We start from the raw sequence: 454,096 nt of genomic DNA, 5'->3' as shown, positions 1-454,096 counted from the left end.
GTTGCCGTTGCCGTGCGGCGCCAACCCGTTCGCTGATCTCGGCGGTAGCGGTTTCGCCGTGTCCTGGCTGCAGGCTGGTGCTTTCGCGGAGCACGCTGACGTGCAGGTCGATGCGATCGAGCAGCGGTCCGGACAGCTTGCCCCGGTAGCGCTGGACCTGTTCCGGGGTGCAGCGGCAGCGGCCGCTGGGATCGCCGAGGTAGCCACAGGGACAGGGATTCATCGCCGCCACCAGTTGGAAGCGCGCCGGGAAACGTACCCGGCCGTTGGCCCGGGCAATGACGATCTCGCCGCTTTCCAGCGGCTCGCGCAGGACCTCCAGGACCTTGCGCTCGAACTCCGGCAGTTCGTCGAGGAACAGCACGCCCTGGTGCGCCAGGGTGATCTCGCCCGGCTGCGGGCGGCTGCCGCCGCCGACCAGGGCCGGCGCGGAGGCGGAGTGGTGCGGCTGGCGGAACGGTCGCTGCGGCCAGTGCCTGAGGGGGACGTGGCTGGCCACCGAATGGATCGCTGCGACCTCCAGGGCCTCGTCCTCGTCGAGCGCCGGCAGCAGGCCGGGCAGGCGGCTGGCCAGGAGGGTCTTGCCGGTGCCCGGCGGGCCGCTGAGCAACAGGTTGTGCGCGCCGGCGGCGGCCACCAGCAGGGCGCGCTTGGCGGCGGCCTGGCCCTGGACCTCGGCCAGGTCTGGATAAGGGAAGGGCGCGCGGAGCAGGCCGCGGGCCTGGTAGGGCAGCAGCGGGGCCTGGCCGGAGAGGTGTCCGGCGATCTCCAGCAGGTGGTCCACGGCGAACACCGTCAGCCCGCTGGCCAGGCTGGCCTCTTCGGCATTTTCCTTCGGTACCACCAGAACGCGCCTTGCGTCGCGCGCCGCCAGCGCGGCCGGCAATACGCCTCGCACTGGCCGGATCGCCCCGGACAGGGCCAGTTCGCCAAGGCACTCCAGGCCGTCGAGGGCGGTGCCGGGCAACTGGCCGCTGGCGGCGAGGATGCCGAGTGCGATGGCCAGGTCGAAGCGACCGCCGTCCTTGGGCAGGTCGGCGGGGGCGAGGTTGAGGGTGATGCGCCGCGCGGGGAAGTCGAAACCGGCATTGAGCAGGGCGCTGCGCACGCGGTCCTTGCTCTCGCGCACCGCGGTTTCCGGCAGGCCGACCAGGGTCAGCGAAGGCAGGCCGTTGGCCAGGTGCGCCTCGACGCTGACGCAGGGGGCTTCGACGCCGACCTGGGCTCGGCTGTGGACAATCGCCAGGGACATGGATCGCTCCTTGATCTCACGCCGCTCGCAGGGGGAAGGATCAGTCGGCGGGCGGCGTCAGCTTGCTTTCGAGTTCCGCCACCTTGGCCTCCAGGGCTTCCAGCCGTGCGCGGGTGCGGGCGAGGACCAGCATCTGGCTGTCGAATTCCTCGCGGCTGACCAGGTCGAGCTTGCTGAAAGCGCTCTGCATCAGGGCGCGGAACTGCGACTCCAGCTCGGCCTTGGGCAACGGCGATTCGCCGGCGAACAGGCGGCTGGCTTGTTGGCTGAGGGCTTCGAAGACGGCTTTGGGCGGCAGCATGGCGAGGGTTCCGGTAACGAGTGGGCGGCAGTCTAGCACGATGTCGGCGGCGCTCGCGGGAGGGCCATTGCACACTTTTTGCGCAACTGTCGGAGCGCGTCTGCGCCTATTTGGTGCGCCGCCCGGAGGCCGGCGTTCCGCACTATCCCCGGGTTGGCGGCTAAGGGCTTGAAATCCGGCGGATTTGCCGGAGCTGGCAAGCTTTCTGCTTTGGCCGGGGTGAGGCGTGCACTGAAGCAGTACCGGTGCGGCAGATGAGGCGGTTGCGGGAGGCCGGCAGGTTGCGGCATCGAACGGCCGCAGCAGGGCCAGGTCGGGGCGGAGGGTCCCGATCATGCTTCCCAGAGGGACCGGCGCGTTACAAAGCCAGACACTGCGCTTAGACTGTCCTCGGGTTCGTTTTCCTGGGGCGAGTCCACCAAACACGGGAGAGAGTTTCATGAAGCTAGTCACTGCCATCATCAAGCCGTTCAAGTTGGACGACGTCCGCGAGTCGTTGTCCGAGATCGGTGTGCAGGGCATCACGGTGACCGAGGTCAAGGGTTTCGGCCGGCAAAAGGGCCATACCGAGCTGTATCGCGGCGCCGAGTACGTCGTCGACTTCCTGCCCAAGGTGAAGATCGACGTGGCGATCGCCGACGACCAGCTGGACCGCGTCATCGAGGCGATCACCAAGGCGGCCAATACCGGCAAGATCGGTGACGGCAAGATCTTCGTGGTGAACCTGGAACAGGCCATCCGCATCCGTACCGGCGAAACCGATACCGACGCGATCTAAGCCCAACCGAACCCCCAAAAGCCCCAGGAGAATACCAACATGACTCTGCGTAAGATCGCAGGGCTAGGAGCCCTATTGTCCCTCGCTTTGCCGGGCGTCGCCCTGGCCGCCGAGGAACCCGTCCTGAACAGCGGCGACACCGCCTGGATGCTGATCTCCACTGCGCTCGTCCTGCTCATGACCATCCCCGGCCTGGCGCTGTTCTACGGCGGCATGGTGCGAGCGAAGAACGTGCTGTCGATCATGATGCAGTGCTTCGCCATCACCGGCCTGATCACCATTCTCTGGGTGGTCTATGGCTACAGCCTGGCGTTCGATACCGCCGGGATGGAGAAGGGCGTCCTCAACTTCAATTCCTTCGTCGGCGGACTGGACAAGGCCTTCCTCAGCGGTCTCACCGCCGACGGCCTGACTTCCGCCACCGCGCTGTTCCCGGAAAGCGTGTTCATCACCTTCCAGATGACCTTCGCGATCATCACTCCGGCGCTGATCGTCGGCGCCTTCGCCGAGCGCATGAAGTTCTCGGCGATGCTGATCTTCATGGCGGTCTGGTTCACCGTGGTCTACGCGCCGATCGCGCACATGGTCTGGAGCGGTGACGGCGCCCTGATGTGGGACTGGGGCGTGCTGGACTTCGCCGGCGGCACCGTGGTGCACATCAACGCCGGTATCGCCGGTCTGGTCGCCTGCCTGGTGCTGGGCAAGCGCAAGGGCTACCCGACCACGCCGATGGCGCCGCACAACCTCGGCTACACCCTGGTCGGGGCGGCCATGCTGTGGATCGGCTGGTTCGGTTTCAACGCCGGTTCCGCCGCCGCCGCCAACGGCACCGCCGGGATGGCCATGCTGGTGACCCAGATCGCCACCGCCGCCGCGGCCCTGGCCTGGATGTTCGCCGAGTGGATCACCCACGGCAAGCCGAGCGCCCTGGGCATCGCGTCCGGCGTGGTCGCCGGTCTGGTGGCCATCACCCCGGCCGCCGGCACCGCCGGTCCGATGGGCGCGCTGGTGATCGGCCTGGCCTCCGGGGTGATCTGTTTCTTCGCCGCCACCAGTCTCAAGCGCGCGCTGAAATACGACGATTCCCTCGACGCCTTCGGCGTACATGCGGTCGGCGGTATCGTCGGCGCGCTGCTTACCGGGATCTTCGCGGCGCCGTCGCTGGGCGGCTTCGGCAGCGTGGAGGACATCGGCGCGCAGTTCTTCGTGCAGTTCAAGGGCGTGGCCTTCACCGTGGTCTACACCGCCGTGGTGACCTTCGTGATCCTCAAGGTGCTGGACCTGGTCATGGGCCTGCGGGTCACCGAGGAAGAGGAAGCGGTCGGCCTCGACCTGGCGCTGCACAACGAGCGCGGCTACAACCTGTAATACCTGCCGGCGCCCGGCTTTCCGCCGGGCGTCGGTTTGCCTCCCGCGCTCGCCTTCGCCGAACGCCATGCCCTTGTGCGTCGAAAGTCCTGGGCGCTTCCCGCGACTGCCACCACCTTTCCGCAACCGGTCTTTCAGTGACTGCCAGCGGACTGCGCCACCATCAGCTTTCACAGGTCTGCCTCTTACGCTCTTTGCTTTTTCAAATGCCGCGCTAGAATGCGCGGCGCGACGGATCGGAGCCGATTTGGAACAGCAGCATGTGGCAGCAGACCCTGATCACCTTGCGCCCGCGTCCGCGGGGCTTTCACCTCGTCACCGAGGAGATACTCGACGCCTTGCCGGAGCTTCGGCGGTGCCGGGTCGGCCTGCTGCACCTGCTTTTGCAACATACGTCGGCTTCACTGACCCTGAATGAAAATGCCGATCCTGCCGTACGCCGGGATTTCGAGCGTTTTTTCGAGCGGCTGGCGCCACGCGGCGAAGTCGGCTATGAACACAACGACGAAGGTCCGGACGACCTTCCGGCGCATTTCAAGGCCAGCCTGCTGGGCTGCCAACTGACCCTGCCGATACAGTCGGGAGGGTTGGCACTGGGCACCTGGCAGGGGATCTATCTCGGTGAACACCGGGACAGGGGCGGGGCACGGCGCGTGCTCGCCACCTGGCAGGGCGAGTCAGTATGAATTTTTTCCGGCGGCGCTCATCAAAACGCGCGGCTGGGCTATAACTAACCTGCTTTTGCAGCACCGAGAGGTTGACCATGAGCGAAGAAGAACTGGAACAGGACGAGCTGGACGGCGCTGACGAGGACGACGGCGAAGAGCTGGCCACGGCCGACGACGGCGAAGCGGACAGCGGCGACGGCGACGAGGCCCCCGCCCCCGGGAAGAAGGCGAAAGCCGCCGTGGTGGAAGAGGAGCTGCCCTCGGTCGAAGCCAAGCAGAAAGAGCGTGACGCCCTCGCCAAGGCGATGGAGGAGTTCCTTTCCCGCGGTGGAAAGGTGCAGGAGATCGAACCCAACGTGGTGGCCGATCCGCCGAAGAAGCCGGACAGCAAGTACGGCAGCCGCCCCATCTGATTTCGCGCCATCCCAAGGCCCGCCTCCCGCAAGGGATGGCGGGCCTTGTGCTATGGCGCCGGTCACTTTGACGGGCATCTCGCCCCGCCGCATCCCGGTTGGCGAGCCGATCTTTCGCCTGTTCAGGCACGGCTGGCGACGGGCCAAGGCCTTTTCCTTTCCGGTGGCAGCGCTACCGTTCCACATCGTCAACCGAAGCTGCTTGCCATCCAGGTGCTCCAAGCGGCGTCCGGGGTTGCCGGAGAGCGAGCTGTAGAGCTTGCTTAAGAATTTTCCTAGCGATTCTTAGGTGGATTCGCGGAGCCGTGTAGGTCCTGTCTTATGGCTCCTTTCCAGGTGTTCTGAAAAGATTAGCCACCCATCAAGTTCACTCCGGTTCCGGTGGATTTTCCCGGACATGCCGGACACATCGGTTGTCATCCCATGGAGTTCAAGACGTTCCGTCGAACCCTGCTGATCGCGGCAGTCCTGTTCGTTCCCGCCGGCACCAGCATGGCTGCCAATCTGTACGCTTTCGGCGGCCGCGATATCGCCGTCCCCTCGATCCTTCCCGAGGGAAACGTCACGTCGCGCTACACGTTCACTCCCATGCAACTGTGCGGCAAGCCCAGCTGCGATCTCATCGGCGTCGCTCTGTACAACAAGGGAAGTGTCTGGGACCCGGTCGATGGTCCGGACCTGAATACCAACGTGCCGGGCCTTTCGGTGCGCCTGCTGCTGGATGGCATACCGGCGAGCAGCCGTTTCAAGGGCACTTTCTCGCAAATCGCGGAGGTCCAGTTGTTCCGCAACTCGACGCCGCTCTCCGACGGCCAGTTCGCGAGCGGAGCGTTCAACTCGTACTTCCTCATTACCTACAAGGACGGGCTTATCGCGTCTGGCACCTCTTCCATCAGGTTGACCGGGAGCGTCACCACGATCAATGCGACCTGCCAGGTCGCCGACCAGACCGTGAAGCTGCAGTCGATCGCTGCCGCCCGGCTGAACGGCGTCGGCACCTACGCGGCCGTTACCCCGTTCAATCTGGTAGTGGCCGGCTGTCCTCGCGGGTACAACCGCGTCGGCTACAGCCTTCAAGCGGTGGGGGGCGCGGTGGCCGAAGGCTCGGGTGTATTGCCGCGCCTGGCGGGCAGCACCGCGACCGGCGTATCGATCCGGGTCACCGACGAGGCCGGCGTTCCGCTACGGATGGGACTCTCGTTGCCGGTGACCGCGTACGACAAGAACACCGGCGGGGCTTACTGGATCCCGATGAAAGCGTCCTATGTGCAGACCGCCGAGAAAATCACGCCCGGCTCGGTCCTGGCCGCGATGGTGATCCTGCTCGACTACCAGTGAGGCAGGGGAGGGCAAGAGCGCGCCTCACCCGAACGCCTCGAAAAACGCCAGGGCCCGCGGGTCGCTGGCATAGGCGATGTTGATACGCAGCCAGTCGCTCTCCTCGCCTTCCGGGCTGAAGCCGCTGCCCGGCGACAGCAGCACGTCCAGGCGTGTCGCCACGGCCTGCAATTCGGCGAACGGGTAGTCGCCGATACGGGCCCAGACGAACATCCCGCCGACCGGTTCGGCGAACACCTCCCAGCCGTTGTCCCCAAGCACCCGCAGGGTCGCCGCCATCTGCCGGGTCAGGCGCTGGCGCAGGCGTTGCACCAGCTTGCGGTAACTGCCGTTGGCGAGCATGGTCGAGACCACGCATTCGGCGAAGCGCTGGCTGCCGATGCTGGTGTACATCTTCACATCCGCCAGGCGCCGGATCAGCTCGGGGCCGGCGATCAGGTAGCCGACCCGTAGCGAGCAACTGAGGGTCTTCGAAAAGCTCGCCAGGTAGATCACCCGGCGCAGCGAATCGAGGGTTGCCAGGCGGGTGCTGGGGCCGTTCTGGAAGTCGGCGTAGATGTCATCCTCGACGATGTGGAAATCATGCTGCTCGGCCAGTTGCAGCACGCGGTGGGCCACTGAGGGGCTGAGGCTGGTGCCGGTGGGGTTGTGGTACATGCTGTTGGTGAAAAGGAACTTCGGCTTGTGCGCGCGGAGGATCGTCTCCAGCGCGGCGGTGTCCGGGCCGTGGCGGGTGCGCGGCACGCCGAGCATCTTCACCCCGTGGAACTTCAGCAGGTTGAACAGGTTGTAGTAGCCGGGGTTCTCCACCACCACCACGTCGCCCGGCTTGAGCAGCGTGCGTACCAACAGGTCGAGGGCATGGCTGGCGCCGGTGGTGGTGAGGATCTGCTCCGGGTCGACATGGATATCGATCAGCCGCAGGCGTTTCTGGATGTGCTGGCGCAGCGCCGGCAGGCCCAGCGGAGTGCTGTAGTCGAACAGCCCGGCGAGTTCGCTGCGGGCGACCTGGCGGATCGCGTAGCTGAGTTCCTCGACTTCCCGCCAACTGTCCGGAATCCAGCCGCAGCCGAGCTTGAGTTTCGTCGAGCTGCCGCTGAACTGGCCCCATGCGTTTTCCGCGCCTTCGTGCCATTCGCTGTCGAGGTCGGTAGTGGCGGCGGGCGCCTCGGCGACGAAGAACCCCGAGCCGTGCCGCGATTCCAGCATCCCCAGGGCGACCAGGCGGTCGTAGGCCTCGATCACGCTGGACTGGCTGAGCTGGTTTTCCCTGGCCAACTGGCGTATCGACGGAATCCGCGTGCCGGCGCGGACGCGATTGCCGCGGATCCAGCCGCTGACCCCTGCGACGATCTGCTGCACCAGCGGCTCGCTGGCATTGCGGTCGATCCGGAGGTGCATGTCTGACTCACTGTTCGGTTTTTTCAGGCGAACAGTTAAGCACAAATCCGAACAGCTGTTACTTGTTCCGTAGCGCCGCCGCGCCGGATAGTCGACGCCTCTTCTCGCGGGCTAGCCAATGCCCACCGCTCTGCCGCGGCAGGCCCTTGAACGGAGAAACGCATGAGCAATACCCGTCGCCACGCCGCATGCCTGGCCTTCGGCCTGTGCCTGATCACCTTGGCGGTGAACCTCCAGGCGCCGCTGTACACCGCCTACGCGGAGCTTTCCGGCTACGGCGCGGCAGCTACCGCCAGCGCTTTCTCCGGCTATGTGCTCGGCGTACTGCCGGTGCTGCTGGTACTCGGCGGGTTGTCCGATCGGATCGGGCGCAAGCCGCCGATCGTCGTCGCGCTGCTGCTGTCGATGGTGGCCACCCTGGTGATGGCGCTCTGGCCGCGCCTGGAGGCGCTCGGCGTGGCGCGCCTGTTGCTCGGCGTCGGCACGGCCCTGGCATCGGCCACCGGGACGGCCTACATGAGCGAACTGATCGCGGGCGGGGATTCCCGCACCTCGGCCAACTGGGTGACCGCCAGCACCTCGCTCGGCTTCGGCCTCGGCGCGGCACTGACCAGTCTGTTCCTGCTGTTCCGGGAGAGCCTGGTGCCCGGCAGCTTCTGGGTCCAGCTGGGACTGGCCTGCGTGGCCCTGGCGGCGGTGGCGGGCCTGCCGGACGAGGCGCCGCGCGGGCGCGATACGCCGATGCTGCGGCTGCCGTTCTTTCCCGCCGGCAGCCTGCCGTACGGTCTCTCGATCCTGCTGGCATGGGCCACTGTGGGTCTGGTCATCGCGGTCCTGCCTTCGCTGCTGGCGGCCCACGGGCTGGCGCGCTGGTCGGGCTTCTCGACCTTCACCGTGATCAGCTGCGGCCTGCTGTTCCAGCCGCTGGCGCGGCGGATGGCGCCGGCCTCGGCGACCTGCCTGGGGCTGGTGATCCTGCCGCCGAGCTATGCCCTGCTGGCCTGGGGCGCGATCCACGGCTCACTGGCTGCGGTGCTGTTCGGTGCGCTGGGCGCGAGCAGTTCCTGCTACGGCTTCACCTACCTGGGCGGGCTGTCGGCGGTGAATGTCCTGGCCGGTGCGGAAAAGCCGCGGGCCAGCGCGGGCTACTTCCTGTTGGCCTACCTCGGCTTCAGCCTGCCGGTGATCTTCACCGGGTTGATCGCGGATCGCTTCGGTGCGTCGACGGCGTTGCTGCTTTTCGGCGTGTCGCTGACGTTGGCTGCGGTTGCGGTGGCGTTTTCCATCTTGCGCGGGGTCGGGCGCTTCAAGGCCAGCGCTTCGCGTGCCTAGGGCGCTACCCGCGACCGGGGGCCCGGTCCGTCATTGCAGGCGGGCGAGCAGGGCCGGCAGCTCGGCGAGGCTGCGGATCTCCGCGCTCGGCTCTTCCTCCCCGGCCCAGGGCTTGCCGCTTGGGTTGAACCAGATGGCACGCATGCCGGCGCGGCGCGCTCCGGCGATGTCGTCGTTGGGGTGGTCGCCGATGTGTACCGCTGCCGAGGCCTCGACGCCGGCGCGCTTCAGGGCTTCGCGGAATGGCGTCGGGTCGGGCTTGCCGACGCCCAGTTCCTCGGCGCAGAGGGCGAACCGGAAGTAGTCGGCCAGGCCCAGGCGGCGCACGTCGGCGTTACCGTTGGTGAGCACGCCGAGGGTGAAGCGGTCGGCGAGGATCTCCAGGGTCGGGTGAACTTCGGGAAACAGGGTGACCCGGTGGCGCGCTTCGAGGAATACCTGGAAACCGGCCTCGGCCAGGCTTTCCGCCTCCGCCTGTGGATAACCGGCGTCGAGCAGGGCATGGAACAGGATGCGCCGGCGCAGCTCGCTGAGACGGTGGCGCAGCATCGGTTCGCGATCCAGCAGGCGGGTGCGGATCGCCCACAGGTGCTCGATGGGCACCGGACCCAGGCGCGCCGCGTTGCTCGCCAGCCATTCGCGGAGCAGGGCCTCGGCGTTGTTCATCACCGGGGCGACGTCCCACAGGGTGTCGTCGAGGTCGAAGGTGATCAGTCGCAGGCTGCTCATGGGTCGTTGCCTCCATCGGCGTTGCCCTTGCGCTTGGCGCGGGGATGGGCGCGGTCGTAGACCGAGGCCAGGTGCTGGAAGTCCAAGTGGGTATAGATCTGGGTCGTGGCGATGTCGGCGTGGCCGAGCAGTTCCTGCACGGCGCGCAGGTCGCCGGACGACTCCAGCAGATGGCTGGCGAAGGAGTGCCGCAGCATGTGCGGGTGCAGGTGCTGGCCCAGCTCGCGGACGCCGGCCTGGCGCACTCGCAGTTGGATCGCCCGTGGCGTCAGGCGCTTGCCGCCGCGGCCGATGAACACCGCTCCGTCTTCCGGAGCGGCCTGGGCGCGCAGCGGCAGCCAGGCTTCGAGCGCCTGGCGCGCGGCCTTGCCGACCGGCAGCTCGCGGACCTTGTTGCCCTTGCCGCGCACTCGCACCAGGCCTTCCTTGAGGTCCAGCCATTCGAGATCGAGGCCGACCAGTTCCGAGAGGCGCAGCCCGGAGGAATAGAACAGCTCCAGCAGGGCCTGGTCGCGGCGGGCGATGAAGTCATCCTCCACGGCACCGTCGAGCAATTGCAGGGCGCGGTCGGCGTCGAGGGTCCTGGGCAGCTTGCGCGGACTCTTCGGCGCGCTCAGGCCGTTGGCAGGGTCGTGCCGGCAGCGCCCTTCGCGTAGCAGGTACTGGTAGAGGCCGCGCGTCGCCGAGAGCAGCCGTGCCAGGCTGCGGCTGGACTGGCCCTGCTGGTGCAGGCGGGCGACGAAGGTGCGCAGGCTGCGGGTGTCGAGGGCGTTCCAGTCGGAGAGCCCGGCCTTTTCGGCGAGGGCGAGGATCTTCAGCAGGTCGCGGCGGTAGCCGTCGAGGGTGTGCGCGGAGACCTGGCGCTCGCTGCGCAGATGTTCGAGGAAGGCATCCAGGTCGGCGCGCATCTCGGACCGCCCGCCGCGCTCAGCGGACCGAGCGCAGCGGCGAGGAGAAGCGCGGCAGCACGCGGGCCAGGACCTCGGCGACGTAGCCGAGGAACAGGGTGCCGAGGGAACTCTTGTAATGCTGCGGATCGGGACTGCCGATGGCGAGCACGCCGTGCAGGCCCTGGAAACTCAGGGAGACCACCGCTGCGGAGCCGATCTCGTCGCGGTCGCTCTCGCCGAAGAGGAACGCCAGTTCGTGTGGACGCAGCACGCCGCAGACGGTCTTGCCGCCGGAGAGCAGGCCGCCGATGGCCTGGTGCGCCTCCGCGCTGCTCACCGAGCGGCCCACCGAGACGCTACTGTCGCTGAACAGGATCAGGCTCACGTAGGGCACCTGGAACTCGTGGCGCAGGCTGTCCTCGACGGTACTGACCACGTCTTCCAGGCTGGTGGCGTCGAGCAGGTCGAGGACCAGGCGGCGGGTCTTGTCGAACAGGCGGTCGTTCTCGCGGGCCACGTCCATCAGTTGCGAGAGCCGGTGGCGCATCTCGATGTTGCGCTCGCGCAGCAGGCGTACCTGGCGCTCTACCAGCGACACGGCGTCGCCGGGCTGGTGCGGGATGCGCAACTCGGGGATCAGCTCGTCATGCTCGACGAAGAACTCCGGGTGCTGGCTCAGATAGGCGGCCACCTGCTCGGCGTCCAGCGCTGCTGTCGGTTCCTGGCTTTTCTCGGTCATAAGCGTCTCGGTTCTCGCGGGCGACGGCCCTTACAGGCGGACCTGGCCTTCATACACGCGGACGGCAGGCCCGGTCATCATAACGGGCTGGCCGGGACCTGCCCACTCGATGTGCAGGCGGCCGCCGGGGAGGTCGATCTGCACCGGCGATTGCAGCCAGCCCTGGCGAATCCCGGCAACCGCCGCGGCGCAGGCGCCGGTGCCGCAGGCCTGGGTCTCGCCGACGCCGCGCTCCCAGACGCGCAGGCGCGCATGGTGCGGATCGAGCACCTGGAGGAAGCCGATGTTGGCCTTCTTCGGGAAGCGCGGATGGACTTCCAGTTGCGGACCGAGGCTGTGTACCGGTGCGCTGTCGACGTTCTCGACGCGCAGCACGCCATGGGGATTGCCCATGGATACCGCGGCCAGTTCGACGCGCTGGCCATTCACCTCTATCTCATAGGACAAGGCTTCGCGCTCGGCCTGGAACGGTATCTCGGCCGGGGCCAGGCGCGGCGGACCCATGTCCACCGTGACCTGGCCGTCCGGGCGGATATTCAGCTCGATGATGCCGCCCTTGGTTTCTACGCGGATGCTCTTCTTCACCGTCAGGCGCTTGTCCTGAACGAAGCGGGCGAAGCAGCGGGCGCCGTTGCCGCACTGCTCGACCTCGGAGCCGTCGGCGTTGAAAATCCGGTAGCGGAAGTCGACGTCGGGGCTGCTCGGGGCTTCGACGATCAGCAACTGGTCGAAGCCGACCCCGGTGTTGCGGTCGCCCCAGAGCTTGACGTGCTTGGGCTGCACATGGGCGTGCTGGCTGACCAGGTCGAGGACCATGAAGTCGTTGCCCAGGCCATGCATCTTGGTGAAGCGCAAAAGCATGGTCTGGGCCTCACTGCGGCAGCAGGCTTTCGCCGGCGTAGAGCTCTTGGACGGTCTCGCGGCGACGGACCTCGTGGGTCTGCTCGCCATCCACCAGCACCTCGGCGGCGCGACCGCGGGTGTTGTAGTTCGAGCTCATGACGAAGCCGTAGGCGCCGGCCGAGCGCACCGCCAGGAGGTCGCCTTCGGCGAGCGCCAGGTCGCGATCCTTGGCGAGGAAGTCGCCGGTCTCGCAGATCGGCCCGACCAGGTCGTAGCGGCGCGGCACGGCATCGCGCGGGCGTACCGCCTGCACGTCCATCCAGGCCTGGTAGAGAGCCGGGCGGATCAGGTCGTTCATCGCCGCGTCGACGATGGCGAAATCCTTGTGCTCGGTGTGCTTGAGGTACTCGACGCGGGTCAGCAGCACGCCGGCGTTAGCGACGATGGACCGGCCCGGCTCGAACACCAGGGTCAGGTCGCGGCCGCGCAGGCGCTCGCGGATGGCGCGGATGTAGTCGCCGGCCAGCGGCGGCTGTTCGTCGCGGTAGCGCACCCCGAGGCCACCACCGAGGTCCAGGTGGCGAATGCCGATGCCTTTGCCGGCCAGGCGGTCGACCAGCCCGAGCAGGCGCTCGAGGGCGTCGAGGAAGGGCTCCAGCTGGGTCAACTGCGAACCGATGTGGCAGTCGACGCCGATCACCTCCAGGTGATCAAGCTCGGCGGCGCGGGCGTAGACCGCCTCGGCCTCGTCGATGGCGATGCCGAACTTGTTCTCTTTCAGGCCGGTGGAGATATAGGGGTGGGTCTGGGCGTCCACGTCCGGGTTGACCCGCAGCGATACCGGCGCTTTCACGCCGAGTTCCGCAGCTACCCGTTGCAGGCGCTCCAGCTCTTCGCCGGACTCGACGTTGAAGCAGTGCACGCCGACTTCCAGGGCGCGGCGCATGTCGTCGCGGGTCTTGCCGACGCCGGAGAACACCACCTTGGCCGGATCGCCGCCGGCGGCCAGGACACGCTCCAGCTCACCGCGGGAAACGATGTCGAAACCGGCGCCGAGGCGCGCCAGCACATTCAGCACCCCGAGGTTGGAGTTGGCCTTGACCGCGAAGCAGACCAGATGCGGCATGCCGGCGAGGGCATCGGCATAGGCGCGGTACTGGGCCTCGATGTGTGCGCGGGAATAGACGTAGGTGGGCGTGCCGAAACGCTCGGCGATGCGGGAAAGCGCCACCCCTTCCGCGAACAGCTCACCGTCGCGGTAACTGAATGTGTCCATGGGCGCTCTCTCAGAAACCGTAGCGGTCTTTGCTGTGTTCTTTCTTGGCTTTTTCGTCGTCCGGCAGGTACAGCGGGCCTTTCTGGCCGCAGGCGGCGATGGAGCCGGCGAGGAGGGCGAGCGCGACGAAGGACAGGAACAGCCGCTTCATGACGGAATCCTTGTAGAAAACGTGAATTGTTCCGGAGTATACCGACCCCCCGGCACCTTGCCTATGCGAGCCGGATCAGGTGTGCCGGGGCTTGCAGAGGAATGGCCTGCGGCAGAGGGGATGCCGGCGTTTTCCGCGAGCGTCGCGGCAAAACAGCGCGGACTACGGCAATACCAGCGTAGAATTGTCGGAATAGGGCAAGACGAAGGTAGTCGTCCGCCTTTTTTCCCGTTAGCGAATGCCGAGGCAATGCATGAGTACGATGAATGAAGCGCGTTTCCACGACCTGGTCGATGCGCTCCAGCAGCAGGTGGAAGACGCCTTCGATGACAGCGACCTGGACCTCGACCTGGAGAACGCCGGCGGCGTGCTCACCGTACGCTTCGAGAACGGCTCGCAGCTGATCCTCAGCCGCCAGGCGCCGTTGCGCCAGCTGTGGGTGGCGGCGAAGTCGGGCGGCTTCCACTTCGATTACGACGAGGCCAGCGGCCTCTGGCGCCACGATGGCAGCCAGGAACCGCTGGGCGCGCTGCTCAACCGGGCGACCCTGGAGCAGGGGGGCGAGGATGTCGAGTTCCCCGGCCTCTGAGGCTTCGCCGCCGGCGGTGGCCTCGCCTTGCCGGCGCCTGTGCTGCCTCGACGATGCGGACGTTTGCGTCGGCTGCGGACGTTCCCTGGCGGAAATCCGCGAGTGGGGCAAGGCCGACGATTCCCGCCGCTTGCAGATCAGGTCACAGGCCGCTCGACGCCAGTCGCTGGCGGGCCGTCTCTCCTGATAGGGGGGATGTTGCTAATTCCTGCGACTGTGTTAGTGTCCGGGAAAACCCCGCCTTCGGGCGGGGTTTTTGCTTTTTTGCGATTCCTGCTTTTCATCGATCAACCGAACCGGACCAAGGAGCACGCCTGCGATCATGAGCACGCCGCCGATCACCATCACTCGTCTGGACCTGCAGCGCCTGGAGCGCCTGCTGGATGGCCTGGACGAATTCGGACCCGCCGCCGAGGCGCTGGAGGCCGAACTGTCGCGCGCCCAGGTGGTGGGGCATGACGAGATTCCGCCGGGCGTCGTGACCATGAACTCCACCGTGCGCTGCCGCGAGGAAAGCAGCGGCAAGGAGTACACCCTGACCCTGGTCTATCCCGAAGACGTCGCCGGCGAAGGCAAGGTCTCGATCCTCGCGCCGGTGGGCACCGCGCTGCTGGGCCTGACCATCGGCCAGACCATCGACTGGCCGGCGCCGAGCGGGAAGACGCTGAAGCTGACCCTGCTGGAAATCGAATACCAGCCGGAAGCCGCCGGCGACTACGCGCGCTGATCGGTTTTCGCCCGTCGCCATTCGGCGACGGGCTTCGCGACCCTCAGTCGCCCCCACCGCCCCCGCATCCTCCACCCCCGCAACCGCTGCCGCCGTCTCCGCCGCTATCGCCGCCGCAGCCGTGGCGCGAATCCTGTCCGTCCGAACCGAAGGTACTGCCGCTATCGCTGGCGCAGCCGCTGCTGCAACCGATATGGCTGGCGCAATACACCGCTGCGCCGCCGTCTTGCCGCTGCGCGCAGTTCAGGGCGTAGCGGAAGCCGTCGGCGATCGCCAGTTCCGTGTCGAGGGCGAACAGCAGCGGTAGGCGCGTGGGATTCAGTGGGTCGATGCCCTCGCGGCGGCAGGCCAGCTTCCAGGCGCGCTGGATGCCCTCCTGGGCCTGTCGGGGGCTGCGCATCGCCTGGGCCGGCGTATGGTGGAGGAAGCGCCCGAGTCCCTTGCGGCAGACGTGCTGGTAGAGCCGGGTATGCAGGATCAGTTCGTGCCAGGCGACATCCACCACCTGGGACGGCATCGCGACCATCCGCTTGCCGGCGGCGCGGCATAGCAGCAGGTATTCGCGTAGGCCGCCGAGCACCCGTTGGACCTGTTCCTCGCTGAGCTGCGGATAGCGCTCGCGGACCGCCTGGGCGACCCGCGGCGGCAGGCGGAATTGCTGGATGAAGCGGTAGCGCCGGCGATCCAGGCCGCGGCGGTAGAGATAGCCGCCCACGAATGCGGCGCCAGCGAGCAGGGTAATACCGAGGAGTGCCATCCGTACGTCCTTGTCGAGCCCCGCGCGGTGCGGCGCTGGGTCATTGTTCCAGCAGCGCCTGGTTCAGCGCCGTTTCCAGGACGCTTTTATAACGCAGATAGTGCAGCGTTTGCGGCTGTTCGTCGGCGAACAGCCGCGACAGGTCGAGGTCGGTCAGGTAGCAGGGGTAGGGTTCGCTTTCCGCGCGATGCGCCAGGATATGCCGGGCGACCGCCTTGAACAGGCCGGCGCCGTACTCCAGTTCGGAAAACTCCTGGTGGTCGCAGTACAGGGTGACCTGCACGCGCTTGCGTTCGCCGCGCTCGAGTAGCGCCTGTAGCTCGTACAGCGCGGGCCCGGCCAGGGCCTCCGGCGCCTCGCGAGGCTCGACATGCACTCTGCCGTCGTTGGAGAGCAACTCGTAGTAGCGGATATCCAGCGCGGCCGGCACCTGTTCCGCCAGCGACAGGGCGTTGCGCCGGTACAGCAGCGATTGCAGGAAGCGCTGCAGCGGTGCGAGCAGGCTGCGTTCGTCACGCAATGCCTGGCGCTGGCGCCAGAGGGCGTTGCGTTCGTCGAGCAGGCTGATCTCGGCGCTGTCGAAGTCGCGCCGGTAGAACACCTGGATGCAGTCCGGCCGCCCCATGGACAGGATCAGCCCGAGGTCCTCGCCCTCCAGGGCGTGACGATCCAGCTTCAGGGCGCTGTAGCCATCTCGCTCGCGGCCCAGGTGCTGGAGCAGGCTCGGCAGGTCGGGCAGGCTCTCGTGGCTGACCGCTTCCGGCGACATTTCCAGCAGGTGGTACTGCTGGCGGATCTGCAGCAGGTAGCGGCTTGGCTGGCCGCCAAGCAGTTGCCCGTAGGTCTCGCGGAACAGCTCTTCGACCCGCACGGCGATGGCGGCGGCCCGGTTGCGACAGAAGCAGCGCACCATCAGTTCAGGCGGCTGCGGCGGGCTTCCGGGCTTTTCGCGGACGGCGTCGAGGAACTCGGCAAGGCACTCGGGCAGCGCCTGGGGGCCTGCGTAATGGCGCACCGTCAGTTCGTTCCAGCTGTTGAGGCTGAGCTGGTCGAGGGTCAGCACCAGGTTGTCGCGCACCCCGGCATAACCAAGCACGTCGGTACGCCCGGTAGCCATGTGCAGGTTCATCTGGCTGTGGTGGCGCAGCGGGTCGACACCGACGTTGACCAGCAGCAGGACGCTCTTGAGCCGACGCGGTTGCAGCAGGTCGGCGTCGTCCACGGTCGCCAGGGGGACCGGCAGGAACTGCCGCAGGCTGCCCAGGAGATTGTCCAGTTCGGCATCGCTGAGGTCGCTCTGGCCGGGATGCAGGGACAGCCGGGTGGCGCTGTCGATGACGCCGTTGCGATGGCACCAGGCGAGCAGCTCGACCAGCCTGAGGCTGCGTTTCAGCGGCGCGTAGTCAGGCCACTGGTGAGCGCCCAGGGCACCGGGGAAGATCGCCCACTGCGCCTGCTCGCGGTCGTCGTCGGCGGGCAGCTGGACCAGGGTCAGGACGTCTTCGCCGAGATCCGGGGCGATCCCTGGGTTGATGTTCTCCACCTTGCCTGCCTTGCGCTCGAAGGCGGCATACAGGCGGCGGCCGAGCAGGCCCAGGTCGCGGCTGTCGATGCCGCTGTCAGCGCCTTGCTGGCGGGCGATCTGGAACAGCAGGCGGTAGCTGTAGGTCAGTTCGTTGACCACCGTGCGACGCTCTTCCATCACCTGGCGCATCTTCCACTGGCTGCGGCTGTCGAGCAGGGCCAAGCGGCGAGGCTCCCATTGCCATTCCGCGACGAGCCGCTCCATCGACAGGTGCTGCCAGCCCTTCTGCGCCTGGCGCTGGCGACCGCCGAGCTTGCGCCCGACCTTGAGGTACAGGCAGCGCCGCACGAGTTCCAGGCGTTCCGGCGCCTGCTGTTCCCGCAGGTAGCGTTCGAGATGGCGATAGACCAGGACGTAGGGGTCCAGTTCGTCGAGATCGAGCTGGCCGGCGAATACCTGCTCCTTGAAGCGCAGGGCGACGCAGCGGACCCGCGGGTGCTCGCTGGCGTAGGCTTCGGTGAGCAGCAGCTTGAGCAGCGACTTGTAGGGCGAATCGATGGCCTTGGACAACTGCCAGAGGCCGGCGCCGATGAACTCCCGGGCGGGGATGTGCGCCAGGTGGCCGAGGTCGAGCACCTCTTCGGCGCGGATGAAGCGTTTGCCGAGCAGGGTCCGGCAGTATTCGTCGTAGCGCCGTTCATGGGCCGGCGGCACCAGCCACCATAGAGGGGTGCGTCCGCCGAGCCAGATCGCGCTACGGTAGAACTCGTCGAGCAGCAGGAAGTGCTGGGTATTGCCGTCGCCGCCGGACTCTTTCCAGTCTTTGCGTTCGTCCTGGCCGAAACGGGCGACGTCGATCAGGAAACAGTGCACCTCGCTGCCCTGGCTGCGCGCCCAGTCCTCGATCAACGCGCACTTGCGGCGCAGCTCCTGGCGCGCGCCGGGCTCCAGTTCTGGGGCATGGCAGACCCAGAGGTCGAGATCGCTCTGTTCCTCCTGGGCCAGGCTCCCCAGGCTGCCCATCAGGAACAGGCCGTGGATTGGCTGCTGTGCGGGTTCTTGCCTGCGTGGCTTGTAGACAAACGAGCGGGCCAGGCGCTGGGCTTCGGCGAGTACTTCGTCGTCCGCCTCGAAACCGCTCAGGCCCGCTGGCGTGCTGGCCGACAGGTAGCCCGGCAGCAGCGGATGGTTGATGTGGAACAGCAGCGGTAGCAGGCGCAGGACCCGCTCCTGGCGGCTGGACAACGCCTGCCGGGCGCGTTGCAGGCGACCGGCATTGACCGCCAGGAAGCGTTGGCGCAACTGGCCGAGGACCTTGCGGTCGATGCCATCGTCGAGATCGAGGCTGAGTGCGGGGTGTCGGTTCATGGGCGTCCGGGCACAGGCAAGGCCAGGCGCCGTGCCTGGCTCCGGTCATGCCATTGTATCGCCCGGAAGCGCGGCGGCTTGAGCGCCGCACCGCGAACCGGGGCAACCGTCGCGGCCTGTCGGGAGCAGGTCGCGATGGCCGCTTCCGTCAACCCTTGAGGATGGTCAGCAGGCCCTGTGCCTGCTCCGCGGCGTCCAGCCCCAGACTGGTCAGGTAGCCGCCGTCGGGCTGGTCGATCAGCCCCTTGTCGTGCAGGCGTCGGGCGGCGGCGACGGCCTTGCCGTCGGCGGTGTGATGGACCTTAAGTCCTTCCTGGGTGTTGTTCAGGTTGAAGAGCGCCAGCAGTTCCAGTTCGTCGATCAGCTCGGGAGTGAAGGCCATGTCGGCTCCTTGCGGTGTTGAGCACCGGTGAGTGTAGTTGGACTAGGGCGTAGCGTCGGCGGCCTGGCTCCAGCCGTCGAGGATCTTCTGGTACTCGCCGCTGGCGAGGATGCGCTGCATGCCGAGGTCGAAGCGTTCGAGCAGATGCTCGGCCTGCGGGTGGCGGCGCGAGAACGACAGGTACAGCTCCGGGCGGTGGACCGTGGCCACCGGCTGGAACTGGCCTTCCAGTTCGGGATGTTCGCTGAACAACTGGCGAGCCGTATTGCGGTAGGCCAGGGCGTAGTCGACGCGGCCGCGCTGGAGCATGAGGAAACCGTAGTAGTCCTTGCGCACCGGGATGCGCACCAGGTCGTGGCGGCGATCGAAGCCGTCGCCGTATTCATAACCGAGGGTCACCGCGACTTTCCGTCCGCTCAGCGCCTGCTCCGCATTCACCGGCCGCGCTTCGTCGCGTCGCGCCCAGAGCTGGATCTCCGCGCGGAACAACGGATGCCGGGGCAGACGGTAGTCGGCGAGGATGTGCGGGTTCGGCGAGGTGTTGAAGCAGCCGGCGATCAAGCCTTTCAGGGCCAGCTTCATGCAGCGGGAGTAGGGGTAGGGATTGAGCTGGACCGGCGTGTCCGCAGCCCTGAAGGCGGCCCGCACGATGTCCGCGCTCATGCCCTGGATGCGGCCGTCCTTGTAGGCGGTATAGGGATACCAGTCGTCTTCGGCGCCGAGCACCAGGGGTTCTGTCGGGACGGCCGCTGCCGGGCCGGAAAGGGCCAGCAGCAGGCAGATGGGCAGGAAGTGGAACCAGGATCGCATCCGGTATCGCTCCGCGAAAGCAGGTGGCACGGAGAGTGGGCGCCACCTTTCTACCAGAGCGGCAGGCGTTTGGCGAAACAAAACCGCATGGATACGAGGGGCATTCGCCGGCACCAGTCGGCCCGGCTCCGCTCATTCGTCGTCCGGCAACGTCGGCAGGGCACGCAGCGCATGCTCGTAGCCGGCGCTGTCGAAAGCGCGGTCGGCGGCGAGCATGGCGTTGATCTCGTGGGCCAGCACGTAGGCCATCATGCCCAGCGCCTCGTCGCGCTCGTAGCCGACCAGGGTCAGCTTGTTGAACACGGCGCGCGCCGCCGGCGGATTCTCGCTTTCGATCTGGTTCTCGATGGCCTGGATCAGTTTTTCCTCGGCGAAGCCGTCTTCCTGGTTGTCGTCCTGTTCGCTCATCGGGCGTTCCTCGTTCTGGCGCAAAGTACCGCTTGTGCGGCGGCGGGAAGTTGTCCACCCTGCTTGGCCAACGGATGGCCGCGAAGGTAGCGATACCCGACATGATCACCTATTACATCCTTTCCGGCGACCGCCTGGAGCGACGCCAGCACGACGATGCCCAGCGGGGGTTGCCGCCGGGCACCCTGTGGGTCGACCTGCATCACCCGACCCCCGAAGAGGAGCGCCTGCTCGAATCCCACCTGCAGGTGAACATCCCGACCCGCGAGGAGATGGCCGAGATCGAGGATTCGTCGCGCTTCTACGAGGACGGCAACGTCCTCTACATGACCACTTCGGTGGTCGGCGGGATCACCGAGCACCGGCCGAGCACAGAGGAAGTGACCTTCGTCCTCAGCGAGAAATGGCTGATTACCGTGCGCTACGCCGACCTGCGTTCGTTCCGCGAGTTCGAGAACCGCTGCATCCGCCAGCTCGACGCCAACCGCAGCAGCACCCAGTTGTTCGCCCTGATGATGGACAGCCTGGTGGACCGCATCGCCGACGTGTTGGAGGCCGTACAGGGGCAACTGAGCAGCATGTCGCGGGAGATCTTCGCCGAGTCCACCGCCCAGACCCGCAAGCCGAAGACCGACCTGCAGCAGATCATCAAGCACCTCGGGCGCAGCAGCTCGCTGCTGTCCAAGCTCAACGACAGCCTGCTCAGCATCAATCGGATGAACAGCTATTTCCGCCAGGGTTGCAACGGCTGGCTTTCCGAGCCGGCCAAGGTGCTGGCGAAGACCGTGGAGCGCGATGTGCGCTCGCTGGACGAGTACCTGGCGAAGATGTCCACCGAGATCAACTTCCTCCTCGACGCGACCCTTGGCCTGATCAACATCGAGCAGAACAGCATCATCAAGGTGTTCTCCATCGCCGCCGTACTGTTCCTGCCGCCGACCCTGGTGGGCACCGTCTACGGCATGAACTTCAAGGACATGCCCGAGCTGGACTGGTCCATCGGCTATCCGATGGCGCTGGGGATGATGGTGGTATCGGCGATCCTTCCGTACCTCTGGTTCAAGTTCAAGAACTGGCTCTGAGGCACTCGGCAGGTGTGCAACTTTTTGCTGGATAACTTCGGGAAAAGCTGTGGATACCACGCTGGGGCCAAGGCCTGACGGGGTCTTCGATGAAGTGAGCAAGTTCTTGCATAGCACTGTGCAACAACTTGCTCACTTTTTCGGGGTAAACCCAGGGGAAAGCGTTCGTGCGGGCCGGGAGATTCTTCAAGAGTTTGATTTAAAAGGTAAATATTTTATTGGCACGAAGCTTGTTGGGTAGCTGCCGCACCAGGACATGTCGTCCCGGCTACCACTGACAAGGAATGCATCCATGGCAACCCCCGCCTATATGTCCATCACCGGCACCAAGCAGGGCCTGATCACCGCCGGCGCCTTCACCGAGGATTCGGTCGGCAACACCTACCAGGAAGGCCACGAGGACCAGGTGATGGTCCAGGGCTTCAACCACGAAGTGATCATCCCGCGCGACCCGCAGTCCGGCCAGCCGACCGGCCAGCGCGTGCACAAGCCGGTGGTCATCACCAAGGTCTTCGACAAGGCCTCGCCCCTGCTGCTGGCCGCCCTGACCTCCGGCGAGCGCCTGACCAAGGTGGAGATCCAGTGGTACCGCACCTCCGCCGCCGGCACCCAGGAGCACTACTACACCACCGTCCTGGAAGACGCGATCATCGTCGACATCAAGGACTACATGCACAACTGCCAGGACCCGGGCAACGCCCACTTCACCCACCTGGAAGACGTGCACTTCACCTACCGCAAGATCACCTGGACCCACGAAGTCTCCGGCACCTCCGGCTCCGACGACTGGCGCTCCCCGGTCGCCGGCTGAGCCGCGACCGCCGCACGCGGCCAGCCTCGCTGGCCGTCGTGCCCTCGATGACCCACAGCGCCGTGGCCAGGAAAGCCCGCGCCGGGTCGATGCCGCTTTGTTTGTTGTAGGCAGCTTCCGATCGAGCCTGCGCGCCCTTGTCTCGCCCGCGCCAGGCAGGACAATCGAATCGGTCGCCTGCGCCAGTGAGGGACAACGGATGTTCGCAGCAGCCAACCAGACCCATTTCAGCCTCGCCATCGACGGCCTCGCCCTCGACCTGCAGGTGCTCTCCTTCAGCGGCCGCGAAGCCATCAGCCAGCCGTTCGCCTTCGACCTGGAGCTGGTCGGCGAACGCCCCGTGCCGGACCTCGAAAGCCTGCTGCACAAACCCGCCTTCCTTACCCTCGGGCCCGCCGGCAACGGTATCCACGGCCTGGTGCGCAGCGCCGGACAGGGCGACTCGGGCAAGCGCCTGACCCGCTACCGCATCACCCTCGTCCCGCAACTGGCCTACCTCGCCCAGCGCACCAACCAGCGCATCTTCCAGCACCTCACGGTGCCGCAGATCGTCGGCCGGGTGCTGGAGGAACACGGCATCCTCGCCGACGCCTACCGCTTCCAGCTCGGCACCCGCTACCCCGAGCGCGAATACTGCGTGCAGTACGACGAGAGCGACCTGCAGTTCGTCCAGCGCCTGTGCTGCGAGGAGGGCATCCATTTTCATTTCCAGCACAGCGCCACGGCGCACCTGCTGGTATTCGGCGACGACCAGACGGTGTTCCCGCGGCTCGCGCCGGTGGCCTACCAGCAGGACTCCGGCCTGGTCGCCGACCGGCCGGCGGTCAAGCGCTTCGGCGTACGCCTGGAAACCCGCACTAGCCGCGTCACCCGCCGCGACTACGACTTCGAGAAACCGCGCCTGACGCTGGAAAGCGCCGCCCGCGGCGAAGCCCGGCCGGACCTCGAGGACTACGACTATCCCGGTCGCTTCGTCGACCGCGAGCGCGGAAAGCACCTGGCCAGGCGCGCCCTCGAACGGCAGCGCAGCGACTACCGCCTGGCCGAGGGCCGCAGCGACCAACCGTTGCTGCTCAGCGGCCACTTCCTGCCGCTGGCTGCCCATCCCCAGGCGGGCTGGAACGACCTCTGGCTGCTCACCGAGGTGATTCACGAGGGGCGGCAGCCTCAGGTGCTGGAGGAAAGCATCGTCTCCGATGCCTCGGCGAGCCCGGACGACTTCCGGCAGGGTTACCGCAACCGCTTCCAGGCCACGCCCTGGGAGGCGTTCTTCCGTCCCCCGCTGACACCGCCGAAGCCGCGCATCCTCGGCACGCAGAGCGCGGTGGTGACCGGTCCGAAGGGCGAGGAAATCCACTGCGACCGCTACGGTCGGGTGAAGGTGCAATTCCACTGGGATCGCGAGGGCCAGGCCGACGACAGCAGCAGTTGCTGGTTACGCGTTGCCTCCGGCTGGGCGGGAAGGAACTACGGCGCCATCGCCATCCCGCGGGTCGGCATGGAGGTGCTGGTGACCTTCCTCGAAGGCGACCCCGACCAGCCGCTGGTCACCGGCTGCCTGTTCCACAGGGAACATCCGGTGCCCTACGAACTGCCGGCGCACAAGACCCGCAGCGTCTTCAAGAGCCTCAGCAGCCCTGGCGGCGGTGGCTACAACGAGCTGCGCATCGAGGACCGCAAGGGCCAGGAGCAGATCTTCGTCCATGCCCAGCGCGACTGGGACGAAAACATCGAGCACGACCAGAAGATCCGCGTCGGTCACCAACGCCACGACACCGTGGAGGCGAACAGCTACAGCGAGTTCAAGGCCGAGGAACACCGCACCACCCACGCCGAGCGCAAGGTGGAGGTCCGCGCCAGCGACCACCTCACCGTAGCCAACGACCAGCACCTGAAGATCGCCAGCGGCCAGTTCGTCGAGGCCGGGCAGGAGATCCACCTGAGCAGCGGCCTGAAGGTGGTGCTGGAGGCCGGCGCCGAACTGACCCTCAAGGGCGGCGGCAGCTTCCTCAAGCTCGACGCCAGCGGCGTGACCCTCTCCGGGGCCAACGTCCGGGTCAACTCCGGCGGCAGCCCGGGCAGCGGCAGCGGCGCGGCGCCGCTGTTGCCGGGGCCGCCGCTCGACGCGGATGCGGCGACAGTGGGCCAGGTACTGGACAACCCGGCGCGTAGCCGTTCCGAGCGGAAGGGGCCGGAACAACTGGTCGTCGATGTCTGGGGAGACCCGGCGCAAGGAAGCCAGGTCGTACTGTTGCCACCGGAGAGCGAGGCATGAGCGGATTCCAGGACCAGAGTATCGACGAAGGCGTGCGCAAGCGCACCGCCTACCAGAACGATCGGCGTGCACGACTGGCATTGAACGTCGAGCGACAGGACGGCGGTATCCTGCAGATTCCGGTGGCCAGCGATATGCTCGGCCATGAGGAGCACGAGCGTATCCAGCAGAACACCTTCCTGGCCGTGATGCCGCTGGTCCGCCTGCCAACGCTGGGTAAGGCCGGTTATGGCGACCAGCTGCCCGCCGGCGCGCTACCGCGGGCGGGACGGATCTACCTGTTCCAGGACGGCAAGCTGTGGCGCGAACTGGAGTGTGATGGCAAGGGCAACCTGTTTGAAGTCGACCTCCTGCAGGGGCGCAGCCAGCGTGCGGACAAGCGTCCGGCCGTAGGCAAGACACAAGCGCTGATCCTGGTGCCGGTGCTGGTCAAGGGGCAGTTCGTGATCCCACGCTACACCATGGCCTATAGCGAAACTCCCTGGCCTTGGTCGTACATCGACTGGCTGGAGGAGGACCCGCAGCGGGTCAACCGGCGCTGCCAGCAGATGGCGTCCGCTTGGAACGCCTCGGTGGCCAACCAGCACTGGAAAGCCTCCATCCATCAACCCGCGCTGGTCATTGATCATCACGCCCAGGGTTTGCGACCTCGCGACTTCAACGTCGAGAGCGCGCTGGAAGACCCGGCGGAATTCACACCTGCGTTCGCCGCCTTTCGCGAAGAGTCGCTGGTGTGCCAGTTGCAGCGACGCCAGCAGGAATTGGCGCCCCTGCTGAAGCAGGCTCCGCCCTCTGCGCTACCTACTCTGGAAGCCGGAGAGGACGTACTGGAAACCCTCAAGCTGCGTGGCCATCCCAACCTCATCGGGCTGATGCTCGACGACTCGCTGTTCGCCTTGCGCCACGCTGCGGCGCAGGCGCGCCACTGCGCCGCCTACTTGCGCAGCCTCAATGCACTGCTGCCGCACCGTCCCAACGGACGCTATGCACAGGTGCTGAGCAACATGCTCGACGGCCCGCTCGCCAAGCTCAGGGGCGAGGTCGATCAGGCCGAACTGGACGAGGCGATCTTCGCCGAGGAGCGACAGTCTTGCCGAATCCACCTGACGCAGCAGGTCGAGCATCTGGTTGCCCTGCTGGAAGGCCCCTTGCACCCGGTGTTGCAGGACTGGACCCACCAGTGCGACGAAGCCCTGCTGGAGCCCTACAGCCTGATGAGCGAGGCACTGGCTGCGCTGAACCAGCTTCCCGACCGCTGCGACGCACTGTACAGCGGTACCGCCTACCGGGCGCTGGCGGCACATGTCGAGCGGGTGGTCAGCACGGTTCTGCAGGCAAGCCACCCGCTTGGCGCCATGCTCCTGGCCAAGGACGAAGGACAACTTCCCGAGCCGGTTCGGCGCCTGCAGGCGCTGCGTGATAGCCCGCGGACGCCGGACCCCGACGCAATGGGCCTCAGCACGCTGATGCTGGGAGCCAGTCTGCTGGGCGAGGTCGACCAGCCCAGCGCCGGCAAGAGCCTCGCCTACTTCCTCGGCGACCTGCTGGACGTGTTCGGCGCCAGCGTAGTCGAGCAACTCGGCCGGCTGTCCCAGGGTGCCACCCAGATCCAGCTCGACCGCTTGTTCGCACCGACCTTCAATACTCTGAGCGCCCTCTCGGTGAAGATGAAAGGTATCCGCCTGCTGCCCGACAGTCAGGTGCCGCTCGACATGGTTGTCGTCGGCGTGCGCGGAGCCGGCCTGCGCAACGGTCTGACCGAGGTCGAGCGCCAGGAGCTGAGGCGCAAGAGCTATCGGCGCGCCATCGTTCAGGACGGTGCCGGCAATCCCCTGGCCGGCACCAGTCCCCGCGACACCGGCATGAGTCGCGCCAACCTGCGCAACGTCATGGTGGTGGCGGTACCCAAGGATCACCCGGACCTGCTTGCCTACACGAAATTCCGTACGCAGTTAGGCACGTTGACCCAGGTGATGGAGAACACTCGCATCGTGCCGACGATGATGCTGGGGTTTGCGATTTATAACTTGAATGTGCAGGTGCAGGCATACAGTGGCTTTGTAGACAGTGGAGAAAAGCACAGAGGGACGATCGGGGCTGTCGGTGCAGTAATCGATTTAACAGCCGCTGGAGGAAGCCATGCAAAGCTGCTTTTCGGACCATCTACTGCAAAGTATCTAGAAACCCCACGTATATCGGTAGCCCAAATATCCCCTCGATGGGCCAGGAATCTAGAAGTTCAAACAGGCAGCCCTAAGTTAGGGTTGCTACGTGGGCTTGGTGGCGCAGCCACACTATTCGGTGCAGGCATCAGTGTATGGGATGGCTACCGAGCTTTGAGGCAGGGAGATAGCGATGCGGCTGCGGCCTACGGTGTGGCCGCAGTGGGTGGGGGCCTTTGGGGTGCCTACGTCCTAGGATGGATAGTAAACCCTTATGCTTTGCTGGCTGGTGCGGTTTTGGCGATCGGAGGCACTGTGGTCGCTAATCTACTGACTGACAGCGATGCGGAAACCATCGTCAAGAAAGGCCCCTTCGGCCGGCAATTCGCCGAGGCTGGCCTGCTCGATTCGCTGATGGGCCAGGACCAGCGCTTCGCCCATCTGAAAGACCCGCAAACGGCCTATCGCCAATTGCTGGGAGTCCTCGGCCATCCGCGGGTCTTTGTCCATCGCCTGGAAGACTGGCGCAAATTGGCGCCGGCGGCGCATCGATCTGTCTTGCAGGAAGCGGAACGGGGTCGCCAAGCGGTCAGCCGCACTGCGCTATCCTGCATCGACCCCAAGTTGCAGGCGCTGGAGGCAAACGATTGGGCCGTGGTGCTGAGTTCCCCGCTCCTGGCCATGTTCGAGAATGGCCAGAAGGCGTTCCGCCTGGTGGCCCAGGAGTTTCTCAGCAGCTTGCCGATCGATCCGGGCACCCTGTTCGGCGTCAAGCGCTACCATCGGGTCCCCGCGGGCCCCGCCAAGCTCGAAGCCTTGCCGTTGGATGCTGCCAGCGTGCTCTATGTGCTGCCGGCCAGCCTGCCGATTCCGCAGTTGTCTCCTCGGGCCCGCTATAGCATGCGCATGACCCAGGGTTTGAAGATCAGCGCACAGTTCGAACTCAATGCCGACCAGCCTGAGCAGCGGCTTGTCCTGCCTCAACCCAGCCCGAAGAGTTGGAGTGCATTCACATCCGCCAATCGGTACCTTCCCCCGGACGACTTGGGCCCCCATGCTGCGCCACCTTATTGGTTGATAGAGAACAGTGAGTTCAACGTATGACTGTACACATGGATGCCACGTACTCAGCCAGTGCTTATCGCAGTGAAGTCAACGACTCTTTACCGCCGCCAAGGTGGAAGGAGGAGTCTAACCGTAATGGTATTTTTGACACCCATCTTGCCTTTGGGAACTATGCCAATCTAGATCCGGAAATGGAGATTGTAGGGCAGCTTTCGATCGGGGCTGAGGATAAGTCAGAGGTTGGAGGTGCTGAGGCATATTGCAACTCTATGCGTTGGCAGTTCCAGAACTCTAGCAGAATTCCTTATATAATATTCACGCTTAGGATGCTGTGCTATTTTTTTGTATGGATTGCTTTGGGAATTGGCATAATGGGAGAAGCCACCGGAGAGTGGAGGAGGGACATACAGCAACTCTACACTTTGGTTTGCTCATTCTTTGTGGTGGCTGTTTCAGTAATATCCATGGTGGCCTTTCTTTCGAATAAAAAATATCTTCACGTTATTCAGATGTCGGGTTTTTTATTTTCAATCCCATTGGCTTTGTACCAGTATGGAACAATATTTGGAACCAATGGTTTGCAAATAGCAATTTGGATAGGCGTAGCTACTTATTTTATGGGTGCAGTCGGCTTCAGCGCCATCCTCTGGCTCTACAGCAAAGTCTTCAAGCAAGATGGCAGTGAATTCAATCGCCTGGACGGCATGCTCCGCTTCAAGCGTCGCTTCCGCCGCCTGTTCGTCGCTCCCTTCGACGAGTTCGATCCGGTGCTGCAATTGCTGCCCAGTGGCTACGGCAGCCACGACTATGCGCTCTGGTTGCATCACCGCTATACCGACAACAAGGTCTGTCTGGCCACCCGCGTCCACTCCCTCGGTCTCGACAAGGTCAATGCCCTGGCCTTCTGGGACTGCCTGCAACGCTACATGGACGTGACCCAGCCGTTGCCCGACCTGCCGGTCCTGGAGCCGAGCCGCCCCTTAGATCCGGTCACCGCCGAGCATGATCGGCATACCGGACGCGATCCCCATTACTGGCGCCAGCGCACCTACCAGGGCTGGCCAGCCAAGGAGCGCAAGGAGCTGGACCGACGCCTGCATGAGTATCCCTGGCAACAGCAGCCCTGCATCGTCAGGGCGCGCATCGATCCCGGGCTAAGCATCGAAGCCTATTACCGGCGCCAGGAAGCCAAGGGCATTTTTGCCACGCCCAGGGCCGATGATTTCAATGATGAGCACTGATGCTGAGTTATTCCGCCATTGCGACCGGTTAGCGAAGAAGGACTTTCACTAGAGTGGCTGTCGATCTACAAGGGCGTTCCTGTCCCGCCGTGCGATCAAGTCTCGGGTAGGACAGGGAGATCTGCCGGGCACTGGGCGCGACTTCAGCGCTGTGCCAGCAGTTTTCTGCCGCGGGCGACGGCGGCACGGACCTGGTTCGGCGCGGTGCCGCCGATATGGTCGCGGGCGTTGACCGAGCCTTCCAGGGTCAGCACGTCGAAGACGTCGGCGTCGATCTGCTCGCTGAAGCGGCGCAGTTCGTCGAGGCTCATCTCGGCGAGGTCCTTGCCGCTGTCTACGCCGTACTTCACTGCGTGGCCGACGATCTCGTGGCAGTCGCGGAACGGCAGGCCCTTGCGCACCAGGTAGTCCGCCAGGTCGGTGGCGGTGGAGAAACCGCGGCGTGCCGCCTCGCGCATGATCTCGCGCCGGGGCCGGATCGCCGGGACCATGTCGGCGAAGGCGCGCAGGCTATCGCGCAGGGTGTCGGCGGCGTCGAACAGCGGTTCCTTGTCTTCCTGGTTGTCCTTGTTGTAGGCCAGCGGCTGGCCCTTCATCAGGGTCAGCAAGCCGGTGAGGGCGCCGAACACCCGGCCGGACTTGCCGCGTACCAGCTCCGGCACGTCGGGGTTCTTCTTCTGCGGCATGATCGAGGAGCCGGTGCAGAAGCGGTCGGGCAGGTCGATGAACTGGAACTGCGCGCTGGTCCACAGCACCAGCTCTTCCGAGAAGCGCGACAGGTGCATCATCGCCAGGCTGGCGGCGGCGCAGAATTCGATGGCGAAGTCGCGGTCGGAGACGCCGTCCAGGGAGTTGCCGCCAACCGCGTCGAAGCCCAGCAACTGGCAGGTGATCTCGCGCTGGATCGGGTAGGTGGTGCCGGCCAGGGCCGCCGAGCCGAGCGGCATGCGGTTGACCCGCTTGCGGCAGTCGACCAGGCGCTCGTAGTCGCGGCCGAGCATCTCGAACCAGGCCAGCAGGTGGTGGCCGAAGGTCACCGGCTGGGCGGTCTGCAGGTGGGTGAAACCGGGCATGATGGTGTCGGCTTCCGCTTCGGCCAGGCCCAGCAGGCCCTCCTGCAGGCGGGTGATCTCGGCGAGGATGGTGTCGATCTCGTCGCGTAGCCAGAGGCGGATGTCGGTGGCCACCTGGTCGTTGCGCGAGCGGCCGGTGTGGAGCTTCTTGCCGGTGACGCCGATGCGGTCGGTCAGGCGCGCCTCGATGTTCATGTGCACGTCTTCCAGGTCGACGCGCCAGTCGAAGCTGCCGGCTTCGATTTCCGCCTGGATCTGTTGCAGGCCGTCGACGATCGCATCGCGCTCGGCGTCGCTCAGCACGCCGACCTTGGCCAGCATCGTGGCGTGGGCGATGGAACCCATGATGTCGTGGCGGTAGAGACGCTTGTCGAAGTCGACGGAGGCGGTGAAACGGGCGACGAAGGCGTCGACGGGCTCGCTGAAGCGGCCGCCCCAGGACTGGTTGGTCTTCTCTACGCTCATGGTATCTCTCGCTGCAACAAGAAACGGACAGGCCGCGCGGCCTGCGTGACGGGCAAAGTGCGACGATGATAGCAGGCCGGGAGGAAAAACCGGCGGCTCGTCGACGAAGCCGGAACGAGCGCTGTTTCGCGGTTTTTTGCGGCAGATGGCATTTCGGTGCTTTATTTCGCCCGTACGCCCGCGGCTGTCTTGCGGGCGCCACGGGCCTTGCGGAAACTCTGTCGATGCCTATCCGATTCAAGCCCGGCCGCTCGACCCGGCCGGCCGTCCAAGACGACTTCTTCATTCCCGAGCTCTGCGAAGCCGAAGCCCTGTTCACCCTGGTGCTGCTGGCGGAGCTGCTGGTGCTCGTGCTGGTGCTGGCGGAGCCGATGACGCCGAGCTTCAACTGGGTGCGCCTGGCCCTGGCGTCGCTGTTCGTGCAGTGGATCGTACTGCTCTCGGCGGCGCTGTTCTGCCGCCTGCGGCCATTGCTCGCACGCCTGCCGGTGGCGCTGGCGGGGAGTGCCTGCTGCCTGTTGGTGGTGGCCCTCACCCTGGGCTGCACGGCGGTCGCCGAGCACTATCAGCTGGGCGGAGAACTGACGCGTGCCGGCGAGGTCAATCTGTATCTGCGGCACGCGCTGATCGCGCTGATCATGTCCGCCCTGGTGCTGCGCTACTTTTACCTGCAGAGCCAGTGGCGCCGGCAGCAGCAGGCCGAGTTGCAGGCGCGCCTGGAATCGCTGCAGGCGCGGATTCGCCCGCACTTCCTGTTCAACAGCCTGAACAGCATCGCCAGCCTGATCGAACTGGACCCGCTGAAGGCCGAGCATGCGGTGCTGGACCTGTCCGACCTGTTCCGGGCCAGCCTGGCGAAGCCCGGCACTTTAGTTTCCTGGGAGGAGGAACTGGCGCTGGCAAGGCGCTATCTTTCCATTGAGCAGTATCGTCTTGGCGATCGCCTGCAACTGGACTGGCAGGTGCACGGGGTGCCGGCCAACCTGCCGATCCCCCAACTGACCTTGCAGCCGCTGCTGGAAAATGCGCTTATCTATGGCATCCAGCCGCGGGTCGAAGGCGGCCTGGTGCAGGTCGAGGCGGTTTATCGTGAAGGAGTGTTCCAGCTATGTGTGAGCAACCCCTACGACGAGGCGCTCGAGTCGCCCCCGTCGAAAGGCACGCGACAGGCGTTACACAATATCGATGCACGACTTGGGGCACTTTTCGGGCCTAAAGCGAGTCTCAGCGTCGAGCGCCGTGACGGACGGCACTACACCTGTCTACGCTATCCATGTGCGCGACTCATGCAGGAAGCCTGAGCTTATGAATGTCCTGATTGTCGATGACGAACCTCTGGCGCGAGAGCGCCTGGCCCGATTGGTAGGGCAACTGGACGGCTATCGCGTCCTCGAGCCCTCGGCCAGCAATGGCGAAGAAGCGCTGACGCTGATCGACAGCCTCAAGCCCGATATCGTCCTGCTGGATATCCGCATGCCCGGTCTGGACGGCCTCCAGGTCGCGGCCAGACTCTGCGAGCGGGAAGCGCCGCCGGCTGTGATCTTCTGCACGGCCCATGACGAATTCGCCCTGGAAGCCTTCCAGGTCAGCGCCGTGGGCTACCTGGTCAAGCCGGTGCGCAGCGAAGACCTGGCCGAGGCGTTGAAGAAAGCCTCGCGACCGAACCGCGTGCAACTGGCCGCGCTGACCAAGCCCCCGGCCTCCGGCGGCAGCGGTCCGCGCAGCCACATCAGTGCACGGACCCGCAAGGGGATCGAGCTGATCCCGCTGGAAGAGGTGATCTTCTTCATTGCCGACCACAAGTACGTGACCTTGCGCCATGCGCAGGGCGAGGTGCTGCTGGACGAGCCGTTGAAGGCGCTGGAAGACGAGTTCGGCGAGCGCTTCGTGCGCATCCACCGCAACGCGCTGGTCGCCCGCGAACGGATCGAACGCCTGCAGCGTACGCCGCTGGGGCATTTCCAGCTCTACCTGAAAGGCCTCGACGGCGATGCACTGACCGTCAGCCGGCGGCACGTGGCCGGGGTCAGGCGTCTGATGCATCAGCTCTGACGGCGGTCGGCGGTTCGCCAGCGACCCGGGTGCGGCTATCGGGCCCAGCGTCCGCGCACTCGGGTTCGAACTGTTATCATGGGCGCATCCCTGTGCACGGAATATCCCATGTCGTCCCGCGAAATCCGCATCGCCACTCGCCAGAGCGCCCTCGCCTTGTGGCAGGCCGAATACGTCAAGGCGCGCCTGGAGCAGGCTCATCCTGGCCTGACCGTCACCCTGCTGCCGATGACCAGTCGCGGCGACAAGCTGCTCGACGCACCGCTGGCGAAGATCGGCGGCAAGGGCCTGTTCGTCAAGGAACTGGAAACCGCCCTGCTCGAAGGCGCCGCCGACATCGCGGTGCATTCGATGAAGGACGTGCCGATGGACTTTCCCGAGGGGCTCGGCCTCTACACCATCTGCGAGCGCGAAGACCCGCGTGACGCTTTCGTCTCGAACACCTACGCCAGCCTCGAGCAACTGCCAGCCGGCAGCGTGGTCGGCACCTCCAGCCTGCGCCGCCAGGCGCAGCTGCTGGCGCGCCGGCCGGACCTGCAGATCCGTTTCCTGCGAGGCAACGTCAATACCCGCCTGGCCAAGCTGGATGCCGGCGAATACGACGCGATCATCCTCGCCGCCGCCGGCCTGATCCGCCTCGGCTTCGAGTCGCGCATCCGCTCCTCGATCAGTGTCGACGACAGCCTGCCCGCCGGCGGACAAGGCGCCGTCGGCATCGAATGCCGTACGGCCGACAGCGACCTGCATGCCTTGCTGGAACCCTTGCACCATACCGACACGGCTCTGCGGGTCACTGCCGAGCGCGCGCTGAACAAGCGGCTCAACGGCGGTTGCCAGGTGCCGATCGCCTGCTACGCCATCCGCGAGGGCGACCAACTGTGGCTGCGCGGCCTGGTCGGCCAGCCTGATGGCACCCAGTTGCTGCGCGCCGAGGGGCGGGCGCCACTGGCGGAAGCCGAGGCGCTGGGCGTGCGGGTGGCCGAGGACCTGCTGGAGCAGGGCGCCGAAGCGATTCTCGAAGCCGTCTACGGCGAGGCCGGACATCCGTGAGCGGCTGGCGGCTCCTGCTGACGCGCCCCGACGAGGAGTGCGCGGCCCTGGCCGCCAGCCTCGGCGAGGCGGGCGTCCATAGCAGCAGCCTGCCGCTGTTGGCGATCGATCCGCTGGAAGAAACCCCGGAGCAGCGTACGCTGATGCTCGACCTGGACCGCTACTGCGCGGTGGTGGTGGTCAGCAAGCCGGCGGCGCGCCTGGGGCTGGAGCGGCTCGACCGCTACTGGCCGCAGCCGCCGCAGCAGACCTGGTGCAGCGTCGGCGCGGCGACCGCGGCGATCCTCGAGGCCTACGGCCTCGACGTAACCTACCCTGAACAGGGCGACGACAGCGAAGCGTTGCTGGCGCTGCCGGCGTTCCAGGATTCCCTGCGCGTGCACGATCCGAAAGTGCTGATCATGCGCGGCGAAGGTGGCCGAGAATTCCTCGCCGAGCGCCTGCGCGGCCAAGGCGTGCAGGTGGACTACCTGCCACTCTACCGGCGCCGGGCTCCGGACTATCCGGCCGGAGAGCTGCTGGCAAGGGTGCGGGCGGAACGCCTGAACGGCCTGGTGGTCAGCAGTGGACAGGGTTTGCAAAATCTGTATCAGTTGGCGGCAGCCGATTGGCCCGAGATAGGCCGGTTGCCGCTGTTCGTACCCAGCCCGCGGGTCGCCGAGATGGCGCGCGAACTGGGTGCGCAACGGGTGATTGATTGCCGGGGCGCGAGCGCGCCGGCCTTGCTGGCGGCCCTGACGAGCGCCGCCTAGAACTTTCTTGACCAAAGGATGGACCTGTGAGCGAAGCAGTCACTCCCCAAGACGACGCAAGAACTTCCACTTCCACCCCTTCTCCCGTTGCACCCGATGCATCCAGGCGTTCCGGTACCGCCACCGGCCTGGCGTTGCTCGCCCTGCTGGTTGGCGTGGCGGGACTCGGCGCGGGTGGCTGGAGCTTCTGGCAGGTCCAGCAGTTGCAGGGCACCGAGCGTGACCAGCTGGCGCAGCTGGAAGATGCCCGTGGCAAGACCGAATCCCTGGCCCAGCGTAACCAGCAACTGGCTGCCCGCCTGGACGCTTTGCCTACCGCGGACGAACTGGAGGCCCGGCGACGCCTTGTGGTGGAGCTGCAGGGCGACCAGCAGCATCTCAGCGAGCAACTGAAGAAGGTCCTCGGCCAGAGCCGCCAGCAATGGCGACTGGCCGAGGCCGAACACCTGGTGCGCCTGGCCAGCCTGCGCCTGTCCGCCTTGCAGGACGTGGGTAGCGCCACCGAGCTGGTGCAGGGCGCCGATGACATCCTGCGCGCGCAGAACGATCCCGGCGCCTATGCCGCCCGCGCCAAGTTGGCGGCCAGCCTCGAGGCCCTGCGTGCGTTGCCGGAGCCGGACCGTACTGGGCTGTTCGTGCAACTGGCGGCGTTGCGCGAGCAGGTCAACCAGTTGCAACCGCTCACGCCGACCTTCAAGGAAGGCGAAAGCGGTGCCAGCAATGTCGCCTGGGGCGACGGCAACAGCACCTGGGAGCTGTGGTGGGAGAAGATCTCGCGCTACATCCGCATCGACTTCAATGCCGGCCAGGACATTCGTCCGCTGCTGGCCGGCGAGCAATTGGCGCAGGTGCGCCTGACCATCGGCCTGGCCCTGGAGCAAGCCCAGTGGGCGGCGCTGAATGGCAAGCAGCAAGTCTACGAGCAGGCGCTGAAGCAGGCCCAGGAAGTGCTGGACGGCTATTTCAACGTAGAGCTGGCCGACAGCCGCGCGTTGAAGTTGCGTATCGATGAGTTGGCGAAGCAGCCGGTCACCGTGCAGGTCCCTGACCTCGCACCGGCCCTGAGCGCCTTGCAGTCCTACGTGTCGCGCCGCGAGGCCGCCGGCAACCTGGTGCCTGAGGCGCAGGCGGCTCCGGCCACGGAGGGCCGTCCATGAGACGCATCTACCTCCTGGTTCTGGCGGTGGTGCTGGTCGCCACGCTGGTTGGGCTGGCGATCTCCGAGCAGGCCGGCTATGTGCTGATCGCCTACAAGAGCTTCCGTTACGAATCCAGCCTGTGGTCGTTCCTCGCCCTGCTGGCGGTGGTCTGGCTGCTGGTGGTGCTGGTGCGCCTGGTCCTGCGCCTGCTCGGCAGCTCGGGGCGGGTGGTCAACCCCTGGTCGCGCTACAACCGCCGGCGTCGCGTGCAGATGGCCGAGCACAGCGGCCTGCGCGATCTCGGCGAAGGCAACTGGCCGCAGGCGCTGCGTCATTTGCGGCGGGCTGCGGAGATGGGCGAGCGGCCGCTGATGCATTACCTCGGCGCGGCGCGGGCCGCCAACGAACTCGAGCGCTACGACGAGGCCGACGACCTGCTGAACCGGGCTCGCGAGCGCGAGCCGGATGCCCAATTGCTGGTCGGCCTGACCCGTGCGCAACTGCTGATCAATCGCGGCGACTACCCGCAGGCACGCAATACCCTCGAAGAGCTGCACGGGCTCCAGCCGCAGCACCGCACGGTATTGCGGCTGATGCAGCAGCTGTACGTCACCCAGCACGACTGGCAGGCCCTTTGCGTCCTGCTGCCGGAGCTGCGCAAGGAGCGTGTGCTGAAGGATTCCGAACTGCGCGACCTCGAACGCCGTGCCTGGGTGGCTTCCTTGCAGGAAGCCGGCGAGCGTGGACTGAACGAGGGCGAGACGGCGTTGCAGCCGCTGACCCAGCGCTGGCAGAACGTGCCTTCGGCGCTGCGTGCAGACCCGGCGATCGTCGCGGGCTATGCCGCCCAACTGCTTCGCCTGGGCGCCGAGGAAGAGGCTGAAGAAGTCCTCCGCCATGCGCTCAAGCAAGGCTTCGACGCGACCCTGGTGCAACTCTACGGGCAAGTGCGCGGGCGCGATCCGGGCAAGCAATTGCAGGCCGCGGAAGGTTGGCTCAAGGAACACCCGAACGATCCCGGCCTGCTGCTGACCCTGGGGCGCCTGTGCCTGATCAACAAGCTCTGGGGCAAGGCCCGGGAATACCTGGAGGCCAGCCTGAGCTTCCAGCGCAGTGCCGAGACCTGCGCCGAGCTGGGCCGCCTGCTGGCGCAGCTCGGCGAGGTCGAGCGCAGCAACCAGTTGTTCCAGGAGGGCCTGGTCCTGCTCGATCGGCGTACTCCGGGGCTGCCCGTGGTGGTGGCGGGCATTTGAGCATGGGGAACGCCACCCGGCGTTCCCCGTTCGGCTCCATCGGCAGGACTGTGGCGGCTTGTCGCGGGCGCCCGGCATGATTCGGGATGTCTTGCCGCAGAGCTGCCTTGCGGCTTGAAACGGCCGGAGGCTTTCCACTACCGTAGGCGGCCTTTCCCCTGTGTACCTGTGGATCCGCCATGCCCCTGGCCAGCCCCCGTCAGCTTTTCCTTCTCGCGTTCCTGGCCTGCGTCGCCATCATGGGCGGGGCGCTGTACCTGGAACATGTGGTTGGCCTGGAGGCCTGCCCGCTGTGCGTCGTGCAGCGGATCTTCTTCATCCTGATCGGCCTGACCTGCCTTGCTGGCGCGATCCAGGGGCCCGGCCTGCGTGGGCGGCGTATCTACTCCGTGCTGGTGTTCCTGCTCGCTCTCGGCGGCGGGGCCACGGCCGCCCGCCAGGTATGGTTGCAGACCGTTCCGCTGGACCAACTGCCGGCCTGCCTGCCCAGCCTCGACTACATGATGCAGGCGCTTCCCTTCCAGGAAGTGATCCGCCTGGTCCTGCATGGCACCGCGGATTGTGCCCAGGTGAGCTGGACGCTATTCACCCTGAGCATTCCGGAATGGAGCCTGCTGGCGTTCGTTGCCTATCTCGGCTTCTCCATCGTGCAGTTCCTCCGACGTGCCTGACGCGGGCTGTCCCGTGGTCTTTCGTCAGCTCTCGAGCGTCGGCCGTATCGATTTGGCGAAAACCAGAGCGGATGCGGGATACCGATCAAACATCCGTATGAATTTTTCTGTACGGGCGTCTTGATGGGGTCATCCGGGGGGCATAATCTGGCTTTCCGTAGCGCCGGAGTCCGCCCCTTGCACAGGCGTTCTCCCACAGAGCGCAGAGAGTGCGTCAGCAATGCGTCTCGGAGCGGACGATGATTCTCCGGGACGTCCGAAGAGGGAAGCGAGGACAACATGCTCGAAAGCTGCCGTAATGCCCAAGAGCGGTGGGGGGGCGTGCACCAACTGATCGATCGCTGGCTGCATGAGCGCCAGCAACTGGTGCAGGCCTTCGATGCCCTGAGCGGTATTCAGGCACCGGCGCCCAACGCCGAAGAACTCCAGCATTTTTGCCAATTGCTGCTGGACTACGTATCTGCCGGACACTTCGAGGTTTACGAGCAATTGACGGCGGAAGGCAAGGCCTTCGGCGATCAGCGCGGCCTGGAGCTGGCCAAGCAGATCTTCCCCCGGCTGGAAGCCATCACCGAATCCGCGCTGAACTTCAACGACCGCTGCGACAACGGCGATTGCCGTGAAGGAGCCTGCCTCATTGCGGAGCTGAAGGTCTTGCGGCAACAGTTGCACGAACGCTTCGAGCTGGAGGACTGCCTCATCGAAGTCCTGCACAACGCTCACAGCCAGAGCGGCGCAGAGGGTTCGGCAGTACCGGTCTGATTCACCGGCGAGTCGTTACGAAACGGCGCGTCTCCATGCGGGAGAGCGCCGTTTTTGCATTTCAGCGGAAGCCCAGCAGGTCGATCTCGAAGACCAGCGGAGCGTCGGGCGGGATCAGGTCGCCAGCGCCTTCGTGGCCATAGGCTTGCGCCGAAGGAATCACCACTCGCCAGCGCGCGCCGACAGGCATCGCTCGCAACGCTGTGCGCCATCCCTCTATCACACTGTCCAGGGCGAACCACTCGGCGCTTTCGCTCTGGTCGAACACTTGACCGTCGGCAAGCAGGCCGCGGTAACGGACGTGTACCTGGGTTGCCGCGCCGATGCCGTTACCTTGGCCACGACGTAATTCGCTGACGAGGACGCCGCCGGTCAATTCGCGGACGCCGAAGCGGGCTTTTTCGTTGGCCAGGAAGCGGGCCTCGGCGGGTGTGGTCCGCGGTGTTTCCGTCGTGGCGTTCTCGTGTTGCAGCAGAAGTTGTTCGATGCGTTCGGGGGGGATTTCAAGTGCCTCGCCGCGATAGGCCTGGCGCAGTCCGAGAAGTAGCTCGGATAGCTCTAGGCCGGGCATTTCCTGCTGTAGGCGCATGCCCAGGCGGGCGCCTACGGCATAGGCCAGTTCGTCCTTGGGAGGCGCGGCGAAAAGCGGCAGCGGCAGTAGAAAAAGACCGATGAAAAGGCGGCGCGGCATGCGGTTTCTCCAAACGAATCGGCGGGCAATCCTGGCGCACGTCGCTTGTAGCACATCGAACCCGTTGGCGAGAGGGGGTGTGCGGGTCTAGTATGGGCGCAACCACGTCCGCCTGGAGGCACGTCATGTCGGCCAACAAGAAGCCCGTCACCACCCCCTTGCACCTGTTGCAGCAACTTTCCCACAGCCTTGTCGAGCACCTGGAAGGTGCGTGCAAACAAGCGCTGGTCGATTCGGAAAAGCTCCTGGCCAAACTTGAAAAGCAACGTGGCAAAGCCCAGGAAAAACTGCACAAGGCTCGCACCAAGCTGCAGGATGCTGCCAAGGCCGGCAAGACCAAGGCACAGGCCAAGGCGCGCGAGACCATCAGCGACCTGGAAGAAGCGTTGGATACCCTGAAGGCCCGGCAGGCGGACACCCGTACCTACATCGTCGGCCTCAAGCGTGACGTACAGGAAAGCCTCAAGCTGGCGCAGGGTGTCGGCAAGGTGAAGGAAGCTGCTGGCAAGGCTTTGGAGAGCCGCAAGGCGAAACCCGCGACCAAACCTGCTGCGAAGGCGGCAGCCAAGCCTGCGGTGAAAACCGTAGCGGCGAAGCCTGCGGCCAAGCCGGCTGCGAAACCGGCGGCCAAGCCTGCGGCGAAAACCGCGGCAGCGAAGCCCGCAGCCAAGCCGACGGCGAAGCCTGCTGCGAAACCGGCGGCCAAGCCCGCGGCGAAAACCGCAGCCGCGAAGCCCGCAGTCAAGCCGGCGGCGAAGCCTGTGGCGAAACCGGCGGCCAAGCCTGCGGCGAAAACCGCAGCCGCGAAGCCCGCCGCCAAGCCGGCGGCGAAGCCTGTCGCGAAACCGACGGCCAAGCCCGCGGCGAAAACCGCAGCCGCGAAGCCCGCAGCCAAGCCAGCTGCGAAGCCTGCGGCGAAACCGGCGGCGAAACCGGCGGCCAAGCCTGTGGCGAAACCCGCGGCCGCGAAGCCTGCAGCCAAGCCGGCTGCGAAGCCTGCGGCGAAACCGGCGGCCAAGCCTGCGGCGAAACCCGTAGCCGCGAAACCTGCCGCAGCCAAGCCCGCCACCGCTCCTGCTGCGAAGCCTGCGGCGACTCCCAGCGCCCCGGCAGCCGCCTCCAGCGCTGCTTCGCCAACGCCTGCCGCGGGCAGTAACGGCGCCGCCCCGACCAGCGCCTCCTAAGGCGCTGTCTGCAAAGCCGCCGAGCCAAGCACCAGCAAAGCCCGGCGCTCTGCTTCCGTGCAGATGTCCCGGCTGCAGGCTTGCAGCCAGGCATCCGCACTGCGATTCGCTTCCTGGCCCTCCAGCCAGGCTGTGGCCAGGTCGGCCAGGCGTTGCAGGTGTTCCCGTTCCGCTCGTAGTTCCTGGGCCTTCATTTCCTCGCGGAGTTCGGCCAGGCAGGCGTCGTGGGTTGCCGCTTCGCGCCAGGCGCAACGCAATCTGCGCAGGGGTTCGATGACCGTTTCGCGCCAGGGACGCGCGGCGTTCTCCAGGATCTGGGCGCGTTCTTTCGAGCAGCTCACACCGCGCCTGCCAAGCCAGGCGGCGACCAGCAACAGGCAGACGTCCGCACCTTGCTCCTGAAGCGCGAGGCAAGCCGTTTCCACGCCCGGCCGGGCATAGACGTCCACCGCGAATTTCCAGACATTTCCAGTCATACAGCCTCACGCTCCGCAAGGGCGAAACTGATAAACTCCGCCGCCATGATCCGACTCCTCAATCTTACGCTACAGCGCGGGCCGCAGCGCCTCCTGGAAGCTGCTGAACTGACCCTGCACGCCGGCCAGAAAGCCGGTCTCATCGGGGCCAATGGCGCTGGCAAGTCCAGCTTGTTCGCGCTGTTGCGCGGCCAGCTCGGGCAGGATGCCGGCGACTGCCTGTTGCCCGCCGACTGGCGCATCGCGCACATGCGCCAGGAGGTCGATACCCTGGATCGCCTGGCGGTGGATTACGTGCTCGACGGCGACAGTCGCCTGCGCGAGATCCAGGCGGCGCTGGCCGTCGCCGAAGCGGCGCACGACGGTTCTGCCCTGGCGCGCCTGCATACCGAGCTGGACAACGCCGACGGTTATACCGCCGATGCACGGGCGCGCAAGCTGCTGGCCGGGCTCGGCTTCAGCAGCGAGCAGATGGAGCGCCGGGTCGGTGATTTCTCCGGTGGTTGGAGGATGCGCCTGAACCTGGCGCAGGCGCTGATGTGCCCGTCCGACCTGCTGTTGCTCGACGAACCGACCAACCACCTCGACCTGGACGCCATCCTCTGGCTGGAAGAGTGGCTCAAGGGTTATCCCGGCACTCTGGTGCTGATCTCCCACGACCGCGACTTCCTCGATGCGGTGGTGGACCACGTGGTGCATCTGGAAAGCCGCAAGCTGACCCTCTACCGCGGCGGCTATTCCGCTTTCGAGCGGACCCGCGCCGAGCGGCTGGCTCAGCAACAGCAGGCCTACGAGAAACAGCAGGCGCAGCGTGCGCACATGGAAAGCTTCATCGCCCGCTTCAAGGCCAAGGCCACCAAGGCGCGCCAGGCGCAGAGCCGGATCAAGGCGCTGGAGCGTCTAGAGGAACTGGCGCCGGCACATGTCGATTCGCCGTTCAATTTCAGTTTCCGCGAGTCGGACAAGATCTCCCGGCCGTTGCTGGATCTCGGCGAAGGCCGTCTCGGCTATGGCGACAAGGCGGTGCTGGAGAAGGTCAAGCTGCAACTAGTGCCCGGTGCGCGGATCGGCCTGCTCGGTCCCAACGGCGCCGGCAAGTCGACGCTGATCAAGACCCTGGCCGGGGACCTGCCCGAGCTGGGCGGCCGCCTGCTGCGCGGCGAGAACCTGGCCATCGGGTACTTCGCCCAGCACCAGCTCGATTCGCTGGATCCACAGGCCAGCCCGTTGCTACATCTGCAGCGTATCGCCCCCGGCGAGCGCGAACAGACCCTCAAGGACTTCCTCGGCGGCTTCGACTTCCGCGGCGTTCGGGTGGACGAGCCGGTATTGAACTTCTCCGGTGGCGAGAAAGCGCGCCTGGCCCTGGCGCTGATCGCCTGGCAGAAGCCCAACCTGCTGCTGCTCGACGAGCCGACCAACCACCTCGACCTGGAAATGCGCCTGGCCTTGACCATGGCTCTACAGGAGTTTTCCGGGGCGGTCCTGGTAGTTTCCCACGACCGGCACCTGCTCAAAAGCACCACCGATGAATTCCTCCTGGTCGCCGATGGGCGCGTGGTGCCGTTCGATGGCGATCTCGACGATTACGCCCGTTGGCTGGTCGACTATCGCGCGCGCAAGGCGCCGCAGGCCGAGACCGCGCCGGGTGCGCCGACCGAACGCACCGACAAGCGCGCCCAGCGCCAGGCAGCGGCCGCGCTGCGCCAGCAGCTGGCGCCGCACAAGCGCGAGGCCGACAAGCTGGAGCGCGAACTCGGCGGCCTGCACGAAAAGCTAGCCGCTATCGAGGCGCGGCTGGGCGACAGCGCCCTGTACGACGTATCGCGAAAGGACGAATTGCGCGAGTTGCTGTCCGAACAATCGAGCCTGAAGGTTCGCGAAGGCGAGCTGGAGGAACGTTGGCTGGAGGCCCTGGAAACCCTCGAAGCCCTGCAGAAAGAACTAGAGGCCAGTGAGTGATGGAAGACTTGCAGGTGTTGACGCAGACCTGGAGCGGGCCGCTGGTGGTGGCGCTGCAGATCCTGCTCATCCTGCTGGTCGCCTGGCTGCTACAGCGCCTGGTCCGACGCACGGTGACCCGTATCGGCGAGCGTTATCCGGTGCCGCCGGAGCTGCTCCTGCCGCTGCGTGGGGGCCTGCGCTGGCTGATCATGGTCAGCGCACTGATCATGGTGCTGGAGCGCCTGGGCGTGTCGGCCGAAGTGCTGTGGACCGCGCTGACCGGTTTCGCCGCGGTGGCGGCGGTAGCCTTCTTCGCCATCTGGAGCGTGCTCTCCAACCTGTTCTGTGCGTTGCTGATCTTCACCGTCGGGCCGTTCCGCATCGGCGACCGCGTGGAGCTGATCGATAGCGCCGACAAACCGGGCGTCACCGGACGCGTGGTTGCCATCAATCTCTTGTATACGACACTGGAAGAAACCCTCGAGGATGGCTCGCCGGGCCCGCTGCTGCAGGTTCCCAACAGCCTGTTCTTCCAGAAAGCCGTGCGTCGCTGGCGTGGGCCAGGTTTTTCAACTCCAACAAAAAACGGGACATAACCATCTATGGAATGGCTCGCCAGTCCTGAAATCTGGGTCGCGTTCCTGACCCTGACCGCCCTGGAAATCGTCCTCGGCATCGACAACATCATCTTCATCTCGATCCTGGTCGGGCGCCTGCCGCCGGCCCAGCAACCGAAGGCGCGCTTCTTCGGCCTGGCCCTGGCCATGGGCACGCGGATCCTGCTGTTGCTCTCGATCACCTGGGTCATGCGCCTGACCACCGACCTGTTCCACCTGTTCGGCCAGGGCATCTCCGGGCGTGACCTGATCCTCTTCTTCGGCGGCCTGTTCCTGCTGTTCAAGAGCACCATGGAGATCTACCACAGCCTGGAAGGCGCGGAAGAAGAGCAGAAGAGCGGCGGCAAGGTCCACGGCTTCATGGGCATCATCGTCCAGATCGCGATCATCGACATCATCTTCTCCCTGGACTCGGTGATCACCGCCGTCGGTCTGGTACAGAACGTGCCGGTGATGGTCGCGGCGATCGTCATCTCGGTCGGCGTGATGATGCTGGCGGCAGGCACCATCAGCGACTTCATCGAGAAACACCCCTCGCTGAAGATGCTCGCCCTGTCGTTCCTCATCGTGGTCGGCACCGTGCTGGTGGCCGAGTCCTTCGAAGTGCACGTGCCGAAAGGCTACGTCTACTTCGCCATGGCCTTCTCCCTGGCGGTGGAGGCGCTGAACATCCGCTTGCGCGGAGCCCTGGCGCGCAAGCGCGGCGAAGAGCCGGTGAAGCTGCGCAAGGGTTCGCCGGACTGAGAGCGTTCGGGGCCAGGGCGAATAGCCGCATCGCGGTGGTCTGCCCAACATGGCTGAGCGCGTATCCTCGGGAAAGCCCGGCATCTGCCGGGTTTTTTCTGTCCGCCAGGTTGCGCCCGCAAAGGTTGGGCGAGGCGCGTGGTCGGAAAACCTGTGCGGCTGCTCCGCCTTGGTGCACACTGGCTTTTTCGTTCCCGCCGCCAGCCGCGTTCGCTTTCCGAGGTGTGCAATGCTCGTCAGTACCTGGTTCGCCTTCTTCCTCGCCTGCTGGGCCATCAGCCTGTCGCCGGGCGCCGGAGCCATCGCCTCGATGTCCTGCGGGTTGCAGTACGGCTTTGCGCGAGGCTACTGGAACGCGCTGGGCCTGCAGATCGGCCTGGCCCTGCAGATCGCCATTGTCGCCGCCGGCGTCGGTGCGTTGCTGGCGACCTCGGCACTGGCTTTCAGCCTGATCAAGTGGTTCGGCGTGGCCTACCTGGTGTACCTGGCGGTGCGCCAGTGGCAGGCGCCGCCACAGGCCTTGAGCACCGATGGCGAACGGCCTCTGGGGCGACCGTTGACCCTGGTGCTGCGTGGTTTCCTGGTCAACGCCAGCAATCCCAAGGCGGTGATCTTCATGCTCGCGGTGCTGCCGCAGTTCATCGACCCGCACCAGTCGCTGCTGGCGCAATACCTGATCATGGGCGGCACCATGATCGTCGTCGACCTGATCGTCATGGCCGGCTACACCGGGCTGGCTGCGCGCGTGCTACGCGTACTGCGTTCGCCGCGCCAGCAGAAGCTGGTGAACCGTACCTTCGCCAGCCTGTTCGTCGGTGCCGCGGGGCTGCTGGCGACGGTACGCCGAGCGCCGCTCTGAGCCGCCCGACACGCTGATGGGCGTGATTGTTACAGAGTATTTCTTGCATGGGCGGGAAGGCGAAGGGACAATTTAATCTCTTCCATTCTCACTTCGTCTTCGCCATGCACCCTCCGAAAATCCTGCTGTGGCTGCTGCCGCTGGTCTGCGCGTTCAGCCTTGGAGCTCTTGCCGACACGGCCGTCGACCCCTCCCAAGCCTTGCATCTGTTGAGTTACCTGGCGGCCGACTATCCGCCGACCGTGGCTGACGGCAAGATCGTCGACCCCAGCGAATACCAGGAACAGGTGGAGTTCGTCGGCAACCTGCAGGCATTGGTCCTGACCCTGCCGATGCGCCCCGAGCGCGCCGAGCTGGAGAGGGGCGTCGCCAGCCTGCGCCAGGCCATCGAGCAGCGCTTGCCGGGAAGGGACGTGGCCCTCCAGGCGCGCAACCTCGAGGCACGGGTGGCGGATATCTACCAGGTGGTGCAGACCCCCGCGATCACCCCCGACCCGAGCCGCGCGGCGCCGATCTATGCCCAGCAGTGCGCGATCTGCCATGGCGATGCGGGCAAGGGCGACGGCCCCGCCGGCATCGGCCTGGAACCGCCGCCAGCGAACCTCACCGATCGCCAGCGCCTCGACCACCTGAGCCTCTACGACCTGCGTAACGTCATCGGCCTGGGCGTGGCCGGCACCGACATGCCGGCGTTCGCCGACCAGCTCGACGAACGCCAGCGCTGGGACCTGGCCAGCTATGTGGCCGGCCTGAGCGCCGGCAGTGCGCAGCCGGACAAGGCCCATGCCTACCCGCTGGCGACCCTGGCCACGCAGACTCCGGCCGAAGTCGCCGAGTACGACGGCGAGGCCGCTGCGGAGAGCTTCCGCGCCCTGCGTGCGCATCCGCCGCTGGAGCAGCGCGGTCCTGGGCAGTTGATCGACTATACCGCCGCCACCCTGGACAAGAGCTTCGCGGTCTATCGCGAAGGCGACCGCGACCAGGCCTACGACCTGTCGGTGGCGGCCTACCTGGAAGGCTTCGAGCTGGTGGAAAGCTCGCTGGACAACGTCGACGCCGATTTGCGCCGCTCCACCGAGAAACAGCTGATGGCCTACCGCCAGGCGTTGCGCGATGGCCTCCCGGAAGCCCAGGTGGCGCAACAGCTGGAGCTGGCCAAGGGCAAGCTGGCAGAGGCCGCCAAGCAGCTTGGCGGCGACTCGCTGAGTTTCTCCATCAGTTTCGTTTCCGCCTTGTTGATCCTGTTGCGCGAAGGGGTAGAGGCAATCCTGGTGCTTGCCGCCATCCTCGCCTTCCTGCGCAATACCGGGCAGGAAAGTGCCGTGCGTGGCGTGCACGTCGGCTGGGGGCTGGCCTTCGTCGCCGGCTTCGCCACCTGGGCGTTGGCCGCCTATGTGATCGATATCGGCGGTGCCCAGCGCGAGCTGATGGAGGGCTTCACCTCTCTGTTCGCCTGCGTGATGGTGCTCTGGCTCGGCGTCTGGATGCACGACCGCCGCCACGCGGCAGCCTGGCAGGACTACATCCGCAGCAGCCTGGTGGGCGGTGGCGGACGCTTCGGCTTCGCAGTGCTGGCGTTCTTCTCGGTCTACCGCGAGTTGTTCGAGGTCATCCTGTTCTACGAAACCCTCTGGTTGCAGGCCGGACCGGCCGGGCACAATGCCGTGATCGGCGGCGCGGCGACCGCCGTGGTCCTGCTGATCGGCCTGGCCTGGGTGATCCTGCGTGGTTCGGCGAAACTGCCGCTGGGGTTGTTCTTCAGCATCAACGCGGCGTTGCTCTGTGCGCTCTCGGTGGTGTTCGCCGGACATGGCGTCATCGCCTTGCAGGAAGCCGGGGTGATCGGCACCCGTCCGGTGCCGTTCTTCGACTTCGACTGGCTGGGGATCAAGGCCGACGCCTATTCGCTGTCGGCCCAGGCCATGGCGCTGGTGGCCATCGCGCTGCTCTACGGACGTAGCCGGATCGTCGAGCGCCGGCGTGCGGCGGCCAACGCGGCCGACTGAGCGGGTTCGCGCAACCACGACGGCCAGTGCGATACTGGCCGTCGTCATTTCTACGGAAGTCCGTTCATGCGTATCTGGATCGATGCCGACGCCTGCCCCAAGGCGGCCAAGGAACTGGTCTGCAAGTTCGCTCTCAAGCGCAAGCTGGAAGTCTGGATGGTCGCCGGCCAGCCGCAGGTCAAGCCGCCGTTCGCCTGCGTGCGTCTGGTGGTGGTGGAAAGCGGGATGGATGCGGCTGACGATTACCTGGTGGAGCAGGCCGAGCCGGGCGACCTGGCGATCTGCAGCGACGTACCGCTGGCCGATCGGCTGATCAAGAAACAGGTTGCCGCCCTCGATCCTCGCGGCCGCGAGTTCGACGCGCGGAACATGGGCGATAAGCTGGCCATGCGCAACCTGATGGCCGACCTGCGTGACCAGGGGCAGATGGGCGGCGGCCAGGCGCCCTACGGTGAGCGTGACCGCCAGGCGTTCGCCAACGCCCTGGACCGCTTGCTCACCCGCCTGCAGCGGGAAGCCGATCTACGCGCGAGTCAGCCGCACAGATAGGTGCCGGTACCGACGGCGACCAGCGTGCCGTCGTCGCTATGCAGTTCCGAGCGCACCACTGCGACCTTGTTGCCCGAGCGAAGCGGCACCGCATGGGCGGTGAACGTCCGGCCGCGTCCCGGGCGCAGGTAGTCGACGCGCAAGTCGATGGTGCCGAGCTTCGACAGCCGCGCCATGCGCTCGTGGCCTGGCAGTTCGCGATGCCGTTCGAGGGCGCCGATCAGGGCCATCGCACCGCCGGTGACGTCGAGCAGGCTGGAGATCACCCCGCCGTGGAGAATGCCCTGGACGAAGTTGCCGATCAGTTCGTCCTTCATCGGCAGGTCGAGGACTACCCGCTCGCGGCCGAGGCTCGCCACGCGGATGCCGAGCATGCGGTTGAAGGGGATGCGCTGGAAGAAATCCGCCACCAGTTGGTGGACGTCGTCAGGCAGGGCGGAGGAGGGCGTTTCGCTCATCGCGGCGTCTCGATTCGATGGTTTCGAGACGCACGCTGGCGTAGCGGCACGGATTTGAAAAGGGCGGCGGCGCGACCGCCCTCGTGCTTGGCCGATCAGGCCTTGTCCTGGTCCACCAGTTCGAGCACCCGGTCGACCAGCTTGTTGATCCCGGAAGCGGCTTCGGCTATCGACTGGGCGAGCATGTAGGCCGGGGTGGTCACCAGCTTGCGCGCGCTGTCTTCGACGATCTCGTCCACCGGCGCGTCGATGTGCTCGGCACCCATCTGCTTCAGCGCGTCGGCGGTGTCGGCGTCGTTGCCGATGGTGCATTGGACGCCGGCGCCGTAGATCTTCGCCGCCATCGCCGGAGCGATGCAGATCAGCCCGACTGGCTTGCCGGCTTCGGCGAAAGCCTTGGCCAGCGCCAGCACGTCCGGCTGCACCTGGCATTGCGCGCCGTTGATGGCAAAGTCGCTGAGGTTCTTCGCAGCGCCGAAGCCACCGGGCACGATCAGCGCGTCGTAGTCCTCGGCGCGGGCTTCGCGCAGGTCCTTGACTTCGCCGCGGGCGATACGCGCGGACTCGACCAGGACATTGCGGCTTTCCGGCATTTCCTCGCCGGTCAGGTGGTTGACCACATGGTGCTGGGCGATGTTCGGCGCGAAGCATTGTGCCTCGGCGCCACGCTGGCTGAGGCGGAGCAGGGTGATCACGCTTTCGTGGATTTCCGCGCCATCGTAGACGCCACAACCGGAGAGGATGACGGCAACTTTCTTGTGCATGAGGCTTACTCCTTGGGAACGCAGGATCCGGACCGGACGGGTCTGGCCGGGGTCGGTATCGCGCAAGCATAGCGAGCCGCCGGCCCCGGCGGCCAGCCGGAGCGGAGGGTACAAGGAGTTGGAGTGTACGAAGGGGCCGGCTGTTCAGTCGCGCCGGCGCGGGTTCACTCGGATTTGTCGGCGTTGCCGCCCGCGCCGTTGCCGCGCGGTGTCTTGAAACGCCGCCATAGCCAGAGCAGCAGGCCCAGCACGATCAGGCCGCCGAGGACCATGAGTTCGTATTTCTTGATGTTGCCGAGCATGCCTTCCAGTACGCTGCCGAAATAGTAGGCGGCGGAGCCCAGCGCGGCGGCCCAGACGATGGCGCCGATGCCGTTGAGAAGAAGATAGCGGGCCGGTGGATAGCCGGACAGGCCGATGGCCACCGGCATCACCGTACGCAGGCCGTAGACGAAGCGGAAACTCAGCACCCACAGGTCGGGATGGCGGCGCACATGGTCCAGCGCCTTGTCGCCGAGCTTCTGCCAGCGCGGCTTGCGCGCCAGCAACCGGCGTCCGTGGCGGCGTCCGAGGAAGTACCAGAGTTGGTCGCCGGCGTAGCTGCCGAGGAAGGCGGTGAGAATCACGGTATCCAGTTGCATGTAGCCGCGGAAGGCAAGGAACCCGGCCAGCACGAGAATGGTTTCGCCCTCGAAGAAAGTACCGAGAAAAAGGGCGAAATAGCCGAAGTCCTGCAGGAATTGTTGGAGCATCATCGGGGCAGCGAAGCGAAATGAACGCGCAGCCTAACTCGGTTGAGGGCGTGGGGAAAGCGCGATCGTCACGGCCCAGGTCATTGATTGTGCAATGAATGGCCTTTGCCGCTGGCTTTTTGCGATGATTGGCGGTGCGGCAGGATGCCGCGACCTTGAGTCACTGTCGTCGCTTGTTGCCAATCCGTCATAATCAGGGACTATAACTGCCACACTGTGCCCGTTATCTGGGCCCTGGAGTAAACCGTGAGCTTCACTCCCGCCAATCGCGCCTATCCCTACACCCGCCTGCGGCGCAATCGCCGCGATGACTTCTCCCGCCGCCTGGTCCGCGAGAATGTCCTCACCGTCGACGACCTGATCCTGCCGGTGTTCGTCCTCGATGGGGTCAACCAGCGTGAAAGCATTCCGTCGATGCCCGGCGTCGAGCGCCTGTCCATCGACCAGTTGCTGATCGAGGCGGAAGAGTGGGTGGCCCTGGGCATTCCGGCGCTGGCGCTGTTCCCGGTGACCCCGGTGGAGAAGAAGTCCCTGGACGCCGCCGAGGCATACAACCCGGAAGGCATCGCCCAGCGCGCCACCCGCGCCCTGCGCGAGCGCTTTCCGGAGCTGGGCATCATCACCGACGTGGCGCTCGACCCGTTCACCACCCATGGCCAGGACGGCATCCTGGATGACGATGGCTACGTCCTCAACGACGTCAGCATCGACGTGCTGGTACGGCAGGCGCTGTCCCACGCCGAGGCCGGCGCCCAGGTGGTAGCGCCCTCGGACATGATGGACGGTCGCATCGGTGCGATCCGCGAGGCCCTGGAGTCTGCCGGCCACACCAATGTGCGGATCATGGCCTACTCGGCCAAGTACGCCAGCGCCTACTACGGTCCGTTCCGCGATGCGGTCGGCTCGGCTTCGAACCTCGGCAAGGGCAACAAGGCCACCTACCAGATGGATCCGGCGAACAGCGACGAGGCACTTCACGAAGTGGCCGCCGACCTGGCCGAAGGCGCCGACATGGTGATGGTCAAGCCGGGCATGCCCTACCTCGACATCGTGCGTCGGGTGAAGGATGAATTCCGCGCCCCGACCTTTGTCTACCAGGTCAGCGGCGAGTATGCGATGCACATGGGCGCCATCCAGAACGGCTGGCTGGCCGAATCGGTGATCCTCGAGTCCCTTACCGCCTTCAAACGTGCCGGCGCCGATGGCATTCTGACCTACTTCGCCAAGCAGGCCGCAGAACAATTAAGACGGGGGCGTTGACCCCCTCGGGAAGATGAATGAATACGCAGCAAGGACTTGATGAGATCGAACGTATCGCCGCCGACGAAACCGTAGTGGCGAACGTGGAAAGCGAAGCAGAAGTGAAGATGGCCGAAACGATCCCGGTGGAAACGCCACCTGCGGTGGTTCCCAGCGTGGATGACAGCAGCCTGTACATTCATCGCGAGCTCTCCCAGTTGCAGTTCAACATCCGCGTGCTGGAGCAGGCGCTGGACGAGTCCTACCCGCTCCTGGAGCGGCTGAAGTTCCTCCTCATCTTCTCGAGCAACCTCGACGAGTTCTTCGAGATCCGCATCGCCGGCCTGAAGAAGCAGATCACCTTCGCCCGCGAGCAGGCCGGCGCCGACGGCCTGCTGCCGCACCAGGCACTGGCGCGGATCAGCGAGCTGGTCCACGAGCAGGTGTCGCGGCAGTACCGGATCCTCAACGAGACCCTGTTGCCGGAGCTGGCCAAGCACCAGATCCGCTTCATCCGCCGGCGTCACTGGACGCTGAAGATCAAGACCTGGGTGCGGCGCTTCTTCCGCGACGAGATCGCGCCGATCATCACCCCGATCGGCCTCGACCCGACCCACCCGTTCCCGCTGCTGGTGAACAAGAGCCTCAACTTCATCGTCGAGCTGGAGGGGATGGATGCCTTCGGCCGCGACTCCGGCCTGGCGATCATCCCGGCGCCGCGCCTGCTGCCACGGATCATCAGGCTGCCGGAAGACGTTGGCGGCGAGGGTGACAACTACGTGTTCCTGTCGTCGATGATCCACGCCCACGCCGACGACCTGTTCCCCGGCATGAAGGTGAAGGGCTGCTACCAGTTCCGCCTGACCCGCAACGCCGACCTGTCGGTGGACACCGAGGATGTCGAGGACCTGGCCCGCGCGCTGCGCGGCGAGCTGTTCTCGCGTCGCTACGGGGACGCGGTACGCCTGGAGGTGGTGGATACCTGCCCGCAGAACCTGACCAACTACCTGCTCAAGCAGTTCGGCCTGTCCGAAAGCGAGTTGTACAAGGTCAGCGGCCCGGTCAACCTGACCCGCCTGTTCAGCGTCACCGGCCTGGAAAGCCATCCGGAGCTGCAGTACCCGCCCTTCACCCCGGCGATCCCGCGTCTTTTGCAGAAGAAGGAAAACCTCTTCAACGTCCTCAGCAAGCTCGACGTGTTGCTGATGCACCCGTTCGAGTCCTTCACCCCGGTGATCGACCTGCTGCGCCAGGCCGCCAAGGATCCGAACGTGCTGGCGATCAAGCAGACCCTGTACCGCAGCGGTGCCAACTCTGAGATCGTCGACGCCCTGGTCGAGGCGGCACGCAACGGCAAGGAGGTCACCGCGGTGATCGAGCTGCGCGCCCGCTTCGACGAAGAGTCCAACCTGCAACTGGCCAGCCGCCTGCAACAGGCCGGCGCGGTGGTGATCTACGGCGTGGTCGGCTTCAAGACCCACGCCAAGATGATGCTGATCCTCCGTCGCGAGGACGGCGAACTGCGCCGCTACGCGCACCTGGGCACCGGCAACTACCATGCCGGCAACGCTCGCCTGTACACCGACTACAGCCTGCTGACCGCCGACGTGGCGCTCTGCGAGGACCTGCACAAGCTGTTCAACCAACTGATCGGGATGGGCAAGACGCTGCGCATGAAGAAGCTGTTGCATGCGCCGTTCACCCTGAAGAAGAACCTGCTGGAAATGATCAACCGCGAGGCGGCCCAGGCGGCGCTCGGCCAGCCTGCGCACATCATGGCCAAGGTCAACTCGCTGACCGATCCGAAGGTCATCCGCGCCCTGTACAAGGCCAGCCAGGCCGGGGTCAGGATCGACCTGGTGGTGCGTGGCATGTGCTGCCTGCGGCCGGGCATCCCGGGGGTCTCGCACAATATCCACGTGCGCTCGATCATCGGGCGCTTCCTCGAGCACAGCCGCATCTACTACTTCCTCAACGGCGGCGACGAGAAGCTCTATCTCTCCAGCGCCGACTGGATGGAGCGCAACCTCGACATGCGCGTCGAGACCTGCTTCCCGGTGGAAGGCAAGAAGCTGGTGCAGCGGGTCAAGAAGGAACTGGAAACGTACCTGACCGACAACACCCAGGCCTGGGTGTTGCAGGCCGACGGTAGCTACCAGCGGCTCAGTCCCACCGGTAACCAGAACCCCCGCAATACCCAGGCGACCCTGCTGGAGAAGCTGGCCGCGCCGGTGCTTACCGCACGTTGAGGCTGTAGCCGACCCGCTTGAGCCATTCGGCTTCCTGGGCGAAGTCGGCCTGGGTCAGCGGGTTGGCTTCCAGCCAGCCCTCGGGGAAGGTCACCGAAAGGCTCTTGGGCTCTGCCTTCAGACGCACCGAGGGCATTTCCTGGGTGCCGCGAATGTGGTGGAAGAGGATCGCGAAGCGCAGCACGATGCACAGGCGTACCAGCTTGTCGCCTTCCTCGGCGAACTCCGCCAGCTTGTCCGCCGGAATGTTGCGGCGGTGGCCGCGTACCAGTAGCGACAGCATCTGCTGGTCCTGGCGCGAGAAGCCAGCCAGGTCGGAGTGCTCGATCAGGTAGGCGCCGTGCTTGTGGTAGTGGTAATGGGCGATGTCCAGGCCGATCTCGTGGACCCGTGCGCCCCAGCTCAGCAGGTCGCGGTGCAGTTCGCCGTTCAGCTCCCAGGCGTCGCCGACTTCGGCAAGCACCTTGAGGGCCTTGGCCTCCACCCGCGAAGCCTGCTCCGGATCGACGTGGTAGCGCTGCATCAGCGAGCTGATGGTGCGTTCGCGCACGTCCTCGTGCTGGTGACGGCCGACCAGGTCGTAGAGAACGCCTTCGCGCAGGGCGCCCTCGGAGTGAACCATCTGTTCCAGTTCCAGCGCGTCGAAGATCGCTTCGAGAATGGCCAGTCCGGCCGGGAAGATGGTCCGGCGGTCCGGCTTGATCCCTTCCAGATCGAGCTTCTCCACGTCGCCGAGCTTGAGCACCTTGCGCTTCAGCCAGGCCAGTCCGTCCGGGCTGATCTCGCCGTTGCCGTGGCCGCCGGCCTTGATCGCCAGCGCCACTGCGCGGATGGTGCCGGAGGCGCCGACCGCCTGTTGCCAGCCGAGGCGCCGCAGGCTGTTCTCGATGCCCATCAGTTCCAGGCGTGCAGCCGTGTACGCCTGGGCGTAGCGGGCCGGGGTGATCTTGCCGTCGCGGAAGTAGCGTTGGGTGTAGCTGACGCAACCCATCTGCAGGCTTTCCCGCAGCTCGGACTCGAAACCCTGGCCGATGATGAACTCGGTGCTGCCGCCGCCGATGTCGCTTACCAGCCGGCGACCGCCACTGTCGGGCATGCTGTTGGCGACGCCGAGGTAGATCAGGCGGGCTTCCTCGCGGCCGGAGATGACTTCCACGGGATGGCCGAGAACCTCTTCCGCACGACGGATGAAATCGCTGCGGTTGCGCGCCTCGCGCAAGGCGTTGGTCGCGACCACGCGTACGGAACCCTGGGGCATGCCGCTGATGAACTGGGCGAAGCGGCGCAGGCAGTCGAGGCCGCGCTGGGTGGCCTCTTCGCTGAGATTGCGCTCCTCGTCGAGGCCGGCGGCCAGTTGGACCTTCTCGCCCAGCCGTTCGAGGATGCGGACTTCGCCGTGGATATTGGCCTTGGCCAGACAGAGGTGGAAACTGTTGGAGCCCAGGTCCAGGGCGGCAATCAGCGGGAATGCCTCGGCAGGTTTTTGCGGCATGCTTTGCAAGTCCATTGGAAAACTGCGCCATCCTGCCACGATAGGGCGAGGGTCGCCAATGCGGCAGCCGATCAATCGGGAATCAGCCGACCAACGATAGAGACTCTCAATCGGCTGCGCCTTCCGGCGAGGGTCAAGGCGGGATATGATGGTCGGCACTTTCGCGTTTCAATTCGCGTCCGACTACGGAGAGATTTCATGAGCGAACATATCGTCAACGTTACTGATGCCAGCTTCGAGCAGGACGTGCTGAAGGCCGACGGCCCTGTGCTGGTGGACTACTGGGCCGAGTGGTGCGGTCCGTGCAAGATGATCGCGCCGGTGCTGGACGAAGTCGCCAGGGACTATCAGGGCAAGCTGAAGGTCTGCAAGCTGAACATCGACGAGAACCAGGATACCCCGCCGAAATACGGCGTGCGTGGCATCCCTACCCTGATGCTGTTCAAGGACGGCAATGTCGAGGCGACCAAGGTCGGCGCACTGTCCAAGTCGCAGCTGGCGGCCTTCCTCGACGCCAATATCTGAGCCGGGCCCTGGCCTCGCTGGAAAGCCCCGCGATTCGCGGGGCTTTTTTTTGCGTTTCTATAGACGCCACCCGGCCACGGTGTTAAATTCGGGTTCGCGACGTTTTTTCCGTCGCCTTCTGCATGCCGTCCCGGACGCACTTCCTACTCGAACTTTCTAGCGCTCCTGTCGCCCCCTTGCGACACGGCTTTCCCAAGCTCGACGCTTTCTCCAATTCCTCTTTCTGCGTACCTATCTCTTTCCTATGAATCTGACCGAACTCAAGCAAAAGCCGATTGCCGAACTGCTGGAAATGTCCGATGCCATGGGCCTGGAAAACATGGCCCGTTCGCGCAAGCAGGACATCATCTTCGCCCTGCTGAAGAAGCACGCGAAAAGTGGTGAAGAGATCTCCGGCGATGGCGTGCTGGAGATTCTTCAGGACGGCTTCGGCTTCCTGCGCTCCGCCGACTCTTCCTACCTGGCCGGCCCCGACGACATCTATGTCTCGCCGAGCCAGATCCGGCGCTTCAACCTGCGCACGGGCGACACCATCATCGGCAAGATCCGGCCGCCGAAAGAGGGCGAGCGTTACTTCGCCCTGCTCAAGGTCGACTCGATCAACTTCGATCGTCCGGAGAATGCGAAGAACAAGATTCTCTTCGAGAACCTGACGCCGCTGTTCCCCAACGAGCGGATGAAGATGGAAGCCGGCAACGGCTCCACCGAAGACCTGACCGGCCGCGTCATCGATCTCTGCGCGCCGATCGGCAAGGGCCAGCGCGGCCTGATCGTGGCGCCGCCGAAGGCGGGCAAGACCATCATGCTGCAGAACATCGCCAGCAACATCACCCGCAACAACCCCGAATGCCACCTGATCGTCCTGCTGATCGACGAGCGCCCTGAGGAAGTGACCGAAATGCAGCGCACCGTGCGCGGCGAAGTGGTCGCCTCGACCTTTGACGAACCGCCGACCCGTCACGTACAGGTCGCCGAGATGGTGATCGAGAAGGCCAAGCGCCTGGTCGAGCACAAGAAGGACGTGGTCATCCTGCTCGACTCCATCACCCGTCTGGCGCGGGCCTACAACACCGTGATCCCCAGCTCCGGCAAGGTGCTCACCGGCGGTGTCGACGCCCATGCCCTGGAGAAGCCGAAGCGCTTCTTCGGCGCCGCGCGGAATATCGAAGAGGGCGGTTCTCTTACGATTCTCGCCACGGCGTTGGTGGAAACCGGCTCGAAGATGGACGAGGTGATCTACGAGGAATTCAAGGGTACCGGCAACATGGAACTCCCATTGGATCGCAAGATCGCCGAGAAGCGCGTGTTCCCGGCCATCAACATCAACCGTTCGGGTACCCGCCGCGAAGAGCTGCTGACCAGCGAGGACGAGCTCCAGCGCATGTGGATCCTGCGCAAGATCCTGCACCCGATGGACGAGATCTCCGCGATCGAGTTCCTCATCGACAAGCTCAAGCAGACCAAGACCAACGATGAGTTCTTCGATTCGATGAAACGAAAGTAGTCTTCGAGAGTACCAAACAAAGGCGCTCCGGTTGACCGGGGCGCCTTTTGCATATCTGGAGGGACGTGGATGTCGAGCCTGGCCTATCGAAGGGACATCGATGGTTTGCGAGCGTTGGCCATTCTGCCGGTGGTGTTCTACCACCTTGGCTTGGGGGGCATCACCGGCGGCTATGTGGGCGTCGATGTTTTCCTGGTCATTTCCGGCTACCTGATCACTTCGATCATCCGACGCGAGCAGCAGGCCGGACGTTTCAGCTTCGTCGACTTCTGGGCGCGCCGGGCACGCCGCATTCTCCCCGCGCTGTTCGTGATGATGGCGGCGAGCCTGGTGATCGGCTGGTTCCTCATGGCGCCGCGCGACTACGAAGAGTTAGGGCGTTCGGTTCGCTACCAGACGATGTTCGCCTCGAACATCCTGTTCTGGAAGCAGGATGGCTATTTCGACGCCGCGTCCGAATTCAAGCCGCTATTGCATACCTGGTCGTTGTCGGTGGAAGAGCAGTTCTACATTCTCTTCCCGCTACTGCTGGCCGCGATCTCCGGGCGCCTGCTGCGCTGGCGGCTCGCCATCCTCCTCGCGGTCCTGGCGCTATCGCTGGCGGCCAGCGTCTGGGCGGTGAGCCAGCGACCTGGCAGTGCATTCTTCCTCCTGCCGATGCGCGCCTGGGAACTCCTGGCGGGTGCCGCGCTGGCGTTGCTGCCGGGCGCTAGCCGCGGTCATTCGCAGTGGTCCCTGCAACTGGCGGCCACCCTCGGCATAGCGGCGATTCTCCTGCCGGTGTTCTTCTACGACAGCGACACTCCTTTCCCCGGCCTCGCGGCGCTGCCGGCGGTGCTTGGCACCGCCCTGCTGATCTGGGCCAACGGCGCAGGCGACACCTGGGCTCGCCGCCTGCTGGGCTGGCAACCGCTGGTCTGGTTCGGTCTGATCTCCTATTCGCTGTACCTCTGGCACTGGCCGCTGTACGTCTTCGTCCAGTACCACGCACTGGAAACCCTGGGCCTGCCGGCACGCCTGGGGTTGCTGGCGGCGAGCATCGGCCTGGCGGCACTGTCGCTGTACTACGTCGAGGCACCGTTCCGCGAGCGCAAGCTGTTCGCCGGGCGCCGGCAGATGCTTGGCGCGGCGCTGTGCAGCTTGCTGCTGCTGGGAGTCGTCGGCCAGTTGGTGCGGCATTACGACGGCGTGCCGTCGCGTCTTTCCGAGGAAGCCTTGCGTTATGCCAAGGCGTCCAAATGGCGCGATGGGCAGACCGACTGCATGTTCGACAAGAAGGCGCTCAGTCAGGAAAGCATCTGCCGCTTCCCGGCGGAACTGGCTGCCGAACGACCGCTGCTGGTCAGTTGGGGCGACAGCCATTCCGCGGCGTTGAGCCCGCTGCTGCGCGAACTGGCTACCAGTCGCCGACTGCCGATCTGGCAGGCTTCGCTGGCGGGCTGTCCGCCGTTGCTGGGGATGTTGGAAAAGGACACTTGCCTGCGTTTCAACCAGCAGATGCTCGAGTTCGTCGAACAGCAGCGGCCGGGCGGGGTGATCCTCGCCGGGCGCTGGGACATGTATATATACGGCGACTCGCAGGACGGTACCCGCAACATTCTCCGCGAGCCGGACGACACGCCGGACAGCTCGATCGCCGAGGCGCTGCTGCGGCAACGCCTGAGCGGGATGATCGAAAGGCTGAACGCGGCCGACGTACATGTCTGGCTGGTCAAGGACGTACCGCTGCTGCCATTCAAGGCACCGGCGCGGCTGGTGCGGCTGAGTCTGAGCGGGGAGGATGTCGGGCGCGCACGTTTTCCCTTCGCTGAGCACGCCGCGCGCGTCGCCTACGTGAATGCGCTGTTCGATGCGTTGGCCGAAGGCAACCCGCGGGTGAGCGTGCTCGACCCCTCCAGCGTGCTCTGCGATGGCCTGGATTGTTTCGCCGAACGTGATGGCTGGTCGCTGTACATGGATAACAACCACCTTTCGACCCAGGGGGCCCATGAACTCGGGCCTTTGTTCGAGCCGATGCTACAGAGCCTCGACGACTCGAGGATCGCCAGCCAGCAGTGACCGAATGCCGCGTTTGCCTGCTGCCGGATGGGCCGGGAGCAGGTAGGATGTGGGGTCTTGCAGTGAATGGTTAGGCCAATGACGTTCAAGGATCTCCGCGATTTCATCGCCCAGCTGGAGCAGCGCGGTGCGTTGAAGCGCATCCAGGTGCCGATTTCCCCCGTGCTCGAGATGACCGAGGTGTGCGACCGCACGTTGCGCGCCAAGGGCCCGGCATTGCTGTTCGAAAAGCCGACCGGCTTCGACATGCCGGTGCTCGGCAACCTGTTCGGTACGCCGGAGCGCGTGGCGCTGGGCATGGGCGCCGAGGACGTCGGCGCACTGCGCGAGATCGGCAAGCTGCTGGCGCAACTCAAGGAGCCCGAGCCGCCGAAGGGCCTCAAGGACGCCTGGGCCAAGCTGCCGATGTACAGGAAGGTCTTGTCCATGGCGCCGAAGGTGCTCAAGGACGCCCCCTGCCAGGAAGTGGTCGAGGAGGGCGAGGACGTCGACCTCGGCCGGCTGCCGGTCCAGACCTGCTGGCCGGGCGATGTCGGGCCGCTGATCACCTGGGGCCTGACCGTTACCCGCGGGCCGAACAAGGAACGGCAGAACCTGGGCATCTACCGCCAGCAGGTGATCGGCCGCAACAAGGTGATCATGCGCTGGCTCAGCCATCGCGGCGGCGCACTGGACTACCGCGAGTGGTGCCAGAAGCATCCGGGCCAGCCCTATCCGGTAGCCGTGGCGCTGGGCGCCGATCCGGCGACCATCCTCGGTGCGGTGACGCCGGTGCCGGACACCCTTTCCGAATACGCTTTCGCCGGCCTGTTGCGCGGGCATCGTACCGAGCTGGTCAAGTGTCGCGGGAGCGACTTGCAGGTGCCGGCCAGCGCCGAGATCGTCCTCGAAGGGGTGATCCACCCCGGCGAGATAGCCGACGAAGGTCCCTATGGCGATCACACCGGCTACTACAACGAGGTCGATCGCTTCCCGGTGTTCACCGTCGAGCGCGTCACCCGCCGGCAGAAACCGATCTACCACAGCACCTACACCGGGCGTCCGCCGGACGAGCCGGCGATCCTCGGGGTGGCGCTGAACGAAGTGTTCGTGCCGATCCTGCAGAAGCAGTTCCCGGAAATCGTCGATTTCTACCTGCCGCCGGAAGGTTGTTCCTACCGGATGGCGGTGGTGACCATGAAGAAGCAGTACCCAGGGCACGCCAAGCGCGTGATGCTCGGGGTCTGGTCGTTCCTGCGGCAGTTCATGTACACCAAGTTCGTCATCGTCACCGACGATGACATCGATGCGCGCGACTGGAACGATGTGATCTGGGCCATCACCACGCGGATGGACCCCAAGCGCGACACGGTGATGATCGACAACACGCCCATCGACTACCTCGACTTCGCCTCGCCGGTCTCCGGCCTCGGCTCGAAGATGGGGCTTGATGCCACCCACAAGTGGCCGGGCGAGACCAGCCGCGAATGGGGGCGCGCCATCGTCAAGGACGAAGCGGTGACACGGCGCATCGACGCGCTCTGGTCGAGCCTCGGGATCGACTGATGCGTATCGTCCTGCAACCGTCCGGCGCCTGCCTCGAGCTGCTGCCGGGGGAACGCATCCTCGATGGCGCCCGGCGGCTCGGCTACGACTGTCCGCAGAGCTGCCGCAACGGCAACTGCCATATCTGCGCGGCGCTGCTGGTGGAGGGGCGGGTACGCCAGAACGGCGAGGTACGCGATCATGGCGAACTCTTCACCTGCCTCGCCGAGCCGCTGGAAGACTGCGTGCTGCATTGGGACGGGGTGCTGGCGCCGGGTGAACTGCCTCTGCGCAAGCTGACCTGCCAGTTGAGCTTCTGCGAAGAGGTCGGCGGCGACGTCTACCGGGTCGGCCTGCGCGCGCCGGCCGGCAAGCCGCCACGCTATCATGCCGGGCAGTACCTGTTGCTGGAGCGTGACGGCGGCGACAGCGCGGCGTTTTCCCTGGCCTCCGCACCGCATGCGGGACGCGACCTTGAGTTGCACATCCTGGCCAAGGAAGACAGTGCCGTCGCGCTGATCGCGCAATTGCAGCGCGAGCGCCTGGCACGGATCCAGCTGCCGTTCGGCGACGCGCATCTGGCGGAACTGCCCGACGGTCCGCTGGTGCTGATCGCTGCGGGAACCGGCATGTCGCAGATGCACAGCCTGATCGAGCACTGCCGCGCCGCCGGCTTCGCCCATCCTGTACATCTCTACTGGGGCGTTCGGCGTCCGGAGGATTTCTACCGACTGCCGCACTGGACGGAGTGGGAAGGCCTGCCGAACCTGTTCCTGCACCGGGTGGTCAGCGACCTCTGTGGCTGGGAGGGGCGCTGCGGCTTGCTGCACGAGGCGGTGCGCGAGGATTTCGCCGACCTGTCGAGCCTGCATGTGTATGCCAGCGGCTCGCCGGCGATGGTCTACGCGACCCTGGATGCCCTGGTCGAAGCAGGGATGGACGCGCACCAGATGCGCGCCGACGTGTTCGCCTACGCGCCGCGGGACTGAACGCGGCTCCGGCCTGGCGCCGGAGCCGCCGCGTCATCAGCCGGCTTGCTGCGGCGCGGCCTGGACCGCGGGTTTGCGCAGGGTCAGGCAGAGGAACAGGATGGCCAGCAGGCAGGCGCCGATCAGCAGCTTGAAGCCACCGTCCCAGCCGAAGTGGTCCACCGTGTAGCCGACCAGGGCGTTGGCCGCCACCGAGCCGCCGAGGTAGCCGAACAGACCGGTGAAGCCGGCGGCGGTGCCGGCCGCTTTCTTCGGCGCCAGCTCCAGGGCCTGCAAGCCGATCAGCATCACCGGGCCGTAGATCAGGAAGCCGATCATGATCAGCGCAGCCATGTCGATCGCCGGGTTGCCGGCCGGGTTCAGCCAGTAGATCAGGGTGCCGACGGTCACCAGGATCATGAACACCACGCCGGTGGCGCCGCGATTGCCCTTGAACAGCTTGTCCGACAGCCAGCCGCAGAGCAGGGTGCCGGGAATCCCCGCCCATTCGTAGAAGAAGTACGCCCAGGACGACTTGTCGACGTTGAAGTGCTTGGCCTCCTTGAGGTAGGTCGGCGCCCAGTCGAGCACACCGTAGCGCAGCAGGTAGACGAACACGTTGGCCAGGGCGATGTACCAGAGCAGCTTGTTGCGCAGCACGTAGGTGACGAAGATCTCCTTGGTCGACAGCTCGCGCTCGTGGTGTTCGTCGTAGCCTTCGGGGTAGTCGTCCTTGTGCTTCTCGATCGGTGGCAGGCCGCAGGATTGCGGGGTGTCGCGCATGGCGAAATAGGCGAACACGGCTACGCCCACGGCGACGATGGCCGGCACGTAGAAGGCCGAGCGCCAGTCGCCGAACAGCGCCAGGCCGAGCAGGAACAGCGGGCCGATCAGGCCGCCGCCGACGTTGTGGGCGACGTTCCACACCGAGACCACGCTGCCGCGCTCCTTCTGCGACCACCAGTGGACCATGGTCCGTCCGCTCGGCGGCCAGCCCATGCCCTGGGCCCAGCCGTTGATGAAGAGCAGGACGAACATGATGGCGACGCTGGAGGTAGCCCAGTGCGCGAATCCGAAAATGAACATCACCGCCGCCGACACCAACAGGCCGAACGGCAGGAAGACCCGTGGGTTGGAACGATCCGAGACCAGGCCCATGATGAATTTCGACAGGCCGTAGGCGATGGCGATGGCCGACATCGCGACGCCCAGTTGACCGCGGCTGTAGCCGTCCTCGATAAGGTAGGGCATGGCCAGGGAGAAGTTCTTGCGCAGCAGGTAGTAACCCGCGTAGCCGATGAAGATACCGGCGAAGATCTGCCAGCGCAGGCGCCGGTAGGTGCTGTCCACCTCGGCATCGGGCAGTGGCGCCTGGTGTGGCGCGGGACGAAAGATTCCGAACATCGCGAGCTCCGCTTGTTGTTGTGTCGCGCCTTTTTACGCGGTTGCGAACACTACATTTTTCGTAAATGAAAAAATAGCGGAAATGTTACAGGTTGAGTGCATTGGTCGGAAATAAGAAAGCCCCGGTCGGAAACCGGGGCCTTCATAGGGGAAAAACATCTGACAGCGTGGGCCTCGGCCGGTGTATCGCTCCGGCCCGCCATGCCTTTCTCCGCACGGGCGGGAGGCAATACTCGCCGCCTTCGTGGCTCAGCGAACCTCCACCACCACCTTGCCGACCGCCCTGCGCTGGCCGAGGGCGTCGATAGCGTCGCCGGCCCGTTCCAGCGGGAAGCGCTGCGACACCAGCGGCTTCAGTTTGCCTTCGGCGTGCCAGGCGAACAGCTGGCGGAAGTTGTCAGCGTTGTCCTGCGGCTGGCGTTGGGCGAACGATCCCCAGAACACGCCGACCAGCGAGGCGCCCTTGAGCAGGGTCAGGTTGGCCGGCAGCGAAGGGATGCTGCCGCTGGCGAAGCCGACCACCAGCATCCGTCCGTTCCAGGCGATGCTGCGGAAGGCCTCCTCGAACAGTTCGCCGCCCACCGGATCGTAGATCACATCGACGCCCTGGCCGCCGGTCAAGGCCTTGAGCTGCTCGCGCAGGCTACCTTCGCTGTAGTTGATCAGTTCGTCGGCGCCGGCGGCCTTGGCCACGGCGAGCTTGTCGGGGGTACTGGCGGCAGCGATCACCCGCGCGCCCATGGCCTTGCCGATCTCCACGGCAGCCAGCCCGACCCCGCCGGAAGCGCCGAGCACCAGCAGGGTCTCGCCGGGTTGCAGATTGGCGCGCTGTTTCAGGGCGTGCATCGAGGTGCCGTAGGTCATGCCGAAGGCGGCGGCGCTGGCGAAGTCCATGCCTTCGGGAATCGGCATCACGTTATAGCCGGGCACCTTGACCTGCTCGGCGAAGCTGCCCCAGCCGGTCAGGGCCATGACCCGGTCGCCGGGCCTGACGTGGGCGACCTTTTCGCCGACCGCGGCGACCACCCCGGCCGCCTCGCCGCCCGGGGAGAAGGGGAAGGGCGGCTTGAACTGGTACTTGCCCTCGATGATCAGGGTGTCTGGGAAGTTGACCCCTGCGGCGTGCACATCGAGGAGGATTTCGTTCTTCGCCGGGCTCGGGCTGGCGATTTCTTCCAGGACCAGGCTGCTGGCCGGGCCGAAGGCTTTGCAGAGGACGGCTTTCATCGGGGACGCTCCAGTTTGCGGTCCGGCCAGTGTAGGAGGGAGACGCCGGGGGTCAATCAGCATCGCCGCAACTGATGGTTGTCCATAAACCCCGGGCTTGGGCCCGGCCGAGAGTCTGGCTATGCTTGCCGGCATTCGTCGAGGAGATGCGCCCGTGAGAACCCCCATTGCCCTGTCGCTGGCCCTGTGCCTGAGTCTGTTCCCGTCGTTCGCCTCGGCCCAGGAGGCCGCGCCGGAAGGCGAGGGCGCGAACAAGCCGGTCTACGTCGACCTGACCCCGGCGCTGGTCGGCAACTACGGCAGCGGGCCGCGCCTGCAGTACTACAAGGCCGACATCGCCCTGCAGGTGGCCGACAAGGACGCGGCGACCAAGGTCGAGCATCACGAGCCCTTGATCCGCAACCAGTTGATCATGCTGTTCGCCCAGCAGACCGACCAGAGCCTGGGTACGGTCGAGGCCAAGGAAAGCCTGCGCCAGGAGGCGCTGAAGCAGGTCCAGCAGACCCTCGAGCAGGAAGAGGGCAAGCCGCTGGTGACCGACCTGCTGTTCAACAACCTCATCGTCCAGCCCTGAGGTCAACTATCCGTTCTGTCCCGCGCTCCCGGATGCGAGGCACCGGCGATTCTGCTTTCCTGTGAGATTCGGTCGGGCGCGTCTGACGTGCATCAACACCCGCGCGCCGCCCTGGAGGGACAATCGAGCCAGTGAAGTCCGCGGCGGCCGCGCTTTCCAGCGTGAGCGCCATCGCCGCGGCCTGGCCGGACGTGCGAGGAGAAGGGATGAAACAGGAAAGCAAACGGTGGCTGAGCCGTGCCCTGGTCGTGGCGGCGCTGCTCGGCGTAGGCGTGCTGGTCTGGCAGGTATCGCGACCGACCGGCCTGGGCGAGGGATTCGCCAGCGGCAACGGACGCATCGAGGCCACCGAGGTGGACGTGGCGGCCAAGCTTCCCGGGCGGGTCGCCGAGATCAAGGTCGACGAGGGCGACTTCGTCAAGGCCGGCGAAATCGTCGCGCGGATGGATACCCAGGTGCTCGAGGCGCAGTTGGCCCAGGCCCAGGCCCAGGTGCGCCAGGCGGAGAACGCCAAGCTCACCGCGACCTCGCTGGTGGCCCAGCGCGAGAGCGAGAAGAGCACCGCCCAGGCCGTGGTGGCGCAGCGCCAGGCCGAACTGACAGCGGCGCAGAAGCGCTTCACCCGTACCGAGGCGCTGGTCAAGCGCAATGCCCTGCCGCAACAGCAACTCGACGACGATCGGGCGACCCTGCAGAGCGCCCAGGCGGCGTTGTCCGCGGCACGCTCGCAAGTGATTTCGGCGCAGGCGGCGATCGAGGCCGGGCGTTCCCAGGTAATCGAGGCGCAGTCGGCCATCGAGGCGGCCAAGGCCAGCGTCGCCCGGCTCCAGGCGGATATCGACGACAGCCTGCTCAAGGCGCCGCGCAACGGCCGCGTGCAGTACCGCGTGGCACAGCCGGGGGAAGTGCTGCCGGCCGGTGGCAAGCTGCTCAACATGGTCGACCTGGCCGACGTCTACATGACTTTCTTCCTGCCATCCATGCAGGCCGGCAGGGTCGGACTGGGCCAGGAAGTGCGCTTGGTGATCGACGCGGTGCCGGACTACGTGATCCCGGCCAAGGTTTCCTATGTCGCCAGCGTCGCCCAGTTCACCCCGAAAACGGTGGAAACCGCCAACGAGCGGGAGAAGCTGATGTTCCGGGTCAAGGCGCGGCTCGATCCGGCGCTGCTGGAAAAATACATCACCTACGTCAAGACCGGCGTGCCCGGAATGGCCTACCTGCGACTGGACCCTGAGGTCGAGTGGCCGGCCAACCTGCAGATCAAGGTTCCGCAATGACCGCTGGCGGGAGCGGCGTGGCGAGCCTCCGGGGCGTTTCGCTGCGCTACGGCGAGACGCGCGCGGTGGACGACGTCAGCCTGGAGATCCCGGCCAACCGCATGGTCGGCCTGATCGGTCCGGACGGGGTCGGCAAGTCCAGCCTGCTGGCGCTGCTGGCCGGCGCACGGAAGATGCAGGATGGCGAGATCCGCGTGCTCGATGGCGACATGCGCGACCGCCGCCACCGCCGGGCGGTCTGCCCGCGCATCGCCTACATGCCCCAGGGGCTGGGCAAGAACCTCTACCCGACGCTCTCGGTGTTCGAGAACGTCGACTTCTTCGGTCGGCTGTTCGGCCACGACAAGGCCGAGCGCGAGCGGCGCATCGCCGATCTGCTGCAAAGCACCGGATTGGCGCCGTTCGCCGAGCGTCCTGCGGGCAAGCTGTCCGGCGGCATGAAGCAGAAGCTCGGGCTGTGCTGCGCGCTGATCCACGATCCCGACCTGCTGATCCTCGACGAGCCGACCACCGGCGTCGACCCGCTGTCGCGCAACCAGTTCTGGGAGCTGATCGGCCGTATCCGCGCGGGCCGCGAAGGCATGAGCGTGCTGGTCGCCACCGCCTACATGGAGGAAGCCGAGCGCTTCGACTGGCTGGTGGCGATGGATGACGGAAAGGTCCTGGCCACCGGTACGCCGCAGGAGCTGCGCGAGCGTACCGGGACGCAGAGCCTCGAGTCGGCGTTCATCGCCCTGCTGCCGGAAAGCAAGCGCGCCGGCCACCATCGATTGGTGATCCCGCCGCGACCGCAGAGCGAAGGCGCGCCGCGGATCGCCATCGAGGCCGAGGGCCTGACCTGTCGTTTCGGCGACTTCGTCGCGGTCGATCACGTCAGCTTCCGTATCGAGCGTGGGGAAATCTTCGGCTTTCTCGGCTCCAACGGCTGCGGCAAGTCCACCACCATGAAGATGCTCACCGGCCTGCTGCCGGCCAGCGAAGGCACGTGCGCGCTGTTCGGCCAGCCGGTGGACGCCAGCGACATGGCGACCCGTCGCCGGGTCGGCTACATGTCCCAGGCCTTTTCCCTGTATGCCGAGCTGAGCGTGCGGCAGAACCTGGTGTTGCACGCCCGGCTGTTCCACCTGCCGGCGGATGGCATCCCGGCACGGGTCGGCGAAATGCTCCGGCGCTTCGACCTGGAGAAGGTGGCCGACGAGCTGCCCAACGACCTGCCGCTGGGCATCCGCCAGCGTCTGTCGCTGGCGGTGGCGGTGATCCACAAGCCGGAGATCCTGATCCTCGACGAGCCCACTTCGGGGGTCGACCCGGTGGCTCGCGACGGCTTCTGGGAACTGATGGTCGAGCTGTCGCGCCGCGACGGGGTGACCATCTTCATTTCCACCCACTTCATGAACGAGGCCCAGCGCTGCGATCGCATCTCGCTGATGCATGCCGGCAAGGTACTGGCCAGCGATACTCCCGATGAGCTGGTGCGCCAGCGTGGCCTGCCGACCCTGGAAGCGACCTTCATCGCGTACCTGGAAGAAGCCGCCGGTGCCGCCGCGCCAGCGCAACCGGCCGAGGCGCCGGCCGTCGCGGAGCAGCCCGGCGATGGCCAGGGGCGCCAGGCGCAACGCGAACGCTTCAGCCCCCTGCGGCTGTTCAGCTATGCGCGCCGCGAAGCCATGGAACTGCGCCGCGACCCGATCCGCCTGACCCTGGCCCTGCTCGGCACCGCGCTGCTGATGTTCATCATCGGCTACGGCATCAACATGGACGTCGAGGACCTCTCCTGGGCGGTCCTCGACCGTGACCAGACCACCACCAGCCAGGCCTACGCGCTGAATATCGCCGGCTCGCGCTATTTCGTCGAACATGCGCCGATCACCGACCCGGACGACCTCGACCGGCGCCTGCGCAGCGGCGAGCTGAGCCTGGCGGTGGAGATCCCGCCGAACTTCGGGCGCGATCTCAAGCGTGGCTCCGATCCGGCCATCGGCGTGTGGATCGACGGAGCGATGCCGACCCGTGCCAACACCGTGCTCGGCTACGTGCAGGGCCTGCACACCAGCTACCTGGCGGACCTCTCGCGGCAGGCGGGTGGGGCCGAGGCCAGCGCGGCGGCCAGCACCGAGGTGCGCTATCGCTACAACCCCGACGTGGAAAGCCTGAAGGCGATGGTGCCGGCGGTGATCCCGCTGCTGCTGATCATGATCCCGGCCATGCTCACCGCCCTCGGCGTGGTGCGCGAAAAGGAACTGGGTTCGATCACCAACCTCTATGTCACCCCGGTGACGCGCCTGGAGTTCCTGGTCGGCAAGCAGCTGCCCTACGTCGCCATGGGCATGATCAACTTCCTGCTGATGCTGGTCCTGGCCATCGTGGTATTTCGCGTGCCGCTCAAGGGCAGCTTCCTGGCGTTGACCATCGGCGCTTTCCTCTATGTGGTCACCAGCACTGGCCTCGGGCTGTTCCTCTCGACGTTCATGCGCAGCCAGATCGCCGCTGTATTCGGCGTGGCGATCGCCACCATGATCCCGGCGATCCAGTTCTCCGGGCTGATCCACCCGGTGTCCTCGCTGGAGGGTGCGGCGGCCTGGATCGGCAAGCTCTATCCGACCTCGCATTTCCTGGTGGTCAGCCGCGGCGCCTTTTCCAAATCGCTGGGCCTGTCCGATCTCTGGGCCTACTACCTGCCGCTTGCCGCTTCCATCGTGGTGCTGACCCTGCTCAGCGTGGCCTGCCTGAAGAAGCAGGAGGACTGAGCGATGCGCAGCCTGGCCAACATCTTCAACCTGGGCATCAAGGAGTTCCGCAGTCTCGGCCGCGACTACGCGATGCTGGCACTGATCGTCTGGGCCTTCACCCTGGGCGTCTACAGTTCCGCCACCGGTATTCCGGAAACCTTGCATCACGCGCCGATCGCGGTGGTCGACGAGGACCGCTCGCAGCTCTCGTCGCGTATCGTCAATGCCTTCCAGCCCCCATACTTCCGGCCGCCGGAAATGATCGGACATGCCGAGATGGATCGCGGCATGGACGTCGGCCTGTATACCTTCACCCTCGATATCCCGCCGGACTTCCAGCGCGACGTGCTCGCCGGGCGCAAGCCCTCGATCCAGGTCAACGTCGACGCGACCCAGACCGGGCAGGCCTTCTCTGGCGCGGGCTACATCCAGAACATCGTCGCCACCGAGGTGCGCGAATTCGTCAGCCGCTACCGCGCGGAGCCGAGCATGCCGGCGCAGATCGAGGTGCGCATGGAATTCAACCCGAACCTGACCCAGGCCTGGTTCGGTGGGGTGATGGAAGTGATCAACCAGATCACCATGCTGTCGATCATCCTCACCGGCGCCGCGCTGATCCGCGAGCGCGAGCACGGCACCGTCGAGCACCTGCTGGTGATGCCGCTGTCGGCCTTCGAGATCATGATGGCCAAGGTCTGGTCGATGGGGCTGGTGGTGCTGGTGGCGGCGGGGCTCTCGTTGCAGTGGGTGGTGCGTGGCTGGCTGGACGTGCCGATCAGCGGCTCGGTGGGACTGTTCCTGCTCGGCGCCGGATTGCATCTGTTCGCCACCACCTCCATGGGCATATTCCTCGGCACGGTGGCGCGTTCGATGCCGCAGCTCGGACTGTTGACCATCCTCGTGCTGCTGCCGCTGAACATTCTTTCGGGCGGCACCACGCCACGGGAAAGCATGCCGGAACTGGTGCAGAACATCATGCTGACGGCGCCGACCACGCATTTCGTCAGCCTGGCCCAGGCGATCCTGTTCCGCGGCGCCGGTTTCGACATCGTCTGGCCGCAGTTCGCCGGTATCGTGGTGATCGGTTCGGCGTTCTTCTTCGGCGCGCTCTGGCGTTTCCGCCGGACCATCTCGCAGATGGCCTGAGCGATGGCTTCAGCGTTTCGCCAGCGGCAGGATCGCCTGCCATTCCTCGGCGCTGACCGGCATTACCGAGAGGCGGCTGCCCTTCTGCACCAGGGCGAGGTTGGCCAGGGCGTCCTGGGCCTTCAGCCGGGCCAGTGGAACGACCTCGGCGAAGGCTTCGACGAAGCTGACGTCGCGGGCGCTCCAGGGGTTCTTCCCGGCGCTGGCCTTGGGGTCGTGGTAGGGGCTGGCGGGATCCAGGGCCGTGGGATCGGGGTAGGCTTCGCCTTCGATGCGGGCGATACCGGCGATGCCGGGCTGCGGGCAACTGGAGTGGTAGAAGAAGAACAGGTCGCCGGGGTTCATGCTGCGGATGAAGTTGCGCGCCTGATAGTTGCGCACGCCATCCCAGCGGGCGGTTCCGAGGCGTTGCAGGTCGCGGATCGAGAGTTCGTCCGGCTCGGATTTCATCAGCCAGTAGGCAGGCATGAACTTTGCTCCTCTTTCGTAGATATACGTAGGAAACGTCTGCGCGTGACCACCGGTCGCCGGTGTAATTGCGTATGACTTCAGCTTATCGGAAAATGCCGTTTTTCAGCGGGGCAGGGTGCTCAGGCGATAAGATAATCGCAAGGACCGGCCTCGAAAATTGCCTGGAAGGGGGAGGCAATCGATGAAGCGCAAGCCAGACTTGCTGTGGGTTTTGGTCATCATCTTCGGACTTGGGGTCGTCACCACCGGTTATACCCAGAGCCTCTGGGAACGACAGGCCAGCACGCCCGCCCAGGTGACGCAACAGCCGTAAGACTCGCCGGGTATCGCATGGAACGCGGTACCCAGGGTTCTCCCTCCTTCCTAGCGTTTCCCTGCCACGTACCAGCCCGCATCGGTCACCGTTCCCGCCAGGGGAATGTCCCAGCTGGCCAGCGCCAGTCGATCCACCTTCTGACATTCATGGGCCAGGCCGATCAACGTCGGTTTGTGACCATTTTTGCGCCTCGCCAGGTAGGCCAGGCTGCGGTCGTAGAAGCCGCCGCCCATGCCCAGGCGCCCGCCCTGTTCGTCGAACCCCACCAGCGGCAGCAGTACCAGGTCCAGCGCCCAGGCCTTGCGCTGGCGGCCGGCGTCGGCCAGCGGTTCGCTGATGCGGAAGCGGTTGCGGGTCCAGCGTTCGCCGCTGCCGACCCGCTGGAATACCATGCGCGTCCGCGGCCAGGGCGCCAGCACCGGCAGGTAGGTGGCCTTGCCGCGCTTCTGCGCCGCACGCAGCAGCGGACGCGGGTCGATCTCGCCGTCGTTGGGCAGGTACAGGGCGATATGGCGGGCACGGCGGAAAAGGGGATGCTGCGCCAGTTGTCGATAGAGGGCGCGGGCGGCGAGGCGTTGCTGCAGGGGGGAGAGCGCGCGGCGCGCCTGGCGGAGCTTGCGGCGCAGGGCCGGGCGGCTGAGGTCTTGCGATTCGATCATGTGGAAAGGTAGCTCCCCGGTCGTGCCGCTGTCGGGTTAGCCCTTGAACCCGAAAGTTCAAGGTGGCGGTTGCAGTAGACCTTAAGGCTTTCCGTCGTGCGGACATGCACACCGGTCCAACTGGCAACCTCCGTTGTTGCAGTTATCGGCTCAGGGACATCACCGACTGGCCAACACACCAGGGAGCGGAGGCCAGTATACCCGAATTGGCCGCGCCCGGGTCAGGCTTCGCCGGCATCGGCCGGATTCGCCAGGGCGCGGTCGACGCGATCGAGCAGTTCGCGCACGCGCTCGCGGGTCGAGCTGCTTTCCTGGTCCAGGCGCTCCTTGCGGTGCAGCAGGTCGTGGGTGATGTTGAGGGCGGCCATCACGGCAACCCGGTCGGCGCCGATGACTTTGCCGCTGGAGCGGATCTCGCGCATCTTGCCGTCCAGGTAACGGGCGGCGCTTTCCAGGTTGGCGCGCTCGTCGTCCGGGCAATTGATGCAGTATTCCTTGTCGAGAATCTGCACGGTGAGGGTATTCGACTGGCTCATGTGTCCTGCTCCAAGGCTTTCAGACGCAAAATCATCGCTTCGACCTTGTGTCTCGCCATTTCGTTCTTTTCGATCAGATGAGCGCGCTCTTCGCGCCAGGACTTTTCGTTCGCCCGCAGCAGCCGGTTCTCCGCCTTGAGCTGTTCCAGCTTCTGGAGCAGCTGGTCGAACTTGGCCGTCAACAATTGCAGATCGGCGTCTTCCATGGGCTCTCGCTTGGGAATTGGGGTGATTGGACAACTATATAGGATCGTCCCCGGTCGGGGCCAATGCCCCGGCCGGGCCGGCGCGCCGGCAACCGGTCGCATGGTCTTGCCGGGGCGGGCGGTGCTAGGATAACCACCTTCATTTCACGTGTAGCGCCCCAATGGCGCCCAGCCGTCAGGGTCCCGAGATGTCCACTCAGAATTCCGCCTACAGCGCCTTTTCCTCCCTTCTCGCCGAGGCGGCCATGCCGGTCTCGCCGGCCGAACTGCACGGCCATCTGCTGGGTCGGGTCTGCGCCGGCGCCGGCTTCGACGAGGCCGCCTGGCAACACGCTGCCGCCGAACTGCTCGGCGGCGCGCCGGGCGAACGACTCAAGGCCGCGTTGTCCGGCCTGCTCGGCATGGTCCGGCAGGACTTTTCCGCCGGCGAGGTCGCCGTCGTCATGCTCCTGCCCGACGACGAAACCCCGCTCGCCCAGCGCACCGAGGCGCTCGGCCAATGGTGCCAGGGTTTCCTCGCCGGTTTCGGCCTCACCGCCCGCGAAGGCAGCCTGACCGGCGAAGCCGAGGAAGTGCTGCAGGACATGGCCGCCATCGCCCAGGTCCAGGGCCAGCTGGAAGACAGCGAGGACGGCGAGACGGACTATATGGAAGTCATGGAATACCTGCGGGTCGCTCCGCTGCTGCTGTTCGCCGAGTGCGGCAAGCCGCTGGAGCCCGCTCCCAAGCCTTCACTGCACTGAGGTTTCTGCATGATCCGTATCCCCAAGTCGGAGTACGCCCGTCGGCGCAAGGCGCTGATGGCGCAGATGGAACCCAACAGCATCGCCATCCTGCCGGCGGCGCCGATGTACATCCGCAATCGCGACGTCGAGCATGTCTACCGCCAGGACAGCGACTTCCAGTACCTCACCGGCTTCCCAGAGCCGGAGGCGGTGATGGCGCTGATTCCCGGCCGTGCCCACGGCGAATACGTGCTTTTCTGCCGCGAGCGGGATCCGGAGCGTGAACTGTGGGACGGCCTGCGCGCCGGCCAGGACGGTGCGATCGGCCAGTACGGCGCCGACGACGCCTTTCCCATCGGCGATATCGATGACATCCTGCCCGGCCTGATCGAAGGCCGCGACCGGGTCTACTACGCCCTTGGCGCCAATCCCGACTTCGACCGCCGGCTGATGGACTGGATCAACGTGATCCGCTCCAAGGCCCGCCAGGGCGCGCAGCCGCCGAACGAGTTCGTTGCCCTCGACCACCTGCTGCACGACCAGCGGCTGTACAAGAGCGCCAACGAAGTGAAGGTCATGCGCTACGCCGCCGAGGTCTCCGCCCGGGCGCACATCCGGGCGATGGAGGTGTGCCGGCCGGGGCTGTTCGAGTACCACCTGGAAGCCGAACTGGAATACGAGTTCCGCAAGGGCGGGGCGAAGATGCCGGCCTACGGCTCGATCGTCGCCGCCGGACGCAACGCCTGCATCCTGCACTACCGCGAGAACGATGCGGCGATCAAGGACGGCGACCTGATCCTGATCGATGCCGGCTGCGAGATCGACTGCTACGCCAGCGACATCACCCGTACCTTCCCCGCCAATGGCCGCTTCAGTCCCGAGCAGAAGGCGATCTACGAACTGGTGCTGGAAGCCAACATGGCGGCGTTCGACTACATCGCCCCCGGTCGCCACTGGAACGAGGCCCATGAGGCCACCGTACGGGTCATCACCGCCGGGCTGGTGCGCCTGGGCCTGCTGGAGGGCGACGTCGACGAGCTGATCGCCCACGAGGCCTACAAGGCTTTCTACATGCACCGCGCCGGCCACTGGCTGGGGATGGACGTGCACGACGTCGGCGAGTACCGCGTCGGCGGCGAATGGCGGGTGCTCGAACCGGGCATGGCGATGACCGTCGAGCCGGGCATCTACATCGCCCCGGACAATACCACGGTGGCGAAGAAGTGGCGCGGTATCGGCGTACGCATCGAGGACGACGTGGTGGTCACCCGCAATGGCTGCGAAGTGCTGACCAACGGCGTGCCGAAGACCGTCGCCGAGATCGAGGCGCTGATGGCCGCGGCCAAGAGCGAGGCAGCCTGAGGTGACGATGAGCAAGGTCAACCTGGCGATCATCGGCGGGGGCCTGGTCGGCGCCTCGCTGGCGCTGGCCCTGCAGGCCGGCGCTCGGGAGCGCGGCTGGTCGATCGTGCTGATCGAACCCTTCGCCCCCGGCAACGCCTACCAGCCCAGCTACGACGCTCGCTCTTCGGCGCTGTCCTACGGCAGCCGGCAGATCTACGAGCGACTCGGCCTGTGGCCGGCGATCGCCGAGCGCGCCGAGCCGATCCTGCATATCCATGTTTCCGACCGCGGCCGCTTCGGCGCCACCCGCCTGACCGCCATCGAGGAAGGCGTGCCGGCGCTGGGCTACGTGGTGGAGAACGCCTGGCTCGGCCAGTGCCTGTGGAAGGCGCTCGACCCCGAGGTGGTGCGCTGGCACTGCCCGGCCGAAGTGAAGACCCTGGAAGCCCGGGAGGGCGGTTACCGGCTTACCCTCGACGACGAGACGCAACTCGATTGCGAGCTGGCGATCCTCGCCGATGGCGGTCGTTCCGGGCTGCGCGAACAACTTGGCATCGCCGTGGAGCAGACGCCGTACCGGCAGACTGCGCTGATCGCCAACGTATCGCCCTCCGAGGCGCACCTCGGGCAGGCCTTCGAGCGCTTCACCCCCAGCGGTCCGATGGCCCTCCTGCCGTTGCCGGATAACCGTTGCGCGCTGATCTGGACCCGCCCAGGCAAGGACGCCGAACGCCTGCGTGGCCTCGATGACGCGGCCTTCCTCGGCGAGCTGCAGGCTGCCTTCGGCTACCGCCTCGGCGCCTTCCGCCAGGTCGGCGCACGGCACTGCTACCCCTTGCACCTGGTCGAGGCCCGCGAGCAGGTGCGTCCGCACCTGGTGGTGCTGGGCAACGCTGCGCACAGTCTGCACCCCATCGCCGGCCAGGGCTTCAACCTGTCGTTGCGCGACACCCTGGCGCTGGTCGACGCCCTGCTCCACGACGACGCGCCGCTGGGCGAGTTCGCCGTGCTGCAGCGCTACCTCGATGGGCAGCGCCTGGACCAGCAGATGACCGTCGGCTTCTCCGACCGGGTGACCCGGCTGTTCTCCAACGACCGCGCGCTGCTCGGCGCCGGGCGCAACCTCGGCCTGCTCGGGCTCGACCTGCTGCCGCCGGCCAAGCGCTGGTTCGCCCGCCAGGCCATGGGCCTCGGCGCGCGGCCGCTGTAGCGCCATGCCGGTCTGGTCGAGGGCGCGCAAGGCCCGCCTGCTGCGCTTCGCCATGAATCTCTACCCGCCCTTCCTGGGGGCGGGCATCCGTGTGCGGCACATCGCTGGCGATTTCCGCGAGGTTCGGGTGCGCATGGGCCTGAACCGGCTCAATCGCAACTATGTAGGCACCCAGTTCGGCGGCAGCCTCTACGCGATGACCGACCCGTTCTTCATGCTGATGCTGATGGAGAACCTGGGCCGCGACTACGTGGTCTGGGACAAGGCGGCCAACATCGAGTTCGTCAGCCCGGGCAAGGGCCCGGTGCATGCGCATTTCAGCATCGACCAGAAGCTGCTCGACGAGGTCCGCGAGCGGACCGCCGGCGGCGAGAAGTACCTGCCCCGGCTGCACGCCGAAGTGCGCGACGACGCCGGCACCCTGGTGGCGCGGGTTCAGAAAACCCTGTACGTGCGGCTCAAGCCGCGCCTGCGGAACGCGGCCTGAAGAGGGCCCACGAGTGGAGAACGAGGATATGCACGCGGATCTGGTCATCGTCGGCGCCGGCATGGTCGGTAGCGCCCTGGCCCTGGCCCTGGAGGGCAGCGGCCTGGAGGTGCTGCTGGTGGACGGCGGCTCGCTCGACGTGGCGCCGTTCAAGCCGGAGGCGCCCTACGAGCCGCGGGTCAGCGCGCTGTCCGAAGCCAGCCGGCGGATTCTCCAGCGCCTGCATGCCTGGGACGGCATCGTCGCGCGCCGCGCCGAGCCCTATCGCGAGATGCAGGTGTGGGATGGCTCCGGCACCGGGCGGATCGGCTTCAGCGCCGCCAGCGTGCACGCCGAGGTACTCGGCCATATCGTCGAGAACCGGGTGGTGCAGGACGCCCTGCTGGAACGCCTGCACGATTCCACCACCGGCCTGCTGGCCAATGCGCGCCTGGAACAGATGCGCCACTCCGGCGACGACTGGCTGCTGACCCTGGCCGACGGTCGCCAGCTGCGTGCGCCGCTGGTGGTCGCCGCCGACGGCGCCAACTCGGCGGTACGCCGCCTGGCCGGCTGCGCCACCCGCGAATGGGATTACCTGCACCACGCCATCGTCACCAGCGTGCGCTGCGAGAACGCGCACCGCGCAACCGCCTGGCAGCGCTTCACCGACGACGGTCCGCTGGCCTTCCTGCCCCTGCCGGACCGCGGCGACGAGCACTGGTGCTCGATCGTCTGGTCGACCACCCCGGAACAGGCAGAACGCCTGATGGCGTTGGACGAGGATGGCTTCCGCGCCGCCCTCGGCGAAGCCTTCGAACAGCGCCTGGGCGCCATCCTGCATGCCGACCGGCGCCTGTGCATCCCGCTGCGCCAGCGGCACGCCAAGCGTTACGTCGAGCCGGGCCTGGCGCTGGTCGGCGACGCTGCGCACACCATCCACCCGCTGGCCGGACAGGGCGTGAACCTGGGCTTCCTCGATGCGGCGGTGCTGTCCGAGGTCCTGTTGCACGCCCTGGAGCGCGGCGAACGGCTTGCCGACGAACGCGTGCTGAGTCGCTTCGAGCGGCGGCGGATGCCGCACAACCTGGGCATGATGACGGCGATGGAAGGCTTCGAGCGCCTGTTCCAGGCCGACCGGTTGCCGCTGCGCTGGCTGCGCAACGCCGGCCTGCGCCTGGTCGACGGCCATCACGAGGCGAAGGCGCTGTTCGTCCGCCAGGCGCTTGGCCTCAGCGGCGACCTGCCGTCGCTGGCACGAGTCTGAGCGGGGCGGCCCCCCTGACGGGAGGGCCGCCAGTCCTCAGAACAGCGCCGCGCAGTCACGCATGACCTGCGCCTTGTTGCGCAGGTAGAGCCCGAACAGGTTGCGCGCGGCTTCTTCGTTCACCTCGATTTCCATCGCCTCGACGAAGGCGTTCACCGCCGCCGTGGCGTGGGCGAAGTGATTGCTCTCGGTGCCGCCGGTGTGCACCGTTACCCAGGCCACGGTGGCGCGGGCGCGTTCGGCGGGTACGCCCATGTCGCGGCTGAACCATTCCTTGTACAGCGGGTGGATGTACTCCACCTCGCCGTGGGTATAGACCTCGTGTACCAGCGTGGTCAGCAGTCCCTGCATCAGGTCGCGCTCGCGCAGGCGCTGGCGGTCGGTCCAGTCCTTGAACGCCTGCGCCGAAGGCAGGCAGTTCTCGCGCAGCAGCCAGCGGTCGTCGCCGCAAAGGGTGGTGGCCATGGTGTAGAAAAGATCGGCATGCACGGTGTTGCCGAGGGCGCCGAGGTCTTCGTCGGTGATCCGTTGCAGGCTGCCGCAGGCTCGATAGAGCTGGTCTGCCGCTGCCGAACCCTGTTCCGAACGGGCCAGCAGGGTCAGGCGATTGGCCAGTCCGGAAACGCTGGCCGCCGAGTTGTTGGTCTTCGACCAACTGGCGAAGAACTTGCGCAGCGGCTCGACCGCCTGGCGCCGGGCGGTGACCCGGGCGAAGGCGTCCTCGATGTCCAGCAACGACGCCGTCTCGTCCCAGAAGGCCCGGAACAGTGCGTGGCGCAGGGTTCCGGCGGGCATGTCGTTGAGGACCGGCTCGATGACGCCGAGCAGCTTGCTGTGGGGGGTGATGACATGGTTCATGGCTAACCTCCTGTCGGTTCTTGTTGTTCTTGCGATGGTTACGGTCTTCCTTGCGACGCGCGCAGGGCCGCGCGTTCGGCCTGTGGTGCGGACCAGCCGTAGCGGGTCAGAAGCAACGGCAGCAACTGGGCCAGGAGGATCAGGCCCAGGCAGCCCGGCCAGCCCCAGCGCTCCCAGAATGGCGCCGGCAGTACCGCGCCGAGGCTGCCGCCGGCGTAGTAGCAGGTCAGGTAGAGGCCGACGGCACCGGCCTTGTCGGTCCCGGCATTGCTGGCGGTGAAGGCGTTGACCGTGGACTGTGCGAGGAACACGCCGGTGGCGCTGAGGGCCAGGCCGACGAGAATCGTCGGCAGGCCCGGCGCCAGGGTCAGCAGCGAGCCGCACACGCCCAGCAGCGATGCGCCCAGCAGCAACTGGCGGTGCGGGCGGGTGCGGGCCAGGCGGCCGCTGGCGGGAATCACCAGCAGGGCGAGGAGGAACACCGCGTAGATCGAGCCGAGCTGAGCGGTGTCCAGGCTGTACGGCGGACGGCTGAGATGGATGCCGATATAGGTGAACATGGCGACCTGGGAAAAGAGGACACAGAACCCCACCGCGTAGGACGACAGCAGCGGAGCCCGGAACAGTTCACGGGATACTAAGGGGCGTTTCCCCGGTGCGGGCGCGTGCCTGCCAGAATTGGCAGGGAGCAGCGCACGGATGGCGACAGCGATGAGCAGGGTCAGCCCGGCGAGGATCCGGAAGGCGACGCGCCAATCCCACTCCTCGGTCAGCAGGCCGGTGAGGAAGCGTCCGGCGAAGCCGCCGAGGATGGTCCCGGCGACATAGAGGCTGGTCAGCTCGATGACCGCGCCGCCGCTCCAGCGCTCGCCGATGTAGGCCACGCTGCTGGCGAACAGCAGGGGAATCAGCATCCCTTCGGCGAAGCGCCAGAGCAGGAAGGCGGCGAAGCTGCCGGCATGGGCGGCCAGCAGCATGGGCACGCAGAGCAGGCTGGCGGCGAAGGCGATCACCCGGCTGCGCTCGCGGCCGCCGCTGAGTCGGCCGACGAAGGGCGCGGCGAGAGCCACCGCCAGGGTGGTGGCGGTGATGCTCCAGTTCGATTGATGGGCGCTGATGTGGAAGCTCGCCGCCAGTTCGTCGAAGATGCCCTGGGTGGTATAGAGATTGAGGAACGCAGCGCAACCGCAGAGAAACAGCGCGAGGCGGGGGAAACCCTGGGACGAATTCATGGAACGCTCTGCCTGGACGAGAAACCCCCTGTTATAGGGGCGCTCCCGACGGGCTGGCCAATACCGATTCAGGACCGATCGATACCGAGGAACCGCATGCTCGACCTACGCCGCCTGCGCTGCTTCGCAGCCGTTGCCGAAACCCTGCATTTCGGCCGCGCCGCCCAGCGCCTGCACATGGCGCAGCCGCCCTTGACCCGGCAGATATCCGCGCTGGAGGAAGAGCTGGGCTTTCGCCTGTTCGACCGCTCCAGCCGGGCGGTGACCCTCACCGCCGAGGGCAGCCTGTTCCTGCCTTACGCACGCGCCCTGCTGGACCAACTGGAGCGCACCGCCGGCTTCGCCCGCAAGCTGGCGCAGGGGCTGGCCGGCCACCTGACCCTCGGCTACGCCAGCTCCATCGCCCTGTCGGACCTGTTCACCGAGGCGATCCGACTGTTCCGCGAGCGCCATCCGGAGGTGCAACTGGAGCTGCTCGAAGGCGCTTCGGCGGCGCAATGGGCGCAGATCGCCGAAGGCGGCATCGATGTGGGGCTGGGGCGCCTGCCGCCGCCGGAAGGCCAGGTCGGCATCGAGGTGCTGGCCCTGGGCGGCGAGCCGCTGGTGGTGGCCGTGCCCAACGGCGATCCGCTGGCGCGGCAAGAGCGGATCGACCTGTACGATCTGCGTGATCGGCCGCTGATCCTGTTTCCACTGGACTACGGCTCCGGCCTCAACGAACTGATCGAGCGCCTCTACCGGAAGGCCGGGCTGGCGCTGACGAGGGGACCGGCCGGACGCCAGATCACCTCGATCATCGCCCTGGTCGCGGCCGGCCAGGGCGTTGCCCTGGTGCCGCGTTGCAGCACCGCGCTGGCCCGGGCCGGAGTCGTCTATCGCCCGCTGGCCGAGCCCGAGGCGCTGGCCGATTTCCTCGTCTTCACCCGCCGCCATGGCCGCAGCGCCGCGGTGGAGGCGTTCCTCGCCATCCTCGGTGGCCTGGACGCAGGCGAAACACCCCGACACATTTAGTCGCGCGGGTTCGCAAGCGAGATTTCTTATCATTCGTGCCTACGTTCCGCTGACGAGGCTGTTCTTCATGCAGGCAAGCAAAGCTCTACTCGCCGCCCTGGCCCTGGGCATCACCGGCCTGGCCCAGGCCGCCGACGAAGTGGTGGTGTATTCCTCGCGCATCGACGAGCTGATCAAGCCGGTGTTCGATGCCTACACCAGCAAGACCGGCGTGAAGGTCAAGTTCATCACCGACAAGGAAGCGCCGCTGATGGCGCGGATCAAGGCCGAAGGCGCTAACACCCCGGCCGACCTGCTGCTCACCGTGGACGCCGGCAACCTCTGGCAGGCCGAGCAGATGGGCCTGCTGCAACCGTTCAAGTCGGCCACCATCGAACGGAACATTCCCTCGCAGTATCGTTCCAGCACCGATAGCTGGACCGGACTGTCGCTGCGCGCGCGGACCATCGTCTACTCCACCGAGCGGGTCAAGCCGGAAGAGCTGAGCACCTACGAAGCCCTGGCCGACAAGCAATGGGAAGGCCGCCTGTGCCTGCGCACGGCGAAGAAGGTCTACAACCAGTCGCTGACCGGGACCCTGATCGAGACCCACGGGGCGCAGAAGACCGAGGAAATCCTCCAGGGCTGGGTGAACAACCTGGCCACCGACGTATTCGCCGACGACAACGCGGTGATCCAGGCGGTGGACGCCGGCCAGTGCGACGTCGGCATCGTCAATACCTACTACTACGGGCGCCTGCACAAGCAGAACCCGAACCTGCGGGTCAAGCTGTTCTGGCCGAACCAGGCCGACCGCGGCGTCCACGTCAACCTGTCGGGCATCGGCCTGACTCGCCACGCGCCGCATCCCGAGGCAGCCAAGGCGCTGGTGGAATGGATGACCGGGCCCGACGCCCAGGCGCTGTTCGCCGGGATCAACCAGGAATTCCCGGCCAACCCGCAGGTCGCGCCGTCAGCCGAAGTCGCCAGCTGGGGCAGCTTCAAGGCCGACAGCATCCCGGTGGAAGTTGCCGGCAAGCGCCAGGCCGAGTCGATTCGCCTGATGGACCGCGCCGGCTGGAACTGACCGCCGGTTATACTCGACGCCCCGGCTCGTCCGAGCGGGGCGTCGTTCGTTCCGCACCGAGGATTTCGTGGCCCATCCCGCTCCCCGCCGCTGGTACCCCATCACCTTCACCGTTGCCGCGCTGGTGCTGCTGCCGCTCAGCGTGCTGCTGCTGAGCTGGCTGGAGATCGACCGGGAAATCTGGAGCCACCTGTGGGATACCCAGTTGCCGCGCCTGCTCGGCAACACCCTGACCCTGGTGCTCGGCGTCGGCATCGGCGTGACTCTGCTCGGGGTCAGCCTGGCCTGGCTCACCAGCCTCTGCGAATTCCCCGGGCGGCGCTGGCTGGACTGGGCGCTGATGTTGCCGTTCGCGATCCCGGCCTACGTCCTGGCGTTCGTCTTCGTCGGCCTGCTGGATTTCGCCGGACCGGTGCAGAGCCTGCTGCGCGAGTGGTTCGGCAGCGGCCTGCGGTTGCCGCGCGTACGCTCCACCGGCGGGGTGATCCTGGTCCTGGTGCTGGTGTTCTATCCCTATGTCTACCTGCTCGCGCGCAGCGCCTTCATCGCCCAGGGCAAGGGCCTGATGGAAGCCGCGCGGGTTCTCGGCCTGTCGCCCTGGCAGGCGTTCCTGCGGGTCGCCCTGCCGATGGCGCGGCCGGCGATCGGCGCCGGCCTGGCGCTGGCGGTGATGGAAACCCTGGCCGACTTCGGCGCGGTATCGGTGTTCAACTTCGACACCTTCACCACCGCCATCTACAAGACCTGGTACGGCTTCTACAGCCTCTCCAGCGCCGCCCAGCTGGCCAGCCTATTGTTGCTCGGGGTATGCCTGGTGCTGCTCGGCGAGCGCCACACGCGAGGCCGAGCCAAGGCCGCCAGCGAGCGTCCGCGCGGCGCGCCGCTGTACCGCCTGCGCGGCGCCAGGGCGCTGGCGGCGAGCGCCTGGTGCGGGCTGGTGTTCCTCTGCGCCTTCGTGATTCCCGTGGCGCAACTGGTTGTCTGGTTCTGGCGCCAGGGCCGTTTCGACCTCGACGAGCGCTACTGGGACCTGATCGGCCATACCCTGACGCTGGGCGGCATCGCCGCGCTGGCGACGGTCGCCGTGGCCCTGCTGCTGGCCTTCGCCGTGCGCCTGGCGCCGACCCGCGCTATCCGCGGCGCGGTGGGCCTGGGCAACCTCGGTTATGCGCTGCCGGGCTCGGTCCTGGCGGTTTCGATCATGCTGGCCTTCAGCTGGCTGGACAATCACTGGGTGATCCCGCTTTCCAGCGCCCTCGGCGGCGCCGGCAAGCCGCTGCTGCTGGGCAGTCTGTTCGCCCTGCTGCTGGCCTACCTGATCCGTTTCATGGCGGTGGCCTACGGGCCGCTGGAAAGCGGGCTGGCGCGGATCCGCCCGTCGCTGCCGGAAGCTTCGCGCAGCCTCGGCGTGGGCGGCCCGCTGCTGTTCCTGCGGGTCTACCTGCCGCTGTTGCTGCCGGCCTCGCTGAGCGCCGCGCTGCTGGTCTTCGTCGACGTGCTCAAGGAGATGCCGGCGACCCTGCTGATGCGTCCCTTCGGTTGGGACACCCTGGCCGTACGGATCTTCGAGATGACCAGCGAGGGCGAATGGGCGCGCGCCTCGCTGCCGGCCCTGACCCTGGTGCTGGTCGGCCTGCTACCGGTGGTCGGGTTGATTCGTCGTTCTGCCCATCATTCAGATCGCTGAGCCCAGTATCCATGCAGGTCGTACGGTCTATGCACGGATCGCGGCACGCTTCCATGGTGTCCTGCTCCGGGGCTTGCGGCTACAATGCGCGCGATTTCGTGCCGGCGGTCCCTGCCGACGGCACCCGCTACGCCCGGAAGGAGAATACCCATGGGATTGCGCACCCCGCTTTACGAGCTGCACGTCGCGCTCGGCGCCAAGATGGTCGATTTCGGCGGTTGGGACATGCCGCTGCACTACGGTTCGCAGGTCGAGGAGCACCATCAGGTTCGGCGTGACTGCGGCGTCTTCGACGTGTCCCACATGACCGTGGTCGACGTCGCCGGCGAGCAGGCCACGGCCTATCTGCAGCATCTCCTGGCGAACGACGTGGCGCGTCTCGGCGAAACCGGCAAGGCGCTCTACAGCGCGATGCTCAACGAAGAGGGCGGGGTGGTCGACGACCTGATCGTCTACCTGACCGAGCACGGCTACCGGGTGGTGGTCAATGCTTCCACCCGCGACAAGGACATCGCCTGGATGCAGGCGCAGGCCGCCGGCTTCAAGGTCGACCTGCAGGAACGCGGCGACCTGGCGATGCTCGCCATCCAGGGCCCCAACGCCCGCGTGCACAGCTCCGAACTGGTGTCCCCGGCACGCGCCGCACTGATACGCGAACTCAAGCCGTTCCAGGGCCGTGCCGAGGGCGACTGGTTCATCGCCCGCACCGGCTACACCGGCGAGGACGGCCTGGAAATCATGCTGCCGGCCGCCGAGGCGCCGGGTTTCCTCAACGAGCTGGTTGGCGCCGGGATCTCCCCGGCGGGCCTGGGTGCGCGCGATACGCTGCGCCTGGAGGCCGGGCTCAATCTCTACGGCCAGGACATGGACGAAAGCGTTTCCCCGCTTGCCGCCAACATGGGCTGGACCGTAGCCTGGGAGCCGGTTGCGCGGGACTTCGTCGGCCGCCGCGCGCTGGAAGCGCAGAAGGCCGCCGGCGACCAGCCGAAGCTGGTCGGCCTGGTTCTGGAGGAGCGCGGCGTGCTGCGCGCCCACCAGGTGGTGCGGGTAGCTGGCATTGGTGAGGGGGAGATCACCAGCGGCAGCTTTTCGCCTACCCTGAACAAGTCCATCGCGCTGGCCCGCGTGCCGGCCGCCACCGGCGACCGCGCCGAGGTGGAAATCCGCGGCAAGTGGTACCCGGTACGGGTGGTCCAGCCCAGTTTCGTGCGTCACGGCAAGCCCCTGATCTAACCTGGCAATGGCGACCGCCGTCGCCCCCGACTTCGAGGAAAACAAGATGAGCAATATTCCCGCCGAACTGCGTTACGCCCAGAGCCACGAATGGGCTCGCCTGGAAGCCGACGGCAGCGTTACCGTGGGCATTTCCGACCATGCCCAGGAAGCCCTTGGCGATGTGGTCTTCATCGAGCTGCCGGAGCTGGGCAAGACCCTCGCCGCCGGGCAGGAAGCGGGCGTGGTCGAGTCGGTGAAGGCCGCCTCCGACATCTATTCGCCGATCGGCGGCGAAGTCATCGCCATCAACGAAGCCCTGGCCGACACCCCGGAAGACGTCAACAACGACCCGTACGCGTCCTGGTTCTTCAAGCTCAAGCCGAGCAATCCGGCCGAGCTGGACAAGCTGCTCGATGCCGCTGGCTACCAGGCCGCCGTCGACGCGGAAGGCTGAGCCGCCGCGTAGTCGCGACAAAACCCGCTATCCTTGGACAAGGCCTCGATCATTCGAGGCTTTGTTCTTTTTGCAGCGGCGAAATGCGTTTTCGCCGTCGTTGCTTTCTCATTCGATATCCGTTCGGCGACGATCGCTGGCAGGGCGATGCCGCCCCCAACGAGACCGAAGCCATGTCGCAGACGCCGTCCCTCGCCCAGCTCCAGCCCGCCGATGCCTTCCTGCGCCGCCACCTCGGCCCCGATCCGGCGGAACAGCAGGCCATGCTGGACTTCCTCGGAGTTTCCACTCGCGCCGAACTGATCGTGCAGACGGTGCCGCCGGCGATCCGCCTCAACCGGCCGCTGGAACTGCCCGCCGCGCTCGACGAACAGGCCGCCCTGGCGCGCCTGCGCGGCTATGCCGGGCTCAACCAGCGCTGGACCAGCCTGATCGGCATGGGCTACTACGGCACAGTGACGCCGCCGGTGATCCTCCGCAACGTGCTGGAGAATCCCGGCTGGTACACCGCCTATACGCCCTACCAGCCGGAAATCGCCCAGGGCCGCCTGGAAGCGCTGCTGAATTTCCAGCAACTGACCATCGACCTCACCGGACTCGACCTGGCCAGCGCCTCGCTGCTCGACGAAGCCACCGCCGCCGCCGAGGCCATGGCCCTGGCCAGGCGGGTGGCAAAGGCCAGGAGCAACCGGTTCTTCGTCGATGCGCATTGCCATCCGCAGACCGTTTCGGTGTTGCGTACCCGCGCCGAGGCGTTCGGTTTCGAGCTGGTCGTCGACGAGCCGGACAATCTTGCCGCCCACGCGGTGTTCGGCGCCTTGCTGCAATACCCGGACAGTCGCGGCGAGATCCGCGACCTGCGCCCGCTTATCGAGGCGTTGCACGGCCAACAGGCGCTGGCTTGCGTCGCCAGCGACCTGCTCGCCCTGTTGTTGCTGACCCCGCCGGGGGAACTCGGTGCCGACGTGGTGCTCGGCAGCGCCCAGCGCTTTGGCGTACCGATGGGCTACGGCGGGCCGCACGCGGCGTTCTTCGCCACCCGCGAAGGGTACAAGCGGGCAATGCCGGGGCGGATCATCGGCGTTTCCCGCGACGCCCGCGGCAACCCGGCGTTGCGCATGGCCCTGCAAACCCGCGAGCAGCACATCCGTCGGGAAAAGGCCAACTCGAACATCTGCACCGCCCAGGTGCTGCTGGCCAACATTGCTTCGCTGTATGCCGTCTACCATGGGCCGCAGGAGCTGAAACGCATCGCCCAACGCGTCCAGCGCCTGACCGCGCTGCTGGCGGTGGGCCTGGAAAGCAAGGGACTGCGGCGGCTCAACCGGCACTTCTTCGACACCCTGACCTACGAGGTCGGCGAGCGTCAGGCGGCGATCCTCGAACGGGCGCGGGCGGCACGGGTCAACCTGCGCGTGGTCGACGACCGGCGGCTGGCCCTGAGCCTCGACGAAACCTGTGACGCGGCGACCCTGGCGACCCTGTTCGAGATCTTCCTCGGCGCCGGCCACGGGCTGGATGTCGCGCACCTGGATGGCGGGGCGGTGGCCGACGGCATCCCGGCGGTCCTGCAACGCACTTCGGCCTACCTGCAGCATCCGGTGTTCAACGCCCACCACAGCGAGACCGAGATGCTTCGCTACCTGCGCCAGCTGGAAGGCAAGGACCTGGCGCTGAACCAGGCGATGATCCCGCTCGGCTCCTGCACCATGAAGCTCAACGCCAGCAGCGAAATGATCCCCATCACCTGGCCGGAATTCGCCGAACTGCATCCGTTCGTGCCGCGCGAGCAGGCCGAGGGCTATCGCCGCATGATCGACGAACTGGAAGCCTGGCTGCGGGCGATCACCGGCTTCGACGCCATCTGCATGCAGCCGAACTCGGGAGCACAGGGCGAATATGCCGGGTTGCTGGCGATCCGCCGCTACCACCAGAGCCGCGGCGATAGCCAGCGCGACATCTGCCTGATCCCCGCATCGGCGCATGGCACCAACCCGGCCTCGGCGATCATGGCCAGCATGCGGGTGGTGATCGTCGAGTGCGATCCCTGCGGCAACGTCGACCTCGACGACCTGCGCCTCAAGGCGGCCGAGGCGGGCGACCGGCTGTCCTGCCTGATGATCACCTATCCCTCGACCCACGGCGTCTACGAAGAGGGGATAGGCGAGATCTGCGAAGTGGTCCACCGCCACGGCGGCCAGGTCTACATGGACGGCGCCAACCTCAACGCCCAGGTCGGCCTGGCGCGACCGGCGGACATCGGCGCGGACGTCTCGCACATGAACCTGCACAAGACCTTCTGCATCCCCCATGGTGGTGGCGGGCCGGGCATGGGGCCGATCGGGGTCAAGCGGCACCTGGCGCCGTTCGTCGCCAACCATCCGGTGATCCGCGTCGAAGGGCCGAACCCGCTGAACGACGCGGTCAGCGCGGCGCCCTGGGGCAGCGCCAGCATCCTGCCGATCAGTTGGATGTACATCGCCATGATGGGCCCGCAGCTGGCCGACGCCAGCGAGGTGGCGATCCTCTCCGCCAACTACCTGGCGAACCGCCTGGACGGGGCGTTCCCGGTGCTCTACCGCGGGCGCAACGAGCGCGTCGCCCACGAATGCATCCTCGACCTGCGACCGCTCAAGGCGCAGACCGGGATAACCGAGGAAGACGTGGCCAAGCGCCTGATGGACTACGGCTTCCACGCCCCGACCATGTCCTTCCCGGTGCCGGGCACGCTGATGGTGGAGCCGACCGAGAGCGAGTCGAAGGCGGAGCTGGATCGTTTCGTCGAGGCGATGCTGAGCATCAGGGCCGAGATCGGCAAGGTGGAGAGCGGCGCCTGGCCGGCGGAGGACAACCCGCTGAAACGGGCGCCGCATACCCTGGCCGACGTCACCGGGATCTGGCAGAGACCCTACGAGATCGCCGAGGCAGTGACCCCGAGCGAACATGCGCGGGCGTTCAAGTACTGGCCGGCGGTTAACCGGGTGGACAACGTCTACGGCGACCGCAACCTGTTCTGCGCCTGCGTGCCGCTGGACGACTACCGCGAGTGACCTCGCCTCCGGGCGGAGGCGAGGTCGCCGTGGCCTACTGCTGGACGGCGGACTGCTCGCCGCCGGCGAGGATCGCGCTGGCCAGTTCCATGTCGCTGGCCTGCAGGTCCGGGTTGTCGTTGCGCAGCTTCTGCAGGGCGGCTTCCAGGTACGGCCCGCGGATCGCGCCGTCGCTGGCGATGTAGCTGCCGGCGTCGTCCTGCGCGGCGACGATCAGCTTGTGGTCGTGGCGGAAGGTCAGGTAGGTGGAGGCCGTGGTGGCACCCGAGGAAATGATGTTGCGCCAGAAGGTATCGGCCATGGCCGAGCCCAGCGGCAGGGCGGCGATGACCAGGGTGGCGGCGGCGAGTTTGACGGAACGCATGGGGGAACTCCTGATAGGGGGCTGCGTGTTACATCAGATCGCGTTTGCCGTCCCGGAGTTCCAGCGGGGATGACCGTCCGGTCGCTTTTTCCGCTGCCGTACAGCCCCCGCCGGCCGGGAGCTACAGCGATTCAGGGCGCGGCAGGCTCGACGTGCAGCAGGGCGCCGTCCTGGCCGGTGACCCGGACCAGGGCGCCGCGCGGCAGGTCGGGACCGCTGACCAGCCACGACGCGTCCTCGACGCGCAGCTCGCCGAGCCCGCCGACGATCGCCCGGTGCAAGGGAAAGGTGCGGCCGAACAGGTCGTCGCCGCGTCGCTGCAACCCTGGCGTTTCCTCGACGCTACCGGCCTTGCGGCGACGGCGTCGATGCAAGGCGGCGACCAGCCCGGAGAGCAGGACGAACAGCCCTACCTGCCAAGGCCAGGCCAGTCCCGGCAGGAGCGCGCCGAGCGCACCGACACAAGCGGCGGTGAGGCCGACCCGCAGCAGATAGCCGCCGGCACCGAAGATTTCCAGGAGCAGGAGGACGGTACCGAAGGCCAGCCAGTCCCAGAAGTCCAGGCGTAGCAGCAGGATTTCCATCGGCCGGCCCTCAGCGCCGGCTCGGCGGCCGGCCGAGCCACATCGAGCCAGGGACGCCGCTCGCGGCTCGCCGCAGGTGCGGTGCGCCGCGGCTGGGGAGCGTCGGCGCGGGGACGGCGGGGGGAACGCTCGTCATCGTCTACATCCTTGTCTGTGGGCCTGGCAGGCCCGTCCGGCGTTGTGCCGTGCAACCGTCGGAACTCCGCCGACGGGATGTGCCGCTACTTCTGTTCGCTCTGCGGGGTCACCCGCAGTACTTCCTCCAGCGTACTGATACCTGCGGCGACCTTCTGCGCGCCGGACAGGCGCAGGCTGCGGGTGCCTTCCTTGTACGCCTGGCGGCGTAGGGCGACCAGGTCGGTGTCGGCGGTGATCAGTTCTTTCAGGCTATCGCTGAGCAGCATGATTTCATAGACGCCGGCGCGCCCGCGATAGCCGGTGTCGCGGCACTCCAGGCAACCCACGGCCTGGTGCGCGCCGCTGGGCGGCGGGGCGCTCCAGGGGCGGGTCAGTTCGTGCCAGTCGCTGTCCGCCAGTTGCATCGGCGCCTTGCAGTGCGGGCAGAGCGTGCGCACCAGGCGTTGGGCCATGACCCCTAGCACCGTGGCGCGGATCAGGTAGTAGGGTACGCCCAGTTCGAGCAGGCGGGTGATCGCCGTGGGGGAGTCGTTGGTGTGCAGGGTGGAGAGCACCAGGTGCCCGGTGAGCGCCGCCTGGATCGCCATCTCGGCGGTCTCCAGGTCGCGGATCTCGCCGACCATGATGATGTCCGGGTCCTGCCGCAGCAGGGCGCGTACTCCGCTGGCGAAGGTCAGGTCGATGTTGTGCTGGACCTGCATCTGGTTGAACGAGGGCTCGATCATCTCGATCGGGTCCTCGATGGTGCAGACGTTCACCTCATCGGTGGCCAGTTGCTTGAGCGTGGTGTAGAGCGTGGTGGTCTTGCCCGAGCCGGTGGGGCCGGTGACCAGGATGATGCCGTTGGGCTGGCTGGTCATGCTCTGCCAGCGGCGCAGGTCGTCGGCGGAGAAGCCGAGCTGGTCGAAGCTCTTGAGCAGCACCTCGGGGTCGAAGATGCGCATCACCATCTTCTCGCCGAAGGCGGTGGGCAGGGTCGACAGGCGCAGCTCCACCTCGGCGCCGTCCGGGGTCTTGGTCTTGACCCGGCCGTCCTGCGGCTTGCGTTTCTCCGCCACGTTCATCCGTCCCAGCGACTTCAGGCGGCTGACCACCGCCATGGTCACCTGCGGCGGGAACTGGTAGACGTTGTGCAGCACGCCGTCGATACGGAAGCGCACGGTGCCCTGCTCGCGGCGCGGCTCGATGTGGATGTCGCTGGCGCGCTGCTGGAAGGCGTACTGGAACAGCCAGTCGACGATGGTGACGATGTGCGCGTCGTTGGCGTCCGGCTCCTGGTCGGCGGCGCCGAGGTTGAGCAACTGCTCGAAGTTGCCGACGCCGCTGATCTTCTGGTCCGGCGAGGTGGCGCCGCTGACCGAGCGGGCCAGGCGGAAGAACTCGACGGTGTAGCGCTGGATGTCCGCCGGGTTCGCCACCACCCGCTTGATCGGTCGCTTGAGCACATGCACCAGGTTGCTTTCCCAGCCCTGTACGAAGGGCTGGGCGCTGGCGATGGTGACTTCCTCCGGACTCAGCGCGACGGCGAGGATGCCATGGCGCTGGGCGAAGGCGTAGGACATCAGCGGAGTCACCGCGGCGACGTCGATCTTCAGCGGGTCGATGCGCAGGTAGGGCTGGCCGGCGTACTCGGCCAGCCACTGGGTGAGGGTCTCCAGGTCGAGCTTGCGTCCGGGGCGCTTGAGATCCTCGACCTGCTGCGCGGCGAGGAACTCCAGCGGATGCTGCTGGTTGCGCACCGCGCTGCGGCGGATCGCCAGGCACTGTTCGGCCTGCTCCTGCCCGACCCGGCCCTGGGCGACCAGCTCGCGGAGCAGGTCGCCGAGGTCCAGCAGGCGGTCCTGGGCGGCGGTGGCGAACACGGACATGCAGACTCCCTTCGGATGATGGCGGTAGCGGCGAAGCTTATTTCATCAGCGCCTTCCAGGGTTTGAGCGTCAGCACAGTATGGGCCTGCGTGGCGCGGGCAGCCAGGCGCTCGGCATCGACAGGTTGCCGCAGCAGCTCCAGCAACTTGGCCAGTTCGCCGTAGAGGCGGTCGGCTTCCGGCAGGTCGAGCACGCCGCGCGCCAGGCGCAACCAGGTAAGCATGCGCTGCAGGCGCGGCGCTTGGTCGGGGAGCAGCTCGGGATGCTGGTGGGCGCGCGCCAGCGGCGTGGCCTGGGCTTCTTCGGCAAGGCTGCGCAGCAGCCACTTGCCCAGCGCGGCAGAGCCCTGGCGGTTGCCGCGCTCGTTGCGCGACTCGGTCCAGGCCTTGGCCAGCAGCCAGCGCGAGGCATTCAGGGAGAACAGGCCCCAGCGGGTCTCGTCGAGTTCGCCGCGGAACAGTTGCGGCGCCTGCTGGCGTAGCGTCTCGTCGTCACGGCCGCGCTCGATGCGCGGCGCCCAGTCGGCGAGGAGAGCGTCCAGCGCTTCGCGCAGCTCGCGACTGCTGGCGCGTGGCACCGCCTGGCCGAGGCTGCCGAGCAGGGTGCGCAGGTCCTGCAGGTGTTGCAGCCAGTCCTCCAGCAGGCGCCAGTGGCCGTTGAAGCGATACTGTTCGGCCAGTCGCTGGCTGCTGCCGAGCAGGTACCAGGCGATGGCGGCGAAGGCACCGTCCAGCGGGGTTTCCGCCAGCAGTTTCTGGGCCGGGGGATCGACCTCGTAGCTGTTCGGGTCGAACAGGCGGTAGCCGCGCTCGGCCTTGCTGATGTCGCAGGGCATCAGCGGCAGGTCGGCGGCCAGTTCCGCGGCCAGCTCCAGCAGCGCGGCGGCATCGCCCTGGCGCAGTTCCAGCTCCAGTTCGCAGATTTCCTCCTGGTTGTCGCCGGCGACCACCTTGCCCAGGTCGAGCGCCGCCTCCACGACTACCCTGGCCTTGCCGCGGCCCCAGGCGATCTCGGCGCGCTGGCGGACGAAGTCGGTGCTGAAGATCGGCTTGAGCTGCTTCTTGTCGAGATCCTTGAGGGCCGCCGGCCAGCACTTGTCGTCGAGTTTCTTCAGGTCGAGCTTGTTCTTTTCCAGGTACCAGTCCCACTCGTTGCGTTCGGACAACCCGGCCACGCTCTGCCCGCGGCTTTTCAGCGTCTGGATGTACTGCTTGCCGTCGCGGCGCATGCGCAGCGCGACCTTGGCCCGGGCCAGCTCGCGGCCGGGGGTGTCGTAGTACTGGTTGTACAGTTCGCGGCGCTCCCAGCCCGATTTGTTGCGCTTCTTCAGCAACGGGTGCTCCTGCAAGGCTTCCAGGGTGGCGCGGCTGACGCGGAGTTTGATTTCGGTTTCTTTCTGCATGGGGCGATGTCCGGCTCGGGACGCCAGGCGTCCGCGGGTGAAGGTGTTCCAGATCAAAGGCGCGCGGGGTGGGTGGCCTATACTTTTCGGCATTTCCACCAGGGAGGCGTTCCATGCCGACCAATCCGTTCATCAGCCTGTTCGGCCGTTCGCCGATCGGGCCGATGCAGCAGCACATCGCCAAGGCCCACGAATGCGCGGCCGGCCTGTTGCCGTTCTTCCGCGCGGTGATCGCCGAGGACTGGGCGCAGGTCGAACAGGTTCAGCAGGACATGGTGCGACTGGAGCAGGAAGCCGATCGGCTGAAGAAGAACGTCCGGATGCACCTGCCCAAGAGCCTGTTCCTTCCGGTGCCGCGCTCCGATCTGTTGGAGCTGCTCAGTGTACAGGACAAAGTCGCCAATCGCGCCAAGGACATCGTCGGGCTGATGCTGGGCCGGCGCATGCGCATCCCGTTGCCGCTACAGGGCCAGATGCTCGCCTATGTGCAGCGCTCGGTGGACGCCAGCGCCCAGGCGTTGCGGGTGGTCAACGAACTCAACGAACTGCTCGAGACCGGCTTCGGCGGGCGCGAGACCAGCCTGGTGGAGAGCATGGTGGAGGAACTCGAGGCGATCGAGAACGATACCGACCGCATCCAGGTCGAGGTACGCCGCGAGCTGTTCCGTCTGGAAAGCGAGCTGCCGCCGGTGGACGTGATGTTCCTCTACCAGATCATCGAATGGATCGGCGATGTCGCCGACCGCGCCCAGCGGGTCGGCAACCGCCTGGAGCAATTGCTGGCGCGGTGAGCGCCAGTCTTCTTTCCGACCCTGCCTGCACACGGATACCGCCCATGTCCCTGATCGCCGACCACGGCTTCGCCTTCCTCGTACTCGCCTGCCTGTTCGGTTTCTTCATGGCCTGGGGCGTCGGCGCCAACGACGTCGCCAACGCCATGGGCACTTCGGTGGGCTCGCGCGCTCTGACCATCCGCCAGGCGATCCTGGTGGCCATGGTCTTCGAGTTCTGCGGTGCCTATTTCGCTGGTGGCGAAGTCACCGAAACGATCAGGAGCGGCATCGTCGACCCGCAGTACATGACCCCCGACCTGCTGGTCTTCGGCATGCTCTCGGCCTTGCTGGCCGCCGGGGTCTGGCTGTTGCTGGCGACGATCAAGGGCTGGCCGGTGTCGACCACCCACTCCATCGTCGGCGCGATCATCGGCTTCGCCTCGGTCGGTGTCTCGGTGCACGCGGTGCACTGGGGCGCGATCGGCCCGATCGTCGCCAGTTGGGTGGTGACGCCGGTGCTGTCCGGGCTGCTCGCCTTCGCCCTGTTCAGGAGCGTGCAGTGGCTGGTACTGCATGCCGAGGACCCGTTCCGCAGCGCGCGCCGCTACGTGCCGCTGTACATGTTCCTGGCGGGCTTCATGGTCGCGCTGATGACCGTCGGCAAGGGCCTGAAGCATGTCGGCCTGGAGCTTTCCGGCCTCCAGACGCTGGGTCTGGCGTTGCTCGCCGGCGGCCTGGTGATGGGCCTGGGTATCGTCCTGCTGTTGCGTATCCGACCCACTGGCGGAGCCGATCCGCGTGGCGGCTTCGCCAGCGTCGAGCGGGTCTTCGCGGTGCTGATGATCTTCACCGCCTGCTCCATGGCTTTCGCCCATGGTGCCAACGACGTGGCCAACGCCATCGGCCCGGTGGCGGCGGTCGTCGCGGTGGTCCAGGCCGGCGGCGACCTGGATCTGGTGAGCCGTTCGCCGGTGCCGTCCTGGGTACTGCTGCTGGGCGCGGTGGGCATCGTCATCGGCCTGGCTACCTATGGCTACCGGGTGATCGCCACCATCGGCCGGGAGATCACCGAGCTGACCCCCAGCCGCGGCTTCGCCGCCGAGCTGGCGACCGCCTCCACGGTGGTTGGCGCCTCGGCCATCGGCCTGCCGGTATCCACCACCCATACCCTGGTCGGCGCGGTGCTCGGCATCGGCATGGCGCGCGGCATCGGCGCGCTCAACCTGCGGGTGATCGGCTCGATCTTCCTGTCCTGGGTAGTGACCCTGCCGGCCGGCGCGGTGCTGGCGATCCTGTTCTTCCTGGTCCTGCGCGCGCTGTTCGGCGCCTGAGCGCGATCTTCGTCGGCTGGCGCAGGCGGAACCGGAACGGACGGTTTTATCCACTGCCGCGATAGGCCATGATGGGGCTCGATCCGTGTGGAGAGTCCCATGCCGTTGCCGTCTCTGAAAGACCAGTTCGGCGCGCTGATCGCCGCGTCTTCCGTCAGTTGCACCCAGCCCGAGCTGGACCAGACCAACCGCCCGGTGGTCGACCTGCTGGCCTCCTGGCTGGGCGATCTAGGCTTCCGCTGCGAGATCCGGGAAGTCTCGCCGGGCAAGTTCAACCTGCTGGCCAGCTACGGCAGCGGTCCCGGCGGGCTGGTGCTGGCCGGCCACACCGATACCGTGCCCTACGACGAAGCGCTGTGGAGCAGCGATCCGCTGCGCCTGGACGAGCGCGACGGCCGCTGGTACGGCCTCGGCAGTTGCGACATGAAGGGCTTCTTCCCGCTGGCCATCGAGGCCTTGCTGCCGCTGCTCGACCAGCCGTTCCGCCAGCCGCTGATGATCCTCGCCACCTGCGACGAGGAAAGCTCGATGGCCGGCGCCCGTGCCCTCGCCGAAAGCGGGCGGCCGCTGGGTCGCGCCACGGTGATCGGCGAGCCGACCAACCTGCGGCCGATCCGCCTGCACAAGGGGGTGATGATGGAGCGCATCGAGATTCTCGGGCAGAGCGGCCATTCGTCCGATCCGAACCTCGGGCGCAGCGCCCTGGAGGCGATGCACGCGACCATCGGCGAGCTGATGGCGCTGCGCGGGGAATGGCAGCAGGCCTGGAACAACCCGCAGTTCAGCGTGCCCCAGCCGACCCTGAACTTCGGTTGCATCCACGGCGGCGACAATCCCAACCGCATCTGCGGCCAGTGTTCGCTGGAATTCGACCTGCGCCCGCTACCCGGCATGCAGCCCGAGCAGTTGCGCGAGGCGATCCGCCAGCGCCTGCGGCCGCTGGCCGAACGGCACCAGGTGAGCATCGACTACCAGCCGCTGTTCCCTGCCGTGCCGCCGTTCGAACAGGCGCAGGACAGCGAACTGGTACGCGTCGCCGAACGCCTGACCGGGCATCGCGCCGAGGCCGTGGCGTTCGGTACCGAGGCGCCGTACTTCCAGCGCCTGGGCAGCGAGACCCTGGTCCTCGGTGCCGGCGACATCGCCTGTGCCCACCAGCCCGACGAGCACCTCGAACTGGCGCGTATCGAACCGATGGTCGGCGTGCTGCGCCGGCTGATCCAGCATTACTGCCTGACGCCCGCCGCCGACTGAAGCGCGGCGTGGCCGGCGACCAGCTCGAAGCCGCCGTTGATGACGAACTGCACGCCCATCGCCACCAGCAGGAAGCCGACCACTCGCGAGATGGCGTCGATCCCGGATTCGCCGAGGAACTTCATGATGCGCCCGGAGCTTTGCAGGGCGATCCAGAAGATCAGCGCGGTGAGCAGGGTGACGGTGATCGCCGCGAGGTGGATGAACAGCGGAATGCTTCCGTAGGTGGATTGCAGCGTCGACGCCGAGCTGACCACCAGGGCGATGGTCCCCGGCCCCGCGGTACCCGGCAGGGCCAGCGGAACGAAGGACAGGTCGCGGAAGTGCGGGGTGATCTTTTCCTCGTCCGACAGCAGGTCGTGCTGGACTTCGGTCTCGTCCGGCGTGGTGGCGGGGAACAGCATGGTGAAGCCGATATAGGCGACGATCAGCCCGCCGGCGATGCGCAGGCCGGGAATGGAGATGCCGAACACCTGCATCACCAGGCTGCCGCCGTAGAAGCTGACCAGCATGATCAGCGCCACGTAGAGGCTGGCCTTGAATATCTGCCGGTTGCGCTCCGCCGGCGGCAGGCTGCCGCCGAGGCCGAGCAGTAGCGAGACGCTGGTCAGCGGGTTGGCCACCGGAAGCACGGCGAGCAGTCCGATCAGGACGTGATGGAAGTATTCGCTCATGGATTTTCCTCGTTCGCGTGGTTGCGCGCCGGACGGCACGGCGAACGAGGCAGCCTAGCGAAAAAGCGCTGTGCGAGTTAACCGGGGTTTTCGGATAGTTTTTTTCAAAAATAGTGGTAAAACGGTTCGTTCCGGCCCCAGGCCCCGTACCATGGTCGAATCCCGCGGCCGGGGGGCCGCCGAGGGTTTAAACTCGCGCGTGATCCATCCGTCTCGTTAACCAGAAAGTGAGGAGAAGCCTGTCGATGTTGCTGCGACGACGATAACGGCGCCCTTCGGGCCGTCCCGGCCGCTCACGCTTTGCTCTCGCTCACGAAACGACAGGCTTTCCCCCACCATGCCCGACTACGTCAACTGGTTACGTCACGCTTCGCCCTATATCAACTCGCACCGGGACCGCACCTTCGTGGTCATGCTCCCCGGCGAAGGGGTGGAGCATCCCAATTTCGGCAATATCGTCCACGACCTGGTCCTTCTCCACAGCCTCGGCGCGCGCCTGGTGCTGGTGCACGGTTCGCGTCCGCAGATCGAGGCGCGCCTGGCCGCGCGCGGCCTGGCTCCGCGCTATCACCGCGACCTGCGAGTGACCGATGCACCGACCCTGGAGTGCGTCATCGACGCCGTGGGTAGCCTGCGCATCGCCATCGAGGCGCGGCTGTCGATGGACATGGCCGCCTCGCCGATGCAGGGCGCGCGCCTGCGGGTCGCTGGCGGCAACCTGGTCACCGCGCGGCCGATCGGCGTGGTCGAGGGTGTCGACTATCACCATACCGGCGAGGTCCGTCGCATCGACCGCAAGGGCATTGGCCGCCTTCTCGACGAGCGCAGCATCGTCCTGCTCTCGCCGCTGGGCTACTCGCCGACCGGGGAAATCTTCAACCTGGCCTGCGAAGACGTGGCCATGCGCGCCGCCATCGACCTGGAAGCGGAAAAGCTGATTCTCTACGGCGCCGAACAGGGCTTGCTGGACGCATCCGGCAAGCTGGTCCGCGAACTGCGCCCGCAGCAGGTGCCCGCGCACCTGCAACGGCTGGGCAACAGCTATCAGGCCGAGCTGCTGGACGCCGCGGCGCAGGCCTGCCGGGCCGGGGTCAAGCGCAGCCATATCGTCAGCTACACCGAGGACGGCGCGCTGCTCAGCGAGCTATTCACCCGCACCGGCAACGGCACCCTGGTCGCCCAGGAGCAGTTCGAGCAGTTGCGCGAGGCGGGCATCGAGGACGTTGGCGGGCTGATCGAGCTGATCCGCCCACTGGAAGAGCAGGGCATCCTGGTACGCCGTTCCCGCGAGGTGCTGGAACGCGAGATCGAACAGTTCAGCATCGTCGAGCGCGAAGGGCTGATCATCGCCTGCGCCGCGCTCTATCCGATCGCCGATTCCGAGGCGGGCGAGCTGGCCTGTCTGGCGGTCAACCCGGAGTACCGCCACGGCGGGCGTGGCGACGAACTGCTGGAGCGGATCGAAGAGCGCGCGCGCGGACTCGGCCTGAAGACCCTGTTCGTGCTCACCACGCGGACCGCGCACTGGTTCCGCGAGCGCGGCTTCCAGCCCAGCAGCGTCGAACGGCTACCGGCGGCGCGGGCCTCGCTGTACAACTTCCAGCGCAATTCGCAGGTATTCGAGAAGAGCCTGTGATCCGCCGGCGCGTCCCTGGGCGCAGGGGCGCGCCGGCTTGGCTCAGTTGCTGATCAGGCCGAGGATGCTCGCCTGGTAGGCGGCGACGAAGGTATCGAAGTCGCCATCCTGGTCGCGTTCCAGCTCCGTCTGTTCGGCCAGGGAGTCGCTGGCCATCTTCTCGAAGCGCGCCTGCTCTTCGGCGGCCAGCGGATGCTGGCGGAAATACTCCGCGTGTTCGCGGCTCTGGCGCAGGGAGAACGCTTCGAAGCTCTCGCCGCGCTCGTGCATGACCTTCAGCACCTGCGCCGAAGGCGTCAGTTCCGCATCGGCCACCTTCGCCCGCTGCGCTGCCAGCGCCGCCGCGTGGGCTTCGCCGCCGCGCGCGCGGTCGAGCAGCGCCGCGGTGTCGGCGATTCGTTCGAGCAGCTCGTTCGCCCAGACCTGCAATTCCACCGGCTGGCCGCGACGTTGCAATTGCAGGCCCGGCCGCCTGCCTTCCTTGACCACGGCGAGGAAGTTGTCGGTGGCGTCGCTGCACTCGCCGTTCAGCAGCGGGCTGTCGCTGAACGCGCAGAACAGCAGGAAGGCGTCGAGGAAGCGCGCCTCGTCCAGGTCGATGCCCAGCGGCAGGAACGGGTTGATGTCCAGGCAGCGCACTTCCACGTACTGCACGCCGCGAGCGGCCAGGGCCTGCACCGGACGCTCGCCGGTGTAGGTGACGCGCTTTGGCCGGATGCTCGAGTAGTACTCGTTCTCGATCTGCAGGATGTTGGTGTTCAGCTGCACCCATTCGCCATCCTGCTTGGTGCCGACCTTCTCGTAGGGCGGGTAGGGCGTGCTGACCGCCTGGCGCAGGCTGTCGATGTAGCTCTGCAGGTCGTTGTAGCAGGGCGTCAGGCCGGCCTGGGCGTTGTTCTGGTAGCCCAGGTCGCTCATCCGCAGGCTGGTGGCGTAGGGCAGGTAGAGCGTGTGTTCGTCGAGGCGCTCCAACTGGCTCGGGCGGCCACGCAGGAAGCCGGCGTCGAGGGCCGGCGAGGCGCCGAACAGGTACATCAGCAGCCAGCTGTAGCGGCGGAAATTGCGAATCAGGGCGATGTAGGCGGCGGACTGGTAGTCGCGTTCCGACAGCTCGCTGCCTTCGGCCTGGCGCAGCAGCGGCCAGAGCCTCTCCGGCAGGGAGAAGTTGTAGTGGATGCCGGCGATGCACTGCATGGTCTTGCCGTAGCGCAGCGCCAGGCCCTTGCGGTAGACGTACTTCAGGCGGCCGATCATCGAGCTGCCGTAGCGGGCGATCGGGATGCTCTCCTCGTCCGGCAGCTCGCAGGGCATCGATGGGCTCCACAGGTATTCGCCGTCCAGTTTCGAACTGGCGAAGCGGTGGATGCGCTCGAGATCGCCCAGAGTGTCGGCGACGTCGGTTTCCGTGGGCGTGATGAACTCCAGCAAGGCCTCGGAGTAGTCGGTAGTGATCTGCGGATGGGTCAGGGTCGAACCCAGGGCCCGGGGGTGGGGGGTGAGCGCCAGCTTGCCGTCGCTATCGACTCGCAGGCATTCGCGCTCGATGCCATGCAGGCACTCGGTCAGCAGGGGCAGGTTGGCTGCGGCGCCGAGCAGAGCCAGGCGGCGGGAGAGAAGATCGCTCAAGTCGGGATTCCTTGTGATCGCGTCCCAGATCGGTCGCCCCAATATGAGGGTGGACCGAGCGGTCTACAAGAGGGAGGACGTAAATGCGTTTTCGCTTCGTCCTGGGGCCGGTCGCCGCGACTTCGGCGGGAGCCGTCGAGGCGGGCGCCCGGCACGGATCGGGATCGCCGTTGCGCGCCATTCTGCCGCATGGCGGCCGCGCCGGTTTACAACTGGGCGAAGGTACCTTGTCCTTTCGCGACCAGTTTGTCGCCTTGCCGCACCTCGGCTTCCACAACCAGGCTGCGGCGCCCGGCATGGAGGACGCGGGCGACGCAGCGCACCTCGCCGTCGGCGACGGCGCGGATGTAGTTGATCTTGCATTCCAGGGTGACGCTCTGGCGGTCGAAACCATGGGAACTGGAGCAGGCCAGCCCCATGGTCACGTCCATCAGCGAGAACAGCGCGCCGCCGTGCATGACCCCGCCGCGGTTGCGCAGGTGCGCGGCCATCGGCAGGCGTACCTCGGCGACGCCGTCGCCGAGGCTGACCGGGTCCAGGCCGACCAGTTCGCTGTAGGCGCTGATCATCTGCTCGCGGGCGGGCATCTCGCTCATGGACGGCTCCGTCACTTCTTCTTCAGTTGCTTGGCGTTGGCGAACAGCGCGGCCATGGCGTTGTTCGCCGGCGGCGCGCTCTGTCCGCGCGGGGCGCCACGCTCCTGGCGCGGCTGGCCGCTGCCGGTGGGACGCCCGCCGCGCTGGCCTTCGACCTTCTCGCCGGGGGTGTCGCTCATGCGCATGGACAGGCCGACACGGTTGCGCGGGATGTCCACTTCCATGACCTTGACCTTGACGATGTCGCCGGCCTTGACCACTTCGTACGGATCCTTGACGAACTTCTCGGACAGCGCCGAGATGTGCACCAGGCCGTCCTGGTGGACGCCGATGTCGACGAACGCGCCGAAGTTGGTGACGTTGGTCACCACGCCCTCCAGGACCATGCCCGGCTTGAGGTCCTTGAGGCTCTCGACGCCTTCCTGGAATTCTGCGGTCTTGAACTCCGGACGCGGGTCGCGGCCGGGCTTGTCGAGTTCCTTGAGGATGTCGGTGACGGTCGGCAGGCCGAAGGTCTCGTCGGTGAACTTCTTCGGGTCGAGGCGCTTGAGGAACGCCGAGTCGCCGATCAGCGAGCGGATGTCGCGCTCGGTGTCGGCGGCGATGCGCTGCACCAGCGGATAGGTCTCCGGGTGCACCGCCGAGGCGTCCAGCGGGTTGTCGCCGTTCATCACGCGGAGGAAGCCGGCGGCTTGCTCGAAGGTCTTTTCGCCCAGGCGGCTGACTTTCTTCAGCTCGTCGCGGGTGCGGAACGCTCCGTTGGCGTCGCGGTGCGCGACGATGTTCTGCGCCAGCGTCGAGTTGAGGCCGGAGATGCGTGCCAGCAGGGCGGCGGAGGCGGTGTTGACGTCGACGCCGACGGCGTTCACGCAATCCTCGACCACCGCGTCCAGGCTACGCGCCAGCTTCAGCTGGGACACGTCGTGCTGGTACTGGCCGACGCCGATCGACTTGGGCTCGATCTTCACCAGCTCCGCCAGCGGGTCCTGCAGGCGACGGGCGATGGATACGGCGCCGCGCAGGGACACGTCCAGCTCGGGGAACTCCTTCGCCGCCAGTTCGGAGGCGGAATACACCGATGCGCCGGCTTCGCTGACCATGATCTTGGTCAGCTTCATGCCCGGATACTTCTTGATCAGTTCGCCGGCCAGCTTGTCGGTCTCGCGGCTGGCGGTGCCGTTGCCGATGGCGATCAGCTCGACCTGGTGCTTGGCGCACAGCGCGGCGAGCACGGCGAGGGTCTGGTCCCACTGGTTCTTCGGCGCATGTGGGTAGACGGTGGCGGTGTCCAGCAGCTTGCCGGTGGCGTCGACCACCGCGACCTTGACCCCGGTGCGCAGGCCCGGGTCGAGGCCGAGGGTGGCGCGCGGGCCGGCCGGGGCGGCCAGCAGCAGGTCGTGCAGGTTGCGCGCGAACACGCTGATCGCCTCGTCCTCGGCGCCGTCGCGGAGCTCGCCGAACAGGTCGGTTTCCAGGTGGGTATAGAGCTTGACCTTCCAGGTCCAGCGCACCACCTCGGCCAGCCACTTGTCGGCGGCGCGGCCCTGGTTGGACAGGCCGAAGCGCTCGGCGATCATGACCTCGCATGGGTGCAGGGTGCCCGGCGCTTCCTCGCCGACCTTCAGCGAGGCGCTGAGGATGCCTTCGTTGCGTCCGCGGAAGATCGCCAGGGCGCGGTGCGACGGGGCGCTTTTCAGCGGCTCATCGTGTTCGAAGTAGTCGCTGAACTTGGCGCCTTCCTGTTCCTTGCCGGGGACCACGCGGGCGGTCAGGGTCGCTTCGTTCTTCATGAACACGCGCAGCTTGTCGAGCAGCGTGGCGTCTTCGGCGAAGCGCTCCATGAGGATGTACTTGGCGCCTTCCAGCACCGCCTTGACGTCGGCGAAGCCTTTCTCGGCGTCGACGAAACGCGCGGCCTCGCTTTCCGGGACCAGGGTCGGGTCGTCGAACAGTGCGTCGGCCAGCGCGCCGAGGCCGGCTTCCAGGGCGATCTGGCCCTTGGTGCGGCGCTTCTGCTTATAAGGCAGGTAGAGGTCTTCGAGACGGGTCTTGGTGTCGGCGAGCTTGATGTCGCGGGCCAGTTCGGGGGTCAGCTTGCCCTGTTCCTCGATGCTGGCGAGGATCGCGCCGCGGCGTTCTTCCAGTTCGCGCAGGTAGCGCAGGCGCTCTTCCAGCATGCGCAACTGGGTATCGTCGAGGCTGCCGGTGACCTCTTTGCGGTAACGGGCGATGAAGGGAACGGTGGAGCCTTCGTCGAGCAGGGCGACGGCAGCGGCGACTTGCTGCGGTTGAACGCGGCCGGAGGGCAGTGCGGAGAGCTCTTCGGCGATACGGGTGTTGATGCTGTCCATTGATCCACCTGGTAAAACGAACGAAAACGGGCCGTGTAGACAACGCCCCGCCGCAAAAGCGCCGCATTATACCTGCCAAGTTTCGCCTTGGAGGGCGGCTGGTCGGGGAAAAATCTGCTAACAATGGACAGTCCGGCCCAGCCGCTACCTGGGCGATAATGCCCGCCTGACTCATTCTGGGAGTTTCTATGTCGAACCCTGCCGCCCTGGCCGAAGGTGAAAAGATCCTCGTCGTCGACGACGACGCCCGCCTGCGCCGCCTGCTCGAACGTTTCCTCGACGAGCAGGGCTACCGCGTCCGCGCGGTGGAGAACACCGAGCAGATGGATCGCCTTCTATCCCGCGAACTGTTCCAGCTGGTTGTGCTCGACCTGATGCTTCCCGGCGAGGACGGCCTCACTGCCTGCCGCCGCCTGCGCGAACAGAACAACCAGGTGCCGATCATCATGCTCACCGCCAAGGGCGACGAGGGCAGCCGCATCCAGGGCCTGGAACTGGGCGCCGACGACTACCTGGCCAAGCCGTTCAACCCGCGCGAACTGCTGGCGCGGATCAAGGCCGTGCTGCGCCGCCAGGCGCCGCTGGTGCCCGGCGCGCCTGCCGGTGCCGACGAGGTGGTGACCTTCGGCGACTACCAGCTGTTCCTCGCCACCCGCGAACTGAAGAAGGGCGACGAGGTACACATGCTGACCACCGGCGAGTTCGCCGTGCTCAAGGCCCTGGTGCAGCACGCCCGCGAACCGCTGACCCGGGACAAGCTGATGAACCTCGCCCGTGGCCGCGAGTGGGATGCCCTGGAGCGTTCCATCGACGTGCAGATCTCGCGCCTGCGCCGGCTGATCGAGCCGGATCCGTCCAAGCCGCGCTATATCCAGACGGTCTGGGGCGTCGGCTACGTGTTCGTGCCGGACGGCAACGCGCGCAAGGCCTGAGTCTCCGCGCGGCCGGTGCAGCGATGCACCGGCCGCGTCGTCTTACCCGCAACAGGCGTCGGCCCCGTCCGCCGGCGCGCAACCGGTCCGATCGATGAAAACGCCGCTCTGGTTCCCGCAAAGCTTCTTCGCCCGCACCCTCTGGCTGGTGCTGATCGTCGTGCTGTTCTCCAAGGCGCTGACCCTGGTCTACCTGCTGATGAACGAGGACGTGATCGTCGACCGCCAGTACAGCCACGGCGCGGCGCTGACCATCCGCGCGTTCTGGGCTGCCGACGAGGAGTCGCGCGCGGCCATCGCCAAGGCTTCCGGCCTGCGCTGGGTGCCGAGCAGCGCCGACCAGCCCGGCGAGCAGCACTGGCCGTACACGGAAATCTTCCAGCGGCAGATGCAGATGGAGCTGGGGCCGGACACCGAGACCCGCCTGCGTATCCACCAGCCGTCGCAGCTCTGGGTGCGCGCACCGAGCCTCGGCGAAGGCTGGCTGGCGGTGCCGTTGTATCCGCATCCCTTGCGTGGCCAACGGATCTGGAGCGTGCTCGGCTGGTTCCTCGGCATCGGCCTGCTCTCCACCGCCGCCGCCTGGATCTTCGTCCGCCAGCTCAGCCAGCCGCTCAAGCGCCTGGTGGTCGCCGCCCGCCAGTTCGGCCAGGGGCGCAGCGTGCGCCTGCCGCTGGGACCGGAGACGCCGAGTGAAATGGCCGAGGTGTATCGCGCCTTCAACCAGATGGCCGAGGACATCGAGCAGGGCGGGCGCGAACGCGAATTGATGTTGGCCGGTGTCTCCCACGACCTGCGCACCCCGCTGACGCGCCTGCGCCTGTCGCTGGAGTTGCTGCCGGAGAGCGAACGGGAGATGGTCGAGGACATGGTCCGCGACATCGAGGACATGGACGCGATCCTCGACCAGTTCCTCGCCTTCATCCGCGACGGCCGCGACGAGCCGGTGGAGGAGGGCGACCTGACCGACCTGGTGCGCGAGGTCGTGGCGCCGTTCAACCAGACTCGCGAGCAGGTGCGCATGGCCTTGCAACCGGTACCGGCGATGCCGTTGCGGCGTGTGTCGATGAAGCGTCTGCTGGGCAACCTGATCGACAATGCCCTGAACCACGGCGGCGGTTCGGTGGAGGTGGCCAGCTACGTGGCCGGCGAAAGCGCGGCGCCCTACGTGGTGCTGAGCGTGCTCGATCGCGGCCAGGGCATCGATCCCGCGGAAGTGGACAGCATCTTCAATCCCTTCATCCGTGGCGACAAGGCGCGTGGCGGCAAGGGCACCGGCCTCGGCCTGGCGATCGTCAAGCGCATCGCCGCCCAGCACGGCGGCAGCGTCGAACTGCGCAACCGCGATGGCGGCGGCCTGGAAGCGCGGGTCTGCCTGCCGCTGGGGTTGCTGCTGCCGCGCGGCGCGGCCTGATACCCGACGGGTTTGTGCCGTTCCAGCGGCACTTCCCGCCCCCTCTCGTGCTTACGGAGAAGGGCGCGCCCCGTCCCTACCAGCGCAACCGGTTTCCCTCGAGCACCGCGGTCTTCCCGTAAGGCCAGGCTCGGTTCTGCGCACCATGCCCGCTGGGCAGGTGGTGGTAGAGCGGCACCTCGATGGCGGCGGCGTATTCGCCGAAGATCCGCTCCAGGCTGTGGGCGACTTCCTTGCGCGGGCAATCGGTGAACGAGCCCAGGCAGATCGCGCCGAGCTGGCGCGCGTCGATGCTTTCGAGCAATTGCCAGAGGCTGCGCTCCAGGCGGTAGTAGGGTTCGCCGACGTCCTCCAGGACCAGGATCGACCCCGCCGGGGCGTGCAGGCCGCCGAGTGTGCCGGCCATGCAGGCCAGGGCGGTGAGGTTGCCGCCGATCAGCGCGCCTTCGACGCGTTGCTTGTGTCCGCCGAGGTGCTGCACCGGGAGTTCATGGTCGATTCCGGCCAGCAAGCGGCTGACCGAGGCCAGAGAGGCTAGCCGCTCCTGCTGCTCGCGGGGGGCGCTCAGCGGCGACAGACCGAGACCGGTGGCCACCGGGCCGTGGAACGCAGGCAGGCCGTGGCGGTGGAAAGCGCTGAGCAACACCGAGATGTCGGAGAAACCGATCAGTGGCCGCGGAGAGGCCGCCTGCAGGCGCCCCCAGTCCAGGCCCGGCAGCAACTGGCCGCAGCCGTAGCCGCCGCGCAGGCACCAGACCGCGGTGATGTCCGGCATGTCGAAGGCGTTGTGCAGGTCTTCCAGGCGCTGCTCGACCGTCCCGGCGAGGTAGCGGTAGCGGGCTTCGACGTGGCGGCCGAGATGGTAGTCCACGCCGTGCACTTCCAGTTGCCGCAGGGTCGCCTCCAGCACGTCGGTGGCGATGGCCGAGGCTGGCGCGATCAGCGCCACCCGGCCGTCGATGGGCTGCCAGGTCTGGTCGGAGGAAGGACGAGAGGTCATGCGGCGATTCCGTGAAGCGTCAGGAAAGGATTCGAGTGCCGGAAGAGCCCAGGGTTCGGCGGGGTTTCCGGCATCGGTTGCGGCGATGCTTCATTCAAGCGTGGCATGGACCTTCTGTCGAGGCCGGGATCGCCAGCGTAATGCGGTGCGTCCGATGGGCCGGTACAACGCATGCGTTGTCTGGTCCGGCTCACCCCTTTCCCTTCGTCCTGGCCAGGTGGGGGCCGCCGTTCTTTTCCAGGTACTGGATGATGATCCCGGCGATGTCCTTGCCGGTGGTGGATTCGATACCTTCCAGGCCCGGCGAGGAGTTCACCTCCATTACCAGCGGACCATGGTTGGAGCGCAGGATGTCCACCCCGGCGACGTTCAGGCCCATCACGCGGGCGGCGCGGATGGCGGTCATGCGTTCTTCCGGGGTGATCTTGATCAGGCTGGCGCTGCCGCCTCGGTGCAGGTTGGAGCGGAACTCGCCGGGCGCTGCCTGGCGCTTCATCGAGGCGATCACCTTGTCGCCGACCACGAAGCAGCGGATGTCGGCGCCGCCGGCTTCCTTTATGTACTCCTGGACCATGATGTTGTGCTTGAGCCCCATGAAAGCCTCGAGCACCGATTCGGCGGCCTTCTCGGTTTCGCAGAGGACCACGCCGATGCCCTGGGTGCCCTCCAGCAGCTTGATCACCAGCGGTGCGCCTCCGACCATCTCGATCAGGTCCGGGACGTCGTCCGGGGAATGAGCGAAGCCGGTCACCGGCAGGCCGATGCCCTTGCGCGACAGCAGTTGCAGCGAGCGCAGCTTGTCCCGCGAGCGAGCGATGGCGACCGACTCGTTGAGCGGGAACACGCCCATCATCTCGAACTGGCGCAATACCGCGCAGCCGTAGAAGGTCACCGAGGCGCCGATGCGCGGGATCACCGCGTCGAAGCCCTCCAGCGGTTGTCCCCGGTAGTGGATCTGCGGCTTGTGGCTGGCGATGTTCATGTAGGCGCGCAGCGTATCGATGACCACCATTTCATGGCCGCGCTCCCGCCCGGCCTCCACCAGGCGACGGGTCGAGTAGAGCCGGGGATTGCGCGACAGCACGGCGATTTTCATTCAGCACCTGTGGATGGGTTGGACCGGCTGGCGGGCAGCGGCGGCGAGGCTGTGGGTTGTCGTCGCGGCAGGCATCGGACCGGCCGTTTCGGGAATGGATGGAGGTTGGACAGGTGCTGCCGGCGAATGGCTCAAACCGGGCTCCCGTCGAGCAGGTCGATGCTCGTCGCCGCGGGCAGGGCGGCCGGCGACTCGGGACGATCCTGGACGTAGGCCAGGGCCGGGTTGACCACCAGTTGCCCGGCGATCAGCGCCTTGGAGCCGAGCAGCACGCGATAGCGCATGGACTTGCGGCAGGCCAGGGTGAACTCTACCGGCCACATGCGATCGCCCAGCGCCAGGGTGGTGCGGATCACGTAGCGGGTCTGGGCCTGGCCGTTGGAGCTGCGAATGCTCTTGCGCGCGACCATCGGCGCTTCGCAACGGTGCCGGCGCTGCACCAGCGTGCCGAGGTGGGCGGTGAAGCGCACCCACTTCTCGCCGTCGCGCTCGAAGGGAACGATGTCCGAGGCATGCAGGCTGGAGGTGCTGGCGCCGGTGTCGATCTTCGCGCGCAGCCCGACCATGCCCAGTTCGGGAAAGGCGATCCACTCGCGCAGACCGATGACGGAAAGCTGGTCGAATGTCTTCACGGGTAGGCATTCCAGGCGTTTTGCCGGCATTCTAGCAGGGCTATGGGCGGCCGCCAGACGGCTGCCCGAGGATGCCGAAGACGAACCTAGCGGCTGTCGATGACAGTCGCGAGACAGCGGCGGAACGAATACGGGAAATGCCAGTGAGCGAGAAAGACGACGACAAGGTGCGCCTGGACAAGTGGCTCTGGGCGGCGCGCTTCTTCAAGACCCGGGCGCTGGCCAAGGCCGCGATAGAGGGCGGCAAGGTGCATTGCCGGGGCGAGCGGTGCAAGCCGAGCAAGGAACCCAGGGTAGGGGAGGAGTTGACCATTCGTACGGGCTTCGACGAGCGAACCGTGACCATTCGCGCGCTTTCCGTAGTCCGGCGTGGCGCGCCGGAGGCCCAGGCTCTCTACGAGGAAACCGCGGACAGCGTGGCAAGCCGCGAGCGCGCGGCGGCCATGCGCAAGGCCGGGGCGCTGGGCGTACAGACAGAGGGGCGGCCGAGCAAGAAGCAGCGGCGGCAGATCCACCAGTTGCGCGGCGGCCAGGACTGAGAAGCGCCGGTCTCCCGCAGGGGAGACCGGGATGGCCTCAGGCCGAGTCGCGGACCACGCCGAGGCGGCCGATCAGCGGCAATTTCGCCAGCAGGCGGAACAGCGGTTCGGTCACCTGCACCAGCCAGCCGCTGGCCTTCGCCGCCAGCGGTGTGTAGCAGCCCCAGGCGAGGGCCAGCAGGGCCATCTGCAGGCCGCCGATGTAGTCGTCCTGGCCCCAGTGCGCGCCGGCTACCAGGCGCGGCATCATGAACAGCACGGCCAGGGTCCAGATCAGCAGGAACTGCCCGGCGCGGCGAGCGAACAGCGACATGAACAGCGCCCAGACCAGCAGCACCGAGGCGTGGTCGCCGGGGAAGCTGCGCTTGGAGCGGTCCTTGATTTCCCACACGCGTTCCCAGTCCGGGAAGTGGTCGCTGAGGTGGATGGCCTTGTCCATCAGCATGGACAGGCTGGCGTGCTGCCAGTGCAGGTGGTGGGCGATCTTCGCGTAGAGCACGCGGATCACCACCAGGATCAGCAGGGTCACGATGAAGCCGAAGGTCAGCCGCCGTACCTGGTTCGCCGGCAGCAGCCAGTCGCCGCGAATCAGCAGGCAGAGCAGGATCACCCCGACCACCGCGTCGAACGGTCGGGTACTGAGCAGGCCCCAGAGTTTCAGCCAGGTTTCGTTGAGGGCGAGGGAGCCGTTGAGCTTGTCGAAGAGCCAGAAGTCGAAGCCGTTCATCAGCTCGCGGGTGGGGCCCCAGAGCCACAGGATCAGCAGCAGGAGCGCCAGAAGATGACAGATGGCGAACTTGCGCCATTGCCAGGCCGCTTGGAACGGAGAGGCATTATCCATAAAATCGTTTCCCCCTATCGGCGCCGGGTCGGCGTACGACTGTCACGAAGCGCGCTTTTATAGGCCTTTGTCACTCACTTGTCATTCCCTCATTCGTAGCGTTGTGTCCCGCATGTCCCATTCAGATCAGAGCCAGCGTTTCCTTTTCGACGATACCGACGTGCGCGGCGAGATGGTCGATCTCGAGCGCAGCTACAGCGAAGTGCTGGCCAAACATCCCTATCCGGAACCGGTCGCGCAGCTGCTAGGGGAGATGCTCGCGGCGGCCTCGCTGCTCTGCGGCACGCTCAAGTTCGACGGCCTGCTGGTATTGCAGGCGCGCTCCAGCGGCGCGGTTCCGCTGTTGATGGTGGAGTGTTCCAGCGACCGCCAGGTGCGTGGCCTGGCCCGCTATTCGGCGGAGTCCATCGGCGCCGACGCCGGCATGCAGGAACTGATGCCCGAAGGCGTGCTGACCCTCACCGTGGACCCGGTCAGGGGCCAGCGCTACCAGGGGATCGTCGCCCTGGAGGGGGTGAACCTGGCGGAATGCCTGTCCAACTACTTCGCCAGCTCGGAACAGCTGCCGACCCGTTTCTGGCTCAACGCCAACGGCCGCCGTGCCCGCGGCCTGCTGCTGCAGCAGCTTCCCGCCGACCGCCTGAAGGACCCCGAGGCCCGCGAGGCCAGTTGGCAGCACCTGACCACCCTGGCCGACACGCTGACCGCCGAAGAGCTGCTGGCGCTGGACAACGAGACCGTCCTGCACCGCCTCTACCACGAGGAAACCGTGCGCCTGTTCGAGCCGCAACCGCTGGTCTTCCATTGCAGTTGCTCGCGGGAACGTTCGGCCAACGCCCTGGTCAGTCTCGGGCAGGCCGACTGCGAGCGGCTGCTCGAGGAGGAAGAAGGCTCGATCAGCATCGACTGCCAGTTCTGCAACCAGCGCTACCTGTTCGACGCCTCCGACGTCGCCCAGTTGTTCGCTGGCGCTGGCAGCCAGGGGCCTTCCGAGACCCGCCACTGACGATTTTTCATCCAGCGGGCTTTTCTGGCATAATCCCGCCACTTTTTTCCTGTAGTGAGTTTTTTGAAGCGCTACGAAGTTTGGAGGACTCGGCCTCTGGCCGACGGGGAACCACATGACGCAAGCCAACAACGCCGTGTACACCGATATCAGCGCCGCCCAACTGGTAGAAGAAGCCATTCGCCGCGGTGAGGGCGAACTGGCCGCCAACGGCTCGCTGGTCGTACGTACCGGCCATCGCACCGGCCGTTCGCCGGTCGACCGTTTCATCGTCGAAGAGCCGAGCACCAAGGACGCGATCGCCTGGGGCAACATCAACCGTCCGTTCCCGGCCGACAAGTTCGATGCGCTGTGGGCCCGCGTGGAAGCGTTCAACAACGCCCAGGACCATTTCGTTTCCCATGTTCATGTAGGTTCCGCCGAGGCTTACTACCTGCCGGTGAAGATGACCACCGCTACCGCCTGGCAGAATCTGTTCGGCCGTTGCCTGTTCATCGAGCCGGAGCAGTACAACCCGGCCGGCAAGGACGAGTGGCAGGTCCTCAATGTCGCCAACTTCGAATGCGTGCCCGAGCGCGACGGCACCAACTCCGACGGTTGCGTGATCCTCAATTTCGCCCAGAAGAAAGTGCTGATCGCAGGCATGCGCTATGCCGGCGAGATGAAGAAAGCCATGTTCTCCGTGCAGAACTTCCTGCTGCCCGAGCGCGACGTGCTGCCGATGCACTGCGCTGCCAACATCGGCGAAGCGGGCGATGTGACCCTGTTCTTCGGCCTGTCCGGCACCGGCAAGACCACCCTGTCCGCCGATGAAAGCCGTTACCTGATCGGTGACGACGAGCACGGCTGGGGCGAGGGCGTGGTGTTCAACGTCGAAGGCGGTTGCTATGCCAAGTGCATCGACCTGTCCGAGAAGAACGAGCCGGTCATCTGGAAAGCCATCAAGTTCGGCGCCGTGCTGGAGAACGTGGTTCTCGACGAAGAGCGCGTGCCCAACTACGCCGATGACAGCCTGACCCAGAACAGCCGCGCCGCCTACCCGCTGGAGCACGTCGAGAAGCGTTCGGAGAAGAACCTCGGCGGCGAGCCCAACGCGGTGATCTTCCTGACCTGCGACCTGACCGGCGTACTGCCGCCGGTATCGATCCTGAACAATGAGCAGGCGGCCTACCACTTCCTGTCCGGCTACACCGCGCTGGTCGGCTCCACCGAGATGGGTTCCGGCGGCGGTATCAAGTCGACCTTCTCCACCTGCTTCGGTGCTCCTTTCTTCCCGCGTCCGGCCGGCGTTTATGCCGAGCTGCTGATCAAGCGCATCAAGGCCTTCGGCTCCAAGGTCTACCTGGTCAACACTGGCTGGACCGGCGGTGGCTACGGCGTCGGCAAGCGCTTCAACATCCCGACCACCCGTGGCGTGATCGCGGCGATCCAGAGCGGCGCGCTGATCGGCGCGGAAACCGAGCACCTGGAGATCATCAACCTGGACGTGCCGAAGGCCGTTCCGGGCGTCGAGACCAATCTGCTCAACCCGCGCAACACCTGGGCTGACAAGGCTGCCTACGACGAGGCGGCGAAGGGCCTGGCCAAGCAGTTCATCGAAAACTTCAAGAAATTCGAGGTTTCCGATGCGATCAAGGCCGCCGGCCCGCAGCTGTAAGCCACGTTTCGGCACCATGAAAAAACCGCCTTCGGGCGGTTTTTTCATGGGCGAACGTCAGGGGTAGGTGACGGTGATCAGGTAGTTGCCGGAGCGGCGACCGCTTCCGGCCAGCTCATAGCGCGCCGAGAAATCCCGTTCACCGATGACCGTATCGCTGGGTTGCAAGTGGCGCACCTCGCCGGTCTTCATCGAACGGATGCTGACATCCGCGGTGCGCGCCTGCATGGGACAGCCACTGAGGTGGAAACTGCCCTTGCTTTCGTCTTGGCGGGGAGCGCTCATCGAGCATGGTGGCTCGACAATGGCGCCGGTGAAGCGGATGACGCCGCTGATGCTGCCGGGGGCGGCGAACAGGTTGCTGGAAGTTCCTACAAGAAGACCGAACAAAGCCAGTTGGCCCATCCTGTTCATGAGCTTACTCCTACGTGAGTTCATCCTTATTTTTCTGCGTTCGTGCGTCCCGGGAGGGGCCCTCTCCCAGGCGCTGGCATTGGAGTGGAATATAGGACAATTCCTTAGGAAAATTCCTTCCTAGGAATAGTCCTAGTCTTAATTCTGTAAGTAGCTGCTGTGGGGCTGCGTCGGATTTATTGAAGTCTGGTTTATCTTCTCGCCAATGCCCTAGAGTGGGCGCCCCTTTGTTCCCTCGCAGTGGATTTCCCCCATGCATATCGAAGACGCCGTTCGTAGTCGCCGTGCCATCAAGGGCTACGACTCATCCTTCAGCCTGACTCGCGAAGAGAAGGACCATCTCCTGGACCTGGCGCTGCATGCGCCTTCCGCCTTCAACCTGCAACACGTGCGGCTGGTCGAGGTCAGCGATCCGCAATTGCGCGTGCAGTTGCGTGAAGTGGCCTGGGACCAGGCGCAGGTCACCGACGCGGCGATGCTGGTGGTGGTGTGCGCCCAGCTCGACAGCTGGGAGCGCAACGCGCAGCGGGTCTGGGACGGTGCTCCCGAGGCGGTACAGGCGTTCATGGCAGGCGCCATCGACACCTACTACCGCGGCAAGCCCCAGGTACAGCGCGACGAAGCCATGCGCAGCTGCGGCCTGCTGGCGCAGACCCTGATGCTGGTCGCCCGCGGCCAGGGCCTGGATTCGTGTCCGATGGATGGTTTCGACTTCGATGCCGTGGCCCGGCTGATCAACCTGCCGGACAACCATGTGATCGGCCTGATGGTCGCGGTCGGGAAAAAGGCCGTTGAACCCTGGCCGCGCAGCGGCAAGCTGCCGCGGGAAGAACTGGTCATTCGCGACCGCTTCTGACTGCCCGGATTCCCCTAGTCCGGTCCGGCGGCCCCGACCTGGCGGATCTGTTCGACCAGCCATTGCAGGGCGATGTCGCGTTCGCGCTGGGCCAGAAACACCAGTTCCAGGTGGAACGGGCCGAGGTCGAACGGCAGGTCGAACGATTGCAGGGGCAGCAATCGTTCGAAGTAGTGCGCCAGTTGTCGCGGCAGGACGCCGACCAGGTCGCTGTACGCGGCGATGTGCGCTGCCTGCAGGTAGTTCGGCGTGGTGTAGGCCACTTGCCGCTTGAGCCCCTGGCTGCCCAGCCACTGGTCGACCATCCCCTTGGTCTGCCCGCCGTGCACCCACAGGTGCTGCAGCTCCAGGAAGGTGGCCAGGTCGGGAGCCTGCGCCAGCAGCGGGTGCTGACGCCGGGCGACCAGTTGCAGGGTCTCGCTGGCCCAATGGCGGCGCTGGAAGCGCGCCGGGACGTTTTCGAAGCGGCCTAGCACCAGGTCCAGTTCGCCTTTGTCCAGCGCCTCGGCCGGCAAGGTCGGGGTCAGGTGCTGGATGGCGATGGAGATTCCCGGCGCCCGCTCACTCAGGCGGCGCATCAGGGCGGGCATGCAGATCAGTTCGACGTAGTCGGTCACCGCTACGGTGAAGCGCTGCCGGCTGCGCCCCGGATCGAAGCCCTCGCCGTCGCCCAGGCTCTGTTCGATCTGCCGCAGCGCCGCGCGGATCGGCGCTTCCAGCGCCAGCGCCCGGGGCGTCGGCTGCATCGCACGACCGGCGCGGACCAGCAGCGGGTCGTCGAGCAGCTCGCGCAGGCGGTTCAGCGCATTGCTTACTGCCGGCTGGCTCAGCGCCAGGCGCTCCGCCGCGCGCGAGACGTTGCGTTCGCGCAGCAGCGCGTCAAGGACGCGTAGCAGGTTGAGGTCGAAGGTTTGGATATTCACTGCCTGAATTCCAGCTATCACAAGACTAAATTTCAAAAATAGTACGACCTTCCCCTAAGGTAGTGGTCGCTTTTTGTGCGGTCGGACTGCCCCAGGTTTCGTCCACCGTTCCTCCTGCGCTCGCTACAACGAGGACAAGACCATGAGCCAGAACTTTTCCTTCCGCCAGGCCGCGGTGATCGGCGCCGGCACCATGGGTCGCGGTATCGTCATGTGCCTGGCCAACGCCGGTCTCGACGTGCAGTGGCTGGACAGCAACCCGCAGATGCTCAACCAGGCGCTCGGCGCCGTGGCCGACACCTACGCGCACAACGTGCGCCAGGGGCGCATCGGCGAAGAGGAAGCGGCCGCGCGCCGCGCCCGCATCACGCCGGTCCAGCACCTCGCCGCGATGCGCGAGGCGGACCTGGTGATCGAGGCGGTCTACGAGAACCTGGAACTCAAGCAATCGATCTTCCGCGAGCTGGACGCGGCGCTGAAGCCCTCCGCGGTGCTGGCCAGCAATACCTCCTACCTGGACATCGACGCCATCGCCGCGGTCACCGCGCGTCCGCGTCAGGTGCTCGGCCTGCACTTCTTCAGCCCGGCGCACATCATGCGGCTGCTGGAGATCGTGCGCGGCGCGCAGACCGCGCCGGCGGTGCTGGAGGCGGCCCTGGCGCTGGGCGAGCGGATGGGCAAGGTCAGCGTGGTGGCCGGCAACTGCCACGGCTTCATCGGCAACCGCATGCTCGAACCCTACGCCACCGAGGCCCGCCTGATGCTGCTGGAAGGCGCCCTGCCGTACCAGGTGGACCGGGCTCTCCAGGCGTTCGGTTTCGCCATGGGGCCGTTCCGCATGTACGACGTGGTCGGTATCGACCTGGAGTGGCGCGCCCGCGAGTTGGCCGGGGTCGGCCAGGACCAGCCGGCCGTGCAGGTGGACAACCGCCTTTGCGAGATGGGCCGCTTCGGCCAGAAGAGCGGTGCCGGCTACTACCGCTACGCGCCGGGTAGCCGCCAGGCGGAGCACGATACCGAGGTGGATGCCCTGGTGCTCCGGGTTGCCGAAACGCTGGGCTACCCGCGGCGCGATTTCGCCGACGAGGAAATCCTCGAGCGTTGCCTGCTGGCGCTGGTCAACGAGGGCGCGAAGATCCTCGACGAGGGTATCGCCGCCCGTAGTGCCGACATCGACACTGTCTACCTGAACGGCTACGGCTTCCCCGCCGCGGAGGGCGGTCCCATGGCCTGGGCCGATCGCCTCGGCGCGGCCGAGCTGCTGCAACGCTTGCGTTTCCTCGAACAGCGCCACGGCGCACGCTGGAAGCCGGCGTCCCTGGTCGAGCGCCTGGCCGCCGAGGGCGGAGCCTTCGCCGACCTGCAGGAGGCGCGCTGAGATGGATTACCAGGCCCCCTTGCGCGACATGCGCTTCGTTCTCCATGAACTGTTCGATGTCGGCGCGCATTGCGAACTGCTGGGCAACGGCATCGATCGCGAACTGATCGACGGCGTGCTCGAGGAAGGCGCGCGCTACACCGGCCAGGTGGTGGCGCCGCTCAATCGCAACAGCGACGAGGAAGGCGCGAAGCTGAAGGACGGCGTGGTGTCCACCCCCACCGGCTTTCGCGAAGCCTACCGGCAGTACAGCGAGAACGGCTGGGCGAGCATGACCGGACCCACCGAGTACGGCGGCCAGGGCTTCCCGCAGATGGTCTCCGCGTGCTTCCACGAGATGCTGATGGCCGCCAGCCTGTCCTTCCGCGTCTATTCGGGGCTGACCGAGGGCGCCGTGCTGGCCCTGTACAAGCATGGCGACGAGGCGTTGCGGCGCGACTACCTGGGCAAGCTGGTGAGCGGCGAATGGGCCGGCACCATGTGCCTGACCGAACCCCAGGCCGGCACCGACCTCGCCCTCCTGCGCACCCGCGCCGAGGCGCAGGCCGACGGCAGCTACGCGATCAGCGGCAGCAAGATCTTCATCAGCGGTGGCGAGCAGGACCTCACCGAGAACATCGTCCACCTGGTGCTGGCGCGCCTGGCGGACGCGCCGGCCGGGGTGAAGGGCATCAGTCTGTTCCTGGTGCCGAAGTTCGTCGCCAATCCCGATGGCTCCCTGGGCGAGCGCAACAGCCTGGGGTGCGGCGCCATCGAGCACAAGATGGGGATCAAGGGCGCCTCCACCTGCGTGATGAACTTCGACGGCGCCAGGGGCTGGCTGCTGGGCCAGGCGAACCAGGGCCTGGCCTGCATGTTCACGATGATGAACGACGCGCGCTTCCAGGTCGGCCTGCAGGGCCTGGGTATCGCCGAACGGGCCTTCCAGGGCGCCCTCGGCTACGCCCGCGAACGCCTGCAGTCGCGCGCCCTGGTCGGCCCGCAGGCACCGGACAAGGTCGCCGACCCGATCATCGTGCACCCCGACGTGCGGCGCATGCTGCTGACCCAGAAGACCCTGGTCGAAGGCTGCCGCATGCTGGCGGCCTGCTGCGCACGCCAGCTCGACCTGGAACACGGCCATCCGGATGCCGACGGCCGGCGCGCGGCGACGCGCCGTGCAGCGCTGCTGATCCCCATCGTCAAGGCCTTCCTTACCGATGTCGGCCAGGAAGTCGCCAGCCTCGGCGTACAGGTCTATGGCGGTCACGGTTTCATCCGCGAATGGGGCATGGAGCAATTGATGCGCGACAGTCGCATCACCCAGATATACGAAGGCACCAATGGCATCCAGGCGCTCGATCTGGTCCGCCGCAAGCTGCTCGGCGACCAGGGCGGCGAACTGCTGGCGCTGCAAGGCGAACTGGCGGTGGCCAGCGAGGCGCTGCAAGGGCGTGCTGTGCTGGCGCCACTGGCTGAGCCGGTGCTGCAACGCCTGGAAGAGTGGCGGCAGCTCACCGGCCAGGTACTCGAGGCCTGCGCCCGCGATCCCCAGGAGATCGGCGCCACTTCGGTGGACTTCCTCCAGTACAGCGCCTACGTATTGCTCGCGGCCCTCTGGTTGCAAGCCGCGGCACGAGCCCAGGAAGCGCTGGACGGCGGCTCCGGCGAGGGCGATTTCTATCGGGCCAAGCTGCGCAGCGCCGATTTCTACCTGCGGCGTATCCTGCCGCGGGCGAGCATGCACCGCGAAGCCTTGCTCGGTGGCGCCGACTGCCTGATGGCCCTGCCCGAGGAGCATTTCTCGTTCTGACGGGCGTCTCGCCCAAGGAGACCGATATGCAAGCTTTCAGTTTCGCCACTACCGCGCAGATCCTCTGCGAGGCCGGCTCCGCCATCCGCCTGGCGGAACTCTGCCGCGAGCGAAGGGCGCGCCGCGTGTTGATCGTGACCGACCCGGGGATCACCCGGCTCGGCTTGCTGGATGCGATCCTGCCCGGCTTCCCGCGCCTGGGCCTGGCCGTCGAGGTGTACGACCAGGTGCTCGCCGATCCGCCCGAGTCGGTGGTCGAGGCCGCGCTCGGGCGGGCGCGGGGCATGGCTGCCGAGCTGGTGGTCGGTTTCGGCGGCGGCAGCTCCATGGACGTAGCCAAGCTGGTCGCGCTGCTCGCCCACCCAGAAGCAGGGCAGGGGCTCGGCGAGGTCTTCGGGGTCGGCAACGCACGCGGGCCGCGCCTGCCGCTGATCCAGGTGCCGACCACCGCCGGGACCGGCTCCGAGGTGACGCCGATCGCCATCGTCACCACCGGCGAGACCACCAAGATGGGCGTGGTCTCGCCCCACTTGCTGCCCGACCTGGCGCTGCTCGACGCCGACCTGACCCTCGGCTTGCCGCCGGCGGTCACCGCGGCGACCGGTATCGACGCGATGGTGCATGCGATCGAGAGCTATACCAGCAAACTGAAGAAGAACCCGCTGTCCGACCTGCTGGCGCGGGAGGCGTTGCGCCTGCTGGCGGCCAACCTGGAACGCGCGGTAGGCGACGGCGGCGACCGCGAGGCGCGCCAGGCCATGCTGCTGGGCGCCTGCCTGGCCGGGCAGGCCTTCGCCAATGCGCCGGTGGCGGCGGTGCATGCCCTGGCCTATCCGCTGGGAGGGCATTTCCACATTCCCCACGGCCTGAGCAATGCGCTGGTGCTACCGGAGGTGATCCGTTTCAACGCTCCCGCTGCCGCTGGACTCTATGCCGAGCTGGCGCCGCTGCTGCTGGGCGACCGCTTGCGTCCGGGCGATCGCGACGCGCTTACCGTGCAGCTGATTGACGAACTGGCCCAGCTCAGTCCGCGCAACGGCCTGCCGAGCCGCTTGCGCGACGCCGGGGTGGACGAGGCGATGCTGCCGCGCCTGGCCGCCGACGCGATGCTCCAGCAGCGTCTGCTGGTCAACAACCCGCGCGAGGTCGGCGAGGCGGATGCCCTGGCGATCTATCGCGCGGCATACTGAATCCCTTCTACGAGGACCGGGCATGGCGACCGCCCTGCGACCGCTGCGCGAGCAGTACCTTCATTTCCAGCCGATCACCACGCGCTGGCACGACAACGACATCTACGGACACGTGAACAACGTGACCTACTATGCGTTCTTCGACACGGCGGTGAATACCTACCTGATCGAGCGCGGCGGCCTGGATATCCAGGGCGGCGAAGTGATCGGCCTGGTGGTCAGTTCCAGCTGCGACTATTTCGCGCCGGTGGCCTTCCCCCAGCGGATCGAGATGGGCCTGCGGGTGGCGCGCCTGGGCAGCAGCTCGGTGCAGTACGAACTGGCCTTGTTCCTCGAAGGGCAGCGGGAGGCCTGCGCGGCCGGGCGTTTTGTGCATGTCTTCGTGGAGCGCCGAAGCAGCCGCCCGGTGGCCATTCCGCAGGAACTACGCGATGCGCTGGCCGCGCTTCAGAGCGCGGCCCAGTGACAGAGATCGCCCGCCGCCCGTGACAGGGCGATGGCGTGCAGCTCGTCCAGGCGATCGTCGCGTACCTGCCGTTGCAGCGCCTGGTTGAGCCTCGGCCGGCAGTCGTCGAGGCGCAGTTCGGCGAGCGCCGGGGCGTAGCCGCGCAGCAGCTCCAGGTTGAGCTGATTGAGGCGGCTGCGGATGCGCTCCAGGTCGACCGCCTGGCCAGCGTCCGGTAGCGGCCGGCTGAGCAGGCGGTACTGGACCAGCTTGTTCGCCTCGATCTGCGCGGCGAACAGCAGGCGCACCTGCTCGGCGCCGACCCCGTGGCTCCCGGCTTGTCCGGCGAGCATCTGCAACTGTTGTTCTTCCCGCGGGCTGTCCTGTACCGCCTTGCCCGACTGGGCCTTGCTCTGGGCTACCTGATCGGCTAGTTGCAAACGCTGGCTGCTCAGGCTCAACAGTTGCTGGAGAGCCGGTGACAGCGGCTGGGCCTGGAGCAACGGGCCTTGCAGGAGCAGGAGGGCAAGCAGGCCCCAACTGGCGAACGACGGGCGCATCTGGAAATCTCGGATGGAATTGATGTCCGGCACGCTAGCAAAGCGAGCCCGGTGCGACAATCCATGACATGGCGTGAGGCGAACAGGAAGCGCTGGATGGGACATTTCTGATTGAACGTTTGCAGTCTCGACGCTGGAGCAATGTTCTGTGACCATCCCTCCACACCATTTCATTCACCAAAGGGGCCGGTTTGCCCCTGCTATGACTGGCAAGGACGCGGAACATGGGTTTCCTGATACTCTCCCGCCGAGAAGGCGAAGGCATCACCCTGTCCCTCAAGGCCGACTACCCGGCGGAGGAACTGATTCGGCAATTGCGCGAAGGCGGCATCCGGATCCTGGTCACCGATATCATCGGCAACCAGGCCCGGGTCGGGATCGAGGCGCCGCGTGGCGTCCTGATCGTTCGCGACGAGTTGAAAACGGCACCGAAAGGCTGACGAACGGTAGAAAGTAAAAGCCCCGCGTTCGCGGGGCTTTTACACATCAGCTTCGGCAAGCATGCCGATCAACGATGCTTGTGCTTGCGGTGTTTCTTGCCGCGGTGACCGCTGTCGTTGTCCTTGCCCAGGTTGTTACCGACCGCGCCACCCGCTGCGCCGCCGAGGCCTGCACCTATGGTCGCGCCGGTGCTGCCGCCCAGCTTGTTGCCGATCACCGAACCGCCGGCCGCGCCTAGCCCGCCACCCAGGGCGGCTTCGGTCTTGCGCCCGTCCTTGGCGGTCATCGCGCCGCCGGCCGCGCCACCCAGGCCGGCGCCTATGGCGGCACCGGTGCTACCGCCGATGGCGCCGCCCACGACGTTGCCCAGGGCACCGCCTACGCCGCCGCCCACCGCGGTCTTGGTGGAGTCGCCGGCGAGCGCGGCTTGTGCGCTCAGCAGGCCGAACGCGATTACCAGGAGAGATTTACGCATCGTGCGTGCCTCATCGTTTCAATCGGGAGGGAAATACGGTCGTTCGCACAAAGGCCGGACCATCCGGCCCGGCCTTTGCGTCGTAGGGAGCGGCGGGTTCAGTCGTCGTAGTAGCGACGATGATGCTTGTGGCGCTTCCACTTCTTGTACTGGCCATAGTGATGGCCGTTGTCATGCCGGTAATAGCCATCGCGATAGCCGGCGCGGCGGTAGTAGCGACGGTCGCGGTAGTCGTCATCGTCGTCGTAGCGGCGGTTGCCGTCGCCATAATGGTTGCCCAGCGCGCCGCCGCCGGCGCCGCCGAGGGCCGCGCCGATCAGGCCACCGGTGCTGCCACCGATCTGCCGGCCGATGACGTTGCCGCCTGCGGCACCGAGGCCGCCGCCGATCGCCGCTTCGGTCTTGTTGCCGCGTCCGGCGCCGACTGCACCGCCCGCAGCGCCACCGATGCCACTACCGATCGCGGCGCCAGTGCTGCCGCCGACCGCATCGCCGACGACCGAACCCAACACCCCGCCCAAGGCGCCGCCGATGGCCGCGCGGGTGTCGTCGCCTGCGAAGGCGGTACTACCGACCAGACTCAGGGACAACAGGAGTATCGAGGAATACTTCATAGAGAGTTTCTCTCTGTGGGGATGACGGCTGCGATGCTGGGGTTGGCCCAAACCGCTGACAAGCGCCAGCCGACGATTGGTAGAGCAAATTCGAAATATTCCAAGTACTTGTTTTGTATGGGGAACTTTCTTAAGTAGAGGCGGTCGTAGACCGAATGTGAAGCGCGATTTCAGGGTCGAAATCGGTATTTTTGCTGGCGGGATGCTGGCCATTCTAACGCCGACGAGCGGCCTGCCTTCAAGGCCTTTCATCGACTTTTTCCTTAAGACGCCGCCTCCTGTTGCAGGAGGCGGCGTTTTTCGTGGGCTTCAGATAATGCGCCCGTCGCCCGTGGCCTTTTCCAGGCGTACCGCGATGAACTTCGAAGTCGGCGTATGGCTGCCGACGCCGACGCTCTCCAGCGGCACCAGGGGATTGGTTTCCGGGTAGTAGGCGGCTGCCTGGCCGGCCGGGATGTCGAAGGCGAGCAGGGTGAAGCGGCGTACCCGGCGTTCGATGCCATCGCTCCACAGCGAGACCAGGTCGACCTTGTCGCCCGGCTGGTAGCCCAGGCGGCGGATATCCGCCTCGTTGGCGAATACCACTTCGCGCTGGCCCTTCACTCCGCGATAGCGATCGTCCAGGCCGTAGATGGTGGTGTTGTACTGGTCATGGGAGCGCAGGGTCTGCAGGATCAGGTCGGGTTCGAGGCCGCTGTCGCGCACCTGTGCCGGCAACAGGTCGCGGGGCAGCGGGTTGGCGACGAAGTTGGCCTTGCCGCTGGCGGTGTTCCAGCGTCGTTCGCCGGCGGAGTTGCCGAGGTAGAAGCCACCGGGATGGCGGACGCGGCGGTTGAAGTCGGCGAAACCGGGGATGGTGTCGGCGATCAGCTCGCGGATGCGCTCGTAGTTGGCGATCAGCGCGTCCCAGTCCACCGGATGGTTGCCCAGGGTTGCCTTGGCGATGCCGGCGATGATCGCCGGCTCCGAACGCATCTGCTGCGAGAGCGGCTCCAGTTGCCCGTAGGATGCGTGGATCATGCTGAACGAGTCTTCCACCGTGACCGCCTGCGGGCCTTCGGCCTGGCGGTCGATGTCGGTGCGCCCCAGGCAGGGCAGGATCAGTGCGTCGCGGCCGGTGGTCAGGTGGCTGCGGTTGAGCTTGGTGCTGATGTGCACGGTCAGGTCGCATGACGCCAGGGCGGCGTGGGTGCGCGGACTGTCCGGGGTGGCCTGGGCGAAATTGCCGCCCAGGCCGATGAAGACCTTCGACTTGCCGGCGAGCATCGCGGCGATCGCCTCGACGGCGTTGTGCCCGTTGTGGCGTGGCACTTCGAAGCCGAAGCGCCGTTCCAGTGCGTCGAGCAGCGCCGCCGGCGGCCGCTCGTTGATGCCCATGGTGCGGTCACCCTGAACGTTGCTGTGGCCGCGGACCGGGCAGAGACCGGCGCCCGGGCGGCCCAGGTTGCCGCGCAGGAGTTGCAGGTTGACGATTTCCTGGATGATCGCCACCGAATGGTGGTGCTGGGTGATGCCCATCGCCCAGCAGACGATGACCCTGTTCGCCCGCCGGTACATCCGCGCAGCCTGCTCGATTTCCGCCAGGCTCAGCCCGGACTGGCGCTCCAGGTGTTCCCAGGGGGTGGCATCCAGTTCGGCCAGGTAGGCCTCGAGGCCGTCGGTGTGCTCGGCGATGAAGGCGTGGTCGAATACCGGCTCGCTACCCTCGGCCTGGGCTTCGCGCTCCCAGGCGAGGAGGAACTTGGCGATCCCGCGGATCGCCGCCATGTCGCCGCCCAGTGCCGGACGGAAGAACGCGGTGTTCAGCGGCGAGGACCCGTTGGTCAGCATTTCCAGCGCGTTCTGCGGATGCTGGAAGCGCTCCAGGCCGCGCTCCTTGAGAGGGTTGAAGCAGACCACCTGGGCACCGCGCTTCACTGCCTCGCGCAGCGGCTCGAGCATGCGCGGGTGGTTGGTGCCGGGGTTCTGCCCAAGGATGAAGATCGCGTCGGCGTGTTCGAAGTCGTCGAAGGTCACGCTGCCCTTGCCGACCCCGACGCTGCGGCCCAGTGCCACGCCGCTGGCTTCGTGGCACATGTTCGAGCAGTCGGGGAAGTTGTTTGTGCCGAACGCGCGGACGAACAACTGGTAGAGGTAGGCCGCCTCGTTGCTGGCCCGCCCGGAGGTATAGAACTCCGCCTGGTCGGGGCTATCCAGGCGTCGCAGGTGCTCGGCGACCAGGGCGAAGGCGGCGTCCCAGGTGATCGGCTGGTAGTGGTCGCTGAGCGGGTCGTAGCGCATCGGTCCGGTGAGGCGGCCCTGGTATTCCAGCCAGTAGTCGCTCTGTTCGCGCAGGGCGCTGACGCTGTAGCGGGCGAAGAACGCCGCGTCGACGCGGCGCTTGGTGGCTTCCCAGTTGACTGCCTTGGCACCGTTCTCGCAGAACTTCACCCGGCCGTCTTCCGGCGAGTCGCCCCAGGCGCAGCCGGGGCAGTCGAAACCGCCGTTCTGGTTGGTCTTGAGCAGGGCGCGGAGGTTCTTGAACGGCTGTTTGCTGTCCAGCCAGAAGTGCGCCACGCTGCGCAGCGCGCCCCAGCCGGCGGCGGCGCCGGCATAGGGCTTGTAGCGGGGGTGGAGAGGTTGCAGGCTCATGGCGGACTCACTCGGTTGCGGCCGGCGCCGGGCTGTAGACCCGCGGGGCGTTGTGATGGGGCTGGTGGATCAGGTTCAGTTGGTGGCGGCGCGCCCATTGCACGGTCAGGGCGGTGGGTGCGGAGAGGCTGACCAGGGTGCCGATCCCGGCACGTACGGCCTTGTGGATAAGCTCCAGGCTGCAGCGGCTGGTGACCACGGCGAAACCGCGCGCGGCGTCGAGGCCTTGGCGGTGCAGGGCGCCGATCAGCTTGTCGAGGGCGTTGTGGCGGCCGATGTCCTCGCGACACAGGCGCAGCTCGCCATGCCCGTCGAAATACAGCGCGGCATGCAGGGCGCCGCTATGGCGCGCCAGTCGCTGGGCCTGCTCGATACGCTGGCGCAGGGCGCCGAGATGGGCGGCGGGAGGCAGCGCCTGCGGCGACCGTTCCGGCAGTTGCGGCAGGGCCTGTTCCAGGGCTTCGACGCCGCACAGGCCGCAGCCGGAAGTGCCGGCCAGTTGCCGGCGTTGGCGCTTAAGGTTCCAGAACGCGCGGCTGCTGATTTCGACCTCGGCGTGGAGGGATTCGCCCTGGCCGCTGACGCGGATTTCATAGATGTCGTCGATGGACTCCACGAAGCCGCTGCTGAGGCTGAAACCGCGGACGAAATCCTCGATGTCCTCGGGCGAGGCCATCATCACCGCCTGGTTCAGTCCGTTGTAGCTGATCGCCACGGCACACTCGGCGGCAAGGGAGGCCTGGCCGACCTGCTGCGGCAGGTGCAGGTCGGCGTAGCGGTAATCGTCGGGAACGGCGGAAGGCGCCCAGGTATCCGCGGATACCGGGCATGCAGGCTGGCAAGGCATGGGCTGGGCCCTATCGTTCTAGGTGTGGCACCAGCCTAGGCCTGACGCGGGGCAGCGTCTAATCGGTTGTGCCGATGCGCTGATCGACGTGATCTATCAAGACTGCGGCGCCAACCAGTTCCGGGCTTCCTCGAAACAGGCTTCGGCCAGCGCCGAGCGCGGCTGTCCGCTGCGGATGATCAGACCGAGCGCTGCCAGGGTATGGGCGTCCTCGATGGGGATCAGGCGCAACTCGCCGTCGACTTCGCTGCCCAGCGGCATGATCGCGCAGCACAAGCCGCGCTGCACCGCCTGCAGCAGTTGCTGTACCGAGTCGGTTTCCAGGCGCGCGATGGGGCTCAACCCGCGGCTGCGGAAGTTGTGGTCGATGGATTGGCGGAAGTGCATGCCCGCCGAGAGCAGACCCAGCGGCAGGCCAGCCAGCGCTTCCCAGTTCAGCAGCGCGGCGTCGAGCGGGAAATGGCTGGGGTGATGGAGCAGGCCCATGCGGGTCTCCGCCAGTTCGATGCCCTCGAAATGGCTGCGGTCCAGACGGTCCAGATAAGAGACGCCGAGATCGAACTGGTTGCGCGCCAGGCCTTCGAGTACCTGTTCCGAACTCAGGGAATAGAGCTGGAAACGCAACTCCGGGTGGCGCCCGGCCATGTGCTGGACCAGGCGCATCGGGTCGAAGCTGGCCAGCGGCACCACGCCCAGGCGCAGGGTCCCGACCAGTTGCCCGCGGCAGGCGGCGGCTTCCGCGTACAGCCCTTCCTGGGCCGCCAGCAGGCTGCGTGCCCAGGCCAGTACGCGCTCGCCGGCCTCGGTGAAGCCTTCGAAGCGCTGGCTGCGTCGCACCAGTTCCAGGCCGAGTTCTTCCTCCAGGCTGCGCAGGCGCATGGACAGGGTCGGCTGGGTGACGTGGCAGCGCGCGGCGGCCTGGCCGAAGTGGCGGGTTTCGTCGAGGGCGCAGAGGAATTTCAGTTGCTTGATGTCCATCGGCGCTTCCGTGGCGGGGGTGTCGCCGAATCTTAACGCGAATGGGCGCAGTGTTATGGGGTGACGAAGGAGCCTGGGGATATTTCGCCGGTTTTTGCAGTCTAGACTTGGCTAGTCGCGGATCGGGATTGCGCCGGCCGCTTGCAACCGTAACCGTAAAGGGAGAACCAAAGATGGGTATTTTCGCGTTCGTGAAGGAAGCCGGTGAAAAGCTGTGGGATACGCTGACGGGGCATGAGGCACAGGCGGCCGAGTCGCTGAAGGAGCACGTCGCCAAGGTCGGCCTGGGCAACCCGAACATCCAGGTTTCGGTGGAAGGCGACAAGGTCATCGCCTCGGGCGAGGTGGCCAGCCAAGAGGAGAAAGAGAAGATCCTGCTGGCGCTGGGCAACGTCGCCGGCGTCTCCTCGGTGGAAGACAAGATCACCGTGGCCCAGGCCGCTCCGGAGGCGCGCTTCGTCACCGTGAAGAAAGGCGACACCCTGAGCGCCATCGCCAAGGCCGAATACGGCAATGCCAACGCCTACATGAAGATCTTCGAGGCCAACAAGCCGATGCTCAGCCATCCGGACAAGATCTACCCCGGCCAGGTCCTGCGCATTCCCGAGTGATCCCGGCGTTTCGCCAACCCCGCCCGCGTGGCGGGGTTTTCGTTTCCGCGGCTACGGCAGTCCTTCGAGCAGCCGCCGGTAGTCCTCCTGGGCGGCGAACTCCTCGGTGTCCCGGACCTGGCCACGGCTGTCCGGGTGGCGTACCGCCAACAGGTGGGCGACACCATAGGCGCGGGCGCTGCGCAGGATCGGCAGGCTGTCGTCGATGAACAGGCTGCGCTGCGGGTCGAAGCCGAAATCGGCTTGCAGGGCGCTCCAGAAGCGCGCGTCCTCCTTCGGGTAGCCGTAGTCGTGGGAGCTGATCAGTCGGTCGAAATAGGGCGCCAGTTCGATCCGTTCCAGCTTCAGCGACAGCGAGTCGCGGTGCGCGTTGGTGAGCAGCGCCACGCGCTTGCCGGCCCGGCGCAGGGCGGCGAGGAAGGTATCGGCGTGCGGACGCAGCGAGATCAGGTGCGCCACCTCGTGCTTGAGTTCGCGGATCGACAGGTCCAGTTCCCGGCTCCAGAAATCCAGGCAGTACCAGTTGAGCTGGCCGGCGTGTTCGCGGAACAGCGGCTCGAGCACGGCGTCGGCTTCGGTGCGACTGAGGCCATTGCGTTCGGCATAGCGCTGGGGCAGGTGTTCCAGCCAGAAGTGGTTGTCGAAGTGCAGGTCGAGCAGGGTGCCGTCCATGTCGAGCAGCACGGTGTCGATGGCGGACCAGGGCAGGGTGGGCATGGCGGCTCTTGTCGCGGTTCGTCGCGATCGATGCGGAAATCTGTCGCTTCCCATCAATCTCCGACAGGGATAATCGGAAAAGCCGGGGTATGATAACCCGCCGGCTTCGCCAAGGAGTTATCCACATGCGTCAGAAACCCACCGTACTCGCCAGCGAGATCGTCGCGAAGAGCCGACTGTTCGCTGTCGAGGAGTTGCAACTGCGCTTCAGCAATGGCGTCGAGCGCACCTACGAGCGTCTGGTCGGCAAGGGCCAGGGCTACGGTGCGGTGATGGTGGTGGCCATGCTCGATGCCGAGCACGCGGTGCTGGTGGAGGAATATTGCGCCGGGGTCGACGAATACCAGTTGTCGCTGCCCAAGGGCCTGGTCGAGCCGGGCGAGGACATCCTCGCGGCGGCCAACCGCGAGCTCAAGGAGGAAGCGGGCTACGGTGCCCGGCAACTGGAGCACATCACCGAACTGTCGCTGTCGCCGGGCTACATGAGCCAGCGCATCCAGGTGGTGCTGGCGCGCGACCTCTACGAGGAGCGCCTGCCGGGCGACGAGCCGGAGCCGATGGGCGTCGATCGCATCAGCCTGCGCGAACTGTCGAGCCTGGCCCAGCACGCCCAGTTCAGCGAAGGCCGCGCCCTGGCTGCGCTGTACCTGGTACGCGACCTGCTCACTCAGCGCGGCGAGTACCAGGCATGAGACCGGTGCCCTGGGGCGAATTGGTGGCGCTGGTGCGGCGCGCCGGCGAGGCGATCCTGCCGCACTGGCGCGCCGACGTGGCGGTGCGCTCGAAGGCCGACGAATCGCCGGTTACCGCCGCCGACCTTGCCGCGCACCATATATTGGAGGCGGGGTTGCGGGCGCTGGCGCCGGACATTCCGGTGCTTTCCGAAGAGGATTGCGAGATACCGCTGAGCGAGCGCGGCCACTGGCGGCGCTGGTGGCTGGTGGACCCGCTGGACGGCACCAAGGAGTTCATCTCCGGTAGCGAGGAGTTCACCGTCAACGTGGCCCTGGTCGAGGATGGCCGGGTGCTGTTCGGCCTGGTCGGCGTGCCGGTGAGCGGCCGCTGCTACTACGGTGGCGCCGGTCTCGGTGCCTGGCGCGAGGAGGCCGATGGCCGCGCGCAACCGATCAGTGTGCGCCTGGAGCCCGAGGAGGCCTTCACCGTGGTGGCCAGCAAGCGCCATGGCAGCCCGGCCCAGGAGCGCCTGCTGGATGGCTTGAGCGAGCGCTTCGGCGACCTGCGGCGAGCCAGCATCGGCAGTTCGCTGAAGTTCTGCCTGCTGGCCGAGGGCGCTGCCGACTGCTATCCGCGCCTGACGCCAACCTCGCAATGGGACACGGCCGCCGCCCAGGGTGTGCTGGAAGGCGCCGGCGGCGAGGTGCTCGACCTGCATGGTGCGCCATTCACCTACGAGCCGCGCGAGGATTACCTCAACGGCTCCTTCCTGGCCCTGCCGCGCGCTGCCGAGTGGCGCAGCGAGCTGATCCAACTGGCGCGCGCGCTGCACTGAAACGAAAAGGCCCGGTCTAGCCGGGCCTTTTCCGTTGTGGTGGCGCTCAGTCGAGCATGTCACTGAAACGCGCGTCCTTCTTGTATACCAGCGGCTGGCTGAAGCCGGGCACCGTCACCTGTTCGGCGCTGACCTCGATGGCGTGTTCGTCGATCAGGTCCTGGCCGAAGTTGTAGATGATCTCCAGGTCGCCCTGCAGCGCGCGCTGGTCGTAGGCGCGGGCGGCGGCGCGGGTCTGCTCGCGCTTCTCGACGTAGGCGGCGAAGGCCGCTTGGCCATGGCGCTTGCGCAGCATCTTCTCGGCGATTCGCGGCGACAGCACCACGCCGCTGGCGTTGTTGCCGCCGAAGCCCTTGGAGTTGATGAAGCACACCTCCAGCGGCTTGTCCTGGCGCATGTCGCGATTGGAGATGCTCAGGCGCTGCTGGTGGACGTCGTCGGCGACCTTGTCGATGGTCTTGATCCCAGGGAGGATGCCGTACTTGAAGGTGCCCAGGGCGGAAATCAGTTGATCGGCGCTGGCGGTGGCCAGGGAGTGGCCGACGTAGGCCTTCACCGCGGTGACCGGCCAGCCGTCGATGCCGAAGGCGCTGGCCACGCGGTCGAGGATTTCCGATTCGGTGACCCGGTTGGCCGGCGTGCTGGAGCCGTGGGCGTGGACGAAGCTGGCGTGGCGCACGGTGTCCAGGCCGACGATCTGCACCGCGCTGGCCACCGCCTTGGCTACCGTCAGGTAGTTGCCCGGGCCGGGGGCGGAGATGGACTTCTTGAAACCGTCGGCGTTGATGAACACGTCGGTTACCGCGCCGTGGATATCCGCGCCCAGACGCAGGGCCAGTTCGTCGTCCATCAGCACTACGTACTGGCTGGACTCGGCCAGGGTGAAGCCGCAGTTCTCGCCGAACGGCCGGCTGGCGCGGCGGAAGTCCACGTCGTCGCGGCCTTCTATCAGGCGCAGGCCTTCTTCGGTGGCCAGTGCGCCCATGGCGCTGTAGCCCTCGATGCACTCCGGCAGGATCGGCGCCTCGCTGTTGCCGACGATGACCACCCGGGCCTGGCCGCTGGTGATGACGTCGATACCCTTCTGCAGGTTGTAGAGGAAGGTGGCGCAGGCGCCTGTGATGCTGCCGGTCATGCCGACGCTGCCGAGCACGTAGGCATTGATGAAATCGGTGGGCATGCTGTTGAAGCCCAGCGGCAGTTGCTTGGCCGAGACCCGGTGGCCCTTCAGGCGGGATTGCATCAGGCCGCCGAAACCGTTGTCGTCGAGCTGGCTCATGATGCTGCCGGAGAATACCGCGATCTCGTCGGGCTGGACGTTGTCGACGATGGTCTTCCAGTCGATGCCGGTGGAGCGGATCGCGTCGGTCGCGGCGACCACCGACATCTGCAGGCCGCGCGGGTGGAAGCGCGAGTTGTACAGCTCGCCCGGTTCGAAACCGGTGGGCAACTGGCCGGCGGACTTCACCGTCAGCGCACGGTAGCTGTCCACCTTGAACTCGCAGCGCTCGTGGATGCTCACCAGCACCTCGCCGTCCTCCGCGGGAGCGATCGACCAGTTGGCCGGCAGCGGCTCGGGCAGTTGCTTGGGCGAGGCCTTGAAGGTCAGCGCCTGGCCTTCGGCAGGGGACAGCTCGAGGACCTTGTGCCAGTGGACTGCATCCGGGTCGAGGTACTGCGGTTCGATGCGTCGCACCAGGGTAGAGGCGAAGATGCGTTCGGCGTAGCGCCGCTCGATGTCCTCCGGGGACAGCGGCGTGCCGTCTTCGGCCAGGTAGCGGCCGCCTTCGGCCTTGACCAGTTTCATCATGACCGCCAGGCCGGCTAGGGTTTCCTGGCGCGCCTGCGGGTCCATCGATTCGATGACCATGCGGCGGAAGCCGTGGTGGAAGGAACTACGGCCTGCTGCGTTGTAGCCACCGAAACCAACAATGACCGGTAGTCGAGACATCACTCAGAAACTCCTTCGAATAGTCGTTCGCGTGCCGGGCTGCTGCCTGGTCCGGAGCGGGAAGCGCGTGGCGGCGATGGCGGCCTTTCCCGTCGGCGAGGCGAGCTTCACGGACCCGGGCACGAGCCAGTGGCCGTTGAAATGATCAGGGTGACTATGCTGACGTGAATCATGACTATCGAGTCACGTATTTTCCTACTGAATACCGCGTTGCGTGGGCTTTCCACAAGTGCTGGCGGTCTGCCGTGGGGGGATTGACGCCCATGGCCGGGCTGTTGGCAGAGGTGGGGCGTAGGCGAGTGTTGCGGGACTTGCTTGAAAGTCCGCGCGCAGAGGCGTGGCGCTATCCACCTTTCGCCCGATGCCGGCAGAGGAGAATGAAGAAGGGCCGCGAAGCGGCCCTGGGGGTGGTGTATCAGCGGTACTCGATGCCCGCCTTGCGCGTGCTGACCCGTGTTCCCGCCTTGCCCTCGGTGATTGCGACGATGTCCGCGAGCGAACCGATCACCGCGTCCTTGCCGGTGGCGCGGGCGAACTCGATGGCGGCCTGGACCTTCGGTCCCATGGAGCCGGCGGCGAAGCCGAGGCGCTCCAGTTCGTCCGGGTGGGCCTGGGCGATGGCCTTCTGGGTCGGCTTGCCCCAGTCGACGTAGGCCGCGTCGACGTCGGTGGCGATGATCAGGATGTCGGCCACCAACTCCTGGGCCAGCAGCGAGGAGCAGAGGTCCTTGTCGATCACCGCCTCGACGCCGCTGAGCTTCTTCCCGGCCTCGTCGTACATGGTCGGGATACCGCCGCCGCCAGCGCAGATGACGATGGTGCCTTTCTCCAGCAGCCACTTCACCGGGCGGATCTCGAAGATCCTCTTCGGCCGCGGGCTGGGCACCACGCGGCGGAACTTGTCGCCGTCCGGGGCGATGCTCCAGCCCTTCTCGGCGGCCAGGCGCTCGGCTTCTTCCCTGGAGTAGACCGGGCCGATCGGCTTGGTCGGGTTCTGGAACGCCGGATCCTTACCGTCCACCTCGACCTGGGTGAGGATGGTGGCGAACGGCACTTCGAACGGCAGCAGGTTGCCCATCTCCTGTTCGATCATGTAGCCGATCATGCCCTCGGTTTCCGCGCCGAGGACGTCCAGCGGGTAGGGCGAGACCTTGTCGTAGGCGGCACCCTGGAGGGCCAGCAGGCCGACCTGGGGACCGTTGCCGTGGGCGATCACCAGCTCGTTGCCGGGCGCCACCTTGGCGATCTGTTCGGCGGCGATCCGCACGTTTTCCCGCTGGTTGTCCGCGGTCATGGGTTCGCCACGGCGTAGCAGGGCATTACCGCCCAATGCGACGACGATACGCATATCGGTTACCTCCGGAAGGCGGCTGCGCCCGACCGCGTGGGCCGGGGCGCAGGAGCGCGGTCAGATGTCGGCGAGGGTCGAGACGAGGATCGCCTTGATGGTATGCATGCGGTTCTCGGCCTGCTCGAAGGCGATGTTGTAGGGCGACTCGAAGACGTCCTCGGTCACCTCGATGCCGTTGGCCAGGTTCGGATACTGCTCGGCGATCTGCTTGCCGACCTTGGTCTCGCTGTTGTGGAACGCCGGCAGGCAGTGCATGAACTTGGCCCGCGGGTTGCCGGTGGCCTTCATGATCTCCATGTTGACCTGGTAGGGCAGCAGTTCCTTGATCCGCTCGCCCCAGGCTTCCACCGGCTCGCCCATCGACACCCAGACGTCGGTGTGGACGAAGTCCACGCCTTTCACGGCTTCCTTCGGATCCTCGGTGAGGGTCAGCTTGGCGCCGCTTTCCTCGGCGAACTTCTTGCACTGGGCGACGAACTCATCGTGCGGCCAGAGCGCCTTCGGCGCGGCGATGCGTACGTCCATGCCGAGCTTGGCGCCGATCAGCAGCAGGGAGTTACCCATGTTGTTGCGCGCGTCGCCCAGGTAGGCGTAGCTGATGTCGTGCAGCGGCTTGTCGCTGTGCTCGCGCATGGTCAGCACGTCGGCGAGCATCTGGGTCGGGTGGTATTCGTCGGTCAGGCCGTTGAACACCGGAACGCCGGCGAACTTCGCGAGTTCCTCGACGATTTCCTGCTTGAAGCCGCGGTACTCGATGGCGTCGTACATCCGGCCGAGAACCCGCGCGGTGTCCTTCATGCTCTCCTTGTGGCCGATCTGCGAGGAGTTCGGGTCGATGTAGGTGACGTTGGCGCCCTGGTCGTAGGCGGCCACCTCGAAGGCGCAGCGGGTGCGAGTGGAGGTTTTCTCGAAGATCAGGGCAATGTTCTTGCGCTTCAGGTGCTGCTGCTCGGTGCCGGTGTACTTGGCGCGCTTGAGGTCGCGGGACAGGTCGAGCAGGTAACGCAGCTCGCGGGTGCTGTGGTGCATCAGGCTGAGCAGGTTACGGTTGTGCATGTTGAAAGCCATGATTGATCTCCTTGTGGGAAGTCGGTGGGCGGCGCCCCTCCTGGGGACGCCGCCGTTCAGCTCGAGAGCGGGTTGTCTGTCAGTAGTCGATCGGGTCGCGGATGATCGGGCAGGTCATGCAGTGGCCGCCGCCGCGACCGCGACCCAGTTCGCTGGCGCTGATGGTGATGACCTCGACGCCGGCCTTGCGCAGCAGGGTGTTGGTGTAGGTGTTGCGGTCATAGCCGACCACCACGCCCGGCTCCAGGCAGACCACGTTGTTACCGTCGTCCCATTGCTCGCGCTCGGCGGCGAAGCTGTTGCCGCCGGTCTCGACCACGCGCAGTTTCTTCAGGCCGAGGGATTCGGCGACCACTTCGAGGAAGGTTTTCTCCTCGCGGCGGATGTTCATGCCGTAGGGGCTGCTCGGATCGGGGCGCAGGCTGAAGGGCACGATTTCCTTGACCACTTCCGGGAAGACCGTGACCAGGTCGCGGTCGCAGAAGCTGAACACGGTGTCCAGGTGCATCGCGGCGCGGGACTTCGGCAGGCCGGCGACGATCACCCGCTCGGCGGCGCCCTTGGCGAACAGCGACTGGGCGACCTGACCGATGGCCTGGCGCGAGGAGCGCTCGCCCATGCCGATCAGGACCACGCCGTTGCCGATCGGCATCACGTCGCCGCCTTCCAGGGTCGAGGAGCCGTGGTCCTTGTCCGGGTCGCCGTACCAGATCTCGAATTCGGCGTTGGCGAACTCGGGATGGAACTTGTAGATGGCGGTGGTCAGCAGGGTTTCCTGTCGTCGCGCCGGCCAGTACATCGGGTTCAGGGTCACGCCGCCGTAGATCCAGCAAGTGGTGTCGCGGGTGAACTGGGTGTTCGGCAACGGCGGCAGCAGGAAGCTGGAATGGCCCAGGTACTCGCGGTACATCTTGAGGATGTCGGCGCCTTCGCTGGCGGGCAGGTCGTCAGCGGCGACGCCGCCGATCAGGTACTCGGCCAGCTTGCGCGGCTCCAGGCTCTCCAGCCAGGAGCGCAGCTCGCTGGTCAGGCCCAGGCCGACGCTGTCGGCGGTGATCTTGCGATCGAGGATCCACTTCAGCGCTTCCGGGTTCTGGATGGTCTCGGTCAGCAGATTGTGCATCTCGAGGACGTCGATGCCGCGCTCGCGCATCTTGGTGACGAAGTCGAAGTGGTCGCGCTTGGCCTGGTTCACCCAGATCACGTCGTCGAACAGCAACTCGTCGCAGTTGCTCGGGGTCAGGCGCTGGTGGGCGAGTCCGGGCGAGCAGACCATCACTTTGCGCAGTTTGCCGGCTTCGGAGTGGACGCCAAGTTTGGTTTTTTCCGTGCTCATTTCACGTCTCCAGTGGAGTAATCAGAGGGTGAGGAAACCGTCGTAGAGGCCGTAGGCAGCCACCAGGGCGCCAATGACGACTGCGGCGAAGATCAGTTTTTCGATTCCGGTGAAGATCGGCTGGCCGACCTCGTGCTTGGCCTTGGCGAAAAGGATCGCGCCGGGCGCATACAGCAGGGCGGACAGCAGCAGGTACTTCAGGCCCCCGGCGTAGAGCAGCCAGACCGCGTAGGCCACGGCGATGCCGGCGATGACCAGGTCCTTGCTGCGTTCGCGGGCATCGTTCTCGTAGGTCTCGCCCTTCAGGGTCAGCAGCAGGCCATAGGCGGCGGACCAGAAGTACGGGATCAGGATCATCGAGGTGGCCAGGAGCAGCATCTTGGTGTACGGGTCCATGCCGTCCGGGTCGCCCGAGGTGAAGAACACCACCACCAGGAACACCTGTACGCAGATGTTGGTCAGCCACAGGGCGTTGGCCGGCACCTGGTTGGCGTTCTCGCGGCGCAGGAACTCCGGCATGGTGTGGTCCTTGGCGGCGGCGAACATGATCTCGGCGCACAGCAGCACCCAGGAGAGCAGCGCGCCCAGCAGCGAGATCAGCAGGCCGACGCTGATCAGCACGGCGCCCCAGTGGCCGACCACATGCTCGAGTACCAGCGCCATCGACGGGTTCTGCAGCTTGGCCAGTTCCGGCTGGGTCATCACGCCCATGGACAGCACGTTGACCAGCACCAGCAGGAGCAGGACGGTGATGAAGCCGATCACGGTGGCCTTGCCGACGTCGGAACGTTTTTCCGCGCGGGAGGAGAAGATGCTCGCGCCCTCGATGCCGATGAACACCCAGACGGTGACCAGCATCATGTTGCGCACCTGGTTCATCACGCTGCCCAGGTCCGGGTTGCTCTTGCCCCAGATGTCGGCGGTGAAGATGTCCAGCTTGAAGGCGAACAGGCAGATCAGGATGAACAGGAACAGCGGCACGACCTTGGCCACGGTGGTGACGGTGTTGATGAACGCCGCCTCCTTGATCCCGCGCAGCACCAGGAAGTGCAGGGCCCAGAGCAGGACCGAGGCGCAGACGATCGCCGCGACGGTGTCGCCCTTGCCGAAGATCGGGAAGAAGTAGCCGAGGGTGCTGAACAACAGGACGAAGTAGCCGACGTTGCCCAGCCAGGCGCTGATCCAGTAGCCCCAGGCCGAGGAGAAACCCATGTAGTCGCCGAAGCCGGCCTTGGCGTAGGCGTACACGCCGCCGTCGAGTTCGGGCTTGCGGTTGGCGAGGGTCTGGAAGACGAAAGCGAGGGTGAGCATGCCGACGGCGGTGATCGCCCATCCGATCAGGACGGCGCCGACATCGGCGCTGGCTGCCATGTTTTGCGGGAGGGAGAAGATGCCCCCTCCGATCATCGAGCCGACAACCAGAGCCGTTAGCGCTCCTAGTCGGAGTTTTTGGCTGGATTCTTGGGACATTTTCGGAATCTCCCTATAGGAATTGAGAGTGAAGACATTAGGCGGCAGCGGCTATTGTTGAATGCTGATCCACGTCAATAGCTTCCTACTCAAAGTAATTAGATGACGCATTCCTGTAAGTCGCGAGTGCCAAAGATAGAAGAGGAATCTAAGACCTGCCCGGAATAGGGCGGTTTTTTCATGTGTTAGGGGAAGACTTGCCATCCGCTACGGGGAAAGCTTGAAATCGGGCTATAAGCCGCGGATAAAGCCGGATCGTTGATGCCGATCAATGAATTTCGCGAGACGGTATTCTGACTTTCAGGTGGGTGGTCGCCGGCTTGTTGACGGTCCGTCGAAAAACCGCCGCGACTTTCCAGGGAAGTGTTGCAGTATTTCGAGAGGAGTATTTTTTATTTATAAGTAAAAATAATTTTCCGCTCTTATCAAAGAACGAAAAAGCACAAGGAAAGAAATGAAGAAGCCCGGCGTTCGCCGGGCTCTTCATTTGGGCTTCAGGGTGTGAAGACCGCTGGGGGGACGGGATCGCCGCCCACCCGCCGCGCGTGCTGGCGCACGTCGGCACAGGGGAAGGGGCCGCCATCCGGTTCGTGGCCGAAGGGCGCGGTTCGCTGGGCGAACCGAAAGCCGGTGCCAGGGGCACTGCGAGCGATTGAGCAAGCGGCGTGCCAGCCATCGACAGGTGGCCCGGCCCGTCAACTGCGGGGCACGGGCCTGCGGCATGAGCGGATTTTTGCCGAAGGCCCGAGCGCAGGGCGGGGTTTTCCGCCGTCGTTACCGTTCCGTCAGCTCATCCCCAGCCAGTTCGGCAATGCCAGGGATACCGCCGGGATGTAGGTCACGATGATCAGGAACACCAGCAGGATCATCAGCCACGGCAGCGCTGCGCGGATGGTCGCGCCCAGCGGCATGCCGGTGACCGCCGAGGTGACGAACAGGTTGAGCCCGACCGGCGGCGTGATCAGGCCGATCTCCATGTTCACCACCATGATGATGCCGAGGTGGATCGGATCGATGCCCAGCTCCATGGCGATGGGGAAGAAGATCGGCGCCAGGATCAGGATGATCGCCGAAGGCTCCATGAAGTTGCCGGCGATCAGCAGCACGATGTTCACCACCAGCAGGAACATCCATGGCGAAAGTCCCAGTTCCGTGACCCAGCTGGCGATGCTCTGCGGTATCTGCTCGGTGGTCAGCACGTGGGCGAAGAGCATGGCGTTGGCGATGATGAACATCAGCATGATGGTCAGCTTGCCGGACTCCAGCAGCACCTTCGGGCATTCGCTCAGGCGCATGTCGCGGTAGACGAACAGTGCGACGAAGGCCGAGTACACCGCGGCGACGGCGGCGGCCTCGGTGGGGGTGAAGGCGCCGGAATAGATGCCGCCGAGGATGATCACCATCAGCAGCAGACCCCACAGCGCCTTGCGCGCGCTGGCCAGCCATTCGCGCAGACTGACCCTTGGCATGGCGGGCAGCTTCTTGACCCGGGCGACGATGTAGATCACCACCATCAGGATCAGTCCCAGCAGCAGCCCCGGAACCACGCCGGCGATGAACAGCTTGCCCACCGAGGTCTCGGTGGCGGCGGCGTAGACCACCATCACGATCGATGGCGGGATGAGGATGCCGAGGGTGCCGGCGTTGCAGACGATCCCAGCGCCGAACGCCTGTGGATAACCCGAGCGGACCATGCCGGCGATGGCGATCGAACCCACTGCCGCCACCGTTGCCGGAGACGAGCCGGATAGCGCGGCGAAGAGCATGCAGGCGAGCACCGCGGCGATCGCCAGGCCGCCACGGATGTGTCCGACGCAGGCGTTGGCGAAGTCGATCAGGCGCCGCGCCACGCCACCGGTGGTCATGAACGCGCCGGAGAGCAGGAAGAACGGGATCGCCAGCAGGGTGTAGTGCTCGGAGGTCTCGAACAGCTTGATCGCCAGCGAGCGTACCGAGTCCGGGCTGAACAGGAGGATCGTCAGTGCGCCGGAGAGACCCAGGGAGACGGCGATCGGCACGCCGATGAACATCAGCAGGAAGAGCAGCAGGAAGAGGAACAGAATGGTCATGCCTTGGGCTCCTCGTGCTCGGTCAGCTTCAGCGCGTCGGCAGCCTCGTCGGCCAGTCCCAGTCCGGTCTGGCGGTTGCGCAGGATGCGCACGAGGATCTCGGCGAAACGGATGAACACCAGGGCGAAGCCGACCGGCACGATCAGGCCGATGTGCCATTGGCGGATGCCGAAGTGGTCGAGGTCCTCGGCGCCGATGCCGGCGATGAACAGGGTCTTCACCCAGTCGTAGCTGGCCACGCAGAGCAGGCCGGCGTAGCCGAGGCAGGCCAGGCAGGCGATCACGCCGAGCACTCGCTGTACCGGTCGCGAGGCCAGCTTCACCAGCACGTCCACGCCGAGGTGCCCGGCGGTGCGTACGCCGTAGGCGATGCCGAGGAAGATCAGCCAGGCGAACAGGGCCTTGGTCAGGGCGTTGCTCCAGGTCATCTCCTGGGCCAGGGTGAGGACCCCATCGCCGATGGCGAGCAGCGTCTCGTTGCCGCCCTCCCAGAGATCGGCGAGATCGTAGAGCAGCGTATAGAGGTTATTGAGGACTACATAAACGAAGGTAACCAGCGTCATGGCGGCGAGGAGGAAGGCGATCAGGCCTTCCTCCAGGCGCGCCCAGACGCGCGCGAGCGCGTGCATGGGCTTTCCCTCTTCTTCTTATTGGGCCTGGTTGGCGGCTTCGGCGGCCTTGATCAGGTCGGCGCCGATCTCGCCTTCGAACTTCTTCCACACCGGCTGCATGGCCTTGCGCCATTCGGCCCGCTGTTCGGGAGTGAGTTCGATGATCTCGCTGGTCTTGGCCTCGACGATGCGCTGCTTGTCGCCCTGGTTGAGCGCCTCGGCCTGCTTGTTCACCTCCACGGTGACCTCGTCCATGGTCTTGGCCAGCACGCCGCGCACGTCTTCCGGCAGGCCGTTCCAGAACTTGGTGTTGGTGATCACCATGTAGTCCAGCACGCCGTGGTCGGACTCGGTGATGTACTTCTGCACTTCGTGCATCTTCTGCGAGTAGATGTTCGACCAGGGGTTCTCGGTACCGTTGACCACGCCGGTCTGCAGGCCCTGATAGACCTCGGCGAAGCTCATCTTGCGCGGGTTGGCGCGCACCGCCTTGAACTGTTCCTCGAGCACCTTGGAGGCCTGCACGCGGAACTTCAGGCCGCGGGCGTCCTTCGGCTCGCGCAGGGGCTTGTTGGCGGACAACTGCTTCATCCCGTTGTGCCAGTAGCCGAGGCCAGTGATGCCCTTGTCCTGCATCGAGGTCAGCAGCTCCTTGCCCTGCGGGCTCTGCTGGAAGCGGTCGACCGCCTGGATGTTGTCGAACAGGAACGGCAGGTCGAAGATCTGCAATTTCTTGGTGTACTGCTCGAACTTGGCCAGCGACGGCGCGATGATCTGCACGTCGCCCAGCAGCAGGGCTTCCATCTCCTTGCCGTCGCCGAACAGCGACGAGTTCGGGTAGACCTCCACCTTGACCTTGCCCGGCAGGCGTTCCTCCACCAGTTTCTTGAACAGCAGCGCGCCCTGGCCCTTGGGCGTGTGCTCGGCGACGACGTGGGAGAACTTGATGACGATCGGGTCGGCTGCCTGGACGATTCCGGCGACGGTCAGGGAAAGTGCGCAGACGAGCGCCTTCGCGGTGTGCTTGAGCATGAGACTTCCTCTTTGTTCTTGTCTGTCTTTTATGAAGAGGACGGGTGTCCTCTCGGCGTGGCCGAACAAGGGAAGTCTAGGCAGCGCAGCGGCAGATGCTGCGTGAATCGGAAAAGCGCCTGGTCTTCTGCTTGTTGGAACGCTCGGGAAGCCGTGAGCAAGCCCTGTGCCAGTCGGGCAAGGGTACGCAGGGGAGATGCTGCGGGCGCGGATGGCGAACGGTTGGCGGTAATCCGCCATTCATTCGCCATCATCTGGCGGATTTTCGCCAGGCGTGTTGAACGGCAGGCCGTGCTTGCGCAGCTTGTCGTGCAGGGTCTTGCGCGGGATACCGAGGGCCTCGGCGACGCTGCGCAGCGAATTGTGCGGGCGTTCCAGTTCGGCAGCGATCAGCGAGCGCTCGAAGGCCTCGACCTTGGCGCTGAGGTTGTGCGGCTCGTCGGCGGCGTCGGGCAGGACTCCGTCGTCCAGGCTCAGGCCGAGACCCAGGGCGAAGCGCTCGGCGGCGTTCTGCAATTCGCGCACGTTGCCCGGCCAGTCGTAGGCCAGCAGCCGCGCCGACTGGCCGGCGTCCAGTTCGCGTGGCGTCAGGCCATGACGCATGGCGCCGGCTTCGGCGAAATGGCGGAACAGCAGCGGGATGTCTTCGCCGCGCTCGCGCAGCGGTGGAATGCGCAGGCTGGCGACGTTGAGGCGGTAATAGAGGTCGGCGCGGAAGCGGCCCTGGTCGGCGGCCTGGCGCAGGTCTTCCTTGGTTGCCGCGATTATGCGGATATCCAGCGGGATCAACTGGTTGGAGCCGAGCCGCTCGACTACCCGTTCCTGCAGCAGGCGCAACAGCTTGACCTGCACGTCCAGGCTCATGCTCTCGATCTCGTCGAGGAACAGGGTGCCGCCATTGGCGTACTCGAACTTGCCGATGCGGCGCTTCTGCGCGCCGGTGAAGGCGCCGGCCTCGTGACCGAACAGTTCGCTTTCCACCACCGATTCGGCGAGGGCGCCGGCGTTGATCGCGACGAACGGTCCGTCGCGTCGGCTCGACAGGTCATGCAGGGCCCGCGCGACCACCTCCTTGCCGGCGCCGGTTTCGCCAAGGACCAGCACGTCGGCCTGGATCGCCGCCAGCGAGCCGACCTGCTCGCGCAGGCGCTGCATGCCGGCCGAGCGTCCGATCAGGCGCCCATGCAGCTCGTGGCGTTCGGCCAGGGCCAGGCGCAGGGTGCGGTTCTCCAGGACCAGCCGGCGCACCTCCAGGGCGCGGCGCACGCTGTCGAGCAGGGCGTCGCTGGGGAAGGGCTTTTCCAGGAAGTCATAGGCGCCGCCGCGCATGGCCTGGACCGCCAGCGGCACGTCGCCGTGGCCGGTGATCAGGATCACCGGCAGGTCGGCGTCCTGTTCGTGCAATTGGCGGAGCAGTTCCATGCCATCGATGCCGGGCATGCGGATGTCGCTGACCACCACCCCGGGCCAGTCCTTGCACTGCGCGGTATCCAGCTGGCGCGCGTCGTCCAGGGTCGCGACCTTGAGCCCGGCGAGGTCGAGCGTCTGGCGCAGGGCCTGGCGCAGGTGCGGATCGTCGTCGATCAGCAGGACCTGGGTCTGGGCATCGAATGGCGCGAAGGGACTCATGCGCGGGTTTCCTCCTGGGGCATGGCGGCGACGCCGGGAACTCCCGGCAGCAAGTGCAGGCGCACCACGGCGCCGCCTTCGAGATGGTTGCCCATTTCCAGGCGGCCGCCGAGGGCGCGCAATAGGTTATCGCAGATGGCCAGGCCGAGGCCGAGCCCTTTGGCGGTGGTCTTGGTGGTGAAGAAGGGTTCGTGGGCGTGGGCCAGGGCGTCCTCGGAAAACCCCGGGCCGTTGTCGCGCAGGGTCAGGATCACGCCGTGCTGGTCCTGGCTGGCGATCACCCATAGGCGCCGTGGCGGAGCTTTCTCGGCGAGCGCGTCGAGGGCATTGGTGAGCAGGTTGCCGAGGATCTGCCGCAAGCGGGTCTCGCCGGCCTGGACCCACAGCGGGGCGTCCGGCACGTCGCGCAGCAGTTCGACGTTCATCGCCCGCCGCCGGCTGGCCACCATCGACAGGGCGTCCTCGATCGCCGGCTGCAACTGCACGTTCTCCGGCGCCCGGCGCGCACCGCGGGCATAGGCCTTGAGGTGGGCGATGATCGAGGCCATGCGGGTGGTGAGGTCGCTGATCTGCTCGAGATTGCCGCGGGCGTCCTCGGTGCGCTGGTGGTCGAGCAGCACCCGGGCGTTGTCGGCGTAGCTGCGGATCGCCGCCAGCGGCTGGTTGAGTTCGTGGCTGATGCTCGCCGACATGGTGCCGAGGGCCGTGAGCTTGCCGGCCTGGACCACTTCGTCCTGGGCGCGCATCAGCTCGCGCTGGGCCTGCTCGCGTTCGTGGACTTCCTGCTGCAACTGCGCGTTGGCGTTCTCCAGCTCGCGGGTGCGTTCCAGTACGCGCTCTTCCAACTGGCGCTTGGCCTCGGCCTCGAGAGCGATGCGGTCCAGGTAGTGACGGCGGCTGAGGGTCAGCAGGGTAAGCAGCAGGAGCAGGGCGAGCAGGGTCGCGCCGCCGATCAGCAGGACGCTGCGCACCGGCCGTTCGATGAGGGTGCGGGGGGCGTAGATGCTCACCGTCCAGCCGGTTTCCGGTAGCGTCCGGCTCTGGCTGAGCCAGGCGCTCTGCTGCAGGCGCAGGGGCTTCGGGTCCTGCACCGGGTAGGGGATGTTGGCGTGGATCTCGTCGCGCTCCGCCGCGCTCAGCGGCCGACTGGCATGGAAGCGCCAATCCTCGCGGGAGGAGAGGATCACCACGCCGTAGTTGTCTATCACCAGCAGTTGCTCCGGGGAATTGCCCCAGAGCCGTTCGATGTGTTCGAGATCGACCTTCACCACCAGCACGCCGATGATCCGCGAGCCTTCCTTCACCGCGCTGGCGAAGTAGTAGCCGCGCTTGATCGAGGTGGTGCCCAGGCCGAAGAAGCGCGCCAGGCGGCCCTGCATGGCCTCGCGATAATAGGGGCGGAAGGCGAAGTTGCGGTGGACGAAACTGTCCGCCTGGGCCCAGTTGGAGGCGACCTGGGTGGTGCCGTCCGGTTGCAGCAGGTAGATCACGTCGGCGCCGGTGCGTCGGCGGATGTCGGCCAGCGCCTCGTTGGCGATCTTCTGCAGCAGCGGGTCGCCAGGTTGTTGCAGGGCCTGGCGCAGCACCGGCAGACCGCCGAGGATCTGCGGCAGTTCTTCGTAGCGGCGCAGCGTGCCGAGCAGGTTGGCGACGTAGAGGTCGAGCGTCTGGCGGTTCTGCTCGGCCAACTGCTCGCTGTAGTAGCGCTCGGCGAAATATTGCAGGGGCCAGAGCAAGGGCGCGAGAAGCAGGGCGAGGATGACCAGCGAGCGCCAGCGATGGAAATAGGCTTTCAAGACGAACGAACCTGCCGTGGCTGCGAGTATCCGGGGCATCCCGGACGGGATGCCCTAAATTATCACGCCTTGCGCCGAGTCCGGTCGCTCCCTGCCGTTCAGGGGAAGCAGTCGGCGTCGGCGAATGCCTTGCCCTGGCGGTCCTTCTCCGAAAGCAGGGGGGCATCCTGCAGCGGCCAGTCGATCTTCAGCTCGGGATCGTTCCAGACGATGCAGCGTTCGTGTTCCGGCGCCCAGAAGTCGGTGGTCTTGTAGAGGAACTCGGCGTATTCGCTGAGCACCACGAAGCCGTGCGCGAAGCCGGCCGGAATCCACATCTGGCGCTTGTTCTCCGCGCTCAGGCGTTCGCCTACCCACTGGCCGAAGGTCGGCGAGCCGCGACGCAGGTCGACGGCCACGTCGAATACCTCGCCGAGAGTGGCGCGCACCAGTTTTCCCTGGGCTTGCCGGATCTGGTAGTGCAGGCCGCGGAGGACGCCACGGGCGGAACGCGAATGGTTGTCCTGGACGAAGCTGACCGGATGACCGCAGGCTTCCTCGAAGGCGCGCTGGTTGTAGCTTTCGAAGAAGAATCCGCGATCGTCGCCGAACACCCGGGGTTCGAAGAGGATGACGTCGGGAATTGCCAGGCGGGTCGCTTTCATCAGTACACGGTCTCGGTCAGCAGGCGCTTGAGGTATTGGCCGTAGCCGTTCTTGGCCAGCGGCGCGGCGAGTTTTTCCAGTTGCGCGGCGTCGATCCACTTCTGCCGGTAGGCGATCTCTTCCGGGCAGGCCACCTTGAGACCCTGGCGGTTCTCCAGGGTGGCGATGAACTGGCCGGCCTCGAGCAGCGAATCGTGGGTGCCGGTATCCAGCCAGGCGTAGCCGCGGCCCATGATCTCCACGCTGAGCTGGCCGCGCTCCAGGTAGGCGCGGTTGACGTCGGTGATCTCCAGCTCGCCGCGCGGCGAAGGCTTCAGGTCCCTGGCGATGTCCACCACCTGCTGGTCGTAGAAATACAGGCCGGTGACCGCGTAGTTCGACTTCGGCTCCAGTGGCTTCTCTTCCAGGCTGATGGCCTTGCCGCCCTGGTCGAACTCGACCACGCCGTAGCGCTCCGGGTCCAGCACGTGGTAGGCGAAGACGCTGGCGCCGGTCTGGCGCTGCGAAGCGCTGCCGAGCAACTCGTGGAAGTCGTGGCCGTAATAGAGGTTGTCGCCCAGGACCAGCGCGCTGAGGTCGTTGCCGATGAACGACTCGCCGATCAGGAAGGCCTGGGCCAGGCCGTCCGGCGACGGTTGCACGGCATATTGCAGGTCCAGGCCCCAGTTCGAACCGTCGCCCAGCAACTGCTGGAAGCGTGGGGTGTCCTGTGGGGTCGAGATGATCAGTATCTCGCGGATGCCCGCCAGCATCAGGGTACTGAGCGGGTAGTAGATCATCGGCTTGTCGTACACCGGCAGCAACTGCTTGGAGATGGCCAGCGTTGCCGGGTGCAGGCGGGTGCCCGAGCCTCCGGCGAGGATGATGCCCTTGCGTTTCATAGTGGTCCCTGCTCGCTCAGTTCCTGGATCATGCGTCCGGCATGGTAGCGCCAGTCTGGCAGTACCAGGCCGAAGACCTGTTGCAGCTTGCGGTTGTCGAGGCGCGAATTGGCCGGACGCTTCGCCGGCACCGGGTAGTCCTCGGTGGCGATCGGCAGGACCCGCTGCGGCGTCGCCTGCAACTCCCAGCCCCGCTCCAGCGCCTGTTCGATGACGAAGCGCGCATAGAGGTGCCAGGACGTCTCGCCGCTGGCGACCAGGTGGTAGGTGCCGCTGGCCCGTGCTGCCAGCTCGACATCCCAGCGCAGGCGCTGCAGGGCCTGGGCGGTGACGTCGGCGATCAGCTCGGCGCTGGTGGGCGCGCCGAACTGGTCGGCCACGACCTTGAGTTCGTCGCGTTGCCCGGCCAGGCGCAGCATGGTCTTGGCGAAGTTTCCGCCGCGCGCGGCGTAGACCCAGCTGGTGCGGAAGATCAGGTGGCGGCAGCCGCTGGCGCGGATGGCCTGCTCGCCTTCCAGCTTGGTCTGCCCGTAGACGCTCAGCGGGCCGGTCGGCGCGTCCTCGGCGAAAGGCACGCTGCCCGCGCCGTCGAACACGTAGTCGGTGGAGTAATGCACCAGCCAGGCGCCGCAGGCCGCGGCCTCCTCGGCCAGTACCGCGACGGCGCGGGCATTGATCAGGCGGGCGTTGTCGGCATCGCTCTCGGCCTTGTCCACCGCGGTGTAGGCACCGGCGTTGACGATGAACTGCGGCCGCTCGGCGCGAACCAGTCGCGCCAGGCCTTCGGGGTCGGCGAGATCGGCGCGCCGACGGTCACAGACCAGCAGTTCGCCCAGCGGCGCCAGGGCGCGCTGCAGCTCCCAGCCGACCTGGCCGTTGGCGCCGAGGAGAAGGATCCGGTTCATGCGTACTGCTTACCCACCCACTCGCGGTAGGCACCGCTGGTTACGTTGGCCACCCAGTCCTGGTTGTCCAGGTACCAGCGCACGGTCTTGCGGATGCCGGTCTCGAAGGTTTCCGCCGGCTTCCAGCCCAGCTCGCGCTCCAGGCGCGTGGCATCGATGGCGTAGCGGCGATCATGGCCCGGACGATCCTTGACGAAGGTGATCTGCTCGCGATAGCTGCGGCCGTCGGCGCGCGGCTGCTCCTGGTCGAGGATGGCGCAGAGGGTCTCGACCACGTCGAGGTTGGCCTTTTCGTTCCAGCCGCCGACATTGTAGGTCTCGCCCAGTTGCCCGGCTTCGAGGACCCGGCGGATGGCGCTGCAATGGTCCTTGACGTAGAGCCAGTCGCGGATCTGCTGGCCGTCGCCGTAGATCGGCAGCGGCTTGCCGGCCAGGGCGTTGTGGATCACCAGTGGGATGAGCTTTTCCGGGAAGTGGTACGGGCCGTAGTTGTTCGAGCAGTTGGTGGTCAGCACCGGCAGCCCATAGGTGTGGTGATAGGCCCGCACTAGGTGGTCGGAGGCCGCCTTGGACGCCGAGTAGGGACTGTTCGGCTCGTAGCGGTTGTTCTCGGTGAAGGCCGGATCGCTCGGTGCCAGCGAGCCATAGACTTCGTCGGTGGAGACGTGGAGGAAGCGGAATGCCGCCTTCGCTTCCGGCTCCAGCGCGCCCCAGTAGGCGCGCACTTCTTCCAGCAGGCGGAAGGTGCCGACGATGTTGGTCTGGATGAAGTCCTCGGGGCCGTGGATCGAGCGGTCCACATGGGATTCCGCGGCGAAGTTGAGGATCGCCCGCGGCTGGTGCTCGGCGAGCAGGCGGGCTACCAGCTGGCTATCGCCGATATCGCCGGCGACGAAGGTGTGCCGGGCGTCGCCGTCGAGGCTGGCGAGGTTCTGCCGGTTGCCGGCGTAGGTGAGCTTGTCGAGGCTGACCACCGGCTCGTCATGCAGGGCCAGCCAGTCGAGCACGAAATTGGCGCCGATGAAGCCGGCGCTGCCGGTCACGAGAATCGTCATGAGTCATACCTTGTTCAAGCAGTGGTTGTCCGTAGGGCTGCTTCGACACGTCCCGCCAAGGTGTACCAATCGATCGTGAAGACGACGATTAGTACGGGAAAAATGGCGATCCTGCCAACCCCAGATCTGGTAGGTGCATCTGACCCGGCATTCTATTCGAAGTGCCATCACTGGGTAGAAAGGAAGCAGGATAAAACAAAAAGCCCCGCGCGAGGCGGGGCTTTTCGGGATTCATGGTGCCGGCACCAGGAGTCGAACCCGGGACCTACTGATTACAAGTCAGTTGCTCTACCAGCTGAGCTATACCGGCGAAGAGGGCGACATTATAGCCAGCCGCCGCCAGGAGTAAACCACTGATTTTCCTGCCCGAATGCCGTTCGTCCTCAGTGCCCGGAGGCGGCCGCGCCGGGCTTGGCGCCGAACGGCGGGCGGGCCAGCCAGATGATCACCAGCAGGGCGAGGAACAGCCAGCCGAGCATGGTGAAGTAGTCGATGGTGGACATCATGTAGGCCTGGCTCTGCACCATCCGGTCGAGCAGCGCCGCGTTCGCCTGGGTGTTGCCGCCGAGCTGGGCGAGGGTTTCGTGGGTGGCCGGGTCGTAGAGGCTGATGTTTTCGCTGAGGTAGGCGTGGTGTTGCGTGGCGCGGCGGTTCCAGATCCAGGTGGTCAGCGAGGCGGCGAAGCTGCCGCCGAGGGTGCGCAGGAAGGTGGCCAGGCCGGAGCCGTCGGCGATCTGGTCGGGGGGCAGGTCGGAGAGCAGGATGCTCAGGATCGGCATGAAGAAGAACGCCACGCCGAGCCCCATGATCAACTGCACGATGGCGATGTGCTGGTAGTCGACCTCGGTGGTGAAGTTGGCGCGCATGAAGCAGGTGATGGCCATCGCCAGGAACGACAGGCCGGCGAGCATGCGCAGGTCGAAATGGTTGGCGTAGCGGCCGACCAGCGGCGAGAGGAACACCGGGAGGATGCCGATTGGCGCGGCGGCCAGCCCGGCCCAGGTGGCGGTGTAGCCCATCTGGGTCTGTAGCCATTGCGGGAGCAGCAGGTTGATGCCGAAGAACGCGGCATAGCCCAGCACCAGCGCCAGGGTGCCGGCGGCGAAGTTGCGGTGGGCGAACAGGCGCAGGTTGACGATCGGATGGCGGTCGGTGAATTCCCAGATGATGAAGAAGGCCAGGGCGATCGCCGCGATCAGCGCGCCGCCGACGATGAAGTTCGACTCGAACCAGTCCAGGTCGTTGCCCTTGTCGAGGACGATCTGCAGGGCGCCGACGCCGATCACCAGGGCGATCAGGCCGACGTAGTCCATCGGCGCCTTCTTGATCACCACCGGGCGTGCCTTCAGTTGCTGGTAGACGACGAAAGCGGCGAACAGGCCGACCGGCACGTTGATGAAGAAAATCCACGGCCAGCTGTAGTCGTCGGTGATCCAGCCGCCGAGGATCGGCCCGGCGATCGGCGCCACCACCGTGACCATCGCCAGCAGGGCCAGGGCCATGCCGCGCTTCGCCGGTGGGTAGATGGAGATCAGCAGGGTCTGGGTGATCGGATACAGCGGCCCGGCGACGAAGCCCTGCAAGGCGCGGAAGCCGACCAGAGAAGGCATCGACTGGGCGATGCCGCAGAGGAACGAGGCGAGTACGAACAGCAGCGCGGCGGCGATGAACAGGCGCACCTCGCCGACCCGCCGGGCCAGCCAGCCGGTCAGCGGCAGGGCGATGGCGTTGCTCACGGCGAACGAGGTGATCACCCAGGTGCCCTGTTCCGAACTCACCCCGAGGTTACCGGAGATGGTCGGCAGGGCGACGTTGGCGATGGTGGTGTCGAGCACCTGCATGAAAGTCGCCAGGGACAGGCCGATGGTCGCCATCACCAGGCTGGGCGGGGAGAAGCTGCTGCTTTCGCTCATGCTGGCGGGCTCAACGCTGGGCGGTCTTGCCGTGGTCTTCGGCGAGGTTGGCTTCGATCAGGCGTTCGATCAGCTTGTCGGCCGAGGCCAGTTGCTGCTGGTAGACATCGGTGGAGAACAGCGCTTCGCGCGGTGGCTGCTGGGCCAGGGCCGGGCCGCTCTGGTCGTGCAGGTCGACCTTGACGTCCATCGACAGGCCGATGCGCAGCGGATGCTTCTGCAATTCTTGCGGATCGATATGGATGCGCACCGGCACCCGCTGGACGATCTTGATCCAGTTGCCGGTGGCGTTCTGCGCCGGCAGCAGGGAGAACGCGCTGCCGGTGCCCACGCCGAGGCTGTCGACGGTGCCGCTGTAGCGCACGTCGCTGCCGTAGAGGTCGGAGCGGATCTCCACCGGCTGGCCGATACGCATGTGCTTGAGCTGGGTTTCCTTGAAGTTGGCGTCGATCCAGATCTGGTCCAGCGGGACCACGGCCATCAGCGCATTGCCCGGTTGCACGCGCTGGCCGACCTGTACGCTGCGCTTGGCGACGTAGCCGGTGACCGGCGCGACGATGGTCGAGCGGGCGTCGTCCAGGTAGGCCTGGCGCAGTTGCGCGGCGGCGGCCTTGACGTCCGGATGGGAGGTGATCTGGGTGTCGTCGACCAGCGCGCGATTGGTGTTCAACTGCTGTTCCGAGCTGGTCAGCGAGGCTTTCGCGCTGTCCAGGGCGTCGCGGGCGTGGGCCAGTTCCTCCTGGGAAATGGCGCCGTCGTCGGCGAGGTTCTTGCGCCGCTTGTAGTCGGCCTCGGCCTTGGCCAGCGCGACCTTGCGGGTGGCGACCTCGGCGCGATAGCCGTCGACGTTGCTGAACAGCCCGCGCACCTGGCGCACGGTGTGGGCCAGGTTGGCCTCGGCGCGTTGGAGGGCGATGTCGGCGTCGCTGGGATCGAACCTGACCAGTTCCTGGCCCTTGCGCACCAGGTCGCCGTCGTCGGCGCCGATGCTGACCACGGTGCCGACGATCTGCGGGGTGATCTGTACCACGTTGCCGTTGATGTAGGCGTCGTCGGTGTCCTCGTGCCAGCGGCCGTAGAAGAACTCCCAGGCCACGCTGGCCAGGGTGGCGAGAACGATCACGGCGAGCAGGATCAGCAACCAGCGCTTGCGCTTCGGGTTGCCGGCGGGGGTTTCGCTGTTGGCGGTAGTCATGGTGGGTGCCTCGTTCATTCTGCCGGCGCTTTCGCGGTAGCGAGCGCAGCGGAGCGGGAATCGGGTTGGAAACCGCCGCCCAGGGCCTGGACCAGTTGGACGGAAAGATCGATCTGCTGGCTCTCCAGGCTGGCCAGCTGGCGTTCGGCGACCAGCAGTTGCTGTTGCACGCTGAGGGCGTCGAGGTAGCTGCCGACGCCTTCGCCGTAGCGACGCATGGCCAGGTCGAAGTTGGACCTGGCGATATCGCGGGCCTGGCGCTGGTCGATCACCTGCTGCTCCAGGGAGCGCAACTTGCCGAGGTTATCGCTGACCTCGCCGAGGGCCTGGACCAGCGTCTTGTTGTACTGGCCGACGGCCAGGTCGTAGTCGGCGTCGCGTTCGGCCAGGTTGGCGCGGCGGCGGCCACCGTCGAAGATCGGCAGGGAGATCGCCGGCGCCACCTGGAAGAAGCGGCTCGGCGCCTGCAACACGTCGCTGGTGTGCAGGGCGGCGAGGCCGGCCATCGCGCCGAGATTGAGGTTGGGATAGAACTCGGTCTTTGCCGAGTCGATGTTGCGGCGCGCCGCCTCGACCCGCCAGCGCGCGGCAACGATGTCGGCGCGGCGGCCGAGCAGTTCCGCCGGGAGCACCGAGGGCAGGCTCAGGCTGGCCGGGTTCAGCGGTTGCGGGCGCTGCAGTTCGAGACCGCGATCGGGCCCCTTGCCCAGCAGCACGGCGAGGGCGATGCGGGCGCTGGCGATGTCCTGCTCGGCGGCGCTGAGCTGCTGGCGGGCGGTGGCCAGCTGGGTCTGCGTCTGTTGCAGCTGGACCTTACTGTCGAGTCCGGCGCTCATGCGCTTCTGGCTCAGCTCGGTCATGCGCTGCGAGCGCTTCAGTTCTTCCTCGGCGAGATCGCGCACGGTAAAGGCGTGGGCGAGGTCGCTGTAGGCGCGGGCGATGCTCGCCGAGAGGCCGATGCGTGCGGCCTGGCTGTCGATCCGGGCGGCATTGGCCTGGCCGAGGGCGGCTTCCCAGGCGGCGCGCTCGCCGCCCCAGAGGTCGAAGTCGTAGTTGAAGCCGAGCGACAGGTACTTGATCGCCGAATAGCGGCCGCCGAGCGGTGCCGGGGCCACGCTGGTCGGCGCGCGGATGCCGGAGTAGCTGGCCTTGGCGTCCAGCGTCGGCTGGCGCGCGGCATCTTGCGCCTGGGCCGTTGCCGCCGCCTGGCGCGCACGCGCCTCGGCGATCTGCAGGTCGGGGGTGCCTTGCAGGGCTTCGCCGATCAGTTGGTCGAGCTGCCGGTCGCCGAGCCCGGTCCACCAGTCCTGGCGCGGCCAGGCCGCTGGCGAAAGGGCTACGCCGTCCAGGCTCCTGCCCGCCTGGAGGGCGCCTGCCGGTTGCAGTCGGGCGTTCGGTTCCAGGCCTTCGGAAGTGACGCAGCCGGCGGCCAGCACTATCGCCGAGGCCAGCGCCAATCGCTGCGGCCAGGGATGGAGAAGAGGGAACGGCATGGATCAGGACTCCTGCAGGCTGGCCCTAGGGCAGCCGGCGTGTAGCAGAACCTTGGTCAGCAGATGGGTCAGCGTCTGCAATTCTTCCGTGCTCAGGCAGGCGACCAGCTCGTTCATCGCCGCCGAGGCGATCAGCGGAAGCTGCTCCTGGACCTTCCGTCCCGCTTCGCTGAGATCCAGGCGCAGGCAACGGCGGTCTTCGGGACAGCGGCCGCGCAGCAGCAGCCCTTTTTTCTCCAGGCGCGTCAGCATGCGAGTCATCGAGCCGCTGTCCACCGACAGCTCGCGACACAGTTCGACCGGACTGTTGGCACGGTTGAGACCGACGAAGATCAGCACCTTGAACTGGGCGGCGGTTATGTCCAGCGCGGCGAGGTGCTTCTCGAGGATGCGGTCCTTGGTCGCGGCACTGACGCCGATGAGCTGGCCAATGGAGCCCTTGAAGGGAAAGTCGGAGGCGCTGTAGTGACCCATGGTGGAGGGGATCGCTGTCTAGGCAGGGAAAGTGTTTCAAAATAATACTGCCTAGGCAGCGATTAACAAGAGGTCAACCGTTGCAATAAAAGAACAATCCGTTCCTTCGAACGTCATACGATGCCGTTCTGCAACTATTGCCGGTGCTGAAGTCCACTTTCGGATTAACCGGAAAGCCAGGCTTATGCACAAGTGGGCAAGGGATAGGAAGGAAACGCTCTAAGAGTCGCTGCGGTTATTTCGGTTGTTAACAAGATATTGTTTTATATGGATTTTATTTTTTCTGTTCATTTTTTGAACAGCATTGGCCGCCCCTGGATACGGGCCCCTCTGCAGATGTTTCCCAGAACTTGTCACCAGACTTATCCACAGGTTGTGTGGGCAACCATCCGGAACACCCGTATCAGCTGCGCTCCGCAAGGATCAGCAGGTTTCGCGGAGACAGGGAGGTCGGACAGAACTCGCCCAGGCGGACGCTATAGCCCTGTTCGACCAGATACAGGCAGCGGTCCAGCAGCAGCCAGAGTTCCAGCGGGCGGCGGAACAGGGCGCGCACCAGTTCCAGGTTGCGAACCATCGCCAGGCGCTTCCAGCCGGCCGCTTCCAGCGCCTGCCAGTCGCGCGCGGCCGGTTCGGGAAGTCCCTTGAGGACGGCGAGTTCGCGACAGTAGTCGGCGTATGGACGTTCCAGCCAGGCCACCGGAAGGGAAGGCACGCTGAGGTACTGGTCGATTCCGCGTAGCTCGCGCTGCAGCAGGTCGAAACCCAGGCGCCGGGCCATCGACTGGTCGCGCTGGCGACGGACCCGTTGGCTGGCGGTGACTGTCTCGCTCAGGGGCAGGCGCAGGTCGTCAAGCGATAGCGCGAGCAGCGATCGGCCTGCCGCTTGCGAGAGCGGCTGGTAGAAAGGCCCCGGAATGCGGTTGTAGCAGCATGGCGCCACCGCCAGTTGGCGACAGCCGGCCTGGCTGGCCAGGCGCAGCAGGCGCAGGTGCAGTTCGCCGCAAGCGTGCAGGGCCACTGGCGTATGCCCGGGAAGCAGGCGCTCGGCGCAGTCCACGGCCAGCACATCCTGGCGGAGGTGGTGGGCGGAGAGCCCCAGGCGGTCGCTCAGGCGCTGTCCGTCGGCGACCAGCGCGGGATCGTGTTCGAGGCAGGTCAGCGGTTGCCCCGCATGGGCCAGCAGGCGGCCCAGATGGCCCTTGCCGGAGCACCAGTCGAGCCAGTGGACGACCGGCCTGGCGAACTGCAGGCGCCCGGCGAACAGGCCGATCTGCTGCCACTTGCGTCCCGGTACGTCGACATTGAAGCGGTTCGGTGCCTGCGGGCGTTCCGCCAATGGCAGTTCGCCGACCGCGCCCAGCGCTGCGGCCTGGGCGGCGAGCTGCGGATAAGGCGCGGGCGCGGCCAGGCGGGTGGGCTGGTTGTGCTCCGCGTCGGCCTGTTCGAGGCTGCGCCCGCGCAGCCAGGACGCCAGCTCGGTGTGTTCGGCTTCCCACGCCAGGGTCGGTTCGCTGAACGGGCGGGGTCGCCAGAGCCGCTGGTGTTCGAGGAGGAACGCGTCCAGCGCGAGGAAGCGCTGCGACAGGGCGTCGCCAGTGAGGAACGGGAAGGTTTCGGACACGATGCGAGCGGCAGCGGGAAAACGGGGCGGCGATTATAGCCGCCCCGCAGGCATCGGAAAGCGCCCGCTCAGCGGCCCTGGGTGGCGTCGACCCGCAACCAGCGTTCGATCAGGCGGAATATCCGCGTCAGCACGATGGTGATCACCAGGTACAGCGCGCCGGCCAGGCAGAAGAACAGCATCGATTCGTAGGTGCGGGCGATGATGGTCCGGGCCATGCCCATGATGTCGAACAGGGTCACGGTGTAGACCACCGCGCTGGCCTTGAGCATCAGGATCACTTCGTTGCTGTAGGCCGGCAGGCCGATGCGCACCGCGCGCGGCAGGATGATGTGCCAGAGCGCCTGGCGCCGCGACATGCCGAGGGCACGGGCGGCCTCCACCTCGCCGACCGGCACCGAGTGGATCGCGCCGCGGAGGATCTCGGCGATATAGGCGGCGGTGTGCAGGGTCATGGTCAGCAGCGCGCACCAGTACGGATCGCGCAGGTAGGGCCAGAAGGCGCTCTTGCGCACTTCCTCGAACTGCGCCAGGCCGTAGTAGACGATGAACAGTTGCAGCAGCAGCGGCGTGCCGCGGAAGAAGAAGATGTAGGCGTACGGCACCGCGCGCACGTACCAGTGCCGCGAGGCGCGGGCGATGCCCAGCGGCAGGGCCAGGGCGAGCCCGGCGACCACCGCGATCGCCAGCAGCTCCAGGGTCAGCGCCGCGCCCTGGAGCATCTTCGGCATCCACTTGAGGATCAGCTCCCACTCGCTCATAGCTCGTTCCTCACGAAACCACGGCCGGCGCGACGTTCGAGGAAGTGCAGGGCGACCATGATGACGACCGTGAGGCTCAGGTAGATGGCGGCCGCGGTCATGTAGAAGGTGAAGGGTTCCTTGGTCGCGTTGGAGGCGACCTGCGCCTTGCGCATGATCTCGTCGAGGGTGATCAGCGACACCAGCGCGGTGTCCTTCAGCAGGATCAGGTACAGGTTGCCGAGGCCGGGCAGGGCGACCCGCCAGATCTGCGGCAGGACGATGCGCCAGAATATCCGTCCGGGCGACAGGCCGAGCGCCTGGCCGGCCTCGCGATGGCCGCGCGGAATGGACAACAGCGCGCCGCGGAACACCTCGGTGGCGTAGGCGCCGAAGCACAGGCCGAGGGCCAGGGTGCCGGCGGCGAACGGCGAGAGCGCCAGGTCCGGCTTGCCGAAAAGGTCGCCGAGGGCGTTCAGGCCGCTCACCGTGCCGAAATAGATCATCAGTACCCAGAGCGTTTCCGGCACGCCACGGACGATGGTGGTGTAGGTGCCGCCGAGGAAACGCAGGGCCGCGTACTTCGAAGTCTTCGCGATGGCGCCGAGGAGGCCGAGCAACAGCCCCACGCAGACCGCCGCCAGCGACAGCTTGAGGGTCATCCAGGTACCGGCGAGCAGTTGCTCGCCGAACCCATGCAGGTCGAGAATCATGAGAAGTCAGGCCTGAAGGCGGCCACCGCCGGGACGCACCCGGTGGTGGCCTGGCTTGGCATCAATAGATGCTGAAGGGGAAGTACTTGTCGTTGATCTTCTTGTAGGTACCGTCGGCGACGATTTCCTTCAGCGCGGCGTTGAGCTTCTCGCGCAGCGGGTCGCCCTTGCGCACGGCGATACCGATCTTGTCGTTGTCGAACACCGGTTCGCCCTTGAACTCGAACTCCTTGCCGGCGTCGCTCTTCAGCCAGTCGTACTGCACGAACTTGTCGGCCAGCACGCCGTCCAGGCGCCCCGAGGAGAGGTCGAGGTAGGCGTTCTCCTGGGTGTCGTAGAGCTTGATGGTGACCACGTCGGCCATGTTGTCTTCCAGCCAGGTGCCGGCGATGGTGGCGCGCTGGGCGCCGATCACCTTGCCCTTCAGGGAGTCCTTGTCGGTCTTGAAGTCGACGCTCTTCGGCGCGACGAACTGCAGCTTGTTGGTGTAGTAGGGATCGGTGAAGTCGACTGCCTGCTTGCGCTCGTCGGTGATCGACATGGACGCGACGATGAAGTCGAACTTCTTGGCGTTCAACGCCGGGATGATGCCGTCCCAGTCGGAGGTCACCACCTCGCACTCGGTCTTCATCTTGGCGCACAGCGCCTTGCCGATGTCGAGGTCGAAGCCGACCGCCTGGCCGCTGGCATCGATGCCGTTGAAGGGCGGGTAGGCGCCTTCGGTGCCGATGCGCAGCTTGTCGGCGGCGCTGGCGTCGAGGGCGAAGGCCAGGGTTGCAGCGGCGGCCAGCAGGATCTTCTTATAGTTCTTCATGCGGTGTTGCTCCGTTAGCGGTGGCTGGACATGAACTGTTTGCAGCGCGCCGACTGGGGGTTTTCGAAAACCTGTTGCGGCGTTCCCTGCTCTTCTACCAGGCCCTGGTGGAGGAATACCACCTCGCTGGAAACCTGGCGGGCGAAGCTCATTTCGTGGGTGACCAGCAGCATGGTCCGGCCCTCTTCGGCGAGCGCACGGATCACGTTAAGCACTTCCTGTACCATTTCCGGGTCGAGCGCCGAGGTGGGCTCGTCGAACAGGATCACCTTGGGTTGCATGGCCAGGGTCCGGGCGATGGCCGCGCGTTGCTGCTGGCCGCCGGAAAGTTGCGCGGGATAGCTGTGGCGCTTGTCGGCGATGCCGACCTTGGCCAGCAGGCCCTCGGCGATCTCGATCGCTTCGGCCTTGCTCTTGCCCAGTACGCGACGTGGCGCCTCGATCACGTTGTCGAGGATGCTCATGTGCGGCCACAGGTTGAAATTCTGGAAGACGAAACCGAGTTCGCTGCGCAGCCGGTTGATCTGCTGGCTGTCGGCGGCGACCAGGTCGCCGTTCTTGCTCTTCTTCAGGCGCAGCTCTTCGCCGGAGACCAGGATCTGGCCCTGGTGCGGGTTCTCCAGCAGGTTGATGCAGCGCAGGAAGGTGGATTTGCCCGAGCCGGACGATCCGAGGATGGAGATCACGTCGCCGTCGCGGGCGGTGAGGGAGATGCCCTTGAGCACTTCGAGGTCGCCGTAGCGCTTGTGCAGGTTACGGATTTCCAGTGCGGGGGTGGCCTCGGCCATGGATTTTCCTCTTGTTATTCGGATTGGAAGGGCCTTCCTGGCGAAGGCAAGCTAGCACAGCGCTTCAACCGGAGCCAAGCAGGCGGCGTGCCTCTGGAGCGGGGTTGGCGGCATCTTGTCGCATCGCTGCAGTGCGCTGTCGCGTAGGAACAAAACTGTCGGCTTTCGAAGAAAACTCCTGGCGAACCCTGACCTGAAGCAGAGCCTGGAGGTCGGTGCGCGCCCCGTTCCCGGGCATGCGGGACCGCCTATGGAGCCGCCGGCGGCTGCTCCGCGCGCGGCTCCGCCAGCACCTTGGCGGCGGCCAGCGGCGGCGGTGGGGTGATGCCCATCGACACATAGATGCTGGTGAAGGTGTCCATGCCGATCTGTGCCGGTTTCACCCATTCCACCGGAACGTAGAGCAGGCCGCCGCCCACCGGGATCGGCGCGGTCGGCACCAGGATCGCGTAGTGCGCGCGGCCGTCCAGTTCCACCGCTTCGGGGTTGGGCATCAGCGCCAGCACGGCGGCGCCGTCGCCGCCGAAGAAACACCACACCGGACTCATCGCGGCGATGTCGGCGTCCTGCTTCTTGTCCAGCAGGCCGACGAAACGGTCGGCCAGGTTGTACAGGTTGCCGATCAGCGGGGTGCGCCGCAGGGTCAGGTCGAACAGGTTGGCCAGCGGCCGCTTCAGGCCTAGCTGTACGCCGAGGCCAAGCAGGTAGATGGCTACCAGCAATAGCGCGGTACCGAGCAGGTAGGCCAGTGGCGAATCGCCGGCGAGCGGCTGGCCGATGGCGGCGAAGCCGCGACCGATCAGGCTGGATGGACCGACGAAGCGGTTCAGCAAGCTGACCACCCAGGCCAGCAAGGCTAGGGTGAGTACCAGCGGCAGCATCACCAGCAGGCCGGCGAGCCAGGTGGTGAGCAGGGAGTTGAAGCTTTTCTTCAGCATCGATCGGGGGTCCGGACAAGGTCCGCCTAGTCTATCGGCACTGCCTGGCTCACGCTCGGCCGTTCGCCGGGATGGGCGAAAGATCCGCCGCGGCGATTCGTCATTCCTTGTAGGCTGTGCGAGTCGCGTTCATTCCAGCAGGCCTTCACGGAGGGCGTATGGCGGAGAGAAAGACCCTGTTGCTGACCGGGGCGAGCCGCGGTATCGGGCATGCCACGGTGAAGTACTTCAATGCCGCGGGTTGGCGGGTGTTCACCGCGTCGCGGCAGAGCTGGGCCAGCGAATGTCCCTGGGCGGACGGCGAGGAAAACCACATCCATCTGGACCTGGAGGACATTCCCGGCGTCGAGGCCAGCCTGGAACTGATCCGCGAGAAGCTTGGCGACGGCCGGCTCCACGCGCTGGTGGACAATGCCGGCATCTCGCCCAAGGGCGAAGGCGGCGAGCGCCTCGGTGTGCTGGAAACCGACTACGCCACCTGGCTGCGGGTGTTCAACGTCAACCTGTTCTCCACCGCGCTGCTGGCGCGCGGACTGTTCGCCGAGCTGAAGGCGGCGCAGGGAACGGTGATCAACGTGACCTCCATCGCCGGCTCGAAGGTGCATCCGTTCGCCGGGGTGGCCTACGCCACTTCCAAGGCGGCGTTGTCCGCGCTGACCCGCGAGATGGCCCACGACTTCGGCCCGCATGGGGTGCGGGTGAACGCCATCGCGCCGGGGGAGATCGACACCTCGATCCTGTCGCCGGGCACCGAGGAGATCGTCGAGCGCAGCATCCCGCTGCACCGCCTCGGCCGGCCGGAGGAGATCGCTTCGCTGATCTACTTCCTCTGCACCAGCGGCGCATCCTACGTGAATGGCGCGGAAATCCACGTCAACGGCGGGCAGCACGTCTAGGCGAACGGCGGAAAGCAAAAAGGCCCACCCGGAGGTGAGCCTTTTCGTAGTATTCATGGTGCCAGGGACGGAATCGAACTTTTCCATGCGGGCAGCGTACTGCAATGCTTTCGCTGTTAATTAGCTGCGATCTACTCACAAATCTACTCACATTTGTGCGAGTGACATCTTGCATGGGGGCAAGTCGGCAGGTTCGACCCCTCTCCGGGACCCAAGCTGTGGCAAACCTGACTGGTCCTGCAAAAGTTAACAAATTCAAACGAGTTCAAATCAATTCAGCAAATGGTTGAGCCCTAGTGCCACAAGGGTTCCAAGCGGCCTTCTCCTGGCGCTCTTCCTTCTTGCCCTTCTCTCCAGGCTTGGCAACGGTGAACTGCGCCCAGGCCTTGGCCGCATCCAGTCGAAGCTTCGGATCTGCGTTTAGATCATTTGTGACGTTCTTGAAGAACTGCACGGGATCCTCAACAGGAGCCGGGATATATGTATCCGGGTCGCCGAGGGGTTCCTGTGTATCTAAAGAACTCTGAGCGGCCGATGCTCTACCCATTGCCGCTAGGACATCAGGGTCTTTTTCCAACTGGTAGCCGCGTTGTTTCGCATATTTTTCTGAGCATCCGGCAGCTAGTGCGGCTTCCTTCTGCCCCATGCCTGCCAGGCGACCTTCTACATAGGCGCGCTTCTGCTTGGTCATGGGCATGGTATATGTCCGGTATATCAGTTTGGATTGGGAGATTTAATCTCTCCGTGAGTTCGGGCGCGGTTTCCGCCTAGAAGGGCGGTGGATTTTTCACCTCCCCCCCCTCTGGCGTCTCCTGATTTTTAGGAAAAACTCTTCCGATTAATGAAGAGAAATCGTCGGCTGCGGTTTCCAGGTACATACCTCAAGGCTTCTCTGCTAGCTCATCCGCTGCTGGCCATCCATCTATCCCAACCCGTAGCTTTGAGCGCCTTCCAAGGTCCGCATTGGTCTTCTTCGCGTGACACCCGTCTGGTCCTGAGCAAAGCACCTGACAGTTTTCCTCCGTATCCTCTCCTCCTATAAAGAGAGGCACCTTGTGATCAAGTTCAAAGCCTCTTGGAAAGTCACATAACTTTCCGCACATTGCGCAGCATGGGTTATATGACCACACTCTGAGCCTCCTATCCTGAAGCTTTCTGCCTGTGATGCGCCGATCAGAGATAGATGGTAGTGATGGGATGCGATTAAGCTGAAGCATTTGTATCCGCGGCTTTATAGTGGTTATTCGACCCATTCTGATTTTCTCATATGCGTACACCTTGCGGTTTTTCTCCTGACATCACCTGACCATGTAATTAAAGTAAGCACGCAGCATGTCACCGCTTGCCCACCCCATAGGAGTTCCTGCTCTTATTTGCTGAGATCCTATAGAGATAGTTATATAGTCAAGGCCAGCGCCAATGGATGCCCATCCCGTAAAGTCCGTGCCAGTGCTTGAGTCATAGATTCGCACTGGGAATTCTCTCTCGTCGAAAGAGAGATGTCCTGGGAATGGCAAAGAAAATCGCCATGCTGAAGCGCTATCTCCAAAATTTGTTGTTGATCCCGCTACGAATTCGATTTGGACATCGCAGCCACGCCCTGTTCGCATGAAGTTTCCTTTAAGTGTTCCATTGCCAATGGCGGGCGTGGCACTGGTCTGCGACCATGTTGGTGTGTAAGTTCGTCGTTGAACATGAACTGAATTGTACTGGCAGTTCGTTGGGTTCTCGATCAAACTTGGAACAGTGCACGATGAACCGATATTGATCCCCTGAGCACTCTCAAGTGCGACCGGTCCGGCAAACGCGACACCATCGAGGGTATGATCGAAGCCGCGCAGCGTAGTTGTTTCTCCGAGCGTCGCGCATCGCCCATTGGAGATATGGAACAGGGTTGACGTGGCGTCATAACGAAGGTCACGGATATAGAACCCCGTCATTGATCCTCCGTTTCCTGCGCCAGGGCCAAGTGCAAAATTAGCACCGCTGAGCCAAATCCCTCGGAAAAAACGTGGGTGCGGGCCGGTATCTCCTGCGATTGCTATGCCGGCGTATGTAGTTGTATCCGTGGGATAGCCTTCAAATGTACTAACATTCGCACCACCTCCGGCATTGTTGTCGAAGTACAATGGTTCGCCGCCCATGTTCACAGCGCGGCAGCGCTCAATTGTCTGGCTGAATCCTGCGGGGATGCGGAACCCCTTGCCGGAAAAGTTCGCCCCATTTCCTTCCAAATTTATATCTAGGATGGTTCCGAGCGATCCCACCAACACCATATCGATATTTGCGCCTTTTTTAATGGTGGTGCCTCTCTGACCTCCACGTCCTAGCCAACGTTGGCTTTGAAGCTGAACCAATGTATCCGTGATTAGGTAGGTTCCATTGGGAAACTCTACATCTGAACCGATACCAGCTGCGGCAATCGCCGCTTGGATAGCAGTTGTATCATCGGTTACTCCGTCACCTACCGCGCCATAATCAGTTACCACTATTTTCCTCAGGGCCTGCAAGCTTTTTAGGTTCTCTCCAACGGTCCCAGAACTGTACGTTTCGCCCGGATCAAACCCAACTATCCCGGCGCCGCCAGTGACCGCCAGCTCCTGCCTAAGCGCCTGATCAACTCTTGCAATCAAGAATGGCTCGTCCTCTCCCCACGTACCGCTAAGGACTATTGGGAAGCTTGCTGGAAGCTTGATGCTATATAGGTTCTCGCCACGTTCAATTAATTGAGTCGCGCGGTCTACTTGCAGCGGAGAACCGTCGATATATGTCAAGGGTGGAAGCTCAAAACCAGAGTTCGCAAGGAATCTAGAGACCCTCTCCTCGATACCAAACCAAGTTGGCCGATGTACGTCGAAGCGGTCAGTCCATTGCTCATTGGTTCGATCATTCATAGCCGTATCGTAGTTCTCGGCGTTATCGTACAGATCCCTTGGATCCTTCGAGCCAAGAGGGTTCCTGGTGTGATATGTGGTCATTTTTTGTCCTCCGGAAGATCACTGCTTGGCTTTGGGCCAAAGGTTCATGGCTTGGTCGAGTAGGGCGGCGCTTTCCTGTAGATCGTCAAAGGTACCTAGACTATCCAGATCCTGCTCTTCGAAGTACGCGTGGGCTGCCTGCTGGCAGAGACGCTGGAAAGTGCGGCCATCCAGCCAATCGGCATGAGTGCCGATGATCCGGCCGAGGCTGTCGAGGATTTCGTTTTCGTCTGCTGCCTTGGTCATTGTTTGGTCTCCAGATTTTTCGCAAGAAGTGCCATGAGGAAAGGTTCTGGTTTGCCGTTTTCCACAAGGATGAGCAGCCTGTCCGGCTCGTTTCTTAGCACGCGCACATCTCCCATTTCGTTCCGCAGTGCGGAGAGACGCTGAGCTAAAACGGGGTTCATTGGCTGCTGCGCGATTCGGTCCCAGTGGCTTTGAGGAAGAGATTTCACGAGTCCTATGAGGTCTAAAGGGGGAAGTTCCTCGGGCTTATGCTGGTCGTTGCTGCCGTCGGCTGTCTCTGCCTGGATGGCGGTTGAGGACGTTTCGAAAGCCTTTAGGAAGTCATCGAACGTGCCATAGTCGTCCAGTTCTTCATCTTCGTAGTTCGCCCGAGCGGCGATCATGGCGAGCTTCTGGAAAAGACGACCATCGAGCCAATCGGCGTTCTTGCCGATGATCTCGCCTATGGCATCGATGACTGCGTTGCACTGGTGATTGGTGCTCATCGGCTGGACTCCACATTGGCCAATAATTCGGTCAGGACCTTGATATCGCCCTCCAGACGCTCGATGCGCTCCAGGGCTTTGATCAGGTGGGCGGTGAGTATCCCGACACCGGCCACCCCATATGCTTCCTTCACGCCGCCTTTCGCGGCCTCGCGAGCGGCCTCGGTGATCCGCTTAATCAGCGCCTGCGCGCGGTCTGCGAATGCCAGTTTGGTGGGATCCTGGATGCGGTTTCCGATGGATTTGATTTCAGTGATCGTTGCGCTTGGGTTGGCCGGCACGCTGACCAGACTCAGCTCCATGAGCTCGAAGGAGGTGAACCGCTTCCCCCCCTGGGCGAGAGACTCACAGCCCCCCTCCAAGACCCTGAACCCAATAGATACCCCTCGCACGACCTTCGCCTTGACCGAATGCCAGGCTAGGTCGACAAGGTCCTTCAGCACGCCCGGCTCATCGACCTTGGGAATCCTCGCGGTAAACGGGATGCCGTCGACAGTCGGTTTGCCGAACTCGACCGTGCCAATGGCCTTGTCCGCCTCATGCATCCAAAGCAGCGGTACAGGGTTCTTGAACCGGGCGCCAGCGCTCACCACGATATCGCCGTGACGGTCGGTCTCTGGGGTGCTGGCGATGCCCTTGAACGTGCGCTCATCCTGCTGCAGGTCCTTGAGCGTGACCACGGCATAGGCTTTTTGCCGTTCGTTCATCACGCACCCCACGCCACGTCGGTTAGCAGGGCCACGCTACCCTCCCTCTGGACTTCCCAATTAGCAGACATCACCGACTTGTAGCAGACCAGGTTGTATTGCCACAGGCTGATAAGCTCCTGCTCAGACTCCGGGGTGTCGCTCATGGCGAGGGTGGCGTGTTCCGCGTTTTCGAAAGTCAGGCCGTCTGCACCATAGGCGATACCTGTCGGGTCGATCAGTGCGAGCTGCCCACCATTGGAGTCGCGCGGAGAGGCGCGCGAGATCAGCAGGGGGATGCCCAAAATTGATCCGCCACGGGCACCAACATCCGGAAACACCAGATCGCCTGATGCGTTGCGATGGAGTGCCATATTGGTTGCGGTGGTGGAGTCGGTGACGAAATAGGAGGCGCCCAAATCCCCGCCAAACATCTCTACCAGCGTGGCAATGTCGGCAGCAGCATCTGAGGTGGCAGCAGAAGAGGGGGCACCGTAAGTAAGGGATGCAGGACGTTCGTCAACTACACCAGCATTGTTAGGATCGAGCAGGGCAATGTCGGTGGTGTCTACTACTGCTCGCTCAAGATCTTTCTGCAAGCCTGCCTCAGCAATTGCACCGCCAGTTTGGACTGCTTCGTCGGTGACAACGATCACCGAGCATACCTTCAGTGGCGAGATCGAGGAGCCAACCAGAGCCGGCTTGCTCAGCGGCATTGGCTTCCCTTCTGCTACCCAATAGCCATGAGAGCCGGCAGTGATCTTCAGCATTTTGCGGTTGAAGGGGATGCGACGTAACCCAGCCAGGCGACCGAGCAGAGAACGCTCCATCACCAAGTTAAAGAACTCAACGGCGGCATAGTCACCGATGTCAGACTGCATGAAGGGGGCGATGGCCGCCTTTGCTACTTGTTCGCCTTGGTAGCTACCCCAGCGAGCAATTGCGCTTTCCTTGATTCCTTCGAAATCCGCATAGGGGGCGATGGCGCGAAGGATCAAAGATCGCACGTAGGTTTGCCCTTTCGGGGCGATGGATACTTGGGTCATTGTTATCTCCAGATAATTCGACTCTGGATATATGGTCCTCTCCCTGGACCATTTGAACGAGGTAGTTTCGGGATGGTTCGGGAACTAACGGGAAGTTATATACGCTGCGATTTCTCTAATTTCGTAATAGGGACGTCCATTGAGATATCTGGATGGCTGAAGGCCGTCCGATCCTTTCCAGTTGGCTAATGTCTTTTCCTTACGTCCCATATATACGGCCACGTCAGAGCGGCGGAGACAGTCGCCAAGTAAGATCGGCACTTGGTTGTCGTTACACCAGGCGCGAATTGCATCCGCCTGCCGCTCGACTGGATCCTCGGGCAGTGGTTGGCCACAGGTAGGGCAGTTGCAGATCATTGGCACCCCCGCGTATCCAAATCGCACCTGTGTGTCAGTTTGGTTCCAGTGTGCCGAAAACGGCTCACTGTGGTGATTTCCACACGCTGGATTACAACAGGCCACCTCTGAAGTTGGCTCATAGCTGGGTCGGACAAAAATCCGAGGTCGGCAATTTTGCGTCGTGGGGCCGCGCGCACTCTTGAGGGCATTTTTGAGCGGTAGGAGAGGTAGATCAGAAGATCTAAATCCCAGGCTGCGCCTGGTATATCTAAGAAGGAGTCCAGAAAATGGACTAAGTGAACTGCTTCCATGCGTCCACTTTCTGGACCGATGAGAGTGTTTTTCATGGCCTAGGCAACCTCCATGAGTCCATTTTTTGGACGCAGTGCGTCCATTTTCTGGACTGAGTGTTTTGTTCTTTCGAGACTGAATTTCCGGGGAGGTGTGGTGGTGGGCGAAACCTCGATCTTCCCTTCGCACGGATCGATAGGGCGCCAGGTAATGGCGTAAAGCGCACAACAGCCACCTGGCTTGATGAACTTGCCTTCTCGAGTACGAATGATCAGATCGTGGTCCTGAAGCTCATCCAGAGCCTTGGCGAGGGTGGTACGGCTGTTTACACCCCATTGCTTGGCTTGAGTGAATGAGGCGCTGAGGTCACCGTTGTTCATGCCTCGGTACTGCCGAAGCAATCCCAGCAGTACCTTCAGCGCGCCACCAGAAAGCGCCCGGAAGTCTTCGCTATCCATTACCGCGTGCGGCAAGGCAGCGAAGGTCCCGGACGGGTTACGCCCCTTTGACTTCCTCAGGTTTCGGCCCACGGTTAGTCCGCCTTCTGGGCTTCTACAGGCAAGCCGATTCCGTCGGCGATGATTCGCCGTTTTTTGGAGCGCATGATTTACTCCTTGCCGGGTTCGGCTTGCTCTGCCTGGAGACCTGCCCAGACGGCATCTACAGCAGCTTTCGCCTGGGTAATGATCATCTCAATGGCGTACACGCAGTTGGCCTCAAGCGGCATGCCCTCGGCCTTGCGAGTTAGGGAACGGGCGATGTCCAGCATGCAGGACACGTTTTCGATCACTTCTGGAATAGGCGCGCCGCTATTTACAGAGAACAGGGGCGTATCTTTAAGACCAGTCAACGCATCGAAGTCCGTTTTCTTAGTGGTTGCACGCTTCATTGGGCACCCCCATTCCGCTCTTCTTCCACGGCGGAGCACAGGTCATAACTAGCTCCCGAGATGTAGGCAGACAAGGCCGCTACAGCGTTAAGCAGGCCGCTTACTTCGCGATCATGAAGATGGTGCTCGCAGCCATCGGCGCCCAGCAGGTTTGCGATTGTCTCCAGTGCAATGCTAGCGGTACTCAGGTTATTTCCGACCTTATCGGCAACAAAAGTGAGATTACGCATGGCTCGCCTCCTGCGTTTCCAGTGCGCGAGCCTGCTTCATGGCTGCGTTGTAACGGCGTAGGCGAACGGCGAGAGATGAATTGCTATGGAGGGCGGCAATTGCGCAGGCGCGATGGAAGCGTGCGCGAGCTTTAGACGGATTGAGGGTGAGGATGCGACGCTTGGTCATGGAAAGATCTCCAATGCTGGATGACTTTCCGCTCGTCTGACGCCAATCAGGGAGAGCGGAGCCGTGCGGCGTTGGCGTACCGGGCATTGGAACCGGCGCATCCGAAGATGCCACCACACGGCCCCACCCATAGAGGTGCTGCCATGCTGCGGACACAAAAAAACCGCTCTGAGGCGGTGTGTCCGCCAATGCTACCGGGACGCCAATCCCGTCTGCCGAATTTGCGGCAGCGAGAAGACTATAGAGCCAGGTCGGAGGGATCGCAAGAGTCATGCTGCAACCCTCCGATTGAGGGTCATTATCGAGAGGGCCCGCTGGGCCCGCTTCCGCTGCGACTCGGGGATGCTGTAGCGGTTCACGTCGCAGCCTTTGCCCCAGCGGGTCGGAACACGCTCGGGGACGATATCGAAATCGACCCCCCAGTTGTGTTTCAAGGCGCTGATGGTGGAGTTCAGACAGTGATCGCCCAGTCGCTCGGCTTCGAAGCGGTTTAGAGAACCGCCAGCGACCAGGTAAGCGAGGATCCTGCTGGTCTTGGTGGGAGCATTGGCGACTGTGATAGTATTACGTTCAGAACGTTGTGGGCTGGCCTGTTGGTCGGCCTTTTTTTTGTTCATTAGGCGGCCACCCCGCGAGCTTCGGCAATGCGCGAACCCACCCAGGCATGAACCTCGTCTTCGGCCCATACGACGGTCATCGGACCGAGATTGATTTGAGCAGGGAAGGTTCCAGCTGCGATCCGGCGATACAGGTCGGACTTGCTGAGCGAGGTGATGGAGAGGACCTCTTTGATGCGGATGAAGCGCTGAGTATGCACTGGGGTGTTCATACAGCCTCCCCATCGCGTTGGGCGATCTTGTGATTTAGCCAAGTTTCGACTTCTGCGAGCACGTAATATGCGGCAGCTTGGCGAGTGTCACTAAACTTAATCGGTTTGGGGAAAGTGGGGTCTTTCTTCCTCAGCTTGGCAAGTCCGGAATGAGTTTTGCCAAGTTTCTTGCACAGTTCGGGCTGTGGGATAAGAGATTGCCCTTGAGTGGACTGGGTTGGGTTCATTTGGGTGTGCCCTCATGGTGAGTTCACAGCCCATTATCCAAATTAAGGTATTGGAAGCATTATCTATTTTTTTCTATTCCAAAAATCTAAAGTATTTTTAATAGAGCCTCGGCAATTTCTCGATGCTCCCGAATCATGTCTCTGAATCTACGGTCGCCAATTCCAAGTTTTTCGCAAAATGGTACTCTGGCTGCGATCTCTGCTTTCTTGCGGCTTACTCCCTGATTGATGTGTTTCTCTACTTCTACCAGATATTGAGCAACCAGGGTCGCATTTCTGAATTTTGTTCCTTCAGCTGTTCGTTCCTGTCCCTGTTTCTTTTTTGTTCCTAGTCGTTCGGCCACTTCATCCATGATTTCGCTATTTGTTTTCCCGCGCATCTCTATAATTGCCCGCAAGGCATGGGCGACCGCCTTCAAGTCCTCGTCGCTTGGCTTGCCTGTCTTTTTAACATCATTGCAAAACCTGTATGCAAGAGCGTATCCGATCGTTGTATCTGTAAATGAACCTGTGCGGTGTAGTAAATCAAGGCTGAATACTGGGATATCCTTTTTCATGCTCGTTTTATGCTCACAACGTTGCCGCCAGCGTACAGGGCATCTACCGAGTCGGCCCAGGATTGCATCATTGCACGGCGCTGCTCCAAGTAGCTGGCGTGGTTGTAGGTGTCGCGAATCTCGTTGTCGTCACCATGGGCGAGCTGTCTCTCGATCCAGTCTCGGTTATAGCCTCGGCTGTTCAACTCGGTACTGAGCAGGTGGCGGAAGCCGTGTCCAGTCTGTCGACCTTCGTATCCCATGATGCGAAGGGCCTTGTTGACAGTGTTCTCGGACATGGGGCGCCCAGGGTTTGCCTTGCCAGCGAAAGCGAGGCCATAGCGTCCGGTGATTTCTTGTAGGTTACGGAGCAGTTCCACGGCCTGGGTTGGCAGGGGGACGATGTGCGGGCGCCTGGCCTTCATTCTGGCTGCTGGGATGGTCCAGGTAGCGGCATCAAGATCGAACTCAGACCAGGGAGCCTGACGTAGTTCCCCGGGGCGTACACCGGTCAGCAGTAAAAGGCGAATGGCAATCTTGGTGGTCTGGTCGCACCTGGCTCCAGCCAACTTTTCCAGCAATTCGGGAATTTCACTCAGTGGGATATGGGGATGATGCTTCGCTCGTGGCGCGTGCGCGGCTACCACGTCTAAGTCTGTGGCCGGGTTGGTGACGGCCACCCCCTTGGCCAGGCCAAAGCGGAATATCTGGTTGAGCCACTGCCGGATCTTGCCGGCGGCATTCAGGGTTCCGCGTGCTTCTACGGTGCGTACCAGATCTACCAGATCTGGACGGGTGATCTCCGTTACGGAGCGCTTGCCAATGCCTGGAATGATGTCGTTGTCCAGATAGAGGCGAGCTTTGTAGGCCGTCGCCTCTGCCCAGCGTGGCGCGCTGTAGGCATACCACTCGTTAGCCAGTTTCTCGAAGGTATACGCCTCGGCCTCTCTGGCGCGCTTCTCAGCTTGTTTGTGTTGAGAAGGGTCTATCCCAGCGGCAACCTGTGATCGTGCAACGTCGCGCAGTTCTCGCGCTTTTGCGAGGGTGACGGTGGGGTAGGCCCCGAGGCTGATCATTTTGGGCTTGCCAGCAAAACGATAGCGGAAGCGCCAGAGCTTGCTGCTGGTGGGGGTGATTTCGAGGCTCAGGCCCAAGGTGTCTGAGAGGCGGTAGAGCTTCTCCCTGGGCTTGGCGGTGCGGGCGGCGGAGTCTGTGAGAGGCACGGTTTTCCCCGTAAGCCACGCCAGGCGCCGGGCTGGTGCCGGGTGTGAGTAGAAATTCATGACCGAACTGGTCTACTCACGAATCTACTCACAAAACTTTGGGCTTACAAGGGATCGTCTGGAACCGCTAGAAACAAAAAAACCGGCTCAAAGGCCGGTTCTCTTGGGGTTCCGAGACTGCTTGGTATCTCTCGGGACCTATATATGGTGCCCAGGGACGGAATCGAACCGCCGACACGGGGATTTTCAATCCCCTGCTCTACCAACTGAGCTACCTGGGCAACGGGGCGCAATTAAACGGGTTTAGCGCGGCAGTGTCAACACCGGCGAAGAAATTTTTTTTGTTTTTTAACGCCTTACGATCCCCTCGCGGTTTCCGCCGGACTGCCGTGCCTCAGTTCCAGGCCTGGCGTTCCTCGTCGCGCAGCTCCACCGGCAGGCTCCGGCCTTCCTCGGCGGAGCGTCGTGCCAACTCCAGCAGGGCCATCAGCGCGCAGGCCTGTTGCGCCGACACCGGGTTGCGCGACTGACCGCGGATGGCGGCGGCCAGCGCCTGGTAGTAGCGGCTCTGGTCGCCAGCCGGGGTGACCAGCGACTGGCGCAGGCCCTGGCCGTCGATATGCTGCAACAGGTCGGGATCGCGGCCCCAGCCGGCGGAACCGGGGTGCAGTCCCTGGAGCAGTTGCGCTTCCTGGATGTCGGCGCCGGCCTTTAGCAGGCTGCCGTGGTCGCCGTGCACATTGAAGCGTGGCGCCGGATTGGCAGCGAGCATGCTGGCGCGCAGCGCCACCTGGCAGTGCGGATAGTCGAGCAGGACCTCGAACCAGTCGTCGGTCAGCGCGCCCTCGCGCAGCCGGCGCAGGTGTCCGTGCATACGCTGCGGTATGCCGAACAGGCACAGTGCCTGGTCGAGCAGGTGCGGGCCGAGGTCGAACCACAGCCCGGAGCCGGGTAGGTCGTGTTCGCGCCAGCGGTCGCGGACCTGCGGACGGAAGCGCTCGATGGCCGACTCGAAGTAGCGCACCGGGCCGATGCTGCCGGCCTGCAGGGCGGCCTCCACGGCGAGGAAGTCGCTGTCGAAGCGCCGGTTCTGGAACACCGAGAGGACCTGGCCAGGCCGTTCGCGGGCGAGGTCGGCGAGGCGCCGGGCTTCGGCCAGGGTGACGGTGAACGGCTTGTCCACCACCACGTGCTTGCCGGCGCGCAAGGCCCGTTCGGCGAGGCTGGCGTGGGTGGCATTGGGCGAGGCGATGACCACCAGGTCGATGTCGGCGGCCTCGATGGCCTCATCCGGATCGGCGCTGACCCGGGCTTCGGGCAGGTCGGCGTGCACCCGCCCAGGGTCGCGGGAGACCACGTGCTCCAGGCACAACGCCGGTACCGCGCGGATCAGCGGGGCGTGGAAGGTCTTGCCGGCGAAGCCGTAGCCGATCAGCGCGGTGCGGATCGGAGGCAGGCCAGAGAGGGATGGGGTCATGGCGGCCTCCGTCGGGCGGGGTGGGGGTCAGGCGGATGGCGGCACGTAGCCGTCGGCCTTGGCGTAGTCCTCGCCGGAGAGGAACTTGTCCATCTCCTGCTGGAGGAACTTGCGGTCCTCGGCGTTCATCATGTTCAGGCGACGCTCGTTGATCAGCATGGTCTGGTGCTTCTGCCACTCGTCCCAGGCCTTGCGCGACACGTTGTTGTAGATGTCCTCGCCCTTCGCGCCAGGATACGGCGGGCGGTCGAGGCCGGGCAGCTCTTCGTGGTACTTGCGGCACATCACGGTGCGGCTCATGGTCGTTCTCCTGCAGTTGCCGCCGGGCCCGCGGGCCCGGCATTCACGCGGCCGTGCCGCGTCCGAGTTCCTGTTCTGCGCGCTTGAGCAGCTTCTTCACCGGAGCGGCGAGGCCCAGGCGCGGCGGGGTGGCGAGGTTATACCAGAGCCAGTCGCCCTCGGCCACGGCGCGCGGAGCGCCTTCCACCGCCACCAGCCAGGGCTCGATGGCGAGCTGGAAATGACTGAAGGTATGGGTCAGGCCGCTCAGTTCGCGGCGCTCGCCGAGGGCCAGGGAATGGCGCGCGGCGAGCGGTTCGAGGCCGTCGAGGTCGTCCAGTTCGGGGAGGCTCCAGAGCCCGCCCCAGAGTCCGCTGGAAGGCCGCCGGTAGAGCAGTATGGCGCCGTCGCGGTTGGCCAGGATCGGCATCAGCGTGCGCTTCTGCGGCAACGCCTTGCGCGGCTTGGGCTGCGGATAATCGGCTTCGCGGCCGAGCAGGTGCGCGCGGCAGCCCGAGACCAGCGGGCAAAGCAGGCAACTGGGCTTGCTGCGCGTGCAGAGGGTGGCGCCGAGGTCCATCATCGCCTGGGTGTAGTGGTTGACCCGTGCGTGCGGGGTGAAGCGTTCGGCGGCTTCCCACAGCGCCCTGGCCACCTTCGGTTCGCCAGGATAGCCGTCCTGCGCCAGGTAGCGCGCCAGTACGCGCTTGACGTTGCCGTCGAGGATCGGTGCGCGCAGGCCCATCGACAGGCTGGCGATGGCTCCAGCGGTGGAGCGGCCGATGCCGGGCAGTTCGGCGAGTTGCTCGACGTCGCGGGGGAACTCCCCTGCATGCCGCTCGACCACGATCTGCGCGGTCTTGTGCAGGTTGCGCGCACGGCTGTAGTAGCCGAGCCCGGTCCACAGGTGCAGGACTTCGTCCTCGGCCGCCGCGGCCAGTGCCTCGACGTCGGGCAACGCTGCCATGAAACGGTCGAAGTAACCGAGCACGGTGCTGACCTGGGTCTGCTGCAGCATGATTTCCGAGACCCACACCCGGTAGGGGGTGATGCCCTGCTGCCAGGGCAGATCCTTGCGACCGTGACGGTCGTACCAGTCGAGGACCGCGCCGTTGAAGCCTTCAGGTGTCATTTGCGGTTGAACAGCCCTTTGAGTGCGTCTTTCAGCTCCGGACTGACCTTGTCGCCGAGCTTCTCTTCGAGTTTTTCGTTGAGGCGATTGCCGGCCAGTTTCGCGGCGACCTTGCCCATGCCTTCCTTGTCCAGGCGGCAGGCCTTGGCGCCGAGTTCCAGCGGGCCGCGGCAGAGCAGCGGCCATTCGATGCCGGCGTAGCGCTGGTTGACCTGGCAGGCCGGGTCCGGCATGTCGCTCTTGTCGCCCTGGATCTCCACGCCGATGCGATAGTCCATGCCCAGCACGCGCAGGTCGATATCGCCGTGGCCGCTGACCGCCAGGCCGGGAATGGCCACTTTCAGGTCAGGGTTGCTGGCCACGCCGTTGGTGAAGTTCAGGCTGCCCTTGAGCTCGCGGAAAGGCGTGTCCTTGCCGCCGTGAGTACCGGCAAGGGCCTTGCGGTTGAGGGTAGCGATGCCCTGGCAGAGCTGTTGCTCCAGGTTGGCGTCGGGCAGCACGCCGTTGATCAGGCTGAAGCGTGCGTTGCCGTTGAGATGGTCGATCCAGGATTTCTCGCTGTTGCCGCTGGTGCGGATGTCGGCATCGAGATCGAGCAGCCCCTTCACCGGCGGTTTCTTGCCCTGGGCTTCGAGCAGGCGCTCCACCGGCACGTTGGCGATGTGCTTGGTGGCGGTCAGCACGGCGCTGTCCTGGCGTACATCGAGGTTGGCCTTGGCGTTGAAGCGGCCGTTGTACAGCCCGCCGCGCATGTCGTCGAGGCTGATCACGCCGCCCTGGCCGCGCAGCTTCAGGCTGGCGTCGTCGATCGGCAGCTTCTCGACGGTCAGCCGGCCGAAGTTCAGCGCCACGTCCAGGTCGAGCTTGCGCAGGGTCGCGATGGGCAGCAGCGGCGCGTCGCTCCAGGCCTGCCTGGTCGGTTTTTCCGGTAGCGGCGTGTTGCCCTGGGCGGCACTGGCCACGGTGGCGTCGACTTCCGCCTTGCGCGTGGCGCTGGCGGCATCCTGGGCTTGCTTGGCCTTGGCCGGCAGGTAGCGGTCGAGGTCGAGCTTGTCGCCCTTGAGCTGGGCGCGCAGCGATTGCCTGGCGAAATCGGCGATGCCGAAGCGGCCGCTGAAGGCAGTGTCGTCCAGACCCAGCTTGAGGTCTTCGAGATTCAGGCTGTTGCGGCTGCCGGCCAGGCGGGTGTTCAGCTCGAACTTGCCGAGGGTGTTGGCATCGGCCATGGCCGGCAGGGTCACACCGATGCCGGCGAGGAACTCGCGCAGGTTCATCGGCGCGATCGACAGGCCGCCGCTGAACTTGGTGTCCTTGTCCAGCTCGCGGGCCTTCAGTTCGCCGAGGGCGCGCAACTGGTTGACGCTCAGCTTCAGGCCGTTCCACTCGGCGATCTGCGCCGACTGGTCGAGCAGCAACTGGCCCTGGGCGGAGAAGGTGGCGGTCTTGCCTTGCAGCGGCTCGCCCGAGGCTTCGCCGGAGAGCCTGGCGTCTTCCAGTTGGTAGCGCCTGAGCGCGGTGTCGAAGCGCAGGTTGCCGGTCAGCTCGGTCTTGACCCGTACCACCGGCTGGTTGGTGCCGAGGTAGGCGTTGAGCTTCAGCGGAATGCTGCTGCCTTCGCGAATGGCGCCGGTGCTCAGCTCGATGCCCTCGACGTTGTACTGCTTGCCGCTGGCTTCGTCGGTGTAGGTGACGCGGGCGTTGTTGACATTGAGGCTGTCGATGTCGAGCTTGATCGGGGTGCGCGGGCTGTCGTTCTGCGGCGCCTGCTCCGGTGCCTGCGCCTGGGCGCCCTTGCCGTCCGCTGCCGGCGGGGTGGCGGAAGGAGCGGCCGGGGCCTGGGGCTGGGCCGGCTTGCCGATGTTTTCCCAGTTGCCCTTGCCCTGCTTGTCGCGGACCAGGTCCAGGCTCAGGCCTTCGACGCGGATCGCGCTCATCTGTACGTCCTTGCGCAGCAGCGGCAGGACCCGCACCGACAGGCCGAGCATCTGCAGGTCGGCGAACGGCTTGGTCGGCGTGGCGGCGCTGGCGATGCTGGTGTCGTGCAGTTCCAGGCCCAGCCAGGGGAACAGGCTCCAGCCGATGTCGCCCTTCAGGTCCAGCTCCAGGTTGGCCTTGTCGCGGGCGATCTGGCGGATTTCGTCCTTGTAGTCATTGGGATCGAACAGGTGGGTCAGGGCGAAGCCCAGGGCCACGACGAGCAGTAAGAGTCCCAGGAAGAACAGCCCCAGGACCTTGCCGAATGCTTTCATGGACGAATCCTTTGTGCTGGCAGCGGTGAATGTGCGGGCGAGTATAACAACGCCGTTTTGCCAGGCCGACCCTGCGCGCGGCGAAACCTCGTCTCAGAGTGCGCGGGCGACCCGTTCGGCGAGCGCCAGGCTGGCGGTGAGGCCGGGCGACTCGATGCCGAACAGGTTGACCAGGCCGGGCAGGCCGTGTTCGGCAGGGGTTTGGATGATGAAGTCGGCGGCGGGTTCCCCCGGCCCGCCGAGCTTGGGCCGGATGCCGGCGTAGCCGGCGGCCAGGCGCCGAGGATCGATGCCGGGGAAGTAGCGCGAGATGGCCTGGGCGAAGGCGGGGCGGAGGGATTCGTCGACGCGGTAGTCGAGGTTGTCCACGTAATTCACGTCGGGACCGAAGCGCAACTGGCCGCCGAGGTCGAGGGTGGCGTGGATGCCGAGCCCGGCGGTGCGCGCCTCGGGCATCGGGTAGACCAGGTGGCGGAACGGCGAGCGGCCGCTGTAGGAGAAATAGCGCCCCTGGCACAGGTGCAGCGCCGGCACCTGGCGCGGATCGAGGCCTTCGGTGCGTTGCGCCAGCGCCTGGGCGAACAGGCCGCCGGCATTGACCACCCAGCCCGCGCGCAACCGGAACGCTTCGCCGACGCTCTGTCCTTCGGCGCGCCAGCCGCCGGCGTGGCGCTCCAGGCGGTCGACCCGGGTGTCCAGCGCCAGTTGTGCGCCGTGGCGTTCGGCGACGGCCTGCAGCGATTGCAGGTAGGCGTGGCTGTCGATGATTCCCGTGCTCGGCGAGAGCAGGGCGGCGACCCCGCGGACCTGGGGCTCCAGCGCGCGCAGCGTGGTGCCGTCCAGCGGCATCAGGTCGTCGACCCCGCAGGCGCGTGCGTTGGCCGCCAGGGCCTGGAGCCTCTCGCGCTCGTTTTCCTCCACCGCCACCAGCAGCTTGCCGATGCGCCGGTGGCCGACGCCGTGGCGGGCGCACCAGGCGTACAGGCGTTCGCGGCCTTCCAGGCAGAGATCGGCCTTGAGCGAGCCGGGCGGGTAGTAGAGGCCGGCGTGGATCACTTCGGAATTGCGACTGGAGGTGTGGCTACCGACCAGCCGTTCGCGCTCCGCCACCAGTACGCCGTGGCCGGCTTCGGCCAGGCGCGCGGCGCAGGCCAGGCCGAGGGCGCCGGCGCCGACTACCAGTACGTCGACGTCGTTCATGCGTCGCTGGCTGCGCGCTGCAGCACGGCGACGATCGCTGCCCGCGCCTGCGGGCTGTTCTTCCAGCAACTGGAGCCGGTCAGGGCCGCGCCCTGGGCGAGGATACTCGCGGCGTCGCAGTCGCGCAGCCGGACGAAGCTGTCAAGGCCCATCTGCTCCAGGCGTTGCAGCACGGTCGGGCCGACCCCCTTGAGGGCAAGCAGGGCGGCGCGTTCGGCGGAGGAAAAGGACATGGCGAAGCTCCGTGGCGGGGACCGCCACCGAGCATATCAGAGGCTGTCCAGCGGCAGCCCGTGGCGTGCCGCGAGGGCACGGGCCTCCAGGTGCCCGTCCGGGGCGACCAGGCGCAGCGGCTTGCCGGCTTCGGCAGCCAGGCGCCGGGCCTCGTCGAGGAGGCGTCGGCCGACCCCGCGGCCGCGGGTGATGCCGCGCACGCAAAGGTGCGACAGCTGCCAGGCGTCGTCGCCGCGCCGCAGCAGGGCGGCACCCAGCAGGCGGTCGTTGAAGCGCCCGGCGATCAGCTCGTCGGCGGCCAGCCCGGCCGCGACCAGCGCCGCGCCGTCGGCATGCGGGGCGAACAGCCAGTCCGGCGCGTCGGCGTAGATCTTCGCCAGGTCCAGGCGATCCTGGGCGCTGGGTTGGGCGAGGGTTTCGACGATCACGGGCATGCGGCTCTCCGCGGCGGGATGAAAGGAGCGCAGTGTAAGGCCTGGCCCGCCGCCCGTGGGGCGATTCGCGCCGACGGTCGCGGCTGGCAGCGCCAGCCCGGGCCTGCCTATAATGCTGGCCCTCTTATAATTACGTGCAGTGTTAGCTGTGGAGCTGGTGATGGCCGAACGCAAGGCATCCGTCGCGCGCGACACCCTGGAGACCCAGATCAAGGTCTCCATCGACCTGGATGGGACCGGCAAGGCCCGGTTCGATACCGGGGTTCCCTTCCTTGACCACATGATGGACCAGATCGCCCGCCACGGCCTGATCGACCTGGACATCGAGTGCAAGGGCGACCTGCATATCGACGATCACCACACCGTCGAGGACATCGGCATCACCCTCGGCCAGGCCTTCGCCAAGGCCATCGGCGACAAGAAGGGCATCCGCCGCTACGGCCACGCCTACGTGCCCCTCGACGAGGCGCTGTCGCGGGTGGTCATCGACTTCTCCGGGCGGCCCGGCCTGCAGATGCACGTTCCCTTTACCCGTGCCAGCGTCGGCGGCTTCGACGTCGACCTGTTCATGGAATTCTTCCAGGGCTTCGTCAACCACGCCCAGGTGACCCTGCACATCGACAACCTGCGCGGGCACAACACCCACCACCAGATCGAGACCGTGTTCAAGGCCTTCGGCCGCGCGCTGCGCATGGCCATCGAGCTGGACGAGCGGATGGCCGGGCAGATGCCGTCGACCAAAGGGTGCCTGTGATGCAGACGGTAGCCGTGATCGACTACGGCATGGGCAACCTGCACTCGGTGGCCAAGGCCCTTGAGCACGTCGGTGCCGGCCGGGTGCTGGTTAGCAGCGACGCGGCGGTGATCCGCGAGGCCGACCGGGTGGTGTTCCCCGGGGTTGGCGCGATCCGCGACTGCATGGCCGAGATCCGCCGCCTGGGCTTCGACGCCCTGGTCCGCGAGGTCAGCCAGGACCGCCCGTTCCTCGGCATCTGCGTCGGCATGCAGGCATTGCTGGAGCGCAGCGAGGAGAACGACGGGGTCGATTGCATCGGTCTGTTCCCCGGCCAGGTGCGCTTCTTCGGCAAGGACCTGCACGAAGCCGGCGAGCACCTGAAGGTGCCGCACATGGGCTGGAACCAGGTGAGCCAGGCGGTGGAGCACCCGTTGTGGCACGAGATTCCCGACCAGGCGCGCTTCTACTTCGTGCACAGCTATTACATCGAGGCCGGTAACCCGCGCCAGGTGGTGGGGCACGGGCACTACGGCGTCGATTTCGCCGCCGCGCTGGCCGAAGGCTCGCGTTTCGCCGTGCAGTTCCACCCGGAAAAGAGCCATACCCACGGCCTGCAACTGCTGCAGAACTTCGTGGCCTGGGACGGGCGCTGGTAGGCCATGGCCAGGGCGAAGAGCAAGACGCCGATCCTCCAGCTGGACGCCGCGCAGACCCAGGACGCGGTACTGGCGATCAAGCGCTTCATGGAGGACCGCTTCGAACTGGAGCTGGGTTCCTTCGAAGCCGAGGAACTGCTCGATTTCTTCGCCCGCGAGTTCGCCCCGTACTTCTACAACAAGGCCATCCTCGACGTGCAGTCGTACCTGAAGGAACGGTTCGAAAGCATCGAGAGCGATGTCTGGGCGCTGGAAAAGAGTTGAGTTTCCGCGCGCCTGTCCACCGAATACAGACTTGAACAGGGTTCACCGATGCTGATCATTCCCGCGATCGACTTGAAAGACGGCGCCTGCGTGCGTCTGCGCCAGGGCCTGATGGAAGACGCCACGGTCTTCTCCGACGATCCGGTGGCGATGGCCGCCAAATGGGTCGATGGCGGTTGCCGCCGCCTGCACCTGGTGGACCTGAACGGCGCTTTCGAAGGCAAGCCGGTCAACGGCGAGGTGGTCACCGCCATCGCCCGTCGCTACCCGGACCTGCCGATCCAGATCGGCGGCGGCATCCGCTCGCTGGAAACCATCGAGCATTACGTTCGCGCCGGCGTCAGCTACGTCATCATCGGCACCAAGGCGGTCAAGCAGCCTGAGTTCGTCGGCGAGGCCTGCCGCGCCTTCCCGGGCAAGGTCATCGTCGGCCTGGATGCCAAGGACGGTTTCGTCGCCACCGACGGCTGGGCCGAGGTCAGCGAAGTCCAGGTGATCGACCTGGCTCGTCGCTTCGAGGCCGACGGGGTGTCCGCCATCGTCTACACGGATATTTCCAAGGACGGCATGATGCAGGGCTGCAACGTCGAGGCTACCGCCGCGCTGGCCAATGCCACGCGGATCCCGGTGATCGCCTCCGGCGGCATCCACAATCTCGGCGACATCCAGAAGCTGCTGGACGCCCGCACCCCGGGGATCATCGGCGCCATCACCGGCCGGGCGATCTACGAAGGCACCCTGGACGTGGCCGAAGCCCAGGCGCTGTGCGACAACTTCAAGGCCTGAGGCGAACCGCATGGCACTGGCAAAACGCATCATCCCCTGCCTCGACGTGGACAACGGCCGAGTGGTCAAGGGCGTCAAGTTCGAGAACATCCGCGACGCCGGCGACCCGGTCGAGATCGCTCGCCGCTACGACGAGCAGGGTGCCGACGAGATCACCTTCCTCGATATCACCGCCAGCGTCGACGGGCGCGACACCACCCTGCATACCGTCGAGCGCATGGCTAGCCAGGTGTTCATTCCGCTGACCGTGGGCGGCGGCGTACGCAGCGTGCAGGACATCCGCAACCTGTTGAATGCCGGCGCGGACAAGGTCTCGATCAACACCGCCGCGGTGTTCAACCCCGAGTTCGTCGGTGAGGCCGCCGACCGCTTCGGCTCGCAGTGCATCGTGGTCGCCATCGACGCGAAGAAGGTTTCCGCCCCGGGCGAGGCGCCGCGCTGGGAAATCTTCACCCATGGCGGGCGCAAGCCCACCGGGCTGGATGCCGTGCTCTGGGCGAAGAAGATGGAAGACTTGGGCGCTGGCGAGATTCTCCTGACCAGCATGGACCAGGACGGCGTGAAGAGCGGTTACGACCTGGGCGTGACCCGCGCCATCAGCGAGGCGGTGAACGTGCCGGTGATCGCTTCCGGCGGCGTCGGCAACCTGGAGCACCTGGCCGCCGGCATCCTCGAGGGCAAGGCCGACGCGGTGCTCGCGGCGAGCATCTTCCACTTCGGCGAGTACACCGTGCCGGAAGCCAAGGCCTACCTGGCCAGCCGCGGTATCGTGGTGCGCTGAGGCGCGTTGCGCCGCAGCGCACAGGGCCGGTGATCGGCTAGCCATTCCTGAGCGCGAGTCGACACTCGCGCGGCTTTCTTTCAGGTACAGTCACGCCCCCCGCATCAGGTGCCGCTAGAGCGCCGATGCCCTGCCATAACGACAAACATTGCGACCGACAGGGAGTCCTCCATGTCCATCTTCCGTCTGGCTCTCGGCTGCGTCGGCAGCCTGGCCCTGCTATGCGCTAGCGCCCTGGCGCGCGCCGAAACCCTGGTCCTGCTGACCGAGAACCTGGTGCCGTTCAACATGGCGGTGAACGGCGGCAACTACGCCAAGGACGATGGCATCAGCGGCATCAGCACCGATACCGTGCGCGCCGCCTGCGAGCGCGCGCAGATCGAGTGCCAGCTGATCCTGCGCTTCCCCTGGGACCGGGTCTACCAGCAGGCGCTGAGCGAGCCCGGCTATGGCGTGTTTTCCACCGCCCGTACGCCGGAGCGCGAGGACAAGTTCAAGTGGGTCGGCCCGCTGGCGGTCAACGACTGGGTACTGATGGCCCGCGGCGACAGCAGCATCCACCTGAACAGCCTGGAAGACGCCGCGCGCTACCGGATCGGCGGCTACAAGAACGACGCCATCAGTCAGCACCTGGTCGACCGCGGCCTGCAGGTGCAACTGGCGCTGCGCGACAACGAGAACGTCGACAAGCTGGCCAGTGGGCAGATCGATCTCTGGGTCACCGCCGATCCGAGCGGGCGCTACGTCGCCCAGCGCGAGGGCCTCAAGGAGGTGAAGGTGGTCCAGCGTTTCCATACCGCCGAGCTGTTCCTGGCGCTGAACAAGGACACCCCGGACGAGCTGGTGCAGAAGTTGCAAGCGGCGGTCGACGCGCTGCGCAGCGAAGGCTTGTTGAAGCAGATCCGCGAGCGCTACTGACGCCTCGCCGGCGATGCTGGCAAAAGGCTGGCCTGGCGGCGCGGCGCTGGTTATTCTGCCTCGCTCCAGGCCCCTGACAGGATGACAACAATGCAAAGAAGCCTGCTCTTCGCGCTGCTCGCAACCCTGCTGCTGGTCGGCGGCGCGCGCGCCGAAACCGATCCCGACTACAGCATGGTCCTGCTCACGGAGAACTTCCCGCCGTACAACATGGCGATCAACGGCAAGAACTTCGCCCAGGAAGACAACATCGACGGCATCGCCGTGGATATCGTCCGCGAGATGTTCAAGCGCGCCGGCATCAAGTACAGCCTGACCCTGCGTTTCCCCTGGGACCGCATCTACAAGCTGGCGCTGGAGAAGCCCGGCTACGGGGTGTTCGTCACCGCCCGCCTGGCCGAGCGCGAGGACAAGTTCAAGTGGGTCGGTCCGATCGGCCCGGACGACTGGGTGCTGCTGGCCAAGGGCGACAGCCCGATCACCCTGGGCAGCCTGGACGAGGCGAAGAAATACCGGATCGGCGCCTACAAGGGCGATGCCATCGCCGAGTTCCTCGGCAAGAACGGTTTCGAGGCCGACCTGGCGCTACGCGACCAGGAAAACGCGCAGAAGCTGGTCAAGGGCCAGATCGACCTCTGGGCCAGCGGCGATCCCGCCGGGCGCTACCTGGCCAAGCAGGAAGGCGTGACCGGCCTGAAGACGGTGCTGCGCTTCAACAGCGATCAGCTGTACCTGGCGCTCAACCGCGAGACTCCCGACGAAGTGGTGCAGAAGCTCCAGGCAGCCCTGGACGGCATGCGCAAGGAAGGCTTCGTCGAGGACATCCTCAACAGCTATCTCTGATTCGCTCCGTCCGGCCAACAGGGGGCCGGGCGGGGAAACGCCTTTGCCGGCCCCGCCGGCAATGCCATGGAAGGCCGACGAGCCAGGTATTTCGTCCTGACGCAGGGATGCCGCTAGCCAATAACGATAACCAAGCGAGCGGTGTGACCATGCTGAAAGTCCTGATCCAGACCCTGATCCTGGGGGTGTTGCTGGGGGCCTCCGCGGCCCGTGCCGAATTGCCCGCCGACTACAAGGTGGTGCTGCTGACCGAGAACTTCCCGCCCTTCAACATGGCGGTGGACGACAAGAACTTCGCCCGCGACGACGGCATCGACGGCATCAGTGCCGACATCGTCCGGGAGATGTTCAGGCGCGCCGGCATCGGCTATTCCCTGAGCCTGCGCTTCCCCTGGGACCGCCTGTACCGGTTGACCCTGGACAAGCCCGGCTACGGGCTGTTCTCCATGACCTACACCCCCGAGCGGGTGCCGCAGTTCAAATGGGTCGGCCCGCTGGCCGACACCAGTTGGGTGTTGCTGGCGCCGGCCGGCAGCAAGATCGCCGTGAAGAATCTCAAGGACGCCGCCCGCTACAAGCTCGGCGCCTACAAGAACGACGCGGTCAGCCAGCACCTGGAGGCCCAGGGCATCCCGGTGATCAACGCCCTGCGCGACCAGGAAAACGTGAAGAAGCTTACCGGCGGGCAGATCGACCTGTGGGCCACCACCGATCCGGTCGGCCGCTACCTGGCCAAGCAGGAAGGCGTGTCCGGCCTGCAGACGGTGCTGCGTTTCAACGAGGCCAAGCTCTACCTGGCGTTGAACAAGGACACTCCGGACGAGGTGGTGGAGCGCCTGCAAAAGGCCCTGGAGCAGATGCGCCAGGAAGGCTTCGTCGACGAAGCCGTCGCCAACTACCTCTGACTGGCGGGCGCCCCTCCGCCGGCGCGGCGAGGGGGCTCAGTTCAGGTCGTAGGCCTGGACGCCGAGGTCGCGGCTGTCGTACCAGTTGCCGCGGGCCCAGAACACCCGGTCGTGCGCCTCGTCGAAACCGAGCACGCCGAGGTAGCCGGCGATGTCCAGGCGGCGCCAGGATGAGCCCCAGTCGTCCGAGTAGTACACCGCGTTGGCGGAGACGCTCGCCGGCTCTTCGTCGGGATACAGCCACAGCGGCACTTCGTAGTGGCTCATGGTGTTGGCCAGCAGCACATTCCTGCCCATGTAGAACTCGCGCAGCCCGGAACTGGACGGCAGGGGCCAGAACGGGCTGGGCAGCTTGCCGGTGATCTTCCATTCGAGCGCGTCGCGATCGAGCTCGGCGATCAGCGAGCGCGATTCGTCGGGGTGGTCGAGCACTGCGATCACCCGACCGTCCATGTTCTGTTCCAGGCGCTCGACGGCCACGCCGTCGGTGCGCCGGATCGCGCCCATCTGCCAGCGTCCGCCCTCGCGGCGCAGTTCGGCCTGGGTGGTGACCAATATCGAGCTGGTCAGGTAGCGCCCCTCGGGTGGGCCATAGCGGAAGGTCTGGCTTACCCAGATCGCGGCGCGCTCCGCGTCCAGTTGGGCGACGTGTGCCTTGATCTGCCCGTGCTTGCCGTTGTAGTCGCCCCAGCTGACGCCGTTCGGCGCCAACTCGCGGGCGTAGGCGAGGTCGACCAGCAGCGGCGCGGAGGTGGCGATCGACTCGACACTGGCGCCGCGGTCGGGCGAATAGAACAGCCCGCTCGGCTGGCCGGGTTCCTGGCCGCCATCGGCACCGCCGTATTCGAAATCACCCCAGACCCAGACTTCGTCCTTGCCGTGGAAGCGCGGTGCGAGAGCCCAGCCCAGTCGATTCGCCTCGGCCATGAAGCCTTCCTCGAGCCGCCGCCAGCTCTTGCCCTGGTCGTCGCTGCGCAGCACCACTGTCTGCTCGCGCTGACCGTTGTCCTTGCCCGGGCGCCGCAGGCCGGTGAGCAGGAAGACGCTGGAACCGTCCGGCGTGACTTCCAGGCAGGCGGTCTCGCCGAGCCGCGCCACTTCGTGGAACACGCCGTCCGCGCCCAGGCGCGAGACATAGGTGGTTTCCGGATCGCCGCCGGATAGCAGCATGCCGTTGAGGAAGTTGAAGAGGTGGGGTTCGGACTCTTCTTCCCTGGGCTGGGCGGTCGCCACCAGGTCCAGGTCGATGACGCCCTCGGGCAGAGCCTGCTCGTCGCGGCCGACCTCGCGCCGGCCTACCAGCCAGGTGCCGGCGGGCGTCGCCCGCACGCCGGTGCAGAATTGCTCCATGGCGCGCTGGTCGATGTTCTCGACCTTGCCGACGGTGCTCTCGCCGGGGCTGGCGCCGCCTATCTCGAACTTGGCGCTGGTGAGGATCCAGATGAAACCGAGGGGAATCGCGCCTGCGACCAGCAGGGCGGCGGCGAGCAGGGGCATGGGAGGGGAAGGGCGGGCCATCGGTGCGTCCGTGCAGGAATGACGAGGACGCCACCTTAACCGCTGCCGCGACGCCGGTAAACCCGGCTTCAGTGCGGCGCCTGGCGTGGGTTGACGTTGCGGTTGCCGCGCTCGCCGATGAGCATCTGCGGCGGTACCAGCTCGATGCCCTGGGCGCGCAGCTTCGGCAGCTCCCGCGCCAGCACGTCGAGGGTGGCCTTGTGCGGGTGGCCGATGAGCAACGCCGAACCCTGCTTGCGGGCCAGGGCGACGCCGGCCTGCAGTTGTGCGGAGACCGCTTCCGGTGTGGCTTCGTTGTCGAGGAACACATCGCGCGAGACGCTCGCCAGGCCGATCCGCTGCGCCTCGCTGGCGGCCACGGTGGCGGCGCTGGTGCGGCTGTCGACCAGGTACAGGCCGCGACGCTGGAGTTCCTCGGCGAGCCAGGCCATCGCCGGGCGCACCGCGGTCATGCGGCTGCCCTCGTGGTTGTTCAGGCCTTGCACGAACGGCACCTTGGCCAGCGCCGCGTCCAGCCGCCGCGCACGCTCTTCCTGGGTCAGCTCCGGCCGCCAGGCGTAGGGACCGCCGGCCGGGTCCATCGGCATGTGCAGGATCACCGTGCGCCCGCGCTGGTGCGCCTCGCGGGCCAGTTCGGCGGCATGCGGGGTTTCCGGGATGATCGCCAGGGTTACGCCGGGGGGCAGGTCGAGAACCCGGCGGTCGCGTGCCAGGTTCTGCCCGAGGTCATCGATGACCACGGTCAGCAGCGGCGGGCGCTGGTAGGGGACGGGGTCCTGGCGGGCCTGGGCCTGGTTGAACAGCAGGCACAGGCCCAGCAGGGCAACGCGAAACGCCGACATCAGTTGCCGCGGGTGACGCTCAGGCCTTTCAGCAGGCTAAGGGCCTGGCTGAGCTGGTAGTCGGAATCCTGCGGGCGCTCGCTCGGCGCGGCACGCTTGCCGGTGGGGCGGTCGGCGCCGCCGTTGCCGTTGGCCAGGTGGCCCTGCAGGTCGGCTTCCTTGAAGCCCTCGAAGCTGCTCCGCTCCTGGGTCACCTTGGCGCGTCCGACTTCGATGTCCGGAACGATGCCCTGGGCCTGGATGGAGCGCCCGTTGGGGGTGTAGTAGAGCGCGGTGGTGAGCTTCAGGGCGCGGTCGTTGTTCAGCGGCAGCACGGTCTGCACCGAGCCCTTGCCGAAGCTGTCGGTGCCCATCAGGATCGCGCGCTTCTGGTCCTGCAGGGCACCGGCGACGATTTCCGCCGCCGAGGCGCTGCCACCGTTGATCAGCACCACCAGCGGAACCTTGTCGCTGGGATCGGCCGGGTCGGCGCTGAAGCGCAGCTCGGAGTTGGCGATGCGGCCCTTGGTGTAGACGATCAGGCCCTTGGTGAGGAAGGCGTCGGCTACCTCGACGGCGGACTGCAGCACGCCGCCGGGGTTGTTGCGCAGGTCCAGGACCAGGCCCTTGAGACGGCCCTTGTTGTCCTTGCGCAGCTGGTTCAGCGCCTTGACCACTTCCTCGCCGGTGTTGACCTGGAACTGGGTGATGCGCAGGTAGGCGTAGCCGGGTTCGAGGACCTGGCTCTTGACACTCTTGACCTTGATGATGGCGCGCTTGAGTTCGACGTCGAACGGTCTGCCGCCATCGCGGACGATGGTCAGGGTGATCGCGGAGCCGGCCTTGCCGCGCATGCTGTCGACCGCTTCGGTCATCGACTGGCCCTTGGTCGGCTTGCCGTCGATCTGCACGATCAGGTCGCCGGGCTGGATGCCGGCGCGGGCCGCGGGGGTGTCGTCGATCGGCGAGACCACCTTGATGAAGCCGTCTTCGCTGCCGACCTCGATGCCCAGGCCGCCGAACTCGCCGCTGGTGCTTTCCTGCAGCTCGGCGAAGTCCTCCGGGCCGAGGTAGGCGGAGTGCGGGTCGAGGTTGCTGAGCATGCCCTTGATGGCGTTCTCCAGCAGGGTCTTGTCGTCCACTGGCTCGACATAGGCGGCCTTCACCCGGTCGAGAACCTCGGCGAAGGTACGCAGCTCGTCGAGGGGCAGCGGGGCACTGCTACCGTTGGCCAGTGGCGCGGCGTCGGCCGGGGCGTCGGCAGCCTGGGCCGCGCCCGCGCCGAGCAGCAGGGCCAGCGCCAGGGTGGTGGGACGGAAGCAATGCAGCATGTTCAGCTCCTAATCACGAGTTCGGCGCCTATCCCTGTGCGCGGCACCAGGTAGTAGGGTCCGCCGGGCGGCCCTGATGGCGAATGGCGAAGTACACGGCCGGGCTACTCTGGCCGCCGCTGGTTCCAACGGTGGCGATCGGGTCTCCGGCCTTCACGGTGTCGCCGGCGTCTTTCAGCAGGCTTTGATTATGGCCATAAAGGCTGAGGTAGCCGCCACCGTGGTCGAGGATGACCAACAGGCCGGCTCCGCGCAACCAGTCGGCGAATACCACGCGTCCGCCGTGCACCGCGCGGACGGTGCTGCCGGCGCTCGCCGAAATCAGTACGCCGTCCCATTTCGCCCGCGGATCGTCGCCGCGCTGGCTGCCGAAGCGCGCCACGACGCGGCCATTCACCGGCCACGGCAGCTTGCCGCGGGCCGAGCCGAACGCGCCGCCGTAGACCGCGCCAGTGCTTGAGACCAGCGGGCCCGGCGCAGGTTCGCGCGGCGGGCTGGTGACTCGTCCGGGGGCGGCCTGCTGCTGGCGCGCACGCTCGCGTTCGGCGGCCAGCGCGCGCTGGCGCTCGCGCTCCGCCGCGGCGGCGGCTTCGCGGGCCTGGCGGGCCAGGGTTTCCTCGATGGTCCGCAGTACCTTGGCCAGCTCGGCCTGGTCCTGTTGGCGGGACTTGAGCTTCTGGTCGCGTTCGCGGTAGTCGCTGTTCAGCTTGGCCAGGGCTTGCTGGCGCTCCTTGCGGGTCGCTGCCAGCGCCTCGCGGCGGCTGTCCAGCTCGCCCTGCTTGCTCAGTTGTTCGGCTTTCTGCGCAGAGATGTCCTGCTCGACGTTGGCCAGCTGGCGGAGGGTTTCGTTGAAGCTGGCGAGCTGTTCGAGACGGGCTTTGTTGATGTAGTCGTAGTAGGTGAGGGTGCGGCTGAATTTTTCCGGGTGTTCCTGGTTCAGCAGCAGCTTCAGGTATTCCTCGCGTCCACTCTGGTAGGCCGCGCGGGCCTGGATGGCGAGGAGGCGCTGCTGCTCAATGCGCGCGTCCTGGAGTTTTTTTTTCTCCCCATCCAGCCGTTTCAGCTCGGCTTCGCTCTTGTCCAGCTCGTCCTGCAGGGCCTTGATCTGTTTTTCCAGGTCGCCCATCTCGGTCTCGGTGGACTTCAGCTGCTTCTGCACGCCGCTCTTTTCCTGCTGGATGCCGTCCAGCAGCTTCTTCAGCTCGCCGATGTCCTTCTGCGTCTGTTCCAGCTGGCGTTGGGTGTCGGCGCGCTCGTCGGCGAAGGCCGGAGCGAGACAGGCGAGGGATAGCAGGAGAGGAAGGAGGCGGAGCATGGGGTGGCGGGCACCTGGGAATTGGACCGGCCTAGTATGCCCGTGGCCGCCGTTAAAAAAAACGCCCCGCACCGCGCGCTGTGGGGCGCTTCCACGTATTTCAGCCGGATGGCAGCGGCGGATGTCGTCGACGACGAAGGCCACGGGCATCAGGCGGGTCTGTAGAGCGGGTAGGTGAACAGCAGCAGATGCGTCAGGTTCAGCCCGAAGTGGAACAGCGTCGCCACCCACAGGCGGCCGCTCCACAGCCAGGCCAACCCGTAGATCAGCCCGGCGAGGCCGGCGAACAGCATCAGCAGCGGGCCGCCGGCGAAGTGCGCCAGGCCGAACAGCGCCGAGGCCAGCGCCAGGGCGGGCCAGGGGCCCAGCCATTGGCCCAGGCGTTGCTGCAGGTAGCCGCGGAACAGCGCTTCCTCGGCAAGGGAAACGAAGAACAGGTTGGCCAGGACGAACTGCCAGAGCCAGGCCGGCGCGTGGAGTTCCGGCCGCAGCAGGCCGACGCCGACAGCCAGCAGAAGCAGCGCCGGCACCGCCGCCGCGAGCAGCAGCCAGTACCAGGGGCGGCCGGGAGCGCGGGCTTCGTCGCGGAACAGGCTCGGCAGGCAGGCCAGTAGCAGGAACGGCACCAGTGCCTTGTCGAAGTTGAAGTACATGGTGAACGGCAGGCTCTGCGGGCCGACCACCGCCTTGTCCAGGACCCTGGGGTTGGCGAAGCCGGGTAGCAGGTGCAGGAACAGGCCCACCGCGCCGGCGACCAGCAGCAGCTCCAGGCCCAGGGCCCAGGCGCGGCGTGCCGCCAGGCGCCGGCGTAACAGGGCGAGGACGCCCAGTGCAGCCAGGGCGGCGACCGCAGGCGGAGCGAGAACCCCGTCGTAGAAGGCGAGGCAGCAGGTCGCGAGCAGCAAGACGAGGGCCAGCAGGCGCTGGAAGGACAGGGCGAGGAGCGAGGTGGCGAGGAGGAACCACATCGGCGGAAATCCTTGTAGGGCAGATGGAAAAGACAGCGCGGGCAAGGCTAGCACGGGCCTCGGCGACGTAGCGGGAGGCAGGGGGGGAGACGCGGAAAATGAAAACCGCGGCACACGTCTCGACGCCGCGTGGCCAGGCCTGTCGGCCGATCGGCAGCGTTAAAGCGGGGAAGGTGGCGTCGTGGAAACAGGGCGCGGCGCCCGGCCCGCTACGGCGGATAACGTCGCAGGCGTTATCCGTCGATGGCCTGCAGAAGCGGCGGATAACCGCGACGCGGTTATCCGCCCTGCGCGGGAGTTCGTCGTTCGCGGATCAGCCGAGGGTGACGATGCTGCGACCGGTCATTTCCGCCGGCTGCTCCAGCCCCATGAGGGTCAGCATGGTCGGCGCCACGTCGGCCAGCACGCCGCCTTCGCGGATGCTCAGCTTGCGCTTGCCGACGTAGACGAAGGGCACCGGTTCGCAGGTGTGCGCGGTGTGCGCCTGGCCGGTGGACTCGTCTTCCATCTGCTCGACATTGCCGTGGTCGGCGGTGATCAGGGCTTCGCCGCCGACCTTGTCCAGCGCCTCGACGATACGGCCCATGCAGGTGTCCAGGCACTCCACGGCCTTGACCGCGGCCTCGAACACCCCGGTGTGGCCGACCATGTCGCCGTTGGCGTAGTTGACCACGATCACGTCGTAGCGCTGTTGCTCGATGGCCTCGACGATACGGTCGGTGACTTCCGGCGCGCTCATCTCGGGTTGCAGGTCGTAGGTGGCGACCTTCGGCGAGGGGATCAGGATGCGCTCCTCGCCCTCGTAGGGTTCCTCGCGGCCGCCGGAGAAGAAGAAGGTCACATGGGCGTACTTCTCGGTCTCGGCGATGCGCAGCTGGGTCTTGCCATGCTTGGCCAGGTACTCGCCGAGGACGTTGGTCAGCGGCTCCGGCGGGAAGGCGCAGGGCGCCGGGATGCTCGCCGCGTACTGGGTCAGCATGACGAAACCTGCCAGCTGCGGAGCTCGTTCGCGGGGGAACTCATTGAATGCCGGCTCGACGAAGGCGCGGCTCAGCTCGCGGGCGCGGTCGGCGCGGAAGTTCATGAAGATCACCGCGTCGCCATCCTCGACCCGCACCGCTTCGGCGCCGGCCGGGACCACCGCGGTGGCCTTGACGAATTCGTCGCTCTCGCCGCGGGCGTAGGCGGCCTCGAGGGCTGCCACCGAGGAGTCGGCGGTGAACTCGGCCTTGCCGTCGACAATCAGTTCATAGGCGGCCTGGACGCGGTCCCAGCGGTTGTCGCGGTCCATCGCGAAATAGCGGCCGATGATCGAGGCGATGCGGCCCTTGCCGAGCCCGGCGAAGGTGGCGTCGAGACGCTCCAGCGACGGCTGCGCGCTTTTCGGCGGGGTATCGCGGCCATCCAGGAAGGCATGCAGGTAGATCTTGCCGGCGCCGCGCTTGGCGGCCATCTGCGCCATTGCCACCAGGTGGTCTTCATGGCTGTGTACGCCGCCCGGGGAGAGCAGGCCGAGGATGTGCACCGCCTTGTCGGCGGCGACGGCCTTGTCGACCGCCGCGGCGATCACCGGGTTTTCGAAGAATTCGCCGTCGCGGATGGCCTTGGTGACGCGGGTGAAGTCCTGGTACACCACGCGGCCTGCGCCGAGGTTCATGTGGCCGACCTCGGAATTGCCCATCTGGCCGTCGGGCAGGCCGACGTCCATGCCGGAGCCGGAGATCAGGCCGTGCGGCTGGGTTGCCAGGAGGCGATCCCAGACCGGCTTCTTCGCGGCGTAGATGGCGTTGTAGTCAGGGCTTTCGCTGTGGCCGAAGCCGTCCAGGATGATCAGGACCAGGGGTTTGGGCGTGGCAGTCATATGTCCGGCTCTATTTCCGCGGGGTTCAGAAACTGACCAAATTTAGTGGGAACATTGTCGTTCAAGACGTAGGAAGAGGCTGATTGATTAAACCGATGACGCCGATCCGCAACCGAATGCCGCTATCCTCGCTCCCTCTGTCCCGCCCGAACCGTGCCCGGGCCGGAACTGGCCAGCTTCACAGAAAAGGACTGGCATTCTAACCGTGAAGTTTCCCGCGACGCCATTTCCTGGAGCCGAGCGGGGCGCCGCCCGGCGGGTTCCCCCCTGGCCGGCGCGGTCTGTATACTGGCCGGCATTTTTACGCCCTGGATATCCGTCACCATGCAATTCGTTTCCCGTCTGATCGAGTTCGCCACCAACCACTACCTGCTGGTCGCGGCGCTGCTGGTCCTGCTGGTCCTGCTGTTGCTGCACGAGCTGCGCAAGGGCGGCAAGAGCCTGTCGACCCGCGAGCTGACCGCGCTGGTCAATGCCGACCAGGCGGTGGTCCTGGATATCCGTCCGGCCAAGGAGTTCGCCAGCGGGCACATCGTCGACGCGCTGAACATCCCGGCCGACAAGCTGAACAGCCGCATGACCGAGCTGGAAAAGTACAAGGGCAAGACCATCATCCTGGTCGACGCCATGGGCCAGCACTCCGGTACCTGGGGCGGCGTCCTGAAGAAGGCCGGCTTCAACGCCGCCAAGCTGTCCGGCGGGATCGGCAGCTGGCGCGGCGACAACCTGCCGCTGGTGAAGTGACATGCCGCCCGTCGTGATCTACACCACCGCCTGGTGTCCGTACTGCATCCGCGCCAAGCAGTTGCTGCAACGCAAGGGCGTGGACTTCCAGGAGATCGCCTGCGACGGCAAGCCCGAACTGCGCGCCGAGCTGGCACGCAAGGCGGGATCGACCACCGTGCCGCAGATCTGGATCGGCGAGACCCATGTCGGCGGCTGCGACGACCTTCATGCACTGGAGCGCGCCGGCAAGCTGGACGCGCTGCTGTCTGCCTGAAACCATTCATGAATTGACCCAAGGGAAGGCCCGAAAATGACCGAGCAAGCTACCAACGGCGCTGCCGACGAGCAGCAACCCCAGTTCTCCCTGCAGCGCATCTACCTGCGCGACCTGTCGTTCGAGTCGCCGAAGTCACCGGAAATCTTCCGCCAGGAATGGAACCCGTCCATCAGCCTGGACCTGAACACTCGCCAGAAGCAGCTGGACGGCGACTTCTACGAAGTGGTCCTGACCGTATCGGTGACCGTGAAGAACGGCGAGGACACCACTGCCTTCATCGCCGAAGTGCAGCAGGCCGGCATCTTCCTGATCAAGAACCTCGATCCGTCGAGCATGAGCCATACCCTTGGCGCGTTCTGCCCGAACATCCTCTTCCCGTACGCTCGCGAAGCCCTGGACAACCTGGTGGTACGCGGTTCGTTCCCGGCGCTGATGCTGTCGCCGGTGAACTTCGACGCCCTCTACGCCCAGGAAATCGCCCGCATGCAGGCCTCCGGCGAGATCCCGACGCCGTCGGTCCAGTAAGCCCAGCGCTTGCGAAGAAGCCCGCCTTGCGCGGGCTTTTTCATGCCTGTCAGCCGGCTCAGTCCATGGCGAAGCCGAGCTGGCGCCAGGCTTCGTAGACGGTCACCGCCACCGTGTTGGACAGGTTCAGGCTACGGCAGCCTTCGCGCATCGGCAGGCGCAGGCGCCGATCGGTTGGCAGGGCGTTGCGCACGTCCTCCGGCAGTCCGCGGCTTTCCGGGCCGAAGAGGAAGGCATCGTCGCGCTGGTAGGCCACTTCGTGGAAGGCCCGCGACCCCTTGGTGGTGAAGGCGAACAGGCGTGGCTGGCCGAGGGCCTCGAGGCAGCTCTGCAGATCCGGGTAGCGGCGTACGCTGGCGTATTCGTGGTAGTCGAGGCCGGCACGGCGCAAGCGCTTGTCGTCCAGTTCGAAACCGAGCGGCTCGATCAGGTGCAGACTGCATCCGGCGTTGGCGCAGAGCCTGATAATGTTGCCGGTATTCGGAGGTATCTCCGGTTGAAACAGGATGACGTGGAACATGCAGGGCTCCGGAGCAGATAACGGGCGGCATTCTACCTCCGCCATCGACGATCTGCGGCGCCAGCGCTGGAAAGTCTGGGGTGCGCTGGTGCTTGCCGGGTTGTTGTTCGGGCTGATGCTCGGCAGGTTGTTCGGTCCCGCTTCGCTGCCGACGTCTGCGCCGCAACTGCTGGCGGTCGGGGAGAGCGAGCAGGGCCTGGTCCTGCGCTTCGATCGCCAGGCTGCGGTTACGGCGGCGCGGGTGGAGGGTGCCCTGACGTTGCGCATCGTCGCCCGGGGCGCGGCGCAGCAGGGAGACGGGCGATGGCTGGGCCAGCCGTTGCGCTGGCGCGTCCGCGAGGAGGGAAAGGCGCTGCTGTTGAGCCTGGTCTCGACCCGCCCCTTGCAGGGGCGCTGGCAGTGGTCGGAGGACGGCGAGGGCTGGCGCCTGGTCGTCGAACTGCAGGAGCGCGACGGCCGGGAATAAAAGGGGGAATTCTCAGCCTGCCTGTACCGAGGTCCCCAAACGGGAGGGCGGAGGCGCGGATCACTGCGCTACCGCCGGGCATAAAAGAGGGGAGTTCTCAGCCTGCCTGTACCGAGGTCCCCGAAACGGGTGTGGCGGTTGCGCGCGGATGCTGCGTCTGCCGCCGGGTGTAAAAGAGGGGATTCCCCAGCCTGCCTGTACCGAGGCCCCCGAAATCTTCGTTATCTGCTCCAATGCAGGGGCTGTGCCAATTCTCATGAGCGCGCTGGCGGCGCGCTCGCTTTCCTGAAGGATTGTGGATAAGTCTGTGGGCGAGCTGGTGATGAATGCCTCTGGAAGCCCGTGGATCAAGGGCTTGGCGGCATCCCAGGGGTTTGTGGGAAGTCGATTGCGGAAAAATGACGGAGCGGGCTTTTCCGCCAGCGATTGATGCCGATTTGTCGCCTGCTGGTGCACGCTGCCCAAAATCCGGGCAAGGGCCGCAGCCCTGCCGAACCGGCGAATAACCGCGATGCGGTTATTCGCCCTACGCCACGGTTTGATCGACGGTGCCGGGCGGGCGCTCGCCGAGGTTGGGGCTGTGCTGCGGACGGTAGGGCGAATAACGCCATAGGCGTTATCCGCCGCGGCCCTGCACAATCGGCGGATAACCGCGATGCGGTTATTCGCCCTACGCTACGATTTGACCGGTGGTTCCGGGCGGGCGCCCTGCCGAGGCTGGGGCGGCGTCTCGCTTGGCAGGGGCGCGCGACGGACCATGAAAAACGGGGCCCGAAGGCCCCGTTGGGTCGCTCATGGGAGCAGTGGCGCTTCAGTCGTCGCCTTCGTCGTCGGCTCCATCGACGTTCATCCCCAGCTCCTTGATCTTGCGGGTCAGGGTATTGCGGCCCCAGCCGAGCAGCACGGCGGCATCGCGGCGGCGGCCGGCGGTGTGCTTGAGGGCGGTTTCTATCATGATCCGTTCGAAGGCCGGCACGGCGCTGTCCAGCAGGTTCGACTGGCCGCGGCCCAGCGCCTGGTCGGCCCACTGGCGAAGGGCCTGTTCCCAGTTCGCCGCCGGCGCGCTGTCCTGCGGCTGGGTCAGCAGCTCCGGCGGCAGGTCGTCGATGTGCACCTCGCGGCCGGAGGCCATCACGGTGATCCAGCGACAGGTGTTCTCCAGTTGGCGGACGTTGCCCGGCCAGCCGAGGTTCTTCAGGTACTCCTCGGTTTCCGCCTTCAGCAGCTTGGGTTCCACCGCCAGCTCCTGGGCGGCGCGGCTGAGGAAGTGCCGGGCCAGCGCCGGGATGTCCTCGCGGCGGTCGGCCAGCCGCGGGATGTGGATGCGGATCACGTTCAGGCGATGGAACAGGTCCTCGCGGAACTTGCCGTCGCGCACCAGGCTTTCCAGGTTCTGGTGGGTGGCGGCGATGATCCGCACGTCGACCTTCACCGGCGTGTGCCCGCCGACCCGGTAGAACTCGCCGTCGGCCAGGACGCGCAGCAGGCGGGTCTGGGTGTCGGCCGGCATGTCGCCGATCTCGTCGAGGAACAGGGTGCCGCCATCGGCCTGCTCGAAGCGTCCGCGGCGCTGGGCGGCGGCCCCGGTGAAGGCGCCCTTCTCATGGCCGAACAGCTCGGATTCCATCAGGTCCTTGGGGATCGCCGCCATGTTCAGCGCGATGAATGGCGAGGCTGCGCGCGGGCTGTGGCGATGCAGGGCATGGGCGACCAGCTCCTTGCCGGTACCCGATTCGCCGTTGATCAGCACGGTGATGTTGGAATGGCTGAGGCGGCCGATGGCGCGGAATACCTCCTGCATCGCCGGCGCCTCGCCGATGATCTCCGGCGTGCGCGCCTGGTTCGCCGGCAGCTCCAGGCCCTGCTGCTCCTGGGCGTGCTGGTTGGCGCGCTTGACCAGGGAGACCGCCTCGTCGACGTCGAACGGCTTGGGCAGGTATTCGAAGGCGCCGCCCTGGTAGGAGGCCACCGCGCTGTCGAGGTCGGAATGCGCGGTCATGATGATCACCGGCAGGCGCGGATGCAGTTCGCGGATCTGCGCCAGCAGGTCGAGGCCGCTGGCGCCGGGCATGCGGATATCGGAGATGATCACGTCCGGCTGCTGCCGGCCGAGGCGGCCGATCACGCTGTCGGCGCTGTCGAAGCTCACCGTGGTCATGCCTTCCTGTTGCAGGGCTTTTTCCAGTACCCAGCGGATGGAGCGGTCGTCGTCGACGATCCAGACGGTCTCTGATCGGCTCATGGTCAATGCACTCCTTGTTCCAGGGGCAGGAACAGACTGAACACGGTATGGCCGGGGTGGCTCTCGCATTCAATCAGCCCCTGGTGCTGGCTGATGATGTTCTGGGCGATGGCCAGGCCGAGTCCGGTACCGTCCGGACGGCCGCTGACCATGGGGTAGAAGATGGTTTCCTGGAGCTCGGCCGGGATGCCCGGGCCGTTGTCGATGATCTCCACCTTGCACACCAGGCGGTGACGCGTGTGGCCGATGGTGAACTGGCGCAGGGTACGGCTGCGCAGGGTGATGCGACCGAGGCGCAGGTCGTTCTGCCCGGCGATCGCCTGCATGGCGTTGCGTACCATGTTGAGCACGGCCTGGATCATTTGCTCGCGGTCGAGCAGCAGGTCGGGGATGCTCGGGTCGTAGTCGCGGACCAGGGTGATGCTGCCCTGGCTCTCCGCTTCCACCAGGCTGCTGACCCGCTCCAGCACCTCATGGATGTTGGTCGGCGCCAGGTTCGGCAGTTTGTTCGAGCCGAGCATGCGGTCCACCAGGTTCCGCAACCGGTCGGCTTCTTCGATGATGACGTTGGTGTAGTCCTTCAGCGACTCTTCCGGCAGCTCGCGGGATAGCAGTTGCGCTGCGCCGCGGATGCCGCCGAGCGGGTTCTTGATCTCGTGGGCGAGCCCGCGCACCAGCAGCTTGGTGGTCTCCTGCTTGGACAACTGCGCTTCTTCGCGGGTGATCCGCATCAGCCGGTCGCGCGGATGGACCTCGAGCAGCAGCAGCGTCTCGTTGCGGTTGAGGATGGGCGTCACCGCATAGTCGACCGTGATGCTGACGCCGGTGATCGAGGTCAGGGTCGCTTCGCGCTTGGTGAACGGATGCGCCTGTTCCACCGCCTGGCGCAGCGAGTTCAAGGCTTCCGGCGATTCGGTGAACAGCTCGCTGATGAATTGCCCGTGGCTGCGCTGGCCGCTCACGGCCAGGAGCATCTCCGCCGCCGGGTTCATGTACTCCAGGCGCAATTCGCCGTTGAGCAGGATCACCGCGGTGGTCAGGTTGTCGAGCAGCAGTCGGTGCAGGGTATCGGTCGGCATGGCGGGCAGCTGTTCCAAGGTTGGGCAGGAAAATGCAAAAAGCAAACCAGGCGCCGAAAAGGCGCGTTTTTTCTGCCGAGGCGCTGGCTAGAGGTGCGCCGGGAAGGTTTTCGGCGACGAGCGGTGACCCGAAATGGGGACAGTATAGAAAGTGGTGCGGGTAATCGCACCAATCTGGTGCGTTGGCGTGGCCGGCGGCGTTTTCGCCAGGAGAATCGGGAAATAAACCGGAAAATCCCGCCCACCGTGGAGTGGGCAGGGGAAGTTCGGCTAGCGCTCGCTTGGCTCTATCGCGCTGACCAGCGGCGTATCGACCTCCGGCAGGGGTTGCCCGGCGATGCTCACTCGATGCAGGTGGAAGGGCTGGCTCGGGGTGCTTTCGACGGTCATGCCGTCGCCATCGATGATTTCCACTGCGACCTGGTGGGTGCCGCGATCGAGGTTCTTCAACGGGAACACCGGGCTGCGTCCCGGCACTCCGGCAGGCTTGCCGTCGAGCAGCAGGCGATAGCGATGGCCGGGCAGCAGCGCCGGCTCGCTGGTGACGGTGACGATGACGTCGCCGCTGTTGGCGCGCAGGGTTGCGTCCGGTTCGGGGAAGAGGATGCGCAGTAGCTGGTAGGCCGGCGGCTTCACCTCCAGCGGCGCGGCGGGCGGACGATAGCGTATGCCCGGCGGCGCCACGCTGTTGCCCGGCGCCAGTTCGACGCGTTGGGCCTTGCGCCCGCTGGGCGGCTGGTCGGTGTAGACGCGGTTGCCCTCGGCGTCGATGTAGGTGTAGACCCCCGCTTGCGCGGCGCAGGCCAGGCACAGCAGGAGGGCGCCGAGAATGCGCGGGATCATCGTTTCTTCCCGAGGTGCACGCGCTGCACGGTGAAGGTCACCGGCGGGCTGGATTGCAGCACCCGTTCGCCGTTGAGTACCTGTACCGCGAGGCTGTGGTCGCCGCGGTCGATCTCGTGCAGGGTGAAGCGGGTGCCGCCGCTGGGCGTGCCGTAGGGTTTGCCGTCCAGCACCAGTTGCAACTGGTGGCCGCTGTGCAGGGCCGGGCGGATGCTGACGCTGACGTTGAAGGTGCCGTTGTTGGCGCGCAGCGCCTCTTCCGTGGGGAGGTCGCTGAGGGCAAGGATCTCGTAGGCGGCGGCCTCGCTATCGGCGGCCGGGGCATTGCCCGCGGAGGACTTTTCCGGCGTGTCGATTCCTACGGTATTGGTCGGCTGCAGTTCGACGGTCTGCGCCTGCACCCCGTCTGGCGGCTGGTTGGTGAATACCTTGTTGCCGTGGGCGTCGGTGTATTGGTAGATCTGCGCCATGGCCGGCAGGGCGGCGGCCAGGAGCAGGCAGCTGGTGATCAGGCGCATGGACGGTCTCCGGGTGAACCTGCCAAGCGTTGCACCGCATCGGCGCGCTGGCAAGCCGTGCATTGTGCGGCATGCGGGTATTCGAAGGTGTGCGCTGGGGCACGTTGGCGGTCGCTGTGCCCCGCCGCGCGGCTGCGTTCGTCTCAGCCGGCACTGGCGGGGCGAACCCTCGTTGCGCCAGAGTGTCTGTGCTTGCGCCGCCGGCCGGCGGCCCCGTTCGAAACGGCGGGTGTCCGGCTTGTATGATGCGGCTGTTTCGGTTTCTCACCTTGGGGACTGCCTTTCTCGTGCCGATCATCGCCCGCTTCACCCTTCGCTCCCGCGTCCTGGCGGCCCTGCTGCTGTGCCTCTGCGCCGCTCTGTTCTACTCGCCGCCGGGCGCCGCGGCGCTGCCGAACCCGTTGGCGGGGAGTTCCTCCGGTGGCGAGAAGGTCAGCGATGCGCAGTTGGAACAATCGCTGAACCAGGTCATCCAGACCCTGGAGAACGACAGGCAGCGCGCCGACCTGCTGAAAAAGCTGAAACAGCTGCGCGACGTGACCAAGAAAGGCAAGGAAAGCGAGGGTGGGGTGCTGGGGCTGATCGGCGATACCCTGACCAGCCTGGAAAAGCAGTTCCAGGGCGCGAACAGCCCGGTCGCGTTATGGGGCAACCAGTTCCAGCTGGCGCGTGCCGAACTCGAGGAGCGCTTTCCCAGCTGGCGCGACCTGCCGGCGATGGTCTTCGATTTTTCGGTGGTGATCCTCCTCTGGGCCTGCCTGGCCAGCGCGCTGCTCTGGCTCAGCCGGCGCATGCGCGAGCGCTTCGGCCTGTCGGCGGAGTTGCCGCAGCATCCGAAGACCCGCGACCTGCTGCTGTTTTCCCTGCGCAAGCTGGGCCCCTGGCTGGTGGCCTTCCTCATCACCCTGTACCTGTCGGTGGTGCTGCCGGACTCCCTGAGCAAGACCCTGGCGATGGTCATGGCCTATGTGCTGGTCTGCGGCACGCTGTTCTCCGCGCTGTGTGTGATTTCCCTCTCGCTGCTCAGCGGCCCGCACCGCCAGCGCGCCCTGGATATCCTGCGGCGCCAGGCGTTCCGCCCGTTGTGGCTGATCGGCAGCCTCGCCGCGCTGGGCGAGGTCGCCCACGATCCGCGGCTGATCGCCGGCCTCGGCGAGCACACCTCGATCTGCCTGAGTACCCTGGCCAACGCCAGCGCCGCGCTGTTCACCGCCTTGTTCGTGATGCGTTTCCGCCGGCCGATCGCCCACCTGATCCGCAACCAGCCGCTGGAGCGCCGCCTCAAGCGCCGTAGCCTGCACGACCTGGTGCAACTGGTCGGCTCGCTGTGGTTCGTGCCGGTGCTGGTGCTGGTGGGGATTTCCCTGTTCGCCACCTTCGTTTCCGCCGGCGACAGCAGTTCGGCGTTGCGCCGGGCGCTGGTCTGCGCGGTGCTGGCGGTGGTGGCGATGACCGTGATCGGGCTGATCCGCCGCCGTTCCAGTCGGGTCGGCGCCGGCCCGCGCCGCAGCGCGCCGTACATCGAGCAGTTGCAGAGCTTCGGCTACACCCTGCTGCACATCTTCGTGGTGCTGTTCTTCATCGAGGTCGCCTTGCGCGTCTGGGGCATGTCGCTGATTCGCTATGCGGAAGGCGAGGGCGAGCAGATCAGCATGAAGGTAGTCAGCTTCGGCACCACCCTGCTGGTCGCCTGGCTGATCTGGATCCTCACCGATACCGCGATCCAGCACAGCCTCGGCCTGGGCGGCAAGAGCCGGCCGAACACCCGCGCGCTGACCATGCTGCCGCTGATCCGCAACGTACTGTTCGCCACCATCGCGGTGATCGCCCTGATCGTCGCCCTGGCCAACATGGGCATGAACGTCACCCCGTTGCTGGCCGGTGCCGGCGTGATCGGCCTGGCCATCGGCTTCGGCGCGCAGTCGCTGGTGGCGGACCTGATCACCGGCCTGTTCATCATCATCGAGGACTCGCTGTCGATCGACGACTACGTCGACGTCGGCGGCCACCTTGGCACGGTCGAGGGCCTGACCATCCGTACCGTGCGCCTGCGCGACCTGGACGGCGTGGTGCATACCATCCCGTTCAGCGAGATCAAGAGCATCAAGAACTACTCGCGCCAGTTCGGCTACGCGATGTTCCGCTGGCCGGTGCCGGCGAGCATGCCGATCGACGACGCGGTGGCGCTGGTGCGCGAGGTCGCGATGGAGCTGCGCAGCGACCCGGCGGTCTACCGCAACCTGTGGTCGCCGATGGAATTGCAGGGCGTGGAGAGTTTCGACAACGGCCAGGCGATCCTGCGCTTCCGCTTCAAGACCGCGCCGATCAAGCAGTGGGAGGTCCAGCGGGCGTTCAACCTGCGCCTGCGTCGGCGCCTCGACCAGGCCGGCCTCGAACTGTCCATGCCGCGTCTCAACGTACAGTTGAGCCGGGCGCCCAAGGCGAAATCCGCGGAACCGGACGAGCAGGGCACGCCGGCGGACGGCGGCATCTAGCGCGACAGGATGACCCGGCAGATGCGGCGCATGTCGCGGTCGTCGATGCCGTCGCACTGCCACGGCGCACGCGATACCACGGCCCGGCACTGGCGGCGCATGTCGCGGCTGTCGATGTCGTCGCAGCGCTTGCGGTCGCCGCGGACGATGGCGCGGCACTGGCGGCGCGTGTCGCCGTCGCGGATGTCGTCGCAGTCGTAGCGCTGTCCCGGCGCCAGCAGCGCGCCGCAGTAACGCCGCAGGTCGCGGCTGTCGATGTCGCCGCAATCCCCGCTGTCGCCGCGTTCCAGTGCGTTGCACATGCGCCGCAGGTCGCGGTCGTGGATATCGCGGCATTCGGTGCCGGCCTGGGCGGGCAGGCTGAGGATGGCGGCAAGCAGGAGCCAGAGAGAGTGACGCATGGACGGTCCTTATCCTTGGGGCGGGGAGCGCGGCAAGTCTAACCGAACGGCGCGGCGAACTTTGCGTTTCTCCATGGGCCGGCCCATAAAAAAGGCCTCCCGAAGGAGGCCTCAAGAGGGTGACTCGTTGTTATAGGAAAGGGTGGATCAGACGCTGTAGTACAGGTCGTATTCCAGCGGGTGCACGAAGGTGCGCACCTTGATCTCTTCTTCGCTCTTCAGCTCGATGTAGGCATCGATGAACTCGTCGGTGAACACGCCGCCCTTGGTCAGGAACGCGCGGCCCTTGTCGAGTTCTTCCAGCGCCTCTTTCAGGCTGCCGCAAACCTGCGGGATTTCCTTCGCCTCTTCCGGCGGCAGGTCGTACAGGTTCTTGTCGGCGGCATCGCCGGGGTGGATCTTGTTCTGGATGCCGTCCAGGCCGGCCATCAGCAGCGCGGCGAAGGCCAGGTAGGGGTTGGCTGCCGGGTCCGGGAAGCGCGCTTCGATACGGCGGGCCTTCGGGCTGGATACGTAGGGGATACGGATCGAGGCGGAACGGTTGCGCGCCGAGTAGGCCAGCATCACCGGAGCTTCGAAGCCCGGGACCAGGCGCTTGTAGGAGTTGGTCGAGGGGTTGGTGAAGCCGTTCAGGGCCTTGCCGTGCTTGATGATGCCGCCGATGAAGTACAGGGCGGTCTCGGACAGGCCGGCATAGCCTTCGCCGGCGAAGGTGTTCTTGCCGTCCTTGGAGATCGACATGTGCACGTGCATGCCCGAACCGTTGTCGCCGTACAGCGGCTTCGGCATGAAGGTCACGGTCTTGCCGTAGGCGTCGGCGACGTTGTGCACGCAGTACTTCAGGGTCTGCACTTCGTCGGCCTTGGCGACCAGGGTGTTGAACTTCACGCCGATCTCGTTCTGGCCGGCGGTTGCCACTTCGTGGTGGTGGACTTCGACCACCAGGCCCATTTCTTCCAGGGCGTTGCACATGGCGGTGCGGATTTCATGGTCGTGGTCGACCGGCGGTACCGGGAAGTAGCCGCCCTTCACGCCCGGGCGATGGCCCTTGTTGCCGGACTCGATGTCGGCGTCGGTGTTCCAGGAAGCCTGCTCGGAGAAGATCTTGAACATCGAGCCGGAGATGTCGGACTTGAACTTCACTTCGTCGAAGATGAAGAACTCCGGCTCCGGGCCGACGAACACGGTGTCGCCGATGCCGGTGGACTTCAGGTACTCCTCGGCGCGCTTGGCGATGTTGCGCGGGTCGCGCTCGTAGCCTTGCATGGTGCTCGGCTCGATGATGTCGCAGACCAGGATCAGGGTCGGCTCTTCGGTGAACGGATCGAGGACGGCGGTGCTGTCGTCCGGCATCAGGATCATGTCGGAGGCTTCGATGCCTTTCCAGCCGGCGATGGAGGAGCCGTCGAACATCTTGCCGGCTTCGAAGAACTCATCGTCCAGCGCGTCGCGAGCCGGCATGGTGACGTGTTGCTGCTTGCCCTTGGTATCGGTGAAGCGCAGGTCTACCCACTTCACGTCATGGTCTTTGATCAGTTGGTGCGACTTGTACGACATGCTGTCCTCCAGGAGGGATTAGAGCTGGGAGCTTTTTCTGTGCCCCAGTATCGGGTGATGCCGGCCGGAATACTCCGCCAGGGCAACCTGCCTCACAAGTGAGCAAGTTGCGTGCCAGTGCCCGGAATCGGGCAGGGCCCCATGTTTGGCGGGGCCAGGTCTTCTTCAGGGTAGCTGGGCGGCCTTCGGGTGCACCGTTATGGTGCTCCATGTTGGTGCATCATTCCATTTTGGTGCAGCAAAAATAACTGTGCATATTTCTGCTCAATACGTGAGCAATTTCAGATATAATTCCGCCCCTTTTTTTCCGTCGCCCCGCGCGTTCGCGTCCCTCGCATGAAACTCATCGTCAAGACCTTCCAGGAAATCACCATCAAGAGCCGGCCGGTGCGCAAGCGCTTCATCCGGCAGTTGGCGAAGAACATCCGCGCGGTGCTGCGCGACCTGGACCCGGAGCTGAAGGTCGAGGGCGAGTGGGACAACCTGGAGGTAGAGACCGCCGTGGTCGACGCCAAGGCCAGGCGCGAGATGATCGAGCGCCTGACCTGCACCCCGGGCATCGGTCATTTCCTCGAGGTCCACGAGTATCCGCTGGGCGATTTCGACGACATCCTCGCCAAGTGCAAGGCGCATTTCGGCGACCAGTTGGCCGGCAAGACCTTCGCCGTGCGCTGCAAGCGCGCCGGCAAGCACGCGTTCACCTCGATGGAGGTGGAGCGTTACGTCGGCAGCGGCCTGCGCCGCGAATGCGGGGCTGCCGGGATCGACCTGAAGCAGCCGGAAGTCGAGGTGCGGATGGAAATCCGCCTCGACCGCCTGTTCGTCATCCATCGCCAGCATCCGGGCCTGGGCGGCTATCCGCTGGGCGCGCTGGAACAGGTGCTGGTGCTGATGTCCGGCGGCTTCGACTCGACCGTGGCGGCCTACCAGATGATGCGCCGCGGGATGATCAGCCACTTCGTGTTCTTCAACCTCGGCGGGCGCGCCCACGAACTGGGGGTGATGGAAGTCGCCCACTACCTGTGGGAGAAGTACGGCCGCTCGCAGCGCGTGCTGTTCGTCAGCGTGCCGTTCGAGGAAGTGGTCGGCGAGATCCTCACCAAGGTCGACGACAGCTATATGGGCGTGACCCTCAAGCGCATGATGCTGCGCGCCGCCAGCCGCGTGGCCGAGCGCCTGGAGCTGGACGCGCTGGTGACCGGCGAGGCGATCTCCCAGGTGTCCAGCCAGACCCTGCCGAACCTCTCGGTGATCGACCGGGTTACCGACACCCTGGTGCTGCGCCCGCTGATCGTCAGCCACAAGCAGGACATCATCGACACCGCCCGGCAGATCGGCACCGCCGAGTTCGCCCGGCACATGCCGGAATACTGCGGGGTGATCTCGGTGAACCCGACCACCCAGGCCAAGCCCTACCGCGTCGAGCACGAAGAGTCGAAATTCGACATGGCGGTGCTCGAGCGCGCCCTGGAGCGCGCCACCCAGCGCACCGTCGACCGGGTGATCGACGAACTCGGCCAGGACCTGCAGGTGGAAGAGGTCGGCGAGGTGCTGCCCGGTCAGATTGTCATCGATATCCGCCATCCTGATGCCCAGGAAGACGAACCCCTGGCCCTGGAAGGCGTCGAAGTCCAGGCGCTGCCGTTCTACGCGATCAACAGCCGCTTCAAGGAACTGGACGCCAACCGCCAGTACCTCCTGTATTGCGACAAAGGGGTGATGAGCCGCCTGCATGCCCATCACCTGCTCAACGAGGGGCACACCAATGTGCGTGTTTATCGTCCGGCTTAAGCAGCCGGGCTTGTTCGGCGGCAGCATCCGCCACCGTCCTCCCGACACGTCCGCCGCCTAGGCCGATGCCCGCCCTTCGGCGTGCCGGCCGGACCGGGGCAGCGTCCGCCTGCTGCTCGCCCCTTAATTGAAGAAGCCTGTCGTGTCGGGCGCCGCCCTGTCCGACCCCACCACCGCCGCGAAGCCGCGCTTCGGGCGTTAAACGAGACAAGACTTGTGATCGAAAATCTGCGCAACATCGCCATCATCGCCCACGTCGACCATGGCAAGACCACCCTGGTGGACAAGCTGCTGAAGCTGTCCGGCACCCTCGACCGCAAAGAAGCGGAAAGCGAGCGGGTGATGGACTCCAACGACCAGGAAAAAGAGCGTGGCATCACCATCCTGGCGAAGAACACCGCGATCAAGTGGAACGGCTACAACATCAACATCGTCGACACCCCCGGTCACGCCGACTTCGGCGGCGAGGTGGAGCGCGTGATGTCGATGGTCGACTCCGTGCTGCTGGTGGTGGACGCCCAGGACGGCCCCATGCCGCAGACCCGCTTCGTGACCCAGAAAGCCTTCAAGGCCGGCCTGCGTCCGATCGTGGTGGTGAACAAGATCGACCGCCCGGGCGCGCGTCCGGACTGGGTCATCGACCAGATCTTCGACCTGTTCGACAACCTCGGCGCCACCGACGAGCAACTCGACTTCCCGATCGTCTACGCCAGCGCCCTGAACGGCATCGCCGGCCTCGACCACGAGAAGATGGACGACAACATGGACGCGCTGTTCCAGGCGATCATCGACCACGTCCCGGCTCCGGTGGTGGACACCGAGGGTCCGTTCCAGATGCAGATCTCGCAGCTGGACTACAACAGCTTCCTCGGCGTGATCGGTATCGGCCGCATCACCCGCGGCAAGGTCAAGTCCAACACCCCGGTGGTGGCCATCAGCGACGACGGCAGCAAGCGCAACGGCCGCATCCTGAAGATCATGGGCCACCACGGCCTGCAGCGCGTCGAGGTGGCCGAGGCGGAAGCCGGCGACATCGTCTGCGTCAGCGGCATGGAGGAGCTGTTCATCTCCGATACCCTGTGCGACCCGCAGAACGTCGAGGCGCTGCCGCCGCTGACCGTCGACCAGCCGACCGTGAGCATGACCTTCCAGGTCAACGATTCGCCGTTCGCCGGCCGCGAAGGCAAGTTCGTCACCAGCCGCAACATCAAGGAGCGCCTGGAGAAGGAACTGCTGCATAACGTGGCGCTGCGCGTCGAGCCGGGCGACAGCCCGGAGAAGTTCAAGGTTTCCGGCCGTGGCGAACTGCACCTGTCGGTACTGATCGAGACCATGCGCCGCGAAGGCTTCGAGCTGGCCGTGGGCCGCCCGGAAGTGGTGATCATCGAGAAGGACGGCGAGAAGCAGGAGCCCTACGAGAACGTCACCATCGACATCGAGGAGCAGCACCAGGGCTCGGTGATGGAGCAGATGGGCCTGCGCAAGGGCGACCTGAGCAACATGATTCCCGACGGCAAGGGCCGCGTGCGCCTGGAGTACACCATTCCGGCGCGCGGCCTGATCGGCTTCCGCAACAACTTCCTGACCCTGACCTCGGGCACCGGCATCCTGACCTCGACCTTCAGCCACTACGGTCCGATCAAGGCCGGCGAAGTCAGCAACCGCCAGAACGGCGTACTGGTCTCCATGGCCACCGGCACCGCCCTGACCTACTCGCTGGAGACCCTGCAGAGCCGCGGCAAGCTGTTCCTCGGCCCGGGCGACGAAATCTACGAAGGCCAGTTGGCCGGCATCAACAGCCGTGACAACGATCTGGTGATCAACCCGACCAAGGGCAAGAAGCTCGACAACATGCGCGCTTCCGGCAAGGACGAAGTCATCGCCCTGGTTCCGCCGATCCGCTTCACCCTCGAGCAGGCGCTGGAGTTCATCGCCGACGACGAGCTGGTGGAAGTGACGCCGAAGTCGATCCGCCTGCGCAAGAAGATGCTCAACGAGAACGACCGCAAGCGCTACGAGCGCAGCAAGGTCTAAACCGTTGCCGTACCGGCGCGCCGCAACGGCGTGCCTCGCGGCCGGCAGGCAGGGCAGGGGTGCCCGGCCTACCGGCCGTTTTGTTATGCGCCGGGCGCTTTCCGGCGTGGCTTGATGGCCCCCGCGGCAGCGGCCCGCAGCAAGCGGCGGAACGTCGGGCAGTCCATGTGCTCGCGCGCCGGACAGGCCGCGGCATGCCGCAGGCCGTCGCGCATGGCGGCGAGGCGGCGGATCGTCCGGTCCAGTTCGTCGGCCTTGGCCGCCAGCGCCGCGCGGTCGATCCGCAGCGCGCCGTCGGCTGCGCCCATGCCGGCAATCTCGTCCAGCGACAACCCGGCGGCGCGGCCCAGCCCGATCAGCGCCAGCCGCTCCAGCACGCCTGCATCGAACAGCCGGCGCAGGCCGTGCCGGCCGCTGGAGGCGATCAGTCCCTTTTCCTCGTAGTAGCGCAGGGTCGAGGCCGGTACCCCGGATCGTCGCGCGACCTCGCCTATGTCCAGTTGCCGCATGCCCTTGACCTCAAGTCGACTTGAAGTGGAAGACTAGCGTTTCGGCACCTGGGCCGTGACGAAATACAGACGAGGTGAACCTCATGTGGGACGAACGCTATGCCGCCGAAGAGTATGTCTACGGAACCGAACCCAACGCTTTCCTGAAGGAGCATGCGCAGCGGCTGGCCGGGCCGGTGCTGAGCGTCGCCGAGGGCGAGGGGCGCAACGCGGTGTTCCTCGCTTCGCTGGGGCTGGAGGTGCTTGGCGTGGACGGCTCCGCCGTCGGCCTGGCCAAGGCGCGCCGGCTGGCCGAGGCGAAAGGCGTGTCGATCGACGCCCTGGTGGTCGACCTGGCGGACTACGAACCGCCGGCAGCGGCGTTCGGCGCGGTGGTGTCGATCTTCGCGCACCTGCCCAGTCGCGTGCGCGGCAGACTCAACCGCCTGCTGGAGCGTTCGCTGCGACCGGGCGGTCTCTTCCTGCTGGAGGCCTATCGGCCGGAACAGCTCGGCCGCGGCACCGGCGGCCCGGCGGACGTCGACATGCTGGTGAGCCGCGCGGCGTTGGAGGCGGAGCTGCCGGAGTGCGAGGTGCTGCTGGCGCGGGAAATCGAGCGCGAGGTGGTCGAGGGCCGTTTCCACACCGGCGCGGCCTGCGTGGTCCAGTTCATCGCCAGGAAGAGGTAGCTCGCCACGGGGCGGGCGTCGGAATGCGTCGAATCTCTGGAATGCGGGCTGTATACTCCCGGGGCGGGTTCCGCTCTGGCAGGATGGCCAGGGCAGGTATCAGTGGATCGTGGTACCTCTTGATCAAGGATTCGACGCATGCAATGGATTTTCATGCTGGTGGGCCTGATCCTCGGCGGCTTCGCCGGGGAATCGCTGGTCGGCGCCCTCCTCGGCGGCCTTTCCGGCCTGGCCCTGGGACAGGCCGTCTCGCTGCAGAACCTGGCGCAACAGAACGAGCGCCTGCGCAAGCAGATGAGCGAATTCGCCGAACGCTTCGAGCGCGGCACCGAGGTCATCCACCAGCGCTTGCTGCGCGTGGAGCGCCAGGCGCAGGACCTTCCCGAAAGCGTTCCCGAGCCGGCCGCCGGCATCGACCAGCCGCTCGCAGACACGCCTCCCGCTCCTCCCGCCGAGGTTGCCCCGCCGCTGGACTGGGACATCGAGCTACCGGCCGTCGAGGCTGCGCCGCCTCCGCCTCGTCCCCCCGAACCCGTCCAGCCCATCGAGCGTCAGCCGGCGTTCCAGCCTGACGCCCTGCCAGCGCCGCGCCGTGCCGCCCCTCCAGCGCCTCCACGCGAACCCTCGCTGGTCGAGCGTGGCTTCGCCGCGGCCAAGGGCTGGCTGTTCGGCGGCAACACGGTATTGCGCATCGGCGTGGTGCTGCTGTTCATCGGCCTGGCCTTCCTCCTGCGCTATGCCTCGGAACGGGTGGCGGTGCCGGTGGAGTACCGCTACGCCGGGGTGGCGCTGGCAGCGATGGCGCTGCTCGGCGTCGGCTGGTGGTTGCGCGAGCGGCGCGCCGCCTACGGCCTGATCCTGCAAGGCACCGGTATCGCGGTGCTGTACCTGACCATCTTCGCCGCCATGCGCCTGCATCCGCTGATCTCTCCCGGCGCGGCGCTGGCCCTGCTGGTGGTGGTGACGATCTGCTCGGCGATCCTCGCCGTGCTGCAGAACGCCATGGGCCTGGCGGTGGTGGCGGCGCTCGGCGGCTTCGCCGCGCCGATCCTGACCTCCACCGGCAGCGGCAACCATGTAGCGCTGTTCAGCTACTTCGCCCTGCTCAACGCCGGCATCTTCGCCATCGCCTGGTTCCGCGCCTGGCGGCCGCTCAACCTGGTCGGCTTCGTCGGCACCTTCGGCATCGGCTTCGCCTGGGGACTGCGCTCCTATACACCGGAGCTGTTCGCCAGCACCGAGCCGTTCCTGGCCCTGTTCTTCCTGATGTACGTCGGGATCGGCCTGCTCTTCGCCCGCCGCAAGCTGCTGGAGGCCGCGCAGGCGCCTGCCGAGCGCGGCGAACTGCTGCGCTGGTCGGCGCGACAGGCCGACTACATCGACGCCACCGTGCTGTTCGGCCCGCCACTGGTGGGGTTCGGCCTGCAATGCGCGGTGATCGGCCACATCGACTTCGGCATGGCCTTCAGCGCCCTGGCCCTGGGGCTCTTCTACATGGTCCTGGCGCGGGTGCTGCGCGGCCATGCTTCGGCCGGACGCACCAGCCTGCTGGTGGAAATCTGCCTGGCGCTGGGGGTGGTCTTCGGCACCCTGGCCATTCCGCTCGGCCTGGACGCGCGCTGGACCTCGGCCGCCTGGGCCGTCGAGGGCGCCGGCATCTACTGGCTCGGCCTGCACCAGCAACGCCGCCTGGCGCGGCTCTTCGCCCTGCTGTTGCAGGGCGGTGCGGCGTTGGCCTACCTGAATGGCGTGCGCCCGGGTGAGACGACGTTGCTGGAGGGTTCGCCGCTGGGCGCGCTGATGCTCGGTGCGGCGGCGCTGTTCAGCTTCTGGCAGCTGCGTCGCACGCCGGCGAAAGCGCTGGCCGACTGGGAGCCCGCCTGCCGGCCGTTGCTGGCGGCCGCCGGCCTGGCCTTCCTCTACCTGGTCGCACCGCTCTGCCTGGCCGTCGACGGCACCGCCATCGCCTGGGCCGTGGCCGGCCTGGCGAGCTTGTTCGCCGGCTTGCGCCTGGGCTCGCGTACCTTCCTGTTCTGCGCCTTCGCCGTGCAACTGCTGGGCGGTGCGCTGTTCCTCCTGCATTTGCAGGGCGGCGATGGCCAGGGTGGGGTATTCGACTCGGGCTGGCGTGGCTTGATGACCGCCTCGCTGATTGGCCTGGCGCTGATCGGCGGCATGCTGCTGGCGGCGCGCGACCCGCTGGTGAAGGACGATAGTCGGCTGCTCATGGGCTTGAGCCTGGTGCTGCTGGCCGGTCTGGCGTTCGTCAACCTGGCAGTGCTGTTCGTCCTGCCTTGGCGCAACGCCAGCGCGGTATGGGCCGGTAGCGGGCTGCTGATCATCTGGCTGAGCCTGGTGCTGCGCCAGCGCCTGAGCTTCTACTTCGGCCTCGCCTTGCAGGTAGTGGGCGGCCTGGCGTTCCTCCTCGCCGGGCCGTCGCTGTTCGGCTCGCTGAGCGGCGAAGGCCTGCGGCCCCTGGCCCATTCCGGGTTCTGGACGCCGGCAGTGCTGGCCCTGGCGGCGCTGGTCGGCGCCTGGCGGCTGCGCCGCGCCGGCGAGCGCGAGCGGGCGCTGGGTATCGGTACCCTCGGCCTGGCCGAGCTGTCGCACTTGCTGCTGCTCTGGGGAGCCGGCTGGTGGGCGCTGACCGCGCTGTGCGAAACCGTCCGCTTCGTGCCTTATGGCCTGCGCGAGCATGCGTTGCTGCTGGTGGCCGCGGCGACAGTGGCGTCGTGGATGCTGCTGGCGCTGCGCGAGCGCTGGCGCGAACTGGCCCTGCTGTGCCTGGCGCTGGTCCCGGTGGCGCTGTTGGCCCTGGCCAGTGCCTGGCGTTTCGATTACCAGCCGTTCGGCGAATTCGGCTGGCTGGCCTGGCCGCTGCTGTTCGCCACGCACCTGCTGTCGCTGCGACGCCTTGCCCCGTTGCTGCCGGCGAAGGCCCTGAGCGTTGCCCATGTGCTCGGTTGCTGGCTGTTGCTAGGGGTGCTGGCGCTGGAGCTGCGCTACCTGTTCGCCCTGCTCGCCGAACAGTACAACGCCTGGCGTTGGCTGGGCTGGGCGTTGGTCCCGAGCGCCTACCTGCTGCTGGTGGCTGGCGGGCGGAGCCTGCCCTGGCCGCTGCGCGACTTCCCGCGAGAGTATCGGCTGCTCGCCGCTGCGCCGGTGGCGCTGTTGCTGCTCGGCTGGTTCTGGAGCGCCAACCTGCTCAGCGACGGCGCTGCCGAGCCGCTGCCTTACCTGCCGCTGGCCAACCCGCTGGAACTGGGGCTGCTGATCGTGCTGTTCGCCCTCTACCGCTGGAGCGACGCCAGCCTGGCCTCGCTCGTCGATGGCAATGCCAGCGCGCGCCTGGGGCGCCAGGCGTTGGCCGGCGCCTCGCTGTTCGCCCTGCTGACCCTGGCGGTGTGCCGCGCCGCGCACCACCTGGCCGGCGTACCGTTCCAGGCCGAGGCGCTGACCGCGTCGATGCTGGTGCAGGCGGGGCTGTCGCTGGTCTGGACGCTCTGTGCGCTGGGCCTGACCATCGCCGGTACCCGTCTCGGCCGGCGCGACCTGTGGATGGTCGGCGCGGCGCTGGTCGGCGTCGTGGTGGTCAAGCTGTTCTTCGTCGAGCTGGGCAACAGTGGCAGCCTGGAGCGAATCATCTCCTTCATCGGGGTCGGCGTCCTGTTGCTGGTCGTCGGCTACTTCTCACCCTTGCCTCCGCGTCGCGCCGAGGTCGCATCGGAGGCCGAGCAGCCATGACGCGCTCCTTTTCGTTCAGAACCGCCGGCCTGCTCCTGCTGGGCGCCTGCCTGTCCCTGCCGCTGTCGGCGAAGGAGTCTGCCGAAGGTTTCAGCCGCCAGGTGGCGCTGTCGCTGCAGGGCGAAGGTCCCTGGTATCGCCTGAGCATCCCGATGAGCGTGCAGTTGTCGGCTGCCCATGCCGACCTGCGCGACCTGCGGGTCTTCGATGCCGAAGGCGAGGCCTTGCCCTACGCCCTGGTGGCCGGCAGCGAGCGCCAGGCCAGCACGCCGCATGAGGCCGAGGTGCGGCTGTTCCCGTTGCGAGGCACGTCCGCCGCCGACGCGACGCAACCGAACCTGCGGGTGCAGCGCAACACCAGCGGCACCATAGTCGAGGTGCTGCCGGAAAACGCCGGGCCGGCTGCCGAGACTTTGCGCGGCTGGCTGATCGACGCGAGCGCGGTGACGTTTCCCCTGGAGCGCCTGCGGCTGGACTGGAGCAGCCCGGAGGAGGGCTTCCAGCGCTTCTCCGTGGAAGCCAGCGACGACCTCGAGCATTGGCAGGCCTGGGGTGACGGACAGATCGCCCGCTTGACCTTCAACGGCGAACGCATCGACGTCAGCGAGGTCAAGCTTCCCGGCCGCCAGGCCCGCTACCTGCGTCTGGCCTGGCCGGCCGGGGCAACTGCGGCAGACCTCCAAGGCGCCCGCCTGCAAGGCAGCACGCGGAGCACCGAGCCGGCGCCGATGATCTGGTCCGAGCCGCTGGCCGGGCGCCAGGCGGGGGACGGCGAGTACCGCTGGCAGTTGCCGCTGGCGTTGCCGTTGCAGCGGGTGCGGGTGTCCCTGGAGCAGGCGCTGACCCACACCATCGTCCCGGTGGAACTGTCCGGCCGTGATCGTACGGAGAACGCTTCGCCGCGCCGGGAGGCCGCCTGGAGCAGCCTGGCACGCGGGGTTCTCTACCGGCTGCCGATCGACGGCCGCAACGTACAGCAGAACGAGCTGGAACTGCCGGGCTGGGCGGTGCGCGAGCTGCGTCTGCAGGTGGACCAACGAGGTACCGGCCTGGGCCCGGAGGTCCCGTCCCTGAGTGTCGGCCTGCCGGCCAGCGAACTGGTGTTCCTGGTGCGCGGCAGCCCGCCGTACCGGCTGGCGTTCGGCAAGCCCGGCGCGCAGTCGGCGGCGCTGCCGCTCGGCGTACTGATTCCCGGCTATACCGAGAGCAAGCGCGCCACCCTGGGTAGCGCCAGCCTGGGCGAACCGCTGGAGGTGGCCATGGCGGTCGCGGCGCCGGCACCGGGTAGCGACTGGAAGAAGATCGGCCTGTGGGCGGTACTTCTGCTGGGGGTCGCTCTGCTGGTAATAATGGCAATGAGCCTGCTGCGTTCCTCGCCGAACAAGCCATGAGCCGGTTCCGCGCTATGCTGTTCGGCTGAGGAGGCTTTACGACGGGTCCCGGGGCGCATGCCGACGACGCGGCGGCCCGACAATAAAAACAAATCACGGAGTAAGAGAATGATCAGAATGGCGCTCAAGCCACTGGTAGCGGCCTGCCTGCTGGCTTCGCTGTCCACCGCCCCGCAGGCTGCTCCTTCGCCCTATTCGACGCTGGTGGTGTTCGGCGACAGCCTCAGCGATGCCGGGCAGTTCCCCGATCCTGCCGGCCCCGCCGGAAGCACCTCGCGTTTCACCAACCGGGTCGGCCCGACCTACCAGAACGGCAGCGGCGAGATCTTCGGACCGACCGCGCCCATGCTGCTCGGCAATCAGCTCGGCATCGCCCCGGGCGACCTGGCTGCCTCGACCTCGCCGGTCAACGCCCAGCAGGGCATCGCCGACGGCAACAACTGGGCGGTGGGCGGCTACCGGACCGACCAGATCTACGACTCGATCACCGCGGCCAACGGCTCGCTGATCGAGCGCGACAATACCCTCCTGCGCAGCCGCGATGGCTACCTGGTGGACCGTGCCCGCCAGGGCCTGGGTGCCGATCCGAACGCGTTGTACTACATCACCGGCGGCGGCAACGACTTCCTCCAGGGGCGCATCCTCAACGACGTCCAGGCACAACAGGCCGCCGGTCGCCTGGTGGATAGCGTGCAGGCCCTGCAGCAGGCCGGCGCGCGCTACATCGTGGTCTGGCTGTTGCCCGACCTGGGCCTGACCCCGGCTACCTTCGGAGGTCCCTTGCAGCCTTTCGCCAGCCAACTCAGCGGCACGTTCAACGCCGAGCTGACCGCCCAGTTGAGCCAGGCCGGCGCCAACGTCATTCCGTTGAACATCCCGCTGCTGCTCAAGGAAGGCATGGCCAACCCGGCTTCCTTCGGCCTGGCCGCCGACCAGAACCTGATCGGCACCTGTTTCAGCGGCAACGGCTGCACCATGAACCCGACCTACGGGATCAACGGCAGCACGCCCGACCCGAGCAAACTGCTGTTCAATGACAGCGTGCACCCGACCATCACCGGCCAGCGCCTGATCGCCGACTACACCTATTCGCTGCTGTCGGCGCCCTGGGAGTTGACCCTGCTGCCGGAAATGGCCCACGGCACCCTGCGTGCCTACCAGGACGAACTGCGCAGCCAGTGGCAGGCGGACTGGGAGAACTGGCAGAACGTCGGCCAGTGGCGCGGCTTCGTCGGCGGCGGTGGCCAGCGCCTGGACTTCGACTCCCAGGACAGCGCCGCCAGCGGCGACGGCAATGGCTACAACCTGACCCTTGGCGGCAGCTACCGCATCGACGAGGCCTGGCGCGCCGGGGTCGCCGCCGGTTTCTACCGGCAGAAGCTGGAAGCCGGCGCCAAGGATTCCAACTACCGAATGAACAGCTACATGGCCAGCGCCTTCGTGCAGTACCAGGAAACCCGCTGGTGGGCCGACGCGGCGTTGACCGGCGGCTACCTCGACTACGACGACCTGAAGCGCAAGTTCGCCCTGGGCGGCGGCGAGCGCAGCGAGAAAGGCGACACCAACGGCCACCTGTGGGCGTTCAGCGCGCGCCTGGGCTACGACATCGCCCAGCAGGCCGACAGTCCCTGGCACCTGTCGCCGTTCGTCAGCGCCGACTATGCACGGGTCGAGGTCGACGGCTATTCCGAGAAGGGCGCCAGCGCCACCGCGCTCGACTACGACGACCAGAAGCGCAGCTCGAAGCGCCTGGGCGCCGGCCTGCAAGGCAAGTACGCGTTCGGCAGCGATACTCAGCTGTTCGCCGAGTACGCCCACGAACGCGAGTACGAGGACGACACCCAGGACCTCACCATGTCCCTCAACAGCCTGCCGGGCAATCGCTTTACCCTCGAAGGCTACACCCCGCAGGACCACCTCAACCGCGTCTCCCTCGGCTTCAGCCAGAAGCTGGCACCGGAGCTGTCGCTGCGCGGCGGCTACAACTGGCGCAAGGGCGAGGACGATACCCAGCAGAGCGTCAGCCTGGCGCTGAGCCTGGACTTCTGAGGTAGCGGCGACCGGCGCCCAGGCGGCGCCGGTCGCGTTTCTCGCCGACGGAACGAACGGCGCGCGCCGGCATCAAGAGAGTAGTACCCCGCTGTTACTCGCCGCCCGGTCGACCGCCATACACTGCCGATCCGTTTCGTTCGAGGGAATCGCCCGATGAGTTTCAACACCGAAGTACAGCCCGGCATCTGCATGGAGCCGGACGCCATCACCCAGGAATACGTGTTCAACCACACCATGTTGCGGGTCAAGGATCCGAAGCGCTCGCTCGACTTCTACTCGCGGGTGCTCGGCATGCGCCTGCTGCGTCGCCTGGATTTCGAGGAAGGCCGCTTCTCCCTGTATTTCCTCGCCATGACCCGTGGCGAAGAAGTGCCTGATGCGGTCGACGAGCGCCAGCGATATACCTTCGGGCGCCAGTCGGTCCTCGAGCTGACCCACAACTGGGGCAGCGAGAGCGACGACAGCCAGTACCACAACGGCAACCAGGACCCGCGCGGGTTCGGCCATATCTGTTTCTCGGTGCCCGACCTGGTGGCGGCTTGCGAGCGTTTCGAAACGCTCGGGGTGAACTTCGTCAAGCCGCTGGACCGAGGCATGAAGAACGTGGCCTTCATCAGCGATCCCGACGGCTACTGGGTGGAAATCGTCCAGGCCAGCCTGAACGGCGAGATGGGGCGCGGCTGACGACCGTCGATCGGTTGCGCGCCGCGGAAATGAACCGCGCCGCCGCCGCCGATCTCCAACCGGCGGTTGCGCGGAGTCAAGCGTGACCGCCAATTCCGCGTTAAACTGCGCGGGTTTTTTCCTCTCTCCGGAGCCATCCATGTCCCGCGTTACCCTGAGCCGCTATCTGATCGAGCAGACCCGCAGCCACAACACCCCGGCCGACCTGCGCTTCCTCATCGAGGTCGTGGCGCGTGCCTGCAAGGAAATCAGCCATGCGGTGTCCAAGGGCGCGCTGGGCGGCGTGCTCGGCAGCATGGGCACCGAGAACGTGCAGGGCGAGGTGCAGAAGAAGCTGGACGTGATGTCCAACGAGATCCTGCTGGAAGCCAACGAATGGGCCGGCAACCTGGCCGGCATGGCCTCCGAGGAGATGGACCACCCCTACCAGATTCCGGGGCGCTATCCGAAAGGCGCCTACCTGTTGGTCTTCGACCCGCTGGACGGCTCCAGCAACATCGACGTCAACGTCTCGGTCGGCACCATCTTCTCGGTGCTGCGCTGCCCCAACGAGTACCTGAACCAGAACGATACCCTGCGCGAGGAAGCCTTCCTCCAGCCGGGCACCACCCAGGTCGCCGCCGGCTACGCCATCTACGGCCCGCAGACCATGCTGATGCTGACCCTCGGCAATGGCGTCAAGGGCTTCACCCTGGATCGCGAGCTGGGCAGCTTCGTCCTCACCCACGACAACATCAGCGTGCCGGAAAGCACCGCCGAGTTCGCCATCAACATGTCCAACCAGCGCCACTGGGAAGCGCCGGTGAAACGCTACGTGGAAGAACTGCTGGCCGGCAAGGAAGGCCCGCTGGGCAAGAACTACAACATGCGCTGGATCGCCTCGATGGTCGCCGACGTCCACCGCATCCTGACCCGTGGCGGCGTCTTCATGTACCCGCGCGACGCCCGCGAGCCGGAGAAGCCCGGCAAGCTGCGCCTGATGTACGAAGCCAACCCGATGTCGTTCATCATCGAGCAGGCCGGCGGCGCCGCCACCAACGGCACCCAGCGCATCCTCGACATCAAGCCGGAGAACCTGCACCAGCGTGTCGCGGTGTTCCTCGGCTCGAAGCAGGAAGTCGAGCGCATCACCGGCTACCACGCGGAGTAGGCCGATGAGCGCGCCCTGGGAGACCTTGCTCGACTGGTGGTTCGGCACCTCCAGCGACGCCGCCGAGGTGGTTGCCCAGCGCAACGGCCTGTGGTTCGGCAAGAACGTCTGCCAGGACGCCGATGCCGGCGGCCGTTTCGGCGACCTGGTGAACCAGGCGCTGGACGGCGGCTTGCAGGAGTGGACGGCCGAGGCCGATGGCTGGCTGGCGCTGATCCTGTTGCTCGACCAGTTGCCGCGGATGATCTACCGCGACACGCCGCGCGCCTACGCCGGCGACGCCCGGGCGCAACGGGTGGTGCGCGAGGGCCTGGAAAAAGGCTTCGACCGCCAGTTGCCGCCGGTGCGCCGGGTGTTCGCCTACCTGGTCCTGGAGCACGCCGAGGACCTGCCCAGCCAGGAGCGGGCGGTAGCCTGCTTCCGCGACCTGCGCGATCAGGTCGGTGGCAGCGTGCGCAAGCCCTTCGACGATTTCTACGACTATGCCGAGCGGCATCATGCGGTAGTCGCCCGCTTCGGTCGCTTTCCCCATCGCAACGCCATTCTCGGCCGCCCCTCCAGCGAGGAGGAGACGGCGTTCCTCAGGGAACCCGGTTCGCGTTTCTGACTCCAAGGCTCCGGATTTCCCCCGCGTGTGCCAAGCTGTAGGGCAGCGCTTCCCCCGAACAAGGAGTTCCTCATGGCGTCGTTCCGTACCCTGGCCGTGGTCGCTTTCTGCGTCGTCCTGGCCGCCTGCAGCAAGATCAACCAGGAAAACTATTCCAAGCTCAAGGCCGGCATGAGCAAGGCCGAGGTCGAGGCGATCCTCGGCAAGCCCACCGAGTGCTCCGGCGCGCTGGGCATGTCCAGTTGCACCTGGGGCGACGAGAAGGCTTTCATCAGCGTGCAGTACGCGGCCGACAAGGCGCTGCTCTTCTCCGGCCAGGGGCTCAAGTGATCGGTCTGCCGATCCGGGTGCTCTGCACCCTGTGGCTGGGCTTGCTGCTGGTCGGTTGCGCGGGCTCGCCGAAGAATCCGCCGGCCACCGAGCAGGTCGACCTCCAGCGCTACCAGGGCACCTGGTACGAACTGGCGCGCTTGCCGATGTTCTTCCAGCGCAACTGCGCGCAATCGGAGGCGCATTACCGCTTGCAGGAAGACCAGAGCATCCAGGTGATCAATCGCTGCCTGACCCTGGATGGCGACTGGGAGCAGGTGGAGGGGCGGGCGGTCGCCCAGCAGCCGGGTCGCACCGACAAGTTGTGGGTGCGCTTCGACAACTGGTTCGCCAATCTCTTCCCCAACGTGGCGCGCGGCGACTATTGGGTGCTGGCGGTGGACGACGACTACCGTACCGCGCTGGTGGGCAATCCGAACCGTGAATACCTGTGGCTGCTGTCGCGTACCCCGCAGGTTTCGCAGCAGACCCGCGAGCGTCTGCTGGAAGAAGCGCGCAGCCGCGGTTACGCGGTGGACGAGCTGATCTGGCGGGTACCCAACGGCCAGTTGAAGCGGAGCCAGTGAAGGAACGCCCCGCCGGGGCGTTTTTTCTTTCCAGCGCCGTTCACGCCTGGCGGCTGGCGTGGGAAGTATCGGCGTTTAGCGCCCGACGGCTCGAACGAGTGGGGCGGATAAGCGCAACGCGGTTGTCCGCCGCTGTGCAGGGTCAGTCGAGCAGTTCCCCCAGCACCTGGACGAATGCCCGTGCGCTGCGCTCTTCCCCTGCATGCCGGCCGTCGCGCACCACCCATCTGCCGGCCACCATCACGTCGCGCACCTGGCGGTCGCCGCCGGCGAACAGCCAGCGGTTGAGCAGGGCGTCGCCCTCGGCGCTGGCCAGGTAGGGGTCGTTGCCGTCGAGCACCAGCAGGTCGGCGCGACGGCCCACGGCGAGACTACCGATCGGCTGCCCAAGGGCCTGGGCGCCGCCAGCCAGAGCAGCGTCGTAGAGCGTGCGGCCGATCATCGGCTGGTCGTCGCGGTACAGCCGGTTGCGTTTCCGGTCACGCAGGCGCTGGCCGTATTCCAGCCAGCGGAGTTCCTCGACCACGCTGAGCGAGACGTGGCTGTCCGAGCCGATGCCCAGGCGCCCGCCCTGGGCGAGGAAGTCCGTCGCCGGGAAGATGCCGTCGCCGAGGTTGGCCTCGGTGCTCAGGCACAGGCCGGCCACCGCGCCGCTACGCGCCATCGCCGCCACCTCGGCGGGGTCGGCGTGGGTCGCATGGACCAGGCACCAGCGCTGGTCGACCGCGACGTTCTCGTACAGCCATTGCAACGGCCGGCGTCCGCTCCAGGCCTGGCAGTCGTCGACTTCCTTCTGCTGTTCGGCGATATGGATGTGGACCGGCAGGTCGTCGTGGCCGGCGGCGAGGACCGTGGCGATCTGCTGCGGAGTCACCGCGCGCAGGGAGTGGAAGCACAGGCCCAGGGAGTGGCCTGCCGCCTCCAGCGGCGCGCGCAGGCGCTGGAGCAGTTCCAGGTAGGCCTCGCTGCCATTGATGAAGCGCCGCTGGCCCTCGCTGGCCGGCTGGCCGCCGAAGCCTGCGTGACTGTAAAGCACGGGCAGCAGGGTCAGGCCGATACCTGTGGCGCTGGCGGCGCGGGAGATGCGCAGGGAAAGTTCGGCGGGGTCGGCGTAGGAGCGGCCGTCGAGGTCGTGATGGACGTAGTGGAATTCCGCCACCGCGGTGTAGCCGGCCTTGAGCATCTCGATGTAGAGCTGGCAGGCGATGACCTCGATCTGTTCCGGCGACAGTCGAGCGACCATCCGGTACATCAGCTCGCGCCAGGTCCAGAAACTGTCGTTGGGATTGCCGGCGACTTCGGCGAGCCCGGCCATGGCGCGCTGGAACGCGTGCGAATGGAGGTTGGGCATCCCCGGCAGCACGGCGCCGCCGAGGCGTTCGGCGCCGTCGGCGTTGGCGTCGGGACGAATCCCGGCGAGGACTCCGTCCGCGGAAATCTCGAAACGGACATTTCGCGCCCAGCCTTCCGGCAGCAACGCACGTTCAGCGAAAATTGCGGACATAATCAGCTCACACGCAGTCTATTTTATTTGTATATACATATACAGACGATTAAGCGGTGCGTAAACTCACTTCATCGACGCCTCGACAAGGAGTCTCTCCGTGACGTCCTCTTCCTCTGATCGTTCCCCGCTGGCCTCGCAACTCGGCGAGGTACCGGCGCCGCTCTACGCGCGGGTCAAGCAGATGATCGTCAGCCAGATCCAGTCGGGCGCCTGGCCGCCGCACCACCGGGTGCCGTCCGAGAGCGAACTGGTCAGCCAGCTCGGCTTCAGTCGCATGACCATCAATCGCGCCCTGCGCGAACTGACCAGCGACGGCCTGCTGGTGCGCATGCAGGGGGTAGGAACCTTCGTCGCCGAGCCCAAGGGCCAGTCGGCGCTGTTCGAGGTGCACAACATCGCCGACGAGATCGCGGCCCGCGGGCATCGCCATCGTTGCCAGGTGATCACCCTCGGCGAGGAGGTCGCCGGCCCCGAGCGCGCCCTGGCACTGGACGTGCGCGAAGGCCAGCGGGTGTTCCACTCGCTGATCGTGCACTACGAGAACGATATCCCGGTGCAGATCGAGGACCGCTACGTGAACGCCGCGGTGGCGCCGGACTACCTCAAGCAGGATTTCACCCGGCAAACGCCCTATGCCTACCTGACCCAGGTGGCGCCGCTCACCGAGGGCGAGCATGTGGTCGAGGCGATCCTCGCCGAGCCGGCCGAGTGCAAGCTGTTGCAGATCGAACGCGGCGAGCCGTGCCTGCTGATCCGCCGCCGCACATGGTCCGGGCGTGTCGCGGTGACCGCCGCGCGGCTGCTGCACCCGGGTTCCCGCCACCGTCTGGAAGGACGTTTCAGCTCATGAGCGAACTCCGCATCCTGCGTGCCGTCGACTACCCGAGAATGCCGTGGAAGAACGGCGCCGGCTCCACCGAGGAGATCGCCCGCGACGGCGGCGACGGCCTGGACGGCTTCGGCTGGCGCCTGTCGATCGCCGATGTCGGCGAGTCCGGCGGCTTCTCCCGCTTCGCCGGTTACCAGCGGATCATCAGCGTGCTGGAGGGCGGCGGCATGCGCCTGCGGGTGGATGGCGCGGAATCCGCGCCGCTACGCGCCCGGCAGGCCTTCGCCTTTTCCGGCGACAGCGAGGTGCACTGCACCCTGCTCGATGGAGCTATCCGCGACTTCAACCTGATCTATGCGCCCCGGCGCCATCGCGCGCGCCTGCAATGGCTGCGGGTCGAGGGCGAGCTGGACTGGCACGGCACGGCGAGCACGCTGCTGCTGTTCGCCCAGCAGGACGGGGTAGCGATTTCCTTGCAAGGGCAACCTCGCGGGCAACTGGCTGCCCACGACTGCCTGTGCGCCGAGGGGCTGCAGGGCTTGCAGCATTGGCGCCTGACGGCCCACGAGCCGGCGTGGGTCTGTGCGGTGGAACTCGATTCGCTGTGATTCGCCGGCGCCGCCAGGAAAAAGCGTCTACACCGAAAGGGTAGGCGCTTTTGTCTATCCAAAGAATCAAACGTTATTAATCCAATATTTTTAATGCCTATATAGTTCCGCATGCCGTCCGACTCCAACCGGGAGACCCGCATGCCCCCGCTTCGCCAGATCCTCGCCGTCCTCGCCCTGGGCGCCAGCCTCGCCAGCCAGACCGCCGTCGCGGCGGAATGCCCGTACCCGGGCAAAGTGGTGTTCGCCGGGCTGAACTGGGAAAGCGGCATGTTCACCACCGACCTGTTGCGCTACGTACTGGAAAAAGGCTACGGCTGCGAGACCGACGCGCTGCCGGGCAATACCGTGACCATGGAAAACGCCCTGCGCCAGAACGATATCCAGGTCACCGGGGAGCAATGGGCCGGGCGTAGCCCGGTGTGGCGCGCGGCGGAGGAGGCGGGCGAGGTGTTCTCCGTCGGAGAGACGGTGAAGGGCGCCACCGAGGGCTGGTGGGTGCCGGAGTACCTGGTCAAGGGCGACCCGCAACGAGGCATCGAGGCGAAGGCGCCGGAGTTGAGGTCGGTCGCCGACCTGCCGCGCTACAAGGCGCTGTTCCGCGATCCCGAGGAGCCCGCCAAGGGGCGTTTCTACAACTGCCCGACCGGCTGGACCTGCGAGATCGTCAACAGCCAGAAGCTCAAGGCCTACAGGTTGCAGGACAGCTACACGAACTTCCGCACCGGCACCGGCCCGGCGCTGGATGCGGCGATCAGTGCGGCCTTCCGGCGCGGCGAGCCGGTGCTTTTCTACTATTGGTCGCCGACTCCGTTGATGGGCCGTTTCAAGCTGGTGCAACTGGAAGAGCCGCCGTTCAGCGAGAAGGCCTGGGCCACCCTGTCCGATCCGAAGAACCCCGACCCCATCGGTTCCCGCTCGTTGCCGGCGAAGATCACCATTGGCGTTTCCCGCGATTTCCATGACAAGGCGCCGGCGTTGGTCGAGCTGTTCCGCAAGGTCGAGATCCCCTTGCCGCTGTTCAACGAGCTGCTCGCCGACATGGCGCAGAATCATCGCGAGGTCGGCAAGGTGCGTGCGCAGTTTCTTCGCCAGCATCGCGAAATCTGGAGCCACTGGGTGCCGGCCGAAGTCGCCGCGCGCCTCGATACCTCCCTGAAGTAAGCCTCGCCAGCCTTCATGGCGCACTACCTGAGCGGGCGTCAGCGCACCCTGGTGCGGCGGCTCCAGGATACCTTCCAGGCGCGCAGCGAATGGCCGACCTGGCTGCTGGTCGCCTGCCTGTACGGCGGTTGGGCACTGCTCGCCAGCCAGTATGAGCGCTGGGGTTGGCCGGTACTGGCGGGACTGGTGCCGTTCGCCTCCCTCTACATGTCGTTGCAGCATGAGCTGATCCATGGCCACCCGACCCGCTGGCCGAGGTTCAACGCCATGCTCGGCTACCTGCCACTGGCCGTCTGGTATCCCTATCCGCTGTACCGTGACAGCCACTTGCGGCACCACCTCGACGAGCAACTGACCTACCCGGGGCTGGACCCCGAGAGTCGCTACGTCAGTCTGTCCGAGTGGCCGCGCCTGGGCTCCTGGCGGCGGCGCTGGCTCTGCCTGGACAAGACCCTGCTCGGTCGCGCCACCCTCGGCCCGCTGCTGGCCCTGGCGGCGATGGCGCGCCTGGAAGGTTCGCGGTTGCGCCGGGGAGAGGGTGCCGCCTGGCGCCTGTGGGGCCTGCATGCCGTGCTGCTGGGCGGGTTGCTGGCCGGGCTTTGGCGCTGGGCGGGCATCCCGCCCTGGCTGTACCTGCCGGCGGTGGCCTATCCGGCCCTCGGCCTGAGCATGCTGCGCTCTTTCTACGAGCACCGTCCGGCCCGCGAGCCGGCGCAGCGCAGCGTGCTGGTCGACGCGGGGTGGCCGTGGCGGCTGCTGTTCCTCAACAACAACTTGCATCTGGTCCACCACGATCTGCCGGGCCTGCCCTGGTACCTGCTGCCGCGCGTGTATAGCGCAAGCCGCCGTGCCTACCGGCGACGTAGTGGCGATTTCCACCTGCCCGGCTATGGTCGTCTATGGCGGCGCCACGGTTGGCGGCCAGTGGATGCGCCGGTGCATCCCGAGCATTGAAGGCAGGCGGACGAGAGCATGATCGATACCCTGGTGGTGGCGGCGCTGGACATGTATGTCGAGCCGGACTGCGTCAGGCAGGCCGGCGCAACCTTCATCGGCGAGGTCTGCCGGCGCCTGGGCGTGCGCCGTTACGCGTCGGCCGCCACCGATCTGGCGGTGCAGTGGCGACAGCCTAACCTGTTGTTCGCGCAGACCTGCGGCTATCCGCTGATGAACCAGTTGCGCGGCCAGGTGGCGGTGCTCGCGGTGCCCAGCTACGACTTGCCCGATTGTGCTCCCGGTGAGCATTGCAGCCTGTTCGTCGCCGCCGAAGGACAGGCGCGCCAGCGCCTCGGCGACTTCCGCAATACCCGCCTGGCGCTCAACGACCACGACTCCAACAGCGGCATGAACCTGCTGCGCCATGCGCTGGCGCCGCTGGGGCGAGACTCGGCGTTCTTCGCCGAGGTGCACATCAGCGGCGGCCACCTGCGCAGCCTGGCGATGGTGGCCGCGGGTGAGGTCGAGCTGACCTCGGTGGATGCAGTGACCTTCGGCTACCTGCAACGCCACGCACCGGAGCGCCTGGCCGGCCTGCGCGTGCTCGGGCGCAGCGCGCCGAGCCCGGCCTTGCCGCTGATCACCTCGCTGCACTGGAGTGCGGCGCAACGCCGCGAGCTGTTCGAAGCGCTGAACCTGACGCTGATCGAGTGCCCGCACCTGGCCGCGACACTGGCGCTGAAAAGCTTCCTCCCGGCCGGCGAGGAGCATTACCGGATTCTCCTCGACTACGAGCGTCAGGCGCAGGGCTGGGGTTACCCGCAATTGCGCTGAACGGTGTTACCGAAGGCCCCAAACCGGTGCGCGCACGCTTCGATCACGTGCACCCAGGGCCGTTCCGGCAGGCTCCTTCTCCCGGGGGAGAGGCTACCTTCGCTAATTCTTAACTACAGAAAAATCAACGGGTTGAATGAAATTCACGGGAATGTGGAGATATCGCCGGAGGGCGTGGCGGCAGAATTGGCCCTTCCTTTGCTTATACTTGTATGTACAAGCATAGATGTGTTCGGTAGACCCAGCCCGACCTCTGCTTCGTCCCCGAATTCAGGCGCACCCTCGCCGGTCGCCGCCCGTTGAACGCCACGCCCAGGAGCCTGCCGTGACCACCCCGAGCAAATTCCGCGATATTGAAATCCGCGCCCCGCGCGGCACTACGCTGACCGCCAAGAGCTGGCTGACCGAAGCGCCGCTGCGCATGCTGATGAACAACCTCGACCCGGAGGTCGCGGAGAACCCCAGGGAACTGGTGGTTTACGGCGGCATCGGCCGTGCCGCGCGCAACTGGGAGTGCTACGACAGGATCGTCGAGACCCTCAAGCAACTGAACGACGACGAGACCCTGCTGGTACAGTCCGGCAAGCCGGTCGGCGTGTTCAAGACCCACGCCAACGCGCCGCGGGTGCTGATCGCCAACTCCAACCTGGTGCCGCACTGGGCGACCTGGGAACACTTCAACGAACTGGACGCCAAGGGCCTGGCGATGTACGGCCAGATGACCGCCGGTTCGTGGATCTACATCGGCAGCCAGGGCATCGTCCAGGGCACCTACGAAACCTTCGTCGAGGCTGGCCGCCAGCATTACGACGGCAATCTCAAGGGCCGCTGGGTGCTTACCGCCGGCCTTGGCGGCATGGGCGGCGCCCAGCCGCTGGCGGCGACCCTGGCCGGCGCCTGTTCGCTGAACATCGAGTGCCAGCAGAGCCGCATCGACTTCCGCCTGCGCAGTCGCTACGTCGACGAGCAGGCCAAGGACCTGGACGACGCCCTGGCGCGGATCCAGCGCTACACCGCCGAAGGCAAGGCCATTTCCATCGCCCTGCTGGGCAATGCCGCCGAGATCCTTCCGGAACTGGTTCGCCGCGGCGTACGCCCGGACATGGTCACCGACCAGACCAGCGCCCACGATCCACTCAACGGCTACCTGCCGGCCGGCTGGAGCTGGGAAGAGTACCGCGACCGCGCGCAGACCGACCCGGCCGCCGTGGTCAAGGCCGCCAAGCAGTCCATGGCGGTACACGTGCGGGCCATGCTGGCGTTCCAGCAGCAGGGCGTGCCGACCTTCGACTATGGCAACAACATCCGCCAGATGGCCAAGGAAGAGGGGGTGGCCAATGCCTTCGATTTCCCCGGCTTCGTCCCGGCCTACATCCGCCCGCTGTTCTGTCGCGGCATCGGTCCGTTCCGCTGGGCCGCGCTGTCGGGCGACCCGCAGGACATCTACAAGACCGACGCCAAGGTCAAGCAACTGATCCCCGACGATGCCCACCTGCACCGTTGGCTGGACATGGCCCGCGAGCGCATCAGCTTCCAGGGTCTGCCGGCGCGCATCTGCTGGGTTGGCATGGGGCTGCGCGCCAAGCTCGGCCTGGCCTTCAACGAGATGGTGCGCAGCGGCGAGCTGTCCGCGCCGATCGTCATCGGCCGCGACCACCTCGACTCCGGCTCGGTGGCCAGCCCCAACCGCGAGACCGAGGCCATGCAGGACGGCTCCGACGCGGTGTCCGACTGGCCGCTGCTGAATGCCCTGCTGAATACCGCCAGCGGCGCCACCTGGGTCTCGCTGCACCACGGCGGCGGCGTAGGCATGGGCTTCTCCCAGCACTCCGGGATGGTGATCGTCTGCGACGGTAGCGACGAGGCCGCCGAACGCATCGCCCGCGTGCTGACCAACGACCCGGGTACCGGGGTGATGCGGCACGCCGACGCCGGCTACCAGGTCGCCATCGATTGCGCGAAGGAGCAGGGCCTGAACCTGCCGATGATCACCGCCCAGCGCTGACCTCGAAAACCGCCTCCACGCCGGCGGGGCGTGGGGGCGGCCGCCCACTGTCCCGACCAGGCCACAACAAGAATGGCGGCGCGCGAGCCGCAGCGGAGTACAGCAGCATGACCCAGGGCAGCGACAGCAAGCCACTGATCGAACGGCGCTCGATCGACTACATCCCGGCGAACGAGCGCCACGGCCGCCTCTACAGCCAGTTCACCCTCTGGCTGGGGGCCAACCTGCAGATCACCGCCATCGTCACCGGCGCCCTCGCCGTGGTCCTCGGCGGCGACGTGTTCTGGTCGCTGGTCGGCCTGCTCATCGGCCAGCTCCTCGGCGGCGCGGTGATGGCCCTGCACGCCGCGCAGGGGCCGCGCCTGGGGCTGCCGCAGATGATTTCCAGCCGGGTGCAGTTCGGCGTCTACGGCGCCTGCATCCCGATCGCACTGGTGTGCCTGATGTACCTGGGCTTCACCGCCACCGGCACGGTGCTTTCCGGCCAGGCCATCGGCCAGCTCACCGGGCTCAGCGACAGCACCGGGATCTTCATCTTCGCCGCCTTCATCGTCCTGGTGACGGTGCTCGGCTATCGCGTCATCCACATCATCGGGCGGATCGCCAGCGTCCTCGGCATCATCGCCTTCGCCTACCTGTTCAGCCGCCTGATGCTGCTCAGCGACATCGGCGACCTGCTCGCCATCCGCCATTTCAGCTGGGCCTCGTTCCTCCTCGCGGTGTCGCTGGCGGCGTCCTGGCAGATCGCCTTCGGCCCCTACGTGGCCGACTATTCACGCTACCTGCCGGCGTCCACCTCGTCGTGGAAGACCTTCCTCGCCGTCGGCCTCGGCTCGGTGCTCGGCGCCCAGGCCTCGATGGTCCTCGGGGTGTTCTCCGCAGCCCTGGCCAACGGCCAGTTCGCCGGCCGCGAGGTGGCCTACATCGTCGGCCTGGGCAGCAGCGGGACCGTCGCCGCGCTGCTCTACTTCAGCATCGCCTTCGGCAAGGTGACCATTTCCACGCTGAACTCCTACGGCAGCTTCATGTGCATCGCGACCATCATCAGCAGCGTACGCGGCCAACTGGAGATCACCCGCGTGCAACGCCTGTTCTTCGTCCTCGCGATCGTCGGCGCCTCGACGCTCATCGCGCTGCTCGGCCAGCACTCGTTCCTCGCTGCGTTCAAGTCCTTCATCCTGTTCCTGCTGACCTTCTTCACCCCGTGGAGCGCGGTGAACCTGGTCGACTACTACTTCATCACCCGCGAGCGCTATGACGTGCCCGCGCTGGCCGACCCCGACGGCCGCTACGGTCGCTGGAACCTGCCGGGAATCGCCGTCTATACCCTCGGCGTGCTGGTGCAGATGCCGTTCCTGGCGACCACGCTGTACACCGGACCGATGGTCGAGCACCTCGGCGGCGTGGATATCTCCTGGATCATCGGCTTGCTGGTGCCGGCGGTCCTCTACTACCTGGTGGCGCGGCGCAAGGCCACGCGCCAGGCCCCGGCGCGAATGATCCTGCCGGCCGATCCCGGCGCCTTCGAACGTCCCGCGCACGGGGCCTGAGACGAATTTCCAGGGCGGCGCGGCCGCCTTCAATCCCATGAACGCCGCCGGCGGACGGCGCTGCCGAGCCCGCCGAACCGAACAAGGAGCCTTCGATGAGCCTGCATCTGAAACCCGGCCAGTTGACCCTGGCCGACCTGCGCCAAGCCTACCTGGCCCCCGTGCGCCTGAGCCTGGATCCCAGCGCCGACGCGCCGATCGCCGCCAGCGTCGCCTGTGTCGAGAACATCATCGCCGAGGGCCGCACCGCCTACGGCATCAACACCGGCTTCGGCCTGCTGGCCTCGACGCGGATTTCCCCGGCCGACCTGGAGAAGCTCCAGCGTTCCATCGTCCTGTCCCATGCCGCCGGCGTCGGCGAGGCGCTGGACGACGCCATGGTGCGGCTGGTCATGCTGCTCAAGGTGAACAGCCTGGCGCGCGGGTTCTCCGGCATCCGCCGCAAGGTGATCGACGCGCTGATCGCGCTGATCAACGCCGAGGTCTATCCGCACATCCCGCTGAAAGGCTCGGTGGGTGCGTCCGGCGACCTGGCGCCGCTGGCGCACATGTCGCTGGTGCTGATCGGCGAAAGCCGGGCGCGCCATCGCGGTGAGTGGCTGCCGGCCGCCGAAGCGCTGGCGGTGGCCGGGCTGGAGCCGCTGACCCTGGCGGCGAAGGAAGGCCTGGCCCTGCTCAATGGTACCCAGGTGTCCACCGCCTACGCGCTGCGCGGGTTGTTCGAGGCCGAGGACCTGTTCGCCGCCGCCACCGTCTGCGGCGGGCTCAGCGTCGAGGCCATGCTCGGTTCGCGGGCGCCGTTCGATGCGCGCATCCACGCCGCGCGCGGCCAGCGTGGGCAGATCGACGTGGCCGCGGCCTATCGCGACCTGCTCACCGCCAGCAGCGAGGTGGCGCGTTCCCATGAGAAGTGCGACAAGGTCCAGGACCCCTATTCGCTGCGTTGCCAGCCGCAGGTGATGGGCGCCTGCCTGACCCAGATGCGCCAGGCCGCCGAGGTGCTGGAGATCGAAGCCAACGCGGTGTCCGACAACCCGCTGGTATTCGCCGCCGAGGGCGACGTGATCTCCGGCGGCAACTTCCACGCCGAACCGGTGGCGATGGCCGCCGACAACCTGGCCCTGGCGCTGGCCGAGATCGGTTCGCTGTCGGAGCGGCGCATCTCGCTGATGATGGACATGCACATGTCGCAGTTGCCGCCGTTCCTGGTGGCCAACGGCGGGGTCAACTCCGGCTTCATGATCGCCCAGGTCACCGCCGCCGCGCTGGCCAGCGACAACAAGGCCCTGGCCCATCCGGCCAGCGTCGACAGCCTGCCGACCTCGGCCAACCAGGAAGACCATGTGTCGATGGCGCCGAACGCCGGCAAACGGCTCTGGGCGATGGCCGAGAACGTCCGCGGGATTCTCGCCGTGGAGTGGCTGGGCGCCTGCCAGGGCCTGGACTTCCGCGAGGGCCTGAAGAGTTCGCCGAAGCTGGAGCAGGCTCGCCGCCTGCTGCGCGACAAGGTGCCGTACTACCAGGAGGATCGCTTCTTCGCCCCTGACATCGAGGCAGCCAGCCAGTTGCTCGCCAGCGGTTGCCTGAACGCGCTGCTGCCGGCCCGGCTGTTGCCGAGTCTTTGATACCCGCCCCCGGCCGCTCGGCCGGGGCGCTCCAGCAAGAACAACAACAGGAGAGCCGAGGGATGACGCACGACACGGGGCTTCGGCGCGGACTGAACGCCCGTCATATTCGTTTCATGGCACTGGGGTCGGCGATCGGCACCGGCCTGTTCTACGGTTCCGCATCGGCCATCCAGATGGCCGGGCCGGCGGTGCTGCTGGCCTACCTGATCGCCGGCGCGGCGGTGTACATGGTGATGCGCGCGCTCGGCGAGATGGCGGTGCACGAGCCGGTGTCCGGCTCGTTCGGCCATTACGCCAGCAGCTATCTCGGCCCCCTGGCCGGGTTCGTCACCGGCTGGACCTACGCTTTCGAGATGATCATCGTCTGCCTCGCCGATGTCACCGCGTTCGGCATCTACATGGGGTTCTGGTTTCCCGACGTGCCGCGCTGGATCTGGGTACTGTCCATCGTGCTGTTCATCGGCGGGCTGAACCTCTGTCATGTCAAGGTCTTCGGCGAGCTGGAGTTCTGGCTGTCGCTGGTCAAGGTCGGCGCCATCGTCGCGATGATCCTCGCCGGGCTCGGCATCATGTTCTTCGGCTTCAGCCTGGGCGGCGCGGCGACGTCCGCCACCGGCGTGCACAACCTGTGGCAGCACGGCGGCTTCCTGCCCAACGGCTGGGCCGGGCTGGTCGCCTCGCTGTCGGTGGTGGTATTCGCCTTCGGCGGCATCGAGATCATCGGCATCACCGCCGGCGAGGCGCAGGACCCGCAGCGGGTGATCCCGCGGGCGATCAATGCGGTGCCGCTGCGCATCCTGCTGTTCTACGTGCTGACCCTGTTCGTGCTGATGGCGATCTTCCCCTGGCAGCAGATCGGCAGCAACGGCAGTCCCTTCGTGCAGATCTTCGACGGCCTGGGGATCGAGTCGGCCGCGGCGATCCTCAATGTCGTGGTGATCACCGCGGCGATCTCGGCGATCAACAGCGACATCTTCGGCGCCGGTCGCATGCTCTACGGCATGGCCCGCCAGGGCCAGGCGCCGGTCGGCTTCTCGCGGGTGTCGCGGCACGGCGTGCCGTGGATGACCGTGCTGCTGATGGCGGTTGCCCTGCTGCTCGGCGTGGCGCTGAACTACCTGATCCCGCAGAGCGTATTCCTGTTGATCGCTTCCATCGCCACCTTCGCCACCGTGTGGGTCTGGCTGATGATCCTCCTGGCCCAGGTCGGCATGCGCCGGCGCATGGGGCCGCGCCAGGTCGCCGCGCTGAAGTTCCCGGTGCCGCTGTGGCCATTCGCGCCGGCGGCGGCGATCGTCTTCATGCTGTTCATCTTCGTGGTGCTCGGCTATTTCCCGGACACCCGCCCGGCCCTGTGGGTCGGGGCTATCTGGATCGCCTTGCTGGTGATCGCCTACCGGCGCTGGGTCAGGCCGAAGGGCGATGCCGCGCATGGCGTGCTTCAGGCCCAGGGAGGGCTGTGACGGAACCGACGGCGGCCTGGGCCGCCGGCCAATAACAACGATCGAGGCCGTTCCCCCGGGCGCGGCCCGCAGGTTTTCCAACTGCCTTTCCCAATCGTGCATCTGGAGCGTCGAACCATGCGATACAAGAAGTCGATGTTGAGTGTTCTCTGTGCCCTCGGCCTGCTCGCCGCCGCGGCGGGCGCCCAGGCGGAAGGCTGGTGCGAGTCCGGCAAGGCGGTGAAGTTCGCCGGGCTGAACTGGGAGAGCGGGACCCTGCTCACCGAGCTGATGCAGTTCGTCCTGGCCAAGGGCTACGGCTGTACCACCGACAGCCTGCCGGGCAACTCGATCACCATGGAGCAGGCGCTGAGCACCAATGACATCCAGGTCTTCGCCGAGGAGTGGATCGGCCGCAGCGACGCCTGGAACAAGGCTGCCGCGGCCGGCAAGGTGGTCGGCGTCGGCGAACCCATCGTCGGCGCGGTGGAGGGCTGGTACGTACCGCGCTACGTGATCGAGGGCGACCCGCAGCGCAAGCTCGAGGCGAAGGCGCCGAAGCTGCGCTCTATCGCCGACCTGGCGCAGTACGCCGAGGTCTTCCGCGACCCGGAAGAGCCGGGCAAGGGGCGCTTCTACAATTGCCCGGCCGGCTGGACCTGCGAGCTGGAGAACAGCGAGATGCTGAAAAGCTACGGCCTGGAGGAGACGTTCACCAATTTCCGGCCGGGCACCGGCCCGGCACTGGACGCGGCGGTGCTGTCGAGCTATCGGCGCGGCGAGCCTATCCTGTTCTACTACTGGTCGCCGACGCCGCTGATGGGCCGCGCCGACCTGGTGCGCCTGGAGGAAAGGCCCGGCGTCGACAAGCGCATCAGGATCCAGGTCGGCCTGTCGCGGACCTTCCACGACCAGGCGCCGGAGCTGGTGGCGGTGCTGGAGAAGGTCAACCTGCCGGCGGAGCTGCTGAACAGCGACCTGGCGCGGATGGCCAAGGACCGGATCGATGCGGCGCGCCTGGCGCGCGAGTTCCTCAAGGAGCACCCCGAGGTCTGGCACGCCTGGGTCGACGAGGACGCGGCGAAGAAGATCGAAGCGGCACTCTGAACCCACGACCGACGAGAGCAGACCATGTTTCCCGAACGCCTGACATTTTCCATCGCCGACTGGGTCAACGCTTGGGTCGACGCCCTGGTGACCAACTACGGCGACCTGTTCCGCAAGATCTCCGACACCCTGCTGTGGGCCATCGTCAACCTCGAAGGGCTGCTCCGCGCCACGCCCTGGTGGCTGTTGCTGGCGATCGTCGCGGCGATCGCCTGGCACGCTACCCGGCGCCTGCTGCCGACCCTGGTGATTACCGGCCTGCTGTTCCTGGTCGGCGCCGTCGGCCTCTGGGACAAGCTGATGCAGACCCTCGCGCTGATGCTGGTGGCGACCTTCATCTCGGTGCTGATCGGCATCCCCCTGGGCATCCTCGCCGCGCGCAGCAACCGCCTGCGCGCGGTGCTGATGCCGCTGCTGGACATCATGCAGACCATGCCCAGCTTCGTGTACCTGATCCCGGTGCTGATGTTGTTCGGCCTGGGCAAGGTGCCGGCGATCTTCGCCACCGTGATCTATGCCGCGCCGCCGCTGATCCGCCTCACCGACCTGGGCATCCGCCAGGTCGACAGCGAGGTGATGGAGGCGGTCAACGCCTTCGGCGCCAACCGCTGGCAGCAGCTGTTCGGCGTGCAGTTGCCGCTGGCCCTGCCGAGCATCATGGCGGGGATCAACCAGACCACCATGATGGCCCTGTCGATGGTGGTGATCGCTTCGATGATCGGCGCCCGCGGCCTCGGCGAAGACGTACTGGTGGGCATCCAGACGCTGAACGTGGGCAAGGGCCTGGAAGCCGGCCTGGCGATCGTCATCCTCGCGGTGGTGATCGACCGCATCACCCAGGCCTATGGCCGTTCCCGGCACGAGACGAGCAAATGAGCGGTGCGCAGATGAACAAGATCGAAGTGAAGAACGTGTTCAAGATCTTCGGCCCGCGTGCCGATGCCGCGCTGGCCCTGATCCGCCAGGGACGCAGCAAGGGCGAAGTGCTGGCGCAGACCGGCTGCGTGGTCGGCGTCAACGACCTGTCGCTGACCATCGGTGCTGGCGAGATCTTCGTGATCATGGGCCTGTCGGGTTCCGGCAAGTCGACCCTGGTGCGCCATTTCAACCGCCTGATCGACCCCACCAGCGGCGAGATCCTGGTGGATGGCGAGGACATCCTGCGCTACGACATGGAAGCCCTCCGGCAATTCCGCCGGCGCAAGATCAGCATGGTGTTCCAGAGTTTCGGCCTGCTGCCGCACAAGAGCGTGCTCGACAATGTCGCCTACGGCCTGAAGGTTCGCGGCGAAAGCCGGGCGCAGTGCCACGAGCGGGCCCTGCACTGGATCGCCACGGTGGGCCTGAAGGGCTACGAGAAGTCCTATCCGCACCAGCTTTCCGGCGGCATGCGCCAGCGTGTCGGCCTGGCCCGCGCGCTGGCCGCCGACACCGAGATCATTCTCATGGACGAGGCCTTCAGCGCCCTCGACCCGTTGATCCGCGCGGACATGCAGGACCAGTTGCTGGAACTGCAGAAAACCCTGCACAAGACCATCGTCTTCATCACCCACGACCTCGACGAGGCGGTACGCATCGGCAACCGCATCGCGATCCTCAAGGACGGCCAACTGATCCAGGTCGGCACGCCACGGGAAATCCTCCACCAGCCGGCCGACGACTACGTCGACCGCTTCGTCCAGCGGCGGGTGGCGAACCTATGAGCGACCTACCGAGCGTCGTGTTCGGCGACGGTCCGCTGCGTTGGCAAGAACTGGTCGCGGTGGCCCGGCACGGTGCGCGCCTGGAACTGTCGGCGGCGGCCTGGGCACGGATCGACAACGCCCGCGCCATCGTCTGCCGTATCGTCGCCAACGGCGAGCGTGCCTACGGCATCAGTACCGGCCTCGGCGCGCTGTGCGACGTCCTGCTGGAAGGCGAGCAGCTCGCCGAGCTGTCGCGCAACACCTTGCTCAGCCATGCCTGCGGGGTCGGCGAGCCGCTGCGCGACGAACAGACCCGGGCGATCATCTGTGCCGCCGTCGCCAACTACAGCCAGGGCAAGTCCGGGCTCGACCGTTCGCTGGTGGAAGGGCTGCTGGCGCTGCTCAACCACGGCATTACCCCGCAGGTGCCGGCCCAGGGCTCGGTGGGCTACCTGACCCACATGGCGCACGTCGGCATCGCCCTGCTCGGCATCGGCGAGGTCAGCTACCGCGGCAGCGTCGTGCCGGCCGCCGCCGCGTTGGCGGCGGAAGGCCTGGCGACGGTGCGCCTGGGAGCCAAGGACGGGCTCTGCCTGGTCAACGGCACGCCGTGCATGACCGGCCTCGCCTGCCTGGCCCTGGACGACGCGCAGCGCCTGGCGCAGTGGGCCGACGTGATCGGGGCGATGAGCTTCGAGGCCCTGCGCGGCCAACTGTCGGCGTTCGACGCCGAGATCGTTGCGCTCAAGCCGCATCCCGGGATGCAGCGGGTCGCCGCCAATCTGCGGGCCTTGCTGGCTGGCAGCCAGGTGCTGGAGAACGCCCGCGGCATCCGCACCCAGGATGCCCTGAGCATCCGCTCGATACCGCAGATCCATGGCGCCTGCCGTGACCAGTTGGCCCACGCGGCGCGGCAGATAGAGACCGAACTCAACTCGGCCACCGACAACCCGCTGCTGCTGGGTACGCCGGAGGCCTACCGGGTGGTATCCCAGGCCAATCCCCACGGCGAATCGGTGGCGATGGCCGCCGACCTGCTGGCGATCGCCGTGGCCGAGCTGGGCGGGGTCGCCGAGCGGCGCCTGGATCGCCTGGTCAACCCGCTGGTCAGCGGCCTGCCGGCGTTCCTGGTGGGCAAGCCGGGAGTCAACTCGGGGATGATGATCACCCAGTACGTCGCCGCCTCCCTGGCCGGCGAGAACCGCCAGCTGGCGCAGCCGGCGGTGGTCGACAACTTCGTCACCTCGGCGCTCCAGGAGGACCACCTGAGCCTCGGCACCAGTGCCGCGCTCAAGCTTGGCAGGGCCCTGGAGAACCTCCGGCGGATCCTCGCCATCGAGTACCTGCTGGCCGCCCAGGCCTTCGAATTCCTCGCCCCGCAACGCTTCGGCCAGGGCACCGCGGCGGCCTGGGGCATCCTGCGCGAGCGCGTGCCCGCGTACGACACCGACCGCTGGCTGGCTCCCGACATCGCCAGCGCGGCGGCCATCCTCGGCGAGCGGAAGAGTCTCGCCCGGCTGGCCGCGAGCATAGGAGACCTGCAATGAAACGACTCTGGCAGCATTGCCATGCCGCCACCCTCAAGGGCGGCAAGTACTCGATCGTCGAGGACGCCGCCCTGGTCACCGACGGTCCGCTGATCCACTGGATCGGCCCGCGCGCCGAACTGCCGCCCGACGACTACGCCGAACGCATCGACCTCGATGGCGCCTGGCTGACCCCGGGGTTGATCGACTGCCACACCCACGCGGTGTTCGGCGGCAACCGCAGCGGCGAATTCGAGCAGCGCCTGGAGGGCGTCAGCTACGCCGAGATCGCCGCCGCCGGCGGCGGCATCGCCAGCACCGTACGCGCCACCCGCGAGGCCAGCGAGGAAGAATTGCTGGCCAGCGCGCGCAAGCGCCTGGAGCCCTTGCTGCGCGACGGCGTGACGGCGCTGGAGATCAAGTCCGGCTACGGCCTCGACCTGGCCAGCGAGCGCAAGATGCTGCGGGTCATCCGCCGCCTCGGCGAACGCCTGCCGGCGACCGTGCGCAGCACCTGCCTGGCTGCCCATGCGCTACCGCCGGAATACGCCGGGCGCGCCGACGACTACATCGAGCATATCTGCTCGACGATGCTCCCCGCGCTGGCCGGGGAGGGACTGGTGGACGCGGTGGACGCCTTCTGCGAGCACCTGGCGTTTTCCCCGGCGCAGGTCGAGCGGGTATTCATCGCCGCCCGCGAGCTGGGCCTGCCGGTGAAGCTGCACGCCGAGCAGCTATCCTCGCTGCACGGTTCCAGCCTGGCGGCGCGCTACCGGGCTTTGTCGGCCGACCACCTGGAGTACATGACCGAGGACGACGCCCGCGCCATGGGCGAGGCGGGCACCGTCGCGGTGCTGCTGCCGGGCGCCTTCTACCTGCTGCGCGAGACCCAGCTGCCGCCGATCGATGCCCTGCGCCGGCACGGCGTGGCCATGGCCATTGCCAGCGATCTCAATCCCGGCACCTCGCCGGCGCTGTCGTTGCGCCTGATGCTGAACATGGCCTGTACCCTGTTCCGCCTGACCCCGGAGGAGGCGCTGGCCGGTGTCACCCTGCACGCCGCCCGGGCGCTGGGGCTGGAAGCCAGCCACGGCAGCCTGGAGGTCGGCAAGCTGGCCGACTTCGTCGCCTGGGACATCGAGCGTCCGGCGGAGCTGGCCTACTGGCTGGGTGGCGATCTGCCGAAACGCGTCATTCGCCACGCCGAGGAGGTATACCGTGGATGAAGTCCTGAGTTTCAAGCGCGGCCGCGTGCCGCTACTGATCAGCATGCCGCACCCCGGCACGCGCCTGACCCCGGCGGTGGACGCCGGCCTGGTGGAGGAGGCGCGGGCGCTGACCGATACCGACTGGCACATTCCCCGGCTCTACGATTTCGCCGAGGAACTGGGCGCCAGCACCCTGGCTGCCCACTATTCGCGCTATGTGGTCGATCTCAACCGCCCTTCCGACGACAAGCCGCTGTACAGCACCGCCACTACCGGCCTGTATCCGGACACCCTGTTCGACGGCCGGCCGCTCTACCGCGAAGGCATGGCGCCGTCCGCCGAGGAACGCATGCGCTACCTGGCCGAAGTGTGGACGCCTTACCACCGGACCATCGCCGAGGAACTGGCGCGGCTGAAGGCCGAGTTCGGCTACGCGCTGCTCTGGGACGCCCACTCGATCCGTTCCCACGTGCCGCACCTGTTCGACGGCCGACTGCCCGACTTCAATCTCGGCACCAACGCCGGCGCCAGTTGCGATCCAGCGCTGGCGGCCCGCCTGGAGGCGGTCTGCGCTGCCGCCGAAGGCTACAGCCATGTGCTCAACGGGCGCTTCAAGGGCGGCCACATCACCCGCCACTACGGCCAGCCGGAGCAGCACGTCCATGCCGTCCAGCTGGAGCTGGCGCAGTGCACCTACATGGACGAGCAGGCCCCGTTCGCTTACCGCGCGGACCTCGCCGAAGCGACCCGCGCGGTCATCCGCGAACTGCTGGAAAGCCTCCTCGCCTGGGGTCGCGAGCGCTACGCCTGAGGTGCTCGGAGGCGGCGGACGCCTGGCCCGTCCTGGCGGACGTGAATGCCGCGGATGGGGTGGGGCGTCCGCGTCGGCATTCTGGAAATTTTCTGTTACAAATTTATTGAGGTCAGCGTTGATGCGGCCGGGAGGCCGAGTGCGCAAAGAGTTGCACAACTGTTCTCCTCTATCCTCTCGGCCAGCATTTCCATCGCGCGGGCTCAGGCGCGTCGCGCCCGGAACCGAATACGCCAGGAACGCACGGCTGCGTTTCCAAGAGGACAGTGAATGTTCGCCCCCGCCAACCAGACGCACTTCAGCCTTCGCATCGAAAACCTCCGGCACGACTTCCAGGTACTCGCCTTCCGCGGTCGCGAAGCCATCAGCCAGCCCTTTCGCTTCGACCTGGAGCTGGTCAGCGAGCGATCCGATCTGGACCTCGACGCGCTGTTGCACCAGCCGGCCTTCCTGATCCTCTCGCCGAGCGGGCAAGGGGTCCACGGACAGCTCACCAGCATCGCCCAGGGGGACTCCGGCAAGCGCCTGACCGGCTATCGCGCGACCCTGGAGCCGCGCCTGGCCTACCTGGGGCTGTGCAGCGACCAACGCATCTTCCAGCGCCTCAGCGTGCCGGAAATCATCGGCCGGGTGCTGGAGGGCCACGGCATTCTCGCCGACGCCTACCGCTTCCAGCTGGGTCCGACGCCGTACCCGGCCCGCGAATACTGCACGCAGTACGACGAAACCGACCTGGCGTTCCTCAGCAGGCTCTGCGAGGAGGAGGGCATCCATTACCACCATGAGTTTTCTGCCCAGGGCCATGTGCTGGTCTTCGGCGACGACCAGACCTCCTTTCCGCGGCTGCAACGCCCCGTCGCCTACGTGCAGGACGCCGGGCTGGTCGCCGACCAGCCGGTGGTCAAGCGCTTCGGCGTGCGCTTCGACACCCGTGCCAGCCGGGTTACCCGGCGCGACTACGACTTCGAGCAACCCGCGTTGCAGATGCAGGCCGCCCATGGCCCGCAGCCCGGGGCGCAGCAACCGGACCTGGAGGACTACGACTATCCCGGCCGCTTCACCCACCGCGAGCGCGGCAAGCACCTGAGCCGGCGCGCGCTGGAACGGCATCGCGCCGACTACCTACAGGCCAGGGGCGAAAGCGACGAACCGGCGCTGCTCAGCGGACACTTCCTGACGCTGTCCGCGCATCCCCGCGGCGAATGGAACGATCTCTGGCTGCTTACCGAGGTTCTCCACGAAGGGCGGCAGCCGCAGGTACTGGAAGAGTCGATCGACAGCGACGTCGCGCAGGGCCAGGGCGATTTCCGCCAGGGCTATCGCAACCGTTTCGTCGCCACTCCCTGGAGCGCGCATTTCCGCCCCCCGCTGGAGCATCCCAGGCCACGCGTGCTGGGCTGCCAGACAGCGGTCGTGACCGGCCCCGCCGGCGAGACCATCCACTGCGACCAATACGGCCGGGTCAAGGTGCAGTTCTTCTGGGATCGCCTCGGCCAGGCCGACGACAACACCAGTTGCTGGTTGCGCGTCGCCTCCAACTGGGCGGGCAAGCGCTATGGCGGCGTCGCCATCCCGCGGGTGGGCATGGAAGTCCTGGTGGGTTTCCTGGAGGGCGATCCGGATCAGCCGCTGGTCACCGGCTGCCTCTACCACAGCGAAAACCGGGTGCCCTACGAGCTGCCGCAGAACAAGACCCGCAGCGTTTTCAAGACCGACAGCTACCCCGGCGGCGGCGGTTTCAACGAACTGCGCATCGAGGACCGCAAGGGCCAGGAACAGATCTTCGTCCACGCCCAGCGCGACTGGGACGAGAACATCGAGCACGACCAGAAGATCCGCGTCGGCCACGAGCGCCACGACACGGTCGAGGGCGATAGCTACAGCGAGTTCAGGGCCGAGGAACAGCGCACGGTCCATGCCGACCGCAAGGTCGAACTGAAGGCGGCCGACCACCTCGGCGTCGCCGACGCGTTGCACCTGAGGATCGGCACCGGCCAGTTCGTCGAGGCGGGCGACGAGATCCATTTCAAGGCCGGCGACAAGGTAGTGATCGAGGCAGGCATGGAGTTGACCCTAAAGGGCGGTGGCAGCTTCGCCAGGCTCGACCCGGGCGGTGTCACCCTTGACGGCGCCCAGGTGATGATCAACAGCGGCGGCAGCCCCGGCATCGGTAGCGGCGTTCGCGCGCTGTCGCCGCTGCAACCGCTCGCGGCCGACGCCGCGGCGGCGGGAGGCGCCTTGTTGGGAGCCATCGCCCAGAAGATCGGCGAAGCGCCGCAGAAACTCCTGCGTTTCGAACTCAGTCCGTTGCCCGGCGTGCCATCGGCGGCCAGGCAACCGTATCGGCTCTACGCCAACGGTGCCTTCAAGGAGGAGGGCATCGCCGACGAAGGCGGCGCAATCAGCTTCGAACCGCTGCCGGGCGAACGCACCTATCGCATCGAGACCGCCAATGGCCACGCCTACGAAGTGGAGATGGTCGACCAGCCGGACGCACTGCAGGCCGACGATCGGCTCGCCCAGCAGGGGTTCCGCGACTACCGGGCGGAAATGCCCCAGCACAAGCCGCGTTCCGCCCCGGACGCCTACCGGCGCGACGCCTCGCGGCCCGGCGCCGCCGACAAGGATGAGCCCACGCCATGAGCGACCTGTACAAACCGCAGACCCTCAAGCTGTACGCGCAACAGGCCGGCAGCGTCCGGCTGACCCTCGACTGGTTCGCCAACAAGGCTTTCTACCCGCCGCGCGCGGGTGTGCACATCAAGCCGCTGATCAATGGCCAGGCGGCCTTCGACGCGGTGCATGCGGCGATGGAAGCGGCCCGGCACAGCATCGACATCATCACCTGGGGCTTCGACCCGGCCATGCGCTTCAAGCGCCCCGACGGACCGCGAATCGGCGAATTGCTGCAGACGAAGGGCCGCGAAGGAGTGCAGGCGCGGGTGCTGGTCTGGAGCAACCAGCTCGCCAGGCTCAAGGAAAACACCATCCCCGGGGCCGGCGTCGGCGGTTCCGGCGGCACCTGGGTGGGCTCGGGCGTCGCCAGCGGCAGTGCGGTGGACAACGAGGTGCTGCGGCTGGAGCATCGGCGCCAGCATAACCTCAACCTCATCGCGCGGCAGCAGGAAGCCCTGGAGCGCTCGGAACGGCTGCACCGCGAAGGCAGGCTGCCGAGCTTCGACCCGCGGGGCGCCGCCCACGCGCGGGCGCGCATCGCCGAGCTGGAGGCGGAGAACGCCGAGATCCAGCGCACTCTCGACAGCAGCGAGGCCCGGGGCTACGGCGGCAAGCGCGGTTCCGGCGGCACCCGCCAGGATCCCTGGGGGCAGATATTCACCCGCGACTGGTTCAAGGCGGTACGCGGCGGTGGGTTGCAGAACGTCGAGTTCCGTACCCGCGACTTCGAGCAGACGGCCAGGCCGGTGATGAACGGCGAGCAGGTGCGCCTCGTCAACGGGCGGCTGCAAAGCCTGATCCACCTGTTACGCGCCGATGGCATCGACGACCTGGGCATCGGCCAGTTGCTGGTACTCACCCAGTTCGCCAGCCATCACCAGAAGATGGTCCTGGTCGACTATGGCAGTCCGCAGGCCATCGGCTTCGTCATGGGTCACAACATGCACCGCAACTACTGGGACACCAGCGCCCACCTGTTCGACGACCGCGCCGCCGGTCGCGATCCCGGGTTCGGGCCCTGGCAGGATATCTCCATGCAGGTCCAGGGACCGGTGCTGGCCGACCTCAGCCGCAACTTCAGCGAGGCCTGGGACCTCGAGACGCCGTGGTACAAGCGCTGGTTCTCGACGCCATCGCTGACCGCCGAGCGCGACGCCTTGCCGCTGCCGAAGATCGCCACGCCCACCAGCAACAGCGTCGCGCAGATTTGCCGGACCCAGCCGCAGGACGACGAGCGCTCGATCCTGGAGCACTATCTCAAGGCCCTGGGCAATGCCACCGACTACGTCTACATGGAAAACCAGTACTTCCGTTATGCCGGCTTCGCCGAGCGCCTGCGGAAGACTGCGCAGGTGCGCAAGGCCCGGGGCGTGCCCGGCGACCTGTACCTGTTCGTCGTGACCAACACCCCCGACTCCAGCGACGCCTCGAAGACCACCTACGACATGATGAAAGGCCTGGGCCAGGAGCAACTGATGCCGCAGGTACAGCGCGACCTGGCGCATGACTTGCGGGAAAAGCGGGAGCAGTTGAAGCAGGTCAGGGAAAACCTACATCCCGATCCCTATGTCCGGCGCGGCCAGGAAAACAACATCGAACGGCTGGAGCGCAAGATCGAGGCGCTCGAAGAGAAAGGCGTGACGCCGGAAGTCGAGCAACGCCTCGGCGGTCTTGGCGCGCAGGAGATTCCCGGACTGGCGAAGAACACCGGCGAGGACGACAAGCCCTATCAACTCGCCGAAGTACCCGGCCTCAAGGTGGTCGTCGCCACCCTGGCCACCAGCGACCCTGCCCCCGGCAGCCCGCCGCCAGGGCGCCTGTCCGCCGAAGCCGAGGCCGCCCTCGGGGCACCGCCGCTGAAGGCGCGCTACAAGCACATCTACGTGCACTCCAAGCTGCTGCTGGTGGACGACCTCTATACCCTGCTCAGCTCGGCCAATATCAATGTCCGCAGCATGCATGGCGACAGCGAGTTGGGGATTGCCCAGCCCAATCCGGATTTGGCGAGGGCGATGCGGGAGGAGTTGTGGGAGCTACATGCCCAGAAAGTGGCTGCGACAACCGAAAAAAACTTCAAACTCTGGAATCAGAAAATGGATGCGAATTGGAGACAGCAACGTAAAGACGAGCCTTTGGTAGCTAACTTGCTTCGCTTCTGGGATGTCGTGACACCTTATAGCCCCGGTCTCACGGTGGACTGAATGATGCGTCCATTATGTTTTTTTCTCTTGATTTTTTTGTTGTCGGGAAATCCTGTCATGGCGGCTGAACTACGAACTTTTATATGCGTTAACGAAAAAGACCATTTGCCATCTCTAGATCCTCAGGCTGATGCATGGTATCGGGAGGCAGTAGCTCTCGCCAAGCCCGATACCCTGCGTCCCTGGGATCGTATCGTCGATCTATACAGTAAGGCAGTTGAGCGTGGTCACTGGAAGGCTATGCATAACTTGGCGAGCCTCTATCGTACCGGTTGGCCAGGCGGTGTGGAGAAGGATACTCAGAAAGCTCTAGATCTCTACCAGAAGATGATCGATTTGAAGGTTCCTCAAGGTTTCTACGATATGGCGGCAATGATCGGAAATCGTGCTGGCGTCAAGAATCCTGCGACTGATGGACTTACCTTTCTCGATAAGGCTGCAAGCTTGGGTAATCCACCAGCATTAACTGAGTTAGGAAGGCTATATATATATGTTGCTGGTCAGGATGAGTTGGGGCTGAAATATACGAACTGTGCTGCAGGCCAGGGCTATGCTCCTGCCAATTACGAGCTGGCGATGTACTATCGTTTGGTGGCACATAACTACCCAAAGGCGGCAGGCTATTACCTTCTTGCTGCAAGCCAAGGAAATGATGATGCTGCCTTCTTCATGTCCGGAGTTTTTGATAAGACTAGTCCCGATGTTGACAGAATGTGGTACGCCCCCGATGAGAAGCTGCACAAACTATATGATGGTATTTACGATCAACTTGCCGCTGATCCTGATTTGCGTTTTCCCAACTTGATAAAGGACCATCCTCTGCCTCCTCACCCGACCCAGGGCTACGACGCAGATCGGCCCGACTGGAAACCGGGGCAGTGATGCGGCTGATGGCTATTGGACTTTGGGCCGTGCTCTGTCTTGCAGGCGTCCCCGTGATGGCCAACAGCAAACCATTTGTCTGCGCTAATGAAAAAGACCATCTGCCGCCGTTGGATCCGCAAGCCGATGCTTGGTACCGCGAAGCAGCAGCCTTGGCCAAGCCCGATACTCTGCGGCCCTGGGGCCGTATCGTCGAGCTTTACAGCAAGGCAGTGGAGCGCGGTCATTGGAAGGCCATGCATAATTTGGCGAATCTTTATCGTACAGGGTGGCCCGGAGGAGTAGAAAAAGATCCGCAGAAGGCATTGGATCTCTATCAAAAGATGATAGATCTGGATGTGCCTCAGGGGTTCTATGATATGGGGGCAATGATTGGTAATCGTGCCGGTGTTAAGAACCCTGCTACCGATGGTCTGACCTTCTTGGATAAAGCCGCTAGTTTGGGGAACCCGCCAGCACTGACCGAGTTGGGTAAACTCTATATTTATGTGGCCAAGGAAAAGGAATTGGGGCTGGCGTATGCCAGTTGTGCTTCCAGTCAAGGTTATGCTCCGGCGAGCTATGAGCTTGGAAGCTACTATGAGTTGGTTGAAAATAATTATCCAAAGGCACTTAGCTACTATCAAGTCTCCGTCTCTCAAGGCGGCAGGAGTGCAGCCTTTTTTCTCTCGCGCGTCTTCGGAAAGAGGACGCCTCCTTCAAGTGCAATGTGGTATACGCCGGATGAAAAGCTTGAGAAATTCTACTACTCCCTCTATCTGCAAATTGATGCCGACCCCGATCTTCGTTTTCCCAATTTGGTAAAAGATAACCCCTTGCCACCCCACCCCGTCCAGGGCTACGACGCAGCTCGACCCGACTGGAAGCCGGGTCAGTGATTCGGCTAATGGCTATTGGAATATGGGCTGTACTTTGTCTCGCAGCAGTTCCCGCTATGGCTGACAGCAAGCCTTTTGTCTGCGTTAACGAAAAGGACCATCTACCCCCTCTGGACCCGCAGGCCGATGCTTGGTATCGCGAAGCGGCGACCCTGGCCAAGCCCGATACCTTGCGTCCGTGGCCTCGTATCGTCGGGTTGTACAGCAAGGCGGCCGAGCGCGGCCACTGGAAGGCCATGCACAACTTGGCGAATCTTTATCGTACAGGGTGGCCCGGAGGAGTAGAAAAAGATACGCAGAAGGCATTGGATCTCTATCAAAAGATGATAGATCTGGATGTGCCTCAGGGGTTCTATGATATGGGAGCAATGATTGGAAATCGCGCCGGGGTTAAAAACCCTGTAACTGACGGACTTACTTTTCTTGATAAGGCTGCTAGCCTAGGAAATCCGCCGGCACTAACCGAGCTAGGTAAGCTCTATATATATGTGGCCAAAAAAAAGGATTTGGGGTTGGCGTATACTCACTGTGCTGCTAGCCAGGGCCATGCGCCGGCTAGTTATGAGTTGGGGGGCGTATTACAAGATAGTAGAGCATAATTTTCCAAAAGCATTGGGTTATTATCAGGCGTCAGTCTCTCAGGGCGGAAAGAGTGCGGCTTTATTTATCTCCGGTGTTTTTGATAAAGCCAGTCCTGATGTCGATAGAATGTGGTACGCCCCCGATGAGAAGCTGCACAAACTATATGATGGTATTTACGATCAACTTGCCGCTGATCCTGATTTGCGTTTTCCCAATTTGATAAAGGACCATCCTCTGCCTCCTCACCCGACCCAAGGCTACGACGTGGACCGCCCAGACTGGAAGCCGGAGCGGTAAGTACGCGAGGCGTGGGCCAGAACGACGTCCAAGGTTTCCAGCGGCAGGCCAGGCGGCAAATGCTACATCTGCACGGCCCGCAAACGCTCCTCGGCCTGGCGGGTGAGCATCCGCAGCAGCGGAGCGAGGGTGTGCGGCGGGGTTTCGTCGGCGCGGGTGATGGCGTAGAGGGTGACCGGGAAGGCCGGGCTCAATGGGCGGATCGCGGTGCTGTGCGGGTCGGCGCCGAGGGCGGTGAAGGGATCGACCAGCGCCAGGCCCGCCCCAGCCTCCACCAGGGCGCGGGCGAGGGCGTAGGTCTGCACGGCGATCTTCACCTGCGGCGGTGGCTCCACGGCGCTGAGGTAATCCTCCAGGCGGGCGAACAGCGGGTCGGCGGTGGACAGCCCGATCAGCGCTTCGCCGGCCAGCCCGGCCAGGCTCAGCGGCTGCCGGCGTTCCGCTTCGGGCCAGTGTTCGCGCGGCGCCAGGGCCACCAATACGCCGCTGGCGATGGCTTCGCCGCGCAGGCCGGGGTGTTCCGGCTGCTTCAGGCTCAGGGCCAGGTCCAGTTCGCGCATCAGCAGGCCCTGCACCAGCTCGCGCGAATGCAAGGTGGCCAGTTCGCAGCCGCTCTGCGGATAGCGCGCGCTCCATTCGCCGATCGCCCGCGGCAGCAGCGACAGCGCCAGGGCCGGGGTGGCGCCGATGCGCAGGCTGTGGCCCGGCTGGCGCCGCAGGTTCTGCGCCAGGCGCCGCACGGCCTGCAGGCTATCGCTGAGCTTGGCCACTTCGCGCTCCAGTTCCAGCGCTTCCGGAGTCGCCAGCAGCTTGCCGCGCACTCGCAAGAACAGCGGGAAGCCCAGTTGCTGCTCGGCGTGCTGCAGGACCTTGCTCACCGCCGGTTGGGACACATGCAGCAACTGTGCGGCGCCGCTGACCGAGCCAGCCTGGCGGATCGCCTGGAACACTTCGATATGGCGGAGCTTCATCGGCGCGATCCCATAACCTGGATTTATACCCTGGCCATCTTTATTCATTGTCCTACCGCTGTCATCCGCACCTATCGTCGAAGCCCTGGAAAACACCTGGATAACGATTGTCATGGCTCAGCGGGTTTGCATCATCGGCGCCGGCGTGGTCGGCCTGGCCACGGCCTACGCCCTGGTTCGCGAAGGATTCGACGTGACCCTGGTGGAAGCGCGCGAGCGGGGCGGGCTGGAAACCAGCTACGCCAATGGCGGGCAGTTGTCCTATCGCTACGTGGCGCCATTGGCCGACAGCGGCGTGCCGGCCCAGGCGCTCGGCTGGCTGCTGCGCAACGATGCGCCGTTGCGCCTGCGGCCGCGTCTTGATCCGGCTCAGTGGCGCTGGCTGCTGGGCTTCCTCGCGGCCTGCCGCGGCTCGCTGAACTGCCGCAATGCCGCGCACCTGCTGCGCCTGGCATTGCTCAGCCAGCGCACCCTGCAGGCCTGGCGCGAGGAGGATGGCCTCGATGGCTTCGACTGGCGGCGCAACGGCAAGCTGGTGGCGTTCCGCCAACCGGCCAGCTTTGCGCGGGCTCGCCAGGGCCTGGCCGATCCCTCGGCGCAATTCGTCCTGTCCGCCGCCGAGTGCCGCGAGTTGGAGCCGGCCCTGTCCGACGCGCCCTTCGTCGGCGGCATCCACACGCCGGACGAGGAGGTCGCCGACTGCCATGCCTTCTGCGTGCAACTTGCCGAGCGCCTGCAGGCTTCCGGACATTGCCGGCAACTGCATGGCCGCAGGGTGACGAAGATCGTCGAGGGCGGCGCGGCGGTGCGTGGCGTCGAGGTCGGCGGCGATCTCATCGAGGCCGATCATGTGGTGCTGGCCGCCGGCTACCGCAGCGCCGAATTGATGCTGCCGGGCCTGCGCCTGCCGCTATACCCGCTCAAGGGCTATAGCCTGACCCTGCCGGTCGGCGCGCAGCACCGCGCGCCGGATACCAGCATCACCGATTACGACCGCAAGATCGTCTACGCGCGAATCGGCGAGCAGCTGCGGATCGCCGCGATGGTCGACATCGTCGGCTTCGACCCCGGCCTCGAGCCCGCGCGCCTGGCACTGCTGCGCCAGCAGGCGCGGGACACGTTCCCGCAGGGCGGCGATTTCGACGCCGCCGTCGAGTGGGCCGGCATGCGCCCGGCCACGCCCACCGGGGTACCGCTGGTGGGCAACGGCGGCTACCGCAACCTCTGGCTCAACCTCGGCCACGGCGCGCTCGGCTTCACCCTGGCCTGCGGCAGCGGGCGCCTGCTGGCCGAGCAGATCGGTCGCCGCCCGCCGAGCATCGATACCACTGGCCTGCTGCCGCGCGGCGCGCTGGCTGGCTGATCCCCCCTCGACTGGAGCACTCCCATGGAACCGACCCGTATCGCCACCAACGACCGCCTGTCCGCCGCGGTCTGCTTCGACGCCCTGGTATTTCTTTCCGGCCAGGTGCCGGGCCAGGCCGAGGATATCCATGGCCAGACCCGCGAGGTGCTGGCGAAGATCGACGCGCTGCTGGCCGAGGCCGGGTCGCGCAAGGAGCGTATCCTCAGCGCGACCATCTACCTGAAGGACATCGCCCGCGATTTCGCCGCCCTGAACGAGGTCTGGACCCAGTGGTTGCCGACCGGCCAGGCGCCCAGCCGGACCACCGTCCAGGCGGAGCTGGCGCGTCCGTCGGTGCTGGTGGAGATCACCGTGGTGGCGGCCAGGGGCTGACTTACTTTCCATAGCCATAAGAAAAAGAGGCAGAACCTCCGATGAAAACCCTTGTATCCAGCACTCTCGCACTCTCCCTGTCGCTCGCCATCGGCGCCGCGCAGGCCGAGGAACTCAGCGGCACCCTGAAGAAGGTTGCCGACAACGGCACGATAACCCTGGGTTATCGCGATGCCTCGGTGCCTTTCTCCTACCTTGGCGATAACAGCGGCCAGCCCATGGGCTATTCGGTGGAACTGGCCGGCAAGGTGGTGGAGCGGCTCAAAAGCACCCTCGGCAAGCCGGAACTCAAGGTGAAGTACAACCTGGTCACTTCGCAGACTCGCATCCCGCTGGTGCAGAACGGCACCGTCGACCTGGAGTGCGGCTCCACCGGGGTCACCGCCGAGCGGCAGAAACAGGTGGCGTTCTCCTACGGCTTCATCTACGTCAAGGGCCAGTTGCTGACCCGCAAGGACAGCGGCATCGCCCACTTCGACGACCTCAAGGGCAAGAACGTGGTGACCACCGCCGGCACCACCAACGAGCGCTACCTGAAGAACTACAACGCCGAACACAAGCTGGGGATGAACGTGGTCAGCGCCAAGGACCACGGCGAAGCCTTCCAGATGCTGCAATCGGGTCGCGCGGTGGCTTTCTACATGGACGATGCGCTGCTCTACGGCGAACGCGCCAAGGCGCGCCAGCCGCACGACTGGGTGGTGGTCGGCGAGCCGCAATCGCGGGAGATCTACAGCTGCATGGTGCGCAAGGACGACCCGCAGTTCCTTGCCCTGGTCAACGAGACCCTGGCCGGGCTGTATCGCTCGGGCGAGATACAGGGCATCTACCAGCGCTGGTTCCAGCAGCCGATCCCGCCCAAGGGGCTGAACCTGGAGTTCCCCATGACCGCGGAGCTGAAGGCGATCCTCGAGAACCCCACCAGCGATCCGGTGCAGTGAGCGTCTAGCGCTGCAGGCCAAGGTGGCGGATCGACGGCGTCGGCGCGTCCAGGCGCGACCAGACGTCGTCGGCCAGTTCGGCCGGATAGAAAGACGGCAGGCCAGGCAGTTCGTCGCGGGCGATCCAGCCGACCTCGCGGATATCGAACTCGTCGCCGCCCAGGCCCTTCAGGTTGGCCAGGGTCGGCTCGCCACGCCAGGCGTCGATGCGGTAGAACAGCTCCATGTGGAAGCGCCCGGCGGCGGGTTCGGCGAATTCGCGCACGTAGACCAGCGGGCCGACGTCCACCCGCAGGCCGGTCTCCTCGAAAAACTCGCGCCGGACGGTATCCTTCGTCGATTCGTCGCATTCCGACTCGAAGCCGCCGCCGGGCGGAATCCAGTAGATGTCGCCGCCGACCTCGTGGCGGACCAGCAGAATGCGTTGCTCCACCACCAGCAGGCCGGCGGCGCGGATACGGTGTCGCAAGGCCTCGGCCATGCTCGTTCTCCCGGCGCCAGGCGCCGTTGCTTGGATTGATGGTTTCCTGTCTACCGGGGCGGACATGAAAGCCGCTCGGTTTTTTTCCCGGCGCCGAAGTATCATGCGCGGCAGAGCAAAGGACGGGCCCCGCTGTCGACGTTTGCGCCGGGGGCCGAACACATCGCCTCGGGAGCGCATCATGCTAGTTCTGTATCCGGAAATTAAACCCTACGCTCGCCACGAGCTGGCCGTCGACGAACCGCATGTGCTGTATGCCGACGAAAGCGGTTCGCCGGACGGACTGCCGGTCGTCTTCGTCCACGGCGGCCCCGGCTCCGGTTGCGATGCCCTGTCGCGTCGCTTCTTCGATCCCAACCTCTACCGTATCGTCACCTTCGACCAGCGCGGTTGCGGCCGTTCCACGCCCCACGCCAGCCTGGAGAAGAACAGCACCTGGGAGCTGGTGGCGGACATGGAGCGCCTGCGCGAGCACCTGGGTATCGAGAAGTGGGTGCTGTTCGGCGGTTCCTGGGGCTCGACCCTGTCGCTGGCCTACGCGCAGACCCATCCCGAGCGGGTCCATGCGCTGATCCTGCGCGGCATCTTCCTCTGCCGTCCGCAGGACATCCACTGGTTCTACCAGGAAGGCGCCAGCCGCCTGTTCCCCGACTATTGGGAAGACTATGTCGCGCCGATCCCGCCGGAAGAGCGCGGCGACCTGCTGGCGGCCTTCCACAAGCGCCTGACCGGTAGCGACCAGATCGCCCAGATGCACGCCGCCAAGGCTTGGTCGACCTGGGAGGGCCGCACCGCCACGCTGCGCCCCAACCCCATGGTGGTGGACCGCTTCACCGAGCCGGGCAGGGCGCTGTCGATCTCGCGCATCGAGAACCACTTCTTCGTCAACCAAGGCTTCCTCAGGCCCAACCAGTTGCTCGAGGACATGCACCGCATCGCCCATCTGCCTGGCGTGATCGTGCATGGCCGCTACGACGCCATCTGTCCGCTGGACAATGCCTGGGCCCTGCACCAGGCCTGGCCGAACAGCGAACTGCAGATCATCCGCGACGCCGGGCATACCGCCAGCGAGCCGGGGATAGTCGATGCGCTAGTGCGCGCCACCAACGAGATCGGCCGGCGACTGCTCGACCTGCCGCCGGAGGCCGAATGAAGGCATTGCTGCAGCGCGTCGGCGCGGCGCGGGTGGAGGTTGGCGGCGAAATCGTCGGCTCCATCGATCGCGGCCTGCTGGTGCTGGTCGGGGTCGAGCCCGAGGATGGCGAGCGTTGCGCGGCGAAGATGCTGCACAAGCTGCTCAACTACAGGGTGTTCGGCGACGACGAGGGCAAGATGAACCGGTCCTTGCTGGACGTGCAGGGCGGCTTGCTGCTGGTCTCGCAATTCACCCTGGCGGCGAACACCCGCAGCGGACTGCGTCCGAGCTTCTCCAGCGCGGCGCCGCCGGCGCAAGGAGAGGCGGTGTTCGAGCACCTGGTGAAACTGGCGCGGGAGGCCTATCCGCAGGTGGCGACCGGGCGTTTCGGCGCCGACATGCAGGTGCACCTGGTCAACGACGGGCCGGTGACCTTCCTGCTGGAGAGTTGATCGGCGTCGAGGGGATTTTCCCAAGGTGCTTCAGGGAGGGATGGCGGGGCCGGAACGGTGAATTTTTGTGACAGATACATGGCCTTTTGTCACAACCTCGGTGCATCATCCGCACGCCGATTTCATGCTGTACAGGACAGGCCGGCCGGCATCCCGATGCCGGGCGGGGCGTCCTGCAACCCAATGGACGGGAATCATTCCGCCCGGGCAGGGTCGGAACCTCTGGGGTCGCTAGCCGACGAGCGGCATGCCCCCTGGTCTTCCAGGCCCGGTGCACGTAACGCGAATGACTGGAAACAGGCATTCTTTTTGTCAGATCGCGCCAAATCTGGCTATCTATCGGGTTTGGCAGCGAATGTGGCGAAACCATGTTCGACCGGCACTCCGGTGCCGTCGGAGACCCCTGAACGGTCAGGGCGTCTTCAGTAATTCATGTTCACGGACGAGGGGGCCTCGTGATTTTCCGTTCCGTTTCAAACACCGATTTCCGCGCCCGCGTGCGCACCCTGCTGCTTGCCGGCTCGACCGCGCTGGCATTCGTCGCCGCCCCGGTATGGGCGTTCAGCATCGACGACGTGGCGAGCAAGGCCAAGGACCTGGCCGGCGACAAGTATTCCGCGCCGACCAGCAACCTGCCATCGGAATTCAGCGAAATGAAATTCGCCGATTACCAGCAGATCCGTTTCATCAACGAGCGCGCCTACTGGGGCAAGCTGAAGACGCCGTTCAAGCTGAGCTTCTATCACCAGGGCATGCACTTCGACACGCCGGTGAAGATCAACGAGGTGACCGCTACCACGGTCAAGCCGATCAAGTACGATCGCACCAAGTTCGATTTCGGATCCCTGAAGTTCGACGAGAATGCCACCAAGGATCTCGGCTATGCCGGTTTCCGCGTGCTCTATCCGATCAACAAGGCCGACAAGCAGGACGAGATCGCCACCTTCCTTGGCGCGAGCTACTTCCGCGTGGTCGGCAAGGGCCAGGTCTACGGTCTGTCGGCGCGCGGCCTGGCGATCGATACCGCGCTGCCTTCGGGCGAAGAGTTCCCGCGCTTCCGCGAATTCTGGATCGAGCGGCCGAAGGCGCAGGACAAGCAACTGGTGATCTACGCCCTGCTCGACTCGCCGCGGGCCACCGGCGCCTACCGCTTCGTGCTGCGTCCGGGCAAGGATGCGGTGATGGATGTCCAGGCCCGCGTGTTCCTCCGCGACAAGGTCAGCAAGCTGGGCCTGGCGCCGCTGACCAGCATGTACCTGTTCGGCTCCAACCAGCCGTCCGAGCAGCACAACTTCCGGCCCGAGCTGCATGACTCCAGCGGCCTGCAGATCCATGCCGGCAACGGCGAGTGGCTGTGGCGTCCGCTGAACAATCCGAAGCACCTGTCGGTGAGCACCTTCAGCGTGGAGAACCCGAAAGGCTTCGGCCTGCTCCAGCGCGGCCGCGAGTTCTCCCGCTACGAAGACCTGGATGACCGCTACGACCTGCGTCCGAGTGCCTGGATCGAGCCGAAGGGCGACTGGGGCAAGGGCACCGTGGAACTGGTGGAAATCCCGACCCCGGACGAAACCAACGACAATATCGTCGCGTTCTGGAACCCCGAGACCCAGCCTGAGGTCGGAAAGCCGCTGGACTTCGCCTACCGCCTGCACTGGACCATGGATGAAGACGAGCTGCACGACCCGAAATCCTCCTGGGTCAAGCAGACCATGCGCTCGGTCGGCGACGTGAAGCAGAAGAACCTGATCCGCCAGCAGGACGGCAGCACCGCCCTGGTCGTCGACTTCGAAGGGCCGGCCCTGAAGGACCTGGCGCCGGACGCGCCGGTGACCACCCAGGTCAGCACCGACAGCAACGCCGAGGTGGTGGAGAACAGCCTGCGTTACAACCCGGTCCTGAAAGGCTGGCGCCTGACGCTGCGGATCAAGGTTAAGGATCCGAAGAAGCCGGTGGAAATGCGCGCGGCGCTGGTCGACGAGGCGCAGAAGCCACTGAGCGAAACCTGGAGCTATCAGCTGCCTGCCGATGAATAACCCATCCACTACGAAAGCACCGCTGGCCGACTACCTCGCTCATCTTCCCCTGGCGGAAGAGGAGCGGGAGCGGCTTGGCGAGTCCGCTTCCTTCTCCGAGCTGCACGCTCGCCTGGCGGGAGCGGAAGGCGCCGCTGCCGATGCCGGGGGCGATCCCGCCCTGGCCTCGGTACGCGCCCGCCTGCAGCTGGGCACCCCTGAGCTGGACGACGCCGAGATGTTTGGCGTCGACGCCCAGGGTCGCACCTTCCTCAAGATTTCCCCGCCGATCCGCCGTACCAAGGTGATTCCCGAGCCCTGGCGCACCAACATCCTGGTGCGCGGCTGGCGTCGGCTGACCGGACGCAGCAACCCGCCCAAGCCCAAGCGTGCCCTGCCGCGGGCCCGCTGGCAGCGGGTCGGCTCGCTGCGCCGGTTCATCCTGCTGTTGTTGATGCTGGCGCAGACCTCGGTCGCCACCTACTACATGAAAGGCATCCTGCCCTACCAGGGCTGGGCCTTCGTCGACCTGGAGGAGCTGGCCCAGCAGAGCCTGCTGGATACCGTCCAGCAGGTGCTGCCCTATGTCATCCAGTTCGGCATCCTGGCGCTCTTCGCGATCCTCTTCTGCTGGGTCTCGGCCGGCTTCTGGACCGCGCTGATGGGCTTCTGGGAGCTGCTCACCGGGCGCGACCGCTACCGGATCTCCGGCAGCAGCGCCGGCAGCGAGCCGATCGCCGCCGACGCCCGCACGGCGATCGTCATGCCGATCTGCAACGAAGACGTGCCGCGGGTATTCGCCGGCCTGCGGGCGACCGTCGAGTCGATGGCCGCCACCGGCGAGATGGAGCGCTTCGACTTCTTCGTCCTCAGCGACACCAACGACCCGGATATCGCCGTCGCCGAGCAGCAGGCCTGGCTCGAGCTGTGCCGCGAGACCAAGGGCTTCGGCAAGATCTTCTACCGTCGCCGCCGGCGCCGGGTGAAGCGCAAGAGCGGCAACATCGACGACTTCTGCCGGCGCTGGGGCGGCGACTACCGCTACATGGTGGTGATGGACGCCGACAGCGTGATGAGCGGCGACTGCCTGGCCAAGCTGGTACGCCTGATGGAGGCCAATCCTGAGGCGGGGATCATCCAGACCGCGCCGAAGGCGTCCGGCATGGACACCCTGTATGCGCGCATGCAGCAGTTCGCCACCCGCGTCTACGGTCCGCTGTTCACCGCCGGCCTGCACTTCTGGCAACTCGGCGAGTCGCACTACTGGGGCCACAACGCGATCATCCGCATGCAGCCCTTCATCGACCACTGCGCCCTGGCGCCGTTGCCGGGCAAGGGCTCGTTCGCCGGCGCGATCCTGTCCCACGACTTCGTCGAGGCTGCGTTGATGCGCCGTGCCGGCTGGGGCGTGTGGATCGCCTACGACCTCGACGGCAGCTACGAAGAACTGCCGCCGAACCTGCTCGACGAACTCAAGCGCGACCGCCGCTGGTGCCACGGCAACCTGATGAACTTCCGCCTGTTCCTGGTCAAGGGCATGCACCCGGTGCACCGCGCGGTGTTCCTCACCGGGGTCATGTCCTACCTGTCGGCGCCGTTGTGGTTCTTCTTCCTGGTGCTTTCCACCGCGCTGCTGGCGGTGCACCAACTGATGGAGCCGCAGTACTTCCTGGAACCGCGGCAGCTGTTCCCGATCTGGCCGCAGTGGCATCCGGAGAAGGCCATCGCGTTGTTCTCCACCACCCTGACCCTGTTGTTCCTGCCCAAGCTGCTCAGCGTAATGCTGATCTGGGCCAAGGGCGCCAAGGGTTTCGGCGGGGTGATCCGGGTGACCCTGAGCATGCTCCTGGAGATGTTCTTCTCGGTGCTGCTGGCGCCGGTGCGCATGCTCTTCCACACCCGCTTCGTGCTTGCCGCCTTCCTCGGCTGGTCGGTGCAGTGGAACTCGCCGCAGCGCGACGACGACGCCACGCCCTGGAGCGAGGCGATCCGCCGGCACGGCATGCAGACTCTACTGGGTATCGCCTGGACCCTGCTGGTGGCCTGGCTCAACCCGCGCTTCCTGTGGTGGCTGTCGCCGATCGTCGGTTCGCTGATCCTGTCGATCCCGGTATCGGTGATCTCCAGCCGGGTGAAGCTGGGCCTGCGCGCCCGCGACGAAAAGCTGTTCCTGATCCCGGAGGAGTACGACACGCCGCGCGAGCTGCGCGCCACCGACGAGTACACCTACGAGAACCGCTGGCATGCGCTCAAGGATGGCTTCCTCAAGGCCGCCGTCGATCCGTTGCTCAACGCCCTGGCCTGCGCCATGGGCACGGCTCGCCACAACCGTGCGCAAGCCATCGAGACGGTGCGCGGCGAGCGTATCGGCAAGGCCATCGATAAGGGCCCGGAACAGCTCGACGGCGCCACGCGCCTGGCTCTGTTGAGTGACCCGGTAGCACTTTCGCGCCTGCATACGCGGGTCTGGGAAGAGGACCGCGACGACTGGCTCGGCCGCTGGCGCAAGGCCGAGGCGGACGACCCCCACGCCGCCAGCGTACCGCTGGCCCAGGTAGTGCCCGGCGACGCCGGCCTGCTGCCCGCCGCCCAGTCCTGATCCCATGCCCCCGGCGGAGCGCCGCCGGGGGCATGGTCTGTTTCTTGCCTGTTTTCCCCGTGCGGCGCTGCTGTTACCCTGCGCCGGCAATCCAGAAAGTCTCGTATCGTTCGCCAGCTGAGGTACTATCGGCCGCCTTTTGCGCAGCCGGTCATGGCCTGCTGCCCGCCCGGGACGGCGACACGACGAGAGCATCCGTTCGACGACTGTGTTTCTAAGACTGCTGGGGATTGGGGAATGAAAAAGTATCTTGCTTCATTGGTTCTGGGCGTCTGCGCCCTGGTGGGCGTGGCTTCGGTCCAGGCGGCCGGCGCGGTGGAGGACGCGGTCAAGCGCGGCACCCTGCGGGTCGGCATGGACCCGACCTACATGCCGTTCGAGATGACCAACAAGCGTGGCCAGATCATCGGCTTCGAAGTCGACCTGCTCAAGGCCATGGCCAAGTCCATGGGCGTCAAGCTGGAGCTGGTCTCCACCAGCTACGACGGCATCATCCCGGCGCTGCTGACCGACAAGTTCGACATGATCGGCTCGGGCATGACCCTGACCCAGGAGCGCAACCTGCGCCTGAACTTCTCCGAGCCCTTCATCGTGGTCGGCCAGACCCTGCTGGTGCGCAAGGAACTGGAAGGCAAGATCAAGTCCTACAAGGACCTGAACGATCCGCAGTACAGCATCACCTCGAAGATTGGCACCACCGGTGAGATCGTTGCCCGCAAGCTGATCAGCAAGGCCAAGTACCACGGCTTCGACAACGAGCCGGAAGCGGTGATGGACGTGGTCAACGGCAAGGCTGACGCCTTCATCTACGACTCGCCCTACAACGTGGTGGCGGTGAGCAAGTTCGGCGCCGGCAAGCTGGTCTACCTCGACCAGCCGTTCACCTACGAGCCGCTGGCGTTCGGCCTGAAGAAAGGCGACTACGACAGCATCAATTTCATCAACAACTTCCTCCATCAGATCCGCGAAGACGGCACCTATCAGCGCATCCACGACAAGTGGTTCAAGAACACCGAGTGGCTGAAGGAAATGGAATGAACCGCTGACGGCCCCCGCGAAGGGGGCCGTCGTACCTGCGCATTCCATCGTTCGAGAGAGTTTCCGTGACCAAGAAGAAACGTTCCGTCTGGCCCTGGCACCTGCTGACCGGGCTGATCCTGCTGGTCCTGGCCTGGGCGCTGTGGTTCTCCACCTCGCTGATTTCCTATGAATGGCGCTGGAACCGCGTTCCGCAGTACTTCGCCTACCAGGCCGAGGAGCCTTTACGGGCCAACGAGATCGGCCGGGTCGAGGCTATCGAGGAACAGGGCAGGGACGCGCGCGTCACGCTGCTTGGCGAGAGCGGCGAGAAGCAGGTCGTGACCGTCGCCCAGGACAGCCTGCAATTCTCCGAAGGCGACGACGTGGCCGAGGGCGACGCGGTCGGGGTGACCCGCCACTGGGCCGCCGGCCCACTGCTCTGGGGCCTGTGGACCACCCTCTGGCTATCGCTGGTGTCCGGTGCCATCGGTCTGGCTATCGGCCTGGTCGCCGGCCTCTGCCGGCTGTCGAAGAACCCGACCCTGCACGACCTGTCGACGATCTACGTCGAGCTGGTGCGCGGCACGCCGTTGCTGGTGCAGATCTTCATCTTCTACTTCTTCATCGGCACCGTGCTCAACCTGTCCCGCGAGTTCGCCGGGGTTGCGGCGCTGGCGCTGTTCACCGGCGCCTACGTGGCCGAGATCATCCGGGCCGGCGTGCAGTCCATCGCCCGCGGACAGAACGAGGCCGCCCGCTCCCTGGGCCTGAACGCCGGCCAGTCGATGCGCTACGTGATCCTGCCGCAGGCCTTCAAGCGCGTGCTGCCGCCGCTGGCCGGGCAGTTCATCAGCCTGGTCAAGGACACCTCGCTGGTCTCGGTGATCGCCATCACCGAACTGACCAAGAGCGGCCGCGAGGCGATCACCACCTCGTTCTCCACCTTCGAGATCTGGTTCTGCGTCGCCGCGTTGTACCTGCTGTTGAACCTGCCCCTTTCGCACATGGCATCCCGACTGGAGCGGAGGCTCGGACAAAGTGATTGAAGTACGCAACCTGCTGAAGGTCTTCGATACCCGCGGCCAGGTAGTGCGCGCGGTGGACGACGTGAGTACCCGCGTGGCCAGAGGCGAGGTACTGGTGGTGATCGGTCCGTCCGGTTCCGGCAAGTCGACCTTCCTGCGCTGCCTGAACGGCCTGGAGGAGTTCGACGAAGGCTCGGTGAGCATCGACGGCGTCGACCTGGCCGACCCGAGGACCGACATCAATGCCTACCGCCGCGAAGTCGGCATGGTGTTCCAGCATTTCAACCTGTTCCCGCACATGACCGTGCTCGAGAACCTCTGCCTGGCCCAGCGCGTGGTGCGCAAGCGCGGCAAGGCCGAGCGCGAGGCCAAGGCGCGGGCGCTGCTGGCCAAGGTCGGTATCGGGCAGAAGGCCGACGAATATCCCTCGCGCCTGTCCGGCGGCCAGCAGCAGCGCGTGGCGATCGCTCGGGCGTTGTGCATGGACCCCAAGGTGATGCTGTTCGACGAACCGACCTCGGCGCTCGATCCGGAGATGGTCGGCGAAGTCCTCGACGTCATGAAGACCCTGGCCGTGGAAGGCATGACCATGGTCTGCGTGACCCACGAGATGGGCTTTGCCCGCGAAGTGGCCGACCGCGTGCTGTTCTTCGACCACGGCAAGCTGCTGGAGGACGCGCCGCCGGCGCAGTTCTTCGACAATCCGCAGGACCCGCGGGCCCAGGCCTTCCTCCGCCAGGTCCTCTAGTACCGCGCTAGGCGAACGGCTTGCCCGGCGGCGGCAGGAGCGACGTCGGACTCTGCCGCGCGGCCGGCTGGATATCGTTGTCCTCCAGCCAGTCCAGCGCCCATTCGCGCAGGCGCTCGTTCTGGTAGCGGTACCAGTCCTGCAACAGTTCCGGGTACTCCATCAGAGAGTGCTTGAAGGCCTTGAACGGCTTGCGGCTCTGCAGCGCGTTGGCGAGCGTCGCATAGGCGTGCGGCTCTTCCACCTCGCGGAGGAAATCCTGCATCAGTCCCAGCGACTGGGTGGTGCTCAGCGGGTCGATCAGCAGCAGGCGTTCCGGCTCGTTTTCCAGCAATGCGTCCAGTTCGGGATCGGGCGCCTCGGCGGAGATCAGCAGCACCTTGCCGCTGTACAGGTCGAGGTAGTGGTCGATTCCCGGGGTATCCAGGGCGAAGGCCAGTTCGTCGATATCGATGGTCATCGGGCGCATGGCGTCATCTCCCAAAAGGCGAAAGCCTGATCCTACGCAAAGGTGCCCCTCCTGTCCGCTTTCGATGGACGGGAGGGGCTGCCGATGCAAGGAGGATCCTCTCGGGATGTTACAGGCGGAAGCGTCCCACCTGTGCCTGCAACTGCGTGCCCAGGCGCGCCAGCTCGCCGCTGGAGGCGGCGGTCTGCTCGCTGGCGGCGGCCGACTGCTCGGCGACGTCGCGTACGCTGAGGACGCTGCGGTTGATCTCCTCGGCCACCGTGCTCTGTTGCTCCGCGGCAGTGGCGATCTGCAGGTTCATGTTCTGGATGTCGGAGACGGTGCGGGTGATGCTGTCCAGCGCGGCGCCGGCGCGGCGCGCCAGTTCCACCGTGCTGGCGGTCAGCGAGCGGCTGTTCTCCAGGCGTTCGGCGGCTTCGCCGGCGCCCTGCTGGAGACGCTGGATCAGGCCCTCGATCTCGGCGGTGGACTGCTGGGTGCGCTGGGCCAGGCCGCGGACCTCGTCGGCGACCACCGCGAAGCCGCGTCCGGCGTCGCCGGCGCGTGCCGCTTCGATGGCTGCGTTGAGCGCCAGCAGGTTGGTTTGCTCGGCCACCGACTTGATCACGTCGAGGACGCTGCCGATCTGCTCGCTCTCGTTCTTCAGGCGCGCCATGGCTTCGCTGGAAACGTCCATTTCGCTAGCCAGGCGCTCGATGCGGGTCACCGCCTGGTCGACCACCGCGTCGCCCTGGCGCGCCTCTTCGTCGGCCTGGCGAGCGGCCTGGGAAGCCAGTTCGGCGTTGCGCGCGACGTCCTGCACGGTGGCGGCCATCTCGTGCATGGCGGTGGCTACCTGGTCGGTCTCCACTTTCTGGCTGTTGACCCCGGCGCGGGTCTGCTCGGTGACCGCCGAGAGTTCCTCGGCGGAGCTGGCCAACTGGCTGACGCCGTCGCCGATCCGCCCGACCAGCTCGCGCAGGCTGTCGCCCATGCGCTGCATGACTCGCTGCAACTGGCCCAGTTCGTCGCGGCGCTGGAGGGTCAGGGGATTCTGCGGACGCTTGCCGAGGTCGCCGGCGGCGATGGCCTCGGCCTGCGCGAGGGCTTCGTCCAGCGGCCGGACGATCTGCCGGTTGATCGCCCAGCCGGCGACGCAGCCGAAGGCCAGGGCCAGCGCGGCGATCAGCCAGAGGCTGGCGCGGTCGCGGCTGGCGGTGCTCTCGCGCAATTGGCGACCGGCTTCGGTGAGGGTCCGGCCGGCCCGGGCCATATCCTGGGTGCTGCTTTGCATCGCTTGCTGCGCCTGGCGCGTGCGGATGACGCCGGCACGGAACTGCTCGATCCCGCCACGATAGCCCTGGAGGCTGCCCATGGCCTGTTCCAGCGCCGCATCGGCCTCGCCGGGCAACTGGCCACGCAGCGTCGTGGCGGCCTGGCGGAGGGCGTCGAACGCGGCGAACGCGGCCTGCTCGGCCTTGTCGCTGCGTTCGAAGACGTAGCCGCGCACCTGGTAACGCACCATGAGCAACTGTTGGTGCAGGTCGGCCACCGCACGGCTACGTTGCAACGCCTGCGGGTCGCCGGCCTGCTGCGCGAGGCTGGCGTCCATCAGTTCCTCGAGGCGGGCGAAGCTGTCCAGCGCCTGCTGTGCAGTGCCCACCAGCACACCACGGGCGGCGCTGCGTTGCTGATCGGCTGCGGCGAGGTCGTCGAAAGCCTTGCGGTAGGCTTCGATGGCTTCGGCCTGGTGGGCCAGGGCGGCCGGGTCGAGCTCGCTGTCGCGCAGCGCCTGCAGGCGCTGGAGCATCCCGGCCAGGGTCTGGCGGACCTGCTCGGCCTGGCGCGGGTCGCTGCCGGCTTCGAATGCCAGGCGGCCTTGTTCGGCTTGCTGGGTCTGTTCCATCAGGCTGGCGACTTCGGCGAGCTGCTCGCTGAGGGCGGTCTGGTGCGTGAGGGTGCGGTTGCTGCTGATCACCACCAGCAGAAGCAGCGCGAGGAGGACACCGAAACCGACCATCAGCTTGCGGCTGACGCTCAGCTTGGCCAGTTGGAGAACCCACCAATCGTACATCGTCATTACTCCAGGCAGTGCGACACCCTGGGTTGGCAGCCCCATGGCGTGGCGGAACAGGTAATGGCTCAGCGTCGTCGCGTCCGGCGTGCGGGCGCGGAGGGCCGGTACGTGGCCGGCGGGCGAGGTCTTATGGTTGTCGTGCGGAGCCCTGCGCGACAGAGGATGTCGGCCGGGCGGGGAAAACCTTCAGTCTTTTACCGGAGTTTTTTCAGAACAACCGCGCAAGCAGGGCGCTGACCGCGGTTTCCACGCGCAGGATGCGTTCGCCGAGCTGCACCGGATGCAGTCCGGCTTCGCGCAGCTTGTCGACCTCGTAGGGAATCCAGCCGCCTTCCGGGCCGATCGCCAGGGTCACCGGCTTCTCCACCGCGCGCGGACAGGCCGGCCAGGGACCGGGATGGCCGACCAGGCCGAGGCTGCCGGCGGCCAGGGCCGGCAGGCGGTCTTCGACGAAGGGTTTGAAGCGCTTCTCGACGATGATTTCCGGCAGCACCGTATCGCGGGCCTGCTCCAGGCCGAGGACCAGGTTCTCGCGGATCGCCGCCGGGTCGAGGAACGGGGTCTGCCAGAAGCTCTTTTCCACGCGGTAGCTGTTCAGCAGCACCAGCTTCGGTACGCCCATCGCGGCGATGGTCTGCAACACCCGGCGGAGCATCTTCGGTCGCGGCAAGGCCAGCAGCAGGGTGATCGGCAGCTTGGCCGGCGGCGGCTGGTCGAAGCGCACTTCCAGGGTCGCCTCGCTGGCGTCGAGCTTCAGCAGGCGACCTTCGCCCATCCAGCCGCCGAGGCGGCCGACCCGCAGGGTGTCGCCGTTCTCGGCGCGGTGCACTTCGTGCAGGTGCTTGAGGCGGCGATCGTGCAGGACCGCACGATCCGCCGACACGAAGTCGGCGTCGTCGAGGAGCAGCAGGTTCACTGGCGGGTGGCCGGAGGCTGGTCGCCGTCGCTGGCCGGTTGGTCGTCCGGATGCTCGCCGCGCTTGCGTACCAGGCGGCCGAACAGCAGGCCGATCTCGAACAGCAGCCACATCGGCACCGCGAGCATGGTCTGGGAGAAGATGTCCGGCGGGGTCAGGACCATGCCGACCACGAAACAGCCGATGATCACGTACGGGCGGATCTTCTTCAGGTACTCGACGTCGACCACTCCGATCCAGATCAGCAGCACCGTGGCCACCGGGATCTCGAAGGCGACGCCGAAGGCGAAGAACAGAGTCAGGACGAAGTCCAGGTAGCTGTTGATGTCCGTCATCATCGCCACGCCCTCGGGCGTCACGCTGGCGAAGAAGTGGAAGATCATCGGGAACACCAGGAAGTAGGCGAAGGCCATCCCGGCGTAGAACAGGATGATGCTGGACACCAGCAGCGGCAGCGCCACGCGCTTCTCGTGCTTGTACAGGCCGGGCGCGATGAAGCCCCAGACCTGCGCGAGGATCACCGGCATGGCGAGGAACAGCGCCACCACCATGGTCAGCTTGAACGGCGCGAGGAACGGCGAGGCGACGTCGGTGGCGATCATGCTGGTGCCTTCCGGAAGGAAGCGGCGCAACGGCTCGGAGACCAGGGTGTAGATCTTCTGCGAGAAGTAGAACAGGCCGGCGAAGATCAGGAAGATCGCCGCCACGCTGCGCAGCAGGCGCGTACGCAGTTCGGTCAGGTGCGAGACCAGGGGCATTTCCTGGTCGTGCTCAGGCTGCTCGGGTTTATCGGCGCTCATGGATTACGCGGCGTCTCGGACGGTGGCGAAGGGGGAGTGGAGGCAGCGACTGCCGGCGGTGCCGCGGCGTCCGCGGGCGGAACCGCAGGCGTGCTGGTCGGCGGCGGCGTGGGTACGCTCGGCGCCGGGCTCTCGACCGTCGGCGGCTGGGGTTCCTGCGAGGGATTCTGGCCGGTCAGCGGGGCCAGCAGCTTCTGCGCTTCGCGCTCCATCGAGAGGATGTGCTCGTTGTGCAGTTGCCGGCGGATCTCGTCCGCGCCGATTTCCCGTTCCACTTCCTGCTTGATGGTATTGAAACTGCGCTTCAGGCGGCCGATCCACAGGCCGGCGGTACGTGCGGCGCCCGGCAGGCGCTCGGGGCCGAGCACCAGCAGGGCGACCAACCCGACCAGCAACAGTTCGCTGAAGCTGATTCCGAACATCGATGGCTACCCGTCAGTCCTTGCGCGCCGGCTCTTCGACCTTCTGCGCCTGGGCGTCGATGGTGTGCGGCTGGTTCAGCGGTTGGGCCGGCTGGGCGGCGGGCTGGTCCTTCTTGTCGTCTTCCTCGGTGTTCACCGCCTTGCGGAAGCCCTTGATCGCCTCGCCGACGTCGGAACCGAGGTTCTTCAGGCGCTTGGTGCCGAACACCAGTACCACGACGATCAGGATGACGATCCAGTGTTTCCAGTCAAAAATGCCCATGTCGTATTCCTCGCAATGTGTAGGTTCAGGCCGATGGTTGGCGGGCGGCTTTCTCGGCGTGGCCGGAAAGGCCGAAGCGGCGCTCCAGTTCGTCCAGCACGGCTTGCGGATGCTGGCCGAGGGCCGAGAGCATCACCAGCGAGTGGAACCAGAGGTCGGCGGTTTCGTAGATCAGGTCCTGGCAGTCGCCGCTGGCTGCGGCATCCTTGGCGGCGATGATGGTTTCCACCGACTCCTCGCCGACCTTCTCCAGGATCTTGTTCAGGCCCTTGTGGTACAGACTGGCCACGTAGGAGCTGTCGGGCGCGGCGTTCTTGCGCTCCTCGAGCACCGCCGCCAGGCGGGTCAGGGTGTCACTCATGGTGGTGTCCTGCGTGTTCGTAGATAGCGTCCGGGTCCTTCAGCACCGGATCGACGGTCTTCCAGGCGCCATTCTCGAAGACACGGTAGAAACAGCTTTCCCGGCCGGTATGGCAGGCGATCCCGCCGACCTGCTCGACCATCAGGATGACCACGTCGGCGTCGCAGTCCAGGCGCAGTTCGTGCAGCTTCTGCACATGCCCGGACTCCTCGCCCTTGCGCCACAGCTTGCCACGCGAACGCGACCAATAGATTGCACGGTTCTCGCTGGCGGTCAGGGCCAGCGCCTCGCGGTTCATCCAGGCCATCATCAGCACGCGCCCGGTCTCGTGATCCTGGGCGATCGCCGGGACCAGGCCGTCGGCGTTCCAGTGAATCTCATCCAGCCAGTCTTTCATGGTCTTTCCACGTTCGTTGCCGGTACGTTGCGCGCGTTTCCGGCGGAAATGGGAGTAGTGTGCCAGCCGGGAGCGCGACTGGCTATCGGCGCGGGCCTAGTGGCCGTGCGCGGCGCTAGCGGCGCAGGATCAGGAACACCCCGCCGGCCAGCATCACCCACGCCGGCCAGGCTTCCAACTGCTGACCCAGGCCGACCTCGGCGGCGCCGACCAGCAGCACCGCGCCCACCAGGCGCCCGAGCCAGTCGTGGCGGGAACCTTTCCACTCCGGCGGCGGCGCATTGTGGGCGTGCGGTTGTGACAGGCGTTCGAGGGTGTCGCGGGCCATTTGCGACAGGTGCGGCACCTGCTCGACCTGTTGCTGGAAATTGCGCAGCAACTGCTTCGGGCTGACCCGTTCGCGCATCCAGCGCTCCAGGAACGGCTGGGCGGTGGCCCACAGGTCGAGTTCCGGGTAGAGCTGGCGGCCGAGGCCTTCGATGTTCAGCAGGGTCTTCTGCAGCAGCACCAGTTGCGGCTGGATCTCCATGTTGAAACGACGCGCGGTCTGGAACAGGCGCAGCAGGACCTGGCCGAAGGAGATGTCCTTCAGCGGCTTCTCGAAGATCGGTTCGCAGACGGTGCGGATCGCCGCCTCGAAGTCGTTGACCTTGGTTTCCGCCGGTACCCAGCCGGAGTCGATATGCAGTTGGGCGACCTTGCGGTAGTCGCGCTTGAAGAAGGCGATCAGGTTGCGCGCCAGGTAGTCCTGGTCCTCGTCGGTCAGGCTGCCGACGATGCCGCAGTCCACCGCGATGTATTGCGGGCTCCAGGGCGCGCGGGTGCTGACGAAGATGTTGCCGGGGTGCATGTCGGCATGGAAAAAGCTGTCGCGGAACACCTGGGTGAAGAAGATCTCCACGCCGCGCTCGGCCAGTGCCTTGAAGTCGGTGCGCTGGTCGCGCAGGGTTTCCAGGTCGGTCACCGGGATGCCGTAGATGCGCTCCATCACCAGCACCTTGGGCCGGCACCAGTCCCAGTAGACCTGTGGCACGTAGAGCAGCGGCGAGCCTTCGAAGTTGCGTCGCAGCTGCGAGGCGTTGGCCGCCTCGCGGAGCAGGTCGAGTTCGTCGACGATGGTCTTCTCGTAGTCGCTGACCACTTCCACCGGGTGCAGGCGCCGCGCCTCGCTGGAGACCCGCTCGGCGAGGCGGGCGAGGATGAACAGCCAGGCGATGTCGGAGCGGATCACCGGTTCCAGGTTCGGCCGGATCACCTTCACCACCACTTCCTCGCCGCTCTTCAGGCGCGCGGCGTGGACCTGGGCCACCGAGGCGGAGGCCAGCGGTTCGCGTTCGAAGCGGGCGAAGACCTGTTCGATCTTCGCGCCCAGCTGTTCCTCGATGCGCTTGACCGCCAGCTCCGGCGGGAAGGGCGGCACCTTGTCCTGCAGCCAGGCCAGTTCGTTGGCGATGTCGTCGGGCAGCAGGTCGCGGCGGGTGGAGAGAATCTGGCCGAACTTGATGAAGATCGGTCCGAGGTCCTGCAGTGCCAGGCGCAGGCGCGCGCCGCGGGTCAGTTCCAGCTTGCGCCGCGGCAGCCAGCGCCAGGGCAGGGTGGCACCGAGCAGGCGCAGCCACCAGGGCAGCATCGGCAGTTCGAGGATCAGGTCGTCCAGGCGGTAGCGGATGACGACGCGCTGGATGCGCAGGAGGCGGCGGACAGCGAGGAGCTTCATGCGTCGGGCTTGGTCTTTTGGCTGAGGCGTCCGACGCGCGCGTCGAGACGATCGAGGGCCAGCTTCAGCTGGTCCAGTTCGGCGAAGCGGGCTTCGGCTTCGTGCTGGCCGACCAGCGTACGGCTTTCCTCGGCAAGGTAGTCGGCCAGGTTCAGGCGCAGGCTGTGCAGGCTCTGCGCGCTCCAGCGCGAAGCGTCGCGCAGGCTGCTGCCGAGCACCTGGGTGGCGAGCGGGCCGAGCCAGCGCGACAGTTCGTACTCCCAGTCCAGCTCCAGGCTCTGCAGGATGCCGGCCAGTTCCAGCAGGGCCGCGCTGTCGCCGTCCATGCTGACTTCCGGGCTGTGCAGGACGCGGGTCTTGTCGCGCGCCAGGGCCAGGTGCAGGAGGTTGCCGGCCGGCGCACGCAGGGTGCAGTCGACCTCCGCCTCATGCTGCGCGGCGAAGTGCAGGCCGTCGCCGGCGGGCAGGATGAAGATCCGCAGCGGCGGGCTCAGGCAGTCGACCTCGATGACCTTGGCGGAAAGCCTGCGCAGGCGCGGCAGCGCTGTCCCGTCGAGGCGCAGGACGCGATTGATGCCGGTTTCGGCGGCGGCCAGCACGGCCTGGATCAGCAGCGAGCTCATCGGCGCGCCCTCGGTTAAGGCTTGATACCGCGGTGCAGGGCGACGATGCCGCCGGTCATGTTGTGGTAGGTCACGCGGTCGAAGCCGGCTTCCACCATCATCGCCTTCAGGGTTTCCTGGTCGGGGTGCATGCGGATCGACTCGGCCAGGTAGCGATAGCTCTCGGAGTCGTTGGTGACCAGCTTGCCCATCAGCGGCAGCAGGCTGAACGAATAGGCGTCGTAGGCCTTGGACAGCAGGTTGCTGCTCGGCTTGGAGAACTCCAGCACCAGCAGGCGGCCACCGGGCTTGAGCACGCGCAGCATGGAGCGGATCGCTTCGTCCTTGTGGGTGACGTTGCGCAGGCCGAAGGCGATGGTCACGCAGTCGAAGTGGTTGTCCGGGAAGGGCAGCTTCTCGGCGTCCGCCTGGACGAAGCTGACGTTGCCGGAGACGCCCTTGTCGAGCAGCTTGTCGCGGCCGACCTTGAGCATCGAGGCGTTGATGTCGGCCAGCACCACCTCGCCGGTCGGGCCGACCAGGCGCGAGAACTGCCGGGTCAGGTCGCCGGTGCCGCCGGCGATGTCGAGCACGCGGTTCCCGCTGCGCACGCCGGACAGCTCGATGGTGAAGCGCTTCCACAGGCGATGGATGCCACCGGACATCAGGTCGTTCATCAGGTCGTACTTGGCTGCCACCGAGTGAAATACCTCGGCGACCTTCTTCGCCTTCTGGCTTTCCGGAACGTTCTGGTAGCCGAAGTGGGTGGTGGGTTCGGCGTCGGCGCCTTTGCGGGGATCGTTCATGACGTTCTCACCTGGAAAGAATGCCGGGCATTCTAACAGGATGTGGGGAAAGTGCTGTGCCGCCGTCCGACGGCGCGGGTGCGGTGTTTTGTCTGGCCGCGTATAGTTTTCCGATCTGCAATCAGGAGTCGATCCATGTCGCGTATCCACATCGAACGTCCGCACAGCCTGGGGCTGGACGCCGCACGGGCCAAGGCGGAGAAACTGGCCGAACGTCTGGCGAAGGAGCACTGCGTGCAGTGCGAATGGCAGGGCGACGAGCTGACCTTCAAACGCAGTGGCGTCGACGGCAGGATCGCGGTGGGGGCGGACAAGGTCGCGGTGGACGTCAAGCTCGGCCTGATGCTGTCGGCCATGAGCGGCCTGCTCAAGGGCGAGATCGAGAAGGCGCTGGACAAGGCGCTGGCCTGATCCCGCCGGGCGTTCGCCGTCCTGGCGGCGCCCATCTTCCGCTTAGTATGCGGTTTCTAATTTTCCCCGATACCTTGCTCTCACGCTGCCAGCGTTCCGGCGGCGCCTGCGGTTTCTTCAACCCAACGAGCGTGAGGTGCCCCATGGCCAAGATTGCCCTGAAGAAAAAGACCGTTTCCGAATCCACTTCCCTGGTCTCCGAGATCCGCCACTATGCCCGCCAGATCTGGCTTGCCGGCCTGGGTGCGTATTCCCGCCTGGGCACCGAAGGCAGCGACTACTTCAAGGAATTGGTGAAAGCTGGCGAAGCCCTGGAGAAAAAAGGCAAATCGCTGGTCACAAGTCAGGTCGATTCGGCCAATGACAGTGTCAAGACCGGCCTCTCTTCGGTGAAGGGAAAAGTCGAAGACCAGCTCGACAGGATCGAGCAGGCATTCGACAGCCGTGTCGCTAGCACGTTGAACCGGATAGGCATACCTTCCCGGAACGATGTCGAAGCACTCTCTGCTAAGCTGGATGAGCTGAGCGCAGTGCTCGAGCGTGTCGCGAGAACCCAATAAGGAGAGCAGGATGGCTGGCAAGAAGAAGAGCGAAAAAGAGTCCAGTTGGATCGGCGAGATCGAGAAATACTCGCGGCAGATCTGGCTGGCTGGTCTGGGGGCCTACTCGAAGGTCAGCAAGGACGGCAGCAAGCTGTTCGAGACCTTGGTGAAAGACGGCGAGAAGGCTGAAAAAGAAGCGAAGTCCGATGTGGACGCGCAGGTCGGTGCGGCGAAGGCTTCCGCCCGCTCTGCGAAGAGCAAGGTCGACGAGGTTCGGGACCGTGCGCTCGGCAAGTGGAGCGAGCTCGAGGAAGCTTTCGACAAGCGCCTGAACAGCGCCATCTCGCGTCTCGGCGTGCCGAGCCGCAACGAGGTGAAGGAGCTGCACAGCAAGGTCGATACGCTGACCAAGCAGATCGAGAAACTCACCGGCGTCAGCGTCAAGCCGGCGGCGAAGGCAGCGGCCAAGCCTGCGGCGAAACCGGCTGCCAAGCCCGCGGCGAAAACCGCAGCGGCCAAGCCGGCAGCTAAACCGGCAGCCAAGGCCGCCGCCAAGCCTGCGGCGAAACCCGCGGCGAAACCCGCGGCGAAAAAAACCGCGGCGAAAACCGCGGCCGCCAAGCCGGCAGCCAAGCCCGCCGCCAAACCGACTGCGAAGGCCGCAGCGAAACCGGCGACCAAGCCGGCAGCCAAGGCCGCGGCGAAGCCTGCTGCGAAACCTGCCGCAGCCAAGCCTGCCGCGAAGCCGGCAGCCAAGCCGGCCGCTGCGACCGCCGCCAAGCCCGCGGCGAAACCTGCCGCCAAGCCGGCTGCGAAAAAGCCTGCGGCGAAGAAGCCGGCAGCCAAGCCCGCCGCGGCGAAACCGGCCGCTCCCGCCGCGTCTTCGAGCGCGCCCGCTGCCCCCGCCGCCACACCGGCTGCCAGCGCTCCGGCAGCGAACGCTCCGGCGACGCCGAGCAGCCAGGGCTGAGTCCTGGCGGCAAGGCACACGCCCGGCACTCGCCGGGCGTTTTTCATTCCGGTCCCAGGTAGCGCTGCGCCAGGCTTTCCGCCGAGCGTTGGGCCTCGCTGCGCAGATGCGGGGCGACCAGCATCATGATCTGGTAGACCACCGTGCGCACCTCGCCCTTGCTGCCCAGTACCCGCTGGTAATCCAGGGAGAACAGCAGGGTCAGGGTGATCTGTTCGACCAGTTGCCCGAGTGCCGGCGCGTCGCTGCGCAACTGCCGGTCGGCCTTGAGGCGGGCCAGCAGGGTGGCCAGGGTCCGCTTCAGCGCGCCGAGCCAGGTACGGATGCCGCGAGCCAGCCGTGGCAGGCGCCCGGTCAGGTTGGACAGGTCCTGGAACAGGAAGCGGTAGTGGGCGAGGCGCTCGACGATCAGGTGCAGGAACAGCCAGTAGTCCTCCGCGCCCAGGCGCACCTCCTCGGGCGGATCGAGCAGCGGCGCCAACTCGGCCTGGAACCGCTCGAACAGCGCCATCACCAGCGGTTCCTTGCCATGGAAGTGGTAGTAGAGATTGCCCGGGCTGATGCCCAGTTCGTTGGCGATCTCCAGTGTCGAGACGTTGGGCTCGCCCTGTTCGTTGAACAGCAACAGCGAGCATTCGAGGATTCGGTCGCGTGTCTTCATCCGGACTTCTTCTGGGGATGGAGGTGCCCGGCTCCAGGCGCCCGGGCCGGATCTTTCAGCGTATATGCACGTAGGTGCCCGGGGCCGCTTCGAGGGGCGGATGCGCGGCGCTGCCAAGGTTGAAGTCAGGGTTGCCCAGCTCGCCCGAGCGCTCCTGCAGCCAGCCCAGCCAGACCGGCCACCAGCTGCCCTCTTCGCGCTTGGCGTCGTAGTACCAGGCGCGTGGATCGCTGCTCAGCTTGTCGTTCTCGAAGTAGCAGGCCTTGGGGTTTCCGGGAGGGTTGAGGATGCTCTGGATGTGCCCGCTGTTGGACAGGATGAAGCGGCGCTGGCCGCCCAGCAGGAGGGCCGAGCGATAGACCGCGTCCCAGGGCGTGATGTGGTCGGTGATGCCGGCGACGTGGAAGCTGTCGATCGCCACCTTGCCCAGGTCCACCGCGGTCCCGCTGACCTCCAGCGCGCCCGGGCGGGTCAGCGGGTTGTGCTTGAACAGGTCGAGCAGTTCGCCGTGGAACGCCGCGGGCAGCCGCGTGTTGTCGTTGTTCCAGTAGAGGATGTCGAACGCCGGCGGCTGCCTGCCGAGCAGGTAGTTGTTGACCCAGTAGTTCCAGATCAGGTCGTTGGGGCGCATCCAGGCGAACACCTTGGCCATGTCGCGCCCGTCCAGCACGCCATGCTGGTAGGAGCGGCGCTTGCTGCTCTCCAGGGTCTGCTCGTCGGCGAAGAGCATCGCCGGGCTTTCCATCTGGCTGTCGAGCAGGCTGACCAGGTAGGTGACGCTACTGACCTTGCGCAGTTGCCGGCGCACCTGCAGGTGGCCGAGCAAGGCGGCCACGGTGAGCCCGCCGGCGCAGGCGCCGGCCAGGTTCACGCTGCGGCTGCCGGTGATCTCGCGGCTGACCTCGATGGCCTGGTCGAGGGCCTCGACATAGGTGCTCAGGCCCCATTCGCGGTGCTGGGCGTCGGGGTTGCGCCAACTGATGACGAAGACCTGCAGGTTGTTCTTCAGGGCGTACTGGACGAAGCTCTTTTCCGGCGACAGGTCGAAGATGTAGTACTTGTTGATCTGCGGCGGCACGATCAGCAGGGGCTTGGCGTACTGGCGCTCGCCCAGCGGCTTGTACTGGATCAGCTCCAGCACCTCGTTGCGGAACACCACCGCGCCTTGCGTGGTGGCGAGGTTGCGACCGATCTCGAAGGCGGTCTTGTTCACCTGGCTGGGCATGCCGCCGTTGTGCACCAGGTCTTCGAGCAGGTGGCGGACGCCATTGAGCAGGCTGATCCCGCCGGTATTGAACAGTTCCTTTACCGCCAGTGGATTGATCAGGCTGTTGCTGGGTGCCACGGCGTCGGAGAGCAAGGCGACGAGGAAGCGGGCGCGGGCGCGATCGTCGCAGTCCAGGTTGCTTTCGTCGATCCAGGCGAGCAGTTGCTTCTGCCACGCCAGGTAGGCCTGCAGGGTGCGCCGGTAGAAGGGATTGAGGCGCCAGGATGGATCCTGGAAGCGGGCGTCCTGTGGGTTCGGCTGGTGCAGGGTGTCGCCCAGCAGCACCTTGCCCAACTGGCCTCCGAAGGCGACCAGGTGCCGCGCACTGTGCAGCGGCTGGCGCAGGCCGTGGACAGCCAGGCTGCGGACCGTCGTCAGCAGGTCCTTGCCGCGCAGGCCGACGATGGCGCTCTGTGCACTCATGAACTCGGCGGGTACCGGCACGCTACCCGATTCCTGCTTTTCTCGCATGGACCACACTCCGTCGTAGGACCACAGTCTGGATGCCACGGGCGATCGTCCCCTGGCTCGGAATACTCAGTTATAGCCTGTGAATTCCGTTTCACCCGGGGCAGAACCGCACACCTGCCTGAACAGGGAGGATGCCGCCCGACAGTGGGGCAGCAAGCGCTGTACCACAACGCCGGGAGGGGCGTCGCAGAGCTTGCGCTGTCGCGGCGAAGCCAGGCGCCATGCGCCGTTGCGGAACATTGACTATGCACCTGCACCATGACGAAGCAGTGTCTGCTGCCCTGGTGTTGCCCGTGCAGCAGTTCAGCCGGTCTTGGGCAGGAACGGACGAGGGTGCATGACGGCGCGGCGGCGCTCCTCGGCGAGGAACTTCATGATGATCGGCGCCACCGATTCGGCGCGGGTCACCAGGAACAGGTGGCCGTCGTCGATCACGTGCAGTTCGGCGTTGGGAATGCGCCAGGCCAGCACACGCATGTTGATCAGCGGGATGATCGGGTCGTCGTCGCCGGCCAGCACCAGGGTCGGCTGGCGGATCCTATGCAGCCAGTGGATGCTGGTCCAGCCGAGCCCGGCGAACAGTTGCCAGTAGTAGCCCAGCTTGCCCGACGAACGCACCTTGCTGGCATGCGCCATGGCCAGCTTGGGGTCGCGGCGGAAGGCCCCGCCGTAGATGTCCGGGGCGATGTGTACGCCATAGGAGGGCTGGATGTAGCGCCGCGGGCTGGCCATGCGCATCAGTACCTTCGGCTTGCCTGGCACCATCACCGCGCCAGCCGAAGTGGCGGCGAGGATCAGCTTCTTGCAGCGTTCCGGATAGTCGTGGGCGAACTGCTGGGCCAGCGCGCCGCCCCAGGACACGCCGATCGCGTTGACCTGGCCGTAGTCCAGGTAGTCGAGCATCCGCGCCGCCAGCTTGGCCAGGCCGGGAAAGCGGTAGGGCACGCTGGGCGTCGAGGAACCGCCGACGCCGGGAACGTCGAAGGCGATCACCTCCAGTTCCGGGTCGAGCGCCTGGACGAAGGGGAACACCAGTTCCAGGTTGGCGCCTATGCCGTTGAAGATCAGCAGCGGAGTGCTTCCTTCCTTGCCCGGCCGCACTGCGGTGCGGATGGTCTGGCCGTCGAGGTCGATGGTCCGGAAGACGAAGGGCTGGGGCATGCTCGGGGTCCTCGGCGGCGCGGCCGCGGGCTCGGCGATACGGGGCCTGGCCGGCTTCCGCGCGGCACGGGGCCGCGCCGGAGGCGCTGGCGGGGTTTCGTCGGCGGAGGCCGCGGATCGCTCCTGCGGCTGTTCTTCAGGCTGGTCGCTTTTCATCGTTCATGCACGTAGGTTCCGGGCGCGGCTTCGCCGGCCGGATAGGTCTTGTTGCCCAGGCTGGCGGGCGCCTTGCGGGTCTTGCCGGAGCGTTCGGCCAGCCATTGCTGCCAGTGCAACCACCACGAGTCGGCGTGCTTGCCGGCCTGTTCCAGCCAGGCCTTGGGCTCGGCGGGCAGTTCCGGATTGGTCATGAAGCGTGCCTTGGGGTTGCCCGGTGGGTTGAGGATGCTCTGGATGTGACCGCTGTTGGAGAGGATGAACTCGCACTTGCCACCCAGCAGCCTGGCCGACTTGTAGCACGACTCCCAGGGGGTGATGTGGTCGTTCAGACCGGCGACACAGTAGAAGTCGCAAGTCACCTGCTTCAGGTCGATGGGCGTGCCGGAGACCTCCAGGGCGCCGGGGCGGTTCAGCGGGTTGCTCTTGAACAGTTCGACGAACTCGCCGTGCAGCGCGGCGGGCAGGCGCGTGGTGTCGTTGTTCCAGTAGAGGATGTCGAACGCCGGCGGCTGGTTGCCGAGCAGGTAGTTGTTGACCCAGTAGTTCCAGATCAGGTCGTTGGGGCGCATCCAGGCGAACACCTTGGCCATGTCCTTGCCCTCCAGCACGCCGGACTGGTAGGAACGACGCTTGGCGGCCTCCAGAGTCTTCTCGTCGGCGAACAGCGCGACCTGGGTATTCAGTTCGAAGTCGAGCACGCTGACCAGTTGGGTGAAGGCGTTGACCTTCTTCTCGCCGCTGGCCACGTAGTGGCCGACCAGGGTCGCGGTGGTGATCCCGCCGGAGCAGGCGCCGAGGAGGTTGAGGTCCTTGCTGCCGGTGATTGACAGGACTACCTCGATGGCCTCCTTGAGCGCCTCGATATAGGTGGTCAGGCCCCATTCGCGCTGCGACTTGGTCGGGTTGCGCCAACTGACGATGAAGGTCTGCACTCCGTTGCGCAGGCAGAAGCGCGCCAGGCTCTTGTCCGGCGACAGGTCGAAGACGTAGAACTTGTTGATCTGCGGCGGCACCACCAGCAGCGGGCGTTCGTGCACCGACTCGGTGATCGGCCGGTACTGGATCAGTTCCAGCACGTCGTTGCGGAACACCACGGCGCCCTCGGTGGTGGCCAGGTTCTTGCCCACCTCGAAGGCGTCCATGTCCACCTGGCTCGGCATCCCGCCGTTGTTCACCAGGTCCTTGGCCAGGTGGCCGAGGCCGTCCAGCAGGCTCTTGCCGCCGGTCTCGAAGAAGCGCTTGACCGCCGCCGGGTTGCTCAGGCTGTTGGTCGGCGACATCGCCTCGGTCAGCAGGTTGATGACGAACTGGCCACGACTGATGTCCTGCGGCGACAGGTCGCTGTGGCTGATCCAGCTGTGCAGCTCCTTGCGCCAGGCCAGGTAGGTCTGCATGTAGCGCTTGTACAGCGGATTCTGGCTCCAGGCCGGATCGGAAAAGCGTCGGTCGTCATCGCCTGGGCGTAGCTCCGACTGGCCGAGCAGGACGTTCTTCAGCTCCAGGCTGAAATGCGCCACGTGCCTGGCGCTGTGCAGCGGCTGGCGCACCGCCTGGAGCAGGACCATGCGCGCGGAGGTGAGCAGGTCCTTGCCCCGGATGCCGATCACCGGATTCAGGTTCAGCGTGTTTTCCGCGGCTTGCTTGGGAAGCTCGTTATTGTTCTTCTGACTCATCGGCAACGCTCCATTGTTCGAGGCGAAACAGGGGACCGCAACGAAACCGGGGACCAGGTGTCCGGCCGGCTACTGCTCGACTACCAGCCCACCCGCACGTTTCAGGGCGGGGCGGACGCACGTCAGGGAAGGGAACCCGGACAAGGGGCTGCACCGTCTTGGTTACGCGAGTTTCCGCTGGCGTGCAAGCTGGCAGAAGCATCGGTGGCCGGCGTGGCTGGCCCGGCGAGCGGCCGACCTGCGGACTAGAGCGTTGCTGCCGTGCAGGGTAGGACATTCGCCGTGGCGACCGCGCCGACCGGATGTCTGGTCTGGCAGTCTGCGGGGCGAATGTTGCAAATGACGTGCCCTCGTTCGGGGCAGCGGGGAAAAATCGCCTGGATGCCGTGTGCCGCGAAGGGGCACTCGGCCCGGCGCTTCAGAGCATCAGCTTGACGACCGACTCGTCGGGGTCGCGCGACTTGCCGGCGCTGGCCAGCTCCGCCAGGTAGTCGGCCCATAGCTGGTCCTTGCGGGTCGCCAGCTCGTACAGGTAGTCCCAGGTGAACAGGCCGCTGTCGTGGCCGTCGTCGAAGCTCAGCTTCAGTGCGTACTGGCCGGCGGGTTCGACGCCGACCAGGCCGACGTTCAGCTTGCCGTACTGCAATACCGGGTTGCCGTGGCCCTGGACCTCGGCCGAGGGCGAATGCACGCGGAGGAACTCGGCAGGCAGGTCGTAGCTATCCTCGCCGTAGCGCAGGGTCAGGGTCTTCGAGGCTTTGTGCAGCTGGATGGCGGAAGGGATACGCATCGCATCGGACTCGCGGAAGGGCGGAGTACAAGGATACCCCGGTTCGGGACCGCGCGGCCCGCCGCCACGGTGTTGGCCGTGGCGGCGGCGGTGGTCAAAGGATGTAGCGGGACAGGTCCTCGTCCTCGGCCAGCTCGCCGAGGTGGCTGTTGACGTAGCCGGCATCGATCAGGATCGGCTTGTCGCTATGCTCGCTGGCCAGGTCGGCGGCGCTGAACGAGACCTCTTCCAGCAGCCGCTCGAGCAGCGTATGCAGGCGGCGGGCACCGATGTTCTCGGTCTTCTCGTTGACCTGCCAGGCGATCTCGGCAAGGCGCTTGATGCCGTCCTCGGCGAACTCGATGGCCAGCCCCTCGGTCTTCAGCAACTCGCGGTACTGCTCGGTGAGCGAGGCATGCGGCTCGGTGAGGATGCGCTCGAAATCGTTCGGACTGAGGGCCTTGAGCTCCACGCGGATCGGCAGGCGGCCCTGCAGCTCGGGAACCAGGTCGCTCGGCTTGCTCAGGTGGAAGGCGCCGGAGGCGATGAACAGGATGTGGTCGGTCTTGACCATGCCCAGCTTGGTGTTCACCGTGCAGCCCTCGATCAGCGGCAGCAGGTCGCGCTGTACGCCCTCGCGGGAGACGTCGGCGCCGCCGGCGTTGGCGCGCTTGGCGATCTTGTCGATCTCGTCGATGAAGACGATGCCGTGCTGCTCGACCGCCTCCAGGGCGCGTGCCTTGAGCTCTTCCTCGTTGACCAGGCGCACCGCCTCTTCGTCGCGGATCAGCTTCAGGGCCTCGGCGACCTTCAGCTTGCGGGTCTTCTTCTTGCCCTTGCTCATGCCGGAGAACAGGTTCTGCAACTGGTTGGTCATCTCCTCCATGCCGGGCGGGGCCATGATCTCCACGCCGGCCGGGTTGTCGGCCACCTCGATGTCGATTTCCTTGTCGTCCAGCTGGCCTTCGCGCAGGCGCTTGCGGAACAGCTGGCGGGTGTTGCTGTCCTCGCGTGCCGGCTCGTCGCCGAAGCCCATGGCGGGACGCGCGGCCGGCAGCAGGGCATCGAGGATGCGCTCTTCGGCGGCGTCCTCGGCGCGATACTTGACCTTCTGGATCTCCTGTTCGCGGAGCATCTTCACCGCGGCGTCGGCGAGATCGCGGATGATCGACTCGACGTCGCGTCCGACATAGCCGACCTCGGTGAACTTGGTCGCCTCGACCTTGATGAACGGCGCGTTCGCCAGGCGCGCCAGGCGGCGGGCGATCTCGGTCTTGCCGACGCCGGTGGGGCCGATCATGAGGATGTTCTTCGGTGTTACCTCGGCGCGCAGCTCGGCCGGCAGTTGCATGCGTCGCCAGCGGTTGCGCAGGGCGATGGCGACGGCGCGCTTGGCGTCGTCCTGGCCGATGATGTGGCGGTTGAGTTCGTGGACGATCTCGCGGGGCGTCATGGACATTCGTTTACTCCAGCGGGGGACGAGCGCTTCAGACGGCGCTGTCCAGCTCCTCGATGGTCAGGTTCTGGTTGGTGAAGACGCAGATCGAGCCGGCGATGTTCAGCGCGGTCTCGGCGACTTCCCGAGCGCTCAGCTCGGCGTTGTGCTGCAGCAGGGCCAGGGCCGCGGCCTGGGCGAAGCCGCCGCCGGAGCCCATGGCGATCAGGCCGTGTTCGGGTTCGACCACGTCGCCGTTGCCGGTGATGATCAGCGAGGCATCCTTGTTGGCGACCGCGAGCATGGCTTCGAGGCGGCTCAGGGAGCGGTCGGTGCGCCAGTCCTTGGCCAGTTCGACGGCGGCGCGGACCAGGTGCCCCTGGTGTTTCTCCAGTTGCTGCTCGAAGCGCTCGAACAGGGTGAAGGCATCGGCGGTGGCGCCGGCGAAACCGGCCAGTACCTGACCGTGATACAGGCGCCGGACCTTCTTGGCGTTGCCTTTCATCACGGTGTTGCCCAGGGAAACCTGGCCGTCGCCGCCCATGACGACTTTGCCGTTGCGGCGGACAGATACGATGGTGGTCAAGGGGGAAATCTCCACACTGCGGGGCCGAATGCCCGGAATGCTGGGAGATATAGGGGCGATCCGTGGCTTTTCAACCGCACGCACCGCCGTGCGTCGGAACGCACGGCGTGGCCCGCGTTCAGCGGGCCTTGCGTTGCTGTAACAGCAGGTTGCTGAAGCCGTTGGAGGACAGTGTCTTCTGCGCCTGGGACAACTGGTCGCGGCTGTTGAACGGGCCGACCATCACCCGGTACCAGGTCTCGTCGCGGACGTTGCCGGCCTCGACGTTCACCGACTGCCCGAGCAGGATGATCTGCGCGCGCACGCGGTCGGCGTCGGACTGCTTGCGGAACGAGCCGGCCTGCAGGAAGAACTGCGTGCTGGCGGCGACCACCGCTTTCGGCAGCGGCGGTGGCACCTGCCCGGCGAGTGCGGCCTTGGCCCGCGCTTCGTCGGCCTTGGCCAGCTCGGCGGGGGTGGGCGGCGGCGGGGCCTTCTCCGGTACCGCTTCCGGCGGCACCACGACCTCGGACTCCGGCAGCAGGGTGTAGAACTCGTACTTCGGCTTGGCCTGGGCCGGCGTCTGCGTTTGTGCGGACTGCTGGGCCTGGCCGTTCTGCTGCGGCTGCTTGCCCTGCACGGCGGCCGGGCGCTGGGCGTCCGGGCGTTCGCGCTGGACGTCCTTGCGCCCGGGTTCGAGCTTCATCAGGAACATGATGAAGCCGCCGATGGCCAGGCCGGCGACCAGCCAGACCCAGCCGGGAACGCCGTTCTTCGCGGCGGGCGCCTGGTAGCGGCTGGCGCCGCGCTTGGGGGCGGGTTTCTTCTTTGCCATGGGGGTTCCCGGACTCCTGTTCGGGCGGGTTCGATTACATGCGTTCCAGAGTCTTCAGACCGAGCAGCTCCAGGCCCTGTTCCAGGGTACGGCCGGTCAGCGCGGCGAGACGTAGGCGGCTGTCCTTCTGCGCCGGGTCCTCGGCGGTGAGGATCGGGCAATGCTCGTAGAAGCTGGAGAACAGCCCGGCCAACTCGTACAGGTAGGCGCAGAGCAGGTGCGGCACGCCCTTGAGCGCGACGTTGTTGATCAGGTCGCCGAACTGCGCCAGCTGTGCGGCCAGGGCCAGCTCCTGGGGCTGCTCGAGGACGATCTTCCCGCCCAGTTGCTCGCGGCCCTGGCCGAGCTTGCGGAAGACGCTGGCCACGCGGGTGCAGGCGTAGAGCAGGTAGGGTGCGGTGTTGCCTTCGAAGCTCAGCATCAGTTCGAAGTTGAAGCTGTAGTCGCTGGTGCGGTGCTTGGACAGGTCGGCGTACTTCACCGAGTCGATCCCCACCACCCGGCCGATCTCGCGCAGCTGGACCTCGTCGAACGGCTCCTCGCCACGCTCGGCGCGCTGCTCGTTGCGTTCCTTGACCAGCGCATAGGCGCGGCTCTCGGCCTCTTCCAGCAGGTCGATCAGCTTCACCGTACCGCCGTCGCGGGTCTTGAACGGACGGCCGTCTGCGCCGTTCATGGTGCCGAAGCCCATGTGCTCCAGCTCCATGCCGGCCGGAACGAAACCGGCGCGCCGCGCCACTTCGAAGACCTGCTGGAAGTGCAGGGCCTGGCGCTGGTCGACGAAGTACAGCACGCGGTCGGCGTGCAGCACGTTGTGCCGATAACGCATGGCGGCGAGGTCGGTGGTGGCGTAGAGGTAGCCGCCGCCGGCCTTCTGCACGATCACCGGGAGCGGATTGCCCTCGGCGTTCTTGAACTCTTCGAGGAAGACGCACAACGCGCCGTTGTCTTCGGTGAGCAGGCCCTTGGCGGTCAGGTCGGCGACCACCTGGGCGAGGTCGTCGTTGTAGGCGCTCTCGCCCATGACGTCGGCCATGCTCAGCTTCACGCCGAGACGGTCGTAGACCTTCTGGCAGTGCGACAGGGAAATCTCGTTGAAGCGGGTCCACAGGCGCAGGCAGTCGGGGTCGCCGGCCTGCAGCTTGACTACCAGTTCGCGGGCGCGGTCGGCGAATTCGGGAGACTCGTCGAAGCGTTTCTTCGCCGCGCGGTAGAAGACCTCCAGGTCGTGCAGCTCGGCCTCGGCGTCGACCGGTTGCTCTTCCAGGTAGGCGAGCAGCATGCCGAACTGGGTGCCCCAGTCGCCGACATGGTTCTGCCGGATCACCGTGTCGCCGAGGAACTCGAGGACGCGCGCGACGGCGTCGCCGATGATGGTCGAGCGCAGGTGGCCGACGTGCATTTCCTTGGCCAGGTTCGGCGAGGACAGGTCGATCACCACGCGCTGCGCCGGGCCTGCCTTGCGCACGCCGAGACGTTCGTCGGCGAGGGCGCGGTCGAGGCTGGCGGCGAGCCAGACGTGATCCTGGAAGAAGTTGAGGAAGCCGGGGCCGGCGATCTCCACCTTGGCCAGTTGCTCGTGGGCGGGGATTGCCTCGACCAGCCTGGCGGCCAGGTCGCGCGGCTTCATCCCGGCCGGCTTGGCCAGCATCATGGCGATGTTGCTGGCGAAATCGCCGTGGCTACGGTCCTTGGTGTTCTCCACCTGGATGTCCGGGGTCAGGCCGGCGGGCAGGGTGCCGTCCGCGGTCAGTTGGTCGAGGGCTTGCTGGATCAGCTGGCGAATCGTGTCTTTCATCGTTTTTCTCCGTGCTCGCGGGCAGAGGGGCGGCGCGCGACGGTCGGGCAGGGGAAGGGCCGGCGGATGCGGCGCTCCGAAGTTCACTCCCCGCGATGTGCGCGGGGTGGCCGGTCGAGGCTCAGAACCGCGCATTATCCGTGGGCGAACAGGCGTTGCCAACCGTTGCGGCGATTAGCCGACAGTTTGCGCCGGACATCGCGGATTCCGGCTGACCCCAGTCAAGCGGGGCGTCTTCCTGGAAGGCGCTCAGAACAGGTCGATCGGATCGATATCGAGCGACCAGCGCACCTGGCGCCCGCCGGGCAACTGTTCGAGGCTCTGCAGCCAGGGCGTCAGCAGGCGATGCAGCGGCGCTCGGCTCATGCACTGCAGCAGCAGTTGCGCGCGGTGCTTGCCGGCACGCCGCTCCATGGGCGCGGGCACCGGCCCGAGCAGTTCCACCTCCGGTCCGCCCATCTGCTCGAGCAATTGCTCGGCGGCACTGCAGGCGCTGTCGAGGAAGGCTTCCGCCTGGCCCGGCTTGTGCGCTTCGGCGCGCAGCAAGGCGAGGTGGGCGAAGGGCGGCAGGCCGGCGGCGCGGCGTTCGCTGAGGGCCTGTTCGGCAAAGGCGAAGTAGCCGTCCTCGGTGAGCTGGACCAGCAGCGGGTGATCGGCCAGGTGGGTCTGGATCAGTACCCGCCCGGGCTCCTCGGCGCGTCCTGCGCGGCCGGCGACCTGGACGATCTGCTGGGCCATGCGTTCGCTGGCGCGGAAGTCGGCGGAAAACAGGCCGCCATCGGCATCGAGGATCGCCACCAGGGTGACCCGTGGGAAGTGGTGCCCCTTGGCGAGCATCTGGGTGCCGACCAGGATGCATGGCTCACCGCTGTTGATGGTGGCGAAGAGGTCGCGCATGGCGTGCTTGCGTGAGGTGCTGTCGCGGTCGATGCGCAGCACCGGATGGTTCGGGAAGAGAATCCGCAGGCGTTCCTCGGCGCGCTCGGTGCCGGCGCCTAGCGGACGCAGGTCGAGCTTGCCGCATTGCGGGCAGTTCATCGGCGGCCGCTGGCGGTGGTCGCAGTGGTGGCAGCGCAACTCGCCGCTGCCCTGGTGCACGGTCATCCGCGCGTCGCAGCGCGGGCATTGGCTGATCCAGCCGCAGTCGTGGCAAAGCAGGGTCGGAGCGAAGCCGCGGCGATTGAGGAATACCAGGACCTGCTGGCCGGCCGCCAGGGTATCGCCGATGGCCTGTTGCAGCGGACGGGAAAGGCCGGCGTCGAGCGGCATGCTCTTCACGTCGAGGCGGATGAACTTCGGCGGGTGCGCGCCACCGGCGCGCTGGGTCAGGCGCAGCAGGCCGTAGCGGCCGGCCTGGGCGTTGTGCAGGCTTTCCAGGGCGGGCGTGGCCGAACCGAGCAGGATCGGCACGTTCTCCAGGCGCGCGCGTACCAGTGCCAGGTCGCGGGCGTGGTAGCGCAGGCCGTCCTGCTGTTTATAGGAGGCGTCGTGTTCCTCGTCGACGATGATCAGTCCCGGCCGCTTCAGCGGCGTGAACAGTGCCGAGCGGGTGCCGATGACGATGTCGGCCTCGCCATCCCGGGCGGCGAGCCAGGCATCGAGGCGCTCGCGGTCGGTCAGGGCCGAATGCAGCAGGGCGATGCGCGCGTTGAAGCGGCGTTCGAAACGCGCCAGGGTCTGCGGGCCCAGGTTGATCTCGGGAATCAGCACCAGGGCCTGGCGGCCTGCGGCCAGGGTTTCGCGGATCAGTTGCAGGTAGACCTCGGTCTTGCCGCTGCCGGTGACCCCGGCCAGCAGGAAGCAATGGAAACCGCCGTGGCTGGCGCGAACCGCCTCGAAGGCGGCGCGCTGCTCGGGGTTCAGCGGCAACTCCGCCTGGGCCAGCCAGCCGCCTTCGCGCGGCGGGGTGCTGTGGCGCCGCACCTCCAGTTCGACCAGGCCTTTTTCCTTGAGCAGGTCGAGGCTGTCCTTGTTTATTTCCAATTGGTTCAGCAACTCATGGGAAACCCCGTGCGGATGCTGCTTGAGAATCGCCAGGGCCTGGCGCTGGCGCGGCGCCCGGGCCAGGCGCGGATCGTCGAGGCTGGATTGCGCGGTGGCATGCCAGAAGCGCTGCTGGCGCGCCTCGGCCGGCTCGCCCTGGCGTAACAGGTTGGGCAGCGCCCAGGACAGGGTGTCGCCGAGGCTGTGCTGGTAGTACTGGGCGGTCCAGCGACAGAGTTCGAGCAGGTGCGCCGGCATCGGCGGCTTGGCGTCGAGTACCCTGAGGGCAGGCTTGAGCTTGTCTTCGGGTACTTCGGAACGGTCCGTCACCTCTATCAGAACGCCAACCAGCTCCCGGCGCCCGAACGGCAGCAGCAGGCGAATCCCCGGCTGTAGGGCGCTGCGCGGAATGCCGCGGGGCGCGCGGTAGTCGAACAGGCGGCGGAGTGGCGAAGGCAGGGCTAGGCGTAGGATCAGGTCTGACACTCAGCGGCTTCCGGGGATGAAGGAAACGAGGACTGGGCCGGCGATGTTAGCAGACGACCGGCGGGCGGGGTCGCTTGCATAGATGAATCGGTCTGGTATGATCCACGCCCTTAATTACGTGCGGTGCCTGGTAAACGCGCTGGGTGGCGGCACACAACGCCTCGAGGATTGAATCATGAAAGCGGACATCCATCCGACTTACGAAGCTATCGAAGCTACCTGCAGCTGCGGTAACGTCATCAAGACCCGTTCCACCCTGTGCAAGCCGATCCACCTGGACGTGTGCTCCGAATGCCACCCGTTCTACACCGGCAAGCAGAAGGTGCTGGACACCGGCGGCCGTATCGACCGCTTCAAGCAGCGTTTCGGCGTATTCGGCGCCACCAAGTAAGCCGCTTGCCGCGAACGCGCGCAATGCTACTTGTCGCTGTACCGAGAAAGGCGTCCCTGGTGGGCGCCTTTTTCATGTCCGTGGTTTCCGCCTTCGCCGGTGCGGCGGAGGCCTGCCGGCCTACCGGCGCCTTGCAGAACGTCGAGGTGGCGCGGGTGGTGGACGGCGATACCGTGCGCCTGCGCGATGGCCGCAGCGTGCGGCTGATCGGTATCAACGCGCCTGAGCTGGCGCACAACGGTCGCACCACCGAGCCCTTCGCCGAAGCCGCGAAGCAGCGACTGCAGGCGCTGGTATCGGCCAGCGACGGGCGTCTCGCCCTGCAGCCGGGCCGCCAGGCCCGCGATCACTACGGGCGGACCCTGGCGCACCTGTTCGATGCCAGCGGCGCCAACCTCGAGGCGCGCCTGCTCGGCGAGGGCCTGGGCTACCTGGTGGCGGTCGCGCCGAACACCGAGCTGACGGCCTGTCAGCAAGCGGCGGAACGTGCAGCGCGTTCGGCTAATCTGGGTGTATGGAAGCGTTCGCCGGTGCTTTCGCTCGATCGACTGGCGCAGAGCGGCTTCGCCGTGGTCCGCGGGCGGGTGCTCGAGGTCGAACGCAACCGGGGCGGTATCTGGCTGGAGATGGACGGTCCGCTGGTCCTGCGGATCGAGCCGAAGGTGCTCAAGGCGTTCGATGCGAAACGGGTGATGCAGATGGCGGGACGTTCGCTGGAAGTGCGTGGCTGGGTGGTCGATCGTTCCCGCCGTGGCGCTGTGCCGGCCGGCAAGGCGCGCTGGCAGATGTCGGTGACCGATCCGGCGATGCTGGAATGGTTGCCATGAAGACCGCCTGGCTCCTGCTGCTGTTGCTGGGAGTCGGCGCGCTGGGCGGCTGCGCGGTGAACCCGGCCACCGGCAAGAGCGATTTCGTGATGATGAGCGAGCAGCAGGAACTCGGCATGGGCGCTCGCTACAACCAGGAAATCCTCAAGCAGTTCCCCCGCTACAACGATGAAAAGCTCCAGGCCTACGTGCAACGGGTAGGCGAGCGGGTCGCCCGCAGCAGCCACCGCAGCAACCTGCAATATCATTTCACCGTCATCGATTCGCCGGACATCAACGCCTTCGCCCTGCCGGGCGGCTACATCTATATCCATCGCGGACTGATCGCCTACCTTGGCTCCGAGGCCGAACTGGCCGCGGTGCTCGGTCATGAGGTCGGCCACGTCACGGCGCGCCACAGCGTGCGCCAGCAGAGCCAGGCCAGCGCCTGGAACATCCTTGGCCAGGCGGTGGCGATCGGCACCGGGGTCGGTGCCGCCGGCGACCTGGCCAACGTGCTCGGCACGGCCTTCGTCCGCGGCTACGGGCGTGACATGGAACTGGAAGCCGATGGTCTCGGCGCCCAGTACCTGGCCCGCGCCGGCTACGATCCGACGGCGATGATCCAGGTGGTGCGGGTGCTGAAGAACCAGGAGGACTTCGCTCGCGAAGAGGCTGCGCGCAATGGCCAGGCGGTACAGGCCGGCGGCTACCACGGGTTGTTCGATACCCATCCGGACAACGACCGGCGTCTGCAGGAAGTGGTCGGCCCGGCCCGGCAACTGGCCAACGGACAGCAGGAAGTGGGGCGCGAGGTCTTTCTTCGCCATCTGGAAGGCATGCCGTTCGGCGACTCGGCATCGGCCGGGGTGCGTCGCGGGCAGAACTTCTACCATGCCGAGCTGGACTTCACCCTGAGCTATCCGGCGGGCTGGAAGATCCTCAACCAGCCCAGTGCCCTGCTTGGCTATTCGGCGGACGAGCAGTCGTTCATCGGCATGAAGCTGGTGCCCCATGATTCCCGCCTGACGCCCGCGGAGTTCCTGCGCAAGAACGCCGGGCAACGGCTGGCCCAGGAAGAGTCGCTGAAGCAGGCAGGACTGAACGGCTACACGGCGGTGGTGCCAGGCAACCCGGCGCGACGGGTTGCTGTGATCTACCAGGGCGACCGCGCCTACCTGTTCGTCGGCGTGGTCAAGGTCGGTTCCCTGGAGACCCAGGACGACCGCTTCCTCAGCGTGATCCGCAGCTTCCGTCCGCTGCGCGACAAGGAGCGGGCCCTGGCGCAGCCGCGACGCCTGCACCTGGTGCAGGTCAAGGCGGGGCAGACGCTGGAGCAATTGGCGGCTGGCGGCGAGGGGTCATTGAGTGACTCCGTGGCTCGTCTGCGTCTGCTGAATGACCTTTATCCGAGCGGTGAACCCCGTCCGGGCGATTGGCTTAAAGTCGTACGCTAGAGGTCTTGACAGCCGGGTCCTGACGATCTTGTGGGGCGTCGTCTTCTTGCGTATGCTCGGTCGCCCCGTCTGTCCAACAAGCAATAAAGCGGAAGTGCCCAAATGTCCGATCTTAAAACCGCTGCCCTCGAATATCACGCACAACCCCGTCCGGGAAAACTGAGTGTCGAGCTGACCAAACCCACCGCTACCGCCCGGGACCTGTCCCTGGCCTACAGCCCGGGTGTCGCCGAGCCGGTGCGTGAAATCGCCCGCGATGCCGAGCTGGCCTACCAGTACACCGGCAAGGGCAACCTGGTGGCAGTGATTTCCGACGGCACCGCGATTCTCGGCCTGGGTAACCTCGGCCCGCTGGCCTCCAAGCCGGTGATGGAAGGCAAGGGTGTGCTGTTCAAGCGCTTCGCCGGCATCGACGTGTTCGACATCGAGGTCGACGCCGAGAGCCCGCAGGCTTTCATCGATACCGTCAAGCGTATTTCCATCACCTTCGGCGGTATCAACCTCGAGGACATCAAGGCTCCCGAGTGTTTCGAGATCGAGCGCGCGCTGATCGAACAGTGCGACATCCCGGTGTTCCACGATGACCAGCACGGCACCGCCATCGTGACCGCGGCGGGCATGCTCAACGCGCTGGAACTGGCCGGCAAGAAGCTGGAAGAAGCGAAGATCGTCTGCCTCGGCGCCGGCGCTGCCGCCATCTCCTGCATGAAGCTGCTGGTGAGCATGGGCGCCAAGGTCGAGAACATCTACATGATCGACCGCAAGGGCGTGATCCACGCTGGTCGCGACGACCTGAACCAGTACAAGTCGGTGTTCGCCACCGAGACCGACAAGCGCACCCTGGCCGACGCCCTGGAGGGCGCCGACGTGTTCGTCGGCCTGTCCGGCGCCAACCTGCTGGAGCCGGAAGACCTCAAGCGCATGGCGCCGAACCCGATCGTGTTCGCCTGCTCGAACCCGGACCCGGAGATCAAGCCGGAACTGGCCCATGCCACCCGTAACGACGTGATCATGGCTACCGGTCGTTCCGACTATCCGAACCAGGTCAACAACGTGCTCGGTTTCCCCTTCATCTTCCGTGGTGCCCTGGACGTACGTGCCACGCGCATCAACGAAGAGATGAAGATCGCCGCCGCCCTGGCCCTGCGCGACCTGGCCAAGCAGCCGGTCCCGGAAGACGTCTGCGCCGCCTATGGCGTGGACAAGCTGGAATTCGGCCGCGAGTACATCATTCCGAAGCCGATGGACAAGCGCCTGATCACCGTGGTCTCCGATGCCGTGGCCAAGGCTGCCATCGAGACCGGCGTGGCTACCCTGCCGTATCCGAAGAACTATCCGCTGAAATCGGTGGACGACGTCTTCAACGGCTGATCGATCCGCCGGATAAAAAGAAACCCCGCCTTGGCGGGGTTTCTTTTTGCCTGCGCCTCGCGCTCCCGTCGTCGCCAACGAAGCGCAGGCGCCGGCCGGTTCAGAACAGGTCGATCGGCGCGCCTTCGTCATCCGGCAGCGGGCTGCCAGGGAAGCTGCCTGGCGGCAGTTCATTGACCGAGGGCGGGGTATCCTCGTTCTTGAACATCTCGAAATAGGCGCCGGGAGTGCCCGGCGCGGCCGAACGGCCGGTCACCGGGTCGATGCGCAGGCTGACGATGCCTGGCGGCTCGGCCATGGTGTGCATCGGCTTGTCCTTGAGGGCGAAGCCCATGTACCTGATCCAGATCGGCAGCGCGACGGTACCGCCGTACTCGCGGCGACCCAGGGTCTCCGGCTGGTCGAAGCCGACCCAGACGCTGGTCACGTAGTCGGAGTTGTAGCCGGAGAACCAGCCATCCTTGGAATCGTTGGTGGTGCCGGTCTTGCCGGCTAGGTCGGTGCGCTTCAGCGCCAGGGCGCGACGCCCGGTACCGCGCTTGATCACGTCCTGCAGCATGCTGGTCATGATATAGGCGGTACGGGCATCGATGATCCGCTCGGCCGGGGTCGGCTCGAAGGTGGTCTGGGCCTTGGCGGCGACTTGCTGGGCTTCGATCGAACCTTCGCCTTCGGCGCTCTCCGGATGCTCGGGGTCACCAGGATTCCCGGCGTCTTCCGCATCCGGCGCAGCGACCTGTTCTTCCACCGGCACGCGGGGCGGATTGGCCTGGTACAGCACCTGTCCGTCGCGGCTCTCGATGCGTTCGATGACGTACGGATTGACCTTGTAGCCGCCGTTGGCGAATACGCTCCAGGCGCCGGCGATTTCCATCGGTGTGACTGTCGCGGTACCCAGGGCCAGGGAGAAGTTGCGCGGCAGTTCGTCGCGCTGGAAGCCGAACTTGGTGATGTAGCTGATCGCCCGCTCGATGCCCAGGCCCTGCAGGACGCGGATCGAGACCATGTTGCGGGACTTGTACAGGGCTTCGCGCAGCGGGATCGGGCCGAGGAAGGTATTGGTGTCGTTCTTCGGTCGCCAGACCTTGTCCAGGTACTCGTCGACGAACACGATCGGCGCATCGTTGACCAGGCTGGCGGCGGTGAAGCCGTTGTCCAGGGCCGCGCTGTAGATGAACGGCTTGAAACTGGAGCCCGGCTGGCGCTTGGCCTGGATCGCGCGGTTGTAGTTGCTCTGCTCGAAGGAGAAGCCACCGACCAGCGAGCGGATCGCCCCGTCCTTCGGGTCGAGGGAGATCAGCGCGCTCTGTGCGGCGGGAATCTGTACGAAGCGCAGGGTGCCGTCTTCCTGGCGCTGCACGCGGATCTGGTCGCCGGCCTGGGCCACGTCGGCGGGCTGGCGCGGCATCGGGCCCATGCTGTTGTTGCTGAGGAAGGGGCGTGCCCATTTCATGCTGTCCCAGGTCACGGCTTCTTCCTTGCCGTCGCGGGTCATCACCATGATCCCGCTCTTTTCCACCTGGGTGACGATCGCCGGCTCCAGGCCGCCGATGCTGCGCTGCTGGCCCAGGTGCTTGAGCCAGGCGTCGCGGGTCTGGCCCGGCAGGCGGGTCTCCGGGCCGCGGTAGCCGTGGCGCTGGTCATAGTCGATGAGGCCGTCGCGGACCGATTGGCTGGCGGCGTTCTGCAGGTCGCTGCGGACCGTGGTGATGACCTTGTAGCCCTCGGTATAGGCCTCGCTGCCGTAGCGGCCGACCATCTCGGCACGGGCCATCTCGGCGATGTAGGGCGCATTCAGTTCGGGGGTCTGCACGTGGTAGGAGGCGTTGATCGGCTCCTCGACGGCGGCCTGGTAGCGTTGCTGGTCGATGAAGCCGAGCTTGAGCATGCGCTCGAGGATCCAGTTGCGCCGCTCCGTACTGCGGGTCGGGTTGACCAGCGGGTTGTAGCGCGAGGGCGCTTTCGGCAGGCCGGCGATCATCGCCATCTCGGCCAGGCTCAAGTCTTTGATCGGCTTGCCGTAATAGACCTGTGCGGCAGCCTCGATGCCATAGGCACGGTTGCCCAGGTAGATCTTGTTGACGTAGAGCTCGAGGATCTCGTCCTTGGTCAGCTGTCGCTCGATCTGCAGGGCCAGGAGGATTTCATTGATCTTTCGCGAGAAGCTTCTTTCATTGGTAAGGAAGTAGTTCTTCGCTACCTGCATGGTGATGGTGCTGCCGCCAGTCTGGATGTGACCGCTTTTCAATAATTGCGCGGCGGCGCGCATTAGGCTTTTCACATCGACGCCATAATGGTTGGCGAAATTGTCGTCCTCGGCGGACAGCAGGGCATGGATGAAGTCCTGCGGGATGTCGGCGAAGCGGATCGGCGTCCGGCGCATCTCGCCGAACTCGGAGATCAGCTTGCCGTCCTCGCTGTAGACCTTGAGGGGGATCTGCAGCTGGACGTTACGCAGAGCTTCCACCGAGGGCAGGCTGGGACTCAGATAGAGATAGGCGCCGCTGAAACTGAGCAGCACTCCACAAATCAGGGTGACGCAAGTCCACCACAGGAACTTCAGCAGGCGCATGGGTAGATTCGGATTTCCAGGAAAAAGAAAGAGTTAAGCGAATAGGACAGGAAAAAGGCAAAAGCTGTTCACATTATAAGCAATTTTTCTGTGACCTAGCCATTTGCCTGGCCTTCGGCTCTGGTATCTAATGTGAAAAAAGAAGAATCGTTCGTAAGTATTGAACGCTAATAGGGAATTGGTCGTGCTAGGGCTCATAAAGAAGAAAGCGAACACCTTGCTGGGGATCGACATCAGCTCGACCTCGGTAAAGCTCCTTGAGTTGAGCCGCTCCGGAGGCCGCTACAAAGTGGAGGCCTATGCCGTCGAGCCGCTTCCGCCGAATGCAGTCGTGGAAAAGAACATCGTCGAGCTGGAAGGGGTCGGCCAGGCGTTGTCACGGGTGCTGGTCAAGGCGAAAACCAACCTGAAGTCGGCCGTGGTCGCCGTCGCCGGTTCGGCGGTGATCACCAAGACCATCGAGATGGAGGCCGGGCTTTCCGAGGATGAACTGGAAAACCAGCTGAAGATCGAGGCCGACCAGTACATCCCCTATCCGCTGGAGGAAGTCGCCATCGACTTCGAGGTCCAGGGGCTCTCCGCGCGCAATCCCGAGCGCGTGGACGTACTCCTGGCCGCCTGTCGGAAAGAAAACGTCGAGGTTCGCGAAGCGGCCCTGGCGCTGGCCGGCCTGACCGCCAAGGTGGTCGACGTCGAGGCCTACGCGCTGGAGCGCTCCTATGCGCTGCTGAGCAGCCAGCTGGGTGCCGACACCGACCAGTTGACCGTGGCGGTAGTGGACATCGGCGCGACCATGACCACCCTGAGCGTCCTGCACAACGGACGCACCATCTATACCCGCGAACAGCTGTTCGGCGGTCGCCAGCTCACCGAGGAGATCCAGCGGCGTTACGGACTCTCGGTGGAGGAAGCCGGTCTCGCCAAGAAGCAGGGCGGTCTTCCGGATGACTACGACAGCGAAGTTCTGCGTCCGTTCAAGGACGCCGTGGTGCAGCAGGTTTCCCGCTCGCTGCAGTTCTTCTTCGCCGCCGGACAGTTCAACGACGTCGACTACATCGTCCTGGCGGGCGGTACGGCGTCTATCCAGGATCTCGATCGGTTGATCCAGCAGAAGATCGGCACCCCGACCCTGGTCGCCAACCCGTTCGCCGACATGGCGCTGAACGGCAAGGTGAATGCCGGCGCCCTGGCCAGCGACGCTCCGGCGTTGATGATCGCCTGCGGCCTGGCGTTGAGGAGTTTCGACTGATGGCACGGATCAACCTTCTACCCTGGCGCGAAGAGCTGCGCGAGCAGCGCAAGCAGCAGTTCCTGGTGATTCTTGGCGGCGTCCTGGTGGCATCGGCTGCGCTGGTATTCCTTGGCGACCAGTACTTCACCGCGGCCATCGAGAACCAGAACGCCCGCAACGACTTCCTGCGCAAGGAAATCGTCGTACTCGACGCCCGGATCAAGGAAATCAGCGAACTGAAGTCGCGGCGCCAGCAATTGCTCGAGCGGATGAAGATCATCCAGGACCTGCAGGGCAACCGTCCCATCATCGGACGGGTGTTCGACCAGCTCGTGCGGACCTTGCCCGACGGCGTGTATTTCACCGACCTGAAGATGACCGGCAAGAACATCGCCATCGCCGGCGCGGCCGAGTCCAACAACCGCGTTTCCAATCTCATGCGCAACATGGACGCGTCCGAGTGGCTGACCGCCCCGACCCTGAACGAGGTCAAGGCGGTGACCCAGGGCGCGGTGGACCAGGCCAACGTGTTCCAACTGACCGTGCAGCAGACGCAGCCCGGCGAGGAAGACGCCAAGGCGAAGCATGGGGTTGCGCAAGGAGCCAAGAAATGAGTCTGGCCAGTTCCCTGGAAAGTCTGCGCAAGATCGATATCAACGATCTCGACCTGAACAACATCGGTTCCTGGCCGGCGGCGGTCAAGGTCATCGTCTGCGTGCTGCTGACCGCGGCGGTCCTGGCGCTGGGCTACAACTTCCATCTGAGTGACATGCAGGCTCAGCTCGAACAGCAGGCCGCGGAAGAGGAGACGCTCAAGCAGCAGTTCTCCACCAAGGCCTTCCAGGCCGCGAACCTGGAAGCCTACAAGGCACAGATGAAGGAGATGGAAGAGTCCTTTGGCGCCTTGCTGCGGCAGTTGCCCAGCGACACCGAGGTACCCGGGCTGCTCGAGGACATCACTCGTACCGGCCTGGGCAGCGGCCTGGAGTTCGAGGAAATCAAGCTGCTTCCCGAGGTTGCCCAGCAGTTCTACATCGAGCTGCCGATCCAGATCAGCGTGGTCGGCGGCTACCACGACCTGGCGACCTTCGTCAGCGGCGTGTCCAGCCTGCCGCGGATCGTCACCCTGCATGACTTCGAGATCAAGCCGGTCGCGCCCGGCAGCACGTCCAAGCTGCGCATGAGCATCCTGGCCAAGACCTATCGCTACAACGACAAGGGGCTGAAGAAATGAGAGCCCGCCTGATTCTGAGCAGCCTGCTGCTCGCCAGCCTGGCCGGATGCGGCGGCGGTTCCGATTTCGCCGATCTGCAGTCCTACATGGACGAGGTTCGCGCCCGGCCCAAGGGCACCATCGAGCCGTTGCCGAAGTTCCAGCCGTACGAGGCCTTCACCTATAGCGCCGCGTCGCTACGCAGCCCGTTCCAGCCGCCGGTGAAGATCGACCTGACCGTGCGGCAGAAGGGCAACAAGGTGATCAAGCCCGACGAGACGCGGGTCAAGCAGTTCCTGGAAGGCTTCAACATCGAGACCTTCGAGATGGTCGGCACCCTGTCCAACGCCCAGGGCACCTTCGCCCTGGTGAAGGGCGCGGGTGGCGTGCACCGGGTGAGGGTCGGGGACTACCTGGGGCGCAACGACGGCAAGGTCGTCGGCATCAGCGAAGGAAAAATAGACGTGATCGAAATCGTTCCTGACGGAGAGGGGAACTGGCTGGAGCGTCCGCGCAGCCTGACTCTCAAGGAACGCTCCTGAGGGCGGGGAAAAACATGCATAACCAACAGCAGTCTGTACAACGGAGTCGGACGATGAACAGTGGCCTCTCGCGCCTCGGGATCGCTTTGCTGGCCGCCATGTTCGCGCCGGCATTGCTCGCCGCGGACCTGGAGAAACTCGACGTGGCGGCATTGCCTGGCGACCGGGTCGAGCTAAAGCTGCAGTTCGACGAGCCCGTCGCCGCGCCGCGTGGCTATACCATCGAGCAGCCGGCGCGAATCGCCCTCGATCTGCCGGGGGTACAGAACAAGCTCGGCACCAAGAACCGCGAGCTGAGCGTGGGCAATACGCGCAGCGTCACGGTGGTCGAGGCGAAGGATCGCACACGGTTGATCATCAACCTGACCACGTTGTCGTCCTACACCACCCGGGTGGAAGGCAACAACCTCTTCGTGGTGGTCGGCAATTCGCCGGCCGGCGCCAGCGTCGCTTCCACCGCTCCGGTCAAGGCTAGCCCGGCTCCGGCCAGCTATGCCCAGCCGATCAAGCCCAAGCCGTACGTGCCGGCGGGTCGTGCCATTCGCAACATCGATTTCCAGCGTGGCGAAAAGGGCGAGGGCAACGTGGTCATCGACCTGTCCGACCCGACCTTGAGCCCGGATATCCAGGAGCAGGGTGGCAAGATCCGCCTGGACTTCGCCAAGACCCAGCTGCCGGATGCGCTGCGGGTTCGCCTGGACGTCAAGGACTTCGCCACGCCGGTGCAGTTCGTCAACGCCAGCGCGCAATCCGACCGTACCAGCATCACCATCGAGCCGAGCGGGCTCTACGACTATCTGGTCTACCAGACCGACAATCGCCTGACCGTCAGCATCAAGCCGATGACCACGGAAGACGCCGAGCGGCGCAAGAAGGACAATTTCGCCTATACCGGTGAGAAACTGTCGCTGAACTTCCAGGACATCGACGTGCGTTCGGTACTGCAGCTGATCGCCGACTTCACCGACCTGAACCTGGTGGCCTCGGATACCGTGCAGGGCAATATCACCCTGCGCCTGCAGAACGTGCCGTGGGACCAGGCGCTGGACCTGGTGCTGAAGACCAAGGGCCTGGACAAGCGCAAGCTCGGCAACGTGCTCCTGGTGGCCCCGGCCGACGAGATCGCCGCCCGTGAGCGCCAGGAGTTGGAAGCGCAGAAGCAGATCGCCGAGTTGGCGCCACTGCGTCGGGAACTGATCCAGGTGAACTACGCCAAGGCCGCGGACATCGCCAAGCTGTTCCAGTCGGTGACCAGCGATGGTGGCCAGGAAGGCAAGGAAGGCGGGCGCGGCTCGATCACCGTCGACGACCGCACCAACAGCATCATCGCCTATCAGCCCCAGGAGCGACTGGACGAACTGCGGCGGATCGTTTCGCAGCTGGATATTCCGGTGCGCCAGGTGATGATCGAGGCACGCATCGTCGAGGCCAACGTCGGTTACGACAAGAGCCTCGGTGTGCGCTGGGGCGGCGCTTATCACAAGGGTAACTGGAACGGCTACGGCAAGGACGGCAATATCGGGATCAAGGACGAGGACGGCATGAACTGCGGCCCGATCGCCGGCAACTGTACTTTCCCCACCACGGGAACCAGCAAGTCGCCGTCGCCGTTCGTCGACATCGGCGCCAAGGATGCCACCTCCGGGATCGGCATCGGCTTCATCACCGACAACATCATCCTCGACCTGCAACTGTCGGCGATGGAAAAGACCGGCAACGGCGAGATCGTCTCCCAGCCCAAGGTCGTGACCTCGGACAAGGAAACCGCGAAGATCCTCAAGGGCCAGGAAGTACCCTACCAGGAGGCCAGCTCCAGTGGCGCTACCAGCACCTCGTTCAAGGAGGCCGCGCTGTCCCTCGAGGTGACCCCGCAGATCACCCCGGACAACCGGATCATCGTCGAGGTGAAGGTGACCAAGGATGCGCCGGACTTCGATCGCGCACTGAACGGCGTACCGCCGATCAACAAGAACGAGGTCAACGCCAAGATCCTGGTCAACGACGGCGAGACCATCGTCATCGGCGGCGTGTTCAGCAACACCCAGAGCAAGTCGGTGGACAAGGTGCCGTTCCTCGGCGACCTGCCTTACCTGGGGCGGCTGTTCCGGCGCGATACGGTCTCGGACGTGAAAAACGAACTTCTGGTTTTCCTGACACCGCGGATCATGAATAATCAGGCCATCGCAATCGGTCGCTGATATCGAACAACGTGGTCAACCTGATCCTCGTCGGCCCGATGGGTGCTGGAAAGAGCACCATCGGGCGCCTGCTCGCCAAGGAGCTGCATCTCGCGTTCAAGGACTCCGACAAGGAGATCGAACAGCGGTGCGGCGCGAATATCCCATGGATCTTCGATGTCGAGGGCGAGGTCGGTTTCCGCGAGCGCGAGCAGGCCATGCTCACCGAACTCTGCGCCGCCGATGGCATGGTGATCGCCACCGGCGGCGGGGCGGTGATGCGCGACGGTAACCGCCAGGTGCTGCGCGCCGGTGGCCGGGTTGTGTACCTGCATGCCTCGGTCGAGCACCAGATCGCGCGCACGGCGCGGGACCGCAACCGCCCCTTGTTGCAGAAGCCCAACCCGGGACAGATCCTCCGCGACCTGATGGCGCTGCGCGATCCGCTCTACCGCGAAATCGCCGATGTGGTGGTGGAGACCGACGAAAGGCCGCCGCGCCTGGTCGTCCAGGAAATTCTCGAACGCCTGCGCAAGTTGCCGCCCCGCTGAGGCGCGGCGAATTGCGTTATCCTATTGCCCTTTCCTGTCTGGGGGCCTCATGCGCACACTTCACGTCGATCTAGGCGAGCGTAGCTATCCCATTTACATCGGTGAAAACCTGCTGGGCGACGCCCGCTGGTTCGCGCCGCATATCGTCGGTCGCCGGGTCGCGGTGATCAGCAACGAAACGGTCGCTCCTCTCTATCTGGAAACCCTGCTCAAGGCACTGCAAGGCCATGAGGTCACCCCTGTGGTGCTGCCCGACGGCGAGGCCTACAAGCAGTGGGAAACCCTGCAACTGATCTTCGATGCCCTGCTGAAGGAGCGGCATGACCGCAAGACTACCCTGATCGCCCTGGGCGGCGGCGTCATCGGTGACATGGCCGGTTTCGCCGCGGCCTGCTACCAGCGTGGGGTCAACTTCATCCAGGTGCCGACCACCCTGTTGTCCCAGGTCGACTCCTCGGTGGGCGGCAAGACCGGGATCAACCATCCGTTGGGCAAGAATATGATCGGTGCGTTCTACCAGCCCCAGGCGGTGGTCATCGACACCGCGTCGCTGAAGACGCTGCCGTCCCGCGAGCTGTCCGCCGGGCTGGCGGAGGTGATCAAGTACGGTTTCATTTGCGACGAACCGTTCATCACCTGGCTGGAAGAGCACATGGATGCCTTGCTGGCACTGGAGCCGACCGTTGTCACCGAGGCCATCGAGCGCTCTTGCGCGGCGAAGGCCCGCGTGGTGGGCGCCGACGAGCGCGAGTCGGGCGTGCGTGCCACGCTGAATCTCGGCCATACCTTCGGTCATGCGATCGAGACCCAGCAGGGTTACGGCGTCTGGCTGCACGGCGAAGCGGTAGGGGCGGGAACCGTGATGGCACTCGAGATGTCGCATCGGTTGGGTTGGCTGAGCGCCGCCGAGCGCGATCGCGGTATCCGCCTGCTGCGCCGGGCTGGCCTGCCCGTGGTACCGCCGGCCGAGATGACGGCGGAAGATTTTATGGAACACATGGCCGTCGACAAGAAAGTGCTCGATGGCCGCCTGCGTCTGGTTTTGCTGCAAGGACTGGGGAATGCCGTGGTCACCGGCGATTTTCCCCGTGAGATCTTGGACGCGACCCTGCGCACCGACTATCGGGCCTTGGCCGACCAGCTTGGAGATGAATGAGGTCCCATGACCAGCTTGCATGCCGATGAGGCCTTCCTGGGCCACTACCAATTCAGTCACGACCCGTTCGCGCCGCGCGTTCCGGGTTTCAAGTTCTTCCCGGCGCAGCGCAAGCCGGTGCTCGGCCAGTTGCACCATCTGGCCCGCTACAGCCAGCTCCTGCTGCTGGTCACCGGGCCCCTGGGCAGCGGCAAGACCCTGCTGCGCCAGGCGCTGGTGGCCAGCACCAACAAGGATGCGGTCCTCAGCGTGGTGATCTCGGCGCGCACCGCCGCCGACGAGACTTCGTTGCTGCGCCAGGTGGCGCAGGGCCTGAGCATCAACCAGGCGAGCCTGGAGGCGATCCTGACCAAGGTGGCGCAGCTGGCGATCACCGGGCAGGACGTCTACCTGATGGTGGACGATGCCGAACAGCTCCAGGACAGCGCGCTGGAAGTGCTGTTGCTGCTGGCTTCCGGCACCAACGAGGGACGCCTGCATGTATTCCTGTTCGGTGAGCCGTCGTTGCTGCCGCGCCTGGAGGTGTTTTCCGAGGGTGAGGAGCGCTTCCATGCCATCGAATTGCAGCCATACAGCGAAGAGGAAACCCGCGACTACCTGGCCCAGCGTCTCGAGGGCGCCGGGCAGGGCATCGAGCTGATTTCCAACGACCTGCTGGTGGACATCCACGAGCAGTCGGAAGGCTGGCCGGGAGCGATCAACCAGGTCGCCCGCGATGCCCTGATCGAAGCGATGCTGGCCAATCGTGGCGCAGCGCGCAAGGCAACCGGAGGGTCTTTCAACTTGCCCAAGAAGCATCTGGTGATTCTTGCGGTCGTGGCCATCGGCGTGATCGCCGCCTGGTTCATGCAAGGCAAGAGCAAGCCGGAGGCGCCGCAGACCGCCTCTACCGAATTGTCCATGAATGGTGGTACGCCGGCCCAGGCCCAGCAGCCGGGCAGCGGCCCGGCCGTGGAGTTCAACGGCTCCAGCCAGCCGTTGCCGCTACCGTTGGTCGGCGAGTCGCAGCCGGTCATTCGCGAGCCGCTGGCCCAGGCCGCCGGGCAAGGTGGCGACGACGAAGGCGGCCTGCCGTCCGCCGCGGTGCCGCCTACCGTTTCCAGCTCGGCTCCTCCGGTGACGCCGCTGGCCAACAACGGCGTCACGCCGATGCATCCGGTGCCGCCGGCGCCGACCGAACCGACCGCGCCTGCGGCGACCCCGACTCCGGCGCAGACCCCGGCACCGGCCGCGCCGGTCGCCAGCGCCCCGGCCAGCAAGCCGGCCCCGGCCCCCGCTCCGGCCAAGCCGGCGGCGAGCAAGCCGGCCACCACCGCCGCGGCGAAGCCGGCCCCGGCTCCGGCCGCCAAGCCGGCCAGCGGTGTCGGTGCGGGAAGTCAGTGGTATCGCAACCAGTCTGGTGGTAACTTCGCCCTGCAGATCCTCGGTACCGGCTCCGAAGCCAATGCCCAGGCGTTCATTCGCCAGCAGGGCGGCGGCGATTTCCGCTACTTCAAGAAAACCCTGCAAGGCAAGCCGTTCTACGTCGTCACCTATGGCAGCTTCCCGAACCGTGCCGCCGCCCTGGCCGCAGTGAAAAAACTGCCGTCCAAGGTGCAGGCCGGCAAGCCGTGGCCGCGTACCTTCGCCAGCATCCAGCAGGAGATCGGCCAGGCGCATTGATCCGACCTGCCGTCGCCTCTTGACGAAACTCGCTAGTCGTTAGCATGACCGGCGGGTTTCGTCTTTCATTTTGGCGACATTGAATTTCATTTTCTCGCCGCAAAATTTGTGAGGCCTTGTGCACCTATGTACAATGGCCTCCCTTTGCCTGTCGAAAACTCGCCGCATGAGCGGGTGACAGGCGAAGTAGATGACTAAAAAAGTTTTGCCGGTGAGAGTTCCTTATGAAAGCAGGTCTGTACCATCCTGAAACGTTCAAGGATAACTGCGGATTTGGCCTGATCGCCCATATGCAGGGCGAGCCGAGCCATCAACTTCTGCAAACCGCAATCGAAGCACTGACCTGCATGACCCACCGCGGTGGGATCAATGCCGATGGCAAGACCGGGGACGGCTGCGGGCTGCTGATCCAGAAGCCCGACCTGTTCCTGCGTGCCGTCGCCAGGGAAGCCTTTTCTGTCGACCTGCCCGAGCAATACGCGGTGGGCATGGTGTTCTTCAACCAGGACCCGGTGAAAGCCGAGGCGGCACGCGAGAACATGAATCGCGAGATCGTCGCCGCCGGACTGGAGCTGGTCGGCTGGCGCAAGGTGCCGATCGATACCAGCGTTCTCGGCCGCCTGGCGCTGGAGCGTCTGCCGCAGATCGAACAGGTGTTCATCGGCGGCGCCGGCCTGAGCGACCAGGACTTCGCCATCAAGCTGTTCAGCGCACGGCGCCGCTCGTCGGTGGCCAACGCCGCCGACAGCGACCACTACATCTGCAGCTTTTCGCACAAAACCATCATCTACAAGGGCCTGATGATGCCGGCCGACCTGGCCGCCTTCTATCCGGACCTTGGCGACGAGCGCCTGCAGACCGCGATCTGCGTATTCCACCAGCGCTTCTCCACCAACACCCTGCCGAAATGGCCGCTGGCGCAGCCGTTCCGCTTCCTCGCCCACAACGGCGAGATCAACACCATCACCGGCAACCGCAACTGGGCCCAGGCGCGGCGGACCAAGTTCACCAACGAACTGATCCCCGACCTGGAAGAGCTCGGCCCGCTGGTGAACCGCGTCGGCTCCGACTCGTCGAGCATGGACAACATGCTCGAACTGATGGTCACCGGCGGCATGGACCTGTTCCGCGGCCTGCGCATGATCATCCCGCCGGCCTGGCAGAACGTCGAAACCATGGACGCCGACCTGCGCGCGTTCTACGAGTACAACTCGCTGCACATGGAGCCCTGGGATGGCCCCGCCGGCGTCGTGCTGACCGACGGTCGCTATGCCGTCTGCCTGCTCGACCGCAATGGCCTGCGCCCGTCGCGCTGGGTCACCACGAAGAACGGCTACATCACCCTGGCTTCGGAAATCGGCGTCTGGGACTACAAGCCCGAGGACGTCATCGCCAAGGGTCGCGTCGGCCCGGGGCAGATCCTCGCGGTGGACACCGAGACCGGCCAGGTCCTGCACAGCGACGACATCGACAACCGCCTGAAGTCGCGCCATCCCTACAAGCAATGGTTGCGGCAGAATGCCCTGCGCATCCAGGCGACCCTGGACGACGACCATGGCGTGGCCAGCTACGACGCCGACCAGCTCAAGCAATTCATGAAGATGTTCCAGGTCACCTTCGAGGAGCGTGACCAGGTGCTGCGTCCGCTCGGCGAGCAGGGCCAGGAAGCGGTGGGCTCCATGGGCGACGATACGCCGATGGCGATCCTCTCCCGGCGCATCCGCTCTCCGTACGATTACTTCCGCCAGCAATTCGCCCAGGTCACCAACCCGCCGATCGACCCGCTGCGCGAAGCCATCGTGATGTCCCTGGAAACCTGCCTGGGCGTCGAGCAGAACATCTTCGAGGAAGCCCCGCACCATGCCAACCAGGCGATCCTCACCACTCCGGTGATCTCGCCGGCGAAGTGGCGGACCATCATGACCCTGGACCGCCCGGGCTTCGACCGCCACTTCATCGACCTCAACTACGACGAGTCGATGGGCCTGGAGGCCGCGGTGCGCAACATCGCCGACCAGGCCGAGGAAGCCGTGCGCGGCGGCAAGGTGCTGCTGATCCTCAGCGACCGCCATATCGCTCCCGGCAAACTGCCGGTGCATGCTGCCCTGGCCGTCGGTGCGGTGCATCACCGCCTGGTGCAGACCGGGCTGCGCTGCGACTCCAACATCCTGGTGGAGACCGCCACCGCCCGCGATCCGCACCATTTCGCGGTGCTGATCGGCTTCGGCGCCTCGGCGGTCTATCCGTTCCTCGCCTACGAGGTGCTGGCCGACCTGATCCGCACCGGTGAAGTGCTGGGCGACCTCTACGAGGTGTTCAAGTACTACCGCAAGGGGATCTCCAAGGGCCTGATGAAGATTCTCTCGAAGATGGGCATCTCCACCGTCGCGTCCTACCGTGGCGCGCAGCTGTTCGAGGCGGTGGGCCTGTCCGACGAGGTCACCGACCTGTGCTTCACCGGAGTCGCCAGCCGCATCCAGGGCGCGCGCTTCGTCGATATCGAGAACGAGCAGAAGCTCCTGGCCGCCGAGGCCTGGAGCAACCGCAAGCCGATCCAGCAGGGCGGCTTGCTGAAGTTCGTCTATGGCGGCGAATACCACGCCTACAACCCGGATGTGGTGAATACCCTGCAGGCTGCCGTGCAGCAGGGCGACTACGAGAAGTTCAAGGAATACACCGCGCTGGTGGACCAGCGCCCAGTGTCGATGATCCGCGACCTGTTGCAGGTGAAGACCGCCGCGCAGCCGCTGGCGCTCGACGAGGTGGAGCCGCTGGAAGCCATCTTCAAGCGCTTCGATGCCGCCGGGATTTCCCTTGGCGCGCTGTCGCCGGAGGCCCACGAGGCGCTGGCCGAGGCGATGAACACCCTGGGCGGTCGCTCCAACTCCGGCGAGGGCGGCGAGGACCCGGCGCGCTACGGCACGCTGAAGAGTTCGAAGATCAAGCAGGTGGCTACCGGCCGCTTCGGCGTGACCCCGGAATACCTGGTCAACGCCGAGGTCCTGCAGATCAAGGTGGCCCAGGGCGCCAAGCCCGGCGAGGGCGGCCAGTTGCCGGGCGGCAAGGTCAACGGCCTGATCGCCCGCCTGCGCTATGCGGTGCCCGGCGTGACCCTGATCTCGCCGCCGCCGCACCACGACATCTACTCCATCGAAGACCTGGCGCAGCTGATCTTCGACCTCAAGCAGGTCAACCCGCAGGCGCTGGTATCGGTGAAGCTGGTATCCGAGCCGGGCGTCGGCACCATCGCCGCCGGCGTGGCCAAGGCCTATGCGGACCTGATCACCATCTCCGGCTACGACGGCGGTACCGGCGCCTCGCCGATCACCTCGATCAAGTACGCCGGCTCGCCCTGGGAACTGGGCCTGGCGGAAACCCACCAGACCCTGCGCGGCAACGACCTGCGCGGCAAGGTCCGGGTGCAGACCGATGGCGGCCTGAAGACCGGCCTGGACGTGATCAAGGCGGCCATTCTCGGCGCCGAGAGCTTCGGCTTCGGCACCGCGCCGATGATCGCCCTGGGCTGCAAGTATCTGCGCATCTGCCACCTGAACAACTGCGCCACCGGCGTGGCGACGCAGAACGACAAGTTGCGCAAGGACCACTTCATCGGCACCACCGCGATGGTGATCAACTTCTTCACCTTCATCGCCACGGAAACCCGCGAGTGGCTGGCGCGCCTCGGCGTGCGCAGCCTGGGCGAGCTGATCGGCCGCACCGACCTGCTGGAGATCCTCCCCGGCGAGACCGCCAAGCAGCAGAATCTGGATCTCGCTCCGTTGCTGGGCAGTGAGCTGATCCCGGCCGACAAGCCGCAGTTCTGCGAGGTGGAGAAAAACCCGCCGTTCGACCAGGGCCTGCTGGCCGAGAAGATGGTCGAGCTGTCGAAGGCCGCCATCGAAGGCCTGAGCGGCGGCGAGTACGAGCTGGACATCTGCAACTGCGACCGATCCATCGGCGCGCGGGTATCCGGCGAGATCGCCCGCCTGCACGGCAACCAGGGCATGGCCAAGGCACCGGTGGTGTTCCGTTTCAAGGGCACCGCGGGACAGAGCTTCGGCGTGTGGAACGCCGGTGGCCTGCACCTGTACCTGGAAGGCGACGCCAACGACTACGTAGGCAAGGGCATGACCGGCGGCAAGCTGGTGATCACCCCGCCCAAGGGCAGTCCGTTCAAGACCCAGGAATCGGCCATCGTCGGCAACACCTGCCTGTACGGCGCCACCGGCGGCAAGCTGTTCGCCGCCGGAACCGCCGGCGAGCGCTTCGCCGTGCGCAACTCCGGTTCCCATGCGGTGGTGGAAGGTACCGGCGACCACTGCTGCGAATACATGACCGGCGGTTTCGTCTGCGTGCTGGGCAAGACCGGCTACAACTTCGGCTCCGGCATGACCGGGGGCTTCGCCTACGTCCTCGACATGGACAACACTTTCGTCGACCGCGTGAACCACGAGCTGGTGGAAATCCAGCGGATCAGCGGCGAGGCGATGGAGGCCTATCGCAGCCACCTGCGCAAGGTCCTGGTCGAGTACGTGAACGAAACGGCAAGCGAGTGGGGCGCGAACATCCTGGAAAACCTGGATGACTACCTGCGTCGGTTCTGGCTGGTGAAACCGAAGGCGGCCAGCCTCGGTTCGCTGCTGACCAGCACCCGTGCCAACCCGCAATAAGCGCCCGAAGTTGTGATGAGGTTTCGATATGTCTGAACGTCTGAATTCCGACCGCCTGAACAACGACTTCCAGTTCATCGAAGTCGGGCGCAAGGACCCGAAGAAGAAGCTGCTGCGCCAGCGCAAGCGCGAGTTCGTGGAGATCCACGACCTGTTCAAGCCGCAGCAGGCCGCCGACCAGGCCCACCGCTGCCTGGGCTGCGGCAACCCGTACTGCGAGTGGAAATGCCCGGTGCACAACTTCATCCCTAACTGGCTGAAGCTGGTTTCCGAAGGCAACATCCTGGCCGCCGCCGAACTGTCGCACCAGACCAACACCCTGCCGGAAGTCTGCGGCCGGGTCTGCCCGCAGGATCGCCTCTGCGAGGGCGCCTGCACCCTCAACGACGGTTTTGGCGCGGTGACCATCGGCTCGGTGGAGAAGTACATCACCGATACGGCCTTCGCCATGGGCTGGCGTCCGGACCTGTCCAAGGTCAAGCCGACCGGCAGGCGCGTCGCGGTGATCGGCGCCGGCCCGGCCGGCCTCGGCTGCGCCGACGTGCTGGTGCGCAACGGCGTGACCCCGGTGGTGTTCGACCGCAACCCGGAGATCGGCGGCCTGCTGACCTTCGGCATTCCCGAGTTCAAGCTGGAGAAGCACGTCCTCAGCCGTCGCCGCGAGGTGTTCACCGGCATGGGCATCGAGTTTCGCCTGAACACCGAGATCGGCAAGGACGTGACCATGGAGCAGTTGCTCGATGAGTACGATGCCGTGTTCATGGGGATGGGCACCTACACCTACATGAAGGGCGGTTTCCCCGGCGAGGACCTGCCGGGCGTACACGACGCCCTGGACTTCCTGATCGCCAACGTGAACCGCAACCTCGGCTTCGAGAAGTCGGCCGAGGACTTCGTCGACATGAAGGGCAAGCGCGTGGTGGTCCTGGGCGGCGGCGACACCGCGATGGACTGCAACCGCACTTCGATCCGCCAGGGCGCCAAGTCGGTGACCTGTGCCTATCGCCGTGACGAAGAAAACATGCCGGGTTCGCGCAAGGAAGTGAAGAACGCCAAGGAAGAGGGCGTGAAGTTCCTCTTCAACCGCCAGCCCATCGCCATCGTCGGCGAGGACCGGGTGGAAGGCGTGAAGGTGGTCGAGACCCGTCTCGGCGAGCCGGACGCCCGCGGCCGCCGCAGCCCCGAACCGATCCCCGGTTCCGAGGAGATCATCCCGGCGGAAGCCGTGCTGATCGCCTTCGGCTTCCGGCCGAGTCCGGCGCCGTGGTTCGAGCGCTTCGAGATCGCCACCGACAGCCAGGGCCGCGTGGTGGCTCCGGCGCAGGCGCAGTTCAAGCACCAGACCAGCAACCCGAAGATCTTCGCCGGTGGCGACATGGTCCGTGGTTCCGACCTGGTGGTGACGGCGATCTTCGAAGGACGTACCGCGGCCGAAGGCATCCTCGACTACCTTGGCGTCTGATCCGCGGCGCCACCGGCGCTGCGACAAATCACCGCGATAGACAAAAGGCACGGCCCCCGCCGTGCCTTTTGTTTTGTGCTTTGCGACAATAGCGGCCCTTTTCGCCCGCCGGCCTGTGGATAACCCCCTTCCGCACGCGCCCGCGTGAAGCCAGCAGCCTTTGATCGGATGCCGTTATGACTGCCCTGAAGAACGACCGCTTCCTCCGCGCCCTGCTCAAGCAGCCCGTCGATGTCACCCCCGTCTGGATGATGCGCCAGGCCGGTCGTTACCTGCCGGAATACCGTGCCACCCGTGCCAAGGCCGGCGATTTCATGAGCCTGTGCATGAACCCGGAGCTGGCCTGCGAAGTGACCCTGCAGCCGCTGGACCGTTACCCGCAGCTGGACGCCGCGATCCTCTTCTCCGATATCCTGACCATTCCCGATGCCATGGGCCAGGGCCTGTACTTCGAGACCGGCGAAGGCCCGCGCTTCCGCAAGGTGGTCTCGTCGCTGGCCGACATCGAGGCGCTGCCGGTTCCCGATCCGGAACAGGACCTGGGCTATGTGATGGATGCCGTGCGCACCATCCGCCGCGAGCTGAACGGCCGCGTACCGCTGATCGGCTTCTCCGGCAGCCCCTGGACCCTCGCCACCTACATGGTCGAGGGCGGCTCGAGCAAGGACTTCCGCAAGTCCAAGGCGATGCTCTACGACAACCCTCAGGCCATGCACGCTCTGCTGGACAAGCTGGCGCAATCGGTGACCAGCTACCTCAACGGGCAGATCCACGCCGGCGCCCAGGCGGTGCAGATCTTCGACTCATGGGGCGGCAGCTTGTCGGCGGCGGCCTACCAGGAGTTCTCCCTGACCTACATGCGCAAGATCGTCGATGGATTGATCCGCGAGCACGACGGACGCCGGGTGCCGGTGATCCTCTTCACCAAGGGAGGCGGCCTGTGGCTGGAGTCGATGGCCGAGGTCGGCGCCGAGGCGCTGGGCCTGGACTGGACCTGCGACATCGGCAGCGCCCGGGCCCGTGTCGGTGAGCGCGTAGCCCTGCAAGGCAACATGGATCCCTCGGTGCTCTACGCCAATCCGGCGGCGATCCGCGCCGAAGTCGCGCGGATCCTGGCGGCCTACGGCAAGGGTACGGGGCATGTGTTCAATCTTGGCCACGGCATCACCCCGGAAGTCGACCCGGCCCATGCCGGCGCCTTCTTCGAGGCGGTGCACGAGCTGTCGGCGCAGTACCACGGCTGAGCCGGAACGAAAGAAGGGGAGCCGAGGCTCCCCTTTTTTCATGCGCGGGCCGACGGCCCTCCGGCGCGTTGGCTGGCGGGGTCGTGCCGGTGGCGTACCCGCCCTACGCAACCCGCCCGGCTCAACTGCTTACCTTGCCGGTGCGGTCGTTGATCACGAACAGCTTGCCGTTGGCGTCGCGCACGAGGATTTCCGCGCCCGGCTGGCCATCCATGTCGGCCACCGAATCGATGCTGTAGTTGACGTCGCCGATGCGGTAGTCGCTGCTGGCGCCGCTGGCGTGGTGGATGACCCGCACCTTGCCCTGCATCACCACGATCAGCTCGTTGCCCGGCTTGCCGTCGGTGTCCGCGGTGCCGCCATAGAGTGCCCAGGCGCTGGCGCCGATGTTGTATTCCTTGCGGGAACTGGCGTTGCTGATCACGTAGATGCCGGTGCTGGTGCGGCCGATGATCTCCGCGCCGGGCTGGCCGTCGAGGTCGGCGATCTGTGCGAGCGCGTGGTAGCCGCTGAAGGTGAAGTCCTTGGCGCCACTGGTGCGCGGGTCGATGACCTTGACGCCGTTGCCCATGTTCAGCACCAGTTCCTTGCCCGGCGCGCCGTCCACGTCGGCGACGTCGAACAGGCCCCAGGTGCCGTTGTAGCTGAAGGTGGCGTCGCGTTGCGTACGGGTGCGATCGAATACGGTGCGCACGCCGTTGCCGATGCTGAGGATGACTTCGTCGCCGGCGACGTTGTCGACGTCGGTGGCGCGCATGATCGCCCAGGAGACGTTGCCTACCGGGTACTTGCGCTGGGTGGTGCTGGCGTGGGAAACGATCACCAGGTCGGGACCGGCCTTGACCAGGATTTCCGCGCCGGGCTGGCCGTCGGTATCGGTGGCGCCGAAGACCGACCAGACCACGTTGCCGAAGCTGTAGTTGCGGGTGCTGCCGCCTTCCACCACCTGCAGGTTGGCGCCGTCGCGGTAGACCGCGGCGAGCTGGCCGTTGCCCCGCAGGTCCCAGGTTCCTACCAGAACGCCGGCCGCCTGGGCTGCGCTGGCGCAGAGGGAGAACAGTGCCGTGCCGAGCAGGCAGGCGCGCTTGATCGCTGGTTTCATAAAGTCCCTTTCATATCGCTGTCGAGGCCGGCCGGATGCCGGCCGCAGCAGCATAGAACAGCGCTTGCCGCGCTCAAGGGAAACGCGAGGGATTTGTCGAGCGCTTGGCATTTGTTCGTGAAACTGGTTGCCCGCCCAGCAGGCGGGCGCGGGTGTCGCTCGGCGGCTCGCCGGTCCAGCGCTTGAAGGCGCGGGTGAAGTTGGTTGGATCGCTGTAACCCAGGTACAGGGCGATACGCTGCAACGACACCTCGGGACGCCGCAGCAATCGCAAGGCCTGGCGCTGGCGAGCCTGACCGAGCAACTGGCGAAAGCTGGTGCCGGCGTCATGCAGATGCCGCTTGAGGCTGCGGCTGGACAGGTGCAGGCGCGCGGCTACTTCCTCCAGGTTGGGGAAGCGCTGTTCCTGGCGTTCCAGCTCCAGCCGCACGCGGGCGCAGATGTCCCGGCGGCCGGCATCGAGCAGCGCCAGTTCGCGCTCGCAGTGTTCGCGGGCGCGGCGCAACGCAGCCGGATCGGCCATCGGTAGCGAGCGGGCGAGCAGGATGGCGGGGAACACCAACTGGACGTGGGCCTGGTCGTAGCGGCACTGCGGCAGCGGCACAGGCACGGCAGGTTCGGGGTAGTCGAAGTCGAGCCTGCCGACCAGGGCCGGTTCGCCGAGCAGCCAGGCGCCGGACCGATACAGGCCGATCAGCAGGGCTTCGCTGAAGTACCGGTGCAGCGCCGGCGGGAGCGCAGGGCCTGGCAGCAGGCGCAGGATCACCTGCTCGTCCTCGCGCAGCAGGCTGATTTCGACGTTGCCCTGCAGCAGCGGCATGTAGCGCAGCGCCAGGCACAAGGCATCGCCGAGCGTCGCCGAGGCCATCATCGCGTAGCCCAGGCTGCCATGGGCGGTGGGAGGCGTGCGCAAGGCGAGCTGTGCGCCGAGGCCGGGGTCGCCGCTCAGCGCGAGCGCCGTGGCGGCGATCGCCTGGTACTGCTGCGATGTGACGCGTGCTTCCGGCTCTTCCAGTCGCAGCGTCGACAGACCGATTTCCCGCAGCAGCGCACGTCCGTCCAGGCCGCGTTCCTCCAGCAGGCCGAGCAGCAGGCGCGGATAGGCAGCGGTGATGGTCGGTGCGTCGGAGTCCGTGCGGCGGCTCATGCTGGCGTGTCCTGGCCCGAAATGATCGGCAGTCTGGCGCGAGCGCGTCTGCCGCTGCATTGGCTGGTGCCGCAATACTGCCCGGCAACGCAGTCAAGCGGAGAACGAGCGATGCATCCCTGGGCACGACGCAACATTCCACAACTGGCCGGGCGCCTGGCGCTGGTCACCGGCGCCAACAGCGGCCTGGGTTGGCAGGCGGCGCGCACGCTGGCCGGCAAAGGGGCGACCGTGGTGATGGCCTGCCGCAATCGCGAACAGGCGGAGCGGGCGCGGCGGGCGATCCTCGACGAGTATCCCCAGGCACGCCTGGAGCTGGCCGATCTCGACCTGGCCGACCTCGCCTCGATCCGCGCCTGCGCCGCCGGTTTCCGTCAGCGCCACGCACGCCTCGATCTCTTGTTCAACAACGCCGGAGTGATGTTCCTGCCCCTGCGGCGTACCCGCGACGGTTTCGAGATGCAGATGGGCACCAATCACCTCGGCCACTTCGCCCTTACGGGACTGCTGCTGGAGTCGTTGCTGGCCGCTCCACGGCCCAGGGTGGTGGGCATGACCAGCGGTTTCAACCAGTTCGGCCGGCTGCCGCTCGACGACCTCAACGCCGAGCGCGGCTACAACCGCTATCTCGCCTATTGCCACAGCAAGCAGGCCAATCTGCTGTTCAGCCTGGAGTTGCAGCGCCGCGCCGGCCAGCGGGGCGTGCTTCTGCAGAGCCTGGCGGCGCATCCGGGCTACGCGGCGACCAACCTGCAGTACGCGGCACCGGCGATGTCCGGTTCGCGCCTGGGACGCTGGGCGATGAAGGTGGCCAACGGAGCGTTCGCGCAATCGGCGGAGATGGGGGCGTTGCCGGCACTTTCCGCGCTGACCGAACAGCGCTGGTATGGCGGCGCCTATGTCGGCCCGGATCGCTGGCTGGAAACCCGCGGTTATCCGGCGGCGGCGCGGATTCCGCGGAATGCGCGCGACCTGGGGCTGGCCGCGCGGCTGTGGGCGCTATCGGAAGAACTGACCGGAGTACGCTTCTGGTCGGAGTGAAGGCGCCGGGAGACCGGCGCCTCGAACTCAGTGGGCGGCCTGCGCCAGGGTGTTGCCAGGCAGGGCCGGCAGGCGCGCCAGGTGCAGCGAGACCAATACCGCGACCACCAGCAGCGAGCCGATGAACAGTCCGATGCCGTTCCAGCCGTAGTAATGCCAGAACACCCCGCCGAGGGTGCCGGCCAGGCTTGAGCCGACGTAGTAGCTGAACAGGTAGAGCGACGAGGCCTGGCCCTTGGCGCGCAGGGCGCGGCGCCCGATCCAGCTGCTCGCCACCGAGTGCGCGCCGAAGAAGCCGAAGGTGAACAGCAGCAGGCCGGCGAGCATCAGCGGGATCGGCTCGAACAGGGTCAGCAGCAGGCCGCCGAGCATCAGCAGGATGACCGCCCAGAGCACCTTGCGTCGCCCCAGCTTGTCGGCCAGCGAACCGACCCAGGCCGAGCTGTAGATGCCCGAGAGGTAAACCACCGAGAGCACTCCGACCACCGCCTGGCTCATGTGGTAGGGCTCGGCCAGCAGGCGGTAGCCGATGTAGTTGAACAGGGTGACGAAGCTGCCCATCAGCAGGAAGCCGATCAGGAACAGCCAGGGCAGTCCGGCGTCGCGGAAGTGCAGGCGGTAGCCGTTGAGCAGGGTCGCCGGCTTCAGCGGTGCCGGCCGGAAGTGTTTCGATTCGGGCAGCACGCGCCAGAACACCAGCGCGGCGACCAGGGCCAGGCCGCCGAGGACCGCCAGTGCGGCATGCCAGGAGATGAAATCGACCAGGACGCCGCTGATCAGGCGTCCGCTCATCCCGCCGATGGCGTTGCCGCCGATGTACAGGCCCATCGACAGGCCGATGTGCTGCGGATGGATCTCTTCGCTGAGATAGGTCATCGCCACCGCGGCCAGGCCGCTCAAGGACAGCCCGACCAGCGCGCGCATCAGCAGCACGCCATGCCAGGTGGGCATCACCGCGCTGCCGAGGGTGAACAGCGCGGCGGCCAGCAGCGAGACGACCATCACCGGCTTGCGACCGATCGCGTCGGAGATCGGGCCGGTGACCAGCAGGCCAAGGGCGAGCATGGCGGTGGCGACGGACAATGCCAGGCTGCTTTCCGCGGCGCTGATGGAAAACGCCTTGGACAGCACCGGCATCATCGGCTGGATGCAGTAGAGCAGGGCAAAGGTGGCGAAACCGCCGGAGAACAGCGCTAGGGAGGTGCGCATGAACTGCGGGGTGCCTTTCTCGATATAGCGTTCGACTTCGGTGGCGGCTTCCAGCACCTCGTTGGCTGCTTCGCGGGCCGCCTCGATTAACGCGGGTTCTTCTTCGGCCTGTGGCCGGACTTGCGGATTGCTCACGGGGCACCTCTGGGGACGGTGGCGAGCAGGCACAACGAGGCCGCGCCACCTGGATTTCAGGGACAAGGGGTCGTTGTTGGAGGTTATGTGGCAAAGGATATAGATAGGTTTATATGATTTCCAATATATTGATCGACACGATTGATATGTAAAAAGACCTAATAGGAGGGGCCGCTTGGAACTCAGGCACCTGCGCTATTTCATCGCCGTCGCCGAGGAGCTGCACTTCGGCCGCGCCGCCGAGCGCCTGGGGATCTCCCAGCCGCCGTTGAGCCAGCAGATCCAGGCGCTGGAGGAGGAAATCGGTGCGCGCCTGTTCGAGCGCACCAACCGCCGCGTCGAACTCACCGACGCCGGCCGGCTGTTCCTCGACGAGTCCCGCCAGGTGCTGGCCCAGGTAGACAAGGCGGTGCTGCTGGCGCGTCGGGCCCACCTGGGGGAACTGGGCGAGCTGAAGATCGGTTTCACTTCCTCGGCACCCTTCACCTCGACCATACCCAGCAGCATCCATGCCTTCCGCAAGGCCTATCCGGACGTACACCTCGACCTGCAGGAAATGAGCAGCCGCCAGGTACTCAAGGCGCTGCTCGAGGAAAGCCTGCAGGTGGGCGTGATCCGCCCGCTGGCGCTGCCGGATGCGGTGCATTGGGTGGAGTTGTTCCGCGAACCGCTGGTGGCGGTGCTGCGGGCCGACCATCCGCTGGCGGCCGGCAGCGAGGATGGCCTGGCCATCGCCGCCCTGGCCGAGGAGCCCTTCGTGTTCTTCCCGCGCAGCTACGGCACCGGGCTCTACGACCAGGTCATCGCCCTGACCCGACAGGCCGGCTTCAGCCCGCGCATCGCCCAGGAGGCCAGCGAGGCGATGACCATCATCGGCCTGGTCTCGGCCGGACTGGGGGTGTCGATCCTGCCGGCGTCGTTCCGCCGCACCCGGGTCGACGGCGTGGTCTACCGCACCCTGAGCGATCCCGAGGCGACGACTGCGGTATGGCTGGTCCGTCGGCAGAACGAGGGCTCGCCGCTGGCGCTGTCCTTCATCGACCTGGTGACCCGTGAGGCGGCCAGCCTGCGCCGACGCTGAACCGCTCTACGTCAGGACCGAGACGGCGCTCGCGCTTGCCCGCGGCTTTGCCTATCATCCGGGATCAGGCTCGGCTCACGGAGATTTCCCATGCGGCGCGTGGTGTTCAATCAGAAAGGCGGGGTAGGCAAGTCCAGCATCGCCTGCAACCTGGCGGCGGTCAGCGCGGCGGAGGGCTATCGCACCCTGCTGGTGGACCTGGACGCCCAGGCCAACTCCACGCACTACCTGACCGGACTGACCGGCGAGGACCTGCCGGTGGGGATCGCCGACTTCTTCAAGCAGACCTTGTCTTCCGGGCCCTTCAGCAAGAAGGGCAGGGTCGAGATCTACGAGACGCCGTTCGACAACCTGCACATCGTCACCTCCAGCCCCGAACTGGCCGACCTGCAGCCGAAGCTGGAGTCGAAGCACAAGATCAACAAGCTGCGCAAACTGCTGGACGAACTGGACGAAGACTACGACCGGATCTACCTGGATACCCCGCCGGCACTGAATTTCTACACGGTATCTGCGCTGATCGCTGCCGATCGCTGCCTGATTCCCTTCGATTGCGACAGCTTCTCCCGCCAGGCGCTGTATGGCCTTCTCCAGGAGATCGAGGAACTGCGTGACGACCACAACGAAGACCTGCAGGTCGAGGGCATCGTGGTCAACCAGTTCCAGCCGCGCGCCAGCCTGCCGCAGCAACTGCTCGACGAGCTGGTGGCGGAGGAACTGCCGGTGCTGCCGGTGTACCTGATGAGCTCGGTGAAGATGCGCGAGTCGCACCAGGCTTGCACCCCGCTGATCTTCCTCGAACCGCGGCACAAGTTGACCCAGCAGTTCGTCGAGTTGCACGGGCTGCTCGAAAGCTGAGCAGCCTCTGCGGCAGCGCTTCTACGAGGTAACCAGGACGTCACAGCTCGGCTGGCGCAGGTAACGTTGCGCCAGGTTGCCGAGCAGCGCCTGCATCAGCGCGTTGCGGCTGTGCCGGCCGAGGGCGAGCAGCTCCGGCTGGCGCTGCTTCAACGCGGCGTCCAGGCTGTACGGCAGCACGCCGGGAACCACTTCGTGGCTCAGCTGCGGCCCGACGCCCGGCAGGCGCTCCTGCTCGTCGCTCAGCAATTGTTCGATCAGCCCGGCCTGGGTGGCCAGGTGCGCGGCATTCTGCCTGGGCAGGCCGAGCACGCCGTCGTCGGGGGACTCGAACACGTGCAGGGCGTGCAGGTCGGCTTCCACCGGCAGCAGGCGGTAGGCCTGGCGCAGCGCGGTACAGGCGCACTGGGAAAAGTCCAGGGCGCTGAGCGCCTGGCGGTAGGGTTCGTCCGCCTCGCGCACGGCGAGCAGCACCGGCACCCGGCTGCGCCGCACCACCTGGTCGAGGGTGGTGTTGCCGAAGCGTTCGAAGGTCTTCTGGTGGTGTGCGCCCATCAGCAGCAGGTCCGGTTCGAGCGCCCGGGTCTGCTGCAGGATGCCGTCGATCGGCTGGCCCCTGAACAGGTGGATGGCGCTGTCCTCGTCGAGGCCGGCCTCCTTGCGCTTGAGCTGCAGCATGGCGCTGACGGTCTTCACCGCCGACGCCGATAGCCCCGGGTCGTACACGTGCAGCAGGCTGACCCGCGCATCGTGCTGGCGGGCCAGTTGGGCGGCGCGGGCGAGGGCGACGTCGGCTTCCGGGGTGAGGTCGTGGGCGACCAGGAGGTGGCGGATCATGGCGGACTCCGTGGGATGGCTACGCTGGCTTCTCCACTGTCGCGCCGCAGCTCGCTACGGACCTTGATCCATGGCAGAAAAAACCTTCGCCGTGCCCTGCGAAATCTGCCAGTCAGGGCCGCGCGTGGCTGCGTAGCTGGTACAACGCGGTGCTTTCCGCCACCACCTCCCCCTGCTCGTCGGTGAGTTGCAGTTCGAGGCTGTATTCGGCCTTGCCGCGCTCTCCAGCCTCGGTTTCCAGTTGGCGGATGCGCTCGGCATCCAGGCGTGCCTCGACGCGTATGTCGCCCTTGGCCGGGCGGCGGAAGCGCAAGGTCATCTCCTTGACGATGGGATAGAAGCGGGCGCTGTCGAAGCTGGTCAGGAACAGCGCGCCACCGGGAATTTCGGCGAGGGTGAAGAGCGCCCCGGCGTACATGCTGCCGATGTGGTTCTCGTTGCCGGCGCCCGGCATGCGCAGGCGCACGTAGCCGGGTTCGAGGACTTCCGCCCTGAGTCCGCTGCGCTGGACGAAGGCGATCTTTTCTTCGGTCAGGTGCCTGGCGAGTTCGGTGGGCAGTGGCATGGCGCTCTCCATGTCGGGGATCCCAGCCAGACTAGCCGGCCGGCCAGGCCGGGCAAGGACCGAAACGCTCGCCCGGACTGACCGATCCGCTCAGCGTGCGGCGGCGGCCAGGGCCTGGTCGAGGTCGGCGAGGATGTCGTCGATGTGCTCGATGCCGATCGACAGCCGCACCATGTCGTCGGAGACTCCGGCGCGGGCCAGTTCCTCCGCGTTCAACTGGCGGTGGGTGGTGCTCGCCGGGTGGCAGGCCAGGGACTTGGCGTCGCCGATGTTGACCAGCCGCACCACCAGCTTCAAGGCGTCGATGAAGCGCGCGCCGGCGGCGCTGCCGCCCTGGATGCCGAAGGACAGGATCGCCGCCGGGCGGCCCCCCAGGTAGCGCCGGGCCAGGGCGTGCTCGGGGTTGTCGGCGAGGCCGGCGTATTTCACCCAGGCCACCTGCGGATGTTGTTGCAGGTAGCGGGCTACGGCGAGGGCGTTGTCGCAGTGGCGCTCCATGCGCAGCGCCAGGGTCTCCAGGCCTTGGAGGATGAGGAAGGCGTTGAACGGCGAGAGCGCCGCGCCCATGTTGCGCAGCGGTACTACCCGGCAGCGGCCGATGAAGGCGGCGGGTCCGAAGGCCTCGGTGTAGGTGACGCCGTGGTAGGACGGATCGGGCGTGTTCAGCAGCGGGAAGCGCGACTTGTTCGCCGCCCAGTCGAATCTGCCGGAGTCGACCACGATCCCGCCGATGCTGGTGCCGTGGCCGCCCATGTACTTGGTCAGCGAGTGCACGACGATGTCGGCGCCGTGCTCGAACGGCCGGCAGAGCACCGGGGTGGCTACCGTGTTGTCGACGATCAGCGGCACGCCGTGGCGGTGAGCGGCGTCGGCCAGTGCCTGCAGGTCGATGATGTTGCCCGCCGGGTTGCCGATGGTTTCGCAGAACACGGCCTTGGTCCGCTTGTCGATCAGCGCTTCCAGGGCGGCGATGTCGTCGTGGGCGGCGAAGCGCGCCTGGATGCCGATGCGTGGCAGGGTGTGGGCCAGCAGGTTGTAGGTGCCGCCGTAGAGCTTGGCCACCGAGACGATGTTGTCGCCGGCCTCGGCGACGGTCTGGATCGCGTAGGTGATGGCCGCCATCCCCGAGGCCACCGCCAGCGCCCCGACCCCGCCTTCCAGCGCCGCGACGCGCTGTTCCAGTACGTCGTTGGTGGGGTTCATGATCCGTGTGTAGATGTTGCCCGGTACCTTCAGGTCGAACAGGTCGGCGCCATGCTGGGTGTCGTCGAAAGCGTAGGAGGTGGTCTGGTAGATCGGCACCGCCACCGCGCGGGTGGTCGGGTCAGGGCTGTAGCCGGCGTGGACGGCCAGGGTTTCCAGTTTCATGCAGCGTTCCTTCGGGCAGATTGGAAGGACGCAGCATGGGAAAGCGCGCCGGGCGGGTCAATGCGCCCGGGCAAGGAAAAGCGTGCCTGGTTAGACTGTTGTGTTCGCCGCTTATGCCTGTCAGCGCAGGCCGATGTAGATGTTGTAGGCGCTGATCAGGGTGATCAGGGTGCCGACGATGACCAGCAGGGTGCGCGGCGAAAGCTTCTTGCACAGCAGGGCGGCGAACGGTGCGGCGAACAGGCCGCCGAAGACCAGCCCGGCGACCATCTTCCAGGTGTCCGGCTGGCCAGCGAGGAGGATGAAGGAGGTGGCGCTGGCGATGGTCAGGAAGAACTCGGCGAAGTTCACCGAGCCGATGGTGGTGCGCGGGTCGCTACCCGAGCCGATCAGGCTGCTGGTGACCACCGGGCCCCAGCCGCCGCCGCCGGCAGCATCGACGAAGCCGCCGAAGAGTGCCAGCTTGGCCACGTGGCGCGGTGCCCGGCGCTTGATCACGTGGCGGTAGGCCTTGCTCAGGATGTACAGGCCCATCAGCAGCAGGTAGGCGGAGATGAAGGGCTTGAGCTGGTGGCCGTCGAAGCGGGTGATCAGCACGGCGCCGAGCACCGCGCCGATCATTCCCGGCAGCAGCAGGCGGAGGAAGAGTGACTTGTTGACGTTGCCGAGCTTGACGTGGGAAATCCCGGAAAAGCCGGTGGTGAACACTTCGGCGATGTGCACGCTGGCGCTGGCAGCGGCCGGCGTGGCACCAGCGCTGAGCAGGAAGGTAGTCGCGGTGATGCCATAGGCCATGCCCAGCGCACCGTCGATCACCTGGGCGAAGAAGCCCACCGCCACCGCGCTCCAGAAACCCCGGCTGGTCAGGGCCTGCTCGATGATCTCGAAGCCGTTGCTGCCGCCGTTGTCGAAGAACAGGCGCCAGGCCAGGAAGGCGAGCAGGCCGACCAGGATCAGCACCGCCGCCCACATGGCGGCGCGCAGTACCGGGTGGTCGTCCGGATGGGTGACGAAATCTTCGACAGGAGGCAGACCTAGCGCCTGGTGTTCGGTGTTGATCGAACTCTGGCTGAGATCGAGGTCGCGTATCTTCATGCGGCAAGGCGCCTGACAGGAGGTGGTAGAACAGGCTGGAATAAGTGTGGCGGCGAAGATAATCGGCTTTTCTTAGTGCGTCTAAGAAGTTTTCCGAAGGTATTTATTCCATTGCGGCATTATCGGCCGCCGTTCTGTCAGGGCATCCCGTCAGGAGGAGCAACTGATTTCCAGGTGCCGCCCCCAGTCCGGCGGGCGCCGAGTGAAGCGCTCCATGCCCGGCTGTTCCTCGAACGGGCGACTCAGCACCTGGTGCAGCAAGCGGACTTCCGTGTAGTCGCCCTGCTCGGCCGCTTCGATAGCCTGCTGTGCCAGGTAGTTGCGTAGTACATAGAGCGGATTGACCGCGTGCATGCGCCGGCGCCGCGACTCCTGGTCTCCGCCTTCTTCCTCGACGCGCCGGCGGTAGGCCTCGGCCCAGCGGTCGAAGGCCTCGCGGTCGACGAAGTCGTCGCGCAGGCTGGCCAGCGCCCGCTCCGGAGTCTCCTCGCCGAGTCGGCGGAAGAACAGCGAGTAATCCACCGCGCTGCCCTGCATGCGCTGCAACAGTTCCTGGACCAGGGCCTGGTCGTTCTCCGCGGCGACGCCCAGGCCCAGGCGCCGGCGCATCAGGTCGAGGTAGTGGGCCTGGTAGAGGGGCAGGAACAGGTCGAGGCTGGCGCGCAGTTCGTCCACTTCCACCAGTGGCGTCAGCGCCTGGGCCAGGGCGGCCAGGTTCCAATGGGCGATCGGTACCTGGTTGCTGAAGGAGTAGCGGCCGGCGTCGTCGGAGTGATTGCAGATGTGATTGGCGTCGAAATCGTCGAGGAAGGCGTAGGGCCCGTAGTCGAAGGTAATGCCGAGGATCGACATGTTGTCGGTGTTCATCACCCCGTGGCAGAAGCCATAGGCCTGCCAGCGGGCGATGAGTTCGGCGTTGCGCTCGACGACCTGGCGGAACATCGCCGCGTACGGCCGCTCGGCTGCGTTGCAGTCGGCGAAGTGGTGTTCCAGAACGAACGCCGCCAACTGTTTCAACTGGTCGTGCTGGCGGGTGTAGTAGAAGTATTCGAAGTGACCGAAGCGCACGTGGCTGGGCGCCAGGCGCAGCAGCGTCGCCGCGCTTTCCTTCTTCTCGCGCCAGACCGGCGTGCTCGAACCGATCACGCAGAGCGCCCGGCTGCTGGGAATGCCCAGTGCCGGAAGGGCTTCGGAGGCGAGGAACTCGCGGATCGACGAGCGCAGCACGGCGCGCCCGTCGCCCATCCGCGAGTAGGGGGTCTGGCCGGCGCCCTTGAGGTGCAGGTCCCAGTGCTCGCCGGCCTGGTTGATCACCTCGCCGAGCAGCAGGCCGCGGCCGTCGCCCAGGCGCGGGTTATAGGAGCCGAACTGGTGGCCGGAATACACCATCGCCCGCGGCTCGGCCTCCGACCACAGCTTGTGCCCGCCGAACAGTTCGGCGAACAGCGCTTCGTCGCTGGTTTCCGCTGGCAGGTCGAGCAGCGCCAGGGCGGCGGGGCTGGCTACCACCAGGCGCGGCTCGGCGATGGGGTCGGGCAGGACTTCGGTGGAGAAGGCGCCGCCCAGGCGGGCGAAGCGGTTGTCGAAGTCGAGGTCGTCGAGTGATTTCAAGAGAGGCCTCCGGCAATTCCCGAGCATTGTGCTGGGAATTGCCGGAGGGCGTCCAGGCCCGGAGGTTCAGCGGGTCGGTTCGGCGGGACCGTCCTGGCCCTTGAGCGCGGGCGGATTGCCGACGCCGCTGTGCTGCGGCTCGCCGACGAACAGCTGGACCTGCTGGCCCTGGAGGTTCTTGACGAACACATCGACCTGGTTGAAAGCCATGTCGATCTTGTGTTCGCGGAAGCTGGTGGCGATCTTCGTCAGGATCTCGTCGGTAGAGGGGTTGCGGTCGCCCAGTTCGCGGACGTGGAAGCGCAGCTCGTAGTCGAAGGTACTGGCGCTGATGGTCAGGAAGTACAGCAGCGGCTCCGGGTCGCGCAGTACCCGCGGGTTTTCCTTGACCGCCTGCATCATCAGCTTGCGCGCCAGCGGCAGGTCGGTCTCGTAGGCCAGGCCGATCTTGATGGTGACCCGGGTCACGGTATCGCTCAGCGACCAGTTCACCAGTTGCCCGGTGATGAAGGTCTGGTTCGGGACGATGATCTCCTTGCGGTCGAAATCGGTGATGGTGGTGGCGCGGATGCGGATCCGGCTGACCGTGCCGGACAGGTTGCCGATGGTCACCACGTCGCCGATTCGTACCGGACGCTCGAAGAGGATGATCAGGCCGGAGACGAAGTTGGAGAAGATCGCCTGCAGGCCGAAACCGAGGCCTACCGAGAGCGCCGCCACCAGCCATTGCAGCTTGTCCCAGCTGACCCCGAGGGTGGACAGGGCGCTGACGATGCCGATGCCGCTGATGGCGTAGGAAAGCAGGGTGGTGGTGGCGTAGGCGCTGCCCTGGGCCAGGGTCAGGCGCTGCAGTACCAGGACTTCCAGCAGGCCGGGCAGGTTGCGCGCCAGGGCCACGGTGACCACCGCGATGGCCAGCGCCGCGAGGAAGTCGCGCAGGCTGATCGGCACGCTGGTGGCCGCTTCGCCGGTGCCGGCGGTGTACTGGTACAGGGTGACGTTGTCGAGGTAGGAGATCACGCTGATCAGGTCGGCCCAGACCCAGTACAGGCAGACGATGAAGCCGATCAGCAGAGCCAGGCGGATCAGCCGCAGCGATTGCTGGTTGATCTGCTCGATGCCGAGGGTCGGCTCCTCGACGTTGGTCTCGCCGTCGACGCCTTCCTTCGCCGCGTTCTGCCGTTTCGCCAGGGCCCGGGCGTAGGCCAGGCGCCGGGCCGCCACGCCCAGGCCGCGGACGAAGGCGGCTTCGATGACGAACCAGAGCAGCAGCAGGTAAAGGGTATCGATGAGACGGTCGGTGAGCTTCAGCGAGGTGTAGTAGTAGCCGAAGCAGACCGCGACGAAGAGCACCAGCGGCAGCGCGGTGAAGAGGATGCCGACGATCATCTTGATCAGCGACGGACGTTCGTCGCCGGGGCTGCTGAACAGCAGGCGGCTGAGCAGCCAGGCCATGGCCGCGTAGCCGAGCAGGACCACGGCGATGCCGATCACGTCGTCGGCCAGACTCGCCGGCTGGTGCTCGGCCACCGTCACCACGCCGACCAGCGCCAGGACCACAACGCCGAGGCGGACCAGGTGCCGGTCGAGGAAGCCGACCTGTTCGCGGCTCCAGTGGAAATGCCGCTCGGCGATGCCGCCCGGGGTGAGGATGCGATGGGCGGTGTAGAACAGCAGCCAGACCTGGGCCATTTCCAGCAGGGCGCTGCCGAGGGTGGCGTTCTGGCCGCGGGCGTCCAGCAGCAGGGCCAGCCCGGCGACGGCGAAGGTCAGGGTGCCGGGCAGGGCGAGGAGGATGGTGATCAGGATCGCCAGCGGGGTATGCAACTGGCTGTCGCGCTTGAAGTGGCCGATGTCGTCGTTCAGCTCCGCCAGCTTGTCGTACAGGTAGCGGCGTTTCCACAGCAGCGCGGCGATCAGCAGGAACAGCGGCAGGAACAGCAGCGGCCGATCGACCAGGCCTTCGCCCAGTTCACGCACCCCGGAGCCCCAGGGGATCTCGGTGAGCTGGTTCTTCAGCAGGGTCGGGGTCATCTTGAACCAGGACAGGTCGAGCGGCTGGTTGCTGGGAATCCAGAACATCTGCTCGTCGAGGGTGGTGCGCAGGCTCTCGCTGGTGGAAAGCAACTGTTTCTGGTTCAACTGCAAGGTGATCGCTTCGTTGAGCAGCGCGTTGAGTTCGTGGTTGAGCCGTTCGAGCAACTCGGAACGGGTTGCCAACAGGGTGTCGAGATCCTTGCGCAGTTCCGGCGTGACCTGCTCGCTGGGCTGCTGGGCGAGCAGGTCGTCCAGGTATTGCTGCGGGGTCGCCAGCTTGTCGCGTTCCTGGTTCAGTTCGAACTGGCCGAGGCGCAGGTCGGCGATCTCGTCGGCCAGGCTCTGGTCGGCCTTGATCTTGGGCAGCGCCTGTTTCTGCTTGTAGAGGATGCGCGACAGCAGCAGGCTGCCGCGCAGGACGTTGATCTGTTCCTCGAGGGCCTGGTTGGACTGGGTCAGGTTGTCCAGTTGCTGCTTGGTCTCGAGGTTGCGCCGGGTGAGCACGTTGAGGCGGTCGGTGGCACGCAGGAGGTAGTCGGAGAGACGCAGGTTCTTGGCGTTCTCCTGGCTCAGCAGGCTGTCGGTGCCGGCCCCCTGGGCGCCTTCCTTGGACAGCTCGGCGACGGTCTTTTCCGACTGCTCGCGGCGCTTCTCGCTGATCAGCGCCTGCAGGTCGAGGGTTTCCTTTTCCAGGCGCGAGATCTTCTCGGTGAGCAGATCGTGCTGGCTCTTGCCGAGGTCCTGCAGCAGGTTGTTGCCGGCCAGCTCCTGGCGCAACAGCTGGCTCTGCACGGTCAATGCGGCCTGCTCGGCGAGCAGCTCGCCGCGACGGTCGGCGTTGATCGTCTTGCCGCTTTCCTTGCCGGCCTTGAGCAGCGAGCCGATTTCCAGGATCCGTGCCTGCATGCTGCTGATGCCGGCCTGGGCTCGTTCCGGACGGGTCTCGGCGGTGATCGACAGGCTGTTGGCCTCGCCCAGGGCTTTCTGCCACTCGGCCTGCTGGGTGGTGCGGTCGTTGAGCAGCATTTCCAGGCGGGCCGCGCTCTCGCCGCTGTAGCGTTCGCTGACCGGACGTTCTTTGGTCTTCTTCAGGCGCTCCAGTTCGCGCTGGTTTTCCTCGATCTGCCGGGGCGCGTCGCTCAGGCGCTTTTTCAGGTCCTCCAGGCTCTGCAGCGCTTCGTCGCGCGCGGCGAGGAACTTGAGGGTCTGTTCGAGGCTGGCCTTGGCGACCTTCTGGTCGGCTTCGGCGAGCTTGCGCTCGGCCAGCTTGTCGAGGCTTTGCTGGACGGCCTCGGCCGAGGGCGGCTCGGACTGGGCGAGGAGCGGCGGACTGGCAAGGCAGAGGCCGAGGAAAAGAATAGCGATCAGGGAGCGAAGGGCAGGCATGGTCGAGAAGAGACTCGAAGAAGGGTGAATGCAGGTTAGTGGTGGCTCCGAGGCGCCGCAAGGCGCCTCGGAACGGGAATTCGACAGGAAATCAGAGGAAAAGTCCGGGCCCTGGGCGGCCTTCCGGAAACTTCACGCCGACCTTGCGGATACGGTTGCCTTCCAGGGCGGCCACGGTCCAGGTCAGGCCGTTCCACTCCACCTGGTCGCCGATCACCGCTTCGCCGCCGATCTCGTGGGCGATGAAGCGGCCCAGCGCTTGCTCGCCGTCGATGCCGTCGAGCTTCAGGCCGTAGAGCGAGGCCACCGCCGACAGCTGGGCATCGCCTTCCAGCACGAAGTCGCCGAAGAAGCGCGCGCCGAGGCCCCGGTCGGGCGCCTGGCTGAACAGCTTGCCGAGGGCCGGCAGGTCGTGTTCGTGGCCGATCACGCAGAGAATGTCGTCGGCCTCGAGGATGGTGCTGCCCGACGGGTGGAGCAGTTCGGTGCCGCGGAACAGCGCGGCGATCCGGGTCCCGCCGGGCATCTTCAGCTCGCGCAGGGCGGCGCCGATGCACCACTTTTCCTTGTTCAGGTGGTAGACGAACAGCTCCCACTCGCTGGTCGGGTGGATCTCCAGGCCGGCGCGGGATATCGGTGCCGGATCCGGCGGCACCACCACCCGCAGCAGCCTGGCCGCCCAGGGCAGGCTGGTGCCCTGCACCAGCAGCGAGACCAGGACGATGAAGAAGGCCACGTTGAAGAACAGCTGGGCGTTCTGCAGGCCGGCCATCAGCGGGAACACCGCGAGGATGATCGGCACCGCGCCGCGCAGGCCGACCCAGGCGATGAAGGCTTTCTCGCGGTCGTGGAAGGCGCGGAACGGGATCAGTCCGATCAGTACCGACAGCGGTCGTGCCACCAGGATCATCCACAGCGCCAGGGCCAGTGCCGGCAGGGCGATCGGCCACAGGTCGTGGGGGGTGACCAGCAGGCCGAGGACCAGGAACATGCCGATCTGCGCCAGCCAGGCCATGCCGTCGAGCATGTGCAGGATGCCGTGGCGGCTGCGGATCGGGCGGTTGCCGAGGAGCAGGCCGCACAGGTAGATGGCGAGGATGCCGCTGCCGCCGACGGCGTTGGCCAGGGCGAACACCAGCAGGCCGCCGCTGATCACCAGCAACGGGTAGAGGCCGCCGGCCAGGTGCATGCGGTTGATCAGTTGCAGCAGCAACCAGCCGCCGCCAAGACCGAGCAGGGCGCCGAGACCGAACTGCTGCACCAGGTGCAGGGCGAAGCCCCAGCTGAGGCCGGTCTGGCCGCTGGCGAGCATCTCGATCAGGGTCACGGTGAGGAACACCGCCATCGGGTCGTTGCTGCCCGATTCGATTTCCAGGGTCGCGGTGACCCGCTCGTTGAGACCTTTGCCGCCGAGCAGGGAGAACACCGCGGCGGCATCGGTGGAGCCGACGATGGCGCCGATCAGCAGGCCTTCCATCCAGTGCAGGTCGAACAGCCAGGCTGCCGCGATGCCGGTCAGGCCGGTGGTCACCAGCACGCCCAGGGTGGCCAGCGACAATGCCGGCCAGAGCGCCACGCGGAAGCTGGAGACGCGGGTGCGCAGGCCGCCGTCGAGGAGGATCACGGCGAGCGCCAGGTTGCCCACCAGGTAGGCCATCGGATAGTTGTCGAAGACGATGCCGCCGACCCCGTCGTTGCCGGCGATCATGCCGACGGCGAGGAAGATCACCAGGATCGGGATGCCCAGGCGGGAGGACAGCGAGCTGACGAGAATGCTCATGCCGACCAGCACCGCCCCGATCAGGAAGAAATTATTGACGGTGACGGCGTCCAAGGTCGGCCTCCTCGCGGCGGGACAGGGGGAAGGCGACGCTACGGGTCGGTTTTACGTAGGGGAATTACGTAGACAGGATGCAGGCCGCATGCCAAGTGATTCTAACCTGCGGATTTGGCGGACTGTAAAGGGGCGGCTGCGGTTTTTTTCGAAGGAATTCCAAGGCTTTCGCGTTGTCCGGGCGAGTGCGCGCGGACTCGCCGGCGTGGCCGCCAGGCAACGGCAACCCGGCGTCCATGCCCGGACATAAAAAAGCCCCGGACGTGACCGGGGCGGGAAAGGGCAGGCAGGATCAGAACCATTCTTCCTGCATGCTCGAACACACGTCGTCGCGGGCCTCCAGCAGCGCCAGTTCGTGGTGGCAGCCAGGCACTTCCCAGGTCAGGAAGTAGCGTGCGGCCTGCAACTTGCCGCGATAGAAGTCGGCGTCGGCGCAGTCGCCGCGAGCCAGCCCTTCCTCGGCGCGGATCGCCTGCTCCAGCCAGCGCCAGCCGATCACCGCATGGCCGAACACTTTCAGGTACAGCGCCGAGTTGGCCAGGCCCTGGTTGACCTGGCCCTGCATCAGGTCGCCGAGCAGTGCCAGGGTCACCTCGGACAGCCGCGCCACCAGCCGTTCCAGCGGCTGGCGCAGGGCGACCAGGGATGGGTGGGCTTCGGCGCGCCGGCAGGCGTCCTGGATCAGGCGGGTCAGCTGGCGCAGGCCGGCGCCATTGTTCTGCCCGACCTTGCGTCCCAGCAGGTCGAGGGACTGGATGCCGTGGGTGCCTTCGTGGATCGGGTTCAGGCGATTGTCGCGGTAGTACTGTTCCACCGGGTATTCGCGGGTGTAGCCGTGGCCGCCGAGGATCTGGATCGCCAGCTCGTTGGCCTTCAGGCAGAACTCCGAGGGCCAGGACTTGACGATCGGGGTCAGCAGGTCGAGCAGTTCGTGGGCCTGGCGCCGTTGTTCCTCGTCCTCCAGGGTCTGGCTGTCGTCGAACAGGCGCGCGGCGTACAGGCCCAGGTCGAAGGCGCCTTCGACATAGGCCTTCTGGGTCAGCAGCATGCGCCGCACGTCGGCGTGGCGGATGATCGCCACCTGTGGCGCGCTCGGGTCCTTGCCGTCCGGCAGGCGGCCCTGCGGGCGTTCGCGGGCGTATTCCAGCGAATAGAGGTAACCGGCATAGCCAAGCATCACCGCGCCCATGCCGACGCCGATGCGCGCCTCGTTCATCATCTGGAACATGTAGGCCAGGCCGTGGTGCGGCTTGCCCACCAGGTAGCCGACGCAGGCGCCGTTTTCGCCGAAGTTCAGCGCGGTGGAGGTGGTGCCGCGATAACCCATCTTGTGGAACAGGCCGGCGAGGATCACGTCGTTGCGCGGCCCTAGGCTGCCGTCGGCGTTGACCAGGAACTTCGGCACGATGAACAGCGAGATGCCTTTCACCCCCGGCGGGGCATCCGGCAGCTTGGCCAGGACCATATGCACGATGTTCTCGGAGAGCGGGTGGTCGCCGCCGGAAATGAAGATCTTGTTGCCCTTGATCCGATAGCTGCCGTCGGCGGCCGGTTCGGCGCGGGTGCGGATGTCGGAGAGGGAGGAGCCGGCGTGCGGTTCGGTGAGGGCCATGGTGCCGAAGAAGCGGCCCTCGATCATCGGTTGCAGGAAGCGCTGCTTCTGCTCCTCGCTGCCGAAGCTCTCGATCAGGTTGGCGGCACCCATGGTCAGGAACGGATAGGCCGAGCTACCGACGTTGGCCGCCTGGAAGTGGGCGAAGCAGGCCTGCGACAGCAGGGTCGGCAACTGCATGCCGCCTTGCTCGAAGCTGCGGGTGGCGTTGAGGAAGCCGGCGTCGAGGAAGGCATCCACTGCCGGCTTCACTTCCGGAATCAGCGTGGCTGAGCCATTCTCATAGAGCGGCTCGTGTTCGTCGCCCTTGCGGTTGTGCGGGGCGAACAGCTTTTCCGCCAGGCTCCGCGCGGTGCCGAGGGCGGCATCGAAGGTTTCGCGGCTATGTTCGGCGAAGCGCGGGCGCTGGGTCAGGGCTTCGGCATCGAGGACTTCGTACAGCTCGAACGCTAGGTTGCGGGAACTGAGCAGGGTTTCGGACATGACGACCTCGGCGAAAGGGGATCGTGGGGCGGCGCGGCGAAGGCATCGACCGTCGCAGGCGGTGCCAGGGTGCCAGCGAGTCTAGGCTGGTGAATGAAGGTCGCCAACCAACATCGATATGCGTGATACAAGGGCCAAACCTGCGACGGCGAGACCGCTGCCGAAGCCTCGGGAGGCTGGTAGAATCCGCGCCCCTCGCCCATGGGCGAGGGCCTGTGCCGACGCGGGGTCGGCGCGAATCCGCCGGGGCCGGGCGGTCCGGCTAGCAGCGCTGCCTGGCGCTGTCCAAGGAGCAGTCATCATGAACTATCGTCACGCTTACCACGCCGGCAACCATGCCGATGTCTTCAAGCACCTGGTGCTGGCGCGGATCTTCGCCCTACTGGGGCGCAAGGACACGCCGTACGCCTACCTGGACAGCCATTCCGGGGTCGGCCTCTACGACCTGCAGGGTGACGAGGCCAGCCGCACCGGCGAGTGGGAGCAGGGCATCGCCCGCCTGTGGGAGCGCGAAGGCCTGCCCGAGCAACTGGACGATTACCTGGACGTGATCCGTCACCTGAATCCGGACGGCTCCCTGCGCTACTACCCGGGCTCGCCGGAACTGGCGCGGCGCCTGACCCGCGCCCAGGACCGCGTGCTGCTCAACGAATTGCATCCCGAGGACGGCCGCCTGCTCAAGGCCAACATGGCTGGCGAACGGCGGGTCGCCGTGCACCAGGGCGACGGTTGGCTGCTGCCGCGGGCGTTCCTGCCGGCGCCGGAAAAGCGCGCGGTGCTGCTGATCGATCCGCCGTTCGAGCAGGCCGACGAATTGCAGCGTTGTGTCGCTGCGCTCGACGAGGCGATCGGGCGGATGCGCCAGACGGTGGTGGTGATCTGGTATCCGATCAAGGACGAGCGCCAGCTCAAGCGTTTCTACCAGGCCCTGGAACGTAGCGTCGCGCCGAAGCTGCTGCGTGCCGAGCTGCACGTGCATCCGATCGACGACGCCGAGCGTTTCAACGGCTCCGGGCTGGCCATCGTCAATCCGCCGTGGCCGCTGGAGGACGAACTGCGCGACCTGCTGCCCTGGCTGGCCGAGGTCATGGCCCAGAGCCAGGGCGGCTGGCGTCTCGACTGGCTGGTGGCGGAATAGTCGTCAGGCCGGCAGGCACACCCCGGTGCCGCCCAGGCCGCAGTAGCCGTTGGGGTTCTTCGCCAGGTACTGCTGGTGGTAGGCCTCGGCGTAGTAGAAGGGCGGGACGTCGGCGATCTCGGTGGTGATGCGGTCGTAGCCGGCTTTCGCCAGTTCGGCTTGGAAGCTCTCCCGGCTGGCCATGGCCGCGGCTTTCTGGGCCGCGTCGAAGGTGTAGATCACCGAGCGGTACTGGGTGCCGATGTCGCCGCCCTGGCGCATGCCCTGGGTCGGATCGTGGGCTTCCCAGAATACCTTGAGCAGCTGTTCGAAGCTGGTCTCCTGCGGGTTGTAGACCACCAGCACGACCTCGCTGTGGCCGGTCAGGCCGGAGCAGACTTCGTCGTAGGTCGGGTTCGGCGTGTAGCCGCCGGCATAACCCACCGCGGTCACCCAGACACCCGGTTGCTGCCAGAGGCGACGCTCGGCGCCCCAGAAGCAGCCCATGCCGAACAGCACCTGCTGCAGGCCGGCGGGGAACGGCGCGGTCAGCGGGCGGCCGTTGACGAAGTGCGCTTCGGGCACCGGCATGGCGCTTTCGCGACCCGGCAGGGCCTGGTCCGGCGTGGGCAGCTCGCTTTTCTTGGTGAGGATTTCAGAACGCAGAACCATGGCTCTCGTCTCCTGCTCAGGGGGTAGGCGAATGACTCGCGGATGAGCACAGAGAGTACAGCCTTTCCGCGCCGGCGGGGGAGGCCTGGGCGATCAGTGCAGGGTGCGGCAGGGATAGCGCAGCAGACTGGTATTGAGCAGGTCGCTGGGGATCGGCCGGTCGAACAGGTAGCCCTGGCCGATGTCGCAGCGGTTGCGCCGGAGGAAGGCCAGTTGCTCGGCGCTCTCCACGCCTTCGGCGACTACCTTGAGCTTGAGGTTGTGGGCCATGGCGATCACCGCCGAGGTGATTTCCATGTCGTCCTGGCTGTCCGGAATGTCCTTGATGAAGCTGCGGTCGATCTTGATCACGTCGATGGGGAATTTCTTCAGGTAGCTCAGCGACGAGTAGCCGGTGCCGAAGTCGTCCATCGCCAGAGTCAGGCCGAGGCTCTTCAGGCGTTCGAGTTGCTGGCGGGTATCGTCGGTGGCGTCCAGCAGCAGGCTTTCGGTGAGCTCCAGTTCCAGCTGGCTGGCCGGGATGTTCTCTTCGTGGAGGATCGCCGCGATCGAGCCGACCAGGTCCGGGTCGGTGAACTGCTTGGGCGACAGGTTGATGGCGATCTGCAGCTCGCCCAGCCCGGCCTCGGCCAGCTCGCGGGCCTGGCGACAGGCTTCGCGGATCACCCACTTGCCGATCGGCACGATCAGCCCGGTTTCCTCGGCCACGCTGATGAAGCGGTCCGGGCGGATCATGCCTTTTTCCGGATGCTGCCAGCGCAGCAGGGCTTCCAGGCCGAGCAACTGGCCGCTGCGCAGGCACAGCTTGGGCTGGTAGTGCACCGCCAGTTCGTTCTGCGCCAGGGCGCGGCGCAGGTTGCTCTCGACGAACAGCTTGTAGCTGGCCTCGGCGGTCAGCGCCTCGGTGAACACCTGGACCTGGTGCTTGCCGTTGGCCTTGGCCTTGTGCAGCGCCAGGCCGGCGTACTTCATCAGGGTCTGCGGGTCGCAGCCGTGCTGCGGGGCGCTGGCCAGGCCGATGGAGCCGGTGATGTTGATCAACTGGTTGTCGACGAACAGCGGCTTGTCGAGCATGTGCAGGACCTGCGCGGCAATGCTTTCGCCCTTTTCCACCGCGGTGTCGTCGAGCAGCACGGCGAACTCGTTGCTGGCGAAGCGCGCCAGGGTGGCGCCGTCGCCGAGGCAACTGCGCAAGCGCCGGGCCAGGCTGACCAGCAGCTTGTCGCCGGTCTGGTGGCCGAGGCTGTCATTGATCCGCTTGAAGTTGTCGATGTCCACCAGCAGCAGGCTGAGCGGGCGGTCGCCGCTGCTTTCCAGGCGTTCCTCGAGGGCGCCGATGAAATAGTGCCGGTTGGCCAGGCCGGTGAGGTTGTCGCGGTAGGCGAGTTTCTCGATGTGCTGCTGGGCCAGCTTGTTCTGCGTGATGTCTTCGTAGATGCCGATGTAGTGGGTCAGCTCGCCGAGATCGTCGTAGACCTTCGACAGCGACAACTGGCCCCAGTAAGGCTCGTGGTTCTTGCGGCGGCTGCGGAACTCGCCCTGCCAGCTGTTCTGCTGAGTCAGCGCGGAACGCGCGTCGAACAGCAGCTCGCTGAGGTTCTCCAGCGCCGGTAGCTCGGACAGGCGTCGGTTACGCACTTCGTCGGCGCTGTACTGGGTGATCGAGGTGAAGCTCGGATTGACGTATTCCACCACGCCGTCGCGGTCGATCAGCAGGAAGGCGCTGGCGCTCTGTTCCACCGCGCGCTGGAACAGGTGCAGGGCGCTGGAGACATTGCGTCGCTCGTGGTTCATCAGGACCTGCGCGTACTGGTCGGCGAGTTCCCCGGCGAAGGCGATCTCGTCGCTCTGCCACATGCGGTTCTCGCCGGCGTGTTCCAGGCACAGCACGCCGACCACCTCGCCGCCGATGCGGATGGTGGCGTCGAGCAGGGCGTTGACGCCCAGCGGCTTCAGGTAGTCCTTGTAGAGTTCCTGGGTGCGTGGGTCGCGCTGGGCGTTGTGGGCGTCGATGGCGCGCCCGCTGTGTACCGCCTCGAGGTAGGCGGGGTAGCGGCTGGCGTCGATGCTCTGGGGCTTCTCGTACTGGTCGAGGTCGCGGCGGTAGACGGTCACCGCTTCCAGGCGCTGGTCGTCGAGCAGCCGCCAGATGCCGGCTCGCGCGGTGCCGTAGGCTTCGCAGGCGGCCTGGGTGATCAGTTGCGCAGCCTCCAGCAGCGGGTCGCTGGACAGGTAGCGATGGCGGGCCAGGCGGACGATCAGGTTCTGCTGGGTGCGCGAGCGCAGCAGGTGTTGCAGGTGGTCGTCCTGGGAGCGCTGGTAGAGGTCCAGGGACGCCTTCAGGCGCAGGTTCTGCGATTCCAGGTCGAGCAACTGTTCGCTGCGCTCGGCGCTCTCCGCTCGCTCCTCGACCATCAGGTAGCCGTGCAGCAACTGGCGGCCATGCTGCTGGAAGGCTTCGCCGAACTCCAGCATGGTCAGCACGCCGTTGGGTGTGTGCAGCTTGTAGCTCACCTGGTAGTGCGGGCGCTTCACCAGTTGCTGCTGGATCTGCTCGTGCAGGCGGTGGCGGGCCTCGGGTTCCATCAGGCTGGCGTAAGGCGCATCGAGCAGTGCGCAGAGGGTAGTCGCCGGCAGCCCGAGCTGGCGCTCGCAGGCAGGATCGAGGAACAGCAGTGCCCAGCTCGGCTCGTTCAGCCGCTCGAAACGCAGCAGCCCGAGCCGCGACGGCACGGGTAGCTGCGTGACAACCTCGGCCGCCGAACGGCTGGCGGCATCGGGATGACTTTTCATGCGAGGCTGATTCCAGGTACTGAGCGAGGGGGAGGCCTCGACCCGTTTCGATGGGGTGCAGGCAAAGGGTGCATTATGCCGATTGGTCTGACAAGTAACTCTGTATCGGCCCGGCAGGGCCCAAGTTAAGCGTATCCGGGAAAAAACCGCTGGACGGTCGGAGGTCTGCGGTGCCGCTGGAAAAGCCCTGTTTTTCGTAGGGTTGGCTTCGCCGGGAGGGTTGGCGTCGAGCGCCTGTCATCGTGCGCGCCGAACTCGCGCCTGCGGGTCCTGTGGCATTCGCTGGCGGTACGACGGGACGCAGTTTCGCCGAGCCGTCAGGCGGGCAAAAAAAGCCCCACCATCCGGTGGGGCCGAGAGACGAGCGTGGCATGCTCGCGAGAGGGGCTGGCCGCTCCGTGGGGAGCGGCGCAGGTATTACAGGAGCAGGGTGCGGATGTCCGCCAGCAGCTCGCCCAGGCGCTTGGTGAAGCGCGCCGCGGCGGCACCGTTGATCACGCGATGGTCGTAGGACAGCGACAGCGGCAGCATCAGGCGCGGCTGGAAGGCCTTGCCGTCCCATACCGGCTGCATGGTCGCCTTGGACACACCGAGGATCGCCACTTCCGGCGCGTTGACGATCGGCGTGAAGCCGGTGCCGCCGATGTGGCCGAGACTGGAGATGGTGAAGCAGGCGCCCTGCATGGCATCGGCCGAGAGCTTCTTGTTGCGGGCCTTGTCGGCCAGGTCGGCGGCCTCGGCGGCCAGTTGCAGGAGGCTCTTCCGGTCGACATCGCGGATCACCGGGACCAGCAGGCCGTCCGGAGTGTCCACGGCGAAGCCGATGTGTACGTACTTCTTGCGGATCAGCGCCTTGCCGCTGGGGGCCAGCGAACTGTTGAAGTCCGGCAGTTCCTTGAGCAGGTGGGCGCAGGCCTTGAGCAGGATCGGCAGTACGGTCAGCTTGACCCCGGCCTTCTCCGCCGCGGCCTTCTGGGCAACGCGGAAGGCTTCCATGTCGGTGATGTCCGACTGGTCGAACTGGGTCACGTGCGGCACGTTCAGCCAGCTGCGATGCAGGTTGGCGGCGCCGACCTGCATCAGGCGGGTCATCGCCACTTCTTCCACTTCGCCGAACTTGCTGAAGTCGACTTCCGGGATCGGCGGGATGCCGGCTCCGCCGGTGGCGCCGGCACCGCCGGACTTGGCGCGCTGCAGTTGCTCCTTGACGAAGACCTGGACGTCTTCCTTGAGGATGCGACCCTTGGGACCGCTGGCTTTCACTTCGCTCAGCTCGACGCCGAACTCGCGCGCCAGCATGCGCACCGCCGGGCCGGCGTGGACCTTGGCGCCGTCGCGGCTGGGTGCGCCGACCGGAGCCGGGGTATCGGCCTTGGCTGGCGCAGGGGCCGCCGCGGCGGGCTTCTGCTCGGCGGCGGGCGCCGCGGCCTGGGCCGGAGCGGCTGCCGGTTGCTCTTCGGCTGCCGGAGCGGCGCCTTCCACCTTCAGCTTGAGGATCAGGTCGCCGGTGCCGACTTCGTCACCGACCTTGATCGAGACGCTTTCCACCACCCCGGAGGCCGGCGAGGGAATCTCCATGCTGGCCTTGTCGGATTCCAGGGTGATCAGCGACTGGTCGGCCTCGACCGTGTCGCCGGCCTTGACCATCACTTCGATGACGTTGGCCTTGCCGGCCGAGCCGATGTCCGGGACCTTGATGTCCTGGACGCTGGCCGCGGCGGGGGCGGCCGGCTTGCTCTCGCTCGGGGCGGGAGCAGGCGCTTCGGCTTTCGGCGCTTCCGGTTGGGCGGGCGCTGCCTCGGCCTTGGCTTCGGCAGGCTGTTCGCCGCCTTCCACTTCCAGCTCGAGGATTTCGTCACCTTCTTTCAAGGTGTCGCCGACCTTCGCCTTGATGCTTTTCACTACCCCGGCCTTGGGACTGGGGATTTCCATGCTGGCCTTGTCGGATTCCAGGGTCAGCAGGCTCTGATCGGCCTCGACCTTGTCGCCGGGCTTGACCAGCAGCTCGATGACTTCACCCTCACCGTTGCCGATGTCGGGTACGCGAATGAGTTCGCTCACATTCCTCTCCTTTTACGTGCCACCACCGCTGTGCGGCGCGCAAAACAAAGACTTTTGGTCCTTGGTTCGTTGTGAGCCGGCGCCGCCCGTTGGCGGCGCCGGCGTGCTCGAAACCCCTCGCTGCCGAGGGGAGTATGGAGCGAATTAGCAATCCAGCGGGTTGCGCTTCTCCGGATCGATACCGTACTTGGCGATGGCCTCGGCCACCACTTTCGGCTCGATATCGCCGCGATCGGCCAGCGCTTCGAGCGCGGCCAGCACCACCCAGTGACGATCCACTTCGAAGAAGTTGCGCAGCTTCTTGCGGCTGTCGCTGCGGCCGAAGCCGTCGGTGCCGAGCACCTTGTACTCCTTGGAGGGAACCCACTGGCGGATCTGCTCGGCGTAGAGCTTCATGTAGTCGGTGGAGGCGATCACCGGGCCGCGACGGCCGCCCAGGCACTCCTCGACGTAGCTCTGCTTCGGCTTCTGGCCCGGATGCAGGCGGTTCCAGCGCTCGACGGCAAGGCCGTCGCGACGCAGCTCGTTGAAGCTCGGCACGCTCCAGACGTCGGCGCCGATGCCGAAGTCGTTGCGCAGCAGCTTGGCCGCTTCCTCGACTTCGCGCAGGATGGTGCCGGAGCCCAGCAGTTGCACGTGGTGAGCGGCTTCCTTCTTGTCCTCCTCGAGGAGGTACATGCCCTTGATGATGCCTTCCTCTGCGCCCTTCGGCATGGCCGGCTGGACGTAGTTCTCGTTCATCACGGTGATGTAGTAGAAGATGTCCTGCTGCTCTTCGATCATCTGCCGCGAGCCTTCGCGGATGATCACCGCCAGTTCGTAGGCGTAGGTCGGATCGTAGGTGCGGCAGTTCGGGATGGTCGAGGCCAGCAGGTGGCTGTGGCCGTCCTCGTGCTGCAGGCCTTCGCCGTTCAGCGTGGTGCGACCGGCGGTGCCGCCGATCAGGAAGCCGTGCGCGCGGCTGTCGCCGGCGGCCCAGGCCAGGTCGCCGATGCGCTGGAAGCCGAACATCGAATAGAAGATGTAGAACGGCAGCATCGGCTGGTTGTGGGTGCTGTAGGAGGTACCGGCGGCAATCCAGCTGGACATGGCGCCGGCCTCGTTGATGCCTTCCTCGAGGATCTGGCCCTTCTTGTCCTCGCGGTAGAACATCACCTGGTCCTTGTCCACCGGCTCGTAGAGCTGGCCGACCGAGGAGTAGATGCCGAGCTGGCGGAACATGCCTTCCATGCCGAAGGTACGGGCCTCGTCCGGGACGATCGGGACGATGCGCGGGCCGAGTTCCTTGTCCTTGACCAGCTGCGAGATGATCCGCACGAAGGCCATGGTGGTGGAGATCTCGCGATCGCCGGAGCCGTCGAGCATGGCCTTCAGGGTTTCCAGCGGCGGAACCGGCACGCTCATGCTCTTCTGCCGGCGCACCGGCATGAAGCCGCCCAGCGCGGCGCGGCGCTCGGCCAGGTACTTGGCCTCGGCGCTGCCTTCTTCAGGCTTGTAGAACGGCAGCTTCTCCAGGTCGGCGTCCTTGACCGGGATGTCGAACTTGTCGCGGAACGCGCGCAGGCTGTCGACGTCGACCTTCTTCACGTTGTGCGCGATGTTCTTCGCTTCGCCGCTGCCGGTGCCGTAGCCCTTGATGGTCTTGGCCAGGATGACGGTCGGCTGGCCCTTGTGGTTGACCGCCTGGTGGTAGGCCGCATAGACCTTGTAGGGGTCGTGGCCGCCGCGGTTGAGCTTCCAGATTTCCTCGTCGGAAAGGTCCTTGACCATTTCCAGCAGTTCCGGACGCGCGCCGAAGAAGTGCTCGCGCACGTAGGCGCCGTCTTTCGCCTTGTAGTTCTGGTATTCGCCGTCGATGACCTCGTCCATGCGCTGCTGCAGCAGGCCGGCGGTGTCCTTGGCGAACAGCGGGTCCCAGAAGCGACCCCAGATGACCTTGTTGACGTTCCACTCGGCGCCGCGGAACACGCCTTCCAGTTCCTGGATGATCTTGGCGTTGCCGCGGACCGGGCCGTCGAGGCGCTGCAGGTTGCAGTTGATGACGAAGATCAGGTTGTCGAGTTTCTCGCGGCCGGCCAGGGAGATCGCGCCGAGGGATTCCGGCTCGTCGCACTCGCCGTCGCCCATGAAGCACCAGACCTTCTGCTTGCCGGCGGGGATGAAGCCGCGGCTTTCCAGGTACTTCATGAAGCGTGCCTGGTAGATCGCCTGGATCGGGCCAAGGCCCATGGATACGGTGGGGAACTGCCAGAAGTCTGGCATCAGCCAGGGGTGCGGATAGGAGGACAGGCCGTTGCCGTCCACTTCCTGGCGGAAGTTCTCCAGTTGTTCCTCGCTGATGCGGCCTTCGAGGAAGGCCCGGGCGTAGACGCCGGGGGACGCGTGGCCCTGGAAGAACACCAGGTCGCCGCCGTGTTCGTCGGTGGGAGCCTGGAAGAAATAGTTGAAGCCGATGTCGTAGAGGGTCGCCGAGGAGGCGAAGGTGGAGATGTGGCCGCCCAGGTCCGGGTCGTGCTTGTTCGCCCGCATCACCATCGCCAGGGCGTTCCAGCGCACCAGGGAGCGGATCCGGCGTTCCATGAACAGGTCGCCGGGCATGCGTGCTTCGTGGGTTACCGGAATGGTGTTGCGATAGGGCGTGGTGATCGCGTAGGGCAGTTGGGTGCCGCTACGGCTGGCCAGCTCGCCCATGCGGGTCATCAGGTAATGAGCGCGGTCTTCACCTTCGCGGTCGAGTACGGACTCCAGGGCGTCCAGCCATTCCTGGGTTTCGACGGGATCGAGGTCTTGCATGGCTTGCTCCAGGGCGGAAAGGCTTCCAGAATCGGATGCCATAGGTGAGCGGCCGGCCTCGTGGGCGACCGCAGCTAATTCTTGGATGTTCTCCGGGGGTGTACCCGGCGACTTGTAGTTTTACTACAGATCACTCTGAGAAACAGCCCTCTGGATACAATTTTTAGTAGTAAAACTACATTTCGATTGTCGTTGTCAGGCTATAAGGCCCGATGTAGAGCCTTTTCGACGTTGTGCGTCGAGCCTGTGGTCTTCGGTCGGAAACCCAAACAGGATAGACCATGAGCCTGCCTTCGCTGGCGAATCTGCCGGCCACCCTGCTGCCCGCCGCCGAACGCGCCGGGACTGCCCTCCGCTCCGCTGTCGCCGCCCTCGATGCCGCCGCCCTGGCCCGCCTGGAGGCCTGGCCCGAGGAGCGCCTGGAGGATTTCCGACGGGTCGCCGCGGCCAGCGATTTCGTCGCCGAGCAGGCAGTGCGCGACCCGGCGATGCTGCTGGAACTGGCCGAACGCGGCGAGCTGGAGAACCCCCACGCGCCCGGCGAACTGCGCAGTCAGTTGCAGGCGCGGCTGGAGGATTGCGCCGACGAGGACGAACTCGGTCGGCGCCTGCGACGTTTCCGCACACGCCAGCAACTGCGCATCATCTGGCGCGACCTGACCCGCCGCGCCGCGCTGGCGGAAACCTGTCGCGACCTGTCGGCCCTGGCCGACGCCTGCATCGACCTGGCTTGCGAGTGGCTTCATCGGCGCCAGTGCGAGCAGTTCGGCACGCCGATCGGCCGGCGCTCCGGCGAACCGCAGCGGATGGTGGTCCTCGGCATGGGCAAGCTGGGCGCGGTGGAACTCAACCTGTCGTCGGACATCGACCTGATCTTCGGTTACCCGGAGGGCGGCGAGACCGAGGGGGCGAAGCGTTCGCTGGACAACCAGGAGTTCTTCACCCGCCTGGGGCAGAAGCTGATCAAGGCGCTGGATGCGATCACCGTCGACGGCTTCGTCTTCCGCGTCGACATGCGCCTGCGTCCCTACGGCTCCAGCGGACCGCTGGTCTACAGCTTCGCCGCGCTGGAGCAGTACTACCAGGACCAGGGGCGCGACTGGGAGCGCTACGCGATGATCAAGGCGCGGGTGGTCGGCGGCGACCAGCAGGCAGGCGAGCAACTGCTCGGCATGCTGCGGCCGTTCGTCTATCGGCGCTACCTGGACTTTTCCGCCATCGAGGCGCTGCGCACCATGAAGCAGCTGATCCAGCAGGAGGTCCGGCGCAAGGGGATGTCGGAAAACATTAAGCTGGGCGAAGGCGGTATCCGCGAGGTGGAGTTCATCGCCCAGGCCTTCCAGTTGATCCATGGCGGGCGCGACCTGAGCTTGCAGCAACGGCCGCTGCTGAAGGTGCTGGCGACCCTGGAGGGGCAGGGCTACCTGCCGCCGGCGGTGGTCGAGGAGCTGCGCGGCGGCTACGAGTTCCTGCGCTACGCCGAGCATGCCATCCAGGCGCTGGCCGACCGGCAGACGCAAATGCTGCCCAGCGACGAATACGACCGCATCCGCGTGGCCTTCATCATGGGCTTCGCCAGTTGGGCCGCATTCCACGAGCGCCTGAGCCACTGGCGGGCGCGCATCGACTGGCACTTCCGCCAGGTGATCGCCGACCCGGACGAGGACGAAAGCGGCGAGGCGGCCTGCGGCAGCGTCGGCGCCGAGTGGATCCCGCTGTGGGAGGAGGCGCTGGACGAGGAGTCGGCCAGCCGGCAACTGGCCGACGCCGGCTTCGTCGATGCCGAGGCGGCCTGGAAGCGTCTCAGCGATCTGCGCCACGGCCCCCAGGTACGAGCGATGCAGCGTCTCGGCCGGGAGCGCCTGGATGCCTTCGTTCCGCGCCTGCTGGCGATGACCGTGGAAAACCCCCAGCCGGACCTGGTGCTGGAGCGGGTCCTGCCGCTGGTGGAAGCGGTGGCGCGGCGTTCCGCCTACCTGGTGTTGCTGACCGAGAACCCCGGCGCGCTGGAGCGCCTGCTGACCCTCTGCGCGGCCAGCCCGATGGTTGCCGAGCAGATCGCGCGGTTCCCGATTCTGCTCGACGAGCTGCTCAACGAGGGGCGCCTGTTCCGTCCTCCACAGGCCGCCGAGCTGGCCGCCGAGCTGCGCGAACGGCTGATGCGGATTCCCGAGGACGACCTCGAGCAGCAGATGGAGACCCTTCGTCACTTCAAGCTGGCCCACGGGCTGCGGGTGGCGGCCTCGGAGATCGCCGGCACGCTGCCGTTGATGAAGGTCAGCGACTACCTGACCTGGCTGGCCGAGGCGATCCTCGTCGAGGTCCTCGAACTGGCCTGGCGGCAGTTGGTGCAGCGTCACGGCCGGCCGTTGCGCGCCGACGGCACGCCGTGCGATCCGGACTTCGTCATCGTCGGCTACGGCAAGGTCGGCGGGCTGGAGTTCGGCCATGGCTCGGACCTCGACCTGGTGTTCATCCATGACGGCGACCCCCAGTGCGAGACCGATGGCGGCAAATCCATCGATGGCGCGCAGTTCTTTACCCGCCTGGGGCAGAAGATCATCCATTTCCTCACCGCGCAGACGCCATCCGGCACCCTCTACGAGGTCGACATGCGCCTGCGTCCGAGCGGCGCGGCCGGCCTGCTGGTGAGTTCGCTGGGCGCCTTCCAGCGCTACCAGGAGCAGGAGGCCTGGACCTGGGAGCACCAGGCGTTGGTCCGCGCCCGGGTGCTGGCCGGTTGCCGGCGGGTGCAGGCGAGCTTCGAGGCGGTACGTGCCGAGGTGCTGGCGAGGCCGCGCGATCTCGACGCGTTGCGCACCGAAGTCAGCGAAATGCGCGCCAAGATGCGCGACAACCTGGGAACCCGCGCGACCGCCGCCGGTACCGCCTCGAATGCCTTCGAGGCCACGGCAGCCTTCGATCTCAAGCACGATGCCGGTGGTATCGTCGATATCGAATTTATGGTGCAATATGCGGTTCTAGCTTGGTCCGGAGAACACCCGGCGCTGCTCGAATTCACCGATAACATCCGCATTCTGGAAGGACTGGAACGGGCTGGCCTGATCGCCAGCGAGGACGTCCGTCTCCTGCAGGAGGCCTACAAGGCCTATCGCGCAGCCGCACACCGCCTGGCACTACAGAAGGAGGCCGGGGTCGTGAGCGGCGAGCACTTCCAGACGGAGCGGCGAGAAGTGATCAGGATCTGGCGCGAGCTGCGGCTCGGCTGATCCACTCAGGCACGTAACGCAAGTACGTAACGAATATCTGAAGGAGCTGGCAACTATGTCGATGGCCGATCGTGATGGCGTGATCTGGTATGACGGTGAACTGGTGCAGTGGCGCGACGCGACCACGCACGTGCTGACCCATACCCTGCACTATGGAATGGGCGTGTTCGAGGGCGTGCGCGCCTACGACACCCCGCAGGGCACGGCGATCTTCCGCCTGCAGGCGCATACCGACCGGCTGTTCGACTCCGCGCACATCATGAACATGCAGATCCCGTACAGCCGCGACGAGATCAACGAGGCGACCCGCGCCGCCGTGCGCGAGAACAACCTGGAAAGCGCCTATATCCGCCCGATGGTGTTCTACGGAAGCGAAGGCATGGGCCTGCGCGCCAGCGGCCTGAAGGTCCATGTGATCATCGCCGCCTGGAGCTGGGGCGCCTACATGGGCGAGGAAGCCCTGCAGCAAGGCATCAAGGTGCGCACCAGTTCCTTCACCCGCCACCACGTCAACATCTCGATGACCCGCGCCAAGTCCAACGGCGCCTACATCAACTCGATGCTGGCCCTCCAGGAAGCGATCTCCGGCGGCGCCGACGAGGCCATGATGCTCGATCCGGAAGGCTACGTGGCCGAAGGCTCCGGCGAGAACATCTTCATCATCAAGGATGGCGTGATCTACACCCCGGAAGTCACCGCCTGCCTGAACGGCATCACTCGTAACACTATCCTGACCCTGGCCGCCGAACACGGTTTTAAACTGGTCGAGAAGCGCATCACCCGCGACGAGGTGTACATCGCCGACGAGGCCTTCTTCACTGGCACCGCCGCGGAAGTCACGCCGATCCGCGAAGTGGACGGTCGCAAGATCGGCGCCGGCCGCCGTGGCCCGGTCACCGAAAAGCTGCAGAAAGCCTATTTCGACCTGGTCAGCGGCAAGACCGAGGCCCACGCCGAGTGGCGTACCCTGGTCAAGTAAGCACCGAAGAAGGGTGTGACAGGGAGGCGAAAGCCTCCCTGATCATTTCCGGAGCCTGAATGAGAATTCTGATCGTAGGTCCCTCCTGGGTGGGGGACATGGTGATGGCGCAGACCCTGTTCCAGTGTCTGCGCCAGCGGCATCCCGAGTGCGTGATCGACGTGCTGGCGCCCGAGTGGAGCCGACCGATCCTCGAGCGCATGCCCGAGGTGCGCCAGGCCCTGAGCTTCCCGCTCGGCCACGGGGTGATGGACGTCGCCACACGGCGCCGGATCGGACGCGGCCTGCGCGGTCAGTACGAGCAGGCGATCCTGCTGCCCAACTCGCTGAAGTCGGCGCTGGTGCCCTGGTTCGCCGGAATACCGAAGCGCACCGGCTGGCGCGGCGAGATGCGCTACGGGCTGCTCAATGACATCCGCAAGCTCGACAAGCAGCGCTATCCGCTGATGATCGAACGCTTCATGGCCCTGGCCTTCGAGCCGGGCGTGGAGTTGCCGAAGCCCTATCCGCAGCCGCGCCTGCGGATCGACGACGGCAGCCGCCAGGCGGCGCTCGACAAGTTCGCCCTGAGCCTGGACCGCCCGGTGCTGGCGCTCTGTCCCGGCGCCGAGTTCGGCGAGGCCAAGCGCTGGCCGGCGGAACACTACGCCGCGGTCGCCGAGGCGAAGATCCGTGCCGGCTGGCAGGTCTGGCTGTTCGGCTCGAAGAACGACCATCCCGGTGGAGAGGAGATTCGCCAGCGCCTGATTCCGGGGTTGCGCGAGGAGTCCTTCAATCTTGCCGGGGAGACTTCGCTGGCCGAGGCCATCGACCTGATGTCCTGCGCTGGCGCGGTGGTGTCCAACGATTCCGGCCTGATGCACGTGGCGGCCGCGCTGGATCGCCCGCTGGTGGGCGTCTATGGCTCCACCTCGCCGCAGTTCACCCCGCCGCTGGCGGACCGGGTGGAGATCGTCCGCCTCGGTCTCGAGTGCAGCCCGTGCTTCGAGCGCACCTGTCGCTTCGGCCACTACAATTGCCTCCGCGAGCTGCCGCCTGGCCTGGTATTGCAAGCCCTGGAGCGGCTGGTCGGCGACCCTGCCGAGGTCGCCGGATGAGGGTACTGCTGGTCAAGACCTCGTCCCTCGGCGACGTGATCCACACCCTGCCGGCGCTTACCGACGCCGCCCGGGCGATTCCCGGCATCCAGTTCGACTGGGTGGTGGAGGAAGGTTTCGCCGAGATTCCCGCCTGGCATCCGGCGGTGGCGCGGGTGATCCCGGTGGCGATCCGGCGCTGGCGCAAGAACCTCTGGCAGACCCTGCGCAACGGCGAATGGCGGCGCTTCAAGCAGCGCCTGAAGGAAGTCGACTATGACCTGGTGATCGACGCCCAGGGGCTGCTGAAGAGTGCCTGGCTGACCCGCTACGTGGGCAAGACGCCGGTCGCCGGTCTCGATCGCGACTCGGCGCGCGAGCCGCTCGCCAGCCGCTTCTATCGCCGTGCCTATCCGGTCGCCTGGGGACAGCATGCGGTGGAGCGCACGCGCCAGTTGTTCGCCCAGGCGCTGGACTACCCGTTGCCTGAGTCGGTCGGTGACTATGGCCTGGACCGCGAGCAGTTGGCCGACGCCGACCCTGGCGCGCCGTACCTTGTGTTCCTGCACGGTACTACCTGGGACACCAAGCATTGGCCGGAAGCCTACTGGCGCGAACTGGCCGAGCGCATGTGCGAGCGCGGCTGGTCGGTGCGCCTGCCCTGGGGCAGCACCGCCGAGCGGGAGCGGGCCGGGCGCCTGGCAGCGGGGTTGGAAAATGCCGCGGTACTCCCCAGATTATCCCTGGCCGGCATGGCCAAGGTGCTTGCCGGCGCGCGCGCCTGCGTGGCGGTGGATACCGGCCTCGGTCACCTGGCGGCGGCGCTGGACGTGCCGACGCTGTCGTTGTTCGGCCCGACCAATCCTGGCTTCACCGGCGCCTACGGGCGCTCCCAGGTACACCTGGGCAGCGACTTCCCCTGTGCGCCGTGCCTGAAGAAGACCTGTACCTACCAGCCGACCGAAGAGGACCGCAAACTGTTCGATCTCAAGCGTGAGCAGCCGCTGTGCTTCACCCGGCTGAATCCCCAGCGCGTGGCCACCCAGCTGGAGGCCATGCTGCTGGCCCCGGAGACCCTCCGATGACCCTGGCGTTCATCCTCTACAAATACTTCCCCTTCGGCGGCCTGCAGCGCGACTTCATGCGCATCGCCCTGGAATGCCAGCGGCGCGGGCACGACATCCGCGTCTATACGCTGATCTGGGAGGGCGACGTGCCGGACGGCTTCGAAGTGCTGGTGGCCCCGGTGCGCTCGATCTTCAACCACCGGCGCAACGAGAAGTTCACCGCGTGGGTCCGCGCCGACCTGGACAGGCGCCCGGTGCAGCGGGTGATCGGCTTCAACAAGATGCCCGGACTGGATGTCTACTACGCCGCCGACGCCTGTTTCGAGGAAAAGGCCCAGACCTTGCGCAACCCGCTGTACCGCCAGTGGGGCCGCTACCGCCACTTCGCCGGCTACGAACGGGCAGTGTTCGACCCGGCCTCGAAGACCGAGATCCTGATGATCTCCGAGGTGCAGCAGCCGCTCTTCGTCAAGCACTACGGCACCCAGGCCGAGCGTTTCCATCTGCTGCCGCCGGGGATCAGTCAGGATCGCCGGGCGCCGGCCAACGCCGCGGACGTGCGTGCGGAATTCCGCCGCGAGTTCGGCCTGGAGGAGGACGACCTGCTGCTGGTGCAGATCGGTTCCGGCTTCAAGACCAAGGGCCTGGATCGCAGCCTGAAGGCGCTGGCCGCGCTGCCCAAGGCGTTGCGCAGGCGTACCCGGCTGATCGCCATCGGCCAGGACGATCCCAAGCCGTTCCTGCTACAGATCGCCGCCCTCGGTCTCAACGACCAGGTACAGATCCTCAAGGGGCGCAGCGATATCCCGCGCTTCCTGCTCGGCGCCGACCTGCTGATCCACCCGGCCTACAACGAGAACACCGGTACGGTGCTGCTGGAGGCGCTGGTCTCCGGCCTGCCGGTGTTGGTGACCGATGTCTGCGGCTACGCCCACTACATCGCCGAGGCCGACGCCGGGCGGGTGCTGCCGAGTCCCTTCGAGCAGGACAGTCTCAACCGCCTGCTCGCGGAAATGCTGGAGGACGCTCCGGCGCGCGCCGCCTGGTCGCGCAATGGCCTGGCCTACGCCGATCACGCCGACCTCTACAGCATGCCGCAGCGCGCCGCCGACCTGATCCTCGGGGAGGCCTCATGAGGCTGGTGCTGGAAGAGCCGTTCAAGCGCCTGTGGAACGGGCGCGACCCGTTCGAGGCGGTGGAGGCGCTGCAAGGCAAGGTCTACCGCGAACTGGAAGGGCGCCGCACCCTGCGCACCGAGGTCGACGGGCGTGGCTACTTCGTCAAGATCCACCGTGGCATCGGCTGGGGCGAGATCGCCAAGAACCTGCTCACCGCCAAGCTCCCGGTGCTCGGCGCGCGCCAGGAGTGGCAGGCCATCCGGCGCCTGCACGAGGCCGGCGTAGCGACCATGACCGCGGTCGCCTACGGCGAGCGCGGCAGCGATCCGGCGCGGCAGCATTCCTTCATCGTCACCGAGGAACTGGCGCCGACCGTGGACCTCGAGGTGTTCTCCCAGGACTGGCGCGAACGTCCTCCACCGCCGCGGCTCAAGCGCGCGCTGGTCGAGGCGGTGGCGCGGATGGTCGGCGACATGCACCGTGCCGGAGTCAACCATCGCGACTGCTACATCTGTCATTTCCTGTTGCACACCGACAAGCCGGTGAGCGCGGACGATTTCCGCCTCTCGGTGATCGATCTGCACCGTGCCCAGACCCGCGACGCCACGCCGAAACGCTGGCGTAACAAGGATCTGGCGGCATTGTATTTCTCTGCGCTGGACATCGGACTGACGCGTCGCGACAAGCTACGCTTCCTGCGCACCTATTTCCGCCGGCCGTTGCGCGAGATACTGCGCGACGAGGCCGGCCTGCTGGCCTGGATGGAACGCAAGGCGGAAAAACTCTACGAACGCAAGCAGCGTTACGGAGACCTGCTCTGATGGCGGGGTGGACCCTCGAACCCGATTACCGTCACCTGGCCGCCGACTTCGGTAGCCTCGATAGCGTGTTCGCCCTGGAGGGCGAGCGCCTGACCCGCGACCCGTTGTCCGAAGTCATCCGCATCGAGCGCGACGGCGTGCGTTACTACGTCAAGCGCTACCGCAGCGCCGGCAAGGGCCTGCGCCGCTACCTGGCGCGACCGCGGATCAAGGCCGAGTGGCAGAACCTCAAGCGCTTCGAGAAGTGGGGCATTCCCACCGCCGAAGTGGTCGCCTGGGGGCTGGAGCGCAAGGCCGGCGCCTTCCAGCGCGGCGCCATGATCACCCGCGAGCTGCCGGGCACCGAGGACTTGTCGGTGCTCGCCTGCAACCGGGATCCGCGCCTGAAGGACCCGCGCTGGGTGGACGGCGTCAGCCGGCAGATCGCCAAGGCTACGCGCCTGATGCATGACCAGCATTTCACCCATAACGACCTGAAGTGGCGCAACCTGCTGGTGGACGACCAGCCGCTGGTGTATTTCATCGACTGCCCGAACGGCGCGTTCTGGTGGAGCTTCATGCTGCGCTATCGGATCACCAAGGACCTGGCCTGCCTGGACAAGGTGGCCAAGTACCACCTGTCGCGCACCCAGCGCCTGCGCTTCTACCTGCAATATCGCCGTCGCCGGCACCTGAACGAATCCGACAAGAAGCGTATTCGCCAGGTGGTGGCTTTCTTCGAGGGGCGCGAATGAGCGTTTTCATCGCCGCGCAGGACCACGACCTGCTCCAGCGCAACCGTCTGGACAGCTTCGACGCCCTGTGGGCCTTGCAGCTGGATGCCGTGGACGAACCGAATACCGAGCGGGGTGGCTGGAGCAGCGTCTACCGTCTCGACCTGGGCGACTCCGCCTACTACCTGAAGCGCCAGAGCAACCACCTGACCCGCAGCTTGCGCCATCCGCTGGGCGAGCCGACCTTCGCCCGCGAGTTCCGCAACATCGAGCGCTACCGGGCGCTGGGCATTCCCGCCCTGCAGGCGGCGTTCTTCGCCCAGCAGGCGGTCGGCGGAGAGCGCCAGGCGATCCTCCTGACCCGTGCCCTGGACGGTTGGCAGGACCTGGACACCTGGCTGGCGTCCTGGCACGACCTGGCCGAAGAGCGGCGCCGGGCGATTCTCCGGGCGGTTGGCAGGCTGGCGCGCCAGCTGCACGCCGCCGGACAGATGCATGGTTGCTTCTATCCCAAGCATCTATTCCTCCGCGAGGGGGCCGATGGTGTCTTCGAGGCCTGCCTGATCGACCTGGAGAAGACCCGCCCGATCTGGTTCGGCCGCCGCGACCAGGTCAAGGACCTGGAGCCGATGCTGCGCCGTGCCCCGGACTGGAGCGAAGCGGACGTGCACGAATTCATCTCCGCCTATGTCGACGAACCCCTCGACTCGGCCGAGGTCGAGCAGTGGTATCGCCTTCTCGACCAGCGCCGTCGGCGCAAGGAGTCGCGCCGATGAGACTGGCCGAACTGCAAGCCGCCGGGCGCCACCCGCAACTGCCATTGCGGGTGACCCTGGCGGATGGCGCTGGCGCTGCCGAACTGCGCCTGGACAGTCTGCTGCGGGTGCTGCCCGGGCAGCGCTACGTCGGTGCCGGCGAATGGTGTGGGCGCAAGGTGCTGGCCAAGCTGCTGGTGGGCGGCAAGGCCGCACGGCATTTCCAGCGCGAACTGGAAGGGGCGCGTCTGCTCGCGGCCCAGGGGCTGACCACCCCGGCGCTGCTGGCCGACGGGCTGCAGCAGGGCGAGGGCGGCTGGCTGCTGTTCGACTACCTCGACGCGGCGCAGAGCCTCGGTGACGCCTGGCGTGCGGTGGAGGCCCAGGCGCCGCTGGGCGATGCCCAGCAAGCGGTGCTCGGCGAAGCCCTGGCAGCCATTGGCGAGCTGCATGCAAAGGGCCTCTGGCAGGACGACCTGCACCTGGACAACCTGTTGCGCCACGCCGGCCACCTGTATCTCATCGACGGTGGCGGCGTGCGTGCGGAAACTCCCGGCCAGCCGCTGTCGCGACAGAAAGTGCTGGAAAACCTCGGGGTGTTCTTCGCCCAGTTGCCGGCGCTCCTCGATCCTTTCCTGGAGGAGTTGCTGGTGCATTACCTGCTGGCCAACGGCGAGCATGCGCTGCCGCTCGAAGCCTTGCAGAAGGAAATCGCCAAGGTTCGCCGCTGGCGGGTGCGCGACCTGCTGAGGAAGGTCGGTCGCGACTGTAGCCTGTTCAGCGTCGTGCGCGGTCCGTTCCGCCTGTTCGCCGCCCGCCGCAGCGAGGCCGAGACGATGGCGCCCCTGCTGGCGGACGCGGACCGCCTGATCGCCGCCGGCCACGTCTACAAGGACGGCGGCGCGGCCACCGTCGCCCGGGTCGAAGCGAACGGCCGCACGCTGATCATCAAGCGCTACAACATCAAGGGCTGGGTCCATTGGCTGAAGCGCTTCTGGCGGCCGAGCCGGGCCTGGGCCTCCTGGCGCGAAGGCAACCGCCTGGAATTCCTCGGCATCGCCACCGCCCGTCCGCTGGCGATGCTGGAGCGGCGCTGGTGCTGGCTGCGCGGGCGCGCCTACCTGATTACCGATTATCTCGGCGGTCAGGATATAATCGCTCGTTTTAAGCCTTGCCTGGACATGCCCGATGGCGCCGTTTCGCCACCGGAAGCCGAGTTGGCGGCACTGGATCGGCTGTTTTCGACGTTGATCCGCGAACGCATCAGCCACGGCGACCTGAAGGGACACAACCTGTTCTGGCAGGCCCATGAACAAGGCGGCGAATGGGCGCTGATCGACCTGGACGCGATGCGCAAGCATCACAGCCAGGCGTCCTTTGCCCGCGCCTACGCCCGCGACCGCGCGCGCTTCCTGCGCAACTGGCCGCAGGACAGCGGCCTCTACCGGCTGCTGGAGCAACGGATTCCCCGCCTCGGCGACGCCGCCGGGGCTTGAACGACAAGCGACGACCACCGCCTGCGGCGGTCGACGAGTTAAACGAAAGCCGCGGTTGTCGGTCCCACTCCGCAACCGCGAGCTGCTTTGAAGAGGTTCTACCGTGGCATTGACCGTCCTAGGCCTGTCTGGCGCCGTAAGCCATGACCCGTCCGCCGCCCTGTACATCGACGGCAAGCTGGTCGCGGCCGTCGAGGAAGAGCGCTTCGTGCGCGACAAGCACGCGAAGAACCGCATGCCCTACGAATCGGCGAAGTTCTGCCTGGAGCAGGCAGGGATCGAGCCGGCCGATGTCGACGTGGTGGCGATTCCCTTCGCTCCCATCAGCATCATGGAAAAGGCCCGCTGGCACTACGCCAAGCGCTACGCCTACGCGCCGGATCGCGCGCTGGATGCGATCCTGCTCGGCAACCGCCGCTACAAGCGTTACTACAAGCGCATCGAGTGGTGCCTGCAACAACTCGGCTTCGACCTGAAGAAAATCAAGATCCAGCCGGTCGAGCACCACCTTGCCCACGCCTCCAGTGCCTACCATTGCTCGGGGTTCAAGGAAAAGACCGCGATCCTCGGCATCGACGGCAAGGGCGAGTACGCCACCACTTTCTTCGGCTGGGGCGAGAACGGTCGGATCCACAAGATCAAGGAGTTCTACGATCCGGATTCGCTGGGCGGCCTGTACGGCGCGATCACCGAGTACCTCGGCTTCGACATGCTCGACGGCGAGTTCAAGGTCATGGGCATGGCGCCCTACGGTGACGCCAGCAAGTACGATTTCTCCCGTCTCGCCAAGTTCGAGAACGGCGAACTGGTGATCAACACCGATTATGCCAACGTCATCGGCTTCCGCCGCTACAAGGAGAAAGGCAAGGGCTACTACTTCTCGCCCAAGCTGATCGAGTGGCTGGGGCCCAAGCGCGAAGGCGACATCGCTGACGATCCCTACATCCATTACGCCGCGAGCATCCAGGCGCTGTTCGAGAAGCTCGCGCTGGAGATGATGGACTACTACCTCGGCGATATCATCCGCGAGACCGGCAAGGTCGCTTTCGCCGGCGGCTGCGCGCTGAACGTCAAGCTCAACCAGAAGATCATCTCGCGCCCCGAAGTGAAGGAGCTGTTCGTCCAGCCGGCGGCCAGCGACGCCGGCACCGCGGTCGGCGCGGCGGCCTACGTGTCGCACCAGCGCGGCGTGCCGGTGGAGAAGATGGAGCACGTCTACCTCGGCCCGGAGTATTCCAACGAGGACGTCATCGCCGCCTGCGCCCGTCACGAGGCCAGGCCGCAGTGGCAGAAGATCGACAACCGCAGCCGGCGTATCGGCAGGATCCTTGCCGACGGCAACCCGGTGGCCTGGTTCCAGGGACGCATGGAGTTCGGTCCGCGTGCCCTCGGTGGCCGCTCCATTCTCGGCTGCCCGAGCGTGCCGGGCGTGGCCGACCGGATCAATGCGCAGATCAAGTTCCGCGAGCGCTGGCGGCCCTTCTGCCCGTCGATGCTGGATACCGTCGGCCCGCAGATGTTCAAGATCGACCACCCGGCCCCGTTCATGACCTTCACCTTCGAAGTCAACGAAGAGTGGAAGGAGCGAGTGCCGGAAGTGGTGCACGAAGACGGCACCTCCCGCGCCCAGGTGCTGAAGCGCGAGTACAACCCGCGCTACTACGACCTGATGAAGGAACTGGAGAACCTCACCGGCAACGGCGTGGCCCTGAACACTTCGCTCAATCGCCGTGGCGAACCGATGATCTGCTCGCCGACCGACGCCCTGAACATGTTCTTCGGCTCCGATCTGCAGTACCTGATCATGGAGGACATCCTGGTCGTGAAGGAGGGCGTGGACTGGTATGACTCGGTCGGCTGAACCTCGCGTCCTGCAGTTCTGTCACGGCTACGACGGGCCTTTCCTCGACTGTGCCCGTCAGTACGCCAGCCTGTTCGCCGGAACCCCGTACAAGGTCACCACGGTGTTCCTCACCGGGCGTTCCGATCCTGAGGTGGCGGCGCGTTGCGCCTCCGACGAGGTACTGTTCCTCGAGTACGGCTCCAGGGACATCCGTGGCCTCAAGCTGAAGGCGATCCGCGACTTGCGCGAGATCGCCCGTTCGCGCGACTTCCGCTTCTGCATCGCGCACCGCTTCAAGCCGATCTGGATCGCCAGCCTGGCCACTCGTCTGCCGATCGTTGGCGTGCACCACGCCTTCGGCGATTACCAGCGGTTGTCGCGCAAGGTCTTCGCCGGCCTGATGAGCAAGCGCCTGAGCCTGCTGGCGGTGTCCGACGCGGTGCGCGACGATATCCGCCGTTGCCTGCCGAAGTGGCCGGCGGAGCGGATCGAGACGCTCTACAACCGCATCGACGTCGCTGCGCTGCAGGCCGAGCAGGTCGAGCGCCTGAGTGCGCGCCGGCAACTGCGCCTGCCCGACGAGGCCTGGGTGGTCGGCAACGTCGGCCGCCTGCATCCGGACAAGGACCAGGCTACCCTGCTGCGCGGCTTTGCCGCCGCGCTGCCGCGCCTGCCGCAGAACAGCCTGCTGGCGATCCTCGGCAGCGGCCGCCTGGAAGAGCAGCTCAAGGACCTGGCCTGCGAACTGGGTATCGGCGAGCGCGTGCTGTTCCTCGGCCAGGTCGAAGAGGCACGGCGCTACTTCAAGGCGTTCGACGCCTTCGCCCTGAGTTCCGACCACGAGCCGTTCGGCATGGTCCTGCTGGAGGCCATGGTCGCCGGTGTACCGCTGATCGCCACCGCCTGTGGCGGCGCCCGCGAAGTGGTGGAAGGGGTCGGCATCCTCTTCCCGCTGGGCGACGAGACGGCCCTGGCCGAGGGCCTGACCCACCTGGCGGCGCTTGACCGCCGCCAGCGCGAGGCCTGTGCGCGGCTCATGCTCGAGCGCCTGGAGACACGCTTCTCCGACGCTGCGGTGCGCCGCGAATTCTGGCGCCTGCCGACGATTGCCGGCTTCGCTTCGGAGTCTGCATGCTGAACAGGTTGCGCGCCTTCCGCGAACGCGGTTGGCGCGAAGTGGACGCGCCGACCTACGCCCAGGCCTGGCAGCGTTTCGGCGGCAGCGTCGCGACCCACCCGCTGGTGGTCGAGCAGCTCGCCGAAATGGCTGGAATCCCGGTGCGTTACCTGGGTTGGGAGAGCGCTGGCGAACTGGTTGCGGCGATCCCGACCTGGGGCCGCCACCTGGCGTTGTCCAAGGACGTGCTCAAGCGGCGCGGCAAGAAGGGCCTGTACGACCTGGGCAACGCCGAACTGATCCTGCCGGTGGCCGACGATGCCCGCATCGCCCTCCGCCATGCGGGACGCTACCTGTCGGCGCTGCATGAGCGGAACATCGTCACGCTGCGCCCTCAGACCGAGCAACTGGCTTTCGCTCGCGCCCCCGAGGATTTCTCCAAGAAGTTCCGCTATAACCAGCGGCGCGAAGTGCGCCTGGTGGAGGAGGCTGGTGGCCAGGTGCGCCAGGCAGACAGCTTCGCCCCGGCCGAGTTCGCCGCCATCTATCTTGAACTGTTCCAGCGTCGCTGGGGTTTCCCGGCCACCGGCGCGGAGCGCATGGCCGAGGTCTTCGAGCGGCTGCGCGAATTGCTGCGCGGCTCGGTCCTGCTGCTTAACGACCAGCCCATCGCGGTCCAGGTACTGTATCGCGCCGAAGCGCCGGGCTGGCTCAGCGTCGAGTACATCAACGGCGGCGTCGATCCGCAGACCCGCGAGTTCAGCCCTGGCAGCGTGCTCAGTTACCTGAACACCCAGGCCGCCTGGGAGGATGCGCGAGCGCTGGGCAAACCCCTGCGCTATTCGTTCGGTCGCGCCGACCGCGAATACAAGGATCGCTGGTGCCATCCTTCTCCGGTCTTCCAGGTCTGAAGCATGAGCGCACGCAAGCAGCAGTTGCTCAAGCGTCATCGACGCAACAAGCGGATCGGCCTACTGGTTGCGCTGCTGGCATTGCTGGCCGTCGGTCTGCTGGTCAGCCCCTGGTTGTTGCCGATCCTCCTCGTGGCCCTGTGGGTCGCCCACGAAGCCTGGTTCGCCGATCACCTGTTCTATTCGTCGGGCGAGGACTACCGCTACCGTTTCGCGGAAGGGGTCGAGTCGCTGCCGGTACGCCTGGCGGATGGCCGTCTGCGAGTCGACGGCGAGTTGCGCGAAGGCGATACGCTGGTGCTTGGCATCTGCGTGCGCGCTGGCTGGCTGGGGCGTTTCCTCGAACCCTCGGTGCTGCTGGAAGGTGGCGCAGAGGCCGATGCCCAGGCTTTCGAACGTGGGGTGAACGGCTTGCGCTACCTGAACCTGACGGGACTGGCCGGGCCGCTGGGCGAGGGCCGGATTCGCCTGCGCGGCCGGCATTGCCGGCTGGTCGGCGAACCGACCCTGTGGCGTGCGCGCCATCCCGACTACCGTGAGCGGCGGGTGATGGTCATCGCTCCGCATGCCGACGACGCCGAGCTGGCCGCCTTCGGCCTCTACAGCCAGGCTCGCGAGGCCTGGATCGTGACCCTGACCGCCGGCGAGATCGAAACCGAGCATTACCGCCGCATGGGCCTCGACGGAATAGCTGCGGCGCGCCTGAAGGGTCGCCTGCGCGCCTGGGATAGCCAGGCCGTGCCGACGTGGGGTGGGGTGCCGGCCGAGCGCTGCGTGCAACTGGGTTATTTCTGTCTGCAATTGCCTGCCATGCAGGCGAACCCGGGCGAGGTGGTGCCGTCCCGTGAGGCCGATCTCGCCGATATCCGTCCGTTCCGCCAGTTCAACCGCCTGCGCCTGGCCAGCGATGCCGACGGCCTGTCGACCTGGAACAATCTGCTGTCCGATCTCCGCGAGCTGATCCTGCTGGCACGTCCCGAGGTCATCGTCCTGCCTCATCCGCATTTCGATCCGCACCCGGACCATGTCCGCGCCCAGGAGGCTGTGCGCGAGGCGCTCCAGGGCCTGGACTGGCAGCCGCAGGCATTGTTGCACTATGCCAATCACCTGCACGACAACGATCGCTGGCCGATGGGCGATGCGCACATGGGGGTCAGCCTGCCACCGCTGACCGAAGAATGCTCGCCGTTGCTGCCATGGACGCTGGCGCTGGAGCGCACGCGCCAGGTGGACAAGGCCATGGCCTTGGGCATGATGCACGACCTGCAACCCAGGCTGCCGTTCAAGCGCCGTCTGCGCCGCCGTCTGCAGGGCTGGCTCGCCGGGCGTCGCTGGCCGGCTTACGGCGAGGACGAGTTCATGCGCAAGGCGGTGCGTCGGCACGAGTTGTTCTGGGTGGAGTCGCTGGATGGGGAGGCGTGATGCTTGGGTCGAGCGTTCGGCAAGGTTCGAGCCGCCATGCTGCTTCGGAGCAGCCGCGAGGATGAAGGTCTGATGAAAGTTCTGTTTCTGGTCCAGAAAGAGCAGCGCGCGATCCTGGATCGCCTGTACGACGGCATCGCTGCCCATTGCGAGTGCGATACCCGCTGGCTGAGCAGCGAGGAGCAGGCCGACCTGCGCGGCTACTTCCGCAACCACGTGGATGTCTCGCGCTACGACCGCATCCTGTTCTTCCTCCGTTTCAAGAAGGAAATGCGCCAGGTCCGCTTCATCCGCAGCGTGCCCAACCTGGTGATCCTCGAGCACGATGCCTACCAGAACTACATTCCCTGCAAGTACACCGGCAAGTTCAGCGCCCATTACCGGCGCCTGCCCTGGGCACGGGTGATCAGTTCGGGCCATACGGTCAGCGAACGCCTGCGCCAGGAGGGATTCGACGCGGTATTCGTGCCCAAGGGCTACGACCAGACCCTGTTGCATGACCTGGGCCTGGCGCGCGATATCGAGCTGGGCTTCGTCGGCAGTACCGGCAGCGTGGCCTACAGTGGACGCAAGGCGCTGCTCGACGAGTTGGGCGGAGTGGAGAACCTGCTGGTGACCAAGACCAAGTCCGGCGAGGAGTACCTGCGCACGCTCAACCGCATCCGTTTCTTCGTCAGCGCGGATGTCGGCATGGGCGAATACATGATCAAGAATTTCGAGGCGATGGCCTGCGGTTGCGTACTGCTGGCCTACGACCAGGGCGAGCGGGAAAACGAGGCCTTGGGTTTCCGGGACATGGAGAATATCGTGCTGTATCGCTCGGTGGCGGACATCCAGGAAAAGCTCGCGATCCTGCGCCTCGATACGGCTCTCGCCGAGCGGATCGCGCGAAGCGGCCAGGCGCTGGCCATCGAACGATTCAGCTTCGCCGCTGTCGGTCAGAGTATCGTCGAGGCCATGCGGCCCGCGTTGCGCGAGCCGGAGCGTCCCGGATGGCTGGAGAAGACCTGGCGACGTATTTTTACCTGAGAGTAGCAGCCGAAAAGAGCTGGGGCTTCAGGCGTGTTTGCTATTGTTCAGCTTGTTTTTCCGGGCTGGGGGGAGGTGTAGGACCGATGAAGATCGCAGGATCGCTCATGCATGTCTGGCGCTTTGAATGGGGACGTGAAGGACAGGTAAGGTTGTAGTTATGGCGCTCGTCGATGATGGTTCGCAGCCATTGGTTTCCGTGATCATCGCTTCCTATAACCACGAAAAGTACATAGAAGCGAGCATCGCCAGCGTGGCTGCGCAGACATACCGCAACGTGGAACTGCTGGTGGTGGACGATGGTTCCAGCGATGGCAGCGTCGAGCTTTTGCGCGGGCTCCAGGCGAAGTACGGCTTCGACCTCAGGGTCCAGCAGAACCAGGGACTGTCGAGAACGCTCAACGAGGCGATCGCCAGGGCCCGGGGAAATCTCATCGTGCCTTTCGGTTCGGACGACATCATGCTGCCGCAACGCCTGGAGAAACAGGTGGCACACATGTGGGACAAGCCCGAGGTAGGTATCTGCGCGGGCAATATCGAGATCATCGATTCCAATGGCCGGGTCATGCCGGGAAAGGAGCAGCGCAAACGCGACCTGCCTTTCCGCCGTCTCGACTTCGATGACCTGTTCCTGGACCGCAAGCCGGGCCCGATGGCGCCCACCCTGATGTTCCGGCGGGAAGCCCTGGAGAAGGTCGGCGGTTTCGATCCGGACATACGCCTGGAAGATGTCTATATCGAACTGGCGGTGACCAAGGCTGGCTACGTCATCGACATTCTTGGCGAGGTCCTCGCCCAGTACCGCAAGCATCCCACCAATACGTACAAGAACGCCCGTTTCATGGTGGACAACGTATTCAAGACGTACAGCCAGTTCAGCGATCACCCCGATTACGAGCAGGTGATCATGCGCTTCCGCAATTCGATGTTCCTCAAGTGCTCGAACCGGGACAAGGTACTGGCCCGGGAGCTGCTCTCCGGCTTGCCGCTGAAGTACTGGAACGAGAAGACCTTCCGCGGCATTGCGCGGCTGTTTTTCTCCTGATCGCTGATATCGCCGCACTCAAGGCGCGGCGATATCCTCACCGCGCCTGCTGGCGGCGAACCTTTGCTGGATCCACAGCGCATACAGCAGCGCCATGGGAATCCAGATCAGGAACCAGTGTTCCTTGGGACGGGGCAGGAAGGCGTTGCCCTCCGTGAGTCCGGCTGCCAGGCCGAACACCAGCCAGGTCGAGGCTAGCAGAACGGCTGGAGACTTCCGGTTTTTCCAGGAGAAGCCGAAGGCCAGTGCGTAGATCGCCACCCACAGCAGGAGCCCGATGATCCCTCCAGCGAAAAGCACACCCAGTTCGATGTTGTGCGGGTCGGCGAGCAGCATGCCGTTGCTCAGGACGATTCGCATCGGATGATCGTAGCCGTGTCCGAGCCATGGATGCTCGCTGATCTGGCGTAGGGCGTCGGCCCAGATTTCCGGGCGGAACGATGCCCCTCTCTGGGTGATCACTTCCGGGTACAGGATGTAGCCCAGTAGCGCTCCAGCCAGGGCGAGTGCCAGGGCGATGAGGGCTTTTTTCCTGTCTCCGGCCAGGACCAGCCACATAAGGGCCGCTGTGAGCCCTACCAGGGGAGTACGTGAACCGGTCGCGATGAGAAGGCCACCGAGCAGCGCCAGAGATATCAGTGGCAAGGGGGCCAGGATGGGGCGGGATTGCATCCAATAGGCCAGCCAGAGTGCCGTGAAGGCGCCATAGACATGGGCGCTCAGTAATGGGTTATAGAGAGCGCCATAACCGGTAAGGCGCAGCGGGTTGGCGTCCCAGTAGTATTGCAGCAAGGTGGCTGCCGCGGAGATCACCGCGCCAAGGGCAGCCAGCCAGGTCGCGGTCTTGAGGCGGAGGGGAGCTTCGAGCGCCAGGATGGCGGCGCAGAAGAACAGGAGGGCGATGTACAGGGGGCGCTTGAGCAGCGAGCCGGTGGAGTTCTCGGGGGCCGACCAGGACAGGCTCAGCATCATGTAGCTGCTGAAGGCGAGGAAGGCGATGAACAGCGGCGAGCCCGTTAGCGGGCGAAGCAGACGCGGTTGCAGTATCACGTACAGCAGCGTCGGGGCTGCAAGCAGGATGTAGAAGAGGCGATGGTAGTCGGAGCGGTCGCCGACCCAGAACATTCCGGTGAGCAGGGCCAGCCAGCCCAGCGGCAGGATCCAGTGGCTGAGGATGCGGCTGGTATCGTGGCGAAGACGGGTCAGTCGGGTAGCTGCGAACATTCCTTGCTCAATCCAGTTGCAGTTGCTTGAGGAGCTGCTCGAGTGTCCAGTGGACCTGGCTGCTGCGGAGATAGGACTTGAGCACCAGGTGCTCGCTGTCGTCGAGGAACCAGGTTCGATCCTGTTCGTAGCGCAGCAGGTGCTTGAAATTGCGAATGCGCTGGGCGGCGCTGAGCGCCGAGCGCTGGACCCGCAGGTCGGCGATGTCGATCAGGCCCATCCGGCCTTCCGGCGTGCGCACCACGTTGCCCAGGTGCAGCGAGCGGAAGTACACCCCCTTGGCGTGCAGCGCGGCGATCAGCTCGCCCAGTTGCGTCCGGACTGCGTCGCCGCACTCCGGGTCGTTGCGGTCGAGTTGGCGGAGGGTCTGCCCCGGTAGCGGCTCGTAGTGCACCGCGTCGCGCTGGATATGTGGGATCCGCAATACGTCCAGCACCTTCGGGCAGACGATGCCGCGCCGCGCCAGTTCGCTGGCGTTGCGGGCGAAGCGCTCCGCATAGGGGAACAGGGCTGCGGAGGAAATCAGGCGCTTGCGGCGAAACAGTTTGAGGAAGGACCCGTCGCGCAGACGCAGAACCTTGTCCCCATGACCATCGGCTTCCAGCACTTCTGCGTTGTCACGCAACTGCAAGTAGGAGGGGTAGTCTATGACTCGCATGCGAGCTCCTGAACGAACGGCCCGCCATCTTACCCCAACACGCCTTCCAGGCGGAGTGATGGAGGTCCTGTGCTACACTCCGGGACCTTTTCAGCATGTAAGAAACCATGAGCGATAGTCCTCAGAATCCCGGACCTTCCAGTCTCAAGATCTATTTCCGCCTGTTGGGCTACGTGAAGCCCTACATCGGAATGTTCCTACTCAGCATCGTCGGTTTCCTGATCTTCGCCTCGACCCAGCCGATGCTGGCGGGCATCCTCAAGTATTTCGTCGACGGCCTCTCCAATCCTGACGCGGCATTGTTTCCGAATGTGCAGTGGCCCTGGTTGCGCGACCTGCACCTGGTCTACGCGGTGCCGTTGCTGATCATCCTGATCGCTGCCTGGCAGGGGCTGGGCTCGTTCCTCGGCAACTTCTTCCTCGCCAAGGTTTCCCTGGGGCTGGTGCATGACCTGCGGGTCGCCCTGTTCAACAAGCTGCTGGTGCTGCCGAACCGCTATTTCGACACGCACAGCTCCGGTCACCTGATCTCGCGCATCACCTTCAACGTGACCATGGTCACCGGAGCGGCCACGGATGCCATCAAGGTGGTGATCCGTGAGGGCCTGACCGTGGTCTTCCTGTTCCTCTACCTGCTGTGGATGAACTGGAAGCTGACCCTGGTGATGCTGGCGATCCTGCCGGTCATCGCGGTGATGGTGACTACCGCCAGCCGCAAGTTCCGCAAGCAGAGCAAGAAGATCCAGGTGGCCATGGGCGACGTCACCCACGTCGCCTCGGAAACCATCCAGGGCTACCGGGTAGTGCGCAGCTTCGGCGGCGAAGCCTATGAAGAGAAGCGCTTCCTCGACGCCAGCCAGAGCAATACCGACAAGCAGTTGCGGATGACCAAGACCGGCGCGGTCTACACGCCGATGCTGCAATTGGTGATCTACGTCGCCATGGCGATACTGATGTTCCTCGTGCTGTGGCTGCGCGGGGACGCCTCGGCCGGCGACCTGGTGGCCTATATCACCGCGGCGGGCCTGTTGCCCAAGCCGATCCGCCAGCTTTCCGAGGTCAGTTCCACGGTCCAGCGCGGCGTCGCCGGCGCCGAGAGCATCTTCGAGCAGCTCGACGAAGCGGCGGAGGAAGACCAGGGTACCGTCGAGAAGGAGCGGGTCAGCGGGCGCCTGGAAGTGCGCAACCTGAGCTTCCGTTATCCCGGAACCGACAAGCAGGTGCTGGATGACATCAGTTTCATCGCCGAGCCCGGGCAGATGATCGCCCTGGTCGGCCGTTCCGGTAGCGGCAAATCGACCCTGGCCAACCTGGTTCCGCGCTTTTACCAGCACAATGACGGCAAGATCCTCCTTGATGGCGTTGAAGTCGAGGATTATCGCCTGCGCAACCTGCGCCGCCACATCGCCCTGGTGACCCAGCAGGTCACGCTGTTCAACGACAGCGTGGCCAACAACATCGCCTACGGCGACCTGGCTGGCGCGCCGCGCGAGGAAATCGAGCGGGCGGCGAAGGCTGCCAACGCCAAGGAGTTCATCGACAACCTGCCGCAAGGCTTCGACACCGAGGTCGGCGAGAATGGCGTGCTGCTTTCCGGCGGCCAGCGCCAGCGTCTGGCGATCGCCCGGGCGCTGCTCAAGGACGCGCCCCTGCTGATCCTCGACGAGGCGACTTCGGCGCTGGACACCGAGTCGGAGCGGCATATCCAGGCGGCGCTGGACGAAGTGATGAAGGGGCGCACCACCCTGGTGATCGCCCACCGCCTGTCGACCATCGAGAAGGCCGACCTGATCCTGGTGATGGACCAGGGGCAGATCGTCGAGCGCGGCAGCCACGCCGAGCTGCTGGCGCAGAACGGCCATTATGCGCGGCTGCATGCGATGGGACTGGATGAGCAGGCGCCGGCGCCTGTCGGCTGATAAACTGGGCGTCTGCCCCGAGAGGTTGTTTGGAGTTCCCATGAAGTTGTCCATGCCCCGTTTCGACCAGGCCCCGGTGTTGGTGGTCGGTGATGTGATGCTCGACCGCTACTGGCATGGCGCGACTTCGCGCATTTCGCCGGAGGCCCCGGTGCCGGTGGTCCGCGTCGAACAGCACGAGGACCGCCCCGGCGGCGCCGCCAACGTCGCGCTGAACATCGCCGCGCTGGGCGCGCAGGCCTTGCTGGTCGGCGTCACCGGCCGCGACGAGGCCGCCGACAGCCTGGCCAACAGCCTCAAGGCCGCTGGAGTGGACGCGCGCTTCCAGCGCATCGATAGCCAGCCGACCATCGTCAAGCTGCGGGTCATGAGTCGCCACCAGCAACTGCTGCGGGTCGACTTCGAGGAACCGTTCCGCACCGACGCGGCGGCCCTGGCCGTGGACGTCGAGTCGCTGCTGGCCAAGGTCAAGGTGCTGGTGCTGTCCGACTACGGCAAGGGCGCGCTACAGAACCACCAGGTGCTGATCCAGGCGGCGCGGGCGCGCAACATTCCGGTACTGGCCGATCCCAAGGGCAAGGACTTCGCCATCTATCGCGGCGCCAGCCTGATCACCCCGAACCTGTCCGAATTCGAGACCATCGTCGGCCGTTGCGCCGACGAAGCCGAACTGGTCGCCAAGGGCCAGGCGCTGATGAGCGAACTCGACCTCGGTGCCTTGCTGGTGACCCGCGGCGAGCATGGCATGACCCTGCTCCGCCATGGCCAGCCGGCCCTGCACCTGCCGGCGCGGGCGCGGGAAGTGTTCGACGTCACCGGTGCCGGCGATACGGTCATCTCCACCCTGGCCGCGGCGCTTGCCGCCGGCGAGGAGCTGCCGTCCGCGGTGGGCCTGGCCAACCTGGCCGCCGGCATCGTGGTCGGCAAGCTGGGTACCGCGGCGATCAGCGCGCCCGAACTGCGTCGCGCGGTGCAGCGCGAGCAGGGTTCCGAGCGTGGCGTGCTGGGCCTGGAGCAATTGCTGCTGGCAATCGAAGACGCCCGCGCCCACGGCGAGAAGATCGTCTTCACCAATGGCTGCTTCGACATCCTTCACGCCGGCCACGTGACCTACCTCGAACAGGCGCGCGCCCAGGGCGACCGCCTGATCGTCGGGGTCAACGACGACGCCTCGGTCACTCGCCTGAAGGGCGTTGGCCGGCCGATCAACTCGGTGGACCGGCGCATGGCGGTACTCGCCGGGCTCGGCGCGGTGGACTGGGTGGTGAGCTTCGCCGAAGACACTCCCGAGCGCCTGCTCGAGCAGGTGCGTCCGGACGTGCTGGTCAAGGGCGGCGATTACGGCGTCGAGCAGGTGGTCGGCGCGCAGATCGTCAAGGCCTACGGCGGCGAGGTACGGGTGCTCGGCCTGGTGGAGAACAGCTCCACCACCGCCATCGTCGAGAAGATCCGCCAGCGCTGATTCCCGTTAACAGGTTCTTCCCGCTTCACGCCGACCCCTGGCCCTGTGGCTGGATCATTGATGTTCCAGCCAAGCCTGGAACATCAATACATTCCAGAGCGGGCCTTGCCAGTTTCTTTTTCCGCTGAGATGCTCCTGCCAGGCTCGCCGAATCGGCTCCGGGCGCAGGTAGCCCTCGCGTCTCAAGCGTTCCTCAGCCAGGAGGCTTTCGGCCCACTCCCGCAACGGTCCCCGCAGCCAGGTGTCCAGAGGGATGGCGAATCCCATCTTGGGACGCTCGATCAGCTCCCGGGGAACGTGCTGGTAAAGAACCTGGCGCAGCAACCACTTGCCGTCGTTATTTCTGATCTTCAGGTTCAGTGGCATTTTCCAGGCGAGTTCGACCACGCGATGATCGAGGAGCGGGACGCGGGTTTCCAGGCTAGTGGCCATTGCGGCGCGGTCGACCTTCGCCAGTATGTCATCGGCCAGGTAGGTCCGGGTATCCATGGCCATCATCCATTGTTCGAAGCTTTCCATCTCGGGGAGGCTGTCAAGATTCCAAAAGACGGAAGCCGATTCCTCGCTGCCGATGACGAGGTTCGTAGGCTTCTTCCAGTGGCTGACCAGATCCTTGTAGAAGTCCTCTTCACTGGAAAACGCCATGAGACCGGCGAGCTTCTGAAGCTTGTCTCCTGGTGTGCGCAAACGGTACTTCGAGGGTAGCAAGGGGCTTGCGAGAGAGAACAGGCTGTCCCACATCGCCGGTGGCAGAGCGCTCAGCAGTTTTGCGAGCGTCATCCTGGCAACCAGTGGAAGCTGTTGCAACCTGTTCCATGCCTGGCATGCCGTGAGATAGCGATTGTAGCCGGCAAACAGTTCATCGCCACCATCGCCGGTGAGAGCGACCGTTACGGATTGCTTGGCCAGGCGACTGATCAGGTAGGTCGGTATCTGTGAGCTATCGGCGAAGGGCTCGCAGTAGATGCCGGGAAGACACGGCACCACCGCGAGTGCGTCTTCGGCCCTGACGTAAAGCTCGGTGTGCTGGGTGCCGAGATGCTGGGCGACAGCCTTGGCGTGTTCCGCTTCGTTGTAGCCGGGCTCGTCGAAGCCAATGGTGAACGTCTGTACGGGCCGGGAATGCCGAGCCTGCATAAGGGCCACGATTGTGCTGCTGTCGACGCCACCGCTAAGGAAGGCGCCAAGAGGTACGTCACTGAGCATTTGCGAAGTAACGCTGGCGGACAGTTGCCGGTGCAGGGCATCCACGGCCTCTGAGTCACTTCCCTGGAATGGCTGATGGATCCCTTGTGCGATGACCTTGCTCAGAGACCAGTAGGGGAGCGGATCCATGAGTTCACCTGGCGTAGCATTAGCCAGGTTCAATTGAATGTAATGCCCGGGCGGAAGTTTTTTTATACCTTTGTAGATGCTGTTGGGAGTGGGGCAATATCCAAAACGTAGAAATGCTGCAAGGCTGTCTCTGTCGATCTCTTTTTGGAACTCTGGGTGTACGGTCAGGGACTTTAACTCGGAGGAAAACAGGAAGCAGTTTCCCTGCCACCCATAATATAAAGGTTTTTCTCCTAGCCGGTCACGAATGAGGAAGATTTTACTCGTTTCTTTATCGAAAAGTGCGAGGGAAAACATGCCAGTGATATTGGATAGGGTTTTCTCCATACCCCAGACGGAGAAGCAGGCAAGCAGCGTCTCGGTGTCGGAATGCCCCCTCCAGGGATGCGGTCCGAGCAGGGCACGGAGTGCCAGATGATTGTAGATCTCCCCATTGAAGACTATGACGTACCGTCCGCATGCAGACGGCATGGGCTGATGTCCGGCCGTCGACAGGTCCTGTATGGCCAGGCGGCGGTGGCCGAGCGCCAGGCCGATGGAATGATCCAACCAATATCCTTTGTCATCGGGGCCACGATGAATGATCTTGTCCGTCATCTGGCCAATGATCTGTACCATTTGGGTCTTTTCAGTGTGTCTTTGGATAAATCCACTGATACCGCACATTTTCTTTACTCGTCGACGGGAATGGCTTGGGGATGACGCGGGAGGGGGATGGCAAGAAGTGGGATTGTATTTAAAGGTTTTACTTAGGGAAGAGGATAAGCCTGCAGTAATTTCATGCTTTTAAAGAAAATTCCTACCGATTGGTTTTGGTTTCGGCGGGTGGGATACCTCAGGTGACCGATATTCGTGATTATCCTTGCCCAATCTGAGAATTAAATGCCGTGGTCGTCGGGCAAGTCATCTTCAAAGCTTTAAAGAGTGTTAAGAAGTGTAAAGTCAGCGCGCGCCTTTCTGCTTTCCCTGAGTTTCCACGGCTAGAATCCGCTGTTCTGAGGGATGGCTTCCGGCAGAATGCCGACCTATCCGGGCAGGTGACTGGCTGGTCTGACAAGTTTTCCCGGCGAGACGGTCATAGGCGCTGCCCATGCGGCGGCGCATGATCCGGGCATCCCATCCTGCGTGGAGCAAGATGCCCATGAGCACCGATGTACAGGGCCGTGCCCTGGCTGTACTGAACCGTGTCGCCCAGGCCGACTGGCCGGATCGCTTCAATCTTCGCAAACCCTTCGAGAAACTGCTCTACAGCGGCAGCCGTACCGGCTTCCGCCTGGCCAGCGAGCGTTCGGCGAAGCAGGCGAAGGGACCGCGCAAGGCCGATCCGGACGGGTTGTTCGACCTGTCGTTCTCCGACGACCAGCAGATGCTGGTGGACATGCTCGAAGGCTTCGCCCTGGAGGTGTTGCGTCCGCTGGCTCATGACGCGGATGCCGAGGCCAGCCTGCCGGCGGAACTGCTCAACCAGGCGCTGGAGCTGGGCCTGACCCACTATGGGGTCGGCGAGGTGCACGGCGGCATGGCCGGTGAGCGCACCACGGTGACCACTGCCCTTATCGCCGAGGCCCTGGCCAAGGGCGACCTGACGCTGGCGGCGGCCCTGCTGGTGCCGTTGTCGGCGGCCAACTGCATCCGCCGCTGGGGCAGCCCCTCGCAGCAGGCGCAGTGGCTGCCGGCGTTCGTCAGCGAAGAGGGGGCGCCGCTCACCGCCATCGCGGTCAACGAGCCGAGTCTGCTGTTCGACCCGCAGAAACTGGCGACCCGCGCCCGGCGCAAGGGCAGTCACTACCTGCTTTCCGGAGAGAAATGCCTGGTCCTGCGCGGCCTGGAGGCCAGCCGCCTGATCGTCGCGGCGAAGACCGACGAGGGGCCTGCGCTGTTCCTGGTGGAAGCCTCCGCCAAGGGCGTCGAGCGACGTGCCGAGCCGGCGATGGGACTGAAGGCCGGCGGCACCGCCCGGTTGCGCCTGAAGAGCGTCAAGGTGCCGGCGGACAACCGCCTGGCCGCCGAGCATTTCGACTACCGGGCCTTCCTCGATCACGCGTCCCTGGCCTGGTGTGCCCTGGCGCTGGGCACCGGACAGGCGGCGCTGGACTACGTGATCGCCTACTGCAACGAGCGTGAGGCCTTCGGCGAGCCGATCAGCCATCGCCAGGGGGTCGCCTTCATGGTCGCCGACATCGCCATCGAACTGGACGCCATGCGCCTGATGGTCTGGCGCGCCTGCGCCCTGGCCGAGCGCGGCCAGCCGTTCCAGCGCGAGGCTTACCTGGCGCGGCTGCTGTGCGCCGAGAAGGCGATGAAGATCGGCACCGACGCGGTGCAGCTGCTCGGTGGCCACGGCTTCACCAAGGAGCATCCAGCCGAGCGCTGGTACCGCGACCTGCGCGCGGTAGCGCTGATGGCCGGCGGCCTGCACCTGTGAACCCGAGCGAGTGCGCGGTCCGCCGCGACGAGTGAACGAGGAATCGACATGTACCTGGAAACCCCGAAGAAATTCCGCAGCCTGGCCAACCAGGCGCATCAGGTCGCGGAAAACTATTTCCGGCCGATCTCGCGCAAGTACGACAAGGCCGAACACGCCTATCCGAAGGAGCTGGACCTGCTCGCGGCCTTGCTGGACGGCATGAACAGCGGCTCGCCCGAGGCTGTCGGTGCGACCTCGGCGAGCAAGCGCGCCGGCAAGCAGGTAGAGGAGGGTATCAAGAACGGCGGCAACCTGTCGGCGTTGCTCGGCGTGATGGAACTGTGCTGGGGCGACGTCGGCCTGCTCCTGGCCATGCCGCGCCAGGGGCTGGGCAATGCGGCGATCGCCGCGGTGGCCAACGAGGAGCAGTTGCAGCGCTTCGGCGGCACCTGGGCGGCAATGGCGATCACCGAGCCGGGCTGCGGCTCGGACTCGGCGGCGATCCGCACCACCGCGACCCAGGATGGCGACCACTATGTACTGAACGGCGAGAAGATTTTCGTCACTTCCGGCGAGCGGGCCGATGCCGTGGTGGTCTGGGCCACCCTGAACCGCAACCTGGGGCGGGCGGCGATCAAGTCCTTCGTGGTCGAGAAGGGCACGCCGGGGATGACCGTGACGCGCCTGGAGAAGAAGCTCGGGATCAAGGCTTCGGATACCGCTTCGATCAGTTTCAATGATTGCCGGGTGCCGGCCGCGAACCTGCTGGGCAACGCCGAGGTCGACGTGCAGAAGGGTTTCGCCGGGGTCATGGAGACCTTCGACAATACCCGCCCGCTGGTGGCCGGCATGGCTGTCGGGGTGGCCAAGGCGGCGCTGGACCGGACCCGCGAATTGCTGAAGAAGGCTGGCTGCAAGTTCGACTACAGGAAGCCGCTGCTGACCGTCAGCCACGCCGAGGCCACTCTCTATCGCCTGGAGGCGGAGTGGGAGGCAGCGCGCCTGTTGACCCTGAAGGCGGCATGGATGGCCGACAACAAGCTGCCCAACTCGAAGGAAGCGTCCATCGCCAAGGCCAAGGCTGGACGGGTGGCCAACGAGATCACCCTGAAGTGCGTGGAGCTGGCCGGCGCCCTCGGCTACGCCGAGGATGAGCTGTTGGAGAAGTGGGCGCGGGACTCGAAGATCCTCGACATCTTCGAGGGCACCCAGCAGATCCAGCTGCTCATCGTCGCTCGCCGCCTGCTCGGCAAGTCTTCCAGCCAGTTGAAGTAGAAAGGGCGGCAAAGCCCGCCCGGTTCAGGCGCTGGCGCGGTCGCGCCCACCGCCGGCCTGGTCGCCGTTGCTGGATGGCCACAGTGCCAGCCAGTCGCGGAAACGGATGCGTTCCTCATGCACCAGCCAGCCGTCCTGTACGGCAAAGCTCTCGGCCAACCACAGGCCGCGGGTGGCCGCAGGGCGCAACTGGCCCTTGCGCAGGGTGAACAGGTCGCCGGTGGGGCGCCCCTGGTCCAGCGGCAGCAGGTAGAGATCGGGGCGCCGACGGTCCAGACGCGCCACCAGCGGACCGCTCTCGAGCCGCTCGTCGACATGGTAGAGGCTCGGCTCGCGCGCATCGCGCGGCAGCTCCAGGCGCATGTCGTAGACCAGTTGCAGCGAGGCCGTGGGCAGGTGTACGTAGGCGCGTGGGCGCTCCAGCAAGCGCAGGCTGCCGGCTTGCACCGGACGGGCGGCGCCGGACAGCGGGGTGAGGACGAAGTGGCTGTTCTCCCGGTAGCGCAGCGAACCCTGGTAGGGCGTCGGCAGCCAGGTGTCGCCGAAGCGCCCGCCGAGCCAGCCGCCGGCGGTCTCCACCAGGCATTCCTCGGCGACTTCCTGGATCGCCGTGAGCAGCGGCAGGTTCAGTTCGTGGGCCGGTACGTAGCCGGAGATCAGCTTGAGCACGGTATCGCCGCGGTCCAGCCGGCGCTGACGGACCAGCACCCAGTAGTCGCGGCCCTGCCAGTTCAGGGTCAAGCGCACCGAGACCCCCAGGTTGGCCAGCTCGGCGACGAAGCGCTGCGGGTCGGCTACCTCCATGCGGCGGCGGCGTACGAGCATCTGCTGGAAGTTCAGCGGCAGGCCGAGGGCCTGGTAGACCAGCCCGTCCGGGGAGGCCTCCACCAGCAGCGGCAGGGTCTTGAAGGCGGACGGATCCTTGCGGGCGAGCATACGGGGCATACGGGGCTCCTTGTCGGGTCATCGCGCCGGGGCGGGACGGAGGCTCACGTTCGATGCACCGGCCACCGGAGGCGAGGGCGGCAGGCAGGATACGGCTCGTTCGGGAGGAACATGGCAGCGGAATGCACCGCGGGTGTCAACCCGCGGATGTTGCAGCCGATGTATGGTTCAGGCCTTTTTCAGGGCTTGCGCGGCCATCGCGACATTATGGGCCAGGTGCAGCGGATTGATGGTGCCGACGATGGCGGCGGCGACGCCCGGCTGGTCGAAGACCAGTTCGAAGCTGGCGCGCACCGGGTCCTGTCCGGCGCCCAGGCAGGCATGCCCGCTGGCCAGCGCCTTCTTCACCAGGATGCCCTTGGCATGGGCCGCGGCGTACTCGATGACCGGGCGCTCGGCGCGCTCGTTCAGGTTGTAGGTGACCATCGCGCAATCGCCCTCGCGCAGGGCGCGCAGGCCACCTTCGACGGTCTTGCCGGAGAGTCCGTAGGCGCCGATCAGGCCCTCGCGCTTGAGCGCGGCGAGAGTCGGGTAGACCTCGCTGTTCTCGAGGATATCCAGGTCGTTGCCATCGGAATGCACCAGCACCAGCTCGATCCGCTCGGTCTCCAGGCGCTTCAGGCTGCGTTCGACGGAGCGCCGGGTATGCGCGGCGGAGAAGTCGAAGACTGACTGGCCGTCGACGAACTCTTCGCCGACCTTGCTGACGATCACCCAATGTTCGCGCTGGCCGCGCAGCAGCGGGCCGAGGCGTTCCTCGCTGCGGCCGTAGGCCGGGGCGGTGTCGATCAGGTTGATGCCGAGGTCGCGGGCCAGGGCCAGCAGGTCGGCGGCTTCGCGGTCGTCGGGGATGGTGAAGCCGGAAGGGTACTTCACTCCCTGGTCGCGGCCGAACTTGACGGTGCCCAGGCCCAGCGGCGAAACGGCCAGGCCGGTGTCGCCCAGCGGGCGGTGCAGGTCGTGGAGGGTATCCCTGATCATGCGAAGGCTACCTCCCAGGCCGGTTCGGCGAGCGGCGGACGCGGCAGTTGCGGCAGCGCGGCATGTTCGCTGGGGCGGATGCCGTCTTCTTCCAGGCGGGCGCAGACCCGGTCGGCGAAGTCAGGGGCCAGCGCCAGCTTGGTCGGCCAGCCGACCAGCAGGCGTCCCTGTTCGGCGAGGAAGGCGTTGTCCGGACGCAACAGGTTGGACTGTGCCGGCTCGGCGCGATCCACCCGCAAGGTGGCCCACTGCGCCTGGCCGAGGTCGATCCAGGGCAGCAGCTTTGCCAGTTCGCGACGCGCTTCGGCGATCTGCGCGGCTTCGTCGCGGGCCACGCCATCGGCTTCGGCGATGTCGCCGCCGAGGTACCAGACCGACTGGCCGTCGCGGGTCGGATGGGTGGTCACGGTGATCCGTGGCTTCGGTCCTGCCCCCAGGCAGTGGGCGTACAGCGGTTTCAGGGTCGCCGCCTTGACCATCACCATGTGCAGCGGCCGCCGCTGCATGGCCGGTTGTTCCAGGCCCAGTTCGCGGAGCAGCGCCTCGTTGCCGGCACCGGCACTGAGCACCACGCGCTGGGCACGGATCTCCCGGCCGTCGACGCACAGGCCGGCCAGTTCCCGGCCTTCGCGCAGCGGTTCGATGCGCTCGCCGGCGAGCAGGCTGTCGCCGGCCAGTTCCGCCAGGCGGCGAATCAGGTCGGGGACGTCGAAGACGATTTCCGTGAGGCGGTAGGCCTTGCCCTTGAACCCCTTGTCGCGCAGCGCCGGAGGCAAATCCTCGCCCTTGGCCTGCTCGACCCGGCTGCGCACCGCCTTGCTGGCGAAGAAGCTGGTAAGGCTGCCGGCCAGGCCGCCCGGCGACCACAGGTAGTGCGCCTCGGAAAGCAGGCGTACGCCCCGCAGGTCGAGTTCGCCGTCGCTGCCGAGACAGGCGCGCCAGCGCCGCGGCATGTCGGCGATGGCTTCGGAGGCGCCGGTCAGGGCACCATGCAGGGCGTACTTGGCGCCGCCGTGGATGATCCCCTGCGACTTCACGCTCTGTCCGCCGCCGAGGCTGGCGCTTTCCACCAGCACGGTGGCGTAGCCGGCCCGGCGCAAGCGGGCGTTCAGCCAGAGGCCGGCGATACCGCCGCCAACGATGAGGATGTCGGTGGAAAGGGCTTGGGGCATGGGGCTGCCTTATCGGGAACGGAAAGGGCGCAGTATACAACCTGCGCCCGCGACGGTCGTTCAGTGCCCCGAAGCGCGGGAGAACAACTGGATCACCAGCACGCCGGCGATGATCAGGCCGATACCGAGGAGGGCTGCGGGGTCCAGGCGCTGGCCGTAGACGAACATCGCCACCAGGCTGACCAGGACGATGCCGAGCCCGGACCAGATGGCGTAGACCACGCCGACCGGCAGGGTGCGCATGACCAGCACGAGCATGCTGAAGGCGAGCACGTAGCCGCCCACCACCAGCAGCAGCGGCAGTGGCTTGCTGAATCCGGCGACGGCTTTCAGCGAGGTGGTGGCGACCACTTCGGCGGCGATGGCGATGGCGAGGTAGAGATAATTGGTCATGGCGGGGTCCTCCGGAAACTGCGGCCATTCTAGGGAGCCGGCGGATGGGATAAAGTCGTTACCTATCTTTATTGGAGATAGGTTATGCAGTGGAACCTGGAGCAGATCCGCCTGTTCGTCAGCGTCGCCGAGCGCCAGTCGTTCTCTGCCGCCGCCCGCGAACTGAAGCGGGTGCAATCGGCGGTGAGCAACGGCATCGCGCTGCTGGAGGCGGACCTCGGCGTCACCCTGTTCGAACGCAGCAGCGGACGCCAGCCGCGCCTGACCGACGAGGGCCGGGTGCTGCTGGCGGAGGCGCGCGAGGTGCTGCGCCAGTGCGAGCGCCTGCAGGGGCGCGCGCTGGGGCTGGCGCGCGGCGAGGAGCCGCGGCTGCGCCTGGCCCAGGACGAGGCGATGCCCTACCAGCCGGTGCTGGACAGCCTGGAAGCGCTGGCGCAGCGCTTTCCCAGTCTGGAGGTGCAGGTGTCCAGCGGCGGCCAGGGTGACGTCACCCGTCGTTTGCTCGAGGAGCAGGCTGACCTCGGCCTGCTGTTCCACCATGAGCGCATGCCTGAGTCGCTGGAGCGGCGGCGCCTCGGCAGCGTCGAGATGGTCACGGTGTGCGGTGCCGGCCACCCGCTGGCCGGGCTGCAACGGGTCAGTCGCCGCGAGCTGGCACAGCACCGGCAACTTTTGATCGTGCCCCAGCAGAGCGGCTATCCGGGCGGCGAGCAGATCAGCCCGCAGGTCTGGCGGCTGGACAGCTTCTATTCCATGGCCGAGCTGCTGATGCGCAACCTCGGCTGGGCCTGGCTACCGCGGCACGTGGTGCAGTACCCCACCTACGACCGGCTGATGGTGGAGCTGACCAGCGACTGGACGCCGCCGGCGCTGGTGGTCGAACTGGTCTGGCGGCGCAACGAGGTGCTCGGCCCGGCGGCGGCCTGGCTCGGCGAAACCTTCACCCGCCACCTGCGCGCCATCGGCTGAGCCGGTCGGCGGGAGTTTTGCTAAGCTGCGCGCCCATGAACCGTACCCTCTATACCCTGCTGTTCCATCTCGGCTTGCCGCTGGTGGCGTTGCGCCTGTGGTGGCGCGCGCGCCGGGCGCCGGCATACGCCAAGCGCATCGGCGAGCGTTTTTCCCTGTCCTTGCCCGAGGTGCCGCCCGGCGGCATCTGGGTGCACGCCGTCTCGGTGGGCGAGAGCATCGCCGCCGCGCCGATGGTGCGGGCGCTGCTGGAGCGCCATCCGCAGCTGCCGGTCACCGTCACCTGCATGACCCCGACCGGCTCGGAGCGCATCCGCGCATTGTTCGGCGAGCAGGTCCGGCACTGCTACCTGCCCTACGACCTGCCCTGGGCGGCGGCGCGCTTCCTCGACCGGGTGCGGCCGCGCCTGGCGGTGATCATGGAAACCGAGCTGTGGCCCAACCATATCCATGCCTGCGCCGTGCGCGGGATCCCGGTGGCGCTGGCCAATGCGCGCCTGTCCGAGCGCTCGGCGCGTGGCTACGCGCGCTTCGCCGGGCTGACCCGGCCGATGCTCGCCGAGCTGTCCTGGGTCGCCGTGCAGACCGAGGCCGAGGCCGAGCGCTTCCGTCGTCTCGGCGCGCGTCCTGAGTGCGTCAGCGTGACCGGCTCGATCAAGTTCGACCTGCGCATCGACCCGCAGCTGCCGCTGGCCGCTGCCGCCCTGCGCGAGGAATGGGACGCGACGGCGCGACCGCTGTGGATCGCCGCCAGCACCCATGCCGGCGAGGACGAGATCGTCCTGGCAGCCCACCGGCGCCTGCTGGAAACGCGTCCCGACGCGTTGCTGATCCTGGTGCCGCGCCATCCGGAACGCTTCGCCGGCGTCCACGAGCTATGCCGCCGCGAAGGCTTCGCCACGGTCCGGCGCTCCGGCGGCGAGCCGGTGGCACGCGCGACCCAGGTGCTGCTCGGCGATACCATGGGCGAGCTGCTGTTCCTCTATGCCCTGGCCGACATCGCTTTCGTCGGCGGCAGCCTGGTGCCCAACGGCGGGCACAACCTGCTGGAGCCGGCGGCCCTGGGCAAGCCGGTGTTCGCCGGTCCGCACCTGTTCAACTTCCTCGACATCGCCGCGCAATTGCGCGACGCCGGGGCGCTGCTCGAGGTGACGGATGCCGGCGAGCTGTGCGACGGCCTCGCGCGCCTGTGGGCGCAGCCGGAGGTCGCGACGGCCATGGCCACTGCCGGAGAGAAGGTGCTGCGCAACAACCAGGGCGCCCTGGAGCGGCTGCTGGCGGGGTTGGCGCGGTTGCTCGGGCGCGGCGGGTAGAGCTCGCCCCGTCGGCCCTCCCCTGGCCCTGCATCGCGACAGGGCGTTTCAGAACGTCGGCGGGGTGATCACCCAGAGCACCAGGGTATCGCTGTCGCCCGGGTTGCCGTAGCGATGCGGTTCCTGGCTGGAGTAGCTGAAGCTGTCGCCCTCGCGGAGCTGGAAATGGCGGTCGCCGACCCAGAGTTCGAAGATTCCGCTGAGGATGTAGCCGGCTTCCTCGCCCTCATGGCTGTAGCTCTGCTGGCTGTAGGTGCCCGGCGGGAAACGCGAGTGGAGGATCTCCAACTGGCGGCTGGGCTGCGGGGTGAGCAGTTCGTCGATGATGCCGTCTTCGTAATGCACGCTCATGCGCGTGTTGCGCCGCACCACGTAGCCGGCGTCCGCCGGGTCCACCGCGGCCTCGCTGGCGAAGAACCACTGGATGGTCACGCCGAGGCTGCGGGCGATGTTGAACAGCGCCGGAATCGACGGATACGCCAGGTTGCGTTCCAACTGGCTGATGTAGCCGGCGGTGAGTTCGCTCTGTGCGGCCAGCTCGGCCAGGGTCAGGCCGCGGCGCTTGCGCAGGCCGCGGATGCGGGTGCCGAGGAAGTGCGTTTCGCTGCGCGGCGTGTCGGTGGCGTCCGGCGGTGACGGGCGGGGCATGCGGCGGGGTCCTGGCTGCGTTTGCGGCATTCTAGGGGCTGGGCCGGGACCCGTCGAGGGAGCCGCGGCCGCGCCGCTCAGATGCTCCAGGCGGCCTTGAGCCCTTCGTAGATCGCCTCCTCGGCGGTGCGGGGGGCCAGGCAGTCGCCGATCCGCAACACCTCCGCCAGGCCGTGCAGGCTGTCGGCCAGGCGGTCCACCGGCTGGTGGCCCTGGCATAGCACCAGGGTATCGACCTCCTCGAACAGCATCGCCTCGCCGCTGGCGCTGTGCTGCATGTACACCGTGGTATCGTCGCAGCCGTACAGGCGGGCGTAGGGCGTGACCGGGATACCCAGGCGGTGCAGTTCGCCGGCCAACTGGTCGCGCACGTACAGCGGCAGGCTCTCGCCGCAGTGGGTGCCGTTCACCGCCAGGCGTACCTGGTGGCCCTCGCGTACAAGCTTTTCCGCGATACCGGGGCCGATCCAGTCGCCCCGCCAGTCGGTGACCAGCACCGAGCGACCGACCCGCACCTCGCCGCGCAGCACCTGCCAGGCATCCACCACCTGCAGCTCGCCGCCGCGCTCGAAAGGCGGCCAATAGGGTTCGGCGCCGGTGGCGACGATCACCAGGTCCGGCCGTTCGCGCTCCACCAGCGCGCGGTCGACCGGCGTGTTGCGGCGTACCTCGACGCCGGCCAGTTGCATCTCCCGTTGCAGGTTGGTGGAGGCGCCGCCGAATTCCGCGCGGCGCGGCAGCAGTTGCGCCAGGTTGACCTGGCCGCCGAGCTGGGCGCCGGCCTCGCAGAGCACTACCTCGTGGCCGCGCTGTGCCGCCACCGCCGCCGCCTTCATCCCCGCCGGGCCGCCGCCGGCGACCAGCACGCGCTTGCGCCGCGAGGGCGGATTGGGCGTTGCGTAGGTCAGCTCGCGGCCGGTTTCCGGGTGCTGGATGCAGGAGATCGGATAGCCTCGGTGGAAATGTCCGATGCAGGCCTGGTTGCAGGCGATGCAGGCGCGCACGTCGTCGCTGCGCCCGGCCTCGGCCTTGTTCGGCATCTGCGGGTCGCAGATCAGCGCGCGGGTCATGCCGCAGACGTCGGCCTGGCCTCGGGCGAGGATGGCCTCGGCCTCCTGGGGCTGGTTGATGCGCCCGGTGACGAACAGCGGGATCGCCAGGCGCGCCTTGAAGGTACTGGCTTCGCGGGCCAGGTAGGCCGGCTCGATGGCCATCGGCGGGACGATATGGATGGCGCCGCCGAGGGAGGCCGAAGTGCCGGCGACGATGTGCAGGTAGTCCAGCTCGCCCTGGACTGCCTCGGCCGCCTGCAGCGACTCGCTTTCGCTGAGACCCTCGGGGTCGCGCTCGTCGGCGGACAGGCGCAGGCCGACGATGAAGTCCTCGGAGGTGGCCGCGCGCACCGCCGCCAGCACTTCGCGGAGGAAACGCAGGCGGGCATCGAGGTCGCCGTTGTAGCCATCCTTGCGGCGGTTCACCCGCGGGTTGAGGAATTGCGCCGGCAGGTAGCCGTGGCTGGCGACCACCTCCACCCCGTCCAGTCCTGCCTCGTGCAGGCGGCGCGCGGCGGCGGCGTAGCCGGCGACGATCTCGTCGATCAGCGGCTGGTCGAGTTCGCGCGGCATCACCCGGAACCGTTCGTTGGGCGAGGCCGAGGCGGAATAGGCCACCGCCAGCAGGCCGTCGGCGGACTCCATGATCTCGCGCCCGGGATGGAAGATCTGCGACAGCACCACGCAGCCTTCGGCGTGGCAGGCCTCGGCGACCCGCCGGTAGCCGGGGATGCAGGCATCGTCGGTGGCCATCAGCACGTGCGAGGTGTAGCGCGCGCTGTCGTGGACCCCCGCCACCTGCATGACGATCAGTCCGGCGCCGCCGCGGGCCCGGGCGCGGTGATAGGCGACGAGTGGCTCGTTGACCAGGTTGTCGGTAGGCATCGACGTGTCGTGGCCGCTCGACATGATGCGATTTTTCAGGCGTTTGCCCCGGATTTCCAGGGGGCTGAACAGGTGCGGGAAATTCACGGTTGGCGTCCTTCTTGTTGTTCTCGCGGCGCGCTTCAGAAACAGGATATGAATTTACCGTCAGTAAAAAATCAACTTGTTTTTTTAAAAACGACTGGATAGTTTCTGTCCCGTGGCCGCTTCCCGGCGGCTCGCTGCGATCCACTCCACAACAAGAACAAGAGGAGACGCACATGAACCGTTCCTTTCCGTTGCGCCGCGCGGCCAGCGCCCGTCCGCATCCGGTTTTTCCTTGCCGCGTCCTGCTCGGCGCCGTCCTGCTGGCGTTCGGCGGCCTCGCGCCGGTCCAGGCCGATGATGGCCTGGTGGTGGTCGGCTACGGCGGCGCCGGACAGAAGGCCCAGGAGGTGGCGTTCTTCCAGCCGTTCACGCAGCAGACCGGGATTCCCGTGGTGCAGAGCGAGTACAACGGCGAGATGGCCCGGATCAAGGTGATGGCCGACACCGGTCACGCCGACTGGGACCTGGTCCAGGTCGAGGGGCCGGACCTGGCGCGCGGTTGCGACGACGGCCTGTTCGAACGCCTGGACTGGCAGGCCATCGGCGGCAAGCAGCAGTTGATCGCCAATGCCGCCCAGGAATGCGGTTCCGCCGCGCTGGTCTGGGGCGTGGCGATCGGCTACGACGCCGACCGGCTGCAACAGCCGCCGGCGTCCTGGGCCGACTTCTGGGACGTCCAGCGCTTCCCCGGCAAGCGCGGCCTGCGCAAGCGGGCGATCTACAACCTGGAGTTCGCCCTGCTCGCCGATGGCGTGCCACGCGAGCAGGTCTATCCGCTGCTGGCGACCCGCGCCGGCGCCGACCGTGCCTTCGCCAAGCTGGGCCAGCTCAAGCCCTACATCCAGTGGTGGGAGGCGGGAGCGCAGCCGGCGCAGTGGCTGGCCGCCGGCGACGTGGTGATGACGTCCACCTACACCGGGCGCATCGCCGACGCCCACCGCGCGGGGCGCAACCTGGCCCTGGTATGGCCGGGCAGCCTGTACGGCATGGACTACTGGGCGGTGGTCAAGGGTTCGAAGCGCGGCGCCGAGGCGCGTCGCTTCATCGCCTTCGCCAATGCCCCGGATGCCCAGGTGCGCTACGTCGAGAACATTCCCTACGGGCCGACCAACCGCCAGGCCGCCCAGCGCCTGCCCGCGCAACTGGCGAGCTGGGTGCCGACCGCGCCGGCGAACCTGGAGCAGGGCCTGGCGATGGACGACGAATTCTGGGTCGAGCATGGCGAGGAGCTGGAGGAGCGCTTCAACGCCTGGGCCAGCCAGTGAGACGGGCGCCACGTAACCTGCGATCATCGGGGCTGCCCGCCGGTGGTCGCGGGCGACGAGCAGGAGCCGCGAAAGGATGAACCAGGAAGTGCGCTTTTCCCGTCTGGAACCAGAGCAGCGCAAGGCGCTGCTGATCGAGGCGACCCTGGCCTGCCTGAAGCGGCATGGCTTCCAGGGCGCCTCGGTGCGCAAGATCTGCGCCGAGGCCGGGGTATCGGTGGGCCTGATCAATCACCACTACGATGGCAAGGACGCGCTGGTGGCCGAGGCCTACCTGGCGGTCACCGGACGCGTCATGCGCCTGCTCCGCGGCGCCATCGACACCGCGCCGGGCGGCGCCCGCCCGCGGCTCTCGGCGTTCTTCGAGGCATCTTTCTCCGCCGAGCTGCTCGATCCGCAATTGCTCGACGCCTGGCTGGCGTTCTGGGGCGCGGTGGGCAGCATCGAAGCGATCGGGCGGGTCCACGACCATTCCTATGGCGAGTACCGGGCGCTGCTGGTCGGCGTGCTGCGGCAACTGGCGGAGGAGGGCGGCTGGGCGGACTTCGACGCGGAACTGGCGGCCATCAGCCTCAGCGCCCTGCTCGACGGGCTGTGGCTGGAGTCTGGGCTGAATCCCGCGACCTTCACGCCGCGGCAGGGCGTGCAGATCTGCGAGGCCTGGGTGGATGGCCTGGAGGCGGGCGCCCATCGCCGCTTCCGGCGTGCGACGGAAGCTTGTTGATCGTCCGTTCAGTAGTGGATAGGCTGCTGCTGGCAGCGGAAGGCGCCCCGGCCCCTTCCGCCCACCGTCCGACAACCCAGAACAAGAAACGCCCCGGCCCGCCGGAGGCGCAAGGTGATGGCGATGGTTCCGCGCGTATTGGTGGTCGACGACGACCCGGTGATTCGTGAGCTTCTCCAGGCCTATCTCGGCGAGGAGGGCTATGACGTCCTCTGCGCCGGCAACGCCGAGCAGGCGGAAGCCTGCCTTGCCGAGTGCGCCCATCTCGGCCAGCCGGTCGAGCTGGTGCTGCTGGACATCCGCCTGCCCGGCAAGGACGGCCTGACCCTGACCCGCGAGCTGCGGGTGCGCTCCGAGGTGGGGATCATCCTGATCACCGGGCGCAACGACGAGATCGATCGCATCGTCGGCCTGGAGTGCGGCGCCGACGATTACGTGATCAAGCCGCTGAACCCGCGCGAACTGGTGTCGCGGGCGAAGAACCTGATCCGCCGGGTGCGCCATGCCCAGGCCAGCGCCGGCCCCGCCCGGCAGGCCCTCAGGCAGTTCGGCGACTGGCTGCTGGACGCCGACCGGCGCCGCCTGATCGACCACGCGGGCAACGAAACCCTGCTCACCCATGGCGAATTCCAATTGCTCGGCGCTTTCCTGCGCAACAGCGGGCATACCCTGAGCCGCGACCAGTTGATGGACCAGATCCGCAACCGCGAGTGGCTGCCCAGCGATCGCTCCATCGACGTGCTGGTCGGCCGCCTGCGTCGCAAGCTGCGCGACGACCCGGCCGAACCGCAACTGATCATCACCATCCACGGCGCCGGCTACCTGTTCACCGCCGCGGCCAGCGACGCCTGAGCCATGCAGGCCTGCTGGCTGGCGCTCTGCGGATGGCTGCTGGGCGGCCTGGCACAGGCTGCGGAGACCATCCGCTATTGCGACTATCCGGTATACCCGCCGATCTCCTGGAGCGACGGCCAGCAGGTCCGGGGGCTGGCGCCGGAGCTGGTGAAGCGGCTGTTCGGCGCGCTGGGCTACCGGGTCGAGGTGGTGGTGCTGGGCAACTGGCGGCGCTGCCTGCTCGACGCCGCCGCCGGACGGGTCGACCTGATACTGGCCTACCGCACGCCCGCGCGTGATCGCGACCTGGCGTTTTCCGCCGAGCCGGTGCTGCGCGAGGACGTGGCGATCTTCTACAACCGCCAGCGGCCGGTGCGCATCCAATCCCTCGGCGACCTCGCCGGCTATCGCGGCGGGCTGTTGTTCGGCGAAAGCTACGGGGCGGACTTCGACCGCTTCGTCGGCCGCCACGGCAACGTCGAATGGGTTTCCGACAGCCGACAGAACTTCGGCAAGCTGGTGCGCCAGCGCATCGACTACATCGCCCACGAACGCCGCACCGGCACGCTGTTCGCCGAGCGCCTGGCCGGCGGCGAGAACATCCGTGCGCTGCCCGAACCGCTGACGGTGGACTACCTGCGGGTGGCGGTCTCGCGGCACTCGCCGCTGGCGGCGAAGATGGACGAGATCGACCGGGCCCTGCGTGGCTATCGCGACGACGGCAGCATCCAGCGTTGGCTGGACGACAGCGTGCGCGACTATCGGCGCCTTGCCGGCAACCGCGCGGACGCCTGGTGAGCGGCCACGGCGGAGTGTTGGCGCGGCGCCTGCTGTGGCGGGTGCTGCTGTTCAGCCTGTGTTTCACCGTCCTCGCCGGCGCCGTGCAGCTGTTCTTCGAATACCGCCGCGAAATGCGCGAGATCGAGGCGCGCCTGGAACTGATCCGCAGCGGCTACCTGGCCAGCTTCGAGCGCAGCCTGTGGGATCTCAACCAGGAGCAGTTGAACGTGCAGTTGCGCGGCCTCGGGGATTTCCCCGACATCGCCCGTGTCAGCCTGCAAAGCGCCGACTTCAACCTGTTGCAGGGCGACCAGCGTCCACGCGGCATGCTGCGGGTCGAGCGCTTTCCCTTGAGCTACCAGCCGCCGGGGGGCGAGCGTCGGCAACTGGGCGAGCTGGAGATCGCCATCGACCTGGCGGCGGTCTATCGCCGGCTGGTTTCCGGCGGCCTGGCCAGCCTCTTGTGGATGGGCAGTTTCCTTTGCGGCCTGGCGGTGGCCCTCAGTTGGCTGTTCCACAGCCTGGTCACTCGCCATCTGTGGCGCATGTCCGAGTTCGCCGGGCATATCGCCGAAGGCGACCTGCAACAGCCGCTGCGACTGGACAAGGCGGACCGCGAACGCGACGAGATCGACGCCGTCGCCGCCGCCCTGGAAGACATGCGCCAGGCCCTGCGCACCGACCGCCGCCGGCGCGATGCCGATCGCGACGAGTTGCGTCGGCAGGTCGAGCGGCGCACCGCCAGCCTGCGCCGGGCGAAGGACCAGGCGGAAGCCGCCGACCGCGCCAAGAGCCGTTTTCTCGCGACCATGAGCCATGAGATCCGTACCCCGCTGAACGGCATCCTGGGCATGGCCGAGCTGCTGCGCGAGGCATCGCTCGGCGAGCGTGACCGCCAGCGCCTGCGGGCACTGGCGACAGCGGGGGAGGGACTGCTGGCGATCCTCAACGAGGTCCTCCACTTCGCCCGGCTGGAGGAAGCGTCGGATGTGCCGGAAGCGGTGGACTTTTCCTTGCGGAGCCTGCTCGAGGACGTCCTCACCCTGCTCGAACCACGGGCGCGGGAGAACGCCACACGGCTGGACCTGTGGCTGGACCCACAGGTTCATGACGGCCATCGCGGCGCCGAGCAGTTCCTGCGCCAGGTGTTGACCAACCTGCTGGGCAACGCGGTGAAGTTCACCGAGGCCGGCGAGGTGCGCGTTCGCGTCGAGCGGCTGGCGCGCAGCGCAGGAAGCGAGCGCCTGCGGCTGAGCGTCGCGGACGATGGAATCGGCATTCCCGAGGAAATGCGCGAACGCATCTTCGAACGCTTCACCCAGGGCGGCGACGCCGTGACCCGCCGTTACGGCGGAACCGGCCTGGGCCTGGCGATCAGCAAGCGGCTGGTGGAAGCGCTGGGCGGGCGGATCGGCGTGGAAAGCCGGGTCGGCCAGGGCAGCACGTTCTGGTTCGAGATCGAGCTGGCGCTGGCGAGCTTGTCCGGCGCGACGCCGCCGGCGGCATCGGTGTCTGCGCTGGAGGTGCTGCTGGTGGAGGACGTGGCGCTCAACCGCGAGGTGGCCCAGGGCCTGCTCGAGCGGGACGGCCACCGGGTGATGCTGGCCGAGGACGCGGGGCCGGCCCTGGCGTTGTGCCGGCAGCGGCGCTTCGACCTGATCCTGCTGGACATGCACCTGCCGGGGATGGCTGGCCTCGAGCTTTGCGCCGGGATTCGCCGGCAGCTCGACGGCCTGAACCGCGCCACGCCGATCTTCGCCTTCACCGCCAGCATCCAGCCGGACATGGTGCGTCGGTACTTCGCCGCGGGCATGCAGGGCGTGCTCGGCAAGCCCCTGCGGATGGACGAGCTGCGCCGCGCGCTGGGCGAGGTCGGCACCAGCGTGCCTGCGCTTGCGGTGGAGGCCGCGCTGGACCGGCAAATGCTCGAGACCCACCGCCGCCTGCTGGGGCGGCACAAGCTCGCCGGACTGCTGGGCAACCTGCTGGGAAGCCTGGACGAGCAGTTGCCGCTGCTGGCCGAAGCCCTGGACCAGGCGGACCTGGCCGAGGCGGCGAACATCGCCCATCGCCTGTCCGGAAGCTGCCACTCCATGGGCCTGGTGGCGCTCGGCGCCGGCCTGGGCGAGCTGGAGCGCGAGGCCCTGGGCGCGGCCGGGGTCGACCCGCGAGCCTGGGGCGCACGCCTGGGTAGCCTGCGCCGCGACGGCGCCGAAGCCCTGCGCCGCGCCGGCTTCCTCGGCGAAGCCGACTCAGCGGCCGGTTGAGCGGCGCGGCGAACAACTTCCTTACAGCTTTTTACATCTTCGATCCGCGCGTTCAACGGCGTCTTACATCCGCCGCCAATAATCCGCTCATCCGTGCGCAAGACACGGCCTCTGACAGAGTGGAGACAAGAATAATGAGCCATCTCGAAGACCCCTGTGCGTACCCTCATCCGGAGGTGCGCCATGGCTGACGGCAAGGAAAGGCTGCAACTCACCCGGGCCCTGGCGAGCCGCCACATCTTCATGCTGTCCCTCGGCGGGGTGATCGGCACCGGGCTGTTCATGGGCTCCGGCGTGACCATCAACCAGGGCGGCCCGGCCGGCGCGGTGCTGGCCTACCTGGTGGCCGGGGTGCTGATGTACCTGGTGATGGTCTGCCTCGGCGAGCTGTCGGTGCAGATGCCGGTCTCCGGTTCGTTCCAGGCCCACGCGACGCGTTTCATCGGACCGGCGACTGGCTTCATGATCGGCTGGGTCTACTGGATGAGCTGGGCCTCCACGGTAGGCCTGGAATTCACCGCGGCCGGGATGCTCATGACCCGCTGGTTCCCGGAGGTGCCCGTGTGGCTATGGTCGGGTTTCTTCGTGGTCGTGCTGTTCTCCCTCAATGCCCTGGCGACCCGCGCCTTCGGCGAGGCCGAGTACTGGTTCGCCGGGATCAAGGTGGCGGCGATCCTGGTGTTCATCGTGGTCGGGGGGCTGGTGATCTTCGGCGGTATCGAACTGAAGAGCGGTGCGCCGGCGCCGATGTTCTCCAACCTGGTCGGCGAGCGGCTGTTCCCCAACGGGCTGTCGGCGGTGTTCGCGGTGATGATGACGGTGGTCTATGCCTTCCAGGGTTGCGAGATCATGGGCGTCGCCGCCGGCGAGACCGAGCGACCGGAGAAGAGCATCCCGCGGGCGGTGCGCAACGTGGTGTTCCGCGTGCTGATCTTCTACGTGCTGGCCATCGTTGTGCTTTCCGCCATCATTCCCTGGCAACAGGCCGGGCTGTTGGAAAGCCCGTTCGTGCAGGTGTTCGACATGGTCGGGATTCCCTACGCGGCGGACCTGATGAACTTCGTCATCCTCACCGCCATCCTCTCGGTAGGCAACTCGGGCCTGTACGCCTCGACGCGGATCCTCTGGGCGATGTCCAGGACCGGCATGGCCCCGCGCGGCCTGTCGAAGCTCAGCGCGCGCGGCGTGCCGCTCTACGCGTTGCTGATCACCCTGTGCTTCGCCCTGCTCTCGTTGCTGACCAGCGTGATCGCCGCCGACACCCTGTTCATGGTGCTGATGGCGGTGAGCGGGATGTCCGGCACCGTCACCTGGATCGTCATCGCCTACGCCCAATACCGCTTCCGCCGCGAGCACATGGCCAGCGGCGGCACGGTCGCCGAGCTGAAATATGCCGCGCCGCTGTTCCCGCTGGTGCCGCTGGCCTGCATCGCCGTGTGCTGCTCGCTGTTCGTCTTCCTCGCCCTCGATCCCACCCAGCGGCCGTCCTTGTACTGGGGCTTCGGCTTCATCGCCGCCTGCTACCTGGCCTATTACGTGGTTCGTCGCCGGCAGCCGCAGGGACTGGGCGACCCCGCCCTGGGACGGGCCGGCTGAACGGCCATTCGCAGGACCCGACGCCCGCCGCATCCGGCGGGCGTTTTCGTTTTCGCCTGGTTGGTTTGTTCGAAGTTGTAACAGCCGGCTCGCGCGGGCCTCCGCCGCTTTTCGGCGGATCGCATGGCGTGTGGCTTTGCGCCTGCCGCAGGGCCGTTACATACACCCGAATGGGTGGATTGTGGTCTTGTTGAACGAGTGTTTAGTATTACCTGAAAGCCGCGATCGCCATCAACCAACAATAAGAACGAGGGCCGCATGACTGACCTTTCCCCATTGCAGACGCGGGTCGAAGCCGGGATCGCCTGGCTCGTCCTGAACCGTCCGCAACAGCGCAATGCACTGGATATCCCCACCCTGGAGGCCCTGCACGTCCGACTCGATGCCTGCGAGCGCGACCCGGCAGTGCGCGCTGTGGTGCTCGGCGGCAGCGGACGCAGCTTCTGCGCCGGGGCCGATCTCGCCGAATGGGCGGCGGCTGAAGCCCGTGGCGAGCTGGAAAGCTATGGCTGGACCGAGGCCGCCCACGCCCTGATGGGGCGCCTGCACGCCCTCGACAAACCCACAGTCGCCGCCGTCAACGGCAGCGCCGTGGGCGCTGGCATGGACCTGGCGCTGTGCTGCGATTTCCGCATCGCCGCCGCCTCGGCGCGCTTCAAGGCCGGCTACACCGGCATGGCCTACTGCCCGGACGCCGGCGCCAGTTGGCATCTGCCACGGCTGCTCGGCAGCGAGGCGGCCAAGCGCCTGCTGTTCCTCGACGAAGCCTGGAGCGCGGAGCGAGCCCTGGGCGCCGGACTGGTCGGCGAGGTGGTCGCCGACGAGCACCTGGTTGAGGCGGTCGGCGCCTTCGCTGCGCGTCTCGCCAGCGGTCCGACCTTTGCCTTCGCCCAGACCAAGCGCCTGCTGCGCGACGGCGCCGGGCGCTCGCTGGCCGAGCAGTTGCGGGCCGAGCAGGCCGCCGGGCTGCTCTGCGGGCGCAGCGAGGATGCCGCCGAGGCGCTGCGCGCCGTGGCCGAGAAACGTTCCCCTCAATTCAGCGGGCGCTAGGCGCCGAGCAGGTGATTCCCATGGATTTCAGGCTGACCCAGGAACAGGACATGCTGGTCGAGGCGGTGCGCAGCTTCGTCGAGAAGGAACTGCTGCCCCACGAGGACGATGTCGACCGCGCCGACGCGGTGTCGCCGGAGCTGGCCGCACAGATTCGCGGCAAGGCCATCGCCGCCGGTTTCTATGCCTTCAACATGCCCGAGGAAGTGGGCGGCGGCGGCCTCGACTACCTGTCCCAGGCGCTGGTCGAACGCGAGCTGTCGAAGGTCTCCTGGGCCCTCCACGTATTCGTCGCGCGGCCCTCGAAGATCCTCATGGCCTGCACCGGAGAACAGCTCGGCGACTACCTGTTGCCCTGCGTGCAGGGCGAAAAGACCGATTGCTTCGCCCTCACCGAGCCGGGCGCCGGCTCCGACGCCAATTCGATCAAGACCCGCGCGGTGCGCGACGGCGACGCCTTCGTGATCAACGGTAGCAAGCACTTCATCAGCCACGCCGGGCACGCCGACTTCGCCATCGTCTTCGCCGTCACCGACAGCTACGAGCACAACGGCCGCAAGCGCAACGCGGTGACCGCCTTCCTGGTGGACAAGGGCACGCCCGGGATGACCGTGCGCCGCGGGCCGAAATGCGTGAGCAACCGTGGCTACCACACTTACGAGATCTTCTTCGACGATTGCCGGGTGCCGGCCTCCAAGGTACTCGGCGAGGTCGGCAAGGGCTGGGAAGTGGCCAACGCCTGGCTCACCGCCGGACGGGTGATGGTCGCCGCCAACTGCGTCGGCCAGGCCCAGCGCGCCCTCGACCTATCACTGCGCTGGGCGGCCGATCGCAAGCAGTTCGGCCAGCCGATCGGCAGCTACCAGGGCGTTTCCTTCAAGCTCGCCGACATGGCCACGCAGATCCGCGCCGCCGAGCTGATGACCCTGCACACCGCCTGGAAGATGGACCAGGGCACCATGACCGACGGCGAGGCCGGCATGGCCAAGCTGTTCGCCAGCGAGACCCTCGGCAAGGTCGCCGACGAAGCGGTGCAGATCTTCGGCGGCATGGGCCTGATGGATGAAGGACCGGTCGAGCGCATCTGGCGCAACGCGCGGATCGAGCGGATCTGGGAGGGCACTTCGGAAATCCAGCGGCACATCGTTTCCCGCGAACTGCTGCGGCCGTTGCTGCGTTGAAGTCCTGGCTCCCCTCTCCCTCCAGGGGAGAGGGGAAGGCTGCCATGTTCCGAATCGAGAACCGACATGAATCGTGAAAACCTCAAGCGCCTGCTGGCACCCAGGCATCTCGCCTTCATTGGCGGCCGTGGCATGGCGCGTGCCCTGAAACGCTGTGCCGAAGGCGGTTTCGCCGGCCAGTTGTGGCTGGTCAATCCGCAGCACGCCGAACTCGAAGGCGTACCCTGCGTGGCCAGCGTCGCCGACCTGCCGTGCGGCCCGGACGCGGCGTTCGTCGCCACCAACCGCGAACTGACCCTCGACGCGGTCGCCGCGCTCGCCGCCAAAGGCGCCGGCGGGGCGATCTGTTATGCCTCCGGCTTCGCCGAAACCGGCGAACAGGGCCTGGCCTTGCAACGCCGGCTGCTGGCCGCCGCCGGCGAAATGGCGCTGCTCGGCCCGAACTGCTACGGCTTGCTCGACTACCTGCACGGCGCCGCGCTATGGCCGGTGGCACATGGCGGTCGGCAGGTGGAGCGGGGCGTCGCGGTGCTGACGCAGAGCGGCAACTTCGCCTACAACCTGTCGATGAGCGACCGTTCGCTGCCGGTGGCCTATATGGCATCGGTTGGCAACCAGGCGCAGCTGGGCATCGCCGAGCTGATGGACGTGCTGCTCGACGAGCCGCGGGTGACTGCCATCGGCCTGCATCTGGAAGGTCTGAAGAACGTCCCGGGGTTCGCCCGCGCGGCCTACAAGGCGTTGCAGAAAGGCGTGCCGGTGATCGCCCTGAAGACCGGGGTGTCGGAGATCGGCGCGGCCCTCGCGCTCAGCCACACCAGTTCCCTGGCCGGTTCCGACGCGCTCTACGACAGCCTGTTCGAGCGCCTCGGGGTGATCCGCGTGAGCGGCCCGGTGAGCTTCGTCGAAACCCTCAAGGCCGCCGCCTGCGGCCACCTGCCTGGCGGGCCGAGCCTGGTCGCGCTGGCCTGTTCCGGCGGCGACGCCGGGTTGATCGCCGATTACGCCGAGCGCAACGGCCTGGGGTTGCCGTCTTTCGACGCCGGACAGCGCGACGAACTGGCCGGGGTGCTGCCCGACTACGCCAACATCGCCAACCCGCTGGACTTCACCACCGCCATCTGGGGCGATGCCGCGGCCCTGGAGGAAATGCTCGACAGCGCTTTGCGCAGCCCTGCCGACGCCGCCCTGCTGGTGCTCGACTATCCGGGCGAGGAAACCGGCGAGCGGCCGCAGTGCGACCTGCTTCTGCAACGCTACTGCGCCGCGCTGAAGCGCCACGGCAAAGTCGGCTTCATCGCCTCGGCGTTCCCGGAACTGCTGCCGGCCCGGGCCCGCGAGCTGTTGCACGGCGAGGGCGTCGCCGCGCTGCAAGGCGTCGAGGATGGTCTCGCCGCCTGGGGACGGATCGCCCGCTACCGCCAGCGCCGCGCGGCGCTGCTGGAGCGCGGTGAGGCGGCGTTGGTGCCGATCTGCCCAGGGCCGCTGGCGGGCGACGGCTACCTGCTCGACGAGTGGCAATCCAAGCAGGCGCTGAAACCCTTCGGCCTGCCACTGCCCCAGGGGGTGCTGAGCACCCCCGGCCAGGCCCGCGAAGCGGCCCTCGACCTCGGCTTCCCGCTGGTGCTCAAGGCGGTCAGCGCCGCACTGCCGCACAAGACCGAGGCCGGTGGCGTGGCGCTCGGCCTGCGCAACGAGGCGGCGTTGGAGGCGGCATTGTTCGACATGCGCGAAAGCCTGGCCCGGCACGCGCCGCAACTGGTCTTCGAGCGTGTTTTATTGGAGCGCATGGCTGGCGCGCCGCTGGCCGAGCTGATCGTCGGGGTCAAGCGCGAGGAGGGCTTCGGCCTGGCATTGGTGATCGGTGCCGGCGGGATACTCGTGGAGCTGCTGCGCGACAGTCGCAGCCTGCTCCTGCCAACCACCGACGCGGCGATCCGCGATGCCCTGCTGAGCCTGCGCAGCGCGCCGTTGCTCAGCGGCTTCCGCGGTCGCCCGGCAGTGTGCATGGAGGCCCTGGTGGCGGCGATCCGCGCGGTCGCCGAATTCGCCTGCGAACATGCCGAGCGCTTGCTGGAGCTGGACGTCAATCCGTTGCTGGCGGATGCCGAGGGAGCGCTGGCGGTGGATGCGTTGATCCGGCTGGCCAATGGCTGAAGGCCGGGGGGACACGACGGCTCCCCCTCCCGCTTGTGGGAATGGGAGCAAGAGCGCTGCGGCGCGAACGGCGACTCCGATGGTCGCCGAACTGGACGAGGATATTGCCCATGCAACCACAGAAGACCCTCACCGCCGGCCAGGCCCTGGTCCGCTTGCTGGCCAACTACGGCGTGGATACCGTTTTCGGCATCCCCGGCGTGCATACCCTGGAGCTGTACCGCGGACTTCCGGGCAGCGGCATCCGCCACGTGCTGACCCGCCACGAGCAGGGCGCCGGCTTCATGGCCGACGGTTATGCGCGGGTCAGCGGCAAGCCGGGAGTGTGCTTCGTCATCACCGGGCCGGGCGTGACCAACGTCGCCACCGCCATCGGCCAGGCCTACGCCGACTCGGTACCGCTGCTGGTGATTTCCAGCGTCAACCACAGCGCCAGCCTGGGCAAGGGCTGGGGCTGCCTGCACGAGACCCAGGACCAGCGTGCCATGACCGCGCCGATCACTGCCTTCTCCGCCTTAGCCTTGAGCCCGGAACAGCTGCCCGAACTGATCGCCCGGGCCTACGCGGTGTTCGACAGCGAGCGTCCGCGCCCGGTGCATATCTCGATCCCGCTCGACGTGCTCGCCGCGCCGGTGGCCCATGACTGGAGCGCTGCCGTGGCGCGCCGCCCTGGTCGTGGTGTGCCGTGCACCGAGGCATTGCGGGCGGCGGCGGAGCGCCTGGCTGCGGCCCGGCGACCAATGCTCATCGCCGGCGGCGGCGCGCTGGCGGCCGGCGAGGCGCTTGCCGCGCTGAGCGAGCGCCTGGCCGCGCCGCTGTTCACCAGCGTCGCCGGCAAGGGTCTGCTGCCGCCGGACGCGCCGCTCAACGCCGGGGCCAGCCTGTGCGTAGCGCCGGGCTGGGAGATGATCGCCGAGGCCGACCTGGTGCTGGCGGTGGGCACCGAGATGGCCGACACCGACTTCTGGCGCGAACGCCTGCCGCTGTCCGGCGAACTGATCCGCGTCGATATCGACCCGCGCAAGTTCAACGACTTCTATCCCTCTGCCGTAGCGCTCAGGGGCGATGCCCGGCAGACCCTTGAGGCGCTGCTGGCGCGCCTGCCGCAGGAGGCCCGCGACGCCGCGCCGGCCGCCGCGAGGGTGGCGCGCCTGCGCGCGGAGATCCGCGCGGCACACGCGCCGCTGCAGGCGCTGCACCAGGCGATCCTCGACCGGATCGCCGCCGCGCTGCCGGCCGATGCTTTCGTCAGCACCGACATGACCCAACTGGCCTATACCGGCAACTACGCGTTCGCCAGCCGAGCGCCGCGCAGCTGGCTGCATCCCACCGGCTACGGCACCCTCGGCTACGGCCTGCCGGCCGGCATCGGCGCCAAGCTCGGCGCCCCGCAGCGCCCGGGCCTGGTGCTGGTCGGCGATGGCGGCTTCCTTTACACCGCGCAGGAACTGGCCACCGCCAGCGAGGAACTGGACAGTCCGCTGGTGGTGCTACTGTGGAACAACGACGCGCTCGGCCAGATCCGCGACGACATGCTCGGCCTGGACATCGAGCCGGTCGGCGTGCTGCCGCGCAACCCCGACTTCGCCCTGCTGGGCCGCGCCTACGGTTGCGCGGTGCGCCAGCCGCAGGACCTGAACGAACTGGAGCGCGACCTGCGCGCCGGCTTCGGGCAGCCCGGCGTGACCCTGATCGAACTGCGGCACGCCTGCGCGCGCTGACCGCCGGACAAGGAGAGTATCCATGCGCTATTCCGACTTCACTCAACGTATCGCCGGCGACGGCGCCGCTGCCTGGGACATCCACTATCGCGCGCTGGCGCGGGTCGAGCAGGGCGAGGAAATCCTCCTGCTGTCGGTCGGCGACCCCGACTTCGATACCCCGGCGCCCATCGTCCAGGCGGCCATCGACAGCCTGCTGGCCGGCAACACCCACTACGCCGACGTGCGCGGCAAGCGCGCCCTGCGCCAGCGCATCGCCGAGCGCCACCGGCGGCGCAGCGGCCAGGCGGTGGACGCGGAGCAGGTGGTGGTGCTGGCAGGTGCCCAATGCGCGCTGTACGCGGTGGTGCAGTGCCTGCTGAATCCGGGCGACGAGGTGATAGTCGCCGAGCCGATGTACGTCACCTACGAAGCGGTGTTCGGCGCCTGTGGCGCGCGGGTGGTGCCGGTGCCGGTGCGCTCCGAGAATGGCTTCCGCGTGCAGGCCGAGGAGGTCGCCGCACTGATCACCCCGCGCACGCGCGCGATGGCGCTGAACAGCCCGCACAACCCGTCCGGCGCCAGCCTGCCGCGGGCCACCTGGGAAGCCCTGGCCGAGCTGTGCATGGCCCATGACCTGTGGATGATCTCCGACGAGGTCTACAGCGAACTGCTGTTCGACGGCGAGCATGTCAGCCCGGCCAGCCTGCCGGGGATGGCCGACCGTACCGCGACCCTCAACAGCCTGTCGAAATCCCACGCCATGACCGGCTGGCGGGTCGGCTGGGTGGTCGGTCCCGCAGCACTCTGCGCGCACCTGGAGAACCTCGCCCTGTGCATGCTCTATGGCTCGCCGGAATTCATCCAGGATGCCGCCTGCACCGCGCTGGAAGCGCCGCTGCCGGAGTTGGAGGCGATGCGCGAGGCCTACCGCCGCCGCCGCGACCTGGTAATCGAGTGCCTGGCCGACAGCCCCGGCCTGCGTCCACTACGCCCGGACGGCGGCATGTTCGTGATGGTCGACATCCGTCCCACCGGACTTTCCGCCCAGGCCTTCGCCGACCGCCTGCTGGACCGCCATGGCGTATCGGTGCTCGCCGGCGAAGCCTTCGGCCCGAGCGCCGCCGGTCACATCCGCCTCGGCCTGGTGTTGGGCGCCGAACCGCTGCGCGAAGCCTGTCGGCGCATTGCGCTGTGCGCCGCCGAGTTGCTCGGCCAGGCCTGAACCCCTCGGCCGCGAGCGATGCGGCCGGTCACCACGATTCGGAAACCACGATGAACGTACTGATCGTCCACGCCCACAACGAACCGCAATCCTTCACCCGCGCGCTCTGTGACCAGGCATGCGAGACCCTGGCAGGCCAGGGCCACGCGGTGCAGGTCTCGGATCTCTACGCGATGAATTGGAATCCGGTGGCCAGTGCCGCCGACTTCGCCGAGCGCGCCGATCCCGACTACCTGGTGTACGCCCTGGAGCAGCGCGAGAGCGTCAAGCGCCAGAGCCTGGCCGCCGACATCCAGGCCGAGCTGGACAAGCTGCTGTGGGCCGACCTGCTGATCCTCAACTTTCCGATCTACTGGTTCTCGGTGCCGGCGATCCTCAAGGGGTGGTTCGACCGGGTACTGGTGTCCGGGGTCTGCTATGGCGGCAAGCGCTTCTACGACCAGGGTGGCCTGGCCGGCAAGAAGGCGCTGGTCAGCCTGACCCTGGGCGGGCGCCAGCACATGTTCGGCGAGGGTGCCATCCACGGACCGCTGGAGGACATGCTGCGGCCGATCCTGCGCGGCACCCTGGCCTATGTCGGCATGCAGGTGCTGGAGCCCTTCGTCGCCTGGCACGTGCCATACATCAGCGAGGAAGCGCGCGGCAACTTCCTGCGCGCCTACCGGGCGCGGCTGGAAAATCTCGAGCAGGATGTACCCCTGCGGTTCCCGCGGCTGGAGCAGTTCGACGCGCTGCTCCAGCCGCTGGCGCGCTGACCCGGGCGACGCGCGCCAGGCCAGTCAAGCGAAGACGCCCCCGACCGGGGGCGTCTTCGCTCGTGCTAGTACTGCTGGCGCGGCTTGCTCTGTAACTGCTCGGCGGCGGCCTTGGCCAGGTCCGGCGGGAGGAAGTCCTTGTCCGGATCGTAATCCTGCTTCAGGTAGGCGCTGAGCGCCTCCAGGTCGGCCGGGCTGAGGGTGCCGGCCGCCTGCTTCAGGCGCAGGGTATCGAGGATGTAGTCGTAGCGGCTGTTGTTGTAGTCGCGCACGGCGGCGTACAGCTGGCGCTGGGCGTTGAGCACGTCGACGATGTTGCGGGTGCCGACCTGGTAGCCGATCTCGGTGGCTTCCAGCGAACTCTGGTTGGAGATGATCGCCTGGCGCCGCGCCTGGACCTGCTCGACGTCGGTATTCACCGCGCGGTGCAGGTTGCGGGTGTCCTGCACCACCTGGCGGCGCTGGCCTTCGCGGGATTGCTCGCTCTGGTTGAGGCGCTGGTAGGACTCGCGGACCTGGGAGGAGGTCAGGCCGCCGCTGTAGATCGGGATGTTCAGTTCCAGGCCAATCGTGCGTTCCTCGACATCCTTGCCGTAGTGCACCAGCGGATTGGCGGCGCTGTTGGCGAAGCCGAGGGCGTCGTTGTCGCCCTTCTGGTACTGGGCCACGGCATCGAGGGTCGGCAGGTGCCCGGCCTTGCGCTGGCGGAGGGTTTCCTCGGCGGCGTTGACCGCGTAGTTGCTGGCCAGCAGGCGCAGGTTCTGCTGCACCGCGGTGTCGACCCAGGCCTTGGCGTCGTTCGGCGCCGGCGGCACCACCGGCAGGGTATGGCGCATGCCCTCGATGGCGCTGTAGTCGCGGTTGGTCAGGGTCACCAGGGCCTGGAAGGCATCGTCCACGCGCTGTTCGGCGATCAACCGGTTGGCGCGGGCGGTGTCGTAGCTGGCCTGGGCCTCGAGCACGTCGGTCTTGTCGGAAAGGCCCACGTCGAAGCGCTCGTTGGCCTGGTCCAGCTGGCGCTTGAAGGCGGCTTCCTCGGCCTTGCTGGTGGCCAGGTTGTCCTGGGCGCGGAGCACCGTGAAGTAGGTCTCGGCGCTGCGCAGGATCAGGTCCTGCTGGGTCGCGGAGAATTCCAGCCGGGCCTGGTCGCTGGTTTCCTTGGCGGCCTGCCACTGGAACCAGCGGTCGGCGCGGAACAGCGGCTGGCTGAGGCTGGCCTGGACCACATGACTGCTGCGTTTGACCGTGGCGGCCGGTTCGTCGAGAGCGATCCGTGAGTCGCCGATACGGCCGCCGGCGCCGAGTTGCGGCAGCAGGCCGGCGCGGGCCTGGGGCACCACTTCCTTGCGCGCCAGGTAGTCGGCCTGGGCGGCGGCGAGGTCGGCGTTGTTGTCGACGGCTTCCTTGTAGACGCTGATCAGGTCGGTCTTGGTCGGCAGCGGGGTCGGCTGGGCGGCCCAGGCGACACCGGTAGCAGCGGCCACGGCGGCCGCCAGGGAGAGTCTGCGCAGCATTCGTTCGTCCTGGAAAAGATGTGAGGTGGGGCAAGGCTAAGGTCGCTACCGGTGGCGGTCAAGGCACCTGCGCGGCAACTGATCGAAGAGCCAGTCCGGATCGATGTGCCGGCGAACGTGCGGGGATCTGCGTCTTCCCTGGCGAGAGGGCGCCGGACCGGACCATGACTGCCGGTCGGGCGGGGCGTTTTCCCGTTGGCGTATCCCGCCGGTGTTGATTAGACTGCCGGGGTTCTTGTCGGGGTGCCCTATACGAGGGGCTGAGATCGGATAGTTCCGGATCCCGTTGAACCTGATCGGGCTAGCGTCCGGTTCCGCCTCGCGCGGACCGCAGCAACCCGCGTAGGGAACAAGATGTCCGCGCCATGCCTGCCTTGCCGGCGCGTCCTTCTCGCCACCAGTCCCGGTGGCCCCGCGTGCCAGGTTCTCCCGACAATCACCCAGGAGAGCCATCGATGAGCGCAACGCAGAAGAACAACATCACCCGCCTTGAGCAGCTCGACCGCCAGTCGACGCAGCCTTTCCCGAACTCGCGCAAGGTCTACCTGACCGGCTCGCGCCCGGACATCCGCGTCCCGGTGCGGGAAATCTCCCTCGCCGACACCCCCACCGCCTTCGGCGGCGAAAAAAACCCGCCGGTGTTCGTCTACGACACCTCCGGCCCGTATACCGACCCTGAGGTCCGCATCGACCTGCGCAAGGGCCTGCCTGACGTGCGTTCGCGCTGGATCGACGAGCGCGGCGACACCGAGATCCTCCCCGGCCTGACCTCCGAGTTCGGCCAGGCCCGCCTGGCCGACGCCAGCCTCGACGCCCTGCGCTTCGCCCACGTGCGCACGCCGCGCCGGGCCAAGCCGGGCGCCAACGTCTCGCAGATGCACTACGCGAAGAAAGGCATCATCACCCCGGAGATGGAATACATCGCCATCCGCGAGAACATGAAGCTGCAGGAAGCCCGGGCCGCCGGCCTGCTCGACCAGCAGCACCCGGGGCACAGCTTCGGCGCCAACATCCCGAAGGAAATCACCCCCGAGTTCGTCCGCGAGGAAGTCGCCCGCGGCCGCGCGATCATTCCGGCGAACATCAACCACACCGAGCTTGAGCCGATGATCATCGGCCGCAACTTCCTGGTGAAGATCAACGGCAACATCGGCAACAGCGCGCTGGGCTCGTCGATCGAGGAAGAGGTGGAGAAGCTCACCTGGGGCATCCGCTGGGGCGCCGACACGGTGATGGACCTGTCCACCGGCAAGCACATCCATGAAACCCGCGAGTGGATCCTGCGCAACAGCCCGGTACCGATCGGCACCGTACCGATCTACCAGGCGCTGGAGAAGGTCAACGGCGTCGCCGAGGACCTGACCTGGGAAATCTTCCGCGACACCCTGATCGAACAGGCCGAGCAGGGCGTCGACTACTTCACCATCCACGCCGGCGTGCTGCTGCGCTATGTGCCGCTGACCGCCAAGCGGGTCACCGGCATCGTTTCCCGCGGCGGCTCGATCATGGCCAAGTGGTGTCTGGCGCACCACCAGGAGAACTTCCTCTACACGCATTTCGAAGAGATCTGCGAAATCATGAAGGCCTATGACGTCAGCTTCTCGCTGGGCGATGGCCTGCGTCCGGGCTCGGTGGCCGACGCCAACGACGCCGCCCAGTTCGGCGAGCTGGAGACCCTCGGCGAGCTGACCAAGATCGCCTGGAAGCACGACGTGCAGGTGATGATCGAAGGTCCCGGCCACGTGCCGATGCAATTGATCAAGGAAAACATGGACAAGCAGCTGGAGTGCTGTGACGAGGCGCCGTTCTACACCCTCGGCCCGCTGACCACCGACATCGCCCCCGGCTACGACCACATCACCTCCGGCATCGGCGCGGCGATGATCGGCTGGTTCGGCTGCGCCATGCTCTGTTACGTCACGCCCAAGGAGCACCTGGGTCTGCCGAACAAGGATGATGTGAAGACCGGGATCATCACCTACAAGATCGCCGCCCATGCCGCCGACCTCGCCAAGGGCCACCCGGGCGCGCAGATCCGCGACAACGCGCTATCCAAGGCGCGCTTCGAGTTCCGTTGGGAGGACCAGTTCAACCTTGGCCTGGACCCGGACACCGCGCGGGCGTTCCATGACGAGACCCTGCCGAAGGACTCGGCCAAGGTCGCGCACTTCTGCTCCATGTGCGGACCGAAGTTCTGCTCGATGAAGATCACCCAGGAGGTTCGCGACTACGCCAAGGAAAACGGCCTGTCCGACGAGAGCAAGGCCATCGAGGCCGGCTTCCAGGAGCAGGCGGCGCGCTTCAAGGACGAAGGATCGGTGATCTACAGGCAGGTGTAGGCCGCGCCACGGGGCCCCTCGCCGTGACGAGGGGCTGCGGAGCGTCGGAAGCGTCAGCCGCGGCCGGGGAACAGGTTCGGCTTGACGATGCCGTTCAGGCGCGGATACGGGATCTTCAGTTCGGGGTGGGCATAGGAATACGGCGCGATGGAGTAGGCGTCGTACTTCAGCGTCACCGCGCCGAAGGTCAATGCCACGTGCGGGGTGCGCTGGAACGGCCAGGTCTTCTGGAAATCGGCGTCCTGGTCGAGCTTGTTGGCCAGCAGCCAGGCCTTGTGCGCCAGCTCGGCCTGTTTCCAGAAGGCTTCTTCCTGGCCGGGAACCAGCATGTCCTGCAGGCTCAGCACCTTGTGCTGCCTGCGGTCGTAGTTGATGAAGCCGCGACCGGGCATGCCGTGGGCGCCGCCGGTGAACAGGTAGCTGGAAAGCTCGATGATCACCAGACCGTCATGTTGTTCGCGCACCTTGGCTTGCAGGTAGCTGCTCCAGCCCGGCTCGGCGCTGTCCAGGAACTGCCGCTCGTAGGCCGCCAGCGATGCCGGCAGGGGCGTTTCGTTGTTTTCCCGGGTCATTTCCAGCAGGGCGCGCTCGACGATCGGGTCCAACTGCGGTTCGTCGGGGAACTTCAAGGTGTCGATGTTTACCAAGGGACACTGTTCGCCCTGACAGCCGGGCTTCAGGTGCTCGCTGGCGAGGCGCTCGGTGGGCAGCGGGTCGTCGAGGCCGGGCTTGAAGAGGCTCTGGCAGGCGCTCAGCAGAACGACCAGGCTGCCGAGGGCGGCGAATTTCAGAAGGCGCATGGGATTCCTTTTGCGACGGTGGATGGGCGGGCTCGAAGCGTCGACCAGTCCATTTCGACCCTGGCGTCGCGCTTGAGTTCGGCCCGCGCAAACCCCAAGTATGGCCTAGCCGTGGCCGGGAAACACGCCCGTGCGGCGAGCGCCACGAAGTTTTCCCGAGCTGTCCTGAAAGTGGCTGCGCCCTGCGCCGGGCCGCGATAGGATGGCGCGAAACCCACATACCCGAGTGAAGTGAGTCGAGGATGTCCGAAACCTTCAAACCCGCCCCCGGTGACGTCGAGCTCGTGCAGCGCGAGGAATGCTTCCGCGGCTTCTATCGTCTCGATCGCCTGCGCCTGCGGCATCGCCAGTTCGACGGCAGCATGGGCCGGGAAATCAGTCGGGAACTGTTCGTCCGCCATGACGCGGTCTGCGTGCTGCCCTACGACCCGCAGCGCGATTGCGTGGTGCTCATCGAGCAATTCCGCGTCGGGGCGATGCAGAAGCTCGCCAACCCCTGGCTGCTGGAGCTGGTCGCCGGCCTGATCGACAAGGACGAGCAACCGGAGGAAGTGGCCCATCGCGAGGCGATGGAGGAGGCCGGGCTGACTCTCGGTGCGCTCTGGCCGATAACCCAGTACCTGCCGTCGCCGGGCGGCACCGACGAAGTGGTGCACCTGTTCGTCGGCCGTTGCGACAGCGAAGGCGTCGGCGGCGTGCATGGCTTGCCGGAGGAGGGCGAGGACATCCGCGTCCACGTCTGGCCGTTGGAAGATGCGCTGCAGGCCGTGCGCGACGGGCGGATCAACAACGCGGCGAGCATCATCGCCCTGCAGTGGCTGGCCCTGAACCGGGCCGAGGTGCGTGGGCTATGGGCCTGAACCTGCTGCGCGAGCGCTACCGGGTCGACCTGGCCAGCCTGCAGGCGACCTGCGAAGCGAACTACGCGCGGCTCATGCGCCTGCTCCCGGACATGCGCGAGGCGCAGGCCTCGCGCCGGGTCGCGCTGAGCGAAGGAGAGCGGCTGCTCGGCGTACTTGCGCTGGAAGTGACCGAGGCCTGCCCCTACACCACCACCCTGCAGGTGCGCCAGGAACTGGGCCTGCCCTGGTTGCCGGCGCCGCGGCTGGAAGTGCGGGTCTACCACGATGCGCGGATGGCCGAGGTGATCGGCGCCGAACAGGCGCGGCGGCTGATGGCGATCTATCCCTACCCGAACCAGGCGATGCACCAGCCCGACGAGAAGAACCAGCTCAACCTGTTCCTCGGCGAGTGGCTCGCCCATTGCCTGGCCTGCGGCCACGAAATGGAGCCGGTGGCCCAGCGCTGAGCGGTTGCAGGCAAAAGGCCAGTTGAATGACATCAAGCCAAAAGTAGTCCTCGCAACTGTGATCTGTTCCGCTTTCCGGGTTTGCCGCCACTTTCGTCGGTCACCATAATCATCCCTTTCACCGCGGACGCCTCGCCTTCAGGAGACGGCCCCTTGTCACGCCATTCGAACACTCCCGCCACCGACGCCTCCGTACTGCTGGTGCAGCTCTCGGACAGCCACCTGTTCGCCGAGGATGGCGCGCGCCTGCTTGGCATGGATACCGCCCATAGCCTGGAGAAGGTGGTCGAGCGGGTCGCCCGGGAGCAGCCGCGGATCGACCTGATTCTCGCCACCGGCGACGTCTCCCAGGACGGCAGCCTCGATTCCTACACACGCTTCCGCAGGTTGAGCGCCCCCCTGGACGCGCCGTTGCGCTGGTTCGCCGGTAACCACGACGAACGCGAGCCGATGCAAAGGGCGACCGAGGGCAGCGACCTGCTGGAGCAGGTCGTCGACGTCGGCAACTGGCGCGTGGTGTTGCTCGACTCGAGCATTCCCGGCGCGGTGCCGGGCTATCTCGAGGAGGATCAGCTGGAGCTGCTGCGGCGCGCCATCGACAGCGCCGGCGAACGCTTCCTGCTGGTTTCCTTCCATCACCACCCGGTGCCGATCGGCAGCGACTGGATGGACCCCATCGGCCTGCGCAACCCGCAGGCGCTGTTCGACCTGCTGGCACCCTATCCGCAGGTGCGCTGCCTGCTGTGGGGGCACATTCACCAGGAGTTCGACCGCCAGCGCGGCCCGCTGCGCCTGCTGGCTTCGCCGTCCACCTGCGTGCAGTTCGCCCCCGGCAGCAGCGACTTCACCCTCGACCGCCTGGCGCCGGGCTACCGCTGGTTGCGCCTGCACGACGACGGGCGCCTGGAAACGGGGATCTCGCGGGTCGATGACGTCGTCTTCGAAGTGGACTACGACACCGCCGGATACTGACATGCCCCCCGGTCGCGGGATGCCGCGGCCGCGTGCGTCGTTGCCGATCGGCGCGCAGGCTGGAAGATGAAGCCTGGAAGCTGGTACCGTTCGGCTTTCCCTACCGAGTTGAAGCCCATTAGCCCGTTCCCGATGACCGCGACCAGCCCATCCCTGCTGTATATCCACGGCTTCAACAGTTCGCCCGAATCGCACAAGGCGCGTCAGCTGCAGGCGGCCTTCGGCCACTTGGGCCTGGCCGAAGGCCTGCGCGTCCCGGCCCTGCACCATCACCCACGGCAGGCTATCGCCCAGTTGGAGCGGGCCATTGCCGAGCTCGGGCGACCGGTGCTGGTCGGCAGCTCCCTGGGTGGCTACTATGCGACCCATTTGGCGGAGCGCCATGGCCTGGCGGCGATCCTGGTCAATCCGGCGGTCGCCCCGCATCGCTCCTTCGACGGCTACCTGGGCGCGCAGACCAACCACTACAGCGGCGAGACCTGGGAACTCACCGAGGACCACGTGGCGGCGTTGGCCGAACTGGAAGTCACGCACCTGCAACGTCCCGAACGCTACCAGGTATGGCTGCAGACCGCCGACGAAACCCTCGATTATCGCGTCGCGCAGGCCTTCTACCGAGCCTGCGCGCTACGTATCCAGGCCGGCGGCGACCACGGTTTCCAGGGCTTCGCCCGGCACCTGCCGGCGCTGCTGGCGTTCGCCGGCTACCCGTCGGCGCTGTGGCGCGACACCGACTTTTCGACTTTTGACTGAATAGAGACCCCATGGCTACTTACAACGCAGACGCCATCGAAGTCCTTTCCGGCCTCGACCCGGTGCGCAAGCGCCCGGGGATGTACACCGACACCACCCGCCCCAACCACCTGGCCCAGGAAGTCATCGACAACAGCGTCGACGAAGCCCTGGCCGGCCACGCGAAGAGCGTGCAGGTGATCCTGCACCAGGACAACTCGCTGGAAGTCATAGACGATGGCCGCGGCATGCCGGTGGACATCCACCCGGAAGAGGGCGTGCCGGGCGTCGAGCTGATCCTTACCAAGCTGCATGCCGGCGGCAAGTTCTCGAACAAGAACTACCAGTTCTCCGGCGGCTTGCACGGGGTCGGCATCTCGGTGGTGAACGCGCTCTCGACCCGGGTCGAGGTACGCGTCAAGCGTGACGCCAACGAGTACCGGATGACCTTCGCCGACGGCTTCAAGGACAGCGATCTGGAAGTCATCGGCACGGTCGGCAAGCGCAATACCGGTACCAGCGTGCATTTCTGGCCGGATCCGAAGTATTTCGATTCGGCGAAGTTCTCGGTCAGCCGCCTCAAGCATGTGCTCAAGGCCAAGGCGGTGCTGTGCCCGGGCCTGAGCGTGGTGTTCGAGGACAAGAACACCGGCGAGCGCGTCGAGTGGCACTTCGAGGACGGCCTGCGCTCCTACCTGACCGACGCGGTCGCCGAGCTGCCGCGCCTGCCCGATGAACCCTTCTGCGGCAACCTCGAAGGTTCCAAGGAAGCGGTGAGCTGGGCCCTGCTGTGGCTGCCCGAGGGCGGTGAGTCGGTGCAGGAAAGCTACGTCAACCTGATTCCCACGGCCCAGGGCGGCACCCATGTGAACGGCCTGCGCCAGGGCCTGCTCGACGCCATGCGCGAGTTCTGCGAGTTCCGCAACCTGTTGCCGCGCGGCGTCAAGCTGGCGCCCGAGGACGTCTGGGAGCGGATCGCCTTCGTCCTCTCGATGAAGATGCAGGAGCCGCAGTTCTCCGGGCAGACCAAGGAGCGCCTGTCGTCCCGCGAGGCGGCGGCGTTCGTCTCGGGCGTGGTGAAGGACGCCTTCAGCCTGTGGCTCAACGAGCACGCCGAAATCGGCCTGCAACTGGCGGAACTGGCGATCAGCAACGCCGGGCGTCGCCTCAAGGCGGGCAAGAAGGTCGAGCGCAAGAAGATCACCCAGGGGCCGGCGCTGCCCGGCAAACTGGCCGACTGCGCCGGACAGGAACCGATGCGCGCGGAACTGTTCCTGGTCGAGGGCGACTCCGCCGGCGGCTCGGCGAAGCAGGCGCGGGACAAGGAATTCCAGGCGATCATGCCGCTGCGCGGAAAGATCCTGAACACCTGGGAAGTGGACGGCGGCGAGGTGCTCGCCAGCCAGGAGGTCCACGACATCGCGGTGGCCATCGGCGTCGATCCGGGTGCCAGTGACCTGGCCCAGCTGCGCTACGGCAAGATCTGTATCCTCGCGGATGCCGACTCCGACGGGCTGCACATCGCCACGCTGCTCTGCGCGCTGTTCGTCCGCCATTTCCGCCCGCTGGTGGAAGCCGGCCACGTCTACGTGGCGATGCCGCCGCTGTACCGCATCGACCTCGGCAAGGACATCTACTACGCCCTCGACGAAGCCGAGCGCGACGGCATCCTCGAGCGCCTGGCCGCTGAGAAGAAGCGCGGCAAGCCGCAGGTCACCCGCTTCAAGGGCCTTGGCGAAATGAATCCGTTGCAACTGCGCGAGACCACCATGGATCCGAATACCCGGCGGCTGGTCCAGCTCACCCTGGAGGACGCCACCGGAACCCTGGAGATCATGGACATGCTGCTGGCCAAGAAGCGCGCCGGTGACCGCAAGTCCTGGCTGGAAAGCAAGGGCAACCTGGCCGAGGTGCTGGTCTGATGCGCCGCCTGCTGGCCATCCTCGGCCTGTTCGGGGGCCTGGTCCAGGCGGCCGAGGCGCCGCCAGAGCCACCGGTTCCGGCAGCCTTGAGCTTCATCTCCGAACATGCGGTGGAGGGCATGCGCGGCGGCAACCTCTCCGGGCTGGCCTGGTGTGGCGGCGCGCTGTGGACGGTTTCCGACCGCGACGATGACCGCCTGTATCGCCTGCAACCCTCGGCCGAAGGCTCCGACCAGCCCTGGCAGGCCGAGGCCGAGAGTTTCATCGCTCCGACCCCGCCGGACAGCGGGTTGCCCTGGGGCATGAGCACGCGGGTCTGGCTCAGTGGCCTGGTGCGCGGCGGCAACCTCGACTTCGAAGGCATCGCCTGCGATGCCGCCGGCAATCGCTACCTGGTCAGCGAGGCGCACGCGGCGGTCCTGCAACTGCCGGTGAGCGGCACGCCGAACTGGCTGCGCCTGCCGCCCGGCCTGCTGCCGCAAGCGCGGGCCAGCGGCATGCTGATGAATTTCAACGCGTTGTTCGAAGGGATCGCCGTCGACCCCGAGGGCAAGCGCCTCTGGCTGGCTGCCGAGCGAGAGCGCCGCGGCCTGCTGGTGGCCCACCGCGACAACAGTGCCTGGCGCTGCGAGGGCAGCTGCGTACTGCTCGCCGAGGGCGGCAAGATCGAGCCGCCGCCGGAACTGGGCAGCGCGCGCAAGCTGCCGAAGGATTTCTCCGACCTCGCCTTCTACCGCGGCAAGCTGTTCACCCTGGAGCGCCTGGCGCATCAGATCTGCCGCCGCGACCTGGCCCAGGCCAAGGTCGAGCGCTGCTGGTCGTTCGCCTCGGCGGTCCTGGCGCCGGAGCGTCGCTACGAGCTGCCTTATGGCGTCGCGGAAGCCCTGTCGCTGGACGACAAGGGCGCCTGGCTGGGCATCGACAATGGCGACCATGCGCGCGCCGATGGCGATGTGCGGCCCTTCGTCCTGCGCTTCGCCGCGCCCGCCGGCGGCTGGTTGGGGGACAAGTGACGCAACGGGCGCCCGGTCAGCGGCTGGGACGGATCATGCTGGTGCTGGCCTGGGTCGCCGGGCTGGCGCTGGCGACGCGCTATTTCGGCGTCTGGGAAGATCGACAGCGCAACCCGAACCAGGCGCCGCAATCGATCCATGGCGACGGCTACGTCGAGTTGCGCCTGGCCAGCAGCCGCCAGGGCCATTACCTGCTGAACGGGCAGATCAACGGCCAGGGCGTGACCTTCCTGCTCGATACCGGGGCGACCCAGGTGGCGGTGCCGGAAGCCCTGGCGGCAAGACTCGCGCTGGAGCGCGGCGCGCCGATCACCCTGAGCACGGCCAACGGCCGCGCCACGGGCTGGCGCACGCGGCTGGACCAGCTGCAACTCGGCGATATCCGCCTGTCCGGGGTCGCGGCGCTGATTGCGCCGGGCATGGACGGCGATGAGGTGCTACTCGGCATGAGCGCCCTGAAACAACTCGAATTCACCCAGCGCGACGGCACCCTGGTGCTGCGCCAAAACACTTCTCCGTGAGGTACGCATGAGCGAATCCCTCGATCTGAGCCTGGAAGGGGTCGAACGCCGGTCGTTGGCCGAGTTCACCGAGCAGGCCTATCTGAACTATTCCATGTACGTGATCATGGACCGCGCCCTGCCGCATATCGGCGACGGCCTGAAACCGGTGCAGCGACGCATCGTCTACGCCATGAGCGAACTGGGGCTGGATGCCGATTCCAAGCACAAGAAGTCGGCGCGCACCGTCGGCGACGTGCTCGGCAAGTTCCACCCGCACGGCGACTCGGCCTGCTACGAGGCCATGGTGCTGATGGCGCAGCCGTTCTCCTATCGCTATCCGCTGGTGGACGGCCAGGGCAACTGGGGGGCGCCGGACGATCCCAAGTCCTTCGCCGCCATGCGTTATACCGAGGCGCGCCTGTCGCGCTATTCCGAGGTGCTGCTCAGCGAACTGGGCCAGGGTACCGTGGACTGGGTACCGAACTTCGACGGCACCCTCGACGAGCCGGCCGTGCTGCCGGCCCGCCTGCCCAACCTGCTGCTCAACGGCACCACCGGCATCGCGGTGGGCATGGCCACCGACGTGCCGCCGCACAACCTGCGGGAAGTCGCGTCGGCCTGCGTGCGCCTGCTCGACCAGCCGGGCGCGACGGTCGCCGAATTGTGCGAACACGTGCCGGGCCCGGACTTCCCCACCGAAGCCGAGATCATCACCCCGCGCGCCGACCTGCAGAAGGTCTACGAGACCGGCCGCGGTTCGGTGCGCATGCGCGCGGTGTACCGCGTCGAGGACGGCGACATCGTCATCCACGCCCTGCCGCACCAGGTGTCCGGTTCCAAGGTGCTGGAACAGATCGCCGGGCAGATGCAGGCCAAGAAGCTGCCGATGGTGGCCGACCTGCGCGACGAGTCGGACCACGAGAACCCGACCCGCATCGTCATCATCCCGCGTTCGAACCGGGTCGATGTCGAAGAGCTGATGACCCATCTGTTCGCCACCACCGACCTGGAGACCAGCTACCGGGTCAACCTGAACATCATCGGCCTCGATGGCAAGCCGCAGGTCAAGGACCTGCGCCAGTTGCTCTCGGAGTGGTTGCAGTTCCGCATCGGCACCGTGCGTCGACGCCTGCAGTTCCGCCTGGACAAGGTCGAGCGCCGCCTGCATCTGCTGGATGGCTTGCTGATCGCCTTCCTCAACCTCGACGAGGTGATCCACATCATCCGCACCGAGGACCAGCCCAAGGCGGTGCTGATGGAGCGCTTCGAACTCAGCGAGGTGCAGGCCGACTACATCCTCGACACCCGCCTGCGCCAGTTGGCGCGCCTGGAAGAGATGAAGATCCGCGGCGAGCAGGAAGAGTTGCTGAAGGAGCAGAAGCGCCTGCAGACCCTGCTCGGCAGCGAGGCCAAGCTGAAGAAGCTGGTGCGCGAGGAGCTGATCAAGGATGCCGAGACCTACGGCGACGACCGCCGTTCGCCGATCGTCGCCCGCGCCGAGGCCCGCGCGCTGTCGGAAACCGAGCTGATGCCCACCGAACCGGTGACCGTGGTGCTCTCGGAAAAAGGCTGGGTGCGTTGCGCCAAGGGCCACGACATCGACGCCGCCGGCCTTTCCTACAAGGCCGGCGACGGCTTCAAGGCCGCCGCGCCGGGACGCTCGAACCAGTATGCGGTGTTCATCGACTCCACCGGGCGCAGCTACTCGCTGCCGGCCCACAGCCTGCCGTCCGCGCGGGGCCAGGGCGAGCCGCTCAGCGGCCGGCTGACGCCGCCGCCGGGGGCCAGCTTCGAATGCGTGCTGCTGCCGGACGACGATGCGCTGTTCGTGATCGCTTCCGACGCCGGCTATGGTTTCGTGGTCAAGGGCGAGGACCTGCAGGCCAAGAACAAGGCCGGCAAGGCCCTGCTCAGCCTACCCAACGGCTCCGCCGTGGTGGCGCCGCGCCCGGTGCGCGATGTGGAGCAGGATTGGCTGGCGGCCGTGACGACCGAGGGCCGTCTGCTATTGTTCAAGGTCTCCGACCTGCCGCAGCTCGGCAAGGGCAAGGGCAACAAGATCATCGGCATCCCCGGCGAACGCGTGGCCAGCCGCGAGGAATACCTCACCGACCTGGCTGTTCTGCCAGCCGGGGCGACGTTGGTCCTGCAGGCCGGAAAGCGTACCCTGTCGCTCAAGGGCGACGACCTGGAACACTACAAGGGGGAGCGGGGCCGGCGAGGCAACAAGCTGCCGCGCGGTTTCCAGCGCGTCGACAGCCTGCTGGTGGATATTCCGCCACAGGATTGAAATGAGCCGTTACCGGTCTCCGATCTCTCGCATATCCGCAAGGGAATGGCGAAAGCGGCCTCTTCCGAGGCCGGCTTTCCGGGGGAATGTCGTCTCCCTGGCGGGTTCCGCCGGGTTTTCCCCTGACGCAGGTGGTCCGAAACCGGTTTCGGAATACGCTCTGCCTCTGGAGCTATGGCGCTGGTTAGGGGATGATACGCCCCTTCGGCCGCCGTTTCCGATGGCGGGTGGCCAGTAGAATTCAAGTCTTGCATCAGTAGTGCCGATCTTCGGCGAAATACGGTGGTTCTCGATGAGCGCGTGGCGCGTCTTCGCATGTCTTTCCCTCGTCAGCCTGCTCGGGCTGACGGGTTGTGCGGTCCATCCGCCGGCCCAGCTCTACCAGTTGGACGTCGGTGCCGCTGCGGTACCGAAAAAGGACGGCGGTGCGGCCGTCCTGCTCGGGCCGGTACAACTGGCCGACTATCTCAAGCGCGATGTGATGGTGCAGCGGCAGGCCGATGGTATTCTCAGTCTGTCCACCGAAGCGCGCTGGGCCGGCAACCTGGAGACCAATGTCAGCCAGCAACTGCTGCGGCAGATGTCCAGCGAGCTGGGCAGCAGCCGCCTGGCGCTGTTCCCGGAAAAACCCGGTTTCACCCCCCAGGTCCAGGTGATGCTGACCATCAGTCGCCTCGACTCCGGCCCCAAGCAGCCGGCAGTGATCGAGGCGCGCTGGCGCCTGTTGGACCAGAAGGGCGACCTGAAGGACAGCCGGGTGTTCCACGAGGAAGAACAGCATCAGGGCAGCATCGGCGACCAGATCCGTGCCCAGAGCGACCTGCTCAAGCGCCTGGCGGCGCAGTTGGCCAAGGACGTCAAGCCGATCGCCGTGGCGGCCGAGGCGCCGCCGCCGGCGACCGCGCGCAAGCCGGTGGCCAAGCCGAAGGTCAAGGAAGAGGAAGGTCCGAAAATGCCACTGGTGGTGCCGATTCGCACCGACGCCGAGGTCTATCGGTTCTGATTGTCGATAGCCGACCAGGAGAAAGCCCCGCCGAAGCGGGGCTTTTTCGTTTCGGCGTCAGCGTGAGCGGCGCAACAGGAAGCGCAGGGCCATGCCGGCGAGCGCCAGCAGCAGGCAGGGCAGCCAGACCCAGCGCGCCTCCGATTGCAGCACCAGCAATCCGCGTTCGCTGAGGAAGCGCGACAGACCGATCGGCGACACGGCGATCGGATGGAACGGCATGAAGTAGCGGGCGTCGCTCCAGGGCCAGAACCAGGCGACGCCCAGCCCGCCATTGGTCATCGCGTCCAGCAGGCTGTGCGAGGCGGTGGCCAGCGCCACCCACAGCCCGGCTTTCAGCGGTCCGCTATGCAGCGGCCGGCAGGCGAGGGCGGCGAGCGCGCCGAGGATCGCGGCGAACAATAGCGAATGGCTGAAGCCGCGATGGCCGAAGGCATCGTGATAGGCGATGCCGAGCTTGAAGGCGACTACGTCGAAGTCCGGCAGGCAGGCGGCGAGCATGCCTGCCAGCAGCAGGCGTGGCGGGATCACCCGGCTGCCAAGGGCCAGTCCCACCGCCAGGACCGGCAGCGGGTGGGTGATCAGGGTGGTCACGGGCGGGCGCGGTCGTGCATGCGCGCCAGTTGGCGCTCGAGCATCGATGGATACGGCTCCAGCAGACGCTCGACGCAGCAGGCTCCTTCCGGACTGGCGATGGCGCGGATACGGGCGCGCTCGCGGACCACCGCGTCGTCGGCGATGCTGCGTTCGACCAGCAGCAGGTTGCGGCTGTGCTGGTTGAGGGCGAGGGCGTTCTGCACGGTTTCGTTGAGCAGCAGGTCGGCCTGGGTCTGTTCGCTGAGGTCTTCGCCGAGGCTCAGGCCCAGTTGCAACTGCAAGGTGATGCCGCTGTCGGCGACCTCGATCTGCAGGGCATGGCCGAGCGCGCGCATCAGTTCACCGCAGCAGAGCGCGTTGGTCAGGTAGTCGGCGCGGTTGTCGCGGCTGTGGAAGAGAATCAGGCTGCCGCCGTCGCTGAGCGTGTGCAGGCTGCCCTTGTACTGGCGGGCGGCCTGTTCCAGGCAGTCGCGATAGCGTTGCAGGAGGTCCACCAGGCGGCTGCGCGGCAACCGGCGCAACTGTTCCTGGGCGCCGAGCTGGATCGCCAGCACCGCACTGTGTTGCGGTTCGCGCGCAGCGGCGGGCGCCGCGGGCTGTTCCCCGGCTTCGGCTCCGTTCTCGTCGAAGGCGTCCTGGTCCAGCGGGTCTTCGTCGATGGAGGTGAATTCCACCGGCTTGGTCTCGTCCAGCAGGGCGTCGCCCAGCGGAATGTCGTCTTCCTCGAAGGCCGAGGCCTCGACCTTGCGGCTGCGCAGGTCGGCTTCGTCGTCTTCCAGCAGGATGTCGTCGAAGTTCTGCGGCAGCGGTGCTTCTTCCGGCTCCGGCGCCGGCGGCTTCTCCGGCACCAGGCGCTCTTCCAGGTCGCGCGCCAGGTCGCCCAGCTCGTTCTGCAGTTCGGCGCCGGGGGCCGGATTGTCCGGATCGCGCAACCAGACACGCAATTGCAACAAGGGTGTGGAAATCTGCCGCCCCAGGCGCAGGCTGAAATACAGGGCGAGGATCAGCAGGATCAGGCTGATCAGGCCCATGCTCTGCAGGCTGATCATCATCGGCTGCTGGAACTGCTGCATGTCCAGGCTGATGCGCAGGTGCCCGGCGATCACTTCCTGGAAGGTGATCGGCGTCGAGTACAGGCCTTCGGTGGCGCCGAGCAGGCTCTGCTTCGGACGGCTGCCGGCCTCGGCGAGGATGCGCTGGTCGACGCTGTAGATCGCCGCATGGGCCACCAGCGGGTTCTTCACCAGGTTGTTCAGCAGCACGTTGAGGCTGAGGATGTCGTTGGACACCAGCAACTCGGTGGCGGACGCGGCGGTCTGGGTGATCAGGCTCTGGCCCAGGGCATCGGCCTGCTGTTGCATGGCCTGGCGAAACTGCATGCCCATGACCCAGGCGTAGATCAGCAGGGCCAGGGCCACCAGGATCAGGCTATGGCTGGCGAGCCGCAGGGCGATCGGGACGCGGCGCTGGCGCAAGGCACGAAACAGCAGGAGGAAGAAATTGTCGGGCTTGACGGACGTGGGCCGGGTCACAGGGGGCTCGGTCTTCTGAAATAGAGGTATCGCGCAGTATAACCAGCGCCCCCCGAGGGGCAAAGGGCCGTTGACGCGCTTTCCAGGCCGCCGCGCGGCGGTTTCGCGGGTTTTCCCGGTCGGTTCCGACCGGTGGTGATGGCAAATGCCCGGCTCTGCGTCTCTCGGGTGTGCGGGAAAGCGGGTAGAATGGCGTCTTTTACCTGGCGGAGCTTACGCCTTGCGCGAAATTGTCCTGATCAACATCACCGGGGAAGACCGCCCCGGTCTCACCGCTGCCATCACCGGCGTACTGGCCCAGGGCGGGGTGAACATCCTCGACATCGGCCAGGCGGTGATCCACGACACCCTGTCGTTCGGCATCCTGGTGGAAATCCCGGATACCGAGGCCGGTTCCTCGGTCCTCAAGGACGTGCTGTTCACCGCCTACAAGCTGGACCAGCAGGTGCGCTTCACCCCGGTCTCGGAAGAGGACTACCGGCAATGGGTCGACGGCCAGGGCAAGACGCGGCACATCGTGACCCTGCTCACCCGCCGGGTGACTGCCGAGCAACTGCAGAGGGTCAGCTCGATCACCGCCAAGTACGCGCTGAACATCGACCACATCGACCGTCTCTCCGGGCGTATGCCGCTGGACATGCCCGCCGACCAGGGCAAGGGCTGCATCGAGTTCTCGGTACGCGGCGAACCGGCCGATCCGGCGGCGCTGCGTGCGGAATTCCTCAGCGTCGCCCAGGAATTGAACGTCGACATCGCTTTCCAGCAGGACAGCGTGTTCCGCCGCAACCGCCGGCTGGCGGTGTTCGACATGGATTCGACGCTGATCGAGGCGGAAGTCATCGACGAACTGGCCAAAGCCGCCGGCGTCGGCGAGAAGGTCGCCGCGATCACCGAGCGGGCGATGCGCGGTGAACTGGACTTCCGCGCCAGCTTCAAGGAGCGCCTGGCGCTGCTGCAGGGGCTGTCGGAAGACGTGCTGGAGGAGATCGGCGCCTCGCTGCGTCTGACCGAGGGTGCGGAAACCCTGTTCGCCGAACTCAAGCGCCTGGGTTACAAGACCGCCATCCTGTCCGGCGGCTTCACCTATTTCGCCCGTCAATTGCAGGCGAAGCTGGGGATCGACTACGTGTTCGCCAACGAGTTGCAGATCGTCGACGGCAAGGTCACCGGGGTGGCGGTCGAGCCGATCGTCGATGCCCAGCGCAAGGCCGACCTGCTGCGCGAACTGGCGGCGAAGGAAGGCCTGAGCCTGGAGCAGACCATCGCCGTCGGCGACGGCGCCAACGACCTGCCGATGCTCGGCCTGGCCGGCCTGGGCGTGGCGTTCCGCGCCAAGCCGCTGGTCAAGCAGTCGGCCAAGCAGGCGATCTCGACCCTGGGCCTGGACGGCATCCTCTACCTGCTCGGCTACCGCGACCGCGAAGGACGAGCCTGAGGCCGGCGGGCGTCTCTTGCCGGCCCGGCAGCCACGAACCAGGTCGGTAGAGCGGAAAAGCAACGGGCGCCCAGGGCGCCCGTTCTTCATTCGTCTCCCGAGGAGAAGTCGTAGTCCATCGCCTGGCTCGGCCCCTGCAGGTAGTAGCCCTGGATGTAGGTGGCGCCGGCTTGCCACAGGGTGGCGAGGACGCTGGCGCTCTCGACGAAGGGGACGATGCTGAGCTTCTGCTGTTCGTGCAGTTCGGCGATCAGGCCCTTGAGGATCTCCTGGTTTTCCACCTGGTTGAGGTCCTGGACGAAGGAGCCATCGATCTTGATGAACTGCACGGTCAGGTGCTTCAGCGCGTTGAACGGGTTCAGCGAGCAGCCGAACTGGCTGATCGCCGCCTGGCAATGCAGGGTGGCCAGGCCCTGGGTCAGTTGCTTGGCCTGCTTCAGATAGCTGGTGGCGTCGGCTTCGCTGATCTGGAACACCAGCGACTCCGGCGGCAGGCGCGCGGCCTTCAGCGCCACCCCGAGCCAGGGCAGCAGGCCGGGGTCTTGCAGGCTCGCGCTGGACAGGTGGACGAACAGCTTGGTCTGGTGCCCCTTGGCGCGATGCTCGGCGAGCAGCTTGATCGAATTGAGGATCACCCAGCGGTCGATCTTCTCCGCCAGCCCGGCTTCCTTGGCGGCATGCAGGAACTCCGCCGGCGGCACTTCCTGGCCCTGCGGATTGAGCAGGCGCAGGAGCACCTCGTAGTTCTCGTGGCTGTCGCCGCGCAGGCTGATGACTGGCTGGAACAGCAGGCGGAAGCTGTTGGTCTCCAGCGCCTGCTGGAGGATCGCGATGACGTCGCCGCGCTGGGCGGCGGCGGCAAGCTCTTCCGCCGGGTTGTACTGCTTGATCTGCGACCCGCCCTTGCGTGCCGCGTCATCGGCGCAGCGATGCGCACGGTTCATCACGTCCTGGGCCTTGGCGGTCTTCTCGTCGAGACCGGCGACGCCGATGCTGAGGGTGGCCTGGGCGCTGCGGCCGTTCAGCTCGAAAAGGTGGTTCTCGACTTTCTTCAGCAGTCGTTGCAGCGCCGCTTGCGCCTGCTCGGGAGTCTTGCCCTTGAACAGGGCGGCGAAGATCGAATCGCCGAAACGCGCCAGGTCGGCTTCCTCGCCGAACTGTTCACGCATCAGTCCGGCCAACTGGCCGAGCAGCAGGTCGATCCCGGAAAGCCCGTGGTCGGCCTGGAGCGAGGGGTAGCCGTTGAGATGGATATAGGCCAGGGTCGACGGCTTGCGGGCGGTCACCGCCTGCTGCACGGCGGCATCCATCAGGTCGAGGAAGTGGCTGCGGTTGTAGAGACCGGTGACCGGGTCCTGGCTGCTGACTTCGCGGAGCTTTTCTTCCAGCTCGGCGTTGTCGACCTCGCCGCGGATCACCACCTGGATGCAGGGTTCGCCGTCGTACGTGGCGGCGGAGAGGCTGATGCGCGCCTTGAATTCCTGGCCGTCGAGCTTGACCCCGGTGCAAACCAGTTCGGTCTGGCGCTGGTCGTTCTGGTAGCCCTTGAGGAAATCCTTGAAGGCGCCCTGGTCGCAGGAGGCGATCAGGTCGATGACCGGCAGGCCTTCCAGTTCCTCGGCGTCCTCGTAGCCGAACAGCGCCATGTAGGAGCGGTTGGCGTAGATGTGCATGCCGTCGTGGACGTAGGTGATGGCGTCGACCGAGCTGTCGAGCAGCAACTGGCAGCGTTTTTCCGCCTCGCGCAGGGCGAGTTCGGCGGCGCGGCGCGCGCGGCGTTCGGCGAGGCCGGCCAGCTCGCGGTTGGCGACCAGCACCAGGCGCTCGTCCTCGCCTTGCGGCAGGGCGTCCTGGGCGCCGAGCATCAAGGCGTCGGTGATGGCGTCGGAGCTGTTGTCGGCCACCAGCTGGATGAACGGGATGTCGCGCGACTGGCGGCGCAAGGTGGCGAGCGCCTCGCCGGGCTCGAGACACTCGCTGGTCGGCGCGGCGATCAGCAGGTCCCAGCTTTGCTGGAGGGTTTCGGCGAGGTCCTCGGGAGAGGTCAGTCGATGTACGCGGGTCGCGTGGCCGGCATTGCGGAACAGACTGACCAGGCGTTCGGCTTCGTTCTGCGAGTCTTCCAGAATCAGCAGGCGGATGGTTTTCTTTTCGATGGCCATGGAAAGGGCTCAGTCCGCGTCCGGGCGGGCGCGAAAAGACGGCGAATGGAGGTGTCGGGGCAATCTACAGAGACTTCCAGAGCGAGTCAAAATCTTCCTCCCCCGCAGGCGGCCGGGCCACTGGCGCTGTGACCGGCTTATCGCTCGGGGTGTTCACCGGTTCCGCCGAGCGGTATTCGAACTGGCTGAAGCTGCCGGTCGAGGCCTGCCGGCGATTCAGCACCGCGCGCCGCTCCTCGCCGTGCAGGTTGATCTGCACCCGGCTGCCCTCCTGGAACGGCAGGCGCGGGGTGATCACCGTCGCCGGCCGCGAGATCGCGGCGATCGCCGGCAGCAGCAGGGCGCGCAGGTAGTGGCTGCTCTGCTCGGTCTTGCGCAGCAGTTGCAGGCCGCAGGGCTGTGCCGCCGGGGCGATCATCTCGATGCCCATCTGCGTGCCGCCATTGCGTACCTGGCGGATCCAGCGCACCACCGCGATGCTCCACGCCTGGCCTGGAAGGTCCTGCAGGCCGACCAGTTCGCCCGCCTGCAGTTGGGCGGGCACCTCCTTCGGCCAGCTCAGGCAATAGCCGCCGGGGCTGTGGTTGACGATGGGCAGGGCGTAGGTCGGGTAGTCCTCGGTGGCGTCAGCCTGTGCGTGGGCCTGCGGGTGCCCGGGTTGCACACTGCGGGGCGACTGATGCGGGCGGTACTCGATTTCCTCCAGCGGCATGCCGGGCTGCCAGTCGGTGACCTTCTGTGCATCGAAGGCGCCGGCCCAGGCGTCCTGGACGTCGGCCTTGAAGCGAGGCGCCTCGGGCGCTTCCTGGATCTGCAGGACCTCGTTGAACGGGCGGCGCCCGGCGAGGAAGTAGTGCAGGGCGCTCATGCCGATGCACAGGGTCAACTGGCCCTGGCCCTGGGTGCGCTGGAAGGTACGTTCGGCGATGTCACCCCAGGCCGAGGAGAGATGTTGCAGCAGGTCCAGGGTCACCCCTTCGATCAGCGGCAGGCGTGCTTTCGCGCGTTCGGCCTCGGGCTGCAGCAGGTATTCGCGGATCAGCTCGACCAGCGGCTGGGTGTCGATGCCCAGGGCACTGGCCAGTTGGGTCTCCGGGTACAGCGAACGGTAGCGCGGCGGGCCGTCGATCTGCGGCACGGCGATGAACAGCGAGCCGGGCAGCGTCGCGCTCTGTATCGACAGCAGCTGGCTCCAGGGTTCGAGCACCTCGGCGAGCCGTGCAATGTTGTTCTGGCGCATCTGGTTGCAGCGCGCGCAGCCGAGCAGCAGCGGAATCAGGTAGGCCTGCTCGACGCTCAGGCCGGGGGTGTGCTTGGCCAGTTCGTCGCGCACCGCGAGACGATGCACGCCGCGCTGGCTGGCCAACTGGTAGAGCTGGTGGAGTTCCAGCCAAAGCCCCTCGGGGACCGGGCAGTACAACTGGCTGGCGCGGATCAGCGGCCCGCACAGGCTGCGGATCGCCCGCTGGATGCCGACCGCGAGCAACTGCGCGCGGTCGCGGCTGTTGCGCGGCGCTTCCTGGACCACGATCAGCTTGTAGCCGATGGCCAGGTGGTTCTGCAGGGCCTGGCAGAGGTTGGCGATCTTGCGCGGCCGTTCGTCGAGGACGATGGCCTGGTTGAGGAAGTGCCGTTCCAGGTGGGCGCAGACGAAATGCACCTCTGGACGGAACAGTTCGAGCAGTTGCAGGCGGGCCTCGACGGGCAGCACCAACTGGTTGAGTTCGATCAGGCCCTGGTAGAGCTGGCGCGCGGTTTCCCCGAGGTTGGCCTTGGGCAGGTGCGCCAGCCAGTACTTGATGTCCTTCGGGGTGGCGTCGCAGAAGCTCAGGTTCTGCTGCGTCGGAGTGGGGACGCGCAACGAGAGGTGGGGGCTCTGGTTTTCCATGGGGGGTTAGACGGCTCCGCTACTGAAAAGGCTCTACGGGGGGATGAAGCCCCGGAGAGGTGCCGGACTTCCGATCGCCGCGGCTGCGCCTCCTCTTTCTTAACACGGGAGGCGGGTTCATCGTCGTGGCCAGGACAGGAACTGTGCGGCAGTCCGCTTTCCTGACCGAGGGGTCGGCACAGGCTCGATAGGACCTTTCCGAACTCTAGCAGCATCGAAATGGACCCGCAGCCTTCGGACGCCACGATCCCGCCGGGAGGTCCCGGCGGCGGGGAGAGACGGGACGGAGGCGCTCGGGGCGCTCCGTCCCGGCGAGGTCAGGACTGTTTCGGCAGTGCCAGGCATTCGCCCATGCGCACCGGGCTCGCTGCCCCGAGGCCGTCGTTGAACGCGACCTGCTGCGGGCCGAACAGGACGATGGCGGTGGAGCCCAGCTTGAAGCGACCGAGCTCGGCGCCTTTTTCCAGGCGGATCGGCGCACGGGCGGCTTCGTCGTAGCGGAAGGTCTTCAGTTCGCGCTTCGGCGGCGTAACCAGGCCGGCCCAGACGGTTTCGATGGAGGCTACGATCATCGCGCCTACCAGCACCACGGCCATCGGACCGCGCTCGGTGTCGAACAGGCAGACCACCCGCTCGTTGCGGGCGAACAGCTCGGGAACGTTTTCCGCGGTGGTCTGGTTCACCGAGAACAGCCGGCCGGGAACGTAGACCATCTCGCGCAGGGTGCCGGCCAGCGGCATGTGCACGCGGTGGTAGTCCCGGGGGGACAGGTAGACGGTGGCGAAGTCGCCGCCCATGAAGGGCGCGGCCAGTTCGGCGTCGCCGCCGAGCAGTTCGGCCAGGCTGTAGCTGTGGCCTTTGGCCTGGAAGATCCGCCCGTGCTCGATCGGGCCGAGCTGGCTGATCGCGCCATCGGCCGGGCAGAGCACCGCGCCGGGCTCCTGGGCCAGCGGGCGGGCGCCATTCTTCAGGGCGCGGGTGAAGAAGGCATTGAAATGTTCATAGGCCTGCAGGTCCTCGACCTGCGCTTCGCGCATGTCGACCTGGTAGCGCCGGGCGAACCAGGCGATCAGGCGGTCCTTGAACCAGGTCGCCCGGCAGTCGGCGGCGAAGCCGATCAGCCGGGACAGCAGGTGGTGCGGCAGCAGGTACTGGCTGCAGATGAACAGACGATCTTTGAACGACATTCCTCAAACCTCTACAGGGGTATCGGGGTGGTTGCCCCATTCCGACCAGGAGCCGGCGTAGCCTTTGACCCGCGGGTAGCCCAGCGCCTTGGCCACCAGGTAGGTGAAGCCGGAGCGATGGTGGGTCTGGCAGTGGGTGATCACTTCCTTGTCCGGCGTGATGCCGAGGTCCTCCAGGACTTCGGCGATATCCGCGCGGATGCGCAGGGCGCGAGCCGGGTCCATGCCGGCGGTCCATTCGAAATTGATCGCGCCGGGCACATGCCCGGCCTTCGCGGCGAGCACCTTGGTACCGGCGTATTCGCTGGGGTTGCGCGCATCCCATACCGCCAGGTCGGCGGCGCCGAGGCGGCTTTGCAGGTATTCGCGGGTCGCGCTGGGCTCGTCGTGCAACGTCAGCGGCAGCGGGCCGCCGACAGGCGCCGGGACCTCGCGGTCGAGCGCCTGGGCGTCGGTGATCCAGGCCGGCAGGCCGCCGTTGAGATAGTGGTAGCGGTGGTGGCCGATCACGTCCAGCAGCCAGATGAAGCGGCCCGCCCAGCCGCCGCCTTCGTCGTCGTAGACCACGTAGGTCGCCTCCGGGCGGTGGCCCAGCTCGCCGAACAGGGCTTCCAGGTCGGCCTTCGCCGGTAGCAGACCGGGTGCCGGGGGTTGTCCCCACTGGGTGCGTTTGGGGTCGACGAAACGCGCGCCGGGGATATGCCCTTCGGCGTAGCGGGCGGCACTGGTCAGGTCGACCAGGATCAGCTCGGGCGCGCCCAGGCGCGGCGCGAGGTCGCTGGGCTCGATCACCAATGGCAGGTCGGAGAAAACGGACATGCGAGTACCCCCGGGTTGAAGAAGGGCAGCAGTTTAACGGAAAGCGCGCCCGACCAGTGTGCCGGGCATGTCCCTCATTCCGTGCGGCGCTGGCGGCCGAACTGCTGGATCGCGCGCTCGGTGCACTGGGCGGTCTTGGCGAAGGCCTGGGCATGCAGGTCGCTGAACGGCTGGCCGCCGAGGTCGGCCAGGACCAGCATCACCACCCGCGAGCCGTTGCCCAGCGAGCGCAGCAGCAGGTGAGGTCCGGGGAACAGTTGGCGCAAGGGTTCGCCGAGGGCCGGCAGCAACTGGTCCTGGTTGTTCGGGCCGATGCGCAGCAGGGCGGGTTGCTGGAACAGTTTCTTCAGCAGCGGGCTGCTGGCAATCTCCAGTTGCAATTTCTCCTGGCCCGGTTCGAGTCCGGCGCTCTGCTGCGCCAGCACGTGTACCTGGGTGCGATCGGCCACCAGCAGCAGCATCCTTTGCAGGCCGCAGGCGCGCAGCGCATCGCGGGCACAGGCGGTGAGCTGCACCACGTTGCTGAACGGGCTGGGCTCCCGGAGCAACTCGGCGCAATGCTGCCGCCACTCGGCCAGGGCTTCCGCCGAGGGCGGCGGCGGGGGTGCCGCTTCGGCACGCCAGCGGCTGGCCTGCCAGGGCCAGATCAAGGCCACCGCCGGATGCCACAGCGGCGGCCGGGCGTGCAGGCGCGCGCTTTGCGCGGCGAGCATGTGCACCTGCTGCTGGACTTCGGTCAGCGGCTGGCCCAGGTACAGGCCGGTCAGGCGCTGCCAGCGCAGCATGTGCGGCCCGTCCCAGCTCTGGTGCGCGGCGATGGCCAGGCCATTGGCGAGGAGAGTGCAGTTGGCCGGCTGGGTCAGCCAGCGGGCGAGATCGGGCTGGGCATCGAGTTGCTGTTGCTGGAGCAGGGGCGACTGATGGTCGCGGGCGATACGCAGGGCTCGAACCAGCAGACGACGGTCGCAGGCGAGCAGGCGATAGCCCTGGATGACCCACTGCGGTAGCCGCCAGCGTTCGGCCAGCGCCAGGCAGATCGGCAGCAGGCGCATGCCGAGCAGTTCGCGCTCCACTCGCAGGGTCGGTTCGCCTTGTACCAGCACGCGTTGCTGCCATTGCTCCAGCAGCTGCGGGCGGGCGTTGGCCAGCGCCCAGACCGGAGCCATGGTCAGCAGGCTGCCCCAGTGAATTTCCTGCCAGAGCCTGGCCAGACGCGCGCCGAACAGGCCGCTGGCCTGCTGCATGGCGTGCTGGCTGATCAGCAGCATCTGCCCGAGGACCCTGGGCATCTCCGCATCCTGGATGCTCGGCAGGGTCTTCAGAAGTTGGCTCGCGCGCGCCAGGCCGAGGCGGCTGAGGGCCACCTCCAGGCTTTCCGCGGGGTTGTCGCGGGCGCTCTCGGCGCGATTGGCCTCGCGCAGGATGGACAACGCCAGTGTCGGGCTGCCCTGCAACTGGTCGGCGATCTCGCGCAGCGAGCGGCGGCTGTCGCTCAGCGCGGCGTGCAGGCCGGCATAGTGGCTGGCGGGGATCGGCAGGGGTTGCCGGTCGAGCTCTTCGAGCCAGGCGGCGAGGCGGTCTGTCATGGGTGTCGGGCTCGGTGTCGGCGAGGCGGCGAACTGGCTTTTCGAGTATTCGGACTATAGTCTTGCGGCTAGCAACCGATAACAAGAGGGAGCCTAGCAGTCCCCCTCCTTATCCTGTTCATTTCGCACGTCCGGTCCTCATGTCAAAAATCATCGGCATCATCGTCGTTTTCGCCAGTGTCCTCGGGGGCTTCCTGCTCTCCGGCGGCAAGATCGGCGCCATCATCCAGCCCTTCGAGGTCCTGATCATCGGTGGCGCGGCACTGGGGGCGTTCCTCCAGTCCAACCCGGGCAGCACGTTCATGGTGGTGCTGAAGAAAGCGCCGAAGATGTTCAGCAACCGCTTTACCCAGACCTACTACCTCGAGGTGCTGGGCATGCTCTACGAGATCCTCAACAAGAGCCGGCGCGAAGGGATGATGGCGATCGAGGCGGACATCGAGGACCCCGCGGCCAGCCCCATCTTCAGCAAGTACCCCGGCGTGCTGAAGGATGAGCGGATGACCGCCTATGTCTGCGACTACCTGCGCATCATGTCCTCCGGCAACATGGCGCCGCACGAGCTGGAAGGCCTGTTCGACATGGAGCTGTCCAGTCTCAAGGAGGACCTGGAGCATCCGTCCCACGCGGTGACCAAGGTCGCCGACGCCCTGCCGGGCTTCGGTATCGTCGCCGCGGTACTCGGCATCGTCATCACCATGGCGTTGCTTGGCGAAGGCAGCCAGGCGGAGATCGGCCACCACGTCGCCGCCGCCCTGGTGGGCACCTTCCTCGGGATTCTCGCCGCCTACGGCTTCGTCGGCCCGCTGGCGGGCGCCCTGGAGCACGATGCCAAGGAAGAGTTGAACCTGTTCGAGGCGATCAAGGCCTGCCTGGTCGCTTCCGCTTCCGGCATGCCGCCTTCGCTGGCCGTCGAGTTCGGCCGCAAGGTGCTGCTGCCCGCCCATCGGCCGACCTTCGCCGAGCTCGAGCAGGCCGTGCGCGGCCGCTGAGTGGAGGTACTGTCGATAGATGGACAATAACCAGCCGATCATCGTCAAGCGCGTCAAGCGCTATGCCGCCGGCCACCACGGCGGCTCGTGGAAGATCGCCTTCGCCGACTTCGCCACGGCGATGATGGCGTTCTTCCTGGTGCTCTGGCTGCTGTCTTCGGCCACCCCGGAGCAGAAGAAGGCGATTTCCGGATACTTCCAGGACCCCATCGGTTTCAGCGAAAGCGCCAGCCCCTACGTCATCGACCTCGGCGGCACGCCGACGCCGGCGCCGGACAAGACCCTCAATCCGCAGGTCCAGGCCCAGCCGGACTCCAACGAAAGCCGGATCAGCCCTGAGCAGGACCATCAGGTCAACGCCGACCAGGCCGAGAACCTCGCCGAGCAGGTTGAGCGAGAGCGCCTGGCGCTGCTGCTGCAGGAGTTGCAGAACAAGGTCGACGAAAATCCGATGCTCAAGGACTTCAAGGACCAGATCCACTTCGAGATCACCCGCGACGGCCTGCGCATCCAGATCGTCGACGCCGCCAACCGGCCGATGTTCGACCTCGGCAGCGCGCGCCTGCAGCCGTATTTCGAGGACATCCTGCTGGCCATGGCCGAGACCATCCGCCAGGTGCCGAACAAGATCAGCATCAGCGGCCACACCGACGCCAAGCCCTATGCCGGCAACGGCGACTTCGGCAACTGGGAGCTATCGGCCAATCGCGCCAACGCCGCGCGCCGAGCACTGGTCGCCGGCGGTTATCCGGAAGGGCAGATCGCCCAGGTTGTCGGCTATGCCTCGGCACGCCTGTTCGACGACAAGGACCCGCTGAACCCGGTGAACCGGCGGATCGACATCGTGGTCCTGACCCGCAAGGCGCAGAAGGCCATCGAAGGCGAGACCGGCGCTCCCGAAGCCAGCGCCCCCGCGGCTGCCCCGGGCGAGCAGCCGAAGCCGGCTGCCGAGGCACCGGCGGCGGGCGCGCAACCTTCGCTACCGGCGGACGAGGTGCAGAAGAAGCTCAACCTGTTCGACGACGGCGGCAGCCTGAAGCTGGAGCAGATCAAGGGCGACTGAGGTTCAGTAGTCCGTTTCCGGCATGCTTGCCAGAATGTGCCGGTAGCTGGCCATGCGTTGCGGCATGATGCGCCCGTCCTCCAAGGCCTGGAGCAGGGCGCAACCTGGTTCACGGTCGTGCTTGCAGTCGCGGAAGCGGCAATGCCCGAGCAGGTCGCGGAATTCGATGAAACCGGCCTCGACATCGTCTCGCGACACGTGCCCCAGGCCGAACTCACGGATGCCGGGCGAGTCGATCAGGTCGCCGCCGCCGGGAAAATGGAACAGTCGCGCGGTGGTGGTGGTATGGGTGCCCTTGCCGGTCACCGTGGAGAGGTCGCCGACACGTGTGTCGACACCTGGCAACAAGGCATTCACCAGCGACGACTTGCCCACCCCGGACTGCCCGACGAAGACGCTCACGTGACCGTCCAGCGCGCCGCGCAGTTCGTCCATCGCCAGGCCATTGAAGGCCGACACCTCGATCAGCGGGTAACCCAGGGTGCGGTAGACATTCAGCAGCGCATCGATGCCTTCGGCATTGCTCTCGTCGACCAGATCGGCCTTGTTCAGCAGCAGCAGCGGCTGGATGCCGGCATGTTCGGCGGCGATCAGGTAACGGTCGATCAGGTTGGCGTGCGGTTCGGGACGCGGGGCGAAGACGATGACGATGCGGTCGACGTTGGCCGCCACCGGCTTGAGCAGCCCGCGCATGTCCGGGCGGCACAGCTCGGAGCGGCGCGGCAATTGCGCGACGATCACGCCGATGCCCTGGTTGCCGGCGCGCCAGACCACCTGGTCGCCAGTCACCAGTGCCGGCAGGTTGGCGCGCAGGTGACAGCGGGAAACCTGGCCGTCGGCGGACTCGACCTCTACCTGAACCCCGAAATGAGCGATCACCTGGCCGGTCTGCTCCGGTCCCAGGTCGCCGCCCTCCAGCTCTTCCACGGCACGCGACTCGCGACGGGCCGCCCGGGCCGCGCGTTCTTCCTGGATCTTTTCGATGCGCCAGCTCTGCCGGCGGGTCAAGTGGCGTTTGGCCATGATGCGTCCGCATGAAAAATCGGCGGCGAGTTTAACATGGGCGCGCCGTCATCATTCGCGCGGCGGCGTTCCACGCTAGAATGCACGGCATAGCGACTGGAGCGACTCCCCATGCAGAACCCGCAGAACCTTATCTGGATCGACCTGGAGATGACCGGCCTCGATCCGGACCGGGACGTCATCATCGAGATGGCCACCATCGTCACCGACAGTGACCTCAACACCCTGGCCGAAGGACCGGTGATCGCCATCCACCAGCCAGAGGAAATCCTCGCCGGCATGGACGAGTGGAATACCCGCCAGCACGGCCAGTCCGGCCTGACCCAGAGGGTTCGGGAAAGTACCGTGAGCATGGCCGAGGCCGAGGCGCAGACCCTGGCTTTCCTCGAGCAGTGGGTGCCCAAGCGCAGCTCGCCGATCTGCGGCAACAGCATCTGCCAGGACCGCCGCTTCCTCTATAGGCACATGCCCAGGCTGGAAGGCTACTTCCACTACCGCAACCTCGACGTCTCCACCCTCAAGGAGCTGGCCGCGCGCTGGGCGCCGCAGGTCCGCGAGAGCTTCAAGAAGGGCAACACCCACCTGGCGCTGGACGATATCCGCGAGTCGATCGCCGAGCTGCGCCACTACCGCGACCACTTCATCAAGCTCTGATCCGTCCGGACCGGGCGGCAGGCGCCGGCCGGGCTAGGTTTCCCCGTGGCGCCGCAGGGCCCATTCCACGTGCTCGCGGACCAGCTCCGAAGGGAACCCGCGGCGCGCCTTCAGCGCCTCCAGCACCGGGATGGTCGAGGGCGCGTTGCCCAGCCCCACCGCCAGGTTGCGCAACCAGCGCTCGTAGCCGGCGCGGCGCAGCGGCGAACCCTCGGTGCGGCCGAGGAACTCCTCCTCGCTCCAGAGGAACAGTTCGGCGAGTTCGGCGTTGTCCAGGCTGTGGCGCGGCTGGAAGTCGCCCTGCCCGGTGGGGCGGGCGAAGCGATTCCATGGGCAGACGATCTGGCAGTCGTCGCAGCCGAATACCCGGTTGCCGATCAGTGGTCGCAGCTCCAGCGGAATCGCGCCCTTGTACTCGATGGTCAGGTAGGAGATGCAGCGTCGCGCGTCCAGCCGGTAGGGGCCGACGAAGGCCGCGGTCGGGCAGATGTCCAGGCAGGCCGAGCAGCGTCCGCAATGCTCGCTGTCCATCGCCGGGTCGACGGGTAGCGGCATGTCGACGAACAGCTCGCCGAGGAAGAAGTAACTGCCGGCCTTGCGGTTGAGCACCAGCGTGTTCTTGCCGATCCAGCCGAGGCCGGCCTGTTCGGCGATGGCCTTTTCCAGCACCGGCGCGCTGTCAACGAAGGCGCGGAAACCGAACGGGCCGACTTCGGCCTGGATGCGCTCGGCCAGTTGTTGCAGACGCTTGCGGATCAGCTTGTGGTAGTCGCGGCCGAGGGCGTAGCGCGAGACGTAGGCTTTTTCCGGCGTCGCGAGGACCTGCGCCATGCGCGTGTCGCCGGGCAGGTAATCCATGCGCAGGGAGATCACCCGCAGCGTGCCGGGAACCAGCTCGGCAGGTCGCGAGCGCTTGCTGCCGTGCGCCGCCATGTAGTCCATCTCGCCGTGGTAGCCGGCCTCCAGCCAGCGCTGCAGGTGCGCTTCGTGCTCGCCCAGCTCGACGTCGCTGATACCGACCTGCTGGAACCCCAGCTCGCGGCCCCAGTCCTTGATGGACTGGGCGAGGCGGGTGGGGTCCGGCGGGGAAAGGTTGTCGGCCAGAGGTTGGGGAGTCATGGGAGGCAACGAAGACGAGGGAAAGCGAAATGGGATAGGTATAATTCTGCCAGACTGCGCGCCTGACGCCGAATCGATCCGATGACCATGACCTTCCAGCACGACGACCTGCCACTCGCCCTCTATTCCGCCGCCCAGGTGCGCGACCTCGATGCGCGCCTGATCGCCGCCGGCACGCCGGGCTTCGAACTCATGCAGCGCGCCGCCCACGCCGCCTGGCGTGCCTTGCGCCGCCGTTGGCCGGAGGCCGCGGCGCTGACGGTGCTCGCCGGGCACGGCAACAATGCCGGCGACGGCTACCTGATCGCGGCGCTGGCGCAACGTGCGGGTTGGCGAGTGCGGGTGCTGGCGGTCGCGGCGCCGCAGCGGCTTGCCGGCGACGCGGCGCAGGCGCATGCCGCCGCGCTGGCGACCGGGGTCGTGGTGGAGCCCTGGAGCGAGTGCGCCGTGCTCGAGGGCGTAGTAGTGGATGCATTGCTCGGCACCGGCCTGGCAGGTGCCGTGCGCGAGCCCTTTGCGCAGGCCATCCGCCTGGCCAACGCCGCCGACCTGCCGGTGCTGGCGGTGGATATTCCTTCCGGCTTGAGCGCTGACACCGGTGCGGTATTGGGGGAAGCGATCAGGGCGGATCTGACAGTGACTTTCATCGGCCTGAAGATCGGGCTGTTCACTGGCGAGGCGCCAGCACGGGTCGGCGAGCTGGTGTTCGACGAACTCGGCAGCGACGCCGTCGTGTTGCAAGGGCTCCAGCCCCGGGCCCACCGTTTGGCACGAAATGCCCTGCCGAGTCTGGCAGCGCGGCCGCGGACCGCGCACAAGGGGCTGTTCGGCCACCTTCTGGTGGTCGGCGGCGACACCGGCATGGGCGGGGCAGTGCTACTGGCCGCGGAAAGCGCCCTGCACTGCGGCGCCGGGCTGGTCTCGGTGGCGACCCGCGTCGAATATGTGCCGGCGTTGCTGAGCCGTTGTCCCGAGGTCATGGCCCATGGCGTGGCGTCGGCGAACCAACTGCTGGCCCTTGCCGAACGCGCCAGCGTGCTGGTGCTCGGTCCCGGTCTTGGCCAGCGCGCCTGGGGGCGTAGCCTGCTGAGCGCTGTCCGGTCGCGACCGTTGCCGCAGGTCTGGGATGCCGACGCGTTGAACCTGCTGGCCCTGGAACCGGTCGGAGCAGGGCCGCGGACATGGATTCTGACGCCACATCCCGGCGAGGCCGCGCGCCTGTTGGGTCGCTCGACCACCGAGGTGCAGGCGGACCGCCCGGCGGCGGCGCTGGAACTGGCGCGTCGCTACCAGGCGGTGGTGGTGCTGAAGGGCGCCGGCAGCCTGGTCGCCGCGCCCGACGGACGACTTGCCGTTTGTTCCCAGGGGCATCCGGCGATGGCTGGTGCCGGCCTGGGTGACGTGCTGTCGGGCATCACCGGTGCCTTGCTGGCCCAGCGCGTGGAGGCGTTCGAGGCGGCCTGCCTGGCGGTCTGGCTGCATGCCGCCGCCGGTGAGCGGCTCGGCGCCCAGGGTCGTGGGCTGGCGGCGACCGATCTCATACCTACCGTTCGTCAGTTGCTCGAGGAGTGCAGTCCGTGTCTGAAGTGATCCTGTCCGCCGAAGGGGAAGACGCGATGCTCGAACTGGGCGGGCGCATCGCCCGGGCCAGCGGGGGGCAGGGGGTGATCTACCTGCATGGCGACCTCGGCGCCGGCAAGACCACCCTCTCGCGCGGCATCCTGCGCGGCCTCGGCCATGCCGGCTCGGTGAAAAGCCCGACCTTTACCCTGGTCGAGCCTTACGAAATCGGCGAGCTGCGCGCCTACCATTTCGACCTGTACCGGCTCGCCGATGCGGAGGAATTGGAGTTCTTCGGCATCCGCGACTATTTCGACGGCAGCGCACTCTGTCTGATCGAGTGGCCCGAGCGCGGTGCGGGCGTTTTGCCAACCGCCGATCTGGACATTACCATTACTGCCCAAGCGGGTGGACGGACACTGCGCCTGGTACCGCACGGTGCGCGGGGCGAAGCCTGGTGTGCCACCCTGACCATGGGAGCATGAGAAAAACGATGGGTTGGGGCTTGCGTCTGCGGACGTTGTTGACTGGGGTGATGATTCTGCTGGCCTGCCAGGTCGGCGAGGTTCTGGCCGCCGCGCAAATCAAGAGCGTGCGGATCTGGCGCGCTCCGGACAACACCCGTCTGGTCTTCGATCTCTCCGGTCCGGTGCAGCACAGCCTGTTCACCCTGGCCGCTCCCAACCGTATCGTCATCGACGTCAGCGGCGCCCAACTGGCGACCCAGCTCAACGGTCTCAAGCTCGGCAACACCCCGATCACCGCGGTGCGCTCCGCCCAGCGCACGCCCAACGACCTGCGCATGGTCCTCGACCTGTCGGCGCAGGTCACCCCGAAAAGCTTCGTCCTGCCGCCCAACCAGCAATACGGCAACCGCCTGGTGGTCGATCTCTACGACCAGGGCGCCGACCTGACCCCGGACGTGCCCGCGACGCCGACCCCGAGCGTGCCGGTCACCCCGGTGACGCCGACCCAGCCGGTGGCCAAGCTGCCGCTGCCAACCAAGGGCGGCACCCGCGATATCGTCATCGCCATCGACGCCGGCCACGGCGGTGAAGACCCTGGCGCCCTTGGCCCGGGCGGGTTGCACGAGAAGAACATCACCCTGTCGATCGCTCGCGAGCTGCAACGCCAGATCAACCAGGTGCGCGGTTACCGGGCCGAGCTGACCCGTACCGGCGACTATTTCATCCCGCTGCGCAAGCGCACCGAGATCGCCCGCAAGAAGGGCGCCGACCTGTTCGTCTCGATCCATGCCGACGCCGCGCCGAGCCGCAGCGCCTTCGGTGCCTCGGTGTTCGCCCTGTCCGACCGCGGCGCCACTTCGGAAACCGCGCGCTGGCTGGCCGACAGCGAGAACCGTTCCGACCTGATCGGCGGCGATGGCAGCGTCAGCCTCGGCGACAAGGATCAGATGCTCGCCGGCGTGCTGCTCGACCTGTCGATGACCGCCACCCTCTCGTCGAGCCTGGATGTCGGCCACAAGGTACTGACCAATGTCGGCCGCATCACTTCGCTGCACAAGCGTCGTGTCGAGCAGGCCGGGTTCATGGTGCTGAAGTCGCCCGACATCCCGTCGATCCTGGTGGAAACCGGCTTCATCTCGAACGTCAACGAGTCGCGCAAGCTGGCCAGCGCCAGCCATCAGCAGGCTTTGGCGCGTTCGATCACCAGCGGCATCCGCCAGTATTTCCAGCAGAGCCCGCCGCCCGGCACCTACATCGCCTCTTTGCGCGCCCAGGGCAAGCTCTCCATGGGGCCGCGCGAGCACGTGGTGCGGCCCGGAGAGACCCTGGCGATGATCGCCCAGCGCTATGAAGTGAGCATGGCCGCGCTGCGTAGCAGCAACAGCCTGTCCAGCGACAACCTGAAAGTCGGCCAGGCACTGTCCATCCCGAGCACCGCCCTGGCGGCCCAGTGATGAGTGAAGCACCGCGTATCCAGCTGCTGAGTCCGCGGCTGGCGAACCAGATCGCCGCCGGTGAGGTGGTCGAGCGTCCCGCCTCGGTGGCCAAGGAACTCCTGGAAAACAGCCTTGACGCCGGTTCCCGGCGCATTGATGTGGAGGTCGAGCAGGGCGGCATCAAGTTGCTGCGAGTGCGCGACGACGGTCGCGGCATCCCCGCCGACGACCTGCCGCTGGCCCTGGCTCGCCACGCCACCAGCAAGATCCGCGAGCTGGAAGACCTGGAGCGGGTGATGAGCCTCGGCTTCCGTGGCGAGGCGCTGGCCTCGATCAGCTCGGTAGCGCGCCTGACCATGACCTCGCGTACCGCCGACGCCGGCGAAGCCTGGCAGGTGGAAACCGAGGGCCGTGACATGCAGCCGCGGGTACAGCCGGCGGCGCACCCGGTGGGGACCAGCGTCGAGGTTCGCGACCTGTTCTTCAACACCCCGGCGCGGCGCAAGTTCCTGCGTGCCGAGAAGACCGAGTTCGACCATCTGCAGGAGGTCATCAAGCGCCTGGCGCTGGCCCGCTTCGACGTGGCTTTCCACCTGCGCCACAACGGCAAGACCATCTTCGCCTTGCACGAGGCGCGAGACGAGCTGGCCCGCGCGCGCCGGGTCGGCGCGGTGTGCGGCCAGGCATTCCTCGAGCAGGCGCTGCCGATCGAGGTCGAGCGCAACGGCCTGCACCTGTGGGGCTGGGTCGGCTTGCCGACCTTCTCCCGCAGCCAGCCGGACCTGCAGTACTTCTATGTGAACGGGCGCATGGTGCGCGACAAGCTGGTCGCCCACGCGGTGCGCCAGGCTTATCGCGACGTGCTGTACAACGGCCGGCATCCGACCTTCGTGCTGTTCTTCGAAGTCGATCCGGCGGTGGTGGACGTCAACGTGCACCCGACCAAGCACGAAGTTCGCTTCCGTGACAGCCGGATGGTCCATGACTTCCTCTATGGCACCCTGCATCGTGCGCTGGGCGAGGTCCGTCCCGACGACCAGCTCGCGCCGCCCGGGGCGACCAGCCTGACCGAGCCGCGTCCGACCGGCGCTGCCGCCGGCGAGTTCGGCCCGCAGGGCGAGATGCGCCTGGCCGAGAGCGTGCTGGAGAGTCCGGCGGCACGGGTGGGCTGGAGTGGCGGCTCATCGGCCTCCGGCGGCTCCTCCGGCTATTCCGCCTATACCCGGCCGGAGGCGCCGCCCTCTCTGGCCGAGGCCGGTGGCGCCTACAAGGCCTACTTCGCGCCGTTACCCGCGGGCGAGGCGCCAGCCGCGTTGCCCGAGAGCGCCCAGGACATCCCGCCGCTGGGTTACGCCCTGGCGCAGCTCAAGGGCATCTACATTCTCGCCGAGAACGCCCACGGCCTGGTGCTGGTGGACATGCACGCGGCCCACGAGCGGATCACCTACGAGCGCCTCAAGGTGGCGATGGCCAGCGAAGGCTTGCGTGGGCAGCCGTTGCTGGTGCCGGAGTCGATCGCGGTCAGCGAGCGCGAGGCGGATTGCGCGGAAGAGCATTCCAGCTGGTTCCAGCGCCTGGGCTTCGAACTGCAGCGCCTGGGGCCGGAAAGCCTGGCGATCCGGCAGATCCCTGCGCTGCTCAAGCAGGCGGAGGCGACCCAGTTGGTGCGTGATGTCATCGCCGACCTGCTGGAATACGGCACCAGTGACCGTATCCAGGCGCACCTGAACGAGCTGCTCGGCACCATGGCCTGCCATGGCGCGGTGCGCGCCAACCGGCGCCTGACCCTGCCGGAAATGAACGCCCTGTTGCGCGACATGGAAATCACCGAGCGCAGCGGCCAGTGCAACCATGGGCGTCCGACCTGGACCCAACTGGGCCTGGACGAGCTGGACAAGCTCTTCCTGCGCGGACGCTGAGCCTTGCAGCTTCGGGCGCAAAGCCCGAAGCTATGCGCTTTGTCCAAGAGCGTTCCGATGTCTTCCCTGCCTCCCGCCATCTTTCTCATGGGGCCGACCGCCGCCGGCAAGACCGACCTGGCGATGGCGCTGGCCGATGCGCTGCCCTGCGAGCTGATCAGCGTCGACTCGGCGCTGATCTACCGCGGCATGGATATCGGTACGGCCAAGCCTTCCCGGGAGCTGCTGGCGCGCTATCCGCACCGCCTGATCGATATCCGCGACCCGGCGGAGAGCTATTCGGCCGCGGAGTTTCGCGCCGACGCCCTGGCGGCGATGGCCGAGGCCACCGCGCGCGGCAGGATTCCCCTGCTGGTGGGGGGCACCATGCTCTATTACAAGGCGTTGCTCGAGGGTCTGGCCGACATGCCCGGCGCCGATCCCGAGGTGCGCGCGGCGATCGAGGCCGAGGCCCAGGCCGAAGGTTGGGAGGCGCTGCACCGGCAACTCGCCGAGGTCGACCCGGAATCGGCTGCGCGTATCCACCCCAACGATCCGCAGCGACTGATGCGGGCGCTCGAGGTGTATCGCCTCGGCGGGGTGTCGATGAGCGACCTGCGTCGCCGGCAAAGCGCTGAAAAGGCGGATTTTGACGCGTCAGGCAGGAATCAATTGCCGTATACTGTCGCTCAGCTGGCGATTGCTCCCGAGCAGCGCCAGGTGTTGCACGCGCGGATTGCGCAGCGTTTTCGCCAGATGCTGGAACAGGGTTTCATCGCCGAGGTCGAAGCACTGCATGCCAGAAGTGACTTGCATGCAGGATTACCGTCTATTAGAGCCGTGGGTTACCGTCAGGTGTGGGATTACCTGGATGGCAAGCTGTCCTACGCTGAAATGACCGAACGCGGCATCATCGCTACCCGCCAGTTGGCCAAGCGCCAGTTCACCTGGCTGCGAAGCTGGAGCCATCTACACTGGATGGACAGCCTAGCAGGTGACAATCTGCCGCGTGCCTTGAAATACCTGAAAACGGTCTCCATATTGGCCTGAGACCTTAATTTGTCCGTCTGTTTCCGGAACGACTCCGGAGTTTGGACGGCGCCAAGTCACCCTATTCGACTACTTCAAACTACGATCCTTAAAGGAGTGCGGCACATGTCAAAAGGGCATTCGCTACAAGACCCTTACCTCAATACCCTGCGGAAAGAACGCGTCCCGGTTTCCATCTATCTGGTCAACGGCATCAAGCTGCAAGGCCAGATCGAGTCCTTCGACCAGTTTGTCATCCTGCTGAAGAACACCGTCAGCCAGATGGTTTACAAGCACGCGATCTCCACCGTGGTACCGAGCCGTCCGGTGCGTCTGCCGAGCGGTGACCAGCCGGCCGAGCCGGGCAACGCTTGACGGGAGTCCGCTTTGTTCTTTGAGCGCCCAGGTGGTGGGGAACAGGCTGTTCTGGTGCATCTGGAAGGGCAGAACCCCGAGGCGCGTGAAGACCCGCAGGAGTTCCAGGAGCTGGTGCGTTCGGCCGGCGCGGAAACGGTGGCATTCGTCAGCGTCTCCCGCCACCAGCCGAGCGCCAAATATCTTATCGGCAGTGGCAAGGTCGAGGAGTTGCACGACCTGGTCAAGGCCGAAAACGTCGAGCTGGTGATTTTCAACCACACCTTGACGCCCAGCCAGGAGCGCAACCTCGAGCGTGCGTTCGAGTGCCGCGTACTCGACCGGACCGGGCTGATCCTCGACATCTTCGCCCAGCGCGCACGTACCCACGAAGGCAAGTTGCAGGTGGAACTGGCGCAACTGGAGCACATGAGCACGCGGCTGGTACGCGGCTGGACCCACCTCGAACGGCAGAAAGGCGGTATCGGTCTGCGCGGTCCGGGCGAGACCCAGCTGGAAACCGACCGACGCCTGCTGCGCGTGCGCATCCGCCAGATCAAGCAGCGCCTGGAGAAGGTCCGCAGCCAGCGCGAGCAGGCTCGACGCGGGCGCAAGCGCGCGGATATCCCGGCGGTCTCCCTGGTCGGCTATACCAACGCCGGCAAATCGACCCTGTTCAATGCGCTCACCGCCTCCGAGGTGTATGCCGCCAACCAGTTGTTCGCCACCCTCGACCCCACCCTGCGTCGCCTGCAACTGGACGATCTCGGGCCGGTGGTGCTGGCCGACACGGTGGGCTTCATCCGTCACCTGCCGCACAAGCTGGTGGAGGCCTTCCGCGCTACGCTGGAAGAGTCGAGCAACGCCGACCTCCTGCTGCACGTGATCGACGCCTACGAGCCCGAACGGGATGCGCAGGTCGAGCAGGTGCTGGCGGTGCTCGGCGAGATCGGCGCCAACGAATTGCCGATGCTCGAGGTCTATAACAAGGTTGACCTGCTACCCTCGGTCGAGCCGCACATCCAGCGCGACGACTCCGGCAAGCCGGTGCGCGTCTGGCTGTCGGCGCAGACCGGCGAAGGCCTCGACCTGTTGCGCCAGGCCATCGCCGAGCTGCTTGGCGAGGACCTGTTCGTCGGAACCTTGCGCCTGCCCCAGCGGCTCGGGCGCCTGCGCGCCCAGTTGTTCGAACTGGGCGCGGTGCAGTCCGAGGCGCACGATGAGGAGGGTTGTACCCTGCTGCAGGTGCGCCTGCCGCGGGCCGAGTTGAACCGCCTGGCGAGCCGCGCTGGCTGGCAGCCGGCGGAGTTCGTTGCGCAACACACTTTGCAATAAAGCCCGTATCGCTGCTTTTGGCAGCGGGCAGGGCATTCGGTAGCATGGGTGGCCGCGCCGCAGGCGCGTTTCGCGTTACTAGATGGAGAGCGCTATGGCTTGGAACGAGCCGGGTGACAACTCGAACAACAACGATCGAGACCCGTGGGGAGGCCGCCGCGGTGGTGGTGGCGGCGGTGGTGACCGCAAGGGGCCGCCCGACCTGGATGAGGCTTTCCGCAAGCTTCAGGACAGCCTGAACGGGCTGTTCGGTGGAAAAAAACGCAGTGGCAACGGTTCCGGCTCCGGTTCCGGCGGCAAGGGCGGTGGCCTGGGCCTGTTCGGCATCGGCCTGGCGATCCTCGCCGTGCTCTGGCTGTACAACGCCATCTATGTGGTGGACGAGCAGGAGCAGGCGGTCATCCTGCGCTTCGGCAAGTATTACGAGACGGTCGGTCCCGGCCTGAACTTCTACTTCCCGCCGATCGACAAGCGCTTCCAGGAGAACGTCACCCGCGAGCGTGCGTACAGCAAGCAGGGGCAGATGCTCACCGAGGACGAGAACATCGTCGAAGTGCCGCTGACCGTGCAGTACAAGATCAGCAACCTGCAGGACTTCGTGCTCAACGTCGACCAGCCCGAGGTCAGCCTGCAGCAGGCGACCGAGAGCGCGCTGCGGCATGTCGCCGGCTCCACCACCATGGACCGGATCCTCACCGAAGGCCGCGAGCAGATGGCGACCGAGGTGCGCGAGCGCCTGCAACGCTTCCTGGATACCTACAGGACCGGTATCACCGTGACCCAGGTGAACATCCAGAGCGCCCAGGCACCGCGTGAGGTGCAGGAAGCGTTCGACGATGTGATCCGGGCCCGCGAGGACGAGCAGCGCGAGAAGAACCAGGCCGAAGCCTATGCCAACGGCGTGGTGCCGGAGGCACGTGGCCAGGCCCAGCGTATCATCGAAGAAGCCAACGGTTACCGCGACGAGGTGATTTCGCGCGCCCAGGGCGAGGCGGATCGCTTCTCCAAGCTGCTGGTGGAATATCGCAAGGCTCCGGAAGTGACGCGCGAGCGTCTGTACCTGGACACCATGCAGGAAGTCTTCAGCCAGACCAGCAAGGTGCTGGTGACCGGTCAGCAGGGGCAGAACAACCTGCTCTACCTGCCGCTGGACAAGATGATCGATGGTCGTAACGCCGCGCCCGCTACGGGGGCCGGTGCTTCCGCCGGTGGTGGCAGCGCCAGCGCTTCCGACCTGGGGTCGCGGATCGTCAACGATCTGCGGCAGCAAGACGCGCGTACGAGGGAGAGCCGCTGATGGGCAACAAGTCTTTGATCGCTCTGATCGTCGGTGTCGTCGCCGCCATCGTCCTGTGGAACAGCGTCTACGTAGTCCAGCAGACCGAGCGCGCGGTCATGTTGCGCTTCGGCCGGGTGGTCGAGTCCGACGTCAAGCCGGGCCTGCACTTCAAGATCCCGTACGTCAACCAGGTGCGCAAGTTCGACGCTCGCCTGCTGACCCTGGATGCCCCGACCCAGCGCTTCCTGACCCTGGAAAAGAAAGCGGTGATGGTGGATGCCTATGCCAAGTGGCGGGTGGCGGATGCCGAGCGCTTCTACACCGCTACCTCGGGCCTCAAGCAGATCGCCGACGAACGCCTGTCGCGGCGTCTCGAAGCGGGTCTGCGCGACCAGTTCGGCAAGCGTACCCTGCATGAAGTGGTATCGGGCGAGCGCGACGCGCTGATGGGCGACATCACCGCTTCGCTGAACCGCATGGCGCAGAAGGAACTGGGTATCGAGGTGATCGACGTGCGGGTCAAGGCCATCGACCTGCCGAAGGAAGTCAACCGCAGCGTCTTCGAGCGGATGAGCACCGAGCGTGAGCGCGAGGCCCGCGAGCACCGCGCCAAGGGTCGCGAACTGGCCGAAGGCATTCGTGCCGACGCCGATCGCCAGCGCCGGGTAATCGTTGCCGAAGCCTACCGCGAGTCGGAAGAGACCCGCGGTGACGGCGACTCCAAGGCTGCCGCGATCTATGCCAAGGCCTACAACCAGGATCCGGAGTTCTATTCCTTCTACCGTAGCCTGAAGGCGTATCGCGAAAGCTTCGCCGAGAAGCGCGACGTACTGGTGCTCGATCCGAGCAGCGAGTTCTTCCGCTATCTGAACAAGGCCAACAAGTAATACTCGGTTCTCCGGCGGGCGGCAGCGCCCGCCGGAGAAATCGTGTTATGATGAGCCAGCCGGGAAATCCCGGCTTTTTTGCGTCCGCGAGAATCATGTGGCAGGAATTCGGCATCGCTTTTTGTCTCGTGCTGGTGCTGGAAGGCATCCTGCCGTTCCTGTGTCCGCGACAATGGCGCGAGGCGGTCACCGGCATCGGCCGGCTGAGCGACCGTCACCTGCGTCTCGTGGGGCTGGGCAGCATGCTGCTCGGCACCCTGCTTCTTTACTGGATTCACTGATGATGTGCCGCCCGGCTGAAAGGGGAGAGGCGAAATGGCAACGGTAGACCGCTGGCTGCTGCCAGATGGGATCGAAGAGGTGCTGCCCCCGGAGGCGGCGCGCATCGAAGCAGCCCGCCGTCAGGTGCTGGATCTGTTCCACCGCTGGGGTTACGAGTTCGTCGTGACCCCGCATATCGAATACCTGGAGTCGCTGCTCACCGGCGCGGGACAGGATCTTGACCTGCGCACCTTCAAGGTGACCGACCCGGCGTCCGGCCGGCTCATGGGTTTCCGTGCCGACATTACGCCGCAAGTGGCGCGGATGGATGCGCACAGCCTGCGCCGCGAGGGACCGAGCCGCCTGTGCTATGCCGGCAGTGTGCTGCATGCGCAGCCGCGCGCGCTGTCCACTTCGCGTAGTCCGATCCAGCTGGGCGCCGAGCTGTACGGCGATCCGAGCCCTGCCAGCGATGTCGAGGTGATCAGCCTGATGCTGGAAATGCTCGAGATGGCGGAAGTGCCGGACGTGCACATGGACCTCGGCCATGTCGGTATCTACCGCGGCCTGGCGCGCGCGGCAGGGCTGTCCGGCGAAGTCGAGCAGCAGTTGTTCGATGCCTTGCAGCGCAAGGCGGTGGACGAGGTCGAGGCGCTGACTGCAGACCTGCCTGCCGAGCTGCGCGGCATGTTGCGTGCGCTGGCCGAGCTATGCGGCGGCCGCGATGCGCTGGAGCAGGGCCGTGCCCGTCTGGCGGCGGCGCCGGCCGATGTCCAGGTGGCGCTGAACGAGCTGATCGAGATCGCCGATTCGCTGGCTGGACGTTTCCCCGGCTTGCCGCTGTATTTCGACCTCGGCGAGCTGCGTGGCTATCACTATCACACCGGCGTGGTGTTTGCGGCCTTCGTGCCCGGCGTTGGCCAGTCCATCGCCCAGGGCGGTCGCTATGATGATATCGGTGCCGATTTCGGGCGCGCCCGCCCGGCCACCGGTTTCTCCACCGATCTGAAAAGCCTGGTCACTCTCGGCCAGGCCCGGTTGGACCAGGCTGTATCGGGTATCTGGGCGCCGGCCGAAGGGGCCGGGCTCTGGCAGGTGGTGCAACGACTGCGCCGCGACGGGCAGCGTGTCGTCCAGGCTCTGCCCGGGCAGGATGCGGCTTCTGCGCGCGAGGCGGGCTGCGACCGGCAGCTGGCGCTGCGCGATGGCAATTGGCAGGTGGCGCCGCTGGCGTCCTGAGATTCCGCCGGCCGCGGCCGGCATCGAACTTCCACGATGGGGACAAGTGTTATGGGTAAGAATGTCGTAGTCCTGGGCACCCAATGGGGTGATGAGGGCAAGGGCAAGATCGTCGACCTGCTCACCGAGCAGGCGGCTGCCGTAGTTCGCTACCAGGGTGGTCACAACGCTGGCCACACCCTGGTGATCGATGGCGAGAAAACCGTCCTGCACCTGATTCCATCGGGCATCCTGCGCGAAGGCGTGCAGTGCCTGATCGGCAATGGCGTGGTGCTGGCGCCGGATGCGCTGCTGCGCGAAATCACCAAGCTGGAAGAGAAGGGCGTGCCGGTGCGCGAGCGCCTGCGCATCAGTCCTTCCTGTCCGCTGATCCTGTCCTATCACGTCGCCCTCGACCAGGCGCGCGAGAAGGCCCGCGGCGAAGCCAAGATCGGCACCACCGGTCGTGGCATCGGCCCGGCATACGAGGACAAGGTGGCACGTCGCGGCCTGCGCGTCGGCGACCTGTTCCACCGCGAGCGCTTCGCCGCCAAGCTGGGTGAGCTGCTGGACTACCATAACTTCGTCCTGCAGCACTACTACAAGGAGCCGGCCATCGACTTCCAGAAGACCCTGGACGAGGCGATGGAGTATGCCGAGCTGCTCAAGCCGATGATGGCCGATGTCGCCGCGACCCTGCACGACCTGCGCAAGCACGGCAAGGACATCATGTTCGAAGGCGCCCAGGGATCGCTGCTGGACATCGACCATGGCACCTACCCCTACGTGACCAGTTCCAACACCACCGCTGGCGGTACCGCCACCGGTTCCGGCTTCGGCCCGCTGTACCTGGACTACGTACTGGGTATCACCAAGGCCTATACCACTCGCGTCGGCTCCGGTCCGTTCCCGACCGAGCTGTTCGACGACGTCGGCGCCTACCTGGCCAAGCGCGGCCACGAGTTCGGCGCCACCACCGGTCGCGCTCGTCGCTGCGGCTGGTTCGATGCCGTGATCCTGCGCCGCGCCATCGAGATCAACAGCATCTCCGGCCTGTGCCTGACCAAGCTCGACGTGCTCGATGGCCTGGATGTGGTGCGCCTGTGCGTCGGCTACAAGAATGCCGATGGCGATGTGCTGGAAGCGCCGACCGATGCCGACAGCTACATCGGCCTGCAGCCGGTCTACGAGGAAATGCCCGGCTGGAGCGAGTCGACCGTGGGTGCGAAGACCCTGGAAGAGTTGCCGGCCAACGCCCGCGCCTACATCAAGCGTGTGGAAGAGCTGGTGGGTGCGCCGATCGATATCATCTCCACCGGTCCGGACCGCAACGAGACCATCATCCTGCGCCATCCATTCGCCTGAGGCGGATAGCGGGGCGATGACGGAACGGGCTGCGCATGCGGCCCGTTTTCATTTCCGGGGTCGGCGCCGCGGTGAGCGGGGGAGGGTGGCGTGGCTCGAAGGGAAAATCGCGGACAACAAAAAGCCGAGCGATGCTCGGCTGTTTGTCTTGAAGATGGTGCCCAGGAGAAGACTCGAACTTCCACGGTGTTGCCACCGCTAGGACCTGAACCTAGTGCGTCTACCAATTCCGCCACCTGGGCATGCTTTTCAGCATTGTGCGATGATCGCTCATCGACTTGGGTGTTGCAAACCTTGTCGCAGTTTCAATGCCTGGTAGTGGCTGAACTGCTGAAACAAAAACGGTCTAATGACCGGCTTTGTCTGAAATATGGTGCCCAGGAGAAGACTCGAACTTCCACGGTGTTGCCACCGCTAGGACCTGAACCTAGTGCGTCTACCAATTCCGCCACCTGGGCACTGGAGTCGATGATCGCTCATCGTTTCCGTGTTACAACGTCTCAGCAACGTTGTGGGCGCGAACTATACGAGTACGTATTCTGCTTGTAAACCCCTGATGCGATAAAAATTATTCTGTTGCCGAAGCTGACCGACGAAGCGTTTTCGCGCTTCAATAGAGCAATGGCAGCAAACGCTAAAGAAGAAAAGGTGACCTACCTCTAATGGCCGATTGGCAAAACCTCGATCCCGAGGCCGCTCGCGAAGCGGAAAAGTACGAAAACCCCATCCCCAGCCGGGAACTGATCCTGGCTCACCTATCCGAGCGGGGCGCTCCGGCGACTCGCTCCCAGTTGCTCGACGAGTTCGGGCTCGCCGGCGAGGAGCCGGAAGAGGCCTTGCGTCGTCGCCTGCGCGCCATGGAGCGCGACGGGCAGCTTATCTATACGCGTCGTGGCGCCTATGCGCCGGTGGACAAGCTGGACCTGATCCGCGGCCGCATCAGCGGGCACCGCGACGGCTTCGGCTTCCTGATCCCCGACGATGGCAGCGACGACCTGTTCCTCAGTCCCACCCAGATGCGCCTGGTGTTCGACGGCGACCGCGCCCTGGCCCGGGTGTCCGGCCATGACCGGCGCGGACGCCGCGAAGGCCAGCTGGTCGAGGTGATCGAGCGGGCCCACGAGATCGTGGTCGGCCGCTACTTCGAGGAAAGCGGCATCGGCGTGGTGGTCGCGGACAACCCGAAGATCCAGCAGGAAGTCCTGATCCCGCCGGGCAAGGCCGGCAAGGCCAGGCACAACCAGTTCGTCCAGGTGCGCATCGAGCAATGGCCGAGCATCCACCGCCAGGCCCAGGGCGAGATCGTCGAGGTGCTCGGTGACTACATGGCGCCGGGGATGGAGATCGAAGTCGCCCTGCGCAGCTACGATATCCCCCACGTCTGGCCGGCCGCGGTGGAGAAGGAAGCGGCCAAGCTCAAGCCGGAAGTGGCGGAGAAGGACAAGGAAAAGCGTGTCGACCTGCGCCAGGTGCCCTTCGTCACCATCGACGGCGAGGATGCCCGCGACTTCGACGACGCGGTGTACGCCGAGGCCAAGCGCGGCGGCGGCTGGCGCCTGTTCGTGGCGATCGCCGATGTCTCGCACTACGTGAAGGTCGGTTCGGCGCTGGACGAAGAGGCGGCCAGGCGCGGCAACTCGGTGTATTTCCCCGAGCGGGTGATCCCGATGCTGCCGGAGGTGCTGTCCAATGGTCTCTGCTCGCTGAATCCGCTGGTCGACCGGCTGGCCATGGTCTGCGAGATGACCCTGTCCAAGGCTGGCAAGCTGACCGGCTACCAGTTCTACGAAGCGGTGATCCACTCCCATGCCCGCCTGACCTACACCAAGGTCAGCCAGTTGCTCGAGCATCCCGACAGCGTCGAGGCCGAGAACCTGCGCCAGCAGTTGCCCGGCGTGGTGCCGCACCTGCAGCAGCTGTATGCGTTGTATAAAGCGCTGCTGGCCGGCCGCCATGTCCGCGGCGCGATCGATTTCGAGACCCAGGAAACCCGCATCGTCTTCGGCGCCGACCGGAAGATCTCGGAAATCCGCCCGACCCAGCGCAACGATGCGCACCGCCTGATCGAAGAGTGCATGCTCTGCGCCAACGTGGCGACCGCACGCTTCCTGCAGAAGCACGCCATCCCGGCGTTGTACCGGGTGCATGACGGCCCGCCGCAGGAGAAACTCAACAACCTGCGCCAGTTCCTCGGCGAGCTGGGGTTGAGCCTCGGCCGCGGCAAGGCCGCGCCGACCCCGGGCGACTACCAGGAGTTGCTGGAGAAGATCCACGACCGCGCCGACTTCCGCCTGATCCAGACGGTCATGCTGCGTTCGCTCAGCCAGGCGGTGTACAGCCCGGACAACAATGGCCACTTCGGCCTCAACTACGACGCCTACACCCACTTCACCTCGCCGATCCGGCGCTACCCGGACCTGCTGGTGCATCGTGCGATCCGCAGTGTGATCCGCTCCAAGGCGGAGACTCCGCACGTGCAGCGGGCCGGCGCGGCGAGCATGCCCAAGGCGCGTATCTATCCGTACGACGAATTGCGCCTGGACCAGTTGGGCGAGCAGTGCTCGATGACCGAGCGGCGTGCCGACGAGGCCACCCGCGACGTGACCAACTGGCTGAAGTGCGAATACATGCGCGAGCGGGTCGGCGAGACCTTCCCTGGCGTAATCACTGCGGTCACCGGTTTCGGTCTGTTCGTCGAGCTGACCGACATCTTCGTCGAAGGCCTGGTCCATGTGACCGCGCTGCCCGGCGACTACTATCATTTCGACGCCGTGCACCATCGCCTCAGCGGCGAACGCACCGGGCGCAGCTTCCGTCTCGGCGACACCACGGAAGTGGTAGTGGCGCGGGTCGACCTGGACGAGCGGAAGATCGATTTCGAGCTGGCCGGAAACGTGCTGAGCGCGCCGATCGGACGCAAGAAGCGCAACGGCGACAAGTCGGCGAACGCCGGCAAGGCGCCGAAGGGGCGCAAGGGCGCATCCGTGCCCGAGGTCGACCTGGAGCCGGCGCTGGCCAGTCCCGACGCCGCGGTGGTGCCGCGGCGCAAGGCCGGCAAGGTGCAGGCGCTGCCGCCGGTCGCGCCGGAGCTGCTGGCGCAGGCCGCGGAGATGCTCGGCAACACCGACGTGCGCAAGAGTCGCGAGGTGAAGCAGGCGCTGCTCGCCGAGGCGCGTGTCGGCGGCAAGGACAAGGGCGGGAAGAAGGGCAAGGTCGTTCCTGCGGGCAAGAGCGCGAAGGGCAAGGCCAAGGACGGCAAGCCCGCCGCTGCCGCCAAGCCGGGCAAGCCGACCAAGCATCGCAAGGGGCCTTCCAAGCCGAAGGCCGACAACGCTCCGGCCGCCACCGGGGCGCGCAAACGTAAGGCCAAGTCATGAGTCAGTGGGAAAAGGTCTACGGCGTGCATGCCGTGGAAGCGTTGTTGCGTCATCACCCGAAGCGGGTCAAGCAGTTGTGGCTGGCCGAGGGGCGGCATGATCCGCGGGTCCAGGTGCTCACCGAGCTGGCCGCCGGGTTCCGTATTCCGGTAGGGCAGCGCGATCGGCGCGAACTCGACGAGTGGGCGGAAGGCGTCCACCAGGGCGTGGTCGCGGAAGTCAGCCCCAGCCAGGTCTGGGGCGAAAACATGCTCGAGGAACTGCTCGAGCGGAGCGAGGGCGTGCCGCTGCTGCTGGCCCTGGATGGCGTCACCGATCCGCACAACCTCGGCGCCTGCCTGCGTACCGCCGATGCGGCGGGGGTGCAGGCGGTGATCGTGCCCAAGGACAAGTCCGCGACCCTCAACGCCACCGTGCGCAAGGTCGCTTGCGGCGCCGCCGAGGTGATCCCGCTGGTGGCGGTGACCAACCTCGCGCGCACCCTGGAAAAGCTCCAGCAGCGCGGCCTGTGGGTGGTCGGCACCGCTGGCGAGGCGGACAAGACCCTCTACCAGCTCGACCTCAAGGGGCCGACCGTGCTGGTGATGGGCGCGGAAGGCAAGGGCATGCGCCGGCTGACCCGCGAGCACTGCGACTTCCTCGCCAGGTTGCCGATGGCCGGCAGCGTCAGCAGCCTGAACGTCTCGGTCGCCACCGGCGTCTGCCTGTTCGAGATCCTCCGCCAGCGCACCCCGCTGGAGTGAGCGCGTGCGGGGCCGCCGCGGCGCGGCCCCGCGCCATTCCATCCGCTGTACAAATATTCGCCAATCTTCCTTGCTTCGCCGGTTGCCCTTCTCTAGAATGTCGCCCCTTGCCGCGTGGGCAGGCGTTCGTTCGCCTCTCCACCAGGCAAGCCAAGAAAACATTCACTCCTTGCCTGACCGTTCTGCGGCAGGCTGCAACCCGTAAGGAGCATTTATGCGTCATTACGAAATCGTGTTCCTGGTTCACCCGGACCAGAGCGAACAAGTCGGTGGCATGGTCGAGCGTTACACCAAGGCCATCGAAGAAGACGGCGGCAAGATCCACCGTCTGGAAGACTGGGGCCGTCGTCAGCTGGCCTACGCCATCAACAACGTGCACAAGGCCCACTACGTTCTGATGAACGTCGAGTGCAGCGCCAAGGCCCTGGCTGAGCTGGAAGACAACTTCCGTTACAACGATGCCGTGATCCGTAACCTGGTCATGCGTCGCGACGAAGCTGTCACCGAGCAGTCCGAGATGCTCAAGGCTGAAGAAAGCCGCAACGAGCGTCGCGAGCGTCGTGAGCGTCCGAACGATAACGCTGAAGGCGCCGATGGCGACGACAACAGCGATAGCGATAACGCTGACGAGTAATTCCGGACCAGTATTGAGGAGCCAATCACATGGCACGTTTCTTCCGTCGTCGTAAGTTCTGCCGCTTCACCGCCGAAGGCGTGAAAGAGATCGATTACAAGGATCTCAACACCCTGAAGGCCTACGTTTCCGAAACCGGCAAGATCGTTCCGAGCCGTATCACCGGCACCAAGGCCAAGTACCAGCGTCAGCTGGCGACCGCTATCAAGCGCGCCCGCTACCTGGCCCTGCTTCCTTACACCGACAGCCACGGCCGTTGAGATCGGGCAGTCGAACGCTGGTAAGGGATAGATCGCATGCGCGCACTGGCTGAGTTCACCATGCGCGGCCGCATGCAGGCCACGCTCGCCGTGGCAGGCTCCGCGGTTGTTCCACTGTTGTTCTGGCTGAGTGCCGCCGCCGGTAGCCTGGTGCTGCTGCGGCGCGGATTCGGCGACGCCTTCGGCGTCCTGGCCTGGGCGGTGCTACCGGCGATGTTCTGGTGGTACCTGGGCGATCCGAGCATCCTTCTGGTCCTGCTCGGTACCCTGACGCTGGCGCAGATCCTGCGCGCCAGCACGTCCTGGAGCCATGTGCTGCTGGGCAGTGTTGCAGTTGGCGTGGTATTCGCGCTGGTGCTGGGGCATACCTCCAGCGAGCTGATCGGCGCCCTGGCGACGGAAGTCACCAAGGTCCTGACCCAGCTTCGCGGGGAGTCCCAGCTGTCGGGCGAAGAGCTGGACAAGTTGCAGGTGGCGCTGGTGCCGACCCTGACCGGGGTCATGGCTTCCTCGCTGCAGGTGACCTGCCTGCTCTGCCTGATGCTCGCGCGGTACTGGCAGGCTTCGCTGTACAACCCGGGCGGCTTCGGCCGCGAATTCCGGAGTTTGCGGCTGGCGCCGGCGGTTGCCGTGATCCTGCTGCTGGGGGCCGTCGTGGTCCCGGCGCTGGAAGTGCAGGCCGCGGTGCTCGGTCCGTTGTGCAGCGTGCCGCTGATCATCGCCGGCGTGGCGCTCGGGCATGGCCTGATCGCCCTGAAGCGCCTCGCGGGTGGTTGGCTGGTGGGCCTGTACCTGGCTGTATTGCTGCTGGGGAACCTGATCTGTCTTTTGGCGGTTGTCGACAGTCTGTTTGATTTTCGTGGACGCCTGGCCCGGCGCCAGGGTTCCACGAACGGTGAAGGTTAAAAGTTAAGAGGTAAGACTCAAATGGAAGTCATCCTGCTGGAAAAAGTCGCCAACCTGGGCAACCTGGGCGACAAGGTGAACATCAAGGGCGGTTACGCCCGTAACTTCCTGCTGCCGCAGGGCAAGGCCACCGTCGCCACCGCCGAGAACGTCGCTGCGTTCGAAGCACGCCGCGCCGAGCTGGAAAAGGCTGCCGCCGAGAAGAAGGCCGCTGCCGAAGCCCGTGCTGCCCAGCTCTCCGAGCTGGTGGTAACCCTCGGCGCCCACGCTGGCGACGAAGGCAAGCTGTTCGGTTCGATCGGCACCCGCGACATCGCCGAAGCCGTTTCCGCTGCCGGTTACCCGCTGGAAAAAGCCGAAGTTCGCCTGCCCAACGGCGCGCTGCGCAACACCGGTGAGTTCGACGTCGCCGTGCACCTGCACACCGACGTGGAAACCACTCTGAAGCTGATCATCGTCGCTGAGTAAGCGATCCGATCGGTAGGGCTGGGCGGGCATATGCGTGTCCGCGGCAGTCCGCTAACATCGGGCACGGTACCGGCAACGGCACCGTGCCCGTTGTTTTTTCCGCTGTTCCTTTTTCTTGCGTCGAGTCTATGAACGAGATCACCAGCCCCGAGCAATACGACCTGGAAACCACAGCCCTGAAGGTGCCGCCGCACTCGATCGAGGCCGAGCAGGCCGTGCTGGGTGGCCTGATGCTGGACAACAACGCCTGGGAGCGTGTGTCGGATTCGGTGTCCGACGGCGATTTCTACCGCCATGACCATCGCCTGATCTTCCGCGCCATCTACAAGCTGGCCGAGGCCAACCAGCCGATCGACGTGGTGACCCTCTCCGAGCAGTTGGAGAAGGAAGGACAACTGGCCCAGGTCGGCGGCCTGGCCTATCTCGGCGAACTGGCGAAGAACATTCCCTCGGTCGCCAACATCAAGGCCTACGCGCAGATCATCCGCGAGCGCGCCACCCTGCGCCAACTGATCGGCATCAGCAACGAGATCGCCGACAGCGCCTTCCACCCGGAAGGGCGCGGCGCCAACGAGATCCTCGACGAGGCCGAGCGGAAGATCTTCGAGATCGCCGAAGCGCGACCGAAGACCGGCGGGCCGGTAGGGATCAGCGATATCCTGGTCAAGACCATCGACCGCATCGACTACCTGTTCAACACCACCGAGGCGCTGACCGGGGTGTCCACCGGTTTCACCGACCTCGACGAGAAGACCAGCGGCCTGCAGCCGGCCGACCTGATCATCGTCGCCGGGCGTCCGTCGATGGGTAAGACCACCTTCGCCATGAACCTGGTCGAGAACGCGGTGATGCGCACCGACAAGGCCGTGTTGGTGTACTCCCTGGAGATGCCCTCCGACTCGATCGTGATGCGTATGCTCTCGTCGCTCGGGCGTATCGACCAGACCAAGGTGCGTTCCGGCAAGCTCGACGACGAGGACTGGCCGCGCCTGACTTCGGCGATCAACCTGCTCAACGACAAGAAGCTGTTCATCGACGATACCGCTGGCATCAGTCCCTCGGAAATGCGCGCGCGGACCCGTCGCCTGGTGCGCGAGCACGGCGACCTGGCGCTGATCATGATCGACTACCTGCAACTGATGCAGATACCCGGCTCCAGCGGCGACAACCGGACCAACGAGATTTCCGAGATTTCCCGCTCGCTGAAGGCCCTGGCGAAGGAATTCAACTGCCCGGTGATTGCCCTGTCGCAGCTCAACCGCTCCCTGGAGCAGCGACCCAACAAGCGCCCGGTGAACTCCGACTTGCGCGAATCCGGGGCGATCGAGCAGGACGCCGACGTGATCATGTTCGTCTACCGCGACGAGGTGTACCACCCGGAGACCGAGTTCAAGGGCGTCGCCGAAATCATCATCGGCAAGCAGCGTAACGGTCCGATCGGTACGGTGCGCCTGGCCTTCATCGGCAAATACACGCGCTTCGAGAACCTTGCCGCCGGCATGTACAACTTCGAGGACGAATGACCCGGCTTGGGTCTTGCCCGGCGGGCGCCTTACCATAGGCACCCGTTTCAGTTGCAGGACCCGATGCCATGCGTCCCCTCGTTGCCACCGTCGACCTTTCCGCCATTCGCCACAACTATGCCCTGGCCAAGCGCTGCGCGCCGCAGCGCCAGGCGTTCGCGGTGGTCAAGGCGAACGCCTATGGCCACGGTGCGCGCGAAGTGGTTACCGCGTTGCACGACGATGCCGATGGCTTCGCCGTGGCCTGCCTGGAGGAGGCCGCGGAAGTCCGCGCCTTGCACGCCAGCGCGCGCATCCTGTTGCTGGAAGGCTGCTTCGAGGCGAGCGAATACGCCCTCGCCGGGCAATTGCGCCTGGACCTGGTGATCCAGGGCGCGGAACAGGGCGAGGCGTTCCTCGCCGCCGGCCTGGATATTCCACTCAACGTCTGGCTCAAGCTCGACTCCGGCATGCACCGCCTGGGCTTCGATCCTGCCGCGCTGCGCGCCTGGCATGCGCGCCTGCGCAGCCATCCCGGTGTGCGCGAGCTGAACCTGATCAGCCATTTCGCCTGCGCCGACGAACGCAACCATCCGCTCACCGAACAGCAGCTGGAGAGTTTCCTCGGCCTGCTCGACCTGGACTTCGACCAGCGCAGCCTGGCCAATTCGGCGGCGGTGCTGACTATCCCGGCCGCCCACATGGACTGGCTGCGGCCGGGAGTCATGCTCTACGGGTCGACCCCGCTGGCCGACCTCAGTGCTGCCGAACTGGGCCTGAAGCCGGCCATGAGCCTGGGCGCGCAGTTGATTTCACTGCGCGAGGTGGCCGTGGGTGAGAGCGTCGGCTACGGCGCCACCTGGATCGCCGAGCGGCCGGCGCGGATCGGCACGGTCAGTTGCGGCTACGCCGACGGCTATCCGCGTACCGCGCCAGCCGGGACTCCGGTACTGGTCGGGGGACGCCGCGCGACCCTGGCCGGGCGGGTCTCGATGGACATGCTGGCGGTCGACCTCTCCGACCTGCCGGAGGCTCGCGTTGGCGACCCGGTGGAGTTGTGGGGCGCCGGGTTGTCGGTGGACGAGGTCGCCCGTGCCTGCGGCACCCTTGGCTACGAGCTTCTGAGCAAGGTCACGGCTCGGGTTCCGCGACGCTACAGCCACTGATTCAGGAGATACGCTCCGGTGCCAGGGCGGTCGGCCAGGGGAGCGCCGGCGCGGTCTCGCGTTCATCGTCGGCAGCCATCGCATAGCCGGCGCGCCCGGCGCCCTTGACCCGGTACAGCGCCTGGTCGGCGGCCTTGTAGAGTTTGCCGAACTGCAGGGCGTCGCCGGGAAACAGGGCGACGCCGATGCTCGGTGTGATCACCAGCCACTGCTTGGCGAACTCCACCGGTTTCGCCAGTTCTCGCAGCAGGCGTTCGGCGATGTCGCGGGCATGCTGCTCGGCATTCGACCCGCCGACCAGCACGGCGAATTCGTCGCCGCCGAGGCGCGCCACGCAATCCTCGGTGCGCACGCAATGGCGCAGCCGCTGGGCCACGTTCTGCAGGACGAAGTCGCCGGCATCGTGGCCATGGGTATCGTTGATCGGCTTGAAGTGATCCAGGTCGATCAGCAGCAGCGCCATGCTGTTGCCGTGGCGGCGCGCGTCGTCCAGGGCGCTTTCGGCGAACTCCATCAGGTGCCTGCGGTTGCCAAGCCCGGTCAGCGGGTCGTGATGGGCGGCGTACTGCAGTTGCGCTTCGCGCATCTGCAACTGGCGATTGGCCTCGCTCAACTCGTTGGTACGGACTTCCACGGCGCGTGCCAGGTCGCGCTGGGCGCTGTGCAGCAGGGCCAGGCGCGCGTTCTTTTCCTGGTCGGCCTGGTCCAGGGCCAGGGCCCTTTCCTGCTTCAGATCCTGGATGCGCGAGGCGAGCGCCAGGGAGAACAGCAGGGCCTCCAGGGTCAGCGCCAGCGGGAAGACCATGGCGTTGGCCGAGGTCGGCTGGACCAGCGCGGTGGCGCGCATCACGCCAAGGCTGACGCTGCCGAGCACCAGGCCGAAGCCGACCAGGTACAGGCGCGCCGTGGCCGAACCCTGGCGCCAGCGCTGCACTGCCAGGCCGATGGCGATCGGCAGGTTGGCCAGCAGGGTCAGCGCCAGCACGCCGGCCGCCTGCCAGCGCCAGCCGGCGGCGTTGAACGCCAGGCAGGCAAGGAACAGCAGGCAACAGGCGTTCAGCAGGTGATGGGCCCAGCGTGCGTGCTGCCGGCTTTGCAGCAGGTTCTGGCTGAAGCGGATCACGCAGATGCCCCAGATCGCCAGCAGCGCCAGGCGGTCAAGCCACCAGGGCACCGCCCGCTCGGGCCAGAAATACTCGAAACCATGGCCGCTGATGCTCAGGGTCAGCACCAGCGCGCTGGCAGCGGTCAGCACGTACCAGAAATAGGCGCGATCGCGCAGGCTGGTGAAGAGGAACAGGTTGTACAGCAGCAGGGCGAGGATCAGCCCGTAGGCCATGCCGAACAGCAGGTTGCCCTGGCTGCGGTATTCCAGCAGTTCGTCGTGGCTCCAGAGCCTCAGCGGAAAGGCGTTGCCGCCGGGATCGTAGCTGCGCAGGTAGACGCGCAACGGCCCATCGCCGGGAGGGATCCGGAACAGCGGATGACGATAGGCGTGGTCGCGGCCCTCGGCGAAGGGCACCGCTTCGCCGCTGCGATGTTCACGGAACCCGCCGCGCTCGTCGGGGAGGTACAGGCGCAGGTCGTGCAGGCTGGCGCTGGCGACTTCCAGCCACCAGCCGCCGGATACCGCCTCGCGTCTCGGCAGGTCGAGGCGCAGCCACCAGGCGCTGCGGCTGAGGCCGACGCTGGTGCGGCCGGCGGCGGCGACGAAGCGGCCGGCCTGCTCCGCTTGTTCGAGGTCCTCCACCGCCAGGTTGCCATCGGGGTCTTCGAGCAGGTCCAGCGAGCCGTTCAACCAGGCACCGCTGGCCGGAGGCGCCGGAAACTCCGGCGCGGCGCGCGAAACGGCGCTGGCCAGTAGCAGGAAGATGACCGCGAGCAGGGCAAGAGGATGGCGCACGATGACTCTCCCGGGGGCCTGCCTTAGAGGCCGGGTGAGATGACGATGAATGGAGTATAGAAACAAGATGGCTAAATGATGGCATTTTTTCGAAGCCGGCCGACGACAGGCAATACCCAGTGAAAACGTCGGAATTGCTCATTTTTTGTGCTATATTCCGCGCCCCGCGTTTTCGCGACCCCCCATTCCTAGAGATACCCCCTGGTGCCCGTGATGCAAGCCGCCAAGCCGCTGTTCGACTATCCCAAGTACTGGGCCGAGTGTTTCGGTCCGGCGCCCTTCCTGCCTATGAGTAGGGAAGAGATGGATCAGCTCGGCTGGGACTCCTGCGACATCATCATCGTCACCGGCGATGCCTACGTCGACCACCCGTCCTTCGGCATGGCCATCATCGGCCGCCTGCTGGAGGCCCAGGGGTTCCGCGTCGGCATCATCGCCCAGCCGGACTGGCAGTCGAAGGACGACTTCATGAAGCTCGGCGAGCCGAATCTGTTCTTCGGCGTGGCGGCCGGCAACATGGACTCGATGATCAACCGCTATACCGCGGACAAGAAGGTCCGTTCCGACGACGCTTACACCCCCGGCGGCCTGGCCGGCAAGCGCCCGGACCGCGCCAGCCTGGTCTATAGCCAGCGCTGCAAGGAGGCCTACAGCCATGTGCCGGTGATCCTCGGCGGGATCGAGGCCTCGTTGCGGCGCATCGCCCATTACGACTACTGGCAGGACAAGGTCCGCCGCTCGATCCTGATGGACGCCACGGCCGACATCCTGCTCTACGGCAACGCCGAGCGTGCGGTGGTGGAAATCGCCCAGCGCCTGGCCCAGGGCGAACTGGTGAGCGCGATCACCGACGTGCGCGGCACCGCCTTCGTCCGTCGCGACACCCCGGAGGGCTGGTTCGAGATCGATTCCACGCGGATCGACCGGCCGGGCAAGATCGACAAGATCATCAATCCCTACGTGAACACCCAGGACACCGCCGCCTGCGCCATCGAGCAGGAAAAGGGCGCGCAGGATGACCCGCAGGAAGCCAAGGTCGTGCAGTTGCTGGCGAACCCCAGGCTGACCCGGGAGAAGACCGTGATCCGCCTGCCGTCTTTCGAGAAGGTGCGCAACGACCCGGTGCTCTATGCCCACGCCAACCGCGTGCTGCACCTGGAGACCAACCCGGGCAACGCCCGTGCCCTGGTGCAGAAGCACGGCGAAGTGGATGTCTGGTTCAACCCGCCGCCCATTCCGATGAGCACCGAGGAAATGGACTACGTGTTCGGCATGCCCTATGCCCGCGTGCCGCACCCGGCCTACGGCAAGGCGAAGATTCCCGCCTACGAGATGATCCGCTTCTCGGTGAACATCATGCGTGGCTGCTTCGGCGGCTGCACCTTCTGCTCGATCACCGAGCATGAGGGACGGATCATCCAGAACCGCTCGCACGACTCGATCATCCGCGAGATCGAGGAGATGCGCGACAAGGTACCCGGCTTCACCGGCGTGGTCTCCGACCTTGGCGGACCGACGGCGAACATGTACCGCATCGCCTGCAAGAGCCCGGACATCGAGCGGCACTGCCGCAAGCCATCCTGCGTGTTCCCCGGCATCTGCGAGAACCTCGATACCGACCACAGCTCGCTGATCGAGCTGTACCGCAAGGCCCGGGCGCTGCCGGGGGTGAAGAAGATCCTGATCGCCTCCGGCCTGCGCTACGACCTCGCCGTCGAGTCGCCCGAGTACGTCAAGGAACTGGTGACCCACCACGTCGGCGGCTACCTGAAGATCGCCCCGGAGCACACCGAGCGCGGTCCGCTGGACAAGATGATGAAGCCGGGGATCGGCACCTACGACCGCTTCAAGCAGATGTTCGAGAAGTTCTCGAAGGAAGCCGGCAAGGAGCAGTACCTGATCCCGTACTTCATCGCCGCCCATCCCGGGACCACCGACGAAGACATGATGAACCTGGCCCTGTGGCTCAAGCGCAACGGCTTCCGCGCCGACCAGGTCCAGGCGTTCTATCCTTCGCCGATGGCCACTGCCACCGCTATGTATCACTCGGGCAAGAACCCGCTGCGCAAGGTCACCTACAAGAGCGATGGCGTGACCATCGTCAAGAGCGACCAGCAGCGGCGCCTGCACAAGGCCTTCCTGCGCTACCACGACCCGAAAGGCTGGCCGCTGCTGCGCGAGGCGCTGGAGCGGATGGGGCGCGCCGACCTGATCGGCAATGGCAAGCACCACCTGGTCCCGACCTACCAGCCGGATACCGGCGAATACCAGAGCGCCCGGCGGAAGAACTCGACGCCGGCCGGCAGCAAGAAGGCCGGCAAGCTGCTGACCCAGCATACCGGCCTGCCGCCACGCGCCAGCGACGGCGGCAAGCCGTGGAGCAAGGGCCAGCAGAACAAGGCGACGGCCTTCGCCAAGGGCAAGAAGAAGTCGCGCCAGCCGAACATCCCGCGCTGATCGCCGGGGCGGCCCTGCCGCCCGCAAAGCGTGCGCGGCTGCAACCTTGCCTGCGGTCGCGCACCGTCGCAGTGCATTGCCGCGGCACGACCTCCTGGCCGCCCGGGCCTGACGGCGCTGGCACAAGTCTTGCGCTTCCGGGGCATCCCGGTCTTCACGAAGAACCGTCGTGGCGGACCCGGCAACGCCTCGTCGCTTCGCTCCGGCGTCGCGCCGCCGACTCCGCTACAGTGACCGCAACCCCAGCCCCGCGAGCCTTCGATGCCCGAGCTGCTTGCCCACTATCCGTTCACCGATACGGCCTACCACGAGTTGCTCGATCGCCAGGGCGGCGTGCGTCCCCATTGGCAGCGGCTGTTCCGCCAACTGGAGCGCAGCAGCCCTGAGCAATTGCGCCAGCGCCAGGCCCTGGTGGAACGGCAGATCCAGGAGAACGGCGTCACCTACAACGTTTACGCCGATCCCAAGGGCACCGACCGCCCCTGGGCGCTGGACCTTCTGCCGAACCTGCTGTCCGCCGCCGAGTGGCAGCCGATCGCCGCTGGTGTGGCGCAGCGTGCTCGGCTGCTCAATGCGCTGCTGGCCGACCTGTACGGCGACCAGCGTCTGCTCGCCGAAGGGCTGCTGCCCAGCGAACTGGTCTTCGGCCATCCGAACTTCCTCTGGCCGGCGCTCGGCATCCGGCCGCCCGGCGGGATTTTCCTGCACAGCTATGCCGTGGACCTGGCGCGCGATGCCGACGGACGCTGGCAGGTCCTTGCCGACCGCACCCAGGCTCCGTCCGGCGCGGGCTATGCGCTGGAGAACCGGCAGATCGTCTCGCGGGCCTTGCCGGAACTCTATCGCGACCTGCGCGTGCAGCATCTCGCCGGGTATTTCCGCACCCTGCAGGAGACCCTCGCCAGCCAGGCCGCCGGCGACGGCGAGACGCCGCTGGTGGTGCTGCTGACTCCCGGACGTTTCAACGAAACCTACTTCGAGCATCTCTACCTGGCGCGCCAGCTCGGTTTTCCGCTGGTCGAGGGGCACGACCTGACGGTGCGCGACGCCACCCTCTATCTCAAGACCCTCGGCGGCCTGAAACGGGTGCACGCGGTATTGCGGCGCCTCGATGACGATTTCTGCGACCCACTGGAATTACGTACCGACTCGGCGCTGGGCATTCCCGGCCTGCTCGAGGCGGTACGCCAGGGACGCGTGCTGGTGGCCAACGCACTGGGCAGCGGAGTGCTGGAGTCGCCCGGCCTGCTCGGCTTCCTGCCGCAGGCTTGTCGCCGCCTGCTTGGCGAGGAACTGGCGCTGCCCTCGCTCGACACCCGCTGGTGCGGCGAGCCGCAAGCCCTCGAGGCGATACTCGCGGCACTGCCCGACCTGGTGATCAAGCCGGCCTTTCCCGGCCAGCGCTGCGAACCTCTGTTCGGCCACGCCCTCGACAGTGCCGGCCTGGCATCCCTCGGCGAGCGCTTGCGCGAGCGCCCGCAGGCCTACGTGGCGCAACGCCTGGCGCAGTTGTCCCAGGCACCGGTCTGGCGCGACGGCAAGGCCGGCGTCGGCCTGCAGTCGCGGGCCATCGGCATGCGCGTATTCGCCGTCGCCGCCAGCGACGGTCGCTACTGGGTGATGCCCGGCGGCCTGACCCGCGTAGCCTCGGCGGCGGACGCCGAAGTGGTGTCGATGCAGCGCGGCGGGGCGAGCAAGGACACCTGGGTGCTGGCCGAGCGAGCAGTCGGCGGCGAGCCGTTGCGCCCGCGCCGGCTCGGCGTGCGCGACCTGGTCCGCGAAGACCCCTACCTGCCGTCGCGGGTGGTGGAGAACCTGTTCTGGTACGGCCGCTATGCCGAGCGTTGCGACGACCATGCGCGTCTGTTGCGGGTGGTGCTGTCGCGCTACGTGGATGCCGATGGCGACGAAGAGGCGTTGCGCAGCGCCCTGGCCCTGGCCGGCGGCATCGGCCTGCTGCCCGGGGATGGCGAGCCGTTGGAAAGGTGCCTGTTGCGGGCGTTGCTCGACGAGCACTGGCCGGCGAGCCTGTGCGCCAACCTGCGGCGCCTGCACTGGGCGGCGGCGCAGGTGCGCGGGCGCTTGTCCGGGGAGAACTGGCTGGCCTTGCTGGAGCTGCAACGCGACATGCAGGCGCTCGATCCGGCACGCACCGACCTCGGCGAAGCGCTGGACTTCCTCAACCGGCTAGTGATGTCCCTGGCCGCGTTGTCCGGTTTCGCCCTCGACGACATGACCCGCGACGACGGCTGGCGTTTCCTGATGATCGGCCGGCGCATCGAGCGCGTGCGCTTCTTCGCCGAGAGCATCGCCGCCTTCCTCGACGGCGGTAGCGCCTGGGACGCCGGCGCGCTGGAGTGGCTGCTGGAGCTGGGTAACAGCGGCATCACCTACCGCTCGCGCTACCTGGCGTCGCCGCAGCTGGTCCCGGTGCTCGACCTGCTCCTGTTGCACGAGCAGAACCCGCACTCGCTGCGCTTCCAGTTGCAGGCCCTGGAGCGTTCGCTGGAGCGCCTGCACGAGGAGTTCGGCGCGCCACGCGAGCGGGAACTCAGGACCCTGGGCGAACGCCTGCGCAGCTTCGATCTGGCGGCCCTGGAAAGCCCGCTGTTCGGCGCGGCAGGACTCGATGAGGTGCTCGTCGGGCTGGCGCGACTGCTGCGCGACATCGCCGCCTGCGCCGGACAGGTCTCCGATCGGCTAGGCTTGCGCTATTTCGCCCATGTCGACGATGTCAGCCAGAGAACGGTATCCACCTGATGTCCGCACCCGCGCTTCGCTCCGTTCCGCTCCAGGGCGCCCGCTACCAGGTGCTGCACGACACCCATTACCGCTATGCGACGCCGGTCTCGCTGTCGCGGCAACTGGCGCATCTCTGGCCGCGCGAATGCGCCTGGCAGGCCTGTCATGAGCGGGCACTGCTGATCGAGCCGGGGCCGAGCCGGCGCGAGGATGGCCACGACGCATTCGGCAATCCGCTGAGCCGGCTGGCCTTCGAGCGTCCCCACGAGGCGCTGCGGGTCAGCGCGCGACTGCAGGTCGAAGTGTTCGCCCATGCGCCGGCGCAACTGACCGCGTCGCCGGCATGGGAAACCGTCGCCGCCGGGCTGGCATTTTCCGGGCGGGCGCTGTCCGCCGCCGAGCTGGAAGCCTGCCGCTATCGCGTCGAGTCGCCCTATGTGCGCATCCAGCGGCGATTCGCCGAGTTCGCCGCCGACTGCTTCCCGCCCGGACGGCCGTTGCTGGTGGCGGCGGCGGCACTGATGGAGAAGATCTTCCGCGAGTTCGCCTTCGATGCGCAGGCCACCCAGGTGGCGACGCCGCTGGACGAAGTGCTGGAGCGCCGTCGCGGGGTCTGCCAGGACTTCGCCCACCTGATGCTCGCCTGCCTGCGCGCGCGCGGACTGGCGGCGCGCTACGTCAGCGGCTACCTGCTGACCCGCCCGCCGCCCGGACAGGCGCGACTGATCGGTGCCGACGCCTCGCATGCCTGGGTCTCGCTGTATTGCCCGGAGAACGGCTGGGTGGATTTCGACCCGACCAACGACCTGTTGCCCGACCTGGAGCACATCACCCTGGCCTGGGGGCGGGATTTTTCCGATGTGTCGCCGTTGCGCGGGGTGATCCTCGGTGGCGGTAGCCATGACCCGGAGGTGCGGGTGACGGTGCTGCCGCTACGGGAAACTGCCGGCTGATCAAAAAGTGATCGGTCCCGCGGAGGCCCTGCCGCCCGGGACTCCCGGACCTTTTCACCCAGGTTGTCCACAGCCTCGCCCACGCCGTTTGGGGACAACGAAGCGGTGCTCCGGCAAATTCGCGGCGCCGTGCTAGCTTTTCCAGAAGCCGCTACGGACGTTGTCGGGCCAAGGGCCGGAGCCTGCCTTTCCGGTGCCAGGGGCGGTTCTCGTACGGAGCCAGACTCCTTCCTTGCGCACGGTGAGCGATATGGATGACACGACGATCGTCAACGTAGGTACCGAGAAGATCAACGCGCTCTGGGCGACGGTGTCCCAGTACGCCTTCGCCTTCGGCATCAAGATTCTCGCGGCCATCGCCTTCTGGGTGATTGGCCGCTGGCTGATCGGCTTCGCCGTCGGCATGGTGCAGAAATCCCTCGAGCGGCAAAAGGTCGATCCCACCGTGCTGCGCTACGTGGGTTCGTTCATCACGGTGACCCTGAACGTGCTGCTGGTGGTGGGCATCCTCGGTTTCTTCGGCATCCAGACCACCAGCCTGGCGGCGCTGATCGCGGCGGTCGGCCTGGCCATTGGCATGGCCTGGTCGGGATTGCTGGCGAACCTGGCGGCCGGCGGCTTCATCATCGTCCTGCGGCCGTTCAAGGTCGGCGACTTCATCTGCGCCGGCGGAGTGACCGGCACGGTCAAGGAGATCGGCCTGTTCACCACGGCGATCAACACTCCGGACAACGTGCTGACCATGGTCGGCAACAACAAGATATTCGGCGACAACATCCAGAACTTCACCCACAACCCGTTCCGCCGGGTCGAGTTGAAGGCGCAGCTTTCCGGTGCCGCCGACTACCAGGCGGCCATCGCCCTGCTCAGGCAGCGCGTCGCGGCGATTCCCAACGTGCTCGGCGAGCCGCCGGTGGACGTGGAGATCCTCGAGTTCAACCTGGTCGGGCCGGTGCTGGCGGTGCGCCCGTATTGCCACAACGACCATTACTGGCAGGTCTATTTCGATACCAACAAGGTGATCAAGGACGCCCTCGGCGCCGACTTCCCGGCACCGATGCCGGCGCAGACGGTGATCGTGCAGCAGTCCGCCGGCGCCTGACGTTTCCCGCTCGGCACCGACGCCCCGTCCTGCGGGGCGTTGGCGTTTGTGCGCGGACCGGGTGGCGGGCCGCGCGGAGAAAACGGGCCATCGGCGAGTCCAACGGGCACCCCGGCGAACAAGGTATAGTGCGGGCCTGCAACCGTCGCCGCAGCCGGCCGGGTTTCATCGGGAAAAGGATTCCGTGTGTTCTTCAGATTGCTCTTGATCGCCGTCCTGCTGGCGGTATCCGCGTGCAGCTCCAAGGCTCCCGGCCCGGGGGCGTCGGTGCCGAAGGTCATGCGCGGCGAGTATCGCGTCAAGCGCGGCGACACCCTCTATTCGATCGCCACCCGGCACGGCTGGAACTACAAGGACCTGGCGCGCGCCAACGGCATCCGCCCGCCCTACGCGGTCAAGGTCGGCCAGGTGGTGCGCTTCGACGGGCGCAAGTCGACCTACGTCGCCAGCAGCCGCTCCTCGTCTAACACCCGTGCGCGCAAGCCGCCGCCTCCGCCGCCGTCGGTGACCCTGCGCGGCTGGCAGTGGCCGATGAAGGGGCCGGTGATCCGCCGCTTCTCCAGTTCCGACAAGCTCAACAAGGGCATCCGCATCGCCGGCACCCTGGGCCAGCCGGTGCAGGCCTCGCTGGCCGGCAAGGTGGTGTTCGCGGTGAACAACATGCGTGGCTACGGCAACCTGGTGATCATCCAGCACGGTACCTCGTACACCAGCACCTACGCGCACAACAGCCGCTTGCTGGTGAAGGAGGGGCAGATGGTCGGCAAGGGCCAGAAGATCGCCGAGGCCGGTTCCTCGGATGCCGACCGGGTGCAGCTGTACTTCGAGATCCGCCAGAACGGCCGGCCGCTCGACCCGCTGAGCCTGCTGCCGCCGTCCTGAGAGAGGAGCGGATCACTGCGGGGTGCGGTCGACCCACTTCGGCGCCACGCTCGGCGTCCAGGCGGCGAGGGCATCGAGCAGCGCCTCCGGGCTGGCGCCGCGCTGCAGCATGCCGCGGTGTTCGGCGCGGACGAAACGTTCGTCGGCCAGGTGGTCGAGGAAAGTCAGCAGCGGGTCGTAGAAACCGTTCACTTCGAGCAGGCCCAGCGGCTTGGCGTGGTAGCCCAGTTGGCCCCAGGTCCAGACCTCGAACAGCTCTTCCAGGGTGCCGAGCCCGCCAGGCAGGGCGATGAAGGCGTCGGCCAGTTCGGCCATGCGTGCCTTGCGCGCGTGCATGCCGTCTACCACTTCCAGGCGGGTCAGGCCCTTGTGGCCGATCTCGGCCTCCTGCAGGCTCTGCGGGATGATCCCGATCACTTCGCCGCCGGCGGCCAATGCGGCGTCCGCCACGGTGCCCATCAGACCGACCGCGCCGCCACCGTAGACCAGGGTCAGGCCGCGCTCGGCCAGGTGCCGGCCGAGGGCCACGGCGGCTTCCTGGTAGACCGGGGAAGCGCCGGGGCTGGCGCCACAGAATACGCAGACGGAACGCAAGGTCATGATCGACTCCTGTCGGGGGTGGAAAAAGGCGCACAGGGTAGCGGCTGGGAGCGCTTCGACCAAGCCGTGCGAAGCGTTGCCGGACGTTGCGTCGCAGGCGCGAAGCGGCACATCTGTGCTAAAACAGGAGTTCCCCGTAGTAAACGCCGGGCAGATCCCGCTCGATGCCCCGCCACGTCCGGTTCGGGTTTGACCTGAATCAGTGGAACTCGGTGCCCGATCGGGCAGTCTGCTCTTTCAGGATTCATCGCCCAACCTGCCTAGGAGGCTGCTCCATGCTACGTAAACTCGCTGCGGTATCCCTGCTGTCCCTGCTCAGTGCGCCGCTGCTGGCTGCCGAGTGCTCGGTGGACATCCAGGGTAACGACCAGATGCAGTTCAACACCAATGCCATCACCGTCGACAAGAGCTGCAAGCAGTTCACCGTCAACCTGTCCCACCCCGGCAACCTGCCGAAGAACGTCATGGGCCACAACTGGGTACTGAGCACCGCCGCCGACATGCAGGGCGTGGTCACCGACGGCATGGCTTCCGGCCTGGACAAGGATTACCTGAAGCCCGACGACAGCCGTGTCATCGCCCACACCAAGCTGATCGGCTCGGGCGAGAAGGACTCGGTGACCTTCGACGTCTCCAAGCTGAAGGAAGGCGAGCAGTACATGTTCTTCTGCACCTTCCCGGGCCACTCCGCGCTGATGAAGGGCACCCTGACCCTGAAGTGATGCGCGAGCGATCCGCTGCATGAAAAAGCCCGGCCGCTGCCGGGCTTTTTCATGGGCGCGCGCCGGGCTCAGCGCGCGTAGCGTGCCGCCATCGCCTCGCCGGCCAGTTGGTGCACGCGCCGGGTCGGATGCCACTCGTCCCAGAAGTAGTACTGGTCCGGGTTGGCGCAGGCCGGGCGGACGCTGGGCTGGGTCGGCTGGCAGGGCGCGTCCAGCTCCACCAGGCCATAGCGCGCCGGGTTGCGCCGCAAGTGGCGGCTGAAGGTGAGATGGTCGAACCAGCTCAGCTCCAGGCCGCGGGTCTTGCGCAGGGCGGCGAGCTGGATCGGCAGGCTGGCGTTGACTGCCTGCAGGTAGCGCTGCGCCCGCTCGACCCGGTTACCGGCGACCACCGCCGGGACCACGCTCAGGTCGGTCGAACTGACCACCAGGAAGCGTCGTGCGCCGGCCTCTCCGAGACGCTGCACCGCGGCGCGGATGTTCGCCACGCTGCTGCCGGCCAGTTGTTCCAGGGGCTGCTCGCCGGCGAAATCCTCGTGCTCGAAGAAATCGTTGGCGGAGACGAAGATGAAGTGCAGCGCCTGGCCATCGACCGGCTTGCCGTCCAGCGTGGCGAGGTAGGCGTCGACCTGGCCGGCGAGGCCGGTATGGCGGTAGGCGCTCATCCAGCCGTAGTAGTTGTCCGCTCCGCTCTTGGCGCCGCCCACCGCATGGTCGGCCAGTTGCGCACCAAGCTGGCGGGCGAGCACCTCGACGGCGGTCGGGCCGTTGCTCCAGCGGCCCTGCCAGTAGACTTCGCCGGGCAATGCCTGGGCGCCGGCGATGCCCTTGGCGAGCATCTCGCGGGTCAGTCGCTGGCTTTCGCCGTTGTCCGAATAGCTGTCGCCGAAGGCGTGGATCTGCCGTACCGGCGCGAGCAGCGGGGATGTGTGTCCGCAGGCCTGGCCGGCCAGCAGGACACCGAGGAGCAGGGCGGGGAGACGGGTGCGCATGGCTGGCCTTCGCAGGGATACAGCTTCCTTCTAGCGCGCCGCCGCGCGGACTTGAAGACCTGGTTGCGACAGGCACATTCCCGCCCGCGACAAAGGCCCGTCGACGACGGGCCTGCCGCACGGACCGGGAGGCTCAGGGCGCCTTCGGCAGTTCGCGCTTGTGCTGGGTCTTGTGGTAGGTGTCGACGATCACCCGCGCAGCTTCCTCGCGCAGCGGCTGGCCGTGCAGGAAGGCGTCGATCTCGGCATAGGTGACGCCGTGGGAAGCCTCGTCCGGATGGCCGGGGCGCAGGTCCTCGAGGTCGGCGGTGGGGATCTTCTCCACCAGGTTCTCCGGAGCGCCGAGGGCGCGGGCGAGGGCGCGTACCTGATGCTTGGCCAGGCCGCTGAGCGGAGCCAGGTCGCAGGCGCCATCGCCGAACTTGGTGAAGAACCCCATGACCGCCTCGGCGGCATGGTCGGTGCCGATCACCAGGCCGCCGCGGGCGCCGGCGATGGCGTACTGGGCGACCATGCGGATGCGCGCCTTGATATTGCCGATGACGAAGTCGCTCTTCGCCGGCTCGAGTCCTTCCAGGGCTTCCAGCTGTTCCGCCAGGGCTTTCACCGACGGACCGATGTTGACGGTCTGCTCTTCGTCGGCGCGGATGGTCGCCAGCGAGGCCTGGGCATCGGCCTCGTCCTGCTGCACCTGGTAGGGCAGGCGCACGGCGATGAAGCGGTAGGCCTGGTCGCCGGTCTGCTCGCGCAGTTGCTCGACGGCGCGCTGGGCCAGCAGGCCGGCGGTGAGCGAGTCGACGCCGCCGCTGATCCCCAGCACCAGGGTCTTCAGCCCGGAATCCTTCAGGCACTGCTGGATGAAGGCGATGCGCCGGGCGATCTGCGCCTGCACGTCGGCCTCCGACTGGAACGGCGGCTGGACCTGCAGGGCTTGGGCGATGTCGCGTTGGATCTGTTGCATGTTCGGGCTCCCGTTAGGTGCGAAAGGATTAGGCCGGCACGTTGAAGACGTGGCGGAGGTAGGCGACGAAGTTCTCGTCGCGGCATTGGGTCTTGCCCGGGGCGTCGGATATCTTCGCCACCGGATGGCCGTTGCAGGCCGTCATCTTCAGGACGATGTTCATCGGCTCGACCCCCGGAATGTCGCAGGTCAGGTTGGTGCCGATGCCGAAGCTGACGTTGATCTTGCCACGTAGCGCGCGGAACAGCTGCAACGCCTTGGGCATGTCCAGCCCGTCGGAGAACACCAGGGTCTTGCTCAGCGGGTCGATACCCAGGCGGCGGTAGTGGGCGATGGCTTTCTCCGCCCAGGCCAGCGGGTCGCCCGAATCGTGGCGCAGGCCGTCGAAGAGCTTGGCGAAGTACAGGTCGAAGTCGTCGAGGAAGGCATCCATGGTAATGCAGTCGGTCAGGGCTATGCCGAGCTGTCCGCGGTACTCGCGGACCCAGCAGTCCAGCGCCGCTTGCTGGCTGTCGACCAGCCGCGGGCCGAGTTGCTGGTGGGCCATCAGCCATTCGTGGGCCATGGTGCCGATCGGCTTGAGGTCGTACTCGCGGGCCAGGTGCACGTTGCTGGTGCCGACGAAGCGCCCGGGGAAGTCGCGCTTGAGGATATGCACCACTTCCTCCTGGGTGCGGTAGGAGAAGCGCCGGCGGGTGCCGAAGTCGGCGACCTGGAATTCCGCGAGTTCCTCGCTGCTGGCCTGGGCGGAGAGCCAGTCGAGCTTGCGATAGAGCTGCTCGCCGACCTGTTCCAGGACCACCTCGCGGTAGCGATAACGGTTGCGCACCTCGCTGACGATGGCCAGCAGCGGCACCTCGAAGAGGATCACGTGCAGCCATGGGCCGCGCAGGCGGATTGCCAGTTGGCCATCCTCGATGCCGGTGTGCACGTAGCGCAGGTTGAAGCGGAACAGGCTGAGGAAGCGGATGAAGTCCGGCTTCATGAACGGGATGCGTTCGAGGAAGGCGAGCTGGTCGGCGGTTACCTCGACTTCGGCGAGGCGCTCGATCTGGTAGCGGATCTCCGCCAGGTACGGACGCAGGTCCTCGGCGTTGCGGCAGCGGAATTCCCACTCCACTTCGGCGTTGGGGTAGTTGTGCAGCACCGCCTGCATCATGGTCAGCTTGTAGAAATCGGTATCGAGCAGGTTCTGCACGATGCGCTCGGCAAAGACGCTTTCGGCCATGTTCACTTCTCCTTGTCGGCGCCGGCGAGGGCGCTATCCAGTCGTTCCAGGTCGGCGCAGAGGATCACCCCGGCGTCGCGCATCTCGTCGCAGGCCCGCTGCGCGGTGTCCTCGGCGATGGCCCGGCAGGCGGGCAGGTAGAGCAGCACCTCGAAACCGGCGCGGCGCAGTTGCAGGGCGGTGTTCTTCACGCAGTAGTCCAGCGCCAGGCCACCCACCAGCACATGGCTCACGCCATTCTGCCTCAGGTATTCGATGACCCCGGTGCTGCGGCGTTCCGCCAGATCGTGGTAGCAGGCGCCGTAGGGATGCAGGTCCGGCTCCACGCCCTTCCAGACGAAGAAGTCGTAGTCGATCGGCCGCGGCAGTTCGTCGAGCAGCTCGAAACCCGGCGTACCCGGTACGCAGTGGCTCACCCAGGTCAGGTCGGCATCCGGATAGGCCAGCGGCCGCAGCATCTGCTCGGCGCTTTCCACTACCCAGGCAGCCTTCGGGCTGTGCGCGTCCTTGCTGCCCAGGCGCAGCGCGGCGCGGCTGGCCAGTTGGTTGAGGGCGGCGCCGATGGCGTCGCCGCCGGGCACCGGCAGTTCGTCCGGGCACAGCGGGGTGAAGCCTTTCTGGGCGTCGACATCGAAGCTGGCGATCTTGCTGGGACGATTCATGGAAGCCTCCGCTTGACGGGTTGGGGCTGAATGTGGGTACATAATTCATCACGTGAAATAAGTCGTCAAGCACTTGTACTACAAAATTTCGCAGTGGAAGGTATTTTCTATGCGTGATGAAATAAGTTCCCGGATTCGCCGACTGCCTGCCGGGATGAGCGGCGGACGCGCCCCCGACTTCGCCCTCGCGGTCTACGGTGGGGCGTTCGACCCGCCGCACCCCGGCCATGAGTCGGTGATCCGCCGGGCGCTGCTTTGCGCCGAACGGGTCGCCCTGGTGCCGAGCCACCGCCACGCCTTCGGCAAGCGCATGGGCGATTTCGAGCTGCGCTGCCGCTGGCTGGCGCGGCTGGCCCGGCGGATCGATCCGCGGCGGGTGTATTGCGAACCGATCGAAGCAGGATTGATGCCTGATCGTCCGGCGGTCTACAGCATCGACCTGCTGGAAGCGCTGGCCGCGCGTAGCGGCCTGGCGTCACCGCGGATCGCCCTGCTGATCGGCGCCGACAACGAGGCGGAGCTGCCGCGCTTCGAACGCGCCGCCGAATTGTGCTGGCGCTTCGGCCGGCTGGTGGCGGAGGAGCGGCTGCCGCTGCACAGCTCGATGATCCGCCAGCGCCTGCGTGAAGGGCTGGCGGTACCGGAGGCCTGGTGCCTGCCGGAAGTGAAGGACGAACTGCACTGCTATGGCGGCGAACGCCAGGCGGGCTGAAGAGAGGAGTGACGATGAGTTCAGCGGAAGTATTGGCCAGCGTGGATATCGTGGCGTTGCGCCTGAACCCCGGGCACGGACTGGAGCTGTTGCTGATCCGCCGCGCCCAGGCGCCTTTCGCCGGCCAGTGGGCCTTGCCCGGCGTGCTGGTCAACGGCCGCAGCGCCGACCACAGCCTCGACGACGCGGCGGTGCGCGCCCTGCGCGACAAGGCGCGGCTGGAGCCGGCCTACATCGAGCAGGTGGCCACGGTCGGCAACGCGGTACGCGACCCGCGCGGCTGGTCGCTGAGCGTGTTCTACCTGGTGCTGGTCGGTCCGGACACCCGGGTGGAGGACGACGACCTCGACTTCGTGCCGCTGCGCGACGTTCGCAGCGAGCGCTTCGCCCTGCCGTTCGACCACGCCCAACTGGTACAGCAGGCCTGCGAGCGCCTGGCGAGCAAGTCGGTGTACAGCGCCCTGCCGCTGTTCCTGCTGGCGCCGCGCTTCACCGTGGCCGAGGCGCTGAAGGCCTTCGAGTGCGCCATCGGCCAGGAAGTCCAGCATTCCAGCCTGCGCGGGCGCCTGGAGCGGATGAAGGAGGCTGGCTGGGTCGAGGACACCGGCGAACGCCAGCGTCCGCCCATGGGGCGCCCGCAACACGTCCTGCATTTCACCCCGAAGCCGGGCGGCGCCTTCGTTTTCGACCGCAGCCTGCTGGCGTCCTGACAAACGGGTGCGGCAGGGCCGGTGAGGCCGCTCCCTGCCGCGCTTGCTAGACGGTGAAGCGCTGGATCTGCTGCTCCAGTCCGTTTGCCAGCTTCGCCAGCTCGACACTGGAGGTGGAGGTCTTCACCGCGCCCTCGGCGACTTCGCCGATGCTGGCATTGAGCGAGTCGATGTTCTGGCTGACCTCGCTCGCGGTGGCGGTCTGTTCTTCCGTCGCCGTGGATATCTGCGCGTTGCTCTGGGCGATACCTTCGACCGCCTGGGCGATGAGACCGAGCGCCTTTCCCGCCTCGTGGGCGCGCTGGACGCTGACCTGGGCCTGCTCGCGTGACTGCTGCATCACGCTGACCGCGCTGCTGGCGCCTGCCTGCAGGGCTTCGATCATCTCGCGGATGGTTTCGGTGGCCTTGTGCGTATTGGTGGCCAGGCTGCGCACTTCATCGGCGACCACCGCGAACCCGCGCCCGGCCTCGCCCGCCCGTGCGGCTTCTATCGCGGCATTGAGGGCGAGCAGGTTGGTTTGCTGGGCGATGTTCTGGATGACTTCCAGAACGGTGCTGATTTCCTCGGTCTTGTTGCGTAGCGTGTCGATGACGGCTCCCGCCTCTCCGACCATGACCGACAGGCCCTGGATGGCGTCGAGGTTCGCATGCACGAGTCCGGTTCCGGTGTGCGCCTCGCTGTTCGCCGATTCCGCGCTGGCTGCGGCGGCCTGGGCGTTCCGCGCCACGTCCTGGACCGCCATGCTCATCTGGTGTACCGCCGTGGCGACCATGTCGGTCTGGTCGCCCTGGGACGTGGCGACATGGCTGACCTGGTTGCTGATGGCACTCATCTCGTCCGAGGTGATGGTGAGCTTCCTGGCTGTCTCGGCGAGATGCCGAAGCAGCGCCTGCTGGCTTTCCAGCATCATATTGAAGGCGCGCGCCGTATCGGACACTTCGTCGCGCCCGCGCGCATCGGCGCGGAGCGTGAGATTCGAGGAGTCCTGCACGCGGCGGATCACCCCGCGCAGATCGGAAAGCGGGCGCATGATCGACAGGCTGATGAACCAGGCCGCGGCGACGATGAGGACCAGGGCTGCGGCGCCGATGAGCAGGAAGGTGGTGCGCATGGAGTCGTAGCGTTTCTCCATCTGCTCGTTGAGCTTGGCGCCTTCACTGAGCTGCAGGTCGATCAGCGTCGACAGCGCGGTTCCCAGCGGATCGAACGCACCATACATCTCGCGATTGAACGTGCCGGCCTCGACGTTTCGCAGGCTTCCGGCCCTGGCCTGCTCGCCGTATGCCAGGGTCATCCGCTTGACCCGTTCCAGGGTGGGGACCAGCGACTCGATGATTTCCTTCTCGGCGGCAGTCCGGTGGTCTGCGGAATAGTCGGCCCACGACTTCTCGATGCGCGACAGCGCCCCACTCAACTCCTGCTGCAGGCGCTCTTCATCGAAGACCCCCGCACGGTACTTGTGCAGGGCGTCGACCACGCTGACCGCAACGGCGTCGGCGACGATCTTGAGCTGGCTGATGGGCTTCATCCGGTTGTTGAAAAGGTCCTGGAAGCTGGCATCGAGTCGACTGGCGTTGGCCAGCGCCATCGCGATGACCGTGACGAGCATCGTCAGCGGTAGCAGCGCCAGGACCAGCAGGCGGATTCGAACCGTGACGCCAGTGAGCATGGGACGTTCCGAGGTGAACCGAGTGAGAGTAAAGATGGTTCCGCGCAGCGGAAACGTCAAACCGGGCCGTGGCGCGTCTGGCGGGGGCCCGCTGAGGGTTGCTCCTGCTCCAGGCGCTCTACCATCCACTCGATGAAATGGCGCACCTTGGGGACTTCCGCGGCATGCTCGGGATAGGCCAGGTAGTAGGCCTCCTGGCTGGGCAGGGCGTGCGGCCAGGCGATCGCCAGCTTGCCTTCGGCGAGTTCCTCCTCGACCAGGAAGCGCGGTAGCAGGGCTACCCCGCAACCGGCCTGGGCGGCGCGGATGCACATGTAGAAGGTGTCGAAGCGTGGACCGTGGTAGCAACCCTGGCAATTTCGCTCCAGGCTGGCGAACCAGTCGTGCCAGGCCTCCGCGCGGCTGGCGTTCTGCAGCAGCACCAGCCCCGCCAGTTGGGTCGGTTCGTCCAGTCCGCCGGCCGGCAACAGGGATGGCGCGCAGACCGCCACCAGTTGTTCGCCGAACAGGCGGATGCACTCGGCGCCCGGCAGGGTGCCGGGGCCGAAGAAGAACGCCAGGTCGCAATGGCCCTGGCGCAGGTCGTCCGGTTCCAGTTCCTGGCGCAGGTCGAGGTGGATGTTCGGGTGGCGGTGGCGCCAGCCGTTCAGTTGCGGGATCAGCCAGCGCGCGCCGAAGGTCGGCGGGGTCGCCACTCGCAGCACTTCGGTCTCGCCGCCGTAGGAAAGCAGGAAGCGGGTGGACAGCTCTACCTGTTGCAGGATGCGTCGTACCTCGGCCAGGTACAGCTCGCCGGCCGGGGTCAGTTGCAAGCGCTTGCGCACCCGGCGGAACAGGGCGTGCTGCAGTTGCTCCTCGAGTTGCGCGACCTGCTTGCTCATGGCGCTCTGGGTCAGGCTCAACTCTTCGGCGGCGCGGGTGAAGCTCAGGTGCCGGGCTACCGCTTCGAAGCATTGCAGGGCGGTCATCGACGGCAGGCGGCGTTTGTTCAGCATGGCGGGTTTCCTGGCGCGGGTGGAGCGGGCGGAACGCGTTATATGAATAAACGGAATGACGTAGGGAGGAAAGCTCGCTTGCCGGAGTGCCGGGCGACGCTTATTACTGCCGGCAAGTCTCGCGATAGAGCATTCGCTGGCTTATGACGAATCCGTCACAGGGTTTTGCGCCGAACGTGGCGTCGCTAACGGATATGTTCATGTCGTATTCGAATCGACTTTTTCCGCCAAGTACCGAATTCCGGGAAGTTCATGTTCATATTAATTTTAAAAACCGCTCTGTCCTGCACTTTCATTGAAAAAGAGGACCTCAATTAGTGCGTGGAACGCACCAGT

General features: G+C 66.3%; 400 protein-coding genes, 4 tRNA genes, 1 other RNA gene, 1 pseudogene and 1 riboswitch (1 of these 407 only partly in view). Of the genes and pseudogenes, 222 read left to right on the top strand and 184 right to left on the bottom strand.

Annotated elements, in window-relative coordinates:
- Positions 1-1,252, bottom strand: partial view of a YifB family Mg chelatase-like AAA ATPase gene (locus AC1RB9_RS27740; protein WP_003457843.1) — the 5' portion only. It extends 242 nt beyond the left edge of the window; the window shows 1,252 of its 1,494 coding nt (coding positions 1-1,252); its start codon is at positions 1,250-1,252; the stop codon falls past the left edge of the window.
- 40 nt (positions 1,253-1,292) lie between these two features.
- Entirely contained in the window at positions 1,293-1,553 is a 261-nt protein-coding gene (locus tag AC1RB9_RS27735) for an accessory factor UbiK family protein (RefSeq protein WP_003096478.1), read from the bottom strand.
- A gap of 439 nt (positions 1,554-1,992) precedes the next feature.
- Between AC1RB9_RS27735 and glnK the strand changes: the two genes are divergently transcribed.
- The 5 genes from glnK to AC1RB9_RS27710 all read left to right on the top strand — a co-directional run bounded on the left by glnK (position 1,993) and on the right by AC1RB9_RS27710 (position 6,118).
- Positions 1,993-2,331: a P-II family nitrogen regulator gene (gene glnK, locus AC1RB9_RS27730; protein WP_003096476.1), complete on the top strand. Its 339-nt coding sequence runs from the start codon at positions 1,993-1,995 to the stop codon at positions 2,329-2,331.
- 39 nt (positions 2,332-2,370) lie between these two features.
- Positions 2,371-3,699 (top strand): ammonium transporter, encoded by a 1,329-nt coding sequence (locus AC1RB9_RS27725; RefSeq protein ID WP_003109815.1) that lies wholly within the window; start codon positions 2,371-2,373, stop codon positions 3,697-3,699.
- A gap of 260 nt (positions 3,700-3,959) precedes the next feature.
- Complete coding sequence (locus tag AC1RB9_RS27720; RefSeq protein WP_003096441.1) at positions 3,960-4,385, top strand: secondary thiamine-phosphate synthase enzyme YjbQ; 426 nt, start codon at positions 3,960-3,962, stop codon at positions 4,383-4,385.
- A 77-nt stretch (positions 4,386-4,462) separates the two neighbouring features.
- Entirely contained in the window at positions 4,463-4,780 is a 318-nt protein-coding gene (gene sutA / locus AC1RB9_RS27715; protein WP_003457840.1) for a transcriptional regulator SutA, read from the top strand.
- A 423-nt stretch (positions 4,781-5,203) separates the two neighbouring features.
- Complete coding sequence (locus AC1RB9_RS27710) at positions 5,204-6,118, top strand: fimbrial protein (RefSeq protein ID WP_003098236.1); 915 nt, start codon at positions 5,204-5,206, stop codon at positions 6,116-6,118.
- A gap of 24 nt (positions 6,119-6,142) precedes the next feature.
- On the opposite strand, the gene AC1RB9_RS27705 is transcribed toward AC1RB9_RS27710, so the two are convergent.
- Positions 6,143-7,519, bottom strand: a complete 1,377-nt coding sequence (locus AC1RB9_RS27705) for an aminotransferase-like domain-containing protein (protein WP_003098233.1) — start codon at positions 7,517-7,519, stop codon at positions 6,143-6,145.
- A gap of 162 nt (positions 7,520-7,681) precedes the next feature.
- Here AC1RB9_RS27705 and AC1RB9_RS27700 point away from each other — a divergent pair, with 162 nt between their 5' ends.
- Positions 7,682-8,851 carry an MFS transporter gene (locus AC1RB9_RS27700; protein ID WP_003098229.1) on the top strand — a complete coding sequence of 390 codons (1,170 nt, stop codon included), beginning with the start codon at positions 7,682-7,684 and terminating at the stop codon, positions 8,849-8,851.
- A gap of 30 nt (positions 8,852-8,881) precedes the next feature.
- Here the strand turns inward: AC1RB9_RS27700 and AC1RB9_RS27695 are convergent, their stop codons facing one another.
- From AC1RB9_RS27695 to lptM, 6 genes are read right to left on the bottom strand one after another with little or no spacing between them, the layout of a single operon-like run.
- Positions 8,882-9,580: an HAD family hydrolase gene (locus AC1RB9_RS27695; RefSeq protein ID WP_003098226.1), complete on the bottom strand. Its 699-nt coding sequence runs from the start codon at positions 9,578-9,580 to the stop codon at positions 8,882-8,884.
- Positions 9,577-10,488 (bottom strand): tyrosine recombinase XerC, encoded by a 912-nt coding sequence (gene xerC, locus AC1RB9_RS27690; RefSeq protein ID WP_003096434.1) that lies wholly within the window; start codon positions 10,486-10,488, stop codon positions 9,577-9,579. The genes AC1RB9_RS27695 and xerC overlap by 4 nt, the downstream gene beginning before the upstream one ends.
- A gap of 19 nt (positions 10,489-10,507) precedes the next feature.
- Positions 10,508-11,209, bottom strand: coding sequence for a DUF484 family protein (locus tag AC1RB9_RS27685; RefSeq protein WP_003096433.1), 702 nt, complete (start codon positions 11,207-11,209; stop codon positions 10,508-10,510).
- A gap of 30 nt (positions 11,210-11,239) precedes the next feature.
- Positions 11,240-12,070, bottom strand: a complete 831-nt coding sequence (gene dapF, locus AC1RB9_RS27680) for a diaminopimelate epimerase (RefSeq protein ID WP_003098223.1) — start codon at positions 12,068-12,070, stop codon at positions 11,240-11,242.
- Positions 12,071-12,080: 10 nt separating this feature from the next.
- Positions 12,081-13,328, bottom strand: a complete 1,248-nt coding sequence (gene lysA / locus AC1RB9_RS27675; RefSeq protein WP_003098220.1) for a diaminopimelate decarboxylase — start codon at positions 13,326-13,328, stop codon at positions 12,081-12,083.
- Positions 13,329-13,338: 10 nt separating this feature from the next.
- Complete coding sequence (lptM, locus tag AC1RB9_RS27670) at positions 13,339-13,479, bottom strand: LPS translocon maturation chaperone LptM (protein ID WP_003096430.1); 141 nt, start codon at positions 13,477-13,479, stop codon at positions 13,339-13,341.
- Positions 13,480-13,732: 253 nt separating this feature from the next.
- Between lptM and cyaY the strand changes: the two genes are divergently transcribed.
- The 3 genes from cyaY (at position 13,733) to rnk (ending at position 14,795) form a co-directional block, all read left to right on the top strand.
- Complete coding sequence (gene cyaY, locus AC1RB9_RS27665) at positions 13,733-14,068, top strand: iron donor protein CyaY (protein ID WP_003121284.1); 336 nt, start codon at positions 13,733-13,735, stop codon at positions 14,066-14,068.
- Complete coding sequence (locus AC1RB9_RS27660; RefSeq protein ID WP_003161172.1) at positions 14,046-14,255, top strand: DUF1289 domain-containing protein; 210 nt, start codon at positions 14,046-14,048, stop codon at positions 14,253-14,255. The genes cyaY and AC1RB9_RS27660 overlap by 23 nt, the downstream gene beginning before the upstream one ends.
- A gap of 135 nt (positions 14,256-14,390) precedes the next feature.
- Complete coding sequence (rnk, locus tag AC1RB9_RS27655; RefSeq protein WP_003096424.1) at positions 14,391-14,795, top strand: nucleoside diphosphate kinase regulator; 405 nt, start codon at positions 14,391-14,393, stop codon at positions 14,793-14,795.
- Positions 14,796-14,838: 43 nt separating this feature from the next.
- On the opposite strand, the gene AC1RB9_RS27650 is transcribed toward rnk, so the two are convergent.
- From AC1RB9_RS27650 to AC1RB9_RS27630, 5 genes are all read right to left on the bottom strand, one after another.
- A complete protein-coding gene (locus AC1RB9_RS27650) occupies positions 14,839-15,552 on the bottom strand; it encodes a glycine-rich domain-containing protein (RefSeq protein ID WP_003118053.1) in 714 nt (237 codons plus the stop codon).
- A 40-nt stretch (positions 15,553-15,592) separates the two neighbouring features.
- The gene (locus tag AC1RB9_RS27645) at positions 15,593-18,445 is read right to left on the bottom strand and encodes a class I adenylate cyclase (RefSeq protein ID WP_003457832.1); all 2,853 of its coding nucleotides are present in this window, start codon (positions 18,443-18,445) and stop codon (positions 15,593-15,595) included.
- Between the two features lie 148 nt (positions 18,446-18,593).
- A complete protein-coding gene (locus AC1RB9_RS27640) occupies positions 18,594-18,827 on the bottom strand; it encodes a TIGR02647 family protein (RefSeq protein ID WP_003096418.1) in 234 nt (77 codons plus the stop codon).
- Between the two features lie 42 nt (positions 18,828-18,869).
- Positions 18,870-19,637, bottom strand: coding sequence for a substrate-binding periplasmic protein (locus AC1RB9_RS27635; protein WP_003096415.1), 768 nt, complete (start codon positions 19,635-19,637; stop codon positions 18,870-18,872).
- A 132-nt stretch (positions 19,638-19,769) separates the two neighbouring features.
- Complete coding sequence (locus tag AC1RB9_RS27630) at positions 19,770-20,045, bottom strand: hypothetical protein (RefSeq protein WP_003114340.1); 276 nt, start codon at positions 20,043-20,045, stop codon at positions 19,770-19,772.
- 101 nt (positions 20,046-20,146) lie between these two features.
- Between AC1RB9_RS27630 and AC1RB9_RS27625 the strand changes: the two genes are divergently transcribed.
- The 5 genes from AC1RB9_RS27625 to AC1RB9_RS27605 all read left to right on the top strand — a co-directional run bounded on the left by AC1RB9_RS27625 (position 20,147) and on the right by AC1RB9_RS27605 (position 28,681).
- Positions 20,147-21,127, top strand: coding sequence for a magnesium transporter CorA family protein (locus AC1RB9_RS27625; RefSeq protein ID WP_003123712.1), 981 nt, complete (start codon positions 20,147-20,149; stop codon positions 21,125-21,127).
- Positions 21,128-21,419: 292 nt separating this feature from the next.
- Positions 21,420-21,938, top strand: coding sequence for an Hcp family type VI secretion system effector (locus AC1RB9_RS27620; RefSeq protein WP_003083317.1), 519 nt, complete (start codon positions 21,420-21,422; stop codon positions 21,936-21,938).
- Between the two features lie 199 nt (positions 21,939-22,137).
- A complete protein-coding gene (locus tag AC1RB9_RS27615; protein WP_003457827.1) occupies positions 22,138-24,213 on the top strand; it encodes a type VI secretion system Vgr family protein in 2,076 nt (691 codons plus the stop codon).
- The gene (locus tag AC1RB9_RS27610) at positions 24,210-27,479 is read left to right on the top strand and encodes a hypothetical protein (RefSeq protein WP_003124851.1); all 3,270 of its coding nucleotides are present in this window, start codon (positions 24,210-24,212) and stop codon (positions 27,477-27,479) included. Before AC1RB9_RS27615 ends, AC1RB9_RS27610 begins: the two co-directional genes overlap by 4 nt.
- A 578-nt stretch (positions 27,480-28,057) precedes the next feature.
- Positions 28,058-28,681: a hypothetical protein gene (locus AC1RB9_RS27605; protein ID WP_003099240.1), complete on the top strand. Its 624-nt coding sequence runs from the start codon at positions 28,058-28,060 to the stop codon at positions 28,679-28,681.
- Between the two features lie 143 nt (positions 28,682-28,824).
- On the opposite strand, the gene argH is transcribed toward AC1RB9_RS27605, so the two are convergent.
- Positions 28,825-30,219: an argininosuccinate lyase gene (gene argH, locus AC1RB9_RS27600; RefSeq protein ID WP_003114030.1), complete on the bottom strand. Its 1,395-nt coding sequence runs from the start codon at positions 30,217-30,219 to the stop codon at positions 28,825-28,827.
- Between the two features lie 224 nt (positions 30,220-30,443).
- Here argH and algZ point away from each other — a divergent pair, with 224 nt between their 5' ends.
- The 8 genes from algZ (at position 30,444) to rsd (ending at position 37,898) form a co-directional block, all read left to right on the top strand.
- The gene (algZ, locus tag AC1RB9_RS27595) at positions 30,444-31,520 is read left to right on the top strand and encodes an alginate biosynthesis two-component system sensor histidine kinase AlgZ (RefSeq protein WP_003096404.1); all 1,077 of its coding nucleotides are present in this window, start codon (positions 30,444-30,446) and stop codon (positions 31,518-31,520) included.
- A 4-nt stretch (positions 31,521-31,524) separates the two neighbouring features.
- Positions 31,525-32,271, top strand: a complete 747-nt coding sequence (gene algR / locus AC1RB9_RS27590; RefSeq protein ID WP_003096397.1) for an alginate biosynthesis regulator AlgR — start codon at positions 31,525-31,527, stop codon at positions 32,269-32,271.
- Positions 32,272-32,379: 108 nt separating this feature from the next.
- Complete coding sequence (gene hemC, locus AC1RB9_RS27585; RefSeq protein WP_003114031.1) at positions 32,380-33,321, top strand: hydroxymethylbilane synthase; 942 nt, start codon at positions 32,380-32,382, stop codon at positions 33,319-33,321.
- Positions 33,318-34,073 (top strand): uroporphyrinogen-III synthase, encoded by a 756-nt coding sequence (locus AC1RB9_RS27580; protein ID WP_003114032.1) that lies wholly within the window; start codon positions 33,318-33,320, stop codon positions 34,071-34,073. Before hemC ends, AC1RB9_RS27580 begins: the two co-directional genes overlap by 4 nt.
- A 26-nt stretch (positions 34,074-34,099) precedes the next feature.
- Positions 34,100-35,230, top strand: coding sequence for a uroporphyrinogen-III C-methyltransferase (locus tag AC1RB9_RS27575; RefSeq protein WP_033873875.1), 1,131 nt, complete (start codon positions 34,100-34,102; stop codon positions 35,228-35,230).
- A complete protein-coding gene (locus tag AC1RB9_RS27570) occupies positions 35,227-36,465 on the top strand; it encodes a heme biosynthesis protein HemY (RefSeq protein WP_003096390.1) in 1,239 nt (412 codons plus the stop codon). Before AC1RB9_RS27575 ends, AC1RB9_RS27570 begins: the two co-directional genes overlap by 4 nt.
- Before the next feature lie 179 nt (positions 36,466-36,644).
- The gene (locus AC1RB9_RS27565; RefSeq protein WP_003099230.1) at positions 36,645-37,136 is read left to right on the top strand and encodes a disulfide bond formation protein B; all 492 of its coding nucleotides are present in this window, start codon (positions 36,645-36,647) and stop codon (positions 37,134-37,136) included.
- 279 nt (positions 37,137-37,415) lie between these two features.
- Positions 37,416-37,898, top strand: a complete 483-nt coding sequence (gene rsd, locus AC1RB9_RS27560; RefSeq protein ID WP_003120370.1) for a sigma D regulator — start codon at positions 37,416-37,418, stop codon at positions 37,896-37,898.
- A gap of 61 nt (positions 37,899-37,959) precedes the next feature.
- Here the strand turns inward: rsd and AC1RB9_RS27555 are convergent, their stop codons facing one another.
- On the bottom strand, positions 37,960-38,589 hold the full coding sequence (locus tag AC1RB9_RS27555) for an FKBP-type peptidyl-prolyl cis-trans isomerase (RefSeq protein ID WP_003099229.1): 630 nt from the start codon (positions 38,587-38,589) through the stop codon (positions 37,960-37,962).
- A gap of 125 nt (positions 38,590-38,714) precedes the next feature.
- On the opposite strand from AC1RB9_RS27555, the gene algP reads away from it, so the two are divergent.
- Positions 38,715-39,773, top strand: a complete 1,059-nt coding sequence (algP, locus tag AC1RB9_RS27550; RefSeq protein WP_003457820.1) for an alginate regulator AlgP — start codon at positions 38,715-38,717, stop codon at positions 39,771-39,773.
- Here the strand turns inward: algP and AC1RB9_RS27545 are convergent.
- Positions 39,770-40,249 carry a TIGR02444 family protein gene (locus tag AC1RB9_RS27545; RefSeq protein ID WP_003099227.1) on the bottom strand — a complete coding sequence of 160 codons (480 nt, stop codon included), beginning with the start codon at positions 40,247-40,249 and terminating at the stop codon, positions 39,770-39,772. The genes algP and AC1RB9_RS27545 overlap by 4 nt on opposite strands.
- Before the next feature lie 45 nt (positions 40,250-40,294).
- Between AC1RB9_RS27545 and AC1RB9_RS27540 the strand changes: the two genes are divergently transcribed.
- The 6 genes from AC1RB9_RS27540 to AC1RB9_RS27515 all read left to right on the top strand — a co-directional run bounded on the left by AC1RB9_RS27540 (position 40,295) and on the right by AC1RB9_RS27515 (position 46,968).
- The gene (locus tag AC1RB9_RS27540) at positions 40,295-42,211 is read left to right on the top strand and encodes an ATP-binding cassette domain-containing protein (RefSeq protein WP_003457818.1); all 1,917 of its coding nucleotides are present in this window, start codon (positions 40,295-40,297) and stop codon (positions 42,209-42,211) included.
- A complete protein-coding gene (locus AC1RB9_RS27535) occupies positions 42,211-42,789 on the top strand; it encodes a mechanosensitive ion channel family protein (protein ID WP_003457815.1) in 579 nt (192 codons plus the stop codon). Before AC1RB9_RS27540 ends, AC1RB9_RS27535 begins: the two co-directional genes overlap by 1 nt.
- Before the next feature lie 6 nt (positions 42,790-42,795).
- Positions 42,796-43,554, top strand: a complete 759-nt coding sequence (locus tag AC1RB9_RS27530) for a TerC family protein (protein ID WP_003099222.1) — start codon at positions 42,796-42,798, stop codon at positions 43,552-43,554.
- Between the two features lie 229 nt (positions 43,555-43,783).
- Complete coding sequence (locus AC1RB9_RS27525) at positions 43,784-44,413, top strand: LysE family transporter (protein ID WP_003457812.1); 630 nt, start codon at positions 43,784-43,786, stop codon at positions 44,411-44,413.
- A gap of 104 nt (positions 44,414-44,517) precedes the next feature.
- Positions 44,518-46,419 carry a cytochrome c/FTR1 family iron permease gene (locus AC1RB9_RS27520; protein ID WP_031634810.1) on the top strand — a complete coding sequence of 634 codons (1,902 nt, stop codon included), beginning with the start codon at positions 44,518-44,520 and terminating at the stop codon, positions 46,417-46,419.
- A gap of 66 nt (positions 46,420-46,485) precedes the next feature.
- Entirely contained in the window at positions 46,486-46,968 is a 483-nt protein-coding gene (locus AC1RB9_RS27515; protein ID WP_003099218.1) for a YaiI/YqxD family protein, read from the top strand.
- On the opposite strand, the gene AC1RB9_RS27510 is transcribed toward AC1RB9_RS27515, so the two are convergent.
- The 3 genes from AC1RB9_RS27510 to AC1RB9_RS27500 all read right to left on the bottom strand — a co-directional run bounded on the left by AC1RB9_RS27510 (position 46,953) and on the right by AC1RB9_RS27500 (position 48,945).
- Positions 46,953-47,426, bottom strand: a complete 474-nt coding sequence (locus tag AC1RB9_RS27510) for a thioesterase family protein (RefSeq protein ID WP_003111254.1) — start codon at positions 47,424-47,426, stop codon at positions 46,953-46,955. The genes AC1RB9_RS27515 and AC1RB9_RS27510 overlap by 16 nt on opposite strands.
- A gap of 95 nt (positions 47,427-47,521) precedes the next feature.
- Complete coding sequence (gene elbB / locus AC1RB9_RS27505) at positions 47,522-48,190, bottom strand: isoprenoid biosynthesis glyoxalase ElbB (protein ID WP_003099212.1); 669 nt, start codon at positions 48,188-48,190, stop codon at positions 47,522-47,524.
- A 164-nt stretch (positions 48,191-48,354) separates the two neighbouring features.
- The gene (locus AC1RB9_RS27500; RefSeq protein WP_003096354.1) at positions 48,355-48,945 is read right to left on the bottom strand and encodes a DedA family protein; all 591 of its coding nucleotides are present in this window, start codon (positions 48,943-48,945) and stop codon (positions 48,355-48,357) included.
- Between the two features lie 243 nt (positions 48,946-49,188).
- On the opposite strand from AC1RB9_RS27500, the gene hemB reads away from it, so the two are divergent.
- Entirely contained in the window at positions 49,189-50,202 is a 1,014-nt protein-coding gene (gene hemB / locus AC1RB9_RS27495; protein WP_003096352.1) for a porphobilinogen synthase, read from the top strand.
- Positions 50,203-50,219: 17 nt separating this feature from the next.
- Entirely contained in the window at positions 50,220-52,430 is a 2,211-nt protein-coding gene (ppk1, locus tag AC1RB9_RS27490; RefSeq protein WP_003099209.1) for a polyphosphate kinase 1, read from the top strand.
- Here ppk1 and ppx read toward each other — a convergent pair.
- Positions 52,417-53,922: an exopolyphosphatase gene (gene ppx, locus AC1RB9_RS27485; protein WP_003114040.1), complete on the bottom strand. Its 1,506-nt coding sequence runs from the start codon at positions 53,920-53,922 to the stop codon at positions 52,417-52,419. The two genes, ppk1 and ppx, sit on opposite strands and share 14 nt — an antisense overlap.
- A 198-nt stretch (positions 53,923-54,120) precedes the next feature.
- Between ppx and trxA the strand changes: the two genes are divergently transcribed.
- From trxA to AC1RB9_RS27460, 5 genes are all read left to right on the top strand, one after another.
- A complete protein-coding gene (gene trxA, locus AC1RB9_RS27480) occupies positions 54,121-54,447 on the top strand; it encodes a thioredoxin TrxA (protein ID WP_003096336.1) in 327 nt (108 codons plus the stop codon).
- Positions 54,448-54,691: 244 nt separating this feature from the next.
- On the top strand, positions 54,692-55,951 hold the full coding sequence (rho, locus tag AC1RB9_RS27475) for a transcription termination factor Rho (RefSeq protein WP_003096334.1): 1,260 nt from the start codon (positions 54,692-54,694) through the stop codon (positions 55,949-55,951).
- A gap of 69 nt (positions 55,952-56,020) precedes the next feature.
- A complete protein-coding gene (locus AC1RB9_RS27470) occupies positions 56,021-58,009 on the top strand; it encodes an acyltransferase family protein (RefSeq protein WP_003457805.1) in 1,989 nt (662 codons plus the stop codon).
- A 78-nt stretch (positions 58,010-58,087) separates the two neighbouring features.
- Positions 58,088-59,554 carry a 4-hydroxy-3-polyprenylbenzoate decarboxylase gene (ubiD, locus tag AC1RB9_RS27465; RefSeq protein ID WP_003457802.1) on the top strand — a complete coding sequence of 489 codons (1,467 nt, stop codon included), beginning with the start codon at positions 58,088-58,090 and terminating at the stop codon, positions 59,552-59,554.
- Positions 59,554-60,522 (top strand): CDP-6-deoxy-delta-3,4-glucoseen reductase, encoded by a 969-nt coding sequence (locus AC1RB9_RS27460; protein ID WP_003096331.1) that lies wholly within the window; start codon positions 59,554-59,556, stop codon positions 60,520-60,522. Before ubiD ends, AC1RB9_RS27460 begins: the two co-directional genes overlap by 1 nt.
- A gap of 36 nt (positions 60,523-60,558) precedes the next feature.
- Here AC1RB9_RS27460 and glpT read toward each other — a convergent pair whose 3' ends face one another.
- Both glpT and AC1RB9_RS27450 read right to left on the bottom strand, forming a co-directional pair.
- Positions 60,559-61,905, bottom strand: coding sequence for a glycerol-3-phosphate transporter (glpT, locus tag AC1RB9_RS27455; protein ID WP_003096330.1), 1,347 nt, complete (start codon positions 61,903-61,905; stop codon positions 60,559-60,561).
- A gap of 249 nt (positions 61,906-62,154) precedes the next feature.
- The gene (locus AC1RB9_RS27450) at positions 62,155-63,132 is read right to left on the bottom strand and encodes an NADPH:quinone oxidoreductase family protein (protein ID WP_003114042.1); all 978 of its coding nucleotides are present in this window, start codon (positions 63,130-63,132) and stop codon (positions 62,155-62,157) included.
- Between the two features lie 154 nt (positions 63,133-63,286).
- On the opposite strand from AC1RB9_RS27450, the gene AC1RB9_RS27445 reads away from it, so the two are divergent.
- The 4 genes from AC1RB9_RS27445 to AC1RB9_RS27430 all read left to right on the top strand — a co-directional run bounded on the left by AC1RB9_RS27445 (position 63,287) and on the right by AC1RB9_RS27430 (position 68,861).
- Entirely contained in the window at positions 63,287-63,706 is a 420-nt protein-coding gene (locus AC1RB9_RS27445) for a flagellar basal body-associated protein FliL (RefSeq protein ID WP_003457797.1), read from the top strand.
- Between the two features lie 206 nt (positions 63,707-63,912).
- Positions 63,913-64,986, top strand: coding sequence for an HlyD family secretion protein (locus AC1RB9_RS27440; RefSeq protein WP_003136086.1), 1,074 nt, complete (start codon positions 63,913-63,915; stop codon positions 64,984-64,986).
- The gene (gene rbbA / locus AC1RB9_RS27435) at positions 64,983-67,733 is read left to right on the top strand and encodes a ribosome-associated ATPase/putative transporter RbbA (RefSeq protein WP_003457794.1); all 2,751 of its coding nucleotides are present in this window, start codon (positions 64,983-64,985) and stop codon (positions 67,731-67,733) included. Before AC1RB9_RS27440 ends, rbbA begins: the two co-directional genes overlap by 4 nt.
- A gap of 3 nt (positions 67,734-67,736) precedes the next feature.
- Positions 67,737-68,861 (top strand): ABC transporter permease, encoded by a 1,125-nt coding sequence (locus tag AC1RB9_RS27430; RefSeq protein WP_003457791.1) that lies wholly within the window; start codon positions 67,737-67,739, stop codon positions 68,859-68,861.
- Positions 68,862-68,870: 9 nt separating this feature from the next.
- Here the strand turns inward: AC1RB9_RS27430 and AC1RB9_RS27425 are convergent, their stop codons facing one another.
- Complete coding sequence (locus AC1RB9_RS27425) at positions 68,871-69,329, bottom strand: EVE domain-containing protein (RefSeq protein ID WP_003114044.1); 459 nt, start codon at positions 69,327-69,329, stop codon at positions 68,871-68,873.
- Between the two features lie 184 nt (positions 69,330-69,513).
- On the opposite strand from AC1RB9_RS27425, the gene AC1RB9_RS27420 reads away from it, so the two are divergent.
- Positions 69,514-69,645, top strand: coding sequence for a hypothetical protein (locus AC1RB9_RS27420; RefSeq protein WP_003096323.1), 132 nt, complete (start codon positions 69,514-69,516; stop codon positions 69,643-69,645).
- 50 nt (positions 69,646-69,695) lie between these two features.
- On the opposite strand, the gene AC1RB9_RS27415 is transcribed toward AC1RB9_RS27420, so the two are convergent.
- The 4 genes from AC1RB9_RS27415 to AC1RB9_RS27400 form a co-directional block, all read right to left on the bottom strand.
- Positions 69,696-70,307, bottom strand: coding sequence for a 5-formyltetrahydrofolate cyclo-ligase (locus AC1RB9_RS27415; RefSeq protein ID WP_003096321.1), 612 nt, complete (start codon positions 70,305-70,307; stop codon positions 69,696-69,698).
- A gap of 9 nt (positions 70,308-70,316) precedes the next feature.
- A non-coding RNA gene (ssrS, locus tag AC1RB9_RS27410) (6S RNA) lies at positions 70,317-70,495 on the bottom strand.
- Positions 70,496-70,528: 33 nt separating this feature from the next.
- Positions 70,529-70,843, bottom strand: a complete 315-nt coding sequence (locus AC1RB9_RS27405; RefSeq protein WP_003096316.1) for a cell division protein ZapA — start codon at positions 70,841-70,843, stop codon at positions 70,529-70,531.
- Positions 70,840-71,049, bottom strand: a complete 210-nt coding sequence (locus tag AC1RB9_RS27400; protein WP_003096314.1) for a TIGR02449 family protein — start codon at positions 71,047-71,049, stop codon at positions 70,840-70,842. Before AC1RB9_RS27400 ends, AC1RB9_RS27405 begins: the two co-directional genes overlap by 4 nt.
- A gap of 188 nt (positions 71,050-71,237) precedes the next feature.
- Between AC1RB9_RS27400 and AC1RB9_RS27395 the strand changes: the two genes are divergently transcribed.
- The 5 genes from AC1RB9_RS27395 to AC1RB9_RS27375 are packed head-to-tail and all read left to right on the top strand — an operon-like array spanning position 71,238 to position 76,061.
- Positions 71,238-71,792, top strand: coding sequence for a YecA/YgfB family protein (locus AC1RB9_RS27395; protein ID WP_003099193.1), 555 nt, complete (start codon positions 71,238-71,240; stop codon positions 71,790-71,792).
- 9 nt (positions 71,793-71,801) lie between these two features.
- Complete coding sequence (pepP, locus tag AC1RB9_RS27390; protein ID WP_003114045.1) at positions 71,802-73,136, top strand: Xaa-Pro aminopeptidase; 1,335 nt, start codon at positions 71,802-71,804, stop codon at positions 73,134-73,136.
- A gap of 7 nt (positions 73,137-73,143) precedes the next feature.
- Positions 73,144-74,328, top strand: a complete 1,185-nt coding sequence (gene ubiH, locus AC1RB9_RS27385; RefSeq protein ID WP_003099190.1) for a 2-octaprenyl-6-methoxyphenyl hydroxylase — start codon at positions 73,144-73,146, stop codon at positions 74,326-74,328.
- 4 nt (positions 74,329-74,332) lie between these two features.
- Entirely contained in the window at positions 74,333-74,815 is a 483-nt protein-coding gene (locus AC1RB9_RS27380; protein ID WP_003099189.1) for a hotdog fold domain-containing protein, read from the top strand.
- A gap of 28 nt (positions 74,816-74,843) precedes the next feature.
- Entirely contained in the window at positions 74,844-76,061 is a 1,218-nt protein-coding gene (locus tag AC1RB9_RS27375) for a 2-octaprenyl-3-methyl-6-methoxy-1,4-benzoquinol hydroxylase (RefSeq protein ID WP_003120388.1), read from the top strand.
- A gap of 36 nt (positions 76,062-76,097) precedes the next feature.
- Here AC1RB9_RS27375 and AC1RB9_RS27370 read toward each other — a convergent pair whose 3' ends face one another.
- Together AC1RB9_RS27370 and AC1RB9_RS27365 are read right to left on the bottom strand one after the other, a co-directional pair.
- Positions 76,098-76,919: a hypothetical protein gene (locus AC1RB9_RS27370; RefSeq protein WP_003118038.1), complete on the bottom strand. Its 822-nt coding sequence runs from the start codon at positions 76,917-76,919 to the stop codon at positions 76,098-76,100.
- 38 nt (positions 76,920-76,957) lie between these two features.
- A complete protein-coding gene (locus tag AC1RB9_RS27365; protein ID WP_003114048.1) occupies positions 76,958-78,151 on the bottom strand; it encodes an MFS transporter in 1,194 nt (397 codons plus the stop codon).
- A 96-nt stretch (positions 78,152-78,247) separates the two neighbouring features.
- Here AC1RB9_RS27365 and AC1RB9_RS27360 point away from each other — a divergent pair, with 96 nt between their 5' ends.
- From AC1RB9_RS27360 to gcvP, 6 genes are all read left to right on the top strand, one after another.
- The gene (locus AC1RB9_RS27360; protein WP_003099180.1) at positions 78,248-79,162 is read left to right on the top strand and encodes a LysR family transcriptional regulator; all 915 of its coding nucleotides are present in this window, start codon (positions 78,248-78,250) and stop codon (positions 79,160-79,162) included.
- A 67-nt stretch (positions 79,163-79,229) separates the two neighbouring features.
- Positions 79,230-80,228 (top strand): extracellular solute-binding protein, encoded by a 999-nt coding sequence (locus AC1RB9_RS27355; protein WP_003457783.1) that lies wholly within the window; start codon positions 79,230-79,232, stop codon positions 80,226-80,228.
- A gap of 67 nt (positions 80,229-80,295) precedes the next feature.
- Positions 80,296-81,915, top strand: coding sequence for an ABC transporter permease (locus tag AC1RB9_RS27350; RefSeq protein ID WP_003099178.1), 1,620 nt, complete (start codon positions 80,296-80,298; stop codon positions 81,913-81,915).
- A 150-nt stretch (positions 81,916-82,065) separates the two neighbouring features.
- Positions 82,066-83,148, top strand: a complete 1,083-nt coding sequence (gene gcvT / locus AC1RB9_RS27345) for a glycine cleavage system aminomethyltransferase GcvT (protein ID WP_003114049.1) — start codon at positions 82,066-82,068, stop codon at positions 83,146-83,148.
- A 46-nt stretch (positions 83,149-83,194) separates the two neighbouring features.
- On the top strand, positions 83,195-83,584 hold the full coding sequence (gcvH, locus tag AC1RB9_RS27340) for a glycine cleavage system protein GcvH (protein ID WP_003107397.1): 390 nt from the start codon (positions 83,195-83,197) through the stop codon (positions 83,582-83,584).
- 173 nt (positions 83,585-83,757) lie between these two features.
- Positions 83,758-86,634: an aminomethyl-transferring glycine dehydrogenase gene (gene gcvP, locus AC1RB9_RS27335; RefSeq protein ID WP_003457778.1), complete on the top strand. Its 2,877-nt coding sequence runs from the start codon at positions 83,758-83,760 to the stop codon at positions 86,632-86,634.
- A gap of 34 nt (positions 86,635-86,668) precedes the next feature.
- On the opposite strand, the gene AC1RB9_RS27330 is transcribed toward gcvP, so the two are convergent.
- From AC1RB9_RS27330 to AC1RB9_RS27315, 4 genes are all read right to left on the bottom strand, one after another.
- On the bottom strand, positions 86,669-86,998 hold the full coding sequence (locus AC1RB9_RS27330; RefSeq protein ID WP_003096280.1) for a DUF2388 domain-containing protein: 330 nt from the start codon (positions 86,996-86,998) through the stop codon (positions 86,669-86,671).
- 131 nt (positions 86,999-87,129) lie between these two features.
- Positions 87,130-87,582 (bottom strand): NfeD family protein, encoded by a 453-nt coding sequence (locus AC1RB9_RS27325; RefSeq protein ID WP_003107402.1) that lies wholly within the window; start codon positions 87,580-87,582, stop codon positions 87,130-87,132.
- Between the two features lie 221 nt (positions 87,583-87,803).
- Entirely contained in the window at positions 87,804-89,588 is a 1,785-nt protein-coding gene (gene tfpB / locus AC1RB9_RS27320) for a type IV pilus assembly ATPase TfpB (RefSeq protein WP_003096276.1), read from the bottom strand.
- Between the two features lie 37 nt (positions 89,589-89,625).
- Positions 89,626-90,990, bottom strand: coding sequence for a CYTH domain-containing protein (locus AC1RB9_RS27315; protein ID WP_003457774.1), 1,365 nt, complete (start codon positions 90,988-90,990; stop codon positions 89,626-89,628).
- A 113-nt stretch (positions 90,991-91,103) separates the two neighbouring features.
- Here AC1RB9_RS27315 and AC1RB9_RS27310 point away from each other — a divergent pair, with 113 nt between their 5' ends.
- The 3 genes from AC1RB9_RS27310 to argE all read left to right on the top strand — a co-directional run bounded on the left by AC1RB9_RS27310 (position 91,104) and on the right by argE (position 94,348).
- Complete coding sequence (locus tag AC1RB9_RS27310; RefSeq protein ID WP_003100081.1) at positions 91,104-91,781, top strand: TIGR00153 family protein; 678 nt, start codon at positions 91,104-91,106, stop codon at positions 91,779-91,781.
- A gap of 44 nt (positions 91,782-91,825) precedes the next feature.
- Complete coding sequence (locus tag AC1RB9_RS27305; protein WP_003100079.1) at positions 91,826-93,094, top strand: inorganic phosphate transporter; 1,269 nt, start codon at positions 91,826-91,828, stop codon at positions 93,092-93,094.
- Between the two features lie 99 nt (positions 93,095-93,193).
- Entirely contained in the window at positions 93,194-94,348 is a 1,155-nt protein-coding gene (gene argE / locus AC1RB9_RS27300; protein WP_003457770.1) for an acetylornithine deacetylase, read from the top strand.
- Here argE and AC1RB9_RS27295 read toward each other — a convergent pair.
- Positions 94,321-95,022, bottom strand: coding sequence for a MarC family NAAT transporter (locus AC1RB9_RS27295; protein ID WP_003114055.1), 702 nt, complete (start codon positions 95,020-95,022; stop codon positions 94,321-94,323). The two genes, argE and AC1RB9_RS27295, sit on opposite strands and share 28 nt — an antisense overlap.
- A 337-nt stretch (positions 95,023-95,359) precedes the next feature.
- On the opposite strand from AC1RB9_RS27295, the gene argA reads away from it, so the two are divergent.
- The gene (gene argA / locus AC1RB9_RS27290; RefSeq protein WP_003096265.1) at positions 95,360-96,658 is read left to right on the top strand and encodes an amino-acid N-acetyltransferase; all 1,299 of its coding nucleotides are present in this window, start codon (positions 95,360-95,362) and stop codon (positions 96,656-96,658) included.
- Between the two features lie 42 nt (positions 96,659-96,700).
- On the opposite strand, the gene gshA is transcribed toward argA, so the two are convergent.
- The 3 genes from gshA to AC1RB9_RS27275 all read right to left on the bottom strand — a co-directional run bounded on the left by gshA (position 96,701) and on the right by AC1RB9_RS27275 (position 101,231).
- The gene (gene gshA / locus AC1RB9_RS27285) at positions 96,701-98,284 is read right to left on the bottom strand and encodes a glutamate--cysteine ligase (protein WP_003457767.1); all 1,584 of its coding nucleotides are present in this window, start codon (positions 98,282-98,284) and stop codon (positions 96,701-96,703) included.
- Between the two features lie 206 nt (positions 98,285-98,490).
- Positions 98,491-98,853, bottom strand: coding sequence for a PaaI family thioesterase (locus AC1RB9_RS27280; RefSeq protein WP_042115369.1), 363 nt, complete (start codon positions 98,851-98,853; stop codon positions 98,491-98,493).
- A 38-nt stretch (positions 98,854-98,891) separates the two neighbouring features.
- Positions 98,892-101,231 (bottom strand): Tex family protein, encoded by a 2,340-nt coding sequence (locus AC1RB9_RS27275; protein WP_003457766.1) that lies wholly within the window; start codon positions 101,229-101,231, stop codon positions 98,892-98,894.
- Positions 101,232-101,419: 188 nt separating this feature from the next.
- Between AC1RB9_RS27275 and amgR the strand changes: the two genes are divergently transcribed.
- Together amgR and amgS are read left to right on the top strand one after the other, a co-directional pair.
- Positions 101,420-102,163 (top strand): two-component system response regulator AmgR, encoded by a 744-nt coding sequence (gene amgR / locus AC1RB9_RS27270; RefSeq protein WP_003096259.1) that lies wholly within the window; start codon positions 101,420-101,422, stop codon positions 102,161-102,163.
- 94 nt (positions 102,164-102,257) lie between these two features.
- A complete protein-coding gene (amgS, locus tag AC1RB9_RS27265; protein ID WP_003109988.1) occupies positions 102,258-103,577 on the top strand; it encodes a two-component system sensor histidine kinase AmgS in 1,320 nt (439 codons plus the stop codon).
- 76 nt (positions 103,578-103,653) lie between these two features.
- Here the strand turns inward: amgS and AC1RB9_RS27260 are convergent, their stop codons facing one another.
- From AC1RB9_RS27260 to rimB, 3 genes are all read right to left on the bottom strand, one after another.
- Positions 103,654-104,577: an LD-carboxypeptidase gene (locus AC1RB9_RS27260; RefSeq protein ID WP_003457765.1), complete on the bottom strand. Its 924-nt coding sequence runs from the start codon at positions 104,575-104,577 to the stop codon at positions 103,654-103,656.
- Between the two features lie 190 nt (positions 104,578-104,767).
- Positions 104,768-105,673 carry a 30S ribosomal protein S6--L-glutamate ligase gene (gene rimK, locus AC1RB9_RS27255; protein WP_003096254.1) on the bottom strand — a complete coding sequence of 302 codons (906 nt, stop codon included), beginning with the start codon at positions 105,671-105,673 and terminating at the stop codon, positions 104,768-104,770.
- A 131-nt stretch (positions 105,674-105,804) separates the two neighbouring features.
- On the bottom strand, positions 105,805-106,305 hold the full coding sequence (gene rimB, locus AC1RB9_RS27250) for a retropepsin-like aspartic endopeptidase RimB (RefSeq protein WP_003096250.1): 501 nt from the start codon (positions 106,303-106,305) through the stop codon (positions 105,805-105,807).
- Positions 106,306-106,448: 143 nt separating this feature from the next.
- Between rimB and AC1RB9_RS27245 the strand changes: the two genes are divergently transcribed.
- Complete coding sequence (locus tag AC1RB9_RS27245; protein WP_003120401.1) at positions 106,449-106,844, top strand: RNA-binding S4 domain-containing protein; 396 nt, start codon at positions 106,449-106,451, stop codon at positions 106,842-106,844.
- 37 nt (positions 106,845-106,881) lie between these two features.
- On the opposite strand, the gene AC1RB9_RS27240 is transcribed toward AC1RB9_RS27245, so the two are convergent.
- Positions 106,882-107,685, bottom strand: a complete 804-nt coding sequence (locus tag AC1RB9_RS27240; protein ID WP_003100069.1) for a phosphatase PAP2 family protein — start codon at positions 107,683-107,685, stop codon at positions 106,882-106,884.
- Between the two features lie 112 nt (positions 107,686-107,797).
- Here AC1RB9_RS27240 and hslO point away from each other — a divergent pair, with 112 nt between their 5' ends.
- Both hslO and AC1RB9_RS27230 read left to right on the top strand, forming a co-directional pair.
- The gene (hslO, locus tag AC1RB9_RS27235; RefSeq protein ID WP_003146528.1) at positions 107,798-108,691 is read left to right on the top strand and encodes an Hsp33 family molecular chaperone HslO; all 894 of its coding nucleotides are present in this window, start codon (positions 107,798-107,800) and stop codon (positions 108,689-108,691) included.
- A 115-nt stretch (positions 108,692-108,806) separates the two neighbouring features.
- Positions 108,807-110,348, top strand: a complete 1,542-nt coding sequence (locus AC1RB9_RS27230; RefSeq protein ID WP_003100068.1) for a phosphoenolpyruvate carboxykinase — start codon at positions 108,807-108,809, stop codon at positions 110,346-110,348.
- A gap of 57 nt (positions 110,349-110,405) precedes the next feature.
- On the opposite strand, the gene AC1RB9_RS27225 is transcribed toward AC1RB9_RS27230, so the two are convergent.
- Complete coding sequence (locus AC1RB9_RS27225; RefSeq protein ID WP_003109981.1) at positions 110,406-110,762, bottom strand: fimbrial protein; 357 nt, start codon at positions 110,760-110,762, stop codon at positions 110,406-110,408.
- A gap of 253 nt (positions 110,763-111,015) precedes the next feature.
- Here AC1RB9_RS27225 and AC1RB9_RS27220 point away from each other — a divergent pair, with 253 nt between their 5' ends.
- Complete coding sequence (locus tag AC1RB9_RS27220) at positions 111,016-111,618, top strand: nitroreductase family protein (protein WP_003100063.1); 603 nt, start codon at positions 111,016-111,018, stop codon at positions 111,616-111,618.
- 14 nt (positions 111,619-111,632) lie between these two features.
- On the opposite strand, the gene AC1RB9_RS27215 is transcribed toward AC1RB9_RS27220, so the two are convergent.
- Entirely contained in the window at positions 111,633-112,541 is a 909-nt protein-coding gene (locus AC1RB9_RS27215) for a LysR family transcriptional regulator (RefSeq protein WP_003096239.1), read from the bottom strand.
- A 142-nt stretch (positions 112,542-112,683) separates the two neighbouring features.
- On the opposite strand from AC1RB9_RS27215, the gene AC1RB9_RS27210 reads away from it, so the two are divergent.
- Genes AC1RB9_RS27210 through AC1RB9_RS27195 form a run of 4 tightly spaced genes read left to right on the top strand, consistent with a single transcriptional unit; the run spans position 112,684 to position 117,367 of the window.
- Positions 112,684-113,919, top strand: coding sequence for a 3-hydroxyacyl-CoA dehydrogenase (locus tag AC1RB9_RS27210; RefSeq protein ID WP_003457758.1), 1,236 nt, complete (start codon positions 112,684-112,686; stop codon positions 113,917-113,919).
- Position 113,920: 1 nt separating this feature from the next.
- Positions 113,921-115,711, top strand: a complete 1,791-nt coding sequence (locus AC1RB9_RS27205; RefSeq protein WP_003457754.1) for an acyl-CoA dehydrogenase C-terminal domain-containing protein — start codon at positions 113,921-113,923, stop codon at positions 115,709-115,711.
- Positions 115,712-115,737: 26 nt separating this feature from the next.
- A complete protein-coding gene (locus tag AC1RB9_RS27200) occupies positions 115,738-116,901 on the top strand; it encodes an iron-containing alcohol dehydrogenase (protein ID WP_003114061.1) in 1,164 nt (387 codons plus the stop codon).
- 22 nt (positions 116,902-116,923) lie between these two features.
- The gene (locus AC1RB9_RS27195) at positions 116,924-117,367 is read left to right on the top strand and encodes an acyl-CoA thioesterase (RefSeq protein WP_003457751.1); all 444 of its coding nucleotides are present in this window, start codon (positions 116,924-116,926) and stop codon (positions 117,365-117,367) included.
- On the opposite strand, the gene AC1RB9_RS27190 is transcribed toward AC1RB9_RS27195, so the two are convergent.
- Positions 117,349-117,906: a chorismate mutase gene (locus tag AC1RB9_RS27190; RefSeq protein ID WP_003100053.1), complete on the bottom strand. Its 558-nt coding sequence runs from the start codon at positions 117,904-117,906 to the stop codon at positions 117,349-117,351. The two genes, AC1RB9_RS27195 and AC1RB9_RS27190, sit on opposite strands and share 19 nt — an antisense overlap.
- Positions 117,907-118,130: 224 nt before the next feature.
- On the opposite strand from AC1RB9_RS27190, the gene AC1RB9_RS27185 reads away from it, so the two are divergent.
- Positions 118,131-118,346 (top strand): carbon storage regulator, encoded by a 216-nt coding sequence (locus tag AC1RB9_RS27185; RefSeq protein WP_003096222.1) that lies wholly within the window; start codon positions 118,131-118,133, stop codon positions 118,344-118,346.
- 68 nt (positions 118,347-118,414) lie between these two features.
- On the opposite strand, the gene AC1RB9_RS27180 is transcribed toward AC1RB9_RS27185, so the two are convergent.
- From AC1RB9_RS27180 to AC1RB9_RS27160, 5 genes are all read right to left on the bottom strand, one after another.
- Positions 118,415-118,822: a glycine zipper domain-containing protein gene (locus AC1RB9_RS27180; protein ID WP_003100051.1), complete on the bottom strand. Its 408-nt coding sequence runs from the start codon at positions 118,820-118,822 to the stop codon at positions 118,415-118,417.
- Positions 118,823-118,920: 98 nt separating this feature from the next.
- Positions 118,921-119,436 (bottom strand): hypothetical protein, encoded by a 516-nt coding sequence (locus tag AC1RB9_RS27175; protein WP_003100049.1) that lies wholly within the window; start codon positions 119,434-119,436, stop codon positions 118,921-118,923.
- A 309-nt stretch (positions 119,437-119,745) separates the two neighbouring features.
- Positions 119,746-122,067 (bottom strand): FdhF/YdeP family oxidoreductase, encoded by a 2,322-nt coding sequence (locus AC1RB9_RS27170; RefSeq protein WP_003100047.1) that lies wholly within the window; start codon positions 122,065-122,067, stop codon positions 119,746-119,748.
- Between the two features lie 7 nt (positions 122,068-122,074).
- A complete protein-coding gene (gene fdhD, locus AC1RB9_RS27165; protein ID WP_003100044.1) occupies positions 122,075-122,914 on the bottom strand; it encodes a formate dehydrogenase accessory sulfurtransferase FdhD in 840 nt (279 codons plus the stop codon).
- 96 nt (positions 122,915-123,010) lie between these two features.
- Positions 123,011-123,892: a LysR family transcriptional regulator gene (locus AC1RB9_RS27160; RefSeq protein WP_003100042.1), complete on the bottom strand. Its 882-nt coding sequence runs from the start codon at positions 123,890-123,892 to the stop codon at positions 123,011-123,013.
- Positions 123,893-124,065: 173 nt separating this feature from the next.
- Between AC1RB9_RS27160 and lysM the strand changes: the two genes are divergently transcribed.
- Positions 124,066-124,503, top strand: coding sequence for a peptidoglycan-binding protein LysM (gene lysM / locus AC1RB9_RS27155; protein ID WP_003096210.1), 438 nt, complete (start codon positions 124,066-124,068; stop codon positions 124,501-124,503).
- 51 nt (positions 124,504-124,554) lie between these two features.
- On the opposite strand, the gene yrfG is transcribed toward lysM, so the two are convergent.
- Entirely contained in the window at positions 124,555-125,220 is a 666-nt protein-coding gene (yrfG, locus tag AC1RB9_RS27150) for a GMP/IMP nucleotidase (RefSeq protein WP_003100040.1), read from the bottom strand.
- 125 nt (positions 125,221-125,345) lie between these two features.
- Here yrfG and nudE point away from each other — a divergent pair, with 125 nt between their 5' ends.
- Positions 125,346-125,912, top strand: a complete 567-nt coding sequence (gene nudE, locus AC1RB9_RS27145) for an ADP compounds hydrolase NudE (RefSeq protein WP_003096206.1) — start codon at positions 125,346-125,348, stop codon at positions 125,910-125,912.
- Positions 125,909-126,730 carry a 3'(2'),5'-bisphosphate nucleotidase CysQ gene (gene cysQ, locus AC1RB9_RS27140; protein ID WP_003100038.1) on the top strand — a complete coding sequence of 274 codons (822 nt, stop codon included), beginning with the start codon at positions 125,909-125,911 and terminating at the stop codon, positions 126,728-126,730. The genes nudE and cysQ overlap by 4 nt, the downstream gene beginning before the upstream one ends.
- A gap of 46 nt (positions 126,731-126,776) precedes the next feature.
- Here the strand turns inward: cysQ and fabY are convergent, their stop codons facing one another.
- From fabY to AC1RB9_RS27015, 25 genes are all read right to left on the bottom strand, one after another.
- Entirely contained in the window at positions 126,777-128,681 is a 1,905-nt protein-coding gene (gene fabY / locus AC1RB9_RS27135) for a beta-ketoacyl-ACP synthase FabY (RefSeq protein WP_003114068.1), read from the bottom strand.
- A 415-nt stretch (positions 128,682-129,096) separates the two neighbouring features.
- Positions 129,097-130,029 carry a carbamate kinase gene (arcC, locus tag AC1RB9_RS27130; RefSeq protein WP_003100033.1) on the bottom strand — a complete coding sequence of 311 codons (933 nt, stop codon included), beginning with the start codon at positions 130,027-130,029 and terminating at the stop codon, positions 129,097-129,099.
- A 60-nt stretch (positions 130,030-130,089) separates the two neighbouring features.
- Entirely contained in the window at positions 130,090-131,100 is a 1,011-nt protein-coding gene (locus tag AC1RB9_RS27125; RefSeq protein WP_003100031.1) for an ornithine carbamoyltransferase, read from the bottom strand.
- A 79-nt stretch (positions 131,101-131,179) separates the two neighbouring features.
- A complete protein-coding gene (arcA, locus tag AC1RB9_RS27120) occupies positions 131,180-132,436 on the bottom strand; it encodes an arginine deiminase (protein WP_003100029.1) in 1,257 nt (418 codons plus the stop codon).
- 21 nt (positions 132,437-132,457) lie between these two features.
- On the bottom strand, positions 132,458-133,906 hold the full coding sequence (gene arcD / locus AC1RB9_RS27115; protein ID WP_003123669.1) for an arginine-ornithine antiporter: 1,449 nt from the start codon (positions 133,904-133,906) through the stop codon (positions 132,458-132,460).
- Between the two features lie 785 nt (positions 133,907-134,691).
- Positions 134,692-135,975: a C4-dicarboxylate TRAP transporter large permease protein DctM gene (gene dctM / locus AC1RB9_RS27110; protein WP_003105529.1), complete on the bottom strand. Its 1,284-nt coding sequence runs from the start codon at positions 135,973-135,975 to the stop codon at positions 134,692-134,694.
- Positions 135,972-136,604, bottom strand: a complete 633-nt coding sequence (gene dctQ / locus AC1RB9_RS27105; RefSeq protein ID WP_003105527.1) for a C4-dicarboxylate TRAP transporter small permease protein DctQ — start codon at positions 136,602-136,604, stop codon at positions 135,972-135,974. The genes dctM and dctQ overlap by 4 nt, the downstream gene beginning before the upstream one ends.
- 18 nt (positions 136,605-136,622) lie before the next feature.
- Positions 136,623-137,618 carry a C4-dicarboxylate TRAP substrate-binding protein DctP gene (gene dctP / locus AC1RB9_RS27100; protein WP_003105525.1) on the bottom strand — a complete coding sequence of 332 codons (996 nt, stop codon included), beginning with the start codon at positions 137,616-137,618 and terminating at the stop codon, positions 136,623-136,625.
- A gap of 240 nt (positions 137,619-137,858) precedes the next feature.
- On the bottom strand, positions 137,859-139,247 hold the full coding sequence (gene dctD, locus AC1RB9_RS27095; RefSeq protein WP_003096187.1) for a two-component system response regulator DctD: 1,389 nt from the start codon (positions 139,245-139,247) through the stop codon (positions 137,859-137,861).
- Positions 139,244-141,082 carry a two-component system sensor histidine kinase DctB gene (gene dctB / locus AC1RB9_RS27090; RefSeq protein WP_004352408.1) on the bottom strand — a complete coding sequence of 613 codons (1,839 nt, stop codon included), beginning with the start codon at positions 141,080-141,082 and terminating at the stop codon, positions 139,244-139,246. Before dctB ends, dctD begins: the two co-directional genes overlap by 4 nt.
- A gap of 59 nt (positions 141,083-141,141) precedes the next feature.
- Positions 141,142-141,687 (bottom strand): dTDP-4-dehydrorhamnose 3,5-epimerase, encoded by a 546-nt coding sequence (rfbC, locus tag AC1RB9_RS27085; protein WP_003096184.1) that lies wholly within the window; start codon positions 141,685-141,687, stop codon positions 141,142-141,144.
- Positions 141,687-142,568 (bottom strand): glucose-1-phosphate thymidylyltransferase RfbA, encoded by an 882-nt coding sequence (rfbA, locus tag AC1RB9_RS27080; RefSeq protein WP_003105518.1) that lies wholly within the window; start codon positions 142,566-142,568, stop codon positions 141,687-141,689. Before rfbA ends, rfbC begins: the two co-directional genes overlap by 1 nt.
- Positions 142,565-143,473: a dTDP-4-dehydrorhamnose reductase gene (rfbD, locus tag AC1RB9_RS27075; RefSeq protein ID WP_003457735.1), complete on the bottom strand. Its 909-nt coding sequence runs from the start codon at positions 143,471-143,473 to the stop codon at positions 142,565-142,567. Before rfbD ends, rfbA begins: the two co-directional genes overlap by 4 nt.
- Positions 143,470-144,528, bottom strand: a complete 1,059-nt coding sequence (rfbB, locus tag AC1RB9_RS27070; RefSeq protein ID WP_003096179.1) for a dTDP-glucose 4,6-dehydratase — start codon at positions 144,526-144,528, stop codon at positions 143,470-143,472. Before rfbB ends, rfbD begins: the two co-directional genes overlap by 4 nt.
- 234 nt (positions 144,529-144,762) lie before the next feature.
- Positions 144,763-144,838 (bottom strand) — tRNA-Thr (locus tag AC1RB9_RS27065).
- A gap of 73 nt (positions 144,839-144,911) precedes the next feature.
- The gene (locus tag AC1RB9_RS27060; RefSeq protein ID WP_003096173.1) at positions 144,912-146,441 is read right to left on the bottom strand and encodes a DHA2 family efflux MFS transporter permease subunit; all 1,530 of its coding nucleotides are present in this window, start codon (positions 146,439-146,441) and stop codon (positions 144,912-144,914) included.
- Positions 146,442-146,451: 10 nt separating this feature from the next.
- Positions 146,452-147,636 carry an HlyD/EmrA/EmrK family protein gene (locus tag AC1RB9_RS27055; protein WP_003110594.1) on the bottom strand — a complete coding sequence of 395 codons (1,185 nt, stop codon included), beginning with the start codon at positions 147,634-147,636 and terminating at the stop codon, positions 146,452-146,454.
- A 14-nt stretch (positions 147,637-147,650) separates the two neighbouring features.
- A complete protein-coding gene (locus AC1RB9_RS27050) occupies positions 147,651-149,129 on the bottom strand; it encodes an efflux transporter outer membrane subunit (RefSeq protein WP_003118019.1) in 1,479 nt (492 codons plus the stop codon).
- Between the two features lie 3 nt (positions 149,130-149,132).
- Entirely contained in the window at positions 149,133-149,603 is a 471-nt protein-coding gene (locus tag AC1RB9_RS27045; protein WP_003105547.1) for a MarR family winged helix-turn-helix transcriptional regulator, read from the bottom strand.
- A 403-nt stretch (positions 149,604-150,006) separates the two neighbouring features.
- Positions 150,007-151,227, bottom strand: coding sequence for a methyltransferase (locus AC1RB9_RS27040; protein ID WP_003457728.1), 1,221 nt, complete (start codon positions 151,225-151,227; stop codon positions 150,007-150,009).
- Between the two features lie 68 nt (positions 151,228-151,295).
- Positions 151,296-151,988 (bottom strand): ABC transporter permease, encoded by a 693-nt coding sequence (locus AC1RB9_RS27035; protein WP_003096163.1) that lies wholly within the window; start codon positions 151,986-151,988, stop codon positions 151,296-151,298.
- The gene (locus AC1RB9_RS27030; protein ID WP_003105543.1) at positions 151,985-152,680 is read right to left on the bottom strand and encodes an ABC transporter permease; all 696 of its coding nucleotides are present in this window, start codon (positions 152,678-152,680) and stop codon (positions 151,985-151,987) included. The genes AC1RB9_RS27035 and AC1RB9_RS27030 overlap by 4 nt, the downstream gene beginning before the upstream one ends.
- A gap of 61 nt (positions 152,681-152,741) precedes the next feature.
- On the bottom strand, positions 152,742-153,494 hold the full coding sequence (locus AC1RB9_RS27025; protein WP_003096156.1) for an ABC transporter substrate-binding protein: 753 nt from the start codon (positions 153,492-153,494) through the stop codon (positions 152,742-152,744).
- A gap of 14 nt (positions 153,495-153,508) precedes the next feature.
- Positions 153,509-154,282 carry an ABC transporter ATP-binding protein gene (locus AC1RB9_RS27020; RefSeq protein WP_003096153.1) on the bottom strand — a complete coding sequence of 258 codons (774 nt, stop codon included), beginning with the start codon at positions 154,280-154,282 and terminating at the stop codon, positions 153,509-153,511.
- Positions 154,283-154,530: 248 nt separating this feature from the next.
- Positions 154,531-155,220, bottom strand: a complete 690-nt coding sequence (locus AC1RB9_RS27015) for a DUF502 domain-containing protein (protein WP_003105540.1) — start codon at positions 155,218-155,220, stop codon at positions 154,531-154,533.
- Between the two features lie 158 nt (positions 155,221-155,378).
- On the opposite strand from AC1RB9_RS27015, the gene AC1RB9_RS27010 reads away from it, so the two are divergent.
- Positions 155,379-156,116 carry an SDR family NAD(P)-dependent oxidoreductase gene (locus AC1RB9_RS27010; protein WP_003096148.1) on the top strand — a complete coding sequence of 246 codons (738 nt, stop codon included), beginning with the start codon at positions 155,379-155,381 and terminating at the stop codon, positions 156,114-156,116.
- A 265-nt stretch (positions 156,117-156,381) separates the two neighbouring features.
- Here the strand turns inward: AC1RB9_RS27010 and AC1RB9_RS27005 are convergent, their stop codons facing one another.
- From AC1RB9_RS27005 to AC1RB9_RS26890, 24 genes are all read right to left on the bottom strand, one after another.
- Complete coding sequence (locus tag AC1RB9_RS27005; protein WP_003457720.1) at positions 156,382-156,813, bottom strand: terminase small subunit; 432 nt, start codon at positions 156,811-156,813, stop codon at positions 156,382-156,384.
- A gap of 184 nt (positions 156,814-156,997) precedes the next feature.
- The gene (locus AC1RB9_RS27000; RefSeq protein ID WP_223818284.1) at positions 156,998-157,219 is read right to left on the bottom strand and encodes an HNH endonuclease; all 222 of its coding nucleotides are present in this window, start codon (positions 157,217-157,219) and stop codon (positions 156,998-157,000) included.
- A 195-nt stretch (positions 157,220-157,414) separates the two neighbouring features.
- Entirely contained in the window at positions 157,415-159,094 is a 1,680-nt protein-coding gene (locus tag AC1RB9_RS26995) for a glycosyl hydrolase family 28-related protein (protein ID WP_003162362.1), read from the bottom strand.
- An 18-nt stretch (positions 159,095-159,112) separates the two neighbouring features.
- Positions 159,113-159,340, bottom strand: a complete 228-nt coding sequence (locus AC1RB9_RS26990; protein WP_003162361.1) for a hypothetical protein — start codon at positions 159,338-159,340, stop codon at positions 159,113-159,115.
- A complete protein-coding gene (locus tag AC1RB9_RS26985) occupies positions 159,337-159,825 on the bottom strand; it encodes a hypothetical protein (RefSeq protein ID WP_003457712.1) in 489 nt (162 codons plus the stop codon). Before AC1RB9_RS26985 ends, AC1RB9_RS26990 begins: the two co-directional genes overlap by 4 nt.
- Positions 159,822-160,532: an HK97 family phage prohead protease gene (locus AC1RB9_RS26980; RefSeq protein WP_003457709.1), complete on the bottom strand. Its 711-nt coding sequence runs from the start codon at positions 160,530-160,532 to the stop codon at positions 159,822-159,824. Before AC1RB9_RS26980 ends, AC1RB9_RS26985 begins: the two co-directional genes overlap by 4 nt.
- Positions 160,532-161,557, bottom strand: a complete 1,026-nt coding sequence (locus AC1RB9_RS26975; RefSeq protein WP_003457706.1) for a phage major capsid protein — start codon at positions 161,555-161,557, stop codon at positions 160,532-160,534. The genes AC1RB9_RS26980 and AC1RB9_RS26975 overlap by 1 nt, the downstream gene beginning before the upstream one ends.
- 689 nt (positions 161,558-162,246) lie before the next feature.
- Positions 162,247-162,645: a hypothetical protein gene (locus AC1RB9_RS26970; protein WP_223818283.1), complete on the bottom strand. Its 399-nt coding sequence runs from the start codon at positions 162,643-162,645 to the stop codon at positions 162,247-162,249.
- 149 nt (positions 162,646-162,794) lie between these two features.
- The gene (locus tag AC1RB9_RS26965; RefSeq protein ID WP_003457699.1) at positions 162,795-163,076 is read right to left on the bottom strand and encodes a DUF3077 domain-containing protein; all 282 of its coding nucleotides are present in this window, start codon (positions 163,074-163,076) and stop codon (positions 162,795-162,797) included.
- Positions 163,073-163,306 (bottom strand): hypothetical protein, encoded by a 234-nt coding sequence (locus AC1RB9_RS26960; RefSeq protein ID WP_003457696.1) that lies wholly within the window; start codon positions 163,304-163,306, stop codon positions 163,073-163,075. Before AC1RB9_RS26960 ends, AC1RB9_RS26965 begins: the two co-directional genes overlap by 4 nt.
- Entirely contained in the window at positions 163,299-163,475 is a 177-nt protein-coding gene (locus tag AC1RB9_RS26955; protein WP_023085964.1) for a hypothetical protein, read from the bottom strand. The genes AC1RB9_RS26960 and AC1RB9_RS26955 overlap by 8 nt, the downstream gene beginning before the upstream one ends.
- Before the next feature lie 269 nt (positions 163,476-163,744).
- Complete coding sequence (locus AC1RB9_RS26950; RefSeq protein ID WP_003457694.1) at positions 163,745-164,092, bottom strand: hypothetical protein; 348 nt, start codon at positions 164,090-164,092, stop codon at positions 163,745-163,747.
- Positions 164,092-164,304, bottom strand: coding sequence for a helix-turn-helix transcriptional regulator (locus tag AC1RB9_RS26945; RefSeq protein ID WP_033873863.1), 213 nt, complete (start codon positions 164,302-164,304; stop codon positions 164,092-164,094). Before AC1RB9_RS26945 ends, AC1RB9_RS26950 begins: the two co-directional genes overlap by 1 nt.
- On the bottom strand, positions 164,301-164,531 hold the full coding sequence (locus AC1RB9_RS26940) for a helix-turn-helix transcriptional regulator (protein ID WP_003457688.1): 231 nt from the start codon (positions 164,529-164,531) through the stop codon (positions 164,301-164,303). Before AC1RB9_RS26940 ends, AC1RB9_RS26945 begins: the two co-directional genes overlap by 4 nt.
- Before the next feature lie 86 nt (positions 164,532-164,617).
- On the bottom strand, positions 164,618-165,088 hold the full coding sequence (locus AC1RB9_RS26935; RefSeq protein ID WP_124123154.1) for a hypothetical protein: 471 nt from the start codon (positions 165,086-165,088) through the stop codon (positions 164,618-164,620).
- On the bottom strand, positions 165,085-166,290 hold the full coding sequence (locus tag AC1RB9_RS26930; protein WP_033873860.1) for a tyrosine-type recombinase/integrase: 1,206 nt from the start codon (positions 166,288-166,290) through the stop codon (positions 165,085-165,087). Before AC1RB9_RS26930 ends, AC1RB9_RS26935 begins: the two co-directional genes overlap by 4 nt.
- 205 nt (positions 166,291-166,495) lie before the next feature.
- Positions 166,496-166,571, bottom strand: a tRNA-Phe gene (locus AC1RB9_RS26925).
- A 113-nt stretch (positions 166,572-166,684) separates the two neighbouring features.
- Entirely contained in the window at positions 166,685-167,767 is a 1,083-nt protein-coding gene (locus AC1RB9_RS26920; protein WP_003096102.1) for an oxidoreductase, read from the bottom strand.
- A 27-nt stretch (positions 167,768-167,794) separates the two neighbouring features.
- Positions 167,795-168,067: an oxidative damage protection protein gene (locus AC1RB9_RS26915; protein WP_003096100.1), complete on the bottom strand. Its 273-nt coding sequence runs from the start codon at positions 168,065-168,067 to the stop codon at positions 167,795-167,797.
- Positions 168,068-168,110: 43 nt separating this feature from the next.
- On the bottom strand, positions 168,111-169,178 hold the full coding sequence (gene mutY / locus AC1RB9_RS26910) for an A/G-specific adenine glycosylase (protein ID WP_003110600.1): 1,068 nt from the start codon (positions 169,176-169,178) through the stop codon (positions 168,111-168,113).
- Entirely contained in the window at positions 169,175-171,427 is a 2,253-nt protein-coding gene (locus tag AC1RB9_RS26905) for an AsmA family protein (RefSeq protein ID WP_003105535.1), read from the bottom strand. Before AC1RB9_RS26905 ends, mutY begins: the two co-directional genes overlap by 4 nt.
- A gap of 93 nt (positions 171,428-171,520) precedes the next feature.
- Positions 171,521-172,627 carry an NAD(P)/FAD-dependent oxidoreductase gene (locus AC1RB9_RS26900; RefSeq protein ID WP_003457682.1) on the bottom strand — a complete coding sequence of 369 codons (1,107 nt, stop codon included), beginning with the start codon at positions 172,625-172,627 and terminating at the stop codon, positions 171,521-171,523.
- The gene (locus AC1RB9_RS26895; protein ID WP_003112622.1) at positions 172,624-172,860 is read right to left on the bottom strand and encodes a hypothetical protein; all 237 of its coding nucleotides are present in this window, start codon (positions 172,858-172,860) and stop codon (positions 172,624-172,626) included. Before AC1RB9_RS26895 ends, AC1RB9_RS26900 begins: the two co-directional genes overlap by 4 nt.
- Before the next feature lie 36 nt (positions 172,861-172,896).
- A complete protein-coding gene (locus tag AC1RB9_RS26890; RefSeq protein WP_003457678.1) occupies positions 172,897-173,295 on the bottom strand; it encodes an acetyl-CoA sensor PanZ family protein in 399 nt (132 codons plus the stop codon).
- Between the two features lie 160 nt (positions 173,296-173,455).
- On the opposite strand from AC1RB9_RS26890, the gene hisB reads away from it, so the two are divergent.
- The 8 genes from hisB (at position 173,456) to AC1RB9_RS26850 (ending at position 179,184) form a co-directional block, all read left to right on the top strand.
- The gene (gene hisB, locus AC1RB9_RS26885) at positions 173,456-174,049 is read left to right on the top strand and encodes an imidazoleglycerol-phosphate dehydratase HisB (protein WP_003096088.1); all 594 of its coding nucleotides are present in this window, start codon (positions 173,456-173,458) and stop codon (positions 174,047-174,049) included.
- Complete coding sequence (gene hisH, locus AC1RB9_RS26880) at positions 174,049-174,687, top strand: imidazole glycerol phosphate synthase subunit HisH (RefSeq protein ID WP_003096087.1); 639 nt, start codon at positions 174,049-174,051, stop codon at positions 174,685-174,687. The genes hisB and hisH overlap by 1 nt, the downstream gene beginning before the upstream one ends.
- A 3-nt stretch (positions 174,688-174,690) precedes the next feature.
- Positions 174,691-174,951 (top strand): DUF2164 domain-containing protein, encoded by a 261-nt coding sequence (locus tag AC1RB9_RS26875; protein ID WP_003096084.1) that lies wholly within the window; start codon positions 174,691-174,693, stop codon positions 174,949-174,951.
- Positions 174,952-174,999: 48 nt separating this feature from the next.
- Positions 175,000-175,737, top strand: a complete 738-nt coding sequence (hisA, locus tag AC1RB9_RS26870) for a 1-(5-phosphoribosyl)-5-[(5-phosphoribosylamino)methylideneamino]imidazole-4-carboxamide isomerase (protein ID WP_003106336.1) — start codon at positions 175,000-175,002, stop codon at positions 175,735-175,737.
- A gap of 10 nt (positions 175,738-175,747) precedes the next feature.
- On the top strand, positions 175,748-176,518 hold the full coding sequence (hisF, locus tag AC1RB9_RS26865) for an imidazole glycerol phosphate synthase subunit HisF (RefSeq protein WP_003106334.1): 771 nt from the start codon (positions 175,748-175,750) through the stop codon (positions 176,516-176,518).
- Between the two features lie 171 nt (positions 176,519-176,689).
- The gene (locus tag AC1RB9_RS26860) at positions 176,690-177,436 is read left to right on the top strand and encodes a substrate-binding periplasmic protein (RefSeq protein ID WP_003457672.1); all 747 of its coding nucleotides are present in this window, start codon (positions 176,690-176,692) and stop codon (positions 177,434-177,436) included.
- A 90-nt stretch (positions 177,437-177,526) separates the two neighbouring features.
- A complete protein-coding gene (locus AC1RB9_RS26855) occupies positions 177,527-178,279 on the top strand; it encodes a substrate-binding periplasmic protein (protein ID WP_003106330.1) in 753 nt (250 codons plus the stop codon).
- A gap of 149 nt (positions 178,280-178,428) precedes the next feature.
- Complete coding sequence (locus AC1RB9_RS26850) at positions 178,429-179,184, top strand: substrate-binding periplasmic protein (RefSeq protein WP_003096075.1); 756 nt, start codon at positions 178,429-178,431, stop codon at positions 179,182-179,184.
- A 36-nt stretch (positions 179,185-179,220) separates the two neighbouring features.
- Here AC1RB9_RS26850 and AC1RB9_RS26845 read toward each other — a convergent pair whose 3' ends face one another.
- From AC1RB9_RS26845 to gpmM, 6 genes are all read right to left on the bottom strand, one after another.
- Entirely contained in the window at positions 179,221-180,702 is a 1,482-nt protein-coding gene (locus AC1RB9_RS26845; protein ID WP_033873857.1) for a hypothetical protein, read from the bottom strand.
- Between the two features lie 68 nt (positions 180,703-180,770).
- Positions 180,771-181,544, bottom strand: coding sequence for a divergent polysaccharide deacetylase family protein (locus AC1RB9_RS26840; RefSeq protein WP_003096069.1), 774 nt, complete (start codon positions 181,542-181,544; stop codon positions 180,771-180,773).
- The gene (gene cptA / locus AC1RB9_RS26835) at positions 181,544-182,854 is read right to left on the bottom strand and encodes a proteolytic complex protein CptA (RefSeq protein ID WP_003123646.1); all 1,311 of its coding nucleotides are present in this window, start codon (positions 182,852-182,854) and stop codon (positions 181,544-181,546) included. Before cptA ends, AC1RB9_RS26840 begins: the two co-directional genes overlap by 1 nt.
- A 28-nt stretch (positions 182,855-182,882) precedes the next feature.
- Positions 182,883-184,169, bottom strand: coding sequence for a murein hydrolase activator EnvC family protein (locus AC1RB9_RS26830; RefSeq protein WP_003123645.1), 1,287 nt, complete (start codon positions 184,167-184,169; stop codon positions 182,883-182,885).
- 149 nt (positions 184,170-184,318) lie between these two features.
- Entirely contained in the window at positions 184,319-185,137 is an 819-nt protein-coding gene (locus AC1RB9_RS26825; protein WP_003457664.1) for a CPBP family intramembrane glutamic endopeptidase, read from the bottom strand.
- Positions 185,138-185,450: 313 nt separating this feature from the next.
- Positions 185,451-186,998 (bottom strand): 2,3-bisphosphoglycerate-independent phosphoglycerate mutase, encoded by a 1,548-nt coding sequence (gene gpmM / locus AC1RB9_RS26820; RefSeq protein ID WP_003125783.1) that lies wholly within the window; start codon positions 186,996-186,998, stop codon positions 185,451-185,453.
- 324 nt (positions 186,999-187,322) lie between these two features.
- On the opposite strand from gpmM, the gene AC1RB9_RS26815 reads away from it, so the two are divergent.
- From AC1RB9_RS26815 to secB, 3 genes are read left to right on the top strand one after another with little or no spacing between them, the layout of a single operon-like run.
- On the top strand, positions 187,323-187,742 hold the full coding sequence (locus AC1RB9_RS26815) for a rhodanese-like domain-containing protein (protein ID WP_003096058.1): 420 nt from the start codon (positions 187,323-187,325) through the stop codon (positions 187,740-187,742).
- A 1-nt stretch (position 187,743) separates the two neighbouring features.
- A complete protein-coding gene (gene grxC / locus AC1RB9_RS26810; RefSeq protein ID WP_003096057.1) occupies positions 187,744-187,998 on the top strand; it encodes a glutaredoxin 3 in 255 nt (84 codons plus the stop codon).
- A gap of 36 nt (positions 187,999-188,034) precedes the next feature.
- Positions 188,035-188,526 carry a protein-export chaperone SecB gene (secB, locus tag AC1RB9_RS26805; protein WP_003096050.1) on the top strand — a complete coding sequence of 164 codons (492 nt, stop codon included), beginning with the start codon at positions 188,035-188,037 and terminating at the stop codon, positions 188,524-188,526.
- Positions 188,527-188,584: 58 nt separating this feature from the next.
- Here the strand turns inward: secB and trmL are convergent, their stop codons facing one another.
- Positions 188,585-189,046 (bottom strand): tRNA (uridine(34)/cytosine(34)/5-carboxymethylaminomethyluridine(34)-2'-O)-methyltransferase TrmL, encoded by a 462-nt coding sequence (gene trmL, locus AC1RB9_RS26800; RefSeq protein WP_003104666.1) that lies wholly within the window; start codon positions 189,044-189,046, stop codon positions 188,585-188,587.
- Here trmL and AC1RB9_RS26795 point away from each other — a divergent pair.
- On the top strand, positions 189,045-189,512 hold the full coding sequence (locus AC1RB9_RS26795) for a hypothetical protein (protein ID WP_003096038.1): 468 nt from the start codon (positions 189,045-189,047) through the stop codon (positions 189,510-189,512). The two genes, trmL and AC1RB9_RS26795, sit on opposite strands and share 2 nt — an antisense overlap.
- A gap of 811 nt (positions 189,513-190,323) precedes the next feature.
- On the opposite strand, the gene ntrC is transcribed toward AC1RB9_RS26795, so the two are convergent.
- The 4 genes from ntrC to AC1RB9_RS26775 all read right to left on the bottom strand — a co-directional run bounded on the left by ntrC (position 190,324) and on the right by AC1RB9_RS26775 (position 194,194).
- Positions 190,324-191,754 (bottom strand): two-component system response regulator NtrC, encoded by a 1,431-nt coding sequence (ntrC, locus tag AC1RB9_RS26790; RefSeq protein WP_003104661.1) that lies wholly within the window; start codon positions 191,752-191,754, stop codon positions 190,324-190,326.
- A 2-nt stretch (positions 191,755-191,756) separates the two neighbouring features.
- Complete coding sequence (gene ntrB, locus AC1RB9_RS26785; protein WP_003096033.1) at positions 191,757-192,833, bottom strand: two-component system sensor histidine kinase NtrB; 1,077 nt, start codon at positions 192,831-192,833, stop codon at positions 191,757-191,759.
- A gap of 270 nt (positions 192,834-193,103) precedes the next feature.
- Entirely contained in the window at positions 193,104-193,676 is a 573-nt protein-coding gene (locus AC1RB9_RS26780) for a DUF4124 domain-containing protein (RefSeq protein WP_003114474.1), read from the bottom strand.
- Entirely contained in the window at positions 193,673-194,194 is a 522-nt protein-coding gene (locus AC1RB9_RS26775; protein ID WP_003457659.1) for a DUF4124 domain-containing protein, read from the bottom strand. The genes AC1RB9_RS26780 and AC1RB9_RS26775 overlap by 4 nt, the downstream gene beginning before the upstream one ends.
- A 287-nt stretch (positions 194,195-194,481) precedes the next feature.
- Between AC1RB9_RS26775 and AC1RB9_RS26770 the strand changes: the two genes are divergently transcribed.
- Positions 194,482-196,689: a mechanosensitive ion channel family protein gene (locus tag AC1RB9_RS26770; protein WP_003111156.1), complete on the top strand. Its 2,208-nt coding sequence runs from the start codon at positions 194,482-194,484 to the stop codon at positions 196,687-196,689.
- On the opposite strand, the gene AC1RB9_RS26765 is transcribed toward AC1RB9_RS26770, so the two are convergent.
- Both AC1RB9_RS26765 and glnA read right to left on the bottom strand, forming a co-directional pair.
- Positions 196,686-197,090, bottom strand: coding sequence for a hypothetical protein (locus AC1RB9_RS26765; RefSeq protein ID WP_003104642.1), 405 nt, complete (start codon positions 197,088-197,090; stop codon positions 196,686-196,688). The two genes, AC1RB9_RS26770 and AC1RB9_RS26765, sit on opposite strands and share 4 nt — an antisense overlap.
- Positions 197,091-197,237: 147 nt before the next feature.
- Entirely contained in the window at positions 197,238-198,647 is a 1,410-nt protein-coding gene (glnA, locus tag AC1RB9_RS26760; RefSeq protein ID WP_003096016.1) for a glutamate--ammonia ligase, read from the bottom strand.
- A 336-nt stretch (positions 198,648-198,983) separates the two neighbouring features.
- On the opposite strand from glnA, the gene thiI reads away from it, so the two are divergent.
- Positions 198,984-200,438: a tRNA uracil 4-sulfurtransferase ThiI gene (gene thiI, locus AC1RB9_RS26755; RefSeq protein ID WP_003096011.1), complete on the top strand. Its 1,455-nt coding sequence runs from the start codon at positions 198,984-198,986 to the stop codon at positions 200,436-200,438.
- 216 nt (positions 200,439-200,654) lie between these two features.
- Positions 200,655-202,472 (top strand): translational GTPase TypA, encoded by a 1,818-nt coding sequence (gene typA / locus AC1RB9_RS26750; RefSeq protein ID WP_003096009.1) that lies wholly within the window; start codon positions 200,655-200,657, stop codon positions 202,470-202,472.
- Positions 202,473-202,555: 83 nt separating this feature from the next.
- Here typA and AC1RB9_RS26745 read toward each other — a convergent pair whose 3' ends face one another.
- Positions 202,556-202,981 carry a helix-turn-helix domain-containing protein gene (locus tag AC1RB9_RS26745; protein WP_003114472.1) on the bottom strand — a complete coding sequence of 142 codons (426 nt, stop codon included), beginning with the start codon at positions 202,979-202,981 and terminating at the stop codon, positions 202,556-202,558.
- 83 nt (positions 202,982-203,064) lie between these two features.
- On the opposite strand from AC1RB9_RS26745, the gene AC1RB9_RS26740 reads away from it, so the two are divergent.
- From AC1RB9_RS26740 to AC1RB9_RS26700, 9 genes are all read left to right on the top strand, one after another.
- Positions 203,065-203,649: an SAM-dependent methyltransferase gene (locus tag AC1RB9_RS26740; protein ID WP_003457652.1), complete on the top strand. Its 585-nt coding sequence runs from the start codon at positions 203,065-203,067 to the stop codon at positions 203,647-203,649.
- Between the two features lie 138 nt (positions 203,650-203,787).
- Positions 203,788-207,393, top strand: a complete 3,606-nt coding sequence (locus AC1RB9_RS26735) for a DUF2339 domain-containing protein (protein WP_003457649.1) — start codon at positions 203,788-203,790, stop codon at positions 207,391-207,393.
- A complete protein-coding gene (locus AC1RB9_RS26730) occupies positions 207,390-208,784 on the top strand; it encodes a DUF3999 domain-containing protein (protein WP_003146454.1) in 1,395 nt (464 codons plus the stop codon). The genes AC1RB9_RS26735 and AC1RB9_RS26730 overlap by 4 nt, the downstream gene beginning before the upstream one ends.
- A gap of 108 nt (positions 208,785-208,892) precedes the next feature.
- On the top strand, positions 208,893-210,833 hold the full coding sequence (gene estA / locus AC1RB9_RS26725; RefSeq protein ID WP_023131386.1) for an esterase EstA: 1,941 nt from the start codon (positions 208,893-208,895) through the stop codon (positions 210,831-210,833).
- Between the two features lie 156 nt (positions 210,834-210,989).
- Positions 210,990-211,520: a lactoylglutathione lyase gene (gene gloA / locus AC1RB9_RS26720; protein ID WP_003101793.1), complete on the top strand. Its 531-nt coding sequence runs from the start codon at positions 210,990-210,992 to the stop codon at positions 211,518-211,520.
- Between the two features lie 139 nt (positions 211,521-211,659).
- A complete protein-coding gene (locus AC1RB9_RS26715) occupies positions 211,660-212,670 on the top strand; it encodes a class 1 fructose-bisphosphatase (RefSeq protein ID WP_003095990.1) in 1,011 nt (336 codons plus the stop codon).
- 4 nt (positions 212,671-212,674) lie between these two features.
- A complete protein-coding gene (locus tag AC1RB9_RS26710) occupies positions 212,675-213,277 on the top strand; it encodes a DUF924 family protein (RefSeq protein WP_003101790.1) in 603 nt (200 codons plus the stop codon).
- 72 nt (positions 213,278-213,349) lie between these two features.
- Positions 213,350-213,607, top strand: a complete 258-nt coding sequence (bamE, locus tag AC1RB9_RS26705) for an outer membrane protein assembly factor BamE domain-containing protein (protein ID WP_003095983.1) — start codon at positions 213,350-213,352, stop codon at positions 213,605-213,607.
- A complete protein-coding gene (locus AC1RB9_RS26700; RefSeq protein ID WP_003457643.1) occupies positions 213,604-214,173 on the top strand; it encodes a lipocalin family protein in 570 nt (189 codons plus the stop codon). Before bamE ends, AC1RB9_RS26700 begins: the two co-directional genes overlap by 4 nt.
- Before the next feature lie 142 nt (positions 214,174-214,315).
- On the opposite strand, the gene AC1RB9_RS26695 is transcribed toward AC1RB9_RS26700, so the two are convergent.
- Complete coding sequence (locus AC1RB9_RS26695; RefSeq protein WP_003118005.1) at positions 214,316-215,677, bottom strand: formimidoylglutamate deiminase; 1,362 nt, start codon at positions 215,675-215,677, stop codon at positions 214,316-214,318.
- Between the two features lie 100 nt (positions 215,678-215,777).
- On the opposite strand from AC1RB9_RS26695, the gene hutC reads away from it, so the two are divergent.
- From hutC to AC1RB9_RS26595, 20 genes and pseudogenes are all read left to right on the top strand, one after another.
- Positions 215,778-216,530, top strand: coding sequence for a histidine utilization repressor (gene hutC / locus AC1RB9_RS26690; protein ID WP_003095970.1), 753 nt, complete (start codon positions 215,778-215,780; stop codon positions 216,528-216,530).
- Positions 216,527-217,117, top strand: coding sequence for a HutD/Ves family protein (locus AC1RB9_RS26685; RefSeq protein ID WP_003118004.1), 591 nt, complete (start codon positions 216,527-216,529; stop codon positions 217,115-217,117). Before hutC ends, AC1RB9_RS26685 begins: the two co-directional genes overlap by 4 nt.
- A 141-nt stretch (positions 217,118-217,258) precedes the next feature.
- Positions 217,259-218,281, top strand: coding sequence for an ABC transporter substrate-binding protein (locus AC1RB9_RS26680; RefSeq protein ID WP_003457639.1), 1,023 nt, complete (start codon positions 217,259-217,261; stop codon positions 218,279-218,281).
- A 15-nt stretch (positions 218,282-218,296) separates the two neighbouring features.
- Positions 218,297-219,235 (top strand): fatty acid desaturase, encoded by a 939-nt coding sequence (locus AC1RB9_RS26675; protein WP_003114464.1) that lies wholly within the window; start codon positions 218,297-218,299, stop codon positions 219,233-219,235.
- 18 nt (positions 219,236-219,253) lie between these two features.
- Positions 219,254-220,051: a phosphate/phosphite/phosphonate ABC transporter substrate-binding protein gene (locus tag AC1RB9_RS26670; RefSeq protein ID WP_003457636.1), complete on the top strand. Its 798-nt coding sequence runs from the start codon at positions 219,254-219,256 to the stop codon at positions 220,049-220,051.
- 325 nt (positions 220,052-220,376) lie between these two features.
- Positions 220,377-222,056: a urocanate hydratase gene (gene hutU, locus AC1RB9_RS26665; RefSeq protein ID WP_003457633.1), complete on the top strand. Its 1,680-nt coding sequence runs from the start codon at positions 220,377-220,379 to the stop codon at positions 222,054-222,056.
- 107 nt (positions 222,057-222,163) lie between these two features.
- Positions 222,164-223,606 (top strand): purine-cytosine permease family protein, encoded by a 1,443-nt coding sequence (locus AC1RB9_RS26660; RefSeq protein ID WP_003457630.1) that lies wholly within the window; start codon positions 222,164-222,166, stop codon positions 223,604-223,606.
- 95 nt (positions 223,607-223,701) lie between these two features.
- On the top strand, positions 223,702-225,231 hold the full coding sequence (hutH, locus tag AC1RB9_RS26655) for a histidine ammonia-lyase (protein WP_003114461.1): 1,530 nt from the start codon (positions 223,702-223,704) through the stop codon (positions 225,229-225,231).
- Between the two features lie 62 nt (positions 225,232-225,293).
- Complete coding sequence (locus AC1RB9_RS26650) at positions 225,294-226,697, top strand: amino acid permease (protein ID WP_003101758.1); 1,404 nt, start codon at positions 225,294-225,296, stop codon at positions 226,695-226,697.
- A gap of 117 nt (positions 226,698-226,814) precedes the next feature.
- Complete coding sequence (locus AC1RB9_RS26645; RefSeq protein ID WP_003095948.1) at positions 226,815-227,783, top strand: ABC transporter substrate-binding protein; 969 nt, start codon at positions 226,815-226,817, stop codon at positions 227,781-227,783.
- Between the two features lie 24 nt (positions 227,784-227,807).
- Positions 227,808-228,659 (top strand): ABC transporter permease, encoded by an 852-nt coding sequence (locus AC1RB9_RS26640; protein WP_003095946.1) that lies wholly within the window; start codon positions 227,808-227,810, stop codon positions 228,657-228,659.
- The gene (locus tag AC1RB9_RS26635; protein ID WP_003101756.1) at positions 228,656-229,486 is read left to right on the top strand and encodes a quaternary amine ABC transporter ATP-binding protein; all 831 of its coding nucleotides are present in this window, start codon (positions 228,656-228,658) and stop codon (positions 229,484-229,486) included. The genes AC1RB9_RS26640 and AC1RB9_RS26635 overlap by 4 nt, the downstream gene beginning before the upstream one ends.
- Complete coding sequence (locus AC1RB9_RS26630; RefSeq protein ID WP_003457625.1) at positions 229,483-231,015, top strand: HAL/PAL/TAL family ammonia-lyase; 1,533 nt, start codon at positions 229,483-229,485, stop codon at positions 231,013-231,015. Before AC1RB9_RS26635 ends, AC1RB9_RS26630 begins: the two co-directional genes overlap by 4 nt.
- Entirely contained in the window at positions 231,012-232,220 is a 1,209-nt protein-coding gene (hutI, locus tag AC1RB9_RS26625) for an imidazolonepropionase (RefSeq protein ID WP_003457622.1), read from the top strand. The genes AC1RB9_RS26630 and hutI overlap by 4 nt, the downstream gene beginning before the upstream one ends.
- Entirely contained in the window at positions 232,213-233,013 is an 801-nt protein-coding gene (hutG, locus tag AC1RB9_RS26620) for an N-formylglutamate deformylase (RefSeq protein WP_003095940.1), read from the top strand. The genes hutI and hutG overlap by 8 nt, the downstream gene beginning before the upstream one ends.
- Before the next feature lie 270 nt (positions 233,014-233,283).
- Positions 233,284-235,656, top strand: coding sequence for a type VI secretion system Vgr family protein (locus AC1RB9_RS26615; RefSeq protein WP_034060994.1), 2,373 nt, complete (start codon positions 233,284-233,286; stop codon positions 235,654-235,656).
- Entirely contained in the window at positions 235,653-237,890 is a 2,238-nt protein-coding gene (gene pldB, locus AC1RB9_RS26610) for a type VI secrection system-dependent phospholipase D effector PldB (protein ID WP_003457616.1), read from the top strand. The genes AC1RB9_RS26615 and pldB overlap by 4 nt, the downstream gene beginning before the upstream one ends.
- Positions 237,891-238,772 carry a tetratricopeptide repeat protein gene (locus tag AC1RB9_RS26605; RefSeq protein ID WP_003457614.1) on the top strand — a complete coding sequence of 294 codons (882 nt, stop codon included), beginning with the start codon at positions 237,891-237,893 and terminating at the stop codon, positions 238,770-238,772.
- 8 nt (positions 238,773-238,780) lie between these two features.
- Positions 238,781-239,650 carry a tetratricopeptide repeat protein gene (locus AC1RB9_RS26600; protein ID WP_004352479.1) on the top strand — a complete coding sequence of 290 codons (870 nt, stop codon included), beginning with the start codon at positions 238,781-238,783 and terminating at the stop codon, positions 239,648-239,650.
- Between the two features lie 8 nt (positions 239,651-239,658).
- Positions 239,659-240,529 (top strand): annotated as a pseudogene (locus tag AC1RB9_RS26595) (tetratricopeptide repeat protein).
- Between the two features lie 62 nt (positions 240,530-240,591).
- Here the strand turns inward: AC1RB9_RS26595 and AC1RB9_RS26590 are convergent.
- Positions 240,592-241,548, bottom strand: a complete 957-nt coding sequence (locus AC1RB9_RS26590; RefSeq protein WP_012614633.1) for a LysR family transcriptional regulator — start codon at positions 241,546-241,548, stop codon at positions 240,592-240,594.
- Between the two features lie 64 nt (positions 241,549-241,612).
- On the opposite strand from AC1RB9_RS26590, the gene AC1RB9_RS26585 reads away from it, so the two are divergent.
- Genes AC1RB9_RS26585 through AC1RB9_RS26575 form a run of 3 tightly spaced genes read left to right on the top strand, consistent with a single transcriptional unit; the run spans position 241,613 to position 244,179 of the window.
- A complete protein-coding gene (locus tag AC1RB9_RS26585; RefSeq protein WP_003457608.1) occupies positions 241,613-242,863 on the top strand; it encodes a D-amino acid dehydrogenase in 1,251 nt (416 codons plus the stop codon).
- Positions 242,864-242,887: 24 nt separating this feature from the next.
- Complete coding sequence (locus AC1RB9_RS26580; RefSeq protein ID WP_003095925.1) at positions 242,888-243,238, top strand: RidA family protein; 351 nt, start codon at positions 242,888-242,890, stop codon at positions 243,236-243,238.
- Positions 243,239-243,279: 41 nt separating this feature from the next.
- Positions 243,280-244,179 (top strand): transporter substrate-binding domain-containing protein, encoded by a 900-nt coding sequence (locus tag AC1RB9_RS26575; RefSeq protein ID WP_003095923.1) that lies wholly within the window; start codon positions 243,280-243,282, stop codon positions 244,177-244,179.
- A gap of 4 nt (positions 244,180-244,183) precedes the next feature.
- Here AC1RB9_RS26575 and AC1RB9_RS26570 read toward each other — a convergent pair whose 3' ends face one another.
- Positions 244,184-244,660, bottom strand: coding sequence for an NUDIX domain-containing protein (locus AC1RB9_RS26570; RefSeq protein ID WP_003095920.1), 477 nt, complete (start codon positions 244,658-244,660; stop codon positions 244,184-244,186).
- Positions 244,661-244,841: 181 nt separating this feature from the next.
- On the opposite strand from AC1RB9_RS26570, the gene pip reads away from it, so the two are divergent.
- The 7 genes from pip (at position 244,842) to AC1RB9_RS26535 (ending at position 253,651) form a co-directional block, all read left to right on the top strand.
- Positions 244,842-245,813 (top strand): prolyl aminopeptidase, encoded by a 972-nt coding sequence (gene pip, locus AC1RB9_RS26565; RefSeq protein ID WP_003095918.1) that lies wholly within the window; start codon positions 244,842-244,844, stop codon positions 245,811-245,813.
- Positions 245,810-246,247 carry a D-aminoacyl-tRNA deacylase gene (dtd, locus tag AC1RB9_RS26560; RefSeq protein ID WP_003103447.1) on the top strand — a complete coding sequence of 146 codons (438 nt, stop codon included), beginning with the start codon at positions 245,810-245,812 and terminating at the stop codon, positions 246,245-246,247. Before pip ends, dtd begins: the two co-directional genes overlap by 4 nt.
- A 455-nt stretch (positions 246,248-246,702) precedes the next feature.
- A complete protein-coding gene (locus tag AC1RB9_RS26555; protein WP_003095915.1) occupies positions 246,703-248,280 on the top strand; it encodes a glucan biosynthesis protein G in 1,578 nt (525 codons plus the stop codon).
- Positions 248,273-250,858: a glucans biosynthesis glucosyltransferase MdoH gene (mdoH, locus tag AC1RB9_RS26550; protein ID WP_003103448.1), complete on the top strand. Its 2,586-nt coding sequence runs from the start codon at positions 248,273-248,275 to the stop codon at positions 250,856-250,858. Before AC1RB9_RS26555 ends, mdoH begins: the two co-directional genes overlap by 8 nt.
- 237 nt (positions 250,859-251,095) lie before the next feature.
- Positions 251,096-251,896: a transporter substrate-binding domain-containing protein gene (locus tag AC1RB9_RS26545; protein WP_003095910.1), complete on the top strand. Its 801-nt coding sequence runs from the start codon at positions 251,096-251,098 to the stop codon at positions 251,894-251,896.
- Between the two features lie 65 nt (positions 251,897-251,961).
- Positions 251,962-252,924, top strand: coding sequence for an amino acid ABC transporter permease (locus AC1RB9_RS26540; protein WP_003103450.1), 963 nt, complete (start codon positions 251,962-251,964; stop codon positions 252,922-252,924).
- Positions 252,917-253,651, top strand: coding sequence for an amino acid ABC transporter ATP-binding protein (locus AC1RB9_RS26535; protein ID WP_003095906.1), 735 nt, complete (start codon positions 252,917-252,919; stop codon positions 253,649-253,651). The genes AC1RB9_RS26540 and AC1RB9_RS26535 overlap by 8 nt, the downstream gene beginning before the upstream one ends.
- Positions 253,652-253,658: 7 nt before the next feature.
- Here AC1RB9_RS26535 and AC1RB9_RS26530 read toward each other — a convergent pair whose 3' ends face one another.
- From AC1RB9_RS26530 to ubiE, 11 genes are all read right to left on the bottom strand, one after another.
- A complete protein-coding gene (locus AC1RB9_RS26530) occupies positions 253,659-254,120 on the bottom strand; it encodes a UPF0158 family protein (RefSeq protein WP_003095904.1) in 462 nt (153 codons plus the stop codon).
- A gap of 109 nt (positions 254,121-254,229) precedes the next feature.
- Positions 254,230-256,173: a methyl-accepting chemotaxis protein McpK gene (mcpK, locus tag AC1RB9_RS26525; RefSeq protein WP_003103452.1), complete on the bottom strand. Its 1,944-nt coding sequence runs from the start codon at positions 256,171-256,173 to the stop codon at positions 254,230-254,232.
- Between the two features lie 211 nt (positions 256,174-256,384).
- Positions 256,385-257,092, bottom strand: coding sequence for a 16S rRNA (uracil(1498)-N(3))-methyltransferase (locus tag AC1RB9_RS26520; protein WP_003095898.1), 708 nt, complete (start codon positions 257,090-257,092; stop codon positions 256,385-256,387).
- Complete coding sequence (gene tatC / locus AC1RB9_RS26515; RefSeq protein ID WP_003095896.1) at positions 257,089-257,892, bottom strand: twin-arginine translocase subunit TatC; 804 nt, start codon at positions 257,890-257,892, stop codon at positions 257,089-257,091. Before tatC ends, AC1RB9_RS26520 begins: the two co-directional genes overlap by 4 nt.
- Positions 257,889-258,314 (bottom strand): Sec-independent protein translocase protein TatB, encoded by a 426-nt coding sequence (tatB, locus tag AC1RB9_RS26510; protein WP_003116127.1) that lies wholly within the window; start codon positions 258,312-258,314, stop codon positions 257,889-257,891. Before tatB ends, tatC begins: the two co-directional genes overlap by 4 nt.
- Before the next feature lie 13 nt (positions 258,315-258,327).
- Complete coding sequence (locus AC1RB9_RS26505; RefSeq protein ID WP_003095893.1) at positions 258,328-258,576, bottom strand: twin-arginine translocase TatA/TatE family subunit; 249 nt, start codon at positions 258,574-258,576, stop codon at positions 258,328-258,330.
- A gap of 25 nt (positions 258,577-258,601) precedes the next feature.
- Positions 258,602-258,937, bottom strand: coding sequence for a phosphoribosyl-ATP diphosphatase (locus tag AC1RB9_RS26500; RefSeq protein ID WP_003103458.1), 336 nt, complete (start codon positions 258,935-258,937; stop codon positions 258,602-258,604).
- Positions 258,930-259,334 carry a phosphoribosyl-AMP cyclohydrolase gene (gene hisI / locus AC1RB9_RS26495; RefSeq protein ID WP_003095888.1) on the bottom strand — a complete coding sequence of 135 codons (405 nt, stop codon included), beginning with the start codon at positions 259,332-259,334 and terminating at the stop codon, positions 258,930-258,932. Before hisI ends, AC1RB9_RS26500 begins: the two co-directional genes overlap by 8 nt.
- Positions 259,335-259,449: 115 nt before the next feature.
- A complete protein-coding gene (ubiB, locus tag AC1RB9_RS26490) occupies positions 259,450-261,051 on the bottom strand; it encodes a ubiquinone biosynthesis regulatory protein kinase UbiB (RefSeq protein WP_003095885.1) in 1,602 nt (533 codons plus the stop codon).
- On the bottom strand, positions 261,048-261,674 hold the full coding sequence (locus AC1RB9_RS26485) for a ubiquinone biosynthesis accessory factor UbiJ (protein WP_003457598.1): 627 nt from the start codon (positions 261,672-261,674) through the stop codon (positions 261,048-261,050). The genes ubiB and AC1RB9_RS26485 overlap by 4 nt, the downstream gene beginning before the upstream one ends.
- Before the next feature lie 14 nt (positions 261,675-261,688).
- Entirely contained in the window at positions 261,689-262,459 is a 771-nt protein-coding gene (gene ubiE / locus AC1RB9_RS26480; protein WP_003103462.1) for a bifunctional demethylmenaquinone methyltransferase/2-methoxy-6-polyprenyl-1,4-benzoquinol methylase UbiE, read from the bottom strand.
- A 135-nt stretch (positions 262,460-262,594) separates the two neighbouring features.
- On the opposite strand from ubiE, the gene AC1RB9_RS26475 reads away from it, so the two are divergent.
- From AC1RB9_RS26475 to AC1RB9_RS26465, 3 genes are all read left to right on the top strand, one after another.
- Positions 262,595-262,870, top strand: coding sequence for a polyhydroxyalkanoic acid system family protein (locus tag AC1RB9_RS26475; protein WP_003457594.1), 276 nt, complete (start codon positions 262,595-262,597; stop codon positions 262,868-262,870).
- Between the two features lie 143 nt (positions 262,871-263,013).
- Positions 263,014-263,430 carry a phasin family protein gene (locus tag AC1RB9_RS26470; protein WP_003103463.1) on the top strand — a complete coding sequence of 139 codons (417 nt, stop codon included), beginning with the start codon at positions 263,014-263,016 and terminating at the stop codon, positions 263,428-263,430.
- Between the two features lie 10 nt (positions 263,431-263,440).
- On the top strand, positions 263,441-264,382 hold the full coding sequence (locus AC1RB9_RS26465; protein ID WP_003158385.1) for a phasin family protein: 942 nt from the start codon (positions 263,441-263,443) through the stop codon (positions 264,380-264,382).
- 43 nt (positions 264,383-264,425) lie between these two features.
- On the opposite strand, the gene AC1RB9_RS26460 is transcribed toward AC1RB9_RS26465, so the two are convergent.
- The 10 genes from AC1RB9_RS26460 to AC1RB9_RS26415 all read right to left on the bottom strand — a co-directional run bounded on the left by AC1RB9_RS26460 (position 264,426) and on the right by AC1RB9_RS26415 (position 277,645).
- Positions 264,426-265,043, bottom strand: a complete 618-nt coding sequence (locus AC1RB9_RS26460) for a TetR/AcrR family transcriptional regulator (protein ID WP_003103292.1) — start codon at positions 265,041-265,043, stop codon at positions 264,426-264,428.
- 55 nt (positions 265,044-265,098) lie between these two features.
- Positions 265,099-266,781 carry a class II poly(R)-hydroxyalkanoic acid synthase gene (gene phaC, locus AC1RB9_RS26455; protein ID WP_003103289.1) on the bottom strand — a complete coding sequence of 561 codons (1,683 nt, stop codon included), beginning with the start codon at positions 266,779-266,781 and terminating at the stop codon, positions 265,099-265,101.
- 303 nt (positions 266,782-267,084) lie between these two features.
- A complete protein-coding gene (gene phaZ, locus AC1RB9_RS26450; protein ID WP_003095866.1) occupies positions 267,085-267,942 on the bottom strand; it encodes a poly(3-hydroxyalkanoate) depolymerase in 858 nt (285 codons plus the stop codon).
- A 152-nt stretch (positions 267,943-268,094) separates the two neighbouring features.
- The gene (gene phaC, locus AC1RB9_RS26445; RefSeq protein WP_003095864.1) at positions 268,095-269,774 is read right to left on the bottom strand and encodes a class II poly(R)-hydroxyalkanoic acid synthase; all 1,680 of its coding nucleotides are present in this window, start codon (positions 269,772-269,774) and stop codon (positions 268,095-268,097) included.
- A gap of 418 nt (positions 269,775-270,192) precedes the next feature.
- Positions 270,193-270,564, bottom strand: coding sequence for a gamma-butyrobetaine hydroxylase family protein (locus tag AC1RB9_RS26440; protein WP_003095857.1), 372 nt, complete (start codon positions 270,562-270,564; stop codon positions 270,193-270,195).
- A gap of 94 nt (positions 270,565-270,658) precedes the next feature.
- Positions 270,659-272,002 (bottom strand): ATP-dependent protease ATPase subunit HslU, encoded by a 1,344-nt coding sequence (gene hslU, locus AC1RB9_RS26435; protein ID WP_003095854.1) that lies wholly within the window; start codon positions 272,000-272,002, stop codon positions 270,659-270,661.
- Positions 272,003-272,030: 28 nt separating this feature from the next.
- Complete coding sequence (gene hslV / locus AC1RB9_RS26430; RefSeq protein WP_003095852.1) at positions 272,031-272,564, bottom strand: ATP-dependent protease subunit HslV; 534 nt, start codon at positions 272,562-272,564, stop codon at positions 272,031-272,033.
- A 118-nt stretch (positions 272,565-272,682) separates the two neighbouring features.
- Complete coding sequence (locus AC1RB9_RS26425; protein WP_003457586.1) at positions 272,683-273,378, bottom strand: SPOR domain-containing protein; 696 nt, start codon at positions 273,376-273,378, stop codon at positions 272,683-272,685.
- A gap of 34 nt (positions 273,379-273,412) precedes the next feature.
- Positions 273,413-275,176 (bottom strand): arginine--tRNA ligase, encoded by a 1,764-nt coding sequence (gene argS / locus AC1RB9_RS26420; RefSeq protein ID WP_003110892.1) that lies wholly within the window; start codon positions 275,174-275,176, stop codon positions 273,413-273,415.
- Between the two features lie 249 nt (positions 275,177-275,425).
- Positions 275,426-277,645 carry a primosomal protein N' gene (locus tag AC1RB9_RS26415; RefSeq protein WP_003095847.1) on the bottom strand — a complete coding sequence of 740 codons (2,220 nt, stop codon included), beginning with the start codon at positions 277,643-277,645 and terminating at the stop codon, positions 275,426-275,428.
- 175 nt (positions 277,646-277,820) lie between these two features.
- Here AC1RB9_RS26415 and rpmE point away from each other — a divergent pair, with 175 nt between their 5' ends.
- The 4 genes from rpmE to AC1RB9_RS26395 all read left to right on the top strand — a co-directional run bounded on the left by rpmE (position 277,821) and on the right by AC1RB9_RS26395 (position 281,670).
- The gene (gene rpmE / locus AC1RB9_RS26410) at positions 277,821-278,036 is read left to right on the top strand and encodes a 50S ribosomal protein L31 (RefSeq protein WP_003095846.1); all 216 of its coding nucleotides are present in this window, start codon (positions 277,821-277,823) and stop codon (positions 278,034-278,036) included.
- Positions 278,037-278,110: 74 nt separating this feature from the next.
- Positions 278,111-278,863 (top strand): thermonuclease family protein, encoded by a 753-nt coding sequence (locus AC1RB9_RS26405; RefSeq protein WP_009877201.1) that lies wholly within the window; start codon positions 278,111-278,113, stop codon positions 278,861-278,863.
- Entirely contained in the window at positions 278,860-280,299 is a 1,440-nt protein-coding gene (locus tag AC1RB9_RS26400; protein ID WP_003457580.1) for a M48 family metalloprotease, read from the top strand. The genes AC1RB9_RS26405 and AC1RB9_RS26400 overlap by 4 nt, the downstream gene beginning before the upstream one ends.
- A 102-nt stretch (positions 280,300-280,401) precedes the next feature.
- Positions 280,402-281,670 carry a malic enzyme gene (locus AC1RB9_RS26395; RefSeq protein WP_003103278.1) on the top strand — a complete coding sequence of 423 codons (1,269 nt, stop codon included), beginning with the start codon at positions 280,402-280,404 and terminating at the stop codon, positions 281,668-281,670.
- Between the two features lie 100 nt (positions 281,671-281,770).
- Here AC1RB9_RS26395 and AC1RB9_RS26390 read toward each other — a convergent pair whose 3' ends face one another.
- On the bottom strand, positions 281,771-284,242 hold the full coding sequence (locus tag AC1RB9_RS26390) for a penicillin-binding protein 1A (RefSeq protein WP_003095841.1): 2,472 nt from the start codon (positions 284,240-284,242) through the stop codon (positions 281,771-281,773).
- Positions 284,243-284,426: 184 nt separating this feature from the next.
- Between AC1RB9_RS26390 and pilM the strand changes: the two genes are divergently transcribed.
- The 11 genes from pilM to hemE all read left to right on the top strand — a co-directional run bounded on the left by pilM (position 284,427) and on the right by hemE (position 300,150).
- On the top strand, positions 284,427-285,491 hold the full coding sequence (gene pilM / locus AC1RB9_RS26385) for a type IV pilus assembly protein PilM (RefSeq protein ID WP_003110888.1): 1,065 nt from the start codon (positions 284,427-284,429) through the stop codon (positions 285,489-285,491).
- Complete coding sequence (gene pilN, locus AC1RB9_RS26380) at positions 285,491-286,087, top strand: type 4a pilus biogenesis protein PilN (RefSeq protein WP_003095839.1); 597 nt, start codon at positions 285,491-285,493, stop codon at positions 286,085-286,087. The genes pilM and pilN overlap by 1 nt, the downstream gene beginning before the upstream one ends.
- Complete coding sequence (gene pilO, locus AC1RB9_RS26375) at positions 286,084-286,707, top strand: type 4a pilus biogenesis protein PilO (RefSeq protein ID WP_003103268.1); 624 nt, start codon at positions 286,084-286,086, stop codon at positions 286,705-286,707. Before pilN ends, pilO begins: the two co-directional genes overlap by 4 nt.
- On the top strand, positions 286,704-287,228 hold the full coding sequence (gene pilP / locus AC1RB9_RS26370) for a type 4a pilus biogenesis lipoprotein PilP (protein WP_003095836.1): 525 nt from the start codon (positions 286,704-286,706) through the stop codon (positions 287,226-287,228). Before pilO ends, pilP begins: the two co-directional genes overlap by 4 nt.
- Before the next feature lie 53 nt (positions 287,229-287,281).
- Entirely contained in the window at positions 287,282-289,426 is a 2,145-nt protein-coding gene (pilQ, locus tag AC1RB9_RS26365) for a type 4a pilus secretin PilQ (RefSeq protein ID WP_003146401.1), read from the top strand.
- An 11-nt stretch (positions 289,427-289,437) separates the two neighbouring features.
- Positions 289,438-289,956, top strand: coding sequence for a shikimate kinase AroK (gene aroK / locus AC1RB9_RS26360; protein WP_003095833.1), 519 nt, complete (start codon positions 289,438-289,440; stop codon positions 289,954-289,956).
- Between the two features lie 49 nt (positions 289,957-290,005).
- A complete protein-coding gene (gene aroB, locus AC1RB9_RS26355) occupies positions 290,006-291,112 on the top strand; it encodes a 3-dehydroquinate synthase (protein WP_003107839.1) in 1,107 nt (368 codons plus the stop codon).
- 6 nt (positions 291,113-291,118) lie between these two features.
- Positions 291,119-292,774: an AAA family ATPase gene (locus AC1RB9_RS26350; protein WP_023130378.1), complete on the top strand. Its 1,656-nt coding sequence runs from the start codon at positions 291,119-291,121 to the stop codon at positions 292,772-292,774.
- Between the two features lie 224 nt (positions 292,775-292,998).
- Entirely contained in the window at positions 292,999-297,444 is a 4,446-nt protein-coding gene (gene gltB / locus AC1RB9_RS26345; protein WP_003103700.1) for a glutamate synthase large subunit, read from the top strand.
- A gap of 28 nt (positions 297,445-297,472) precedes the next feature.
- Complete coding sequence (locus AC1RB9_RS26340) at positions 297,473-298,906, top strand: FAD-dependent oxidoreductase (RefSeq protein ID WP_003095829.1); 1,434 nt, start codon at positions 297,473-297,475, stop codon at positions 298,904-298,906.
- 176 nt (positions 298,907-299,082) lie between these two features.
- Entirely contained in the window at positions 299,083-300,150 is a 1,068-nt protein-coding gene (gene hemE, locus AC1RB9_RS26335) for a uroporphyrinogen decarboxylase (RefSeq protein WP_003103698.1), read from the top strand.
- 121 nt (positions 300,151-300,271) lie between these two features.
- Here the strand turns inward: hemE and AC1RB9_RS26330 are convergent, their stop codons facing one another.
- Both AC1RB9_RS26330 and AC1RB9_RS26325 read right to left on the bottom strand, forming a co-directional pair.
- Entirely contained in the window at positions 300,272-301,252 is a 981-nt protein-coding gene (locus AC1RB9_RS26330) for a PA5033 family protein (RefSeq protein ID WP_003103696.1), read from the bottom strand.
- A gap of 73 nt (positions 301,253-301,325) precedes the next feature.
- Positions 301,326-302,399: an AraC family transcriptional regulator gene (locus AC1RB9_RS26325; protein WP_003103694.1), complete on the bottom strand. Its 1,074-nt coding sequence runs from the start codon at positions 302,397-302,399 to the stop codon at positions 301,326-301,328.
- 111 nt (positions 302,400-302,510) lie between these two features.
- Here AC1RB9_RS26325 and AC1RB9_RS26320 point away from each other — a divergent pair, with 111 nt between their 5' ends.
- Positions 302,511-303,440: an oxidoreductase gene (locus AC1RB9_RS26320; RefSeq protein WP_003161255.1), complete on the top strand. Its 930-nt coding sequence runs from the start codon at positions 302,511-302,513 to the stop codon at positions 303,438-303,440.
- Between the two features lie 27 nt (positions 303,441-303,467).
- Here AC1RB9_RS26320 and AC1RB9_RS26315 read toward each other — a convergent pair whose 3' ends face one another.
- Positions 303,468-304,784: an MFS transporter gene (locus AC1RB9_RS26315; RefSeq protein ID WP_003103690.1), complete on the bottom strand. Its 1,317-nt coding sequence runs from the start codon at positions 304,782-304,784 to the stop codon at positions 303,468-303,470.
- Positions 304,785-304,959: 175 nt separating this feature from the next.
- Between AC1RB9_RS26315 and AC1RB9_RS26310 the strand changes: the two genes are divergently transcribed.
- Together AC1RB9_RS26310 and AC1RB9_RS26305 are read left to right on the top strand one after the other, a co-directional pair.
- Positions 304,960-305,865, top strand: a complete 906-nt coding sequence (locus tag AC1RB9_RS26310) for a LysR family transcriptional regulator (RefSeq protein WP_003095817.1) — start codon at positions 304,960-304,962, stop codon at positions 305,863-305,865.
- 90 nt (positions 305,866-305,955) lie between these two features.
- The gene (locus AC1RB9_RS26305; protein WP_003103688.1) at positions 305,956-306,723 is read left to right on the top strand and encodes a ParA family protein; all 768 of its coding nucleotides are present in this window, start codon (positions 305,956-305,958) and stop codon (positions 306,721-306,723) included.
- Between the two features lie 21 nt (positions 306,724-306,744).
- Here AC1RB9_RS26305 and AC1RB9_RS26300 read toward each other — a convergent pair whose 3' ends face one another.
- The 8 genes from AC1RB9_RS26300 to AC1RB9_RS26265 form a co-directional block, all read right to left on the bottom strand.
- Entirely contained in the window at positions 306,745-307,560 is an 816-nt protein-coding gene (locus AC1RB9_RS26300; protein WP_003095811.1) for a universal stress protein, read from the bottom strand.
- Positions 307,561-307,672: 112 nt separating this feature from the next.
- A complete protein-coding gene (locus tag AC1RB9_RS26295; RefSeq protein WP_003116142.1) occupies positions 307,673-308,125 on the bottom strand; it encodes a YiiD C-terminal domain-containing protein in 453 nt (150 codons plus the stop codon).
- Positions 308,126-308,215: 90 nt separating this feature from the next.
- A complete protein-coding gene (locus AC1RB9_RS26290) occupies positions 308,216-309,493 on the bottom strand; it encodes a bifunctional O-acetylhomoserine aminocarboxypropyltransferase/cysteine synthase (protein ID WP_003457518.1) in 1,278 nt (425 codons plus the stop codon).
- A 120-nt stretch (positions 309,494-309,613) separates the two neighbouring features.
- A complete protein-coding gene (locus AC1RB9_RS26285; RefSeq protein WP_003095804.1) occupies positions 309,614-310,588 on the bottom strand; it encodes a sulfite exporter TauE/SafE family protein in 975 nt (324 codons plus the stop codon).
- Positions 310,589-310,738: 150 nt separating this feature from the next.
- Positions 310,739-312,199: a protein adenylyltransferase SelO gene (gene selO, locus AC1RB9_RS26280; protein ID WP_003103678.1), complete on the bottom strand. Its 1,461-nt coding sequence runs from the start codon at positions 312,197-312,199 to the stop codon at positions 310,739-310,741.
- 66 nt (positions 312,200-312,265) lie between these two features.
- Positions 312,266-315,622 carry a mechanosensitive channel MscK gene (gene mscK, locus AC1RB9_RS26275; protein ID WP_003103675.1) on the bottom strand — a complete coding sequence of 1,119 codons (3,357 nt, stop codon included), beginning with the start codon at positions 315,620-315,622 and terminating at the stop codon, positions 312,266-312,268.
- Between the two features lie 91 nt (positions 315,623-315,713).
- Positions 315,714-317,456 (bottom strand): potassium/proton antiporter, encoded by a 1,743-nt coding sequence (locus tag AC1RB9_RS26270; protein ID WP_003106481.1) that lies wholly within the window; start codon positions 317,454-317,456, stop codon positions 315,714-315,716.
- Between the two features lie 292 nt (positions 317,457-317,748).
- On the bottom strand, positions 317,749-319,551 hold the full coding sequence (locus AC1RB9_RS26265) for an acyl-CoA dehydrogenase (RefSeq protein ID WP_003457516.1): 1,803 nt from the start codon (positions 319,549-319,551) through the stop codon (positions 317,749-317,751).
- A 301-nt stretch (positions 319,552-319,852) separates the two neighbouring features.
- Here AC1RB9_RS26265 and AC1RB9_RS26260 point away from each other — a divergent pair, with 301 nt between their 5' ends.
- Positions 319,853-320,689, top strand: coding sequence for a 23S rRNA (adenine(2030)-N(6))-methyltransferase RlmJ (locus AC1RB9_RS26260; RefSeq protein ID WP_003095790.1), 837 nt, complete (start codon positions 319,853-319,855; stop codon positions 320,687-320,689).
- Positions 320,690-320,692: 3 nt separating this feature from the next.
- On the opposite strand, the gene msrA is transcribed toward AC1RB9_RS26260, so the two are convergent.
- The 4 genes from msrA to aceE form a co-directional block, all read right to left on the bottom strand.
- Entirely contained in the window at positions 320,693-321,340 is a 648-nt protein-coding gene (msrA, locus tag AC1RB9_RS26255) for a peptide-methionine (S)-S-oxide reductase MsrA (protein ID WP_003095789.1), read from the bottom strand.
- A 93-nt stretch (positions 321,341-321,433) separates the two neighbouring features.
- Positions 321,434-324,133 (bottom strand): phosphodiesterase DipA, encoded by a 2,700-nt coding sequence (gene dipA, locus AC1RB9_RS26250; RefSeq protein WP_003106476.1) that lies wholly within the window; start codon positions 324,131-324,133, stop codon positions 321,434-321,436.
- 417 nt (positions 324,134-324,550) lie between these two features.
- Complete coding sequence (aceF, locus tag AC1RB9_RS26245; RefSeq protein ID WP_003115359.1) at positions 324,551-326,194, bottom strand: dihydrolipoyllysine-residue acetyltransferase; 1,644 nt, start codon at positions 326,192-326,194, stop codon at positions 324,551-324,553.
- A gap of 144 nt (positions 326,195-326,338) precedes the next feature.
- Positions 326,339-328,987, bottom strand: coding sequence for a pyruvate dehydrogenase (acetyl-transferring), homodimeric type (gene aceE, locus AC1RB9_RS26240; RefSeq protein ID WP_003114556.1), 2,649 nt, complete (start codon positions 328,985-328,987; stop codon positions 326,339-326,341).
- Positions 328,988-329,268: 281 nt separating this feature from the next.
- Here aceE and glnE point away from each other — a divergent pair, with 281 nt between their 5' ends.
- The 15 genes from glnE to wapR all read left to right on the top strand — a co-directional run bounded on the left by glnE (position 329,269) and on the right by wapR (position 347,609).
- A complete protein-coding gene (gene glnE, locus AC1RB9_RS26235; RefSeq protein ID WP_003146359.1) occupies positions 329,269-332,217 on the top strand; it encodes a bifunctional [glutamate--ammonia ligase]-adenylyl-L-tyrosine phosphorylase/[glutamate--ammonia-ligase] adenylyltransferase in 2,949 nt (982 codons plus the stop codon).
- A 55-nt stretch (positions 332,218-332,272) separates the two neighbouring features.
- The gene (gene ilvE / locus AC1RB9_RS26230) at positions 332,273-333,196 is read left to right on the top strand and encodes a branched-chain-amino-acid transaminase (protein ID WP_003095783.1); all 924 of its coding nucleotides are present in this window, start codon (positions 332,273-332,275) and stop codon (positions 333,194-333,196) included.
- A 59-nt stretch (positions 333,197-333,255) separates the two neighbouring features.
- Positions 333,256-334,293 carry a lipopolysaccharide heptosyltransferase II gene (gene waaF / locus AC1RB9_RS26225; RefSeq protein WP_003109905.1) on the top strand — a complete coding sequence of 346 codons (1,038 nt, stop codon included), beginning with the start codon at positions 333,256-333,258 and terminating at the stop codon, positions 334,291-334,293.
- The gene (waaC, locus tag AC1RB9_RS26220) at positions 334,290-335,357 is read left to right on the top strand and encodes a lipopolysaccharide heptosyltransferase I (protein ID WP_003457511.1); all 1,068 of its coding nucleotides are present in this window, start codon (positions 334,290-334,292) and stop codon (positions 335,355-335,357) included. Before waaF ends, waaC begins: the two co-directional genes overlap by 4 nt.
- On the top strand, positions 335,354-336,475 hold the full coding sequence (locus tag AC1RB9_RS26215) for a glycosyltransferase family 4 protein (RefSeq protein WP_003116148.1): 1,122 nt from the start codon (positions 335,354-335,356) through the stop codon (positions 336,473-336,475). The genes waaC and AC1RB9_RS26215 overlap by 4 nt, the downstream gene beginning before the upstream one ends.
- Entirely contained in the window at positions 336,472-337,278 is an 807-nt protein-coding gene (gene rfaP / locus AC1RB9_RS26210) for a lipopolysaccharide core heptose(I) kinase RfaP (RefSeq protein ID WP_003114553.1), read from the top strand. The genes AC1RB9_RS26215 and rfaP overlap by 4 nt, the downstream gene beginning before the upstream one ends.
- Positions 337,278-338,012, top strand: coding sequence for a lipopolysaccharide kinase InaA family protein (locus AC1RB9_RS26205; protein ID WP_003095773.1), 735 nt, complete (start codon positions 337,278-337,280; stop codon positions 338,010-338,012). Before rfaP ends, AC1RB9_RS26205 begins: the two co-directional genes overlap by 1 nt.
- Positions 338,009-338,767 (top strand): lipopolysaccharide kinase InaA family protein, encoded by a 759-nt coding sequence (locus tag AC1RB9_RS26200; protein WP_003457504.1) that lies wholly within the window; start codon positions 338,009-338,011, stop codon positions 338,765-338,767. Before AC1RB9_RS26205 ends, AC1RB9_RS26200 begins: the two co-directional genes overlap by 4 nt.
- Entirely contained in the window at positions 338,764-340,242 is a 1,479-nt protein-coding gene (locus tag AC1RB9_RS26195; protein ID WP_003457502.1) for a lipopolysaccharide kinase InaA family protein, read from the top strand. The genes AC1RB9_RS26200 and AC1RB9_RS26195 overlap by 4 nt, the downstream gene beginning before the upstream one ends.
- Positions 340,243-340,345: 103 nt before the next feature.
- Positions 340,346-342,103, top strand: a complete 1,758-nt coding sequence (locus AC1RB9_RS26190; protein ID WP_003095766.1) for a carbamoyltransferase family protein — start codon at positions 340,346-340,348, stop codon at positions 342,101-342,103.
- Entirely contained in the window at positions 342,087-343,223 is a 1,137-nt protein-coding gene (locus AC1RB9_RS26185) for a glycosyltransferase (protein ID WP_003109898.1), read from the top strand. The genes AC1RB9_RS26190 and AC1RB9_RS26185 overlap by 17 nt, the downstream gene beginning before the upstream one ends.
- The gene (locus AC1RB9_RS26180; RefSeq protein WP_003146348.1) at positions 343,217-344,113 is read left to right on the top strand and encodes an antimicrobial resistance protein Mig-14; all 897 of its coding nucleotides are present in this window, start codon (positions 343,217-343,219) and stop codon (positions 344,111-344,113) included. Before AC1RB9_RS26185 ends, AC1RB9_RS26180 begins: the two co-directional genes overlap by 7 nt.
- 3 nt (positions 344,114-344,116) lie before the next feature.
- Positions 344,117-345,535, top strand: coding sequence for a PIG-L deacetylase family protein (locus AC1RB9_RS26175; protein WP_003457500.1), 1,419 nt, complete (start codon positions 344,117-344,119; stop codon positions 345,533-345,535).
- Positions 345,536-345,607: 72 nt separating this feature from the next.
- Positions 345,608-346,564, top strand: coding sequence for a glycosyltransferase family protein (locus AC1RB9_RS26170; protein ID WP_003457498.1), 957 nt, complete (start codon positions 345,608-345,610; stop codon positions 346,562-346,564).
- Between the two features lie 160 nt (positions 346,565-346,724).
- A complete protein-coding gene (wapR, locus tag AC1RB9_RS26165; RefSeq protein WP_003116152.1) occupies positions 346,725-347,609 on the top strand; it encodes an alpha-1,3-rhamnosyltransferase in 885 nt (294 codons plus the stop codon).
- Positions 347,610-347,627: 18 nt separating this feature from the next.
- Here the strand turns inward: wapR and waaL are convergent, their stop codons facing one another.
- Entirely contained in the window at positions 347,628-348,833 is a 1,206-nt protein-coding gene (gene waaL / locus AC1RB9_RS26160; RefSeq protein WP_003457495.1) for an O-antigen ligase WaaL, read from the bottom strand.
- Positions 348,834-348,840: 7 nt separating this feature from the next.
- Positions 348,841-349,491 (bottom strand): BUD32 family EKC/KEOPS complex subunit, encoded by a 651-nt coding sequence (locus tag AC1RB9_RS26155; RefSeq protein WP_003123591.1) that lies wholly within the window; start codon positions 349,489-349,491, stop codon positions 348,841-348,843.
- Positions 349,492-349,598: 107 nt separating this feature from the next.
- On the opposite strand from AC1RB9_RS26155, the gene msbA reads away from it, so the two are divergent.
- Entirely contained in the window at positions 349,599-351,410 is a 1,812-nt protein-coding gene (msbA, locus tag AC1RB9_RS26150; protein WP_003114544.1) for a lipid A export permease/ATP-binding protein MsbA, read from the top strand.
- Positions 351,411-351,450: 40 nt separating this feature from the next.
- Positions 351,451-352,872, top strand: coding sequence for a bifunctional D-glycero-beta-D-manno-heptose-7-phosphate kinase/D-glycero-beta-D-manno-heptose 1-phosphate adenylyltransferase HldE (gene hldE, locus AC1RB9_RS26145; RefSeq protein WP_003123589.1), 1,422 nt, complete (start codon positions 351,451-351,453; stop codon positions 352,870-352,872).
- 54 nt (positions 352,873-352,926) lie between these two features.
- On the opposite strand, the gene asnB is transcribed toward hldE, so the two are convergent.
- Positions 352,927-354,873, bottom strand: a complete 1,947-nt coding sequence (asnB, locus tag AC1RB9_RS26140; protein WP_016253977.1) for an asparagine synthase (glutamine-hydrolyzing) — start codon at positions 354,871-354,873, stop codon at positions 352,927-352,929.
- Between the two features lie 469 nt (positions 354,874-355,342).
- Between asnB and AC1RB9_RS26135 the strand changes: the two genes are divergently transcribed.
- Together AC1RB9_RS26135 and AC1RB9_RS26130 are read left to right on the top strand one after the other, a co-directional pair.
- Positions 355,343-356,632, top strand: coding sequence for an acyl-CoA dehydrogenase family protein (locus AC1RB9_RS26135; protein ID WP_003123588.1), 1,290 nt, complete (start codon positions 355,343-355,345; stop codon positions 356,630-356,632).
- A 48-nt stretch (positions 356,633-356,680) separates the two neighbouring features.
- Positions 356,681-357,889, top strand: a complete 1,209-nt coding sequence (locus AC1RB9_RS26130; RefSeq protein ID WP_003095742.1) for an acyl-CoA dehydrogenase family protein — start codon at positions 356,681-356,683, stop codon at positions 357,887-357,889.
- A gap of 24 nt (positions 357,890-357,913) precedes the next feature.
- Here the strand turns inward: AC1RB9_RS26130 and AC1RB9_RS26125 are convergent, their stop codons facing one another.
- From AC1RB9_RS26125 to AC1RB9_RS26110, 4 genes are all read right to left on the bottom strand, one after another.
- Positions 357,914-358,834 (bottom strand): hypothetical protein, encoded by a 921-nt coding sequence (locus AC1RB9_RS26125; protein WP_003114542.1) that lies wholly within the window; start codon positions 358,832-358,834, stop codon positions 357,914-357,916.
- Positions 358,835-359,002: 168 nt separating this feature from the next.
- Positions 359,003-359,815, bottom strand: coding sequence for an aldo/keto reductase (locus AC1RB9_RS26120; protein ID WP_003457491.1), 813 nt, complete (start codon positions 359,813-359,815; stop codon positions 359,003-359,005).
- Positions 359,812-360,987, bottom strand: a complete 1,176-nt coding sequence (locus tag AC1RB9_RS26115; protein WP_003109889.1) for an NAD(P)/FAD-dependent oxidoreductase — start codon at positions 360,985-360,987, stop codon at positions 359,812-359,814. Before AC1RB9_RS26115 ends, AC1RB9_RS26120 begins: the two co-directional genes overlap by 4 nt.
- Before the next feature lie 60 nt (positions 360,988-361,047).
- Positions 361,048-361,380, bottom strand: a complete 333-nt coding sequence (locus AC1RB9_RS26110; protein ID WP_003095735.1) for a DMT family transporter — start codon at positions 361,378-361,380, stop codon at positions 361,048-361,050.
- 84 nt (positions 361,381-361,464) lie between these two features.
- Here AC1RB9_RS26110 and AC1RB9_RS26105 point away from each other — a divergent pair, with 84 nt between their 5' ends.
- Positions 361,465-362,349: a LysR family transcriptional regulator gene (locus AC1RB9_RS26105; protein WP_003114539.1), complete on the top strand. Its 885-nt coding sequence runs from the start codon at positions 361,465-361,467 to the stop codon at positions 362,347-362,349.
- Between the two features lie 35 nt (positions 362,350-362,384).
- Positions 362,385-363,662 carry a lipid IV(A) 3-deoxy-D-manno-octulosonic acid transferase gene (gene waaA, locus AC1RB9_RS26100; RefSeq protein ID WP_003457487.1) on the top strand — a complete coding sequence of 426 codons (1,278 nt, stop codon included), beginning with the start codon at positions 362,385-362,387 and terminating at the stop codon, positions 363,660-363,662.
- 48 nt (positions 363,663-363,710) lie between these two features.
- Here waaA and AC1RB9_RS26095 read toward each other — a convergent pair whose 3' ends face one another.
- Together AC1RB9_RS26095 and AC1RB9_RS26090 are read right to left on the bottom strand one after the other, a co-directional pair.
- Positions 363,711-364,310 (bottom strand): helix-turn-helix domain-containing protein, encoded by a 600-nt coding sequence (locus AC1RB9_RS26095; protein ID WP_003095727.1) that lies wholly within the window; start codon positions 364,308-364,310, stop codon positions 363,711-363,713.
- Positions 364,311-364,387: 77 nt separating this feature from the next.
- On the bottom strand, positions 364,388-366,334 hold the full coding sequence (locus tag AC1RB9_RS26090) for an oxidoreductase (RefSeq protein ID WP_003121171.1): 1,947 nt from the start codon (positions 366,332-366,334) through the stop codon (positions 364,388-364,390).
- Positions 366,335-366,507: 173 nt separating this feature from the next.
- Between AC1RB9_RS26090 and AC1RB9_RS26085 the strand changes: the two genes are divergently transcribed.
- The 12 genes from AC1RB9_RS26085 to AC1RB9_RS26030 all read left to right on the top strand — a co-directional run bounded on the left by AC1RB9_RS26085 (position 366,508) and on the right by AC1RB9_RS26030 (position 381,868).
- Positions 366,508-367,599 carry an ABC transporter substrate-binding protein gene (locus tag AC1RB9_RS26085; RefSeq protein ID WP_003095722.1) on the top strand — a complete coding sequence of 364 codons (1,092 nt, stop codon included), beginning with the start codon at positions 366,508-366,510 and terminating at the stop codon, positions 367,597-367,599.
- Positions 367,600-367,675: 76 nt separating this feature from the next.
- Entirely contained in the window at positions 367,676-368,323 is a 648-nt protein-coding gene (locus AC1RB9_RS26080; protein WP_003095720.1) for a TetR family transcriptional regulator C-terminal domain-containing protein, read from the top strand.
- A gap of 117 nt (positions 368,324-368,440) precedes the next feature.
- Complete coding sequence (aruR, locus tag AC1RB9_RS26075) at positions 368,441-369,175, top strand: two-component system response regulator AruR (protein ID WP_003095718.1); 735 nt, start codon at positions 368,441-368,443, stop codon at positions 369,173-369,175.
- 3 nt (positions 369,176-369,178) lie between these two features.
- The gene (locus AC1RB9_RS26070; RefSeq protein WP_003116156.1) at positions 369,179-369,955 is read left to right on the top strand and encodes a substrate-binding periplasmic protein; all 777 of its coding nucleotides are present in this window, start codon (positions 369,179-369,181) and stop codon (positions 369,953-369,955) included.
- Positions 369,952-372,204, top strand: a complete 2,253-nt coding sequence (locus AC1RB9_RS26065) for an ATP-binding protein (RefSeq protein ID WP_003457481.1) — start codon at positions 369,952-369,954, stop codon at positions 372,202-372,204. The genes AC1RB9_RS26070 and AC1RB9_RS26065 overlap by 4 nt, the downstream gene beginning before the upstream one ends.
- A gap of 183 nt (positions 372,205-372,387) precedes the next feature.
- Positions 372,388-373,800: an amino acid permease gene (locus AC1RB9_RS26060; protein WP_003457479.1), complete on the top strand. Its 1,413-nt coding sequence runs from the start codon at positions 372,388-372,390 to the stop codon at positions 373,798-373,800.
- Between the two features lie 258 nt (positions 373,801-374,058).
- On the top strand, positions 374,059-374,850 hold the full coding sequence (locus tag AC1RB9_RS26055; RefSeq protein ID WP_003114532.1) for an enoyl-CoA hydratase/isomerase family protein: 792 nt from the start codon (positions 374,059-374,061) through the stop codon (positions 374,848-374,850).
- A 20-nt stretch (positions 374,851-374,870) separates the two neighbouring features.
- Positions 374,871-376,031 (top strand): acyl-CoA dehydrogenase family protein, encoded by a 1,161-nt coding sequence (locus AC1RB9_RS26050; RefSeq protein ID WP_003112014.1) that lies wholly within the window; start codon positions 374,871-374,873, stop codon positions 376,029-376,031.
- A 66-nt stretch (positions 376,032-376,097) separates the two neighbouring features.
- Positions 376,098-378,188, top strand: a complete 2,091-nt coding sequence (locus AC1RB9_RS26045; RefSeq protein WP_003457476.1) for an acetate--CoA ligase family protein — start codon at positions 376,098-376,100, stop codon at positions 378,186-378,188.
- A gap of 41 nt (positions 378,189-378,229) precedes the next feature.
- Entirely contained in the window at positions 378,230-379,909 is a 1,680-nt protein-coding gene (locus AC1RB9_RS26040; RefSeq protein ID WP_077447031.1) for a 5-guanidino-2-oxopentanoate decarboxylase, read from the top strand.
- 22 nt (positions 379,910-379,931) lie between these two features.
- Positions 379,932-381,113: an arginine--pyruvate transaminase AruH gene (gene aruH / locus AC1RB9_RS26035; RefSeq protein WP_003102073.1), complete on the top strand. Its 1,182-nt coding sequence runs from the start codon at positions 379,932-379,934 to the stop codon at positions 381,111-381,113.
- A gap of 50 nt (positions 381,114-381,163) precedes the next feature.
- Positions 381,164-381,868, top strand: coding sequence for an NAD(P)H-dependent oxidoreductase (locus AC1RB9_RS26030; protein ID WP_003102071.1), 705 nt, complete (start codon positions 381,164-381,166; stop codon positions 381,866-381,868).
- A gap of 65 nt (positions 381,869-381,933) precedes the next feature.
- Here AC1RB9_RS26030 and opmH read toward each other — a convergent pair whose 3' ends face one another.
- Positions 381,934-383,382, bottom strand: a complete 1,449-nt coding sequence (gene opmH, locus AC1RB9_RS26025) for an efflux transporter outer membrane subunit OpmH (protein WP_003110314.1) — start codon at positions 383,380-383,382, stop codon at positions 381,934-381,936.
- A 229-nt stretch (positions 383,383-383,611) separates the two neighbouring features.
- Positions 383,612-383,748, top strand: a riboswitch (TPP riboswitch).
- 89 nt (positions 383,749-383,837) lie between these two features.
- On the opposite strand from opmH, the gene thiC reads away from it, so the two are divergent.
- Entirely contained in the window at positions 383,838-385,721 is a 1,884-nt protein-coding gene (gene thiC / locus AC1RB9_RS26020) for a phosphomethylpyrimidine synthase ThiC (RefSeq protein ID WP_003095696.1), read from the top strand.
- A gap of 53 nt (positions 385,722-385,774) precedes the next feature.
- Here thiC and AC1RB9_RS26015 read toward each other — a convergent pair whose 3' ends face one another.
- Positions 385,775-386,521 (bottom strand): RsiV family protein, encoded by a 747-nt coding sequence (locus AC1RB9_RS26015; protein WP_003102069.1) that lies wholly within the window; start codon positions 386,519-386,521, stop codon positions 385,775-385,777.
- Positions 386,522-386,763: 242 nt separating this feature from the next.
- On the opposite strand from AC1RB9_RS26015, the gene AC1RB9_RS26010 reads away from it, so the two are divergent.
- The 9 genes from AC1RB9_RS26010 to AC1RB9_RS25970 all read left to right on the top strand — a co-directional run bounded on the left by AC1RB9_RS26010 (position 386,764) and on the right by AC1RB9_RS25970 (position 396,265).
- Positions 386,764-387,381, top strand: a complete 618-nt coding sequence (locus AC1RB9_RS26010; protein WP_003095694.1) for an NUDIX domain-containing protein — start codon at positions 386,764-386,766, stop codon at positions 387,379-387,381.
- Positions 387,372-387,830 carry a DUF1249 domain-containing protein gene (locus AC1RB9_RS26005; RefSeq protein WP_003102067.1) on the top strand — a complete coding sequence of 153 codons (459 nt, stop codon included), beginning with the start codon at positions 387,372-387,374 and terminating at the stop codon, positions 387,828-387,830. The genes AC1RB9_RS26010 and AC1RB9_RS26005 overlap by 10 nt, the downstream gene beginning before the upstream one ends.
- 153 nt (positions 387,831-387,983) lie before the next feature.
- A complete protein-coding gene (gene cpdA / locus AC1RB9_RS26000; protein WP_003102066.1) occupies positions 387,984-388,802 on the top strand; it encodes a 3',5'-cyclic-AMP phosphodiesterase in 819 nt (272 codons plus the stop codon).
- 132 nt (positions 388,803-388,934) lie between these two features.
- Positions 388,935-389,555, top strand: coding sequence for a YqiA/YcfP family alpha/beta fold hydrolase (locus AC1RB9_RS25995; protein ID WP_003102064.1), 621 nt, complete (start codon positions 388,935-388,937; stop codon positions 389,553-389,555).
- Between the two features lie 11 nt (positions 389,556-389,566).
- The gene (gene parE / locus AC1RB9_RS25990) at positions 389,567-391,456 is read left to right on the top strand and encodes a DNA topoisomerase IV subunit B (RefSeq protein ID WP_003102062.1); all 1,890 of its coding nucleotides are present in this window, start codon (positions 389,567-389,569) and stop codon (positions 391,454-391,456) included.
- On the top strand, positions 391,456-392,469 hold the full coding sequence (locus tag AC1RB9_RS25985; protein ID WP_003102060.1) for an esterase-like activity of phytase family protein: 1,014 nt from the start codon (positions 391,456-391,458) through the stop codon (positions 392,467-392,469). Before parE ends, AC1RB9_RS25985 begins: the two co-directional genes overlap by 1 nt.
- Positions 392,466-392,990 carry a retropepsin-like aspartic protease family protein gene (locus AC1RB9_RS25980; protein ID WP_003457467.1) on the top strand — a complete coding sequence of 175 codons (525 nt, stop codon included), beginning with the start codon at positions 392,466-392,468 and terminating at the stop codon, positions 392,988-392,990. The genes AC1RB9_RS25985 and AC1RB9_RS25980 overlap by 4 nt, the downstream gene beginning before the upstream one ends.
- Before the next feature lie 7 nt (positions 392,991-392,997).
- Positions 392,998-395,262 carry a DNA topoisomerase IV subunit A gene (parC, locus tag AC1RB9_RS25975; protein WP_003095687.1) on the top strand — a complete coding sequence of 755 codons (2,265 nt, stop codon included), beginning with the start codon at positions 392,998-393,000 and terminating at the stop codon, positions 395,260-395,262.
- Between the two features lie 292 nt (positions 395,263-395,554).
- Positions 395,555-396,265, top strand: coding sequence for a PqiC family protein (locus AC1RB9_RS25970; protein ID WP_003102054.1), 711 nt, complete (start codon positions 395,555-395,557; stop codon positions 396,263-396,265).
- Positions 396,266-396,322: 57 nt separating this feature from the next.
- On the opposite strand, the gene AC1RB9_RS25965 is transcribed toward AC1RB9_RS25970, so the two are convergent.
- Together AC1RB9_RS25965 and AC1RB9_RS25960 are read right to left on the bottom strand one after the other, a co-directional pair.
- Positions 396,323-396,859 carry a metal-dependent hydrolase gene (locus tag AC1RB9_RS25965; protein WP_003095684.1) on the bottom strand — a complete coding sequence of 179 codons (537 nt, stop codon included), beginning with the start codon at positions 396,857-396,859 and terminating at the stop codon, positions 396,323-396,325.
- Positions 396,856-398,394 (bottom strand): AhpA/YtjB family protein, encoded by a 1,539-nt coding sequence (locus AC1RB9_RS25960; protein WP_003102052.1) that lies wholly within the window; start codon positions 398,392-398,394, stop codon positions 396,856-396,858. Before AC1RB9_RS25960 ends, AC1RB9_RS25965 begins: the two co-directional genes overlap by 4 nt.
- Positions 398,395-398,614: 220 nt before the next feature.
- Between AC1RB9_RS25960 and serB the strand changes: the two genes are divergently transcribed.
- The gene (gene serB, locus AC1RB9_RS25955; protein WP_003457464.1) at positions 398,615-399,829 is read left to right on the top strand and encodes a phosphoserine phosphatase SerB; all 1,215 of its coding nucleotides are present in this window, start codon (positions 398,615-398,617) and stop codon (positions 399,827-399,829) included.
- 86 nt (positions 399,830-399,915) lie between these two features.
- Here serB and fimX read toward each other — a convergent pair whose 3' ends face one another.
- From fimX to AC1RB9_RS25930, 5 genes are all read right to left on the bottom strand, one after another.
- The gene (gene fimX / locus AC1RB9_RS25950; protein ID WP_003095680.1) at positions 399,916-401,991 is read right to left on the bottom strand and encodes a cyclic di-GMP-binding protein FimX; all 2,076 of its coding nucleotides are present in this window, start codon (positions 401,989-401,991) and stop codon (positions 399,916-399,918) included.
- A 64-nt stretch (positions 401,992-402,055) separates the two neighbouring features.
- On the bottom strand, positions 402,056-403,879 hold the full coding sequence (gene fimW, locus AC1RB9_RS25945; protein WP_003161279.1) for a cyclic-di-GMP receptor FimW: 1,824 nt from the start codon (positions 403,877-403,879) through the stop codon (positions 402,056-402,058).
- 317 nt (positions 403,880-404,196) lie between these two features.
- Complete coding sequence (gene asd / locus AC1RB9_RS25940; RefSeq protein WP_003457461.1) at positions 404,197-405,066, bottom strand: archaetidylserine decarboxylase; 870 nt, start codon at positions 405,064-405,066, stop codon at positions 404,197-404,199.
- Between the two features lie 3 nt (positions 405,067-405,069).
- A complete protein-coding gene (gene rhdA / locus AC1RB9_RS25935) occupies positions 405,070-405,885 on the bottom strand; it encodes a thiosulfate sulfurtransferase (protein ID WP_003457458.1) in 816 nt (271 codons plus the stop codon).
- A 74-nt stretch (positions 405,886-405,959) separates the two neighbouring features.
- Positions 405,960-407,471 carry an HDOD domain-containing protein gene (locus AC1RB9_RS25930; protein ID WP_003102046.1) on the bottom strand — a complete coding sequence of 504 codons (1,512 nt, stop codon included), beginning with the start codon at positions 407,469-407,471 and terminating at the stop codon, positions 405,960-405,962.
- A 140-nt stretch (positions 407,472-407,611) separates the two neighbouring features.
- On the opposite strand from AC1RB9_RS25930, the gene motA reads away from it, so the two are divergent.
- Together motA and motB are read left to right on the top strand one after the other, a co-directional pair.
- The gene (motA, locus tag AC1RB9_RS25925; protein WP_003102044.1) at positions 407,612-408,463 is read left to right on the top strand and encodes a flagellar motor stator protein MotA; all 852 of its coding nucleotides are present in this window, start codon (positions 407,612-407,614) and stop codon (positions 408,461-408,463) included.
- A 19-nt stretch (positions 408,464-408,482) separates the two neighbouring features.
- Positions 408,483-409,526 carry a flagellar motor protein MotB gene (gene motB / locus AC1RB9_RS25920; RefSeq protein WP_003095673.1) on the top strand — a complete coding sequence of 348 codons (1,044 nt, stop codon included), beginning with the start codon at positions 408,483-408,485 and terminating at the stop codon, positions 409,524-409,526.
- 3 nt (positions 409,527-409,529) lie between these two features.
- Here motB and rsgA read toward each other — a convergent pair whose 3' ends face one another.
- On the bottom strand, positions 409,530-410,549 hold the full coding sequence (rsgA, locus tag AC1RB9_RS25915) for a small ribosomal subunit biogenesis GTPase RsgA (protein WP_003113927.1): 1,020 nt from the start codon (positions 410,547-410,549) through the stop codon (positions 409,530-409,532).
- A 111-nt stretch (positions 410,550-410,660) separates the two neighbouring features.
- Here rsgA and orn point away from each other — a divergent pair, with 111 nt between their 5' ends.
- Positions 410,661-411,203, top strand: coding sequence for an oligoribonuclease (orn, locus tag AC1RB9_RS25910; RefSeq protein ID WP_003095671.1), 543 nt, complete (start codon positions 410,661-410,663; stop codon positions 411,201-411,203).
- Positions 411,204-411,236: 33 nt separating this feature from the next.
- Here orn and queG read toward each other — a convergent pair whose 3' ends face one another.
- Positions 411,237-412,322 (bottom strand): tRNA epoxyqueuosine(34) reductase QueG, encoded by a 1,086-nt coding sequence (queG, locus tag AC1RB9_RS25905; protein WP_003102040.1) that lies wholly within the window; start codon positions 412,320-412,322, stop codon positions 411,237-411,239.
- A gap of 81 nt (positions 412,323-412,403) precedes the next feature.
- On the opposite strand from queG, the gene AC1RB9_RS25900 reads away from it, so the two are divergent.
- From AC1RB9_RS25900 to AC1RB9_RS25845, 12 genes are all read left to right on the top strand, one after another.
- The gene (locus AC1RB9_RS25900; protein WP_003116167.1) at positions 412,404-413,912 is read left to right on the top strand and encodes a bifunctional ADP-dependent NAD(P)H-hydrate dehydratase/NAD(P)H-hydrate epimerase; all 1,509 of its coding nucleotides are present in this window, start codon (positions 412,404-412,406) and stop codon (positions 413,910-413,912) included.
- Positions 413,900-414,367, top strand: a complete 468-nt coding sequence (gene tsaE, locus AC1RB9_RS25895) for a tRNA (adenosine(37)-N6)-threonylcarbamoyltransferase complex ATPase subunit type 1 TsaE (RefSeq protein WP_003106408.1) — start codon at positions 413,900-413,902, stop codon at positions 414,365-414,367. The genes AC1RB9_RS25900 and tsaE overlap by 13 nt, the downstream gene beginning before the upstream one ends.
- 8 nt (positions 414,368-414,375) lie before the next feature.
- Entirely contained in the window at positions 414,376-415,803 is a 1,428-nt protein-coding gene (gene amiB, locus AC1RB9_RS25890; protein WP_003123571.1) for an N-acetylmuramoyl-L-alanine amidase AmiB, read from the top strand.
- Positions 415,803-417,704: a DNA mismatch repair endonuclease MutL gene (gene mutL, locus AC1RB9_RS25885; RefSeq protein WP_003106411.1), complete on the top strand. Its 1,902-nt coding sequence runs from the start codon at positions 415,803-415,805 to the stop codon at positions 417,702-417,704. The genes amiB and mutL overlap by 1 nt, the downstream gene beginning before the upstream one ends.
- A gap of 57 nt (positions 417,705-417,761) precedes the next feature.
- Positions 417,762-418,733: a tRNA (adenosine(37)-N6)-dimethylallyltransferase MiaA gene (miaA, locus tag AC1RB9_RS25880; protein ID WP_003106415.1), complete on the top strand. Its 972-nt coding sequence runs from the start codon at positions 417,762-417,764 to the stop codon at positions 418,731-418,733.
- Between the two features lie 105 nt (positions 418,734-418,838).
- On the top strand, positions 418,839-419,087 hold the full coding sequence (gene hfq / locus AC1RB9_RS25875) for an RNA chaperone Hfq (protein WP_003095657.1): 249 nt from the start codon (positions 418,839-418,841) through the stop codon (positions 419,085-419,087).
- 12 nt (positions 419,088-419,099) lie between these two features.
- Positions 419,100-420,401 carry a ribosome rescue GTPase HflX gene (gene hflX / locus AC1RB9_RS25870; protein WP_003095652.1) on the top strand — a complete coding sequence of 434 codons (1,302 nt, stop codon included), beginning with the start codon at positions 419,100-419,102 and terminating at the stop codon, positions 420,399-420,401.
- Between the two features lie 94 nt (positions 420,402-420,495).
- Positions 420,496-421,698 carry an FtsH protease activity modulator HflK gene (hflK, locus tag AC1RB9_RS25865; protein WP_003106427.1) on the top strand — a complete coding sequence of 401 codons (1,203 nt, stop codon included), beginning with the start codon at positions 420,496-420,498 and terminating at the stop codon, positions 421,696-421,698.
- A complete protein-coding gene (gene hflC / locus AC1RB9_RS25860; protein WP_003106429.1) occupies positions 421,698-422,567 on the top strand; it encodes a protease modulator HflC in 870 nt (289 codons plus the stop codon). Before hflK ends, hflC begins: the two co-directional genes overlap by 1 nt.
- A gap of 95 nt (positions 422,568-422,662) precedes the next feature.
- Positions 422,663-422,848 (top strand): DUF2065 domain-containing protein, encoded by a 186-nt coding sequence (locus AC1RB9_RS25855; protein WP_003095647.1) that lies wholly within the window; start codon positions 422,663-422,665, stop codon positions 422,846-422,848.
- Positions 422,849-422,882: 34 nt separating this feature from the next.
- Entirely contained in the window at positions 422,883-424,067 is a 1,185-nt protein-coding gene (locus AC1RB9_RS25850) for an ATP phosphoribosyltransferase regulatory subunit (RefSeq protein ID WP_003116169.1), read from the top strand.
- Between the two features lie 51 nt (positions 424,068-424,118).
- Positions 424,119-425,411 carry an adenylosuccinate synthase gene (locus tag AC1RB9_RS25845; RefSeq protein ID WP_003095642.1) on the top strand — a complete coding sequence of 431 codons (1,293 nt, stop codon included), beginning with the start codon at positions 424,119-424,121 and terminating at the stop codon, positions 425,409-425,411.
- Between the two features lie 155 nt (positions 425,412-425,566).
- Here AC1RB9_RS25845 and AC1RB9_RS25840 read toward each other — a convergent pair.
- Both AC1RB9_RS25840 and AC1RB9_RS25835 read right to left on the bottom strand, forming a co-directional pair.
- Positions 425,567-425,653: transfer RNA gene (locus AC1RB9_RS25840), tRNA-Leu, on the bottom strand.
- Between the two features lie 129 nt (positions 425,654-425,782).
- Positions 425,783-425,869 (bottom strand) — tRNA-Leu (locus AC1RB9_RS25835).
- A gap of 204 nt (positions 425,870-426,073) precedes the next feature.
- Here AC1RB9_RS25835 and rnr point away from each other — a divergent pair.
- From rnr to alr, 8 genes are all read left to right on the top strand, one after another.
- Entirely contained in the window at positions 426,074-428,788 is a 2,715-nt protein-coding gene (gene rnr / locus AC1RB9_RS25830) for a ribonuclease R (protein ID WP_003112282.1), read from the top strand.
- On the top strand, positions 428,785-429,531 hold the full coding sequence (gene rlmB / locus AC1RB9_RS25825) for a 23S rRNA (guanosine(2251)-2'-O)-methyltransferase RlmB (RefSeq protein WP_003095638.1): 747 nt from the start codon (positions 428,785-428,787) through the stop codon (positions 429,529-429,531). The genes rnr and rlmB overlap by 4 nt, the downstream gene beginning before the upstream one ends.
- A 214-nt stretch (positions 429,532-429,745) precedes the next feature.
- Positions 429,746-430,165, top strand: coding sequence for a 30S ribosomal protein S6 (gene rpsF / locus AC1RB9_RS25820; protein ID WP_003095636.1), 420 nt, complete (start codon positions 429,746-429,748; stop codon positions 430,163-430,165).
- A 29-nt stretch (positions 430,166-430,194) separates the two neighbouring features.
- Entirely contained in the window at positions 430,195-430,425 is a 231-nt protein-coding gene (gene rpsR, locus AC1RB9_RS25815) for a 30S ribosomal protein S18 (RefSeq protein ID WP_003095634.1), read from the top strand.
- Positions 430,426-430,461: 36 nt separating this feature from the next.
- The gene (locus tag AC1RB9_RS25810; RefSeq protein ID WP_003095630.1) at positions 430,462-431,331 is read left to right on the top strand and encodes a hypothetical protein; all 870 of its coding nucleotides are present in this window, start codon (positions 430,462-430,464) and stop codon (positions 431,329-431,331) included.
- Positions 431,332-431,352: 21 nt separating this feature from the next.
- Entirely contained in the window at positions 431,353-431,799 is a 447-nt protein-coding gene (gene rplI / locus AC1RB9_RS25805; protein ID WP_003095627.1) for a 50S ribosomal protein L9, read from the top strand.
- Between the two features lie 128 nt (positions 431,800-431,927).
- The gene (gene dnaB / locus AC1RB9_RS25800) at positions 431,928-433,322 is read left to right on the top strand and encodes a replicative DNA helicase (protein ID WP_003100012.1); all 1,395 of its coding nucleotides are present in this window, start codon (positions 431,928-431,930) and stop codon (positions 433,320-433,322) included.
- A gap of 68 nt (positions 433,323-433,390) precedes the next feature.
- Complete coding sequence (gene alr, locus AC1RB9_RS25795; RefSeq protein WP_003457449.1) at positions 433,391-434,467, top strand: alanine racemase; 1,077 nt, start codon at positions 433,391-433,393, stop codon at positions 434,465-434,467.
- Between the two features lies 1 nt (position 434,468).
- Here alr and AC1RB9_RS25790 read toward each other — a convergent pair whose 3' ends face one another.
- Complete coding sequence (locus AC1RB9_RS25790) at positions 434,469-436,370, bottom strand: diguanylate cyclase (RefSeq protein ID WP_003112285.1); 1,902 nt, start codon at positions 436,368-436,370, stop codon at positions 434,469-434,471.
- Positions 436,371-436,583: 213 nt separating this feature from the next.
- On the opposite strand from AC1RB9_RS25790, the gene AC1RB9_RS25785 reads away from it, so the two are divergent.
- The 5 genes from AC1RB9_RS25785 (at position 436,584) to AC1RB9_RS25765 (ending at position 444,506) form a co-directional block, all read left to right on the top strand.
- Positions 436,584-438,827, top strand: coding sequence for a YgiQ family radical SAM protein (locus AC1RB9_RS25785; RefSeq protein WP_003457448.1), 2,244 nt, complete (start codon positions 436,584-436,586; stop codon positions 438,825-438,827).
- Positions 438,828-439,088: 261 nt separating this feature from the next.
- The gene (locus tag AC1RB9_RS25780) at positions 439,089-441,587 is read left to right on the top strand and encodes a circularly permuted type 2 ATP-grasp protein (RefSeq protein ID WP_003116170.1); all 2,499 of its coding nucleotides are present in this window, start codon (positions 439,089-439,091) and stop codon (positions 441,585-441,587) included.
- Positions 441,587-442,522: a transglutaminase family protein gene (locus tag AC1RB9_RS25775; RefSeq protein ID WP_003121150.1), complete on the top strand. Its 936-nt coding sequence runs from the start codon at positions 441,587-441,589 to the stop codon at positions 442,520-442,522. Before AC1RB9_RS25780 ends, AC1RB9_RS25775 begins: the two co-directional genes overlap by 1 nt.
- A gap of 250 nt (positions 442,523-442,772) precedes the next feature.
- Entirely contained in the window at positions 442,773-443,624 is an 852-nt protein-coding gene (locus tag AC1RB9_RS25770; protein ID WP_003457447.1) for a mechanosensitive ion channel family protein, read from the top strand.
- Between the two features lie 186 nt (positions 443,625-443,810).
- The gene (locus AC1RB9_RS25765; protein ID WP_004352555.1) at positions 443,811-444,506 is read left to right on the top strand and encodes a peptidoglycan DD-metalloendopeptidase family protein; all 696 of its coding nucleotides are present in this window, start codon (positions 443,811-443,813) and stop codon (positions 444,504-444,506) included.
- A 12-nt stretch (positions 444,507-444,518) separates the two neighbouring features.
- Here AC1RB9_RS25765 and AC1RB9_RS25760 read toward each other — a convergent pair whose 3' ends face one another.
- Complete coding sequence (locus AC1RB9_RS25760; protein WP_003457421.1) at positions 444,519-445,106, bottom strand: LOG family protein; 588 nt, start codon at positions 445,104-445,106, stop codon at positions 444,519-444,521.
- A gap of 275 nt (positions 445,107-445,381) precedes the next feature.
- Here AC1RB9_RS25760 and azu point away from each other — a divergent pair, with 275 nt between their 5' ends.
- On the top strand, positions 445,382-445,828 hold the full coding sequence (gene azu / locus AC1RB9_RS25755) for an azurin (RefSeq protein WP_003095591.1): 447 nt from the start codon (positions 445,382-445,384) through the stop codon (positions 445,826-445,828).
- Positions 445,829-445,896: 68 nt separating this feature from the next.
- Here the strand turns inward: azu and choE are convergent, their stop codons facing one another.
- From choE to AC1RB9_RS25735, 4 genes are all read right to left on the bottom strand, one after another.
- Positions 445,897-446,820, bottom strand: a complete 924-nt coding sequence (gene choE, locus AC1RB9_RS25750) for a cholinesterase ChoE (RefSeq protein WP_003100000.1) — start codon at positions 446,818-446,820, stop codon at positions 445,897-445,899.
- A 133-nt stretch (positions 446,821-446,953) separates the two neighbouring features.
- Entirely contained in the window at positions 446,954-447,781 is an 828-nt protein-coding gene (gene nadE, locus AC1RB9_RS25745) for an ammonia-dependent NAD(+) synthetase (protein ID WP_003099998.1), read from the bottom strand.
- Positions 447,782-447,809: 28 nt separating this feature from the next.
- Entirely contained in the window at positions 447,810-449,009 is a 1,200-nt protein-coding gene (gene pncB, locus AC1RB9_RS25740) for a nicotinate phosphoribosyltransferase (protein ID WP_003099996.1), read from the bottom strand.
- A gap of 2 nt (positions 449,010-449,011) precedes the next feature.
- Complete coding sequence (locus AC1RB9_RS25735; RefSeq protein ID WP_003095584.1) at positions 449,012-449,671, bottom strand: nicotinamidase; 660 nt, start codon at positions 449,669-449,671, stop codon at positions 449,012-449,014.
- Positions 449,672-449,780: 109 nt separating this feature from the next.
- On the opposite strand from AC1RB9_RS25735, the gene AC1RB9_RS25730 reads away from it, so the two are divergent.
- Positions 449,781-450,383 (top strand): adenylyltransferase/cytidyltransferase family protein, encoded by a 603-nt coding sequence (locus tag AC1RB9_RS25730; RefSeq protein ID WP_003123559.1) that lies wholly within the window; start codon positions 449,781-449,783, stop codon positions 450,381-450,383.
- 14 nt (positions 450,384-450,397) lie between these two features.
- The gene (locus tag AC1RB9_RS25725; protein ID WP_003095579.1) at positions 450,398-451,093 is read left to right on the top strand and encodes an NUDIX domain-containing protein; all 696 of its coding nucleotides are present in this window, start codon (positions 450,398-450,400) and stop codon (positions 451,091-451,093) included.
- 46 nt (positions 451,094-451,139) lie between these two features.
- On the opposite strand, the gene AC1RB9_RS25720 is transcribed toward AC1RB9_RS25725, so the two are convergent.
- Together AC1RB9_RS25720 and AC1RB9_RS25715 are read right to left on the bottom strand one after the other, a co-directional pair.
- Positions 451,140-452,765, bottom strand: a complete 1,626-nt coding sequence (locus AC1RB9_RS25720) for a methyl-accepting chemotaxis protein (RefSeq protein ID WP_003099990.1) — start codon at positions 452,763-452,765, stop codon at positions 451,140-451,142.
- A 56-nt stretch (positions 452,766-452,821) separates the two neighbouring features.
- Positions 452,822-453,760 (bottom strand): LysR substrate-binding domain-containing protein, encoded by a 939-nt coding sequence (locus tag AC1RB9_RS25715; protein WP_003095575.1) that lies wholly within the window; start codon positions 453,758-453,760, stop codon positions 452,822-452,824.
- Positions 453,761-454,096 lie beyond the last annotated feature (336 nt).

The organism is Pseudomonas sp. 20-5 (assembly GCF_056782835.1).
Note: the sequence above shows the minus strand (reverse complement) of the source record. Positions and strands in the feature narration are given on the sequence as shown.

Bases quoted from the DNA above. Each gene is read 5' to 3' on its own strand.
- AC1RB9_RS27185 (WP_003096222.1), top strand. From the start codon at position 118,131: ATGGGTTTCCTGATACTCTCCCGCCGAGAAGGCGAAGGCATCACCCTG.
- AC1RB9_RS26395 (WP_003103278.1), top strand. From the start codon at position 280,402: ATGTCCGATCTTAAAACCGCTGCCCTCGAATATCACGCACAACCCCGT.
- waaL (WP_003457495.1), bottom strand. From the start codon at position 348,833: ATGTTCGCAGCTACCCGACTGACCCGTCTTCGCCACGATACCAGCCGC.
- AC1RB9_RS25970 (WP_003102054.1), top strand. From the start codon at position 395,555: ATGAGCGCGTGGCGCGTCTTCGCATGTCTTTCCCTCGTCAGCCTGCTC.
- AC1RB9_RS27225 (WP_003109981.1), bottom strand. From the start codon at position 110,762: ATGAACAGGATGGGCCAACTGGCTTTGTTCGGTCTTCTTGTAGGAACT.
- AC1RB9_RS27650 (WP_003118053.1), bottom strand. From the start codon at position 15,552: ATGGCACTCCTCGGTATTACCCTGCTCGCTGGCGCCGCATTCGTGGGC.
- AC1RB9_RS27160 (WP_003100042.1), bottom strand. From the start codon at position 123,892: ATGGACATCAAGCAACTGAAATTCCTCTGCGCCCTCGACGAAACCCGC.
- AC1RB9_RS26095 (WP_003095727.1), bottom strand. From the start codon at position 364,310: ATGCCCCGCCCGTCACCGCCGGACGCCACCGACACGCCGCGCAGCGAA.
- AC1RB9_RS27375 (WP_003120388.1), top strand. From the start codon at position 74,844: ATGCACGCGGATCTGGTCATCGTCGGCGCCGGCATGGTCGGTAGCGCC.
- AC1RB9_RS26875 (WP_003096084.1), top strand. From the start codon at position 174,691: ATGGCCAGGGCGAAGAGCAAGACGCCGATCCTCCAGCTGGACGCCGCG.
- hisA (WP_003106336.1), top strand. From the start codon at position 175,000: ATGCTGATCATTCCCGCGATCGACTTGAAAGACGGCGCCTGCGTGCGT.
- glpT (WP_003096330.1), bottom strand. From the start codon at position 61,905: ATGTTCGGAATCTTTCGTCCCGCGCCACACCAGGCGCCACTGCCCGAT.
- AC1RB9_RS26470 (WP_003103463.1), top strand. From the start codon at position 263,014: ATGGCCAAGATTGCCCTGAAGAAAAAGACCGTTTCCGAATCCACTTCC.
- AC1RB9_RS26530 (WP_003095904.1), bottom strand. From the start codon at position 254,120: ATGCGCCCGATGACCATCGATATCGACGAACTGGCCTTCGCCCTGGAT.
- AC1RB9_RS27260 (WP_003457765.1), bottom strand. From the start codon at position 104,577: ATGACCTCTCGTCCTTCCTCCGACCAGACCTGGCAGCCCATCGACGGC.
- rhdA (WP_003457458.1), bottom strand. From the start codon at position 405,885: ATGTCCGTTTTCTCCGACCTGCCATTGGTGATCGAGCCCAGCGACCTC.
- wapR (WP_003116152.1), top strand. From the start codon at position 346,725: ATGGCGCTCGTCGATGATGGTTCGCAGCCATTGGTTTCCGTGATCATC.
- gpmM (WP_003125783.1), bottom strand. From the start codon at position 186,998: ATGACTGCCACGCCCAAACCCCTGGTCCTGATCATCCTGGACGGCTTC.
- AC1RB9_RS27565 (WP_003099230.1), top strand. From the start codon at position 36,645: ATGCCCCTGGCCAGCCCCCGTCAGCTTTTCCTTCTCGCGTTCCTGGCC.
- AC1RB9_RS27685 (WP_003096433.1), bottom strand. From the start codon at position 11,209: ATGACCGAGAAAAGCCAGGAACCGACAGCAGCGCTGGACGCCGAGCAG.
- AC1RB9_RS27620 (WP_003083317.1), top strand. From the start codon at position 21,420: ATGGCAACCCCCGCCTATATGTCCATCACCGGCACCAAGCAGGGCCTG.
- elbB (WP_003099212.1), bottom strand. From the start codon at position 48,190: ATGCACAAGAAAGTTGCCGTCATCCTCTCCGGTTGTGGCGTCTACGAT.
- motA (WP_003102044.1), top strand. From the start codon at position 407,612: ATGTCAAAAATCATCGGCATCATCGTCGTTTTCGCCAGTGTCCTCGGG.
- AC1RB9_RS27705 (WP_003098233.1), bottom strand. From the start codon at position 7,519: ATGCACCTCCGGATCGACCGCAATGCCAGCGAGCCGCTGGTGCAGCAG.
- AC1RB9_RS26110 (WP_003095735.1), bottom strand. From the start codon at position 361,380: ATGACCAATTATCTCTACCTCGCCATCGCCATCGCCGCCGAAGTGGTC.
- asd (WP_003457461.1), bottom strand. From the start codon at position 405,066: ATGTCGTTCAAAGATCGTCTGTTCATCTGCAGCCAGTACCTGCTGCCG.
- AC1RB9_RS26325 (WP_003103694.1), bottom strand. From the start codon at position 302,399: ATGAGCCGCCGCACGGACTCCGACGCACCGACCATCACCGCTGCCTAT.
- AC1RB9_RS27035 (WP_003096163.1), bottom strand. From the start codon at position 151,988: ATGAGCGAGTGGGAGCTGATCCTCAAGTGGATGCCGAAGATGCTCCAG.
- AC1RB9_RS27295 (WP_003114055.1), bottom strand. From the start codon at position 95,022: ATGAGCGAATACTTCCATCACGTCCTGATCGGACTGCTCGCCGTGCTT.
- AC1RB9_RS27055 (WP_003110594.1), bottom strand. From the start codon at position 147,636: ATGACTACCGCCAACAGCGAAACCCCCGCCGGCAACCCGAAGCGCAAG.
- AC1RB9_RS26265 (WP_003457516.1), bottom strand. From the start codon at position 319,551: ATGTCCGAAACCCTGCTCAGTTCCCGCAACCTAGCGTTCGAGCTGTAC.
- AC1RB9_RS26650 (WP_003101758.1), top strand. From the start codon at position 225,294: ATGACGCACGACACGGGGCTTCGGCGCGGACTGAACGCCCGTCATATT.
- AC1RB9_RS26010 (WP_003095694.1), top strand. From the start codon at position 386,764: ATGTCCGAAACCTTCAAACCCGCCCCCGGTGACGTCGAGCTCGTGCAG.
- msrA (WP_003095789.1), bottom strand. From the start codon at position 321,340: ATGGTTCTGCGTTCTGAAATCCTCACCAAGAAAAGCGAGCTGCCCACG.
- nadE (WP_003099998.1), bottom strand. From the start codon at position 447,781: ATGCAACAGATCCAACGCGACATCGCCCAAGCCCTGCAGGTCCAGCCG.
- lptM (WP_003096430.1), bottom strand. From the start codon at position 13,479: ATGAAGCGGCTGTTCCTGTCCTTCGTCGCGCTCGCCCTCCTCGCCGGC.
- dctP (WP_003105525.1), bottom strand. From the start codon at position 137,618: ATGCTCAAGCACACCGCGAAGGCGCTCGTCTGCGCACTTTCCCTGACC.
- amgS (WP_003109988.1), top strand. From the start codon at position 102,258: ATGAAAACGCCGCTCTGGTTCCCGCAAAGCTTCTTCGCCCGCACCCTC.
- AC1RB9_RS27425 (WP_003114044.1), bottom strand. From the start codon at position 69,329: ATGCCTGCCTACTGGCTGATGAAATCCGAGCCGGACGAACTCTCGATC.
- hemC (WP_003114031.1), top strand. From the start codon at position 32,380: ATGTCGTCCCGCGAAATCCGCATCGCCACTCGCCAGAGCGCCCTCGCC.
- yrfG (WP_003100040.1), bottom strand. From the start codon at position 125,220: ATGCCCACCCTGCCCTGGTCCGCCATCGACACCGTGCTGCTCGACATG.
- AC1RB9_RS27175 (WP_003100049.1), bottom strand. From the start codon at position 119,436: ATGAAGTATTCCTCGATACTCCTGTTGTCCCTGAGTCTGGTCGGTAGT.
- AC1RB9_RS26645 (WP_003095948.1), top strand. From the start codon at position 226,815: ATGCGATACAAGAAGTCGATGTTGAGTGTTCTCTGTGCCCTCGGCCTG.
- pncB (WP_003099996.1), bottom strand. From the start codon at position 449,009: ATGGCCGAAAGCGTCTTTGCCGAGCGCATCGTGCAGAACCTGCTCGAT.
- AC1RB9_RS25720 (WP_003099990.1), bottom strand. From the start codon at position 452,765: ATGCTCACTGGCGTCACGGTTCGAATCCGCCTGCTGGTCCTGGCGCTG.
- bamE (WP_003095983.1), top strand. From the start codon at position 213,350: ATGGCGTCGTTCCGTACCCTGGCCGTGGTCGCTTTCTGCGTCGTCCTG.
- hemE (WP_003103698.1), top strand. From the start codon at position 299,083: ATGACTGCCCTGAAGAACGACCGCTTCCTCCGCGCCCTGCTCAAGCAG.
- AC1RB9_RS26605 (WP_003457614.1), top strand. From the start codon at position 237,891: ATGATGCGTCCATTATGTTTTTTTCTCTTGATTTTTTTGTTGTCGGGA.
- AC1RB9_RS26955 (WP_023085964.1), bottom strand. From the start codon at position 163,475: ATGACCAAGCGTCGCATCCTCACCCTCAATCCGTCTAAAGCTCGCGCA.
- tatB (WP_003116127.1), bottom strand. From the start codon at position 258,314: ATGTTCGGAATCAGCTTCAGCGAACTGTTGCTGGTCGGGTTGGTCGCC.
- AC1RB9_RS27630 (WP_003114340.1), bottom strand. From the start codon at position 20,045: ATGAGCGAACAGGACGACAACCAGGAAGACGGCTTCGCCGAGGAAAAA.
- argA (WP_003096265.1), top strand. From the start codon at position 95,360: ATGCCCGACTACGTCAACTGGTTACGTCACGCTTCGCCCTATATCAAC.
- AC1RB9_RS25985 (WP_003102060.1), top strand. From the start codon at position 391,456: ATGCGCCGCCTGCTGGCCATCCTCGGCCTGTTCGGGGGCCTGGTCCAG.
- AC1RB9_RS26125 (WP_003114542.1), bottom strand. From the start codon at position 358,834: ATGCCCCGTATGCTCGCCCGCAAGGATCCGTCCGCCTTCAAGACCCTG.
- AC1RB9_RS26580 (WP_003095925.1), top strand. From the start codon at position 242,888: ATGGAACCGACCCGTATCGCCACCAACGACCGCCTGTCCGCCGCGGTC.
- AC1RB9_RS25850 (WP_003116169.1), top strand. From the start codon at position 422,883: ATGGCAACGGTAGACCGCTGGCTGCTGCCAGATGGGATCGAAGAGGTG.
- AC1RB9_RS25810 (WP_003095630.1), top strand. From the start codon at position 430,462: ATGCGCGCACTGGCTGAGTTCACCATGCGCGGCCGCATGCAGGCCACG.
- rlmB (WP_003095638.1), top strand. From the start codon at position 428,785: ATGAGTCAGTGGGAAAAGGTCTACGGCGTGCATGCCGTGGAAGCGTTG.
- AC1RB9_RS26185 (WP_003109898.1), top strand. From the start codon at position 342,087: ATGACTCGGTCGGCTGAACCTCGCGTCCTGCAGTTCTGTCACGGCTAC.
- AC1RB9_RS26815 (WP_003096058.1), top strand. From the start codon at position 187,323: ATGCAATTCGTTTCCCGTCTGATCGAGTTCGCCACCAACCACTACCTG.
- AC1RB9_RS26475 (WP_003457594.1), top strand. From the start codon at position 262,595: ATGTCGCGTATCCACATCGAACGTCCGCACAGCCTGGGGCTGGACGCC.
- AC1RB9_RS27470 (WP_003457805.1), top strand. From the start codon at position 56,021: ATGTCGAGCCTGGCCTATCGAAGGGACATCGATGGTTTGCGAGCGTTG.
- AC1RB9_RS26400 (WP_003457580.1), top strand. From the start codon at position 278,860: ATGAAGACCGCCTGGCTCCTGCTGCTGTTGCTGGGAGTCGGCGCGCTG.
- cyaY (WP_003121284.1), top strand. From the start codon at position 13,733: ATGAGTACGATGAATGAAGCGCGTTTCCACGACCTGGTCGATGCGCTC.
- aceE (WP_003114556.1), bottom strand. From the start codon at position 328,987: ATGCAAGACCTCGATCCCGTCGAAACCCAGGAATGGCTGGACGCCCTG.
- amgR (WP_003096259.1), top strand. From the start codon at position 101,420: ATGTCGAACCCTGCCGCCCTGGCCGAAGGTGAAAAGATCCTCGTCGTC.
- ntrB (WP_003096033.1), bottom strand. From the start codon at position 192,833: ATGCCGACCGATACCCTGCACCGACTGCTGCTCGACAACCTGACCACC.
- hfq (WP_003095657.1), top strand. From the start codon at position 418,839: ATGTCAAAAGGGCATTCGCTACAAGACCCTTACCTCAATACCCTGCGG.
- AC1RB9_RS26285 (WP_003095804.1), bottom strand. From the start codon at position 310,588: ATGAAGATACGCGACCTCGATCTCAGCCAGAGTTCGATCAACACCGAA.
- AC1RB9_RS26290 (WP_003457518.1), bottom strand. From the start codon at position 309,493: ATGAAACTGGAAACCCTGGCCGTCCACGCCGGCTACAGCCCTGACCCG.
- AC1RB9_RS26970 (WP_223818283.1), bottom strand. From the start codon at position 162,645: ATGGATAGCGAAGACTTCCGGGCGCTTTCTGGTGGCGCGCTGAAGGTA.
- AC1RB9_RS27540 (WP_003457818.1), top strand. From the start codon at position 40,295: ATGATCCGACTCCTCAATCTTACGCTACAGCGCGGGCCGCAGCGCCTC.
- AC1RB9_RS26745 (WP_003114472.1), bottom strand. From the start codon at position 202,981: ATGCGGCAACTGGACATAGGCGAGGTCGCGCGACGATCCGGGGTACCG.
- azu (WP_003095591.1), top strand. From the start codon at position 445,382: ATGCTACGTAAACTCGCTGCGGTATCCCTGCTGTCCCTGCTCAGTGCG.
- tatC (WP_003095896.1), bottom strand. From the start codon at position 257,892: ATGAGCGCCGATAAACCCGAGCAGCCTGAGCACGACCAGGAAATGCCC.
- AC1RB9_RS26390 (WP_003095841.1), bottom strand. From the start codon at position 284,242: ATGCGCCTGCTGAAGTTCCTGTGGTGGACTTGCGTCACCCTGATTTGT.
- AC1RB9_RS25785 (WP_003457448.1), top strand. From the start codon at position 436,584: ATGCAAGCCGCCAAGCCGCTGTTCGACTATCCCAAGTACTGGGCCGAG.
- AC1RB9_RS26980 (WP_003457709.1), bottom strand. From the start codon at position 160,532: ATGAACGAACGGCAAAAAGCCTATGCCGTGGTCACGCTCAAGGACCTG.
- gcvT (WP_003114049.1), top strand. From the start codon at position 82,066: ATGGGATTGCGCACCCCGCTTTACGAGCTGCACGTCGCGCTCGGCGCC.
- choE (WP_003100000.1), bottom strand. From the start codon at position 446,820: ATGCGCACCCGTCTCCCCGCCCTGCTCCTCGGTGTCCTGCTGGCCGGC.
- AC1RB9_RS27315 (WP_003457774.1), bottom strand. From the start codon at position 90,990: ATGCAGAAAGAAACCGAAATCAAACTCCGCGTCAGCCGCGCCACCCTG.
- AC1RB9_RS26155 (WP_003123591.1), bottom strand. From the start codon at position 349,491: ATGCGAGTCATAGACTACCCCTCCTACTTGCAGTTGCGTGACAACGCA.
- pip (WP_003095918.1), top strand. From the start codon at position 244,842: ATGCTAGTTCTGTATCCGGAAATTAAACCCTACGCTCGCCACGAGCTG.
- AC1RB9_RS26825 (WP_003457664.1), bottom strand. From the start codon at position 185,137: ATGTGGTTCCTCCTCGCCACCTCGCTCCTCGCCCTGTCCTTCCAGCGC.
- AC1RB9_RS27700 (WP_003098229.1), top strand. From the start codon at position 7,682: ATGAGCAATACCCGTCGCCACGCCGCATGCCTGGCCTTCGGCCTGTGC.
- dctQ (WP_003105527.1), bottom strand. From the start codon at position 136,604: ATGCACGCGCTCGCGCGCGTCTGGGCGCGCCTGGAGGAAGGCCTGATC.
- AC1RB9_RS27515 (WP_003099218.1), top strand. From the start codon at position 46,486: ATGCGTATCTGGATCGATGCCGACGCCTGCCCCAAGGCGGCCAAGGAA.
- orn (WP_003095671.1), top strand. From the start codon at position 410,661: ATGCAGAACCCGCAGAACCTTATCTGGATCGACCTGGAGATGACCGGC.
- AC1RB9_RS27325 (WP_003107402.1), bottom strand. From the start codon at position 87,582: ATGGAAATCCTGCTGCTACGCCTGGACTTCTGGGACTGGCTGGCCTTC.
- AC1RB9_RS27605 (WP_003099240.1), top strand. From the start codon at position 28,058: ATGGGTGCAGTCGGCTTCAGCGCCATCCTCTGGCTCTACAGCAAAGTC.
- aruR (WP_003095718.1), top strand. From the start codon at position 368,441: ATGGCGATGGTTCCGCGCGTATTGGTGGTCGACGACGACCCGGTGATT.
- AC1RB9_RS27025 (WP_003096156.1), bottom strand. From the start codon at position 153,494: ATGAAGAACTATAAGAAGATCCTGCTGGCCGCCGCTGCAACCCTGGCC.
- AC1RB9_RS27545 (WP_003099227.1), bottom strand. From the start codon at position 40,249: ATGACTGGAAATGTCTGGAAATTCGCGGTGGACGTCTATGCCCGGCCG.
- AC1RB9_RS26030 (WP_003102071.1), top strand. From the start codon at position 381,164: ATGAACGTACTGATCGTCCACGCCCACAACGAACCGCAATCCTTCACC.
- parE (WP_003102062.1), top strand. From the start codon at position 389,567: ATGGCTACTTACAACGCAGACGCCATCGAAGTCCTTTCCGGCCTCGAC.
- AC1RB9_RS26130 (WP_003095742.1), top strand. From the start codon at position 356,681: ATGTACCTGGAAACCCCGAAGAAATTCCGCAGCCTGGCCAACCAGGCG.
- AC1RB9_RS26085 (WP_003095722.1), top strand. From the start codon at position 366,508: ATGAACCGTTCCTTTCCGTTGCGCCGCGCGGCCAGCGCCCGTCCGCAT.
- AC1RB9_RS26330 (WP_003103696.1), bottom strand. From the start codon at position 301,252: ATGAAACCAGCGATCAAGCGCGCCTGCCTGCTCGGCACGGCACTGTTC.
- rpsR (WP_003095634.1), top strand. From the start codon at position 430,195: ATGGCACGTTTCTTCCGTCGTCGTAAGTTCTGCCGCTTCACCGCCGAA.
- amiB (WP_003123571.1), top strand. From the start codon at position 414,376: ATGGGTTGGGGCTTGCGTCTGCGGACGTTGTTGACTGGGGTGATGATT.
- AC1RB9_RS26675 (WP_003114464.1), top strand. From the start codon at position 218,297: ATGGCGCACTACCTGAGCGGGCGTCAGCGCACCCTGGTGCGGCGGCTC.
- AC1RB9_RS27510 (WP_003111254.1), bottom strand. From the start codon at position 47,426: ATGAGCGAAACGCCCTCCTCCGCCCTGCCTGACGACGTCCACCAACTG.
- AC1RB9_RS27725 (WP_003109815.1), top strand. From the start codon at position 2,371: ATGACTCTGCGTAAGATCGCAGGGCTAGGAGCCCTATTGTCCCTCGCT.
- AC1RB9_RS26320 (WP_003161255.1), top strand. From the start codon at position 302,511: ATGCATCCCTGGGCACGACGCAACATTCCACAACTGGCCGGGCGCCTG.
- alr (WP_003457449.1), top strand. From the start codon at position 433,391: ATGCGTCCCCTCGTTGCCACCGTCGACCTTTCCGCCATTCGCCACAAC.
- AC1RB9_RS27500 (WP_003096354.1), bottom strand. From the start codon at position 48,945: ATGATGCTCCAACAATTCCTGCAGGACTTCGGCTATTTCGCCCTTTTT.
- rsgA (WP_003113927.1), bottom strand. From the start codon at position 410,549: ATGGCCAAACGCCACTTGACCCGCCGGCAGAGCTGGCGCATCGAAAAG.
- AC1RB9_RS26915 (WP_003096100.1), bottom strand. From the start codon at position 168,067: ATGAGCCGCACCGTGATGTGCCGCAAGTACCACGAAGAGCTGCCCGGC.
- argE (WP_003457770.1), top strand. From the start codon at position 93,194: ATGCCGTTGCCGTCTCTGAAAGACCAGTTCGGCGCGCTGATCGCCGCG.
- AC1RB9_RS27660 (WP_003161172.1), top strand. From the start codon at position 14,046: ATGTCGAGTTCCCCGGCCTCTGAGGCTTCGCCGCCGGCGGTGGCCTCG.
- AC1RB9_RS26180 (WP_003146348.1), top strand. From the start codon at position 343,217: ATGCTGAACAGGTTGCGCGCCTTCCGCGAACGCGGTTGGCGCGAAGTG.
- AC1RB9_RS27370 (WP_003118038.1), bottom strand. From the start codon at position 76,919: ATGAACCATGTCATCACCCCCCACAGCAAGCTGCTCGGCGTCATCGAG.
- AC1RB9_RS26695 (WP_003118005.1), bottom strand. From the start codon at position 215,677: ATGTCCGCAATTTTCGCTGAACGTGCGTTGCTGCCGGAAGGCTGGGCG.
- AC1RB9_RS25995 (WP_003102064.1), top strand. From the start codon at position 388,935: ATGACCGCGACCAGCCCATCCCTGCTGTATATCCACGGCTTCAACAGT.
- AC1RB9_RS26575 (WP_003095923.1), top strand. From the start codon at position 243,280: ATGAAAACCCTTGTATCCAGCACTCTCGCACTCTCCCTGTCGCTCGCC.
- argS (WP_003110892.1), bottom strand. From the start codon at position 275,176: ATGAAAGACACGATTCGCCAGCTGATCCAGCAAGCCCTCGACCAACTG.
- AC1RB9_RS26105 (WP_003114539.1), top strand. From the start codon at position 361,465: ATGCAGTGGAACCTGGAGCAGATCCGCCTGTTCGTCAGCGTCGCCGAG.
- AC1RB9_RS26900 (WP_003457682.1), bottom strand. From the start codon at position 172,627: ATGAACGACGTCGACGTACTGGTAGTCGGCGCCGGCGCCCTCGGCCTG.
- AC1RB9_RS26765 (WP_003104642.1), bottom strand. From the start codon at position 197,090: ATGCGTCACTCTCTCTGGCTCCTGCTTGCCGCCATCCTCAGCCTGCCC.
- ppx (WP_003114040.1), bottom strand. From the start codon at position 53,922: ATGCCGCAAAAACCTGCCGAGGCATTCCCGCTGATTGCCGCCCTGGAC.
- AC1RB9_RS26305 (WP_003103688.1), top strand. From the start codon at position 305,956: ATGCGGCGCGTGGTGTTCAATCAGAAAGGCGGGGTAGGCAAGTCCAGC.
- AC1RB9_RS26425 (WP_003457586.1), bottom strand. From the start codon at position 273,378: ATGGCAAAGAAGAAACCCGCCCCCAAGCGCGGCGCCAGCCGCTACCAG.
- AC1RB9_RS26935 (WP_124123154.1), bottom strand. From the start codon at position 165,088: ATGAAAAAGGATATCCCAGTATTCAGCCTTGATTTACTACACCGCACA.
- AC1RB9_RS27360 (WP_003099180.1), top strand. From the start codon at position 78,248: ATGCTCGACCTACGCCGCCTGCGCTGCTTCGCAGCCGTTGCCGAAACC.
- AC1RB9_RS27400 (WP_003096314.1), bottom strand. From the start codon at position 71,049: ATGGAAGACGCCGATCTGCAATTGTTGACGGCCAAGTTCGACCAGCTG.
- AC1RB9_RS25780 (WP_003116170.1), top strand. From the start codon at position 439,089: ATGCCCGAGCTGCTTGCCCACTATCCGTTCACCGATACGGCCTACCAC.
- AC1RB9_RS26300 (WP_003095811.1), bottom strand. From the start codon at position 307,560: ATGATCCGCCACCTCCTGGTCGCCCACGACCTCACCCCGGAAGCCGAC.
- AC1RB9_RS27645 (WP_003457832.1), bottom strand. From the start codon at position 18,445: ATGAACCGACACCCCGCACTCAGCCTCGATCTCGACGATGGCATCGAC.
- mcpK (WP_003103452.1), bottom strand. From the start codon at position 256,173: ATGTACGATTGGTGGGTTCTCCAACTGGCCAAGCTGAGCGTCAGCCGC.
- hisI (WP_003095888.1), bottom strand. From the start codon at position 259,334: ATGAAAGACTGGCTGGATGAGATTCACTGGAACGCCGACGGCCTGGTC.
- secB (WP_003096050.1), top strand. From the start codon at position 188,035: ATGACCGAGCAAGCTACCAACGGCGCTGCCGACGAGCAGCAACCCCAG.
- hslO (WP_003146528.1), top strand. From the start codon at position 107,798: ATGTCCCATTCAGATCAGAGCCAGCGTTTCCTTTTCGACGATACCGAC.
- thiC (WP_003095696.1), top strand. From the start codon at position 383,838: ATGAGCGCAACGCAGAAGAACAACATCACCCGCCTTGAGCAGCTCGAC.
- AC1RB9_RS27430 (WP_003457791.1), top strand. From the start codon at position 67,737: ATGCGCAGCCTGGCCAACATCTTCAACCTGGGCATCAAGGAGTTCCGC.
- AC1RB9_RS26615 (WP_034060994.1), top strand. From the start codon at position 233,284: ATGTTCGCCCCCGCCAACCAGACGCACTTCAGCCTTCGCATCGAAAAC.
- gltB (WP_003103700.1), top strand. From the start codon at position 292,999: ATGAAAGCAGGTCTGTACCATCCTGAAACGTTCAAGGATAACTGCGGA.
- AC1RB9_RS26175 (WP_003457500.1), top strand. From the start codon at position 344,117: ATGAGCGCACGCAAGCAGCAGTTGCTCAAGCGTCATCGACGCAACAAG.
- ubiE (WP_003103462.1), bottom strand. From the start codon at position 262,459: ATGAACGATCCCCGCAAAGGCGCCGACGCCGAACCCACCACCCACTTC.
- waaF (WP_003109905.1), top strand. From the start codon at position 333,256: ATGAGAATTCTGATCGTAGGTCCCTCCTGGGTGGGGGACATGGTGATG.
- AC1RB9_RS27610 (WP_003124851.1), top strand. From the start codon at position 24,210: ATGAGCGGATTCCAGGACCAGAGTATCGACGAAGGCGTGCGCAAGCGC.
- rfbC (WP_003096184.1), bottom strand. From the start codon at position 141,687: ATGAAAGCGACCCGCCTGGCAATTCCCGACGTCATCCTCTTCGAACCC.
- AC1RB9_RS27555 (WP_003099229.1), bottom strand. From the start codon at position 38,589: ATGCCGCGCCGCCTTTTCATCGGTCTTTTTCTACTGCCGCTGCCGCTT.
- hflK (WP_003106427.1), top strand. From the start codon at position 420,496: ATGGCTTGGAACGAGCCGGGTGACAACTCGAACAACAACGATCGAGAC.
- AC1RB9_RS27180 (WP_003100051.1), bottom strand. From the start codon at position 118,822: ATGCGTAAATCTCTCCTGGTAATCGCGTTCGGCCTGCTGAGCGCACAA.
- rho (WP_003096334.1), top strand. From the start codon at position 54,692: ATGAATCTGACCGAACTCAAGCAAAAGCCGATTGCCGAACTGCTGGAA.
- AC1RB9_RS27395 (WP_003099193.1), top strand. From the start codon at position 71,238: ATGTCCACTCAGAATTCCGCCTACAGCGCCTTTTCCTCCCTTCTCGCC.
- AC1RB9_RS26845 (WP_033873857.1), bottom strand. From the start codon at position 180,702: ATGGCCCGCCCTTCCCCTCCCATGCCCCTGCTCGCCGCCGCCCTGCTG.
- motB (WP_003095673.1), top strand. From the start codon at position 408,483: ATGGACAATAACCAGCCGATCATCGTCAAGCGCGTCAAGCGCTATGCC.
- AC1RB9_RS27330 (WP_003096280.1), bottom strand. From the start codon at position 86,998: ATGCGTTCCGTCAAACTCGCCGCCGCCACCCTGGTCATCGCCGCCCTG.
- AC1RB9_RS27195 (WP_003457751.1), top strand. From the start codon at position 116,924: ATGGCGACCGCCCTGCGACCGCTGCGCGAGCAGTACCTTCATTTCCAG.
- AC1RB9_RS27520 (WP_031634810.1), top strand. From the start codon at position 44,518: ATGCACCCTCCGAAAATCCTGCTGTGGCTGCTGCCGCTGGTCTGCGCG.
- AC1RB9_RS27050 (WP_003118019.1), bottom strand. From the start codon at position 149,129: ATGCCGTTCCCTCTTCTCCATCCCTGGCCGCAGCGATTGGCGCTGGCC.
- AC1RB9_RS25855 (WP_003095647.1), top strand. From the start codon at position 422,663: ATGTGGCAGGAATTCGGCATCGCTTTTTGTCTCGTGCTGGTGCTGGAA.
- AC1RB9_RS25930 (WP_003102046.1), bottom strand. From the start codon at position 407,471: ATGACAGACCGCCTCGCCGCCTGGCTCGAAGAGCTCGACCGGCAACCC.
- AC1RB9_RS26830 (WP_003123645.1), bottom strand. From the start codon at position 184,169: ATGCTCCGCCTCCTTCCTCTCCTGCTATCCCTCGCCTGTCTCGCTCCG.
- AC1RB9_RS26660 (WP_003457630.1), top strand. From the start codon at position 222,164: ATGACCCAGGGCAGCGACAGCAAGCCACTGATCGAACGGCGCTCGATC.
- AC1RB9_RS26200 (WP_003457504.1), top strand. From the start codon at position 338,009: ATGAGCGTTTTCATCGCCGCGCAGGACCACGACCTGCTCCAGCGCAAC.
- AC1RB9_RS26975 (WP_003457706.1), bottom strand. From the start codon at position 161,557: ATGACCCAAGTATCCATCGCCCCGAAAGGGCAAACCTACGTGCGATCT.
- AC1RB9_RS27405 (WP_003096316.1), bottom strand. From the start codon at position 70,843: ATGAGCCAGTCGAATACCCTCACCGTGCAGATTCTCGACAAGGAATAC.
- AC1RB9_RS26295 (WP_003116142.1), bottom strand. From the start codon at position 308,125: ATGCCACTGCCCACCGAACTCGCCAGGCACCTGACCGAAGAAAAGATC.
- arcC (WP_003100033.1), bottom strand. From the start codon at position 130,029: ATGCGTATCGTCGTCGCATTGGGCGGTAATGCCCTGCTACGCCGTGGC.
- fdhD (WP_003100044.1), bottom strand. From the start codon at position 122,914: ATGCCTTGCCAGCCTGCATGCCCGGTATCCGCGGATACCTGGGCGCCT.
- AC1RB9_RS27365 (WP_003114048.1), bottom strand. From the start codon at position 78,151: ATGAATTCGTCCCAGGGTTTCCCCCGCCTCGCGCTGTTTCTCTGCGGT.
- AC1RB9_RS26485 (WP_003457598.1), bottom strand. From the start codon at position 261,674: ATGAGCTCGCTGCTGATCCAGGCCGTGCTGGCCGCCGCCGAAACCGGC.
- AC1RB9_RS25760 (WP_003457421.1), bottom strand. From the start codon at position 445,106: ATGACCTTGCGTTCCGTCTGCGTATTCTGTGGCGCCAGCCCCGGCGCT.
- ubiD (WP_003457802.1), top strand. From the start codon at position 58,088: ATGACGTTCAAGGATCTCCGCGATTTCATCGCCCAGCTGGAGCAGCGC.
- AC1RB9_RS27615 (WP_003457827.1), top strand. From the start codon at position 22,138: ATGTTCGCAGCAGCCAACCAGACCCATTTCAGCCTCGCCATCGACGGC.
- AC1RB9_RS27125 (WP_003100031.1), bottom strand. From the start codon at position 131,100: ATGGCTTTCAACATGCACAACCGTAACCTGCTCAGCCTGATGCACCAC.
- hutH (WP_003114461.1), top strand. From the start codon at position 223,702: ATGAGCCTGCATCTGAAACCCGGCCAGTTGACCCTGGCCGACCTGCGC.
- trxA (WP_003096336.1), top strand. From the start codon at position 54,121: ATGAGCGAACATATCGTCAACGTTACTGATGCCAGCTTCGAGCAGGAC.
- tfpB (WP_003096276.1), bottom strand. From the start codon at position 89,588: ATGTCCGTGTTCGCCACCGCCGCCCAGGACCGCCTGCTGGACCTCGGC.
- AC1RB9_RS26215 (WP_003116148.1), top strand. From the start codon at position 335,354: ATGACCCTGGCGTTCATCCTCTACAAATACTTCCCCTTCGGCGGCCTG.
- glnE (WP_003146359.1), top strand. From the start codon at position 329,269: ATGAGCCTGCCTTCGCTGGCGAATCTGCCGGCCACCCTGCTGCCCGCC.
- hslU (WP_003095854.1), bottom strand. From the start codon at position 272,002: ATGTCCATGACGCCCCGCGAGATCGTCCACGAACTCAACCGCCACATC.
- dipA (WP_003106476.1), bottom strand. From the start codon at position 324,133: ATGAAAAGTCATCCCGATGCCGCCAGCCGTTCGGCGGCCGAGGTTGTC.
- AC1RB9_RS27535 (WP_003457815.1), top strand. From the start codon at position 42,211: ATGGAAGACTTGCAGGTGTTGACGCAGACCTGGAGCGGGCCGCTGGTG.
- AC1RB9_RS27005 (WP_003457720.1), bottom strand. From the start codon at position 156,813: ATGCCCATGACCAAGCAGAAGCGCGCCTATGTAGAAGGTCGCCTGGCA.
- dnaB (WP_003100012.1), top strand. From the start codon at position 431,928: ATGAACGAGATCACCAGCCCCGAGCAATACGACCTGGAAACCACAGCC.
- hflC (WP_003106429.1), top strand. From the start codon at position 421,698: ATGGGCAACAAGTCTTTGATCGCTCTGATCGTCGGTGTCGTCGCCGCC.
- AC1RB9_RS25735 (WP_003095584.1), bottom strand. From the start codon at position 449,671: ATGAATCGTCCCAGCAAGATCGCCAGCTTCGATGTCGACGCCCAGAAA.
- miaA (WP_003106415.1), top strand. From the start codon at position 417,762: ATGTCTTCCCTGCCTCCCGCCATCTTTCTCATGGGGCCGACCGCCGCC.
- pilP (WP_003095836.1), top strand. From the start codon at position 286,704: ATGAGAGCCCGCCTGATTCTGAGCAGCCTGCTGCTCGCCAGCCTGGCC.
- rfbA (WP_003105518.1), bottom strand. From the start codon at position 142,568: ATGAAACGCAAGGGCATCATCCTCGCCGGAGGCTCGGGCACCCGCCTG.
- AC1RB9_RS26465 (WP_003158385.1), top strand. From the start codon at position 263,441: ATGGCTGGCAAGAAGAAGAGCGAAAAAGAGTCCAGTTGGATCGGCGAG.
- AC1RB9_RS26710 (WP_003101790.1), top strand. From the start codon at position 212,675: ATGAGCGCGCCCTGGGAGACCTTGCTCGACTGGTGGTTCGGCACCTCC.
- AC1RB9_RS26545 (WP_003095910.1), top strand. From the start codon at position 251,096: ATGAAAAAGTATCTTGCTTCATTGGTTCTGGGCGTCTGCGCCCTGGTG.
- AC1RB9_RS27415 (WP_003096321.1), bottom strand. From the start codon at position 70,307: ATGATCGAATCGCAAGACCTCAGCCGCCCGGCCCTGCGCCGCAAGCTC.
- rbbA (WP_003457794.1), top strand. From the start codon at position 64,983: ATGACCGCTGGCGGGAGCGGCGTGGCGAGCCTCCGGGGCGTTTCGCTG.
- waaA (WP_003457487.1), top strand. From the start codon at position 362,385: ATGAACCGTACCCTCTATACCCTGCTGTTCCATCTCGGCTTGCCGCTG.
- asnB (WP_016253977.1), bottom strand. From the start codon at position 354,873: ATGTGCGGTATCAGTGGATTTATCCAAAGACACACTGAAAAGACCCAA.
- AC1RB9_RS26195 (WP_003457502.1), top strand. From the start codon at position 338,764: ATGAGACTGGCCGAACTGCAAGCCGCCGGGCGCCACCCGCAACTGCCA.
- AC1RB9_RS26960 (WP_003457696.1), bottom strand. From the start codon at position 163,306: ATGCGTAATCTCACTTTTGTTGCCGATAAGGTCGGAAATAACCTGAGT.
- AC1RB9_RS26060 (WP_003457479.1), top strand. From the start codon at position 372,388: ATGGCTGACGGCAAGGAAAGGCTGCAACTCACCCGGGCCCTGGCGAGC.
- ilvE (WP_003095783.1), top strand. From the start codon at position 332,273: ATGTCGATGGCCGATCGTGATGGCGTGATCTGGTATGACGGTGAACTG.
- AC1RB9_RS27380 (WP_003099189.1), top strand. From the start codon at position 74,333: ATGCCGGTCTGGTCGAGGGCGCGCAAGGCCCGCCTGCTGCGCTTCGCC.
- fimW (WP_003161279.1), bottom strand. From the start codon at position 403,879: ATGGAAAACCAGAGCCCCCACCTCTCGTTGCGCGTCCCCACTCCGACG.
- rplI (WP_003095627.1), top strand. From the start codon at position 431,353: ATGGAAGTCATCCTGCTGGAAAAAGTCGCCAACCTGGGCAACCTGGGC.
- AC1RB9_RS25775 (WP_003121150.1), top strand. From the start codon at position 441,587: ATGTCCGCACCCGCGCTTCGCTCCGTTCCGCTCCAGGGCGCCCGCTAC.
- AC1RB9_RS27570 (WP_003096390.1), top strand. From the start codon at position 35,227: ATGAGACGCATCTACCTCCTGGTTCTGGCGGTGGTGCTGGTCGCCACG.
- AC1RB9_RS26985 (WP_003457712.1), bottom strand. From the start codon at position 159,825: ATGAGCACCAATCACCAGTGCAACGCAGTCATCGATGCCATAGGCGAG.
- AC1RB9_RS27000 (WP_223818284.1), bottom strand. From the start codon at position 157,219: ATGTGCGGAAAGTTATGTGACTTTCCAAGAGGCTTTGAACTTGATCAC.
- AC1RB9_RS26850 (WP_003096075.1), top strand. From the start codon at position 178,429: ATGCTGAAAGTCCTGATCCAGACCCTGATCCTGGGGGTGTTGCTGGGG.
- AC1RB9_RS27010 (WP_003096148.1), top strand. From the start codon at position 155,379: ATGGCGGAGAGAAAGACCCTGTTGCTGACCGGGGCGAGCCGCGGTATC.
- pepP (WP_003114045.1), top strand. From the start codon at position 71,802: ATGATCCGTATCCCCAAGTCGGAGTACGCCCGTCGGCGCAAGGCGCTG.
- AC1RB9_RS27440 (WP_003136086.1), top strand. From the start codon at position 63,913: ATGAAACAGGAAAGCAAACGGTGGCTGAGCCGTGCCCTGGTCGTGGCG.
- AC1RB9_RS26965 (WP_003457699.1), bottom strand. From the start codon at position 163,076: ATGAAGCGTGCAACCACTAAGAAAACGGACTTCGATGCGTTGACTGGT.
- AC1RB9_RS27015 (WP_003105540.1), bottom strand. From the start codon at position 155,220: ATGCTGAAGAAAAGCTTCAACTCCCTGCTCACCACCTGGCTCGCCGGC.
- glnA (WP_003096016.1), bottom strand. From the start codon at position 198,647: ATGTCGTACAAGTCGCACCAACTGATCAAAGACCATGACGTGAAGTGG.
- AC1RB9_RS26170 (WP_003457498.1), top strand. From the start codon at position 345,608: ATGAAAGTTCTGTTTCTGGTCCAGAAAGAGCAGCGCGCGATCCTGGAT.
- parC (WP_003095687.1), top strand. From the start codon at position 392,998: ATGAGCGAATCCCTCGATCTGAGCCTGGAAGGGGTCGAACGCCGGTCG.
- arcD (WP_003123669.1), bottom strand. From the start codon at position 133,906: ATGTCCCAAGAATCCAGCCAAAAACTCCGACTAGGAGCGCTAACGGCT.
- AC1RB9_RS26405 (WP_009877201.1), top strand. From the start codon at position 278,111: ATGTCCGTGGTTTCCGCCTTCGCCGGTGCGGCGGAGGCCTGCCGGCCT.
- mutY (WP_003110600.1), bottom strand. From the start codon at position 169,178: ATGACACCTGAAGGCTTCAACGGCGCGGTCCTCGACTGGTACGACCGT.
- AC1RB9_RS26115 (WP_003109889.1), bottom strand. From the start codon at position 360,987: ATGCCCCAAGCCCTTTCCACCGACATCCTCATCGTTGGCGGCGGTATC.
- queG (WP_003102040.1), bottom strand. From the start codon at position 412,322: ATGACTCCCCAACCTCTGGCCGACAACCTTTCCCCGCCGGACCCCACC.
- AC1RB9_RS26590 (WP_012614633.1), bottom strand. From the start codon at position 241,548: ATGAATAAAGATGGCCAGGGTATAAATCCAGGTTATGGGATCGCGCCG.
- hisF (WP_003106334.1), top strand. From the start codon at position 175,748: ATGGCACTGGCAAAACGCATCATCCCCTGCCTCGACGTGGACAACGGC.
- AC1RB9_RS26840 (WP_003096069.1), bottom strand. From the start codon at position 181,544: ATGTCGGCGTTTCGCGTTGCCCTGCTGGGCCTGTGCCTGCTGTTCAAC.
- AC1RB9_RS26640 (WP_003095946.1), top strand. From the start codon at position 227,808: ATGTTTCCCGAACGCCTGACATTTTCCATCGCCGACTGGGTCAACGCT.
- grxC (WP_003096057.1), top strand. From the start codon at position 187,744: ATGCCGCCCGTCGTGATCTACACCACCGCCTGGTGTCCGTACTGCATC.
- mdoH (WP_003103448.1), top strand. From the start codon at position 248,273: ATGAATAACCCATCCACTACGAAAGCACCGCTGGCCGACTACCTCGCT.
- AC1RB9_RS26670 (WP_003457636.1), top strand. From the start codon at position 219,254: ATGATCGATACCCTGGTGGTGGCGGCGCTGGACATGTATGTCGAGCCG.
- AC1RB9_RS26440 (WP_003095857.1), bottom strand. From the start codon at position 270,564: ATGCGTATCCCTTCCGCCATCCAGCTGCACAAAGCCTCGAAGACCCTG.
- AC1RB9_RS27420 (WP_003096323.1), top strand. From the start codon at position 69,514: ATGAAGCGCAAGCCAGACTTGCTGTGGGTTTTGGTCATCATCTTCGGA.
- AC1RB9_RS27710 (WP_003098236.1), top strand. From the start codon at position 5,204: ATGGAGTTCAAGACGTTCCGTCGAACCCTGCTGATCGCGGCAGTCCTG.
- AC1RB9_RS26570 (WP_003095920.1), bottom strand. From the start codon at position 244,660: ATGGCCGAGGCCTTGCGACACCGTATCCGCGCCGCCGGCCTGCTGGTG.
- AC1RB9_RS26950 (WP_003457694.1), bottom strand. From the start codon at position 164,092: ATGAACAAAAAAAAGGCCGACCAACAGGCCAGCCCACAACGTTCTGAA.
- AC1RB9_RS26460 (WP_003103292.1), bottom strand. From the start codon at position 265,043: ATGAAGACACGCGACCGAATCCTCGAATGCTCGCTGTTGCTGTTCAAC.
- AC1RB9_RS27020 (WP_003096153.1), bottom strand. From the start codon at position 154,282: ATGGCCGAGGCCACCCCCGCACTGGAAATCCGTAACCTGCACAAGCGC.
- gloA (WP_003101793.1), top strand. From the start codon at position 210,990: ATGAGTTTCAACACCGAAGTACAGCCCGGCATCTGCATGGAGCCGGAC.
- pilO (WP_003103268.1), top strand. From the start codon at position 286,084: ATGAGTCTGGCCAGTTCCCTGGAAAGTCTGCGCAAGATCGATATCAAC.
- AC1RB9_RS26340 (WP_003095829.1), top strand. From the start codon at position 297,473: ATGTCTGAACGTCTGAATTCCGACCGCCTGAACAACGACTTCCAGTTC.
- thiI (WP_003096011.1), top strand. From the start codon at position 198,984: ATGAAACTCATCGTCAAGACCTTCCAGGAAATCACCATCAAGAGCCGG.
- AC1RB9_RS26260 (WP_003095790.1), top strand. From the start codon at position 319,853: ATGAACTATCGTCACGCTTACCACGCCGGCAACCATGCCGATGTCTTC.
- nudE (WP_003096206.1), top strand. From the start codon at position 125,346: ATGCGTCAGAAACCCACCGTACTCGCCAGCGAGATCGTCGCGAAGAGC.
- AC1RB9_RS27190 (WP_003100053.1), bottom strand. From the start codon at position 117,906: ATGCGCCCGTCGTTCGCCAGTTGGGGCCTGCTTGCCCTCCTGCTCCTG.
- AC1RB9_RS26080 (WP_003095720.1), top strand. From the start codon at position 367,676: ATGAACCAGGAAGTGCGCTTTTCCCGTCTGGAACCAGAGCAGCGCAAG.
- hutI (WP_003457622.1), top strand. From the start codon at position 231,012: ATGAAACGACTCTGGCAGCATTGCCATGCCGCCACCCTCAAGGGCGGC.
- AC1RB9_RS27205 (WP_003457754.1), top strand. From the start codon at position 113,921: ATGGATTACCAGGCCCCCTTGCGCGACATGCGCTTCGTTCTCCATGAA.
- AC1RB9_RS27060 (WP_003096173.1), bottom strand. From the start codon at position 146,441: ATGAGCGAAAGCAGCAGCTTCTCCCCGCCCAGCCTGGTGATGGCGACC.
- AC1RB9_RS26630 (WP_003457625.1), top strand. From the start codon at position 229,483: ATGAGCGACCTACCGAGCGTCGTGTTCGGCGACGGTCCGCTGCGTTGG.
- AC1RB9_RS27720 (WP_003096441.1), top strand. From the start codon at position 3,960: ATGTGGCAGCAGACCCTGATCACCTTGCGCCCGCGTCCGCGGGGCTTT.
- ubiB (WP_003095885.1), bottom strand. From the start codon at position 261,051: ATGAAGCTCCTCGCTGTCCGCCGCCTCCTGCGCATCCAGCGCGTCGTC.
- rpmE (WP_003095846.1), top strand. From the start codon at position 277,821: ATGAAAGCGGACATCCATCCGACTTACGAAGCTATCGAAGCTACCTGC.
- AC1RB9_RS27220 (WP_003100063.1), top strand. From the start codon at position 111,016: ATGCATATCGAAGACGCCGTTCGTAGTCGCCGTGCCATCAAGGGCTAC.
- AC1RB9_RS26120 (WP_003457491.1), bottom strand. From the start codon at position 359,815: ATGATCAGGGATACCCTCCACGACCTGCACCGCCCGCTGGGCGACACC.
- AC1RB9_RS27640 (WP_003096418.1), bottom strand. From the start codon at position 18,827: ATGGCCTTCACTCCCGAGCTGATCGACGAACTGGAACTGCTGGCGCTC.
- hisH (WP_003096087.1), top strand. From the start codon at position 174,049: ATGCAGACGGTAGCCGTGATCGACTACGGCATGGGCAACCTGCACTCG.
- AC1RB9_RS26685 (WP_003118004.1), top strand. From the start codon at position 216,527: ATGAGCGAACTCCGCATCCTGCGTGCCGTCGACTACCCGAGAATGCCG.
- trmL (WP_003104666.1), bottom strand. From the start codon at position 189,046: ATGTTCCACGTCATCCTGTTTCAACCGGAGATACCTCCGAATACCGGC.
- aruH (WP_003102073.1), top strand. From the start codon at position 379,932: ATGCGCTATTCCGACTTCACTCAACGTATCGCCGGCGACGGCGCCGCT.
- AC1RB9_RS26205 (WP_003095773.1), top strand. From the start codon at position 337,278: ATGGCGGGGTGGACCCTCGAACCCGATTACCGTCACCTGGCCGCCGAC.
- hldE (WP_003123589.1), top strand. From the start codon at position 351,451: ATGAAGTTGTCCATGCCCCGTTTCGACCAGGCCCCGGTGTTGGTGGTC.
- waaC (WP_003457511.1), top strand. From the start codon at position 334,290: ATGAGGGTACTGCTGGTCAAGACCTCGTCCCTCGGCGACGTGATCCAC.
- opmH (WP_003110314.1), bottom strand. From the start codon at position 383,382: ATGCTGCGCAGACTCTCCCTGGCGGCCGCCGTGGCCGCTGCTACCGGT.
- lysA (WP_003098220.1), bottom strand. From the start codon at position 13,328: ATGGACACATTCAGTTACCGCGACGGTGAGCTGTTCGCGGAAGGGGTG.
- msbA (WP_003114544.1), top strand. From the start codon at position 349,599: ATGAGCGATAGTCCTCAGAATCCCGGACCTTCCAGTCTCAAGATCTAT.
- AC1RB9_RS27450 (WP_003114042.1), bottom strand. From the start codon at position 63,132: ATGAAAGCCGTCCTCTGCAAAGCCTTCGGCCCGGCCAGCAGCCTGGTC.
- argH (WP_003114030.1), bottom strand. From the start codon at position 30,219: ATGAGCGTAGAGAAGACCAACCAGTCCTGGGGCGGCCGCTTCAGCGAG.
- AC1RB9_RS27210 (WP_003457758.1), top strand. From the start codon at position 112,684: ATGAGCCAGAACTTTTCCTTCCGCCAGGCCGCGGTGATCGGCGCCGGC.
- AC1RB9_RS26730 (WP_003146454.1), top strand. From the start codon at position 207,390: ATGACGCGCTCCTTTTCGTTCAGAACCGCCGGCCTGCTCCTGCTGGGC.
- phaC (WP_003103289.1), bottom strand. From the start codon at position 266,781: ATGCGAGAAAAGCAGGAATCGGGTAGCGTGCCGGTACCCGCCGAGTTC.
- mscK (WP_003103675.1), bottom strand. From the start codon at position 315,622: ATGCCTGCCCTTCGCTCCCTGATCGCTATTCTTTTCCTCGGCCTCTGC.
- AC1RB9_RS27635 (WP_003096415.1), bottom strand. From the start codon at position 19,637: ATGCGATCCTGGTTCCACTTCCTGCCCATCTGCCTGCTGCTGGCCCTT.
- glnK (WP_003096476.1), top strand. From the start codon at position 1,993: ATGAAGCTAGTCACTGCCATCATCAAGCCGTTCAAGTTGGACGACGTC.
- AC1RB9_RS26505 (WP_003095893.1), bottom strand. From the start codon at position 258,576: ATGGGCATTTTTGACTGGAAACACTGGATCGTCATCCTGATCGTCGTG.
- dapF (WP_003098223.1), bottom strand. From the start codon at position 12,070: ATGCTTTTGCGCTTCACCAAGATGCATGGCCTGGGCAACGACTTCATG.
- AC1RB9_RS26055 (WP_003114532.1), top strand. From the start codon at position 374,059: ATGACTGACCTTTCCCCATTGCAGACGCGGGTCGAAGCCGGGATCGCC.
- dtd (WP_003103447.1), top strand. From the start codon at position 245,810: ATGAAGGCATTGCTGCAGCGCGTCGGCGCGGCGCGGGTGGAGGTTGGC.
- rnr (WP_003112282.1), top strand. From the start codon at position 426,074: ATGGCCGATTGGCAAAACCTCGATCCCGAGGCCGCTCGCGAAGCGGAA.
- fabY (WP_003114068.1), bottom strand. From the start codon at position 128,681: ATGTCTCGACTACCGGTCATTGTTGGTTTCGGTGGCTACAACGCAGCA.
- AC1RB9_RS27230 (WP_003100068.1), top strand. From the start codon at position 108,807: ATGACGCAAGCCAACAACGCCGTGTACACCGATATCAGCGCCGCCCAA.
- AC1RB9_RS26070 (WP_003116156.1), top strand. From the start codon at position 369,179: ATGCAGGCCTGCTGGCTGGCGCTCTGCGGATGGCTGCTGGGCGGCCTG.
- AC1RB9_RS27530 (WP_003099222.1), top strand. From the start codon at position 42,796: ATGGAATGGCTCGCCAGTCCTGAAATCTGGGTCGCGTTCCTGACCCTG.
- algZ (WP_003096404.1), top strand. From the start codon at position 30,444: ATGCCTATCCGATTCAAGCCCGGCCGCTCGACCCGGCCGGCCGTCCAA.
- phaZ (WP_003095866.1), bottom strand. From the start codon at position 267,942: ATGCCCCAGCCCTTCGTCTTCCGGACCATCGACCTCGACGGCCAGACC.
- AC1RB9_RS26740 (WP_003457652.1), top strand. From the start codon at position 203,065: ATGTGGGACGAACGCTATGCCGCCGAAGAGTATGTCTACGGAACCGAA.
- AC1RB9_RS26775 (WP_003457659.1), bottom strand. From the start codon at position 194,194: ATGCGCCTGATCACCAGCTGCCTGCTCCTGGCCGCCGCCCTGCCGGCC.
- pilQ (WP_003146401.1), top strand. From the start codon at position 287,282: ATGAACAGTGGCCTCTCGCGCCTCGGGATCGCTTTGCTGGCCGCCATG.
- arcA (WP_003100029.1), bottom strand. From the start codon at position 132,436: ATGAGCACGGAAAAAACCAAACTTGGCGTCCACTCCGAAGCCGGCAAA.
- rfbD (WP_003457735.1), bottom strand. From the start codon at position 143,473: ATGAACCGGATCCTTCTCCTCGGCGCCAACGGCCAGGTCGGCTGGGAG.
- AC1RB9_RS26995 (WP_003162362.1), bottom strand. From the start codon at position 159,094: ATGACCACATATCACACCAGGAACCCTCTTGGCTCGAAGGATCCAAGG.
- AC1RB9_RS27310 (WP_003100081.1), top strand. From the start codon at position 91,104: ATGCCGACCAATCCGTTCATCAGCCTGTTCGGCCGTTCGCCGATCGGG.
- AC1RB9_RS26940 (WP_003457688.1), bottom strand. From the start codon at position 164,531: ATGAACCCAACCCAGTCCACTCAAGGGCAATCTCTTATCCCACAGCCC.
- AC1RB9_RS27735 (WP_003096478.1), bottom strand. From the start codon at position 1,553: ATGCTGCCGCCCAAAGCCGTCTTCGAAGCCCTCAGCCAACAAGCCAGC.
- fimX (WP_003095680.1), bottom strand. From the start codon at position 401,991: ATGGCCATCGAAAAGAAAACCATCCGCCTGCTGATTCTGGAAGACTCG.
- AC1RB9_RS27280 (WP_042115369.1), bottom strand. From the start codon at position 98,853: ATGATCAGCGCCTACAGCGAACTGGTCGGCCTGGACCCGGTCAGCCTC.
- AC1RB9_RS26680 (WP_003457639.1), top strand. From the start codon at position 217,259: ATGCCCCCGCTTCGCCAGATCCTCGCCGTCCTCGCCCTGGGCGCCAGC.
- AC1RB9_RS27305 (WP_003100079.1), top strand. From the start codon at position 91,826: ATGTCCCTGATCGCCGACCACGGCTTCGCCTTCCTCGTACTCGCCTGC.
- dctM (WP_003105529.1), bottom strand. From the start codon at position 135,975: ATGACCATTCTGTTCCTCTTCCTGCTGCTCTTCCTGCTGATGTTCATC.
- AC1RB9_RS25770 (WP_003457447.1), top strand. From the start codon at position 442,773: ATGGATGACACGACGATCGTCAACGTAGGTACCGAGAAGATCAACGCG.
- algR (WP_003096397.1), top strand. From the start codon at position 31,525: ATGAATGTCCTGATTGTCGATGACGAACCTCTGGCGCGAGAGCGCCTG.
- ubiH (WP_003099190.1), top strand. From the start codon at position 73,144: ATGAGCAAGGTCAACCTGGCGATCATCGGCGGGGGCCTGGTCGGCGCC.
- gcvP (WP_003457778.1), top strand. From the start codon at position 83,758: ATGTCGCAGACGCCGTCCCTCGCCCAGCTCCAGCCCGCCGATGCCTTC.
- AC1RB9_RS26350 (WP_023130378.1), top strand. From the start codon at position 291,119: ATGACCAGCTTGCATGCCGATGAGGCCTTCCTGGGCCACTACCAATTC.
- AC1RB9_RS25725 (WP_003095579.1), top strand. From the start codon at position 450,398: ATGAGTTCAGCGGAAGTATTGGCCAGCGTGGATATCGTGGCGTTGCGC.
- phaC (WP_003095864.1), bottom strand. From the start codon at position 269,774: ATGAGTCAGAAGAACAATAACGAGCTTCCCAAGCAAGCCGCGGAAAAC.
- AC1RB9_RS27045 (WP_003105547.1), bottom strand. From the start codon at position 149,603: ATGGGTCACTACAGCGCCTCCGACTTTCCCTTCAAGGGCTCCATTGGC.
- dctD (WP_003096187.1), bottom strand. From the start codon at position 139,247: ATGAGTCCCTTCGCGCCATTCGATGCCCAGACCCAGGTCCTGCTGATC.
- AC1RB9_RS27695 (WP_003098226.1), bottom strand. From the start codon at position 9,580: ATGAGCAGCCTGCGACTGATCACCTTCGACCTCGACGACACCCTGTGG.
- AC1RB9_RS26135 (WP_003123588.1), top strand. From the start codon at position 355,343: ATGCCCATGAGCACCGATGTACAGGGCCGTGCCCTGGCTGTACTGAAC.
- AC1RB9_RS26585 (WP_003457608.1), top strand. From the start codon at position 241,613: ATGGCTCAGCGGGTTTGCATCATCGGCGCCGGCGTGGTCGGCCTGGCC.
- AC1RB9_RS26895 (WP_003112622.1), bottom strand. From the start codon at position 172,860: ATGTCCTTTTCCTCCGCCGAACGCGCCGCCCTGCTTGCCCTCAAGGGG.
- sutA (WP_003457840.1), top strand. From the start codon at position 4,463: ATGAGCGAAGAAGAACTGGAACAGGACGAGCTGGACGGCGCTGACGAG.
- AC1RB9_RS26600 (WP_004352479.1), top strand. From the start codon at position 238,781: ATGGCTATTGGACTTTGGGCCGTGCTCTGTCTTGCAGGCGTCCCCGTG.
- hisB (WP_003096088.1), top strand. From the start codon at position 173,456: ATGGCCGAACGCAAGGCATCCGTCGCGCGCGACACCCTGGAGACCCAG.
- AC1RB9_RS27460 (WP_003096331.1), top strand. From the start codon at position 59,554: ATGCGTATCGTCCTGCAACCGTCCGGCGCCTGCCTCGAGCTGCTGCCG.
- AC1RB9_RS26005 (WP_003102067.1), top strand. From the start codon at position 387,372: ATGGGCCTGAACCTGCTGCGCGAGCGCTACCGGGTCGACCTGGCCAGC.
- AC1RB9_RS26045 (WP_003457476.1), top strand. From the start codon at position 376,098: ATGAATCGTGAAAACCTCAAGCGCCTGCTGGCACCCAGGCATCTCGCC.
- ntrC (WP_003104661.1), bottom strand. From the start codon at position 191,754: ATGAGCCGATCAGAGACCGTCTGGATCGTCGACGACGACCGCTCCATC.
- AC1RB9_RS27240 (WP_003100069.1), bottom strand. From the start codon at position 107,685: ATGGATAATGCCTCTCCGTTCCAAGCGGCCTGGCAATGGCGCAAGTTC.
- AC1RB9_RS27625 (WP_003123712.1), top strand. From the start codon at position 20,147: ATGATCACCTATTACATCCTTTCCGGCGACCGCCTGGAGCGACGCCAG.
- AC1RB9_RS26855 (WP_003106330.1), top strand. From the start codon at position 177,527: ATGCAAAGAAGCCTGCTCTTCGCGCTGCTCGCAACCCTGCTGCTGGTC.
- AC1RB9_RS26635 (WP_003101756.1), top strand. From the start codon at position 228,656: ATGAGCGGTGCGCAGATGAACAAGATCGAAGTGAAGAACGTGTTCAAG.
- rnk (WP_003096424.1), top strand. From the start codon at position 14,391: ATGAGCACGCCGCCGATCACCATCACTCGTCTGGACCTGCAGCGCCTG.
- aroB (WP_003107839.1), top strand. From the start codon at position 290,006: ATGCGCACACTTCACGTCGATCTAGGCGAGCGTAGCTATCCCATTTAC.
- AC1RB9_RS27170 (WP_003100047.1), bottom strand. From the start codon at position 122,067: ATGAGCCTGCAACCTCTCCACCCCCGCTACAAGCCCTATGCCGGCGCC.
- AC1RB9_RS26905 (WP_003105535.1), bottom strand. From the start codon at position 171,427: ATGAAAGCATTCGGCAAGGTCCTGGGGCTGTTCTTCCTGGGACTCTTA.
- algP (WP_003457820.1), top strand. From the start codon at position 38,715: ATGTCGGCCAACAAGAAGCCCGTCACCACCCCCTTGCACCTGTTGCAG.
- AC1RB9_RS26860 (WP_003457672.1), top strand. From the start codon at position 176,690: ATGTCCATCTTCCGTCTGGCTCTCGGCTGCGTCGGCAGCCTGGCCCTG.
- AC1RB9_RS25715 (WP_003095575.1), bottom strand. From the start codon at position 453,760: ATGCTGAACAAACGCCGCCTGCCGTCGATGACCGCCCTGCAATGCTTC.
- ppk1 (WP_003099209.1), top strand. From the start codon at position 50,220: ATGAATACGCAGCAAGGACTTGATGAGATCGAACGTATCGCCGCCGAC.
- AC1RB9_RS27200 (WP_003114061.1), top strand. From the start codon at position 115,738: ATGCAAGCTTTCAGTTTCGCCACTACCGCGCAGATCCTCTGCGAGGCC.
- AC1RB9_RS26050 (WP_003112014.1), top strand. From the start codon at position 374,871: ATGGATTTCAGGCTGACCCAGGAACAGGACATGCTGGTCGAGGCGGTG.
- AC1RB9_RS26945 (WP_033873863.1), bottom strand. From the start codon at position 164,304: ATGAACACCCCAGTGCATACTCAGCGCTTCATCCGCATCAAAGAGGTC.
- AC1RB9_RS26890 (WP_003457678.1), bottom strand. From the start codon at position 173,295: ATGCCCGTGATCGTCGAAACCCTCGCCCAACCCAGCGCCCAGGATCGC.
- AC1RB9_RS26920 (WP_003096102.1), bottom strand. From the start codon at position 167,767: ATGACCCCATCCCTCTCTGGCCTGCCTCCGATCCGCACCGCGCTGATC.
- AC1RB9_RS26735 (WP_003457649.1), top strand. From the start codon at position 203,788: ATGCAATGGATTTTCATGCTGGTGGGCCTGATCCTCGGCGGCTTCGCC.
- AC1RB9_RS27030 (WP_003105543.1), bottom strand. From the start codon at position 152,680: ATGATTCTCGACCTGCATGGGTTCGGCGAGCAACTGCTCGCCGGTACC.
- lysM (WP_003096210.1), top strand. From the start codon at position 124,066: ATGGGTATTTTCGCGTTCGTGAAGGAAGCCGGTGAAAAGCTGTGGGAT.
- AC1RB9_RS25900 (WP_003116167.1), top strand. From the start codon at position 412,404: ATGACCATGACCTTCCAGCACGACGACCTGCCACTCGCCCTCTATTCC.
- xerC (WP_003096434.1), bottom strand. From the start codon at position 10,488: ATGCGCGCCGACCTGGATGCCTTCCTCGAACATCTGCGCAGCGAGCGC.
- AC1RB9_RS26780 (WP_003114474.1), bottom strand. From the start codon at position 193,676: ATGATCCCGCGCATTCTCGGCGCCCTCCTGCTGTGCCTGGCCTGCGCC.
- pilN (WP_003095839.1), top strand. From the start codon at position 285,491: ATGGCACGGATCAACCTTCTACCCTGGCGCGAAGAGCTGCGCGAGCAG.
- AC1RB9_RS25845 (WP_003095642.1), top strand. From the start codon at position 424,119: ATGGGTAAGAATGTCGTAGTCCTGGGCACCCAATGGGGTGATGAGGGC.
- mutL (WP_003106411.1), top strand. From the start codon at position 415,803: ATGAGTGAAGCACCGCGTATCCAGCTGCTGAGTCCGCGGCTGGCGAAC.
- AC1RB9_RS26795 (WP_003096038.1), top strand. From the start codon at position 189,045: ATGCAGGGCTCCGGAGCAGATAACGGGCGGCATTCTACCTCCGCCATC.
- AC1RB9_RS26715 (WP_003095990.1), top strand. From the start codon at position 211,660: ATGTCCCGCGTTACCCTGAGCCGCTATCTGATCGAGCAGACCCGCAGC.
- rfaP (WP_003114553.1), top strand. From the start codon at position 336,472: ATGAGGCTGGTGCTGGAAGAGCCGTTCAAGCGCCTGTGGAACGGGCGC.
- AC1RB9_RS27525 (WP_003457812.1), top strand. From the start codon at position 43,784: ATGCTCGTCAGTACCTGGTTCGCCTTCTTCCTCGCCTGCTGGGCCATC.
- dctB (WP_004352408.1), bottom strand. From the start codon at position 141,082: ATGCCCCGGATACTCGCAGCCACGGCAGGTTCGTTCGTCTTGAAAGCC.
- rpsF (WP_003095636.1), top strand. From the start codon at position 429,746: ATGCGTCATTACGAAATCGTGTTCCTGGTTCACCCGGACCAGAGCGAA.
- AC1RB9_RS27355 (WP_003457783.1), top strand. From the start codon at position 79,230: ATGCAGGCAAGCAAAGCTCTACTCGCCGCCCTGGCCCTGGGCATCACC.
- AC1RB9_RS27275 (WP_003457766.1), bottom strand. From the start codon at position 101,231: ATGGACAGCATCAACACCCGTATCGCCGAAGAGCTCTCCGCACTGCCC.
- pldB (WP_003457616.1), top strand. From the start codon at position 235,653: ATGAGCGACCTGTACAAACCGCAGACCCTCAAGCTGTACGCGCAACAG.
- rfbB (WP_003096179.1), bottom strand. From the start codon at position 144,528: ATGACGATTCTCGTGACCGGCAGCGCCGGCTTCATCGGCGCCAATTTC.
- AC1RB9_RS25730 (WP_003123559.1), top strand. From the start codon at position 449,781: ATGCGTGATGAAATAAGTTCCCGGATTCGCCGACTGCCTGCCGGGATG.
- rsd (WP_003120370.1), top strand. From the start codon at position 37,416: ATGCTCGAAAGCTGCCGTAATGCCCAAGAGCGGTGGGGGGGCGTGCAC.
- estA (WP_023131386.1), top strand. From the start codon at position 208,893: ATGATCAGAATGGCGCTCAAGCCACTGGTAGCGGCCTGCCTGCTGGCT.
- cptA (WP_003123646.1), bottom strand. From the start codon at position 182,854: ATGCTGCATTGCTTCCGTCCCACCACCCTGGCGCTGGCCCTGCTGCTC.
- AC1RB9_RS26015 (WP_003102069.1), bottom strand. From the start codon at position 386,521: ATGCGCCTTCTGAAATTCGCCGCCCTCGGCAGCCTGGTCGTTCTGCTG.
- cysQ (WP_003100038.1), top strand. From the start codon at position 125,909: ATGAGACCGGTGCCCTGGGGCGAATTGGTGGCGCTGGTGCGGCGCGCC.
- AC1RB9_RS26500 (WP_003103458.1), bottom strand. From the start codon at position 258,937: ATGAGTGACACCCTGACCCGCCTGGCGGCGGTGCTCGAGGAGCGCAAG.
- AC1RB9_RS26990 (WP_003162361.1), bottom strand. From the start codon at position 159,340: ATGACCAAGGCAGCAGACGAAAACGAAATCCTCGACAGCCTCGGCCGG.
- gcvH (WP_003107397.1), top strand. From the start codon at position 83,195: ATGAGCAATATTCCCGCCGAACTGCGTTACGCCCAGAGCCACGAATGG.
- AC1RB9_RS26040 (WP_077447031.1), top strand. From the start codon at position 378,230: ATGGGAGCAAGAGCGCTGCGGCGCGAACGGCGACTCCGATGGTCGCCG.
- rimK (WP_003096254.1), bottom strand. From the start codon at position 105,673: ATGAAAATCGCCGTGCTGTCGCGCAATCCCCGGCTCTACTCGACCCGT.